General features: G+C 69.1%; 431 protein-coding genes, 3 tRNA genes, 3 pseudogenes and 6 riboswitches (2 of these 443 cut by a window edge). Of the genes and pseudogenes, 189 read left to right on the top strand and 248 right to left on the bottom strand.

The genetic code is table 11. The features are described 5' to 3' along the window. The 3 genes in view from ACIQCY_RS03010 to ACIQCY_RS03000 are tightly spaced (at most 48 nt apart) and all read left to right on the top strand, a layout consistent with a single transcriptional unit that may run on beyond the window. Positions 1-597 carry the 3' portion of a tartrate dehydrogenase gene (locus ACIQCY_RS03010; protein WP_400482397.1) on the top strand. The gene continues 504 nt to the left of window position 1, outside the view, so the window shows 597 of its 1,101 coding nt (coding positions 505-1,101); its start codon lies beyond the left edge, outside the window; the stop codon is at positions 595-597. A 12-nt stretch (positions 598-609) separates the two neighbouring features. Beyond that, positions 610-1,584 carry a DNA-3-methyladenine glycosylase family protein gene (locus ACIQCY_RS03005; RefSeq protein ID WP_400482396.1) on the top strand — a complete coding sequence of 325 codons (975 nt, stop codon included), beginning with the start codon at positions 610-612 and terminating at the stop codon, positions 1,582-1,584. A gap of 48 nt (positions 1,585-1,632) precedes the next feature. After that, positions 1,633-1,923 carry a putative quinol monooxygenase gene (locus ACIQCY_RS03000; protein WP_400482395.1) on the top strand — a complete coding sequence of 97 codons (291 nt, stop codon included), beginning with the start codon at positions 1,633-1,635 and terminating at the stop codon, positions 1,921-1,923. 57 nt (positions 1,924-1,980) lie between these two features. Here ACIQCY_RS03000 and trxA read toward each other — a convergent pair whose 3' ends face one another. Further along, on the bottom strand, positions 1,981-2,364 hold the full coding sequence (gene trxA / locus ACIQCY_RS02995) for a thioredoxin (protein WP_400482394.1): 384 nt from the start codon (positions 2,362-2,364) through the stop codon (positions 1,981-1,983). An 89-nt stretch (positions 2,365-2,453) separates the two neighbouring features. On the opposite strand from trxA, the gene ACIQCY_RS02990 reads away from it, so the two are divergent. After that, positions 2,454-2,885, top strand: a complete 432-nt coding sequence (locus ACIQCY_RS02990) for a DUF1810 domain-containing protein (protein WP_400482393.1) — start codon at positions 2,454-2,456, stop codon at positions 2,883-2,885. Between the two features lie 45 nt (positions 2,886-2,930). On the opposite strand, the gene ACIQCY_RS02985 is transcribed toward ACIQCY_RS02990, so the two are convergent. After that, a complete protein-coding gene (locus ACIQCY_RS02985; protein WP_400482392.1) occupies positions 2,931-3,368 on the bottom strand; it encodes a MarR family winged helix-turn-helix transcriptional regulator in 438 nt (145 codons plus the stop codon). A 94-nt stretch (positions 3,369-3,462) separates the two neighbouring features. On the opposite strand from ACIQCY_RS02985, the gene ACIQCY_RS02980 reads away from it, so the two are divergent. After that, positions 3,463-3,912 (top strand): DUF6314 family protein, encoded by a 450-nt coding sequence (locus ACIQCY_RS02980; RefSeq protein WP_400482391.1) that lies wholly within the window; start codon positions 3,463-3,465, stop codon positions 3,910-3,912. Positions 3,913-3,921: 9 nt separating this feature from the next. Here ACIQCY_RS02980 and ACIQCY_RS02975 read toward each other — a convergent pair whose 3' ends face one another. After that, on the bottom strand, positions 3,922-4,890 hold the full coding sequence (locus ACIQCY_RS02975; RefSeq protein ID WP_400482438.1) for an acyltransferase family protein: 969 nt from the start codon (positions 4,888-4,890) through the stop codon (positions 3,922-3,924). Positions 4,891-5,158: 268 nt separating this feature from the next. On the opposite strand from ACIQCY_RS02975, the gene ACIQCY_RS02970 reads away from it, so the two are divergent. Next, a complete protein-coding gene (locus tag ACIQCY_RS02970; RefSeq protein WP_400482390.1) occupies positions 5,159-7,264 on the top strand; it encodes an acyltransferase family protein in 2,106 nt (701 codons plus the stop codon). A 92-nt stretch (positions 7,265-7,356) separates the two neighbouring features. Here the strand turns inward: ACIQCY_RS02970 and ACIQCY_RS02965 are convergent, their stop codons facing one another. The 3 genes from ACIQCY_RS02965 to ACIQCY_RS02955 all read right to left on the bottom strand — a co-directional run bounded on the left by ACIQCY_RS02965 (position 7,357) and on the right by ACIQCY_RS02955 (position 9,854). Continuing rightward, positions 7,357-8,751: a glycoside hydrolase family 6 protein gene (locus tag ACIQCY_RS02965; RefSeq protein WP_400482389.1), complete on the bottom strand. Its 1,395-nt coding sequence runs from the start codon at positions 8,749-8,751 to the stop codon at positions 7,357-7,359. Between the two features lie 557 nt (positions 8,752-9,308). Beyond that, positions 9,309-9,390, bottom strand: a tRNA-Tyr gene (locus ACIQCY_RS02960). Positions 9,391-9,479: 89 nt separating this feature from the next. After that, positions 9,480-9,854, bottom strand: a complete 375-nt coding sequence (locus ACIQCY_RS02955; RefSeq protein WP_400482388.1) for a hypothetical protein — start codon at positions 9,852-9,854, stop codon at positions 9,480-9,482. A gap of 165 nt (positions 9,855-10,019) precedes the next feature. Here ACIQCY_RS02955 and ACIQCY_RS02950 point away from each other — a divergent pair, with 165 nt between their 5' ends. Beyond that, positions 10,020-10,508, top strand: a complete 489-nt coding sequence (locus ACIQCY_RS02950) for a YajQ family cyclic di-GMP-binding protein (RefSeq protein ID WP_104051037.1) — start codon at positions 10,020-10,022, stop codon at positions 10,506-10,508. Positions 10,509-10,580: 72 nt separating this feature from the next. Here ACIQCY_RS02950 and htpX read toward each other — a convergent pair whose 3' ends face one another. The 3 genes from htpX to ACIQCY_RS02935 all read right to left on the bottom strand — a co-directional run bounded on the left by htpX (position 10,581) and on the right by ACIQCY_RS02935 (position 13,608). Beyond that, entirely contained in the window at positions 10,581-11,459 is an 879-nt protein-coding gene (gene htpX, locus ACIQCY_RS02945) for a zinc metalloprotease HtpX (RefSeq protein ID WP_400482387.1), read from the bottom strand. Between the two features lie 116 nt (positions 11,460-11,575). Beyond that, positions 11,576-12,862, bottom strand: coding sequence for an MFS transporter (locus ACIQCY_RS02940; RefSeq protein ID WP_400482386.1), 1,287 nt, complete (start codon positions 12,860-12,862; stop codon positions 11,576-11,578). 41 nt (positions 12,863-12,903) lie between these two features. Further along, positions 12,904-13,608 (bottom strand): esterase/lipase family protein, encoded by a 705-nt coding sequence (locus tag ACIQCY_RS02935; protein WP_400482385.1) that lies wholly within the window; start codon positions 13,606-13,608, stop codon positions 12,904-12,906. 92 nt (positions 13,609-13,700) lie between these two features. Between ACIQCY_RS02935 and ACIQCY_RS02930 the strand changes: the two genes are divergently transcribed. The 8 genes from ACIQCY_RS02930 (at position 13,701) to ACIQCY_RS02895 (ending at position 19,697) form a co-directional block, all read left to right on the top strand. Next, complete coding sequence (locus tag ACIQCY_RS02930; protein WP_400482384.1) at positions 13,701-14,171, top strand: Fur family transcriptional regulator; 471 nt, start codon at positions 13,701-13,703, stop codon at positions 14,169-14,171. 27 nt (positions 14,172-14,198) lie between these two features. Beyond that, positions 14,199-15,686: a catalase gene (locus tag ACIQCY_RS02925; RefSeq protein WP_400482383.1), complete on the top strand. Its 1,488-nt coding sequence runs from the start codon at positions 14,199-14,201 to the stop codon at positions 15,684-15,686. A 113-nt stretch (positions 15,687-15,799) separates the two neighbouring features. Beyond that, positions 15,800-16,339 carry a GNAT family N-acetyltransferase gene (locus ACIQCY_RS02920; protein WP_400482382.1) on the top strand — a complete coding sequence of 180 codons (540 nt, stop codon included), beginning with the start codon at positions 15,800-15,802 and terminating at the stop codon, positions 16,337-16,339. Positions 16,340-16,401: 62 nt separating this feature from the next. Next, entirely contained in the window at positions 16,402-17,412 is a 1,011-nt protein-coding gene (locus ACIQCY_RS02915; protein ID WP_400482381.1) for an adenosine deaminase, read from the top strand. 81 nt (positions 17,413-17,493) lie between these two features. Then, a complete protein-coding gene (locus ACIQCY_RS02910) occupies positions 17,494-17,880 on the top strand; it encodes a hypothetical protein (RefSeq protein WP_400482380.1) in 387 nt (128 codons plus the stop codon). 98 nt (positions 17,881-17,978) lie between these two features. Next, positions 17,979-18,617 (top strand): YitT family protein, encoded by a 639-nt coding sequence (locus ACIQCY_RS02905; protein ID WP_400482379.1) that lies wholly within the window; start codon positions 17,979-17,981, stop codon positions 18,615-18,617. 131 nt (positions 18,618-18,748) lie between these two features. Continuing rightward, positions 18,749-19,141 carry a hypothetical protein gene (locus tag ACIQCY_RS02900; protein WP_400482378.1) on the top strand — a complete coding sequence of 131 codons (393 nt, stop codon included), beginning with the start codon at positions 18,749-18,751 and terminating at the stop codon, positions 19,139-19,141. 61 nt (positions 19,142-19,202) lie between these two features. After that, positions 19,203-19,697: an NUDIX domain-containing protein gene (locus tag ACIQCY_RS02895; RefSeq protein ID WP_400482377.1), complete on the top strand. Its 495-nt coding sequence runs from the start codon at positions 19,203-19,205 to the stop codon at positions 19,695-19,697. Between the two features lie 26 nt (positions 19,698-19,723). Here the strand turns inward: ACIQCY_RS02895 and ACIQCY_RS02890 are convergent, their stop codons facing one another. Together ACIQCY_RS02890 and ACIQCY_RS02885 are read right to left on the bottom strand one after the other, a co-directional pair. Continuing rightward, on the bottom strand, positions 19,724-22,273 hold the full coding sequence (locus ACIQCY_RS02890; RefSeq protein WP_400482376.1) for an MMPL family transporter: 2,550 nt from the start codon (positions 22,271-22,273) through the stop codon (positions 19,724-19,726). Between the two features lie 60 nt (positions 22,274-22,333). Next, positions 22,334-23,008: a TetR/AcrR family transcriptional regulator gene (locus ACIQCY_RS02885; RefSeq protein WP_400482375.1), complete on the bottom strand. Its 675-nt coding sequence runs from the start codon at positions 23,006-23,008 to the stop codon at positions 22,334-22,336. Positions 23,009-23,138: 130 nt separating this feature from the next. Between ACIQCY_RS02885 and ACIQCY_RS02880 the strand changes: the two genes are divergently transcribed. Both ACIQCY_RS02880 and ACIQCY_RS02875 read left to right on the top strand, forming a co-directional pair. After that, positions 23,139-24,113, top strand: coding sequence for an aldo/keto reductase (locus tag ACIQCY_RS02880; protein WP_400482374.1), 975 nt, complete (start codon positions 23,139-23,141; stop codon positions 24,111-24,113). Between the two features lie 242 nt (positions 24,114-24,355). Beyond that, on the top strand, positions 24,356-26,137 hold the full coding sequence (locus ACIQCY_RS02875; protein ID WP_400482373.1) for an N-acetylglutaminylglutamine amidotransferase: 1,782 nt from the start codon (positions 24,356-24,358) through the stop codon (positions 26,135-26,137). A gap of 13 nt (positions 26,138-26,150) precedes the next feature. Here the strand turns inward: ACIQCY_RS02875 and ACIQCY_RS02870 are convergent, their stop codons facing one another. Continuing rightward, entirely contained in the window at positions 26,151-26,894 is a 744-nt protein-coding gene (locus tag ACIQCY_RS02870) for a GAF and ANTAR domain-containing protein (RefSeq protein WP_400482372.1), read from the bottom strand. 133 nt (positions 26,895-27,027) lie between these two features. Between ACIQCY_RS02870 and ACIQCY_RS02865 the strand changes: the two genes are divergently transcribed. Then, positions 27,028-27,945, top strand: a complete 918-nt coding sequence (locus tag ACIQCY_RS02865; protein WP_400482371.1) for a cation diffusion facilitator family transporter — start codon at positions 27,028-27,030, stop codon at positions 27,943-27,945. A gap of 2 nt (positions 27,946-27,947) precedes the next feature. Continuing rightward, positions 27,948-28,268, top strand: a complete 321-nt coding sequence (locus ACIQCY_RS02860; protein WP_400482437.1) for an ArsR/SmtB family transcription factor — start codon at positions 27,948-27,950, stop codon at positions 28,266-28,268. Between the two features lie 49 nt (positions 28,269-28,317). On the opposite strand, the gene ACIQCY_RS02855 is transcribed toward ACIQCY_RS02860, so the two are convergent. The 5 genes from ACIQCY_RS02855 to ACIQCY_RS02835 all read right to left on the bottom strand — a co-directional run bounded on the left by ACIQCY_RS02855 (position 28,318) and on the right by ACIQCY_RS02835 (position 35,381). Next, the gene (locus tag ACIQCY_RS02855) at positions 28,318-28,734 is read right to left on the bottom strand and encodes a DUF779 domain-containing protein (protein WP_400482370.1); all 417 of its coding nucleotides are present in this window, start codon (positions 28,732-28,734) and stop codon (positions 28,318-28,320) included. A gap of 8 nt (positions 28,735-28,742) precedes the next feature. After that, entirely contained in the window at positions 28,743-30,266 is a 1,524-nt protein-coding gene (locus ACIQCY_RS02850; protein WP_400482369.1) for an aldehyde dehydrogenase family protein, read from the bottom strand. 136 nt (positions 30,267-30,402) lie between these two features. Further along, positions 30,403-32,418 (bottom strand): peptidoglycan DD-metalloendopeptidase family protein, encoded by a 2,016-nt coding sequence (locus ACIQCY_RS02845; protein WP_400482368.1) that lies wholly within the window; start codon positions 32,416-32,418, stop codon positions 30,403-30,405. A 133-nt stretch (positions 32,419-32,551) separates the two neighbouring features. After that, entirely contained in the window at positions 32,552-33,898 is a 1,347-nt protein-coding gene (locus ACIQCY_RS02840) for a GAF domain-containing protein (RefSeq protein WP_400482367.1), read from the bottom strand. A gap of 61 nt (positions 33,899-33,959) precedes the next feature. After that, the gene (locus ACIQCY_RS02835; protein WP_400482366.1) at positions 33,960-35,381 is read right to left on the bottom strand and encodes an FAD-dependent oxidoreductase; all 1,422 of its coding nucleotides are present in this window, start codon (positions 35,379-35,381) and stop codon (positions 33,960-33,962) included. 175 nt (positions 35,382-35,556) lie between these two features. Between ACIQCY_RS02835 and rarD the strand changes: the two genes are divergently transcribed. Next, on the top strand, positions 35,557-36,519 hold the full coding sequence (gene rarD, locus ACIQCY_RS02830; protein WP_400482365.1) for an EamA family transporter RarD: 963 nt from the start codon (positions 35,557-35,559) through the stop codon (positions 36,517-36,519). 37 nt (positions 36,520-36,556) lie between these two features. Here rarD and ACIQCY_RS02825 read toward each other — a convergent pair whose 3' ends face one another. The 5 genes from ACIQCY_RS02825 to ACIQCY_RS02805 form a co-directional block, all read right to left on the bottom strand. After that, the gene (locus ACIQCY_RS02825; RefSeq protein ID WP_400482364.1) at positions 36,557-37,078 is read right to left on the bottom strand and encodes a MarR family winged helix-turn-helix transcriptional regulator; all 522 of its coding nucleotides are present in this window, start codon (positions 37,076-37,078) and stop codon (positions 36,557-36,559) included. Positions 37,079-37,186: 108 nt separating this feature from the next. Then, positions 37,187-38,029, bottom strand: coding sequence for a universal stress protein (locus tag ACIQCY_RS02820; protein ID WP_400482363.1), 843 nt, complete (start codon positions 38,027-38,029; stop codon positions 37,187-37,189). Positions 38,030-38,123: 94 nt separating this feature from the next. Continuing rightward, entirely contained in the window at positions 38,124-39,644 is a 1,521-nt protein-coding gene (locus ACIQCY_RS02815; protein ID WP_400482362.1) for an APC family permease, read from the bottom strand. Further along, complete coding sequence (locus tag ACIQCY_RS02810; RefSeq protein WP_400482361.1) at positions 39,641-40,540, bottom strand: universal stress protein; 900 nt, start codon at positions 40,538-40,540, stop codon at positions 39,641-39,643. Before ACIQCY_RS02810 ends, ACIQCY_RS02815 begins: the two co-directional genes overlap by 4 nt. Further along, on the bottom strand, positions 40,537-41,970 hold the full coding sequence (locus tag ACIQCY_RS02805) for a flavin monoamine oxidase family protein (protein ID WP_400482360.1): 1,434 nt from the start codon (positions 41,968-41,970) through the stop codon (positions 40,537-40,539). The genes ACIQCY_RS02810 and ACIQCY_RS02805 overlap by 4 nt, the downstream gene beginning before the upstream one ends. A 116-nt stretch (positions 41,971-42,086) precedes the next feature. On the opposite strand from ACIQCY_RS02805, the gene ACIQCY_RS02800 reads away from it, so the two are divergent. Then, positions 42,087-42,758, top strand: a complete 672-nt coding sequence (locus tag ACIQCY_RS02800; RefSeq protein WP_400482359.1) for a TetR/AcrR family transcriptional regulator — start codon at positions 42,087-42,089, stop codon at positions 42,756-42,758. On the opposite strand, the gene ACIQCY_RS02795 is transcribed toward ACIQCY_RS02800, so the two are convergent. After that, positions 42,746-43,324: a helix-turn-helix domain-containing protein gene (locus tag ACIQCY_RS02795; RefSeq protein ID WP_400482358.1), complete on the bottom strand. Its 579-nt coding sequence runs from the start codon at positions 43,322-43,324 to the stop codon at positions 42,746-42,748. The genes ACIQCY_RS02800 and ACIQCY_RS02795 overlap by 13 nt on opposite strands. 220 nt (positions 43,325-43,544) lie before the next feature. Here ACIQCY_RS02795 and ACIQCY_RS02790 point away from each other — a divergent pair, with 220 nt between their 5' ends. Then, a complete protein-coding gene (locus ACIQCY_RS02790) occupies positions 43,545-44,147 on the top strand; it encodes a GNAT family N-acetyltransferase (RefSeq protein WP_400482357.1) in 603 nt (200 codons plus the stop codon). 63 nt (positions 44,148-44,210) lie between these two features. Here the strand turns inward: ACIQCY_RS02790 and gabT are convergent, their stop codons facing one another. Further along, positions 44,211-45,593 (bottom strand): 4-aminobutyrate--2-oxoglutarate transaminase, encoded by a 1,383-nt coding sequence (gene gabT / locus ACIQCY_RS02785; RefSeq protein WP_400482356.1) that lies wholly within the window; start codon positions 45,591-45,593, stop codon positions 44,211-44,213. 26 nt (positions 45,594-45,619) lie between these two features. Continuing rightward, positions 45,620-47,050: a gamma-aminobutyraldehyde dehydrogenase gene (locus ACIQCY_RS02780; protein ID WP_400482355.1), complete on the bottom strand. Its 1,431-nt coding sequence runs from the start codon at positions 47,048-47,050 to the stop codon at positions 45,620-45,622. Positions 47,051-47,216: 166 nt separating this feature from the next. Between ACIQCY_RS02780 and ACIQCY_RS02775 the strand changes: the two genes are divergently transcribed. Further along, positions 47,217-48,644 carry a PucR family transcriptional regulator gene (locus ACIQCY_RS02775; RefSeq protein WP_400482354.1) on the top strand — a complete coding sequence of 476 codons (1,428 nt, stop codon included), beginning with the start codon at positions 47,217-47,219 and terminating at the stop codon, positions 48,642-48,644. A 135-nt stretch (positions 48,645-48,779) separates the two neighbouring features. Continuing rightward, the gene (locus ACIQCY_RS02770) at positions 48,780-50,024 is read left to right on the top strand and encodes an ATP-binding protein (RefSeq protein WP_400482353.1); all 1,245 of its coding nucleotides are present in this window, start codon (positions 48,780-48,782) and stop codon (positions 50,022-50,024) included. A 23-nt stretch (positions 50,025-50,047) separates the two neighbouring features. Here the strand turns inward: ACIQCY_RS02770 and ACIQCY_RS02765 are convergent, their stop codons facing one another. Further along, positions 50,048-51,775 carry a sensor histidine kinase gene (locus ACIQCY_RS02765; RefSeq protein WP_400482352.1) on the bottom strand — a complete coding sequence of 576 codons (1,728 nt, stop codon included), beginning with the start codon at positions 51,773-51,775 and terminating at the stop codon, positions 50,048-50,050. Between the two features lie 190 nt (positions 51,776-51,965). Here ACIQCY_RS02765 and ACIQCY_RS02760 point away from each other — a divergent pair, with 190 nt between their 5' ends. The 3 genes from ACIQCY_RS02760 to ACIQCY_RS02750 all read left to right on the top strand — a co-directional run bounded on the left by ACIQCY_RS02760 (position 51,966) and on the right by ACIQCY_RS02750 (position 53,913). Continuing rightward, a complete protein-coding gene (locus ACIQCY_RS02760) occupies positions 51,966-53,066 on the top strand; it encodes a SpoIIE family protein phosphatase (RefSeq protein ID WP_400482351.1) in 1,101 nt (366 codons plus the stop codon). Positions 53,067-53,129: 63 nt separating this feature from the next. Then, the gene (locus ACIQCY_RS02755; RefSeq protein ID WP_400482350.1) at positions 53,130-53,462 is read left to right on the top strand and encodes an STAS domain-containing protein; all 333 of its coding nucleotides are present in this window, start codon (positions 53,130-53,132) and stop codon (positions 53,460-53,462) included. Beyond that, positions 53,455-53,913 (top strand): ATP-binding protein, encoded by a 459-nt coding sequence (locus ACIQCY_RS02750; RefSeq protein ID WP_400482349.1) that lies wholly within the window; start codon positions 53,455-53,457, stop codon positions 53,911-53,913. Before ACIQCY_RS02755 ends, ACIQCY_RS02750 begins: the two co-directional genes overlap by 8 nt. 13 nt (positions 53,914-53,926) lie before the next feature. On the opposite strand, the gene ACIQCY_RS02745 is transcribed toward ACIQCY_RS02750, so the two are convergent. Continuing rightward, positions 53,927-54,895: an alpha/beta hydrolase gene (locus tag ACIQCY_RS02745; protein ID WP_400482348.1), complete on the bottom strand. Its 969-nt coding sequence runs from the start codon at positions 54,893-54,895 to the stop codon at positions 53,927-53,929. Between the two features lie 125 nt (positions 54,896-55,020). On the opposite strand from ACIQCY_RS02745, the gene ACIQCY_RS02740 reads away from it, so the two are divergent. The 3 genes from ACIQCY_RS02740 (at position 55,021) to ACIQCY_RS02730 (ending at position 56,616) form a co-directional block, all read left to right on the top strand. Further along, positions 55,021-55,656, top strand: coding sequence for a trimeric intracellular cation channel family protein (locus ACIQCY_RS02740; protein ID WP_400482347.1), 636 nt, complete (start codon positions 55,021-55,023; stop codon positions 55,654-55,656). 61 nt (positions 55,657-55,717) lie between these two features. Beyond that, positions 55,718-56,143, top strand: a complete 426-nt coding sequence (locus ACIQCY_RS02735; RefSeq protein WP_400482346.1) for a hypothetical protein — start codon at positions 55,718-55,720, stop codon at positions 56,141-56,143. After that, positions 56,143-56,616, top strand: coding sequence for an HIT family protein (locus ACIQCY_RS02730; RefSeq protein WP_400482345.1), 474 nt, complete (start codon positions 56,143-56,145; stop codon positions 56,614-56,616). Before ACIQCY_RS02735 ends, ACIQCY_RS02730 begins: the two co-directional genes overlap by 1 nt. Positions 56,617-56,763: 147 nt before the next feature. Here ACIQCY_RS02730 and ACIQCY_RS02725 read toward each other — a convergent pair whose 3' ends face one another. The 4 genes from ACIQCY_RS02725 to ACIQCY_RS02710 form a co-directional block, all read right to left on the bottom strand. Next, entirely contained in the window at positions 56,764-57,588 is an 825-nt protein-coding gene (locus tag ACIQCY_RS02725; protein ID WP_400482344.1) for a DUF559 domain-containing protein, read from the bottom strand. A gap of 339 nt (positions 57,589-57,927) precedes the next feature. Then, a complete protein-coding gene (locus tag ACIQCY_RS02720) occupies positions 57,928-58,989 on the bottom strand; it encodes a polyprenyl synthetase family protein (RefSeq protein WP_400482436.1) in 1,062 nt (353 codons plus the stop codon). 42 nt (positions 58,990-59,031) lie between these two features. Continuing rightward, positions 59,032-60,348 (bottom strand): geranylgeranyl reductase family protein, encoded by a 1,317-nt coding sequence (locus ACIQCY_RS02715; RefSeq protein ID WP_400482343.1) that lies wholly within the window; start codon positions 60,346-60,348, stop codon positions 59,032-59,034. Then, a complete protein-coding gene (locus ACIQCY_RS02710; RefSeq protein WP_400482342.1) occupies positions 60,349-61,110 on the bottom strand; it encodes a demethylmenaquinone methyltransferase in 762 nt (253 codons plus the stop codon). It lies immediately after the preceding gene. A 156-nt stretch (positions 61,111-61,266) separates the two neighbouring features. Between ACIQCY_RS02710 and ACIQCY_RS02705 the strand changes: the two genes are divergently transcribed. From ACIQCY_RS02705 to ACIQCY_RS02690, 4 genes are all read left to right on the top strand, one after another. Beyond that, the gene (locus tag ACIQCY_RS02705; RefSeq protein WP_400482341.1) at positions 61,267-62,607 is read left to right on the top strand and encodes an isochorismate synthase MenF; all 1,341 of its coding nucleotides are present in this window, start codon (positions 61,267-61,269) and stop codon (positions 62,605-62,607) included. 119 nt (positions 62,608-62,726) lie between these two features. Then, positions 62,727-63,512: a transporter substrate-binding domain-containing protein gene (locus ACIQCY_RS02700; protein ID WP_400482340.1), complete on the top strand. Its 786-nt coding sequence runs from the start codon at positions 62,727-62,729 to the stop codon at positions 63,510-63,512. Positions 63,513-63,585: 73 nt separating this feature from the next. Further along, complete coding sequence (locus ACIQCY_RS02695) at positions 63,586-64,371, top strand: amino acid ABC transporter permease (RefSeq protein ID WP_400482339.1); 786 nt, start codon at positions 63,586-63,588, stop codon at positions 64,369-64,371. A 5-nt stretch (positions 64,372-64,376) separates the two neighbouring features. Continuing rightward, entirely contained in the window at positions 64,377-65,135 is a 759-nt protein-coding gene (locus ACIQCY_RS02690; RefSeq protein ID WP_400482338.1) for an amino acid ABC transporter ATP-binding protein, read from the top strand. Here ACIQCY_RS02690 and menD read toward each other — a convergent pair whose 3' ends face one another. From menD to ACIQCY_RS02670, 4 genes are all read right to left on the bottom strand, one after another. Further along, the gene (menD, locus tag ACIQCY_RS02685) at positions 65,136-66,992 is read right to left on the bottom strand and encodes a 2-succinyl-5-enolpyruvyl-6-hydroxy-3-cyclohexene-1-carboxylic-acid synthase (RefSeq protein WP_400482337.1); all 1,857 of its coding nucleotides are present in this window, start codon (positions 66,990-66,992) and stop codon (positions 65,136-65,138) included. Between the two features lie 110 nt (positions 66,993-67,102). Beyond that, on the bottom strand, positions 67,103-69,163 hold the full coding sequence (locus ACIQCY_RS02680) for a PhoX family protein (RefSeq protein ID WP_400482336.1): 2,061 nt from the start codon (positions 69,161-69,163) through the stop codon (positions 67,103-67,105). A 132-nt stretch (positions 69,164-69,295) separates the two neighbouring features. Then, a complete protein-coding gene (locus tag ACIQCY_RS02675; RefSeq protein ID WP_400482335.1) occupies positions 69,296-70,099 on the bottom strand; it encodes a gamma-glutamyl-gamma-aminobutyrate hydrolase family protein in 804 nt (267 codons plus the stop codon). A gap of 38 nt (positions 70,100-70,137) precedes the next feature. Continuing rightward, a complete protein-coding gene (locus tag ACIQCY_RS02670) occupies positions 70,138-71,265 on the bottom strand; it encodes an o-succinylbenzoate synthase (protein ID WP_400482334.1) in 1,128 nt (375 codons plus the stop codon). A gap of 84 nt (positions 71,266-71,349) precedes the next feature. On the opposite strand from ACIQCY_RS02670, the gene ACIQCY_RS02665 reads away from it, so the two are divergent. The 3 genes from ACIQCY_RS02665 (at position 71,350) to ACIQCY_RS02655 (ending at position 74,124) form a co-directional block, all read left to right on the top strand. Next, positions 71,350-72,267 carry a phosphatase PAP2 family protein gene (locus ACIQCY_RS02665; RefSeq protein WP_400482333.1) on the top strand — a complete coding sequence of 306 codons (918 nt, stop codon included), beginning with the start codon at positions 71,350-71,352 and terminating at the stop codon, positions 72,265-72,267. Between the two features lie 105 nt (positions 72,268-72,372). Beyond that, positions 72,373-73,521, top strand: coding sequence for a zinc-dependent alcohol dehydrogenase (locus ACIQCY_RS02660; protein ID WP_400482332.1), 1,149 nt, complete (start codon positions 72,373-72,375; stop codon positions 73,519-73,521). A 9-nt stretch (positions 73,522-73,530) separates the two neighbouring features. Then, complete coding sequence (locus ACIQCY_RS02655) at positions 73,531-74,124, top strand: hypothetical protein (RefSeq protein ID WP_400482331.1); 594 nt, start codon at positions 73,531-73,533, stop codon at positions 74,122-74,124. Positions 74,125-74,247: 123 nt separating this feature from the next. Here the strand turns inward: ACIQCY_RS02655 and ACIQCY_RS02650 are convergent, their stop codons facing one another. From ACIQCY_RS02650 to ACIQCY_RS02620, 7 genes are all read right to left on the bottom strand, one after another. Beyond that, on the bottom strand, positions 74,248-75,486 hold the full coding sequence (locus ACIQCY_RS02650) for an MFS transporter (RefSeq protein ID WP_400482330.1): 1,239 nt from the start codon (positions 75,484-75,486) through the stop codon (positions 74,248-74,250). A 63-nt stretch (positions 75,487-75,549) separates the two neighbouring features. Continuing rightward, a complete protein-coding gene (locus ACIQCY_RS02645) occupies positions 75,550-76,659 on the bottom strand; it encodes a spore photoproduct lyase family protein (protein ID WP_400482329.1) in 1,110 nt (369 codons plus the stop codon). A 112-nt stretch (positions 76,660-76,771) separates the two neighbouring features. Then, on the bottom strand, positions 76,772-77,068 hold the full coding sequence (locus ACIQCY_RS02640) for a hypothetical protein (protein WP_400482328.1): 297 nt from the start codon (positions 77,066-77,068) through the stop codon (positions 76,772-76,774). A 169-nt stretch (positions 77,069-77,237) separates the two neighbouring features. Further along, complete coding sequence (gene crcB, locus ACIQCY_RS02635; RefSeq protein WP_400482327.1) at positions 77,238-77,618, bottom strand: fluoride efflux transporter CrcB; 381 nt, start codon at positions 77,616-77,618, stop codon at positions 77,238-77,240. Then, positions 77,615-78,103, bottom strand: coding sequence for a fluoride efflux transporter FluC (locus tag ACIQCY_RS02630; RefSeq protein ID WP_400482326.1), 489 nt, complete (start codon positions 78,101-78,103; stop codon positions 77,615-77,617). The genes crcB and ACIQCY_RS02630 overlap by 4 nt, the downstream gene beginning before the upstream one ends. Further along, positions 78,096-78,842, bottom strand: coding sequence for a dienelactone hydrolase family protein (locus ACIQCY_RS02625; protein ID WP_400482325.1), 747 nt, complete (start codon positions 78,840-78,842; stop codon positions 78,096-78,098). The genes ACIQCY_RS02630 and ACIQCY_RS02625 overlap by 8 nt, the downstream gene beginning before the upstream one ends. Positions 78,843-78,887: 45 nt before the next feature. Beyond that, positions 78,888-79,052: a hypothetical protein gene (locus ACIQCY_RS02620; RefSeq protein WP_400482324.1), complete on the bottom strand. Its 165-nt coding sequence runs from the start codon at positions 79,050-79,052 to the stop codon at positions 78,888-78,890. 54 nt (positions 79,053-79,106) lie between these two features. Here ACIQCY_RS02620 and ACIQCY_RS02615 point away from each other — a divergent pair, with 54 nt between their 5' ends. The 3 genes from ACIQCY_RS02615 to ACIQCY_RS02605 all read left to right on the top strand — a co-directional run bounded on the left by ACIQCY_RS02615 (position 79,107) and on the right by ACIQCY_RS02605 (position 81,082). After that, a complete protein-coding gene (locus ACIQCY_RS02615; RefSeq protein WP_400482323.1) occupies positions 79,107-79,643 on the top strand; it encodes a GNAT family N-acetyltransferase in 537 nt (178 codons plus the stop codon). 89 nt (positions 79,644-79,732) lie between these two features. Beyond that, positions 79,733-80,005, top strand: a complete 273-nt coding sequence (locus ACIQCY_RS02610; RefSeq protein WP_400482322.1) for a hypothetical protein — start codon at positions 79,733-79,735, stop codon at positions 80,003-80,005. Positions 80,006-80,074: 69 nt separating this feature from the next. Next, positions 80,075-81,082 (top strand): NAD-dependent epimerase/dehydratase family protein, encoded by a 1,008-nt coding sequence (locus ACIQCY_RS02605; protein WP_400482321.1) that lies wholly within the window; start codon positions 80,075-80,077, stop codon positions 81,080-81,082. Positions 81,083-81,114: 32 nt separating this feature from the next. On the opposite strand, the gene ACIQCY_RS02600 is transcribed toward ACIQCY_RS02605, so the two are convergent. Beyond that, positions 81,115-81,561: an anthrone oxygenase family protein gene (locus tag ACIQCY_RS02600; protein WP_400482320.1), complete on the bottom strand. Its 447-nt coding sequence runs from the start codon at positions 81,559-81,561 to the stop codon at positions 81,115-81,117. 271 nt (positions 81,562-81,832) lie between these two features. Between ACIQCY_RS02600 and ACIQCY_RS02595 the strand changes: the two genes are divergently transcribed. Beyond that, the gene (locus ACIQCY_RS02595; protein ID WP_400482319.1) at positions 81,833-82,366 is read left to right on the top strand and encodes a thymidylate kinase; all 534 of its coding nucleotides are present in this window, start codon (positions 81,833-81,835) and stop codon (positions 82,364-82,366) included. Between the two features lie 83 nt (positions 82,367-82,449). Here the strand turns inward: ACIQCY_RS02595 and ACIQCY_RS02590 are convergent, their stop codons facing one another. The 6 genes from ACIQCY_RS02590 to ACIQCY_RS02565 all read right to left on the bottom strand — a co-directional run bounded on the left by ACIQCY_RS02590 (position 82,450) and on the right by ACIQCY_RS02565 (position 89,554). Continuing rightward, positions 82,450-83,358 (bottom strand): aldose 1-epimerase family protein, encoded by a 909-nt coding sequence (locus ACIQCY_RS02590; RefSeq protein WP_400482318.1) that lies wholly within the window; start codon positions 83,356-83,358, stop codon positions 82,450-82,452. Further along, positions 83,355-84,866: an alpha-N-arabinofuranosidase gene (locus ACIQCY_RS02585; protein ID WP_400482317.1), complete on the bottom strand. Its 1,512-nt coding sequence runs from the start codon at positions 84,864-84,866 to the stop codon at positions 83,355-83,357. Before ACIQCY_RS02585 ends, ACIQCY_RS02590 begins: the two co-directional genes overlap by 4 nt. Positions 84,867-84,914: 48 nt before the next feature. After that, a complete protein-coding gene (locus ACIQCY_RS02580; protein ID WP_400482316.1) occupies positions 84,915-85,841 on the bottom strand; it encodes a carbohydrate ABC transporter permease in 927 nt (308 codons plus the stop codon). 3 nt (positions 85,842-85,844) lie between these two features. Further along, positions 85,845-86,795 carry a carbohydrate ABC transporter permease gene (locus ACIQCY_RS02575; RefSeq protein WP_400482315.1) on the bottom strand — a complete coding sequence of 317 codons (951 nt, stop codon included), beginning with the start codon at positions 86,793-86,795 and terminating at the stop codon, positions 85,845-85,847. A 103-nt stretch (positions 86,796-86,898) separates the two neighbouring features. Beyond that, positions 86,899-88,251 (bottom strand): ABC transporter substrate-binding protein, encoded by a 1,353-nt coding sequence (locus ACIQCY_RS02570; RefSeq protein ID WP_400482314.1) that lies wholly within the window; start codon positions 88,249-88,251, stop codon positions 86,899-86,901. Between the two features lie 286 nt (positions 88,252-88,537). Continuing rightward, a complete protein-coding gene (locus tag ACIQCY_RS02565) occupies positions 88,538-89,554 on the bottom strand; it encodes a LacI family DNA-binding transcriptional regulator (RefSeq protein ID WP_400482313.1) in 1,017 nt (338 codons plus the stop codon). 144 nt (positions 89,555-89,698) lie between these two features. On the opposite strand from ACIQCY_RS02565, the gene ACIQCY_RS02560 reads away from it, so the two are divergent. Next, positions 89,699-90,973: an FAD-binding protein gene (locus ACIQCY_RS02560; RefSeq protein WP_400482312.1), complete on the top strand. Its 1,275-nt coding sequence runs from the start codon at positions 89,699-89,701 to the stop codon at positions 90,971-90,973. 36 nt (positions 90,974-91,009) lie between these two features. Here the strand turns inward: ACIQCY_RS02560 and ACIQCY_RS02555 are convergent, their stop codons facing one another. Both ACIQCY_RS02555 and ACIQCY_RS02550 read right to left on the bottom strand, forming a co-directional pair. After that, positions 91,010-91,873: an MBL fold metallo-hydrolase gene (locus tag ACIQCY_RS02555; RefSeq protein ID WP_400482311.1), complete on the bottom strand. Its 864-nt coding sequence runs from the start codon at positions 91,871-91,873 to the stop codon at positions 91,010-91,012. Positions 91,874-91,969: 96 nt separating this feature from the next. Beyond that, positions 91,970-92,596 carry a YitT family protein gene (locus tag ACIQCY_RS02550; RefSeq protein ID WP_400482310.1) on the bottom strand — a complete coding sequence of 209 codons (627 nt, stop codon included), beginning with the start codon at positions 92,594-92,596 and terminating at the stop codon, positions 91,970-91,972. 62 nt (positions 92,597-92,658) lie between these two features. Here ACIQCY_RS02550 and ACIQCY_RS02545 point away from each other — a divergent pair, with 62 nt between their 5' ends. Continuing rightward, on the top strand, positions 92,659-94,071 hold the full coding sequence (locus tag ACIQCY_RS02545) for a PLP-dependent aminotransferase family protein (RefSeq protein ID WP_400482309.1): 1,413 nt from the start codon (positions 92,659-92,661) through the stop codon (positions 94,069-94,071). Between the two features lie 12 nt (positions 94,072-94,083). Here the strand turns inward: ACIQCY_RS02545 and ACIQCY_RS02540 are convergent, their stop codons facing one another. Continuing rightward, a complete protein-coding gene (locus tag ACIQCY_RS02540; RefSeq protein WP_400482435.1) occupies positions 94,084-96,621 on the bottom strand; it encodes an ABC transporter in 2,538 nt (845 codons plus the stop codon). Between the two features lie 156 nt (positions 96,622-96,777). Here ACIQCY_RS02540 and ACIQCY_RS02535 point away from each other — a divergent pair, with 156 nt between their 5' ends. After that, a complete protein-coding gene (locus ACIQCY_RS02535; RefSeq protein ID WP_400482308.1) occupies positions 96,778-97,053 on the top strand; it encodes a hypothetical protein in 276 nt (91 codons plus the stop codon). A gap of 15 nt (positions 97,054-97,068) precedes the next feature. Here the strand turns inward: ACIQCY_RS02535 and ACIQCY_RS02530 are convergent, their stop codons facing one another. Genes ACIQCY_RS02530 through pdhA form a run of 3 tightly spaced genes read right to left on the bottom strand, consistent with a single transcriptional unit; the run spans position 97,069 to position 100,752 of the window. Then, positions 97,069-98,496, bottom strand: a complete 1,428-nt coding sequence (locus tag ACIQCY_RS02530; protein ID WP_400482307.1) for a dihydrolipoamide acetyltransferase family protein — start codon at positions 98,494-98,496, stop codon at positions 97,069-97,071. Between the two features lies 1 nt (position 98,497). Beyond that, entirely contained in the window at positions 98,498-99,574 is a 1,077-nt protein-coding gene (locus tag ACIQCY_RS02525; protein ID WP_400482306.1) for an alpha-ketoacid dehydrogenase subunit beta, read from the bottom strand. Next, positions 99,571-100,752: a pyruvate dehydrogenase (acetyl-transferring) E1 component subunit alpha gene (gene pdhA / locus ACIQCY_RS02520; RefSeq protein ID WP_400482434.1), complete on the bottom strand. Its 1,182-nt coding sequence runs from the start codon at positions 100,750-100,752 to the stop codon at positions 99,571-99,573. The genes ACIQCY_RS02525 and pdhA overlap by 4 nt, the downstream gene beginning before the upstream one ends. Before the next feature lie 240 nt (positions 100,753-100,992). On the opposite strand from pdhA, the gene ACIQCY_RS02515 reads away from it, so the two are divergent. The 4 genes from ACIQCY_RS02515 to ACIQCY_RS02500 all read left to right on the top strand — a co-directional run bounded on the left by ACIQCY_RS02515 (position 100,993) and on the right by ACIQCY_RS02500 (position 105,282). Continuing rightward, the gene (locus ACIQCY_RS02515; RefSeq protein ID WP_400482305.1) at positions 100,993-101,436 is read left to right on the top strand and encodes an Lrp/AsnC family transcriptional regulator; all 444 of its coding nucleotides are present in this window, start codon (positions 100,993-100,995) and stop codon (positions 101,434-101,436) included. Between the two features lie 102 nt (positions 101,437-101,538). Next, the gene (locus tag ACIQCY_RS02510; protein WP_400482304.1) at positions 101,539-103,707 is read left to right on the top strand and encodes a heavy metal translocating P-type ATPase; all 2,169 of its coding nucleotides are present in this window, start codon (positions 101,539-101,541) and stop codon (positions 103,705-103,707) included. A 122-nt stretch (positions 103,708-103,829) separates the two neighbouring features. Further along, positions 103,830-104,366: a hypothetical protein gene (locus ACIQCY_RS02505; RefSeq protein ID WP_400482303.1), complete on the top strand. Its 537-nt coding sequence runs from the start codon at positions 103,830-103,832 to the stop codon at positions 104,364-104,366. Positions 104,367-104,526: 160 nt separating this feature from the next. Then, complete coding sequence (locus ACIQCY_RS02500; RefSeq protein WP_400482302.1) at positions 104,527-105,282, top strand: DUF305 domain-containing protein; 756 nt, start codon at positions 104,527-104,529, stop codon at positions 105,280-105,282. Between the two features lie 244 nt (positions 105,283-105,526). Here the strand turns inward: ACIQCY_RS02500 and ACIQCY_RS02495 are convergent, their stop codons facing one another. After that, entirely contained in the window at positions 105,527-105,790 is a 264-nt protein-coding gene (locus tag ACIQCY_RS02495) for an HPr family phosphocarrier protein (RefSeq protein WP_400482301.1), read from the bottom strand. 309 nt (positions 105,791-106,099) lie between these two features. Here ACIQCY_RS02495 and ACIQCY_RS02490 point away from each other — a divergent pair, with 309 nt between their 5' ends. Further along, entirely contained in the window at positions 106,100-106,504 is a 405-nt protein-coding gene (locus ACIQCY_RS02490; protein ID WP_400482300.1) for a hypothetical protein, read from the top strand. A gap of 47 nt (positions 106,505-106,551) precedes the next feature. Here ACIQCY_RS02490 and ACIQCY_RS02485 read toward each other — a convergent pair whose 3' ends face one another. The 10 genes from ACIQCY_RS02485 to ACIQCY_RS02440 all read right to left on the bottom strand — a co-directional run bounded on the left by ACIQCY_RS02485 (position 106,552) and on the right by ACIQCY_RS02440 (position 114,133). Beyond that, positions 106,552-107,385 carry a GAF domain-containing protein gene (locus ACIQCY_RS02485; protein WP_400482299.1) on the bottom strand — a complete coding sequence of 278 codons (834 nt, stop codon included), beginning with the start codon at positions 107,383-107,385 and terminating at the stop codon, positions 106,552-106,554. A gap of 184 nt (positions 107,386-107,569) precedes the next feature. Beyond that, a complete protein-coding gene (locus ACIQCY_RS02480) occupies positions 107,570-108,190 on the bottom strand; it encodes a hypothetical protein (protein ID WP_400482298.1) in 621 nt (206 codons plus the stop codon). Between the two features lie 158 nt (positions 108,191-108,348). Next, entirely contained in the window at positions 108,349-109,128 is a 780-nt protein-coding gene (locus tag ACIQCY_RS02475; RefSeq protein ID WP_400482433.1) for an enoyl-CoA hydratase/isomerase family protein, read from the bottom strand. Between the two features lie 53 nt (positions 109,129-109,181). Then, positions 109,182-110,312: a 1,2-phenylacetyl-CoA epoxidase subunit PaaE gene (paaE, locus tag ACIQCY_RS02470; RefSeq protein ID WP_400482297.1), complete on the bottom strand. Its 1,131-nt coding sequence runs from the start codon at positions 110,310-110,312 to the stop codon at positions 109,182-109,184. Then, a complete protein-coding gene (paaD, locus tag ACIQCY_RS02465) occupies positions 110,312-110,824 on the bottom strand; it encodes a 1,2-phenylacetyl-CoA epoxidase subunit PaaD (RefSeq protein ID WP_400482296.1) in 513 nt (170 codons plus the stop codon). The genes paaE and paaD overlap by 1 nt, the downstream gene beginning before the upstream one ends. Next, the gene (paaC, locus tag ACIQCY_RS02460) at positions 110,818-111,642 is read right to left on the bottom strand and encodes a 1,2-phenylacetyl-CoA epoxidase subunit PaaC (protein WP_400482295.1); all 825 of its coding nucleotides are present in this window, start codon (positions 111,640-111,642) and stop codon (positions 110,818-110,820) included. The genes paaD and paaC overlap by 7 nt, the downstream gene beginning before the upstream one ends. After that, the gene (gene paaB / locus ACIQCY_RS02455; RefSeq protein WP_400482294.1) at positions 111,639-111,986 is read right to left on the bottom strand and encodes a 1,2-phenylacetyl-CoA epoxidase subunit PaaB; all 348 of its coding nucleotides are present in this window, start codon (positions 111,984-111,986) and stop codon (positions 111,639-111,641) included. The genes paaC and paaB overlap by 4 nt, the downstream gene beginning before the upstream one ends. After that, positions 111,987-112,967 carry a 1,2-phenylacetyl-CoA epoxidase subunit PaaA gene (gene paaA, locus ACIQCY_RS02450; protein WP_400482293.1) on the bottom strand — a complete coding sequence of 327 codons (981 nt, stop codon included), beginning with the start codon at positions 112,965-112,967 and terminating at the stop codon, positions 111,987-111,989. Positions 112,968-113,149: 182 nt separating this feature from the next. Continuing rightward, on the bottom strand, positions 113,150-113,599 hold the full coding sequence (locus ACIQCY_RS02445) for a hypothetical protein (protein WP_400482292.1): 450 nt from the start codon (positions 113,597-113,599) through the stop codon (positions 113,150-113,152). Positions 113,600-113,677: 78 nt separating this feature from the next. Further along, a complete protein-coding gene (locus ACIQCY_RS02440; RefSeq protein WP_400482291.1) occupies positions 113,678-114,133 on the bottom strand; it encodes a helicase associated domain-containing protein in 456 nt (151 codons plus the stop codon). Between the two features lie 139 nt (positions 114,134-114,272). On the opposite strand from ACIQCY_RS02440, the gene ACIQCY_RS02435 reads away from it, so the two are divergent. Together ACIQCY_RS02435 and ACIQCY_RS02430 are read left to right on the top strand one after the other, a co-directional pair. Further along, entirely contained in the window at positions 114,273-114,887 is a 615-nt protein-coding gene (locus ACIQCY_RS02435; protein WP_400482290.1) for a TetR/AcrR family transcriptional regulator, read from the top strand. Positions 114,888-115,217: 330 nt separating this feature from the next. After that, positions 115,218-116,030, top strand: a complete 813-nt coding sequence (locus tag ACIQCY_RS02430) for a type IV toxin-antitoxin system AbiEi family antitoxin domain-containing protein (RefSeq protein WP_400482289.1) — start codon at positions 115,218-115,220, stop codon at positions 116,028-116,030. Positions 116,031-116,258: 228 nt separating this feature from the next. Here the strand turns inward: ACIQCY_RS02430 and paaZ are convergent, their stop codons facing one another. Genes paaZ through ACIQCY_RS02410 form a run of 4 tightly spaced genes read right to left on the bottom strand, consistent with a single transcriptional unit; the run spans position 116,259 to position 121,253 of the window. Further along, positions 116,259-118,346 carry a phenylacetic acid degradation bifunctional protein PaaZ gene (paaZ, locus tag ACIQCY_RS02425; protein WP_400482288.1) on the bottom strand — a complete coding sequence of 696 codons (2,088 nt, stop codon included), beginning with the start codon at positions 118,344-118,346 and terminating at the stop codon, positions 116,259-116,261. A gap of 14 nt (positions 118,347-118,360) precedes the next feature. After that, complete coding sequence (locus ACIQCY_RS02420) at positions 118,361-119,308, bottom strand: 3-hydroxyacyl-CoA dehydrogenase family protein (protein WP_400482287.1); 948 nt, start codon at positions 119,306-119,308, stop codon at positions 118,361-118,363. Next, a complete protein-coding gene (locus ACIQCY_RS02415; protein ID WP_400482286.1) occupies positions 119,305-120,045 on the bottom strand; it encodes an enoyl-CoA hydratase/isomerase family protein in 741 nt (246 codons plus the stop codon). The genes ACIQCY_RS02420 and ACIQCY_RS02415 overlap by 4 nt, the downstream gene beginning before the upstream one ends. Beyond that, the gene (locus ACIQCY_RS02410) at positions 120,045-121,253 is read right to left on the bottom strand and encodes a thiolase family protein (protein WP_400482285.1); all 1,209 of its coding nucleotides are present in this window, start codon (positions 121,251-121,253) and stop codon (positions 120,045-120,047) included. The genes ACIQCY_RS02415 and ACIQCY_RS02410 overlap by 1 nt, the downstream gene beginning before the upstream one ends. A gap of 185 nt (positions 121,254-121,438) precedes the next feature. Between ACIQCY_RS02410 and ACIQCY_RS02405 the strand changes: the two genes are divergently transcribed. After that, positions 121,439-123,634, top strand: coding sequence for a S9 family peptidase (locus ACIQCY_RS02405; protein ID WP_400482284.1), 2,196 nt, complete (start codon positions 121,439-121,441; stop codon positions 123,632-123,634). Here the strand turns inward: ACIQCY_RS02405 and ACIQCY_RS02400 are convergent. The 5 genes from ACIQCY_RS02400 to ACIQCY_RS02380 are packed head-to-tail and all read right to left on the bottom strand — an operon-like array spanning position 123,565 to position 129,306. After that, positions 123,565-124,644, bottom strand: a complete 1,080-nt coding sequence (locus tag ACIQCY_RS02400; protein WP_400482283.1) for a LacI family DNA-binding transcriptional regulator — start codon at positions 124,642-124,644, stop codon at positions 123,565-123,567. The two genes, ACIQCY_RS02405 and ACIQCY_RS02400, sit on opposite strands and share 70 nt — an antisense overlap. Beyond that, positions 124,644-126,113, bottom strand: coding sequence for a GH1 family beta-glucosidase (locus ACIQCY_RS02395; protein ID WP_400482282.1), 1,470 nt, complete (start codon positions 126,111-126,113; stop codon positions 124,644-124,646). Before ACIQCY_RS02395 ends, ACIQCY_RS02400 begins: the two co-directional genes overlap by 1 nt. Beyond that, complete coding sequence (locus ACIQCY_RS02390; RefSeq protein ID WP_400482281.1) at positions 126,110-127,024, bottom strand: carbohydrate ABC transporter permease; 915 nt, start codon at positions 127,022-127,024, stop codon at positions 126,110-126,112. The genes ACIQCY_RS02395 and ACIQCY_RS02390 overlap by 4 nt, the downstream gene beginning before the upstream one ends. After that, a complete protein-coding gene (locus ACIQCY_RS02385; protein WP_400482280.1) occupies positions 127,021-128,010 on the bottom strand; it encodes a carbohydrate ABC transporter permease in 990 nt (329 codons plus the stop codon). The genes ACIQCY_RS02390 and ACIQCY_RS02385 overlap by 4 nt, the downstream gene beginning before the upstream one ends. A 3-nt stretch (positions 128,011-128,013) precedes the next feature. Then, positions 128,014-129,306 carry an extracellular solute-binding protein gene (locus ACIQCY_RS02380; RefSeq protein WP_400482279.1) on the bottom strand — a complete coding sequence of 431 codons (1,293 nt, stop codon included), beginning with the start codon at positions 129,304-129,306 and terminating at the stop codon, positions 128,014-128,016. A gap of 466 nt (positions 129,307-129,772) precedes the next feature. On the opposite strand from ACIQCY_RS02380, the gene ACIQCY_RS02375 reads away from it, so the two are divergent. Both ACIQCY_RS02375 and ACIQCY_RS02370 read left to right on the top strand, forming a co-directional pair. Next, positions 129,773-130,204, top strand: coding sequence for a hotdog fold thioesterase (locus tag ACIQCY_RS02375; RefSeq protein WP_400482278.1), 432 nt, complete (start codon positions 129,773-129,775; stop codon positions 130,202-130,204). Further along, positions 130,201-131,064 carry an SGNH/GDSL hydrolase family protein gene (locus tag ACIQCY_RS02370; protein WP_400482277.1) on the top strand — a complete coding sequence of 288 codons (864 nt, stop codon included), beginning with the start codon at positions 130,201-130,203 and terminating at the stop codon, positions 131,062-131,064. The genes ACIQCY_RS02375 and ACIQCY_RS02370 overlap by 4 nt, the downstream gene beginning before the upstream one ends. Here ACIQCY_RS02370 and ACIQCY_RS02365 read toward each other — a convergent pair. Further along, complete coding sequence (locus tag ACIQCY_RS02365) at positions 131,061-131,789, bottom strand: DUF4386 domain-containing protein (RefSeq protein ID WP_400482276.1); 729 nt, start codon at positions 131,787-131,789, stop codon at positions 131,061-131,063. The genes ACIQCY_RS02370 and ACIQCY_RS02365 overlap by 4 nt on opposite strands. Positions 131,790-131,895: 106 nt before the next feature. On the opposite strand from ACIQCY_RS02365, the gene ACIQCY_RS02360 reads away from it, so the two are divergent. From ACIQCY_RS02360 to ACIQCY_RS02345, 4 genes are all read left to right on the top strand, one after another. Continuing rightward, positions 131,896-132,582, top strand: a complete 687-nt coding sequence (locus ACIQCY_RS02360) for a TetR/AcrR family transcriptional regulator C-terminal domain-containing protein (RefSeq protein WP_400482275.1) — start codon at positions 131,896-131,898, stop codon at positions 132,580-132,582. Between the two features lie 173 nt (positions 132,583-132,755). Then, the gene (locus tag ACIQCY_RS02355; RefSeq protein WP_400482274.1) at positions 132,756-133,709 is read left to right on the top strand and encodes a 1,4-dihydroxy-2-naphthoyl-CoA synthase; all 954 of its coding nucleotides are present in this window, start codon (positions 132,756-132,758) and stop codon (positions 133,707-133,709) included. A gap of 7 nt (positions 133,710-133,716) precedes the next feature. Further along, positions 133,717-134,847 carry an AMP-binding protein gene (locus ACIQCY_RS02350; RefSeq protein WP_400482273.1) on the top strand — a complete coding sequence of 377 codons (1,131 nt, stop codon included), beginning with the start codon at positions 133,717-133,719 and terminating at the stop codon, positions 134,845-134,847. Between the two features lie 51 nt (positions 134,848-134,898). Beyond that, complete coding sequence (locus ACIQCY_RS02345) at positions 134,899-135,783, top strand: 1,4-dihydroxy-2-naphthoate polyprenyltransferase (protein ID WP_400482272.1); 885 nt, start codon at positions 134,899-134,901, stop codon at positions 135,781-135,783. A 29-nt stretch (positions 135,784-135,812) separates the two neighbouring features. Here the strand turns inward: ACIQCY_RS02345 and ACIQCY_RS02340 are convergent, their stop codons facing one another. Further along, the gene (locus ACIQCY_RS02340) at positions 135,813-136,118 is read right to left on the bottom strand and encodes a DUF4229 domain-containing protein (protein ID WP_400482271.1); all 306 of its coding nucleotides are present in this window, start codon (positions 136,116-136,118) and stop codon (positions 135,813-135,815) included. A 30-nt stretch (positions 136,119-136,148) separates the two neighbouring features. Between ACIQCY_RS02340 and ACIQCY_RS02335 the strand changes: the two genes are divergently transcribed. After that, positions 136,149-136,595 (top strand): PLD nuclease N-terminal domain-containing protein, encoded by a 447-nt coding sequence (locus tag ACIQCY_RS02335; RefSeq protein ID WP_400482270.1) that lies wholly within the window; start codon positions 136,149-136,151, stop codon positions 136,593-136,595. Between the two features lie 271 nt (positions 136,596-136,866). On the opposite strand, the gene ccsB is transcribed toward ACIQCY_RS02335, so the two are convergent. The 5 genes from ccsB to ACIQCY_RS02310 all read right to left on the bottom strand — a co-directional run bounded on the left by ccsB (position 136,867) and on the right by ACIQCY_RS02310 (position 141,837). Then, positions 136,867-137,901 (bottom strand): c-type cytochrome biogenesis protein CcsB, encoded by a 1,035-nt coding sequence (gene ccsB, locus ACIQCY_RS02330; protein ID WP_400482269.1) that lies wholly within the window; start codon positions 137,899-137,901, stop codon positions 136,867-136,869. Next, positions 137,898-139,625, bottom strand: coding sequence for a cytochrome c biogenesis protein ResB (locus tag ACIQCY_RS02325; protein WP_400482268.1), 1,728 nt, complete (start codon positions 139,623-139,625; stop codon positions 137,898-137,900). Before ACIQCY_RS02325 ends, ccsB begins: the two co-directional genes overlap by 4 nt. A 55-nt stretch (positions 139,626-139,680) precedes the next feature. Continuing rightward, positions 139,681-140,397, bottom strand: a complete 717-nt coding sequence (locus ACIQCY_RS02320; protein WP_400482432.1) for a cytochrome c biogenesis CcdA family protein — start codon at positions 140,395-140,397, stop codon at positions 139,681-139,683. 105 nt (positions 140,398-140,502) lie between these two features. Then, positions 140,503-141,072 carry a TlpA family protein disulfide reductase gene (locus tag ACIQCY_RS02315; protein WP_400482431.1) on the bottom strand — a complete coding sequence of 190 codons (570 nt, stop codon included), beginning with the start codon at positions 141,070-141,072 and terminating at the stop codon, positions 140,503-140,505. A gap of 90 nt (positions 141,073-141,162) precedes the next feature. Further along, positions 141,163-141,837 (bottom strand): histidine phosphatase family protein, encoded by a 675-nt coding sequence (locus ACIQCY_RS02310; protein WP_400482267.1) that lies wholly within the window; start codon positions 141,835-141,837, stop codon positions 141,163-141,165. Positions 141,838-142,006: 169 nt separating this feature from the next. Here ACIQCY_RS02310 and ACIQCY_RS02305 point away from each other — a divergent pair, with 169 nt between their 5' ends. Both ACIQCY_RS02305 and ACIQCY_RS02300 read left to right on the top strand, forming a co-directional pair. Next, a complete protein-coding gene (locus ACIQCY_RS02305) occupies positions 142,007-142,564 on the top strand; it encodes a YceI family protein (RefSeq protein ID WP_400482266.1) in 558 nt (185 codons plus the stop codon). Between the two features lie 197 nt (positions 142,565-142,761). Continuing rightward, positions 142,762-143,403 (top strand): hypothetical protein, encoded by a 642-nt coding sequence (locus tag ACIQCY_RS02300; protein ID WP_400482265.1) that lies wholly within the window; start codon positions 142,762-142,764, stop codon positions 143,401-143,403. 24 nt (positions 143,404-143,427) lie between these two features. On the opposite strand, the gene ACIQCY_RS02295 is transcribed toward ACIQCY_RS02300, so the two are convergent. Then, complete coding sequence (locus ACIQCY_RS02295) at positions 143,428-144,135, bottom strand: redox-sensing transcriptional repressor Rex (protein WP_400482264.1); 708 nt, start codon at positions 144,133-144,135, stop codon at positions 143,428-143,430. 128 nt (positions 144,136-144,263) lie between these two features. Beyond that, positions 144,264-144,536: a glutaredoxin family protein gene (locus ACIQCY_RS02290; protein ID WP_400482263.1), complete on the bottom strand. Its 273-nt coding sequence runs from the start codon at positions 144,534-144,536 to the stop codon at positions 144,264-144,266. Positions 144,537-144,596: 60 nt separating this feature from the next. Here ACIQCY_RS02290 and ACIQCY_RS02285 point away from each other — a divergent pair, with 60 nt between their 5' ends. Further along, the gene (locus tag ACIQCY_RS02285; RefSeq protein ID WP_400482262.1) at positions 144,597-145,403 is read left to right on the top strand and encodes an HAD family hydrolase; all 807 of its coding nucleotides are present in this window, start codon (positions 144,597-144,599) and stop codon (positions 145,401-145,403) included. 130 nt (positions 145,404-145,533) lie between these two features. Here ACIQCY_RS02285 and ACIQCY_RS02280 read toward each other — a convergent pair whose 3' ends face one another. The 4 genes from ACIQCY_RS02280 to ACIQCY_RS02265 all read right to left on the bottom strand — a co-directional run bounded on the left by ACIQCY_RS02280 (position 145,534) and on the right by ACIQCY_RS02265 (position 147,992). After that, entirely contained in the window at positions 145,534-145,632 is a 99-nt protein-coding gene (locus tag ACIQCY_RS02280; RefSeq protein WP_003792170.1) for a 30S ribosomal protein bS22, read from the bottom strand. A 192-nt stretch (positions 145,633-145,824) separates the two neighbouring features. Next, positions 145,825-146,037: a helix-turn-helix domain-containing protein gene (locus ACIQCY_RS02275; protein WP_400482261.1), complete on the bottom strand. Its 213-nt coding sequence runs from the start codon at positions 146,035-146,037 to the stop codon at positions 145,825-145,827. Between the two features lie 179 nt (positions 146,038-146,216). After that, positions 146,217-146,738 (bottom strand): ArsR/SmtB family transcription factor, encoded by a 522-nt coding sequence (locus tag ACIQCY_RS02270; RefSeq protein WP_400482260.1) that lies wholly within the window; start codon positions 146,736-146,738, stop codon positions 146,217-146,219. 51 nt (positions 146,739-146,789) lie between these two features. Further along, on the bottom strand, positions 146,790-147,992 hold the full coding sequence (locus ACIQCY_RS02265) for an acetoin utilization protein AcuC (RefSeq protein WP_400482259.1): 1,203 nt from the start codon (positions 147,990-147,992) through the stop codon (positions 146,790-146,792). Between the two features lie 135 nt (positions 147,993-148,127). Between ACIQCY_RS02265 and ACIQCY_RS02260 the strand changes: the two genes are divergently transcribed. From ACIQCY_RS02260 to ACIQCY_RS02250, 3 genes are read left to right on the top strand one after another with little or no spacing between them, the layout of a single operon-like run. Beyond that, positions 148,128-149,540, top strand: coding sequence for a TrkH family potassium uptake protein (locus ACIQCY_RS02260; protein WP_400482258.1), 1,413 nt, complete (start codon positions 148,128-148,130; stop codon positions 149,538-149,540). Then, positions 149,533-150,201, top strand: coding sequence for a TrkA family potassium uptake protein (locus tag ACIQCY_RS02255; RefSeq protein WP_199277098.1), 669 nt, complete (start codon positions 149,533-149,535; stop codon positions 150,199-150,201). The genes ACIQCY_RS02260 and ACIQCY_RS02255 overlap by 8 nt, the downstream gene beginning before the upstream one ends. A gap of 1 nt (position 150,202) precedes the next feature. Next, positions 150,203-151,462: a glycosyltransferase 87 family protein gene (locus tag ACIQCY_RS02250; RefSeq protein ID WP_400482257.1), complete on the top strand. Its 1,260-nt coding sequence runs from the start codon at positions 150,203-150,205 to the stop codon at positions 151,460-151,462. Here the strand turns inward: ACIQCY_RS02250 and proC are convergent. The 6 genes from proC to ACIQCY_RS02220 form a co-directional block, all read right to left on the bottom strand. Continuing rightward, positions 151,428-152,285: a pyrroline-5-carboxylate reductase gene (proC, locus tag ACIQCY_RS02245; RefSeq protein ID WP_400482256.1), complete on the bottom strand. Its 858-nt coding sequence runs from the start codon at positions 152,283-152,285 to the stop codon at positions 151,428-151,430. The genes ACIQCY_RS02250 and proC overlap by 35 nt on opposite strands. A 257-nt stretch (positions 152,286-152,542) precedes the next feature. Continuing rightward, positions 152,543-153,340: a sugar phosphate isomerase/epimerase family protein gene (locus tag ACIQCY_RS02240; RefSeq protein WP_400482255.1), complete on the bottom strand. Its 798-nt coding sequence runs from the start codon at positions 153,338-153,340 to the stop codon at positions 152,543-152,545. A 1-nt stretch (position 153,341) separates the two neighbouring features. Beyond that, positions 153,342-154,355 (bottom strand): Ppx/GppA phosphatase family protein, encoded by a 1,014-nt coding sequence (locus tag ACIQCY_RS02235; RefSeq protein ID WP_400482254.1) that lies wholly within the window; start codon positions 154,353-154,355, stop codon positions 153,342-153,344. Between the two features lie 60 nt (positions 154,356-154,415). Then, positions 154,416-157,163: a type I DNA topoisomerase gene (gene topA, locus ACIQCY_RS02230; RefSeq protein WP_400482253.1), complete on the bottom strand. Its 2,748-nt coding sequence runs from the start codon at positions 157,161-157,163 to the stop codon at positions 154,416-154,418. 123 nt (positions 157,164-157,286) lie between these two features. Beyond that, positions 157,287-159,011, bottom strand: coding sequence for a methyltransferase (locus ACIQCY_RS02225; RefSeq protein ID WP_400482252.1), 1,725 nt, complete (start codon positions 159,009-159,011; stop codon positions 157,287-157,289). Beyond that, the gene (locus ACIQCY_RS02220; protein ID WP_400482251.1) at positions 159,011-159,937 is read right to left on the bottom strand and encodes a rhodanese-related sulfurtransferase; all 927 of its coding nucleotides are present in this window, start codon (positions 159,935-159,937) and stop codon (positions 159,011-159,013) included. The genes ACIQCY_RS02225 and ACIQCY_RS02220 overlap by 1 nt, the downstream gene beginning before the upstream one ends. Positions 159,938-160,023: 86 nt before the next feature. Here ACIQCY_RS02220 and ACIQCY_RS02215 point away from each other — a divergent pair, with 86 nt between their 5' ends. Then, positions 160,024-160,674: a GNAT family N-acetyltransferase gene (locus ACIQCY_RS02215; protein ID WP_400482250.1), complete on the top strand. Its 651-nt coding sequence runs from the start codon at positions 160,024-160,026 to the stop codon at positions 160,672-160,674. Positions 160,675-160,721: 47 nt separating this feature from the next. After that, a complete protein-coding gene (locus ACIQCY_RS02210) occupies positions 160,722-163,193 on the top strand; it encodes a DEAD/DEAH box helicase (protein ID WP_400482249.1) in 2,472 nt (823 codons plus the stop codon). A gap of 183 nt (positions 163,194-163,376) precedes the next feature. On the opposite strand, the gene ACIQCY_RS02205 is transcribed toward ACIQCY_RS02210, so the two are convergent. From ACIQCY_RS02205 to ssd, 7 genes are all read right to left on the bottom strand, one after another. Continuing rightward, positions 163,377-163,763: an Rv3654c family TadE-like protein gene (locus ACIQCY_RS02205; RefSeq protein WP_400482248.1), complete on the bottom strand. Its 387-nt coding sequence runs from the start codon at positions 163,761-163,763 to the stop codon at positions 163,377-163,379. After that, positions 163,756-164,229 (bottom strand): TadE family type IV pilus minor pilin, encoded by a 474-nt coding sequence (locus ACIQCY_RS02200; protein ID WP_400482247.1) that lies wholly within the window; start codon positions 164,227-164,229, stop codon positions 163,756-163,758. Before ACIQCY_RS02200 ends, ACIQCY_RS02205 begins: the two co-directional genes overlap by 8 nt. Continuing rightward, positions 164,229-164,792, bottom strand: a complete 564-nt coding sequence (locus tag ACIQCY_RS02195; protein ID WP_400482246.1) for a DUF4244 domain-containing protein — start codon at positions 164,790-164,792, stop codon at positions 164,229-164,231. Before ACIQCY_RS02195 ends, ACIQCY_RS02200 begins: the two co-directional genes overlap by 1 nt. 228 nt (positions 164,793-165,020) lie before the next feature. Further along, positions 165,021-165,626 carry a type II secretion system F family protein gene (locus tag ACIQCY_RS02190; protein ID WP_400482245.1) on the bottom strand — a complete coding sequence of 202 codons (606 nt, stop codon included), beginning with the start codon at positions 165,624-165,626 and terminating at the stop codon, positions 165,021-165,023. Beyond that, the gene (locus tag ACIQCY_RS02185) at positions 165,626-166,441 is read right to left on the bottom strand and encodes a type II secretion system F family protein (protein WP_400482244.1); all 816 of its coding nucleotides are present in this window, start codon (positions 166,439-166,441) and stop codon (positions 165,626-165,628) included. The genes ACIQCY_RS02190 and ACIQCY_RS02185 overlap by 1 nt, the downstream gene beginning before the upstream one ends. Before the next feature lie 11 nt (positions 166,442-166,452). After that, positions 166,453-167,622 carry a TadA family conjugal transfer-associated ATPase gene (locus ACIQCY_RS02180; protein ID WP_400482243.1) on the bottom strand — a complete coding sequence of 390 codons (1,170 nt, stop codon included), beginning with the start codon at positions 167,620-167,622 and terminating at the stop codon, positions 166,453-166,455. Between the two features lie 134 nt (positions 167,623-167,756). Further along, a complete protein-coding gene (ssd, locus tag ACIQCY_RS02175; protein ID WP_400482242.1) occupies positions 167,757-168,827 on the bottom strand; it encodes a septum site-determining protein Ssd in 1,071 nt (356 codons plus the stop codon). Between the two features lie 105 nt (positions 168,828-168,932). Between ssd and ACIQCY_RS02170 the strand changes: the two genes are divergently transcribed. Further along, positions 168,933-170,627: a bifunctional 3'-5' exonuclease/DNA polymerase gene (locus ACIQCY_RS02170; protein ID WP_400482241.1), complete on the top strand. Its 1,695-nt coding sequence runs from the start codon at positions 168,933-168,935 to the stop codon at positions 170,625-170,627. Between the two features lie 104 nt (positions 170,628-170,731). Beyond that, positions 170,732-172,222 carry a hypothetical protein gene (locus tag ACIQCY_RS02165; RefSeq protein ID WP_400482240.1) on the top strand — a complete coding sequence of 497 codons (1,491 nt, stop codon included), beginning with the start codon at positions 170,732-170,734 and terminating at the stop codon, positions 172,220-172,222. Here ACIQCY_RS02165 and ACIQCY_RS02160 read toward each other — a convergent pair. The 3 genes from ACIQCY_RS02160 to ACIQCY_RS02150 form a co-directional block, all read right to left on the bottom strand. Continuing rightward, complete coding sequence (locus ACIQCY_RS02160) at positions 172,134-172,820, bottom strand: NUDIX hydrolase (protein ID WP_400482239.1); 687 nt, start codon at positions 172,818-172,820, stop codon at positions 172,134-172,136. The two genes, ACIQCY_RS02165 and ACIQCY_RS02160, sit on opposite strands and share 89 nt — an antisense overlap. Before the next feature lie 132 nt (positions 172,821-172,952). Then, on the bottom strand, positions 172,953-173,756 hold the full coding sequence (nth, locus tag ACIQCY_RS02155; RefSeq protein ID WP_400482238.1) for an endonuclease III: 804 nt from the start codon (positions 173,754-173,756) through the stop codon (positions 172,953-172,955). Positions 173,757-173,819: 63 nt separating this feature from the next. Beyond that, positions 173,820-175,130 carry a hypothetical protein gene (locus tag ACIQCY_RS02150; protein ID WP_400482237.1) on the bottom strand — a complete coding sequence of 437 codons (1,311 nt, stop codon included), beginning with the start codon at positions 175,128-175,130 and terminating at the stop codon, positions 173,820-173,822. A gap of 284 nt (positions 175,131-175,414) precedes the next feature. Here ACIQCY_RS02150 and acs point away from each other — a divergent pair, with 284 nt between their 5' ends. Then, positions 175,415-177,373: an acetate--CoA ligase gene (gene acs, locus ACIQCY_RS02145; protein ID WP_400482236.1), complete on the top strand. Its 1,959-nt coding sequence runs from the start codon at positions 175,415-175,417 to the stop codon at positions 177,371-177,373. 78 nt (positions 177,374-177,451) lie between these two features. Here acs and ACIQCY_RS02140 read toward each other — a convergent pair whose 3' ends face one another. Continuing rightward, the gene (locus ACIQCY_RS02140) at positions 177,452-177,874 is read right to left on the bottom strand and encodes an organic hydroperoxide resistance protein (protein WP_400482235.1); all 423 of its coding nucleotides are present in this window, start codon (positions 177,872-177,874) and stop codon (positions 177,452-177,454) included. Between the two features lie 104 nt (positions 177,875-177,978). On the opposite strand from ACIQCY_RS02140, the gene ACIQCY_RS02135 reads away from it, so the two are divergent. The 4 genes from ACIQCY_RS02135 (at position 177,979) to ACIQCY_RS02120 (ending at position 182,473) form a co-directional block, all read left to right on the top strand. Then, the gene (locus tag ACIQCY_RS02135; protein ID WP_400482234.1) at positions 177,979-178,563 is read left to right on the top strand and encodes a TetR/AcrR family transcriptional regulator; all 585 of its coding nucleotides are present in this window, start codon (positions 177,979-177,981) and stop codon (positions 178,561-178,563) included. Positions 178,564-178,715: 152 nt separating this feature from the next. After that, on the top strand, positions 178,716-180,041 hold the full coding sequence (locus tag ACIQCY_RS02130; RefSeq protein WP_400482233.1) for an MFS transporter: 1,326 nt from the start codon (positions 178,716-178,718) through the stop codon (positions 180,039-180,041). A gap of 7 nt (positions 180,042-180,048) precedes the next feature. Beyond that, on the top strand, positions 180,049-180,534 hold the full coding sequence (gene aroQ, locus ACIQCY_RS02125; RefSeq protein WP_400482232.1) for a type II 3-dehydroquinate dehydratase: 486 nt from the start codon (positions 180,049-180,051) through the stop codon (positions 180,532-180,534). A gap of 55 nt (positions 180,535-180,589) precedes the next feature. Continuing rightward, positions 180,590-182,473, top strand: a complete 1,884-nt coding sequence (locus tag ACIQCY_RS02120; protein WP_400482231.1) for a dipeptide ABC transporter ATP-binding protein — start codon at positions 180,590-180,592, stop codon at positions 182,471-182,473. A 3-nt stretch (positions 182,474-182,476) separates the two neighbouring features. Here the strand turns inward: ACIQCY_RS02120 and ACIQCY_RS02115 are convergent, their stop codons facing one another. The 4 genes from ACIQCY_RS02115 to ACIQCY_RS02100 form a co-directional block, all read right to left on the bottom strand. Next, the gene (locus tag ACIQCY_RS02115) at positions 182,477-183,949 is read right to left on the bottom strand and encodes a reverse transcriptase family protein (protein ID WP_400482230.1); all 1,473 of its coding nucleotides are present in this window, start codon (positions 183,947-183,949) and stop codon (positions 182,477-182,479) included. A 278-nt stretch (positions 183,950-184,227) separates the two neighbouring features. Next, positions 184,228-185,169, bottom strand: a complete 942-nt coding sequence (locus tag ACIQCY_RS02110; protein ID WP_400482229.1) for an ABC transporter permease — start codon at positions 185,167-185,169, stop codon at positions 184,228-184,230. After that, complete coding sequence (locus ACIQCY_RS02105) at positions 185,166-186,170, bottom strand: ABC transporter permease (RefSeq protein WP_400482228.1); 1,005 nt, start codon at positions 186,168-186,170, stop codon at positions 185,166-185,168. Before ACIQCY_RS02105 ends, ACIQCY_RS02110 begins: the two co-directional genes overlap by 4 nt. Positions 186,171-186,270: 100 nt before the next feature. Next, entirely contained in the window at positions 186,271-187,962 is a 1,692-nt protein-coding gene (locus ACIQCY_RS02100) for an ABC transporter substrate-binding protein (RefSeq protein ID WP_400482227.1), read from the bottom strand. A 213-nt stretch (positions 187,963-188,175) separates the two neighbouring features. Between ACIQCY_RS02100 and ACIQCY_RS02095 the strand changes: the two are divergent. Further along, positions 188,176-189,180 (top strand): annotated as a pseudogene (locus ACIQCY_RS02095) (DUF2332 domain-containing protein). Between the two features lie 22 nt (positions 189,181-189,202). Here ACIQCY_RS02095 and ACIQCY_RS02090 read toward each other — a convergent pair. Continuing rightward, positions 189,203-190,402 carry a MarP family serine protease gene (locus ACIQCY_RS02090; RefSeq protein ID WP_400482226.1) on the bottom strand — a complete coding sequence of 400 codons (1,200 nt, stop codon included), beginning with the start codon at positions 190,400-190,402 and terminating at the stop codon, positions 189,203-189,205. Between the two features lie 242 nt (positions 190,403-190,644). Here ACIQCY_RS02090 and ACIQCY_RS02085 point away from each other — a divergent pair, with 242 nt between their 5' ends. Then, entirely contained in the window at positions 190,645-191,322 is a 678-nt protein-coding gene (locus tag ACIQCY_RS02085) for a Crp/Fnr family transcriptional regulator (RefSeq protein ID WP_087028341.1), read from the top strand. Between the two features lie 72 nt (positions 191,323-191,394). On the opposite strand, the gene ACIQCY_RS02080 is transcribed toward ACIQCY_RS02085, so the two are convergent. Genes ACIQCY_RS02080 through ACIQCY_RS02070 form a run of 3 tightly spaced genes read right to left on the bottom strand, consistent with a single transcriptional unit; the run spans position 191,395 to position 192,962 of the window. Further along, positions 191,395-192,309 (bottom strand): NUDIX hydrolase, encoded by a 915-nt coding sequence (locus ACIQCY_RS02080; protein ID WP_400482225.1) that lies wholly within the window; start codon positions 192,307-192,309, stop codon positions 191,395-191,397. A 3-nt stretch (positions 192,310-192,312) separates the two neighbouring features. Continuing rightward, positions 192,313-192,804: a RidA family protein gene (locus tag ACIQCY_RS02075; protein WP_400482224.1), complete on the bottom strand. Its 492-nt coding sequence runs from the start codon at positions 192,802-192,804 to the stop codon at positions 192,313-192,315. A 2-nt stretch (positions 192,805-192,806) separates the two neighbouring features. Beyond that, positions 192,807-192,962 carry a DUF4177 domain-containing protein gene (locus tag ACIQCY_RS02070; RefSeq protein ID WP_146065669.1) on the bottom strand — a complete coding sequence of 52 codons (156 nt, stop codon included), beginning with the start codon at positions 192,960-192,962 and terminating at the stop codon, positions 192,807-192,809. Between the two features lie 35 nt (positions 192,963-192,997). Here ACIQCY_RS02070 and ACIQCY_RS02065 point away from each other — a divergent pair, with 35 nt between their 5' ends. The 5 genes from ACIQCY_RS02065 (at position 192,998) to ACIQCY_RS02045 (ending at position 200,236) form a co-directional block, all read left to right on the top strand. Continuing rightward, entirely contained in the window at positions 192,998-195,313 is a 2,316-nt protein-coding gene (locus ACIQCY_RS02065; protein ID WP_400482223.1) for a transglycosylase domain-containing protein, read from the top strand. A 1-nt stretch (position 195,314) separates the two neighbouring features. Continuing rightward, a complete protein-coding gene (locus tag ACIQCY_RS02060; RefSeq protein WP_400482222.1) occupies positions 195,315-196,262 on the top strand; it encodes a metallophosphoesterase in 948 nt (315 codons plus the stop codon). A gap of 111 nt (positions 196,263-196,373) precedes the next feature. After that, positions 196,374-198,197: an ABC transporter ATP-binding protein gene (locus ACIQCY_RS02055; RefSeq protein WP_400482221.1), complete on the top strand. Its 1,824-nt coding sequence runs from the start codon at positions 196,374-196,376 to the stop codon at positions 198,195-198,197. Continuing rightward, positions 198,194-200,062: an ABC transporter ATP-binding protein gene (locus ACIQCY_RS02050; protein WP_400482220.1), complete on the top strand. Its 1,869-nt coding sequence runs from the start codon at positions 198,194-198,196 to the stop codon at positions 200,060-200,062. Before ACIQCY_RS02055 ends, ACIQCY_RS02050 begins: the two co-directional genes overlap by 4 nt. Before the next feature lie 97 nt (positions 200,063-200,159). Continuing rightward, positions 200,160-200,236 (top strand) — tRNA-Pro (locus ACIQCY_RS02045). Positions 200,237-200,347: 111 nt separating this feature from the next. Here the strand turns inward: ACIQCY_RS02045 and ACIQCY_RS02040 are convergent. Both ACIQCY_RS02040 and purD read right to left on the bottom strand, forming a co-directional pair. After that, on the bottom strand, positions 200,348-201,247 hold the full coding sequence (locus ACIQCY_RS02040) for a phosphoribosylaminoimidazolesuccinocarboxamide synthase (RefSeq protein ID WP_400482219.1): 900 nt from the start codon (positions 201,245-201,247) through the stop codon (positions 200,348-200,350). Further along, positions 201,244-202,536 (bottom strand): phosphoribosylamine--glycine ligase, encoded by a 1,293-nt coding sequence (gene purD / locus ACIQCY_RS02035; RefSeq protein WP_400482218.1) that lies wholly within the window; start codon positions 202,534-202,536, stop codon positions 201,244-201,246. The genes ACIQCY_RS02040 and purD overlap by 4 nt, the downstream gene beginning before the upstream one ends. Before the next feature lie 111 nt (positions 202,537-202,647). Between purD and ACIQCY_RS02030 the strand changes: the two genes are divergently transcribed. Further along, positions 202,648-204,339: a molybdopterin-dependent oxidoreductase gene (locus tag ACIQCY_RS02030; protein WP_400482217.1), complete on the top strand. Its 1,692-nt coding sequence runs from the start codon at positions 202,648-202,650 to the stop codon at positions 204,337-204,339. Positions 204,340-204,551: 212 nt separating this feature from the next. Here the strand turns inward: ACIQCY_RS02030 and ACIQCY_RS02025 are convergent, their stop codons facing one another. Further along, positions 204,552-205,949 carry a helix-turn-helix domain-containing protein gene (locus ACIQCY_RS02025; protein WP_400482216.1) on the bottom strand — a complete coding sequence of 466 codons (1,398 nt, stop codon included), beginning with the start codon at positions 205,947-205,949 and terminating at the stop codon, positions 204,552-204,554. A gap of 282 nt (positions 205,950-206,231) precedes the next feature. Between ACIQCY_RS02025 and ACIQCY_RS02020 the strand changes: the two genes are divergently transcribed. Genes ACIQCY_RS02020 through ACIQCY_RS02005 form a run of 4 tightly spaced genes read left to right on the top strand, consistent with a single transcriptional unit; the run spans position 206,232 to position 209,950 of the window. Beyond that, positions 206,232-207,275: an amidohydrolase family protein gene (locus tag ACIQCY_RS02020; protein WP_400482215.1), complete on the top strand. Its 1,044-nt coding sequence runs from the start codon at positions 206,232-206,234 to the stop codon at positions 207,273-207,275. Further along, positions 207,275-208,090 (top strand): iron-sulfur cluster assembly protein, encoded by an 816-nt coding sequence (locus ACIQCY_RS02015; protein ID WP_400482214.1) that lies wholly within the window; start codon positions 207,275-207,277, stop codon positions 208,088-208,090. The genes ACIQCY_RS02020 and ACIQCY_RS02015 overlap by 1 nt, the downstream gene beginning before the upstream one ends. Further along, positions 208,087-209,121 carry an NAD(P)-dependent alcohol dehydrogenase gene (locus ACIQCY_RS02010; protein WP_400482213.1) on the top strand — a complete coding sequence of 345 codons (1,035 nt, stop codon included), beginning with the start codon at positions 208,087-208,089 and terminating at the stop codon, positions 209,119-209,121. Before ACIQCY_RS02015 ends, ACIQCY_RS02010 begins: the two co-directional genes overlap by 4 nt. A gap of 40 nt (positions 209,122-209,161) precedes the next feature. Then, entirely contained in the window at positions 209,162-209,950 is a 789-nt protein-coding gene (locus tag ACIQCY_RS02005) for an acetoin reductase (RefSeq protein ID WP_400482212.1), read from the top strand. Between the two features lie 111 nt (positions 209,951-210,061). On the opposite strand, the gene ACIQCY_RS02000 is transcribed toward ACIQCY_RS02005, so the two are convergent. Then, complete coding sequence (locus ACIQCY_RS02000) at positions 210,062-210,610, bottom strand: TetR/AcrR family transcriptional regulator (RefSeq protein ID WP_400482211.1); 549 nt, start codon at positions 210,608-210,610, stop codon at positions 210,062-210,064. A gap of 53 nt (positions 210,611-210,663) precedes the next feature. Between ACIQCY_RS02000 and ACIQCY_RS01995 the strand changes: the two genes are divergently transcribed. Together ACIQCY_RS01995 and ACIQCY_RS01990 are read left to right on the top strand one after the other, a co-directional pair. Next, positions 210,664-211,671, top strand: coding sequence for an FAD-dependent oxidoreductase (locus ACIQCY_RS01995; RefSeq protein WP_400482210.1), 1,008 nt, complete (start codon positions 210,664-210,666; stop codon positions 211,669-211,671). 94 nt (positions 211,672-211,765) lie between these two features. Then, on the top strand, positions 211,766-212,281 hold the full coding sequence (locus ACIQCY_RS01990; RefSeq protein WP_400482209.1) for a hypothetical protein: 516 nt from the start codon (positions 211,766-211,768) through the stop codon (positions 212,279-212,281). A gap of 223 nt (positions 212,282-212,504) precedes the next feature. On the opposite strand, the gene ACIQCY_RS01985 is transcribed toward ACIQCY_RS01990, so the two are convergent. Continuing rightward, positions 212,505-212,915: a RidA family protein gene (locus ACIQCY_RS01985; RefSeq protein WP_400482208.1), complete on the bottom strand. Its 411-nt coding sequence runs from the start codon at positions 212,913-212,915 to the stop codon at positions 212,505-212,507. Between the two features lie 59 nt (positions 212,916-212,974). Here ACIQCY_RS01985 and ACIQCY_RS01980 point away from each other — a divergent pair, with 59 nt between their 5' ends. The 4 genes from ACIQCY_RS01980 (at position 212,975) to ACIQCY_RS01965 (ending at position 216,482) form a co-directional block, all read left to right on the top strand. Beyond that, positions 212,975-213,400, top strand: a complete 426-nt coding sequence (locus tag ACIQCY_RS01980) for a winged helix-turn-helix transcriptional regulator (protein WP_400482207.1) — start codon at positions 212,975-212,977, stop codon at positions 213,398-213,400. A gap of 86 nt (positions 213,401-213,486) precedes the next feature. Next, positions 213,487-213,891 (top strand): ACT domain-containing protein, encoded by a 405-nt coding sequence (locus ACIQCY_RS01975; protein WP_400482206.1) that lies wholly within the window; start codon positions 213,487-213,489, stop codon positions 213,889-213,891. Between the two features lie 414 nt (positions 213,892-214,305). After that, positions 214,306-214,476 (top strand): hypothetical protein, encoded by a 171-nt coding sequence (locus ACIQCY_RS01970; RefSeq protein ID WP_400482205.1) that lies wholly within the window; start codon positions 214,306-214,308, stop codon positions 214,474-214,476. Between the two features lie 356 nt (positions 214,477-214,832). Continuing rightward, entirely contained in the window at positions 214,833-216,482 is a 1,650-nt protein-coding gene (locus ACIQCY_RS01965) for an APC family permease (RefSeq protein WP_400482204.1), read from the top strand. A 46-nt stretch (positions 216,483-216,528) separates the two neighbouring features. Here ACIQCY_RS01965 and ACIQCY_RS01960 read toward each other — a convergent pair. The 6 genes and pseudogenes from ACIQCY_RS01960 to ACIQCY_RS01935 form a co-directional block, all read right to left on the bottom strand. Next, a pseudogene (locus ACIQCY_RS01960) lies at positions 216,529-216,770 on the bottom strand (fructose-bisphosphatase class II); the annotation flags it as partial. Between the two features lie 97 nt (positions 216,771-216,867). Continuing rightward, positions 216,868-218,214 (bottom strand): NtaA/DmoA family FMN-dependent monooxygenase, encoded by a 1,347-nt coding sequence (locus ACIQCY_RS01955; protein WP_400482203.1) that lies wholly within the window; start codon positions 218,212-218,214, stop codon positions 216,868-216,870. A 62-nt stretch (positions 218,215-218,276) separates the two neighbouring features. Then, positions 218,277-219,017 carry an NADPH-dependent F420 reductase gene (locus ACIQCY_RS01950; RefSeq protein ID WP_400482202.1) on the bottom strand — a complete coding sequence of 247 codons (741 nt, stop codon included), beginning with the start codon at positions 219,015-219,017 and terminating at the stop codon, positions 218,277-218,279. Between the two features lie 85 nt (positions 219,018-219,102). Then, positions 219,103-219,846 (bottom strand): SDR family oxidoreductase, encoded by a 744-nt coding sequence (locus ACIQCY_RS01945; protein WP_400482201.1) that lies wholly within the window; start codon positions 219,844-219,846, stop codon positions 219,103-219,105. A 207-nt stretch (positions 219,847-220,053) separates the two neighbouring features. Further along, positions 220,054-221,388 carry an NtaA/DmoA family FMN-dependent monooxygenase gene (locus tag ACIQCY_RS01940; RefSeq protein ID WP_400482200.1) on the bottom strand — a complete coding sequence of 445 codons (1,335 nt, stop codon included), beginning with the start codon at positions 221,386-221,388 and terminating at the stop codon, positions 220,054-220,056. Then, positions 221,385-221,996: a flavin reductase family protein gene (locus ACIQCY_RS01935; protein WP_400482199.1), complete on the bottom strand. Its 612-nt coding sequence runs from the start codon at positions 221,994-221,996 to the stop codon at positions 221,385-221,387. Before ACIQCY_RS01935 ends, ACIQCY_RS01940 begins: the two co-directional genes overlap by 4 nt. Positions 221,997-222,090: 94 nt before the next feature. On the opposite strand from ACIQCY_RS01935, the gene ACIQCY_RS01930 reads away from it, so the two are divergent. Continuing rightward, a complete protein-coding gene (locus ACIQCY_RS01930) occupies positions 222,091-222,675 on the top strand; it encodes a TetR/AcrR family transcriptional regulator (RefSeq protein ID WP_400482198.1) in 585 nt (194 codons plus the stop codon). 146 nt (positions 222,676-222,821) lie between these two features. On the opposite strand, the gene ACIQCY_RS01925 is transcribed toward ACIQCY_RS01930, so the two are convergent. The 4 genes from ACIQCY_RS01925 to ACIQCY_RS01910 form a co-directional block, all read right to left on the bottom strand. Further along, positions 222,822-223,565 carry an NADPH-dependent F420 reductase gene (locus ACIQCY_RS01925; protein ID WP_400482197.1) on the bottom strand — a complete coding sequence of 248 codons (744 nt, stop codon included), beginning with the start codon at positions 223,563-223,565 and terminating at the stop codon, positions 222,822-222,824. Between the two features lie 59 nt (positions 223,566-223,624). Continuing rightward, positions 223,625-224,989: an NtaA/DmoA family FMN-dependent monooxygenase gene (locus ACIQCY_RS01920; protein WP_400482196.1), complete on the bottom strand. Its 1,365-nt coding sequence runs from the start codon at positions 224,987-224,989 to the stop codon at positions 223,625-223,627. A gap of 214 nt (positions 224,990-225,203) precedes the next feature. Then, positions 225,204-226,529, bottom strand: a complete 1,326-nt coding sequence (locus ACIQCY_RS01915; protein WP_400482195.1) for an NtaA/DmoA family FMN-dependent monooxygenase — start codon at positions 226,527-226,529, stop codon at positions 225,204-225,206. Between the two features lie 188 nt (positions 226,530-226,717). After that, a complete protein-coding gene (locus tag ACIQCY_RS01910; RefSeq protein WP_400482194.1) occupies positions 226,718-227,302 on the bottom strand; it encodes a flavin reductase family protein in 585 nt (194 codons plus the stop codon). 123 nt (positions 227,303-227,425) lie between these two features. On the opposite strand from ACIQCY_RS01910, the gene ACIQCY_RS01905 reads away from it, so the two are divergent. After that, complete coding sequence (locus ACIQCY_RS01905) at positions 227,426-228,046, top strand: TetR/AcrR family transcriptional regulator (RefSeq protein ID WP_400482193.1); 621 nt, start codon at positions 227,426-227,428, stop codon at positions 228,044-228,046. A 67-nt stretch (positions 228,047-228,113) separates the two neighbouring features. Here ACIQCY_RS01905 and glpX read toward each other — a convergent pair whose 3' ends face one another. The 6 genes from glpX to ACIQCY_RS01875 form a co-directional block, all read right to left on the bottom strand. After that, on the bottom strand, positions 228,114-229,148 hold the full coding sequence (glpX, locus tag ACIQCY_RS01900; RefSeq protein WP_400482192.1) for a class II fructose-bisphosphatase: 1,035 nt from the start codon (positions 229,146-229,148) through the stop codon (positions 228,114-228,116). 109 nt (positions 229,149-229,257) lie between these two features. Continuing rightward, entirely contained in the window at positions 229,258-230,754 is a 1,497-nt protein-coding gene (locus ACIQCY_RS01895; protein WP_400482191.1) for a glyceraldehyde-3-phosphate dehydrogenase, read from the bottom strand. Positions 230,755-230,880: 126 nt separating this feature from the next. Beyond that, on the bottom strand, positions 230,881-231,975 hold the full coding sequence (locus tag ACIQCY_RS01890; RefSeq protein ID WP_400482190.1) for a 2-keto-3-deoxygluconate permease: 1,095 nt from the start codon (positions 231,973-231,975) through the stop codon (positions 230,881-230,883). Between the two features lie 260 nt (positions 231,976-232,235). After that, positions 232,236-233,279 carry a zinc-binding dehydrogenase gene (locus ACIQCY_RS01885; protein WP_400482189.1) on the bottom strand — a complete coding sequence of 348 codons (1,044 nt, stop codon included), beginning with the start codon at positions 233,277-233,279 and terminating at the stop codon, positions 232,236-232,238. A gap of 31 nt (positions 233,280-233,310) precedes the next feature. Beyond that, complete coding sequence (locus ACIQCY_RS01880) at positions 233,311-234,687, bottom strand: four-carbon acid sugar kinase family protein (RefSeq protein ID WP_400482188.1); 1,377 nt, start codon at positions 234,685-234,687, stop codon at positions 233,311-233,313. A 1-nt stretch (position 234,688) separates the two neighbouring features. Beyond that, positions 234,689-235,954, bottom strand: a complete 1,266-nt coding sequence (locus tag ACIQCY_RS01875) for a RuBisCO large subunit C-terminal-like domain-containing protein (RefSeq protein WP_400482187.1) — start codon at positions 235,952-235,954, stop codon at positions 234,689-234,691. Between the two features lie 444 nt (positions 235,955-236,398). Between ACIQCY_RS01875 and ACIQCY_RS01870 the strand changes: the two genes are divergently transcribed. Further along, positions 236,399-237,217 (top strand): GntR family transcriptional regulator, encoded by an 819-nt coding sequence (locus tag ACIQCY_RS01870; protein WP_400482430.1) that lies wholly within the window; start codon positions 236,399-236,401, stop codon positions 237,215-237,217. 286 nt (positions 237,218-237,503) lie between these two features. Further along, on the top strand, positions 237,504-238,538 hold the full coding sequence (locus ACIQCY_RS01865; protein WP_400482186.1) for an NAD(P)-dependent alcohol dehydrogenase: 1,035 nt from the start codon (positions 237,504-237,506) through the stop codon (positions 238,536-238,538). 99 nt (positions 238,539-238,637) lie between these two features. On the opposite strand, the gene ACIQCY_RS01860 is transcribed toward ACIQCY_RS01865, so the two are convergent. Further along, positions 238,638-240,182, bottom strand: coding sequence for an MDR family MFS transporter (locus tag ACIQCY_RS01860; protein ID WP_400482185.1), 1,545 nt, complete (start codon positions 240,180-240,182; stop codon positions 238,638-238,640). A gap of 133 nt (positions 240,183-240,315) precedes the next feature. Between ACIQCY_RS01860 and ACIQCY_RS01855 the strand changes: the two genes are divergently transcribed. The 5 genes from ACIQCY_RS01855 (at position 240,316) to ACIQCY_RS01835 (ending at position 244,607) form a co-directional block, all read left to right on the top strand. Continuing rightward, positions 240,316-241,008 (top strand): TetR/AcrR family transcriptional regulator, encoded by a 693-nt coding sequence (locus ACIQCY_RS01855; RefSeq protein WP_400482184.1) that lies wholly within the window; start codon positions 240,316-240,318, stop codon positions 241,006-241,008. Between the two features lie 527 nt (positions 241,009-241,535). Beyond that, positions 241,536-242,477, top strand: coding sequence for an alpha/beta hydrolase (locus ACIQCY_RS01850; protein ID WP_400482183.1), 942 nt, complete (start codon positions 241,536-241,538; stop codon positions 242,475-242,477). A gap of 59 nt (positions 242,478-242,536) precedes the next feature. After that, entirely contained in the window at positions 242,537-243,217 is a 681-nt protein-coding gene (locus ACIQCY_RS01845) for a TetR/AcrR family transcriptional regulator (protein WP_400482182.1), read from the top strand. A gap of 573 nt (positions 243,218-243,790) precedes the next feature. Next, entirely contained in the window at positions 243,791-243,982 is a 192-nt protein-coding gene (locus tag ACIQCY_RS01840; protein WP_400482181.1) for a helix-turn-helix transcriptional regulator, read from the top strand. A gap of 22 nt (positions 243,983-244,004) precedes the next feature. After that, positions 244,005-244,607 (top strand): hypothetical protein, encoded by a 603-nt coding sequence (locus ACIQCY_RS01835; RefSeq protein WP_400482180.1) that lies wholly within the window; start codon positions 244,005-244,007, stop codon positions 244,605-244,607. Between the two features lie 35 nt (positions 244,608-244,642). Here the strand turns inward: ACIQCY_RS01835 and ACIQCY_RS01830 are convergent, their stop codons facing one another. Continuing rightward, on the bottom strand, positions 244,643-244,996 hold the full coding sequence (locus ACIQCY_RS01830; RefSeq protein WP_400482179.1) for a hypothetical protein: 354 nt from the start codon (positions 244,994-244,996) through the stop codon (positions 244,643-244,645). 219 nt (positions 244,997-245,215) lie between these two features. Then, positions 245,216-245,571, bottom strand: a pseudogene (locus ACIQCY_RS01825) (transposase); the annotation flags it as partial. 314 nt (positions 245,572-245,885) lie between these two features. Between ACIQCY_RS01825 and ACIQCY_RS01820 the strand changes: the two are divergent. From ACIQCY_RS01820 to purM, 8 genes are all read left to right on the top strand, one after another. Continuing rightward, entirely contained in the window at positions 245,886-246,890 is a 1,005-nt protein-coding gene (locus tag ACIQCY_RS01820) for an asparaginase (protein WP_400482178.1), read from the top strand. 13 nt (positions 246,891-246,903) lie between these two features. Next, positions 246,904-247,269: a sterol carrier family protein gene (locus tag ACIQCY_RS01815; RefSeq protein ID WP_400482177.1), complete on the top strand. Its 366-nt coding sequence runs from the start codon at positions 246,904-246,906 to the stop codon at positions 247,267-247,269. Then, on the top strand, positions 247,266-248,756 hold the full coding sequence (locus ACIQCY_RS01810) for a DUF2079 domain-containing protein (RefSeq protein ID WP_400482176.1): 1,491 nt from the start codon (positions 247,266-247,268) through the stop codon (positions 248,754-248,756). The genes ACIQCY_RS01815 and ACIQCY_RS01810 overlap by 4 nt, the downstream gene beginning before the upstream one ends. A gap of 19 nt (positions 248,757-248,775) precedes the next feature. Continuing rightward, positions 248,776-249,198: a hypothetical protein gene (locus ACIQCY_RS01805; protein ID WP_400482175.1), complete on the top strand. Its 423-nt coding sequence runs from the start codon at positions 248,776-248,778 to the stop codon at positions 249,196-249,198. Positions 249,199-249,330: 132 nt separating this feature from the next. Next, positions 249,331-249,504, top strand: coding sequence for a DUF1059 domain-containing protein (locus ACIQCY_RS01800; protein WP_400482174.1), 174 nt, complete (start codon positions 249,331-249,333; stop codon positions 249,502-249,504). A gap of 14 nt (positions 249,505-249,518) precedes the next feature. Further along, entirely contained in the window at positions 249,519-250,655 is a 1,137-nt protein-coding gene (locus tag ACIQCY_RS01795) for an EAL domain-containing protein (protein ID WP_400482173.1), read from the top strand. A 98-nt stretch (positions 250,656-250,753) separates the two neighbouring features. Continuing rightward, positions 250,754-252,313, top strand: a complete 1,560-nt coding sequence (purF, locus tag ACIQCY_RS01790; RefSeq protein ID WP_400482172.1) for an amidophosphoribosyltransferase — start codon at positions 250,754-250,756, stop codon at positions 252,311-252,313. Continuing rightward, on the top strand, positions 252,310-253,422 hold the full coding sequence (gene purM, locus ACIQCY_RS01785) for a phosphoribosylformylglycinamidine cyclo-ligase (protein ID WP_400482171.1): 1,113 nt from the start codon (positions 252,310-252,312) through the stop codon (positions 253,420-253,422). The genes purF and purM overlap by 4 nt, the downstream gene beginning before the upstream one ends. Positions 253,423-253,649: 227 nt before the next feature. Here the strand turns inward: purM and ACIQCY_RS01780 are convergent, their stop codons facing one another. Further along, positions 253,650-256,688: an endo-1,4-beta-xylanase gene (locus ACIQCY_RS01780; RefSeq protein ID WP_400482170.1), complete on the bottom strand. Its 3,039-nt coding sequence runs from the start codon at positions 256,686-256,688 to the stop codon at positions 253,650-253,652. 87 nt (positions 256,689-256,775) lie between these two features. After that, on the bottom strand, positions 256,776-257,915 hold the full coding sequence (locus tag ACIQCY_RS01775; RefSeq protein ID WP_400482169.1) for an endo-1,4-beta-xylanase: 1,140 nt from the start codon (positions 257,913-257,915) through the stop codon (positions 256,776-256,778). A gap of 177 nt (positions 257,916-258,092) precedes the next feature. Between ACIQCY_RS01775 and ACIQCY_RS01770 the strand changes: the two genes are divergently transcribed. From ACIQCY_RS01770 to ACIQCY_RS01760, 3 genes are all read left to right on the top strand, one after another. Further along, entirely contained in the window at positions 258,093-259,118 is a 1,026-nt protein-coding gene (locus tag ACIQCY_RS01770; RefSeq protein ID WP_400482168.1) for a LacI family DNA-binding transcriptional regulator, read from the top strand. A 91-nt stretch (positions 259,119-259,209) separates the two neighbouring features. Then, complete coding sequence (gene xylA / locus ACIQCY_RS01765) at positions 259,210-260,400, top strand: xylose isomerase (protein ID WP_400482167.1); 1,191 nt, start codon at positions 259,210-259,212, stop codon at positions 260,398-260,400. A 3-nt stretch (positions 260,401-260,403) separates the two neighbouring features. After that, positions 260,404-261,876 (top strand): xylulokinase, encoded by a 1,473-nt coding sequence (locus tag ACIQCY_RS01760; RefSeq protein WP_400482166.1) that lies wholly within the window; start codon positions 260,404-260,406, stop codon positions 261,874-261,876. A gap of 116 nt (positions 261,877-261,992) precedes the next feature. Here ACIQCY_RS01760 and ACIQCY_RS01755 read toward each other — a convergent pair whose 3' ends face one another. From ACIQCY_RS01755 to ACIQCY_RS01735, 5 genes are all read right to left on the bottom strand, one after another. Further along, the gene (locus ACIQCY_RS01755; RefSeq protein WP_400482165.1) at positions 261,993-262,610 is read right to left on the bottom strand and encodes a hypothetical protein; all 618 of its coding nucleotides are present in this window, start codon (positions 262,608-262,610) and stop codon (positions 261,993-261,995) included. Positions 262,611-262,985: 375 nt separating this feature from the next. Then, positions 262,986-265,328 (bottom strand): glycoside hydrolase family 3 N-terminal domain-containing protein, encoded by a 2,343-nt coding sequence (locus tag ACIQCY_RS01750; protein ID WP_400482164.1) that lies wholly within the window; start codon positions 265,326-265,328, stop codon positions 262,986-262,988. A gap of 2 nt (positions 265,329-265,330) precedes the next feature. Continuing rightward, on the bottom strand, positions 265,331-266,149 hold the full coding sequence (locus ACIQCY_RS01745; protein ID WP_133081221.1) for a carbohydrate ABC transporter permease: 819 nt from the start codon (positions 266,147-266,149) through the stop codon (positions 265,331-265,333). Next, positions 266,149-267,096 (bottom strand): carbohydrate ABC transporter permease, encoded by a 948-nt coding sequence (locus ACIQCY_RS01740; RefSeq protein ID WP_400482163.1) that lies wholly within the window; start codon positions 267,094-267,096, stop codon positions 266,149-266,151. The genes ACIQCY_RS01745 and ACIQCY_RS01740 overlap by 1 nt, the downstream gene beginning before the upstream one ends. A 9-nt stretch (positions 267,097-267,105) precedes the next feature. Then, entirely contained in the window at positions 267,106-268,407 is a 1,302-nt protein-coding gene (locus ACIQCY_RS01735) for an extracellular solute-binding protein (RefSeq protein ID WP_400482162.1), read from the bottom strand. Between the two features lie 163 nt (positions 268,408-268,570). Here ACIQCY_RS01735 and ACIQCY_RS01730 point away from each other — a divergent pair, with 163 nt between their 5' ends. Together ACIQCY_RS01730 and ACIQCY_RS01725 are read left to right on the top strand one after the other, a co-directional pair. After that, positions 268,571-269,644 carry a LacI family DNA-binding transcriptional regulator gene (locus ACIQCY_RS01730; RefSeq protein WP_400482161.1) on the top strand — a complete coding sequence of 358 codons (1,074 nt, stop codon included), beginning with the start codon at positions 268,571-268,573 and terminating at the stop codon, positions 269,642-269,644. Positions 269,645-269,727: 83 nt separating this feature from the next. Next, the gene (locus ACIQCY_RS01725) at positions 269,728-270,888 is read left to right on the top strand and encodes an ROK family protein (protein WP_400482160.1); all 1,161 of its coding nucleotides are present in this window, start codon (positions 269,728-269,730) and stop codon (positions 270,886-270,888) included. 111 nt (positions 270,889-270,999) lie between these two features. Here the strand turns inward: ACIQCY_RS01725 and ACIQCY_RS01720 are convergent, their stop codons facing one another. Then, the gene (locus ACIQCY_RS01720) at positions 271,000-271,239 is read right to left on the bottom strand and encodes a DUF3073 domain-containing protein (protein WP_400482159.1); all 240 of its coding nucleotides are present in this window, start codon (positions 271,237-271,239) and stop codon (positions 271,000-271,002) included. Positions 271,240-271,544: 305 nt separating this feature from the next. On the opposite strand from ACIQCY_RS01720, the gene ACIQCY_RS01715 reads away from it, so the two are divergent. Further along, entirely contained in the window at positions 271,545-272,729 is a 1,185-nt protein-coding gene (locus ACIQCY_RS01715; RefSeq protein WP_400482158.1) for a septum formation family protein, read from the top strand. Positions 272,730-272,802: 73 nt separating this feature from the next. On the opposite strand, the gene clpB is transcribed toward ACIQCY_RS01715, so the two are convergent. Then, on the bottom strand, positions 272,803-275,427 hold the full coding sequence (clpB, locus tag ACIQCY_RS01710) for an ATP-dependent chaperone ClpB (RefSeq protein ID WP_400482157.1): 2,625 nt from the start codon (positions 275,425-275,427) through the stop codon (positions 272,803-272,805). A 187-nt stretch (positions 275,428-275,614) separates the two neighbouring features. Here clpB and ACIQCY_RS01705 point away from each other — a divergent pair, with 187 nt between their 5' ends. Continuing rightward, positions 275,615-277,603: a penicillin-binding transpeptidase domain-containing protein gene (locus ACIQCY_RS01705; RefSeq protein WP_400482156.1), complete on the top strand. Its 1,989-nt coding sequence runs from the start codon at positions 275,615-275,617 to the stop codon at positions 277,601-277,603. Positions 277,604-277,753: 150 nt separating this feature from the next. Further along, positions 277,754-279,244 carry a flotillin family protein gene (locus ACIQCY_RS01700; RefSeq protein ID WP_400482155.1) on the top strand — a complete coding sequence of 497 codons (1,491 nt, stop codon included), beginning with the start codon at positions 277,754-277,756 and terminating at the stop codon, positions 279,242-279,244. Positions 279,245-279,323: 79 nt separating this feature from the next. On the opposite strand, the gene ACIQCY_RS01695 is transcribed toward ACIQCY_RS01700, so the two are convergent. After that, entirely contained in the window at positions 279,324-279,725 is a 402-nt protein-coding gene (locus tag ACIQCY_RS01695) for a YccF domain-containing protein (RefSeq protein ID WP_400482154.1), read from the bottom strand. Between the two features lie 105 nt (positions 279,726-279,830). Next, positions 279,831-281,507, bottom strand: a complete 1,677-nt coding sequence (locus ACIQCY_RS01690; protein ID WP_400482153.1) for a DEAD/DEAH box helicase — start codon at positions 281,505-281,507, stop codon at positions 279,831-279,833. Positions 281,508-281,835: 328 nt separating this feature from the next. Between ACIQCY_RS01690 and ACIQCY_RS01685 the strand changes: the two genes are divergently transcribed. The 3 genes from ACIQCY_RS01685 to trmB are packed head-to-tail and all read left to right on the top strand — an operon-like array spanning position 281,836 to position 284,992. After that, positions 281,836-283,095 (top strand): M20 family metallopeptidase, encoded by a 1,260-nt coding sequence (locus tag ACIQCY_RS01685; RefSeq protein ID WP_400482152.1) that lies wholly within the window; start codon positions 281,836-281,838, stop codon positions 283,093-283,095. A gap of 10 nt (positions 283,096-283,105) precedes the next feature. After that, positions 283,106-284,062 carry an alpha/beta hydrolase gene (locus ACIQCY_RS01680; RefSeq protein ID WP_400482151.1) on the top strand — a complete coding sequence of 319 codons (957 nt, stop codon included), beginning with the start codon at positions 283,106-283,108 and terminating at the stop codon, positions 284,060-284,062. 51 nt (positions 284,063-284,113) lie between these two features. Beyond that, a complete protein-coding gene (trmB, locus tag ACIQCY_RS01675) occupies positions 284,114-284,992 on the top strand; it encodes a tRNA (guanosine(46)-N7)-methyltransferase TrmB (protein WP_400482150.1) in 879 nt (292 codons plus the stop codon). Between the two features lie 77 nt (positions 284,993-285,069). On the opposite strand, the gene ACIQCY_RS01670 is transcribed toward trmB, so the two are convergent. Then, positions 285,070-285,798 (bottom strand): hypothetical protein, encoded by a 729-nt coding sequence (locus ACIQCY_RS01670; RefSeq protein WP_400482149.1) that lies wholly within the window; start codon positions 285,796-285,798, stop codon positions 285,070-285,072. Positions 285,799-285,941: 143 nt separating this feature from the next. Between ACIQCY_RS01670 and ACIQCY_RS01665 the strand changes: the two genes are divergently transcribed. Further along, positions 285,942-286,973 carry a DUF695 domain-containing protein gene (locus ACIQCY_RS01665; protein ID WP_400482148.1) on the top strand — a complete coding sequence of 344 codons (1,032 nt, stop codon included), beginning with the start codon at positions 285,942-285,944 and terminating at the stop codon, positions 286,971-286,973. Positions 286,974-287,047: 74 nt separating this feature from the next. Here the strand turns inward: ACIQCY_RS01665 and ACIQCY_RS01660 are convergent, their stop codons facing one another. After that, a complete protein-coding gene (locus ACIQCY_RS01660) occupies positions 287,048-287,635 on the bottom strand; it encodes a TetR/AcrR family transcriptional regulator (RefSeq protein ID WP_400482147.1) in 588 nt (195 codons plus the stop codon). Positions 287,636-287,661: 26 nt separating this feature from the next. Here ACIQCY_RS01660 and ACIQCY_RS01655 point away from each other — a divergent pair, with 26 nt between their 5' ends. Then, positions 287,662-288,846 carry an MFS transporter gene (locus ACIQCY_RS01655; protein WP_400482146.1) on the top strand — a complete coding sequence of 395 codons (1,185 nt, stop codon included), beginning with the start codon at positions 287,662-287,664 and terminating at the stop codon, positions 288,844-288,846. A 14-nt stretch (positions 288,847-288,860) separates the two neighbouring features. Here the strand turns inward: ACIQCY_RS01655 and ACIQCY_RS01650 are convergent, their stop codons facing one another. Continuing rightward, positions 288,861-289,544, bottom strand: a complete 684-nt coding sequence (locus ACIQCY_RS01650) for an SDR family NAD(P)-dependent oxidoreductase (RefSeq protein WP_400482145.1) — start codon at positions 289,542-289,544, stop codon at positions 288,861-288,863. A gap of 64 nt (positions 289,545-289,608) precedes the next feature. On the opposite strand from ACIQCY_RS01650, the gene ACIQCY_RS01645 reads away from it, so the two are divergent. Then, the gene (locus ACIQCY_RS01645) at positions 289,609-290,190 is read left to right on the top strand and encodes a hypothetical protein (protein WP_400482144.1); all 582 of its coding nucleotides are present in this window, start codon (positions 289,609-289,611) and stop codon (positions 290,188-290,190) included. On the opposite strand, the gene ACIQCY_RS01640 is transcribed toward ACIQCY_RS01645, so the two are convergent. The 6 genes from ACIQCY_RS01640 to ACIQCY_RS01615 form a co-directional block, all read right to left on the bottom strand. Beyond that, on the bottom strand, positions 290,147-290,848 hold the full coding sequence (locus tag ACIQCY_RS01640; protein ID WP_400482143.1) for a PspA/IM30 family protein: 702 nt from the start codon (positions 290,846-290,848) through the stop codon (positions 290,147-290,149). The genes ACIQCY_RS01645 and ACIQCY_RS01640 overlap by 44 nt on opposite strands. 46 nt (positions 290,849-290,894) lie before the next feature. Further along, positions 290,895-291,461 (bottom strand): hypothetical protein, encoded by a 567-nt coding sequence (locus ACIQCY_RS01635; RefSeq protein ID WP_400482142.1) that lies wholly within the window; start codon positions 291,459-291,461, stop codon positions 290,895-290,897. A 94-nt stretch (positions 291,462-291,555) separates the two neighbouring features. After that, the gene (locus ACIQCY_RS01630; RefSeq protein ID WP_400482141.1) at positions 291,556-293,457 is read right to left on the bottom strand and encodes an alpha-amylase family glycosyl hydrolase; all 1,902 of its coding nucleotides are present in this window, start codon (positions 293,455-293,457) and stop codon (positions 291,556-291,558) included. A 3-nt stretch (positions 293,458-293,460) separates the two neighbouring features. Then, the gene (locus ACIQCY_RS01625) at positions 293,461-294,402 is read right to left on the bottom strand and encodes a sugar ABC transporter permease (protein WP_400482140.1); all 942 of its coding nucleotides are present in this window, start codon (positions 294,400-294,402) and stop codon (positions 293,461-293,463) included. After that, entirely contained in the window at positions 294,402-295,997 is a 1,596-nt protein-coding gene (locus ACIQCY_RS01620; RefSeq protein WP_400482139.1) for an ABC transporter permease subunit, read from the bottom strand. Before ACIQCY_RS01620 ends, ACIQCY_RS01625 begins: the two co-directional genes overlap by 1 nt. Before the next feature lie 119 nt (positions 295,998-296,116). Then, on the bottom strand, positions 296,117-297,415 hold the full coding sequence (locus ACIQCY_RS01615; RefSeq protein WP_400482138.1) for an extracellular solute-binding protein: 1,299 nt from the start codon (positions 297,413-297,415) through the stop codon (positions 296,117-296,119). Positions 297,416-297,670: 255 nt separating this feature from the next. On the opposite strand from ACIQCY_RS01615, the gene ACIQCY_RS01610 reads away from it, so the two are divergent. Together ACIQCY_RS01610 and ACIQCY_RS01605 are read left to right on the top strand one after the other, a co-directional pair. Then, positions 297,671-299,413 carry a glycoside hydrolase family 13 protein gene (locus tag ACIQCY_RS01610; protein WP_400482137.1) on the top strand — a complete coding sequence of 581 codons (1,743 nt, stop codon included), beginning with the start codon at positions 297,671-297,673 and terminating at the stop codon, positions 299,411-299,413. An 86-nt stretch (positions 299,414-299,499) separates the two neighbouring features. Then, entirely contained in the window at positions 299,500-300,513 is a 1,014-nt protein-coding gene (locus tag ACIQCY_RS01605) for a LacI family DNA-binding transcriptional regulator (protein ID WP_400482136.1), read from the top strand. A 62-nt stretch (positions 300,514-300,575) separates the two neighbouring features. Here ACIQCY_RS01605 and pulA read toward each other — a convergent pair whose 3' ends face one another. Continuing rightward, on the bottom strand, positions 300,576-303,656 hold the full coding sequence (gene pulA, locus ACIQCY_RS01600; protein WP_400482135.1) for a pullulanase-type alpha-1,6-glucosidase: 3,081 nt from the start codon (positions 303,654-303,656) through the stop codon (positions 300,576-300,578). A 155-nt stretch (positions 303,657-303,811) separates the two neighbouring features. Between pulA and ACIQCY_RS01595 the strand changes: the two genes are divergently transcribed. Next, positions 303,812-304,855: a LacI family DNA-binding transcriptional regulator gene (locus ACIQCY_RS01595; RefSeq protein ID WP_400482134.1), complete on the top strand. Its 1,044-nt coding sequence runs from the start codon at positions 303,812-303,814 to the stop codon at positions 304,853-304,855. Here the strand turns inward: ACIQCY_RS01595 and ACIQCY_RS01590 are convergent. The 6 genes from ACIQCY_RS01590 to ACIQCY_RS01565 all read right to left on the bottom strand — a co-directional run bounded on the left by ACIQCY_RS01590 (position 304,852) and on the right by ACIQCY_RS01565 (position 311,301). Beyond that, on the bottom strand, positions 304,852-305,280 hold the full coding sequence (locus tag ACIQCY_RS01590; protein ID WP_400482133.1) for a heat shock protein transcriptional repressor HspR: 429 nt from the start codon (positions 305,278-305,280) through the stop codon (positions 304,852-304,854). The genes ACIQCY_RS01595 and ACIQCY_RS01590 overlap by 4 nt on opposite strands. Before the next feature lie 52 nt (positions 305,281-305,332). Continuing rightward, positions 305,333-306,334, bottom strand: coding sequence for a DnaJ C-terminal domain-containing protein (locus tag ACIQCY_RS01585; protein ID WP_400482132.1), 1,002 nt, complete (start codon positions 306,332-306,334; stop codon positions 305,333-305,335). A 207-nt stretch (positions 306,335-306,541) separates the two neighbouring features. Continuing rightward, the gene (locus tag ACIQCY_RS01580) at positions 306,542-307,204 is read right to left on the bottom strand and encodes a nucleotide exchange factor GrpE (protein WP_400482131.1); all 663 of its coding nucleotides are present in this window, start codon (positions 307,202-307,204) and stop codon (positions 306,542-306,544) included. Positions 307,205-307,206: 2 nt separating this feature from the next. After that, on the bottom strand, positions 307,207-309,078 hold the full coding sequence (gene dnaK, locus ACIQCY_RS01575) for a molecular chaperone DnaK (protein ID WP_400482130.1): 1,872 nt from the start codon (positions 309,076-309,078) through the stop codon (positions 307,207-307,209). 140 nt (positions 309,079-309,218) lie between these two features. Continuing rightward, on the bottom strand, positions 309,219-310,532 hold the full coding sequence (locus ACIQCY_RS01570; RefSeq protein ID WP_400482129.1) for a DUF2252 domain-containing protein: 1,314 nt from the start codon (positions 310,530-310,532) through the stop codon (positions 309,219-309,221). A gap of 52 nt (positions 310,533-310,584) precedes the next feature. Beyond that, complete coding sequence (locus tag ACIQCY_RS01565) at positions 310,585-311,301, bottom strand: EAL domain-containing protein (RefSeq protein ID WP_400482128.1); 717 nt, start codon at positions 311,299-311,301, stop codon at positions 310,585-310,587. Between the two features lie 187 nt (positions 311,302-311,488). Here ACIQCY_RS01565 and ACIQCY_RS01560 point away from each other — a divergent pair, with 187 nt between their 5' ends. Beyond that, on the top strand, positions 311,489-311,713 hold the full coding sequence (locus tag ACIQCY_RS01560) for a hypothetical protein (protein WP_400482127.1): 225 nt from the start codon (positions 311,489-311,491) through the stop codon (positions 311,711-311,713). Between the two features lie 85 nt (positions 311,714-311,798). Here the strand turns inward: ACIQCY_RS01560 and ACIQCY_RS01555 are convergent, their stop codons facing one another. Further along, entirely contained in the window at positions 311,799-312,401 is a 603-nt protein-coding gene (locus ACIQCY_RS01555) for a LysE/ArgO family amino acid transporter (RefSeq protein WP_400482126.1), read from the bottom strand. A 68-nt stretch (positions 312,402-312,469) separates the two neighbouring features. Between ACIQCY_RS01555 and ACIQCY_RS01550 the strand changes: the two genes are divergently transcribed. Both ACIQCY_RS01550 and ACIQCY_RS01545 read left to right on the top strand, forming a co-directional pair. Then, complete coding sequence (locus ACIQCY_RS01550) at positions 312,470-313,372, top strand: LysR family transcriptional regulator ArgP (RefSeq protein ID WP_400482125.1); 903 nt, start codon at positions 312,470-312,472, stop codon at positions 313,370-313,372. A 100-nt stretch (positions 313,373-313,472) separates the two neighbouring features. Next, positions 313,473-313,547, top strand: a riboswitch (cyclic di-GMP riboswitch). 134 nt (positions 313,548-313,681) lie between these two features. After that, positions 313,682-314,497 (top strand): response regulator transcription factor, encoded by an 816-nt coding sequence (locus tag ACIQCY_RS01545; RefSeq protein ID WP_400482124.1) that lies wholly within the window; start codon positions 313,682-313,684, stop codon positions 314,495-314,497. Positions 314,498-314,501: 4 nt separating this feature from the next. Here the strand turns inward: ACIQCY_RS01545 and ACIQCY_RS01540 are convergent, their stop codons facing one another. From ACIQCY_RS01540 to ACIQCY_RS01530, 3 genes are all read right to left on the bottom strand, one after another. Then, positions 314,502-314,963: a hypothetical protein gene (locus ACIQCY_RS01540; protein WP_400482123.1), complete on the bottom strand. Its 462-nt coding sequence runs from the start codon at positions 314,961-314,963 to the stop codon at positions 314,502-314,504. 110 nt (positions 314,964-315,073) lie between these two features. Continuing rightward, positions 315,074-315,334: a DUF6221 family protein gene (locus tag ACIQCY_RS01535; protein ID WP_400482122.1), complete on the bottom strand. Its 261-nt coding sequence runs from the start codon at positions 315,332-315,334 to the stop codon at positions 315,074-315,076. Positions 315,335-315,464: 130 nt separating this feature from the next. Next, entirely contained in the window at positions 315,465-317,615 is a 2,151-nt protein-coding gene (locus tag ACIQCY_RS01530; RefSeq protein ID WP_400482121.1) for an MMPL family transporter, read from the bottom strand. Positions 317,616-317,713: 98 nt separating this feature from the next. On the opposite strand from ACIQCY_RS01530, the gene ACIQCY_RS01525 reads away from it, so the two are divergent. From ACIQCY_RS01525 to ACIQCY_RS01475, 11 genes are all read left to right on the top strand, one after another. After that, positions 317,714-318,184 (top strand): MarR family winged helix-turn-helix transcriptional regulator, encoded by a 471-nt coding sequence (locus ACIQCY_RS01525; protein WP_400482120.1) that lies wholly within the window; start codon positions 317,714-317,716, stop codon positions 318,182-318,184. Positions 318,185-318,213: 29 nt separating this feature from the next. Beyond that, the gene (locus ACIQCY_RS01520) at positions 318,214-319,011 is read left to right on the top strand and encodes a methyltransferase domain-containing protein (RefSeq protein WP_400482119.1); all 798 of its coding nucleotides are present in this window, start codon (positions 318,214-318,216) and stop codon (positions 319,009-319,011) included. A gap of 117 nt (positions 319,012-319,128) precedes the next feature. Continuing rightward, complete coding sequence (locus ACIQCY_RS01515; RefSeq protein WP_400482118.1) at positions 319,129-320,145, top strand: hypothetical protein; 1,017 nt, start codon at positions 319,129-319,131, stop codon at positions 320,143-320,145. A 43-nt stretch (positions 320,146-320,188) separates the two neighbouring features. Next, positions 320,189-320,848 carry a hypothetical protein gene (locus ACIQCY_RS01510; RefSeq protein ID WP_400482117.1) on the top strand — a complete coding sequence of 220 codons (660 nt, stop codon included), beginning with the start codon at positions 320,189-320,191 and terminating at the stop codon, positions 320,846-320,848. Beyond that, a complete protein-coding gene (locus tag ACIQCY_RS01505; protein WP_400482116.1) occupies positions 320,845-321,237 on the top strand; it encodes a hypothetical protein in 393 nt (130 codons plus the stop codon). The genes ACIQCY_RS01510 and ACIQCY_RS01505 overlap by 4 nt, the downstream gene beginning before the upstream one ends. A gap of 9 nt (positions 321,238-321,246) precedes the next feature. Beyond that, positions 321,247-321,756, top strand: a complete 510-nt coding sequence (locus ACIQCY_RS01500; protein WP_400482115.1) for a low molecular weight protein-tyrosine-phosphatase — start codon at positions 321,247-321,249, stop codon at positions 321,754-321,756. 24 nt (positions 321,757-321,780) lie between these two features. Continuing rightward, positions 321,781-322,398 carry a LysE family transporter gene (locus ACIQCY_RS01495; protein ID WP_400482114.1) on the top strand — a complete coding sequence of 206 codons (618 nt, stop codon included), beginning with the start codon at positions 321,781-321,783 and terminating at the stop codon, positions 322,396-322,398. Between the two features lie 3 nt (positions 322,399-322,401). After that, on the top strand, positions 322,402-324,429 hold the full coding sequence (gene pabB / locus ACIQCY_RS01490; RefSeq protein ID WP_400482113.1) for an aminodeoxychorismate synthase component I: 2,028 nt from the start codon (positions 322,402-322,404) through the stop codon (positions 324,427-324,429). Between the two features lie 54 nt (positions 324,430-324,483). After that, positions 324,484-325,092, top strand: coding sequence for a GNAT family N-acetyltransferase (locus tag ACIQCY_RS01485; protein WP_400482112.1), 609 nt, complete (start codon positions 324,484-324,486; stop codon positions 325,090-325,092). Between the two features lie 198 nt (positions 325,093-325,290). Further along, entirely contained in the window at positions 325,291-325,470 is a 180-nt protein-coding gene (locus ACIQCY_RS01480) for a YegP family protein (RefSeq protein WP_400482111.1), read from the top strand. 67 nt (positions 325,471-325,537) lie between these two features. Beyond that, on the top strand, positions 325,538-326,224 hold the full coding sequence (locus tag ACIQCY_RS01475; RefSeq protein WP_400482110.1) for an LmeA family phospholipid-binding protein: 687 nt from the start codon (positions 325,538-325,540) through the stop codon (positions 326,222-326,224). A gap of 83 nt (positions 326,225-326,307) precedes the next feature. Here the strand turns inward: ACIQCY_RS01475 and ACIQCY_RS01470 are convergent, their stop codons facing one another. Further along, complete coding sequence (locus tag ACIQCY_RS01470) at positions 326,308-326,856, bottom strand: TetR/AcrR family transcriptional regulator (protein WP_400482109.1); 549 nt, start codon at positions 326,854-326,856, stop codon at positions 326,308-326,310. 160 nt (positions 326,857-327,016) lie between these two features. Here ACIQCY_RS01470 and ACIQCY_RS01465 point away from each other — a divergent pair, with 160 nt between their 5' ends. The 6 genes from ACIQCY_RS01465 to ACIQCY_RS01440 all read left to right on the top strand — a co-directional run bounded on the left by ACIQCY_RS01465 (position 327,017) and on the right by ACIQCY_RS01440 (position 332,086). Then, entirely contained in the window at positions 327,017-328,030 is a 1,014-nt protein-coding gene (locus ACIQCY_RS01465) for an SDR family NAD(P)-dependent oxidoreductase (protein WP_400482108.1), read from the top strand. Between the two features lie 66 nt (positions 328,031-328,096). Beyond that, positions 328,097-328,312, top strand: coding sequence for an AsnC family protein (locus ACIQCY_RS01460; RefSeq protein ID WP_400482107.1), 216 nt, complete (start codon positions 328,097-328,099; stop codon positions 328,310-328,312). Between the two features lie 79 nt (positions 328,313-328,391). After that, positions 328,392-329,270 (top strand): aminodeoxychorismate lyase, encoded by an 879-nt coding sequence (locus ACIQCY_RS01455; protein ID WP_400482106.1) that lies wholly within the window; start codon positions 328,392-328,394, stop codon positions 329,268-329,270. Between the two features lie 108 nt (positions 329,271-329,378). Next, a riboswitch (SAM riboswitch) is annotated at positions 329,379-329,496 on the top strand. A 166-nt stretch (positions 329,497-329,662) separates the two neighbouring features. Then, positions 329,663-330,577 carry an ABC transporter substrate-binding protein gene (locus ACIQCY_RS01450; RefSeq protein WP_400482105.1) on the top strand — a complete coding sequence of 305 codons (915 nt, stop codon included), beginning with the start codon at positions 329,663-329,665 and terminating at the stop codon, positions 330,575-330,577. Between the two features lie 10 nt (positions 330,578-330,587). After that, positions 330,588-331,352 carry an amino acid ABC transporter permease gene (locus ACIQCY_RS01445; RefSeq protein ID WP_400482104.1) on the top strand — a complete coding sequence of 255 codons (765 nt, stop codon included), beginning with the start codon at positions 330,588-330,590 and terminating at the stop codon, positions 331,350-331,352. Further along, positions 331,349-332,086, top strand: coding sequence for an amino acid ABC transporter ATP-binding protein (locus ACIQCY_RS01440; RefSeq protein WP_400482103.1), 738 nt, complete (start codon positions 331,349-331,351; stop codon positions 332,084-332,086). The genes ACIQCY_RS01445 and ACIQCY_RS01440 overlap by 4 nt, the downstream gene beginning before the upstream one ends. 39 nt (positions 332,087-332,125) lie before the next feature. Here the strand turns inward: ACIQCY_RS01440 and ACIQCY_RS01435 are convergent, their stop codons facing one another. From ACIQCY_RS01435 to ACIQCY_RS01425, 3 genes are read right to left on the bottom strand one after another with little or no spacing between them, the layout of a single operon-like run. Next, positions 332,126-332,923, bottom strand: a complete 798-nt coding sequence (locus ACIQCY_RS01435) for an energy-coupling factor transporter transmembrane component T family protein (protein ID WP_400482102.1) — start codon at positions 332,921-332,923, stop codon at positions 332,126-332,128. Then, the gene (locus ACIQCY_RS01430; protein WP_400482101.1) at positions 332,920-334,410 is read right to left on the bottom strand and encodes an ABC transporter ATP-binding protein; all 1,491 of its coding nucleotides are present in this window, start codon (positions 334,408-334,410) and stop codon (positions 332,920-332,922) included. Before ACIQCY_RS01430 ends, ACIQCY_RS01435 begins: the two co-directional genes overlap by 4 nt. Next, positions 334,407-335,015: an ECF transporter S component gene (locus tag ACIQCY_RS01425; protein WP_400482100.1), complete on the bottom strand. Its 609-nt coding sequence runs from the start codon at positions 335,013-335,015 to the stop codon at positions 334,407-334,409. Before ACIQCY_RS01425 ends, ACIQCY_RS01430 begins: the two co-directional genes overlap by 4 nt. Before the next feature lie 63 nt (positions 335,016-335,078). Continuing rightward, positions 335,079-335,202: riboswitch (TPP riboswitch) on the bottom strand. A gap of 87 nt (positions 335,203-335,289) precedes the next feature. Here ACIQCY_RS01425 and ACIQCY_RS01420 point away from each other — a divergent pair. Then, a complete protein-coding gene (locus ACIQCY_RS01420) occupies positions 335,290-335,550 on the top strand; it encodes a DUF4235 domain-containing protein (protein ID WP_400482099.1) in 261 nt (86 codons plus the stop codon). Between the two features lie 76 nt (positions 335,551-335,626). Here ACIQCY_RS01420 and ACIQCY_RS01415 read toward each other — a convergent pair whose 3' ends face one another. From ACIQCY_RS01415 to ACIQCY_RS01405, 3 genes are all read right to left on the bottom strand, one after another. Beyond that, the gene (locus ACIQCY_RS01415; RefSeq protein WP_400482098.1) at positions 335,627-337,156 is read right to left on the bottom strand and encodes an arsenic transporter; all 1,530 of its coding nucleotides are present in this window, start codon (positions 337,154-337,156) and stop codon (positions 335,627-335,629) included. A gap of 114 nt (positions 337,157-337,270) precedes the next feature. Continuing rightward, on the bottom strand, positions 337,271-337,696 hold the full coding sequence (locus ACIQCY_RS01410) for a low molecular weight phosphatase family protein (protein ID WP_400482097.1): 426 nt from the start codon (positions 337,694-337,696) through the stop codon (positions 337,271-337,273). Positions 337,697-337,745: 49 nt separating this feature from the next. After that, complete coding sequence (locus ACIQCY_RS01405; RefSeq protein ID WP_400482429.1) at positions 337,746-338,030, bottom strand: ArsR/SmtB family transcription factor; 285 nt, start codon at positions 338,028-338,030, stop codon at positions 337,746-337,748. Between the two features lie 217 nt (positions 338,031-338,247). On the opposite strand from ACIQCY_RS01405, the gene ACIQCY_RS01400 reads away from it, so the two are divergent. Next, positions 338,248-338,694, top strand: a complete 447-nt coding sequence (locus ACIQCY_RS01400; protein WP_400482096.1) for an arsenate reductase ArsC — start codon at positions 338,248-338,250, stop codon at positions 338,692-338,694. After that, positions 338,687-340,108 (top strand): NAD(P)-binding protein, encoded by a 1,422-nt coding sequence (locus ACIQCY_RS01395; protein WP_400482095.1) that lies wholly within the window; start codon positions 338,687-338,689, stop codon positions 340,106-340,108. The genes ACIQCY_RS01400 and ACIQCY_RS01395 overlap by 8 nt, the downstream gene beginning before the upstream one ends. A gap of 86 nt (positions 340,109-340,194) precedes the next feature. Here ACIQCY_RS01395 and ACIQCY_RS01390 read toward each other — a convergent pair whose 3' ends face one another. After that, positions 340,195-341,310 carry an aromatic acid exporter family protein gene (locus tag ACIQCY_RS01390; protein ID WP_400482094.1) on the bottom strand — a complete coding sequence of 372 codons (1,116 nt, stop codon included), beginning with the start codon at positions 341,308-341,310 and terminating at the stop codon, positions 340,195-340,197. 113 nt (positions 341,311-341,423) lie between these two features. Then, positions 341,424-342,488, bottom strand: a complete 1,065-nt coding sequence (locus ACIQCY_RS01385; protein WP_400482093.1) for a phosphatase PAP2 family protein — start codon at positions 342,486-342,488, stop codon at positions 341,424-341,426. A gap of 157 nt (positions 342,489-342,645) precedes the next feature. Between ACIQCY_RS01385 and ACIQCY_RS01380 the strand changes: the two genes are divergently transcribed. Together ACIQCY_RS01380 and ACIQCY_RS01375 are read left to right on the top strand one after the other, a co-directional pair. Next, the gene (locus tag ACIQCY_RS01380) at positions 342,646-343,293 is read left to right on the top strand and encodes a VOC family protein (protein ID WP_400482092.1); all 648 of its coding nucleotides are present in this window, start codon (positions 342,646-342,648) and stop codon (positions 343,291-343,293) included. Between the two features lie 24 nt (positions 343,294-343,317). Beyond that, entirely contained in the window at positions 343,318-344,871 is a 1,554-nt protein-coding gene (locus ACIQCY_RS01375) for an FAD-dependent monooxygenase (protein ID WP_400482091.1), read from the top strand. Positions 344,872-344,981: 110 nt separating this feature from the next. Here the strand turns inward: ACIQCY_RS01375 and ACIQCY_RS01370 are convergent, their stop codons facing one another. The 7 genes from ACIQCY_RS01370 to ACIQCY_RS01340 all read right to left on the bottom strand — a co-directional run bounded on the left by ACIQCY_RS01370 (position 344,982) and on the right by ACIQCY_RS01340 (position 351,899). After that, the gene (locus tag ACIQCY_RS01370) at positions 344,982-345,362 is read right to left on the bottom strand and encodes a response regulator transcription factor (RefSeq protein WP_400482090.1); all 381 of its coding nucleotides are present in this window, start codon (positions 345,360-345,362) and stop codon (positions 344,982-344,984) included. A gap of 129 nt (positions 345,363-345,491) precedes the next feature. Next, positions 345,492-345,947, bottom strand: a complete 456-nt coding sequence (mnhG, locus tag ACIQCY_RS01365; RefSeq protein ID WP_400482089.1) for a monovalent cation/H(+) antiporter subunit G — start codon at positions 345,945-345,947, stop codon at positions 345,492-345,494. Between the two features lie 4 nt (positions 345,948-345,951). Next, positions 345,952-346,209, bottom strand: a complete 258-nt coding sequence (locus tag ACIQCY_RS01360; RefSeq protein WP_400482088.1) for a monovalent cation/H+ antiporter complex subunit F — start codon at positions 346,207-346,209, stop codon at positions 345,952-345,954. Then, positions 346,206-346,754 carry a Na+/H+ antiporter subunit E gene (locus ACIQCY_RS01355; RefSeq protein ID WP_400482087.1) on the bottom strand — a complete coding sequence of 183 codons (549 nt, stop codon included), beginning with the start codon at positions 346,752-346,754 and terminating at the stop codon, positions 346,206-346,208. The genes ACIQCY_RS01360 and ACIQCY_RS01355 overlap by 4 nt, the downstream gene beginning before the upstream one ends. Beyond that, positions 346,751-348,361: a Na+/H+ antiporter subunit D gene (locus ACIQCY_RS01350; protein ID WP_400482086.1), complete on the bottom strand. Its 1,611-nt coding sequence runs from the start codon at positions 348,359-348,361 to the stop codon at positions 346,751-346,753. The genes ACIQCY_RS01355 and ACIQCY_RS01350 overlap by 4 nt, the downstream gene beginning before the upstream one ends. Next, a complete protein-coding gene (locus ACIQCY_RS01345; protein ID WP_400482085.1) occupies positions 348,358-348,906 on the bottom strand; it encodes a Na(+)/H(+) antiporter subunit C in 549 nt (182 codons plus the stop codon). The genes ACIQCY_RS01350 and ACIQCY_RS01345 overlap by 4 nt, the downstream gene beginning before the upstream one ends. Further along, positions 348,903-351,899 carry a Na+/H+ antiporter subunit A gene (locus ACIQCY_RS01340; RefSeq protein WP_400482084.1) on the bottom strand — a complete coding sequence of 999 codons (2,997 nt, stop codon included), beginning with the start codon at positions 351,897-351,899 and terminating at the stop codon, positions 348,903-348,905. The genes ACIQCY_RS01345 and ACIQCY_RS01340 overlap by 4 nt, the downstream gene beginning before the upstream one ends. Before the next feature lie 155 nt (positions 351,900-352,054). Between ACIQCY_RS01340 and ACIQCY_RS01335 the strand changes: the two genes are divergently transcribed. After that, positions 352,055-353,443: an MFS transporter gene (locus ACIQCY_RS01335; protein ID WP_400482083.1), complete on the top strand. Its 1,389-nt coding sequence runs from the start codon at positions 352,055-352,057 to the stop codon at positions 353,441-353,443. Between the two features lie 30 nt (positions 353,444-353,473). On the opposite strand, the gene dcd is transcribed toward ACIQCY_RS01335, so the two are convergent. Continuing rightward, positions 353,474-354,049, bottom strand: a complete 576-nt coding sequence (gene dcd / locus ACIQCY_RS01330) for a dCTP deaminase (RefSeq protein WP_400482082.1) — start codon at positions 354,047-354,049, stop codon at positions 353,474-353,476. Positions 354,050-354,081: 32 nt separating this feature from the next. Continuing rightward, positions 354,082-354,936, bottom strand: a complete 855-nt coding sequence (kynA, locus tag ACIQCY_RS01325) for a tryptophan 2,3-dioxygenase (protein ID WP_400482081.1) — start codon at positions 354,934-354,936, stop codon at positions 354,082-354,084. Between the two features lie 69 nt (positions 354,937-355,005). On the opposite strand from kynA, the gene ACIQCY_RS01320 reads away from it, so the two are divergent. The 10 genes from ACIQCY_RS01320 to ACIQCY_RS01275 all read left to right on the top strand — a co-directional run bounded on the left by ACIQCY_RS01320 (position 355,006) and on the right by ACIQCY_RS01275 (position 363,522). Continuing rightward, a complete protein-coding gene (locus ACIQCY_RS01320) occupies positions 355,006-356,055 on the top strand; it encodes a M4 family metallopeptidase (RefSeq protein ID WP_400482080.1) in 1,050 nt (349 codons plus the stop codon). Beyond that, positions 356,052-356,519 carry a hypothetical protein gene (locus ACIQCY_RS01315; RefSeq protein WP_400482079.1) on the top strand — a complete coding sequence of 156 codons (468 nt, stop codon included), beginning with the start codon at positions 356,052-356,054 and terminating at the stop codon, positions 356,517-356,519. Before ACIQCY_RS01320 ends, ACIQCY_RS01315 begins: the two co-directional genes overlap by 4 nt. 24 nt (positions 356,520-356,543) lie before the next feature. Continuing rightward, a tRNA-Gly gene (locus ACIQCY_RS01310) sits at positions 356,544-356,614 on the top strand. A gap of 100 nt (positions 356,615-356,714) precedes the next feature. Beyond that, complete coding sequence (gene panD, locus ACIQCY_RS01305; RefSeq protein WP_400482078.1) at positions 356,715-357,146, top strand: aspartate 1-decarboxylase; 432 nt, start codon at positions 356,715-356,717, stop codon at positions 357,144-357,146. Between the two features lie 261 nt (positions 357,147-357,407). Continuing rightward, a complete protein-coding gene (locus ACIQCY_RS01300) occupies positions 357,408-358,655 on the top strand; it encodes an extracellular solute-binding protein (protein ID WP_400482077.1) in 1,248 nt (415 codons plus the stop codon). Between the two features lie 122 nt (positions 358,656-358,777). After that, positions 358,778-359,665 carry a carbohydrate ABC transporter permease gene (locus ACIQCY_RS01295; RefSeq protein ID WP_400482428.1) on the top strand — a complete coding sequence of 296 codons (888 nt, stop codon included), beginning with the start codon at positions 358,778-358,780 and terminating at the stop codon, positions 359,663-359,665. Further along, positions 359,665-360,513 carry a carbohydrate ABC transporter permease gene (locus ACIQCY_RS01290; RefSeq protein ID WP_400482076.1) on the top strand — a complete coding sequence of 283 codons (849 nt, stop codon included), beginning with the start codon at positions 359,665-359,667 and terminating at the stop codon, positions 360,511-360,513. The genes ACIQCY_RS01295 and ACIQCY_RS01290 overlap by 1 nt, the downstream gene beginning before the upstream one ends. A gap of 30 nt (positions 360,514-360,543) precedes the next feature. After that, positions 360,544-361,908, top strand: coding sequence for an ABC transporter ATP-binding protein (locus ACIQCY_RS01285; protein ID WP_400482075.1), 1,365 nt, complete (start codon positions 360,544-360,546; stop codon positions 361,906-361,908). Between the two features lie 207 nt (positions 361,909-362,115). Next, the gene (locus ACIQCY_RS01280; RefSeq protein ID WP_400482074.1) at positions 362,116-362,496 is read left to right on the top strand and encodes a hypothetical protein; all 381 of its coding nucleotides are present in this window, start codon (positions 362,116-362,118) and stop codon (positions 362,494-362,496) included. A gap of 39 nt (positions 362,497-362,535) precedes the next feature. Beyond that, the gene (locus ACIQCY_RS01275) at positions 362,536-363,522 is read left to right on the top strand and encodes a hypothetical protein (RefSeq protein ID WP_400482073.1); all 987 of its coding nucleotides are present in this window, start codon (positions 362,536-362,538) and stop codon (positions 363,520-363,522) included. Here the strand turns inward: ACIQCY_RS01275 and ACIQCY_RS01270 are convergent. The 10 genes from ACIQCY_RS01270 to ACIQCY_RS01225 form a co-directional block, all read right to left on the bottom strand. Next, positions 363,519-364,610, bottom strand: coding sequence for an SDR family oxidoreductase (locus ACIQCY_RS01270; RefSeq protein WP_400482427.1), 1,092 nt, complete (start codon positions 364,608-364,610; stop codon positions 363,519-363,521). The two genes, ACIQCY_RS01275 and ACIQCY_RS01270, sit on opposite strands and share 4 nt — an antisense overlap. Before the next feature lie 118 nt (positions 364,611-364,728). Continuing rightward, complete coding sequence (locus ACIQCY_RS01265; RefSeq protein WP_400482072.1) at positions 364,729-366,711, bottom strand: NHL domain-containing thioredoxin family protein; 1,983 nt, start codon at positions 366,709-366,711, stop codon at positions 364,729-364,731. Continuing rightward, the gene (locus tag ACIQCY_RS01260; protein WP_400482071.1) at positions 366,708-368,843 is read right to left on the bottom strand and encodes a cytochrome c oxidase assembly protein; all 2,136 of its coding nucleotides are present in this window, start codon (positions 368,841-368,843) and stop codon (positions 366,708-366,710) included. The genes ACIQCY_RS01265 and ACIQCY_RS01260 overlap by 4 nt, the downstream gene beginning before the upstream one ends. Positions 368,844-368,981: 138 nt before the next feature. Then, complete coding sequence (locus ACIQCY_RS01255) at positions 368,982-369,260, bottom strand: HU family DNA-binding protein (RefSeq protein ID WP_400482070.1); 279 nt, start codon at positions 369,258-369,260, stop codon at positions 368,982-368,984. Between the two features lie 276 nt (positions 369,261-369,536). Continuing rightward, the gene (gene rpsN, locus ACIQCY_RS01250) at positions 369,537-369,842 is read right to left on the bottom strand and encodes a 30S ribosomal protein S14 (RefSeq protein ID WP_026545363.1); all 306 of its coding nucleotides are present in this window, start codon (positions 369,840-369,842) and stop codon (positions 369,537-369,539) included. A gap of 2 nt (positions 369,843-369,844) precedes the next feature. Next, a complete protein-coding gene (gene rpmG, locus ACIQCY_RS01245; protein WP_019481734.1) occupies positions 369,845-370,012 on the bottom strand; it encodes a 50S ribosomal protein L33 in 168 nt (55 codons plus the stop codon). Further along, complete coding sequence (gene rpmB / locus ACIQCY_RS01240; protein ID WP_136452626.1) at positions 370,012-370,248, bottom strand: 50S ribosomal protein L28; 237 nt, start codon at positions 370,246-370,248, stop codon at positions 370,012-370,014. The genes rpmG and rpmB overlap by 1 nt, the downstream gene beginning before the upstream one ends. A gap of 304 nt (positions 370,249-370,552) precedes the next feature. Then, positions 370,553-371,695 carry a glucose-1-phosphate adenylyltransferase family protein gene (locus ACIQCY_RS01235; RefSeq protein WP_400482069.1) on the bottom strand — a complete coding sequence of 381 codons (1,143 nt, stop codon included), beginning with the start codon at positions 371,693-371,695 and terminating at the stop codon, positions 370,553-370,555. A gap of 22 nt (positions 371,696-371,717) precedes the next feature. After that, the gene (locus ACIQCY_RS01230) at positions 371,718-372,293 is read right to left on the bottom strand and encodes a MarR family winged helix-turn-helix transcriptional regulator (RefSeq protein ID WP_400482068.1); all 576 of its coding nucleotides are present in this window, start codon (positions 372,291-372,293) and stop codon (positions 371,718-371,720) included. Between the two features lie 98 nt (positions 372,294-372,391). After that, positions 372,392-373,174 carry an SGNH/GDSL hydrolase family protein gene (locus ACIQCY_RS01225; protein WP_400482067.1) on the bottom strand — a complete coding sequence of 261 codons (783 nt, stop codon included), beginning with the start codon at positions 373,172-373,174 and terminating at the stop codon, positions 372,392-372,394. A 118-nt stretch (positions 373,175-373,292) separates the two neighbouring features. Between ACIQCY_RS01225 and ACIQCY_RS01220 the strand changes: the two genes are divergently transcribed. Beyond that, positions 373,293-374,261, top strand: a complete 969-nt coding sequence (locus tag ACIQCY_RS01220) for a diacylglycerol/lipid kinase family protein (protein ID WP_400482426.1) — start codon at positions 373,293-373,295, stop codon at positions 374,259-374,261. Between the two features lie 49 nt (positions 374,262-374,310). Here ACIQCY_RS01220 and ACIQCY_RS01215 read toward each other — a convergent pair whose 3' ends face one another. From ACIQCY_RS01215 to ACIQCY_RS01185, 7 genes are all read right to left on the bottom strand, one after another. Then, a complete protein-coding gene (locus tag ACIQCY_RS01215; RefSeq protein ID WP_400482066.1) occupies positions 374,311-375,558 on the bottom strand; it encodes a M23 family metallopeptidase in 1,248 nt (415 codons plus the stop codon). 3 nt (positions 375,559-375,561) lie between these two features. Then, a riboswitch (cyclic di-AMP (ydaO/yuaA leader) is annotated at positions 375,562-375,780 on the bottom strand. A 161-nt stretch (positions 375,781-375,941) separates the two neighbouring features. Continuing rightward, positions 375,942-376,994, bottom strand: a complete 1,053-nt coding sequence (locus ACIQCY_RS01210; protein WP_400482065.1) for a siderophore-interacting protein — start codon at positions 376,992-376,994, stop codon at positions 375,942-375,944. Next, a complete protein-coding gene (locus ACIQCY_RS01205; protein ID WP_400482064.1) occupies positions 376,991-377,914 on the bottom strand; it encodes an ABC transporter ATP-binding protein in 924 nt (307 codons plus the stop codon). The genes ACIQCY_RS01210 and ACIQCY_RS01205 overlap by 4 nt, the downstream gene beginning before the upstream one ends. A gap of 2 nt (positions 377,915-377,916) precedes the next feature. Continuing rightward, complete coding sequence (locus ACIQCY_RS01200; protein WP_400482425.1) at positions 377,917-378,963, bottom strand: FecCD family ABC transporter permease; 1,047 nt, start codon at positions 378,961-378,963, stop codon at positions 377,917-377,919. A 26-nt stretch (positions 378,964-378,989) separates the two neighbouring features. After that, a complete protein-coding gene (locus ACIQCY_RS01195; RefSeq protein ID WP_400482063.1) occupies positions 378,990-380,057 on the bottom strand; it encodes a FecCD family ABC transporter permease in 1,068 nt (355 codons plus the stop codon). Between the two features lie 132 nt (positions 380,058-380,189). Beyond that, positions 380,190-381,200: a glutathione S-transferase family protein gene (locus ACIQCY_RS01190; RefSeq protein WP_400482062.1), complete on the bottom strand. Its 1,011-nt coding sequence runs from the start codon at positions 381,198-381,200 to the stop codon at positions 380,190-380,192. A gap of 80 nt (positions 381,201-381,280) precedes the next feature. Next, the gene (locus ACIQCY_RS01185; protein WP_400482061.1) at positions 381,281-382,372 is read right to left on the bottom strand and encodes a YihY/virulence factor BrkB family protein; all 1,092 of its coding nucleotides are present in this window, start codon (positions 382,370-382,372) and stop codon (positions 381,281-381,283) included. 149 nt (positions 382,373-382,521) lie between these two features. Here ACIQCY_RS01185 and ACIQCY_RS01180 point away from each other — a divergent pair, with 149 nt between their 5' ends. Further along, positions 382,522-383,604, top strand: a complete 1,083-nt coding sequence (locus tag ACIQCY_RS01180) for an NAD-dependent epimerase/dehydratase family protein (protein WP_400482060.1) — start codon at positions 382,522-382,524, stop codon at positions 383,602-383,604. Positions 383,605-383,618: 14 nt separating this feature from the next. Here the strand turns inward: ACIQCY_RS01180 and ACIQCY_RS01175 are convergent, their stop codons facing one another. The 3 genes from ACIQCY_RS01175 to ACIQCY_RS01165 form a co-directional block, all read right to left on the bottom strand. Continuing rightward, on the bottom strand, positions 383,619-385,688 hold the full coding sequence (locus ACIQCY_RS01175; protein ID WP_400482059.1) for an ATP-binding protein: 2,070 nt from the start codon (positions 385,686-385,688) through the stop codon (positions 383,619-383,621). A 246-nt stretch (positions 385,689-385,934) separates the two neighbouring features. Beyond that, complete coding sequence (locus ACIQCY_RS01170) at positions 385,935-386,978, bottom strand: NAD(P)-dependent alcohol dehydrogenase (RefSeq protein WP_400482058.1); 1,044 nt, start codon at positions 386,976-386,978, stop codon at positions 385,935-385,937. Between the two features lie 94 nt (positions 386,979-387,072). Continuing rightward, positions 387,073-387,822, bottom strand: a complete 750-nt coding sequence (locus ACIQCY_RS01165; RefSeq protein ID WP_400482057.1) for a hypothetical protein — start codon at positions 387,820-387,822, stop codon at positions 387,073-387,075. Positions 387,823-387,985: 163 nt separating this feature from the next. Here ACIQCY_RS01165 and ACIQCY_RS01160 point away from each other — a divergent pair, with 163 nt between their 5' ends. Further along, the gene (locus ACIQCY_RS01160) at positions 387,986-389,356 is read left to right on the top strand and encodes a dihydrolipoyl dehydrogenase family protein (protein WP_400482056.1); all 1,371 of its coding nucleotides are present in this window, start codon (positions 387,986-387,988) and stop codon (positions 389,354-389,356) included. Positions 389,357-389,465: 109 nt separating this feature from the next. Here the strand turns inward: ACIQCY_RS01160 and ACIQCY_RS01155 are convergent, their stop codons facing one another. Both ACIQCY_RS01155 and ACIQCY_RS01150 read right to left on the bottom strand, forming a co-directional pair. Further along, positions 389,466-390,062, bottom strand: a complete 597-nt coding sequence (locus ACIQCY_RS01155; RefSeq protein WP_400482055.1) for a nitroreductase family protein — start codon at positions 390,060-390,062, stop codon at positions 389,466-389,468. A gap of 93 nt (positions 390,063-390,155) precedes the next feature. Next, the gene (locus ACIQCY_RS01150) at positions 390,156-390,830 is read right to left on the bottom strand and encodes a GNAT family N-acetyltransferase (protein ID WP_400482054.1); all 675 of its coding nucleotides are present in this window, start codon (positions 390,828-390,830) and stop codon (positions 390,156-390,158) included. A gap of 225 nt (positions 390,831-391,055) precedes the next feature. On the opposite strand from ACIQCY_RS01150, the gene ACIQCY_RS01145 reads away from it, so the two are divergent. Then, positions 391,056-391,382, top strand: a complete 327-nt coding sequence (locus tag ACIQCY_RS01145; protein WP_400482053.1) for a hypothetical protein — start codon at positions 391,056-391,058, stop codon at positions 391,380-391,382. Between the two features lie 29 nt (positions 391,383-391,411). Here ACIQCY_RS01145 and ACIQCY_RS01140 read toward each other — a convergent pair whose 3' ends face one another. Beyond that, positions 391,412-392,395 carry a bile acid:sodium symporter family protein gene (locus tag ACIQCY_RS01140; protein WP_400482052.1) on the bottom strand — a complete coding sequence of 328 codons (984 nt, stop codon included), beginning with the start codon at positions 392,393-392,395 and terminating at the stop codon, positions 391,412-391,414. 102 nt (positions 392,396-392,497) lie between these two features. On the opposite strand from ACIQCY_RS01140, the gene ACIQCY_RS01135 reads away from it, so the two are divergent. Both ACIQCY_RS01135 and ACIQCY_RS01130 read left to right on the top strand, forming a co-directional pair. Then, positions 392,498-392,857: a hypothetical protein gene (locus tag ACIQCY_RS01135; protein ID WP_400482051.1), complete on the top strand. Its 360-nt coding sequence runs from the start codon at positions 392,498-392,500 to the stop codon at positions 392,855-392,857. A gap of 103 nt (positions 392,858-392,960) precedes the next feature. Next, positions 392,961-393,227 carry a DUF6480 family protein gene (locus ACIQCY_RS01130; RefSeq protein WP_400482050.1) on the top strand — a complete coding sequence of 89 codons (267 nt, stop codon included), beginning with the start codon at positions 392,961-392,963 and terminating at the stop codon, positions 393,225-393,227. Between the two features lie 63 nt (positions 393,228-393,290). Here the strand turns inward: ACIQCY_RS01130 and ACIQCY_RS01125 are convergent, their stop codons facing one another. The 3 genes from ACIQCY_RS01125 to ACIQCY_RS01115 all read right to left on the bottom strand — a co-directional run bounded on the left by ACIQCY_RS01125 (position 393,291) and on the right by ACIQCY_RS01115 (position 395,276). Then, entirely contained in the window at positions 393,291-393,617 is a 327-nt protein-coding gene (locus ACIQCY_RS01125; RefSeq protein ID WP_400482049.1) for a PRC-barrel domain-containing protein, read from the bottom strand. Between the two features lie 79 nt (positions 393,618-393,696). Continuing rightward, entirely contained in the window at positions 393,697-394,749 is a 1,053-nt protein-coding gene (locus ACIQCY_RS01120; RefSeq protein ID WP_400482048.1) for an iron-siderophore ABC transporter substrate-binding protein, read from the bottom strand. Positions 394,750-394,853: 104 nt separating this feature from the next. Beyond that, complete coding sequence (locus ACIQCY_RS01115) at positions 394,854-395,276, bottom strand: ChaB family protein (RefSeq protein ID WP_400482047.1); 423 nt, start codon at positions 395,274-395,276, stop codon at positions 394,854-394,856. A gap of 224 nt (positions 395,277-395,500) precedes the next feature. On the opposite strand from ACIQCY_RS01115, the gene ACIQCY_RS01110 reads away from it, so the two are divergent. After that, positions 395,501-396,694: a M14 family zinc carboxypeptidase gene (locus tag ACIQCY_RS01110; protein ID WP_400482046.1), complete on the top strand. Its 1,194-nt coding sequence runs from the start codon at positions 395,501-395,503 to the stop codon at positions 396,692-396,694. Positions 396,695-396,759: 65 nt separating this feature from the next. On the opposite strand, the gene ACIQCY_RS01105 is transcribed toward ACIQCY_RS01110, so the two are convergent. Together ACIQCY_RS01105 and ACIQCY_RS01100 are read right to left on the bottom strand one after the other, a co-directional pair. Next, positions 396,760-397,605, bottom strand: coding sequence for a phosphatidylinositol-specific phospholipase C/glycerophosphodiester phosphodiesterase family protein (locus tag ACIQCY_RS01105; RefSeq protein WP_400482045.1), 846 nt, complete (start codon positions 397,603-397,605; stop codon positions 396,760-396,762). Between the two features lie 102 nt (positions 397,606-397,707). Beyond that, entirely contained in the window at positions 397,708-398,691 is a 984-nt protein-coding gene (locus tag ACIQCY_RS01100) for a RimK family alpha-L-glutamate ligase (RefSeq protein WP_400482044.1), read from the bottom strand. 127 nt (positions 398,692-398,818) lie between these two features. Between ACIQCY_RS01100 and ACIQCY_RS01095 the strand changes: the two genes are divergently transcribed. Beyond that, complete coding sequence (locus tag ACIQCY_RS01095; RefSeq protein ID WP_400482043.1) at positions 398,819-399,244, top strand: hypothetical protein; 426 nt, start codon at positions 398,819-398,821, stop codon at positions 399,242-399,244. A gap of 57 nt (positions 399,245-399,301) precedes the next feature. Here the strand turns inward: ACIQCY_RS01095 and ACIQCY_RS01090 are convergent, their stop codons facing one another. Both ACIQCY_RS01090 and ACIQCY_RS01085 read right to left on the bottom strand, forming a co-directional pair. Then, entirely contained in the window at positions 399,302-400,873 is a 1,572-nt protein-coding gene (locus ACIQCY_RS01090) for an AbgT family transporter (RefSeq protein WP_400482042.1), read from the bottom strand. Between the two features lie 75 nt (positions 400,874-400,948). Then, positions 400,949-402,268 carry a M20 family metallopeptidase gene (locus ACIQCY_RS01085; RefSeq protein WP_400482041.1) on the bottom strand — a complete coding sequence of 440 codons (1,320 nt, stop codon included), beginning with the start codon at positions 402,266-402,268 and terminating at the stop codon, positions 400,949-400,951. Between the two features lie 182 nt (positions 402,269-402,450). Between ACIQCY_RS01085 and ACIQCY_RS01080 the strand changes: the two genes are divergently transcribed. From ACIQCY_RS01080 to ACIQCY_RS01065, 4 genes are all read left to right on the top strand, one after another. Beyond that, positions 402,451-402,672 carry a hypothetical protein gene (locus tag ACIQCY_RS01080; protein ID WP_400482040.1) on the top strand — a complete coding sequence of 74 codons (222 nt, stop codon included), beginning with the start codon at positions 402,451-402,453 and terminating at the stop codon, positions 402,670-402,672. Between the two features lie 34 nt (positions 402,673-402,706). Further along, positions 402,707-404,344 (top strand): ABC-F family ATP-binding cassette domain-containing protein, encoded by a 1,638-nt coding sequence (locus ACIQCY_RS01075; protein ID WP_400482039.1) that lies wholly within the window; start codon positions 402,707-402,709, stop codon positions 404,342-404,344. 60 nt (positions 404,345-404,404) lie between these two features. Beyond that, positions 404,405-404,471, top strand: a riboswitch (guanidine-III (ykkC-III) riboswitch). A 9-nt stretch (positions 404,472-404,480) separates the two neighbouring features. Further along, complete coding sequence (locus ACIQCY_RS01070) at positions 404,481-404,795, top strand: DMT family transporter (protein WP_400482038.1); 315 nt, start codon at positions 404,481-404,483, stop codon at positions 404,793-404,795. Positions 404,796-404,985: 190 nt separating this feature from the next. After that, on the top strand, positions 404,986-405,498 hold the full coding sequence (locus ACIQCY_RS01065) for a hypothetical protein (protein WP_400482037.1): 513 nt from the start codon (positions 404,986-404,988) through the stop codon (positions 405,496-405,498). Positions 405,499-405,500: 2 nt separating this feature from the next. On the opposite strand, the gene ACIQCY_RS01060 is transcribed toward ACIQCY_RS01065, so the two are convergent. Then, complete coding sequence (locus ACIQCY_RS01060; RefSeq protein ID WP_400482036.1) at positions 405,501-406,697, bottom strand: TerC family protein; 1,197 nt, start codon at positions 406,695-406,697, stop codon at positions 405,501-405,503. Between the two features lie 316 nt (positions 406,698-407,013). Here ACIQCY_RS01060 and ACIQCY_RS01055 point away from each other — a divergent pair, with 316 nt between their 5' ends. Further along, positions 407,014-407,877, top strand: a complete 864-nt coding sequence (locus tag ACIQCY_RS01055) for an aldo/keto reductase (RefSeq protein WP_400482035.1) — start codon at positions 407,014-407,016, stop codon at positions 407,875-407,877. 56 nt (positions 407,878-407,933) lie between these two features. On the opposite strand, the gene ACIQCY_RS01050 is transcribed toward ACIQCY_RS01055, so the two are convergent. The 3 genes from ACIQCY_RS01050 to ACIQCY_RS01040 are packed head-to-tail and all read right to left on the bottom strand — an operon-like array spanning position 407,934 to position 410,417. Next, positions 407,934-408,587, bottom strand: a complete 654-nt coding sequence (locus tag ACIQCY_RS01050; protein WP_400482034.1) for a cyclase family protein — start codon at positions 408,585-408,587, stop codon at positions 407,934-407,936. Continuing rightward, positions 408,574-409,998: a purine-cytosine permease family protein gene (locus ACIQCY_RS01045; protein WP_400482033.1), complete on the bottom strand. Its 1,425-nt coding sequence runs from the start codon at positions 409,996-409,998 to the stop codon at positions 408,574-408,576. The genes ACIQCY_RS01050 and ACIQCY_RS01045 overlap by 14 nt, the downstream gene beginning before the upstream one ends. After that, positions 409,995-410,417 carry a YybH family protein gene (locus tag ACIQCY_RS01040; RefSeq protein ID WP_400482032.1) on the bottom strand — a complete coding sequence of 141 codons (423 nt, stop codon included), beginning with the start codon at positions 410,415-410,417 and terminating at the stop codon, positions 409,995-409,997. The genes ACIQCY_RS01045 and ACIQCY_RS01040 overlap by 4 nt, the downstream gene beginning before the upstream one ends. A 159-nt stretch (positions 410,418-410,576) precedes the next feature. On the opposite strand from ACIQCY_RS01040, the gene ACIQCY_RS01035 reads away from it, so the two are divergent. Next, positions 410,577-411,275, top strand: a complete 699-nt coding sequence (locus tag ACIQCY_RS01035) for an SDR family oxidoreductase (RefSeq protein WP_400482031.1) — start codon at positions 410,577-410,579, stop codon at positions 411,273-411,275. Positions 411,276-411,294: 19 nt separating this feature from the next. Here the strand turns inward: ACIQCY_RS01035 and ACIQCY_RS01030 are convergent, their stop codons facing one another. The 3 genes from ACIQCY_RS01030 to ACIQCY_RS01020 are packed head-to-tail and all read right to left on the bottom strand — an operon-like array spanning position 411,295 to position 414,314. Next, positions 411,295-412,038 carry a YqjF family protein gene (locus ACIQCY_RS01030; RefSeq protein ID WP_400482030.1) on the bottom strand — a complete coding sequence of 248 codons (744 nt, stop codon included), beginning with the start codon at positions 412,036-412,038 and terminating at the stop codon, positions 411,295-411,297. Beyond that, positions 412,038-413,201, bottom strand: a complete 1,164-nt coding sequence (locus ACIQCY_RS01025) for a glycoside hydrolase family 26 protein (RefSeq protein ID WP_400482029.1) — start codon at positions 413,199-413,201, stop codon at positions 412,038-412,040. The genes ACIQCY_RS01030 and ACIQCY_RS01025 overlap by 1 nt, the downstream gene beginning before the upstream one ends. Before the next feature lie 45 nt (positions 413,202-413,246). Beyond that, positions 413,247-414,314 (bottom strand): spore photoproduct lyase family protein, encoded by a 1,068-nt coding sequence (locus ACIQCY_RS01020; RefSeq protein ID WP_400482028.1) that lies wholly within the window; start codon positions 414,312-414,314, stop codon positions 413,247-413,249. A gap of 90 nt (positions 414,315-414,404) precedes the next feature. Here ACIQCY_RS01020 and ACIQCY_RS01015 point away from each other — a divergent pair, with 90 nt between their 5' ends. The 4 genes from ACIQCY_RS01015 to ACIQCY_RS01000 all read left to right on the top strand — a co-directional run bounded on the left by ACIQCY_RS01015 (position 414,405) and on the right by ACIQCY_RS01000 (position 416,391). Beyond that, on the top strand, positions 414,405-415,061 hold the full coding sequence (locus ACIQCY_RS01015; RefSeq protein ID WP_400482027.1) for a hypothetical protein: 657 nt from the start codon (positions 414,405-414,407) through the stop codon (positions 415,059-415,061). 44 nt (positions 415,062-415,105) lie between these two features. After that, complete coding sequence (locus ACIQCY_RS01010; protein ID WP_400482026.1) at positions 415,106-415,582, top strand: MarR family winged helix-turn-helix transcriptional regulator; 477 nt, start codon at positions 415,106-415,108, stop codon at positions 415,580-415,582. 41 nt (positions 415,583-415,623) lie between these two features. Further along, a complete protein-coding gene (locus ACIQCY_RS01005) occupies positions 415,624-415,848 on the top strand; it encodes a hypothetical protein (protein WP_400482025.1) in 225 nt (74 codons plus the stop codon). Between the two features lie 180 nt (positions 415,849-416,028). Next, positions 416,029-416,391: a hypothetical protein gene (locus ACIQCY_RS01000; RefSeq protein ID WP_400482024.1), complete on the top strand. Its 363-nt coding sequence runs from the start codon at positions 416,029-416,031 to the stop codon at positions 416,389-416,391. Positions 416,392-416,550: 159 nt separating this feature from the next. Here ACIQCY_RS01000 and ACIQCY_RS00995 read toward each other — a convergent pair whose 3' ends face one another. The 6 genes from ACIQCY_RS00995 to ACIQCY_RS00970 all read right to left on the bottom strand — a co-directional run bounded on the left by ACIQCY_RS00995 (position 416,551) and on the right by ACIQCY_RS00970 (position 422,579). Beyond that, positions 416,551-417,183 carry a uracil-DNA glycosylase gene (locus ACIQCY_RS00995; protein ID WP_400482023.1) on the bottom strand — a complete coding sequence of 211 codons (633 nt, stop codon included), beginning with the start codon at positions 417,181-417,183 and terminating at the stop codon, positions 416,551-416,553. A 109-nt stretch (positions 417,184-417,292) separates the two neighbouring features. After that, on the bottom strand, positions 417,293-418,522 hold the full coding sequence (gene manD / locus ACIQCY_RS00990; protein WP_400482022.1) for a D-mannonate dehydratase ManD: 1,230 nt from the start codon (positions 418,520-418,522) through the stop codon (positions 417,293-417,295). After that, positions 418,519-419,457: a biopolymer transporter Tol gene (locus ACIQCY_RS00985; RefSeq protein WP_400482021.1), complete on the bottom strand. Its 939-nt coding sequence runs from the start codon at positions 419,455-419,457 to the stop codon at positions 418,519-418,521. The genes manD and ACIQCY_RS00985 overlap by 4 nt, the downstream gene beginning before the upstream one ends. A gap of 89 nt (positions 419,458-419,546) precedes the next feature. After that, positions 419,547-420,593, bottom strand: coding sequence for an L-glyceraldehyde 3-phosphate reductase (gene mgrA / locus ACIQCY_RS00980; RefSeq protein ID WP_400482020.1), 1,047 nt, complete (start codon positions 420,591-420,593; stop codon positions 419,547-419,549). A gap of 133 nt (positions 420,594-420,726) precedes the next feature. Beyond that, positions 420,727-421,848 carry a Gfo/Idh/MocA family protein gene (locus ACIQCY_RS00975; RefSeq protein WP_400482019.1) on the bottom strand — a complete coding sequence of 374 codons (1,122 nt, stop codon included), beginning with the start codon at positions 421,846-421,848 and terminating at the stop codon, positions 420,727-420,729. Next, a complete protein-coding gene (locus ACIQCY_RS00970) occupies positions 421,845-422,579 on the bottom strand; it encodes a sugar phosphate isomerase/epimerase family protein (protein WP_400482018.1) in 735 nt (244 codons plus the stop codon). Before ACIQCY_RS00970 ends, ACIQCY_RS00975 begins: the two co-directional genes overlap by 4 nt. 114 nt (positions 422,580-422,693) lie before the next feature. Between ACIQCY_RS00970 and ACIQCY_RS00965 the strand changes: the two genes are divergently transcribed. Beyond that, on the top strand, positions 422,694-423,752 hold the full coding sequence (locus ACIQCY_RS00965; RefSeq protein ID WP_400482017.1) for a LacI family DNA-binding transcriptional regulator: 1,059 nt from the start codon (positions 422,694-422,696) through the stop codon (positions 423,750-423,752). Here the strand turns inward: ACIQCY_RS00965 and ACIQCY_RS00960 are convergent. From ACIQCY_RS00960 to ACIQCY_RS00930, 7 genes are all read right to left on the bottom strand, one after another. Continuing rightward, positions 423,749-424,666 carry an ROK family protein gene (locus ACIQCY_RS00960; RefSeq protein WP_400482016.1) on the bottom strand — a complete coding sequence of 306 codons (918 nt, stop codon included), beginning with the start codon at positions 424,664-424,666 and terminating at the stop codon, positions 423,749-423,751. The two genes, ACIQCY_RS00965 and ACIQCY_RS00960, sit on opposite strands and share 4 nt — an antisense overlap. Beyond that, complete coding sequence (locus ACIQCY_RS00955) at positions 424,663-427,251, bottom strand: glycoside hydrolase family 2 protein (RefSeq protein ID WP_400482015.1); 2,589 nt, start codon at positions 427,249-427,251, stop codon at positions 424,663-424,665. Before ACIQCY_RS00955 ends, ACIQCY_RS00960 begins: the two co-directional genes overlap by 4 nt. 55 nt (positions 427,252-427,306) lie before the next feature. Beyond that, entirely contained in the window at positions 427,307-428,098 is a 792-nt protein-coding gene (locus ACIQCY_RS00950) for an ABC transporter ATP-binding protein (protein ID WP_400482014.1), read from the bottom strand. Continuing rightward, positions 428,095-428,940 (bottom strand): ABC transporter ATP-binding protein, encoded by an 846-nt coding sequence (locus ACIQCY_RS00945; protein WP_400482424.1) that lies wholly within the window; start codon positions 428,938-428,940, stop codon positions 428,095-428,097. The genes ACIQCY_RS00950 and ACIQCY_RS00945 overlap by 4 nt, the downstream gene beginning before the upstream one ends. 125 nt (positions 428,941-429,065) lie before the next feature. Next, positions 429,066-430,025: an ABC transporter permease gene (locus ACIQCY_RS00940; protein WP_400482013.1), complete on the bottom strand. Its 960-nt coding sequence runs from the start codon at positions 430,023-430,025 to the stop codon at positions 429,066-429,068. 8 nt (positions 430,026-430,033) lie between these two features. Further along, a complete protein-coding gene (locus tag ACIQCY_RS00935; RefSeq protein WP_400482012.1) occupies positions 430,034-431,023 on the bottom strand; it encodes an ABC transporter permease in 990 nt (329 codons plus the stop codon). Positions 431,024-431,120: 97 nt separating this feature from the next. Then, positions 431,121-432,824: an ABC transporter substrate-binding protein gene (locus tag ACIQCY_RS00930; protein ID WP_400482011.1), complete on the bottom strand. Its 1,704-nt coding sequence runs from the start codon at positions 432,822-432,824 to the stop codon at positions 431,121-431,123. Positions 432,825-432,957: 133 nt separating this feature from the next. Between ACIQCY_RS00930 and ACIQCY_RS00925 the strand changes: the two genes are divergently transcribed. After that, the gene (locus ACIQCY_RS00925) at positions 432,958-433,431 is read left to right on the top strand and encodes an aminoacyl-tRNA deacylase (protein ID WP_400482010.1); all 474 of its coding nucleotides are present in this window, start codon (positions 432,958-432,960) and stop codon (positions 433,429-433,431) included. 18 nt (positions 433,432-433,449) lie between these two features. On the opposite strand, the gene ACIQCY_RS00920 is transcribed toward ACIQCY_RS00925, so the two are convergent. After that, a complete protein-coding gene (locus ACIQCY_RS00920; protein ID WP_400482009.1) occupies positions 433,450-433,908 on the bottom strand; it encodes a GNAT family N-acetyltransferase in 459 nt (152 codons plus the stop codon). Positions 433,909-434,072: 164 nt separating this feature from the next. Here ACIQCY_RS00920 and ACIQCY_RS00915 point away from each other — a divergent pair, with 164 nt between their 5' ends. After that, a complete protein-coding gene (locus tag ACIQCY_RS00915) occupies positions 434,073-434,429 on the top strand; it encodes a GDSL-type esterase/lipase family protein (RefSeq protein ID WP_400482008.1) in 357 nt (118 codons plus the stop codon). A 13-nt stretch (positions 434,430-434,442) separates the two neighbouring features. After that, positions 434,443-435,657 carry an ROK family protein gene (locus ACIQCY_RS00910; RefSeq protein WP_400482007.1) on the top strand — a complete coding sequence of 405 codons (1,215 nt, stop codon included), beginning with the start codon at positions 434,443-434,445 and terminating at the stop codon, positions 435,655-435,657. Positions 435,658-435,702: 45 nt separating this feature from the next. Here the strand turns inward: ACIQCY_RS00910 and ACIQCY_RS00905 are convergent, their stop codons facing one another. After that, complete coding sequence (locus ACIQCY_RS00905) at positions 435,703-436,374, bottom strand: peroxiredoxin-like family protein (protein WP_400482006.1); 672 nt, start codon at positions 436,372-436,374, stop codon at positions 435,703-435,705. A 276-nt stretch (positions 436,375-436,650) separates the two neighbouring features. Next, a riboswitch (cyclic di-GMP riboswitch) is annotated at positions 436,651-436,725 on the top strand. Between the two features lie 17 nt (positions 436,726-436,742). Here ACIQCY_RS00905 and ACIQCY_RS00900 point away from each other — a divergent pair. Further along, positions 436,743-437,978 (top strand): glycoside hydrolase family 26 protein, encoded by a 1,236-nt coding sequence (locus ACIQCY_RS00900; RefSeq protein ID WP_400482005.1) that lies wholly within the window; start codon positions 436,743-436,745, stop codon positions 437,976-437,978. 117 nt (positions 437,979-438,095) lie between these two features. On the opposite strand, the gene ACIQCY_RS00895 is transcribed toward ACIQCY_RS00900, so the two are convergent. Further along, on the bottom strand, positions 438,096-438,905 hold the full coding sequence (locus tag ACIQCY_RS00895; protein WP_400482004.1) for a DNA-formamidopyrimidine glycosylase family protein: 810 nt from the start codon (positions 438,903-438,905) through the stop codon (positions 438,096-438,098). A 37-nt stretch (positions 438,906-438,942) separates the two neighbouring features. Beyond that, positions 438,943-439,107 (bottom strand): hypothetical protein, encoded by a 165-nt coding sequence (locus ACIQCY_RS00890; protein ID WP_400482003.1) that lies wholly within the window; start codon positions 439,105-439,107, stop codon positions 438,943-438,945. Between the two features lie 100 nt (positions 439,108-439,207). Here ACIQCY_RS00890 and ACIQCY_RS00885 point away from each other — a divergent pair, with 100 nt between their 5' ends. After that, a complete protein-coding gene (locus tag ACIQCY_RS00885; RefSeq protein ID WP_400482002.1) occupies positions 439,208-439,459 on the top strand; it encodes a hypothetical protein in 252 nt (83 codons plus the stop codon). Here ACIQCY_RS00885 and ACIQCY_RS00880 read toward each other — a convergent pair. Beyond that, on the bottom strand, positions 439,409-440,686 hold the full coding sequence (locus tag ACIQCY_RS00880; protein WP_400482001.1) for a multidrug effflux MFS transporter: 1,278 nt from the start codon (positions 440,684-440,686) through the stop codon (positions 439,409-439,411). The genes ACIQCY_RS00885 and ACIQCY_RS00880 overlap by 51 nt on opposite strands. A gap of 195 nt (positions 440,687-440,881) precedes the next feature. On the opposite strand from ACIQCY_RS00880, the gene ACIQCY_RS00875 reads away from it, so the two are divergent. Next, positions 440,882-441,310, top strand: coding sequence for a hypothetical protein (locus ACIQCY_RS00875; protein WP_400482000.1), 429 nt, complete (start codon positions 440,882-440,884; stop codon positions 441,308-441,310). Positions 441,311-441,399: 89 nt separating this feature from the next. On the opposite strand, the gene ACIQCY_RS00870 is transcribed toward ACIQCY_RS00875, so the two are convergent. Together ACIQCY_RS00870 and malQ are read right to left on the bottom strand one after the other, a co-directional pair. Next, positions 441,400-442,365 carry an NAD(P)/FAD-dependent oxidoreductase gene (locus tag ACIQCY_RS00870; protein WP_400481999.1) on the bottom strand — a complete coding sequence of 322 codons (966 nt, stop codon included), beginning with the start codon at positions 442,363-442,365 and terminating at the stop codon, positions 441,400-441,402. A 55-nt stretch (positions 442,366-442,420) separates the two neighbouring features. Further along, positions 442,421-444,592, bottom strand: a complete 2,172-nt coding sequence (gene malQ, locus ACIQCY_RS00865) for a 4-alpha-glucanotransferase (RefSeq protein WP_400481998.1) — start codon at positions 444,590-444,592, stop codon at positions 442,421-442,423. 195 nt (positions 444,593-444,787) lie between these two features. Here malQ and ACIQCY_RS00860 point away from each other — a divergent pair, with 195 nt between their 5' ends. Beyond that, a complete protein-coding gene (locus ACIQCY_RS00860; protein WP_400481997.1) occupies positions 444,788-445,102 on the top strand; it encodes a hypothetical protein in 315 nt (104 codons plus the stop codon). Between the two features lie 5 nt (positions 445,103-445,107). Here ACIQCY_RS00860 and ACIQCY_RS00855 read toward each other — a convergent pair whose 3' ends face one another. From ACIQCY_RS00855 to ACIQCY_RS00840, 4 genes are all read right to left on the bottom strand, one after another. Continuing rightward, entirely contained in the window at positions 445,108-445,581 is a 474-nt protein-coding gene (locus ACIQCY_RS00855; protein WP_400481996.1) for a MarR family winged helix-turn-helix transcriptional regulator, read from the bottom strand. Between the two features lie 62 nt (positions 445,582-445,643). Next, entirely contained in the window at positions 445,644-446,663 is a 1,020-nt protein-coding gene (locus tag ACIQCY_RS00850; protein WP_400481995.1) for an MBL fold metallo-hydrolase, read from the bottom strand. A gap of 110 nt (positions 446,664-446,773) precedes the next feature. Then, entirely contained in the window at positions 446,774-447,328 is a 555-nt protein-coding gene (locus ACIQCY_RS00845) for an adenylyl-sulfate kinase (RefSeq protein ID WP_400481994.1), read from the bottom strand. A gap of 95 nt (positions 447,329-447,423) precedes the next feature. Beyond that, on the bottom strand, positions 447,424-448,812 hold the full coding sequence (locus tag ACIQCY_RS00840) for an OFA family MFS transporter (protein ID WP_400481993.1): 1,389 nt from the start codon (positions 448,810-448,812) through the stop codon (positions 447,424-447,426). Positions 448,813-448,991: 179 nt separating this feature from the next. Here ACIQCY_RS00840 and ACIQCY_RS00835 point away from each other — a divergent pair, with 179 nt between their 5' ends. Beyond that, positions 448,992-450,320, top strand: coding sequence for an APC family permease (locus ACIQCY_RS00835; RefSeq protein WP_400481992.1), 1,329 nt, complete (start codon positions 448,992-448,994; stop codon positions 450,318-450,320). A gap of 87 nt (positions 450,321-450,407) precedes the next feature. Here ACIQCY_RS00835 and ACIQCY_RS00830 read toward each other — a convergent pair whose 3' ends face one another. Then, on the bottom strand, positions 450,408-450,612 hold the 3' portion of the coding sequence (locus tag ACIQCY_RS00830) for an acyl-CoA thioesterase (RefSeq protein WP_400481991.1). The gene runs 338 nt beyond the window's last position; the window shows 205 of its 543 coding nt (coding positions 339-543); its start codon lies off the right edge, out of view — the gene reads right to left on this strand; its stop codon occupies positions 450,408-450,410.

Below are 450,612 nucleotides of genomic sequence, written 5' to 3'. Positions count from 1 at the left end.
CGCATCCTCCGCTACGCCTTCGAGCTCGCGCGGAAGCGGGGCGCGAAGCACCTCACCTCGGCGACGAAGAGCAACGGCATCTCGATCACCATGCCCTACTGGGACGAGCGCGTGGAGGCGATGGCCGCGCACTACGACGACGTCCGCGTGGACAAGTTCCACATCGACATCCTGTGCGCGAACTTCGTGCTCCACCCTGACTGGTTCGACGTCGTCGTGGCCAGCAACCTCTTCGGCGACATCCTCTCCGATCTCGGTCCGGCCTGCACCGGGACCATCGGCGTGGCGCCCAGCGGCAACATCAACCCGGACCGCACCTTCCCCAGCCTCTTCGAACCCGTCCACGGGTCCGCCCCCGACATCGCCGGCAAGGGGATCGCGAATCCGGTGGGCCAGATCTGGAGTGCCTCGATGATGCTCGAGCACCTCGGCGAACCGGAAGCCGCCGCCGGGATCCTGTCCGCCATCGAAGCGGTGCTCGCCTCCGGCGGCGATACCCTGACGCGGGACCTGGGCGGGACGGGGACGACGGCGTCGCTCGGCGGGACGATCGCGGCCGCCGTCGCGGGTCGAGCGGGCCCGGCAGGCCGGCCGTGACACCATGGATGCATGACCATCGTCCCCGCCGTCGTGCCTCCGGGTGCGGAGGCCACGGAGTGGATACCCGGCGGCCCGTACAACCTGGCCGGGACGGTCGGCACCCTCCAGTGCGGGGCGCACGATCCCGCCTTCATCGTCCAGGGACCGGACGCGTGGCTCGCCTTCCGGACCGTGGACGGACCGGCCACCCTGGCCCTGCGGCAGCGTGGCCCGCTGAATGACAGCCGCATCCAGGCGACCGCCTGGGGGCCCGGCGCGGCCCGGGCCCTCGAGTCCGTTCCCCGCCTCCTCGGCGCGGATGACGACTGGAGCGCCTTCGATCACGCGGAATTCCGCGCAACGCTCCCCGAACTCGCCCGCAAGGGCAGGTACCTCGATCCGGGGCTGCGCCTGCCCGCCTGCGGCCGCATGCTGGACACCGTGGCCCGGGCGATCCTCGAACAGAAGGTGACCGGCATCGAGGCCAAGCGCGCCTGGCGCTACCTGCTGACCCGCCACGGGGATCCCGCTCCCGGTGCCGGCGACGTCGCCCCCGCAGGGCTCCGCCTCCCCCCGACCGCCGAGCAGTGGCGCCGCATCCCCTCCTGGGAATGGCACAGGGCAGGCGTCGATTCGAAGCGCTCGGCGACCATCCTCAAGGCAGCACTCGTGGCAACCGGGCTGGAGCGCCTGGCCTCCCTCCCGGGCGGCGACGCCGTCCGTGCGGGCCTGCGGTCCGTGCCCGGCATCGGGGTCTGGACGGTGGCGGAGGTGGTGCAGCGGACACATGGCTGCCCCGACTCCATCTCCGTGGGCGACTACCACCTCGCGGCCTATGTCGGCGCGGCGCTGACGGGACGGCGCACGGACGACGCCGGGATGATCGAGCTCCTCGAACCGTGGAAGGGCCAGCGGCAGCGCGTGGTCCGGTCCCTCTACTCCAGCGGATTCCGCAAGCCGACCTTCGGGCCCCGGCTCTCCCCCGAGGACCACCGCCGACGCTAGGGCACGCAGGAATGCGGCGGACGGCCGGGCCGCCGCTAGGGTTGGAGGATGAGCCAAACCGTAGACGTCACTGCAGTATTCACCCCGCTCGACGGCGAGTTCTTCCGCGTGAAGCTCGCCCTGGACATCGCCATCGAACAGGTGGTGCAGGAGCCCGGGTGCATCCGGTACGAGATCACCGACGCCCAGGAGGACCGGATCGTCCTCACCGAGCAGTGGGAGTCCACGGAGTTGCTGGACACCCACCTGCGCGGGCCGGCCGTGCAGGACCTCGGCGAATCACTGAGCGCACTGCTCGCCAGGCCGGCGGAGGTCGTCCGCTCGGACCAGGCGGCCTAGCAGGACGCGAAGGAGCCCCGCACCCGGTGGGTGCGGGGCTCCTTCGTGTCTGCGGTCCTACTCGGCGTCGGGAGCGCCCTGGGCCTGCTGCTGCGCGATCTGCTCGTGCACGGCCTTCATGTCCAGGCCCTTGACGGCCTCGACCAGCTCGCCGAACTGCGTCGCGTTGAGCGCACCGGGCTGGGAGAAGACGAGGACCTTGTCCCGGAACGCCATGAGCGTGGGGATCGAGGTGATTCCTGCTGCAGCGGCGAGCGACTGCTCCGCCTCGGTGTCGACCTTCGCGAAGGTGACGTCCTCGTGCTGCTGCGAGACGGCGTCGTAGACCGGCGCGAACTGCTTGCACGGACCGCACCAGTCGGCCCAGAAGTCAACGAACACGATGTCGTTGCCCTCGATGGTTTCCGGGAAGCTTGCCTCAGTGATATTGATTGTCGACATCCCTTAACGCTAGCGACCACCCTCGGCCCTGTCAGGCCTGTTCGCTACCGATGAAGAATCCTCGAGCACGTCGACGCACGGAGGCACGCGTGAACGATCCCTATGACCTCACGAGGTTCGTCGAGGCCCAGGACGCCCATGGCACGTACACGCAGGCCCTCGACGAACTGCGGCGCGGGCACAAGACCGGGCACTGGATGTGGTTCGTCTTCCCGCAGGTCGCGGGACTCGGCAGCAGCCCCACCTCGGTGCGCTACGCCGTGACGTCCCTCGACGAGGCGCAGGCCTACCTCGCGCATCCGGTGCTGGGACCCCGCCTGCTGGAGAGTGTCCATGCCCTCCTCAACCTGCAGGGCGACGATCCGGTCGCGGTGCTCGGCGGGATCGACGCCCGCAAGCTGCAGTCCTCCATGACGCTCTTCAACCAGGCCGGCCCCCAGGAGCCGTGGTTCAAGGCCGTGCTGGATCGGTACTACGCGGGAGCGGAGGACGAGGCGACGACGTCCATCCTCGCGGGATGACGCCGTCGTTCCCTGGTTCCTCTGGTCGTGGTCGCTCGGGCACTCCTAGGCGGTGCGGTTCAGTTTTCCGATGATCGGCAGGGCGGCTGCGAGGGTGGCGCGGTCGTCCTCGTCGAGATGCTCGAGCAGTGCGGCCACGCGCTGGTTGCGGCGCCGGCCGGCGTCCTCCCAGGCCGTTCGCCCCTTGTCCGTCAGTTGGACGAGGACGGCGCGGGAGTCGGTCGGATCCGGCTGGCGGCTGACGAGGCCCGCCTGCTCCAGCTTGATGATCTGCTCGGTGGCGGAGGGTACCCGGACCCCGAGGTTCGCGGCCACCCTGCTCACGCGGAGCGGTTCCTCGGCGGCCATGCTCAGGGTGCTCATCTGCATGGTGGTGAGCTCGCCGTCGCCGTCCATGGACCGGCTCAGGTAGACGGCGTGGCGCAGGGTCGTGCGGAAGGACTGCGCGAGTTCCAGCAGGCGTGGATCCGAAGAAGGGCTCATAGTTAGGTAGCCTAACGTTTCTGGCCCTCCACGGCAAGATGCGCAGCCCTCCTCACGGCGCTAGCGTGATCCGGAGGACACGTCAGGGGGAAGAATGCAGGACGCCGCACCACCGGCCACCATCTCCGTCGAGGACCCGCTCTCCTTCCTCACCGGGAGGTGGTCCACGCAGCGAGGGTTGCTCGACCGCTCCACCGGCCTACGGGGAACCTTCTCCGGGACCACGGTCTTCACGCCCGACGACAACGGCCTCCGCTGGGACGAGGAGGGCACGGTGTCCTGGCCCACCTTCCAGGGACCGGCCTCCCGCTCCTACGGGGTCGTGGCCGAGGAGGCGGCCCTCGCGGTCCGCTTCCCCGACGGGCGGGTGCTCTGCCGCCTCGACCTCCGCTCCGGCGCCGCGCGGGATGAGCATGCGTGCATGCCGGACACCTACCTCGTGGACTTCCGGATCACGTCTCCCGGCACCGTCGAGTACTCCTGGGACGTCACGGGACCGGCGAAGGACCTCCTGCTCACCACGACGCTCACGCGCGAGGACTGAAGGGGCCGGTCAGGCTCCTGCCCGGCGGCCGGGCGATGTGCGCTCGCGCGGTCGCTGCTTCAGCGCCGGCAGCTCGAACAGCAGGTTGACCGAGAGATGCTCCCTCGTGGAGTACATCCAGGCGAGTCCGAGCGGGGCTCCGACGGCGACCACGAGCAGCAGCGGGAACATGAACCACTCCCCAGCGAGGCCCGCGGCATCGGCCAGGGCAAGGGTGATCATGATCGGCCCGAGGTGGGCCACATAGAAGACGATCGAGTAGCGCCCCACGAACTCCAGCGCAGCCGTCACGCGATTGCTGCGGAGCCTCGGGAACGCCCAGCAGACGACGCCGAGACCGCCGAGGACTCCCCAGGCATACTCCGCGCGGTACAGGACATCGTGGTTGAGGACGTTGAACACCCCCACTGCCACCGCCGACACCGCTCCCACGGCCGGCACCCACCGCCGTGCGAGAGTCTGCTCCACAAACCGGGGCTGCCGGGCACACCAGGCTCCGAGGAAGAAGAAGGCGGCGAGGAAGGCCATCATCCCGGGGCGGCTGCCGTCGCGCAGGACCAGTGACGCCGCGAACCCCGTGGCCGAGGCCATCAGCGGCGGGATGCGCCGCAGCGGGTAGGCGAGCGCGTAGAAGACGAGGATGAACCAGAGGTACCAGAGGTAGGTCGGGGCGAGGTAGAGGATCTGCAGGACACCGCCCGGACGGAGGTCGCCGCTCGCCGCCAGGATGATCAGCGACCACAGGACGTACGGCCACGCCACCATGGAGACCTTGCCGGCGAAATACTCCCTCCCGGTCTTGGCCACCGATCGCGGCAGGAGGATGCCTGAGAGGAACATCAGGACGGGCATCCGGAAGGGCTCGAGGAAGAGGTTGAACCCGTCGACACCGGCGATGGCCGCACCCGCGATCCGGAGGGACTCCCCTGCGTGCAGCACGACGACGAGGAGGATGGCGACGCCGCGCAGGCTGTCCAGCCAGCCGATGCGCGTACCCGTGGTCGTGCTGATCGTGGCCTCCCCCGTCGAACCCGGTAATCCTAGGCATGCGTACGGAAGGTTCGTTGGTGGACCGCAGGAGGATGGCTCGCCGCCGCAATCCGCACCTCACGTGGTAGAACCTGTCGGGACGCACCTGGTCGCCGCCTTTTGAATCAGATCAAGCAGCCAGATACAAGACCGGTGCGACCACGTCGCGGCATTTAGGCTGGGATGAAGGCTCGCACAGTCCCTTCGGGAGGTCCTCTTGGCAGGTGATCTGCTCAGCCCGGCCACGCGCACGGAGGACGTCGTCAGGACGTCGTCCTTCCGCCCGGACATCCAGGGCCTGCGGGCGGTGGCGGTGGTCGCGGTGCTGCTCTATCACCTCGAGGTGCCCTTCGTGCCGGGAGGATTCGTAGGCGTCGATGTCTTCTTCGTCATCTCCGGGTTCCTGATCACCGGGCTCCTGCTCAGGCAGCTCATCGATACCGGACGTTTCTCGCTGACCGGGTTCTATGCCCGCAGGGCCAGGCGGCTGCTGCCCGCCGCGACTCTCGTCCTCGTCGCCACAGCGGCGCTGACTGCCGCGCTCCTGCCCGTCACGCGCTGGGCCTCCATCGGTCGGGACACCGTCGCATCGGCCTTCTATGTGCAGAACTGGCGGCTGGCCGAGGACTCGGTGGACTACCTCACGAGCGATGCTGCTCCCAGCCCCCTCCAGCACTACTGGTCGCTCGGCGTGGAGGAGCAGTTCTATCTGGCGTGGCCCCTGGTGCTCGTTGCTGCCGGCTGGCTCCTGACGAGGAAGAAGCGCCACCCCGGACCCATCGCCGGCGCCGGACTGCGCCGACTGCTGATGCTCGCGCTCGCCCTGGTACTCCTGCCCTCGCTGGCATGGTCCATCCATTACACGGCAGCAGAACCCGGGCCCGCCTACTTCACCTCGACCACACGGTTCTGGCAGCTCGCGCTCGGCGCGCTTCTCGCCGTGACCGTCACGCAGCTCGAGAGAGTACCGGAGCGGGTCGCGACGATCGCGGGCTGGGCCGGAATGGCCGGCATCCTCGGCTCGTTGGTCTTCATCGACGGCTCGGTCCCCTACCCCGGAGCGGCTGCCCTGCTCCCCTCCGTCGCTTCCGCCCTCGTCATCGCCTCGGGCGTCCGACGGGCGGAGCGCGGACCCGGGCTCGTGCTCGGCACCCGGCCCATGACCTTTCTCGGAGACATCTCCTATTCCCTGTACCTCTGGCACTGGCCGCCCATCGCCCTCGCGACGGCGCGTTTCGGAGACCCGGGCCAGGAGGTGAGCATCGCCATCACCGGGCTGTCCATCGGGCTCGCGTACCTCACCCACCGGTTCGTCGAGAAGCCCTTCACCGGATGGCGGGCCCTCGGTGGCGCCGCGCGTCACGGCATCTGTGCCGGAGTGGTCCTCATGGTGGTCGGGGGCATCGCGGGCAGCCTGCTCGTCCACGCGGTCCGCGTGGAGGTCGAGGAAGCGGAGTCCGCCCGCCATCGGGCGGGGACGGTCCTCCATGGGGCGATGACGCTGCCGATGGCGCCAAGGACAGCCGGGCACGAACCGCAGGGAACAGCGGAAGAGGTGACCCCGATGCCCGTCGTCGCCGCGAAGGACTTCCCGACCTGCGACTCGGCCAAGATCAGCGAGACCCGGATCACGTCCTGCGAGTACGGAGACGCAGCATCGGACCGTCACGTGGCCCTGGTGGGCGACTCGCACGCGAAGCAGTGGATTCCGGCCCTCGACCGCATAGCCCGGGACCGAGGCTGGAGACTCACGGCGTACATCCATGACGCCTGCCCCTTCGCGACCGGCGAGCTGGAGCGGAAGGGCAGGCTGTATACGACCTGCATGGAATGGAACGCCCGGATGCAGGACCTGCTGGGAGACGACGGACAGCTCAGCATGGTCATCACCAGCAGCTACACGATGGCCGCCGGGATCTCCGGGGCGGATGGCGACGTCGTCGCCATGTCGGAAGCCTTCCGGCGATCATGGAGCACCTTCACGCAACGCGGGATTCCCGTCGTCGTCATCAGGGACACCCCGGCCCCGGGGATCAACATCCCGGAATGCGTCGCAGCGAATCCCAGCGCCCTGGCCGAATGCGCGGTGCCGCGCAGCGTGGCGTCCGACGACAAGGGCCTGGCCCAGCTGCTGGCGGCGGAGTCCCTGCCCGGGACCACTGCGATCGACCTCAACGACTTCATCTGCCCCGCCGAACGATGCCCTCCCGTCATTGGGGATGTCCTCGTGTACCGCGACAGCGACCACCTGACCGCGACGTACGTGACATCACTCGCGGGCCGTCTTGCCGAACCGCTCGAGGCCCTGGTCCCCGCGCGATGACCAGCCTGGCCGGCTCGAACACAAGAGGCCGGTACTCCCGCTGTTCCTAGCGGTAGTACCGGCCTCTGCCTGCCGAAGACGAGCCCGTGCGGTTAGAGCCGGGCGTTCTTGATGAGCTCCTGAGCGCGTTCCGGGAAGAACGCGCCAGCACCGGGGCCGCCGTTGCAGGTACCGTCCGACTCGCCGGGAGCCTTGAGCCAGAGGAAGGCATCGACGTTCGGGACTCCGGGGGTGAGGGTCGGCAGCTTCCCGAGCCCCTGCCCCGCGGGGTTGCACCACGTGCTCGCCGTGGCGACACCGTTTCGGCTCGTGTCCACGATCATCTTCCAGGGAAGCCCCGAAGCCGAGATGACTTTGTTTCCGTAGTCGATGATGGAGGCATTCGAGTTGTAGGCGGACACATTCACGCTGATGCCGTCGATGGCGACTCCTGCTGGGATGCTTCGCTTGATGCGGTCTGCCATCTCCGCCGCGTCGACCCAGTTGGAAGCGTCGACATAGACCTTCGCGTTCGGGTTCGCCTTGAGCTTCTGCACCGCGTACTTGATGGACTCGACGCGTTCCGCCTGCTGGGCGGCTGTCAGCTCATTGAGGTGGCCGAGCGCATCCGGCTCCACGGAGACGATGACGGGAGCGGTGCCGATCCCTGCGGCGACGCCGTCGATCCACGCTCGGTATGCGGCCAGGTTCGCAGCACCGCCTGCGGAATAACTGCCGACGTCCCGGATGGGTGCGTTGTAGACCAGGAGGCCGACAACCTTCCCATTCGCCGCAGTCACTCGCTGCCGGATATCGGCCTGAGCTTCCGCCGGCGTGCCGCCTGCATACCAGCGGGCCGTCGGGGTGGTCTTCAGGATGTCATACCCGGCGAACTGGTCGACCTGTCCGGGACCGTCGTACAGGACCCGCGTGGTCGTGAAGGCCGGGGCTGCCGACGCAGCAACAGTGAGGTTCTGTCCGACGGAATTGAAGCGCATGGTTCCCCACGTGTAGGAGCCCGCGGGAGGTCCGTCGAACACCATCAGCCGAAGTTCGTAGACCCCCGCTGGGAGAGCCGGGAGGCTGAGGTTCTGGGCTGTTGTCCCCGTGAGGTCCCGACCTTCCGCGAAGACATCCGCCTTCTTTGCATTGTTCTGCCACGCCTCCACGTAGACGACCTTGTTCGCGTGTGTCCCGGACGGGGAGGTGATAGCCACGGTGAGCGGGGTCGCCTTCCCATCGGCGGCAGACGTGTAGCGGATCGACCCGAGCCATGAAGCGGTCGCCGTCGTGGGTGATGGGCCGGGGCTAGCGCTGGGGCCGGGCGCGGAGGCGTCTGTGTCGTTCGCCTCGATCCATGCCTCGACGGCTGTGAGCCGCTGGGCGAGGCAGGCTGCGTCCGTCGTGGTACAGGGGGCAATGAAGTCAGTTGCCGCCGTAGCGCCTGAGGCACCGAGCACGACCCCGACTACTGCCAGAGCAACAATCTTCGTCAACCTGAGAGGCATGAGCTTCCTTACGTGAGCTGCGGTGGAATGGCCGGGCTCTTCCGGGAGGCCGGCAGAATCCGGGTGCAGCTAGGTGGGTAATCGCGAGAAGGCTACATACTTGTGTCTGGTGTTGCCGATGATTCGGGAGTGAAAGCGGAATCTTGGGTAGAACCTGCGGGTCTCTCGTTGGTTCAGTGGGCGAGTCGTTTGGGAATGGAGCCCCTGACGACACCTGGTCCTGCAGTTGGCGAGTAGGCCGTTCCTCTGTTCCTGGGCCACGCGATGTCGGTCTCGCTGATCGGGATCTCGGAGTCCTGGATCCCCTCGCCCCTGGCCGGTTCCGCTCGCTCGTCGGGGAGTGGTCCGATGGTGATAGCTCCGGACAAGGCGCGCCGAGAAGGGCCTGGAAGCAACCTTGAGCGCGCTGTCATCGGGGGCACTACGCTGCGCGATGCGGGTCAAGAATGCGTGGGTCGCGCTGTCCCACAAGCGAACAGGGCGTGAGACCGACGGCTTGAACACAAGAGGCCGGTACTTCCGCTGTTGCTAGCGGTAGTACCGGCCTCTTCTTGCTGTGGCAGATGAGGGATTCGAACCCCCGTAGGCGTTGCCAGCTGATTTACAGTCAGCCCCCTTTGGCCGCTCGGGTAATCTGCCGAACGTCTTCACAGGAAGACCGCCCGCAGCAAGCGCGGGCAAGACAACTTTACAGACAAACCGCCCCTGTGACGAATCGGGGCCGGGCCCTACAGTCCGGCGGCCACCCGACGCTCGATCTGCGCGTAGAAACCGTCCGCCTGCTCGGGCGTGACCAGATGCAGCAGCACCGCGCGGTCCAGGTCGGCGCGCACTCCCGCGAGGCGTTCCTCCGACGACTCCAGCCCGGTTGTGGCGGCGACGGGGGCAGCAGGGGTGACCGACGACGGGGAATCGAGCCCGAGCGTGAGGTCGCCGGCCTCATGGTCGGTGCTGTCCGGGCTCGCGCTGACCACCCGCAGCGGTACGGCCAGCGCCGGTGCCGCCGTGAATCCTGTCAGCGACGCCGCGGTGGCGGCGGCGAGGAAGGATCCCGCCACCGCCTTGCGGAGGCGTACCTGGTAGCGGCGTCGTGGGTCAGGCATGTCGGTTCTCTCTCCTCGGGGCTGTGCTGGTATCCCCACCGTTCCATCGAACCGTGAGTGCGCCCCCGGTGGTTCCTGACCGCCGGCTGGAAAGCGCTCCGCGCCGCCGCGCGGGGGTTGCGGATAGTCTTTAACGCAAGAACCCAACCACCCCTAGGAGGCATCGTGGCGAGCGAATCCACGTTCGACGTCGTAAGCAAAGTGGACAAGCAGGAGGTCGCCAACGCGCTGAACCAGGCGCAGAAGGAGATCGCCCAGCGCTACGACTTCAAGGGAGTCGGCGCCGAGGTGGACTTCAGCGGCGAGAAGATCCTCATGAAGGCCAATTCGGAGGAGCGCGTCCTGGCCGTGCTCGACGTCCTGCAGTCCAAGATGATCAAGCGCGGCATCTCCCTGAAGTCCCTCGACACCGGCGAGCCGTTCCCCTCCGGCAAGGAGTTCCGGCTGGAGACCTCCATCAAGGAGGGCATCGCCCAGGACATCGCGAAGAAGATCAACAAGCTGATCCGCGACGAGGGACCCAAGGGCGTCAAGTCGCAGATCCAGGGTGACGAGCTGCGTGTTAGCTCCAAGTCGCGCGACGACCTGCAGGCCACCATGGCCCTGCTCAAGAACTTCGACGAGGCAGACCTGCAGTTCGTGAACATGCGCTGACCCGAGCACCACATACGGACGACGGCGGCCCCACCTGCGGAAGGTGGGGCCGCCGTCGTCATGAGGCAGTGATCAGCTGAGCGGACGCCCCGCCATGCCCTCGAGGCGTGCGATGCGCTGGTCCATCGGCGGGTGGGTGGCGAAGAGTCGGCCCGCGCCACCGCCCTTGAACGGATTGGCGATCATGAGGTGCGAGGTGTTCACGAGCCGCTGGTCCTGGGGAAGCGGCGCCCGCTGCGTGCCCCGCTCGAGCTTGCGGAGGGCGGACGCGAGAGCCAGCGGATCGTCCGTCAGGACGGCGCCGTCCTCGTCGGCGTCGTACTCGCGGGTGCGGCCGATGGCCGTCTGGACGAGGCCCGCGGCCAGCGGGGCGAGGAGGGCGAGCAGCAGCGCGCCGATGGCGTTGCCGCCCTGGTTCCGGTTGCCGCCCATCATGCCGGTGAAGGCGAACATCTGTGCCACCGAGGTGATGACGCCTGCGACGGCGGCCGCGATCGAGCCGGTGAGGATGTCGCGGTTGTAGACGTGCATGAGCTCATGGCCGAGGACACCGCGCAGTTCGCGCTCGTCGAGCAGCTGCAGGATGCCCTGGGTGCAGCACACGGCGGAGTTCTCGGGGTTGCGGCCGGTCGCGAAGGCGTTCGGCGCCATGGTCGGCGAGACGTAGAGCCTCGGCATCGGCTTGTCGGCCCTCGAGCTGAGCTCCCGGACGATCCGGTACATGGCCGGCGCCTGCTGCTCCGTGACCTCGACCGCGCCCATGCTGCGGATCGCGATCTTGTCGCTGTTCCAGTAGCTGTAGGCGATGGACCCGACGCCGAGCAGGGCGAACAGCCAGATGAACATGGAACTGCCGGTCGCCGCGGCGATCACCGCGCCGAACACGAGGAAGATCCCCATGAGGGCGCCGAACAACAACGCCGTCTTGGCACCGTTGAAATGGTTGTGCACGTCTGACTCCCTTGCGATCCGGAGGCCTCGCGGCCCATCGATACAACGGAGGGTCGGAGCGGCCTGTTCCGATCATGGTACGGCGGGGCGCTGCGCGATTGCTGGGAGGAACCGGGTCAGGGCTCGGGACGGCGGGAGTCGTACCGGGCGAAGCGCGGCTGCCAGCGGGCGACGGCGAGGACCAGCACGATGCAGGCGATGCCTCCGACGACGGCGGTCCACCCCTCCCCCAGCCAGGCCGCCTGCCCACCGGCGACCATGTCCCCCAGACGCGGACCGCCGGCCACGACCACGATGAACACGCCCTGCAACCGCCCGCGCATGGCGTCCGGCGTGGCGGACTGGAGGATGGTGTTGCGGAACACGCTGCTGACGGAGTCCGCGATGCCCGCGAGGACGAGGCAGGCCGCGGCGGGCAGCACCCACACCGACAGTTCCCCCTCGCCGGGGGCCGGCAGGGACGACGAACTCGCCATGACGACCACGAGACCGAAGCCCGCCACGGATGCACCCCACCCGACGATCGACCAGATCACGGCCTGGCCGTGCTTGTGGACCCGGCCGAGGGGACCGGAGAACAGGCCCGCCAGCACCGAACCGAACGCGGCCGAGGCGAGCAGGAGGCCGACGGTCAGCTCGCCCCCACCGATGAGTACCGCGCCCACCGCGGGCAGCAGCGCCCGCGGCTGGGACGTGATCATGGCGATGAGGTCGAGGACGAAGGTCATGCGGATGTTCGGCCGTGTACCGAGGAACCGGAACCCCTCGAGCACCGTGGCCAGGCCCGCCCGCCGGGTAGGGCCCTCGGGAGGCAGGGACGGAAGCCGGAAGACAGCCCACAGCGCGAAGGTGAAGGTCACGACGTCGACGGTGTACGTCCAGGCGTAGCCGACCTGCGCCACCAGGAGCCCGGCCAGGAGGGGCCCGACGGTGAACGCGAGCCCGAAGGTGATCATGCTCAGCGCATTCGCGGCGGGCAGCAGTTCCGGACGGACGAGGCGCGGGATGATCGAGCTCCGCGTGGGCTGGTTGATGCCCGCGGCTCCGGACTGGACGGCGATCAGGATGTACAGCAGCCAGACGCTGTCGACGCCGATCCACGCCTGCGCGGCGATGGCCGTCGTGGTGCCCCAGAGCGCGAAGCCGGAGTAGAGGGCGACGGTGCGGCGGTCCTGGGCGTCGGCGATCGCCCCGCCGTAGAGGCCCGCGACCACCAGGGGCACGAGGGCGAACAGGCTGAGCAGGCCGACGCTGAACGTGGACTGTGTGAGGGAGTAGATCTGGAGGCTCACGGCCACGATGGTGAGCTGCGTGCCGATGGCCGAGAGCGCCGTGCCGATGTAGAGCCTGCGGAATGCCGGACTCTCCTTCAGCGGGGTGATGTCGGCGAGGAGTCTGGGCACGGGGAAAGTCTAGCCGCGGATTGATTCGCCCCAGCAACGAATCAGGCGGCGTCGCGCTCCCCCGCCCCGATGGCCCGGCCGATCTCCCGCAGGACGCGCGCGTCCGCGATGGGGCGGAAATGGCCCATCGTGTCCAGCTGGACGTTGCGCGCGCCCTCCACGAAGCTGCCGCCCGGGATATGCGGATCGAACCGGCCGTAGATGGACGTGATGCGGGCATTGAGTTCGAGGTTCGCGAGGAGGGTCTGCAGCGTCCTGTCATGGGGGGAGAAGGCGCGGATGCTCGGCAGGAGGAAGAAGTTGGCGTAGACGGATCCCGAGAACGGGGTGTTGATCGCCACCAGGCGGTTGATGCGTGGGGCAACGCTGGACATCGTCATGAGGAACTTGCCGATCAGGCCGCCCTTGCTGTGCGCGACGATGACGACGTCGGTGAGGTCGTGCTCTTCCAGGTACCCGGCGGCGAGCTGGGCCATGGCTTCCACCGTTCCCCGGTTGTAGCCGAGCTTCTGCACCACGTGGACCGGATGGCCCGCCCGGTGCAGGCTGTCGGCGATCGGCCTCATGAACTGCCACGTCTCGTAGATGCCGGGAATGAGCAGCACGGGCGCCTTGCCGTCGGGGGCTCCGGGCGCAGGCGCCAGGTACTGCCCCGGATCCGCTCTGAACAGAAAGCCCTGCACCTGCCAGAAGCCGACGTACGCATAGTCCAGCAGCCAGGCCCAGCCGCGCTCGAGAAGGTTCACCCTTTCCACGGTACCGACCGCGCGGACCACATGGGGCGCAAGTTAGCGCCGCCTTATTATGACTAATTCAGATTTACTGGTTGACTGAGGCCATGATGCAGACAGCCATGACGCCGGAGGCCCGCGAGGCCCAGTGGTCCGCTGCCCTGCACTCCCACCACCGCCGCGTGACGCGCCAGCGCCTCGCCGTCCTCGCCGCCGTCGAGCGGTTGCCGCACGCCACGGCCGACGACGCCGCGAGCGCGGTCCGCGCGGAACTGCCCCACATCACCGTGCAGTCCGTCTACGTGATCCTTGCCGACCTCACCGACATCGGCCTGCTGCGGCGCATCGAGACGCCGCACTCCCCCGCCCGCTACGAGACCCGCGTGGGCGACAACCACCACCACGCCGTCTGCACCGGGTGCGGCCGGATCGAGGACGTCGACTGCGCGGTGGGACACGCGCCCTGCCTGACCCCCGAGTGGTCCCCCGGCGCCTCACGCATGACCATCCAGATTGCCGAGGTCCTCTACCAGGGCCTCTGCGACGACTGCCGCCCGGCAGTCCCGAGCCACCCCTGATCCCCAACCCCTAGGAATAGGAGCACTATGTCCGCGAACTTCAGCACCACGCAGTCCGGCGCCCCCGTCATCGATGACAGCAACTCGTCCGTCCTCGGCCGCGACGGCGCCATCCCGCTGACCGACCACTACCTCGTCGAGAAGCTGGCCCAGTTCAACCGCGAGCGCGTCCCCGAGCGCGTGGTCCACGCCAAGGGCGGCGGAGCCTTCGGTGTCTTCGAGACCACCGAGGACGTCAGCATGTACACCCGGGCAGCGCTGTTCCAGAAGGGCGCGACGACGGAGACCCTCCTCCGCTTCTCCTCCGTGGCCGGCGAGCAGGGTTCGCCCGACACCTGGCGCGACCCCCGCGGCTTCGCCCTGAAGTTCTACACCTCCGAGGGCAACTACGACCTCGTGGGCAACAACACCCCCGTGTTCTTCATCCGCGACGGCATCAAGTTCCCCGACTTCATCCACTCGCAGAAGCGCCTTCCGGGCACCAACCTGCGCGACGCCGACATGCAGTGGGACTTCTGGACCCTCAGCCCCGAGTCCGCGCACCAGGTGACCTGGCTGATGGGTGACCGTGGCCTGCCGAACTCGTGGCGCACCATGAACGGCTACGGCTCGCACACCTACATGTGGATCAACGAGTCCAACGAGAAGTTCTGGGTCAAGTACCACTTCAAGTCCAACCAGGGCCACGAGGTACTCACGGTCGACGAGGCGGAGTCGCTGGCCGGCTCGGACGCCGACCACCACCTGCGCGACCTCTCGGAGAACATCGCCAAGGGCAACCACCCGAGCTGGGACCTCAAGGTCCAGATCATGCCCTACGACGACGCGAAGACGTACCGCTTCAACCCGTTCGACCTCACCAAGGTCTGGCCGCAGGGCGACTACCCCCTGATCCCGGTCGGCAAGCTCACGCTGAACCGCAACCCGGAGAACTACTTCGCGCAGATCGAGCAGGCCACGTTCGCGCCGTCGAACTTCGTGCCGGGGATCGCCGCCAGCCCGGACCGCATGCTCCAGGCCCGCATCTTCTCCTACGCGGACGCGCACCGCTACCGCGTGGGCACCAATCACGCCCAGCTGCCGGTGAACATGCCGAAGAACGAGGTGCGCAACTACTCGAAGGACGGCGCTGCGCGCTACTACTTCAACTCGGCCGCGACCCCGGTGTACGCACCGAACTCGGTGGGCGGACCGGCTGCCGATCCCGCGCAGTACGGTGCGCACGGCGGGTGGGAGAACGACGGCGACCTCGTCTACGCGGCGCACTCGCTGCACGCGGAGGACGACGATTTCGGGCAGGCCGGCACGCTCTACCGCGAAGTGTTCGACGACGCGCAGCGTGCGCGCTTCCTCGAGACGATCACCGGTGCTGTCGGTGGCGTGAGGAGCGACGAGATCCGCGCACGGGCGGTCCAGTACTGGGCCAACGTCGACGCCGAACTCGGCGCGAAGCTCGCCGCCAACCTCGGGCACGGCGTCACGCCGGCCACGGAGTCGGAGGCTGCGCTCTACTAGGGTGCACTCCGGCACCCGATGAGACGGCAGGGCGGACCCCGACGGGTCCGCCCTGCCGTTCCTCTGCCCACTGTGCCCTGCCGCCGACCCCGGGATGTTGGCACAATGCACTCATGCGCTCCCCTACCGTCCGCCAGGCGACCGTCCACGATGCCGCCGCCTGCGCTGCCATCTACGCGTACCACGTCCTGCACACCGTCGCGTCCTTCGAGACGAAGCCACCGGGGGCGGCCGAGATGGCGGACCGTATCTCGGACGCCCTGGCCACCCACGCCTGGCTCGTCCTCGTGGACGAGGGCGCCGTCGTCGGCTATGCGTATGCCGGCGACCACCGCGCCCGGGCGGGCTATCAGTGGACGTGTGAGGTGAGCGTCTACCTGCAGGAGGGCCGACGACGGTCCGGCGGCGGCAGGGCCCTCTACGACGTGCTGCTTCCCGCCCTGGCCGTGCGAGGGTTCCGCACGGCGCTCGCCGGGATGACCCTGCCGAACGAGGCGAGCGAAGGGCTGCACCGGGCCTTCGGCTTCGAGCCGGTCGGCGTGTACCGCAACGTCGGGTTCAAGGACGGCCGCTGGCACGACACCCAGTGGCTCCAGAAGGATCTCGCGTCCCTCGGCGGCATCGACGTGGCCCACCCCGCGGTGCCGGCCTGACGCCGGTCGCCCACCGGGCGCCGGTCTGGCAGGCATGGGCCGTTCTCTCCTAGGCTGGGGCGATGCTCCCACTGCCCTGCGCCGAACTGCACCTGCACATCGAAGGCACCCTCGAGCCGGACCTCATCTTCGCCCTCGCCGACCGGAACGGGATCGATCTGCCTCATCCGGATGCCGCCGCCCTCGCCGACCGCTACGCGTTCACGGACCTGCAGTCCTTCCTGGACCTGTACTACGCGAACATGGACGTGCTGCGCACCGCGGACGATTTCGCCGACATGACCCGGGCCTACCTGCGGCGCGCCGCCGCAGCGGGCGTGCGCCACGCGGAGATCATGATGGATCCGCAGGCGCACCTCGCCCGCGGCGTGGCACTGGAGACGTGTGTCGGCGGTGTGGCCGCAGCGCTCGCGACGAGTGAGGCCGATTTCGGCATCAGCACCGTCCTCATCGCCGCCTTCCTGCGCGACCGCCCCGCCTCGGAGGCACTCGGGGTCCTGCGGGACCTCCTCGCGATGAAGGCGCCGATCGTCGGCATCGGGCTGGACTCGGCGGAGGTGGGCTACCCGCCGTCGCTCTTCGCCGAGGTGTACGACGCCGCGCGGGCGGCCGGGCTGAAGTGCATCGCGCACGCGGGAGAGGAAGGTCCTCCCGCCTACGTCCGGGAGGCACTCGACATCCTGCGCGTGGACCGGCTGGACCACGGCATCCGGTGCCTCGAGGACGAGGCACTCGTCGAGCGCCTCGTCGCCGAGCGCGTCCCGCTGACCGTCTGCCCGCTCTCGAACGTCAGGCTCCGCGCCGTGGACACCATCGGGGACCACCCCCTGCCGGAGATGCTCGCCCGCGGGCTGAACGTCTCCGTCAACTCGGACGATCCCGCGTACTTCGGCGGCTATGTGGACGACAACGTGGCCGCTCTCCAGGAGGCGTTCGGGCTGGGGGCGGACGACCTCGCGACACTCGCCGCCAACTCCTTCCGCTCGGCATTCCTCGACGAGGGGCGCCGCGCCGTCCTGCTGGGCGAGGTGGAGGCGTGGCGGACCGCGCCGCACGCGCCCGGCACCACGTAGGGGCCCCGGCAGTGGCAGACTGCTGTCGGGACTCCTGAACGATCGGGTACGGGTGCGGGAACGGACGGGAGGGGCATCAGCGTGGATGACTTCACGATCGACCATGCCGCGGGCGTCCTCGAGGTGACCTGGCGCCCCGGCATCGTGATCGGCCCTGCCGAACTCGACGTCCTCGCGAACACGATCACCCACTTCCCCCACTGGCACCGAACGCCGATGCTCGTGCGCCTCGACCTCGTCCGGCACATCACCCCCTCCGCGCGCCAGCTGCTCGTCGCCTACCGGCACCTCGCTCCCATCGCCCTGACCGGCAACGACCCCGTGGATCGGGTCCTCGCCGCCTTCATCACCCAGTCCCGCAGCCGTACCCGGTACTTCCCGCGGACCGCCGAAGCCCGGACCTGGCTCTCCTCCGCCCGGCAGGAAGAGCCGGCTCCGGAACTCGTGGCGTCGTCGTCCTGGCTGTGACATCCCGTGCGGACCGCAGCGCTCTTCGATGTGTGCTTTCCTTCACAACCGGGCCTTTCCGTGGTGCCCGCGCAGCCGGCCGGTGATAGCTTGCCGCCATGGATACGACAACGGCGAGACCGGGCTCCGTCACAGCGGACTCCGTGGTCCGGCACTCGGCACTGGAGGACATTCTCGGAATCGTCACGGGTACGTTCACCGTGTCCCTCGGCCTGTTCCTGCTCAAGGCGAGCGGCGCTGTCACCGGCGGCACCGCCGGTCTCGCGCTGCTCCTGAGCTATGCGGGCGGGATACCGTTCAGCGTCCTGTTCTTCGCCGTGAACATCCCGTTCTTCGCGCTGGCGGTGTGGAAGAAGGGCTGGGACTTCACGCTGCGCACCATGCTCGCCGTCGCGCTGGTCTCGGGCCTGTCCTACCTCCACCCGCTGGCCCTCGGCGGGCTGACCCTGGACCCGCTCTATGCTGCCCTCGGTGGGAACCTGCTGGCAGGCGTCGGGCTGCTGATCCTCTTCCGGCACAAGGCGAGCCTCGGCGGCTTCAACATCCTCGCGCTCATCCTGCAGGAACGCCTCGGCTGGCGGGCGGGGTACGTGCAGATGGCACTCGACACGACCGTCGTGCTCGCTGCCTTCACCGTCGTCGACCCCGCGAGTGTGCTGCTGTCCGCCATCGGCGCCGTGCTGCTCAACCTGGTCCTGGCCCTCAACCACCGGCCCGGTCGCTACCTCGGCACGTGACGCACTGCCGAGGGGCAGTCTGCGCCGTCGATCACGTTCCTGCCGGCTTCCATGACCAAGGCCCGCTCAACTGGAACGGCTAGGGGCGGGACAGTGCGGTCAGTAGACTGCGGACAGGGATGGGGGCAGCCATGGGGGCACCACAGGACAGGTTTTCCGTGCAGCTGGAGGAGAACGGGCTGGTCTCCGTGCGCTGGGAGCCGCGGATCGTCCTCCGGAATTCCGACGGAGAGCAGCTGACCGCGCAACTCCGCAGCGCACTGCCAGGGCTCCGCGTTCATCTCCTCATGTTCCTCAACGGCATGGAGTCGCTCAGCCAGGATTCGCTCGCATACTTCGCCAGGCGCGCGCCGTTGTCCGCCGTCGCGCTCGTTGCACCGTCCGTCCTCGATCAGGCCCTGATCGAGCTGTATCTCGAGGTCTACCGGCCACCGTACCCCGTGGGCTACTTCCAGGACGGGGCCTCGGCGAGGGCCTGGCTCGGACTCCAGCCCATCCTCGGCCCGACCGCTCTGCGAAGCTGAGGTCCGACAGTCCCGCTCGAACGGCCGCATCCGGGCCGCAGGTCGGGCGTAGCGTGGGGAGATGGACGATGCACGGGTAACCTACGGCCGCAGTCCGGTCGACACCGCACCACCTCGGAGGGTCCGGTCTGCGACCTACGTGCTGCGGGGCCGGGGCGCCGACCGGGAGGTGCTGGTCTTCGACCACGTGCATTACCCCGACGCCGGCACGCAGGTGCCCGGCGGCGGCGTCGAACCCGGGGAAACTCTCGACGCTGCCGCCCGCCGCGAGGTGCTCGAGGAGACCGGGCTCACGCTCACCGGGCCCGTGACCGCGATAGGAGTCGCCGAATCGCCCTCGGGTACGGCAGGCCCGGGAGACCTCACGGTGTTCTTCTCGGCCGAGAGCGACGACCCGCGGGACTCCTGGGAGCACCGCGTCACGGGCGTCCCCGGCCTCCCGGAGGCGGGTTCGGACACCGGCCTCCTCTTCCGCTGCTACTTCTTGCCGCTGTCCCTGGCCCAGGGGGCCAGGGACAACTACCACTTCCGCTGCGCGGACCTGCTCCGGTCCTGACGCCGGACGCCGCGACGCGCCGGCGGCTACACCGGCACGGGCTCCTTCTCCTTCTCCTCGCGGAGGAGCTTGGCTCCCTCGACGTCGACGTCCGGCAGGATCCGCTCCAGCCAAGCCGGAATCCACCATGCGCGCCTGCCCAGCAGGTACATGGCCGCCGGGACCAGCGTCATGCGGACCACGAAGGCATCGAGCAGCACGCCGAAGGCGAGCCCGAACCCGATGGGCCGCACCATGGCCAGGTGCGAGAACACGAAGCCCGCGAACACGGAGACCATGATGATCGCGGCCGCCGTGACCACGCGTGCCCCATGGCTGAAGCCGATGCGGACGGCCGCCTTCGGATCGTCCCCGTGCACATAGGCTTCGCGCATGCCCGAGACGAGGAACATCTGGTAGTCCATCGCGAGGCCGAACAGCACGCCGATCAGGATGATCGGAAGGAAGCTCAGGATGGGTCCGGGATTCGTGACGCCGAAGAAGTCACCCAGCCAGCCCCACTGGTAGATCGCCACGGTCGCGCCGAAACTGGCCAGCAGCGAGAGCAGGAAGCCCGCCGTCGCGATGATGGGCACGAGGATCGAGCGGAAGACCAGCAGCAGCAGGATCAGCGACAGCCCCACCACGATCCCGAGGTACAGGGGCAGCGCCTCCATGAGCTTGGCGGACACGTCGATGTTCGCCGCGGTCTGGCCGGTCACCGCGATCGGGACGCCGGTCTGCTCCTCGAACTCGTCGGTCGCGCCGCGCAGGTCGCGGACGAGGTTCTCCGTGGTCTCGCTGGCGGGGCCCTCCTCGGGGATCACCTGGAAGATGGCCGTCCGGCCGTCCTCGCTCACCGCCGCGGGCACGGAGGCGGCGACGTCGGGAATCTCGCGCAGGAGGTCGTTCACGTCCAGCCGCAGGGCGGTGAGTTCCGCCTCGTCGGCCGTCTCGGGCATGGAACCGACCACGATCAGCGGACCGTTGGTGCCTGCACCGAACCTGTCCCCGATGGTCGTGTAGGCCTTGAAAGCCGTCGAATCGGCGGGCTCCGTACCGCCGTCGGGCAGCCCGACGCGCAGCTGCGCCGCGGGAATCGCGATCACCCCGAGCAGGACGACCCCCGCGAGGACCGTCAGGACGGGCTTGCGGGTGGCGAAGCCCCCCCAGCCCGCCCCCTTCGCGGCACGCTCGTCGGCACGCGACGCGCCGTCGCCGGTGTCGATGGATGCGGCGGCCGAGTGCTTGTGGCCGTGGGCCTTCGCCCAGCGCCGCCGGGAGACGAGGCGCCGCCCCATCAGGGCGAGCAGCGCCGGCGTGAGCGTGAGGGCCACCAGGACCGACACCGCGACCGTGCCGGCCGCGGAGAGGCCCATGACGGTGAGGAACGGCAGCCCCGGGACCGCCAGTGCGGCGAGGGCCACGACCACAGTGATGCCCGCGAAGAGGACGGCGTTGCCGGCGGTGCCCGTGGCGCGCGCGATGGACTCCTGCATCTCCATGCCGCGCAGCAACTGTGTCCGGTGCCGGTTGACGATGAACAGCGAGTAGTCGATGCCGACCGCGAGGCCCAGCATCAGCGCGAGGACCGGGGAGATGCTGTTCAGCTCGACGAGGCCGGAGAGCGCGAACGTGATGCCCACGCCCACCCCGACACCCACGATGGCCATGAGGAGCGGCAGCCCGGCGGCGATCAACGTGCCGAGCATGAGGACGAGCACGACGGCGGCGACGGCCAGGCCGAGGGCCTCGGTGGCGCCGACGATGCCGGAGACGTCCTCGACGATCTCCTTGCTGTATTCGACCGTCACTCCTGCCGATTCGGCCTCGGCGGCCTGCTCCTGCACGGCCTCGCGCAGCTCCGGCGAGACGCCGTTGATCTGCTGCTCGAACTGCACGCTGGCAACAGCGGTGGTGCCGTCCTCGGACAGGAGCCGGACGCCGGAACCGGCCTCGAGCTGCCGCTGCGCGAGGTCGAGCTCGGTCCTGCCGGATTCGAACTCCTCACGGCCCGACTCGAGCTGGGCCCGGCTGGCGTCGAGCTGGGCCTGGCCCTGGGCGAGCTGCTGGGCTGTCGCGGCAGCCTGCGCCGGTGGCAACTGTGCGCGGGCCTGGTCGAACTGGGCACGCTGCTGGTCGAGCTGGGCCTGCCCCTGCTCGAGTTGCTGCTCCCCGGCGGTCAGCTGCTGCTCGCTGGCCTCCAGCTGGGCGCGCCCGGACTCGATCTCCTGGGCTCCGGACGTCACCTGGTCCGTGACGTCGAAGGGGTCGACGACACCGCGCACGCCGTCGAGCCCTGCCACCGCGGCGAGGGCTTCCTGCACGTCCTCACGCTGTTCGGCGGAGAAGGCCGCGCCGTCGTCCGTGCTGAAGACCACGGTGCCGGTGCCGCCCACCGCCTCGGGCAGTTCCTCCCTCAAGCGGTCCGAGATGCGTTGCGACTCGGTGCCGGGGATGGTGAAGTTGTTCGTCAGCGTGCCGTGGAAGGCGACGGCAGCGCCACCGACCGCGAGCATGATCGCGAGCCAGGCCGAGATGACCCACCACCGCCTCCGGAACGCGAACGAGCCGAGACGGTAGAGCAGAAATGCCATGGAGTGGTCCTAGCGGAGAAGGAGCGGACAGCGGAACGGGAGGATCGGAGAAGGCAGGGGTCAGGAGCCGTGCAGCGGGACGGCTGCGACGGCAGTGGAAGGATCCACCGTGGGATCGGTGAAGCCGTCGCGCAGCATGGTCAGCGACGCGAGGATGCGTGCCTCGAGCTGTTCACCCGAGTCATGGGCGGTGTCGGGGGTGTGGGCCGCCCAGTCACGCATGGCCGCCTTGGTGCAGGAGAGCACCGATCCCACGAGCGAGGTGAGGTAGAGGTCCGACGCGGCGGATCCGAGGCGCCGCCGCATGCCCTCGACGATGCGGGCCTCGGCCCGCTCCCAGGAATGCAGCTGCGCGCGCAGGAGATCTGGGTTCCTGTCCGCCATGCGGAAGAGCTCGCCGTGCTGCGACAGCCCTTCCATCCGCGTGGTCTCGATGAAGGCACGGACGATGGAATCGAACAGTGGCTCGTCCTGCGGCAGCCGTCCGAAGACGTCCAGGGCCAGCTCGAGGAAGCCGTCCGTGCGGACGGTCAGGGCGTCGTCGGCGCTGTGGAAGTAGTTGAAGAAGGTGCGCCGGGACACACCTGCCCGCGCGGCGATCTGGTCCACGGTGAAGGAACCCGGCCCCACGGACAGGGCGAGCTCGAAAGCGGCGTCGGCGATCGCACGGCGGGTGTCGATCTTGTTCTGCTCTCGGCGGCCCAGGGGCTCCGCGCTGTCGGTTGTACTCGGCACGGTCCAAGCGTAGGCGAGAAATTGCACACTGTGCAATCAGGTGATTTCCGAAGAATCTTCCCGCGCCCTGCCACCCGCGCCCCGGCGTACTCTGGCCCCGGCACCATTCCCTCCCCCGAAGGCGGCCTCCATGAAGACCATCACCCTCGGCTCCGGCCTCGACGTCTCCCGGCTCGGCCTGGGCTGCATGGGCATGTCGGCGTTCTACACCGGCAGCGGAAAGGACGACACCGGTTCCGCGAAGACGCTCCACCGGGCCCTCGACCTCGGCGTCACCTTCTTCGACACCGCAGAGATGTACGGCCCCTACACCAACGAGGAACTCGTGGGCCGAGCACTCAGGGACAGGCGGGACGACGTCGTGCTCGCCACGAAGTTCGGCACCATCCGCCACACGGCAGGCGACGCGATGGGCCTGGACGGGAGCCCGGAGAACGTCCGCCTCTCGGTCGAGGGTTCGCTGAAGCGCCTCGGGACGGACTACATCGACCTCTACTACCAGCACCGCATGGATCCGTCCGTACCGGTCGAGGACACCATGGGGGCCTTGGCGGAACTGGTGCAGGAGGGCAAGGTCCGGCATATCGGCCTGTCGGAGGCCGCGCCCGAGACGATCCGCCGGGCACACGCCGTCCACCCGGTGACCGCCCTGCAGACGGAGTACTCACTGTGGAGCAGGGACCCTGAGCGCGAGATCCTCCCCCTCCTGAGGGAGCTCGGCATCGGCTTCGTCCCCTACTCGCCGCTCGGTCGCGGATTCCTGACGGGGACCATCCGCTCGGTCGACCAGCTCGACGAGTCCGACTTCCGCCGCAACAATCCCCGCTTCGCCGGGGAGAACCTGCAGGCCAACATCCGGATCGTGGAACAGGTCGACGCCGTCGCCCAGCAGCTCGACGCGACCCCCGGCCAGGTTGCCCTCGCCTGGCTCCTCGCGCAGGGCACGGACATCGCGCCCATCCCGGGCACCAAGCAGGTGCGCTACCTGGAGGAGAACGTCGCGGCGGATGACCTGACCCTCTCGGAGGACCATCTTGCGCAGCTCGATGCCGTCGCGGCCCCTGTAGGGGACCGCTACGGGGACATGTCCGGCGTGAACCGCTAGCAGCGGACCGAGCACCACCCGACGGTTCGCAAGCGCAAACTTCCTGCCCGGGCCCTGTTTGCCCCGTGATAGACCGTAAGCACGCTTGCTGATTCACCGGAGGTTCGCCACGATCCCCTCCGCAGTTCGGGCGGGCTCCACGAAGCCGACCGGTTCCAGCGCGCGAGTGTCCGGCTCGTTCGGAACCTCACGACAGGGGCCGCGTAGCGAGGCGGAGCCCGGAACCAGAAGGAGGAGACGAGATGTGTGGAATCGCCGGGGAGATCGCATTCCGGGGCGCCCGTGCCGAGCAGGAACCCGTGGCACGCATGAGCGCCGCCATGGAGGCACGGGGGCCCGACGGACACGGTAGCTGGACCAACGGGTGGGTTGCGCTCGGGCACCGGCGGCTCACCGTCATCGATCTCTCGGACGCGGGGGCCCAGCCGATGCACGACGCCGGGTCCGGCCTCTCCCTCGTGTTCAACGGGTGCATCTACAACTACCCGGAGCTCAGGGCCGAGCTCGGCGGCGACCGGGTCTTCGCCTCCACCAGCGACACGGAGGTCATCCTGCGCGCCTACGAGCGCTGGGGCGAGGACTTCGTCGACCATCTGGTGGGCATGTTCGCCGTCGCCATCGTGGACGAGTGCCGGCAGCGCGTCGTGATGGCTCGGGACCGGCTCGGCATCAAGCCCCTCTACATCGCCGACCTGCCCGGCCGCCTGCGGTTCGCCTCCACCCTTCCCGCCCTGGTGGCCGGCGGCGTCGACACGTCGATCGACGAGGTGGGCCTGCACCACTACCTCAGCTGGCACTCGATCATCCCCGCCCCCCGCACCATCCTGCGCGGGGTGCGCAAGCTCCCGCCGGCCACCGTGCGGGTGATCGACGCCGACGGCAGCCGGCGCGACCGCGTCTACTGGAGGCCCGACTACGTCCGCGACCCGGCCAAGGCCGACTGGACCGCGGGCGACTGGCAGGACGCACTGCGCGACTCCCTGACCACAGCCGTCCGCAGGCGCCTCGTCTCGGACGTGCCGGTCGGCGTACTGCTCTCGGGCGGCGTCGACTCGAGCCTGATCGTCGCCCTGCTCGCCGAACTGGGGCAGGAGGGACTCAACACCTTCAGCATCGGTTTCGACGGCGCGGGCGGCGAGGAGGGTGACGAGTTCCGTTACTCGGACCTCATCGCGCAGAAGTACGGGCCGACACACCACAGGATCCACATCGACAGCACCGAACTGGTGCCCGCCATCGAGGACACCATCGGAGCGATGACCGAGCCCATGGGCACCCAGGACGTGACGGGCTTCTATCTCCTGTCCAAGACCGTCTCCGAGCACATCAAGGTGGTGCAGTCCGGGCAGGGCGCCGACGAGGTCTTCGCCGGTTACGCCTACCATCAGCCCGCCGGCTCCGCCCCACGGGGTGCCGCCCTGGACGCGTTCAGGGGAGCGTTCCTGGACCGCACGCACGAGGAGATCTCCGACGTCGTGGAGCCGGAGTGGTTCGTGCCCACGGACGTGAGCCGCGAACTGCTGGCGGCCCACCTCGACGCGCGCGGCGCGGACACGGCGCTCGACGCCGTCCTGCGGCTGGACACGCACCTGCTGCTGGTGGACGATCCCGTGAAGCGCGTGGACAGCATGACCATGGCGTGGGGCCTGGAAGCGCGGGTGCCCTTCCTCGACCAGGACCTCGTGGGCCTGGCCGCGCAGTGCCCGCCGGAGCTGAAGGCGACGCAGGGCGGGAAGGGGATCCTGAAGGACGTGGCGCGGAAGATCATCCCCGCCGAGGTGATCGACCGGCCCAAGGGGTACTTCCCGGTGCCGCCGGTCAAGTACCTCGTGGAGCCGCTCCTCACGACGGTGCGGGAGGCCCTGAGGGCTCCCGAGGCGAAGGACCGCGGGCTCTTCCGCGCGGACTACGTGGACCGTCTGCTCGACGAACCGAACGGCCACTACAGCCCGGGCGGCAACAACATGCTGTGGCAGCTGGGCGTCCTCGAACTCTGGCTGCAGCGGCACGGCATCACCGGGTAACGGCGGCGGAGCATCAAGCCCGCCGCTTGGAACGCGCGGGAAGGCTCCCTGTTCTCGCCAGCTCGTCGGCGACGGCGAGGAGCTTGACGTTGGTCTGGGTGGATACCTGTACCAGCATGATGAATGCCTGGCCGGCCGTGATGCCGTACCTCTCCATCAGGATGCCCTTGGCCTGTCCGATCATGTCCCGCGTAGCGATGGCGTCCTTGAACTGGTGCAGCTTCTGGGCGTCCGCGAAGGCCACGGCGGCGTGTGACGCGACGAGCCGCCCCACGTAGTCGGACTCCTCCGTGAAGGCATGCGGGGCGCGCCCCACGAGATTCAGCGCGCCGAGGTTGTCACCCTGCACGAACAGCTGGAAGGAGAGCATGCTGCCGGCTCCGGCTCCTGCCGCTTTCGCCGAGAACTCGGGCCAGCGTTGCTCGGAGCGCAGATCGGGCACGCTGACCGTCTGCTCTTCGTAGGCGGCGCTCATGCACGGGCCTTCGCCGGTCCGCTCCTGCAACTGGTCGAGGGTCCGTGCGAGATCCCCCGACGGCGCGCGGGATTCGACCCGGCGACGCCCGAGCACCAGCGTGATGGATGCTTCATCCGCGCCGGGCACGAGGGTGACCGCAGCGCGTACAAGCTGCTCGAGCACCGCGTCCTCGGAGTTCTCCCGCTGGAGGGAACGCGCGAGGTCGCTCAGCTTCCCTGCGACGTCGTCCTGCGGCGCACTCCAGCCTCCGCCCATGTCCTGCATGTCATCCGTAGCCATCTGAGCCCTCCTGCCACGCTCGGCACCGTGCTCGGAGCGGGACGTGCCGCCCCGTCGGCGGCCGCGGACCACAACGGTACCAGCGACCCTTGTTCAGGCCGCCCCGGTTCACGGAGCGCTGTACTATCGGAGCATGGGTTCGCACCACCACCACGCGCCGACGACCGCAGCCGCTCGCGGGCCGCTCGCCGGTGCGCTCATGATCACGCTGGGCGTCTTCGCTCTCCAGATCGTGGGGGCGCTGTGGACCGGCAGCCTCGCGCTGCTCTTCGACTCGGTGCACGTGCTGACGGACGCAGCCGGGCTGGCGATGGCCCTCGGGGCCGCGACGCTCTCGGTCCGGCCGGCGACTCCGCGGCGATCGTGGGGGTTCCGACGGGCCGAGGTCATCGCCGCCCTGCTGCAGGCGGCATTCCTGCTCGCGGTCGGCGCCTACGTGCTGGTCGAGGGCGTCCGGCGCCTGATCACACCCCAGGACGTCGCCGCGCCGGAGATGATCGTGTTCGGTGCCGTGGGCCTCGCCGGCAACCTCGCCGCCCTGGCACTCCTCGCCCGGCACCGCACCGCCACCTTCAACCTGCGGGCCGCGTTCCTCGAAGTGCTCAACGACGCACTGGGCTCGGTGGCCGTCATCGCCGCCGCCGTCGTCATCACGCTCACCGGCTGGATGCGGGCGGACGCCATCGTGGCCCTCCTCATCGGCGCCCTGATCATCCCGCGGACCCTGAAGCTGTTGCGGGAGACCATCGACGTGCTGCTGGAATCCACGCCGGCCGGTATCGACCTCGAGGAGGTGCGTGCCCACATCGCCCGGCTGCCCCAGGTCCGGGACGTCCACGATCTCCACATCACCCAGATAGCCACCGGCCTGCCCGTCCTCACGGCGCACATCGTCGTCGACGATGCCTGCTACCGCGACGGATCCGCCCACGCGGTGCTCGACCAGCTCCAGGAATGCGTCGGCCAGCATTTCGACGTCAGTATCGACCACTGCACCTTCCAGATCGAGCCAGTGGGCCACGTACCGCACGAGACGGAGCTGACGCACTGATGCTGGAGACCCTGACCTCGACCTCGGTGCTGGAGCGCGTCGGCACCGCCCTGTCCGATCCTACGCGCGTGCGCATCCTGGTGGCGCTCCGCGACGAGCCGGCCTACCCCAGTGAACTGGCCGAGGCGCTCGGCGTCAGCCGCCAGAGCCTCTCCAACCACCTCTCGTGCCTTCGAGGGTGCGGCCTGGTGGTGTCCGTCCCGGAGGGCAGGCGCTCACGCTACGAGCTCGTGGACCCGAAACTGGGACACGCCCTCACCGATCTTCTCGGGATCGTCCTTGCCGTGGACCCGGAGCACCGGGACCACGGACCCACCTGCTGAGCGGCAAGGCAGGAGGGACCCGGTTCAGATCACCAGACCCCTCCTCCAGCTAGCCCATCAGCCTCGAGCGGATGAGGAACCTCTTGCCCTCGGGCGCCTCGACGGAGAAGCCGCTCCCCCGTCCCGGCACCACGTCGACCGTCAGGTGCGTATGGCGCCAGTACTCGAACTGCTCCCGCGACATCCAGAACTCGATGAGCCGCTCACCCGCGGGTGGATCCTCCCCAGCCCCGTGCGGGCGCACCGTGATGTCGAGGATCCCGAGCAGCACGTCCGCCTCCGCGGTGATGAACTCCCCCGCCGGATAGCACATAGGGGACGAGCCGTCGCAGCACCCGCCGGACTGGTGGAACATCAGCGGCCCGTGGATGAGCCACAGCTTCTCCAGCAGCTCGACTGCGCTGTCCGTCAGCGCCACCCGGGAGGAGGTCTCCCCCGGGATGGTCACCGAGGCTTCGACGGTCATGGCATCTCCTAGAAGAACCCGAGCTTGGATTCTGAGTAGCTCACCAGCAGGTTCTTGGTCTGCTGGTAGTGGTCGAGCATCATGGCATGGTTCTCGCGGCCGATCCCGGAGGACTTGTACCCGCCGAACGCGGCTCCCGCCGGGTAGGCGTGGTAGTTGTTCACCCAGACCCTGCCGGCCTGGATCTCGCGACCCGCGCGGTAGGCGACGTTCCCATTCCGCGACCACACACCGGCCCCGAGGCCGTACAGGGTGTCGTTGGCGATCTCCAGGGCCTCCGCGTAGTCGGTGAACCGGGTCACCGAGACCACCGGACCGAAGATCTCCTCCTGGAACACCCGCATGCTGTTGGTGCCCTCGAACACGGTGGGCTTCACGTAGTAGCCCTCGGCGAGATCGCCGCCGAGGATGTTCCGCTCGCCGCCGGTGAGGACCCTGGCGCCCTCCTGGCGGCCGATGTCCATGTAGGAGAGGATCTTCTCGAGCTGGTCGTTCGAGGCCTGGGCGCCGACCTGCGTGTCCGTGTCGAGCGGGTTGCCCTGCACCATCTTCTCCACCCGAGCGATGGCGTCGGCCATGAACGAGTCGTAGATGGAGTCCTGCACGAGCGCGCGGGAGGGACACGTGCAGACCTCGCCCTGGTTCAGCGCGAAGAGCGCGAAACCCTCGAGCGCCTTGTCGTAGAACGCGTCGTCATCGTCCGCGACGTCGGCGAAGAAGATGTTCGGGCTCTTGCCGCCGAGCTCCAGGGTGACGGGGATGAGATTCTGGCTCGCGTACTGGCTGATGAGGCGGCCGGTGGTCGTCTCGCCGGTGAACGCGATCTTGCGGATGCGCTTGCTCGACGCGAGCGGCTTGCCCGCCTCGACACCGAAACCGTTAACGACGTTCACCACACCCGCCGGAAGGATGTCGCTGATGAGCTCCATGAGCACGAGGATCGACGACGGCGTCTGCTCCGCCGGTTTGAGCACGACGGCGTTCCCGGCGGCGATCGCGGGGGCGAGCTTCCATGTCGCCATGAGGATCGGGAAGTTCCACGGGATGATCTGCCCGACGACGCCGAGCGGCTCACGGTAGTGGTAGGCCGTCATGTCCTCGTCCAGCTGGGTCAGCTGGCCCTCCTGGGCGCGGATGGCCGCGGCGAAGTACCGGAAGTGGTCGATGGCGAGGGGGATGTCCGCGGCGAGGGTCTCCCGGACGGGCTTCCCGTTGTCCCAGGTGTCCGCTACCGCGAGCAGCTCGAGGTTCTCCTCCATGCGGTCCGCGATCCGATTGAGGACCATGGCCCTCTCTGCGGCGGAGGTCCTGCCCCAGGAGGGTGCGGCCTTGTGCGCGGCGTCCAGGGCCAGTTCGATGTCCTCGGCGGTGCCGCGGGCCACCTCGCAGAAGGGCTTGCCTGTCACCGGGGAGATGTTCTCGAAGTACTGGCCCTTGATGGGTGGAGCCCACTCACCGCCGATCCAGTTCTCGTACCTCGGCTTGAAGCTGACCTTCGATCCATCCTGGCCAGGCTGGGCGTAAACAGTCATCGTCGAACTCCTTGAACTCCGTGGATGCGGGACGTCGTCGTCCCCGGTTCCCACACTAGGAGCCGAATGGTTGCATCGACGTTGCATGGGATTCAAGGCCCTGGCGGCCCCGTCCACCGCGGTGGCTGCAGCCGTCCTACCCCTGTTCGCGCGGGGGCGCTACTGCACCCTCCGTCGGCTGGGACGGTGCGGGCACCGCCGGTTCCTCACCGGTAGCCGGTGCAGGAGTCGCAGCGGGGTCGCTGCCCGGTGCAGGAGTTGCAGCGGGGTCGCTGCCCGGTGCCGGCTCGGACGGCACGCCGGAGTCGCTGCACGTCGGATCCGCGTCCTCGCCTACAGCCTGCTCGGTGCCCGGTGCAGGCTCGGTACCCGCCGCGGGCTCGGTACCCGATGCAGGCTCGGTGCCCGGTGCAGGCTCGGTGCCCGGTGCAGGCTCGGTGCCCGGCGCGGGAGTGTTCGGCGGCGGCACAAGTGCCGCTCCCGGGGTCGAGGATCCTGGCGAGGCGACTCCCGAGGAGGGCGTCGCTGGATCCGGCGTCGACGGGTCCGGCGTCGCTGAATCCGTGTCGCACGACGTATCAGGGTTCGGATCGGTGGGATCCGCAGGGGGATCCGCAGGGGGATCCGTCGGAGCCGGGTCAACCGTCACCGGAGGGGTTGCGCCCGGCGTTGTATCGGGAGGCGTTGCGCCCGGCGTCGCACCGGGAGGCGTTGCACCCGGCGTCGCACCGGGAGGCGTTGCGCCCGGCGTCGCACCGGGAGGCGTTGCACCCGGCGTCGCACCGGGAGGCGTTGCGCCCGGCGTCGCACCGGGAGGGGTTGCGCCCGGCGTCGCACCGGGAGGCGTTGCGCCCGGCGCTGTATCGGGAGGCATCGCTCCCTCGGTCCCACCGGGAGCCGTCTTATCCGGAGACGTCACATCCGGCGTCTTCCCCGGAGACGTCACATCCGGCGTCTTACCCGGAGACGTCACATCCGGCGTCTTACCCGGAGACGTCACATCCGGCGTCTTACCCGGAGACGTCACATCCGGCGTCTTCCCCGGAGACGTTCCACCCTCAGTCCCGCCCGAAGGCGTCTTCCCCGGAGACGTTCCACCCTCAGTCCCGCCCGAAGGCGTCTTCCCCGGTGACGTCACATCCGGAGGCGTCGGAGCAGTGAGCGCACCCGGGCCGGAGGACGGCCCTCGCGGAGGTGTCGAGGGCACCGGATCGGAAGGCCTTCCATGGTCCGAGCCGCCGTCCGAGCCACCGAAAGCTCCGGCGAACGGGTCGGTAACAGGAGCCGGGAGGTGCTGGTCGGAGCGTGTGGAGGACCGGGCCCAGGCCGGAAGGTCGGCGGCGCCACTGCCACCGGGCGTGTAATCCTTCAGCACGCCCTTGCGGACCCCGTGCTCCGTGGGGACGAGCTTCCAGCGCAGGGGGTCGACGTGCTCGCCGTGGAGGATGGTCTCGAAATGCAGGTGGCAGCCGGTGGAGGAGCCGCTCGTGCCGACTTCCGCGATCGGATCGCCGCCCTGGACGGTGTCTCCCGCGACGACCGAGATGCCCTGCAGGTGGTTGTAGCTCGTGATGAGGCCGTTGCCATGATCCACCTCGACGCGGTTGCCGCCGCCCCACTGGTGCCAGCCCACCGCCCGCACGGTGCCGGAGTCCGCGGCGTGGACGGGTGTGCCGCAGGGGGCGGCGTAGTCCTGGCCCGTGTGGAACTCCCCTGCTTCGCCCGTGATGGGGCTGGTCCGGGGACCGAAGGAGGAGGTCGCGGTGAGCCCGTCCAGCGGCGCGAGGAGATCGCCCTCCGCAGGCCGCTTGGGGGTCGCGTCGACCGGAGCTCCGGGGCCACCAGCAGTCGCGTCGGCCTTCGGAGCGGTACCGACCCGAGGCCTCGTGGCGTCGAGGCTGTCCGGCACTGCCAGGAGGGACGGACCGACGATCCCTGTAGGACGGGGGTCCTCTCCCTGCCGGAGAGCGCTCGACTCGCGCTGGCCCGAGGGTGACAGCGCGGACGCCGCCTCCCAGGACTGCGGGACGATTCCCTGGAACCCGACGAAACAGACGACCATCGCCAGGCTTGCATTCATCTTCGCGCGGGATGAACGGTTGATGCGCCCGTGCACCCGTGCGGTGCCCGGGTGCTGTCCAGCCTGCGTCACGAAGAAATCCCCTTGTAGATACGGTGCCCCTGATGCGCCGGACCAACGGCCATCACTGCCACGGAAGGTCTCCGGTCACCGGTCATAACGTTAGCCCGATCACAGCAGGGCCGCGAGGGATTATTGCGGTTCGCTAACAAAATTTCGGATTGCCTGAGCGAACAGCAGGTGAAGGGCCGAGTTCCGCCTCGAGCCACTCGCAGTGCGCGACGACGGCAGCGCGCCGGGGCGAGCGTTGGGGCAGGACCCGCAGCGCACACTGCCACGCCTCGATGTCGTACTCCGCCTCGGCGAGCGTGAGGTACTGCAGTACGGTGTCGGGCGCGCCGTCACTCAGGACCGCCTCCCGCAGGAGGGCCGACACGTCCCCGCGGAGTCGCAGGATGGCGGGAGCCTGCGACCGGGGAAGGACCGCACCGCGGTAGATGCCGAGCGCCATGCGATGGGCACCGCGGTGGAGGTAGTTCAGGACCTGCACCGCATCGACGACCAGCTCGGACGGCAGCCGGTACGGCCGCGACTGCGGCACGATCCCCTCCCCGTGACCCGCCAGCACCTTGCGCAACCGCAGCATCTCGGCCCGCACGGTGGTACCGGAGGCGTCCTCCGGGTAGGCCATCAGTGCCAGCTGGTCCGCCGTGAGCCCTTCGGGGTGCAGTGCCAGCAGGGTGAGCAGTTCGGCATGGCGGAGACTGAGCTCCACGGAGCTGCTCCCGGCATGGACGATCCCATGGTCCGTGCCCAGGATCTGCAGGCTGTTCCGGTAGAGGATGGCCGGCGTGCGCGCCGGGCGCTTCCTCCTCGGCAGGCGGCTCTGGAGGCGATGGATGCTGAGGTGGGCCTCCGCCGCTGCGACCGCAGCCTCCACGAGGGACAGCGTGTGGGTGGCGACGGCCTCCGACGACCCGGTGATGTCGATGACGCCGAGCACCGTACCGGAGTCCGGGTCGTGGAGCGGAACCGCGGTGCAGCTCCACGGATGGGCCTGCGGGCTGAAGTGCTCCGCACCTGCGATCTGGACGCTGCGCTGGAGCGCCAGCGCGGTACCCGGCGCACTCGTGCCGACCGTCGCCTCCGACCAGTCGGCTCCGGCCACGAACATCATGCCCTCGGCCCGGCGGCGCAGATCGCGGTCACCCTCCACCCACAGGAGCCGGCCGTTCTCGTCGCCGACCGCCACGAGCATCCCGGACTCGAGGCTGGGCTGCACCAGGAGGCGGTCGATCACGGGCATGATCGCGGCGAGCGGATGGCCCTGGCGGTAGGCCTCGAGCTCCTCTTCCGAGCAGAACAGCCTCGCACGCGCCGTCGAGGGATTCGGGAGCGAGGCCAGCGACCTGAGCCACGATTCGTGGACGATGCCTCGAAGGTTGCTGCCGACGCTCGCGCCCTGGCCCAGGGCTTCGTGCGCGGCGAAAGCCTTCCGCTGCAGCACCTCGGAGGAGAGCTCCGCTACAGGGTTCGAACGGGACGGCGACATCGGCACTCCGCTTCGTGACCTGTCCCGCGTGGGGCGTGGGACAGGTCACAGTGTAGCGGGACTATTCACCGCGAGAAATGGTCACCATCTCATCGCGGGGAACGAGCTTCACGCGCTCGCGGACGAGTTCGGCGTTGCCCGAGGTGTTGACGAAGTTGGCGCCGAGCTTCAGCTCGTGGGCGTCCAGCTTCAGCCAGCCGTCCCAGGTGGTGTAGCGCACGCCGCGCTCTTCGAGGAGGTTGATGATGGCGTCCTCGGACGGGTCCTCGGCGGGAGGGAGGTTCAGCCGGTCCTCGAGGAGGAAGCCGATGGTCTCGAGCGCGTCGCCCTTCGTGTGCCCGATAAGGCCGACGGGACCGCGCTTGATCCAGCCCGTGGCGTAGATGCCCGGTACCGGCTTCCCCTCCTCGTCGATCACACGGCCCCCTTCATTGGGGATCACGCCGCGCTTCTCGTCGAATCCCACCTCCGGGAGCTCGGACCCGAAGTAGCCGATGGCACGGTAGACGGCCTGCACCGGGTAGTCGATGGTCTCGCCGGTTCCGCGGACGTTCCCGTCTCCGGTCAGTTCGGTGCGCTCGAACTTCATGCCCGCGACCCTGCCCGGTGTCTCGGGCGAGTCGTAGATCTCGACGGGCGAGTGCAGGAAGTGGAGATGCAGCCGGCGCGATGCTCCACTCGGCTCATCCTCGACGAGCCAGTTGGTGAGCGTCTTGACCATCGTCTTGGTCTGGTTGTTCGTCGCGATCTGCTCCTCGGAGCCCGCGTCGAAGTCGAAGTCCTCGGGATAGAGCACGATATCGACGTCGCGCGAGTGCGAGAGCTCCCGCAGTTCCAGCGGCGTGAACTTCACCTGTGCCGGCCCACGGCGACCGAAGACGTGGACGTCCGTGACGGGAGAGGCCTTGAGTCCCTGGTAGACGTTGTCCGGGATCTCGGTGGACAGCAGGTCGTCGGCGTGCTTCGAGAGGATGCGCGCGACGTCGAGGGCCACGTTGCCGTTGCCGATCACGGCGATCTCCCTGGCCTCGAGCGGCCAGTCACGGCTGACGTCCGGGTGCCCGTCGTACCAGGAGACGAAGTCGGCGCCTCCGAAGGAGCCTTCCAGGCCGACGCCCGGGATGTTCAGGTCCACGTCCTTGATGGCGCCGGTCGCGAAGATCACGGCGTCGTAGAAGCGGCGGAAGTCGGACAGCGTGAGGTCCCGCCCGTAGTTCACGTTGCCGAGGAAACGGATGTCCCCGCGGTCCAGCACCTTGTGGAGAGCGTTGACGATCCCCTTGATGCGGGGGTGGTCAGGAGCAACCCCGTAGCGGATCAATCCGTACGGTGCCGGGTACTGGTCGAACAGGTCGATGCTGACGGCGAAATCGCCGCCCTGGACCTCATTGGACTTCGTCAGGATGTCGGCGGCGTAGACGCCTGCCGGACCGGCGCCGATGATCGCGACCCGCAGCGGTCGTGCCGCAGCTGAGGTAGACACTGATTAGCCTTCTTCCGGTGGAATGCTCCTGGTGGAAACAGCGGCGCAGATTAAGCGCACACTTCCCTATTCTAAATGGCGTCGGGCAGCACCGTCGAAAACAGTGGCAGGGATCTCCCCGTCCCACTCCGTGGAGGCGGGGAATAAAGGCCATACCCGGCCCGTTCCGGACCTCGTGAGCGGAACAGGTGGAAAAGGCAGTCGTCCGGCGCGGAGCGAGAACTCCGTCGGCATCCTCTTCGGGATCAGCGCCTACGGGCTGTGGGGCCTGCTGCCGCTCTACTTCCTGATCCTGGCGCCGGCCGGTCCCGTCGAGATCGTGGCGAACCGGGTGGTCTGGTCCCTCATCTTCTGCACGCTCCTGCTGACCACCATGCGCTCCTGGCGACCGGTGCTGACGGCCCTGCGCACCCCGCGGATCGTGGGGACCCTGACGGTCGCGGCGCTGCTGATCGCCGTCAACTGGCTGATCTACACCTACGGAGTGACCTCCGGACAGGCCATCGAGGCCTCCCTGGGCTACTTCATCAACCCGATCGTCTCCGTCCTGCTGGGCGTGATCGTGCTGCGTGAGAAACTGCGCCCGCTGCAGTGGACCGCGATCGGCATGGGGGTCCTCGCGGTGGTCGTCCTGGCCGTCGGATACGGGGCCGTGCCCTGGATCGCGCTGACGCTCGCCTTCTCCTTCGGGCTGTACGGGTTCGTGAAGAAGAAGGTGGGTTCGCGCGTGGACGCCGTCTCGAGCCTCAGCATCGAGACCGTGGTGCTGACGCCGATCGCCGTCGGAGTGATGCTCTGGCTCAGCTCGACCGGCCGCGCGACCCTGGTGACGGAGGGGCCGGGCCACTTCTGGATCATGGTCGCCTCCGGCGTCATCACCGCGGTGCCCCTGATCTTCTTCGGAGCTGCCGCGCGCAGGCTCCCGCTGACCACGATCGGGCTCCTTCAGTACCTCGCCCCCGTCCTGCAGTTCCTGCTGGCCCTGCTGGTCCTGAAGGAGGAGATGCCGTTCGAGCGGTGGATCGGATTCGGCCTCGTGTGGGTGGGCCTGATCCTGCTGACCATCGACATGCTGCGGACCGTGCGCCGCCAGCCCCGGCTCGCCCAGGCACCGGAGCCGGCCGTCTCGGCCGCGTGACGGGCACCGGCCCACGCCGCCCCGGACCCGCCGCGGATCATCTCCCCGCTGGGGGCGGCGCGACCGGCGGGGTGCCGGGGTTGTTCGGGACCTCGGCGCCCAGGTAGGCCGCGTTGAACCGCGAGAGGAGGCCTACGAGCTCGACGACGTCGGCCCGGTCCCAGCCCTCGAGCTGCGTGCGGAAGTGCGTGCGCCTGCGCTCGCGCGCGCGGTCCACGCGCCGGGTCCCCTCCTCCGTCAGTGCGACGGGGTGCGAACGCTCGTCGTCGCCCGTGTCCCCGCGCTCCACGAGGCCCAGACGCTGCAGCGCAGCGACATGCCCGCTGACGGCAGGCTTGCCCATGCCGAGCGTCGCCGCCAGGTCCGTCACCCTGGCGGAACCCAGCATGCGCACGGCGGAGAGCACGCTGTAGGCGCCGGGCTCCATCGCCGGATCGATCCCCCGGGCGAGCGTCCAGCAGACGAGCTGCTCGTTGCGGCACATCGCGGCGGCCTTCTCCTCGACGACGTCGAGCACGGCGCGCCGGGACGAGGTTCCGCTGCCTTCGTGTCCTCCCATGGCCGAATAGTAGGCACGAAGAAGGGCTTCCGGACCCGAAATCGCCCGCATTACCTACCGTGACGAAGGCCCGGCCCGAAGCCTCGCGGCCGCCCCGCGGTCCGGACCTCAGCCGGCGGCGCGCACCCAGTCGCGGGGCACCACGACCATGGGCACGGGCAGGGCCCGCAGCATCTTGTTCGCCGTCGCTCCCAGGAAGATCTGGCGGTGCTGGGCGAGGCGGCTCGATCCGACGATGACGAGCTCGCCCGCATCCCACTCGATGTCGTCGATGGCCTCTTCGATCGTGCGCCCGTGCGCCACGATGATGGAGGCCTCGTGCCCCTCGGGCAGCTGCTCCACGGCACGGGTGAGCACCGAATGTGCATGCTGGTGCGCCTTGTTGATCGCCTCGCCGGAATCCGCGGGCTCGTGGACGTCGAGTGCTACGAGCGAGATCAGCCGCAGGGGCAGTCCGCGGCGCGCGGCGGACTCGACGGCGACATCGAGCACGCCCTCCGCGCCGGCCCGCGCTCCGACGGCGCAGGTCATCCGGCTGAAGGTGGCGCGGTGGCGGTAGCCGCGCGGCGCGAGCGCCACGGGAACGCGGGAACTGTGCAGCACGGCATTGGCGACGCTACCCACGGTGAAGCGGCGGAGGAGGCCGTTGCTGGAGGCGCCGATCACGATCAGGCCGGCGTCGATGTCGTCCGCCACCTCGAGCAGTCCCTGGGCGAACGAATCGGCGAGGCGCACGTGCGTGGTGACCTCGACGCCGTCGGGCACGCCCTGCTTCGCCCGGTCGAGTGCTTCCTGCGCCCGGCGCCCGCCCGGCGCCATGCTGCCGTCCTGCGGCCAGTCGAGGACCGTGACGAGGTCGATCGCAGCGGACTGCGTGAGGGCCAGCGAGGTGGCCAGTTCCAGGGCGTCCTGCCCGCGGTCGTTCTCGGTGTAGCCGACGACGTAGCGCACGGGATCTCCTCTACCTCGGTCGGATGGGCAGCAGCCTGGCCGACAGGCGCCGCAGAGTCGGTCCACTCTAGCGCAGCGCCTGCCGGCCGGACCGCTACTCCTGCGGGGCGGATCCCTGCGTGAGCACTTCCTGCCGGAAGAACGCCGGGTTGATGCGCGACCACACCAGCATCAGCACGGCTCCCAGGAGGATCACGCCGATCCCGAGGATGAACACCATGCCGATCCCGAACAGTTCCGAACCGGAGCCGTATGCGGGGTCCATCGAATCCACGGCGGTCTTGAAGAACATGACCATCAGGATGACCCCGCCGAGCAGGGGCGCCAGGAAGCGGAAGAACATGTTCCGGACGGACGAGAAGGCTTGTGCGCGGAAGTACCAGACACAGGCCAGCGCGGTGATGCCGTAGTAGAAGCAGATCATCAGCCCGAGCGCCGTGATGGTGTCCCAGAGGGCGTTCTCGGACACCAGCCGCGTGAACACGTAGAACCCGGCGGCGGCCACTGCCGCCGCGACGGTGGCGTAGCTCGGCGACTTGTGCTGCGGACTGATGCGCCCGTAACCCTTGGGCAGGGCCTTGTAGTGGCCCATGGCGAGCAGCGTGCGGGCCGGGGACACGAACGTGGACTGCAGGGACGCGGCCGAGGAGCTCAGGACGGCCATGGACATCAGGATGGCGAACGGGCCCATCACCGGCCCGGCGAGCGTCGCGAAGATGCTCTCCTGGTTGTCCGGGTTCCCGGCGCCGAGTTCGCCGTCGCCCACGCCTGCGAAGGCGAGGGTCGCGAGCGCGACCGTGAGGTAGATGACCACGATGACGACGACGGTCAGCGCACCGGCGCGTCCCGGCGTCTTCTTCGGGTTGGTGGTCTCCTCGTTCATGGTGAGGGTCACGTCCCAGCCCCAGTAGATGAAGATCGACAGCGAGACGCCCGCGGCGAAGGCGGAGAAGGAGCCGACCGCGAACGGGTTGAACCAGTCGGCGCTGATGCTCGTCGCGTCGAAGGCGGTGCCGTTGGCCACATGGACGAACGCCGCGATCGCGAACCACGCGAGGACCACGAGCTGGAAGGAGACCAGCACGTACTGGACGGTCTTGGTGGCCTCCATGCCGCGGTAGGAGACGTAGCACGCGAGGGCGATGAACACGAGTGTGGTGGCGATGTTCAGCGGGAGGTTGAGCGTGAGGTCCGCGATCGCGGGGTCGTTCATCAGCTGCGAGAGCATCAGGTAGAAGAAGTCCACCGCCACGGCGGCGAGGTTGGACAGCACGATCACGGTGGCTGCGATGAGGCCCCACCCGCCCATCCAGCCCACCCACGGCCCGAAGGCGCGCGTCGCCCAGGTGAAGGACGTCCCGGAGTCCGGCATGGCGCTGTTCAGCTCGCGGTAGCCGAGGGCCACGAGCAGCATGGGGATGAATCCCACCAGGAAGATGGCCGGCAGGTTCACCCCGACCTCCGCGACCGTGGGCCCGAGGGCCGCGGTGAGGGTGTAGGCGGGTGCCACGCAGGACACCCCGATGACGACGGCGCCCAGCAGGCCCACCGTCCCTGAGTCCAGGCCCTTCCTGCTGAGCCCTGTTCCCCTTTGCGTTGTCTCGTCGATACTCATGCGTCCGCCTCTGTGGGTAAGGCGCCCGGGCCGGAACTGGTGCCGGGCGTTGCGTACGTACGCGGGACGACGACCATGGGGATGGTCAGCGTACGCAGGATCTTGTTGGCCGTGGAACCGAGGAAGATGCGCATGTGCTGCGCGAGGCGGCTGGAGCCGACCAGCAGCACCTCCCCCTCGTCCCAGGACAGGGCCTCGATGGCCTCCTCGACGGAACCGCCGCGCGCCGTCTCGACGCTCACGCGTCCGCCTGCGGCCAGCGACGACGCGGCCTCCGCCAGCCGACGGTTCGCCTCGTCCTCGGCTCCGTCCGGGTCGGGCTGACCGGCGTCGAGCGCGACGAGGGACACGAGCCGCAGGGGCAGTCCGCGGCGCCGCGCCGAGGACACCGCCACGGCGACGACGTCGTCGGCTCCTGCCCGGCGCCCGACCGCGCAGGTGAGGCGCGTGACGGGCTCCGTCCGCCGGTACGCCCTCGGTGCGAGGGCGACCGGAACGGGAGACGCGTGGAGCAGGCTGCGGGCGACGTTGCCGATGTTGAAGCGGTTGGCCAGGCCACGGGAACTGGCCCCGATCACGATGAGCGAGGCCTCCGTGTCCTCGGCCGCCCGGATGAGGCCCTCGGCATTCGATTCGGCGCGGACCACCACGCCGCGGGCCGTCACGTCCTCGGGTACGAGCGCGAGGCCCTGGTCCAGCCACTCCTGCATCTGGTCGGTCAGGAGGGTGTCGAAGCCCTTGTCCGGCGGATAGGTGCCCGCATAGAGCGAGTGCTCGGGGGTGACGAGGACGAGGTCCAGGGTGGCGTCCTGGCGCCGTGCGAGCGCGACGGCCAGGCAGACGGCGTCGTGCCCGCGCTCGTCCGCGGTGTAGCCGACGATGTAGCGCATGCTCATGCCTCCTTGGTGGTGCCGGCGGACTGCAGCCCCGGGGCCAGGACCTCGTGGATCGCGGCGGCGGTGCGCTGCCCCATGCGGATGGCGCCGTCGACGTGCTGGTAGCCCTCGGCGGCGATGTCGGAGCAGGACCAGTAGATGGGGCCGACCGGGGTGCGCTGGTCACGTCCGTACCGGTGCAGGCCGCCGAGGTCGTAGCTCGAGGCGTAGGCGCCGCGCGTCCATTCCTCCGACGCCCAGTCGGATTCGTAGTACACCTCGGGCTCGAGTGCCTGCGGGCCCAGGAAGCCTGCGATGGACGCGAGGATGCGTTCGCGACGCTCGTGCGGCGGGAGCTCGAACATCGCGTCCGCCTTCTCGTCGGAGACGAAGCCCACCAGGGTTCCGCGCGGATCCTCGTGGTTGCTGTTGTCGTAGACCTCCTGGACGACCGACCCGGCGCTGAAGCCTGTTCCCGAGAGCCCCTCCTCGCGCCAGAACGGCGTCGCGTAGACGGCGTGCACCTTGATCACCAGGCCCAGCGACTGGTGCTGGTGCATCTGGTGCTGTCGGCGCGGCAGCGGCGGCTCGTAGCTGATGCGCGAGTACAGGTTCGGCGGGACGGCGACGACGGCGTAGCGCGCGTGCACCGTCGTCGTGTCCGAGACCACCGTGACGCCCTCCGCGCTGCCGCGCCCGTCCATCCCGCTCCAGCGCAGGGTGCGCACCGGGCTGTTCAGGATCACCGAATCCCCGAGTTCGGCCGCCATCCGTTCCGACACCGACTGCATGCCACCGATCACGCGCTTGTCGAGGATGAAGTCCTCGTCCACGAGGTTCGAGAAGGAACCGGCGGTGGCGGCCATGAGGATCGCCTGGAGGGTCGAGAAGGAGTGCGCGGGCTTGGTCAGCATGCCGCCGGCGATGAAGAGGCCGATGTTGTCGCATGCCTCCTCGTCGTCCGACTGCTGCCTCAGCCAGTGGTGGAAGGAGATGGTGTCGAGGGCGCGGGCATCGGGGTGGTTCCAGGGGGCCTCCGGTCCCGCCTCGGCGACGAGGCGGTCGAGCAGGGCGATGAGCCGCTCCATCTCCTCCCGCGTGTAGTCGCCGACGGGGAACATCTCCCCCGAGTAGCGCACGGGCCTGCCGTCGGGGCCGATATAGACGGAGTCGCCCTCGCGGTAGCGGGAGAAGGTTCCGAGGCCCAGCTCGTCGAGGAGGCCGATGAGCGCGGTCTGGTCCGGGGAGACCCACTGGCCCCCGACCTCGAAGACGGCGCCGTCGATGATGTCCGTGTGCGTCCGCCCGCCCACACGGTCCCGCGCCTCCAGGACGGCCACGGTGTGCCCTGCCCTCACCAGTTCCCGTGCCGCGGTCAGGCCCGAGGGCCCTGCTCCGATGACGACGACGTCGCGCTGCAAGATGTCCACGTGATCCTCCCGAGTCCGCATGACGCGGACCACAAAATGAATGCCATTCATTATTTCGCCCTACTATAGCCATGGGCGCCCGGCGAGGGAAGGGAACGCCCGTAGAGTTAACGTCACGGCAACAGGGAGCAGGATCGATGACCGCAGCAACACCTGCACCCCGGCGAGCCGGGAGGCCTCCGCGCAGCGTCCTGTCGAAGGATCGGATCACCGGAGCAGCACTCGACCTCATCGCTGCGGAAGGGTACGAGGGACTGACGATGTCGGCCCTCGCACGGCGGCTCCGGGTAGCGCCATCCGCGCTGTACAACCACGCGGAGTCGAAGCAGGAGGTCCTCGGATGGGTCCAGGACCACGTCATGACCATGGTGGACTTCAGCGCCTTCGGTCGCGAACCGTGGGACGAGGCGGTCCGGCAGTGGGCCTGGTCCTACCGGGAGGTCTTCGCCCGGCACGCCCCCCTCGTGCCCGTCATCGCCGTCATGCCCGTGACGGACGCCGCGGAGACCCTGCGCATGTACGAGGAGGTGGCCCGGGGCTTCCTGGCGGCGGGGTGGCCCGAGGACCGGATCGTGCCGGCGATCGTCGCCCTGGAGTCCTTCATCTACGGGTCGGCACTCGACGTCGCCGCGCCGGGCGACATCTTCGACTCGGGCACGCTGGCGGACCAGTTCCCCCTCTTCACCTCCGCCGTGCGTAGCGCCACCGACTCCGCGGGCGCCGACCGCGCTGCGGACGCAGCCTTCCGCACCGGCCTGGACGGCATGATCACCGGGCTCCGGCAGCAGCTCGCGGCCTATTCGTCCTGACGCGGAGGGCGGACGAGCCGGCCCATCCGGTATGCGGTGGAGTGCAGCACATCGACGAGGGCGGCGCCGTCGGTGTCGAGCCAGTCCGTCAGTGCCAGCTCGAACACCATGACCGCATAGCGTGCCACCAGGCGAGCCTCACCCCGGTCCACGCCGTGCCGCAGAAGCGCCGCGGTGAGGACGTCCGCCAGGAGCACGTTCTTCAGCAGTTCGCGCTCGCGCAGGCCCGGGTCGGAGCCGACGACGGCGCGCCGGGCCTGCAGGTCCTCCCGCCAGCCCTCGAACGGCCCGGCCGCCATCGCCTCGAACCCGTGCATCACGAGCCCGAGCGGCGACAGGAATGCAGGAGCCCCGGCCACGAGGGCTGCGGCGACGGCAGGAAGTTCCCGCTCGCGGAGGAAGAGCACCTCGCGCTTGTCGGAGAAGTGACGGAAGAACGTCCGGGTGGTGAGGCCTGCGCGGGCAGCGATCTCCGGCACGGACGTCGCCGTGTAGCCCTGCTCGACGAAGAGTTCGAGCGCCGCACGTTCGAGGCGCAGCGCTGCATCGGGGGCCCATCGACTCATGGCTCAACCGTAGCTGATGACACTGCGTGTCATACCTTTCTGGGTGACGACACAATGTGACATCGACTGGTCCGCCCGATTCCCCGGCAGGCCCGGTTCCCTTCCCCTGATGAGCCCACTGATTGCTAGAGCGGCTAGCTTTACGGATCCTGAACTGACTGTTACGGTCTGAGGACGGTCAAGCAGCGGCCCACCATTCTCTGATTCCTCGAGGTTCGTCATGTCAGTTGCCCCTTCCTCCCTGGCCAGCGCTCCCCAGCAGGACGCTCGTGACTCGCTGAGCACGTGGCCGGATCTGGACGCCGTGAATTTCGCCGCCACACCGGACTCTCCCGGTGGGCTCGGCCCGGCGGCCCCTGATCTCCCCCATGACCTGTCCGCCGTCACGACCCGTGAACTGCGCATCCTGTGCAACGAGCTCTACCGCGCGCTGGATACCGACTATCCGCCGTTCGGCGTGCAGGAGGACTACGAGGCGGTCGTCGAGGTGCTCGCCGAGCGCGAGGCCCACGCGGCTGAGCGCATGGAGAGCGTGAAGCTTCGGGAGAAGTTCCGCGACAACCCGTTGAACTCGCGCTTCGAGCTGTTCCATGACGGCACCATGGTCGGTTACGTGAAGTACGACATGCGAGCGGGCCGCATCCGCCTGCTGGAGACCGTCGTGGGAAGCGACTACCGCCGGGCCGGCCTGGAACCCGTCCTCGTCCGCCACGCGCTGCTGAACGCCCACCGCCGCCGCCTGGCCCCCGTGCCCTACTGCAGGCACGCGCAGGCCTTCCTGGCCGAGAACCCCGAGTTCCGGGCGCTGATCCCGGTCGGCTGACACACCCGTCCCGAACAGCAGAAGGCCCGCAGCAGCGCTGCGGGCCTTCTGCGTACACGGTCGTCAGCCGGCGTTCACCGTGCGGATGGCGCGTGCCAGCACGTCGAGGCCGTCCGCCAGGAGCTCGTCGGTGATCACGAGCGGCGGCAGCAACCGGATCACGTTTCCGTAGGTGCCGCAGGTCAGGATGATGACGCCCTCGCGCAGGCACTGGGCGGCGATGGCCTTCGTGGCATCCGCGTTGGGCGCCTTGCCGCCGGGCTCCACGAATTCGATCGCCAGCATGGCGCCGCGGCCGCGCAGCTCACCGATGATGCTGTGCTCGCCCAGCTCCGACTGCAGGGCGTCGAAGCGCTCGATGACCTGGGCCTCGATGCTCCGGGCGCGGCCAGCCAGGTCCTGTTCCTTCATCGAGGAGATCGCCCCCAGCGCTCCCGCGCACGCCACCGGATTGCCGCCGTACGTGCCGCCGAGGCCACCGGGGTGCACGGCGTCGAGCAGGTCCGCCCGGCCCGTGATGGCCGAGAGCGGCAGGCCGCCCGCAATGCCCTTCGCCATCGTGATGATGTCCGGCACCACGCCCTCGTGGTTCACCGCGAACCACTCGCCCGTACGGCAGAAGCCGGACTGCACCTCGTCGGCGATGAAGACGACACCATTGGCCCTGGCCCACTCGGCCAGGGCCGGGAGGAAGCCCTCCGCCGGGACGATGAAGCCGCCCTCACCCTGCACGGGTTCGATGATGATCGCGGCGACCGACCCGGCGCCGATCTGCTTCTCGATCATCGTGATGGCCCGCTGCGCGGCCTCGGGACCCGTGATGGCGGGGTTTTCCTCCCGGAACGGGTAGCTCATCGGCACCCGGTAGATCTCGGGGGCGAACGGACCGAAGTTCGTCTTGTAGGGCATGGACTTGGCGGTGAGCGCCATCGTGAGGTTGGTGCGGCCGTGGTAGGCGTGGTCGAACGCGACGACGGCGTTCCGGCCGGTGGCCAGGCGTGCCACCTTGACCGCGTTCTCCACCGCTTCGGCGCCCGAGTTGAACAGGACGGTGCGCTTCTCGAAGTCCCCGGGGGTCAGCTCCGCGAGCTGCTCGGCGACGGCGATGTACCCCTCGTAGGGCGTGACCATGAAGCAGGTGTGGGTGAAGTGCTCCACCTGCTCCTTCACGGCCCCGACGACGGCGGGATCGGAGGCTCCGACGCTCGTCACGGCGATGCCCGAGCCGAAGTCGATGAACGAGTTGCCGTCGACGTCGTGGATCACGCCGCCGTCGGCATCCGCGACGTAGACGGGGACGGTCGAGGCGACGCCCTTCGCGACGACGGAGGCGCGCCGCGCGGCCAGCTCGGTGGACCTGGGGCCGGGGAAGTCCCCGATGATGCGGCGCTTCTGCTCGAGCCGGAAGCTCGGCGCGGCGGTACCGGGAGTTGCGTACGTTGTCATGGGAGTTCCTTTTCTGAACGGGACGGTCAGACGTCCAGCACGCTCATGACGTGCTTGATGCGGGTGTAGTCCTCCACGCCGTACATGGAGAGGTCCTTGCCGTAGCCGGAGTGCTTGAAACCGCCGTGCGGCATCTCGGCGGTGAGCATGATGTGGGTGTTGATCCAGACGGCGCCGAAATCGAGGTCGCGTGAGACGCGCATCGCTGTCCCGTGGTCCGAGGTCCAGACGCTGGAGGCCAGGGCGTAGTCCACCCCGTTGGCGAGCTCGACTGCCTCCTCCTCCGTGGTGAAGGTCTGCACCGTGAGGATCGGCCCGAACGTCTCCTGCTGCACCACCGGGTCGTCCTGGCGTGCTCCGGTGATGATGGTGGGCTCGAAGAAGTAGCCCTTGTCACCGGCACGCTTCCCGCCGGTCGCGATGCTGCAGTGGGCAGGGAGTGCATCCACGACGGCGTTCACGGCGTTGAAGTGGTTGATGTTGTTGAGCGGCCCGAAGTAGTTCTCCGAATCGTCCTCACTGCCGGTCTTGAGGGTGGCCGTGTGCTCCACCATGGCGGCGACGAGCTCGTCGTGCGCCTCCTCCTGCACGAGCACGCGCGTGATGGCGGTGCAGTCCTGGCCCGCGTTGAAGAAGGCGAACTCTGTGATCGCCTCGGCGGTCCTCCGCAGGTCCGCGTCGGCGAAGACGACGGCCGGCGCCTTCCCGCCGAGCTCGAGGTGTGCCCGCTTGAGGTCCCTGGCCGCGCTCGTGGCGACGGCGATGCCTGCACGCACGGAGCCGGTGATGGATACGAGCCCCGGGACGGGGTGCTCGATCATGGCGGCACCGGTCTCGCCCGTGCCGAGCACCACGTTGAGGACGCCGTCGGGCAGGATTCCCTGCGACAGGCGCGCCAGCACGAGGGTGGATTCCGGCGTGGTGTCGCTCGGCTTCAGGACGACGGTGTTGCCGGCGGCGAGCGCGGGGCCGATCTTCCAGATGGCCATCAGGAACGGGTAGTTCCAGGGGGCGACCTGGGCGACGACGCCGATGGGCTCGCGGCGGACGTAGGAGGTGTGGCCCTCGAGGTACTCGCCGGCGGACTTGCCTTCGATGATGCGGGCGGCACCGGCGAAGAACCGCAGCTGGTCGGCGCCCGCGGCTACTTCCTCGGCTGCGATCATCTCGCGCACCTGGCCCGTGTTGCGGTGCTGCGCCTCGACGAGTTCCTCGCTGGCACCCTCGATGGCATCGGCGAGCCGAAGCAGCAGGAGCTGGCGCTGGCTCGGCGTGGTCCGCTTCCAGGTCGCGAAGGCACGCACGGCGGCCTGCATCGCGTCGTCGACGTCGGCGGGCGACGAGACGGGCGACTGCGCCACCACCTCACCGTTGGTCGGGTTGACGATGTCCAGGAGCTCGGTCCCGGCGGGCGTCACGAACGCGCCGTCGATGTAGTTCTGAAGGGTCTCAGCCACGCTGCAGTGCCTTTCACGAGGTGGTGTCCGCAGGAAGCCCGGATGGATCCGGGCCGCGGGTATCGACAGAACGGTACCGGCCGACGATGACCCGTGCCACGTGTACGTGCACAGTAATGACCGAATATCGCAGTGCAGTGGCACAGCATCCGCTTAGGCTTGTCCCATGGCCATCTCGCTGACCGATCTCCTCGCCGACGCGGCCCTCGGACTCGTGATCGAGGGCCGCACGGAGGCTCCCCCGCACCCCATCCAGTGGGTCGCGGTCACGGAGCTGGAGGATCCACGGCCCTTCCTCGGCGGAGCGGAGGTGGTCCTGACCACCGGGCTCCGGCTGAAGACCGGCGCCGCGCAGCGCGCCTTCGTGCGGCGGGCACACGAGGCGGGGGCGCTGGCCCTTGGGTTCGGCGTCGGCCTCACGCACCGCCGGATTCCCGCGGCCCTGCTCGCGGAGGCGGACGAGGTCGGCCTGCCGGCCTTCCGCGTGCCGTACGAGGTCCCGTTCATCGCGATCGGCAAGAGGGTGGCCGACGCCCTGTCCGCCGACCACTATGCCGGGCTCGAGGAACTCCTCGAGGGCCACGCCGTCCTGGCCTCCGCGCTGCTCGGGGCGGGTGGCCTGGGAGCCCTCCTGGGCGAACTCGCCCGCATGCTCGGCACCGACGTCGCGCTGTTCCAGTACGGGGCACGCATCGCCGGCGCCACCGGCCCCGCCCGGCCGGTGGACGCCGCGGGTTCGACGGCGTGGCACCGGCTCCCGATCGCCACGGGCCTCAAGGATCGCTGCACCCTGGCCATCGCGGAACCCTATGGGCACACCGCCGTCGTCGACTACGCGCAGAGCCTGATCTCGGTCGAGCTGACCAACCAGGCCCGTAACCGGACGGGCGCCCGGACCGCGGTGGGCCAACTGCTCGAGGACGTGGTGCGGGGCACCCTCACGGGAGCGGAGGCCGCCGTGAGGCTGGCGGGCTCGGGTATGGACACTGCCCAGCGACACCGCGTGCTGATCGTCGACGTCGCCTCGGGTCAGCGCCGTTCCCTGCGGACCCTCCCGCTGCCCGACGGGTGGGAGGGCGCCTCGGCGGGGCTCGTCGACGAACGCCTGGTGCTCGTCCTTCCCGCGCCTGCCGCACCGGATCCCGCCGAGCTCAGCCGTTACCTGCACGGAGCCGGGTTGACGTCGCGGATCGGCGTCGGTGGTACCTACGCCCACCCCAACGGGCTGCGCTGGAGCTACTTCGAGGCCCGCGAGGCCCTGCAGCGCGGGCAGGCCCTCAACCTCGCCGACCGGCTGAGCCTGACGTCCCTGCTCATGTCCAGCACCGACGCCCCCCTCGCCGATCTCGCCGCCGAGACGCTCAAGCCGCTGGAGGCCTTCGACGAAGCGCACGGCTCCGGCCTCCTGTCCACGCTCCAGCGCTACCTGGACCTCGACGGTTCGGTGGCCGCGGTCGCCGCGGACCTCGACCTGCACCGCAACACGGTCCGGTACCGCCTGCAGCAGGTCGTCGCCCTGACCGGGTACGACCCCGCCGTCACCGCAGACCGCGTGCACCTGTACCTCGCCCTCCGGGTCCGTGCGCTCGGCTGACGCCGGCCACGGCTCCAGGTAGGGCATCCGGGCCCTCCCGCACCGGCGAACAGTGGCCGCCACCACACCACCGGCCGGTTCGCATGGAATAGTTGGAGCCACATCGACCGGTCTCACAGATCCATGGGGGTATGCATGTCACTGCTTCACGCCGATGAGTTGGAGGTGCAGGAGCTCGCCCGCCAGGCGGTCCTGCAGGACTACCGGCTGCCCTACGGCGAGACCGGCGGCAGGCCCGTGGAGAAGCTCGACTACGAGACTCCCCCCGAACTGCTCAACCTGGTGAAGCTCGCCGTACGCGTCAGCGGGATGGACGCCGGCGTCATCAACATCATCACCGCGGACCAGCAGCACCAGATCGCCGCCGTCGGCGTGGACGCCTCCGTCTGCTCACGGAACGACTCGATGTGCTCCAAGGTCTTCACCTCGGGCGCCATGACCGCCCTCACGGACGCATCGCTCGACCCACGCTTCGCTGACAACCCCTTCGTCAACGGCGGGATAGCCGACGTGCGCGCCTACGCTTCCGTCCCGCTCGTCACCGCAGACGGTTTCGCCCTCGGCACCCTGTGCGTCTTCTCCCTTCGGGCCCTCGGTTTCGGCGCCGACCAGAGGGAGGGACTCGAGATCCTCGCCCGCCAGGTGGTGGAGGTCCTCGAACTGCAGTTCAAGACCCGCCAGCTCGTCGAAGCCCTCGACGTGGTGCGCCGCAGCAACGAGGACCTGGCGGGTTTCGCCGCCCGCGTGAGCCACGACCTGAAGAATCCCCTGACGGCGATCCTCGGCTACACGGAGCTCAGCGAACAGGACACGGACGTCGCATCCTCCGGGCCCGCTGCACGCTATTTCAGCATCATCCGCGGCAGTGCGCGTCGCATGCTGTCCACGGTGGAGGAGGTCCTGGAGTTCTCGCGGATCGGCGGGGCCATCAGCCGCCGGAAGATCCGCCTCAGCACCATGATGAACGCCGTGCTGCAGGACGTGCTCCCGCTCAGCAACGCCTACGACGCCGTCGTCACGGTGCGGGACGCCCAGCTCACGGTGGACCAGGCGCAGGTCACCGCGCTCCTCCAGAATCTCGTGTCCAACGCCATCAAGTATTCGACGCCGGGCATCCCCCCTCGTGTCGAGGTGCTCGCGAGCATCGGCGACACCCAGGTACTGCGCGTCATCGACCACGGCAAGGGGATCGACCCCGCGGACCGGCTGCGGGTGCTGGAGCCGCTCGTCCGGCTGCACCGCGACGGCGACCCCGCGGGCAGCGGGATCGGCCTCGCCACATGCGCCCGGATCGCGGCCGCGCACGCGGGCTCCATCAGCCTTGCCCAGACCCCGGGCGGCGGGACCACGGTGACCGTGGACCTCGGGCCGGCTGCCTGAGAACCGGTTCCGGCTCGGTCTGCCTAGAGCTCCTGGGACTGCAGCTGCTGGTCCTGGCCGGCGTGCGCGAGCGGCAGGCGGAACGTGAACGTGGATCCTTCGCCCTCGGTGCTGCGGCAGCTGATCGTTCCGCCGTGGCGCTCCACGATGGCCTTGGAGATGGCGAGACCGAGGCCGACGCCGGGGATCGCCGCATTGCGTGCCGCCGACGTCCGGAAGAACTTCGAGAACACGCCCTTGAGTTCCTCGGGGGACATGCCGCTGCCCTGGTCCGCCACGCTGCATTCGACGGCGCCGTCGACCTCGGCGGCCCGGACCGTCACGCGCCCGCCACCGGGCGAGTACTTGATGGCATTCGAGAGCAGGTTGTCCAGCACCTGGCTGATCCGCGGAGCGTCGCACAGCGCGACGAGTCCCGGAGCGGTGTGGTCCTCGAAGAACACCAGCGGATTGGCATTGCGCTGTTCCGCCGTCGCGACCCGCTGACGCACGAGCCCGGAGAAGTCCGTGGGCCGGGGCGCGATCTCCGGTGATCCCTCCGCCGTCGAGAGCAGGTCCACCACGAGCTTGTGCAGGCGCTCGGAGTTGCGGGACACCACCTCGAGGCCGGAGGCGACCTCGGGCTCGAGATCGGGCATGCCGGTGAGCAGTTCGAGGTAGCCCCTGATCGCGGTGAGCGGCGTGCGGAGTTCGTGGGACACGGTGGCCACGAACTCGTCCTTCGCGTTGAGGGCCCTCACGAGCTCGGTGACGTCGTTGTATGTCACCACGGATCCCTCACGGTGGCCCGACTTGTCGGTCATCAGGCGGGACGACGTCGAGAGCACCCGCTGGTCGGGCCGCTCGCCCCACCACAGGAGGTAATCGGAGAACACCTGGCCCTCGGCCGCCCGCCGCGTGGGCCGCCGCGCCTCCGGCATGACCGTCTCGCCGTCCTGCTGGAAGATCCGCAGATCCGCCTCGGCGGTGTCGCTGCCTCCGCCGGCGAGGGCCTTGAACTGCTCGAGCTTGCGGTTCGCGAGGACCGGCCGCCCGGCCTCGTCGACGGCGATCAGCCCGATGTCCACGCTGTTGACGACGGTCCCCAGGAGCCGTTCACGGCGGGCACTCTCCTCGAGGAGCACCTGCAGGGCGCGGTCCTTCTCCTCGACGACCGCCTGCTGGGCCATCATGCTCGCCGTCATCACCCGGATGGTCACACCGATGGCCAGCATGATGAACGGCAGGAGGAAGGACTGCGTCAACGACTGCGAGGTGACCGCCACGTCGGTGACGAACACGGGCACCCAGACGATCGCGAGGGAGGCGAGGAAGCCCGCGGTGAGGGCAGCCCGCGGAAACAGCCCCGAGGCAGCCAGCCAGATGATGGGGAACACGGTGAGGAGACCGACACCGGTGATCACGGTGCCTGCCCCGTGGCGCATGAGCCCGATGGGGACGAAGTCGAGCAGCGGGATGACGAGGAAGCTCGGGTGTGGAAGCCGATCCCAGGGCACGAGCACGCACACCGCCAGCAGGACGGCCTGCAGCCCTGTGCCGACCACGAAGGCCTGGCTCGAGAAGAGGTCCCGGTGGAAGAAGAAGCCGCCCACGACGATCAGCACGACCGTCAGGGAGAGCGGGAGCTGGCTGAGGACGACGCGGGCCCGCAGGGTCAGTTCGTGGAACTGCCTCGTGTTGAGCGTCAGGTAGGAAAGCACCTTGTCCATCTGCCGGCCGTCCCCCTGTCCGTCGTCGAGCTCTTCCGCCACTTTCGTCGCGGAGCAGGCACGCAGCGGCGCGCCAGCCCCCAAAGAATAGCGTGGCAGCCCCTCGAATCCGGGCACCGGGGAGTGGTGCGGACCTCAAGATCCCATCAAGTTCAGCGCAACAAAGCCCTGAACACGGCGAAGCTACTGTGTGCGTGCAGAGGATCCTGCGCCGTAGCGTTTAATGAGGATCATGACTGCCTCCCCGGAGCTCCGCCGTGCACTGGTCGTCGAGGACGACGTCGACATCCGGGGTCTGCTCGTCCAGATCCTCAGACGCGAGGGCTTCGAGGTGACCGAGGCCGCCACCGCCCGCGAGGGACTCGAGAAGGCCCGCGCCGGCGCCGACCTCATCACGCTCGACCTCAACCTGCCCGACGGCGACGGCGTGGACGTCTGCCGCCAGATCCGCACCTTCTCCGACGCCTACATCCTAATGATCACGGCCCGTACCGATGAGATCGAACGCCTGACCGGCCTCGAGACCGGCGCCGACGACTACATCAGCAAGCCCTTCAGCCCCCGCGAGCTCGTGGCGCGCATCAACTCCCTCTTCCGCCGCCAGAGCCGCCAGGCCGCCGCCGACGTCGCCAACGCCGACGAGCGCCAGCGCGCAGCGGAGGTCCAGCAGAACCTCCTGCCCCGCGACCAGCTCCAGCTGCGGGACTACGAACTGGCGGGACGCTTCCGGCCCTCCCGCAGCGTGGGAGGCGACTTCTACGACTGGTACGGCACGCCGGACGGACTGCACCTGACCGTCGCCGACGCGATGGGCAAGGGCATGGGCGCGGCCCTGATCGCGGCGACCGTCCGGGCCATCATGCGATCGGTCGCGTCCCAGCCGAGCATCGAGACCGCGTTCGCGACGGCGGCGCGGGCCACCGAAGCCGACCTCGAACACACCAGCTCGTTCGTGACGCTCTTCCACGGCCGCCTCGACGCCGGTACCGGCGTCGTGGGCTATGTCGACGCCGGGCACGGGCTGGCACTGCACGTCGCGGCGGACGGCAGCGTCACGCGGCTGCCCTCCGCCGGCCCGCCCGTCGGCGCCTGGCCCGACCAGGTGTGGGCGGCGGGCACGGTGCAGCTCGGGCCGGGCGACTCCCTCGCGATCGTCAGCGACGGCCTGCTGGACATCTACGAGACGGTGGAGGAGTTCACGGAAGCCGTGGCCGGCGTCGTCACGGCCGCCGCCGGCGCCGAGGACGCCTGCGCGGTCCTGCTGGACATGGCGGACGTTCCCGAGGTGGCCGACGACGTCACCGTCGTCATCCTCCGCCGCCCGCAGGGCTGACGCAGGGAAACCCCTGGGGAAGACCCCCAAGACCACGGACACGGATCGGAAGAGGAAGCACACATGGAATTCACCACGCAGGACAAGGGACGCTACACCGAGGTACTGGCCAACGGCCGCCTGAACATGGTCGCCGCACCGAAGCTGCGCGAGGTCATCAACGACGTCGTCAGCGCGGGAGGAAGACGGATCGTCGTCAACCTCTCGGAAACCAGCTTCATGGATTCCTCGGGGCTCGGAGCGCTCATCGGTTGCCTCAAGCTCGCGCGCCAGTCCGGCGGGGACCTGCGGATCGCCGCCGTGCAGCCGCAGGTCAACATGGTCCTCGAGCTCACGAGCATGCACCGCGTCCTGACGCCCCACGCGACGCCCGAGGAAGCCTTCCTCAATGACTGACATCCTCGCCCGGCGCACCCTCGAGCGGCCTGCCGGGGAGCAGGCGATCGAGGATCTGCACGGTGTTCTCGACCAGCTGTGGATCGACGCCGCCTTCGTGCCGGCCATGGACCAGATGGCCTTCACCACGGCCGTGATCGAGGCTGCGAGCAACGTCGTCCAGCACGGTGTCCCCGCAGCGGGCGCGGATCTCCTCCTGGGCGTCGAGCTCACGGTCGCCGCCGGACGGCTGCGGGCCGTCATCAGCGAGATCGGGGCGGCGCCGCTGGATCCCGTACCGAACCTCGACGGGCCGGCCGACGCGCCCCTCGATGACGACGCCCTGCTGGAGGACTACGACGAGTCCGGCCGCGGGCTCTCGATGATCCGCGCACTGGTCACCACCGTCACCGTCGAGCGCCAGGGCGACACCAACGTGTGGGTGCTGTCCCGCGATTCCGCCGGGTCCTGACCGCGCCGGTCCCCTAGGGGAGTGACGGCCGGCCGAGGAACGCCGCGATGTCGGCGTAGACCGCCCGGGACTCCGGCAGGCGCGGGAACGCCGGGAACACGTGGAACCCGCCCGGATAGACCTTCAGGGTGACATCGGCGCCGGCCGCGACCGCCCGGTCCCGGAACACCGTGGCGTCCGCCATGCAGACATCGCGCGTGCCCTGGTAGATCCGCGTGACCGGCACCGTGGCCAGCATCTCGTCCGGCGCGCAGGCGGGGCTGACGAGCGGAGTCCGCGGATCGTCCCCACCGGCCCACCACAGCCCGGCCTGTACCCCGCCGGCCACGGAGAGCATGGGGTCCACGGCGTCGTACTTCGGGATCTCGGGATTGGTGGCGGTGACGTCGAGCCAGGGCGAGAAGGCGACGACACGGCCCGGGGCGGGCAGTCCGGCGTCGTGGAAGGCCCAGGGCTGGGCGACGGCGAGCCCGCCACCGGCAGAGTCACCCATGAGGGTGACGTCCGCCGGCTCGGCGGTCCGGAGGACCTCCCTGTAGACGGACACCAGATACGGGAAGGCCTCCCGGTAGGTGCTCTCCGGTGCCAGGCGGTAGAGCGGCACGGTGACGGCGGCACCCGTGCGCTTGGTCAGCTCGGCGATGATCCACCAGTGCGGGCGCCCCAGTTCATTGATGTAGATGCCACCGTGCGTGTAGATGATGTGGGAACGGGTGGCCCCGAGGATCGGACGGACGGTGATGGTGCGGACGCCGTCGATCCGCTTCTCCTGGATGGTGTGGGTCTGCTTGAACGTCCAGGGGATGGCGGCCATCGACGGGTACGTCCGCCCGGGGTACTTCGAGTTCACCCAGTCGGTTCCGGTCAGGTTCCGCTTGGTGGGCAGGAAGCCGATCAGCCGCGCGGCGATGCGCATGGCCCTCGAGCCGTCGGCGGTGCCCGGTCCGGCCGTCTCCGTGCCTCCTGGGCGTCCGCTCGTCATGGGGCCAGCCTAGCGCCGGGCGGATCGGGCGCGCGGGCTCTGTCATGCTGGTCAGGGCCCTGGCGTGCCGGTTGACGAACGGCTGCCGCCCTGCCCGCAGCCGTTCCGGTCCGCCGAAGGAAGAGATGGATACCGCTTCGCACATTGCCCTCGCCGCCGACCTCCTCGGTGTCTTCTTCTTCGCCGTCTCCGGTTCCCTCCTGGCGGCGCGCAAGGGATTCGACATCGTCGGGTCCCTCCTCCTCGCATCCCTCGCCTCACTGGGCGGCGGCGTGGCCCGCGACCTCATCATCGACGTCCCACCGGCCGCCTTCACCAATCCCGCCTACCTGCTGCCCCCGCTCCTCGCCACGGTGCTCGTCTACTTCGTCGTCTCCGGTGTGGAGCGGGTCAAGCGGGTCCTGGTGATCTTCGACGCCGCCGGCCTCGCCCTGTTCTGCATCACCGGCACCGTCAAGGCGCTCGACGTCGGCCTCAACCCCGTGTCCGCCGTCCTGCTGGGTGTCACGACCGCCGTGGGCGGCGGCCTGCTGCGCGACGTCGTCGCCAACGAGATCCCGCAGCTCTTCGACCCGCGGGACATCTATGCCCTTCCCGCGATGCTGGGCGCCGTCGTCGTCACCGCCCTGTACCTGACGGACACCTTCACCCTGGTCACCGGCACGCTGGCGGCGTCGCTCGTGTTCTCCCTGCGCGTCCTCGCCTGGCGCTACGGGTGGCACGCGCCGCTCGCGGCCCGGGCGGCCGGCGCACGACGGTGACCTGCGCGACGGGCGCGGCCGCTAGGATGGGACCACCCCCACCACCACTCCTGGAGTACTTGTGACTGAGCTGTTTTCCGACAAATTCCGCGCCCTGGTGCCCTCGTACTTCGAGGACGAGTGGGTCGAGGAGGACGGCCTGTCCGAGGACGAGCTCGCCGGGATGCTCGAGGGCAAGGACTTCGAGCTGCCCCTGGCCCTGCGCGAGTTCTACCGTGCCGTCGGCGCCACCGAGGACATCATGGAGGCGTTCCACTTCTTCTGGGACCCCGACGAACTCGAGATCGAGGACGGCTTCCTCCTGTTCCTCGAGGACGAGGACGAGCAGTACACGTGGGGCATGAAGGCGGACCAGCTGAACGTCCCGGACCCCATCGTCTGGCGCCGCAACAATGCCCGCGGCGAGTGGCAGAGCGAGGAGGGCACCTTCAGCGAGTACGTGCTCGACCTGTTCGAATGGGTCTTCGAGGAGGACGAGGAGGACTGATGGAGTTCACCCACCACGCGCCCGAGGGCTACCAGTGCCCCTTCTGCGACCTGGCGCGCGGGGATTTCAGCAACCCGAAGAACCTCTGCCGCCCGGGCGACGTCATCTACTCGGACGACCTGGTGCTCGCGTTCATCGCCTCCCACGGCTTCGAGCCGAACCCCGGCCACGTGCTGATCACGCCGCGGCAGCACGTCGAGCTGCTGTACGAACTGCCCGACGACGTCGCCGCTCGCATCATGACGCTGACCCGCGACATCGCGATCGCGATCAAGCGGGCCTGGACCCCGGACGGCGTCTCGACCCGGCAGCACAACGAGCCCGCCGGCAGCCAGCACGTGTGGCACTACCACCAGCACGTCCTGCCCCGCTGGCACGACGACGGCTTCTACTTCACGCCGAAGCGGCCCGTCGTGGATCCCGCCGTCAGGGCCCGCAAGGCCGACGAGTTGAGGGCGTTCCTCCCGTCGTAGCCCCGCCGCCGTCCGCCCTGCCATCCCCCGCCGCCGCCAACTGCGGCTTCGTGCGCGGGCTTTCTGGCCGGAAACGCGTGTCGCGCGGGGACACGCCGGTTATCAGGGACAGTCGGCTCCCAAGGGCGTGCACGACGCGGTGGCCCATCAGCGGACAGGACGGGGGCCGATCGCCTCGAGGACCAGAGCGAGGACATCGCCCGGCTGGAACATGACGTCCTCGTAGCAGAAGCGCAGCACGGTGTAACCGGCGATCACCGTCATGTTGTTCCTTCCGCGGTCGCGCCGGAGCGCCTTGCGGTCGGAGTGGAACGCTGCGCCGTCGATCTCGACGACGAGACAGTCCTCCACGAGGAAGTCGACCCGTCCCACGCCCTTGATCGGGACCTGCGAGCGAACCCGGAGTCCGGCCCCGCGCAGCAGGAGCCGCGCTGCAACCTCGATGGCTGACTCGCCGGTGAGGTCCACCGACGCCAGGGCAGCGCGAGCCGGGCCGTTGAACGGACCCGTCAGCCGGCATTCGAGGAATGCCGCCACCGTGTCCCCGCGGCGGAGCGCGCACTCCACCATGGGTGCCGACTCCTCGGCCGGCCGGCACTGCAGGACGTGCACGAGGACATCGGCAAGTCCGACGAGCGGCAGACGTGGGTGCGGAGGAACGGCCCTTCCCCGGTGATTGGTGCATCCCTCCGCCGATCGCCCAGGTCGGCTGACATGCAGCTCCGACGCGGGCCGGATGCACCAGAGCCCGTAGTGGGCGGCCGCGGAGAGGCAGGTAAGGCGCGCTCCGGCCGACAGCGCGCGAACGAAGTCGGACGGCGCATCAGGAAGGGCCAGGACTCCCCGTCGTACCCGCAGGACCGTGCCGTCGTCGACATGGCGCTCGATCACGCGCTCCCCCACCCCGCGCTTCAGCAGGGCGCCCGTGCGGGCCACTCCTCCACAGGACCTGAGAATCTGCTCGAGTGTCATGGAACAACCCAAGGTGCTGCAGCCCGCCGTCGTCACAGGCGCTGCGGCTATGTGGACAGGGTGCAGCTCGGGCGGGCGATCACCGAGCACGCCATGCCGTCGCGGCCAGTCGCCGATGCGGCACCGTGCACGCGTTTCAGGACGTGAAGCGCGTGTCGCTGCGTGACACGCCGGTTATCAAGGACATCCAGCGGGAAAGGGCGTGCACGAAGCCGCAGGGCGGGACGCTGCAGGGCGGGACGGCGGGACGCTGCAGGGCGGGACGGCGAGAGTGCGTGTCGCTGCAGGACACGCCGCTACCCGGGACGGCCGACCGAAGAAGCAGGAGCGACGGCGGGGCTAGACGTCCCTGCTGACGACGGCCTGCGCGAAGCTCGCCAGCGCCTGCTTCACGACGCTGTCCGGCAGCGGGTCGAGGGCGGCCACGGCGTCGTCCGCCCACTGCTGGGCCACGGCCCAGGCCTCCTGCGTCTGCGGGTGCGAGCGGACGGCGGCGACGGCCTCGGCCAGTGCCTCGTCCGAGGACAGGTCGCCGTCGACGAGTGCGACGACGTCGGCCGCGGAGGAGTCCCCCGCGGCGGCGGCGCGGCGCAGCAGGATGACCGGCAGGGTGGGCACGCCCTCGCGCAGGTCCGTGCCGGGCGCCTTGCCCGACTTCACCTTCAGGCCGGTGACGTCGATGACGTCGTCCGCGAGCTGGAACGCGACGCCGACCTTCTCGCCGTAGGAGACCATCACCTCGACGACCTCCGGCGAGGTATCCGCGAACAGCGCACCGAGCTGCCCGGAGGCCGCCACGAGGGAGCCGGTCTTGTCGGCGATGACGGAGAGGTAGTGCTCCAGGTCGTCCTGGCCGTCGCGCGGACCGACGGTCTCGTGCAGCTGGCCGAGGCACAGACGCTCGAAGGTCCGCGCCTGGATGCCGAGGGCCTCCCCGCCCAGTTCGGAGACGAGGATGGAGGCCCGGGCGAAGATGAGGTCGCCGGTGAGGATGGCGACGGAGTTGCCCCACACTTCGTGAGCGGTGGGTGCGCCCCGCCGGTAGGGGGCGGAGTCCATGACGTCGTCGTGGTAGAGCGTGGCGAGGTGCGTCAGCTCGACGACGACGGCCGCCTGGACCACCTTGGCGTGGGTCGGGTTGCCGAGGTGGGAGGCGAGGATCGTCAGGAGCGGACGAATGCGCTTTCCACCGGCCTCGACGAGGTGGCGGCTCGTGGCGTCGGCCAGGGGATCGGAGTTCGCGATGGCTCCGCGGAGCTGCTTCTCCACCTCGGCGAGGCAGGACGAGACGGACGGCCCCAGTTCCGGGTCCTCGGCGATGAGGGCGAAGCCGGGAGGCAGACGCAGCGCGTCGTCGTCGTCCGGGGTGTCCGCCGTGTCCAGCGCGCTGTTCAGACCCACGCTGGTCCACCCGGAGTTGAAGGATTGTGTCACTGTCTAAGACTAACGAAGTGGGGCGGCGCTTTGCGCACGCAGGTGATCCGTCAGGGACGGCTGGTTGGAGGTGGGCGGCACGAGCGACTCGAGCAGGTGGATCACGCGGTCCTCGAAGCCGCGGCCACCGGCGTCGGTGAGGTTGGCGAGCATCCGCACCACGAAGCGCATGAGCAGGGGCACGGGCATTCCGGTGCGCAGGGCCAGGGAGAGGATCGCGGGCTTGCCGATGAGCTGCGCGAAGATGCGGCCGAGCGTGAAGTGGCTGCCCCACTGCTCCCGCACGTAGGGTGCATACCCCGACATGACCTGGTCGCGCCCGAGCGGCGACGCCACACCCTGGGCCCGCTCGATGAACTCGGCGGCGTAGCGCGCCGACTCCATGGCGTAGGAGATCCCCTCGCCGTTGAACGGCGACACCATGCCGCCCGCGTCGCCGAGGAGCAGCAGCCCGGGGCTGTAGTGCGGCGTGCGGTTGAAGCCCATGGGCAGCGCGGCCCCGCGGATCTCCCCGACCTGGTTCTCGGGCGTGAACCCCCACTCGGACGGCATGCCGGCCGTCCAGTCGCGCAGGACCTGCTTGTAGTCCAGCTTGCCGAACTCCGCGGAGGAGTTGAGGATGCCGAGGCCCACGTTGGAGGTCCCGTCCCCCACGCCGAACACCCAGCCGTAGCCGGGCAGCGGCTTCCCGGTGGCGTCGGGCAGCTCGAGCCAGCCCTCCATCCAGTCGTCGTCGGTGCGGGGGCTCGTGAAGTAGGTGCGGACGGCGACGCCGAGGGGACGGTCGTCGCGCTTCTGCAGGCCGAGGCTCACGGCGGTGCGCGTCGAGTTGCCGTCCGCTGCGAGCACTACGTCGGCGGTGAAGGTGCGTGTCTCCCCCGTCTTGCGGCCGTTGGCGTCGAGCAGGTTGGCGGTCACGCCGGTGACGCGGCCGGCGTCGTCGCGCAGCGCGGAGGACGCCGAGTGGCCCTCGAGGATCGTGGCGCCGGCGGACCGGGCATGCTGTGCCAGGGCGTCGTCGAAGCCGAGGCGCGTGCGGACCAGGCCGTAGTCGGGGAAGTCGCTGAGTTCGGGCCAGGGCACCTCGACGGTCCGCTTGCCCGCGATGAGGCGGAGACCCTTGTTGCGGCGCCAGCCCTCGCTCTCGTCGTGCGGCAGGCCGAGGAGCTGCAGTTCCCGCGTGGCGCGGGGCGTCAGTCCGTCGCCGCACACCTTCTCGCGGGGGAAGAACGTCTTCTCGAGGACCGTGACCTCGATCCCGGCGCTCGCGAGGTAGTAGGCCGCGGTGGAACCGGCCGGGCCGGCACCGACGATGAGGACGGACACCTAGACGGCCGCCGACGTCCGGCGCAGGCGGACCTGACCGGGCAGGAGCGGTTCCTCGCCGGGCGCCGCGGGAGCCTTGGTGGCGCGGTGGACGGCGACGATCCCGCCGTTCAGGTTCCGGTACTCGACGTCCTTCCAGCCGCTGTCGCCGATCCAGGCCGCGAGCTCGTCCTGGTTCGGCCAGGCACGGATGGACTCCGCGAGGTAGACGTAGGCGTCGGGGTTCGAGCTCACCTTCCGCGCGATCGCCGGGAGTGCGCGCATCAGGTACTCGGTGTAGGTGGTCCGCCACAGCGCCACGGTGGGCGAGGAGAACTCGGCGATGACCAGCCGACCGCCCGGCTTCGTGACGCGCAGCATCTCCGCGAGCGCCTTCTTCGGCTCGTTCACGTTGCGGAGCCCGAAGGAGATGGTGGACGCGTCGAAGGAGTTGTCGGCGAACGGCAGGTCGGTGGCGTCACCCGCGACGAAGTCGATGTCCGGCCTCCTGCGCTTGCCGACCTTCAGCATGCCGAGCGAGAAATCGCAGGCGACGACGTCGATCCCGGCGTCCGCGTAGGGCTCGCTGGAGGTGCCGGTGCCCGCGGCGAGGTCCAGGACGCGCTGCCCCGGCTCCGCGCCAACGGCGTCGACGACGATCCGGCGCCAGCGGCGCGTCTGCCCCATCGACAGGACGTCGTTGACGACGTCGTACTTGGGCGCCACGTCGTCGAACATGGCTGCTACTTCGTCAGGGCGCTTCTCCAGCGATGCACGATTCACTCAGCCATTGTCTCAAACAAACGCAGCGCGCCGGACCGGCGGTCGCGCCGCGTGGTACCCGCTCCCCGTGATGCCACGCCCATCCCTTCGCGACGTGCCCAACCTCACGGCACAGCAGGGATGCGGCGTGGTGCCGCGGAGTAGGCTTGGAGCATCATGAGCACTCCGTCCCTCACCGCGCTGACGCCTGCGCCCGGACAGTCCCGCGGGCTCCGCAGCATCACGGTGGCACGCGGCGACATGGATCCCCGGACCGGCCTCCTCGAGTACGTGGTCCGCAACGACGCCCATACGTGGATCCGCCGTGGCGGCGGGCTGGTCGCCTACGGCGAGACCGCCCGTTTCACGGTCACCGGCCCCGACCGCTTCACGCAGGCACAGGAATGGTGGCGCCGCGAGCTCGCCGGCGCGGAGGTCCTGGACGACCTCGGCGTGCCAGGATCCGGGCTGCTCGCCTTCGGGTCCTTCGCCTTCTCCAAGACCTCGCCGCACGAATCCCGCCTGATCGTTCCCGAAGTGGTCATCGGCTGCAGCGAGGGCAGGTCCTGGCTCACCTACATCACGGACGACGCCGAGGCGGAGCTCAGTGCGGAGACGGCGGAAGCCGCCCTGGCGGCCTACCTCCTCGAGCCCGATGCCGGCCGCTCCCCCAGCCCCGGCGACCGCCTCGGCGCAGGGGTGCTGAGCGAGGAGCAGTACAAGCACGCCGTCGCCGAGGGTGTGAAGCATGTCCAGGCGGGTGAGCTGAGCAAGCTCGTGCTGGCGCGGGACGTCGTCGCGGAGCTGGAGACGCCCGTGGCCACCGCGCAGGTGCTGCGCGAACTCGCCGTCCGCTACGAGGACTGCTGGACGTACGCGGTCGACGGCCTCATCGGCTCGACGCCGGAGATGCTGATCAAGGTGGAGAACAACACCGCGCAGGCGCGCGTGCTCGCCGGGACCCTCGACCGGGCCAACGCCCCCGCGGGCGATCCGGACTATCCCACCCGCGTCCTCGCCGGGTCCGAGAAGCAGCTCCACGAGCACCAGATCGCCATCGACTCCCTCACCGAGACGCTCCAGCCCTTCACGAGTTCGATGACCTCGCACAGCGAACCCTTCGTCCTCCAGCTGCCGAACGTCTGGCACCTCGCCTCCGACGTCACCGCGCAACTGGCGGCCGACGGCGACGGCCACGTGCCGACGTCGTTGGCCCTGGTCCAGGCCCTGCATCCCACGGCCGCCGTCTGCGGAACGCCGACGACGGTCGCCGGGGCGCTCATCCGCCGCCTCGAGCATCTCCAGCGCGGCCCGTACGCGGGCCCGGTGGGCTGGATCGACGCTGGCGGCAACGGCGAGTGGGGCATAGCCCTGCGCGGCGCGGTCGTCGAGACTCCGACGCGGGTCCGGCTCTACGCGGGCTGCGGGATCGTGGAGGGCTCCCAGCCGGAGGCAGAGCTGGCCGAGACCTGGAGTAAGTTCCGCCCCATGATCGAGGCTCTCGGCCTGTCCTGCTGACCGAGGACCTTGGTTACCAATAGGCAATACCTGTAGCCTGTGACGCACATCTCTCTTTCCTAGCTAGAATCAGCAGGATCTTTTTTCCGATCCGACCCGTCCGCCCGAGTGAGGTACCCATGTTCTCCAAGAAATCCGCAATGCTGGCCGCGATGGCCGCCGGCGCCCTCGCGCTGAGCGCGTGCGGCGGCTCGTCCGAGGAAGGCACCGGCGAGGCCGGCGGCCTGGACCTCGTGTCCGAGGGCTCGCTGACCGTCTGCTCCGACATCCCCTACCCGCCCTTCGAGTTCGAGGAGAACGGCGAGTACACCGGCTTCGACATGGACCTCATGAAGGAGATCGCCTCGGGCATGGACCTCGAACTCGCGGTGCAGGACGTCGAGTTCAACGGCCTCCAGAGCGGTGCAGTCCTCGCGGCCCGCCAGTGCGACATCGGCGCCAGTGCGGTCACCATCACCGAGGAACGCCAGGCGAACCTCGCCTTCTCGGACCCGTACTACGACTCGCTCCAGTCCCTCCTGGTCCCCACGGGCTCGGACGTCGCCTCGATCGAGGACCTCGCGGGCAAGAAGGTCGGCGTCCAGCAGGGCACCACCGGCGAGACCTACGCCACGGAGAACGCACCCGAGGCCGAGCTGGTCCAGTTCCCGTCGGACGCCGAGATGTACGCCGCCATCCAGGCCGGCAACGTCGACGCCCTGCTGCAGGACCTGCCGGTGAACCTCGGACACACCGAGGACGGCGAGTTCACCATCGCCGAGGAGTTCAAGACCGACGAGCAGTACGGCTTCATCATGGCCAAGGAGGGCAGCGACGAACTGGTCGCCGCGGTGAACGAGCAGCTGACCGCCCTGCGCGACAACGGCAAGTACCAGGAAATCTACGACTCCTACTTCGCGGAGTAGCCCACCCGACCCACGCGGCCCTGACGTCCGGGCCGCGTGGGTGCCACTTCTGTGAAGGAAGGTAGTACCCCGCGTGAAACGCTCGACACGCAGACGCCTCATCCAGGGCGTCCTCTATGCGGTGTTCGCCGCCGTCGTCCTGTTCGTCATCCTCGCCGTCGACTGGGGCCGGATCCAGCCGTATTTCCTCAACCTCGACGTCGCCGCATCGACCTTCCCCGAGGTCGTCACGATCGCCGCGAAGAACACCGTCGTGTACACGGCGATCGCCTTCGTCGGCGGGATGCTGCTCGGACTCCTGCTCGCGCTCATGAAACTCTCCCCGGTGCTGCCGTACCGCTGGCTCGCCACCGTGTACATCGAACTGTTCCGCGGGCTTCCCGCCCTGCTCGTGATCTTCGGCTTCGCCTACGCACTGCCGATCGCCATCGGGTGGCGTCCGCCGGGCGGCAACGCGGGTGCCGGCCTGATCGGCCTGATCGTCGTCTCCGCCGCGTACATCGCCGAGACCATCCGCGCGGGCATCGAGGCCGTACCCAAGGGGCAGGTCGAGGCCGCGCGTTCCCTCGGCATGAACCCCGCCTGGACCATGGTGACCGTCGTCCTGCCGCAGGCGTTCCGGATCATCACGCCTCCCCTGACCAACGAACTCGTGATCCTCATCAAGGACACCTCCCTGCTCTTCATCGCGGGTATGGCCATCGCGGACCGGGAGCTCACCACGTTCGCCCGTGACGCGCTGACCAGCCAGGCGAACGCGACGCCCCTCGTGGTGGCTGCGCTGATGTACCTGGTGATCACGCTGCCGCTGACCCAGCTGGTCGCGAAGCTCGAACGACACAACAAGAGAGGCCGGTGATCCGGATGTCCCAGCCAGCATCGGGTACCGCGGCTGTGCCCGCCATCGAGGTCCGTGCACTGTGCAAGAACTTCGGCAGCAACGAGGTGCTCAAGGGCATCGACTTCCACGTGGACCAAGGCGAGGTGGTGTGCGTGATCGGGCCGTCGGGCTCCGGCAAGTCCACGCTGCTGCGCTGCGTGAACCGGCTCGAGGAACCGACCTCCGGCACCGTCATGGTGGAGGGCGTCGACATCACGGACAGCGAGACGGACCTCGATGACGTGCGCACGCGCATCGGCATGGTGTTCCAGCAGTTCAACCTGTTCCCGCACCTGACGGTCCTGAAGAACCTGACCCTCGCGCAGCAGCGGGCGAAGAAGCGCGGCAAGGCCGAGGCCACGGAGGTCGCACGCCGGAACCTCGCCAAGGTGGGCCTCGCCGAGAAGGCCGATGCCTTCCCCTCGCAGCTCTCGGGCGGCCAGCAGCAGCGCGTCGCGATCGCCCGTGCGCTCTCGATGGATCCGGACATGATGCTCTTCGACGAGCCCACCAGCGCGCTCGACCCCGAACTCGTCGGCGACGTGCTCGAGGTCATGAAGCAGCTGGCCAGGGAGGGCATGACCATGATGGTGGTCACGCACGAGATGGGCTTCGCGCGCGAGGTCGGCGACCGCGTGGTCTTCATGGACGGCGGCGTGGTGGTGGAGCAGGGCAAACCCGCGGACGTCCTCGGGAACCCCCAGCACGAGCGGACGAAGCTGTTCCTGTCGAAGGTGCTGTAGCTAGAGGACCGTTCCGTCCGCCACGGCGCGGCGGACGCGTGCGTGGAGGTCCCGGAGCGTACTGCGGTCGGCCCGGACCTCGAGGATGGAGCGGCCCGTGATGGGCCGCTCCATCGCCGTATCCAGCTCGTCCAGCGTCGTCGCCCGCTCGTACCGCAGCCCGTAGGCCGCGGCGAGGGCGGCCACGTCCACGGTGTGCGGCGTTCCGAAGAGACGCTCGACGGCGGCGCCGTAGCGCGCCGTCGTCGCCTCCGCGCCGTGCTCCAGCAGCCCGAAGATCCCCCCGCCGCCGTCGTTGAGGACCACGATGTGCAGGTCCGGCTGCGGTTCGCCGCTCCCGAGAAGCAGCCCGCCGACGTCGTGCAGGAACGTGAGGTCGCCGAGGAGGGCGCGCGTCGGGATGCCGGCCGCGAGGGCAACGCCCGTAGCCGTGGAGATGGTGCCGTCGATCCCGGCCAGGCCGCGGTTGGCGAAGACCTCCAGGGGATGCCAGTCGGTGGCCGCCACGAGGTCCACGTCGCGGATGGGATTGGAGGAACCCAGCACCAGGTTGCCGTCCGTGTGCTCCCAGACGGCATCGGCCAGGTGGAGTCCGGTGATGCGCTCCTCGTCGGCGAGGAGGGACTGGATCGCGGCGTCCGCCGCCGCTCCCGCCTCCCGCCAGGACCGGAGCCAGCCGTCCTCGCCGCGGCCCGCGAAGGCGAGCAGTTCCGGCAGGTTGTCGATGATGCGCTCCGTGCGCCGGCCCTCCTCGAACCAGGCCACGGGCCCCGGCAGGTACAGCGCGTGCTCGACGTCGGGACGCGCCAGCAGGGCGGTCACCGGACGGGAGAGCGTGGGCCGCCCGAAGGTCACCACGCGCGTGACGGCGGAGCCGATGTGCTCGAGCAGCAGCCGGTACGGGGCGATGGCGCTGCTGCCGAACCGCGCGTTCGACGACGGCTCGGCGAGCAGCGGGAGGTCCAGGTGGTCGGCGAAGACGGCTGCGAGCTCGCCGGCGCCATGGCCCGCGACGACGACGGTGGTACTGCCGGCGCCCGGGCGGGCTCCTGCCGCCCCCGGGTCCCCCGGGACGGCGTCGGGAGTCAGGGCCGGCGCGTCGTCCTCCGCACCGGAAGCGCCGTCGACCAGGGCCGCTCCGTCCTCGGCGGCACTGCCCGGGTCGCCGACGGTGGCGGTGTCGGTGTCGGTGTCGGTGTCGGTGTCGGTGTCGGTGTCGGTGTCGGCAGGCGACCCGTCGGGGCCATGCGCGGGCGCGCCGTCGGGCACCAGCGGGTCGCGGAAGGCGAGGTTGAGGTGCACGGGCCCGGGTGGCGCAGCCGCACCGACCGCAGCCGCACCCGCCGCCCCGCCCGCCGGACGGCCGAGGGCCGTGCGGAGGGCCTCCGCGACGGGAGCCGACGGATCCTCGCCGGCGCCGACGTCGAATGCCGCGCGGACGTGCACGCCGAACAGCCCCGGTTGCACGGTGGTCTGGTTGGCGCCGGTCCCCCGGAGCTCCCCGGGCCGGTCGGCAGAGAGGACCACCAGGGGCACGGCGGCATGGTTCGCCTCCATGACCGCGGGAAGGAGCTCGCCCACCGCCGTGCCGGACGTCGTCACCACGGCCGCCGGCCGCTGCCCTCCGAGCGCCAGCCCGAGGGCCGTGAAGGCGCCCGAGCGCTCGTCGATGCGCACGTGCAGCCGCACGCGGCCGGCCGCCTCGGCCTCCGAGAGGGCGTAGGCCAGGGGGGCGCTGCGCGATCCGGGAGCGACGACGACGTCGGTGACGCCGCCGGCGATGAGCGCGTGCACCACGCGTGCGGCTGACGCGGCGGAATCGAGGGGAGCTGGGCGGGGTGCGGCGGAATCGGTCACGGATCCATCCTCACATCCCGGACGCGAACGCACCCCCTCCCGCGGGAGGGGGTGCGTCGATCGACCCGGCCGGCGCCGTCGTCCTCGCCCCGAGTGGTCTTCCCCGGAACCTAGGCGCGGTAGACCTGGACCACCGATGGGCGCGGAAGGGCGGCTGCTCCGCTCGCGGGGACGGTGCCGGCCGGCACGTAGTCGGGGAAGTAGGAGGTCTGGGCCGCCCAGCTCCCGTCCTCGCCGGGGTGCTGCACGGCGACGAACACGCTGCCGTCCTGGTCGTGGATGACGGGGCCGCAGGTCTCGGCGTCCCGCGGAACCGCGAGGAACTGCTGCACGCGGCCGCGCTCGGTGCCCTCCAGGCCCACCTTGAACAGGCCGTCGTTGAAGCCCACCGTGCTGGGCTGGCCGTCGGTGGAGATCCACAAATTGCCCTGGGAGTCGAAGGCGACGTTGTCGGGGCAGGAGATCGGCGAGACCTTGTCCTTCGGGTAGCCGCCGAAGTAGGTGGCCTGGTTACGGGCCGGATCGCCGCAGACCAGGAGCAGGTTCCAGGTGAACCGGGTCCCGGACGCGTTGCCGCCCGCCTCGGTCAGCTCGACGATGTGGCCGTCGCGGTTCTGCGTCCGCGGGTTCGCCTCGTCCGCGGCGGCGTTCGAGCCGACGCCACGGTTCGTGTTGTTGGTGCAGGCCACATAGACCTTGCCCGTGGCCGGGTTGGGCTCCACGTCCTCGCAGCGGTCCATCTTCGTGGCGCCCATTCTGTCGGCGGCGAGGCGCGTGAAGACGGCGACCTCCGCGGCCGTCATGCCGGCCACCACGGACTGGTTGTCGATCAGCAGCGGAAGCCACTCGCCGACGCCGTCGAACGCGCCGTCGGAGGGCAGCGTGCCGGTGCCGTTGATCTCGGCCACGGAGTTGCCCTGGAAGCGCGCGACGTAGAGCGAACCCTCGCTGAGCAGCGTCATGTTGGCTTTGCGGGCAGCGGGGCCCGTCCCGGGCTGGACGGTGTTCTTCGAGACGAACTTGTACAGGTAGTCGAAGCGCTCGTCGTCGCCCATGTACGCCACCACGCGGCCGTCGGAGGCGACGGTGACGTTGGCACCCTCGTGCTTGAAGCGCCCGAGCGCGGAGTGCTTCTTCGGAGTGGAGGTCGGATCGAAGGGATCGACCTCCACGATGTAGCCGAAGCGGTGCTTCTCGTTCTCGTAGCCGGCGTTCCGCGTGTCGAAGCGCGGCTCGTCGATCTCCCAGCCACGCGCCGTCGGACGGTTCGTGATGCCGTAGCGGCGGTCGCCGTCGCTGGTGCCGGTGGCCACGAAGTAGCCGTTGAAGTTCTCCTCGCCGGAGAGGATGGTGCCCCAGGGCGTGGTGCCGCCGGCGCAGTTGCCGAGGGTGCCGAGGATGCTGCGGCCCGCGGGGTCGTCCTTGGTCCTGAGCAGCTCCGAGCCTGCGGCGGGGCCGGTCACCTCGTACGGGGTGGTGGTCAGGTAGCGGCGGTTCAGCGGGGCACCCTGGACGTAGGACCACGGCTTGTTCTTGTTCTTGCGCTCGAGCTCGACGACGGACAGTCCGTGGGCGGCCTTGCCGATGCCTCGGACCTCCGCTGCGGGCAGGGTCGGCGGGACCATGATGGTCTCGTTCGTGTACTCGTGGTTGGCGAAGAGCACTGCGCGGCGGCCCTTGCTGCCCTCGATCTCGAGGACGTCCGTGTAGTCGCAGTTGTACCCGAACTGCAGCGCCTGGGCGGCAGCGGTCTGGTTCCCGGCGTCGAACACGGGCGAAGTGCTGAAGAGCGGATCGCCCCAGCGGATGACCGGCTTCCAGCCGTAGCCCTGCGGCACCGTCATGTCGTCGACCAGGGCGTCGACGGGCGCGATGGCGTCGAACGGCAGGTTGCTCTTCAGGTACCCCTTGCCGGGCGGCGGTGCGGCCTGCGCGGAGCCCGTTCCGGCCTGCATGCCGACGAGGAGCGTCAGCGCACCCGCGGCACCGGCACCGAGAGCGCTGCGGCGCGAGAACTCGCTCGTGACGATGTCCCGGAAGTAGTTGTTCGCGGACGTGTTGCAGACGGCGTCGGAGCACGCATTGTCACACTTGAGGGCACAGGTGACGGCACTGCGCTTTCCCTTGGTGTGGCCGAGCATGGGCAGCAGGCGACGCGTGGTTTCAGTCATGGGGTGATACCTCTTCCGGGGATGAACGGTGTTCGCCCCCACCCTGCCGAGGGCACCTGAACAGCCATGGTGCGAGCCGGTGAACGCCGGGTGAACGGCGCCGGAACAGGCATTCCCCGCCCGGGCGGCTGCTCAGCCGGCCGGCAGGCCCATCTCCTGGAAGGCTCCGTCCAGGTGCAGCGGGAGTGTCCGGCCCAGCTGCCGTTCCCGGGCTGCCTGCACGAAGGCGTCGAACAGCGCGGTTTCGGTGGGGCTCTGTTCGGGGTGCCACTGGACGCCGATGCAGAAGCGGTTCTGCGGCAGTTCGATCGCCTCGACGATGCCGTCGTCGCTCCACGCCGAGGCCTGCAGCCCGAGCCCCAGCCTGTCCACGGCCTGATGGTGGGAGACGGGCACGGCGTCGAGGTGGGTCGCACCCATCAGCTGCGCCACCCGGGACCCGGGCCGGAGCTCCACCGGGATCGGGTTGAACCGGTGCTCGCCGAGCTGGTAGACCGTCGTGCCGCCGAGATCGGGCAGGTGCTGGTGCAACGATCCGCCGAGCGCCACGTTCAGCATCTGCTCACCGCGGCAGATGCCGAGCAGGGGCAGGTCCGTCCGGACTGCCTCGCGGACCACGGCGTGGTCCCACGCGTCCCTCAGCCGGTGCGGTTCGTCCGTCTCCCCGTGGGGCTCTGCGCCGTACCGCGCAGGGTCGACATCCCACCCGCCGACGACGATCACGCCGTCGAGCCGCGGCAGCAACTGCTCGACCACTCCACCGTCGGTCCCCTGCGGCGGGAGCAGCACCGGGATGGCACCGGCGGCGAGGACGGGCGCGAGGTAGTTCTGGGGCAGGAACGCCGCCTCGATGGTGCCGCATCCCTCCGTTCCGGCGGGATCGAGGTAGGACGTCAGCCCGACGACGGGGCGCGGCAGGGAATCCGAAGATGTCAAGGTTCTGTTCCTCTCACAAAGACCGTTGACAATTAAATCTAGCCCGCGAGCGTTGAGCCCGTATTTCCTTCATGTGATGTTTCCGTGTCGTTTTCCCGGGCCGGCCGCCCGAGCCTCCGGGGCTCCTGGCGGAGGGAGTCGCGCTGCGCTCCGGAGAGGACGCCGTAGGTCCGTGCCAGGCGTTGCAGCCACCACGCCCTCCGCTCGGGCGCGGCGGCGAAACGGTCCAGCTTGTCCTCGGAGACCTCCACGTCCCGCACCGCGATCGCGCCGGCACGCGGCACCAGCGAGGCATCGGTGACGTCACCGGCCATGAGGGAGACCGTCGCGAGCCCGCAGGCGTAGGGCAGGTCCGGCAGGGCCGCGGCGAGGGCCAGCCCGGCACGGATGCCGACGGAGGTGTCCAGGGCGGAGCTGACGACGGCGGGGAGGCCGGCGCTGCCGATGATGTCCAGCGCCCGCCGCACGCCCCCGAGCGGAGGAGCCTTGATGACGAGGACGTCCGCGGCATCCTCCCGGGCGACCCTCAACGGATCCTCCTGGCGCCGCACGCTCTCGTCCGCGGCTACGAGGACGTCCGACCCGCGACGGCGCAGTTCGAGCCGCACGGTGCGCAGCCCGGGGATGTCCGCCACCGGCTGCTCCACGTACTGCAGGCCGAAGCGCTCAAGAGCGTCGAGGGCGTCGAGGGCCTGGTCGATGCCCCATCCGCCGTTGGCGTCGACCTTGATCCCGGCGTCGGGCAGGAGGCGCCGCACCTCGGCGACCCGCGCGACGTCGTCGGCCAGTTCCTGCCCCTTCTCGGCGACCTTCACCTTGACCGCGCCCACGGCTCCGAAGCGCGCCAGCACGCCCTCCACCGCTCCGGGTCCGACGGCGGGGACCGTCGCGTTCACGGGGACGGACGCGCGGACCGGGGCGGGGAAGCCGTACCAGGCCGCCTCGACGGCGGATGCGAGCCATGGCGCCGACTCGGCGTCGTCGTACTCGAGGAACGGGCAGAACTCGCCCCAGCCGGCCGGGCCCCGGACCAGCAGGGCCTCCCGTTCGAGGACGCCGCGGAACTTCACGCGCATGGGCACCGAGACCACGCGTGCCGACGCGGCCAGCTCCCCGAGGGAGGGCAGTGGCAGCGGATCCGGCGGGGTCGGCGGTCGAGTGTGCACGACCTCAGGCTACGGGAGCAGGAGGGCCGGCCGGGTGCCGCGGCCGGCTACGGGACTCCGCGGATGGTGTGGAACGATGAGGGCGTGACGTCGCAGCGAACCTCCACCGGACCGGCGCGGGCAGCACGCTCGCCGCTGCTGTTCGTGCTGGCCGCCGTGGCCTGCGCGACGGCCCTCGGCTGGACCTACTGGGCGTTCGTGAGGACCACCACGGGCCAGTTCGCCGACGAATCGGCCTGGCGCGAGGCCGGCGTGGCAGCACCGGACACGCAAATGCCGTTCCTGCGCTTCCTCGACACGCTGCCCACCATCTCGGTGATCGTCGCGGCCGCGGCCATCCTCTTCGTCGCCGTCCGGCGCCGGAGGTACGCCGCGGCGGTGATCGCGGTCGCCGTGATCGCCGCGTCCAACCTCACCACGCAGCTCCTCAAGAATATCGTGTTCGACCGACCGGACCGCGGTGTCGCGACGCTCGACTTCAATTCATTACCGTCCGGGCATACGACGCTCGCGGCGTCCGCTGCTGCCGCCGTCTTCGTGATCGTGACGCCGCGATGGCGACCCTTCGCCGCCGCGGCGGGCGGTGCGTACTCCGTCCTCGCAGGAGCCGCGACGTTCATCAACCTGTGGCACCGACCGGCGGACGTCGTCGCGGCCCTCCTGGTCGTGGGGACGTGGACGCTGATCGGCGGGTTCATCATCATGCGGACCGGCGACCAGTGGAACAACTGGCGGGGCTTCGGGGCCCACTGGGCCTCCTCGCGCGGATGGCTGGTGCTGTGCTGGGTGCTGGGACTCGGCAGCCTGGCCCTGTCCGGCGTGCTCTACGCCTCCGTGCAGGCCCTCGGCCCGGCTCCGGAGCCGGGATCCGCGAACGTGCCGCTGTTCTTCTGGTGGGGCCTGGCGTGGGTCGTCGGAGTCGGATTCACCCTCGCGGCGGCCGCAGGCTGGCTCTTCGCGGCGCAGGCCCGCCGTACGGCGGACCACGCGCACCGGCCGTAACACCCCGTGCGCTCCTCTGCACGCCCTTTCCCCGCACCACCCGGCCGTTGATGTGCCGGTCCGACGGTGCGACGCTGGCCGGACCAGCGACGAAAGAGGCAGCCGATGAGAGCCATGGTGTACCGCGGGCCCTACAAGATCCGGGTCGAGGAAAAGCCGATGCCGAAGATCGAGCATCCGAACGACGCCATCATCCGGGTGACGACCGCCGCGATCTGTGGCTCCGACCTGCACCTGTACCACGGGATGATGCCGGACACCCGGGTGGGGCACACGTTCGGCCACGAGTTCATCGGCGTCGTCGAGGAGGTGGGATCCTCCGTCCGGAACCTCCAGCGGGGCGACCGCGTCATGGTGCCCTTCAACGTCTACTGCGGATCCTGCTACTACTGCGCCCGCGGACTGTACTCCAACTGCCACAACGTCAACCCGAACGCGACGGCGGTCGGCGGCATCTACGGCTACTCCCACACCACCGGCGGGTACGACGGCGGCCAGGCAGAGTTCGTGCGCGTGCCCTTCGCCGACGTCGGGCCCACGATCATCCCCGAGTGGATGGACAGCGAGGACGCCGTGCTGCTCACCGACGCCCTGGCCACGGGCTACTTCGGCGCGCAGCTCGGCGACATCGTCGAGGGCGACACCGTGGTGGTCTTCGGGGCGGGGCCGGTGGGCCTCTATGCGGCGAAGTCGGCCTGGCTGATGGGCGCCGGGAGGGTGATCGTCATCGACCACCTCGAGTACCGGCTCGAGAAGGCACGCGTGTTCGCCCACGCCGAGACCTTCAACTTCGCGGAGTACGACGACATCGTGGTCGAGATGAAGCGGACCACGGACTACCTCGGAGCCGACGTCGTGATCGACGCGGTCGGGGCGGAGGCGGACGGCAATTTCCTCCAGCACGTGACGGGAACGAAGTTGAAGCTGCAGGGGGGTTCTCCCATCGCCCTCAACTGGGCCATCGATTCCGCGCGCAAGGGCGGCACGGTATCCGTGGTCGGTGCCTACGGGCCCATTTTCAATGCCGTGAAGTTCGGGGATGCGCTCAACAAGGGACTGACGCTGCGGATGAACCAGACGCCGGTGAAGCGGCAGTGGCCCCGCCTGTTCGAACACATCCGCAACGGCTACCTCAAGCCCAATGACATCGTGACCCACCGGATACCCCTCGAGGACATCGCCGAGGGGTACCACCTGTTCTCGGCGAAGCTCGACAACTGCATCAAGCCGCTGATCATCGCGAACCCCAGCTAGGAGACCTCCATGTCGTCATCCATGCCGCCGACGCCATATGTCGCGAACAAGCCCAAGGACATCCCGACCGCCGAAGCCCTCCGCGCCCGGATCCCGGGGTGGGGCGTCGACCTCGACCCGAAGGACCGCCCCTCCTTCCCGCGGGAGGTCTTCGACCCGGGGAGTACGGGGGCGCACTGGGAGTACCCCGAGGAGCAGCAGGGCAGGGAGGGCCGAGAGCGGTCCATCGAGCACGGGCAGCTGACCCCGGTCTTCGGCACGAGCGCGCCGCTGCACGGCGTCTCCGGGAGCATCCGCCGGTATGCCTACCGCTACGGGGAGGGCCGCGCGGCGCACTGGCTCATCCTGATCTTCGCCGACCGCGTGGACGCCTGGGGTGGGCACCTGGGCTCGTTCGCGTCCCTCCGGCCGGACAATCCGATCACCGAGACGGGCGTGCTGTCCGAAGGGCGCAGGCACGGCATCGCGTCCCGGCTGGGCAGGAGGCGCGTCGACGTGAACCACCAGTGGCTGGACCCGATCATCGTCGGCGGACCGTGGGTGGCGGCGACCGCGGGGGCGGCGCTGGCGGCACGTGCCATCGCCCGCCGCGGACGGCGCTGAGGACCGGTCCGACGTCGTCCTGCCGCTGCGCCGGGCGGCGCTGAAGACCGGTCCGACGTCGTCCTGCCGCTGCGCCGGGCGGCGCTGAGGGGGCCGAAGCCGGCTCACGCGAGGTCCTACGCGTCAGCCGCGCGGCGCAGCCGGCTGCGCGGACCCCGGTGCGGCACGCGGAATCCAGTACCAGAGGACGGCTGCGCCGAGGAACCCGAGGACCGCCGTCGCCCAGATGCCGACGGACAGCGTGGCCAGGGCCGTCACGAGTGAGAGCAGCGCCGGCCCGCCCATGTTCCCGGCGTCGGTGAGCAGGCGCCAGATCCCGAGGAACTGGGGCCTGCCGGGCGACGGCGACAGGTCGGCCCCGAGCGTCATCACGATCCCCGACCCGATGCCGTTGCCGAAGCCGATGAGCAGGGCGACCAGGAGCAGGCCCGTCGCGTCCCCGGCGAGGGGCAGGAGGGCGAGGGCTGTGCCCATGATCAGCATGCACGGCACGGCGATCCAGCGCCGGCCCCTGGAGTCCATGACCTTCCCTGCCGGGTAGAAGATCAGCATGTCGATGGCCCCGGACAGGCCGTAGATCAGGGCGGTAGCGGAGGCGTCCAGCCCGATGCTCTCGGCCCACAGGGGCAGCACGGCCTGGCGCGTGGCGCGCACCGCGGCGATCAGCAGCACGCCGATGCCGACGGTGACGAAGACGCGGGTATGGCTGCGCAGGACCGAGCGCACCGTCGGCGCCGGTGGTGGGGCCAGTGCGGCCCCGAGGGGCGACGTCGCCCCGGGCCCGCCCCGGCCGGAGGCCTCGAGCTCAGGAACGCGCCAGCTGAGGGCCGCCGCGGCCAGGCTCGCGATGCCGCCGACCCAGTACGCGCCGTCGAGGCCCAGCCCGCTCATGGCGAGGGCAGCTGCGAAGGGGCCTGCGAAGACACCGATCCTCGTGACGCCGCCGAGCGTGGACAGCGCCCGGGCGCGGAAGTACGGCGGTACCGCCTCGGTGAGGTAGCTCTGCCGGGCCAGCCCGAACACGGCGCCCGCCATACCGACCATGAAGACGGCGGCGGCGAAGACCGGGAGGGTCGGGGCCGCCAGTGCCAGGAACATCGCCGCTGCACACCAGACCGCTGCCCCCACGAGGGCCTTCCGCTCGCCGAAGCGCGTGGCGATCAGGGTGGCCGGGACGTTGGTGACCAGCGATCCGATCCCGGACAGCGTGATCACCAGGGCCGCTGTCGCTACGTCAGCGCCGAGGTCCCTGGCGGTGAGGGCGATGACGGGCAGGATGGCGCCGGTGGCCACCCCGTACAGCAACGACGGGCCGTAGGCTCCGACGGCGATCGCACGGAGGTCGAAAGTTTCCCTGGGCACTCTTCCACCCTAGTCCGCGGCGGTGTGCCCCGGCGGAGTGCTGCGCTGGAGCGGGTGGGCGGATCAGGTCCAGTAGAGAAGCCGGGCGGCCGGCAGCCGCCGCTCGAGCTCCTCCATGAACCACTCGCGCATCTCCGTCATGGTCTGCTTCGGGTACACGTACTTGACGCCGCCGAACTTCGACCGCTTCTGGCTCCGCGAGTCCTCGTCCATCTCGAGCCTGGTCCTGGGATACCAGCCCAGCAGCACCTCCTTGCTCGCAGGGGTGAAGCGGTGCGTGATGATCTCGGCCGTGAGGTCGAGGTTCTCGATCCCGGCGACGGCCGCGGCGATGTCGTCCAGCAGCGCGCCGTACTGCTCCCGCCAGCCGGGTACGGGCATGATGGGGGCGATCGTCAGACCCACCCGGTAGCCGGCCGTCGCCGACGCGCGGAGAGCGGCGAGCCGTGCGGGCATCCGCGCCGTGCCGCCTTCGAAGCGGTTGGCCACCTCCGCCGCATTGACCGAGAACCGGATCCGCGTCCTGCCGCGGTGATCGAGGGTCACCAGCTCGCCGACGTCGTCGAACTTGGTGGTGAACCGTAACTGCACATCGCTGCCGAACTCGCCCGCCCCGACGCGGGAGATGGCGGCGGCGAGCGAACCGGTCACGCTCTCGATCCCGAGCGGGTCGGTGTAGCAGGACAACTCGAACGTCGTACCCTCGTTCCCGCGCTCGACGGTCCCGCGGGTGACCGAGCCTCGGCCGGCGTGCGTTCGTATGCCGTCGAGCACATCGTCGATATTGGCGTAGGCACGCGTCACGGGCGGTCCCTGGAGGGAGCCGGCGAGGTAGCAGTACTGGCAATGGGCGGGGCAGCCCTTGGCGAGGTCGATCCGCCAGTCGGCGCTCGGCGGGATCGGCTGCGGCGTGAGGGCGCTCGGAGGGGCGACGACCACCGCGAGCGTGTTCTTCGCGGACGCGTAGGTCTCGCGCTCGGTGGCCCCGCGGAGGCCCGTGAGTGCGTTGCCGGACAGGACGCGGATGTCGTCGACGCCGGCACGCTCGCAGCGCCTGATGATCTCTGCCGTGTGCGGCAGTTCGGCTGCGGCTCGCGTGATCATCACGTGTCGGGGGATCCACAGTCGCGTGGGAGTGGGGGTGGTCAGGTCCAGGTCCTGGAGGGTTGTCATCACTTGGGTACAACAACCCCGACGGCGGCTCTGTTCCGCCGGTTCCCGGTCCCAGCGGGCCTTCCGGCCGGTCGGTCATGCCGCCGCGTAGGGCGAGGACCGGCACGAAGAGCTACTCCCCGCCGCCGTCTCCTCCGCCGCTGCCGGAGTCGAAGTACCCCGACGGATCGGCCTGCTGCCCACCGTCCGCAACTCCCGCGAACGTCTGTCCTGAATCGCCCGCGCGCAGCGAGGCGATCGTCGTGTCGTCCGGTGCATCGCGGTCGTGCTCCCAGGCCGCAACGCGGGCCGGGTCCAGGGGCACTCCCGGAGACGACCCGCCGGGCACATGGGCCACCCGGTCCGTGCCCGCTGCATCGTCCGCCACGAACAGCCGCAGCGGCACCTCGACGTCGTCGTCCATCGCCATGGATTCCTCCTACACCACACGGTCCGCCTGTGCGCCGTCCCTGGACTGATCGTCCCCCTTCCCCGGCCACTGTCAAGGGGCGGGGTGCGCAGGGCCGGGGCCGCAGCCGGACGGGCTCGGGAACCGGCACCGCGCTGCGCCGTGGGGCAGGCTCCAGCACAGGGAGGGTCTAGGCCAGCAGCAGTCCGGCCGAGAGGCCGAGTCCCGCCGCGGCCAGCGACGCAACGGCTGTTCCCGCGCCGGACAGCAGCGCCGCCCGCACGCGGCCCGCCTGGAGCAGGCGTACGGTCTCGCTGCTCGCCGTGCTGAAGGTGGTGTAGCCACCGAGGAAACCCGTCCCGGCGAGCAGTGTCCACGTGGGTGGGAGGGCTGCGGCGAGGACGAACCCGGTCAGGAGCCCGAGCAGCAGGGATCCGCTGATGTTGATGGCCATCGTGCCCACCGGGACCTGCCCCGGGACGCGTGAGCGGATGACGCCGTCGAGCAGGAAGCGCACCACCGACCCGAGCCCTCCCGCGATCCCGAGCACCAGCACGGCGCCCACGCTCACGGCGCGGCTCCCGGCGCATCCGGCGGCGGGCGCCGGATGCGGCCTCCGACCATGATGCCCGCGGCTGTGGCGGCCAGCCCCGTCAGGACGGAGCCCGCGAGGTAGGCGACGCCTTCGGCCGCGCGTCCATCACCGAGGAGGAGCGCGGAGTCGACGGCGAGCGCGCTGTAGGTGGTGAAGCCGCCGAGGAACCCCGTGCCCAGGAAGAGGCGCAGGGCCCGACGTCGGCCCTCGTCCGGGCCCCGCCGCGCGAGCGCCTCGAGGAGCAGGCCGAGGGCGAAGGCGCCTGCGAGGTTGATTAGGAGGATTCCGAGCGGAAGGCCCGCGGGGGTCGGGAGCGCCTCCGCGAGGCCGAAGCGGGCCAGGGTCCCCGCCATGCCGCCCAGGAAGACGAGGCCGAGGTACGCGGGCCGGAGGTGCGGCGGCCGCCCATGGCGCGCAGCGGGCCCGTTCGGGGGACGCCGTGGGGTGCTCGGATCAGCCAACGTGCAGCGCGAGGAAGTCCAGGGTCAGCTTCCATGCGTCCTCGGCCGGGCCCGGCCGGTAGGCGAAGCGGTTCGAATCGTTGAAGAAGGCATGCCCTGCGTCCGGGTACACCGTGGCGGTGAAATCCGCGCCGGCAGCTGCCATCGCCGCTTCGAGTGCGGGAAGGCCCGTGATCAGGCCTTCGTCGTCCTGTCCGTAGAAGGCGAGGACGGGCGCGGTGATGCGGGCGAGTTCCTCGCGGCTGAAGTCGGCATGGCCGTAGAACGGGATGCAGGCCCGAAGGCGCGGCTCGTGCACGGCGAGGGAGAAGCTGTAGGACCCTCCGAAGCAGAACCCGGTGATGCCCACCCGTCCTGCGACCTCCGTGTCGTCGTGCAGGAACCTGAAGCAGGCCCGAACCCGCTCTGTGGTCAGGGCTGCGAACTCCGGGTCCTGCAGCGGCGCCAGGAGGGCCCGGAGCTTCGGCTGGGCCTCGTTGCGCGCTTCGGCATCCGGTCCCGCGAGGGCCTCCCCGATGCCGGCGGTGTTCTCCTCCGTGATGCCCTGGTCCGCGAGGAGGTCGGGCGCGACGACGACGTAGCCTTCGCGGGCGAAACGGTCTGCGACGTCACGGGTGTGGCCGACGAGCCCCCAGACCTCGTGGATGAGGACGAGCCCGCCCCTGACCGGCCCGGCGGGCCGCGCCACGTAGGCGGAGAGCGGGCCGACGTCGGTCGGGAGGTCCTGGAATGAGCTCATCCGCCTAGGCTTGCACGCTTGGTGACGCTGCGCCAACCGCCGGCCTCAGGCGAAGGCGGGACGCACGACCCGCAGCTCGTGCAGGGGCGGGGTGAAGCGGTCGTCCTCCTTCGTGGCACCGTACGCTGCTCGCCACGCACTGATCTGCGAACGGGCGAAGCCTGCGGCGTCGGTCGGAGTCGCCTCACGGATGGTGCACGTCCCGTCCACCGGTCCCCGTCCCTCCTCCGCCGCCGTCCCCGCCGCCTCGACTACAGTTGCCGGGTGTCCGCGCCCACCCTGCCATCCGGAGCCCGGCTGCGTCTGCTCGCAGCAGGGGATTCGGCCGCCCTCGCCCGGGCGTATCGGGACAATCGCGGGCACCTCGCGCCCTGGGAACCCCTGCGCGACGACGCGTTCTTCACTCCGGCGGGCCAGGCGGAGCAGGTGGCCCGCAGGCTGGAGGGCCTGGCATCGGGCACCGACGTGCCCTGGGTGCTGGAGCGTGAGGACGGGATCGTCGGCACGATCACGCTGACCGGGATCGTCCGCGGGCCCTTTCTCAGCGCGCATGTCGGGTACTGGGTGGACGGGCGCCTGCAGGGCCGGGGCGTCTGTTCGGCGGCACTCCATGCGGTGCTGGAGCACGCCCGGGACGAGCTCGGACTGCACCGCGTCCAGGCGTCCGTCCTGCCCGGCAACGCGGCTTCGAGGTCGGTCCTCCACCGCACAGGCTTCACCCTCATCGGCATGGCGCCGTCGTACCTGCGCATCGCCGGGGCCTGGCAGGACCACCTGCTCTACCAGCGCCTGCTGCACTGATCGCGGTACGGGGAGTACTATCGGTGCCACCACCCTCAGTCAACGACGACGGACGTGTGATGAACACCAGGCTCCTTGTTCCATTCGGCATGATCGGTATCTCCCTCGGGATCCTCGCGCTCTTCGCCGGGGCCCGCGATTACCCCCTCCTCCTGATAGCCGCCGGCGGCATCGTCCTCGCGCGGTCCTGCTTCCACACGGGCCGATACCCGCGGGCTTCGCATCCAGCCACCGACAGCGGACGGGCCGGTTTCTCGATGCCCCCGGTGGGCACCTGCCCTCCCGAGCGGTTGCGCGAGGCGCGCGACCTCGCTGCGCGCGTGGTCGAGTCGACGAACACGGCCCGGCGGGACCGGCCGTGACATGACCGCTGCCTGACGCGACGGGCTGCTCCCTTCCGCCATCCGCGCGCGTCCTGTTGAGTGGTCGGCATGAGACGAATCCTGGTCCTCGGCGGCACCGCGTGGCTCGGCCGTGAACTCGCCACCCAGCTCCTGGAGAGTGGCGACGACGTCACCTGCCTCGCGCGCGGCACCGCGGGCCCGCCTCCTCCCGGGGTCTCCTTCGTCACCGCGGACCGCGCCGAGCCGGGGGCCTATGACGCCGTCCGGGACACGGACTGGGACGAGGTCATCGAGGTCTCGTGGGATCTCGGGTACGTCACCGGGGCGCTCGATGCCCTCGGCGCACGGGCCGGGCACTGGACGTTTCTCTCCTGCTGCTCCGTGTACGCCTCGAACGCCGTACCAGGGGCGGACGAGTCGGCCGCGCTGGTAGAACCGGGCGACGACGCCGGTGAGGACTACGCAGCGGCCAAGGTGTCGTGTGAGCGGGCATCGACGGCGGTGCTCGGTGATCGCCTCCTCATCGTCCGGGCAGGCCTGATAGCCGGGCCGGGCGACGGCAGCGACCGCTTCGGCTACTGGGTGGCGCGCTGCGCGCTCGCCGGGGACGAGGACGTTCTCGCACCCACCCTCACGGACCGGTACGTGCAGGTGATCGACGTGCGCGACCTCGCGGCCTGGACCATCAGTGCCGGCCGGGCCGGCGTCACGGGGGCGATCGACGCCGTCGGGGACGTGCACACGTTCGAGGACGTGCTCGCCCAGGCGCGCTCGGTCGCCGGTCACACCGGAGCCGTCGTCGAGGCCGCACCGGGATGGCTGGTGGACCAGGGTGTCGCCTATTGGGCGGGCCCGCGCTCCCTGCCGCTCTGGCTTCCGGAGGACCTCGGCGGTTTCAGCCGGCGCAGCAACGCCGCGTTCCACGCTGCGGGTGGTGTGCTCCGGAGCATGCGTGACACCCTCGCCGACACGCTCGACGACGAACGCGCGCGCGGTCTCGAGCGCGGGCGCAGGTCCGGGTTGACCCGGGCGGAGGAACGCGAGCTCCTCACCATGCTCGACGACCGATCAGTGGATCACCAGCGCCGTCCCTGACGCGGGCGGGAGCGCGACCACCGGTTGGCACGTCAGACGAGCGAACCCGCCAGCAGCAGGGCGCCGCCCAGCAGGGAGAGGACGGCGCGCAGCCCGTTCAGCCGCGCCCACGGACGCGCGAACGCCGCCCACGCGCCGCCGTCGTCCGCAGCGGCCCGGGCCAGAGCGCTGTTGAGCCGTACGTTGCCCAGGACAGTGACCGCGACACCGGCGAGATAGGCCGCCGCGCCACCGCCGGCCGGGAGGCTCCCCGCGCGTGCGCCCATCACCAGCACGGCGCCACAGAGGACCGCAGTACCGAAGAAGAGGGTCATGAAGGGCGGGCGGACCGCCCAGCGGTTGACGGCGCGCATCACCGCCACCCCGGTCGGCGCATCATGTCCCAACGCCGGCATCACGGTGGCGGCGAAGGCGAAGTAGAAACCCGCGGTCAGGAAGCAGCCTGCAGCAGCGAGGGCACCGACGATCGTGTCTGCCATGCCTGTCCCCTCCTCATCGGTGGCCGGTCCGTCCCCTGCCGCCGACACTACAGTCCGGCGGCGATCGCCGGTGTTCGACGACTCCGGGCTCCGCGCGGACCAGCGGACACACCGGGAACGGCGCCCGCACGGCCCCCGTTGAACACCACGACCACGTTTTCGGAAGGAACACCCCCTGCGCATCCTGCTGACAGGCATCGACGGCTCCGGCAAGAGCACAGCCGCCCTCGGCCTCACCCGCGCCATCACCGAGCGGGGAGGACGTGCCGTCATGCTCAAGACCCCCGCCGGGCGCAGGACCATGGCCGGCTGGTGGGCGGCTCTCGGATGGGCGCCCGGCCCGAGGCTGCAGGACGCCCTGGAGACGGGCACGCGGGTGTTCAACGCGCTCCTGAACGAAGTGCGGCTGCGCCGGCTCGACGGCGTCGTCGTCCTGGATCGCGGACTCGCCTGCCAGCTCGCGCTGCGTGAGGCACGCGGCCTGCCGCGCGGGATCCTCCTGCCCTGGCTGCAGCGGGCCCTTCCCGCTCCCGACGTCGTCGCGCACTTCGAACTCCCCGTCGAGGTCGCCCTGCGGCGCGTCGCCGCACGCGGTACCGATGTGGAGACCCGGTCCGGACTCGCGGCACTGGAATCCGGCTACCGGAAGCTCCCGGACTACGCATCGTTCACGCCCATCGACGCCGACCGCCCCGCCGACGCGATCGTGGAGGACCTGCTCGCCCTCACGTGCGGTGAGACCCTCGCATCCTGCACCCGTCGACCGCCCGGGAGGACAGAAGAGACCGCCGACAGGGCGTTCTGACGGTCACTCCCGTCCGTTCGACGGCCGGAAACGCACAGCAGCCAGCAGCCGGCGTGACGCGCGGCGGATGCCACGCGGAGGAGCTACAGGGCCGAGATCGTCCAGCCGGTCCGGTGCGTCTCCCCCGGCTCGAGGACCACGAGGTCCTCACCGGTGTTGAAGGCATCGGGCGGGCAGGTCATGGGTTCGACGGCGAGGCCGAGCCGCGTGCTCTCGGGTTTCTTCGGCAGGTCGGCCGTGTGGATCTGCACCCAGGGGCAGGTCTCGTCCCACACCATCGCGGCACCCGTCCCGGAGGCCGGATCCGTGACCCGCACCGTCGCCCTGCCGGAATCGTCGCGGGCGAGGTCGGTGAAGGCATGGTCGATCTGGACGTCGCCGAGGGCGTGGGCCGCCCGGAAGTCGAAGGCCGTACCCTCCACGGGTTCCTTGGCGACCGGCAGCAGGCGGTCCGGGGTGACGGCCAGGACGGTCGAGGCGGGGAGCTCGAGCACCCACTCGTCGAGCGGCGACGGACCGGCGACGAGGTACGGATGGGGACAGACGCCGTAGGGCGCCCGCCGAGATCCCGTGTTCAGGGCGGTGACGTCCGTCCGGAAGCCCTCCGCGCCGACACTGAAGCGTGCATGCAGCGCCACCGTGAAGGGGTACGCCGCCGTCGGCTCGATGGTGCATCCCAGCACCACGGCGGACTGCGCGTGCTCCACCAGGGTCCAGGGGATGTCGAACACGAGCCCGTGGAGGGCCGTGCCGCGCTCGGGCTCGTTGATCGGCAGTTCATGGGAGGAGCCGTCGAACGAGTAGCGTCCGTCGGCGATGCGGTTGGGCCACGGAGCGACGAACGCGCCCCTGAAGTTGGGCATCTCCTCGTCGGCTCCGAAGCCGACCACGAGGGGCCGCCCGTCGTGGGTGAGTTCGCGGACGGCGGCTCCGAGACCGAGGACGACGGCCGTGTAGCCGCCGCCCTCGATCCTGTATTCGGGCTGGTTCATGCGAGGGATACGGCCGTCCAGGACACGGGAGGAAGCGTGATGGTGACGGCGCCGCCGTCGAGCTTCGCTGAGGTGTTGGTCTTCATGGTCACGCGCTCGGGCTCCTCGAGGGTGTTCTTGGCATACACGTCCGTATCGTACAGCGACTCGGCGGTCACGGTGCTGAAACCGTTGAGCGCGGCGATGTCGATGGTCACGGTCGTCTCCTCGGTCTGTGAGCGGTTGACGAGGAACACCGCGGTGGCGCCCGTCTCGTCGTCGTGCGTGGCCACGGCGTCCACGAGCGGCACGACGCCGTACTCGCCGGTCTCGTACGTCCCGGCGTCGAGCTTGAGCTCGAGCACCGACCCCTGTGCCAGCTTCGACGTGATGGAGAACGGGAAGAACGTGGTCTGGCGCCAGGCCGGTCCCCCCGGCTCCGTCATGATCGGGGCGATCACGTTGACGAGCTGCGCCAGTGACGCGGACGTGACGCGGTCGGCGTGCTTGAGCAGCGAGATCATCAGGTTGCCGAACACGACGGCGTCGGCCACCGAGTAGCAGTCCTCGAGCAGGCGCGGAGCCACGGGCCAGTTGTCGAGGCCCTCGATCTTGTCGACGTTCTCGAAGCGGCTGATGTACCAGACGTTCCACTCGTCGAAGGAGATGTTGATGGTCTTCGAGCTGCCGCGGACGGCCTTCACGTGGTCCGCGGTGGCGACGACGGATTCGATGAAGTGGTCCATGTCGACGGCGGACGCGAGGAAGGAGCCGAGGTCCCCGTTCTTCTCCTCGTAGTACGCGTGGCAGGAGATGTAGTCCACGACGTCGTACGTGTGCGAGAGCACCACGCGCTCCCACTCGCCGAAGGTCGGCATGTGCGCGCTGGACGAACCGCAGGCCACGAGTTCGATGGAGGGGTCCAGCTGGCGCATCGCCCGAGCCGTGATGGCCGCGAGCTTGCCGTAGTCCTCGGCGGACCGGTGGCCGAGCTGCCACGGGCCGTCCATCTCGTTGCCCAGGCACCAGATCTTGACGTCGAACGGATCGGGGCGGCCGTTGGCCATGCGCTGGTCGGCGAGGGCGGTGCCCTTGGGCAGGTTCGAGTATTCCAGGAGGTCGAGTGCCTCGGACGTCCCCCGCGTGCCGAGGTTCACGGCCAGCATGAGGTCGCTGTCGACCTTCCGCAGCCAGGAGGCGAACTCGTGCATGCCCACCTGGTTGGTCTCGGTGGAGTGCCAGGCGAGGTCGAGGCGCGTGGGGCGCTCCTCGCGCGGTCCCACGCTGTCCTCCCAGCGGAAGCCGGAGACGAAGTTGCCCCCGGGGTAGCGGATGGTCGAGACGCCCATCTCCTTCACGAGCTCGATGACGTCCTGGCGGAAGCCCTCGTCGTCCGCGGTCGCGTGGCTCGGCTCGTAGATGCCGTCGTAGACGTGGCGGCCGAGGTGTTCGACGAAACCGCCGAAGATGTTGCGGTTGATCCGCCCCACCGTGAAGGAGGGGTCGAGTGTGAGGCGTGCGTTCTGCATCGAGCTACTTTCTGTTCAGGGTGGCGTGGGGTCGGGACGGGGTGCGGGCTACTTGAGCGAACCCAGCGACAGCCCGCCCTGCCAGTACTTCTGGAGGGAGAGGAACGCGATGATCAGCGGGATGATCGAGATGAACGCGCCCGTGGTGATGAGGTTCCACAGCGCCTCACCGCCGCTGCCCGCGTTGGAGAGGGCCTGCCAGCCGTTGAGCCCCACCGTGACGGGGAGCAGCAGCGGGTCGCTGAGGACGGCGAGCGGGAGGAAGAAGTTGTTCCAGGTCCCGACGACGGACAGCAGGAGAACGGTCACGATGGCCGGGCGCAGGAGCGGCAGGGCGATCTGGAAGAACGTGCGGATCTCGCCGGCGCCGTCGATCCGTGCTGCGTCGAGGAGTTCGTCCGGGACGGCCTCCTGGGCGAAGACCCGCATGAGGTACACGCCGAACGGGCTCAGCAGCGAGGGCAGGATGACGGCCCAGATGGTGTTGACGAGCCCGACCGAGCTCAGGAGGACGAAGGTCGGGATGACGAGCGCCGTCAGGGGCACCATCACCGCCCCGAGCAGGATGCCGAAGAAGGCCCCCCGTCCGCGGAAGTTGTACTTGGCGAAGCCGTAGCCGGCGAGGACCGCCAGGATGGTGGCGCCGACGCCGCCGGAGATCGCATAGAGGAACGAGTTGCCGAGCCAGCGCCAGTAGATGCCGTCCTGGCGCTCGAACAGGCCCTGCAGGTTGCTGAAGAAGTGGAATTCGTTGTCGAACCAGAGCGGTCCGCCGGATCCGCCGAAGAGTCCCGCGGTGTCCTTGGTGCTCGCGACCGTCAGCCACCAGAGGGGGGTGATGAAGTAGATGACGAGGATCAGCAGGAAGATGTGCGAGCCGATGCGGGGGCCGCCGTTGCGGGCGCGGTTCCGTGCTGCGGAGCCGCGGGCCTTCCGGCCCTCCTGCCGCTGTGGGGTGTCTGTGACGAGTGCCATGGCTTATTTCAGTCCGCTCTGCTTGCGGGTCAGGAAGAGGAAGATGAAGGAGAAGACGAACACGACGATGCCGAGGGCGAAGGAGATGGCGGAGGCATAGTTGAACTGGCTGTAGGAGAAAGCCAGCGTGAACGCATACATGTTCGGTGTGTACGAGACCGGGATGGCTCCCTGCGCCACTCCCCTCAGGACCTGCGGTTCGGTGAAGAACTGGAGGGTGCCGATCAGGGCGAAGATCACCACCATGACCAGGGAGGAGGAGATCATCGGGACCTTGATGCGCAGGGCGATCTGCCGGTCGGAGGCGCCGTCGAGCACGGCCGCCTCGTAGATCCCGGGGTCGATGCCCCTCAGGGCGGCGTAGATGATGATCATGTAGTAGCCGGCCCACTGCCAGGTGACGATGTTCACGAGGCTGCCGAAGATGTTGTCCTGGGCCAGGAACTCGGGTGCAGCCAGTCCGAAGATGCTGAAGATGGAACTGGCCGGGCCGAACCGCGGGCTGTAGAGGAAGCCCCACATCAGGGCGCCGATGACGACGGGGATCGCGTACGGGATGAAGATCATGAGGCGCGAGAACTTCGAGGCCCAGGTGGCCAGGTTGTCGAGGACGAGGGCCGCGACGAGGGCCACGAGCATCTGGGCCGGGATCATGATCAGGGCGAACTTCGCCACCGTGCCGAGGCCCTGGAGGAAGATCGGGTCCGAGAACGCCTTGAGGTAGTTGTCCGCGCCGACGAACTTGTTGCCGGTCGCGAGGGTGCTGGTGAACAGGCTCATCCGGAAGGCGTAGACCAGCGGGAGGATGAGGAACGTCAGGAAGATGAGGGCGAAGGGCGCCACGAACAGCCATCCCCAGCGCTGCTTGCGCCGGTAGTTCCTGTCCGGGCGGTGCTTGACCTGGTGGGGTGCCTCGGCGGGGTGTGACGACGTCGGCGCGGTGGTCGTGGCCATGGTGGTCTTTCCTCGAGCTGTGGGACGGATGTGCGGTGGACGGACTCCACCGGGAGCGGAGGGAAGGTGCCCGCCACGCAGGCGGGCACCTTCCGACGGCGGTCTACTTCAGGGTGAAGCCCTGCTCGGTCGCGTACTTCTCGAGCGACGCCTGGAGGTCGTCGAGCGCCTGGCCGGCCTCCTTCTCGCCCTGGACCATCGCGTAGAGCTGCTCGGTGAGCTGGTCGTAGGCGTAGTTCTGGAACGGGCTGAAGGTCGCGCCCTCGTAGCCTGCGGCAGCGTCGAGGAACACGTCCTTGTTGATCTGCTGTCCGCCGAAGAACTCGTACTCCTTCTCGGCGAACTCCGGGGAGTCGAGGACCGGGGCGTAGGACGGGAAGAGTGCTCCCTTGTCCACGCCGAGGTTCATGCCCTCCTCGTTGCCGAAGATGCCCATGGCGACCTTCGCTGCAAGCTCCTTGTCCTTCGCCTGTTCCGTCACGGCGAAGGTGGAGCCGCCCCAGTTCACCTGGACGGGGTTGGCTGCGTCCCACTGCGGAAGCGGTGCCGCACGCCAGACGGCGGTCGGATCGGCGTCGGACAGTCCCTGCAGGTAGCCCGGGCCCCAGGCCGCGGCGAGGTAGACGGCGTAGGAGCCGTCGACGAGCTTGGTGTTGTAGTCGGCCGTGAAGGCGTCATCGGTGGCGACGAGGCCGTCCTTCACGAGGCCGTCCCAGTACTCGAGGACCTGCTTGGCGCCGTCGTCGTTCACCTTGATGCCGATCTCCTGCGGGTTCGCGGAGTCGTATTCGAACGGGACCGATCCGGCCTGGGCGAAGAGCGCCTGGTTGAAGGCGCGGCCGTTGGTCGGGAAGTCGCCGATGACCGCGCCGCTGCCGGACTCCTTCAGCTTCCGGGCCGCTGCCTCGAACTCCTCCCAGGTGGTCGGCACCTCGATGCCCGCCGCATCGAAGAGGTCCTGGCGGTAGAGCATGCCCATGGGGCCGCCGTCGACCGGGATGGCGTAGACGGCGTCGCCACTGCTCGCGTCCTCCCAGGCGCCCTCGGCGTAGTCCGCCTTGACGTCGTTGGCACCGAACTCGGTGAGGTCCACGAGCGAATCGCGGATCGTGAAGCTGGAGAGGACCTCCGATTCGAGCTGGATGACGTCGGGAGCGCCGGAGCCGGACTCGATCGACGTCGAGAACTTCGTGTACTCGTCGTTGCCCTGGCCCGCGTTGGTCCAGCAGATCTGGACGTCGTCGTTGGCGTTGTTGAACTGGTCGACGACCTCGTTGAACGCTGGGTACCAGGCCCAGACCGTGACCTGGGGTGCCTCCGCGTTGACGATGGTGTTGGTGCAGGACGCCTCTGCCGAGTCGCCTCCGCCGCCGCTTCCGTTTCCTCCGGAGCAGCCGGTCAGTGCTACAGCAGTGGCGGCGACGATGCCTGCCGATGCCAGAAACTTGGCTTTCATATCTCTTGCTTCCTCTCGCGGTGGTACTCCACCGTGGTCCGCCCCGGAGGGCGGCCGGTCCAGGTGCTGCAGGGAGGAGGATCACCGGGGCACAGGTGCTGCGCCCGCTCGAATCTTCCTTGATCCGGGTCCGCTCTCCTGCAGTCCGCCTCGCAATGAGAGGGGTTCCGCAAGTGCCGGTTCCGTCGTTTACATCGTTGTAGGTAAACGATGTAGAAAGAAGCATGCAGAGTGGAGCGGGTCACTGTCAAGCGGCTGGGCGAAAATTTCGGTCGCCGTCCGAGCACTAGCCCGGGAGGGCGGAGGATTCGCGTTCGATGACGCGGAAACGCGCCTCCAACTCGCGCGGTGGGACGTCGCCCTCCCGCGCCGAGATGCGCTCCTGCAGCACACGCACGGCGGTGTCGGCGATCTCGTCCCGGCCAGGATCGATGGTCGAGAGCGTGGGCAGGGAGTACCGGCCCTCGTCGAGATCGTCGAAGCCGATGACGGCGACGTCGTCGGGTATCCGGCGGCCGGCCTCCTGCAGCACGCGCATGGCACCGAGGGCCAGCGTGTCGTTCAGGCCGAACACCGCGTCGAAGTCGACGCCGGACTCGAGCAGTTCCCGCATGGACGTGGCCCCGTTCGAGCGATGCCACAGGGTCGTATAGCCCAGCAGCCTCGGGTCGAACGGCACGCCGGCCTCCTCGAGCGCCTGCCGGTACCCCCGCAGGCGGAGTCCGGCAGAGCCGATCACCTCGCCCTCGTGCGCACCGACGACGGCGATGCGTCGCCGTCCCTTCGACAGCAGGTGCGCCGTCGCGGCCTGCGCGGACTCGACATTGCTCATGGTCACGTGGTCGGTGGGGCCCCCGAAGATCCGCTCGCCGAGGAGCACGAGCGGGAAGTTCACGTTCAGGTGGTGGGCGTCCTCGTTCGACATGCCGAGGGGGCTGAACAACAGTCCGTCGGTCATCTGGAGCCGCGGGCTGGAGAGGATCTCGAGCTCGTGGGCGCGGTCCCCACCGGTCTGCTCGATGAGGACCTTGAGGCCGCGCCGCTCGGCGGCCTTGATGATCGAGTCCGCCAGCTCGGCGAAGTAACTGAGTGAGAGCTCGGGGACCGCGAGCCCGATCACGCCCGTCCTGCCCGAGCGCAGGCTCCGCGCCGAGAGGTTGGGGCTGTAGCCGAGTTCGGAGATGGCCTCCATGACGCGCTGCTTGGTGTCCGCGCGGATGTGCTGGTAGTCGTTGATGACATTCGAGACGGTCTTGATCGAGACGCCGGCCGCCAGCGCAACATCCTTCAGTGTCGCAGCCATTCCGCTCCCTCGATCCAGCCGTGATGCCCGATACCTCACGCGTGAGGCGAGTCTACAACGTTGTAGGATGGGCGGGCACCCTGTGCGGGCGTGGTACGGCAGCAACTATCCCATCGTCGCGATACCGGTTAGACAAGGACCACCATGATCGAGGAACAGGTACGGGACAGGCTCAACTGGGCGGGCAATTACGAGTACCGCGCCCGGACGATGGAGCACCCCACCTCTCTCGCGGACCTGCAGCGCGCCGTGGCCGGAGCCACGCGCGTCAGTCCGCTCGGCTCGCGCCACTCCTTCAACGACATCGCCGACACCCCGGGGACCCTGGTGTCCCTCGACGTGCTCGATCCCGGCGTCGAGATCGACGAGGCCGCGCTCACGGTGACGGTCGGCGCCGGTGTCCGATACGGCATCCTCGCCCAGCACCTCCAGCGCCGCGGCTTCGCCCTCCATAACCTGGCGTCCCTCCCCCACATCTCGATCGGCGGGGCCATCGCCACCGCCACCCACGGCTCGGGGAACGCGAACGGCAACCTCGCCACCGCCGTCGTCGGCTTGGAACTCGTCACGGCCTCCGGTGACGTCCTGACCGTGGCGAAGGGGGACGAGGACTTCGACGGCATGGTGGTGGGACTCGGCGCACTCGGCGTCGTACACCGCGTGACCCTGCGCATCGAGCCCTCCTTCGACGTGCGCCAGGACGTGTTCACCGATGTGCCGTGGGACGCGGTGCTCGCGGACTACGACGCCGCCACCTCCGCCGCCTACAGCGTCAGCCTCTTCACCGACTGGTCCGGCGACAGCATCGGACAGGCCTGGCTCAAGAGCCGCATCGACAGCCCCACCGCCGCACCGGGCGAGTTCTACGGCGGAACACCCGCCGACCGCGCCTACCACCCGGTGCCGGGCGTGGCCGCGGACCACTGCACGCAGCAGCTCGGCGTGCCGGGGCCGTGGTCGGACCGCCTCGCGCACTTCCGCCTCGCCTTCACCCCCAGCAATGGGGAGGAACTGCAGACCGAGTACCTCGTGGGCCGCGAGCACGCCGTCGAAGCCATCGAGGCGATGCGCGCCCTCGCGCCGCGGATCACCCCCCTGCTGCAGGTCTCCGAGGTGCGTTCCATGGCTGCCGACGAGCTCTGGCTCAGCAGCAACTACCAGCGCCCCGGCATCGGCCTGCACTTCACCTGGAAGCCGCTGCAGCAGGAGGTCGAGGCGCTCCTGCCCGAACTCGAAGCGGCCCTCCTGCCCCTGGGCGCACGGCCGCACTGGGGCAAGGTGTTCATGGCGGACGCCGCGCAGCTCGCGCCGCTCTACCCCCGCTTCGAGGACTTCCGGGCACTGGCCGGGCGCATGGATCCCGAGGGCAAGTTCCGCAACGCCTTCCTCGAGCGCACGGTCTTCGGCGCGTCGGCCTAGCCGAAAGAGGGCACACGCCGAGCGGGGCGAGCCGTGCTAGTGCTTGCGCGTGAGCCACTTCCAGTGCGCGAGGGTGCGCAGCCGGATCAGGAGGACCCTCGACTGCTCGGGACCGTACGGCAGGATGGGAATGGCCTTCGTCATGTCGAGCGACGCCTCGTCCATGGCGAGCCGCGTCACGCGGATGGCGCTGCGCATCTTGTTCATCTGCGTGATGACCTCGGCCACTGCCACGGGCTCCCCGTGACCCGGCACGAACACCTCGTAGAGGTCCTCGAGCGCCACCATCTTGCCGAGCGTCCGCACCCAGTCGGCGGGGAACGAATCCTCGAACGCGGGATCGGCCCCCTCTTCCACCACGTCGCCCGTGAACAGGACGTTGCCCACACCCACCAGGAGGTCGTGGTCGGTGTGGCCCTGGCCGAGGTGGAACAGCGTGACGGACTGCTCCCCGAGGTCGAGATCCACGGGCTTGCCCTCGACGAGCCGGGTGGCCGGGAAAATGTTCGTGGAACTGCCGTCGCCCGCGCCCATGGCCGGCTCCACGGCGGCGACCAGCGCACGCTGCGACTCGCCGGTCTCGGCCTGCACCTCCCTGCACCGCGACGTCGCCCAGAACTCCTCCACACCCTGCCCGGCGAAGTAGTCGTTACCGAAGAAGTGGTCTGCGTGGGCGTGCGTGTTCACGACGATCAGCGGAAGGGCGGTGACGTCCCGCACATGGGAGTACACCTCTGCGGCACCGAGGGGCCCGGGGCCGGTGTCGACGACGAGGGCGCGTTCGGTCCCGACGATCAGCCCGACGTTCATCCGGAAGCCGGCGGTGCGCAGCACGTAGATGCCCTGTCCGAGCTCACGCCACGGGCTGTGGGTCTCGGCACTGGGGACGTCGGTCGTCATGGGGTCCTCTCGATGGCGGGACTTCCAGTCTAGGTGCGCATCCGCAGGACGCCGCGGCGCCCGCTCCGGCGTGACCAGGAGCCCGCGATGGCGTGGTCAGGAGCCCGCCGCGACGGCGTCCGGCACCGCCCGGGGACGCTCGGGAACGAGGAACACGGGCAGCGAGAGGTTGATCATCGGCCCGATGAGGAGCGCGAACGCCACGGTCCCGAGGCCGACCGATCCCCCGAGCAGCCAGCCGAGCAGCAGTACTGTTCCCTCGATGGCCGTGCGCACGAGCCAGATCGGCAGCCCGAAGCGGCTGTGGAGGCCGGTCATCAGGCCGTCGCGGGGGCCCGGACCGAAGCGTGCGCCGATGTACAGTCCGCTCGCCACGGCCAGGAGGACGAGTCCCCCCGTGAACAGGAGCACTCGCGCCCAGAGCTGGGTCGGCTCGCCCAGGATGGCGAGCCCCACCTCGGCGCTCGGTCCCACGAACAGCACGTTGAGGACCGTACCGACGCCGGGGCGCTGGCGTAGCGGGATCCAGAGGAGCAGGACGATCCCGCCGATGATGTTGGTCATGAACCCGAACGGGATGCCCGTCTGCAGGGAGCCGCCCTGGCTGAGCACGTCCCACGGCGAGACCCCGAGGGTCGCCCTGATCATCATCGCGAGCGACAGTCCGTAGAGGAAGATGCCGATGATGAGCTGCAGGCCGCGGCGGGCACCAAGAAACGTCATGCTCCCAGTAGAGCCGCTGATTGGCCTTACATCAAGATGCCAATTGTGGCATCGTGGCCTCCATGATGATCCTCACCGCCCGCCGTCTCGCGACCGATCTCGGCGCCTGGCGCTCCGCGGGGCCCGCCTACGGTGCCCTCGCGGACCGCATCCGGCTGCTCGCCCTCGACGGACGGATTCCCCTGGGGGCCCGCCTGCCGGCCGAGCGGGAGCTCGCGGCACAGCTCGCCGTCAGCCGGACCACGGTGGCCGCGGCCTACACCCGCCTGCGGACGGCCGGCTATCTCGAGAGCACGCGGGGCTCGGGCAGCGTCGTCGCCATGCCCGGACGCGGTGCGCCGGGGCACGACGTCGGCGGCGACGGCGTCGTCCTGGATCTCAGCAAGGCCGCACTCCCCGCCGCCCCACAGGTGGGCGAGGCAGCGGCCCGGGCAGCGAGCGAACTCCCGGCCTACCTCAACGGCAACGGCTACGATCCGCTCGGCCTCCCGCGACTGCGGCAGGCCCTCGCGGACCGGTACTCGGCGCGCGGCGTGCCCACGGCTCCCGGGCAGATCATGGTCACGCTCGGCGCCCAGCACGCCATCTCGCTGCTCGCACGGACCCTCCTCGGCCGCCAGGACACCGCCCTCGTCGAGGCCCCCAGCTACCCGCACGCCTACGAGGCCCTCCGCTCGGCCGGGCGCCGCCTCGTCCCCGTCTCGGTGGATGCGCGCCGCGGCTGGGACGACGACGGCCTGGAGCAGGCGTTCCGCCGGGCGCGCCCGGCGTTGGCCTATGTCATGCCGGACTTCCACAACCCCACCGGCGCGGTGATGCCCGCCGGGCAGCGCGAACGCCTGATGGCCGCGGCCGGGCGCCAGGACACCCTGGTCATCGCCGACGAGACGATGGCGGAGCTGCGCATCGACGGCGTCGCCGAGCTCCCCCTGGCCGCGTACGGGCCGGCCGTGCTCATCGGCTCCATGGGCAAGACCGTCTGGGGCGGGCTGCGCATCGGCTGGATCCGTGCGGACGAGGCCCTGGTCCACCGCCTCGTCCAGTCGCGGTATGCGCAGGACCTGGGGACACCGATCCTCGAACAACTCATAGCGCTGGAGATGCTCGGGAACTACGACGAGCTCCTGCGGTTCCGGGCGAAGCAACTGGCCGAAGGCCGCCGCACCCTCGAAACCCTCCTCGGAGAGGCGCTGCCGGAGTGGGAGGTACCGCGCGTGTCCGGCGGGCTCTGCACCTGGGCGGACCTCGGTGCGCCGGTGAGCTCCCAACTGGCGCTCGCCGCCCGCGACCGCGGCCTGCTGCTCGGCGCCGGCCCCCGCTTCGGTATCGGCGGGGTGTTCGAGAGCTTCCTGCGGGTCCCCTTCAGCTACGCCCCCGAGGACACGCGGCGGGCCGTGGGCATCCTCGCCTCGGCCTGGCGGTCGCTGGACGCGGGGGCACCCCTGCGGGACGACTTCGCGCCGGCACTCGTGTAGGTGCGTTGCACCTCAACTGCTTCGGGCCGGATGCCGGCGATCGAGGTGCGCTGCGAGGTACGGGGCCGTGACGCTCACCTCCGGCGCGAGCGCGGCGACCTGGCGAGGAGTGCCTGCGGCCACGATCCGTCCGCCGTCGGAGCCACCCCCGGGCCCGAGGTCGATCACCCAGTCCGCCGCCGCCACCACGGCCATGGTGTGCTCGACGACGACCACCGTGTGGCCCGCGCCCACGAGCCTGCGCAGCTGCGCGAGGAGCAGGACGACGTCGGCCGGATGCAGCCCGGTGGTCGGCTCGTCCAGCAGGTAGAGGGTGTGTCCGCGCCGGGCACGCTGCAGTTCGGTGGCGAGCTTGATGCGCTGCGCCTCCCCGCCGGACAGCTCGGTGGCCGGCTGGCCCAGCCGCAGGTAGCCCAGCCCGACCTCCCGGAGCGTGGCGAGGGAGCGGGCCGCGGACGGGATGTCGGCGAGGAACACGGCGGCGTCGTCGACCGTCATCGCGAGGACGTCCGCGATGGTGCGCCCCCTGAGCGTCACCGAGAGGGTGTCCTCGTTGTAGCGCGCTCCGTGGCACACGGGGCAGGGTCCGTAGCTCCCGGGCAGGAACAGGAGTTCGACCGAGACGAATCCCTCGCCCTGGCAGGTCTCGCATCGGCCGCCCTGCACGTTGAAGGAGAACCGCCCGGCACCGAAGCCCTTCGATCGGGCGGCGCCGGTCGCGGCGAAGGCCTTCCGAACGGCGTCGAAGAGCCCGGTGTAGGTGGCGAGGTTGGAGCGCGGGGTGCGGCCGATGGGCTTCTGGTCGACCCGGACGAGGCGGTCGATGCATTCCAGGCCGGTGATTTCCGCGACGACGGTGTTGCCCGCCTCGGCGTCGTCCGCCCCCGGCTCCGCATCCACCGGGGTGTCGTTGCGCACGTGCTGCCCGACAGCCTCGGCGAGGACGGTGCTCACCAGGGTCGACTTGCCTGACCCCGACACCCCCGTCACCGCGGTGAGCACACCCACCGGGACGTCGGCGTCCAATCCGTCCAGGTTGTGCCGCCGGATGCCCCTGAGCCGCAGCCAGCCCGCCGGCTCGAGGACCGCCCCCTCCACCGGCGCGGGTGCGGCCTCCGGCGACAGGAACGGAGCCGTGACGGATCCACGGACCTGCGCGAGGCCGTCGACGGGGCCGCTGTAGACGATCGTGCCTCCGCCCTCCCCGGCGCGCGGCCCGACGTCGACGATCCAGTCCGACCGCCGGACGACGTCCATGTTGTGCTCGACGACGAAGACGCTGTTCCCGCCGTCCTTCAGTGCTTCCAGGACGGCCAGGAGCGGCTCGACGTCGGCGGGATGCAGCCCCGCGGACGGCTCGTCCAGGACGTAGACGACGCCGAACAGCCCCGACCGGAGTTGCGTGGCGATCCGCAGCCGCTGCATCTCGCCCGGCGAGAGCGTGGGCGTCCCGCGGTTCAGGCTCAGGTACCCCAGGCCGAGGTCCACGAGGGTCCGGACCCGCTGGATCAGGTCCCTGCTGATGGTCGCGGACACTTCCGTCCCCTCGCCCGAGGAGGCCGATCGGAGCGCCGCCGCGGGCCGCTCGAGGGCGGCCGCAGGCTCGAGGTGGGCCACGAGGCCGGCCAGGGGCAGGAGGTTGACCTCCGCGATGGAGAGTCCGCCGAACGTCACCGCGAGCGCCTCCGGCCGCAGTCCGCTGCCACCGCAGGCCCCGCACGGGCCGGACTCCAGAAAGGGCAGCACGCGATCGCGCATCTGCTGGCTCTTGGAATCATGCAGCGTGTGCAGCACATAGCTCTTGGCGCTCCAGAAACGCCCCTTGTACGGCTTGGCCACGCGATCGCGCTGCGGCACGACCTCGACGACGGGCTGTTCCTCGGTGAACAGGAGCCAGGTCCGTGCCTCCTCGGACAGCTCCCGCCAGGGGACGTCGATGTCGTAGCCGAGCTCGCCGACGACGTCCCGGAGGTTCTTGCCCTGCCAGGCGCCGGGCCAGGCTGCGATCGCACCCTCGCGGATGGTCAGGGACGGGTCCGGGACGAGCGTCTGCTCCGTGACGTCCCGTGCGATCCCGAGGCCGTGGCATCGGGGGCAGGCACCCGCGGCGGTATTGGGCGAGAAGGCATCCGATTCCAGCCTGCCCGCGGCACCCTCCGGATAGGTCCCGGCGCGGGAGTAGAGCATGCGGAGGGAATTGGAGAGCGTGGTGAGCGTTCCCACCGTGGAGCGCACGCTCGGCGTGCCTCGTCGCTGCTGCAGGGCGACTGCGGGAGGCAGCCCGGTGATCGACTGGACCTGCGGATTATGGCCCTGCTGGATGAGCCGGCGCGCATACGGTGCCACGGATTCGAGGTAACGGCGCTGGGCTTCCGCGTAGATGGTGCCGAAGGCGAGGGAGGACTTGCCGGACCCCGAGACGCCGGTGAAGGCGACGACCGCGTCCCGCGGGCAGTCGACGTCGACGCCGCGCAGGTTGTTCTCGCCGGCGCCCCGCACGCGGACGAATCCGTCCCGGGTACTCGTCGCATCGGCAGGGGCGTCGTTCATCAGCTCGGTCACCAACCCACCCTACGGTCGCCCGGGGCACTCCGAGGTACGGCCGCCGGCGTCGCTGATCATAGGCCGCAGGTCATGCGAGTGGAAGGCATGCACCGGAGCGATCGCGCGGTCGACCCGGGCAGTGCGCCTTCCTAGGGTGGAGTGATGGCTGACATCAATGAAGAGTTCCCCACACTGGACGACCTCAACCCCGACAACGACGCCCTGCCGCGGCCCTCACGCCAGACGCACGGCAAGGCCGACGACCACGTGGACGACGACGCCCTCGCCCTCGCCACCGAGCGCGAAGAGGTGGCGCTCGGGCTCAAGGACTACGTCCCGGAGGACGTTCCCCCTGCCACGGACCCGCTTCCCGAGGAGTCGTCCGCCGAAGCCGACCTGGCCCAGCGCGGACTGCTGCGGGACCCCGACGACAGCTGACGATTCCCGCTCGCGCTACAGGTCGGCGAGCATCCCGCCCGGGTTCTCCATCGCATCTGCGACGAACCGCAGGAACCCTCCGGCGGTACCGCCGTCGCAGACGCGGTGGTCGAACGCGAGTGTCAGCTCGGTCACCTTCCGGACCGCGAGCTGCCCGTCGAGGACCCACGGGCGGTCCATGAGGCGGCCCATCCCGAGGATGGCGGACTCCGGATGGTTGATGATCGCCGCGCTGCCGTCGATGCCGAAGACTCCGTAGTTGTTGAGGGTGAAAGTGCCGGAGGAGAGGTCCGACGGCGTGGCCTTCCCCTCCCGTGCCAGCGCTGCGAGGCGGCGGATCTCGGCGTCGAGCTCACGCGCCGACAGGATGTCCGCACGCCGCACGCTCGGCACCACGAGGCCCCTGTCGGTCTGCGCGGCGATGCCGAGGTTGACGCCCTCGACCCGCACGAGCTCCTGGGTGCCGTCGTCGCCCGTCACGATCCTGCTGTTCAGTTCCGGGTAGCGGGCGAGGCCGGCGACGACGAAGCGTGCCACGAACGCCAGGATCCCGGGCACGGCGTCGGGGGTGCGGCGCTTGATGCCGTCCCGCAGCTCGACGAGGGCCGTCACGTCGACGTCCACCCAGACCGTCGCCTCCGGGATCTCGCGCCGGCTGCGGGTCATGGCGTCCGCGATCGTCCGGCGGACCCCGCGCAGCGGCGTCCGCTCGAGCACCGTGAGTCCGGAGCGGGTGTCACGCGGTCCGGCGGCCGCCGGAGCCTCGGACGGCACCGCTGCCGGCGGCATGGCCTCCACCGGCGCCTGGAAACGGGCCGCGACGGCCTGCTCGACATCGCGGCGCAGGATGAGGCCCTTCTCCCCCGAGCCGCTGAGGGCGTCGAGGCGCAGGCCGTGCTCCCGCGCGAGCTTGCGGACCAGCGGGGAGACGCAGAGGGGCGCCATCCGGTCCGCCGCCGCGACGGAAGGCGGCCCTGGCTCCGCGGGAGCCGGCGTCACCGCGGGAACGGCCGCGGTGCTTCTCGGCGCTGTCCCCTTCCGCGGGCGCGTCCGCCCGCCGGTCAGGCCGCCGGGGGTGCCGTACCCGATCAGCACATTGCCCGAACCCTCGCCGGCCACGGGAGCACTGTCGTTCCCTCGTGGTGCCGACGTCGGCGCGGCGGTCGGCGGCGTCTCGAAGCCCTCCGGTCGGACCGACAGGAACGGCGCCCCGACGTCGAGCACCTCCCCCGGCCGGCCGTGCAGGACGGCGACGGTGCCGGCGAAGGGCGACGGCACCTCGACCACGGACTTGGCGGTCTCCACCTCGGCGACGGGCTGGTCGACGGTGACGGTGTCCCCCTCGGCCACGAGCCAGGACACCAGTTCGGCCTCGGTCAGGCCCTCCCCGAGATCGGGGAGGGCGAAGACCAGGAGCTTCGGCGTGACGGGCGGTGCGCTCATGTCAGTCCTCCCACTGCAGATTGTCCACCGCGTCGAGGATGCGGTCCACGCTCGGCAGGTAGAAGTGCTCCAGCTTGGGCGACGGATACGGGATGTCGAAGCCGGTGACGCGGAGCACCGGGGCGGCGAGGGAGTGGAAGCAGCGCTCCTGCACGCGTGCCACGATCTCGGAGGCCACCGAGGCGAAGCCCGGAGCCTCGGCCACGACGACGGCGCGGCCCGTCCGTCGGACGCTCTCGCACACGGTCTCGTCGTCGAACGGGACGATGGAGCGGAGGTCGATGACCTCGATCGATCGGCCCTCCTCGGCGGCCGCGGCGGCTGCGGCGAGCGCCGTGGGGACGGAGGGGCCGTAGCTGATGAGGGTCACATCGGCGCCCGGGCGGGCGACGACCGCGCGGCCGATCCGCCGCGGGGCCTGCCCCTCGTCGAAGGTCCTGCGGAGCTCTGCGAGATCGACCTCCTCCTTGGACCAGTACAGCTTCTTCGGCTCGAGGAACACCACCGGATCCGGCGACGCGATCGCCTCGCGGAGCATGAAGTAGGCGTCGCGGACGGTCGCGGGGGCCAGCACCGTGAGGCCCGGCGTATGGGCGTAGTAGGCCTCGGACGAGTCGCAGTGGTGCTCGACACCGCCGATACCGCCGGCGTACGGGATGCGGATGACGATCGGCAGGCGTACCTTTCCCCGCGTACGGTTCGGCATCTTCGCCACATGGCTGACCACCTGCTCGAAGGCGGGGTAGGCGAAGGCGTCGAACTGCATCTCGACCACCGGCTTCATGCCGTTCATCGCCATGCCCACCGCCATGCCCATGATGCCGGCCTCCGCGAGCGGTGTGTCGAAGCAGCGCTCCTCGCCGAAACGGGCTGTCAGGCCGTCGGTGATGCGGAAGACCCCACCGAGGACGCCGACGTCCTCGCCGAACATCAGGACGGCGGCATCGGCCTCCATCGCGTCCGCGAGCGCGGCATTGAGCGCCTTCGCGAAGGTCGACGTCGCCCCGGGCGCCGGTGGGCCGACGGCCTCGGGGCGGGGCGCGGCCTCCGGCGCTCGCGTCTCCGTGGTCTGCGTCATCGATTCTCCCCCTCCGGCCGGTCCTGGGCGCCGTCGTCCTCTGCGTCGACTCCGGGGTCCGCTTCCGCGTCCCGCGCCAGTTCCTCGCGCAGTTGCTCCGCCTGTTCGCGCAGCTGCGACGTCTTCTCCGTGTACACGTACTCGAAAAGCTCTGCCGGGTTCACCTCGACCTCCGTGTTCAGTCCCCTGCGGATGGTTGCGGCGATCGCGTCCGCCGCGCCGGCAAGCGCCCGCTCGCCCTCCTCGTCCAGCAGGTGCAGCGCCCGCAGGTACGTGCGCATCCGGACGATCGGGTCCCTCGGCACCCAGCGCTCCACGTCGTCGGCCGAGCGGTAGCGCGTGGCGTCGTCGGCGTTGGTGTGCGCCTGCATGCGGTAGGTGTGGGCCTCGATGAGCGAGGGTCCCCCGCCGTCACGGGCCCTGTCCACGGCTGCGCCGAGCACTGCGAGGAGGGCCGCGAGGTCGTTGCCGTCCACGCGCTCCCCGGGCATCCCGTAGCCGATCGCCTTGTGGGCGAGCGACGGAGCCACCGACTGGTTCTTGAGCGGCACGGAGATGGCGAAACCGTTGTTCTGGATGAAGAAGACCACGGGTACGTGGAAGACGGCGGCGAAGTTCAACGCTTCATGGAAGTCGCCCTCGCTGGTCGCCCCGTCACCGCACATGGCCAGGACCACGGTGGATTCCCCGCGAAGCTTCGCGGCGTGGGCGACACCGACGGCGTGGAGGAGTTGGGTGGCGAGCGGCGTTGCCTGGGTGGCCACGCGGTGCTGGTGCGGGTCGTAGCCGCCGTGCCAGTCGCCGCGCAGCAGGGTGAGGACCTCGAGCGGATCGACGCCGCGCGTGATGACCGCCACGGTGTCGCGGTAGGTGGGGAAGAGCCAGTCCTCGTCCCCGAGCACGACGGCGGCGGCCACCTGGCAGGCCTCCTGGCCGTGGGAGGAGGGGTAGACCGCCATGCGTCCCTGCCGGACGAGCGCGTTCGCCTGGTCGTTGATGCGCCGACCCGCCACGAGCTGCCCGTAGGCCCCCAGCAGTTGCGCGCCGTCGGGAAGGGGATACCGGTCGTCGTGGGTGTGCTGCCCGTCCGGGCCCACCAGTTGAACGGGCTCCGCCGAAGGAAGCAGGGCGCTGTCCGCCGTCGGTTGCGCACCGCCGTCGGGCGCTCCCCCCATCATGCTTCCGCGGCCGCCGTTGGTTGCCGTACTCATGTGCGCCTCCATCACCGGCCGCTCACGCGGCGTCCCCTCGAGGCGCCGGGCGGTAGCTCCGGCGCTGGATGCTGTGGAGTCCAGTATGGTCAGCAGGCTCTGTTTGTAACCACGGAGTAGGGAAAGTGTGGATCATCGCGATTTCCGAGGGGTATTCTGTGGACGAATCGGCAGTGTGAGCTGCATTACGCGAAGGAGCGTGGACACGTGGTGGATGGAGTTCTCGACGACGTCGATCGGAAGATCCTCGCCGAGCTGACACGGGATGGGCGGCAGTCCGTCACGTCCGTAGCGGAACGCGTCCATATCTCCCGCGCCCATGCCTACTCCCGGATCGCCAAGCTGACCGAGGACGGCGTCCTGACGCGGTTCACAGCGATCATCGACCCCACCAAGGCCGGGCTCCGATCCTCCGCCTACGTCACGCTCAAGGTGCGGCAGCATTCCTGGCGTGAGCTCCGGGACCGCCTCCGGCACGTCCCGGAGATCCACCACATCGCGCTCGTCGGCGGGGACTTCGACGTCATCCTCCTGGTGCGGGCCGAGGACAACGTGGGGCTGAGGCGCGTCATCTTCGATCAGCTGCAGTCGATGCCCGGAGTGCTGGATACGCAGACCTTCCTCGTCTTCGAGGACCTCGACACACGGTGAACCCCGGTGGACGGCATCGGTCGGTGAGGCGGGGTGCCGGCGGGCCGATCACGTCGGAGCAGAGCCCTACCGCTATACCCCCTAGGGGTATATGATGAAGCCATGGAACCGACACAGCAGCACTTCCACGGCCAGGGGCGTGCGCCCGGCATCGATGCCGGACACCACCGCATCGAGGATCACGGAGCCCTGAAGTCCCACGATCCGCCCGGACCCGATCGTGGCCACGGCGGTCACGGCGGCCATGATGGCCACGGCGATCATGTGGGCCAGTTCCGGCGCCTGTTCTGGATCATGCTCGTCCTGGCCATACCGGTGGTTCTCCTCAGCAGTATGTTCGCGATGATCCTGGGCTACAGCCTGCCGGAAATCCCCCTTGTCGCCTGGGCCTCCCCGGTGCTGGGAACGGTCATGTATGTCTGGGGCGGCAAACCGTTCCTCACGGGGGCCGTGAGCGAGCTCAGGAGCCGCAAGCCCGGCATGATGCTCCTGATCGCCCTGGCCATCACGGTCGCTTTCGTCGCCTCCTGGGGTGCGAACCTCGGGCTTCTGCACCACGCGCTGGACTTCTGGTGGGAACTGGCCCTGCTGATCGTCATCATGTTGCTCGGGCACTGGATCGAGATGCGGTCCCTCGCGCAGACGTCGTCGGCCCTCGAGTCGCTGGCTGCCCTGCTGCCCGATGAAGCCGAGAGGATCGACGGCGACCAGATCATCACGGTCACCCCGTCCGAGCTGACACTCGGGGACCTGGTCATGGTCCGGCCCGGCGGCAGGGTCCCGGCCGATGGGCGGGTCCTTGCGGGGACCGCCGACGTCGACGAGTCGATGATCACCGGCGAATCCCGGCCGGTACGCCGCGGGCCCGGCGATCCCGTCGTCGCAGGAACCGTCGCCACCGACACCGCTCTGCGGATCGAGATCACCGCGGTGGGAGAGGACACGGCGCTGGCCGGCATCCAGAGGCTGGTCGCCGAAGCACAAGGCTCCTCCTCGCGGGCCCAGCGGATAGCCGACACGGCAGCAGGCTGGCTCTTCTGGTTCGCCCTCATCGCTGCGGCCATCACCGGCGTGACGTGGACCCTGCTGGGGTTCCCGGATGACGCCGTGATCCGCACCGTCACCGTTCTGGTCATTGCCTGCCCTCATGCCCTGGGGCTGGCCATTCCACTGGTGGTCTCGATCGCCACGGAGCGGGCCGCGCGCGGCGGCGTCCTCGTCAAGGACCGGCTGGCACTGGAGAGCATGCGCACCGTCGATGCCGTGCTGTTCGACAAGACCGGCACCCTCACCAAGGGCCAGCCGGTCGTCAGCCACATCGCATCCGTGGCCGGGCACACCGAACACGCTGTCCTCGGCCTGGCCGCCGCAGCCGAGATGGACAGTGAGCACCCCCTCGCCAAGGCAATAGTCGCCGCAGCTCGGCAGCGCGACCTCCCCATCCCGCGCGCGACAGATTTCCGGTCATCGACCGCAGTGGGAGTCAGCGCAACCATCGACGGGCGCACCATCAGCGTGGGCGGTCCCGGGATGCTCCGTCAGCACGCACGGACACCACTGCCCGAAACCGAAGCATGGAAGCACCACGGGGCCATCATCCTGCATGTCATCAGCGACGGTGGAGTCATCGGCGCCGTGGGTCTGGCCGACGAGGTCCGGCCGGAATCACAGCAGGCCGTCGACGCGCTGCACGCCCTCGGCATCGAGGTGGTCATGATCACCGGTGACGCCGAAGCGGTAGCCTCCTCGGTGGGAGCCGAGCTGGGGATCGACCGGGTCTTCGCCGGCGTCCTTCCCGAGAACAAGGCGGAGAAGGTTGCCGCACTGCAGAAGGAAGGCCGGAAGGTCGCGATGGTCGGCGACGGCGTCAACGACGCCCCTGCCCTCGCACAGGCCGACGTCGGCATCGCCATCGGCGCCGGCACGGACGTCGCCATCGCCTCCGCCGGCGTCATCCTCGCCAGCGATGATCCGCGTTCGGTGCTGTCGGTCATCGAGTTGTCCCGGGCGAGTTACCGCAAGATGAAGCAGAACCTGTGGTGGGCGGCGGGCTACAACCTGATCTCCGTCCCGCTGGCGGCGGGGGTCCTCGCGCCCGTCGGATTCGTCCTGCCCATGGCTCTTGGCGCGGTCCTGATGTCCGTGTCCACGATCGTCGTCGCGCTCAACGCGCAACTACTGCGACGACTGGACCTCAGGCCTCACCACAGTGTCCACACGGGGCAGAAGGAATCCTCCGCCCGAGACCTTGATGCCGCCGTGCGGGCCTGAACTGCGTCGATACACCGAAGCAGCACGTCGCAGGTGACGCCACAGACAGGACCCGCCCAGGCCTCTGGCTACGCTGGAAGTAACGGTCGGCAGACACAACGGTGAGGAAAGGAGTGAGGACGATGACCAGGAACCCGGCTGTACGTGCGGTGATGTCCGCGCCGCGCTCCGTGCTCCCGTCCCTCCTGGCCCTGGCGGGCCTGACGGCCATCATGACCGGGATCCTTGCAATGCATGTCTGGCTGGGCGGCCACGGGTCCACCTCCCATCACCTCGCGGCCCCTACTACCACCAGCAACAGCGCCGCGGTCAGTGGCGCCGCCGAACCGCACGCATCGACCGGGCCCGGGCACGTCCACGAGGCCGGCAGGCACCGGGCGACAGCAGTAGCGCCGGTCACGGCCACGGCCAGTAGTGCTGCCGCCATGGACGCTTCGTCCGCCGCCCCGAGTACCCCCTGCGGAGGCGGCTGCGTGGACGAGATGATGCTGGGAATGTGCGTGCTGGCGATGGTCGTCGTCGGGATCGCCGGCCTGCCGGTTCCTGCCGGCCGCGCCCTCCTGTCCACTACGTGCCGGCGGGGTCCCCCTGCACTGTCCCGGACGACCCGACCAGCGCCTCCTCCTTCGCTGACCCGGCTCTGCATCAGCCGCACCTAGGATCCGCGGCCCGCACCCGCCCCTTCCCGGAGGCGGCAGGGCCTCTGCCCCGCCACAACCGCGCTCGTACGCGCGGCCCGGCCCTCGGCGTCCCCGCCGTCTTCCTGCGCGACACCACCAGCTGATATCCCACATCTGAGCATCGAAGGATCTGACCACCATGAAGCATTCCCTGTCTCTTGCGTCCCTGTCCGTGGCCGCCCTCATCACCCTGTCCGCCTGCAGCCCATCCTCCGGCGGAGACGCCGAGGGCGTGAGCGGCACGGGTGGGGAGAGCTCCGTAGCGACCGCCCCCAGCGCCACCGCCGACGCCGGCACCGGGTCCACCGCCGATGCGACATCCGGCGCATCCGAGGCCACGGCCGAGCACAACCGGGGGGACCTGATGTTCACCCGCATGATGATCCCCCACCACGAACAGGCCGTGGAGATGAGCGACCTGATGCTCTCCAAGGACGACATCAGCCCGGAGATCGAGGACCTCGCGACACGGATCAAGGACGCCCAGGGGCCCGAGATCGAGACCATGAAGAGCTGGCTGGAGGCCTGGGACGACGCCATGGGCCCGGACAGCATGGAAAGCGAGGATATGGGGGGCATGAACCATGGGGGCGGAGACACCGACGGGCACGACATGGGATCAGGGTCCGGACACATTGACGGCACGGACGGCATGGGCGGCATGGAGGGGATGATGAGCGAGGACCAGATGTCCGAGCTCGCGTCCGCCGAGGGAACCGAGGCGTCGCGCCTGTTCCTGGAATCCATGACAGCCCACCATGAGGGCGCGATCGAGATGGCGCAGGACGAGATCGACAACGGCCAGAACCCGGACGTGATCGAGCTGGCCAGGACCATCGTGACGGCACAGCAGTCCGAGATCGCCGAGATGAAAGAGCTTCTCGCAGGCCTGTGACCTGCGCGAGCAGCACTGCGCACTCCGTCCCGGCCCCGGACGCAGCGCGCCGTGATATGACGCGATCCCGGCCGGAGCGCCTGAGTGAGCGCGAGTCCCTCGTGGGTGAGTCCTTCGAGCCAGGTACTACCCGGTCGCCCTGAGGACGAGCCGGATCGAGCAGTCCCTCGGCACTAGGCGGGCGATCGACAAGAGCCGGATGGCTTCACGGAGTGCGCGGAGGTGGTTGCATGCAACGGGAAGCTCAGTCGTCGGACAGCACAGCGACGATGGCGTTCAACGTGCGATCCGCTCCCGCCCCGTCGCAGGTGACGGTCAATGATTCCCCCGCTGCGACCCCGAGACTCAGGACGGCCATCAGCTTGGAGGCGTCGACCTGGTACAGCGGATCACCGGTCAGGGCCAGGAGGACCTTCGCGCCGCAGTCTTCGGCGATGGCGGCGATGCGGGTGGCTACGATCGCATGGAGCCCGCCTTCGGTGCGGACGATGACATTCCGTTCGACCACAGGGCTCCCCTTCCGTCCGTTGAACCGACTCCGACGAGTCTTGCAGTTCCGACAGCAAATGAGAAAGACCGTCGGCACCCGGATCAGGCGGTTCCATGGAAACGTGGCTGGAGCCCTGGCCCTCGGCGCCGGGCCTGCGCGCCGTCCGCGAAGGAGACAGGTAGCGCCTACTCGTGTGCAGACCGCGAGGACCGGTCACTGTTATCGGAGGTGCCTTTGTGGCACGGGAAGCAGAAGGGATGCCATGGCGCAGAACAGTTCGATCCCGACAGATCTGCTCCACCTGCAGCCAGCACCGGGAGGCACCGCATGATTCCTGCCCTCGACACAGCCGCCTTCGAGCAACTCGCCGAAGACCTCGGCTCCTACACCGTCGCGTCCGACTTCCTGGCCACGTTCGCTTCACTGCTGACCGATCGTATCCAGCGGATAGAACGTTCCCTCATAGTGCAGGACGAAGCGGAACTCGTCACGGCGCTACTGAGCCTGCAGGCGAGTGCAGCGATGTCGGGCGCGGCTCAACTACAGGCATCAGCAACCCGCACACTGGCCCAGCAGCCGGTTGGATCGACACCCACCGGGCCGCTCGTGCGGAGACTCCAGGGACAGGCCGACGCCTTCAGGGATGCTCTTGCCGGCTTCCACCACGCCGGCTGCGCCCCTGACACACGAGCTCGCCACTCGGGAGGACGGAGTTCCGCGAAGGGGGACTGATGCGCCCGGTCCGCACGCACTGCCACGACTGATGCACGACCGCCCCGCTACTGCTCGGAGGTCGGCTCCGAGCTTGTGTCCTCTGGCTCGTCGGGCAGTATTCGTGGCCCATTGATCTCGTCCTCGACCTGTCGGGCGAGCGTGCGCAGCTTCTTCCCATCGCGCATGGAGTATTCCCGTGGTTCCTGGTCGATCACGCACAACGTGCCGATCGTCCAGCCTCCGGGACCCCGCAGCGGATAGCCGGCGTAGAACCTGATGTAGGGCTCACCCAGAACCAGCGGGTTGTGCTTGAAGCGATCATCCTTCCGGGCGTCCCGGACGATCAGCGGACCGGCATTGCGGATCGTGGCATTGCAGAAGGAGATCTCCCGCGGCATGTCCTGCCGGACCGGCCCGATCACGGACTTGAGGAACTGGCGGCGGTCATCGATGAGCGCGACGATGACGGAGCTGACCTGGAAGTAGTCCTTCGCTTCCCGGGTGATCCGGTCGAATCGCTCCTCCTGCGCGGTGTCCAGCAACCCGGTCCGGGTCACCGCGTGCAGGCGTTCCTGTTCCTGCTCCTCAGCGGTGAACAGGAAAGCTCCCGCCAGGCCCAGCGCCCGCCGGGAGTCCGCCGATGAACCCGACGGTGCATCATCGGAGCAACGGTTGATCCGGTTCTTGGCCCCCACTCCGGACAACAGCTCGTTGGTTGCATCGGCCAGGATGTCGCACTCCTGGTCCTGCAGCACCAGCAAGCCTCCCAGGTACGCCTCGAGCTCGAAGAGCGAGACCGCCCCGCCCAGGCCGTAGTAATTGACCCACACGTTGTCGAGGGTGAGTGCTGTCTCGGACAGGGCCTTTCTCAGCTGCTGGATCTGAAGCTGTGCGCTCATTACTCAAAACCTCCGCGTCGACAGCCCCGCCCAAGGCGTTGGACTGCCTTCGTATCACCTAGCCTGTGGTCCCCGCACCCATTCATCAGCAGGCTTATTGCCTCAGGTTAGCAGTCCGGGCCGCGGCGGTGGTCCTGTCCCGTGCCGGGCCGCGGGCAATGACCGCTCCGACTGCGGGATCCCGCTAGCTGCGGCGCCGTACGGCCTTGGCCTCGGGGCTGAAGGTGGCTGCCTGGAGACTGATGACGGGCGTGTACCACTGAGCCTCTGATGCCGGCAGTCCTGTCAGTCGTGTCCTGATCCAGGCGCTGAGATCGCCCGTCTGCCGCGTGTCGTCGATGACCTGTTGAAGCGTCCAGCCTCCGCTTCGCGGCAGCGGCACCTTGGTCCCGTTGAGGAAGGACAGGATGAACTTCACATGCGCCGGGGCCCTCTCCTGCGATGATGCGTGGTCTGCCTCGTGCCGCAGAGCGGTCAGGGCATAGTCGAAAAGGAGCTTCGAGCGATCGAAGGCGGGATGGGCGGGGCGGATCACGGTGTGGAACGAGACCCGGTGAAGGGGATGGACATCGGAGATGACGGTGAGGGCACCGGTCCGGGCCCGGATCTGCAGCCACACCAGATCATCCGGCACTCCGGACTGCTCGGCCAGGATAGGGCGCACGCTGCAGGCATCCCAGAGGGAATCGATGGTGTGGTGCAACACGGGGATATCCGGACAGGTCACGACGAACCCGTCTCCGACTTCCTCGACATCTACCTTGAAGACCAGCATCGCGTACCGCCTGCCGGGCGTGGACGACACCCGTGCTCTTAAGGTAGGAGCATGGTCACGCTACCGCCAGCAGCAGGGTGCCTCGAGGCTACTGCGGAAGATGTGTACAAAACAGCGTGGGAGGAGTACCGGTCCCGCTGCGTGCGTTGATCGCCCTCGGCCGGTCGGGTCCGAGGGCACGTCGGGTATCAGGGCCCGAAGCGCGGCGCCCGCTTCTCCCGGAACGCCTCGAGGCCCTCCCGGTAGTCGTCCGACGCACTGAGCGCGCCCTGCGCCTCGTTCTCCCCGCTGATCGCCTGCCACAGGCCGAGCCGCTGATCGCGGATCCTGCCGACGAGCTGCTTGGAGGCGACGAGGGCCGGCACCGGCCCGCCGGCGGCGTGCGCGGCCTTGGCCCGCGTGAACTCGAGCAGACCGTTCGCGGGCACAGCACGGCTGAAGAGTCCGCCGTCAACGGCCTCGGCCCCGCTCATGAGATCGCCCGTGTACATGAGGTCGAGGGCGCGGTGCGGCCCGAGCCGCTCCGTGAAGAGCCAGTGCCCACCCGAATCGAGCACCAGTCCGAGGCTCGCGAACGGCGAGCCGATCTTCGCGTCCTCCGCGACGTACACCACGTCGGTGGCGATCAGCAGGCCCAGTCCGACGCCGAGGCACGCACCCTGCGCCGCGGCGAACGTCGGTGCCGGGAAGTCCGCCATCGTCCGCAGGAGCGGGGTCAGGGTGGCATCGAGGAATCCGTACGCGTCGTCCTCCCCCGGTTCGATCGATGCGAGGTTCCGGCCCGCACAGAACGCGCGCCCCTCCCCCCGCAGCACGAGGGCCCGGACCGTGCCCTCGCGTACGCCCGCTGCGGCGTCCTCGTACGCCGCCGAGAGATCGGCGAGCGCCTGCTCGTCCACCGCGTTGAGCCGGTAGGGCGCGTCGAGAACCACCTCGGCGATACCGTTCGCGATCGTGAGGCGGATCATCCCGCTATCCGCATCCGGAGGCGACGGCGTTGTGGGGGCGGCCATGATTGCTCCTAGGCGTCGTAGTCGACGGACACGGCGTCGCTGGTCGGGTGGGCCTGGCAGGTGAGGACGAAGCCCTTGGCGAGCTCGTCGGGCTCGAGCGCATAGTTCTCCTCCATCTCCACCGTTCCCTCGACGACCCTCGCCCGGCACGTTCCGCAGACTCCGCCCGCGCAGGCGAAGGGTACGTCCGGCCGAACGCGCAGCGCGGCGTTGAGGATGGACTCGCGCGCGTGGGTGGGGCTCTGCACCGATCCGCGCAGTCCGTCGAGGTTGAAGGAGATGGTGTAGTTCTCGCCGTTCCCGGCAGGAGCTACCGGCCGGCCGATGCTGCCTTCCGGACGGGACGGCTCCCCGGTGGTGAAGAGCTCGAACCGCACCCTGTCGGCCGGTACGCCCCGCGCGGCCAGGGCGTCCCTGCACAGCTGCACGAGTTCGAAGGGGCCGCAGAGGAACCATTCGTCCACGTGCTCGGCGGCGATCACCGTGCCGAGCAGCTTCTCCAGCTTCCCGGCGTCGATCCTCCCTGACAGCAGGGGTGAGATCCGCTGCTCCCGGGACAACACGTGGTGCAGCGCGAAGCGGGCCGGGTAGCGATCCTTCAGGTCGGCGAGTTCCTCCAGGAACATGACATCCATTGCCGCACGGTTCGCGTAGATGAGGTCGAAGCGGACGTTCGGGCCGCTCGCGAGCATGGACCGGGCGATCGAGATCACCGGCGTGATGCCGGAGCCGGCCGCGACGGCGACGAGAGAGACCGCCTGCTGCCCCGGCGTCGTACGCGGGGTGAACTGCCCGAGCGGGCTCATGACGTCGAGGGCGTCCCCTGCCTTCAGGGACTCGTTCACCCACGTCGAGAAGATCCCGCCGAGGTCGCGCTTCACCGCGACGCGGAGTTCGCCGGGGCGCGGGTCGGCGCAGATCGAGTAGCTGCGCCGGACCTCCTTCGGCTCACCGTCGACGTCGAGCATGGTGCGCAGTGCGACGTACTGCCCCGGCAGGTAGTCGTACTTCTCCTGCAGGTCCGGGGGTACCTCGAGCGTGACCTCGACGGCGTCCTCCGTCAGCCGGCGCACGCTCCGCACGGTCAGTCTGGAAAAGGCGCTGCGCCGCCTGGTCGAGGGGGCGAGGACAACGGCCATCAGTGCACCTTGAAGTAGTCGAAGGGTTCCCTGCAGTCGTTGCAGACGTAGAGCGCCTTGCAGGACGTGGATCCGAAGCGGGTCAGCTCGCGCGTGTTCAGGGACGAGCACTGGGGGCACTTGACGCTCAGCCCGATCCGCACCGGACCGGCGGCCGCCGTCCCTGTGGGAGGCGCGATGCCGTACTCCGCGAGCTTGGCCTTGCCGCCGTCGCTGAGCCAGTCCGTGGTCCAGGCCGGCGCGAGCACCAGGCGGACGACGACGTCGTCGTAGCCGCCCCCGTGGAGCGCCGCCGTCACGTCGTCGCGGATGGCGTCCATGGCCGGGCAGCCCGAGTACGTCGGGGTGATCGTGACGAGCACCTGGCCCGACTCCGAGACGTGCGCGTCCCGCAGGACGCCGAGGTCCTCGATCGTGAGGACGGGGATCTCCGGGTCGCAGACGGTGGCGGCGATGCTCCAGACCTCGGCGTCGGGCGTGGCGGAGGGGCGCGGGCCCGTGACGGTCACCACGACGCCCCCGGGTGCTCCCGGGCGAGTACCTGGAGCTCGGCGAGGATGTACCCGAGGTGCTCGCTGTGGCGTCCGAGCCGCCCGCCGCCCACCGCACCGGGTACCGCCGGGAGCTCGAGTTCGGCCTCGTCGAGGACGCGCCGGACGGCGGCGTCGAAGGAGGCCCGGAGGGTGCTGGGACGGACCACGGCGTCGCCCACCGCGTCGACGAGCGGGTAGTCGGTGAACAGCTCGTCCACATAGGGCCACGTCAGCTTGAGTCCGGCGATCATGCGGCGGCGGGATTCGTCGGTACCGAGGGCGAGGCGGAGGATCCACTGGATGCTGTGGTCGCGGTGGTAGTCCACCTCCTTGACGGCCTTCGCGGCGATCGCGGCGAGGGTCGCGTCGCTCGAGTGGACGAGGCGGGAATACAGCTCCCACTGGTAGAGCGCGACGGCGAACTGCCGCGCCATGGTGCGGGCGAAGTCGCCGTTGGGCTGCTCGACGAGGTGTACCGACCGGAACTCGGGCTCGCGCCGGAAGTAGGCGAGATCGTCCTCGGTCCTGTCCCATGCACGGCCGGCGTAGGTCAGGAAGGACCGCGCATGGCCGATCTGGTCCAGCGCGATGTTCGCCAGCGCCACGTCCTCCTCGAGTTCGGGAGCGCGCGAGATCCACCAGCCGAGGCGCTGCGCCAGGATCAGGGCGTCGTCGCCGAGCCACAGCGCGTACTGCCCGACGGCGTCGCCGGGCAGTACCTCCAGCAGCGCGATGTCCTCCGGGCGCAGCGCGTTGCCCGGCGTGATGCGCGTGGCGCTCGCGTTGGCCTCGCTCACAGGTGCTTCACCCCCTCGCTCTTCGTGTAGTACGTGGCGTGGCGGTAGTCCTTGCCCTGCGGCGACTCGAAGAACTGGTCCTTCGCATCGGGATCGCTCGTGACGATCGCGGTTGCAGGGACCACCCACAGGCTCACGCCCTCGTTGCGCCGCGTGTACAGGTCGCGGGCGTTGCGCACCGCCATCTCGGCGTCCGGTGCGTGCAGCGACCCCGCATGGACGTGCGAGAGGCCGCGCGAAGACCGCACGAAGACCTCCCAGAGCGGCCAGGCGACGCGCGCCTGGTGCGGCCCCGGCGACGGCGCCGTCGCCCCGTCGTCGCCCGTCGTCGATCCCCCGGTCACCTAGGCCACCCGTCCGCGCTTGAGCGCCTGCTTCTCGGCGTAGGCGGCTGCCGCCTCGCGGACCCAGGCACCCTCCTCGTGCGCCTCCCGGCGTCGTTCCATGCGCTGCGCGTTGCAGGGACCGCGACCTGCGAGGACCTCCTTGAACTCGTTCCAGTCCAGTGGCCCGTGCTCCCAGCGCCCGGTCTCCCCGTTGTAGCGGACGTCCCCGTCCGGCAGGTCGAGGCCGAGGACCTTGATCTGCTCCACCACCATCCCCACGAAGCGTGAGCGCAGCTCGTCGTTGGAGAACCGCTTGATGTTCCACTCCATGGATTTCTGCGAGTTGGGCGAATCCTCGTCCGGCGGCCCGAACATCATGAGCGACGGGGCGTACCAGCGGTCGACGGCGTCCTGCGCCATCGAGCGCTGCTCGGGCGTCCCGTTCGCGAGTTCGAGGAGGATCTCGAAGCCCTGACGCTGGTGGAAGGACTCCTCCTTGCAGATGCGGACCATCGCGCGCCCATAGGGCCCGTAGGACGCGCGGCACAGGGGCACCTGGTTGCAGATGGCGGCGCCGTCGACGAGCCAGCCGATCGCACCGATGTCGGCCCACGTCAGGACGGGGTAGTTGAAGATGCTCGAGTAGCGCGCCTTGCCGGCGATGAGGTCCTCGGTCATCTGGTCGCGGGTGGTCCCGAGGGTCTCTGCCGCCGAGTAGAGGTAGAGCCCGTGCCCGGCCTCGTCCTGGACCTTGGCCATGAGGACGGCCTTGCGTTTGAGCGAGGGCGCCCGGGTGATCCAGTTCGCCTCCGGCTGCATGCCGATGATCTCGGAGTGCGCGTGCTGGGAGATCTGGCGGGTCAGGGATCTGCGGTAGTCCGCGGGCATCCAGTCACGGGGTTCCACGCGGGAGTCCCGGGCGATGAGCTCGTCGAAGAGCTGCTCGCCGGCGGCGTCATGGTCCGCGCGGTGTCCTGCGTCGATCGCCGTAGCCGTCATGGTGCCTGCCTCGCTCGTCGGGACGCCCGGACTAATTACCGACCGTTCGTTCAGTATAGGGAGGCGGTGGAGCGACGGTCAACGGAGTCCGACGCCGTCACGCGTGCCTGCGCGTGCCTGCGCGTGCCTAGGCGCTCTCGCACGCCGTACGCGTCGTGCGCGTCGCCCTTGCCTGCGCGTGCTTACGCGCTCTCCCGCGCCATACGCGCCGTCCGTGCCGCGAGGGACGCCTGCAGCCACTCCCGGGCGCTCGACTCCGAGGTGAAGAACCGGGTGGCGTGCACGGCCTTGCAGGCGCCGGCGGCCAGGACCTCGTCCATGGGCCCCTCTCCCACGAGTGCCGCCGCCACCACGAGCGCCTCGGCATTGAACACCGCCCGGGCACCTGGAGGAAGGTCGATGATGCTCGTCATGTCGACGAGGATCGCGTAGGGGGCCCCTGCGGACATCATCCTGCTCGCGGCGAGGACCGCACGGGCGTCGTCGGGCGTGATGCCGGCCCGCGCGCTCCACCGCAGCCGCTGGATCTCGGGGGCGACCAGCGTGAGGGTGGCCTTGCCGCCCGCCGCCACCAGGCTTCCCATGGCTTCCCTTCGGATGGGCAGCGCGGCATGGGGGCTCGTGCGCTGCATGTGCGGAGAAGCTATCACGGGTACGGGCGGTGCGACAGGGCCCGCCCGGACGGACCGGACACTTGAACGGTTCCGGGCTCAGACCATGTGTGCGAGCTCGCGCGCGTTCCGGTTCTCGGCCGCCTCGAGGATGCCGCGCAGAGCCTCGGCCGGCCCGGTCGCCGAGGTACGGCCCGCCAGCTGCGCATGCATCCAGGCCGCGAGCCGCTTCTCACCCGCGGACGCCGGAGAGGTCAGGGACGGGAGCCGTGACTCCTCCTCGAGGAACTCCGCGATACTGGCGACCTTCAGCCAGGCTGCACCCGTGCGCTGGTCGGCATTCCCCTCCTCGGCGGCGAGCAGGCCTGCGGAGCGGAGCTGGTCGACGCGGGCGCCGTCGAGCCGACCGGCGCGGGCGGCCTTGCGCTGTTCATCCAGCCACAGTGCCAACCGGTGCTCACCAGGGGTCGAGGCCCGGGGGGACGGCTCCCGGCCCTCTCCGGAGATGAAGATCGCGAGTGCCCGGAGTCGGAGCTCCCAGGATGTGGTCGGCACGTCAGCGCCCTCTCAGAGGTCAAGCAGGATGGTAGTAGTAAGGCTACTACCGACTAGACAGACTAACTATCCGTGACGCGCCGCGCCCGCCCTCCTTCTCACTGCCGGGCCGACCGAACGGTCATGCGAAAATGGCCGTATGACTGCCGCAGGGTCCACGCCGACTTCGACCGCCCGGCGGGGCCGGCCGGGCTACGACCAGCAGTCGGTCCTCGCCGTCGCCGTCGCCGCCTTCAACCGCCACGGATACGAGGCGACGTCGATGGGCATGCTGGCCGAGGACCTCGGCATCAGCAAGTCGGCCATCTACCACCACGTGCCGTCCAAGGGCGATCTGCTGCGGCTGGCGCTCGACCATGCGCTCGGGGGACTGGAGGCGGTGCTCGAGGATGGCCGGGCGAGCTCCGGTCCCGCCGATGCCCGTCTCGAGTTCGTGCTTCGCGGGACGATCGCCGTCCTGACCGAGCGGCTACCCTTCGTCACCCTCCTGCTGCGGCTGCGGGGCAACACGGAGGTGGAATGCGAGGCACTGGACAGGCGGCGGACCTTCGACCGCGAGGTGTCGGCGCTCGTCGACGCGGCACGGCACGAGGGCTCCATCCGCAAGGACATCGACCCCCGGACCACGACGCGCCTGATCTTCGGGACGATCAACTCCATCGTCGAGTGGTACAGGCCCGGCGGCCCCCTCACGGCGGAGAAACTGGCCGACGACGTCATCGGAATGGTGTTCGACGGGCTCCACCGCCGCTGACGGCGCCTCCCAGCCGGGCCCTTTCGTCCTAGCCCTTTGGTCCTGGCCCTTCCAGCCGGGCCCTTCCGTCCGAGCCCTTCGGTCCTGGCCCTCGGCCTGGCCCTTCCGTCCTGGCCCTCGGCCTCGTCCGCCCGGTGCCTGCAGGGACCTCCGTCCTCGACCGCCCGGGCCCCGACGCCGTCGTCCGCGTGCGCCGATCCCACGACTCGAGGCAGTCGAGTGGGAATGTTCGAACATTCCCACCGGAGCAGCACCTTCGGTGGGATCGAAGCCGTCCACATAGGCGCCCAGGGCACGCCGACCCCCTTCCCGACGCGTCAGGCTGCTGGCATGGACGTCGTCGAAGTGCTGCGGGACCTCGGCGGAGTTGCCCGCACGCGCGAGCTCGTCCGGGCAGGCAGCAGCAGCTCGGCGCTCACCAGGGCGCATGAGCAGGGCCGGGTGGTCCGGGTCGCTCGCGGGGTCTACGCGCTGAAGGGGTACGACGGCGACAGGCTTGCGGCGCTCCGGGCGGGCACGGAACTCGCCTGCATCAGCGCGGCTCGACAGCGCGGACTGTGGGTGCTGCGCCGACCGTCACTCCTCCACGTGGCCGTCGATCACGGACGGGCAGTGGAAGGCAGCGGGCTCCGGATCCACCGGGCAGCCCTGCCCATTCCGACCCTGACCGTGTGCCTGCAGTGTGCCCGATGCCTGCCCGAGCTCGATGCGCTCTGCATCATCGAGTCCGCCGTGGTGCTCGGCCTCGTCCACCTCGCGGACCTTCGTGCGCAGGCCGAGCGGACGAGGTCCGGCTCCCTCCGGAACATCCTGGGCCTGCTGGATCCCCACGCCGAGTCGATTCTCGAAACACTCGCGAGGTATCACCTGCTCAGGGCCGGCTTCCATGTCGCATCGCAGGTGCACGTTCCCGGTGTGGGCCGGATCGATCTCTTCGTCGACGGCGCCCTGGGGATCGAGGCCGACGGGCGGCAGTACCACAGTGGCCGCCGGGAGTTCGAGGAGGACCGCCGCCGCTGGAACCTGCTGACGACGCGAGGGGTGCCGGTCCTCCGCGTCACACGTCAGCTGCTGGTCGAGGATCCGGGGCAGTTCATCCTGCTCGTGCGGGCAGCACTCGCGGCGAAGGGACGCCGCCCCTGATGCGCCTCCGCGGGGGCGGGGGGGCGGCTGGGGCTGCCCTCGGTGGCCCGGAATCCCATCCAGGGGAAGCGTCCAGTGGGAATGTTCGAACATTCCCACTGGATGGGTCCCCTCGGTGGGAGCTACCACCCGAGCCGAACCGGGGCGAACCAGGGACGATGCCGGGCCGCGGGGTGGCCACCCGCCGCAGGGCCGGGGCAGGAGCGGCCGCCCTCCCTCGACCGCCGGCTACTTCCGCACGAGGGTCAGGACGTCGTAGGTCGCCACGATCTCGTCCTCCTGGTTCTGCAGCACGGCGTCCCAGGCGACCTCGCCGTACTCGTCCGTCTCGCGCGGCGTGATGCGCTTGGCCGTCAGGGTGACGCGGATCGAGTCCCCCGCGGCGACCGGCGTGAGGAAACGCAGGTTCTCGAGCCCGTAGTTGGCGAGGACGGGCCCGGGAGCAGGGTCCACGAAGAGGCCCGCGCCCCAGGAGAGCAGCAGGTAGCCGTGCGCCACGATGCCCGGGAAGAACGGATTGGCGGCAGCGGCCTCCTCGTCCGTGTGGGCATAGAACGTGTCGCCGGTGGTCTCGGCGAACGCGGTGATGTCCTCGAGCGTCACCTGGCGCAGCTCGGACCGGACGGCGTCGCCGATCCGCAGCGTCGAGAGGTCCTTCCGGAACGGATGCACGGCGTCGAACCGGCGGTCCGCACCGGTGTGCCATTCCCCCGTGACGGCGGTCAGCATGTTCGGCGACCCCTGCACTGCGGTGCGCTGCATGTGGTGGAGGACCGAGCGCATGCCGCCCAGCTCCTCGCCCCCGCCTGCGCGGCCCGGCCCGCCATGGACCAGGTGCGGGACGGGCGAGCCGTGTCCTGTGGAGGTGCGGGCGTCCTCGCGGTTGAGGATGAGCACCCGCCCGTGGTGTGCGGCGATGCCGAGGACCAGTTCCTGCGCCACGCGCGCGTCATCGGTGCAGACCGTCGCGACGAGGGACCCCGAGCCGAGGGCGGCGAGGTGGACGGCGTGGGCGAGATCGCTGTAGCCGATGACGGACGCGACCGGGCCGAAGGCCTCCACCGAGTGCAGGGCGCCCGCCTCCACGTCCTGCCAGGTGAGCAGCACCGGCTCCATGAACGCACCATCAGGGGCCTTGCCGGAGGTGTTGTCCGCGAGCACGACGTCGGGCGCATCGAGCGAACCGAACGCCACGGACGCGCCGCCGGCGATCAGCTCGCGGACGGCGTCCTGCACCCCTTCGAGCTGGGCGAGCGACGCGAGCGCACCCATGGTGACGCCCTCGGCGCGGGGATCACCGAGTGTCACCCGCGACCGGATGCGCTCGCCGGCAGCCCGCACGACGTCGTCGACCAGGGCCTCGGGCACGATGGACCGCCGGATGCTGGTGCACTTCTGGCCCGCCTTGACCGTCATCTCGGTGACGAGCGATTTCACGAAGGCGTCGAACTCCGGCGTGCCGGGGACGGCGTCGGGGCCGAGGATGGCCGCGTTGAGGGAGTCGGTCTCGCAGGTGAAGCGGACGCCGCCCTGGGCGATCGAGGAATGGGACTTGAGGTGGTTCGCGGTCGAGGCGGAGCCGGTGAAGGACACGAGGTCGCGGTAGTCGAGGTGGTCGAGGATGTCGCGGGCCGGGCCGGAGATGAGCTGCAGCGCGCCGTCGGGGAGGATCGCCGAGCCGATGATCAGCTTCACGACGGCGGCGGTGAGGAACCCGGTGGGTGTCGCGGGCTTGACGATGGTGGGCACGCCGGCGAGGAACGCGGGCGCGAGCTTCTCGAGCATCCCCCACACCGGGAAGTTGAAGGCGTTGATCTGGACCGCGACGCCGGGGATGCGCGTGTGGATGTGCGTCCCGAGGAAGGAGCCGTCCCTGGACAGCACCTCGGGAGGGCCGTCGACGATCACGTGCGAGTTCGGCAGCTCGCGGCGGCCCTTCGATCCGAAGGTGAAGAGCACGCCGATGCCGCCGTCGATGTCCACCATCGAGTCGATCCTCGTCGCGCCGGTCCGCGCCGACAGCTCGTACAGCGGCTCGCGGTGCGCGTTCAGGTACTGCGCCAGTTCCTTGAGCTTCAGGGCACGCTCGTGGAACGTGGACCGGCCGAGGGAGGCCTGGCCCGTGGTCCTCGCGTAGCGGACGGCGGCTGCCGTGTCGATGCCGGCGGTGCTGACGACGGCGAGCTCCTCGCCCGTGCTGGCGTCGCGGACCACCGTGCCGTCGCCGTCGGCCGCCGTGCGTTCCGGCGTCCACCAGGCGTCCTCGAGGAAGCTGGGGACGACGTCGATCTGTACTCGTTCCGGGGCGGTTGTCATGGTCCGCTCGCCTTTCACTGGTGCTGCCGGGATGGGTCCGGGTGCGTGCCGGACGGGAGGTGGTCGCCTGATGGAACAGCGGGCGACGGGGAAGCGGGCGAGGGCGGGGCGACGTCCCAGCTGAAGAAGCCGCGGCCGCTCTTGCGCCCGACCTCGCCCCGCGCCACCTTCTCGCGCAGGATCGCCGGTGGGGCGAAGCGCGGCCCGAGGGTGGATTCGAGGTACTCGGCGATGCCGAGGCGGACATCGAGCCCCACGATGTCGGTGGTGCGCAGCGGGCCGACCGGGTGCCTGTAGCCGAGGACCATGGCGGCATCGATGTCCTCGGCAGTCGCCACGCCCTCCTCGAGCATCCGCATGGCCTCGAGGGCGATGGCCACGCCGAGCCGCGAGCTCGCGAACCCGGGGGTGTTCCGCACGACGACGGGCGTCTTGCCGAGCATCGCCACCCAGGACCGCGCCTCCGCCTCGAGCTCGGCGGACGTGCGGGCCCCCAGGACCACCTCGATCAGGGCCGACGCGGGCACCGGGTTGAAGAAGTGGAGGCCGCAGAAGCGCTCCGGGCGGCGCAGCACATCAGCGAGCGCGTCGACCGAGAGGGACGACGTGTTCGTCGCGAGCCACGCGCCGTCGTCGAGCACATCCTCAACGGCGCGGAGCGCGGCGCGCTTCAGGGGAAGGTCCTCCGGGACCGCCTCGACGACGAGGGCGCAGGGCCTGAAGGCCGCGTAGTCCGTCGACACCGAGACGCGGGCCTCGAGATCCGCGAGCGTGGCCGTCGTCGTCCCGCGTTCCACGCTGCGCGCGAAGGCTTCCCTGACACGGTCGAGGCCGGCCGCCGCCGAGGCGTCGTCCCGTTCGACGACGACGACGTCGGACCCGGCGAGGCAGAAGGCGTGGGCGATGCCCGCTCCCATGCGTCCGCCTCCCAGCACGCCGACGCGGTCGGGGAAGCCGCTCATGAGTCCTTCTTCCGGTCGAGGAAGCGCTGCATGCGCTCGAACTTCGCGTCGGATTCGAAGAGCACCGCCTGCGCGAGCTGGTCGATCACGGGATGCGCGTCCCGTGGTGCGTGGAACACGCTCTTGGTGATCCTGACGGCGAGCGGATCCTGCCGCCCGATCCGGTCCGCGAGCTCGTGCGCGGCCTGGAGGAGGTCCTCCGGGGCGTGGATCGCGGTGACGAGCCGCGCGGCGAGGGCTTCCTCGGCGGAGAGGATCCGCCCGGCGAGGAGGATCTCCAGGGCCAGCGGCTCCCCCACGAGTTCCTTGAGCCGCCAGGTGGCGCCGGCGGCGGGCAGGATGCCGAGGCCGGTCTCCGGGTTGCCGATCTTCAGGCGGGGCGTCGCGAGGCGGAAGTCCGCGGCGAAGGCGAGTTCCGCCCCGCCGCCGAGGGCGTAGCCGTCGAGGGCCGCGATGACGGGCATGGGGAGCTTCGCGATCCGCGCGAAGAGCGTCGAGTTGATGCCCGCCAGGGCGTCGTCGCGCCTGCGTTCCCGCAGCTCCGCGATATCGGCGCCGGACGCGAAGACGCCCTCCGCCCCGGTGAGGATGAGCGTCCGTGGTGCGCGCTCGAGGCCGTCGCACACGGCGTGCAGGTCGTCCACCATCCGGCGGTCGATCGCGTTGCGCACCTCCGGCCGGTGCAGTTCGACGAGGAGTCGGTCCGGGCCGTCGGTCAGTCTCAGCGACGAGGGCATCACACGGCCTCGAGGAGCATGGCGGTGCCCTGGCCGACGCCCACGCACATGGTCGCGAGGCCGAGGCGCCGGGACGGTCCGGAGAGCTCGCGTTCCATCCTGCCGAGCAGGGTGACGGCGATGCGGGCGCCCGAGGAACCGAGGGGGTGGCCGAGGGCTATGGCACCGCCGTCGCGGTTCACGATCTCCTCGTCGAGTCCGAGGCGCCGGATGCACGCGAGCGACTGCGTGGCGAAGGCCTCGTTGAGTTCGACGGCACCGAGGTCCGTGACGGACAGGCCCGTGCGCTCGAGGACCCTGTGCGTCGCGGGCACGGGACCGATGCCCATGATCTCCGGCGGGACACCCGCTGACGCCCCGTCGAGGATGCGGGCGCGCGGGGTCAGCCCGTACCGCTCGAGGGCGGCCTCGGAGGCGACGACGACGGCCGAGGCGCCGTCGTTCAGGGAGCTCGAATTCCCGGCGGTGACGACGCCGTCGGGGCGGACCACGGGGCGGAGCCGGGCGAGGACCTCGAGGGTGGTGTCCGCCCGGGGCCCCTCGTCCGTGTCCACCGAGAAGGACGTCCTCCCGCGGTTGACCTGCACGGGCACGATCTCGTCGCCGAACCGCCCCGCCTCCATCGCCGCGAGCGCGCGCTGGTGGGACCGCAGCGCGAAGGCGTCGGCGTCGTCGCGCGTGATGCGGTCCAGCGCCGCGAGCTCCTCCGCCGTCTCCGGCATGGAATAGGTGGTCTTGTCCCGGGCGGCGAGCAACGGGTTCGTGAAGCGCCAGCCGATCGAGGTGTCGAACACGGCGCCCGGCTTCGCGAACGCCTTGTCGGGCTTCTCCATGACCCACGGAGCACGGCTCATGGACTCGACCCCGCCGGCGACGACGACGTCCGCGGCTCCCGCCTTGACCATGTGGGACGCCATGATGATGGCCGAGAGGCCGGAGGCGCAGAGCCGGTTGACGGTGATGCCGGGAACGCTGTCGGGGAAGCCCGCGAGCAGTGCCGCGAGCCGGGCCACGTTGCGGTTCTCCTCGCCCGCTCCGTTGGCGTTGCCGAGGATCACCTCGTCGACGGTGGCCGGATCGACGCCGGCGCGCTGGACCGCGGAGGACAGCACCAGCGCAGCGAGGTCGTCGGGGCGCACGCCGGAGAGCGCACCGCCGTAGCGGCCCACCGGCGTGCGGACGCCGCCCACCAGGAAAGCCTCGGCCATCTTCGTCTCCCTCGTCGTTCCCGGTCCGTCGGCGAATTACTGAACGTTCGTTCTGTAAAAGGCCTGCTCCAGAATTGCATGCCCGTCCGGCACGGTCAACCGGGCGCTCCTGCAAGGATCGGCAGGGATCGGCAGGGATCGGCAGGGGCATGGGCCGCCGGACCGGCAGTGGCAAGATGGGAACCATGACCGTTGATGCCACCGCACTCGTCGTCCCCGTCCCGCCCCCGGCCAGGAAGGTGCCGCACCTGCGCACGCACCATGGCGACACGTTCGTGGACTCCTACGAATGGATGCGCGAGAAGGAGAGCCCCGAGCTGATCGACTACCTCAAGCGCGAGAACGAGTACACGGACGCCGTCACGCGCGACCAGGAGCCGTTGCGCGAGGCGATCTTCAACGAGATCAAGGACCGCACGCAGGAGACCGATCTGTCCGTCCCCGCCCGCAAGAAGGGCTGGTGGTACTACTCCCGCACGGAGGAGGGGAAGCAGTACGGCATCCAGTGCCGCGTGGCCGCCGAGGACACGGGGGATCTCGGCCGTGACTGGACACCACCCGAGGTGGTCGCCGGCCGGCCCGTCCCCGGCGAGCAGGTGCTGCTCGACGGCAATGAACTCGCCGAGGGCAAGCCGTTTTTCTCCCTGGGAGGGATGTCCGTCACCGAGGACGGCACCCTGCTCGCCTACTGCGAGGACAACGCCGGCGACGAGCGCTTCACGCTGCGCATCAAGGACCTCGGAACCGGGGCGCTCCTTCCCGACGAGGTGCCGAACATCTTCTACGGGCTGTCCTTCTCGCCCGACGGCTCGCGCGTCTACTACACGGTCGTCGACGACTCCTGGCGCCCGTACCAGGTGCGGGCGCACACGCTGGGCACGCCCGTGGCGGACGACGTCGTCGTGTACCAGGAGGACGACGTCGCCATGTGGACGGGCTTCGAGGTGTCGGCGGACCGGACGCAGCTGCTCATCAGCATCGGCTGCTCCGAGTACAGCGAGTACCGCGTCCTCGATCTCTCCAGGCCGCAGGACGGGCTGACCACGCTCATCCCGCGCGACGAGCGCATCCTGTACGACGCCGAACCCCTCAGCATCGGCGGCGTTCCGCACTACCTGCTGACCCACGACCGCGGAGCGAAGAACTCCATGGTGAGCCTGGTCGCGGCCGCGGAGTTCTCCCGGCCGCTCGCCGAGCAGGCGTGGACGACGGTCGTCCCGCACGACGACGACGTGCGCGTCAACGGCGTGGCGGTCACCCGCACCCACCTGGTGCTGTCCGTCCGGAAGGACACCATCGAGCGTGTCCAGGTCCTCCCGCTCGCCGGCCTCGGGACGGCGGACCAGGGGCTGCCGACGGAACCGGACTTCGACGAGGAGCTCTTCACGAGCAACCTCGCCAATGCCGAGTTCGACTCCCCGATCATCCGGCTGTCCTACGCCTCCTACCTCACTCCCCCGCGCGTCTACGACTACGTCCTCGAGGGCGGCTCGCTGGAGCTGCGCAAGGAGACGGAGGTGCGCGGCGGCTACGACCCCGCCGACTACGTCGCCGAACGGCAGTGGGCACCCGCCGCCGACGGGACGCTGATACCGCTCTCCGTCGTCCGCCGTGCGGACCTCGCCCAGGACGGCACGAATCCCGCCGTGGTCTACGCCTACGGGAGCTACGAGGTCAGCATGGACCCGGCGTTCTCCATCGCCCGGCTGTCCCTGCTGGACCGGGGCATCATCTTCGTCACCGCGCACATCCGCGGAGGCGGCGAGATGGGCCGCAGCTGGTACGAGCAGGGCAAGAAGCTGAACAAGAAGAACACCTTCACGGACTTCGTCGACGCCACGACCCACCTGGTCACCTCGGGCTGGGTCGATGCCGGGCGGATCGCCGCGATGGGCGGGTCGGCGGGCGGCCTGCTCATGGGCGCGGTCGCCAACCTCGCGCCGGAGAAGTACCGGGCGATCGTGGCGCAGGTACCCTTCGTGGATGCCCTGACCACGATCCTCGACCCGGAACTGCCGCTCTCGGCCCTCGAGTGGGAGGAGTGGGGCAACCCCATCACGGACCCCGAGGTGTACCGCTACATGAAGGAGTACACCCCGTACGAGAACGTGCGGCCCGTGGCGTACCCGCGCATCGCCGCCGTGACGAGCTACAACGACACGCGCGTGCTGTACGTGGAACCCGCGAAGTGGGTGGCGCAGCTCCGCGAGACCACCACGGGCACCGAGCCGATCGTCCTGAAGACGGAGATGGACGGCGGGCACGGCGGGGCGAGCGGACGGTACTCGCGCTGGCGCGACGTCGCGTGGGACTACGCGTTCGCCGCGGACGCGGTGGGAGCCACCGAGGTGCTGGCGCGTTCCACGAGCTCCGTCGAGTAGACGACCGGCTCCGGGTGCGAGCCCGGAGCCTCGATCTCCTCGAGGAGCATCGACCCTGCCTTCACGGCCATCTCGACCATGGGCTGCGTGATGGTGGTGAGCGGCGTCGGCGCCGTCTCGGCGACCGCGTGGTTGTCGTAGCCCATCAGGGCGATGTCCCCCGGGACCGTCTTGCCCGCGGCGTGGATGACCTCCATGACGCCGAGCGCCATGAGATCCGACGCCGCGAAGATCCCGTCGATATCGGGATGCTCGGCCAGCAGCCTGCGTGCTGCCGCGGCCGCCCCGTCCGTGGTGAAGTCCGCATGGACCACGGGTCCCTCAGGCAGGCCCGCTTCGGCGAGGCCGGTCCGCCATCCGCGCAGGCGGTCGACGGCGGCGGTCATGTCCGCAGGACCGGCAACCGTCGCGAGGCGCCGTCGGCCGATGCTCGCCAGGTGCTGCGCGGCGAGGCGCCCGCCCCCGACGTTGTCGGTATCCACATACGTCACGTCGGAGGTCGTGTCCCACGGCCGGCCGATGAAGATGGTCGGGAGGCCCGTCTGCGCCAGCGACTTCGCCCAGGAGTCGGACTCGTGGTGCGAGACCACGATGGCGCCGTCGACGTGCCCGCCCCGCAGGTAGCGCAGGGTGCGGGACGAGTCGTCGTGGGTCCTCGACATCAGCAGCACCAGCTGCACGTCGGTCTCCCGGAGCGCCTCCGTGATGCCGGTGATGACGACGGCGAAGAAGGGATCCATCATGACGCGGACGTCCGGCTCCGGGATGACCAGGGCTATCGAGGACGTGCGGCGCGTGACCAGGCTCCGCGCCGCCCTGTTCGGGATGTACCCGAGGGCGACGACGGCGCGGTCCACGGCCGCCTGGGCTTCAGGACTGACGCGGTCCCCTCCGTTGATCGCTCGCGATGCGGTGGATCGCGAGACGCCGGCGGCCCGTGCGAGGTCCTCGAGCGTGGGGCTCGGGCGGGGGGCGGCCTGGCGCAGCGATCGGGGCGGGGAGGCGTTCATCACCTCGACAATACGACACCCTCCTTCTGGGAGCCCGCGGCTGCGTCCTTGTCGGGCAGCACGTTGGAGGCAGCGAGACGGGCGTACCAGAGGGCACTCGCCTTCGGGATGCGCTCCTGCGTCTCATAGTCAACGCGCACGAGGCCGAAGCGCTGGTGGTATCCCCAGGCCCACTCGAAGTTGTCCATGAGCGACCACGCGAGGTAGCCGCGGAGGTCCACCCCGTCGTCGATCGCGTCCTTCATGGCCCGCACGTGGACGTCGAAGAAGCCGAGGCGGTCCTGGTCGTCGACGAAGCCGTCCGCATCCGCGACGTCGTTGTAGGCGGCGCCGTTCTCCGTGACGTAGATGGGGATGCCGGCCGGCCCGGTGTACTCGTCCTGCAGCCGGTTCAGCAGGCGGCGGAGCCCGTCGGGCTGCACCTCCCAGTCCATCGCCGTCACGGGCAGTCCGCGCGGTACCGAACGCACGCCGTGGGCGGCGACGTAGGGCGAGGACACCGGGCGTTCGAGCGGCGCGTGGCCCTCCTGCGGTGCGGCCTCGCCGGACGGCGCCTTGGTCACGGCCTCGCCGTGGTAGTAGTTCACGCCCAGCACATCGATCGGGGTCGCGATGATCTCGAGGTCGCCCGCACGGATGTGATCGGTCAGCCCCAGGTGCTCGACGTCCTGGAGGACATCCTCGGGGTAGGCGCCCCGCAGCACGGGGTCGAGGAAGATGCGGTTGAACTGTCCGTCGATGCGGCGGGCGGCATCGCGATCCGCCTCGCTCGAGGGATCGAGGGGGTCCGGCACCGTCAGGTTCAGGGTGATGCCGAGCGTCGCGTCCGCGTCGCGGCGGCGCAGTTCCTGCGTCGCGAGCCCGTGCCCGAGCAGGAGGTGGTGCGCAGCGGCGAGGGCCGCCGTCGGCTCCTGCCGTCCGGGCGCGTGCACGCCGGCCGCATAGCCGAGGAAGGCCGCACACCAGGGCTCGTTGAGGGTGGTCCAGATGCGGACGCGGTCGCCGAGGGCCTCGTGCATCACCGCTGCGTACTCGGCGAAGCGGTAGGCGGTCTCGCGGTTGGTCCAGCCGCCCTTGTCCTCGAGGGCCTGCGGGAGGTCCCAGTGGTAGAGGGTGAGCCACGGCTTGATGCCGGCCTCGAGAAGCTGGTCCACGAGCGTGGAGTAGAAGCGGATGCCCTCGATATTGGGGGTGACGCCGTCGGCCATGCAGCGGGACCACGACGTCGAGAAACGGTACGCCTGCAGGTTGAGTCTCTTCATGAGCGCGACGTCGTCGGCCGAGCGGTGGTAGTGGTCGCACGCCACGTCGCCGTTGTGCGCATCCGCCACTGCCCCGGGGACCCTGGCGAACGTGTCCCAGATGGACGGCCCCCTGCCGCCCTCCTGGGCTCCGCCCTCGATCTGGTAGGCGGCGGTCGCCGCGCCCCAGAGGAAACCCTCGGGGAAGGTGATGTCGGTGCTGCTCATCCTTTGACTGCTCCTTGCATGATTCCTGAAACGAGTTGGCGTCCCGCTACGGCGAAGAGAAGCAGCAGGGGGATGGTGGACAGCACGGCTCCGGCGAGCACGATCGAATAGTCGACGAAGTGCGCGGCCTGAAGCAGCTGCAGTGCCACCGGGAGGGTGGGGTTGGACGGATCCAGCACGATGAACGGCCAGAAAAAGTTGGTCCACGTCGCGACGAACGTGAACAGTGCCAGCATCGCCGCTGCCGGCCGTGCGGCCGGGAGCCCAACGTACCAGAAGGCCTGGATCATGGAGGCGCCATCGATCCGGACGGCCTCGATGAGCTCGTCCGGCAGGGCGTCCCGCAGGTACTGCGTCATCCAGAAGACGCCGAAGGCCGTGACCACGCCGGGGATGATGACGGCCCAGAGCGAGCCGGTCCAGCCGAGCTTCGCCATGACGATGAACAGCGGCACCACGCCGAGCTGGGTGGGAACGGCCATCGTCGCGATCACGAAGACCAGCAGGCCCTTGCTGCCCCGGAAGCGGAGTTTCGCGAAGGCGAAGCCGGCGAGGGTGGAGAACAGCACCACGGACGCCGCCGTCACGGAGGAGACGATGATGCTGTTGCTGAGCGCCTTCCAGAACGGGATGCTGTCCAGCACGGTGGCCGCGTTGGCGAAGAAGTTGCCGCCCGGGAACAGGGGGACACCCTTGCTGATCACCGAGCTGTCGTGGCTTCCCACGAGGAAGGACCACCAGAGCGGGAACACCGAGCCGAGGATGACCGCCCCGAGGAATCCATAGGTCAGGAAGCCCGGGCGCCGCATGGTGCCGCCCGGAGCGCCGCGGCGCTTGGAGCCGAGCCCACGCTGGGCCGCGCGGGCAGCGCCCTTGCCCGCCGTCTGCTCGATCATGGGGATGGAACTCATCGTCGGCCTCCCTGGCTTGCGATGCGGCGGGTGATGAGGAAGTTGGCCATCGCGATGATGACGATGATCAGGAACAGGAGCCAGGCGACCGCCGAGGCCCTGCCGAAATTGCGCTGGCCCCAGCCGAGCTCCCAGATGTACATGGTGAGCGTCTGCCATTGCCGGTCCGCCCCGCCGAGGCCCGCCTGGTCGAAGACCCGGGCTTCGTCGAAGATCTGGAGCCCGCCGATGGTGGCGGTGATGACCACGAAGATGATGGTCGGGCGCAGCATGGGAACGGTGACGGAGAAGAATTGCCGGAGCCGCCCGGCGCCGTCGATGGTGGCCGCCTCGTAGACATCCCGGGGAATGGCCTGCATGGCGGCGAGGAAGATGAGGGCGTTGTAGCCCGTCCAGCGGAAGTTGACCATCGTCGCGATGGCCGCATGACTCGCGAGCGAGTCGGCGTGCCAGCGGACCGGGTCCAGCCCGATCCCCGTCAACAGCTCGTTGAACAGGCCTGCCTGGTCAGCGAAGAGGTTGTTGAAGATCAGCCCGACGGCCACGGGGGCCACCACGAAAGGGACGAGGACGCCCATCCGCCAGAACGTCTTGGCCCTCAGGTTGGCGTCGAGCACCGCCGCGATGGCGATGGCGAGGACTACCTGCGGGACGGACGAGAGGAGGAAGATGCTGAACGTATTGCCTACCGCATTCCAGAAGAACGGCTGCGAGAGCACGAACTGGAAATTCTCGAGCCCCGTGAACTCGCCCTGGCCACCGATGAGGTTCCAGTTGTGGAGCGAGACCCATGCCGTGTACAGCAGGGGGAACAGGCCCGTGATGGCGAAGAGCAGGAAGAACGGCGAGATGTAGATATACGGGGACAGTTTGACGTCCCACTTCGATACCTTCTGGGAGAAGGCCAGCCGCTTCACGCTCTTGTCGCGCGAAGCCTGCCGGTTCGTGTCGGGAGGTGGGGATTGAACCCGGTCCGTGACGGCCACGTGCTACAGAGCGCCTACAGCGGTGACGAACTTCTCCCAGGAGGAGGCGGGGTCGTCGGTCTTGTCGACGTCGACACGGGTCAGGGCCTGCTGCATCGCGTCATTGATCGCGAAGTACTTGGGACCCTTGAACGGCGTGACCTCGACGGCCGTGGCGCGATTGGCGAGGATCTCACCGGTCGGTGCGTCGTTGAAGAACGGATCGACCTGACCCTGCAGTTCCTCGCTCTCGAGCGCCTCGACCTGGCTCGGGAACGTGCCCTTGGACTCGAAGGCCTTGATCTGCTGCTCGGGCGCTGTGAGCCACTCGGCGAGCTTCTTGGCCTCGGCCTGGTTCTCACCCTGGGTGGGGACGGTCAGGTACGAGCCGCCCCAGTTGCCGCCGCCGCCGGGGAAGACATCGGCGATGTCCCAGCCGTCGATGCCTTCGGCGTTGCCCTCGATGATGCCGAGCATCCAGCCCGGGCAGAGCTTCGTGGCGAAGGCATCGGACTGGAAGCTCGCCGTCCAGTCGTCCTCCCACTGCGTCAGATGCGCCGAGAGGTCGTCCTCGACCGAGGCCTGCAGGACCTGCTCGTAGATGTCCTTGACCTCGGGGTTGTCCGTGGCCATGACGGTTCCGTCATCCTCCTCGTAGGCGTTCTGGACCTGGTTGATCATGCCCTGGTAGGTGGCTCCGGCCGAGTCGAACCAGGCCACGCCGCCGCTCGCGGCGACGAACTTCTTGCCGGCGTCGAAGTAGTTCTGCCAGTCACCCTCGAGCATCTCCGCGACGGATTCGCGGTCGCTGGGCAGTCCGGCCTTCTCGAACAGGTCTGCCCGGTAGCACACGGCCTGGGGGCCGACGTCGGTGCCGTAACCGATGAGCTGTCCGTCCTCGGTGGTGGCGGCTTCGGTCTTCCAGTCGAGCCAGCGGCCCTCCACGGCGGGGTCGCTGAGGTCGGCGAACTGGTCGGGGAACTCGAGCAGTTCGGGCAGCCAGTCGACCTCGATCCCTTCGATGTCGGAGAGGCCGGACCCGGCGGCGAGCCGGGTGGTGAGGTTGTCGCGGGCCTCGTTCGAGGTGGCGGCCTTCTTGTGCTCGATGGTGACGTTCGGGTTGAGCTCCTCGTATTCCTTGAAGAGTTCCTCGTAGCCGAACTCGTTGAACGTGCCCACGGAGAGGGTGACGTCCTCCGTGCCGGTCTCTCCTTCGACACCGGCGCTGTTAGCACCGCCGGATCCACAGGCGGTGAGGGCCAGGGCGAGGCATGCGGCGGCGGCGGACAGTGCGGTGATGCGTGCTCTGCTGTGCACGGGTGACTCCTTTGTCAGCTCTGATCCCGCTGCGGGGTGCAGCGGGCTCTGGGTAGGACTTTCCTGGTGGGCACTGTGTCCGGACGGGACGCGGCCGTCGGGCCGATCGGTGCGGATCGGATCCAGGACGATGGTGCGGCGGAGGGTTGCGGGAGCACCCGTGACCCGCCGCCGGCGCGAGTGGTGGCAACAGCGCGAGTTGCGATCCGGGCCGGGAGATCAACCCCGGTGGGAGCGCTCTCACGCTGTGCACCCATCCTGACTGTGACGTAGCGCACTGTCAAGTGGGAGCGCTTCCACCGGCCTTGCCTCGAGATAGAGCGCGGTATCTCCGCAGGTCAGAAGGGGGTCGGCGGGTAGCTCGTGATCCTATTGTTATAGCCCCCCTGCGTCCAGGCGCCGCGTTCCCGGGGGCTAGAGTGGCGGACGAACCCCGCCGGATCGCACCGCCAGGAGCAGCCACGCAATGACGCACGAGTTACCTACCCCATGGACCATCACGCTCGGTGAACTCGACGAGAAGATGGGTGTCGCCATCGTCGAGCAATCCGTCGATCGTGTCGTGGCGACCATGCCGGTCGAGGGCAACCGCCAGTCCTTCGGGCTCCTCCATGGCGGGGCCTCCCTCGCCGTCGGCGAGGCGGTCGGCTCGTGGGCTGCGGTGATCCATGCCTCGACCTTCGGGAAGACGGCGGTCGGGGTGGACGTCTCAGCCACGCACCACAGGGGCACGCGGGAGGGCACGGTCACCATCACCGCGACGCCGATCCACCTGGGCCGGACCCTGACCACCCACGAGGTACTGATCACCGATCAGGCAGGCCGGCGCCTGTGCACCCTCCGCATCACGAATCTCCTCCTCGACAAGCCCGCGTCCGCGGGTACGGTTAGGCCATGACTTCCCCCACGCACCCCCTCCGGAACCGCTTCCTCAGGACCGTCACCCTCGCGGCCGCCACCTGCGCCGTTCTTGCCGGCGGAGCAGGCCCGGTTGTCGCCGCGCCGAAGGCGCCCCTCGCCTACGTGGCCCTCGGGGACTCCTACGCGTCCGGCTTCGGCGCGGGCTCCTACGTCAACGCCTGCGGCCAGTCCCCGCTCGGCCTGCCCGGGATCCTGGACGGCAAGAAGCAGGTGGAGCTCGTGGCGGACGCGACCTGCGCCGGTGCGAAGGTCGCGACGGAACCCGGTGGCGCCCTCGACCTTCCGGAGCAAGTGACGCGAGCGAGGGCTGCCGGAGCACTGTCCCCCTCCACGGACCTGGTCACCATCTCCGCGGGCGGCAACGACGCGGGGTTCGGGGAGGCGGCCGGCGTGTGCGCGACCCAGCCGGCACCCGTGTGCGCACAGTTCGTCGCCGGCCAGAACGCGGCGTCACTGCCGGTCCTGGCCTTGAACCTCGACGCCCTGTACAAATCCATCAAGGCTGCCGCGCCGAATGCCACCGTGGTGGTCACCGGGTATCCGCATCTCTTCTCACCGGAGTTCGGGAATCCCATGATCCCCGTGGCGTCGCAGACGGCCTTCAACGCCGGCACGGACTCACTCAACACCGTGATCCGCCAGCAGGCCACGGCCAACGGGTTCACGTTCGTCGATCTGGTCCCGAAGTTCGAGGGCCACGGCCTCGGCTCGCCGTCGCCCTGGATCACCTTCCGCGCCGGTGCGGCTGACAACCTGCACCCCACGGCCGAAGGCTACAAGTCCGGCTACTTCCCCGCCGTGCGCAGTGCGGTGAACTTCGCCCAGCTCCAGCGCTAGGGACGCGGAACCCAGCCTGCCTCGCCCACGCCACCCGGCAGGGTTGCAGCGCGCGAGCCCGGCCGGCGGAACCCCCTGAACGTGAGGTAGATGCCGAGCGATGCCTCCCATGCGATCTCCGGGAGCGTGGCCAGCCCGGACCAGACCGACGTCTGCTCGTACGCCCCGAAGAGCACCGCGATTCCGGACGCCGACATGAGAGGCCCTCCAACGAGGCCCAGCAGCGCCATGCGGCGGGGCACGAGGCCCGCCCGGTACATGAGGAACCCGAGCAGCAGGCCGTTCCCGATCCCGACGACGAAGCCCGGGCCGAGCAGGAACGTCCAGTCATGGAGGGCCACGAGGGCGCGGGCCACGGGCACGGAGGACGCACTGTCCCCGCCGCCCTCCTGGGCCTGGCGAAGGGTCACGACGGTCAGCACACCGAGCATGCCGACGACGATGAGCACGCACTCGATGATCCGCGCAGCGACGTAGCCGAGTGCCGCGGCCTCGTGGTGGCGCCGGAGCACGGGGAAGAGGACGATCGCGGTGCCGATGTTCGTGATCACCAGCACGATCTCGCACAGGACGCCGAGGAGGATGCGGACGTCCGCTCCCGGGCCGGTGACGTAGTCCGGGTCGCTGAGTACCGGCGCGTAGAGCACGGCGCCCGTGATCGCCGAGACGAATGTGATGAGGAAGAAGATCCCGGCTACCCGGGCAGCCCTGTCGTCGGATGTCATGATGCTCCTGTCGGCCCGATGTGTACGACGTACACTTGTGCCTCGACGGTAGGTGTAGTGCGTACACTTTGTCAACGGACCAGTACGCACCCCGGAAGGAGCATCCGTGGCCCAGCAGGAGGAAGCCGGGCGTCGCCGCCTCAACAGGCAGGCGGTGCTGCATGCCGGCATACTGCTCGCCGATGACGTGGGGATCGACGGCTTCACGATGCGCACGCTCGCGCAGGGGCTCGGGGTGGTTCCGATGGCGCTGTACAAGCACGTCGCGAACAAGGAGGACCTGCTCGACGGGATGGTGGACATCGTCTGGGGCGAGGTGACCGAGCCGGACGCGGAGCGGGGATGGAAGCGTGCCATGCGCGAGCGCGCCGTCTCGCTCCGTGCCGCGCTCACCCGGCACCGGTGGGCGATCGGACTGATGGAGGCCCACGGCAGACCGGGACCGGAGAGCCTGCGGCAGCACAACGCCATGATGGGCTGCCTGCGCGAGAGCGGCTTCTCCTTCCGGACCACCGTCCACGTGACCTCCGCCCTGGACGCCTACGTCTACGGCTTCGCCCTGCAGCAGAAGACGCTCTCGTTCGAGACGCCGGAGGAGTCTGCCGAGGCCGCGGCTGCGACGCATGAGGGGCAGGCAGCCGAGGCCGCGGAGCTGTACCCCTACCTGATGGAGGTCGTCGTCGAACTGGCGCAGTCGGGCTACGACTACGACGAGGAGTTCGGCGTGGGACTGGACCTACTCCTCGACGGCATCGATGCACTGCGGGGGTCGTGGCGCGCGGCCACGGCCTGAGACCCCTTCATCACGCCGGCCCGCAGCCACACCTCACCTCCCGCCAGATCATCCCGGACCCCGCCAGCGCCCACGCCCGGCGGGTCGGCCGGACCCGGGGCACGGCCGGTCCTCTGTGCCCCGGGCGGACCGGCGGGAGTTCCCGCCCGCCGCCGCGCGGCTAGACTCGACGGGTGACTTCAGAGCTCCCCGCCAAGGTATCCGACATCTTCGACCCCACACGGTGGCGCGTCGTCACCGGGTTCGAGGACTTCACGGACATGACGTACCACCGCCAGGTGGAGCGCGACGCCGAGGGCGCCGTGGTGCGCGACCTCCCCACCGTCCGGATCGCCTTCGACCGCCCCGAGGTCCGCAACGCCTTCCGCCCCGGCACGGTCGACGAGCTGTACCGCGCCCTGGACCACGCCCGGATGACGCCCGACGTCGCCACCGTGCTGCTGACCGGCAATGGCCCGAGCCCCCGCGACGGCGGCCACTCCTTCTGCTCGGGCGGCGACCAGCGCATCCGTGGCCGCGACGGCTACCGGTACGCGGAGGGCGAGACGACCGAGACGATCGATCCCGCACGCGCCGGACGCCTCCACATCCTCGAGGTGCAGCGACTCATCCGCACCATGCCCAAGGTGGTCGTCGCCGTCGTCAACGGCTGGGCGGCAGGTGGCGGGCACAGCCTGCACGTCGTCGCCGACCTGACCATCGCCTCCGCGCAGCACGGCAGGTTCAAGCAGACCGACGCCACCGTGGGCAGCTTCGACGCCGGCTACGGCTCCGCGCTCCTGGCCCGGCAGATCGGCCAGAAGAAGGCGCGGGAGATCTTCTTCCTCGCGCGTACATATTCCGCACAGGACATGGTGGAGATGGGTGCGGTCAACGAGGCGGTGGACCACGAGGAACTGGAGGCGACGGCGCTCGCGTACGCCGCCGACATCGCCCGCCAGAGCCCGCAGGCCATCCGCATGCTCAAGTTCGCCTTCAACCTCGCCGACGACGGCCTCGCGGGCCAGCAGGTCTTCGCCGGCGAGGCGACCCGCCTGGCCTACATGACCGACGAGGCAGTGGAGGGCAAGGAAGCATTCCTCGAGAAGCGCACCCCGGACTGGTCCTCGTTCCCCTACTACTTCTAGGAGCGGCGTGGAACTCCTGCCCATCCACACACCCGAGGGATTCGATCCGCTCGGGCTGCTGAAGCCCCTCGCAGCGGCACTGGCCGGCGAAGGACCCGCCGTCGCGCCCCACGTGCTACCGGACCAGGCCTTCGACGGCCTCCTGCCGAACGACGAGATCGCTGCGGTCATCAGCACGTCGGGGTCGACCGGCACACCCAAGCAGACGATGCTCAGCGTCGACGCCCTCGCCGCCTCGGCCATGGGCACCGCCTTCGCGCTCAAGGCGGAGGGCCAGTGGCTGCTCACGCTGCCCGTGCACTACGTCGCCGGCTTCCAGGTCCTCGTGCGGTCCCTCTACGCCGGGACGCAGCCGTGGGTCATGGACACCGCCGCGGGCTTCACGCCGGAGTCCTTCACGGATGCCGCGGCGGAACTGACGGACCGCGTCCGCTTCACGTCACTGGTGCCCACCCAGCTGCACCGCCTGCTGGCCGACCCCTCCCCCGAGACACTCCGGCTGCTGCGCCGCTTCGATGCCATCCTCCTCGGTGGTGCGCCGGCGGGAGCGCCGCTGCGGGCCCTCGCCCGCAGCCACGACCTGAAGATCGTCGAGACCTACGGCATGAGTGAGACCTGCGGCGGATGCGTCTACGACGGAACCCCGCTCGACGGCGTCGAACTCCGTTCCGTCGACGGCCGCCTGCGCATCGGCGGCCCGGTCCTGGCGGACGGCTACCTGAACGCGCCGGAGCTCACCGAGGAGAGGTTCGTCTTCAACTCCGGTCAGCGCTGGTTCGTGACGGACGACGCCGGTGACGTGGCCCTCGACGGGTCCGTGACGGTGCACGGCCGGCTCGACGACGTCATCATCACGGGCGCCCTGAAGGTCTCCGCCGCCAGGGTCTCCGACGTCATCGAGGCGCTGCCCGGCGTCGAACAGGCCATGGTGCTCGGCATCAGCAGCACGGAGTGGGGTACTGCCGTGGCAGCGGCGATCGTGGGCGATGTCGAGGCCGACGTCATCCGGCAGGCCATCCACGTCGAGCTGGGGGCGCACGCCGTCCCCAAGGCCATCGTGACGCTCGACGCCTTCCCCCTGCTGCCGGGCGGAAAGCCCGACCGCCGGACCATCCGGACGCTCCTCGAACGCGCCTAGGCCGCTCCATGGACACCCGAACCACCACCGACCCACCAGAAGGAAGAACCTGTGGCGACTGCCGCTCAATGGCTTGAAGGAGCCCGTCCCCGCACCCTCCCCATGGCTTTCGCCCCGGTGATCATCGGAAGCGCCGCCGCGTACGGCCTCGGATCCTTCAAGCCCCTCAACGCGGTCCTCGCGGCGATCGTCTCCGTGCTGCTGCAGGTGGGCGTGAACTACGCCAACGACTATTCAGACGGCATCCGCGGAACGGACAACGAGCGCGTGGGCCCGCTCCGCCTGACCGGCTCGGGCGCCGCCCGTCCGCAGCAGGTGAAGCTCGCCGCCTTCGCGTGCTTCGGCCTCGCCGTCCTCGCGGGCCTGGCGCTGATCATCCTGTCGCAGGCCTGGGTGCTGCTGCTCGTCGGCGTGGGCTGCATCGCCGCGGCGTGGGGCTATACGGGCGGGAAGAACCCCTACGGCTACCTCGGTCTCGGCGACGTCTTCGTCTTCGTGTTCTTCGGGCTCGTCGCAACCCTGGGCACCACCTTCACCCAGGCGGACCGGCTGAGTGGTGCGGCCTGGATCGGCGCCGTGTGCACCGGCCTGATCGCCATGGCCCTCCTGATGGCCAACAATGTCCGTGACATCCCGACGGACAGCGTGGTGGGCAAGAAGACCCTGGCAGTCCGGCTCGGCGACACCGCCGCCCGGATCAGCTACGTCATGATGCTCGCCGCGGCCGTCCTGCTGCCGCTCTTCCTGAGCTACGAGTACCCGTGGGTGCTCCTGGTCCTGCTGCTCATCCCGGCGTGCCTGATGCCGAGCTGGCTGATGCTCACAGGCAAGAAGCGCAAGAGCCTGATCCCGGTACTGAAGCAGACCGGCCTGATCAACCTCGCCTTCAGCGTGCTGTTCGCTGCGGGGATCGCGATCACCACGGTGCTCGCCTAGGTAGGCTGCCCTGCCGCACAGCTCCTGGCTCAGGCGGCGTTGCGGCGCGGCTTACGGTCGGAGTTGACCGGGGTGTTGGGGTCCAGTGCATCCTCGGCAGCGGCGTCGTCGAGCTCCACGGCCGTGCGGATCGGTGGGGCTCCGGGCGTGCACCGGCGCTGCAGGGTCGCCGCGGCGGCATCGCGGAGTTCGCGGAAGAAGAGGTAGGTCACGCACCAGGCGAGGATGGCGGCCACCACCGCGGACAGGAAGAGTCCCAGGCCCAGCAGCACGCAGGCCACGTAGAACACGACGATCAGCAACAGGCGTAGGGCTGTGAATTTGAGGAAGGCCACGCTCCAAGTTTACTCGCCTACAATTGGCGCATGCCTCGCCTCCTGCTCTTCGCCGCGATCCTGGGGGTCGCCGTCGTGATCTACGCACTGATCGACTGCGTCATGAGCCGAAAACACGAAGTGCGGAGCATCTCCAAGACCGCCTGGTTCGTCACGATCCTGATCCTGCCGCTGATCGGTGCCGGCATGTGGTTCCTGTTCGGCCGCCCGCGCAGCGATGGGCCTTCCGGGCCGCGACGCCCGGCACCCCGCAACCCCACGGCTCCCGACGACGATCCCGCATTCCTGCAGAACCTCGAGGCGCAGCGCCGCCAGCGGGCCCGCGAGCAGGAGCGCCGCCGCCGCGAGCAGGAGCAGCGGGAGCGCGAGGCCAAGGCCGGCGAGGCCGGCAAGGACACTCCGCCGAAGGACGACAAGCACGACGGCGAGGGCAACGACGACGCCGGCTCAGGCTCCACGGGAGTGCATCGCCCCTGATCCGCGTTTCCCCCGCGGGATCTGCCCACTGACAGCGGCTACTCAGTGGGAATGTTCGAACATTCCCACTGAGCCGACCTCCTCGGTGGGCAGAGTGGAACAGCTCCCGGATACCGGGCCGTCCGCGGCCCCACCGGGAAGACTGCCGCGGGACCCCCGCCCGCAGCACGCCCTCCAAGGACCGGGCACACCGCGGAAACACGGGGAGCCCCGCAGCTGATGCCACGGGGCTCCCGATTACTGCCTGCGCCCTGCTGGGGACGCACTCTTCCTAGACTCCCGAGTAGCTGTGCAGCCCCGAGAAGTAGATGTTGACGATCGTGAAGTTGAAGACGATGCAGAGGTATCCGACGATCGACAGCCACGCGGCGCGCGTGCCCGTCCAGCCGCGCGTGGCGCGGGCGTGCAGGTAGCCGGCGTAGACGGTCCAGATCACGAACGTCCAGACCTCCTTGGTGTCCCAGCCCCAGTAGCGGCCCCACGCCTGCTCGGCCCAGATGGCGCCCGCCATGAGGGTGAAGGTCCAGCCCACGAACGCGACGGCGTTGAGCCGGTAGGAGAGGTTCTCGAGGCTCAGCGCGGAGGGCACGAGGCGGAGGAACTTCGCGGTGTCCGCCTTGCCCGCGAGGAGCTTTGCCTCGCGTGAGGTCTGCAGGAGCTGCAGCACGGACATGGCGAACGTGATGGTGAACAGCGCCGAGGAGGCGACGGCGATGGAGACGTGCACGATCAGCCAGTAGCTCTGGAGGGCCGGGATGAGGCGGGCGACGGGCGTGGGGAACCCGACGGTCGCAGCGCACAGCATGATGACCACGAGTCCCACCACGAAGGAACCGACGAAGCGCAGGTCCTTGCGGGTGAGCGTGATGAGGAAGATGGCCGCGACGAGGAAGGCACCGGTGGTGCAGAACTCGTACATGTTGCCCCACGGCACCCGGTGAGCGGCGACGCCTCGGGTGATGACCGCGGCGCCGTGGATGACGGCGGCCAGTACGGTCAGCGAGACGGCGATGCGGGCCGTTCCACGCCGCGGCCCGGCGCCGTAGTCCATCGAGTCGTCGGCCGTGGTGGGGTGCGCGGGCGCGGCTGCCGCCGTCGAACCGGTGCTGCCCGCCCCGACACCCGCGAGCGCACGGGCGGGCACGGCCTGCTCGCTCGCCAGCCGCGTCTCCAGGCTGCCGATGGTCGAGCTGGACTTCACGAGGTCGAGCACGAAGAAGACGAGGGCCACCACGTAGGCGATGGAGGCCAGCAGCATGAAGAGCTCACTGACCTGCCCGAGCTCAGCGTTGACTGGTGGTGTCATGAGTTGTCCTTTGTGTTGTGGTGCGGCTGCCTCGTGCCGGCTGCCGACGTCGCGGCCCCCGGCTCCCTATTTTCCCCCGCGGTGCCGGACGGCACCAACCAGCGATCCGCCAGCAGCTTCTCGACGGCTCTGCCCTCCGCCGGGAGCCGGTGGTCCTCACCGCGCGCCAGCAGCCCGTACTCGATCATGATGCGTCCGTCGGGGTGCTCGCCGGTCCGCACCCACAGCCTGCGCCGCCCGATGAACAGGGACGCGGACAGGCCGAGCAGCGCGAGGGTCGAGAACACGAGGGCTCCCACCTCACCCGGATCGTGGTGGATGTCGAGGGCCACGTAGCGCTTGAGCCCGTCGAACGTGACCGACCCCTTGCCTTCGGGGAGGTCGTAGGTGTCGCCGACGCCGAGGACGATCCCGCCGTCGTCGTTGTTGCGGCTGTTGAGTTCGGTGAGATTCTCGGTGTCCAGCACGTAGACGTTCTCGGGAGTGCCGTCGTCGAGCCCCAGGTCCCCGTAGTAGGAGTTGAGATTGAGCTGCGGGTTGAAGGGGTCCGGGTCCCTCGAGAAGGACACGCCCTCCTCGTCCACGAACGCGGTGGGGAGGAAGAATCCCACGAACCCGAGCTGGTCCGGCTTCGCATCGGGCGCCTTGAGGACGATCAGCGAGGTGTACAGGCCGTCGGACGGGACCGAGACGACCGGCCCCTGCGACGCGATGTTGCCCTCTCCGTCGCGCACGGTCACCACCGGCGCGTAGCCGTTGCCGACCAGGTACACGTTCGTCCCGCCGATCGTGATCGGCGCGTTGACCTTGAGGACCTGCTGCTCCTCGTCCTGGCCGGGGCCGTCCTGCGTGGTGACGTTGGCCGTGAAGTCGAGCGGTTGGCCGTAGTGGCTCTCCTGCTCCCGGTCGAAGCGGACGTCGAAGGAGTCCAGCCGGATGGAGTAGGGCTCGAGCTGGTCGTCCGAGAAGTTGGAGCCCGGGTTGAAACTGTCGTAGCCGATCAGGGTGTTGACGAAGCTGTCACCCTCGACGATCACCTTCTGGCCGTTGTAGCCGAAGAGACCGCCGACGGCGACCGACACCAGCACGCCGATGAGCGAGGTGTGGAAGACGAGGTTGCCGAACTCCTTGGCCAGGCCGCGCTCGGCGCCGACGGACGGGCGGTCCGTCCCGGCGTCGCGCACATCCACCCGATAGCCCCGCTTGCGGAGCACCGCGGCTGCCTGCTCGGCCGCGGACGACGGCGTGAGGCCCGCGTCGCGCGCCTGATCCGCCGGCACCTCGAGCGTCCCGTAGACGGGCAGGCGCGAGAGGCGCTTGGGCGTGCGCGGCGGCTTGGAGCGCACGGCCCTGAAGTGTGCGATCGCGCGGGGCACCACGCACCCGATCAGGGAGATGAAGAGCAGGAGGTAGATCGCGGAGAACCAGACCGACGAATAGACATCGAAGAGCTGGAACCAGTCGAGGACGGGCCCGGAGTCCGGGTTGTCCTGGATGTACTGCGTGACGACCGCGGGATTCGCGGGCCGTTGCGGGAACAGCGACCCGGGAACCGCGGCGACGGCGAGCAGGAGCAGGAGGAACAGCGCCGTGCGCATGCTCGTCAGCTGCGTCCAGGCCCACCGCAGGGTGCCGAGGAACCCGAGTGAGGGCAGGACGACGTCGGACCTGGCGTCCCGGACACCCTCCGTGTCCCTCGTGTCCTGCGTGACGTCCTGCTTCACTGTGCCCTTCCCATCAGAATCGGTTCGCGTGCGTGGCTTCCGTGCATCGCCGTGCTCAGATCGGCAGGACCACGGTGCCGATCAGGAGGTCCTGCAACCGCGTGATCCAGAAGTTCCAGACACCGGTCACCATGAGCACCCCGACGAGCACCAGGAGCCCCCCGCCGGCGCGCTGCAGCAGCAGCCGGTGCTTCCTGAAGAAGGCGAGGGCGCCCATCCCCCGCCGCACCCCGAGCGCGATCAGCAGGAACGGCAGGCCCAGGCCGAGGCAGTAGACGAACGTGAGGACGGCGCCCTTCAGCGCCGTCGCGTCATTGCCCGAGATGGCGAGGAGCTGCACCGCACCGAGGGTGGGGCCGATGCACGGCGCCCAGCCGAGGCCGAAGGTCAGCCCGAGCAACGGTGCTCCGAGGAGCCCCGCGGGAACGCGCGCATGCAGGCGGCTCTCGCGCTGGAACCAGGAGAAGCCGCCCATGAAGACGATGCCCAGGAGGATCACGACGACGCCGAACACCTGGATGAGCCAGCCCTGCGAGACGCGCAGGAAGGCCCCGAGCTGCCCGAACAGGGTGCCGTAGGCCATGAACACCACCGAGAAGCCGAGCACGAACAGCCCGATCCCCGCGACCATGCGGCCCCTCTTCTGCTTCTCGAGGTCCACCCCGGTCAGTCCCGTGACGTACCCGAGGTACCCGGGGACCAGCGGCAGCACGCACGGTGAGGCGAAGGAGACGAGACCCGCCAGCAGTGCGACCGGCAGGGCGAGGAGCATGGAGCCGTTGAGGACGGCGTCGGCGAAGGCGTTCCCCGCGACGAGGGGAAAGGCCGCGGCCGGCGGCGCCACGAGCCCGGTCACCGACAGAACCCGGCAGCCGCGCTACTCTGCGAGCGCATCGCTGATCAGGGCCTTGAGGGTGCTGCGGTCGGCCAGGCCGAGGATGCGCGCGGACACGCGCCCCTCCCGGTCGAGGACGATCGTGGTGGGGACGGCCTGCGGTGGCACGTACTGCGTCATGTCGAGCAGCACCCCGCCGTCCTTGTCGTTGAAGCTCTCGTAGGGGATGGCGAAGCTGCGCTCGAAGGCCTCCGCCGTGGCCTGCTCGTCGCGGATATTGACGCCGTAGAAGGCGGCGCCCTGCGGTCCGTACTCGTCATGGAGCGAGACGAGGTCCGGTGCCTCTTCGCGGCAGGGGGCGCAGGAGGCGTACCAGAAGTTGAGGACGGTGACCTGGCCGTTCCACTCCGCACTGGACACGGGGGTGCCGCCGAACAGGGTGCCGGACACCTCGACGGGCTCGCCCCGGTCCGCTTCCGCGTACTCCGTGACAGAGCCGTCGCCGGCGATGTAGTTCTTGCCGTCACCCGCAGCGGCCTGCTGCGCGAGGGGATCCTCGGCCGCGCAGGACGTGGCCACGAGCGAAACCGGCACGGTGAAGGCCAGGGCCATGCCCAGCTTCAGCAGGAGGCGGCGCTTCGTGGGACGGGCGGTTGTGGTCACGGCTACTTCCGTTGATTTCTACGACGTGTAGTAATTCTATTACGCCCCGGGGACATTCGCCGCACCGGGCAGCAGGTCGGCGCACGGCTCCGCGTAGCGCACGCGCCGGATGGTGTCGCCGTCGAAATCGAGCGACGTGATGGAGGTGAGGGTGCACTCGCGCTGGCGCGGATCGTGCCAGAGCCGGCGGTGCTCGGCGGCGAGCCTCGTGACCCAGATGGGGAGCTGGTGACTCACGAGGATGGCCTCGACGGGACGGTCGGTCGCATCGCCACCGAGTTCGAGGGCACGACGGCGCGCGTCCTGGACGGCCGCCAGAACACGTACGGCCTGCTGGGTGTAGGGCTCCCCCCAGGAGGGCCGGAACGGGTTGACGAGGAGTGGCCAGTACCGCGGCTGGCGGAGCCTGCTCTTGATCTTCGACATCCCCTCGAAGCGGTTCTCCGCCTCGATGATCCGCCCGTCGGTGGTGATCGTGAGGTCGAGCGCTTCGGCGACCGGCTGCGCCGTCTCCTGGGCCCGGGTCAGCGGGGACGCCACGAGGTGCACGATCCGGGCGCCCTCGTTCCGTCGCTGCGCGAAGTAGCCCGCCATCTGCTCGGCCATCTGCCGGCCCAGTTCGGAGAGATGGAACTCGGGGAGCCTTCCGTAGAGGACCCCCTCCGGGTTGTGGACCTCACCGTGGCGCACCAGGTGGACGGTTGCTCGCTGCATCCCTCCAGTTTCCCGCATGCCCCGCCCCACGGCCAATCGGACCCTGCGCCCCGACGGAACGCCCTGCAGGATTAGTTGAAGCTTTGAGTGTAGGGTGGAATAAAACATGCATACGCATGCTTCTACAGATCGTAAGCATCCACTGTTCACCACACTTCAGGAGTTCTCCATGACTGTCCCCTCAGGCCTCACCTCCGGCACCTGGTCCTTCGATCCCGCCCACAGCGAGGTCGGCTTCAGCGTCCGCCATGCCGGCATCAGCAAGGTTCGCGGCTCCTTCAAGGACGTCGATGCCTCGCTCACCGTCGGTTCCTCACTGGAGGACTCCAGCATCACGGCGACCATCAAGACCGCGTCCTTCACCTCCGGGGACGAGAACCGCGACGGCCACGTCAAGGGCGCCGACTTCTTCGACGTCGAGCAGTTCCCGGAGATGACCTTCGTCTCCACCTCACACACCGGCTCCGGTGAGACCTACGAGATCCACGGCGACCTGACCATCCGCGGCATCACCAAGGCAGTGGTCCTCGACGCCGAGTTCAACGGCGTGGCCGTGGATCCCTTCGGTGCCACCCGCGCCGGCGTCTCCGCCTCCACCAGCATCTCCCGCAAGGATTTCGGCCTCACCTGGAACGCAGCCCTCGAAGCCGGCGGCGTCCTGGTCGGCGACAAGGTGACCATCACCATCGAAGCCGCCTTCGTGGCTCCCGCCGTCGCGACGGTCTAGTCCTTCCGGCCTCCGGGCCACTCGCGTCCCGCCGCCCCGGCCGACGTCGTCCCTCCGACGACGTCGGCCGTCGGCGTCCAGGCCCTGTTCCCGCCGTGAACGGACGAACTAGGCTGGCAGGACCACATCCACGACGGGGACGTCCATGGGGGCACCGTCGGATGGATGACGCGACGATCACAACGGAGGACGCCGAGATGAGCACGCCACAGGACCCGCGGTACGGGCAGGGCAACGACCAGGGGAACGGCCAGTCCCCGTACGGCCAGCAGGGCCGGCCAGGACCTTACGGCGGGCAGGACGACGGCGGCCGGTACGGCTACCAGGCGGCCCAGCCCTCCGGCTACGCCTACCCGGGAGGCGGAACGCTGCCCCAGCAGGCGGAGAAGGGCCCCGCACCCCGGGAGGTCCAGCGGGCCTACGTCCTGATCCTCGCCGCGGGAGTGCTCTACCTCGCCTCCGCCATCATCTCGGCGCTCACCTCCGAGGTCCCGGATATGGCGGGCGCGTCATTGGGCGTGGGGATCGGCCTCGTCTTCTCGGTGGTGTTCGCCGCGGTCTACGTGGTCCTGGCGGTCTTCATCCGGAAGGGCCACAACTGGGCCCGCATCACGGCGACCGTGCTCGCGGCGCTCAATGTGCTGGGCCTCCTCGCCAGCTTCCTGCTCCTCCCCCTGGCCGGACAGGCGGCCGAGGCGAGCGGACAGTCCGTGGCCGCACCGTCGGGCCTGTCACTTGCGCTGAGCGTGATCGTCACACTCCTCGGCGTCGCCGGCGTCGTCCTGACGTACCTGGTGCCCGCGCGGCCGTACTTCGCGCCGCGCAGGCTCGGGTACTGAGCCGAGGAACCGCAGGCCGCCTGCCTACTGGGCGCGGGAGATCGGACCGAGGTCCGGCTCCTGCGCCCTTTGCGCGTGATAGGCCAGGATCTGCAGTTCCGTGGACATGTCGACCTTGCGCAGCTGCACGTGCGGTGGCACCTGGAGCACCACGGGAGCGAAGCTGAGGATGCTCGAGATGCCCGCCGCGACGAGCCGGTCGCACAGCTCCTGCGCCACGGACGCGGGTACGGAGAGGACCGCCATGTTGGTGCGGGTGCGCTCGAGCACCGCCTCGAGGTCGTCGACGGCGCTGACCCTCAGATAGCCGACCTCGGACCCGACCACGAGCTGGTCCGCGTCGAAGAGCGCCACGATCTCGAAGCCCCGCGATCCGAATCCGGAGTAGCCCGCGAGCGCACGGCCGAGGTTGCCCGCTCCGATGATGGCCACGCGCCAGTCGAGCGTGAGTCCCAGGGCGATCGAGATCTGCCGGTTGAGGTACTGGACCTCGTAGCCGACCCCCCGCGTGCCGTAGGACCCGAGGTAGGAGAGGTCCTTGCGCAGCATGGGGGAGTTCACGCCGGCGGCATCGGCGAGCTCCTCCGAGGACACGCGTTCGATCCCCTCGGCGAGCAACGAGTTGAGCGCTCGGAGGTAGATGGTGAGGCGGGCTACCGACGCAGGCGGGATGTGGCGCGCGGCATCACCCACGGGGTGGAGGCCTGGCATGTCCGGCGTTGTCACTGTCATCGGCTCCGTTGATCGCTCCGCCGCACCCGGTCGGTGCGTGCCCGATCCCGGGTCCCTCGACGTCGGGGGCGGAAGTATGACCACTTTATGCCGACGATGCGGGGCCACCAAGCCCGGGCCGGGTGGGACTAGGCCGTGCGGTTCCCGGTGAGCAGCCGGCGCAGCCTCGACTCGTCGATGGACCAGAAGTCCCGCTGCACGCCGTCGATGAACAGGACGGGCAGTTCCTCGGCGAAGCGGGCGCCGAGTGCGGGCGCGTCGGCCACGGACAGTTCCTGCCAGCCGACGCCGAGTTCGCCGGTCACGCGCCCCACCACGGTCCGCGCATCCTCGCACAGGTGGCACTCGGGACGGGTGAGGAGCACGACGCCGGCACCCGGCGACTCGACTGGCGTTTCCATGCTTCCACGGTACTGCCGCGCCGCGGCCAGGCCGCAGGGGCGAAGAACTAGACTCGGAGCATGCCGTACGTCGCCCGGGGCCTGCAGCCCCCACCAGAGCCACCGGCCACGGGTGAGGCGGCCTTCTTCGACGTCGACAACACGTTGATGCGCGGCGCGAGCCTGTTCCACGTGGCCAGGAAGATGTACCAGCGCAAGGCCTTCACCCTGAGGTTCGCCGCGGGGCTGGCCTGGAAGCAGCTGCGGTTCATCATGCGCGGCGAGACCATGACCGATGTGAACTCGGTGCGTGACGCGGCCCTCGCCTTCGCCATCGGCATCGCCCACGAGGACATCCTGGCCCTCGGCGAGGAGGTCTACGACGAGATGATCGCTTCCAAGATCTGGCCGGGCGCTCGGGCCCTGGCGGAGCAGCACCTGAGCTCGAACCGGCAGGTATGGCTCGTGACGGGGACGCCGGTGGAGGTTGCCGCGGTCATCTCCAGCAGGCTCGGGCTGACCGGCGCCCTCGGCACCGTGGGAGAAGTGGCCGATGGCCTCTACACCGGGAAGCTGGTCGGCGACTTCCTGCACGGCCCGGCCAAGGCCGCCGCCGTCCTCGAGCTCGCCGAGCGGGAGAACCTCGATCTCGCTCGCTGCTGGGGCTACAGCGATTCCTACAACGACATCCCCCTGCTGACCGTCGTCGGACATCCTGTCGCCATCAATCCGGACAGCAGGCTCCGCCGCCATGCCCGCGCGAACAACTGGCCGGTGTACGACTTCCGCAGTGGCAGGCGCGCCGCGACGTTCGGGCTGCGCGCGGCCACCCTGGTCGGGTCCGTCTACGGGCTGTGGCGCGGTTTCTCGCGCTTCAGGAGCCGCTGACGCCCGGCCCTGCCCCGAGGCCGCGAAGGTCCCGGACGCCGGAGCCGGGAACGACGACGGCCCGGCTTCCACGCCGCGAGGGCGGGAATCCGGGCCGTTCGGCACACTCCGGCTTCTGGCCGGGCGCCGGCTACTTCTTGTTGCGGCGCTGGTGACGGGTCTTGCGAAGCAGCTTGCGGTGCTTCTTCTTTGCCATACGCTTGCGGCGCTTCTTGATTACTGAACCCATAGAGTCCTCACAAACTGTTGTTCGGCAGCACGGACTCCGGGCAGAAGCCGGGAGGCCAGCGCTGGGGTGACGAAAGGCGCGTACCTGGTGGCAGTTGCCCGGATGATGCAAAAGGTGAGCGGGCCCAGACCCGCCCAAAACGCTCCTTAACAGGGTACATCCGTTTGGCGAACGGACTGGACGCGTGCCCGCTCAGGCGCTCTCGGACTGGCCGTCGACCTGCGCGTGGTGGAGGAACTCCTCGACCGCCGACTCCGGAACGCGGTAGGACCGACCGAACTGCACCGCCGGCAGGTCTCCTGCATGGACGAGCCTGTACACGGTCATCTTCGAGACACGCATGAGCTCGGCCACCTCGGCGACCGTCAAGAACTGCACATCCGAGAAGTTATTCCCGTCTGCCATCTCACCACTATTCCTTTGCATGGAGGCCTGAAATTTCACCCTGAGACCGGCATCGAGAAGGATACCCCGGAGCGACTGAACGGCGTGTCGCCTTGTGCCGAAGGATGATCCGCCCAAGGGACCACTCTAGTGGCTGGTGTGACCAAAGTGAAAGGCTGCCGCGGGGCTGTGGACTGCCCCTACGAGGACGGGTCGCGACGGCGCCGCAACTGCGACAGGAGGTCCGCGGCCCGCTCTGCGGCCCGGCCCATGGTCCTGCCGATCTGCTGGCGGGGAACATCCACGCCGACCGGGGATTCCGGACCCGCGAGGACGGCAGCAGCCAGTACCTCCGCCTCCGCGGTCTCCGGCGCCTCGGCGGGAACGATGTCCGGCGCCGCCTCGCTCCCGAGGCCACCGAGATCATCCCGCACCACGGTCACGGCGTCGTCCCCGGGCGCCTGCACCTCGAACTCCGCCAGCCACTCGCGAACGCGGGCCAGCGGTGCCGTGTCCAGGGAGTAGTAGCGCTTCTGGCCCTGGGCCCGCATGCTGACCAGGCCCGCTTCCCGCAGCACCTTCAGGTGCTTCGACACCGTCGGCTGACTCACCTGCAGCTCGACGACGAGCTCCCCCACCGCCTTGTCGCCGTCGCGCAGGTGCTTGAGGATCTGCCTGCGCGTTCCTTCGGCGATGACAGCGAATACATCATCGATTCCCATTCGACCACCCTAGCGATATATACGCCGAACGGCATCCTGCCGGTCCGCGCTTCAATCGAACCACGGGTCGAGGCCGTGCAGCGGGAACACGGCCTTCCGCGTCGCCATCACGGTGCGGTCGAGATCGTCATTGGGGTCGTACCCGACCTCCCAGGAGCGCCACCACGGATCAGCGCCGTCACCCATCAGGATCGGGGCGTCGAGGCCGTGCCGCTCGAGGACATAGTCCCGCCAGGCGGCAGGCACGGGCGTCTTCGGGCCGATGGCCGCTCCGGCCGCCACGGCGACGAGCAGCGTCCAGGACCGCGGCACCACGCTGGCGAGGGCGTATCCGCCCCCACCCGTGGCGATCCACCGCCCGCCGCACAGGCGGTCCGCGAGGTCGCGCACGCCGAGCATCATGGCGTGCTGGGCGTCGACGCTCACGCGCAGGTTCGTGAGGGGATCCTCGCGGTGCGAGTCGCAGCCGTGCTGACTGACGATGACATCGGGCGCGAAGGCCTCGGCCAGCTGCGGCACGACGGCGTGGAAGGCCCGCAGCACCGCGGCGTCACCGGCGATCGTGGGCAGTGCGACGTTCACCGCATAGCCCTCCGCTCCCGGCCCTCCCGTTTCGTTGGCGAATCCGGTGCCAGGGAACAGGCTCATACCCGTCTCGTGCAGGGAGATCGTCATGACGCGGCGGTCGTCCCAGAAGATGCTCTGCGTGCCGTCGCCGTGGTGCGCATCGACGTCGATATAGAGGACGCGCTCCGCGCCGCGGTCGAGCAGCCGCTGCACGGAGGCAGCGGCGTCGTTGTAGATGCAGAAGCCGCTCGCACGCGAGCGCGCGGCATGGTGCATGCCGCCGCCGAAATTCACCGCCCGCACGGCCGAGCCCTGCATGATCGCCTCCGCGGCGCCGAGGGAGCCACCTGCGAGCCGCGCGCTCGCCTCGTGCATGCCGGCGAACGCGGGGGTGTCCTCCGTGCCGAGGCCCATGCCCGCGTCCGACGCCGTCGGATCGGTGCTGACCCGGCGGACCGCCCGGATGTAGTCGGCACTGTGGACCGTGGCGAGCTCCTCGTCCGATGCGACGAACGGTGCGGTGACCGTCACGCCGTCGAGGTCGAGCAGCCCGCAGTTCCGCGTGAGCCGGGCGGTCAGGTGCAGCCGCTCCGGGTTCATGGGGTGCTGCCCGCCGAAATCGTAGGCCAGCATCGAGTCGTCCCAGACGACCTGGAGGGGCACCGCCGGCCTTGAGTGCGTAGACATCCCTGCAAGGCTACGCGATCCGTGATATTTCGACGACGCACCCCGGCAGGATGCTTTACTACTGCAGGGGACAATAAGGATGATCACGGTGCCGCTTCGGCGGAAGGACCAGCAAACGGGGCAGAGCGGGCGTCAATGGTAAGTCAACAGCCACGGTGGCTGACGGACGATCGACACGGATACGTCAGGCTGCTGGCCTCGGTCCGCGACTTCGTCGACTCCTTCGCGAACAGCTCCCCGGCGCGCCTCGCCCTCTTCATCTTCACCGGCGTCATCCTCGTCTTCACCGCCCTCCTGAGCCTGCCCGTCGCGACCAGCAGCGGCCGGGCCACCCCCCTGCACGACGCCTTCTTCACCGCGGTGTCCGCCGTCTGCGTCACCGGCCTCACCGTGGTGTCCACGGCCACGCACTGGTCCTTCTTCGGCCAGCTGGTGATCCTGCTCGGCATCTTCATCGGCGGGCTGGGGACCCTGACGCTCGCCTCCCTCCTCGCCCTGATCGTGAGCAAGCGGCTCGGGGTGCGTGGCAAGCTGCTGGCCCAGGAGGCCCTCAACAACGCGAGCCGCCTCGGTGAGATCGGTACGCTCCTGCGGATCGTCATCACCACGTCGGTGGTGATCGAGATCGTGCTCGCCGTCGTGCTGATCCCCCGGTTCATGATCCTCGGCGAACCCTGGTGGCAGGCGCTCTGGCACGGTGTCTTCTACTCCATCTCGGCCTTCAACAACGCCGGATTCACTCCGCACAGCGACGGCCTGGTGCCCTACGAGACGGATCTCTGGATCCTCACGCCGCTCATGGTCGGCGTCTTCCTCGGCAGCCTCGGCTTCCCGGTGATCATGGTGCTCGTCCAGGTACGGCACCGCTTCAGCAAGTGGACGCTGCACGCGAAGCTCACGGTGTACGTGTCCCTGATCCTCCTCGTGGCCGGGACCTTCGCCTGGGGCTTCCTCGAGTGGGAGAACGATCGGACCATCTCGAACCTCAGCGTGGCCGACAAGTCCATCCATGCCCTCTTCGCCTCGGTCATGATGCGCTCCGGCGGATTCAACCTGGTGGACCAGAACGACATGAACTCGACGACGATGCTCCTCACGGACGCGCTCATGTTCGCCGGCGGCGGCTCGGCGTCGACCGCGGGGGGCATCAAGGTCACCACGATAGCCGTGATGTTCCTCGCGATCGTCGCCGAGGCTCGTGGGGACGCCGACGTCCGGGCCTGGGGCCGCACCATCCCGCAGGGTGCGATGCGCGTCGCCATCTCGGTGATCTTCATGGGCGCCACGCTGGTGCTGGTCGGGAGTGGACTGATCCTCGCGCTCACCGACGAACCCCTGGACAAGGTGGTCTTCGAGGTCATCTCGGCCTTCGCGACCTGCGGCCTCAGCACCAACCTCAGCGCAGAACTGCCCCCTGCGGGCAAGTACATCCTGTCCGCCCTGATGTTCGCCGGGCGCATGGGCACCATCACCCTCGCCTCGGCCCTGGCGCTGAGGCAACGCAGCACGCTGTACCGCTACCCCGACGAGAGGCCGATCATTGGCTGAAAGACCCGCCCACAACGCACCCGTCCTCGTGATCGGCCTCGGCCGCTTCGGTGCCGCCACGGCCGAGCAGCTGGTCCGGCAGGGCCGCGAGGTCCTGGCCATCGAGCGGGACCCGCAACTGGTCCAGAAGTTCTCGGGCATCCTCACCCACGTGGTCGAGGCGGATGCGACGAACCTCGATGCCCTCCGGCAGCTCGGCGCCCAGGAGTTCTCGGCCGCCGTCGTCGGGGTGGGAACCTCGATCGAGTCCAGCGTGCTCATCACGGCCAACCTCGTGGACCTCGGCATCGACCACCTCTGGGTCAAGGCGATCACGCCCTCGCACGGGAAGATCCTCAAGCGCATCGGCGCCAACCACGTGATCTACCCCGAGGCCGATGCCGGCCAGCGGGCGGCGCACCTCGTCGGCGGCCGCATGCTCGACTTCATCGAGTTCGACGACGGCTTCGCGATCGTGAAGATGTACCCGCCGAAGGAGACGCAGGGGTTCACGCTCGCGGAGTCCTCGGTGCGCTCGAAGTACGGAGTCACCGTCGTCGGCGTGAAGTCCCCGGGGGAGGACTTCACCTATGCGCGGCCCGACACGAAGGTGTCCGGCCGGGACATGCTGATCGTCTCCGGGCACGTGGACCTGCTCGAGCGCTTTGCCGGCCGACCCTAGGGTGGGTCGCCGCTCCCCCACCCCGACGCGCCGCGCCGACCGCCCCGCCCGGCCGGCGGCGGCCACCGCGGTTGCCACCGCGGCTGCCGGCGCGGTCGTGCTCGCCGTCGTCGTCCTCGCCGCGCAGATCCACGGGCTCGACCTCTCCGTGTACCGCGAGGGTGCGCTGGCGCTGCTCGGGCGCGCCGGGGAGAAGGATCTGTACGACGACGCCCTCGTGCAGACCGATACGCGCGGGCTGCCGTTCACCTACCCGCCGTTCGCCGCCCTCCTCTTCGTGCCCCTCGCGCTGGTCCCGGCGGGCCTCGCCCTCGGGATCGTCACCGCCCTCTCCTGCGCCTGCCTCGTCGCGGTGTCCGTCGTCGTCGTGCGGTACCTGCGCCACGGCGGGACGCCGCACCGCCCTGCGGACTGGACGCCCGCCGCCGTCGTGGCCGCGATGCTGCTGATCGGCATCAGCGGGCCCTGGCGGGAAGGCCTGGGGTTCGGCCAGGTCAACGCCCTCCTGATGGTGCTGGTCCTCGCCGACCTGCTGCGGTCCACCCGGCTCCCCTCCGGCGTCCTGATCGGCCTCGCCGCGGGGATCAAGCTCACGCCGCTCGCCTTCGGGCTGGTCTTCCTCGCCCGGCGGGACTGGCGCTCGCTCGCCTGGATGGCGGCGTCCTTCGCGTCGACGGTCGCAATCGGCTGGAGCCTCGCGCCCCGGGAGTCGGCGGCCTTCTGGCGCGACGCCCTGTTCGACTCCTCCCGCGTGGGAGCCACCGCGGATCTCTACAACGTCTCACTCAACTCGATCGTCGCGCAGTCGGGACTGGTCGAGGGCCTGCAGCGACCCGCCTGGGTGCTGGCGTGCCTGGCCGTGATCGCCGTCGGCTATGTCGCGATCCGGCGGGCCGACGACGACGGCGACAACCTGAGGGCCATCGCCGCCAATGCCGTCGTCATGCTCGCGATCTCACCGATCTCGTGGTTCCACCACTGGGTGTGGATCGCCCTGGTCTTCCCGGTCGGCCATGTGTTCGCCCGCAGGCAGACAGGCGCACTCCGCACGGCGAGCCGGGTTCTGCTGGCCGCGCTGGTACCCGTCATGATGTTTTCCTCCATCACCGTGACCCTCACGCTCACCGGCACCGTCTCGGGCGAGGGGCCGCTACCGCTTCGGCTCTTCACCGGCCTGGGGGTGGTCCTCCCGGTCGCGCTGCTGGCCCTGTGGGCCCTCCGGCCCCTCAGGACGACGCCGGACCTGCCAGTTCGCGCGTGATCTCCGCCGCGCGGGCCGTCGCGGCCCGGGCTCCCTCGGCGATGGTGTGCGGCAGGCCCAGCTCCTCGAAGGTCTCGAGGGCGCTCTGCGTGGTCCCGTTGGGGCTCGTGACGGCACGGCGGAGGGCCGCCGCATCGGCGCCCTCCTCGGCGAGCATGAAGCCGGCTCCGGCGACCGTCTCCCGGGCGATCAGCTCGGACAGCCCGGCGTCGAGGCCGAGCCCGATGCCGGCCGCCGCCATGGCTTCGGCGAGGTAGAACGCGTAGGCGGGTCCGGAACCGCTCACGGCCGAGAGGGCATCCACCTGGTGCTCGGGGATCTCGACGACGGTGCCGGCCGGCCGCAGGAGGTCCCGGGCCCGCTCCATGAGCTCAGGGCCCGCCGTGGATCCGGCCGAGATGGACAGCACTCCCCTGCCGAGCCGCGACGGGGTGTTGGGCATCGAGCGGATGACCGCCTGGCCCTCCCGCAGGGCCCCCTCGATCATCGCGATGGACACCGCCGCGGCGACGCTGAGCACGACGGCGGACGGCTTGAGCGCCGAGGCGATCTCCCGTGCCAGCGGGACGATACCCACGGGCTTCACGCCCAGGATGACGACGTCGGCATCGAGTACCGCGGCGATGTTCGCGCCGTCGTCATCACCGGTGGCACGGGCGTGCACGCCGTACCGCTCCCGGAGTTCCCCGGCCCGCTCGGCCCTCCGCACCGTCGCCGTCACCAGGGCGGGGTCGAGGCCTGCGGCCAGCAGGCCCGCGAGGATGGACTCGTTCATCGATCCGCAGCCGAGGAAGGCGATGCGCTGCGAGGGTTGCGTCGTCATGGCCCCATCCTGCCACGAGGGGCTCCCAGCCTACTCCCAGCGGCCTTGGTGCTCCGGCACAAGGAGGAGCCCTAGTGTTGGGAACACCTCATAAGGGTGCGAGTGATGAGGACCGGAATTCCTGAGCCGGTCCGGCGTCGGTGGCAACAGATGATCCCCCAACATCTGGCAGTCCGCCGGCGCCATTCCCCGTTAAACGCCGGAGTCCCCGCGCCCCGTCGGCGCCCTCCCCTCCCCGGCTGCCGCTTGGCCTCCCGTCAGTGCCGCAGGTGCGCCCGCGCGAAGCTGAGGGTCTCCGCCAGCCACTCCTCGCGCTCCCCGGCTGCCCTCGCCCTGCGGGTGCTCACCTCGACGGCCACCACGCCGTCCCATGCCGACTCCGCGAGGTGGCCGAGGGCCTCGGCGCACCGCTGCTGGCCCTGGCCCGGGAGCAGGTGCTCGTCCTTGCCGTTGGGCGTGCCGTCGGTCAGGTGCACATGCGCCAGCCTGCTGCCGAGCGCACGGATCTCCTCGTACGAATCCATGCCGGCGATCGCCGCGTGGGAGAAGTCCCAGGTGATGCGCTCGTACGGTTCCGGCACCGGATTCCAGTGCGGCAAGTACGCTTTCGCCTCACGCCCCCGGACCTTCCAGGGGTACATGTTCTCGACGGCGATCTCGACGCCGTACTCCGCTGCGACGCGCGAGATCCCCTCGGGGAATTCTTCGGCGTAGCCGGTCTGCCAGCGGAACGGCGGGTGGGTCACCACGGTCCGGGCACCCACCTCGGCGGCCATCGCGGCGGACAGCTGGATCTTCGTCCAGGCCTTGCCCCAGACCTGCTGCGTCAGGAGCAGGGTCGGAGCGTGGATGGCCAGGATCGGCATCTCGTAGCGCTCGCTCAGCACGTTGAGCTGGTCGGGGTCCTGGCTCACCGAGTTGTTGGTGACCATCACCTCCACGCCGTCGTACCCGAGGTCCTGCGCCAGGGCGAAGGCGTCGTGGACGGCGAGCGGGTAGACCGAGGCGCTGGAGAGGGCAACCGGGATCGACGGCCCGCCGGTCGGCTGGACCATGTCAGGCTCCCCTCTTCAACGGGGTGCGCGGCGTGGAGTCGAGCTGGGCATGCCCCACCCCGGCTCCCGGCAGGGGCTCGTCCGCCTCGAACATCTTCGCGTCGAAGCGCCGCAGCAGCAGCCCCTCGCGCAGCGCCCAGGGGCAGATGTCCATGGAGGGCACGCCGAACAGCTCGAGGGCAGATTCCGCGACGAGTGCTCCCGCCAGGACCTGCGGTGCGCGCAGCTCCGAGACGCCGTCGAGGTTGGTGCGGTCCTCGATCGTCATCGCCGCAAGGCGCTTGGTCCACAGCTTGAGGTCCTCGAGGCGCAGCTCCCGGCGGACGAACGGGCCGGCGGCGGACGGCGCGGCGCCGGCGAGGCGGGCCAGCGAGCGGAAGGTCTTCGAGGTGCCGGCGACCAGGTGCGGTTGGCCGAGGTGGGCGAACTGCGGGACGGCGTCACGCAGGGTGGCCCTGATGTAGCGGCGCAGTTCCTTCACGCTCTTGGCCGAGGGAGGGTCCCCGCGCAGCCAGTCCCGCGTGAGCCGGCCCGCGCCGAGGGGAACGGAGAGCGCCACCTCGGGGAGCTCGTCGGTGCCCATCGCCATCTCGAAGGAGCCGCCGCCGATGTCCAGGTTCAGGATCGATTCCGCGCCCCAGCCGTACCAGCGGCGGACGGCCTGGAAGGTCACCGCCGCTTCCTGGTCGCCGGACAGTTCCTGGAGGTCGACGCCGGTCTCCTCCCGCACGCGCGCGAGGACCTCGCTCCCGTTGCCCGCCTCGCGGATGGCCGAGGTGCAGAACGCGAGGAAGTCCTCGGCGTCGTGACCCGTCGCGAACTTCCGCGCCTCCCGGACGAAGCCGACGAGTTCGTCCTGGCCCTTGCGGGAGATCCTGCCGCGCTCGTCGAGGTAGGCGACGAGCTGCAGGGGCTTCTTATGGGACGCGAAGGGCACCGGCCGGCCGCCGGGATGGGCATCCACGAGCAGCAGATGGACCGTGTTGGACCCTATGTCCAGTACTCCTAGCCGCATTTTCCCCGCGCTTCCAGCTCTCGACCCGTTGTTCCGTGTTTCCCCGTGCCGCGGTGCAGGCTACTTGCCCGCCGCGACCTTGCGCTTGGCCGGCGCCCTGCGTGTCGTCTTCTTCGGGGCCGGGCCCTTGGCGCGCTTCTCGGCGAGCATGTCGATCGCCTGTTCGCGCGTCAGCTCCTCGATGGCCATGGAGCCGGGCACCGTGATGTTCGTGACGCCGTCCGTGATGTAGGGGCCAAAACGGCCGTCCTTCACCACGATGGGCTTCTCGCTCACCGGATCGTCGCCGAACTCCGCCAGGGGAGGAGTCACCGTCCGGCCGCCGCGCTGCTTGGGCTGCTTGTAGATCTCCTGCGCCTGCTCGAGGGTGATCGAGAAGATCTCCTCCTCCGAGCCGAGCGACCGGGAATCGCTGCCCTTCTTCAGGTACGGGCCGAAACGCCCGTTCTGCACGGTGATCTCCTTGCCGTCCTCGTCCGTACCGAGGACGCGCGGCAGGTTCATCAGCTTGAGGGCATCCTCGAGCGTCACGGTGTCCACCGACATGGACTTGAAGAGCGACCCGGTGCGCGGCTTGACCTTCGCGGGCTTCTTCGGCGGTTTCGGCTTGCCGTTCTTGTAGTACTCGACCGGCTGGCTCGCCAGGTCCTCCGCGGTGACCTCGGGGATCAGCTCGATCACGTACGGTCCGTACCGGCCGTCACGGGCCACGATGGTGCGTCCCGTCTCCGGATCGGTGCCGAGCACACGCTCCTGGGACACCGGCGCTTCCATCAGCTCGAGGGCCTTCTCGGCCGTCAGTTCGTCCGGGGCCAGGTCCTCGGGGACGTTGGCGCGCTGCGGTTCGGTGCCTTCCGGGGCGTCCGCCGGCAGGGGCTTCTCCAGGTACGGCCCGAACTTGCCGACGCGCAGCGTAATGCCGTCCGCGATCTCCACCGAGTTGATGCGGCGCGCGTCGATCTCGCCGAGCTCCTCGACGATCGTGTGCAGGCCCGTGTTCTTGCGGTCGCCGTAGTAGAAATGGTTGAGCCACTCGACGCGGCCTGCTTCGCCGCGTGAGATCCGGTCGAGGTCCTCCTCGAGCTCCGCCGTGAAGTCGTAGTCCACGTAGTCGTTGAAGTGCTCCTCGAGCAGGCGCACCACGGAGAACGCGATCCAGCTCGGCACGAGGGCCTGCCCCCGGGAGGTCACATAGCCGCGGTCCATGATGGTGGACATCGTGGCGGCGTAGGTCGACGGACGGCCGATGCCGCGCTCGTCGAGCACCTTCACGAGGGACGCTTCGGTGTAGCGCGGGGGCGGCGACGTCTCGTGGCCGACGGCCTCGATCGCCGTCGCGCCCAGCGCATCGCCCTTGGTGACGTTCGGCAGGCGGGTACCCTGCGCGTCGCCGTCGGTCCCGTCCTCGGTGCGGTCGGCGTCGCGGCCTTCCTCATAGGCGGCCATGAAGCCGCGGAAGGTGATGACGGTGCCCGAGGCGGCGAACTCGGCGTCGCGTCCGTCCGCACTCTTCGCGCCCAGGCGCAGGGACGCCGTGGAGCCCTTGGCGTCCGCCATCTGCGAGGCGACGGTGCGCTTCCAGATCAGCTCGTACAGGCGGAACTCGTCGCCGCGCAGGGACTGCGCCACCTGGGCCGGCGTGCGGAAGGAGTCGCCGGCGGGCCGGATGGCCTCGTGCGCCTCCTGGGCGTTCTTCGCCTTGCCCTTGTACACGCGGCGGGACTCGGGGACGTACTCGGGGCCGTACAGCTCCGACGCCTGTCGGCGAGCGGCGTTGATGGCCTGGTCCGAGAGCGCCGACGAATCGGTACGCATGTAGGTGATGTACCCGTTCTCGTACAGCCGCTGGGCCACCTGCATGGTGACCTTCGAGCTGAAGCGCAGCTTGCGGGCCGCTTCCTGCTGCAGGGTGGACGTCGTGAACGGGGCGGCAGGACGGCGCGTGTAGGGCTTGGTCTCGACCGAGCGGACCGTGAACGCGGCACTCTCCAGGCCGGTGGCGAGCGAGCGGGCGGCGTCCTCGTCGAGCCGCACCGCGTTCGCGGCCTTCAGTTCCCCGCGGTCGGAGAAGTCCTTGCCGGAGGCGATACGGCTGCCGTCGACGGCGACCAGCTTCGCCGGGAACGCACTGCCCTTCGAGGAGTCCCCGGGGGTGAACGTGCCCGTGAGGTCCCAGTACGACGCCGCGCGGAACGCCATGCGCTCGCGTTCCCGCTCGACGACGAGGCGCGTCGCCACGGACTGCACGCGGCCGGCGGACAGCCCGCGCGCCACCTTGCGCCACAGCACGGGCGAGATCTCGTAGCCGTACAGGCGGTCGAGGATGCGCCGGGTCTCCTGGGCGTCGACCATGGGGATGTCGACGTCGCGCAGTTCACCGAGGGCACGCGTGACGGCTTCCTTGGTGATCTCGCCGAAGGTCAGGCGGTAGACGGGGACCTTCGGCTTCAGGACCTGCAGCAGGTGCCACGCGATGGCCTCGCCCTCGCGGTCGGCGTCGGTTGCGAGGTAGAGCTCGTCGGCGTCCTTCAGGGCGGCCTTGAGCTCTGCGACGGTCTTCCGCTTCTCGGGCGACACCACGTAGTAGGGCTCGAAGTCCTTGTCGAGATCCACCGCGAACTTGCCCACCGAGGACTTCTTCAGCTCCGCCGGCAGATCCGACGGCTGGGGGAGGTCACGGATGTGCCCCATGGACGCCGCGACCTGGAAACCCTCACCGAGGTACCCCGAGATGCTCTTGATCTTGCTCGGGGACTCGACGATGACGAGCTTCTTGCCGTGCTTCTTGTCCGTGGCCTTGGTCGGCACTTCTCTCCTATATATACGAGTGCGATGCCGCGGCAGCGACGTGGGCATCCGGTCCGGATCCCGCTGCTGGGCCTCACGTCACAGTATGCGTCATGAGTACCTGCACAAGGGTAACCGCTGGTTTCAGGGGGCTGGAATCAGGAAGCCCTCGCGGATGAGCTGCTCCACATCGACCAGCAGGCCCGCCGTGAACGCCGCATCGGGCCTCTCCAGCAGCATCGCGAGCGCACCCGCGATCTGCCCGGCCGTGAGGTCGCCGTCGCACGCGGAGACGAAGCCGGCCAGTTCCGTGCTGAGCAGGGTGGTGCGTCGGAGGCCCGCTCCCTGCCGCAGCAGGATGACTCCGGGGTGCTCCGCGCCGGGCCGCTGGTGCCGTTCCTCGGTGACGTCGTCGGCGACGAGCAGGTATTCGTCGGCGATGCCGATCCCCGAGGCGGACTGCTCGGTGTGGGCCGCCAGCCAGTCGTTGCGCCGCACCGCCGCGGCCAGGTGCGGGCCCACGGGTTGCTCGATCTCGTGCGTGATCTCCTCGAGCGTGACCCGGACGAGGTCGCTGGAGGTGGCCGGCCTGCGCAGCCACACCGACCCGAAGCCGATCCCCTCGACGTCGCGCGAGGCGAAGTCCGCGAGATAGTCGGCGAAGCTGTCCAGGTAGGCGTCGCGGTTCCGGTTCTCGGCCGCGTCCCGCAGCCACGTCTCGGCGTACTGCACCGGCGTCAGCTGCTCACGCTGGATGATCCAGGCGTCGACGCCCGGAGGCACGAAGCCGCGGACGCGCCGGTCCCACGCCGCACCCTCGGGGATCTCCCAGTTACCGAGCAGCTGCGCGGCCCCGCCCGGCGCGAGGACTCCGGGGAGGTCCCGGACCAGGGTCTCGACGAGGGTGTCACCCGCCAGGCCTCCGTCACGGTAGGTATAGGCCTCCTCCGGTGGGCCCGTGCGGGGCGTGATCACGAAGGGAGGGTTGGACACCACGAGATCGAACCGCTCGCCCTCCACGGGTTCGAGCAGGCTGCCCAGGCGCAGGCTGACCCGCTCGTCGGGTCGCTCCGGATCGATGCCGAAGGCGGCCGCGTTCAGCAGCAGGTTGAAGCGGGCGAACGCCAGCGCACGCGCCGAGATGTCCGTCGCCGTGACATGGCGGGCATGCGGGAGCAGGTGGAAGACCTGGATGCCGCAGCCCGTCCCGAGGTCCAGGGCACGGTCCACCGGCGTCCTCATGACGGTCTGCGCGAGCGTCAGGGAGGCGCCGCCGATACCCAGCACGTGGTCGTGGCGCAGGGGCCCCGGCCGCTGCTCCGACCCGAGGTCGCTCGCCACCCACAGGTTGCCGCCGACGTCGGAGCCGTAGGGGCGCAGTTCGACGGCGGCACGCCAGGAGCGTTCCGTGGCGGAGTCCTTCCCGCGGTGCTTCCGCGGGTCCGCCGCGGGGTCTTTTCGCGGGTCCTCCGCCGGGTCCGGTCCCGACAGGCCCCTGACGTCGGCGTCCCCGGTCCGCTCGATGAGCCTCAGCTGCTCGAGGCCGGTGACGCCGAGGCGGGGGAAGGCGGCCGCGAGCTGCTCCTCCGGCACGGTTCCACCGAGGAGCCACAGCAGCACGGGGACAGCCGGTGCATTCTCCTGAACGCGCAGGAGGCGTCGGCATTCCAGCAGCGCGGGAACCAGCTGCCCCCTGCCGAGGGCCGAGTACGCCGAGGTGCCGAGGAGGGCCTCGACGCCGTCCACCGTGTAGTCGAGGGCCGTCAGGTCCGCGGCCAGAGCCGCCAGTGCGGAAAGATCGCGGCTCGACGGCGCGGAGACGACGTCGTCGTCGAATTCCTGCCGGTCCACGGTGTCCACGGTCGGCATCAGGCAGCGCCCGCTGCCGTTGCTTCGGCCTCGTCCGACTCGCACCCCTGCGGGCATCGCAGCGTCGCCGGGTCCGCCGCGCAGCCGGAGCAGTACAGGGTGAGGTTGCGGCAGGACGGGTTGGAGCAGTTCTCGAACGTGTTCGTGGGAGCCTGGCAGCGCACGCACCTGCCGAGCGTGACGGCGGAGTCGCTGAACTCGAGGTGCATGCGCTTGTCGAAGACGTAGAGCGAGCCCTCCCACAACCCGCCGTCGCGGTACTTCTCGCCGTAGCGGACGATGCCGCCGTCGAGCTGGTAGACCTCCTGGAAACCGCGATTGACCATGAGGCTGGACAGCACCTCGCAGCGGATACCGCCCGTGCAGTACGTGACGACGGGCTTGTCCTTCAGGTCGTCGTACTTGCCGGAGTCCAGCTCCCGGACGAAGTCCTGGGTCGTCCGCACGTCGGGCACCACGGCTCCCTTGAAGCGGCCGATCTGAGCCTCGAGTGCGTTCCGTCCGTCGAAGAAGACGACCTCCTCCCCTGCGGCGCGCTTGGCATCGACCAGCTCGTGCAGCTCCTCGGGCGCGAGGTGCCTGCCGCCACCCACGACGCCGTTCCCGTCGACCTTCAGCTCACCGGGAGCCCCGAAGGAGACGATCTCGTCGCGCACCTTGACGCTCAGCCGGGGGAAGTCGTCGGCGCCGCCGTCGGACCATTTGATCTCCATGCCCCTGAACGCCGGGTACTCGCGCGTGGTCTTGACGTACTGCTTCACCGCGCCGATCTCGCCGCCGACCGTGCCGTTGATCCCGTCCTTGGAGATCAGGATCCTCCCGCGCAGCCCCCACTTCTCGCAGAGTGCGCGCTGCCAGAGCCTGATGGCTTCGGGATCGGGCAGTGGTGCAAAGGCGTAATAAAGGGCAATACGGTTCATCGACACGGCTTAAAGCCTACTTTGCGTCTCAAAACGGCAACCCTCACGGCCGTCTATGTTCTTGGCCCCCTTCGAGAACTATCGTTCAGCACATGGGCGCACATGCAGACAATGAACTCCTCCAGACCTGGATCACCGGATGGTCCGCCTGTCGCGGGTACGAGCCGCACGACGACGGCCGCAGCACCTCCGTCCGGCTGACGGACCAGCAGGACCAGACGGAGCACTTCCTCTTCGAACCCACCGAGGAGCAGTTCCTCGACCTGGCGACCGCCACCAAACAGGACCCGATGCGGATACTGACGGTCGTCACCAACCGGATGCAGGACCTGATCGACGCCGCCGTTCCCCTCGGCATGCGGGTGACGGACCGCCAGCAGTCCCTGATGAGCGTCGACATGGGCGGCCAGGACGTCGAGGACCCTCGACCGCCGGGCGACGATTTCACGCTCGAGCGCGAACAGAGCGGGGCCTGCCGGCATGTGACGGTGCGCTCCGACGGACACCTGGCAGCCCGTGGCTCGGTGTCGGTGGTCAACGAATACGCCGTCTACGATCGCATCGTCACCGAGGACGGCTTCCGCCGCCGCGGGCTGGGCAGCTATGTGATGCGCGCCCTCACCGCCGGGGTCCTCGAGGACGACGTGACGACCGGCCTGCTCATGGCCTCCGCCGATGGTCGCGCGCTCTACGAATTCCTCGGCTGGCAGCACCTCGCCGACGTGTTCGTCATCAGAGGATAAGGGCCCTTCCCGCAGCCCTCCCCGCCGCCCGATGGGACAATTACGGCGTGGCTGCGCAGAACTCCCTGATTCCCCTGCTCGGGGGTGGACCCGACCCCGAGCAGCTGCTGCATGTCCGCGAGATCCCCGCCCGTGAAGCGGAGTACGCGCCGTGGCCCGACTGGGCCCACCCCGACGTGGTCGGCGCCTTCGCCGCGCGTGGGGTGCGCGAGCCGTGGCGCCATCAGGTGGAGGGCGCCACCTCCGCCCACGACGGCGTGCACACCATCATCGCGACGGGCACCGCCTCCGGAAAATCCCTCTGCTATCAACTGCCCGTCCTCGACGAGATTCATCGCAGCGAGCTGGCGAACCGGGTCACGCTCGCACCGAACGGGTCGGTGGCCCTCTACCTGGCGCCCACGAAGGCGCTCGCCGCGGACCAGCTGTCGGCGATCAACGCGCTGAAGCTGCCGACCGTCCGGGCCGAGACGTACGACGGCGACACGGAGTCCGGCGCCCGCCGCTGGATCCGCGACCACGCCAACCTCGTCCTCGCGAATCCTGACATGCTCCACTACGGCATCCTGCCCAACCACACCTGGTGGGCGCGGTTCTTCCGGCGGCTCAAGTACGTCGTCATCGACGAGGCGCACAGCTACCGCGGAGTGTTCGGCTCCCACGTCGCGAACCTCCTGCGACGACTACGGCGGATCTGCGCGAGCTACGGCGCGGACCCCGTGTTCATCGGGGCATCGGCGACGTCGGCCGAGCCCTCCGCTTCCTTCGGCAGGCTGATCGGCGCTCCCGCGCACGCCGTCGACCGGGACAGCTCGCCGCACGGCTCCACCACGGTCGCCTTCTGGGAGCCGCAGCTCACGGGCATGAAGGGCGAGAACGGGGCCCCGAGCCGCCGGACCGTCATCGCCGAGACCTCCGACCTGCTCGCCAACCTCGTGTCCTCGCACGTGAGGACCATCGCGTTCATCAAGTCGAGGCGCGGCGCGGAGAGTATCGCCCAGACATCCAGGCGCATGCTCGAGGACGTGCACCCGAGCCTCCCGCACCGCATCGCGGCCTACCGCTCCGGCTACCTGCCCGAGGAACGGCGCGCCCTCGAGTCGTCGCTGCGCAGCGGTGAGCTGCTGGGTGTCGCCAGCACCTCTGCGCTGGAACTCGGGATCGACATTTCCGGCCTCGACGCCGTCCTGGTGGCCGGTTGGCCGGGCACCCGCGCGTCCCTCATGCAGCAGATCGGCCGGGCGGGGCGCTCGGGCCAGGACGCGCTGGCCGCGTTCGTCGCGAGCGACGACCCCCTCGACACCTATCTCGTGCACCATCCGGAGGCCGTCTTCGACCTCGCCGTCGAGGCCACCGTCTTCGACCCCTCCAATCCGTACGTCCTCGGTCCGCACCTGTGTGCTGCCGCTGCCGAGTTGCCCCTCGGCGACGACGACCTCGAGCTGTTCGGTGCCACGTCCCGGGATCTGCTCGGCACCCTGTGCGACCAGGGCTTCCTCCGGCGTCGGCCCGCAGGGTGGTTCTGGACCCACCCGCAGAGTGCTGCAGCGATGGTGAACCTGCGGGCCGACGGCGGCGGGCCGATCAACATCGTGGAGGCGGAGTCGGGCGCCCTGCTCGGCACGATGGACTCGCCGCAGAGCCACTACCAGGCCCATCCCGGCGCCGTGTACGTGCACCAGGGCCGGACCTACGTCGTCCAGGAACTCAATGAGCAGGATCACTGCGCCGTGGTGTCACGCGCACAGCCGGACTACTACACGCAGGCACGGGACGTCACGCAGATCGAGGTGATCGGCCGCGATGTGAGCCGGCTGTGGGGCGGCGTCCTCGCGAACTTCGGCGACGTGAAGGTCACCACCCAGGTGGTCTCCTTCCAGCGCAAGGCCTTCTCCTCGAACGAGATCCTCGGCGAGGAACCCCTGGAACTCGAAGCCCGGGACCTGTTCACGAAGAGCGTGTGGTTCGAGATCAGCCCGGAACTGCTCGAGGCCGAGGGGATTCTCGCGGAGGAGCTTCCCGGAGCCCTCCATGCCGCCGAACACGCGGCGATCGGCTTGCTGCCGCTCGTCGCCTCGAGCGACCGCTGGGATATCGGAGGGGTGTCCACTGCCCTGCACGCCGACACCGGGCTGCCGACCATCTTCGTGTACGACGGGCATCCCGGCGGCGCGGGCTTCGCCGAACGCGGGTTCGAGGCTGCCCGCACCTGGCTGTCCGCGACACGGGACGCCATCGAGGCCTGCGAGTGCGAGTCCGGTTGCCCCTCCTGCGTCCAGTCGCCCAAGTGCGGCAACCGGAACAACCCGCTGAGCAAGGGCGGGGCCGTCGCGGTGCTGTCCCTCATCCTCCAGCAGGCCGCGGGCGCTACCGCGGGTGCCCCGGCAACTGACGGGCCGCCCCGCCTGGCACCCGGGGACATACCCTCTTCCCAGACCGATGCATCCGCGGAGTCCGCGTCCGCACAGGTCGCCACGCCGGCCGATACCGGGGACGACCAGCAGGCGGCACTCCGGTAGGACCTCCCGCCTCGGACCCTCGACGGATCACCGGCTCTCCACTCGGCAGGCGGGCGGGCGCGTCCGGGTCCCGGCAGATCCCGCGCCGCAACAGCCCACCCGGCCGCCGCGTCGCCCATCGAGCACGCATCCGCTGCACCCGCTGCAACCGCCCTGACAGTGCGGCCATGCGCCCTCGCCCTGTCAGGGCGGCGGACCTGCTCGTGCCGTGCCGAGCGCGTCCGGCAGCAGGCCGGGGACGCCGACCGACACCGTCACGAGTGCCGTCCCCGGGCCGGTCTGCCCGATCCTGCACGCCTGCACCGCTGCACCGTGCCGCTCCGCGACCGTCCCCGCTGCCGAGCAGGGGTCCCCCGGTGAAAGCCCCCGGGCAGTATCTGCGGCGGCCAACGCCGCCAGATCAGCAGCGGTTGCTGCTTTCGATGCTGCGGCCGCTGCCTGCAGCAGGAGGGCCGCCGAAGCGACGAGCAGCAGCGCCAACAGTGCAAGACCGGCCATCAGCAGCGTCCCGGCGCCGCTCTCGGAGCCGAGGCGAACCGGTCCGCTCCCCCTCGACCTGCGGTCACCCATCGTGTTCCTCCCGCCCCGACGCCGTCGCGCTGAGCACGATACCCATCAGCTCGACCACGGGTCCGTGCACCCGCGCACGTACCTCGACCGTCGTCCACCCCTCACCGGAGGCCACATGCGCCGTGGCGGTGCTTCCCGCCAGCCGCTGTACCGTCTGCTCCACGGACGCCAGGGATTCGCCCCGCATCACCTCGCGGGCACCCGCCCGGGCAGCCTCCTCGAGCCGCAGCTGGACCGCGCCGACGTGCGCCGTCCCGAGCAGGAGGGCGAGCAGGACGACCAGGGTGGGAAGCACGACGGCGACTTCAGCGGTGACCGAACCCAGCTCCGCATGAGCGGTGTGCCGCATCACCGTCCGGCGCACCAGGGACAGGGCGTCCGCGCCCTCGGTGAGACGCCGGTATCCCGAGCTACACGACGAGGACCGCTCGGCTTCGTGCTTCGTTCCGCCCTGGCCGGCGCTCATCAGCCGAAGTTCAGCGCAGAGGTGATGAGGGACATCAGGAGACCCTTGATCTCGCCACTCGACAGTACGGCGACGAGCAGTGCGGCGAACCCGACCGCCGCCAGTGTGGCGATCGCGTATTCCGCGGTCGCCATGCCTGCTTCGCGGTCCGGGGTCGACTGCCGCCGATGGCGGATCGCCCGCTCATTGGATCGCTGACGGCGAGCTGCGGTACGACGCGCAGACCGGTTCCTGGCACGGCCCGAGCCGGCACTGTCGCTGTCACCTCCGGTGTCACGGTCGCCTCCGCTGTCACGGTCGCCTCCGCTGTCCCTCGGCCCCGTCACGCGCCCCTGTTCCGCTCGCAGTGCAGGAACGGCGGCGTCCCCCCGGAGCGGATGTCCCAGTGGTGCTGGGCCCGACCGGCCCGTTCCCGGCTGTCCTCCCTCGTCGCGGAGCCGGACCCGTTCCTGATCGAACTGTCCCAGGTACCCACCGCCGAGGCACCGCGCCTCGCCTGCGGGTGCTGCGGACGTCCGGAACGCCGACCCTTCGGCCTCCGCCAGGTGCAATCTCTCCGACATGACATCTCCTCCTATCGACGTGGGGCGTGGCCCCACGTGCTGTGAGCGGCGATCGCCGCAGTACCAACTCTGGCGATTCGCGGCGATGCGGCGGTCGAGGGATCGGGGTAAGTGGATAACCGCTCCACGGTCCGCGATCGTGCGATGCCTCCCCTCCTCCGACCACAGGACGGTTCGGAAGGGGGCACCCCACCTGCGGCGGTCGGCGGCCGACGGTCGCCCGTCGGGCTAGAAGGCCGGCAGGAGACCCAGGACCACGGGGACCACTCCTAGGCAGATGAACGCCGGCAGCGAGCACAGACCGAGCGGCAGGACGAGCCGCACGCCGAGCGCAGCGGCCTGCCGCTCGGCCTCGCGGTTGTGGCGTCGCCGCAGCTGGGCGGCGTGGGCATGCAGGAGGGACGCCGATGGCGCGCCGGTCGCGGTGGCGAACCGGAGCCCCTGCCGGATGTCGGCGAGAACCTGCCCGGTACGGCGTGCGGCCGGTGACGCACGGACAAGCCTCCCGCTCACCTCGACCGTACCGACGCCCACAGACCCCGCTTCCCACGCCGCAGTCCAGGAGGCCCCGAGAAGCCGGGCGGCGTGGACGCGGGTCAGGACGGTTCCGATCCGGGGTTCGCAGGATCGGGCAACGACGGACAGGGCGGTCTCGACCGGCGAACCGGCCGACAACATCGCCGCCATCAGGTCGAGGACGAGCGGCGCGTCCCGGATACCCGATCGCGGCACCTCATCCCCGGCCGCACCGGCTGTCCGGCGGATGCGCCCCGACCTCGCAGCAAGGACCACCGACCCTGTTGCCAGAAGAAGGGACACGAGCACGCCTGCCATCACGGCTCCCCGCCTTCGGCAACCCGCACCAGACGGCGGGACCATACGCGTGCCACCGTCATGAGGAGCGCTCCCGTACCGAGCGCTGCACGGCCCAGCGGCGACCCGAGCAGCACCTCCAACGGGTTGATGCCGAGGGCGAAGCCGAGGACAAGACCGACGGCCGGCAACCAGGCGAGGAGCACCACCGTGGCGCGCGGTCCGGCCAGGGCTGTCTCCCTGGCCGAGAGACCGTCGAGCTGGGCGTCGAGCTGGGCGGCGTAGTGCTCGAGGATCTCCGCCAAGGGGGCACCGCTGCGCTCCGCCACCATCAGGCATCCGGCGAGATCGATCCACAGCCGTTCGACGTGCGTACTGCCCGGTGCTTCGGCACGATCCCCGGAGTGGCCTCCCGGCGGGTGAAGAAGGGCATCGGGAACGCTCAGACCGAGTTCAGCAGCCCGCCGGGCAGTCGCGATGACAGGAGAAACAACGGCGGCGAATCCGCCCCGACCGTCGGCATACACGAGTTCCATGTCCGTCCAGAGCGTCTGCGGCGGCCGTCCCGCCCGGAGGAGCCCGGCCATCTGATGGACGAAGAGCGGCAGCTCGTGGAGATCGATTCGAGGGCGCCCACCGAGCCGGGTCCTCCGGGAGAGCCGGGCGAGTCCCGGCTGGCGGAAGCCTGTGCTGCCGGGGCGAGGTGGACCCCCCAAGGCAGCAGGGGCCGGAGCCGCGCCGGGCGAACCGGGGTGCTCCAGGGCTGACATGGCGCCTGCTCGTGCCGGCCTGGGCAGCGTGAGGATCGCGCAGGCGGTCGCCAGCAGAAGAGCCACGGCGATCCCGATCATGAGGAGGGCCCCGACGTGCGCTCCGGTTCCCACTCGGAGCCGGCAGTTCCCACCCGGCGTGCGAACTCGTTCCACCCGGCGGCACGGCGGCATCCTGTTCCGGAGTCGACGAGGACGGGACGGACGACAAGACCCCGAACCGGATCCAGTTCCAGAAGCCCGACACTCTCCACGCGCCGGCCCTTCGCATCCCGTACGACGTGCACCACGACGTCGAGGGCGCTCGCCGCCTGCAGGGCAAGCGCACCCGGTGTCAGGCCCGCGAGCGCCGCGAGCGCGGCCAGCCGCGCCGGTACCGCGTCTGCGGAGTTCGCGTGGATCGTCCCTCCGCCGCCGTCGTGCCCCGTATTCATCGCCGTCAGCAGTTCGCGCACCTCCGCGCCCCGGCATTCGCCCACGACGAGCCGGTCCGGCCTCATCCTCAGGGCCTGCCGCACCAGTTCGGTGAGGTCCAGCACCCCGGCACCTTCGAGGTTGCCGTGTCGCGACTGGAGGCCGACCGTGTGGGGGTGGGCGGGGTTCAGTTCCGCGGCGTCCTCGACCAGCACGACCCGCTCGTGCGGTCCGGCCAGCCCGAGCAGCGTGGAGAGCAGCGTGGTCTTGCCCGTGCCCGTGGCACCGCTGATGAGGAAGTTCAGGCGCTGCTGCATCATCAGCGTCAGGGCCTCGGCCATGAGTGGCGCGACTGTCCCGCTGACGACGAGTTCCGCGAGCGGGAAGACGCGCGTGCGCCTGACCCTGATGGAGAGGAGCGTTCCCGCCGTCGAGATGGGAGGAAGGACCGCGTGGACCCGGAGCCCTTCGAGGCGGACGTCGACGGCTGGGCACCCATCGTCGAGGCGTCGGCCCCCGGCGGCGACGAGGCGGACGGCGAGCGAACGCACCTCCTCATCACCGGGGAATACCCGACCGACGCGCTGGAGCCCGGCGGTCCCGTCGACCCAGACCTCGTCGGGTCCGTTGACGAGGATGTCCGTGATCGATTCATCCGCGAGGAGGTGCTCCAGGGGCCCCAGTCCCCTGAGCTCGGCACGCACGCGGTCGAGGGCTGACAGGGTGCCCTCGGACCCGAGCAGCCTGCCGCTCGATCCGACGGCATCCGCGAAGGCGGCACCGGTTGGCAGGACGCTGCCGGTGAGGACGGCCCTGCGCACGACATCGACCATGGATGAAGCGTCCGTGTCGCCGGGTGGTGCCGCACTGGCCGGCATCCAGTCGCCCTGCGCCGAGGGGTCAGGACCACGCCTCGCGGACGTGCGCAGCTGCCGCCGGGTCGGCGGGCCGGAGGTCTCCCGCTCGCTCATCGCGGTCGCACTGCATCCGCCACGAGGGATGCGACGACCTTGCGTACCCGCCTGGACAGGGAGAATCCCAGCATGCCGCCACCGGCTTCTGCGGTTGACGCTCCTCGGACGAAGGGAAGGTAGGGCAGGGGGCCCGCCCGACCCAGCAGGTCCGCGACGAACCAGGGGTCCAGTCCGTCGAGGACGGGACCACGCAGGACGACCGTCACGGGCAGGGGCCCGTACGCCGAGAGGACCGCTGGGACCGCTGCAGCACTACGCGGTCGCGACGGGACGAGGAGGACGAGGCGGTCGCATGCCGCCACAAGCGACGGAACGGCAGCACCGCTGCCGAGATCGACGAAGGTCGTGTCGAAGGCCCCTCGCGCGGCGTCCAGCACGACGTCGGCCGATGCCATGCCCTCACCGAGCACGGCACCGGCCCTGTCGGGTCGCGCGGTATGGGACAGGACCGCGAGCCGACCCTCGGCGGGCAGTGCGGACGCCAGCCGCTCGGCGCTCAGTGTCCCCCTGGTCTCCCGGAGGTCATGCCATCTCACCCCAGGACGTTCTTCGAGACCGAGGGCGAGATCGAGGCCACCCGCCGTCGGATGGCCGTCCACCAGGAGGGCAGGGCCCCCGTGCTGTGCCGCGTGCCGTGCGCACCAAAAGGCGAGTGTGCTGACGCCGCATCCCCCCGCCGCTCCGAGGAAGCCGACGACCGAGCCGGAGGAAGCCGGGTTGAGGCGCCGGCCGAGGTGTTCGGCAAGCCATCCTGCGCCCTGGGGCAGGATGACGACACGCGACGACGGGAGCCCGGCCGCGGCTCCCCAGGCCCTCGATTCGTCGTCGGCCGCTCCGACGACGATGACGTCCTTCCGGCCCGGCATTCCGCCCGCCACCTGTTCGTGGCCCACGATCAGGACCGCCGGGTCCAGGGACGGCGCTTCGGCGAAGCTCCGGGCGAACACCGGACTGATCCCGGCGGCCGCGCAGGACCTCGCCACCTGGTCCTTGACGAACTGCGAACCACCCACGACGACGACCGGCCGGCCTCGAGCGTTCGGGGTCCACGTCTGCTGCGTCATGGTCCGAGCATTGCGGGGCAGTACGCGGTCCGGCGTCTGCATCAGCGCTATGTGGATAATGCGACCGATTGAAGGAATGACACCGCCGCCGCGGACAATGTGACCATGTACATCGCCGTGGCGCCCCTGCCGTCGGGTCGCGGGAACCGTGGGGAGGTAGCGCTCCAGCACCTCGACGCCCATGGTGGCCGGATCGGTGGAGCGACGCGGGTCGACCGGGACGGGTTCGCGGCCGCTGTCGCCCGCGCGGAAGCCGGGCGCCCCCGCTGGGTGTGGAACAGCACCAGGCTCTGGTATCCCGACCTGCTGTCCGCGGGGGTCGACGTCGACCGCTGCTGGGACCTGACGCTGACCCGCAGCATCCTCGCCTATTCGAAGTCCTGCCGGCCTTCTACCTACATCGATTCCCTGAGGGCTGCAGCCCCGACCGACGACGGGACCGATCCGCCCCGGCTCCTGCTGCCACCCCCGCCGGCTCCGAACCAGCACTCGCTGTTCGACGAACCGCAGGACCCGACGGGACCCTTCCTGGACGAGGTCGTTGAACAGTTCGGGCACCAGGTGCACGCCATCGCGCACGCTGCGGAACCGGCACGGCTCAACCTCCTCGTCGCCGCCGAGTCCGCGGGCTCGCTCATCGCCTCCGAGATGGAGCACTGGGGGCTGCCTTGGCGCAGGGACATCCACGAGGAACTGCTCGAACGGAGCCTCGGACCACGACCGCCGGAGGGAGCCCGGCCGGCGGAGCTGGAGCGGCTCGCGGGCGAGCTGCGCGCCGCGCTGGCGAATCCCACCCTGAACCCCGACTCGCCGCAGGAGGTCCTGCGTGCACTCCACCGGGCCGGGGTCGAGGTCAGGACGACGCGCTCCTGGGAACTCGAACGGCAGCAGCACCCCGCGATCGGGCCTCTCCTCGACTACAAGAAACGCTCGCGCCTCCTGACGGCCAACGGGTGGAACTGGCTCGACGCATGGGTGCATGACGGCCGCTTCCGGCCCGAATACGTGGTGGGCGGTGTCGTCTCCGGCCGCTGGGCGTCCCGAGGCGGCGGCGCCCTGCAGATTCCACGGCAGGTGCGCGACGCCGTGAGGCCCGACGAGGGCCATGTGTTCATCGTCGCCGATGCCGCGCAGCTCGAACCCAGGGTCCTGGCGGCCCTCGGCCAGGATTCGGCGCTCGCGGCCGCCGCCCGGGGCAGGGACCTCTATCAGGGCATCGCCGACCAGGGCTTCGGTGGCGACCGGTCGAAGGCCAAGCTCGCGATGCTCGGTGCCATGTACGGAGCGACCAGCGGCGAGTCCGGCAGGCTGATGCCGCAACTGACGCGCGCCTATCCGCACGCGATCGGCGTCGTGGAGGCGGCGGCCCGGGCCGGGGAGTCGGGTGAGGGCGTCTCGAGCTACCTCGGCCGCGGGTGCCCGCCCGCTTCGGATGAGTGGCGTGCGCGGCAGCGGACGACGACGGCGGAGGAACAGCGCCGGGCCGATGGTGCCGCGAGGGCGCGAGGGCGCTTCACGCGGAATTTCGTGGTCCAGGCATCCGCGGCGGAGTGGGCGCTGTGCTGGCTCGCGGAAATCCGGCGGCGACTGTCCACGAGCACCATCCAGCAGCCGCGAAGCCGCATCACCTTCTTCCTGCACGACGAAGTGGTCCTGCATGTGCCGGAACGGCAGGCCGGCGAGGCCGCTGCCATCCTCGACGACGCGGCGAGAGCGGCGACACGCCTGATCTTCGGAGACATCCCCATCGAGTTCTCCATCACCACGGTCACGGTCTCGTCCTACGCGGACGCGAAATGATCCGGGCGGTGCTGCTGCCGTACTTGTCCACATACGCCTGGTCCACGATCCGCAGGAGGTGATGCCCCCGTACGGTTGCAGCACGGATGGGGAAGGCGGAATGCGTGGGCGTCCTGAGGATCGATACCGGCCGTTATGGGGAAGCAGCGGGGCTGGCTGCCGCTTCCGGGCGCATGATCGCCGATGCAGTCGCAGCGGCGGGCTCCGCACTCTCGCGCACGGCAGGGATGGCGGGGTGGGATGCACTGGGCGTCGAATGGGCGGCCGGCTACGACCCTGCGGCCCGCGAGGTACTCGCCGCGTGCCAGGACATCGCGCTGGCGTCCTCCGATACCTCGCGCGCCCTGATCGTGGCCGCCGGCAACTACATCACCGCCGAGCACGTCGCATCGATGGGCGCAACCGCACTGATGGCGCCTCTGATCCGGGCGGGTCTTCCCGAGGTCGCCCCTCCGTGTGTCCCCTGTGCAAGCGACGGGAATCCCGGCTGGCCCCCACCCTGCTGGGACATCGTCGCCGGCATCGCGGGAGTGGTCTGGCCCGCCGGCGACCCCGAGCTGCTCCGAGCGGCGGCCACCGCCTGGACCGCGCTCACGCATGACATCGAGGCGAGCGTCACCGGGCCTTCCAGCCAGGCGCGCGGCGCCCTCGACGGCCTGCTGGCCGAAGACCTCACCCTCTTCCGTGACCGGAGCGCCGCGATCGAGGATTCCGCCCGCCTGATCGCGCAGGCGTCGAGGGACATCGCCATGGGGTGCACGTCACTCGCCGACGCCGTCGAGTCGGCGCACCAGGAGCTGATCGACGAAACGCGGTCCTTCGCCCTCGAATGCGCTGCCCTGGCCGCCGCCGGAACCGCGCTGAGCTTCGTCACGCTCGGAGGGTCGGCAGCCATCACGGCGCTGATCGGTGCAGCACGCACGGCGCAGATGGTGGCGCGCGTCCACCAGGTACTCGCACGCCTCGGCCTGCTCGCACGGTCCGTCCCGGTCGTGTCCCTGAGGATGCCGGGGGCGGCACGGCTGAGGGCTGGGCTGCAGGCACTGGCAAGGACACCGACCGTCCTCCGATCGGCGGTACCCGGCGTCCGGCACGCCCTCGACGCGGCATCGGGGGCGATGATCTCCCCGGGCAGGCTGTGCAGCCTCGCGCCGGCGGTGCGCCTCATCCGGCCCGTCGGCGCGTCGGGCCTCCGCATCATCGATTCCAAGGCGGTCTCCGTCGCCCTGTCCAGCCCGGCTGCCCTGGCCCGAGAACACCTGGCGATCCAGGTACGCCGCGGCATGTTCCCGAAGGCGGTACCGGGCGGCGGGTCCGAGCAGGTTCTCGCCCTGCTGCGCCATACCCGCGCCTCGCCGATCATCCCGGCGGCGGAGTCCGTGCTCAGGAACAAGGATCGTGTCGAGACGGTCGCCGAACTCGTGGCCCTCCCTGCAGCGCTCAGGGACCGGTACGCTCCCGGCAGGATCGAGGGTCCGTCGCCGCGATCTGCAGGACCGGGTCGTCTCACAGCGGTGCAGGTATCTCCCGCGAGCGGTCCCACGGCTTCGTCCAGCCGAGCCCGTCGAACGCCGCATCCAGCAGCATCGCCGTGAAACCCCAGATCACGGCGTCGGGTGTCAGGAACGCGGGGGTGCGGCTGATGAACCCGTCGCGGCGCACGACGGCGGTCCGCCGGCGTGACGAGTCGAGCAGCGTACTGACCGGGCACCGGAAGACCAGTTCGGACTCCGCCGTGTCCACGGCGTGGACCGGGGACTGCTCGACCCACCATCCGACGACGGGCGTGACGATGAAGCTGCTCACCGGGAGCCCGACCTCCGGCAGTGTCCCCAGGATCCTGATCCCCTCGGGGTCCAGCCCGGTCTCCTCTCGGGCCTCGCGGAGGGCGGCCGCGGCTTCGTCCTCGTCTTCGTCGTCGATGGCACCGCCGGGGAAGGCCACTTGGCCGGGATGGTTGGAGAGGGTACTCGCCCGCATGACGAACAGGATGTCCAGGTCGTCCGGATCCGTGCTTCCCGGGGCAGGATCGGCGTGATGCACATCCCGGGCGCCGAAGAGGATGAGAACAGCTGCCCTGCGGCTCTTCTCGGGATCCAGCGTGGCGAACTGCCAGCCCTCGGGCCGGAGCAGCACCGCGTGCGGCGCCTGCATCTTCCGCACCCAGCCCGCCACTTCGTCGAGGGCCGTCATCCGAGTTCCTGCCGGACGCACCGAGCCGATGCACTCGGCTCCACGGGCGGCACGGGCGGCACGGGCGGCACGGGCGGCACGGGCGGCACGGGCGGCACGGGCGGCACCCAGACCCTACCCGGCCTCGCGCAGCTAGGCACCCAGACCGTACCCGGCCTCGCGGAGCTCTGCTCGGGTACGGCCCGCCCTCATCAGCTCGAGGAGTTCCTCCCGGCCGGGCGCGAGCTCATACTTGAGCAGCTTCGCAGCCTTCATCGGATCCGTCTCGCCCTCCCCGTAGGACGGACACAGGGCAGCAATCGGGCACACGCCGCACGCGGGCTTCTTGGCATGGCAGATGCGGCGGCCATGGAAGACGACGCGGTGCGAGAGCATCGTCCAGTCCTTGCGCTCGAAAAGGGCGGCGACATCGAGCTCGACCTTCACCGGGTCCTCCGAGGCTGTCCAGCGGAACCGGCGGGACAGCCGACCGAAATGGGTGTCCACGGTGATACCCGGGACACCGAAGGCGTTGCCCAGGACGACGTTGGCCGTCTTGCGCCCTACGCCCGGAAGCGTCACGAGGTCCTCGAGGCGGGCCGGCACCTCACCGTCGAACTCGTCGACCAGCCGCCGGGAGAGCGCGAGGATGCTGTTTGCCTTCGCACGGTAGAAGCCGGTAGGCCGGATCAGTTCCTGCACCTCGAGTTCCTCGGCTTCGGACAGCGCCCGGGCGTCGGGGTAGCGCTCGAACAGTGCCGGAGTGGTGAGGTTGACCCTCACGTCGGTGGTCTGCGCGGAGAGCACCGTCGCCACCAGGAGTTCGAACGCGTTCCGGAAGTCCAGTTCGGCCACCGCGTACGGGTAGGTGTCACCGAGGATCCTGTCGATCCTCCGTGCCCGTCGCTTCAGGGCGACCGGCGACTCCTCCTCGATCTTCGCTTTCCTGCCTGCCACTCGCGTCTCTCCTGTCGGACGGTACTTCGTGAACTCCTGGTCGGCGGTGGCAGGGGTCAGGAATCAGTCGCTGGGGGCGCGCTCGATGTTGCGCAGGTCCCGCAGGATGCCGACCGCACCTGTGCGCTTGTCCTGCACCAGGAACTCGTTGCCGCGGTCCTCGATGCCCACTTCCCAGTCACCAGGCTGCAGCGTGAAGACCTCCCGGCCGGTTTGCTCGTCGAAGACGCGCCGCGGCGATCCGACCGCGAACCAGAACGCCTCGAGGACAGGCTCCTCCTCCGCGGACCGCGTGGCGGTGATGGGTTCCTGGCGGCCACGCTCCTCCGGAGAGGTGTCCGCTGCAGCATGGGTCCGCGGGGAATCGTCCCGGACCACCTCGTTCACCCGCGTCTCGTCGACGGCATGGGCACCCGCCTCGGAGCCATGGGCCGCCGACGCCTCGTCGTTCGGCGCGGTCTCCTGGGACGCTCCGCGCTCCAGGCCGGACTGGCCGGACGCTGCGGCGCCTGCTCCCACCGCTCCCGCGCCGCCTGCACCGTACAGGCCTGCGCCGTTCTGGAGGACCGCCGCCGCGGCAGGGTTCACGCCGCCGGAGTCGGGCTGGCCTGCGTCGGAAGCGTCGACCGGGCCGCTCGTCACCGGCCTCGACGACCGGATCACCGGTGCCGCGGGCTTGGCTTCCTTGGCGGGCTTGGCCTCCTTGGCCTCCTTCGCGGGCTTCGCGGGCTTGGCAGGTCGCGGTCGCGCAGCAGTGATCGGCCGTGCGGCGACGCGCGCCGGCACCTCCGGCCGGTCCGAGAAATCGTTCTTGAGGACGGGGAGGAACGGCCCGGCAACGGTTGCCGCCACCATGCCCAGGGACCCGATCAATGCCAGCAGCGGACCGGCGTGGAACGCGGTGACGGTCTGCAGGAAGAAGAAGGTCGCAGCCAGGACCGCGGACACCGACGCGAACTGGTCCACGGACAGGGAACCCACGCGGAGGCCGGAGCTGCCGAGCCGGCGCCCCGCAAGGAGCGCCAGCGCGATCACGGGCAGCAGGATCCCGATCCCGATGAAGAAGAGGGGGGCCGTGTTCCAGAAGTTGGCATAGCGCACCACGCCATCGATGAAGGGAAGCAGCGTGCCGATGAACACGAGCGCGACACCCCCGCCGAAGACGAGCTCCCGCAGGGTGAATGGTCCCAGCACAGCCTCGCTCGGGCCCGAGGGCCCGGGCACCGAGGACTGCGTCGCAGGACCGGACGGCGTGGCCTTCCCCGGACGGTCCGGCGTGCCGACGGCTGATGCGCCGGCCTCCCCGGCTGACTCCGGCCGGGCCGTCCCCTGTTCGACGACGGTGCTGCGCTGCCCCTCGGATGCTTCGGTCATCTCTTACTCCCGTTCGTAGCGCTGATCGCCGGAGGATATCGATCACCGGCGTCGGTTACCTCCTTCCACCCTAGCCACCGGTCCGCCCCATCTCCACCGATGAGGTGCGGGGCGGGAGCCGCTCATCGCACAATCCCGGCATCTCGGCTAGGTCCTGTGACGCCGGGCACACACCGGCCGGGAGAACTCGATAGTGTTCCCCTAGAGCACGTGGTGGTGCGGCGAACCGTCGCACCACCCACAGCGTCCCGTCCGTCACCGAACACGTCACAAAGGGGTAGAACATGAGCGCCGAACGGCAAGGCGATGCTTTCGAGAACCTGCTGCACGAGGAACGCCGCTTCCCGCCCAGCGAGGACTTCGCCGCGAAGGCGGTTGCGCAGCCATCCCTCTACGACGAGGCACGCGAGCTGGGCACCGAGTTCTGGGCGAAGCAGGCCCGGGAACTCCTGACCTGGGACCAGGACTTCACCGAGACACTCGACTGGGGCGATGCACCCGTGGCGAAGTGGTTCGTCGGGGGGACCGTGAACGCCGCGTACAACGCACTGGACCGGCATGTCGAGGCCGGGCTCGGCGACCGCGTGGCCATCCACTTCGAGGGCGAGCCCGGAGACACCCGCACCATCACGTACGCGGAGCTGACCGAGGAGGTCAAGAAGGCGGCGAACGCGTTCGAGTCGCTCGGTGTACGGAAGGGCGATCGCGTGGCGGTCTACCTCCCGATGATCCCCGAGGCGGTCATCACCATGCTCGCCTGCGCCCGGATCGGCGCCGTGCACTCCGTGGTCTTCGGCGGTTTCTCGGCAGACGCCCTGCGCAGCCGCATCGATGACGCCGAGGCCAAGCTCGTGGTCACCTCCGACGGCACCTACCGCCGGGGCAAGCCGAGTCCCCTGAAGCCGGCCGTCGACGGCGCACTCCAGAGGGAAGGCCACACCGTCACGAACGTCGTCGTGGTCCGTCGCAACAACGAGCCGGTCGAATGGACCGAGGGACGCGACGTGTGGTGGCACGACGTCGTCGACGGAGCGCCGGCCGAGCACACGGCCGTGGCGCATGACTCCGAGCACCCGCTGTTCATCCTCTACACCTCCGGGACCACCGGGAAGCCCAAGGGCATCCTGCACACCACCGGCGGGTATCTCACGCAGACCGCGTTCACCCACAGGAACACCTTCGACCTGCGACCCGAGACCGACGTCTTCTGGTGCACGGCGGACATCGGGTGGGTCACCGGCCACAGTTACGTCACCTATGCGCCACTCGTGAACGGCGCCACCCAACTCATGTACGAGGGGACGCCGGACACCCCGCACCAGGGCCGGTGGTGGGAACTGATCGAGAAGTACAAGGTCTCCATCCTGTACACCGCCCCGACGGCCATCCGCACCTTCATGAAGTGGGGCCGGGACATCCCCAAGAAGTACGACCTCTCGTCCATCCGCGTGCTCGGCTCGGTCGGGGAACCCATCAACCCCGAGGCGTGGATGTGGTACCGGGAGGTCATCGGCGGCGGCAAGGCACCGATCGTGGACACCTGGTGGCAGACGGAGACGGGTGCGCACATGATCGCGCCGATGCCCGGCGTCACGGCGACCAAGCCCGGCTCGGCCCAGGTTGCGGTACCCGGGATCGCCGTCGACGTCGTCGACGAGATGGGCGAGTCCGTTCCGAACGGCTCGGGGGGCTACCTGGTCATCCGAGAGCCGTGGCCCGCGATGCTGCGTGGCATCTGGGGTGATGCCCAGCGGTTCAAGGACACCTACTGGTCCCGCTTCGACGCCATGTACTTCGCCGGGGACGGCGCCAAGAAGGACAGCGACGGCGACATCTGGCTCCTCGGGAGGGTCGACGACGTCATGAACATCTCCGGCCACCGCCTGTCGACCACCGAGATCGAGTCCGCCCTGGTGAGCCACCCCTCGGTGGCGGAGGCGGCCGTGGTCGGGGCGAGCGACGAGACGACGGGCGAGGCGGTGGTCGCGTTCGTCATCCTGCGCGGCTCGGCGAAGGACGACGACGACATCGTCACCACTCTGCGCAACCACGTGGGCAAGGAGATCGGCCCGATCGCCAAGCCGCGCAACATCCTGGTGGTGCCCGAGCTGCCGAAGACCCGCAGCGGGAAGATCATGCGCCGCCTGCTCAAGGACGTCGCGGAAGGCCGTGAGGTCGGAGACGCCACCACGCTGTCCGATCCGACGATCATGCAGCAGATCGCGGTCTCGCTGCGGAAGTAGCCCATACGGGGCGAGACAGGACAGAGACAGGACAGGCCCCTGCATCCGCGGGGGCCTGTCCTGTCAGGTCAGGGGTGATCAGCCGATGGTGGCGTCGACGGTGACCTCGATGTTGCCGCGTGTGGCGTTCGAGTAGGGGCACACCTGGTGCGCCTGCTCGACGAGCGCGTCGGCCGTCCCCTGGTCCACTCCGCCGATCTCGGCGTGCAGGGCGACGGCGAGCTGGAACGCTCCGCCGTCGGCGGGGTTGATGCTGACCTCCGCGGTGACGGCCGTGTCGCTGATCCGGGCCTTGCTGCGGCTCGCGACGAGCTTGAGCGCGCTGTGGAAGCAGGCCGCGTAGCCGAGGGCGAAGAGCTGCTCGGGGTTGGTCGCACCCCCGGCACCGCCCATCTCCTTGGGCACGGCGAGGTCGACGACGAGCTGTCCGTCATCGGTGTGGGCCTTGCCGTTGCGGCCGTCCCCGGTCGCAGTGGCCACTGCCGTGTAGAGAGCACTCATGTGTCGATCCTTCCGTCGTGGGAGCCCTGGTGACATCCGCTCCTCCGGTAGACTAACTAGTAACTCCACTCCGGCCCAAATCCCTTCCTCCCGCACAATGGAGCATGATGAACGCCCAGCCGCCCGTCCGCGACCGCATCCTCGCGTCCGCCACTCGGCTGTTCGACGCCGACAGCATCCGCTCCGTCAGTGCGGACAAGGTCATTTCCGACGCCGGGACCACCAAGGTCACGTTCTACCGCCACTTCCGGTCCAAGGACCATCTCGTGGTCGCCTACCTCGATGACCAGCTCGGGCAACTGCAGGCCGCCGTCGAGCGGGAGCGGGCCGCCGGCCGGGACGCCTGCGCCGTCCTGCGCCGGCTGGCCGCCGCCAACGGGAACGCGGCCTGCCGTCCGGGCTTCCGTGGGTGCACGTTCATCAATGCCGCCGCCGAGTACCCCGCGGACGGCAGCCTCGTCCGGGACGCCGTGGACCGTTACCGGGCGTGGTTGCACGCCGTCGTCGCGGATCTGCTGACGGATCTCGGTGCGGACCGGCCCCACGTCGTCGCGGACCAGCTGATCATGCTGCGGGACGGCGCCATGGTGCACGGCTTCATGGGCGATCCTGCCTCCGTGACGGATTCCCTCGTCACCGCGGGGCGCGCCATCATCTCCGCCCACGTCCGCGCTCCGCTTCCGGCCTGAGGGCACATCGGTTCGCCTCCTCCGGGGAGCCCGTCCGGCCCGCCGGCGGGTGAAGAGCGCCACCGGATCCGAGGCTCGCCCGCGCGCGCCGACCGGTGTGACGTTCGTCCTGAAAGATGGCCCGCACCCCTGGGGCGGAGGATGATTTCAGCGTGTCCTCAACCGTGCAGCAGCCCCCCGTATCGAATCCGCGCATGGCCCGTCGCGTCGCCGGAGCCTCCTTCGTCGGAACAGCCCTCGAATCCTATGACTTCTACGTGTTCGGCACTGCCGCCGCACTCGTCTTCAATACCGTGTTCTTCACCGAGCAGGATCCGCTCGCTGGGACGCTCTCGGCCTTCCTGGTCTTCGCGATGGGCTTCGTCGCCCGCCCCCTCGGCGCCATCCTGTTCGGGCACCTCGGCGACAGGATCGGCCGCAAGCGCACCCTGATCTGGACCATCACGCTCATGGGCCTCGCCACAGGCACGGTGGGCCTGCTGCCCGACTACAGCACCATCGGCGTCTGGGCCCCGATCATCCTGACCGTGCTGCGCCTGCTCCAGGGCCTCTCGCTGGGCGGCGAGTGGGGCGGGTCCATCCTCATCGCCACCGAGCACGCCGAACCGCGCAAGCGCGCGCTGTACGCCTCGATCCCGCAGCTCGGCTCGCCCGTGGGCACCATGCTGATCTCGGCCATCTTCCTGATCCTCGCGGTCGTCGCCCCCGACGTCATGACGACCTGGGGCTGGCGCATCCCGTTCCTCCTCGCCTTCCCGTTCCTCGCCGTCGCGATCTACCTGCGCCTCGCCATCGACGAGACGCCGGTCTTCAAGGAGACGAACCGGACGCACGCACTCCCCCGCGTCCCCTTCCTCGAGGTCCTGAAATCCCAGCCGGTCGCGATCGTGGTCGCGATCGCCTCGGCGGTGCTGGGCATCGGATCCTACTTCCTGATGGTCACCTACACGCAGGCCTACGGCACCGAGACCCTCGGGCTCTCCCAGGCGACCGTGCTGAACGCGGCCCTCGTGGGGTCCATCCTGCAACTCGGAACCATCCCCGCCTTCGGCTACCTCGCGATGCGCATCGGATCGGCGAAGGTGGTCGCCGGCGGCGCCCTCGGGACGGCACTCATCGCCTTCCCCCTGTACTGGGTCATCAGCATCGCCACCGAACCGATGTACATCGCGGCCATCCTCCTCGGCGGCATCCTCCCGACGGCCAGCTGGGCGGCCCTCGGCGGACTGATGGCGGACATCTTCAAGCCCGCGACGGCGTTCACCGCGCTGTCCTTCGCCTACAGCATCGCGGCGATCGTGGCAGGCTTCGCACCCTCGATCACCCAGCGGTTCGGCATCGCGACCGGCGGCGCGTGGTGGCACCCCGGCGTCGTGCTCGCCGTCATGAGCCTCGTGACGGTGGCGGGCGCGATCGGCGCCGTCCGGCTGCGCGCGCAGGCCGCACGTCCGGTCCCCGCGGGTACGCGTGCGGCATAGTTGGGGCATGGACCCCGCGCGCACCCCCAGCATCCTCGTGATCAACGGACCGAACCTGAACCTGCTCGGGAGCAGGGAACCGGACGTGTACGGCACGGCGACGCTCGACGACGCCGTGCGCCTCGCCGCGGACGCCGCGCAGGAACGGGGCTGCACCACGACGGCGATGCAGTCCAACCACGAGGGCGCGATCATCGATGCCATCCATGCGGCGCGGGGGACCTCGGACGGGATCGTCATCAACGCCGGAGCCTTCACCCACACCTCGATCGCCATCCGCGACGCCCTCGCCGGCGTCGGCCTGCCTGTCGTCGAGGTGCACATCAGCAATGTGCACCGGCGTGAGTCCTTCCGGCACCACTCCTACATCTCCGGGGTGGCCGACGCCGTGATCGTGGGCGCGGGCATCGACGGCTACCGGCTCGCCGTGGACCACCTCGCCGCCCGCCTGGCGGCAGCGGGAGCCGGCCCCGCATCGTTCCCGAAAAGTTAGGCCGACCGCCGCCGGTCAGGCGGTGAAGTCACTGCTGATAGGGCACGATGGTGCTATGACGGACATCACTCCCGCCGGAAGCGCGACCGACCAGCCAGAGAACCTCGACACACCCCTGCTCGAGGTGAGGAACCTCGCCGTGAGTTTCCGCACGACCCACGGGGACGTCCATGCGGTCGAGGACGCGAGCTTCACGCTCAAGCGCGGCAGTGCCCTTGCGATCGTGGGCGAATCGGGCTCCGGCAAATCGACGACGGCGATGGCCTGCATCGGGCTGCTGCCCGGCAACGGCCGCGTGACCTCCGGGAGCATCCTGTTCGAGGGCCAGGACCTCGTGAGCCTGCCGGAGTCGAAGATGCGCTCCATCCGCGGCAGGGCGATCGGCCTCGTCCCGCAGGACCCGATGTCCAACCTGAACCCGGTCACGAAGATCGGGACACAGGTCGCCGAGACCCTCCTCGTGCACGGCATGGCCACCAAGAAGAACGTCAAGCAGCGCGTCATCGAGGTGCTGACGGCGGCCGGCCTGCCCGACGCCGGCGAGCGCGCCAAGCAGTACCCGCACGAGTTCTCGGGCGGCATGCGCCAGCGAGCCCTGATCGCGATCGGCCTCGCCTGCCAGCCGCGGCTCCTCATCGCCGACGAGCCCACCTCGGCCCTCGACGTCACGGTGCAGCGCACCATCCTCGATCAGATCGAGACGATGACCGACCAGCTCGGCACGTCCGTGCTCCTCATCACGCACGACCTCGGACTCGCCGCCGAACGCGCCTCGCAGCTCGTCGTCATGCACCGCGGACGCGTCGTCGAGACCGGACCGGCCGAGCAGCTGCTCAACGATCCGCAGCACCCCTACACGCAGTCGCTCGTCCGTGCGGCTCCCAGCGTCGCCGCGGTGCGCCTGCGTCCCGGAGCCTTCACCGCGGACGCCGCGACGCGGCTGAAACTCGCCGAAGCGGTCTTCGCGGAGCACGAAGCCGGGCACGACGGCCCCGTACCGACCGACGCGCCCGCACCGACCGGCGACGGCGTATCGGCAGGCGCACCCCGCGGAACCGCGGGAGCCCACGCAGCGACGTCGTCGTCCGACCGCCCTGCGGCGCCCGCCGGCGCCGCGACTCCTGCGGCCCCTGCAGCTCCCCGGAACATCGTGGAGATCCGGGACCTCACGAAGATCTACAAGCGCCGCGGCAGCAAGGAGGACTTCTACGCCGCGAAGAACGTCACGCTCGACGTCCCCCGCGGGCAGACGGTGGCGATCGTCGGCGAATCGGGGTCCGGCAAGACCACCACGGCGCGGATGCTGCTGAAACTGATCGAACCGACGTCGGGCACCATGACGTTCGACGGCATGGACGTGGCCACGCTCGACAAGGCGCAGCTCAACGACTTCCGCCAGCGTGTGCAGCCGATCTTCCAGGACCCCTACTCCTCGCTGAACCCGATGTTCACGATCGAGCGCATCGTGGAGGAGCCCCTCAACGCCTACAAGCGCGGATCCAGGAAGGAACGCTCGGCGCGGGTCCGCGAACTGATGGACCAGGTCTCCCTCCCGCAGAACGCGCTCCGGCGGTACCCGGCGGAACTCTCCGGAGGCCAGCGGCAGCGCGTCGCGATCGCGCGGGCCCTCGCACTGCAGCCCGAACTGATCGTGTGCGACGAGCCGGTCTCCGCCCTCGACGTCCTCGTGCAGGCGCAGATCCTGAAACTCCTCGGCGACCTCCAGTCCGAACTCGGCCTGAGCTACCTGTTCATCTCGCACGACCTCGCGGTGGTGCGCCTCATCTCGGACTACGTGTGCGTGATGAAGGACGGCGAACTGGTCGAGGCCGCCAGCTCGGAGGAGGTCTTCCAGAACCCCCGCCACCCCTACACCCGGAAGCTGCTCGCCTCGATCCCCGGCAACGAGCTCAACATCGGCGAGGAACTGGCGTCCTGACCGTCACCAGACGATGCGGTCGAAGGCTTTCCGGAGCTTTCGGCCGCGCTCCGGGTTGAGCGCTGAGACCCATGCGATGCGTCCGGCGAGGTGCGTCCGGAGATCGCGCCGGCCGCGCCGCTGCGACTCGGGACCGTGCACCACGCAGTTGTGCAGCAGCGCCTTGAGGGCGTCGTACTCCGTCCGGGCCACGTTCGGATGCGCGTTCACGACGACGCCGGTGACGGACTGCCGCACCGACGCACCCCGCACGCGCGTCTTGCGCCGGTTCACGGCGTGCCCCTCCGCCTCGACGATGCGCTCCACCCCGCTGATGAACGCATCGGCCCGCCTCGCGAGCGTCGCCGGCCCGCTGAACGCGAGATCGTCGGCGTAGCGCGTGTAGGTCGCTCCCGCCGCCTGCGCCCAGCCCGCCAACCGCGAGTCGAGCCTGCGCACCGCGAGGTTGGCCAGCGCGGGCGACGACGGCGCACCCTGCGGCAGGTGCGCCGCCCTCAGTGCGTGGGCGAGGCCGAAGCGCTCCTCCTCGCCGCCGCCGCCGGGCATGGATCGCAGGACCGGTTCCGGCACGGCATGCGTGCAGAGACCGGTGAGGACGTGCGCGGTCCCCTCCGGGTAGCCTGCCTGCCGGAGGACGCCGAAGATCCGGCCCGGGGTGACGTGGGCGAAGAACGCGGTGAGGTCGAGCGAGATCACGACCTCGGAGCCGGTGTGGGTGGAGGCGCCGGTGACCGCGCTCCGCCCGGGCACGAAGCCGTGCGCCGCCGCGTGCAGGGGAATCGGCGCCAGGAGGCGATCGAGCGCCCGGCGCTGCACCGTGCGGAGACGGATCCCCGGCACCTCCAGCAGCCGCGGAACCCGCCCCTGGCGCGGCCGCCACTCGTAGCGGTAGTGCTGGAGGTCCGGGTTGTGCGCCCTCCCGTTCCAGTGCCGGGTGTCGGCGAACCAGTCGAGCTCGCCGGGCGTCAGCCTCAGCTCCCGCGCAAGCCAGCCGAGGTCCCGCGGAGGCGCAGGCCCGACGATCCCGGCCGGTCCCGCCGGGACGGCCGCCTCGATGGGCTCGTCGGACGTGATCTCCTCCCCGACCAGGTAGGCGGCCGGGACGATCGCGGTCCCCCTGGCCGCCGCCTTCGACACGGCTTCCGTGAAGACGGGTTGCGCCATGATCCAGCGGGCGAGTTCGCGCGGTGCACCACCGGGCCGCCTCGGATAGCCGGAGAGGACGGCACGGACGAGCGGACCCAGCCAGCGCCGTCGGGCACCGAGGACGAGCGCGCCGGCGTGCATCAGGTCCTCGCGCTGCCATGCGTGAGCATCGAGGAAGGCACCGGCGAGGAGGAGCGCGAGCCCCCGGCCGCCCGGCGCGGGCCTCCGGGCGAGCGTCCTGGCCCCCGCCGTCGGCGTATGGAGCTGCGTGCCACGGGCACGCGGTGGTCCGTCCGCGCGGCCGCCCGCTGTCCGTTCCGGATCGTCCATGGCTCCCCCTCGGCCCGGGCGTCGCCGCACTGTCGTGCGACGGTTCGACGGATCCCGGCCGACCTGTCCTTCTGTTCGGGCGCTTAGCTGCGCGAAGCGCAGTCAGGTGCCTGAGGCGCCATGTGCTGGTCGGTCTGCGTGCCCCGGGGTTGCCCCGGAGAGGAACGCGCACTGCGTACGTGTTCCGCCTCGGCCGGGATCCGTCGATGCCACCCTAGCCAAGGTCCACAGCGGCCACCGACGCGAGGTCGGTGGCCGCTTCCAGCTGTGCGGTAGGGCTATTTCCTGCGGGTCTTCGGGTCGAGGGCCTCGCGCAGGGACTCGCCCAGCAGGGTGAACCCGAGCGCGGTGATCGCGATGCAGGCACCCGGGAGGAAGGCGAGCTGCGGCGCGACCGAGAGCTCGGCCTGCGCGTAGGTCAGCATGCGCCCCCATTCGGCGGCCTGCGGCAGTCCGCCGCCGAGGCCGAGGAAGGACAGCGCGGCGGCGTCGATCACGGCGGTGGCCAGCGTCAGCGTCGCCTGCACGATCACGGGCCCCATGCTGTTCGGCAGCAGGTGGCTCATGGTGATGGTCCGGCGGCTGAGCCCGAGGGTCTGTGCCGCCAGGATGTAGTCCGCACCACGCTGCGAGAGCATCGACGAGCGCAGGAGCCGCGCGAAGATCGGGATCTGGGAGACACCGATGGCGATCATGATCGCGTAGGAGCTCTGGCCCAGCACCGCGGCGATGCTGACCGCGAGCAGCAGGTTCGGGACGGAGAGCAGGATGTCCACGAAGCGCATGATCACGTTGTCCACCCAGCCGCCGAGGCCGCCGGCGAGGACCCCGAGCAGCATGCCGCCCGCGAGCCCGAGCGCCGTCGAGACGACGCCGATCAGGAGTGACGCCTGGGCGCCCCAGACCAGCTTGCTCAGGACGTCGCCGCCGAAGCGGTCGAGACCCAGCGGGAAGCCCTCGATCTCGCCGGGTCCGGGAATGGTGGTGGGGGTGATGAAGGTCCTGCCGGGGAGGTCGTCACCTCCGTGCGGGGCGAGGATCGGGGCGAGGATCGCCACCAGCAGGAAGAGGCCGATGATGACGGCACCCACGATCGCCTGCGGGTTCTTCCGCAGGCGGAGGAAGGCGTCCTTCCAGAGGCCGGTGCCGCGCCCGGTGTCGATCGCGGGATCGGTGGGTGCCGCGGAGCCGTCGGCGGCGGGAGGCAGGATGGTACTCATTGCACACGCACCCTCGGGTCGATGACGGAGTAGGACAGGTCCACGATCAGGTTGATCAGGGCGTACAGGATCGCGATGAAGATGATGAAGCCCTGGAGCACGGGGTAGTCGAGCCCGAAGATCGCGTCGCGCAGGAACCGGCCGATGCCGTTGAAGGCGAACACCGTCTCGGTCAGCACCGCTCCCGAGATCAGCAGGCCCAGCTGCAGGCCGATCGTCGTGACGACGGGAAGCATGGCGTTCCGCAGGATGAAGCTGCCGCGGATGGTGCGCTCCATGAGGCCCTTCGCGCGGGCCGTGCGGACATAATCGGCGTTCTGCACCTCGAGGACCGAGGCGCGCGTGATGCGGACGATGATCGCGAGCGGGATGGTGCCGAGGGCCAGGCCCGGGAGGATGAGGTGCAGGAACGCGTCCCAGGCGGCGTCGTACTCGCCCGTCAGCAGCCCGTCGAGCACGTAGAACTGCGTGTAGTGGGTGGCATCCATGCGGGGGCTCTGCCGGCCGTCGGGCGGCAGGAGGGACCACTGGATGGCGAACAGGTACTTGAGGATGAAGGCCAGGAAGAAGACCGGCACGGTGATGCCGATGAGGCTCAGCACCACGGAACTGTGGTCGAGGAAACGCCCGTAGTGGCGCGCGGCGAGGTAGCCGAGCGGGACGCCGACGCCGATGGCGAAGATGAGGGCCACGACGGTGAGTTCGAGCGTCGCGGGGAAACGGGTGGCGAACTCCTCCAGCACGGGCCGGCCGGTGTTGATCGAGACGCCGAAATCGCCCTGCAGCAGCCTGCCCATGTAGGTCAGGTACTGGGTGATGAGGGGGCGGTCGAAGCCGTACAGCTCGTTGACCCGGGCGATCGCCTCGGGCGTGGCCTTCTCGCCCAGCAGGGCGGTGGCCGGGCCGCCGGGGAGGCTGCGCACCCAGAGGAACAGCAGGACGGACAGGCCGAACAGGGTGGGGATGAGCAGCGCTAGCCGCTTACCGATGACGCGTAACACTCGGGATCCTTCCGGGTTGACCGGCTTCAGCCGGACAGGGGTAGTACAGCAGGATGGAGCCGGTCCCGGGATCGGGACCGGCTCCACACGGGTACTGCTGCTACTCGCTCAGCTCGATGTCGGTGAAGACCTCGTCATTGACGGGGCTCGCCGGGTAGGAGGTGACGCGCGGGGCGAAGGCCAGCGACGGAGCAGGGTGGGCGAGCGGGATGGCCGGGTTGAACTCGGCGATCTGCTCGTTGATCTCCTTGTACATCTCCGTCTGCTTCTCGCGGTCGCTGAGGCCCCGGGCCTCGTCGAGGGCCGCGAACAGTTCGGGGTTGTCGAAGCCGAACTCGAGCTTCTCCTGGCCGAAGAAGACGCCGATGAAGTTGTCGGTGTCGTTGTAGTCGCCGGTCCAGCCCAAAAGGTGCAGACCGTGGTCGGGCGTGCCCTGGACCTGGTTCAGGTAATCGGGCGACCAGGCCGCGGGAGCCGGGTTGACCGTGATGCCGACCTCGCTCAGCTGTGCCTGCAGGTTCGTGAAGACCTGCTCGGGGGTGGGCATGTACGGGCGGGAGACGTTCGTCGGGTAGTTGAACGTGACGTCGAAGCCGTCCGGGTAGCCCGCCTCGGCCAGGAGTTCCTTGGCGCGCTCGGGATCGTAGTCGTACGTCGTGACGTCCTCGTTGTAGCCGTCGACGACCTCGGGGATGAACTGCGTGGCGACCTTCGTACCCTCGGGCAGGGTCTGTGCGACGAGCGCATCCTTGTCGATGGCGTGGGCGATGGCTTCGCGGACCTTCGGGTCCTTGAGCTCGGGGATGGCCTGGTTCATGCCCAGGTAGAGGATGGTGAACGGATCACGCGGGGTGATGTTGTAGCCGGCTTCCTTGAGCGACTCCGTGTCCGCGGGGGCCACGAGGTCGTAGCCGTCGATGTCCCCGGCCTCGAGTGCCTGGCGGCGTGCCTGGGGGTCGTCGATGATGCGGAAGATCGTGTTGGTGATCTGTCCCTTGTCGCCCCAGTAGTCGTCGTAGATCGAGATCTCGAGCTGCTGCCCGACATCCCAGGAATCGAACTTGAACGGCCCGGTGCCCACGGGGTGGCCCAGGGCGTACTCGCTCAGCGACGGGGCCTCCGCGGTGCCGCCGATCTCGTTGGCCGAGAACTCCTCGAGCGCCGTCGGGCTCTGCATGGCGAAGGCCGGCAGCGACAGGGCGGCGATGAACCCGGCGAACGGCTTGGCGAGGTTGACGGTGACTTCGTTGTCGCCATTGGCCTCGCAGGACTCGTAGACGGCGTTCTCGGGGCTGTCCGCGAAGCCGCGGAACAGCGAGCCGTAGTAGTACGACGTCGTCTCGGCCTGCTGGATGCCGGTCCAGTTGTACCAGCGGTCAAAGTTGAAGCAGACGGCTTCCGCGTTGAAGGGCGTGCCGTCGTGGAAGGTGACGCCTTCCTTGAGCTTGAAGACCGTGGACAGGCCGTCCTCGGCCGTCTCCCAGGACTCGGCGAGCAGCGGAGCCGGGTCCGCGGTGCCGGCTTCGACGCCCACGAGGCCTTCGAAGATCTGGCGGCTGACGCGGAAGGACTCACCATCGCTGGCGAAGGCGGGGTCGAGCGACTTCGGGTCCGAGGAGGCCGCGAAGACGAACGTGGAGTCGACGGCGGAGTCGCCCTCGGCGCCGGTGTTCTCCTCGCGCTGGCTCTGGACGCAGCCGGTGAGGAGGAGTGCGGCGATGGAGAGTCCTGCGGTCAGTGCAGCGCGTTTCCTTGCGACTGCCCCCCGCACGGATGTGCCTCGGTTAGACATGTGTTGCTCCCTGGTGAACGAGTGATTCGTACCGGATGGACCGGTATCCATGGGGACCACAGCGGCGATAGCGCGCTGATCCGTGTGACGAGCCTAACTTCCGGGACGGCCGCGAGCGGCATTTCCCGGGCATCAGTGGTTACGATTTGGCATCGCGGCCGGGACTCCCCACCGATGTCACCGGCCTGAAATCTCCCCGAAACCGGAGGATCGATGATGGAAACAGATGCAGCAACATCCGTGCGGTACAGGAGCTTCGCCGAGATCGAGGCCCGCGGCTACTCTCCCCTGTACGAGGAATGGTGCACGGGTATCAGCGGCGACCACGAGCTCCTCGCCCGGCTCGACACGCTCCCGGCCGTACGCCGCCAGCCCGTCCTGTTCCTCGGGGCGGCGCGCTTCCTCGGCGTTCCGCTCGGCGACTACGCTGCCTTCCGGTCCTTCGCCCTCGAGCACTGGGACGGCATCCGGCACGTCATGCTGACCCGCACCACCCAGACGAACGAGGCCGGACGGTGCGCCGTCCTCCTGCCGAGCCTCGCGGCCATCAGCGCCGAGGAGGGCAGGCCGCTGGCGCTGATCGAGGTCGGGGCGTCGGCCGGCGCCTGCCTCTATCCGGACCGGTACGCCTATGCCTACTCGCCCGGGCCGCTGCTGGAGCCGGCGGGCGGATCGTCCGTCCCTGCCCTGGAGTGCTCCGTCCAGGGCGAGGTCCCACTGCCGTCCGCGCTCCCGCACGTGAGCTGGCGTGCCGGGGTGGACCTCAATCCGCTGGACGCGGGGAACGACGACGACGCCCGCTGGCTCGAGGCGCTCGTATAGCCCGAGCACGCCTTCCGCGCGGAGCGCCTCCGCGCAGCCCTCGGGGTCGTCCGGGCGGACCCACCGCTGCTCGTGCGCGGCGACCTGAACGAGCAGATCCTCCCGCTGGTGGACCGCGCGCCGAAGGACGCCGTCGTCGTCGTGTTCCACAGCGCCGTGCTCGCCTACCTCGATCCGGAGGGGCGGCGCCGCTTCCGCGCCACGATGCTGCGGCTCGTCGCCGACAGGGACCGCCCGGTGCACTGGCTGTCGCACGAGGGCCACCGCACACTCGACGGTGTCGCCGGAACCCTGGAGAAGGCCGACGGCGAACAGGACGGACGGTTCGTCCTGCAGCACAACGGCCGGACGATCGCGCGCACCGGTCCGCACGGGCAATCCATCGAGTGGCTGTAGGCGGCCTGCTGCCCGGTGACGCCTAGCCGCGCGTGCACTGCCCGGCCGAGACGGCGTCGTCCAGTGCCGGGGCGCTCTCGGCGATGGGACGCAGTTCCTCGAGCGAGAGCGCATAGCCCACGGGTGCGTCGGCGGTCGACTTCGCGAACACCACGCCGGCCACGCGTCCCTGCAGGTCGAGCAGCGGACCGCCCGAGTTCCCCTGCTGCACGTTGGCCGCGAGGCTGTAGACCTGGAGCGGCTGGGGGTCGGCGCCGTAGATGTTGTTGACCAGCACGGGCGAGAGCCCCTGGACGCTCGCGGGCTGGATCCGGTACGGGCCGCCTGCCGGGTAGCCAGCGAAGGCCGCCGTGGCACCGTTGTCGAGCTCGTCGCCCAGGGGCAGTGGGGCGGCCCGGAGGTCCTCGACCGCGATCACGGCGATGTCGCGCGCGGTGTCGAGCTGGACGACCCGGCCGGGCAGGGCTCCCCCGCCGGGCACCTCGACGACGGGCTCGTCGACCCCGGCGACCACGTGCGCGTTGGTGATCACGCGGCCGGGTGCGACGACGAAACCCGAGCCGGTCTGGTTCTGGCCGCACTGGAAGGCGGTGCCGGTGATGCGGACCACCGAGGCGGCCGCAGCCGCCAGCTCCGGGGTGTCCACCGAGGCGTCCGGCACATCGGCCGCCGTCGCGGGCGCCACGCTCTCGAGGATGGTGGGGATGCCGTCGTCGACGGCGATGGTGCGGAGCTGCGCCAGCCAGGTCCGCACGGGCCCCGGCGTCGCCGTGTCGATGCCCCGGATGACCTGGGAGGACGCCAGTTGCTGCGACAGGAACGGGACGCCCAGGGTCCCGACGCTGAACGCGAGCATCGAGAGGACGAGCGCGGCGACGACCACATTCACCACGCCGCCGAGGAGCCGGTCCATGATGCGCAGGGGTGGGAAGTCCGACCACCGGCGGATGGACGCTCCGAGTGCTGAGCCGACCGCCTGGCCCACGATGACAAGGACGATCAGGGTGCCGATGACGGCGATCAGCCGCCAGGGGTTGTCCGGCACCCACCCGCTGACGAGGGGGATCGCGAAGAACGCCGCGACGGCACCCGCGACGAAGCCTGCGATCCCGCCGAGCGTCACGAGGAATCCGTTGCGGAGCCCGGTCACGAGATAGCCGAGGAGGACGACCACCAGGACGAGGTCGAGGAGGGTGAACTCCTCGAGGCTGAATTCCGGCACGTACATTCTCCCCTGGCTATGGACGGCGGGAGACGGCACACCTCCCGGCACTGCGAGCGATTCTAGCCGTGCAGCATGGGAGGAGGGTGGGAGAGACGGTTGCTGCGCGCGGAATGGACCGGGAATACGGGCCTGGCAGGTGGGTATCAGTCGTCACAGCCGCTCAGGTACGGCAAGATGGACAGGAGAAGACAGCGGGGACCGCCGCAGAACGACGCACTAGAGACGCATCAGGAGAATTCATGGACATCGAGGTACTGCGCCGGGCGCCCCTCTTCGCATCACTGGGAGACGATGTGTTCGCCGCCCTGACGGACGAGCTGATCGAGGTGGACCTCCCCCGCGGCTCCTCGGTCTTCCGCGAGGGCGACCAGGGCGACCAGCTGTACTTCATCGTCTCGGGCAAGATCAAGCTCGGCCGCACCGCCCAGGACGGCCGCGAGAACCTCCTCGCCATCCTCGGCCCGGGCGAGCTGTTCGGTGAGATGGCACTGTTCGATCCGAGCCCCCGGACCGCGACCGCCACAGCCGTCTCGGAGACACGCCTCGCCGGACTCAAGAACGAGAACCTCCGGACGCTCCTCGAGACCCGCCCCGAGGTCTCGGCGCAGCTGCTGCAGGCCCTCGCCCGCCGCCTCCGCCGCACCAACGAATCCCTCGCGGACCTCGTCTTCTCGGATGTGCCGGGACGCGTCGCGAAGGCCCTGCTCGACCTCGCGGACCGCTTCGGCCGCCCCGCGACGGACGGCATCCTCGTGGCGCACGAACTCACCCAGGAGGAACTGGCACAGCTCGTCGGAGCCTCCCGTGAGACCGTCAACAAGGCCCTCGCCGAGTTCGTCCAGCGCGGCTGGCTCCGCCTCGAGGCCCGCGCCGTCGTCATCCTCGACATCCAGCGGCTGCGCCAGCGCAGCCGCTGATCCACCCGGCACGGAAGAAGGCACCTGCCCGAGGGGAGGTGCCTTCTTAGGTTCCGCCCGAGGGAGCCGGCGCTATCGGCCCCGCTGGACCGACCCGCCCTCGCTGAGCTTCGGGCATTCGACCTGCAGCATGAGGTCGCCGTCCCGCTCGAAGAGCTGAGGGTGGTAGACCTTCACCGGGCGCTTGTGCGAGAGGTAGGCGATGCAGCCACGCGAGGAACCGATCTTCTCGAGGATGATCTCGACGGCCGGTACCGCGAGCTCGCTGAGGGTGCGGCCCACCGTGTTCGGCTGGCCCACCTCGTCCCCGAGCCTCGTGGTGTCGCGGTCCGCGATCTCCTGCGCGGCCCAGCGCCACTGGCCCCAGACGCCCTTGCTCCCGAGGATGCTCGGCTCCTGGTTCACGGGCTGCGCAGCCGCGAAATAGTGCGTGTCGAAGCGACGGTGCGCGAAGTCCGGCGTGAGCCAGTGCGAGAGCGGCTTGATGAGGTCGGTGCGGACGCCGAGGCCGCGGCGGCTCAGGATGTCCGCGAAGCGGCATTCACCTTCGTTGATGGCCTCGCGGGCCTTCATCCACTCCTTGGCCTGGGTGCCCTCCACCAGCGAGGACGCATCGGGGCCGGCGAGCAGCACGCCGGTCTCCTCAAACAGTTCTCGGATGGCGCACAGCACGTGCCGGCGGGCCATCCGGTGGTCGTCGACGCCGAGGGTCTTCGCCCACATCGACGGCGTGGGCCCGAACCACGGGAGTTCGTCGTCGTCGGACTCCTCGATGCTTCCGCCGGGGAATCCGATGACTCCCAGCGGCGACTGTCCGCGCCGGTAGGAGAGGTAGGTCTCGGTGCCGATCGCGCTGTCGCGCAGGAGGACCACCGATGACGCCGGCCGGGCTTTCAGGGGCGTGCGCTCTCCGTGTTCTATCCAGCTCCAGGCGGCGGTGCGCTGGTCCGGGGCCACGGGGAAGAGCCTGGTGCTGAGGCGGTCCACGATCTAGACGAACTCCGCGATGACCTCGACCTCGACGGGCGAGTCGAGGGGGAGCACTGCCACTCCGACGGCGGAGCGGGCGTGGACTCCGGCGTCGCCGAGGACGGCGCCGAGAAGCTCCGAGGCTCCGTTGATCACGCCGGGCTGGCCGGTGAAGGACGGATCCGAGGCCACGAAGCCCACGACCTTCACGATCCGCGTGATGCGGTCGAGGTCGCCGATCTGGCTCTTGATCGCAGCGAGGGCGTTCACCGCGCAGGTCGCCGCGAGGGACGTGGCCGTCTCGGCGTCGACTCCGCCCGCCGACGCGCCGACCTTGCCCGAAGCTGGGAGTTTGCCGTCAATAAACGGGAGCTGGCCGGAGGTGTACACGTGGCTGCCGCTGATCACCGCGGGGACGTAGGACGCCACCGGGGGAACCACGTCGGGGAGTGGGATGCCGAGGTCCGCGAGGCGCGCCTCGACGGCGGAAACCGCCGTGTTTCCAGCAGACACCGCTAGCTCTTCTCCCTCTTGAGGTACGCCACGAGGCCCTTCCCGTCCGGTCCGGGAACCACCTGCACGAGCTCCCATCCATCATCGCCCCACTGGTCCAGGATCTGCTTCGTGGCATGGATGATGAGCGGAATCGTAGAGTACTCCCATTTCGTCATGGGGAAAGCCTAGCGCGTGCTTGTAAACTGGAATAATGGCTGCGCGCAAATCACCCCTCTTCGACACGGCTACCACCCTCGGCAAGATCATCGCATTCCTCGGGATCAGTGGACTCGCCGGCGTGCTCGCCGCGGGCCTGCTCGTGCCCGTGGCTGCTGCCGCAGGGACGGGAGCCTCCGCTTCGATCCAGTTCTTCGAGGAACTGCCGGCGGAACTGGAGCGCGAGGCGCTGGCCCAGCCGACCAGCATCCTGGCGGCCGACGGTTCGCTGATCGCGACGCTGTACCAGGAGAACCGCCAGCCCGTGACCCTCGACCAGGTGTCGCCGACCATGCAGGACGCCCTGGTCGCCATCGAGGACTACCGCTACTACGAGCACGGTGGTGTGGACCTCGAGGGCATCCTGGGGGCGATCGCCAGCAACGTCACCAGCGACACCCAGCGCGGTGCCTCGACCATCACGCAGCAGTTCGTCAACAACGTCCTGATCGACGCCGCCCGCCAGAACGGCGGAAACCTCACGCTGAGCGGCGGCGGAAAGACCGTGGGCGACAAGCTCCGCGAGATGAAGCTCGCCATCGCCGTCGAGAAGGAGATGAGCAAGGACGAGATCCTCGAGGGCTACCTCAACATCGTCCCCTTCAGCGGCACCACCTACGGCGTGCAGGCGGCCTCGAAGTACTTCTTCAACGTGGACGCGAAGGACCTCAACATCCAGCAGAGCGCGCTGCTCGCCGGGCTCGTCAACGGTCCGAGCGCGTACAGCCCCGAGTCCAACCCCGAAGGAGCGCTGCAGCGCCGCAACCTGGTCATCGGTGCGATGCTGACCCGGGGGAAGATCACGCAGGAACAGCACGACGCCGCGATCGCCACGGACCTCGGCCTGAACGTCACTCCCACCCTCAGCGGATGCGTCGGCGCGGCCCAGGCCCCGTACTTCTGCGACTACGTCACCCACCTGATCCTCAATGACCCGGCCTACGGCGAGACGCCGGAGGACCGCGAGAAGGTGCTGTACCGTTCCGGCCTGACCATCAAGACCACCCTGGACTCGCGTGTCCAGGCCGCAGCACAGACCGCCGTCAACGAGACCGCGAACCCGGACACCACGGACGGCGCGGTGGGTCACTCCATGACGAGCCTCCAGCCCGGAACCGGCAACATCCTCTCCATGGCCCAGAACACCCGGTACAACCCGGGTGAGGCCTCGGGCGATTCGGTCCTGAACTTCAACGTGGACCAGTACCAGGACGGAGATGCCGCCAGGAGCCTCGGCGGCGTCGGCGGATTCCAGCCCGGCTCGACCTTCAAGCCCTTCACCGTCGCTGCCTGGGTGGACTCGGGCCGTTCCCTCAACACCGCCATCGACGGGCGCAAGCGCACCTATCCCGAGGGCGACAAGTGGCCGGCGAGCTGCCTCCCCGGCGGCTCCTACACCGTCCTCAGCGATGATGCGAAGGGTTACACGCCGCAGAACTACGGCGACACCAACTACGGCACGTTCACGGTCCTCCGTGGCCTCGCCCAGTCCTACAACACCATCACCATGGAGACTGCACGCCAGCTCGACATGTGCAAGATCTTCGACATCGCCTACGACATGGGCGTGCACAACGGCAAGAGCGCCAGCGGCCAGCCGGAGAAGCTCGACGTCCTCGCCCCCGGACTCATCGGCGGAGTCCAGGACGTCGCCCCCCTCTCCATGGCGACGGCCTTCGCCGGTTTCGCCGCCGAGGGCAACGTCTGCCAGCCCCGGGCCCTCACCGAGGTGACGGCCGCCGACGGGACCAGCTACCCGGTCCCGGCCGTGAGCTGCAAGCAGGCCGTCTCGAAGGAGACCGCCCAGGGCGTGAACTACGCCACGCAGGAGGTCATGAAGTCCGGCTCGGGCCAGCTGCTCCAGTACGGCGGCATTCCGATGGCCGGCAAGACGGGCACCAACGACCAGCGCTCCCAGACGTGGTTCATGGGCTACAACTCGGGCATGGCCACCGCGAGCTGGATCGGCAACTGGAAGGAGGGGAACACCTCCCTCAGTGGCCTCCAGATCGGCGGGCGGGTCTACCCCGAGATCGACGGCTCCCTGATCGCCGGCCCGTCCTGGGCGCGGTTCATGCAGCAGATCCCGGGCCAGTACGTCGGAACGCCCTTCGCCGACCCTCCCGCCCGGACGATCAACGGGACGCAGCGCGGCACGAGCAACAGCCCCACGCGCCCGACCACTCCGGCAGCCCCCGGTACAGGCACGAACACCGGAACCGGCGCAAGTGGCACGGGCGGCTCCACCGGTGGTACCACTGGAGGGGGAACCGCCGACAGCGGAACCAACGGCAACGGAGGAAACGGCTAGCGTGAAATCGACTTCCACATCCCGGAGCGGGTCGCCGCTCGGCTGGGCGGCAGGGCTCACCCTGACCACCGCGGCCGCAACCCTCGCCTACGCCTCGGCAGTCGAGCGCACGCTGTACCAGCTGCGCGAGGAGACGCTTCCCATCCTCCCGGAAGGCGCCGCTCCCCTGCGGGTCCTCCACCTCTCGGACATCCACATGGTTTCGGGGCAGAAATCGAAGGTCGACTGGCTGCACAGCCTGGCCAGCCTGAACCCCGACCTCGTGGTGAACACGGGCGACAACCTCAGCCACAAGAAGGCCGTCGGACCGCTGCTCGAGGCGCTCGAGCCCCTCCTGAGGTTCCCGGGCGTGTTCGTCCCGGGTTCCAACGACTACTACGCGCCCGTGTTCAAGAACCCCCTGCGGTACTTCGCGGGACCGTCGATCGCGCTGAAGGAGGCCCAGGCTCAGGACCTGCCGTGGGCGGACCTGTTCAGTGCGTTCGGTGCTGCCGGCTGGGTCGACCTGACCAACCGCTCGCAGTCCGTCGGCTTCAGGAACTTCCGCATCGACTTCACGGGAGTGGATGATCCGCACCTCGACCGGGACCGGTACGCGCCCTACCCTCCGGGCAGCAGCACCTCCGCGGAGGCACCCCACATCCGGGTCGCCGTCGCGCACGCTCCCTACCAGCGCGTGCTGGACTACTTCACCGAGGGCGGGGCGGACCTCATCCTCGCCGGTCACACGCATGGCGGGCAGGTCTGCATCCCGGGCTATGGAGCCCTCGTCAGCAACTGCGACCTCCCCACGTGGCGGGCTCGCGGCCTGACGCAATGGGACTTCAACGGTCGCAGCGTTCCGCTCAATGTGTCCGCCGGCATCGGGACATCACGCTTCGCGCCCATCCGCTTCGCCTGCCGGCCGGAAGCCGTGCTCCTGACGCTTACTCCCCGGAGCTCGCCCTAGCCAGCACTTCGTGTTTCTTCGGGCCTGGAGAAGGTGACGGTCGTTACAGCACCCCTGTCCTAGGATGGTTGCTGAGGGACACCAACAACCATCGTTCACCGAAGAGATGGCATGAAGAACCAGAACACACTGTGGGAATCGCTCGGTCGGCTCTACCCGCACGTCAGACCCATCATCCCCCGGCTGCTGCTCGGCCTGTTGTGCGCCCTGGGCGCGAGCGTCATGGCGCTCGCCATCCCCCAGGTCCTGCGCGTGCTCATCAATGACGCCCTGGCCGAGGGCGGGTCGGCCCGCACGGTGTGGATCGCCTCCGGCGTCGTCCTGTTGCTCGGGGTCCTCGAGGCCACCTTCGTGGCGCTGCGGCGCCAGTTCGTCATCGCGCCGGCGACGACGGTCGAGACGAACATGCGCACCTCGTTCTACCGCCATCTCCAGAACCTGACGGTCGAGTTCCACGACCGCTGGGGCAGCGGACAGCTGCTCTCCCGTGCCATGAGCGATCTCAACCTCATGCGCCGGTGGATGGCCTTCGGCCTCATCATGCTGGTGGTCACCTCGCTGACCGTGGTCATGGGCGTGATCGTCATGTTCCTCACGAGCTGGGTGCTGGCCCTGATCTTCATCGCGGCCGCCGTGCCCCTCATGGTCTACGGGTACCGCTTCCGCACGTCGTACAGCCGCGTCTCCCGCAAGAGCCAGGACCAGGCAGGCGATCTCGCCACGACCGTCGAGGAATCGGTGCACGGCATCCGCGTCCTCAAGGCCTTCGGGCGGAGCCGTGAGGCGCTCGAGGACTTCGAGGAGCAGGCGGAGGAACTCCGCCAGACCGAGATCTTCAAGGCGAAGTCCCTCGCGAACTTCTCCATGGTCGTCACCCTGCTGCCCGAGCTCGCGCTCGGCGCCTCCCTCGTGGTCGGCGTGACCCTGGCGGCCAACGGAGACGTCAGCATCGGCGCACTCGTGGCCTTCTTCGCGACGGCGGCCGCCGTCGCCGGTCCCGTCGAGTTCATCGGTCCGCTCCTCGCCATGACCTTCACGGCGAAGACGGCGATCGACCGGCACTACGAGGTCATGGAGTCGGAGAACACCATCACCGACGCCGCGGAGCCCGCCCACCTCGAGGCGCCCCGGGGCGACGTCGTGTTCGACGGCGTCCACTTCCGCTATCCCGATGCGCAGGAGGAGACCGGCGATGTCCTCGACGGGATCGACCTGCAGTTGCGGGCAGGCGAGACGATGGCGCTGGTCGGGGTCACCGGCTGCGGGAAGAGCACCCTCCTCCAGCTCGTACCCCGCCTGTACGACGTCACCGGTGGCAGCATCAGCATCGACGGCGTGGACCTGCGGGACTTCACCCTCGGTGAGTTGCGGACCCTCGCGTCCGTCGCCTTCGAGGACACCACGCTCTTCTCCAACTCGGTCCGGGACAACGTGCTGATGGGCTCCGACGCTACCGGTGACGACGCCGAGCGGATCCTCGCCGAATCCCTCGAGGTGGCGCAGGCGCAGTTCGCCTACTCGCTGCCCGAGGGGCTCGACACGCTCATCGGCGAGGAGGGCCTCAGCCTCTCCGGCGGCCAGCGGCAGCGCATCGCCCTCGCACGTGCGATCGCCGCCCGCCCCGCGGTGCTGGTGCTGGACGATCCGCTCTCGGCGCTCGACGTGGCCACCGAGGAACGCGTGGAGGAAGGCCTCCGTGCGGTGCTGAGCTCGACCACCACGCTCATCGTGGCGCACCGGCCCTCCACCGTGGCCCTCGCGGACCGCGTGGCGCTCATGCAGGACGGACGCATCGCCGACGTCGGCACCCACTCCGAGCTGCTGGCACGCAACGACCACTACCGCTACGTCATCGCCAGCCTCGATGACGAGGAGATCGCGCAGCTCGGCCGCGTGCCCCGACCCGTGCACGACGACGAGGAGGCGCTGGCATGAGCCGCACCACCACAGCGCCCGGAGGGTCGCCGAAGGACAGGGACGCACGGGACGACGGCGCCACCTCCTCGGGTGTCCTCAATGAGGACGACGTCCTCCTCGACCGCGCCCAGAGCAAGTCGGTGCGCTCCAGGTCCTTCCGGCTCCTGGGGTCGCTGATCCGGCCGAACCGCGGGCAGTTCGTCTGGACCGTCCTGCTGGTGGTCATCTCCCAGGCGGCACGCGTCGCAGGACCAGCCATCATCGCCTTCGGGATCGACCGCGCACTGCCCGCCCTCATCGCGGGCGATTCGCTCCAGCTGTGGGTCGCCGGCGGCACCTACCTGCTGGCCGCGGTGCTCGCCTCCGTGCTGACCGCGGGCTATGTCCGTGCCACGGCCCAGTTGAGCCAGGCCATGCTGCTGGACCTCCGCGTCCGGGTCTTCCGCCACACCCAGCGCCTGAGCCTCGAGTTCCACGAGAAGTACACCTCCGGCCGGATCATCTCCCGGCAGACCTCGGACCTGGAGGCGCTCCGTGAACTCCTGGACTCGGGCGTGAGCTCGCTCGCCTCGGGGGCGATCTTCATGCTCTTCACGGCGGCCACGATCTTCGCCCTCGACTGGCGCACGGGCCTGCTCATCCTGGCAGCCGCGGTCCCGATGTTCTTCCTGGCCCGCTGGTACCAGAAGCACTCCCAGATCGCGTACCGCGAGTCCCGGGTGGTGTCGGCGAGGCTGATCGTCCACTTCATCGAGACGATGACCGGCATCCGCGCAGTGAAGGCGTTCCGCCGGGAAGCGGTCAACGCCCGGCGCTACGACGAACTGGCGGAGGACTACCGCAAGGTCACCGTCCGATCGATCAACCTCAACGGCGTCTTCCAGCCCGGGCTCGTGCTGATCGGCAACGTGACCGTCGCCGTCGTGCTCGTGTTCGGCGGGTTCCGGGTGCTCGGCGGCAGCCTGGAGGTGGGCGCCCTCCTCGCCCTGATCCTCTACAGCAAGCGCTTCTTCCAGCCGGTGGACCAGATGGCCATGTTCTACAACTCCTTCCAGTCCGCCGCTGCCGCGCTCGAGAAGGTCTCCGGCCTGCTCGAGGAGGTGCCGACCGTCCGGCCGCCGAAGAATCCGGTGGCCCTGCCGAACCCGCGGGGTGCCATCGCCTTCCAGGGCGTGGAGTTCCGCTACGGGAACGGGCCGGTGGTGCTGCCCACCATGGACCTGTCCATCAGCGCAGGGCAGACCGTGGCCCTCGTGGGCCAGACCGGTGCCGGCAAGTCCACCCTGGCCAAGCTCATCGCGCGCTTCTACGACGTGTCGGAGGGAACGCTGACGCTCGACGGCGTGGACCTCAGGGACCTTGCGCCGAACGACCTGCGGCGCGCCGTCGTCATGGTCACCCAGGAGGCCTTCCTCTTCAGCGGGTCGGTGGCGGACAACATCGCCCTGGGCAAGCCCGAGGCCGGCCGGGAGGAGATCGTCGCGGCCGCGCGGGCCGTGGGCGCGGAGGAGTTCATCCTCGACCTGCCCGAGGGCTTCGACACGGACGTCAACAAGCGCGGCGGGCGCGTCTCCGCCGGACAACGCCAACTGATCAGTTTCGCGCGTGCGTTCCTCGCCGATCCGGCGGTCCTCATCCTCGATGAGGCGACATCGTCGCTCGACATCCCCAGCGAACGCCTCGTGCAGGAGGGCCTGCAGAAGCTGCTGGGCAACCGGACGGCTCTCATCATCGCGCACCGGCTCTCCACCGTGGCGATCGCCGACCGCGTGCTCGTGGTGCACGACGGCCGGGTGGTGGAGGACGGGACACCCGCGGAGCTGATCGGCGGCACCGGCCGGTTCGCCACGCTGCACGCGGCGTGGAAGGACTCGCTCGTCTGATCCACGCCGATCAGCGGCCCGGTTTTCCTCGCCGCTGATCCTCGGCTATTCTTGGACAGTTGCTGTTCGGCGGGTCAAGGCCTGCCGGGTGCGACATCGGGGTGTGGCGCAGCTTGGTAGCGCGCGTCGTTCGGGACGACGAGGTCGCAGGTTCAAATCCTGTCACCCCGACCAGTGAGGAGAGGCCCGCCGGCAGCAGCCGGCGGGCCTTTCTCTTTGCCCTGCAGCGCAAGGCGCTTCGGCACGCCGGAAAGCGGCACCGTACCACAAACGGCGTGCCGGGCTTCAGACGAAGGTGCGCCCCGTCAGCCGCTCGTACGCCTCGACGTAACGGGCGCGCGTGCGCTCGACGACGTCGTCGGGCAGTGCCGGCGGCGCGGACCGCCGGTCCCAGCCGGAGGCGTCGGAGGTGAGCCAGTCGCGCACGAACTGCTTGTCGAAGGAGGGCTGCGCCTGCCCGGGCGCGTAGAGGGCGGCATCCCAGAAGCGCGAGGAGTCGGGCGTCAGCACCTCGTCGCCGAGCGTGATGCGGCCCGTGACTGGGTCGAGGCCGAACTCCACCTTGGTGTCCGCGAGGATGATCCCGCGCTCCCGGGCTATCGCCTCGGCCCTCGTGTAGATGTCGAGGGTCAGCGAGCGCAGTTGCGCGGCGGCGTCGTCACCCACGGTCATGACGACGGCGTCGTACGTGATGTTCTCGTCGTGCTCACCCACCTCGGCCTTGGCCGACGGCGTGAAGAGCGCCGGTTCCAGGCGTGAGCCGTCCACCAGGCCCTCGGGCAGCGGCAGGGAGCACACCGTCCGCGACTCCCGGTACTCGAGCAGCCCGCTGCCTGTCAGGTAGCCTCGGGCGATGCACTCGATCGGGTACATGATGAGCCGGCGGCAGATCATGGCCCGGCCCTCGACGGCGGCGGGCACCCCGCCCGCCACATCGGAGCCGATCACATGGTTGGGGATGCCGGTCAGCCGTTCGAACCACCAGAGGCTCAGCTGCGTCAGCACACGGCCCTTGTCGGGGATCTCGGTGGCCAGGACGTGGTCGTACGCGCTGATGCGGTCGCTCGCGACCACGAGGACGACGTCCTCGCGCCCGTCCTCCGGCTCGTACAGGTCGCGGACCTTGCCCGAGTAGACGTGGCGCCAGCCCGGCAGGTCCAGGTGCGGAGGGGCGAAGGCGCTCATGCCGGAGCCGCCGCGGGTCCCGTGACCGTGACCTCGGCGCGCGAGGCCTTCAGCGCGATGTCCGTCCGGAACTGCCCGCCTTCGAGCTCGATCAGCGAGAGGCTCTCGTAGGCGGTGGTGCGGGCGTCCTCGAGGGAATCCCCGAGCCCGACGACGGCGAGCACGCGGCCGCCCGCGCTGACCACCTTGCCGTCGCGGAGCGCCGTGCCCGCGTGCAGGACCTGCGCGCCGTCGACCTTCGCGGCCTTCCTGAGGCCCCGGATACGGCGTCCCGTCGCGGGGGTATCGGGGTAGTTCTCGGAGGCGAGCACGACGGCGACGGCCGTCTTCGGCGACCAGTTGAGCTGGTCCACCTGGTCGAGGGCTCCCTTGGCCGCCGCGAGCAGCACGCCTCCCAGCGGCGTCGTCAGGCGGGCGAGCACGGCCTGGGTCTCCGGATCACCGAAGCGCGCGTTGAACTCGATGACCCGCACGCCGCGCGAGGTGAGGGCGAGCCCCACGTAGAGGACGCCGGCGAACGGCGTGCCGCGGAGGGCCATCTCGTCGATGACGGGCTGCGCCACGCGGGCGATGACCTCGTCCACGAGGCCCGCGGGAACCCACTCCAGCGGCGAGTAGGCGCCCATGCCGCCGGTGTTCGGACCCTGGTCGCCGTCGTGGATGCGCTTGAAGTCCTGGGCGGGCGCGAGCGGCACCACCGTGCGGCCGTCGGAGAGGACGAACAGCGACACCTCGGGTCCGTCGAGGTACTCCTCGATGACCACCGTGCCGCCGGCCCGGAAGCACGCGGAGGCGTGGGCGCGGGCCTCGTCGAGGTCTTCGGTGACCACGACTCCCTTGCCGGCAGCGAGCCCGTCGTCCTTCACCACATAGGGGGCGCCGAAGGTGCAGAGCGCCTCGGTCGCCTCCTCGTCCGTCGCGGCGACGCGCGCCATGGCGGTGGGGACGCCGGCTGCGGCCATGACCTGCTTGGCGAACGCCTTGGACGCCTCGAGCTGCGCCGCGGCCCGCGTGGGACCGAAGACGGGGACCCCCGCCTCCAGCAGGGCATCGGCGACGCCCGCGGCAAGGGGTGCCTCCGGACCGATGACCACGAGGTCCGCCCCGAGCTGGCGGGCGAGGTCCGTCACGACGGCGGGGTCGTTCGCGTCGACGTCATGGGTGGTCACGTCCTCGGCGATACCGGCGTTGCCGGGCGCGGCGTGTACCTCGCGGACGAACGGGTCGGCCAGCAAAGCCCGGACGATGGCGTGTTCGCGGCCTCCGGGGCCCAGCACAAGAACCTTCACAGTAGGACAGCGTACTGGAGGTGCGCGAGCCCACACAGCGTGCAGTCCCTGTTACGGCGCCTCGCCGCCCGCCCTACCCATACCTGCCGCGTCCTTCTCCGAATACTTCGCATGAGCAACTCCACCAAGCACCGCCGCGGCACGGTCCTCCTCGCCGCCCTTGCCGGGATCATCGCTGCCGGCGTGGTGCTCGGTGTCGCAGAACTCGTCGGCGCCTTCTTCCGCGCGAGTGCCACTCCCGTGATCGCCATGGGCTCCACCTTCATCGACTTCACCCCGCCGTGGATGAAGGACTTCGCGATCGACACCTTCGGCACCAATGACAAGCTCGCGCTCCTGATCGGCATGGGCATCACCATCGCGATCCTGGCGGCCGTCCTCGGCGTCGTGGCCTATCGCCGGTGGGCACTCGGCGTCGCCGGGGTGCTCTTCATGGGAGCGGTCATCCTGGCCTGCGTGCTGACCCGCGCGGGCGCCTCGCTGCCCGACGCAATCCCGACGGTCGTCGGCACGGCCGCGGGGCTGCTCGCCCTGCGCTGGCTCATCGCCCGCCTCCGCCACGCCGCCGTCGTCCCTGCCATCATCGCCGTCACCACCGGGGCTGCAGGCGCCGCCCGTTCCGCGACACCTGCTCCTGCCGGTGTCACCGTGATCGAACCCCGCACCGCATCGGACGACGTCGTCCCCCCCTCCGACCGGCGCTCGGCGGCCACGGCCGCGGGACCCGCCGGCACGACGTCCCGCCGCGGATTCTTCGCCGCCGCCGCGGTCACCGCCGTCGTCGCTGCAGCTGCCGCCGGCGGCGGGCGGCTGCTGGCCGGCGCACGCAACAACATCGCCGCGGTGCGTGACGGCCTCCGGTTCCCCGCTCCCGCCAGCCCTGCGCCGGCGCTCCCCGCGGGCGTGCAGTCCCCCGTTCCGGGCGTGACACCCTTCGTCACCCCGAACGCGGACTTCTACCGCATCGACACCGCGCTCAGCGTCCCCCAGCTGACCACCGACGACTGGGTGCTCCGCGTGCACGGCATGGTCGAGGAGGAGTTCGAGCTGTCCTTCCAGGACCTCCTCGACGCCGACCTGATCGAACGCCACATCACCCTGACCTGCGTGTCCAACCCGGTGGGCGGCTACCTGGCCGGCAACGCGAAGTGGCTCGGCTATCCGCTGCGCGACGTGCTGGCACGGGCCAAGCCCCTGGACGGCGCGGACATGGTCCTCTCCACGAGCTCGGACGGCTTCAGCGCGTCCACTCCCCTGCCGGTGCTGCAGGATGACCGCGACGCCATCCTCGCCGTCGCCATGAACGGCGAGCCGCTGCCGGTGGAGCACGGGTTCCCCGTCCGCATGGTTGTGCCGGGGCTGTACGGGTACGTCTCGGCGACGAAGTGGGTCGTGGACCTGGAGGTCACCCGCTTCGCGGACAGGACGGCGTACTGGACGGACCGCGGCTGGTCCGAGCAGGGCCCCATCAAGACGATGGCCCGCGTGGAAGTCCCGCAGTCCTTCGCGTCGGTCGACGCCGGCAAGGTCATGATCGGTGGCGTGGCGTGGTCGCAGCAGCGCGGCATCACGAAGGTCGAGGTGTCCGTGGACAGCGGCGACTGGGAGGCCGTGACCCTCGCGGCCGAGGCATCCGTGGACACCTGGCGGCAGTGGTCCCACGAACTGGACCTCGAGCCCGGCCTGCACACCGTCAGGGCGAGGGCGACGGACGCGGCCGACGGCGTGCAGACCGACCAGCGCGCGGATACCGTGCCGAACGGGGCCTCGGGCTGGCAGTCGGTGCAGTTCACGGTCAAGTAGCCGCCCGTGCATGGGAAGGCTGCAGAACCTGCGCCCACCGGATGACCGTCCTCTCCGGTGGGCGCAGCCGCAACGTGCAGGACTGTGGGCTCGCGGGAGCTCAGGGGGCCGGCTGGAGCACGCTCGACCACCCTCCCAGCCCGACACAGGATAGGTACCGGTGAAGCCGGCAGGCGGCGAGCGCGAGGCGATCGCGGCAGCAATGGCAGCACTCAAGAACGCGGATCGATTCCCAGTTTGGCGAGCCGTCGGTAGATGGTGGCGCGACTGATGCCCAGATCCGTTGCGGCTTGAGCGACGGAACTACCGGGACGTGAGAGGAGTCGTGCTATCTCGTCTCGTTCGAAGGTCTCTATCCGGGTCAATCTCCTCGCAGTGGGTCCGATCAACCCGGGAGGGAGGTGGCGCGTGTCGATGGTCTCCGTGATGAGTGCAGCCGCGTGGATCGCGTGGACGAGCTCATCGACGTTCCCCGGCCAGTCGTGGCTGGTGAGCGCGCGTTCGGCTGCCGGGGTGAAGTCGAGGTCGCGCAGCCTTGTCTGGCGGGCCGCGTACCTGGCCAGTGGCATGACGTCCGCGGGTCGTTCTCTCAGCGCCGGGACAGGGATGACGCGTGCGACCGCACGCGTCAGCTCCGGGGGGACATTGTCGAGGTTCTCCGCCGTGAAAGCCCAGCGAAGGACCGGGGCAGCTGGTGACGTGCCGATAGGCGCGAGGGTCGTGGCGCCGAGGAAGTTCCGTACCTGACCTGCAAAATCCTGTGCAGCCCATGCCGGAAGGAAGTCGGCATTCTCGATGATGATCGCGGTGTCCGGTTTGCAGAGTTCGGGAGTCCAGAGCGCCAACCATTCCTCGACCATGTCGGGCGCGGGAACGGACGCGCAGAGAATCCTGCTGGCGGGGTGTGCCTGGCGGAAGGCCTGACCCAGCAGGGTGGCCCGGCCGCTTCCGGGTTCTCCGATGGCGGCGACGACGTCTCCTCTGGCCAGCGCGTCGGTTGCTTCTTCCAGCGCGGAGGTCCACGGGGCGGACATGGCGCGCATGGTTCCCGCTGCCGGCTCGAGTCTCGGACGTTGGACCCGGAACACTCCTCCTTGCGGTTTGGCGGGTCGGACCCGACGGCTCGACCGACTGGACATGAGGGTGGACGTGTTGGTCGCTGCGGACTGGGCGAGGGCGAGCAGTAGCCCGGGTGAGGTCTTGGACCATGTGGTGATGTTGACGCTTCCCTCGATGCTCCCCGTGACCGGGTCCACCACGGGCACCGCTGCGCAGGTGTAGGTCCGCAGGCTCGCGCTGTAGTGCTCTTCGGCCCGCACAAGGGTGGGCACCTTGTCGGCCAGCGCAAGTCCGAGTCCGTTGGTTCCGGCCTGGCGCTCGGAGAACGCGAATCCCGGCGCCAGGTAGACGCGGTCCAATGCGCGCAGGAGGGACGGATCTCCGCTGAACCTGTTCAGCACAAGCCCGTCCGCGTCGGTGAGCATGAGACTGAGCGGCTCGTTGATCAACGACTCATGGAGGCCGGCGAGCACTTCCTGGCCGCACTGGTAGAACAACGAATCGTCCGGGATCTCACCAGCCCAGGCGGGATCAACGGATTCTGCGGACACGCCGTACTCCTGGCTTCTCTGCCATGACGCCAGGAGCCGCCGGGACCCGACGGAGACTTCGTCCTTGCCTGTTCTCTTTCGTGACGAAACGAGAGAGTCAGTGTGGTTCGGCTTCATCGCCGCCCTCCTTGAACTTCGTCCCCTGAGACTAACGCGACTGCCGTTCCTCCATCAGAGCTGCCCGTCTCAAATTGAGACGCCGGTCACACCTTTTCCGGTGAACAGGCTCGTAGCGTCTCCTCCATCGCAACTACGGCAGTTACGAGGAGATGGAGATATGGCATGTACACCAAAGACGGAGAGAACTACTTCATCGTCGACGCCCACATCGCCCTGTGGGACGCCCGCCCGGAAAACCAGCTCAATGTCCACGGCAAGCAGTTCATCGATTGCTTCTACGACTACCACCGCAACCTCTCGCCGGCCGATCAGCTGTGGACCTACGAGGAATACCTGTATCAGGGCGGCAAGCGACTGATGAAGGACCTCTTCGAGGACGGCTACGTCGATCACGCGATCTTCCAGCCCGCCCACCTCGGCGAGTTCTACAAGAACGGGTTCGGCCAGACCGAGGAGGCCTACGGCCTCGCCGCGGCCAACCCGACCCGGCTCACGTACAACCACTGCTTCGACCCACGCAATGGCGAGGCCGGCCTGGATCAGTTGCGAGCCGACCACGAGCGCATGGGCTTCAAGGGCGTGAAGCTCTACACCGCCGAATGGAACGGGGACTCACGCGGTTACAAGCTCTCCGATCCCTGGACATACCGCTACTTCGAGGAATGCCGCAAGCTCGGCGTGAAGAACATCCACGTCCACAAGGGCCCGACCATTCGTCCACTGGACCGGGATGCCTTCGACGTCTCCGATGTCGACCACGCCGCCACCGACTTCACTGATCTCAACTTCGTCGTCGAACACGTCGGGCTGCCCCGACTGGAGGATTTCTGCTGGATAGCCACCCAGGAGCCCAACGTGCACGGCGGACTCGCCGTGGCCATGCCGTTCATGCACTCCCGACCCCGCTACTTCGCCCAGATCATCGGCGAGCTCATCTACTGGATCGGCGAGGACCGCATCCAGTTCTCCAGCGACTACGCCCTGTGGACGCCCAGGTGGCTCATCGAAACCTTCGTCGACTTCCAGATCCCCGAAGACATGACCGAGTACGCCCCGCTGACCATCGACCAGAAGAAGAAGATCCTCGGCTTGAACGCAGCGAAGATGTACGACATCCCGGTGCCGCCTGCCCTGCAGTTGCCTGACGCAGCAGAAACCGCGACGGGTCCGCGCCAGCCGGAACGGGCAGATCTGGCAGGCGTGTGATGACAGACGTCCAGACCCGGCCGGCCCCACCCGCCACCCTGCTCGAGCCGGAGGATATCCGGCAGGCCCTGAGCGCCGTGCAGGATCCCGAACTCGACGAACCCATCACCGATCTGGGATTCGTGCGGTCCATCGACATCTCCCCCGGACTCGAGGGATCGGTCATCACCGTGCACCTACGTCTTCCGACGTCGTTCTGTTCGCCCAACTTCGCTTACCTGATGGCATCGGACAGCAAGGACGCCATCTCGGCACTGGAAGGGGTGGAGACGGTCATCGTCGCACTGGACGACCACCACGACTCCGACCTCATCAACGCTGGGCTCGCAGCCGACGCCGGATACCGGGGAACGTTCCGCCACGAGGCGGAGGAGAGCCTTGACGAGCTGCGCTGGACGTTCCGCAGGAAGGCGCATACTGCCGCCATGGAGCGCTGCCTGACGGAATTGATCCGCGCCGACCGGGACCTGCTCGAGACGGACGTCGGGGGTGTCCGTCTCGCGGACATTCCTCCCGGACGCACCAAGACAGCACTCCTACGCCGACGGGAGTCGCTCCGATTGCCGGTGCATCCGAACGCAGTCGTCCTGGTCGATCACGAAGGGAACACCTACCCCCCGGATGCAGTGCCCATGGCGCTGCGCCGGGCCAGGTCGACCCGTATCTCGATCGATGGGAACGCCCACTTCTGCCGCGGCCTGCTCCGGACCCGTTACGCAGGGTCAGAAGCTGACCAGAGCTCCCGCCCCGAAGGCGCGGAACCAACCAACCATCACACCCTGCTTCCAGTTACATCCAAGGAGATGCACAAGTGAGCACCATGCGAGCCGTACAAGTAATCGGCTATCACGAAGGCCTGAAGATGGCAGAGATACCCAGGCCGGAAGTCTCCGGACCATGGGATGTCGTCGTCCGGATCGGCGGAGCCGGTGTCTGCCGAACCGATCTGCACATCCTTGAAGGACAGTGGGCCGAGAAATCCCAGGTCCAGTTGCCCTACACCATCGGCCATGAGAACGCCGGCTGGGTTCATGCCATCGGGAGCGCGGTGACGAATGTCCAGGTGGATGACAAAGTGATCCTCCACCCGCTCGTCACCTGCGGGCTCTGCCGTGCCTGCCGCTCGGGCGATGATGTGCATTGCGAGACCAGCAGATTCCCCGGCATCGACACCCATGGCGGTTACGCGGAATACCTGCTGACATCAGCCCGCTCCGTGGTGAAGATCGACGACGGCCTCGAACCCGCCGACGTTGCAGCCCTGGCCGACGCGGGGCTCACCGCGTACCACGCAGCCGCGAAAGCAGCGAAGCGCCTCACCCCCAGGGACACCTGTGTCGTCATCGGGGCAGGCGGACTCGGCCACATCGGCATCCAGGTCCTCAAAGCACTCACTCCCAGCCGGGTGATCGTCGTCGACCGCAACCCGGCAGCACTGGAACTGGCGAAGAGCATCGGGGCCGATGAAGGGGTCCTGGCCGACGGGACACAGGTCCAGCAGGTCCTGGACTTGACCGGCGGGAACGGCGCCGAAGTACTCATCGACTTCGTCGGGGAAGGCGGCGCAACCACCGAGGGCATTGCCATGACGCGACAGGCAGGCGACTACTTCGTCGTCGGCTACGGCGAGAACATCAATGTGCCGACCATCGATCTGGTCTCCTCGGAGATCAACATCATCGGCAACCTCGTCGGCAGCTACAACGACCTCCAGGACCTCATGGCCCTCGCCGCCCGAGGAGCCGTCACCCTGCACACCCAGAAATACCTACTCGACGATTTTCAACAAGCCCTTGACGATCTCGACGCCGGCAGGGTCCGCGGCCGCGCGATCCTGGTCCCCTGAACCTGCTTCACACCAACCAGAAACTCAAAGAGGAGTCACCATGTCAGAGAATGAATCCCGTGTTGCACTGATCACCGGCGCAGGTCGAGGCATCGGCCGGGCGATAGCCGAAAGACTTGCCGAGGACGGCCTGGACATCATCGTGGCCGACGTACCGGACGCGCAGGCGAACATCGATGACGTGGTGAGGGCTGTCGAGGCACGAGGGCGCCGCGCCGTGGGTGTCACAGGCGATGTGGCGGACCCCGAAGACGTGGCCCGCATCATCACCGAGGGCACGGGGGCCCTCGGTGACCTGAACGTCTTCATCGCCAACGCAGGCATCGCCCAGGTCGACGAGATCCTCGACGTGAAACCGGATGACCTGGACCGGATCATCGACGTCAACATCAAGGGCGTCTACTACTGCTACCAGGCGGCGGCACGGCAGTTCATCGCCCAGGGTACGGGTGGGAAGATCATCGCGGCCGCCTCCATCGTGGCATTCCGCCCGTTCCCCGTCCTTGCCTCCTACTCGGCAACCAAGTGGGCAGTCCGAGGATTGACGCAGGCAGCCGCAATGGAGTTCGCCAAACACAAGATCACGGTGAACGCATACGCTCCCGGCGTCGTAGGCACGGCGATGTGGGATCTCATCGACGAGCGGCTCACCGAGCGGGACGGCAAGCCGAGGGGCAGCGCCCTGCAGGCACAGGTGGACAACATCCTTGCCGGCCGCGTGTCAGAGCCATCCGACGTCGCCAAGCTCGTGTCCTACCTCTCCGGGCCGGACTCCGACCACATGACAGGCCAGACCGTACTGATTGACGGCGGCATCAACTTCTCCTGAGCCCTTCCACTACTACCCTGCAGCAATGACAGCGGCACTCGGTCCCCTTCGAGTGCCGCTGTCATGTGCGCCAATCAATCCCGCTTCAGGCATCCTGGTGCGCCGGCGACCTCACGGATCGGCGATGATGGCGCTGATGGCGCTCCGCAACGCCGCTCCCTGGACCGGAATGCCCAGGAACACCGTGGCGCTGATGAGTCCGTCGACCAGGCCGACGATCAGCGCAGACTTCTCCTCCGGGCGGGTGGCACCGATGGACCGCAGAGCGTCCGTACCCCACGCGATGAGTCGTCGCCGTCCGTCCGCCAGCGCTGCTGCGGAGGAGGGGGCGTCCGAGGCGTGGACCAGCAGTGCCTGCCGGGCCCGCGCGTACTGCCGGCCGCTGGTTCCGGCCGCTGACACAAAGCCGGCCAGGGCACCGGCCAGGTCCTCCACGGTCTCAGGACTCTCGCTCCGGAGCCGCTCCAACCCCCGGTAGTCCGCCCGCACCAAAAAGTCGACGACGGCACTCACCAGGGCCTCCTGCGTTCGGAACAGATTCGACGTCGAACCGAGCGGCAGGCCTGCCGCGCGGTCCACCGCACGGTGGGTCAGCGCGCGCGGGCCGCCCGCGGCGAGCAGGGACACGGCAGCGGCACACAGCGATTCTCGACGTTCCACACGACAAAACTACACCTGTTGTGATTCGACTACAGGTGTAGTACGGTCGCGGCATGACGACAGCAGTGGTGGTGGGCGCCGGGATCGCAGGACTCGCCGCCGCGGTGGGTCTGCACCGTGCGGGGTGGTCCGTGCAGGTCCTGGAGCAGCGACCGGAACTGCCCACCGCCGGGACGGCGGTCGTCTTGCACCGGAGCGCTCTGGAGGGGCTCGCATCCCTCGGACTCGGAACCGGTCTCGCCACGCGGGCGATTCCACTGACCGAGCTTCAGCTACGCACGCGCACGGGTGTTCCGATCACACCCTCCCGACCCGGATCGGGTTCCGCACTGATCGACCGGTCGGCGCTCGTCGATCTTCTGCGGGCCTCACTGCCGGAACCGGTAGTCGCCCTGGGCCGATCCCTCGCGGTACGCGACCTGCCAGATCTGCGCGCGCAGGCCGATCTCGTCGTAGCAGCCGATGGGGTCCACAGCTCCCTGCGCCAGGAACTGTTCGGGTGTGCGTACCGCGCAACCGCCACCGGCACCACCGTCTGGCGGGGAACAGCGGACATGGTGACGACTGGCCTGACCGAATACTGGGGCCAGCGACGACGCTTCGGTATCAGTGGCCACCCGGGCGGGGGAACGAACTGGTACGCGACCGCACTACTGCCACCGACCCCTGCCGGATCGGCGCAACCGGGCCCTGACGAGCTTCGACGGCTGTTCGGGCACTGGAGCGCTCCGGTGGCAGCAACACTTGCGAAGATCGACGAAGGCACCGTCCTGCGGCACGGGATCTACCACCTGGCGCGACGGTTGCCGCTGTATCACCGCGGAAACGTAGCCCTCGTCGGTGATGCAGCCCATGCCATGACGCCGGACCTCGGACGCGGCGCCAATGAAGCGATCCTCGACGCACTGTCCTTGACGCGCAGCCTCGAGGCGGGCCACGGGGTGGACCTTGCGCTGGCCGCCTACGACAAGTCCCGTCGCCGGCCAACCCAAGTGGCGGCGACCGGATCCGCAGTCCTCGACACGCTCATCCACCGTGGGCTGTGGCGACCATCCGCGTAGACACCGAATGCTCGAATGCCACATCGTGCGGGTCGATCATCCGACAGACCGTGGGGCCATCCCCACGTCACGACCACAACCACCCGGAGGAACCATGCGCAATGTCCAGCAACGTGAGATCGGCGCGTCAGCAGCAGAAGTCGGCGTGGTGCTCGACAGCCTCGCGGATGCCGACGACCGGGTCTGGCCGACCGAGTGGCCACCCATCGAACTCGACGCCGGCCTCCGCGTCGGATCGAAGGGCGGGCATGGACCCATCAAATACAGCGTCGTCGAGTACGAGCCGGGCCGGCGCATCCGCCTGGAGTTCTCGCCCGGTCTGGGAATCCGCGGCTATCACGAGTTCCTTCTCGAACCGGTCGGCGACGTGAGGTGCTCCGTCACCCACACCCTCCAAGGGCCGCTGAGCGGGCGGATGCGACTGCTCTGGCCGCTGATGATCCGCTGGGTGCACAAGGCGCTCATCCAGGACCTGTTCGACAACCTCGAACGCGGATCCACCGGGCGGTTGCTCAACGGCCCGGCGCGCTGGTCCCCGTGGGTACGGTTCCTGCGCCGGATCAGCGGAGCCCCTCCGCGGTCCACCCTCAGGAGAACAGGGCAGGGCTGACGGGATACGGACCCGCCCATCTGGATCTCTCCGCAACATCGGCGAGGACGGGACGGTCAGCGCCCCAGTCGACGACCCGACCCCCATGTGCGTGGCCATGCCCTGCAGCCGGTCCCGTCATGAGCTCGATCCACCGGGGACCGGACAACGAGGCGCCGAGCGGAGCAGGTGCGCGTCGCTCGAAAGGCACACCAGCTACCGCAGGGTAGTCGCCCGGCAGGCGTCAGTCGAGAACGGCCGTCGCTTCGACCTCTACGAGTACGTCGCGTTCGAAAAGGTAGTCGACGCCGATAAGAGACGCCGGTGGCATGGGCAGAGGCAGGCCGATGTCCTCGGCTACCGCGTGGACACCCGCCATGAGTGCCTCGATCTTGTCGGGGCTCCAGCCGGTCACATAGAAGGTGAGGCGGACGACGTCGCCGAACCCGGCACCAGCGCTCGCAAGGCCGGCATGCGTGTTTCGCAACGCCTGGGCCACCTGGCCCGCCAGGTCACCCGGGGCTACGGAAGTGCCGTCGCCTGTTCGTGCGATCTGGCCGGACACATGCACGTGGCGGGTACCGGTACCGACGGCAACGTGGTGGTACGGGACGGGCTGCATCAGTGCCTCGGGAGAGGAAAAGTGAACGGTCATCGAATGCTCCTTGGTGTGGACTAGAGGATTGCTGGTATCTCATGGATACCTTGTGTGCGGTGGTCACTTCAACGAAACTGGGTGTCGTGAGAACTACCAGCAACCCACCAGCGGACCGCTTCGAGATCGATGCTCCCCATCGTGAGCTCCTTGACCAAGTGCTCGACAAGTGGTCCCTCCTCGTCCTCAACGAGCTGTGCCAACAGCCACTGCGTTTCAGCGAACTGAGGCGTGTCATCCCCGCGGTCACGCAAAAGTCGCTTACCGCAACGCTCAGGCGGCTCGAACGCAACGGCATCATCGACCGCAGTGTTCTCAGCACCCGTCCGGTGGCGGTGGAATACAGCATCACGGTGCTGGGAAAGACCCTCCGGCCGCCGATCGAGGTGATCCTCGAATGGGCCGCAGAGCAGATGCCACTGATCGAGCAGGCGCGCCGCCGCTTCGACGAGTTCGATGAACCCGACGAGTCACCGAACGAGTGAAGCGCGCGCGTGGCACTGTGGCATGCTGAGGACGCGATCAGCGTGACGCTCAGGCGCGTCTTCCGCGACACCGAAGCGGTGTACCCATGAATAACGACTCAGCCCCATCAGTAGCGCTCCGGTTGACTCTGCTGCCCGAAGATCTCAGCGTCTACCGGTATCCAGCGGAGGTCGATGTCCGAGAGTTGGATCTGAGCGGTCGCCTCTGGTCAGTCACCCGGACTCCTCGAGAATTGTCCGTCGTCGGCCTCACGGGCACTCACCCCGATGCAGAGGGCTCAGATCCAGGTTGGCGCTGCTTGTATGTCGGGGGCCCTATCCCCTTCGATTTGGCAGGTGTCGTTGCCGGTCTGACCGCGACCATCGCAGCCCTGGGGCTGCCCGTGTTCGTCCTCTCGACTTTCGACAGCGATCTGCTGCTCCTTCGAGCAGATTCCCTGCCGCAGTCGCTGAAAGCCCTACGGGCTGAAGGCTATGTCATCGATAGCTAACGCTGCAGCTCCAGGAGGCCGACTGACGCACGTCTGACCACGGCCTGACAAAAGGTGGGCTATCGCTCGTCAGCAGCCTTTCCTGACTGGGACGACGGGCAACTGACATCGACGGTCCTTCAGTTGGCTGGCGGTCAGCCTCCACATTCAGCGCAGTACTTGTCGCCGACTGCGTACCAGGGAAAAGCAGCTGTGCCTGACCGGCGAACTCAGCAACGACCGCGCGTTCTCCTCCTGCGACGCCGCTATCCAGCGATGACTCACCCCAGCAGCCATACGCGCACCGGGAGCCCGTCCCGTATGGCCCTGGTGAGTTGCGTGGTACTCGCCGTCATCGGCGTTCTGACGACACTCGGCTGCATGCTGGCCATCTACCTTGAATCAACGGGACTAGGTGTACTGAGAGACGGCGGAATGCGCACCGGTTACACGGCACCGCTCATCGCCGGCGCCAGCGCCGGCATCCTCCTGCCCACGGTGGTCTCCTTCGTCATCTTGCGCCCCTTGCAACGGCGCATCACCGCCGCAGCTGCGCTGACTGCGGTGGTCGTCGCAATAACGATCATGGGCATCCTGACCACCTAGATCGATCCCGTTCGAATTGCCCGCTCAAGGCCAGGGAGGGCGTGGAAGTCCCGTCGCAGCTGCTCAGCCTGCCTCGCGGTGAGGCGGACGAAAACACATCTGCGTGCTTCCTCCGTGCACCCCGGTTCGAGGCGATTCAGAAGCTACAAGGAGCATCGTCGGGCTCGTGCTGTGAATCCCTAAGGGCCAGGTCGCTGAGGGCCCTTCAAGTGACGTAACCTAAAATGGACGGTGCTTCCGTTTCAGTGCTAGACAGTATGAAGTCAGACTCCGGAGCGCAACCGGTGCCCTATAGCCTGCGGGCTCGGTACGGCGAGGCTCGAGATACTCGATCTAAGCAGCAAGGAAGAATAGGGATGGAAGTTTCCCCCGCCCAGCAGGAAAGTGTGTCTCTTCCTGACGCCCCAGGGATCGACGGCGTCGCCGACGAAGTACTGGGTCAGGAAGACAAGCACTTTAAGCGCCGCCTCGGCTGGATAAGCCTCGCGATGGCAACTTTCACCGCCATGATCGGCTCGGGCTGGTTGTTCGCGGCCTATTACGCAGCAGCTGCGGCCGGCCCCGTTGCCCTCGGATCCTGGGTCATCGCCGCCGTCTTCACCCTCATGGTCGGGATGATGGCGGTCGAGCTTGCTGTCACTCGACCCATCGCTGGCGGACAGACGCGGTGGCCCTCCATGATATCCGGTCCGTACATCGGAATAACGATGAGCTGCCTAGGCTTGTTGGGCATCGCCTTCAGTGTTCCCAGCGGAGCCGCCGGCCTCGTCCAATACGCAAGCAGCTGGTTCCCGCAGTTCATGAGCGATGGCAACCTGAGCGGAGTCGGACTTATGGCCGCCCTACTCCTTTTGGTCGTGTTCACGGCAGTGAACTGGTTCGGCGTCACGGTCATGAGCCGCATCACCAATGCCATAACCATCTTCAAGATTGCTGTCCCGGTCCTGACCATCGTGCTGCTCTTCGCCTCTGGCTTCACCCCCTCAAACACCCAAACGGGCGGAGGAATCACACCCTTCGGCACCGGCGCGATGCTCACCGCAGTCATCGGCGCAGGTCTTCTCTACTCGTTTGGTGGCGTAACATCTGCCACTCTTTTCGCGGCCGAGACGAAAAACCCGAGGCGCAACATTCCCCTTGGAACCTTCACGGGGTTCGGACTGGCAGTCATCGTGTATCTCGGGCTACAAAGCGCATTCCTTTGGACCGTTCCGCAGGACGCGCTGGCAAAGAGCGGCTGGCAGGGCCTCGACTTCGATTCGCCCTTTGCGCAGCTCGCCGTTTTGCTCAATCTTGGTTGGTTGGCCCAGTTGCTTCTGCTCGACGCGGTCGTCTCTCCAGGTGGAACCATGCTCTTCGGCGTTGGATCCTCAGCTCGCATAACCTTCGGAGCCGCCCAGTCCGGTCTTCTACCGAAGTGGGCAGGCAAGGTAAATGTACGCACAGGCATTCCTACCGCCGCGCTACTACTGAACCTCGTCATGGGGGGCGTTTTCCTGCTCATGTTCCAGTCCTGGCAGAGCCTGGTGGCAGCGTTGGGCTTTTTCTTCGCTCTCACGTACGCAATCACGGCCGTCGTGGCGGGGGCCAGTTCCAAAGACCCCCGGCTCAAGACGCGGCGCTGGTCACCCCTCACTCCGGTTGTGGCTCCCGTTGCCTTCGTTCTCTCATCGCAGGTCCTCTACTGGTCTTCTTGGTCACAAATCTGGCCCGCAGCAGTGTTGTTTGTCCTCACCGTGCCCGTCGCTGTCATGGTGATGCTCCGCGATCGAAAAATATTCACACCTATAGTCCTTCTGAACGGCCTGTGGATGCTGATCTTCGTCCTGTTCATCGTGGCAGTATCGGCAGTGGGGTCCTTCGGCGGTGCCGGAATTTTGCCGTCGCCACTGGACTCGATCATTGTGGCCGTTGGTTCGGTCGCCTTCTACGTGTGGGGACAGCGCAGCTCCATCGCCTGGATGAAATCTGATGCATCCGTGGCCGCCGCCGGCATCTACTACTGATCGACGTCTCCTCGCCGGGCTGAATCGACTCGTATCCCACTAACTTTTCGTGTCCGGCGATGATGGCCTTCTGCTTCTCGTCATCGCCCGTGGGCCACAACCGGCCCTGGATCACCCCGCGCAGGGATCTGAGGCGCAGGCCGCCACGATGCCGTCGGTGTTCCTCCGATCCCCATCAGCGCATTCACGTCGGTGCCCGCGCGGGCCGCGGCGATCACGCCGGCGACGTCGCCGCCCATGAGGAACTTCGTGCGTACACCGGCCGCCCCGGATCTCCTCCACGAGGGGAGGCAACACTCGAGGCGGAAGGCTCAGGCCAGCACTGGGCCTGAGGCTGGAGGCGGTGGAGCGGGCATCCACGTGGTCATGGAACCAATGGAAGTTTTCAGTCGTCGTTTGTGGCGCCGTTCGTGACGCGAGGGTCGATCCCGTACTGCGCAGGCACGCCGAGGTTCTCGCGCAGCGTTGCGCCGACGTAGTCCTCCGGGAAGATCCCGCGTCGGCGGAGTTCTGGAATTACCTCGTCCACGAAGGCATCGACGCCGTCCTCGTAGATATCGGGTGACATCCAGAACCCGTCGGCTGCGCCTGCTTCGAACCAGGCCTGGAGGTGATCGGCGTGCACCTCTGCCGGCCCGACTGTGGTCGGGTGGTAGTCGATGACGCCATGGGCGAGGACGTCCCGGGGGGACCAACCAGCACGGGCGACATCGAGGGCGATCTGGGATCGGGGGTCCATGGGGGACGCCTCCGCGACGGCGAGCTGCTCGGGTGTGAGGGGTTCGTCATAGCGGCTCGGGTCGATCCGGAGTCCCAAGAGGGCGCCGAGGTGGGGCAGCCGTGCCTCGATGACGTCTCCTGCCACCGCAAGGCGACGATCGAGGCCTTCCCGGACAGTCGGGGCAACGGTGGTCATGAGCCCGGCGAAGTACTTGATCTCGTCCGGGTGGCGGCCGGCACGTTCGGCGGCGTCTCGCACCATCTGTCGTTGCGCGCGGGCTTCTTCGATCGTCCAGACTTCGGCGATGAATCCGCTGGCATAGCGGCCGGCGAGCTCCAGGAGGTGGGGACTGGGCCCACCAGAGGTGAAGATGACCGGTTGGCCCTGTTCTGACGGGGGGATCGGCAGGGGGCCTCGGGAGGCGACGTACCGACCCTGCAGATTCACCGGGCGCAGCTTCGATGCGTCGAGGAACCGGCCCGACGTCTGGTCCTTGAGCCAGGCGTCCGGCTCCCAGCTGCCCCACAGCGCTTGCACGACCTGGATCGCCTCATGAGCACGCTGGTACCGCTCACCCCGGTCGGCGACGGGGCGGCCGTAGTTCGCCGAGACCATCTGGTCACTGGTCGTGACAGCGTTCCACCCGGCGCGGCCATGGCTCATCACGTCCAGGGCCTTGAACTGGCGGGCAGTGTTGAAGGGTTCCTGGAACGTGGTCGAACCGGTCGCGACGAATCCGATGCGGCTGGTGACCTGCGAAATCGCAGCAATCTCCATCATCGGCTCGATGATGCTCTGCATACCAGAGTGCTCGACGTCCCCCCGCGCGGCGGCGAAGTCAGGGACGAACAAGAACGCGAACCCACCACGTTCTGCCGCCTGCGCGTAGCGGATGTTCGCGCCCACGTTGGCGTAGTTGCCCGGGTCCACATGCGGTGCCCGCCACGCGCCGGAAAGGGTGCCGTACCCGGAGGTCAGGGCCATGCCGAGGATCATTTTCTTGTCTGTCATGGCGTTCCTGTCGGTGGTGCGGGTGCGTGGTGCGGGTGCGTTGCGCCGAGTGCTCGGCCGGTTCAGTAGATAGCGCGAGTGAGGTTCAGGAGGTACTCGGCACTGGGCGTGCCTTCCACTTCGGCGCGCTCGGTGAGGACGGCGATGGCGAGGTCTCGTCGTCGGGCGGAACGGGAGGCGTCGGCCCTGCCGAGTGCCGCTGGGAGTTCGGCAGCGGTGCGGTCTGTGCAGTACGCAGGAGTGCCGGGCTGCTGACGCCACGATTCCGACAGGGGCCCGGAATCGAAGGCATCGAACCCGGTTTCCTCAACCAGGGTCATCGCCAGACGCTTGCCGTCCTGGTCGTCTCCCGCGACGGGTATCGCGAGGCGATCCGGGGAGCCGGCGTCCGTCGCGTGGTGGTCGAACGACGTAGATGTGATGGCATTCCAGGCCTTGATCACGGGACGTCCGTATCGCTCGGACACCCAGAGGCTTTCGGCCTGGCCGGCGTCGACTGCCTCGATGTGACCATCGCGCACCGGCACGTAGTTGGAGGTGTCGATCACGACAGCCGTGTCAGGAGCGGCGCGTACCAGGGCGGCCACGTCGGGGACGCGGTTGAATGGCACGGAGACGATGACGACGTCGACGCCGTCGATGACGGCGTCCGCTTCGACGGCCCTCGCACCCGTGCCGAGAGCGGTGTCGTTGATGGTCTTAGGGCCCCGGGAGTTGGCGATGGTGACTTCGTGACCCGTCGCGGCCAGTCGCCGAGCCAGGGTGGTGCCGATCGGTCCGGCACCGATGATTCCGATCTTCATGAGTGGTCCTCGTCCATGGTGGGCAGACGGGGCAGGCGGGCGTGTGCCTGCCTGCCCCGGTGAAGGCTTGTGCTGGTGGTGTAGGTCAGTCGATGACGCTCTGGCTCTCGCCGGCGAGCTGGCCGCCGTCGACGACGAACTCCGCGCCGGTCTGGAAGCTCGATTCGTCGCTGGCGAGATAGACGACCAGTGATGCGACCTCCTCGGGCTCCCCGATGCGGCGGAGCGCGCCGATCTGCCCGCCGACGTCGAGTCCGTCAGTCATCGGGGTGCGGATGACTCCAGGGTGAACTGAGTTCGCCCGCACGTTGAGAGGGCCGAGCTCCAGGGCGACGGACTTGGTGAGGCCGCGGATCGCGAACTTCGAGGCGACGTAGCCGTGCACGGCGGGATTGCCCTGGATTCCGGCCGTCGAGGACGTGTTGATGATGGAGGAAGGCGCCGAGGCGACGAGAGCGTCCCGTGCTGCGGTGATGCCGAGGAACGAGCCGGTGACGTTGATGGACATGATCTTGTTCCACTGCTCGATCGTGTACTCGCCAATCGCACCGTGGTTCCAGATACCGGCGTTGTTCACCAACACGTTCAGCCGCCCGTACGTGTCGACGGCGGTAGAGACCGCCGCAGCCCATTCGTCCGCGGAGGTCACGTCGAGGTGCACATACGTCGCGGCGTCCCCGAGCTCTGCCGCGAGGGCGCGCCCGTCGTCGTCGAGGACGTCACCGAGGACGACCTTCCCGCCTTCTGCGACGATCGCGCGGGCGTGGGCGGCACCGAGCCCTCGAGCTGCTCCGGTGACGAGGGCGACCTTGCCTGTGAGACGTTCCATCAACTGACTCCTTTGTGAGTGGATCTGTAAGTGGATCGGTTTGATTCCTCCGACGCTGATCCGTGAGCGGCGGAGCTGTGGTGCGAAACACCGCAGAAAAGTGAGGATCCGCGCCTAAGCCCCGACGAACCAGCCGCGGTTTGGCACGATCTTCCGACCTCGGGGCAGGCTGCCATTGCAGCCTGCCGTACCCGAGTCGTTGACGGGTCAGTCCGTGTTCGTCGCCAGACGGGCGTCGAGTCCGTACTGCGCGGGCAGGCCGAGATGGTCCCGAAGGGTGGTGCCCTCGTAATCCTCGGGGAAGATCCCCCGTGCCCGCAGGACGGGGACGACCTGGTCGACGAAGTCGTCGATGCCGGTGCTGAAGTCATCGAAGTTGACCATGAAGCCGTCGGACACTCCGGCTTCGAACCACTCCTGAAGGTAGTCGGCAACCTGTTCCGGGGTGCCCACAACCGTGGGGTACGGGTCGAACACGCCGTGGGCGAGGATATCGCGGGGTGACCATCCTGCTCGGGCGAGCCCGACGGCCCGTACGGAGCGGCCGTCGTCATGGTGCGGCCGGAGCGCTGCGAGCTGGGCCGCGGTGAGAGGTTCGTCGGGGGTCGTCGATCCCGGGCGCAGGCCGAGGTAGGTGTCCAGGCGTGCGAGGTTCCTGCTCATGTCGATCCGATCGTCCAGGGCCCGCCGCTTGTCCAGTGCCTCCCGCTTGGTGGCAGCGACCGTGAAGCCGACGAAGGACATGAACTTGATGTCTGCGGGGTTTCGCCCGGCCAGTGCTACTGCCTGCCGTGCGGCGTCGATCTGCGCGCGGCTCTCTTCAACGGTGTAGGGCATGCCGATGATGACATTGGCATACACGCCCGCCGCCTGCAGGCCGAGACCACTGCTGAAGGGCATGATGACTACCGGCTGGCCCTGTTCGGAGGGCGGCACGGGCAAGGGCCCTCGTGCGCTGACGTGTGTGCCTTGGAGGTTCACGGGATTGATGTGGGCGGTGTCGGCGAACTTGCCGTCCTTGTCGGGCCGGCCTGCCTTGTATCCCCAACTGGCCCAGAGGGCATGAACAATCTGCATCACCTCGTGGAGGCGCTCGTACTTCTTTTCCCTGGGGGGCGGTGTCTGACCGAAGTTGGCAAAGGCGTCGGGTTCAAAACTCGGGACCGCATTCCATCCGGCCCGGCCGTGGCTGGTCACGTCGAGGGCCTTGAGCTGACGGGCCATCAGGTAAGGCTCCGTGAATGACGTGGACGCCGTCCCGACCAGACCGATCCGCTCAGTGGCCTGCGACAATGCGGACAAGGTGATGATGGGGTCGAGGCCGAACAGAGGTGGCCCCTCGCTCAGATCGCCGTACGCGAAGAGGCGGTCGGCGAGGAACGCGAACTGGAAGCCTCCCCGTTCACCAGCCCGTGTCTGCTCGACCACGGCCTCGATGCTCGTGTAGGCGTCGGCGTCGACGTGTGGCATCCGCCACGTCGCCGGGTGACCGCCGTAGTTGTTGGCCAGGGCGAGGCCCAGGATTAGGTGCTGGTTCTTCATGTGTGGTCTTCCGTCGTTGAATCGAGGTCGGGTGCGAGAAGGCGGTAGCGGCCCTTGAAGTAGAGAAGCGGATCGGCCGGTGCCGCCCGGACGGGGCTGAACTCTCGGACCCTGCCCAGAACGATGAGGTGGTCTCCCGCGTCGTGCTCGGCCCAGATCTCGCAGTCGAGCCATAGCACCGCCCCGTCGAGGACTGGATTGCCGGTTCGTGCCCGGTCCCAGCCGATACCCGCCCATTTGTCCGTTCCCGTCCGGGCGAACTGATCAGAGATGTGCCGCTGGTCGCTTGAGAGGACATTCACGGCGAATGACCCCGTCCGCCGGATGCGGGGGTATGTGGTCGACGTCTTCAGGACGCTGAATGAGACCAGCGGTGGATCGGTGGACACGCTGTAAAAGGACTGGCAGGTGAAACCGGCGGGGCCCTGCTCGTCGACGCCCGTGACCACGGTAATGCCGGAGGCATAGTGCCCCAGGGCGTCACGGAAGGCGCGAGCATCGATTGCAGGCGCTTCCGCCGTCGCACCGACCTGCGCAATGTCTTCACCCGATGCGGCTTCTGATGACCGCGCAGAGTCGACTTCTAGGTGTTCGATCACGCGCGTCATCCCTTTCGGCTATCCTGAAACGGACGTACCATCCGCATTAGTAACGATATGGATGCACCCTCCGTATTGTCAAGGTGGGGGCAAGGAGGAATACATGAGCGACGACGGAGCCGGTGGGCGGAAGCCCCGGGCAGACGTGGTGCGTAACCGCGCCATCATTCTTCAGACCGCCCAGCAGCACTTCCAGCTGCATGGCGTGGGTACGTCCCTGGAAGCTGTGGCCAAGGACGCAGGCGTCGGACCCGCGACCCTGTACCGTCACTTCCCGACCAGAGAGGCGCTGCTGGCCGGTGTGTTGCAGCTGAGATCGGAGGAGCTTCTGGTGCGTCAGTCGCAGATTGCAGCCGTTGCGGACGCCGATGAGGCGCTGAAGCAGTGGATGCGTGCTCTTGAGGACTACTTCAGCACCTACAGCGGACTCCCTGAGCCCCTGATGGTCGCTGCCCGGGAACGCGAACCAGGTAATCCATTGACCCTTCCGTGCGAGGAGCTCATCCGCACCACAGAGCACTACCTGACCGAGGCGCAACGCGCCGGCCAGGTGGAGGACTGGGTGAAGGGCTACGACCTGTTCCTGGCGGCGAACTCCATGGCGTGGATCAAGAGCACGGGGGCAGGAGACGAGACATCACTGCCGGGCCTGCGCAAGATGATTGAGAACGGCTACCGCCGCCCCTGACCGCGACCAACCAGAGACGCCGCATCGGACTATGTCGGAATGAAAGCGTCGGAATAGAAGGCTCGGGACGGGTCGGGAAGCAACCGGGCCGATTCGATGCTCGTCGGGCTGAGACTCGGGCAGACTGAGGCTCGGTAGACGGAGACTCAGAAAATCAGCCGGGCCAGAGCGACCATTGATGCCTGGTCGAGGTTGCCGTCCTCGTCGCCCGCACGCTCCTCGATGATGGAGATCAGAAGATCCCGGCGCCGGGCAGCACGCCTGGCATCGGCGCGCTCGAGAGCTGCGTCGAGCTGATCGCGATCGAGGTCGGTCGCGTACGCCGGTGTCCCCGGCTGCTGGCGCCACGAGTCGCGGAGAGGGCCGGCGTCGAAAGCGTCGAACCCTGTTTGCTCCACCAGCGACATGGCAGTCGCCCGGTGCTGTTCATCATCAGCTGATACCGGAAGCGCGACGCGTGCGGGGGAACCGGGTTCGGAGGCCTTATGAATGAAGGAATCCGTCGTGATCGTGTTCCACGCTTTCACAACCGGCCGGCCGTACACAGCTCGCACCCATTCGCTTTCGTTCTGGCCGCCACCAAGACCTTCGATCGGCCCGTCACGTCTTGGGTAGTAGTTCGACGCGTCGATCACCACCGCTCCGCCCGGAGCAGCACGGACGTGTTCGGCAACCGATGAGATCGCACTGTAGTTCACGGATACGATGACGACGTCAGCGTCATCAGTGACGTCCGCGGCCCACGTCGCTGTGGCCCCAGAGCGCAGAACATCCTCATTGACGGTCTCCGGGGCCCGAGAATTGGCGACCTTCACCTCGTGCCCTATATCGCTGAGGCGTTGAGCGAGGACGGTTCCGATCGACCCGGCTCCGAGTAGTGCGATGCGCATAAGTGGTCCTATCGTGGCGACGTTGAACGTCTTGTCACCGTGACTGCAACGCTCTCCCTTCACTGCTCAGTGTCCTTCGCCCTACCGTCTCCGTCGTCATCAGTGATGCGAGGGTCAGGTCCGAGCTGTTCGGGGAGCCCGAAGTGGTCGCGCAGGGTAGGTCCCTGGTAGTCGTCGGGTCGAAGGCCACGGCGGCGCAGGATCGGCACGACGTGGTCGACGAAGTCGTCGAACCCGTCGTGCAGGTCATCGACGAAAATTGAGAACCCGTCGGTAACTCCGGCGTCCATCCATTCCTGGAACATGTCCGCGACCTGCTCCGGGGTGCCGACGACGCTGGGACTCTGTTCGAGGACGCCGTAGCCGAGGATTTCCATCGGGGTCCGGCCTTCGCTGGCGAGCCTGTGGGCGAGGACTTCCTGACGCGATCCGGAGCGGGCCTGGAGTGCCTGAACCTGCACGACGCCGAGCGGCTTGTCGCGGTCCCGTGCGTCCAGGTGCACGCCGAGCATCATGGACAGGTGAGCCAGGCGCCCGTCGATGCCGGCGGCCTCTTCCAGTGCCATGCGTCGCTCGACGGCTTCCTGCTCGGTGGCCCCCAGACCGAAGGTGGCGAAGGAGAGGTACTTCACCTCGTCCGCGTGGCGTCCGGCGTTTTCGGCGACAGAGCGGATCATGTCGCGCTGGCGGCGGCTCTCATCGATGGAGGACGGCATACCGATGATGCCGTTGGCGTACATGCCCGCGGCCTGAATGCCGGCGCCGCTGGCGAAGGGCATGAAGACAACCGGCTGGCCCTGCTCCGACGGAGGGATCTGGAGGGGCCCGCGGGAGCCGACGTAGCGGCCCTGCAGGTTGATGGGCCGGATGTGCGAGGTGTCCGCGAACCGCCCGGTGACCTTGTCGGGGCTGCCGGCCTCACGTTCCCAGCTCGCCCAGAGCGCCTGGACGATCTGGATCACTTCATAGAGCCGGCCGTACTTGTTCTCGCGTGAGGGGACCGGCAACCCGTAGTTCGCGAAGGCTTCCGGTTCGTAGCTGGGGATGAGGTTCCATCCGGCGCGTCCGTGGCTCATCACATCGAGCGCCCGTAATTGGCGTGCGATGGAGTACGGCTCGTTGAAGGACGTGGACAGCGAGGGGACAAGCCCGATCCTCGTCGTCGAGTTGGCGATCGCTGCCAGCAGCATGACCGGGTCGATGGACACGATGGGCGGACCTGTCTCCAGGTCACCCCAGATGAAGACTCGGTCGGGGTAGAAGAGATAGTCCAGACCGCCGCGTTCTGCGATCTGGGCGGCGCGTACGTGGGACTTGACGTCGGTGTAGGCGTCGGGCTCGGCCCACGGCATTCGCCACGCCCCCGGATGGTGGCCGTTCGCTGGCCCCATCGCCACACCGAGCAGCATGCCGTTCTGGCTCATTGCTGACCTTTCTGTTGTCGTCGGACCTGCCCGGGCGGGCAGGAACACTTGCTGGGAGAAGGTGGGGGCCTACCTCATCCCTGAGGAGGGCCCCACCTGTGGTAGCGCCAGACCTGAACATCGTTCAGGCCGTTGTGTCTGTCAGGTCCTCGCTGCGGGCCTGTCCGATGCCGGCCTCTGGGGTGCCGGTGCCGGATCATGCGGACCGCCGAGACTAGTCCTGAGCACCGCCCGAAACTCGAGGATCCGGGCCGTACTGCTCGGGGACGCCGAGGTTCTCGCGCAGCGTTTTGCCCGCGTATTCGGGCGGGTAGATCCCCCGCTGTACCAGCAGTGGCACAACGTCGTCGACGAAGGCATCGACGCCGTCCTCATAGATATCCGGTAGCAGCCAGAAACCATCGACGGCACCCGCGTCGAACCACTCCTGCAGGTGATCAGCGTGTACGCTCGGCGGTCCTACCGTGACAGGGTGATAGTCGATGGCCCCGTGGGCGAGGACATCGCGGAGGGTCCATCCCTGCTGTGCGATGCTGAGGGCGAGTTCGGAGCGTGGATCCATCGGTGATGGGCGGGCGGCTGCGAGTTGTGCGGGGGTAAGAGGCCGGTCGAGTTGGGCCCGGTCCAAGGAGATCCCGAAAAGGCTCGCGAGGTGAGGCAGTTGCGCCTCGAGCGTGTCTCCCTGATGTTCGATGCGCCGGTCGAGGCCTTCGCGCACGCTCGGGGCAACTGTCGTGATCAGACCGGCGAAGTATTTGATGTCGTCCGGGTCGCGGCCTGCGTCCTGGGCGGCTCGGCGCACGAGCTCGCGCTGGGCACGGGCTTCCTCGATCGACCACACTTCGGCGATGAACCCGCTGGCATGGCGTCCGGCAAGCGAAAGCAGGTGCGGGCTCGGACCGCCGGAGGAGAAGATCACCGGCTGTCCCTGTTCCGAGGGCGGGATCGCCAGGGGTCCGCGGGATCCGACATGCTGACCGTGCAGGTTGATCGGCTGAAGCTTCGATGCATCGATGAAGCGGCCAGCCTGCCGGTCCTTGACCCACGCGTCTTTCTCCCAGCTTCCCCACAGCGCTTCCACGATCTGGATGGACTCGTGAGCGCGCTGGTAGCGTTCGGCGCGGCCGGCGACGGGTTTGCCGTAGTTCGCGGCGATCATCGGGTCACTCGTGGTGACAGCGTTCCAGCCCGCACGGCCGTGGCTGAGCACGTCCAGCGCCTTGAACTGGCGAGCCTGATTGAACGGCTCCTGGAACGTGGTGGAACCCGTCGCCACCAAGCCGATGTGGGAGGTCGCCTGCGAAATCGCCGCATACCCCATCATCGGCTCCATGATGTTACCGAAGTGCGTGTGGTCCACGTCCGCGCGTACTACCGGGAAATCGGGTGTGAAGAGAAAGGCAAACCTGCCGCGCTCGGCGGCCTGCGCGTAGCGGATGTTCGCCTCGATATTCGCGTAGTTCGCGGAATCGACCTGCGGGGCACGCCATGCGTTTTTCAGGATGCCATATCCCTCGGTCAGTGCCATGCCGAGGATCATGAGTTTACCTGTCAACGGATTCGCTCCTGCAGTTGTGTCTCAAAATGTGGATCCAGGCCGTACTGCGCTGGCAGTCCCAAGCGGTCGCGGAGGGTCATTCCCCCGTAGGCGTCGTGGAAGACGCCTACGGTCGCGTAGGACCGGCACACTGCCGGGTAATGCTGCCGGGTAATGCGGTCTGGGGTGGTTCAGGCAGCGTTGTTCGGGTTCAAGTGGCGGTACTGGCCCTTGTAATACAGAAGCGGATCATTCGGGCGCTGGTCGACAGGACTCATCTCGTTGACCTTGCCCAGAACGATGAGGTGGTCGCCGGCGTCGTGCTCAGCCCAGATCTCACAATCAAGCCACGTCACCGTGTTGTCCAGGACCGGGGTTCCCGCCTCTGTCCTGCTCCATCCGATGCCCGCCCATTTATCGGTGCCCGACTTCGCGAACTGGTTCGAGACGTTCTGCTGATCATGAGCAAGGACGTTGACCGCGAACACTCCTGCCCGCTGGATGCGCGGATAGGTGGTCGAGGTCTTCATGACACTGAAAGAGATCAGAGGAGGCGTGGTGGACACACTGTAGAAGGACTGGCAGGTGAAGCCGATCGGTCCCTGCCCGTCGATGCCAGTGATCACGGTGATGCCGGAGGCATAGTGGCCGAGGGTATCCCGGAAGGCTCGAGCATCGATCGCCCGCTCCTCCGCCCTCGCACCGAGAAGCAGGTCACCGGCTGGTTCGGGCTGTACATGGGCCGGGCTGTGTGGCCCAGGCTCGCGGTTCAGCATGCTGCATCACGCGTCCTTCAAATGACGTAGGGTGAAACGGAGGAAGCATCCGTCTTGTCATTCACAATATGGAGTTTGGCTCCGTATTGTCAAAGACGGGTATCCGAGGAGCAGGAGGACTACGTGAGTAGCATCGAAACCGTGGCGCGAAAGCCTCGGGCAGATGTGGTCCGGAACCGGGCCAGCATCCTCGATACAGCCCAGCGCCACTTCCTCGCGTTCGGAGTAGGCACGTCACTGAAGGCAGTAGCGAAAGAGGCAGGAGTGGGGCAGGCAACCCTGTACCGACACTTCCCTACCAGGGAGGCCCTGCTGGCCGGGGTGCTGCAATTACGGTCGAAAGAACTGATCACACGTCAGACACAGATTGCTCAGATGGCCGATCCTGACGAGGCGCTCCAGCAGTGGCTCAGGGCACTGGAGGACTACTTCGGCGCCTACAGCGGTCTACCCGAGCCACTTCTGCTGGCTGCTCGGGAACGCGAACCCGAGAACCCCCTGACCCTCCCCTGTGCGCAGCTGATCAGCACTACCGAGCAGTACCTCGACGCCGCGCAGCGCGATGGCAGTGTCGAATCGTGGGTCAAGGGATATGACCTGTTCCTGGCCGCGAACTCGGCGGCATGGATTAGGGGTATGGGAGCCGGCGATGAATCCTCACTTCCCGCCCTACGCCGGATCATGGAAAGTGGCTACCGCCGACCCGATCACACGGATCCGTCAGAGAAGCCCTTGGCGGAGTAGCGAACTTCGTCATTGATGACGAACACCGGCGTGAGCGATAAGCTCCCCACCGCACTTCTCGATGCGGTTATCTTACGCGGGCGTAGGTCTCCCACTTGTGGGCCTGGTGCTCGCCGTCGACGACCCGGATGGTGCCGGACTTGGAGCGCATGACGATCGACTGCGTGAGGACCTTGTCCTTGCTGTAGCGCACCCCGCGCAGCAGGTCGCCGTCGGTGATGCCGGTGGCCGCGAAGTAGCAGTTGTCGCTCGTGACGAGGTCGTTGGTGGAGAGCACACGGTCCAGGTCGTGGCCGGCGTCGAAGGCCTTCTGCTTCTCCTCGTCGCTCGTGGGCCAGAGCCTGCCCTGGATCACACCGCCCAGGGACTTGATGGCACACGCCGCCACGATGCCCTCCGGGGTGCCGCCGATCCCCATGAGCGCGTCGACGTCGGTGCCCTCGCGGGCCGCGGCGATGGCCCCGGCGACGTCGCCGTCCATCAGGAACTTCGTCCGGGCTCCGGCCGCCCGGATCTCCTCGACCAGGGGCTTGTGCCGGTCGCGGTCCAGGATCATGACGTTGAGCTGGCTGACCTTCTTGTTGTTCGCCTTCGCGATGAGGTGCAGGTTCTGCTTCACCGGCAGGCGCAGGTCCACCATGTCGGCGGCCTCGGGGCCGGTGACGAGCTTCTCCATGTAGAAGACGGCCGAGGGGTCGAACATGGAGCCGCGCTCGGCGACCGCGAGCACGGCCAGGGCGTTGTTGATGCCCAGGGCGGTCAGGCGTGTCCCGTCGATCGGGTCGACGGCGACGTCGCACTCGGGTCCGCTGCCATCGCCCACGCGTTCTCCGTTGAACAGCATGGGCGCCTCGTCCTTCTCGCCCTCGCCGATCACCACGATCCCGTTGAAATGCACGGTCTGCAGCAGCGAGCGCATGGCATCCACTGCGGCGCCGTCGGCCAGGTTCTTGTCGCCGAAGCCGACCCAGTGGCCGCCCGCGATGGCCGCGGCCTCCGTGACGCGGACGAGTTCCAGGGCGAGGTTCCGGTCCGGTTCGTCATCCCCGACGGCCAGGCTCCGGGAGAGGGTGGAGAATCTGGCCTTGGTGGAGTTCATCATTGGTGTCTCATTCTCGTGTGTCTTCGTCAGTGGCTGAGGATCCGACCCTGACGGAGTAGTGGGCGGGACGGGCGCGGCCGGAGGTTGCGCATTCCTCCTCGAGCCTTTCCTAACCGGCATGAACGCTACCTCCGGCGCTGGTATCCGCGTCTGCTGCGGGGTAGGTGGGTGGGTGGACGGCGGCCATTTCTTCCATGACGCGGACGACCTGGCAGCTGTAGCCGAATTCGTTGTCGTACCAGACGTAGAGGACGAGGTGGATGCCGTCGGCGATGGTGGCGAGGCCGTCGACGATGCCGGCGCGGCGTGAGCCGACGAAGTCGGTGGAGACGACTTCGGGGCTGTCGATGTAGTCGACCTGCTTGCGCATGCCCGAGTGCAGGGACATTCCCCGCAGGTAGGTGTTGACCTCCTCCTTGGTGGTCCCTGTCTCGAGGGTGAGGTTCAGGATCGCGATGGACACGTCCGGGGTGGGCACGCGGATGCTGCTGCCGGTGAGTTTCCCCGCGAGTTCAGGGAGGGCCTTGGCGACGGCGGTCGCGGCGCCGGTCTCGGTGAGGACCATGTTCAGTGCCGCGGAGCGGCCGCGGCGGTCGCCTTTGTGGAAGTTGTCGATGAGGTTCTGGTCGTTGGTGAAGGAGTGGACGGTCTCCACGTGCCCGTGGACCACGCCGAAGCGGTCGTGAATGGCTTTCAGGACCGGGGTGATGGCGTTGGTGGTGCAGGACGCGGCGGTGATAATCCGGTCGGAGTCCAGGATCGTTGCGTGGTTGATGCCGTGGACGATGTTCTTCAGGGCACCTTTCCCGGGTGCGGTGAGCAGGACCTTGGCGACGCCGGTGCTCGTGAGGTGCTGGGAGAGGCCTTCCTCGTCGCGCCAGCGGCCGGTGTTGTCGACCACGAGGGCGTCGGAGATGCCGTAGGCGGTGTAGTCGATGGTGGCGGGGTCGTCGGAGTAGATGACCTGGATGCGGGTGCCGTTGGCGGTGATGGTGTTCGTCGCTTCGTCGACCTGGATGGTGCCCTCGAAGGATCCGTGGACGGAGTCGCGGCGCAGGAGGCTGGCGCGTTTGGTGAGGTCGTTGGCGGAGCCGCGGCGCACCACGACGGCGCGCAGCCTGAGCCCGTGGCCGCCGCCGGCCTTCTCGATGAGCAGGCGGGCCACGAGGCGGCCGATCCGCCCGAAGCCGTAGAGGACGACGTCGGTGCTGGTGCGCTCGTCGCGCCCGCCCTGTCCCACGATGTCGGCCAGTTCCGCCCGGACGAACTCCTCAAGCGTCCGCCCATCCCCGGCGCCGTCGTAGGCGTTGCGCAGGCGGCCGATGTCGATCGCCGCGGCCCCGAGGTCGAGGTCCGCGAGGATCCGCAGGATGGGGGCGGTGTCCTCGAGCAGGAGCTCTTCGGTGGTGATGCGCCGGGCGAAGCGGTGGGCCTTGAGGATGCTCATGGTGGATTTGTTGATGAGGCTGCGCCCGTGGATGCTCGTCACCACATTGTTGGTCCGGTACAGGCGCCCGATCAGCGGGATCATGGCCTCCGCCAGCGCCTCGCGCTCAAGCCAGGTCTCGTGGGTGCCTGCGTTGTTCTCAGTGTGGTGGTGTTGCATAACGGCGTCCCTTCGGTTCCGGCGCAACCGGTGAGCATCCACTCAACGCAACGGTGTCGTGAATGTAACAGCAGGTGTCATCTGCTGATCTGTTGCGATGCAGGGCCACGCTGGATGGTGTTGTGCTCATGCTCGAGCGTTGTTCCGTGATTCGTAGAACTCCAGCTCCTTTTCCACCGAGATGCCCTTTCGCTTCTGCAGGTGAGCGACGAAGGCGACGGCGAAGGGAATCAGGAGGGATGTCGTTACTGTCGCCGCAGCGATCTGAGCGGTAGCGACCGCTTCGATGGCTTTATAGGCGGGATCCACCAGGGCGAGAGCGGCGGGGGTAGCGATAGCATTCCCGGCGGTCGTGCCTTCAGCCATCCCGGCGATGACATTGCGTACCTCACGGGGCCGACCATGTGCTGCGTGGAGGAACCACAGGATCGCCATGGCCACTGATCCCGTGAGGAAAACCGTCGCCAGACCGAGAATGATGCCCTGCAGGCCGCTTTCCACCAGGGTATTGAAGTCGATGCTCCGTCCGACGACGAATCCGAGGAAGGGGATGAGCAGGACTTCTCCGACGCTGAGGAACTTGCGTGCCGTCCTCGACAGGTTGCCGAGAATGAAGCCGAGCGCGAGGGGCAGGATGAGCCCGATGAGGTCTTGTAGCGGGAAGGACGCCAGACCTGCGGCTCCGAGAGCGATCATGGTGATGAAAGGGCCATCATTGAGGGCGAGTACTGCGACTGCGCCCCGGTCGGTCCGGTTTCCGTACTGGCCTGTCAACGCCGCGAAGAGGGCACCGTTGGAGTTCGTCATTGCGGCGATGATTGCCAGGGGCGTGAGACCCAGGAGCACTCCCCCGGGGACGAAGAAGGCCACTGCCAGTCCGATTGCGATGCCTACCCCGGCCTTGGCGAGGAGGATGGCAATACCCTTTTCGAGGGTGGGACCTGTGCTTCGCACGTTGAGCTGGGACCCGAGGCAGAAGAAGAAGAGCCCCAGTAGCGCAGCGGTTCCGTCTCTGAAGAGCGCTGTGGTGAAGCTTCCAATTTCCAGTATCTGCGGGAAGAAGGTGTTGATGATCGCACCGAGGAACAGCGGGATGAGCATGAGAGCACCGGGAATGATGCTCAGTCGTTGTATCCAGTCTTTTCTGTCACCGTCCTGTGCCGTCGGGCGGTCGGTCTCTTGTGCCGAGGTGGACCCTGATGTCTTGCTCGCATCTTCCATGATGCTTACCTTCCTGAACTGTGATGTCGTCCGCCGTGCGGCTTTGCACGGCGGTCGTAGGAATGCTCGGGTGAACGTGAAAGGAATCAGATGTGCACCACGGGTTGTGGGATGCACCTGATCGGCAGTGCCGGCCTAGGATGCCAGCGGCCCGGCAATTGTCGGGCATAGTGACGGGTGATGGATGACTGCTCGTTCAATGTCCGCTCGGAACGATGGGCTTCGAAACGATGGCGCTGTTTCAAGGCGCGGGATGAGTGCTAACCGAGGCTGGGGACGAGCAGGACCTTGCATGCCTCGCCGGTGAGCAATTCGACGGCTTCGTCGATCTGGTCCAGCCGCATACGGTGCGTGATGAGCCAGTCGAGTTCCAGCCGTCCTGAGTCGACGAGGAGCAGTGTCTGCTCCCAGGTGTCCCAGAGACGGCGTCCGAAGATCCCACGGAGGGTGATGCCCTTCTTGTTGATGTAGGCGGCGATGTTGATGTCGGCGGGCCGGCTGGGGTGCCCGACGGTGACGACGGTCGCTTCTCGCCGTACGGCTTCGAAGAGGGTGGTCAGGGTCCCGGGGGCACCGGAACATTCGAAGGCGACATCGAACCCTCCGCGGCGGTGTGTGAGTTCCCGGCACCGCTCGATGACGTTCTCCTCGGGGTGCAGGGCGATGACGCCGAGCTTCTCGGCCTGGGCGCGGCGGTAGGGGTTGGGTTCGATGACCACGACATAGGCGGCGCCCATCAGGTGGGCCAGGTGTGCCAGGGCGAGACCGACGGGGCCTGCGCCGCTGATGACGACGGCCCGTCCGGCGACCGCGTAGCCGGAGCGCTGGATGGCGTGGACGGCAACACCGGTCGCTTCCAGCAGCGCCCCGGTCTCGAGGTCCAACGAGGCTGGGAGTTTGACGCAGATGTCCTGTGGGGCGGCCATGTACTGGGCGAAGACACCGTCGATGTGCATGCCGATGATCCCGGTCCGTTCGCAGGTGTGGGCGTCCCCGGTACGGCACGGGAAACACTGGCCGCAGGTGAGGTGGCTTTCCAGGGCCACCCGGTCCCCGACCTTGAGGTCCTCCACGCCCGGTCCAACGTCGACGACGGTTCCGGCTGCCTCGTGACCGAGGACCACCGGCAGGTTCAGGTTGAAGGCCTGCGCCGAGGGCGTCCACTCGTACAGTTCCCGGTCGGTGCCGCAGAGCGATGCTGCGGCGATCTCCAGGACGACGGATCCTTCGGCCGGGGTGGGGTCGGGGTGGTTGGTCGTGTAGGTGACGCCCCGCTGGGCTTCGGTTTTCAGTACTGCACGCATGGGAAAGCCTTTCGGGTGGTTGCTTTGTCGATCAGGAAGTGGGTGAAGCGGTGGATGCCACGGAGGTGCCGGCGAAGCGGCGCAGCAGGTCGACGGGGCCGACTTGGCCGCCTTTGAGGACGAGCCGGCATCCGGCGACTGCTGCGTCGTCGTCGGAGCGGCAGATCGGTGCTGCGGTAACGAACTGCCCGGAGACGCGCAGTTGGCGGACCCCCATCGCGCTCAGGGCGTGGCTTGAGGTGTCCCCGCCGAGGACGGCGATGTCGGAGGTCAGTCCCCGCTGCGCCATCTGCGCGGCGAGGTCCCCGAGGAGCGTGCCGATGTACTTCGCATCGAGGGGTCCGGTGCTCGCGTAGCGGGGATCGGAGCCTCCGCGGGTGGTGTGGACCACGACGTGGTGGCCCGCACTCAGAGCCGAGGAGACCTGCTCCACGAGGTGTGCCCGTCCCGTCGGGTCGTTTCCGAGCAGCAGGCCGGACTCCACGGGTATGTCGATCCACCCGTGGTCGATGGCGTCCTGCAGCTGGGCGGAGGTGACACTCGAGGCAGACGCACTCACCGCCAGCACTGGGCCTGAGGCCGGAGGCGCCGGCGCGGGAAGCGTGTCGGTGCCGGTCGTGATGAGGGTGAGGGTCCGTGCCAGTGCAGCCATGATGCCACCCGAGCCGACAACGATCTCCGGCGACCCTGACCTGCCCTGTGATCCGGACCCGGCGTGCTCGTCGTAGTCGGGCCGTTGTGTGGCGTGACGGAGGGCTCCGGCGACGACGTCGAGGTGAGCGTCGCTGGCGGCGTCGACGACGAAGGCGGGCATTCCTGTCGCCTGGCGGTGTCGGCTCCAGGATTCAGAGAAGGCACCGCTGTCATAGGCGGGTAGATGCACCGCACCGATCGGGGCGCCCTCGTGCAGTTGGTCGGCCAGGACCTTCCGAAGGTCGGCTTCCTGCATAGGCGTGGAAGGGTGCTGCGACATCACGGGATGACGGTCCAGGCGATACACCTCCCCGGAGTACGCCGCGTAATGCTCGCTGAACGCGGTGTAGCGGCCGAAGGAGGGTTGGGCCGGCGCTACCGGGATCGGACCATGATCGGGGAACTGTTCGTGCAGCAGTTCAATACCCCGACCGATACTGCCCATAGTCGGGGAACTGTCGAAGGTCGAGCACACCTTGTAGAGAAGGACATCACTATCGACGGCCGCGATCCGGTGCAGGTCCGCGCGCACCAGATCATCGAAGGCTGGTCCACCCAGGGACCGTGCGGGGCCGGCGATCCCGACGACGTCGGCGTCCTCCGGGATGGGCGCGTCTCCCATTACGAGGACGGCGTCCAGGCCGTACCGGTGGGCCTGGGCGAGGACGTCACTGGCTCCGGTGAGGTCGTCGGCGACGAAGGTGAAGTGCGGCATCCTATTTGCTCCCGCTGAAAGAGTTCACCGCGTGCAGCAGCGCTTCGTCGCCGCGTCGGGCGTGGTCGCTGGCGGCCTCGTGCAGTGGCACGCCTTCCACGGCGGCGGTCCATGCGTCCCGCAGGCTCCGCACTCCGGCGCCGGGGCCGTCGGGGTGGGCGGCGATGCCTCCGCCGGCGAGCATCAGAAGATCCGTGGATCCGACGTGGTTGAACGTCGGCCCGGGGGTGGTGACGTTCTGACCCGAGGACAGGGTCGGCACGGGTGCCAGTGTCTTACCCAGGGGTGTGAGCAGGGCCTGGATGTTGATGCTGACCTGCTCGTCAAGCTCGTAGAACTTACTGCCCAACCCACTGACGTGCAGGTGGTCCGCACCGGCCAGTCGTGCCAGTTTCTGCCACACCCGGTAGTCCACCCCGAGGCCCGGAGCGCGCATGGACGCGGCGAGTCCCGCCCGGTGGCCGTGGATCGGGACTTCGGTGAAGCTGCGCAGCCAGGCAAGGGCGGGAAGCCCCATGATGGGCACGTTGAGCATGACGCACCGACCGCCGGCCTGCACGACGAGGTCGTGGCGGTGCCGGAGCCCGGCGAGATCACCGGTGATGTTGAAGGCATACATGCTCCGGTGCCCGGTGACCTGCTCGGCGTTGCGGATCTCTTCGGTCGCGACCGCTACCCGCCGTTCGAGCGGCAGGTATGCGGGGTCGGTCATCAGCTCGTCGTCCTTGATCAGGTCGATCGATGCCAGCGCCAGTTCGCGGACGACCAGACGGAACTCGTCCTCCGACAGGCCCACGTTGGGCTTGATGATCGTGCCGATCATGACCCCTTCCACCCCGCCCATCAGTTCGCGGGTGCCGGGGATGCCGAACGCGGGGCCCGGGTGGCCGGCGATGAAGTCCTCCGGCAGCTCGATGTCCTGGAGGCGGCACGCGTACAGCTCCCCCAGCTCGAACAGGTTGCCCGCGATGGCGGTCTGCAGCGTCGCCAGGTCAGTGCCGACGTTCTCCATGGGGAATTCCACGGTGACGAGGGCGGCATTGACCTGATCGGGGGTGGTCCGGGAGGGCAGCGAGGGCGTGCGCTTGCCCAGCGGCTGGACGTTCAGCACCCGGGCGGCGTGCCGTTCCCGGATCCGGGGGGATTCGCCGGGGACGGGGATGAAGGTGCCGCTGGATTGTTCACCGGCCATGATCATGGCGGCCTTCTCGGGATCGATCTCCGACTCGAGGTAGTAGGTGCACAGGATGGAGCGGTGGTCGCGCATTGGGTCCTCATCAATAGCTGGTCGAACAGGGGTGTCAGGAAGATATAGAGCTCGGGGGAGTTCAGATAGCTGGACTACCTACCTGCCGCCTAAGACGCGTCGACGCCCAGGCAGTCAGAAGTGGAGTCGGAAGAGCTGGGCTCGACCCGCGATAGCGGCTGGCGAGCAGAACAAGAATCAGAGCCGTACAAGGAGCCTTGTCCAAGTTGCGTCAGTGTCATCGTTGACCTCTCGGAATGCCCAGCACTCTTGCCGCTAGACTTTGTACGTACGATTAGTAATGACGATAGATGTGACGCGAAGCACTGTCAAGGGCACTTAGAGGGAGTGGATCGACCTAATCCCCCGGCGTTACTAGGTGTAAGGACTTGGGAGGGTTTTGTCCGTACAAACGTGGTGGAATGTATGGAAAGTCGCTCGTGAAGGAGATCTACTGTGTCTGTGATGGGTATCGACCGCGATGATGTCCGGCCCCTGCATCTGCAGATCCGGAGCATCCTGCAGGACCAGATCCTCGACCATTCCCTGGCGCCCGGGCAGCAGCTGCCGACCGAGGATGAGCTCCAGCAGCAGTTCGGCGTCTCGCGAAGCGTGATCCGCCAGGCCATGGGCGGCCTGGTCAGCAGCGGTCTGATCCACCGTCAGCGCGGACGAGGCACTGTCGTCGCAGCCAGCCCTGCCCTGCGCCGGCACCTGCAACGAGCCGGAGGACTGGGCGAGGAGATCGCGGCCCGCGGCCAGAACCTCCGCACCAAGGTCCTCGCCATGGAGCCGTCCCTGCCCCCCGAGCCTGCACGGCTGGCGCTGGGCACCTCCCGGACCTGGAAGATCGAACGGATCCGTTACCTGGACGACACCCCTGTCGTGTTCATGCGTACCTGGGTGTCGAGGGAACTGTTTCCGCACTTCACTGCCGACCTGCTCGAGAACGCGTCCCTTCTGGCCCTCATGCGAGAGCACGGCTACCCGCCAGTTGGAGGACCCCGCCAGGTGCAGGCCGTCGCCGCCGACAAGTCCCTCGCTGAAGCTCTCAACGTCGCGGTCGGCAATCCGCTCCTGTTACTGCAGGGCGTCACACAGGACGCCACAGGTCAGGGCCTGGAATGGTTTTGCGTCTGGCACCAGGCCAGCACCGTCTTCGATGTCGATGCTCAGGTCGCAACGAATACGGCGGCGCTTCCAACGGAGCAGGTACGACGAATGCGCGATTTGGTCCGCGAACTCGACTCGACCCTGGCCACCATCGATGCGCGTTCTAGCTGAGAACCATCGACGATGCGCACTCGACCCGTTCCTCGCGAGCCGCGGCAGCCACCCCTACCACCCAGAGCGACACGCACCCTTATAGCGCGATGTCGCCACCTTCGCCGACTTTTGGCAGGGGACGTACGAGCCCTCGAAGGCGCGGTATTGGACGGCGGAATCGAATAGGGGAATCGGTCCTTTCGGCACATTCACGCAGAACCAGTGCGGATCCGCGTGAGCCTTCATTGATGTCAATTGTTAGAACCAAGCCGCCCTCGTGGGCAGCAGAACGGGAGTACGCAACATGAAGGCTCTGCAGTACCGAACGATCGGTGCGCCCCCTGAAGTGGTGGAGATCGAGACCCCGGAGCCCGGCCCCGGCCAGGTCAGGCTGAAGGTCACCGCGGCCGGGGTGTGCCACTCGGACGAGTTCATCATGGGGCTGCCCGAGGACCAGTACGTGTACGGGCTTCCCTTGACGCTTGGGCATGAAGGCGCCGGCATCGTCGACAAACTCGGAGAGGGAGTCGTGGGAGTGCAGCTCGGTGATTCTGTCGTGGTGTACGGGCCGTGGGGGTGCGGCACCTGCTACGCGTGCTCACAGGGCAAAGAGAACTACTGCCCGCACGCCGCCGACCTCGGCATCGCCCCTCCCGGACTGGGCTCCCCGGGCGCCATGGCCGAGTACATGATCGTCGATAACCCCCGTCACCTCGTACCCCTCGGGGACCTTGACCCGGTGACGAATGTGTCCCTGACCGACGCCGGGCTGACTCCGTACCATGCGATCAAACACTCACTGCCCAAGCTCGTACCTGGCTCGGTGGCCGTGGTTATCGGTACAGGAGGACTCGGACACATCGGCATCCAGATCCTGCGGGCCATGACCAACGCCACCGTCGTGGCATTGGACGTGAACGAGGACAAACTGCAACTGGCCAAGGACGTCGGCGCCCACCACGTATTCCTGTCCAACAACGACGCCATCGGGGAAGTGAAGAACCTGACCCACGGCCTCGGCGCACAGGCAGTATTCGACTTCGTAGGGATCCAACCGACCATGACACTTGGTCAGGCAATGATCCGCACGGAGGGAGATCAGGTCCTGGTAGGAGTCGGATCAGGATCCCTACCGGTAGGAATGCTCGACAAACCCTACGAAGCCACCGTCCGCAGCCCCTACTGGGGCTTCAGATCCGAACTGTTCGAAGTCCTCGATCTCGCCCGCTCCGGCGCCGTCCACGTCGAAACCGAGGTCTTCACCCTCGACGACGCTCCCCGCGCCTACGAGAAGCTGCACGCCGGGAACCTGCGCGGGCGAGCTGTCATCGTCCCGTAAGACCTCCCCTTCCAAGGACCACAGGCAGGACCCAGCCACAATGACTCCGGTCCTGCCTCTGCCCTCGAAGGATTTATGCGGTAAGTCCCTGCTGTGAGGTCAGTGGGCGATGGCGCCTTCGGGGAGGGTGCTGGTGGGTCGTCGGACGAGGAATGAGGCGATGATGGCGGCTAGTGAGATGAATCCGCCGATCATGAAGGCGGTTTGCACGCCGTCCGCGGTCGCCGCTACTTCGGACAGTCCATTGGCGAGGCCGGTTGCGGTCGTCGTGGAGAGTGCGGTGACGAACAGTGCTGTGCCGGCTGCGCCGGCGAGCTGCTGGAGGGTGGAGACGGTGGCGCTGCCGTGTGAGTAGAGCGACCGGTCCAGTGAGCCGAGGCCCGATGTCATCAGGGGTGTGAACATGAGGGCCAGTCCGGCGTTCAGTGCCATGTGCACGGCGATGACCCACCCGACCGATGTTCCTTCATGGAGCATGGTCGTCATTCCCCACAGGGCGATGCTGACGATGAAGGCGCCGGGGATGACAAGGGGGCGAGGTCCCACCCGGTCGAAGAGGCGACCGACGATCGGTGACAGGATGCCCATCAGGACCCCTCCTGGAAGAAGGAGCAGCCCGGTCTGAAGGGTGCCGAGTTCCAGGACGTTCTGGAGGTAGAGCGGCAGGACGACGAGGCTGCCGAAAAGGGCCATCATGCTCACGGAGATCATGATCGCGGAGACGACGAAGCTGCGGCTCTTGAAGGTTCGCAGATCCATGAGGGCGCGGTCTTCGCGCTGCAGCACCAGCTGCCGACTGATGAACGCTGCCAGGGCCAGGACGCCGACGCCGACGGCAAGCCACGGCGGGACGGGGACGCTGCCCTCTGCTGCTTCCCCGAGGCTGCTGAGCCCGTAGATCAGGCCGCCGAAGGCGAGAGTGGACAGCACGATCGAGGCGACGTCGAACGGGGCCTTCCGGGGTGTGGTCACGTTGGTGATCTTCCACAGTCCAAGGGCCAGGGCGATGATCGCGATGGGCAGCACGATGATGAACATCCACCGCCAGGACAGCACGCTCAGGATGAGCCCGGACACGGTCGGTCCGATAGCGGGAGCGACAGCGATGACGATCGAGATGACACCCATGAGGCGCCCGCGCCTGACGGCCGGTACGAGGTTCAGCACGGTGGTCATCAGCAGGGGCATCATGATCGCCGTACCACTGGCCTGCACGACCCGGCCCAGGAGCAGCACACCGAAGCCGGGTGCGATAGCGGCAACAGCCGTTCCCGCCGAGAAAAGGATCATCGCAGCTGCGAACACCTGACGGGTGGTGAAGCGCTGCAGGATGAAACCTGTTGCCGGGATGACGACTGCCATGGTGAGCAGGAAGCCTGTGGTCAGCCACTGCGCGGTGGCCGTCGAGATGTTCAAGTCGACCATCAGGCTCGGCAGTGCCACGCTCATGATCGTCTCGTTCAGGATGACGACGAAGGCCGCGACGACCAGAAGCCCGATGACCAGTGGAGCGCCCTCCGGCAACCTCTCATCCTGCGGGTGCTGCCCGGTGCTGTGGTCGCGGTCAACACTAGAGGTGCCCGTGGGCGGCGTGTTCGAGCGCAGAGAGGTAATCCGCGCGGACTTTGTGGGTGATGTCGTCATGATGCTCCGAAGAAGGAAAGGGGAGGCAGCGGTCAGAACCGCCGGAGAGGAGGACTGCCGTAGGCCCTGTGTCAGACTATGCCACGATGACTGAGTCTGACTAATGAGATGATGGAGACATGGAGAAGATCACATGAACGACACCGTTGCGGAGGCGGAGCAGCGCAATGACCTGCCGTCTGATTCGCGGGGAGATCTGAGGGGTGATCTGCGGGAGCGGCGCCGGAGGGCGACGACGTCGGAGATCAGTGAAGCGGCGCTGACCCTGTTCGAGCAGAAAGGGGTGGCGGCCACGACGATCCATGACATCGCTGTCGCGGCAGGGGTGTCGGACCGAACATGCTTCCGGTACTTCCCCAGCAAGGAGGAGTCCGTCCTCACACTCCACCTCGAATTCGAGAGCCCGATCAATGCTTGGCTGGACCACGTCGATAGCACCAAGCCTCCCCTGCCCCAGCTCGAGGAGGTCTACGCCGAGGTACTGAGCAGTCTCGATGGGCCTTTGGCCGATCTCGCACAACACCAGCTGCGCGTACGCCGCCTGATGTTCCAGGAACCGCAACTGCGCGCCGCCGCGTTCTCACTCGATGCAGCAGCATGCTGGTCAGTCGCGCAACGCATTTCGACGGCTTTCGGGGGCGAGGTGAGCCCCGAGGAAGCACGCCTCGTCACCGAATTCGCCGGGATAGCAGTCCGCGCTGCCTTCGACGAATGGGCTGAACTCACTGACGCCGGCCACCAGGCGGTGCTCGGCGAGACTTACCAGCGGGTCCGCGAACAACTTCGCTCCACCGCTGCAACCAGCCAAGCGAGCAATCTGCGTTGACGCCGTTCTGCGCTGTGGCGTCGGGGCGTACTTGGCGAAATGGACGTCGGACGCACAACAAATGAGGAGTCCGCTTCGGCTGTCCTAAAAACTCAAGGCTTTCCAAGACAGCCGAAGCGGTCTCGTTTCGATCAACCTGTGAGCCGCAGCGCTAAGTGGCGTGTTTTTCGCAGCTTTCCATGACCTAGTCGCTCAATTTCTCCCCATGAATGACCTCCGGAGCGATACCCTCTTCGACCCAGGCCATGAGCGCTTTCATTCCGGCTGCCAGCGAGAGGCCCGGAACCCGGCACCACCGAGCACTGGCTTCCAAATCGGCGCCGTCCAAGCTCTCGTGCCGCGCCGACTTCCAGCGCGTCCAGAGGCCACCCGGAGAAGCAAAGGCAGGCCGCGGGCCGTGCTCAGTATCACCGCTGGCACTCAGCGTAACCGCCCCCACATCGCCTCTGCCCATAAGCGATTCTGTGTGCCACACTAATGGCACACAGAATCATTTCGCAGTGTTGCGAGATGGAAAGGATGCAACGATGCCCTTCACCCTGGACCCCGATATCGCGGCGATGCTCGCCGTGGGCGGAGGAACCGAAATTCCCGCGACGCCCCGAGGCGACGCGCTCACGTTACGCGAGGTCGCCAACACTTCGGTCGCCATGATGGCCTCTCTGGAACGGAAGACTCCGAGCGTCTCGAGCGAGGACTTCAACCTGACATTGCCGGACGGAGCTACGATTCTGCTCCGCTGGTACACGAAGGCCGGATCTGCGCCGGGATCTGCAGTCGTCTACGCTCACGGCGGCGGGATGATCTGCGCCTCCGTCGGTCTATACGACCGGTTCGTCGCCACCTACGTCGAGGACACTGGGGTGCCCTTCCTAGCGGTCGACTACAGGATGGCGCCCGAACATCCTGGCACGACTCTCGTGGATGACACTTTCGCAGGCGTGCAGTGGCTTATTGAGCACGCAGAGGAATTCGGAGTCAATCCCGAACGGATCGCCATCATGGGTGACAGCGCCGGCGGCGGTATCGCGGCTGGCGTCGCAATCGCCGCGCGGGACGCAGGCGTTCCTCTGGCGAAGCAGATCCTCATCTATCCGATGCTGGATGACCGCAACATGCAACCCGACCCGCACATCGCTCCGTTCGCGGCATGGACGTACGACAACAACTACACCGGCTGGCGCGCCCTCCTCGGAGATACCCTCGGCACCGAAAGCGTCTCTCCGCTCTCCGCACCGGCACGGTTGCAGAATTTCACAGGACTGGCGTCGGCGTTCATCGAAATCGGCGAACTCGACATCTTCCGTGATGAGAGCATTGCCTATGCGTCGCGCTTCTATGCCGCCGGCATCTCGTGTGAGCTGCACGTTCGACCCGGCGGCCCGCACGGGTACGACAGAATTTTGAGGGAAGCGCCGATCGGTGTCGGAGCTTGGACGGACCGATACAGGATCATCACTGGTCTATGAGTCGCGGTCGCCGTCATGTCACCCTGGATACTGCGGCGACCCACAACGAGGAGAGCACGATGGTACTGACCCTTCGTCCGGCTGGTTCCGGCAGCTGGAACGGTCCGAACGACAGCGGAAAGGCCGAACGGCTTGCAGTCCGACGTGCTGTCGTCCCGATGATCGTCGAACGCGGCCTTGATGATGTCACCGTCGACGACATCATTGCCGCCGCCGGAATCTCCCGTCGAAAGTTCTTCCGGCTCTTCACCGGCAAGAACCAGGTGTTCTCCTGCGACCACGAGGTCTACCACCTAGAAGTGCACACTTACCTCCTGCAGCACCAAGGGGAACGGACCCTCCACCGGGCCGCAAAGGGAGCCGCCCTGATCGTCGACGCGCTTACGGCGGTCCCGGACGACGCCAAAATGAGAGAACAGATCCTCCGCAGGAACCCAGCGCTACTCGCGGAAGAACTCCTCTGGTATGCGCGCTACGAGACGACAATCGCCGAGTTCCTCACGGGCGTGTCCGCCCCATCCCCACCGGTCCCATCAGTGATGACCGCAGCAGCCATCATCGCCGCGGTGCGCGCCTCCATCTCCAGCTATACGAGCGGCATAACTCCAACAGCAGCGCGCGCGTTCGCCGACGCGATCAACACATACACCAACCCGTCAAGTGCGAATTCTCAAAGGATCGCCCTCGTCCAGACCTCACTGACGATGGACGAGTTGCTTGAACGCATCCAGGGAGACTGAGCAGACGACGACAGCGCCTCCGACGGTGACAGGACCGCAACACAATACGGCTTGCCGTGGCGATAACGAGCGCGTACGCGATGTTCCCGTTTTGGCTGAACACCTCGGGTTATCCCCTAGCAGCAGGCTGGACTTCAAGGGCACACCACACACCCGTGATCGATGGCGTCCTGCCGCTGGGCAGAGGTCACACTCGAGGCGGAACGCTCACGCACTGCGCAGGGCCTGAGGCTGGAGGCGGTGGAGCGGGGCATCCACGTGATGGCCCCAAAGCCTATGGAAATTTTCGTCCTTCGTCTGCGGGCCTTTGGCCGATCTCGCACAGCACCAGCTGCGTGTACGCCGCCTGATGTTCCACGAACCGCAACTGCGCGCCGCCGCGTTCTCACGTGATGCAGCAGCATGCTGGTCAGTCGCGCAACGCATCTCGACGGCTTTCCAGGGCAAAGCGACGAGGAACAGCGGCACGCTGGAGACCTCGTTCATCGGTACCTCGAGCGTGCAAAGGATTGACAACCACCCACGCGTAAAGGACCCTTGTCAGGACAAGCGTGTTTTACATCAAGGGGTGGCGTGGAAAACAGGATCCGCGATCTTCGCGCCGAGACCGGCATGTCGCAGCGGGAGCTGGCCGAGACCCTCGGGGTCTCCAGGCAGACCGTGAACTCGATCGAAACGGGCCGGCACGATCCGTCCCTGCCCCTGGCTATCGCCATTGCCCGCTACTTCCACCGCCCAGTAGAGGAAATCTTCCATACAGACTGACAAGCGTCTTCACCGCAACGTAGTGGCCCTCGGGATCCTGGGAGTGATCCTCGGCCTGGTGGCCATCGCCCTGGTGCTGCTCCGCGAGCACGCCCCGGGCCACATGATCCCCGGGTTCCTCGTCGGACTCGGCATCGGTATCGCAGGAGCCCTCGTCATGGCATGGAGAGTACTTCGCCGGCCAGAACGTGCCACGACCTTCGAGCGTGCGTGGACCCAGACCGGGGATGAACGCGAGGACACACTCCTGACCCGAGCACTAGCCGTCGTCGGCCTGGCATCCCTCCCCCTGATCGGCATCGCCACCCTCGCCATCGGATTCGGCGCCGAACCACCCATGGTCATGACCCTGCTCATGGGGACCCTGTTCGTCACCGGCGCTGGCTCCTTCGCCATCATCAACCACCGAAGCTGGACCCCCCCAAACATCCACCTTGTGCGTCTCGAACTGCTGCAGAGTCGCAGGACACTAGCCGTCACAACGAGCCCGTCTCAACGAGCCCGTCTCAACGAGCCCGTCTCAACAAGCCCGTCTCAACAAGCCCGGCGAGTCACGCAGAGGGACCGGAAGTACCGCCCTGCGGGAGCCCTCACGGTTCACGCGGCCAAGAGACGTGCACGATAGCGATGGATCCTGTGCTGGATGGTGGACGGATTTGATTAGTGGGGACTGTCGTCCTCTGGTTCTTCCAGGTGGCCCGCGGATTTTTCCTGAAGGAACTGACACAGCGAGGCTGCAAGAAGGAGCTCCGCGGCAAGCCCATGCATTTGTGCTGCGCTCAAGGTCGTTTCAGCGTTCCGCATGCCGATGGTGATCGACCACGCCGGGTCGCCGACGGCGACGGGCTGCATGTAGATTTCCGTGCCGTCATCGCGCAAGGGCACTGTCACAAGACCGGTATCAGCACCATCGACGCCGTCCTGCACCAAGACGGTGATCAGCGCACCGCCTTCCCGAGTGGTGCGGAACTCTTCGACCCACGCTTCAAGGGTCTGCTTACTTCGAAAGGGCACCGACGCTTCCTGTCCTTACTGCGGAAGGCGCGCAGCAAGGGCACCGGCCGGAACGTACACATGAGATAGCCACTGGAATGGCTTGAAGATCCCCTTCGAGCGTAGTAATTCGCCAGGGGCCCGCCTGCCACCCCTCACTCCCCTACCCGGCCGACTCTGCGCTCTTGCTGTCCTTCAGGGACTGTCCGATAAACGGTGTGTGGGGTCCGGCGGTTTTCATCAGTAAGTGGTCTTCTCGAAGCGTCCTGCGAAGGTAATCGCGAACGCATTGAGCGCTGGCTTGCACCTGATCACCCAGCGTGCTCTACCACCGCCGGTCGGATCAAGAGACCGGGCCACGAGGTAGAGGCACTTCAGTGCTGCGGTCTCGTTGGGAAAGTGGCCGCGCCCTGACGGATTGCTGGATACCGCCCGCCCCACTCGGCGGTGAACTCGGCGAACCTGTCCTTCGCCGTTCCCTCATTCGGAGCTGTGTAGACGGGCTTGAGGGCCTTCAGGATCCCGTCGCGGTGTTGCCGGCCCGCGTAACGGAACGAGTCGCGGACCAGATGCACGACGCACTGCTGCACGACCGTCCGTTTCCGCGCACCTGCCCGTCGCGGACCTTCACGACGATCGCTGGGGGAACCTCCCACGCAGTGTGAAATAGCAGGACGCCGCCCGGGGGGGGGGGGGGGGGGCGCAGAAATGACGACGAACCCGTCGGCACCCGGGACATCGCGGCCCAGGCGCCCTTCACGCAGCTTCGGCCGTGCTCGAACACCTCACACCTTCGAACCTGACCGATGGCCGATCATCGGCCGCCGGCAGAACCTGGGTGAAGGCCGAGGAGTCGTGCACAGGACGAACAGACGGCAGGCGCGCCCAGCCGATGAGGAATACTGGACGCATGCCCTCCACCTTCACGACGGCTGACGCCGTCGACTTCGCCGTCCTCGAACGCAACGGCTTCATCGAGTCCCGCCACGTGGGTGCCGCCGTCGTCCTGGCAGCGGACGGCTCCGTGGTGACCGAACTCGGGGACATCACCAGCCCGATCTTCCCCCGCTCCACCCTCAAGCCGTTCCAGGCGCTCGCCAGCATGAAGGCGGGCGTGCCCCTGCGCGGACCGCAGGTGGCACTCGCGGCGGCGAGCCATGTCGCCAGCAACGAGCACATGGACGTGGTGCGCACCATGCTCGCGGCTGCCGGCGTCACGGAGGACGACCTCCAGTGCCCGGAGGACTGGCCGCAGGACGAGGAAGCCCGCAACGACCTCGTGCGCAGCGGCAAGGGCAAGCAGCGCATCGCGTTCAACTGCTCCGGCAAGCACGCGGCCTTCCTGTGGGCCTGCACCGAGAACGGCTGGGACACATCGACCTACCTCGAGCCCACGCACCCGCTCCAGCGCTCGGTGGCCTCGGTCATCGAGGAGTACACGGAGGAGTCCGTTGCGGCGTGGGGCGTGGACGGCTGCGGTGCCCCTGTCGCCGCGGTGTCGCTGACAGGCCTCGCCCGCGGTATCGGCAAGGTGTCCAGGGCCCCCTCGGACAAGCATGCCGATGCCCGTGCGGCGACGATCGCCACCGCGATGCTCGACTATCCCTGGGCGGTGCACGGCAACGGCCTGGAGAACTCCGTGGTCATGGACGATCTCGGGGTGGTCGCCAAGAGCGGCGCGGAGGGAGTGCTCGTCCTCGGCGCGCGGACCGGCGCCTCCCTCGCCCTCAAGGTCCTGGACGGCAACTCCCGTGCGGCGACCCTCGTCGGCCTGACCCTCTTCGCCGCGTCCGGCGCGATCGACGCCGAGAAGGTCGGCGCCGTCCTCGAGAAGGTCGTCCCCCCGGTCCTCGGCGGTGGTCGCCCGGTCGGCAGCCTGCGGCTCGCCGCTCCGGTCCTGGCCCTGCTCGACTGAGAGCGGCAGCACCATGGCACGACGACGCATCCCGGCCGAGGACGGCCACCGGGCACTGGCGCAGGTGGCCGACGGCTCGGCCGTCCGCGCGGATGTCGCGGCCGCCGTGCGCTTCACGCTCGAGGAGCTCGCAGAGCTGGCCCCCGGCAACAGCGTGGAGGTACGGGTGCCTCCCTTCGGCGTCACCCAGTGCGTCGAAGGACCGCGCCACACCCGCGGTACGCCGCCGAACGTCGTCGAGACGGACGCCGCCACGTGGCTCGCCCTCGTCACGGGCAGCATGACCTGGCCCGAAGCCGTCACCGCCGGCAGGGTCGCGGCCTCGGGGCAGCGCGCCGACCTCAGCGCCTGGCTCCCCCTGTTCGGGCGCCGCGCGTGAGCAGGAACGGTCGGTCGGGCGCGAACCCGACGGCGGCGACCGCCCGGCAGGAGGAGCCCGTAGCGCGCAGCGCCTCCGACCGCCTGGGCACCCTCCGGGCGCGGACCGTCGCGGCGGTGAGGAGGCAGCCCCTCGGAGCCTGGCTGACGGGCCTCGCGGCCACCCTCGTCTACACCCTCTTCTCCATCACACAGTGGTACCGGTTGAGCTCCCCGTCCTGGGACCTCGGAATCTTCACGCAGCTCGCGAAGGCCTACTCCGGTTTCGGCGCCCCGATCGTTCCGCTCAAGGGCGAGGGCTTCAACCTGCTGGGTGATCACTTCCACCCCCTGCTCGTGCTGCTGGGACCGGCGTACGCGATCGCGCCGTCGGGCCTCACCCTTCTGATCGTGCAGAACCTCCTCTTCGGCCTGTCGGTGGCGGTGGTGGCACGCGCGGGGATGCGGCTGGTCGGGCCACTCGCCGGGATCGCGGTCGGCATCGCGTACGCCCTGTCCTGGGGCCTGCAGTCGGCGGTCGCCGCGCAGTTCCACGAGATAGCGTTCGCCGTCCCGCTCCTGGCCCTGAGCCTCGAGGCCGTCCTGCGGCGGCGCGTCCTGCCCGCGGTGGTGTGGGGAGGGCTGCTCGTCTTCGTGAAGGAGGACCTGGGGCTCACCGTCATGGCACTCGGGCTGGTCATCGCCTGGCGGCTCCGGAACGCAGCGGGCCTGTGGCTGTCCGCGTGGGGGGCCCTGTGGCTGATCCTCTCGGTGCGGCTGATCCTGCCCGCGCTCAACTCCGGCGGCCAGTACGACTACTCCGACCGGATCGACGTCGGCGCCATGATCGCGGACCCCGCGGGTGCCGTCGTCGACCTGGTCTCCGGCACGGCCAAGCACGAGACGCTCCTGCTGCTCCTGCTCGCCGGGGGGATCCTCTTCCTCCGCTCCTCACTGAGCCTGGTCCTGCTGCCGACCCTCCTGTGGCGGTTCGCCTCCGGCCAGGGCGGGTACTGGGGGCCCGAGTGGCACTACAGCGCGGTCCTCATGCCGGTGCTGTTCCTGGCCCTCCTCGACGGCGTGACCACGCTGCGGAGGAGCCCGCGGGAGTGGGTCCGCCGGAGTGCGCTGGCCGGTGTCCCCGTGGCTGTCGTCGCCTGCCTGGCGCTGCTGCCCGCCCAGAAGTTCGCCGCCCTCGCCGAGCCGGAGACGTACCGGCAGTCGGAGCGCTGGGATGCCGCACACCGCATGATGGACCTCATTCCCGAGGACGCGACGGTGGAGAGCGGCGTGGTGCTCATGGCCTACCTCGTCCCCGAGTCCCGGGTGTACTGGCTCGGCAACGCGAACCCGGCACCGGAGTACCTCATCGTCGATGCGGACGACTGGAGCTGGGGTGCGGTGCACCCGAGCGACGCCGAGGCCCACGCCGAACAGCGCTACCCGGGCACCGACTACACCCTGGTGTTCAGCGAGGCGGGCTACCAGCTCGTCCGGCTCGAACCCTGAGTCCCGGTAGCCTTAAAGCATGACCTCCGAGCAGCCCCTCCCGAACAGCACGCCCGAGCAGCCTGACGCACGCGGCGCGGTGCCGGCGGACGGCCTGCCCGCTCCCACGGACCGGGATGCGACACCGGTCCGGGCTCCGGAGGGACCCGGTTCCACCGAAGCCCCTGGCCACCGCGAGGTGACCGTCCGGAGGGCTCCGAAGTTCATCCCCTTCATGGCCGTCGGCGCGATCCTCGGCTTCCTCGCGGCGCTCGTGGTCGCCTACACCGGGCCCGAGGATCCCACGCTCACGCGCGAGTCCATCCTCGGATTCTTCACCGTGGCGTTCGCCCTGCCCGGACTGCTCCTCGCAGCCCTGCTGGTGCTTCTCGTGGACCGGCGCAGCATCAGGCGGGCCGAGCGTGCCCGCGCCGAGCGCACGTACGACGACGACGCCGCGTAGGCCTCCGACGGCGTCACCACCGCTCCGGATCGGATGCGGGGGTTCGGCTAACGGTGCCTCCCGACCTGACGAAAGTAGGAGGAGGGGCAATCGATCAGGCCGGTCCGAGGGCCGCAGAAGAGGGAGTTTTCCATGAAGGCGTTCGCATGTGGAGATGTCGTACCGGGGTGTGAAGCCCGCTGGGTCTGCAGTTCGGAGGACGAGATCCTCGCCCGCGTCGGCGAGCATGCCGCGGCCGTCCACGGTCTGACGGACCTCGCACCCGAGCTCGTCGGGGCCGTGCGCACCCACATCGTCGCCGCCTGACCCCGCCGGCCCCGATGCACGCCCCCGGGCAGGACCAGGCTTTCCGCGAGGCCGCCGAACTGGACGGCGCATGCCGCGGCGAGGGCATCTCCTCGGCGTACCAGCCCATCATCGACACCGTCCGCGGCTCGGTGGTCGGCTACGAAGCCCTCGTGCGCTTCCCCGGGTACGAGGAGAAGAACCCCGAGGCATGGTTCGCCCGGGCGCGCCGGGAGGGCCGGGACGCCGAACTCGAGGCAGCAGCACTGCGCAGCGCGTTCGCGCACCGCGCCGGCCTGCCGGGCAACTGCTTCCTCACCGTCAACGTATCGCCGCACCTCCTGCCCTCCCCCGTGGTCCGGGACGTCTGGGTGGAGCAGGGGAACCTGGGCGGCGTGATCGTGGAGCTCACGGAGCAGACGCCCATCGACTCCTATCTGCAGCTGGAACCCCACCTGAACGCGTTGCGCTCCGCAGGCGCCCTGATCGCGGTCGACGACGCCGGGTCGGGGTATGCGGGCCTGCAGCACCTCCTCGCCCTCCGACCCGCCATGATCAAGGTGGACCGGGAACTGGTCCGGGGCATCGACACGGACGAGGCCAAGCGCGCCCTGATCGAGATGCTCGGGCTCTTCGCGGGAAGGGTCGATGCGTGGCTCCTCGCGGAGGGCATCGAAAGGGTCGAGGAACTCGACGCCCTGGCCGCCCTCGGGGTACCCCTCGTCCAGGGGTACCTGCTGGGCCGTCCGGCGCCCCCGTGGTCCACCCTCGACGTCGACCTGGCGCTGCGGCTGTCCGCCTCCCCGCGCTCGACGTCGTCGCAGACCGTGCGCGGCGTCGTCGAGCCCGCCGCCACGGCCCCGTCACCGGCGGGGGCCGCAGCACTGTTCGCAGCGAACCCGCTCCTCGCCGACGTCGTGCTCCTCGACGGCCGCCGGCCCGTCGCGGTCCTGCCCGAGGAAGCCGCCCGGCTCGGCGTCGTCACGCCCGGACTGGTCGTCAACGTGGACACCCCCATCGGCGAGGCACTGTCCCGCGCCATCACCCGGGACAGCAGTGCACGCTTCGCTCCCCTGCTCGTGACGGACAACGCGGGGCGCTTCGTGGGCCTCGCACGGATGGAGCGGCTGATCGGAAGGATCGCGGGTACGCCGCATGTCCCGGCCGCATGACGGGCCTCGTCGCGGCGGACGGCTGAGCTTCCGCGGGCCGCCCCTACGCCGCCTTCCCATCGCGCGGGCGGCATTGCCCGCCGTGAGAGAATGGGCGCATGGTGCGCGGCGACGGACAACTCTCCCATGATCTTCTTCCCGGCGAAAAAGGACCCCAGGATGCCTGCGGCGTCTTCGGCGTCTGGGCGCCCGGCGAGGAGGTTGCCAAGCTCACGTACTACGGCCTGTACGCGTTGCAGCACCGCGGCCAGGAATCCGCGGGTATCGCCACCAGCGACGGCCAGAGGATCAACGTGTACAAGGACATGGGCCTCGTGTCCCAGGTCTTCGACGAGGCCACGCTCAACACCCTGACCGGCCACATCGCCGTCGGGCACTGCCGCTACTCCACCACCGGGTCCTCGCACTGGGCCAACGCCCAGCCAACCCTCGGTGCCACCGCCGCCGGCACCGTGGCCCTCGCGCACAACGGCAACCTGACCAACTCCGCCGAGCTCTACGAGATGGTCCTCGCCCGCCACGGGAAGCCCCGCGCCGGCGAACTCGCGCAGGGCAACACCACCGACACCGCCCTCGTGACCGCGCTCCTCGCGGGCAACGACGGCCGCTCGCTCGAGCAGACCGCCATGGAACTGCTGCCGGGCATCCGCGGCGCCTTCTGCTTCGTCTTCATGGACGAGGGCACCCTCTACGCCGCACGCGACGCCTACGGCGTCCGCCCCCTCGTCCTCGGACGCCTCGAGCGGGGCTGGGTCGTCGCCTCCGAGCAGGCCGCGCTCGCCACCGTGGGCGCCAGCTACATCCGGGAGATCGAGCCCGGCGAGTTCATCGCGATCGACGAGGACGGCGTGCGCAGCAGCCGCTTCGCCTCCCCCACCGCCGCCGGCTGCGTCTTCGAGTACGTCTACCTGGCCCGGCCCGACGCCGCGATCGCCGGCCGCTCGGTCTACGAGTCCCGCGTGGAGATGGGCCGCCAGCTCGCCCGCGAGAATTCGGCGCAGGCGGACATCGTGATCCCGGTCCCGGAATCCGGCACGCCCGCCGCCGTCGGCTTCGCAGAGCAATCGGGCATCCCCTTCGCCCACGGTTTCGTGAAGAACGCCTACGTGGGCCGCACGTTCATCCAGCCCAGCCAGACCCTGCGCCAGCTCGGCATCCGGCTCAAGCTCAACGCCCTCGAATCGGTCATCCGCGGCAAGCGCATCATCGTCGTCGACGATTCGATCGTGCGCGGCAACACGCAGCGCGCCGTCGTCCGGATGCTGCGCGAGGCCGGCGCCGCCGAGGTCCATGTGAAGATCTCCTCCCCGCCCGTGCGCTGGCCCTGCTTCTACGGCATCGACTTCGCGTCACGGGCCGAGCTGATCGCCAACGGCGCGGCGATCGACGAGATCAGCAAGTCCATCGGCGCCGACAGCCTCGCGTACATCTCCGAGGACGGCATGATCGACGCGACGCAGCAGCCCCGCGAGCGCCTCTGCACCGCGTGCTTCACCGGGACCTACCCCATCGAACTGCCCGACGACGACCGCCTCGGCAAGAACCTGCTCGAACGCTCCAATCCCGCCGACAAGTCCGGCGCCACGGGATGCGATCCCGGACCGGATGCCGACCTCGAAGCCGTACTGACCGACGAAGACAGGAAAGAGCGGGTATGAGCGCGTCCAACCCCATCACGTATGCCAGCGCAGGAGTGGACGTCGAAGCGGGTGATCGCGCCGTCGAGCTCATGAAGGACGCCGTGCGGGCGACGCACGGCGAGCAGGTCCTCGGCGGGGTGGGCGGTTTCGCCGGGCTCTACGACGTGTCCCGCCTCCTCACCTACACGCGTCCCCTGCTCGCGACGTCGACCGACGGCGTGGGCACCAAGGTCGCCATCGCGCAGGCCATGGACATCCACGACACCATCGGGTTCGACCTGGTGGGCATGGTGGTCGACGACATCGTGGTGGTCGGCGCCGAGCCGCTCTTCATGACCGACTACATCGCGTGCGGCAAGGTGGTGCCCGAGCGCATCGCGGACATCGTCCGCGGCATCGCGGCGGCCTGCTCCGCCGCCGGCACCGCCCTGGTGGGCGGGGAGACCGCCGAGCACCCGGGCCTGCTCGGTGAGCACGAGTACGACGTCGCAGGCGCCGCGACCGGCGTCGTCGAGGCCGACCGCGTCCTCGGCCCGGAGCGAGTCCGCGCAGGTGACGTGGTCATCGGGATGGCGTCCTCGGGCCTCCACTCGAACGGCTACTCGCTCGTCCGCCGCGTGATCAACCAGGCCGGGTGGGCCCTCGACCGGCAGGTCTCCGAACTGGGGCGGACGCTCGGTGAGGAACTCCTCGAGCCGACGCGCGTCTACGCCTCCGACTGCCTCGCGCTGGCCCGCAACGACGCCGCGCAGGTGCACGGCTTCAGCCACGTCACGGGCGGCGGGCTCGCCGCGAACCTCGCGCGCGTGCTCCCCCGCGGCCTCGAGGCCACGGTGGAGCGCTCCACGTGGGAGCTCCCGCCGATCTTCACCCTCGTCTCGCAGCTCGGTTCCGTGCCGCTGCCGGACCTCGAGCGCACCCTCAACCTCGGCGTGGGTATGGTCGCCATCGTCGGTGCCCCGGGCGCCGACGCCGCCCTGGCACAGCTGAACGCGGCAGGTGTTCCCTCGTGGGTCATGGGCAGCGTGCAGGTGGCGGGCAACGGGAGCACCGACGGGCCCGACTACGTGCAGGGCGCCAAGGGCGTCGACGGCGGATCGGTCCGGCTCCTCGGCGCCTACGCCTGACCGGCTTCCCCGACCTCCCCGCAGTTCCGCGGCGCCGGCGTCGGGCCCGCTGCGGGCGGATCCTCCCACTGATCGAGCCCGGACAGTGGGCATGTTCGAACATTCCCACCGAACGACGGCGAACAGTCGCGAGCCCGTCCCACCGAGCACGACCGGCGTCGGACTGCACGACGAAGCCCCTGCCCTCCGGAGAGGACAGGGGCTTCGTCATGGTCGGTGCAAGCCAGTCAGGGCCTGCCTGCCTGCTTGCGGGTCACGACGACGTCGAACGAGCTGGTCCGGGTGTTCCCGGCCTCATCCGTCGCCGTGCACGTGACCGTCGTGGTGCCGACGGGGAACCGACCGCCTGGTGCGGGGAGGCACGTGATCGGCACGACGCCGTCGAGCGTGTCGATGGCCGACGGCGACACATAGCTGACCTTGGCCCCGCTGGCCCCGTTGGAGACGACGGCGATGTCCGACTGGTCGGCGATCCGCGGCGGCAGCACATCGGCGGGCCTGGCGGGCAGCCGGGACGGGTCGACGATACCCCAGTAGGCCGGGGTCACCTGCAACTCGTCGTCGAACGGCAGGGGCTGCTCCCACGGCCGGGCCATGGGCCAGGTCCGCAGCCAGGTGCGGGCGTTGCTGATACCCCAGAACGTCACCGAGTCCACGGACGCGTTGTGCTCGCGCAGCATGGCGAAGAGGTCGCGGTAGTAGTAGCCGACCTCCGCCGCGGCGTCCGCATCGTCCTCGAACGCGGGGCTGTACGGGTCCACCGGTCCGCCGCTGACGTCGGCGCCCTGGTTCTCGGTGGACGCGTTGACGTCGAGCTCCGTGATGGCCTGCAGGAGCTTCGGATCCAGCGCCTCGACGGCCTTGATCGAGTCCTCGAGCCACTGCACGGGCCGGGCGACGTCCACGTGGGCCTGGTGGCCCACGCCGTCGATCGGCACGCCCCGCGCCTTGAGCGAACTGATCAGGTCGAGATAGTCCGCACGCTTCTCGGGCATCTCGGTGTTGTAGTCGTTGATGAAGAGCGCCGCCTCGGGGAAGTAGCGGTCGGCCAGGCGGAACGCCTCGTCCACGAAACCCTCGCCCAGGACCTGGAACCAGCGGCTGTCGCGCATGTCGTGCGGGTTCGCCGTGTCGCCGTCCGCGATGACCTCGTTCACCACGTCCCAGGCCCAGATGGGGCTGTTGCCGTCCGGGTACCGGGCGTCGATGTGATCGGCGATGCCCTTGATGTGCGCTTCCATGCGTGCCTTGAGGAGTGCCTGGTCGGCGGGGCTGTCGGTGAGGTCCCGGGCTCCGTCCTTGAAGAACCACGCCGGGGTCTGCGAGTGCCACGCGAGCACGTGCCCGTAGACCTGCACGTCGTTGGCATCCGCGAAGTCCAGGAGCTGGTCCAGCTGGGTGAAGGCGAACTGCCCCTCGACCGGCTGTACGCTCTCGGGCTTGCCTGCGTTCTCCGGGGTGAAGGCGTTGAAGTGCTTGCGCACGAGGTCGGCAGCCGTGCCCACGGTCTCCCGCGCATCGATGGCCACGCCGACGTGCTCGATCCCGTCGGCGCCGAGGACGTCCTTCAGCCCCGGCACGTCCGTCTGGATCGGCTTCTCCGCGAACGGAGCGAGGCTGAAGTCGTCCAGCAGGAAGTCCACGCCCACCGGGCCCTCGACGTACACCTGTGCCTTGTCGGCAGCGGCACCGAGGGTGTAGGTGCCCTTGAGCTGGGTCCAGCCATCGGCGGTGACCGAAGCACCGGCACCGGCCACGCCGTCGTAGGCGCTTCCGCCGCCGTTGTCCCGCTGGACGGATATCTTGAGCGACGCCGGTGCCTGTCCCGGTGCCAGGCGCGCCCAGACGGAGACCTCCACGGCGACTCCCACCGGGAGTCCCGCCGTGACGTCGAGGGCGGCGCCGTGCCACGGCTGCGTGCGGTTGGTGACGAGCAGGCTGCCGCTACCGGTGCGGGCGGTGCCGCTGGTCGCGACCTGGACGCCGTCGCCGCGCGCCGTCCAGCCGTCGGTGCCGGTCTCGAAGCCGGAGGTCACAGCGACCGGAGCGGCTGCTGCACCACCGCTCGGAAGGGTGAACGTCCAGCCCTCGGCGAGCTTCTCGTTCACGACCGTCGCGACGGCCCGGACGGTGTTCGAGCGGTCGCCGCCGCCGTCGTGGGCGAGGACCACCGCGCCGGGGGTGAAGGCCCTGCGGAGGTTTGCGGTCAGCGTCGCCTCGCTGAGGTCGTTCCCGTCCCAGTCGAAGATGACGTTGCCGAGGCCGAGGGGCTGCATGCCGAGCGCCGCGGCGACCTCGCCGGTGGCGCCCCAGTTGCCGTTCGGCGCCCGGAAGTAGGGCACCTCGAGCGTCGGATCGCCGGCGGCGGCCCGGATGATGCGCAGGTTCTCCTTGAGGTCCGTTTCGACCTGCGACCGGGTCCACGAGCCCATGTCCGCGAAGGACGTGCCGTGGTTGCAGAGCGTGTGCCCTTCGGCGACGATCCGCCGCAGCAGGTCGGCACCGCCCGCTGCCTGCACATTCTGGCCGATGATGCAGAAGGTGGCGGTGATGCCCTTGTCGCGCAGGAGATCGAGCACGGCTGCGGTCTCGCCGGGGTTCGGGCCGTCGTCGAACGTCAGCGCGACGGCGTTGCCGGTGCCGCGGGCGGCGGCCAGGGGTGTGGCCGTCGGGTTGGCGGCTCCTCCCGGCACGAACGCGGGATCCGGGGTCGGCTGCCAGGCGCCGCCGTCGCCGGGCACCGCGGTGCCGGTGATCACGACGTCGTCGATGAGGTAGTCGTACGGTGCACCGAGGTCTCCTGTTCCGAGGTAGGCCCGGAGGGTAGCCGGGTTCGCACCGGCGGGAGCGTTGAAGGTTCCCCTGACCGTGGTCCAGGCGTCCGCCGAGACCGTGGTGTTGCCCACCCAGCTGTAGGCGGGCTCGACGACGAAGCGGGCCGACGTCGTCGTGCCTGCTGCCGCCGAGAGCTTGACCTGCGCCGAGAAGGTGTAGGTGCCTCCCGCCTGCAGGAGGTTCGCCGGTGTCTTGATGCCGTCGTAGTCGTTGGTCCTGCCCTGCACCAGCAGGGCCTTGTCGCCGTCGGCGTCGACCACCGACAGCGCCGATCCGCCGTTCTGCGTCAGCGGGCTGAAGCTGCCGTCCTCGAAATCCTCGTTCAGCAGGACGGACGGTTCGTCCGCCTGGGCGGCCGGCAGCGTCAGCACGCCGGCCCCCGTGATCAGGCCGAACGCCGTGGCGCCCGCGATCAGACGTCGTTGTCTCATGGTTCTCCTTGATGGTGTGGCCCGCCCCGCTTCGGGGCGGGCCACGGCCTGCTCTGGGTGTCGTGCCGGGTGTCGTGCTGGGTGTGCCTAGCGGTTGCCGCGTCCGGGGGACGCCTGCTCGAGGCTGTCCTGGAGCGCGTAGTAGGCGGGCTTGCGGGTGAAGTCGTTCCACATGACGGTCGCTTCGCCCTCACCGGAGAAGAACACCGGGACCCACGAGTACTTGTCGGTGAAGCCCCAGATGGTGAAGGAGTTGCACTCGTCCACCGAGATGCACGCGTCGAGGGCCCGCTGGTAGTAGCTCGCCTGCTTCGCCAGCTGCGCGTCCGTAGGCTTGGTTCCCGCTGCCACGTCCATCCGCACGTCGATCTCGGTGATCGCCGTCTCCAGCCCGAGGTCGTCGAAGCGCTGGAGGTTGGCCTGGAGGTCGCCCGGGAAGCCGTAGCGGGTGCTCAGGTGCCCCTGGATGGCGAAGCCATCGACCGGGACACCCTGGGCCTGCAGCCGTGGGATGAGTTCGAGGTAGGCGTTGCTCTTCGCGTTGATGCCCTCCACGCCGTAGTCGTTGAAGAAGAGCTTGGCCTTGGGATCCGCCTCGTGGGCCCAGCGGAACGCGTCGGCGATGATCTCCGGGCCGAGTTCGCGGATCCAGATGTTGTCCGTGGTGCGCAGCGTGCCGTCGCCGTTGAAGATCTCGTTGGGCACGTCCCACTGCTGGATCTGGCCTGCGTAGCGGCCCACGACGGTCTGGATGTGCTCCTTGAGGATGGCCCGCAGTTCGTCCTTCGAGAAGTCGCCCTCCTCCAGCCACGCCGGGTTCTGGCTGTGCCAGAACAGGGTGTGTCCGCGGACCACCTGCTTGTTCTCCTGCGCGAAGCGGACGATGGCGTCCATCTCGGCGAAGCGGTAGGTGTTGCGTTCCGGGTGCACGAACTCCCACTTGAGCTGGTTCTCGGGTGAGACGGAGCTGAACTCCGCGGCGAGGTGCTGCAGGTATTCCTTGTCGTTGGGGAACGGGGCCGGATAGGGCTGGGTCTCGTGGTGGCCGCCGCCCGCGACGGCCGTGCCGATCTTGAGATCCTGCGGCGCGACCCAGCGGAGGGTGTCCTGCTTCTGGATGCCGGGGGCCTGGGACGTGTGGTCCGGTGCCGCGAAGGCGGGGGCTGCGGTGGGAAGGATCAGTGCCGAGGCGAGGACCGCGGCAGCGAGTGAGTGATGGACCTTCATGAGCTCTCCTTTGAGGTACCTGAGGTGCGGCCGTCCGATCGTCTGATCGGAACTTTTCCGGAACTTTCCGGAAATACCGTTGCTGTAGGTTAGGAACATCCCGCCCGGGAGGTCAAGGGCGGGTTTCAAAATGGTTCGGGGGTGCCGTCGCGGTCCCGGGCGCCCGGAGGAGGATTCGTGCAGGACAACGCCCAGCCCGCGGTGACCATCTCCGCGATCGCCTCCGCCGCGGGCGTCTCCGTCCCCACGGTCTCGCGCGTGCTCAACGGTCGGTCCGACGTCGCCCCGGCCACGCGCGAACGCGTGGAACTCCTGCTCCGCGAGTACGGCTACCGCAGGCGGGGAGCAGTGCAGGCCGCCCCGTCGGGTCTCGTGGACCTCGTCTTCAACGACCTGGACAGCCCGTGGGCCGTCGAGATCATCCGCGGCGTCGAGGAGTCACTCAACGCCGAGGGGATGTCCGTGGTGGTCTCCGCGATCCACCGCAGGGGAGGTGCCGACTCCACCCGCAAGTGGCTCGACACCCTCGGCGCCAGGACGAGCGACGGCGCCATCCTCGTGACCACCGACCTCGACTCGTTCCTCCACGCGGAACTGCAGCGCCTCAACCTGCCCGTGGTGGTCGTCGACCCCGCCGGCGTCCCCGACCTCGAGGTGCCGACCATCGGTGCGACCAACTGGACGGGCGCCGTCACCGCGACGGAGCACCTGACCCAGCAGAACCACCGCCGCATAGCGTTCGTCGCGGGCCGGCCCGGGCTCTGGTGCAGCCGGGCGCGCCTCGACGGATACCGGGCAGGGCTCGACGCCGCGGGCATCGCCTTCGACCCGGCACTCGTCATCAGCGGTGACTTCGACTACGCGTCCGGCTTCGCCGCAGGAGCCGAACTCCTCGCGCTGCCCGACCGGCCGACCGCGATCTTCGCGGCCAGCGACCAGATGGCGCTCGGGGTGTACGAGGCGGCGCGGCAGCAGGGCCTGCGCATCCCGGACGATCTCAGCGTGGTCGGGTTCGACGACCTGCCCGAGGCCGGCTGGGCATCGCCGCCGCTCACGACCGTCCGCCAGCCCCTCTCCGAGATGGGGAGCCTCGCCGCGCGCACCCTCGTGCGGCTCATCCGGGGTGAGACGGTCGAGAGTCCGCGCATCGAGCTCTCCACCCGACTGGTGCAGCGGGCGAGCGTCCACGCGCTGGGCAGCTGAAGGACTGCGGACTTCCCGCTTGACTCTGGGCGTAAACCTAATATGTTTGTAACGGCAACATATTGGTCACACACACTTCCTGGAGCACTCAATGGCGATCGAGCCCACCCGCGATGACAAATTCTCCTTCGGACTCTGGACGGTGGGCTGGGAAGCCCAGGATCAGTTCGGTTCGGCGACCCGGGCACCGCTCGACGTCGTCGAGGCCGTCAACCGCCTGAGCGACCTCGGTGCCTACGGCATCACCTTCCACGACAACGACCTCTTCCCCTTCGGCTGCTCCCCGGCCGACCGCCAGCGCGAGATCGACCGCCTGACCGGCGTGCTGAAGTCCACCGGCCTGATCGTGCCGATGGTCACCACGAACCTCTTCAGCCACCCGGTCTTCAAGGACGGCGGCTTCACGAGCAACGACCGCGGCGTGCGGCGCTTCGCCCTCCGCAAGGTCCTCGACAACATCGACCTCGCCGCCGAACTCGGCGCCAAGACGTTCGTCATGTGGGGCGGCCGTGAAGGCAGCGAGTACGACTCGGCCAAGGACATCCGCGGCGCCCTGGAACGTTACCGCGAAGCGGTCAACCTGCTCGGCGACTACGTGACGGACAAGGGCTACGACATCCGCTTCGCCATCGAGCCGAAGCCGAACGAACCCCGCGGCGACATCCTCCTGCCCACCCTCGGCCACGCGATGGCGTTCATCGAGACCCTCGAGCGCCCCGAGCTGGTCGGCATCAACCCGGAGACCGGCCACGAGCAGATGGCGGGACTGAACTTCACGCACGGCATCGCCCAGGCCCTCTACCAGGGCAAGCTGTTCCACATCGACCTCAACGGCCAGCGGAGCATAAAGTTCGACCAGGACCTCGTCTTCGGCCACGGCGACCTCCAGAACGCCTTCTCGCTGGTGGACCTCCTCGAATTCGGCGGACCTGCCGGCGGACCCTCGTACGACGGCCCCCGGCACTTCGACTACAAGCCGAGCCGCACCGAGGACATGGACGGCGTCTGGGACTCCGCTGCGGCGAACATGCAGACCTACCTGCTGCTCAAGGAGCGCGCCGCAGCGTTCCGTGCCGACCCCGAGGTCCAGGCTGCCCTGGCCGCCTCGCGCGTCTCGGAGATCAACGAGCCCACCCTCAACGCCGGCGAGAGCTACGACGCACTGCGTGCCGACCGCGCCTCCTACGAGGACTTCGACACCGATGCCTACTTCAACGGCAAGGGCTTCGGCTTCGTGAAGCTCCAGCAGCTCTTCATCGAGCACCTGCTCGGAGCCCGCTGACCCATGGCCCTCGTTGCCGGAGTCGACTCGTCGACGCAGAGCTGCAAGGTCGTCGTCGTCGACACCCTCACCGGTGCCGAGATGCGCAGCGGCCGTGCCCTCCACCCGGAGGGCACGGAGGTGGACCCGGACGCGTGGTGGCAGGCGCTGCTCTCCGCGCTGTCCGATGCCGACGGACTCGGGGACGACGTCGACGCCCTGTCGATCGCGGGACAGCAGCACGGCATGGTGCTGCTGGGCCGGGACGGACGCGTCCTGCGCGATGCGCTCCTGTGGAACGACACGCGATCCGCGGGCGCGGCCAGGGACCTGATCGCCGAGCTGGGCCTCGACGAGCTCGTGGCCCGCACCGGATCCGCACCCGTCGCGTCCTTCACGGGCACCAAGGTGCGCTGGGTGCGGGACGCCGAGCCCGACGTCGTACCGGCCATCGCGGCCGTGGCGCTGCCGCACGACTGGCTGACGTGGCGACTGCGCGGTTTCGGGCCCGAGGGCGAATCACCCCTGGGCCCGGTGCTCGAGGAACTGGTGACCGACCGCTCCGATGCGAGCGGCACCGCCTACTGGAACCCGGCGACCAACGCCTACGACCTCGCGCTCTTCGAGCAGATGCTCGGCCGTCCTGCCCGTGAGGCGCACGGTGAGGGCGATCAGGCTGCAGTGGTGCTCCCCCGCGTCCTGCAGGCGGACGCGGAGGCCGGCACCGTGGATTCCTCGTTCCTCGCGTCCGCCGACCGCCGCATCGTGCTGGGACCGGGTGCCGGCGACAACGCCGGAGCCGCCCTGGGGCTGGGTGCGGAGGAGGGCGACGTCGTCGTGTCCCTGGGCACCAGTGGGACAGTCTTCGCCGTCGCCGCCGAGGCGGTTGCGGACAGGTCGGGGACGGTGGCCGGCTTCGCCGATGCCAGTGGCCTCTTCCTTCCGCTCGTGGCGACCCTGAACGCCGCGCGTGTGCTGTCCTCGGTCGCGGGGATCCTCGGGGTGGACCACGACGGCTTCGCCGAGCTGGCCCTCGAAGCCGCGCCGGGTTCTGCCGGGGTCGTCCTCGTCCCGTACTTCGAGGGCGAGCGCACACCCAACCTCCCGACGGCGAAGGCAAGTTTCCACAACCTGAGCATCGCCTCTGCCACGCGGGCCAACATGGCCCGTGCGGCCATCGAGGGGATGCTGTGCGGACTGGCGGACGCCCTGGACGCCGTGCGCGCGGCCGGCGTGGAGCCGCGGCACCTGCTGCTCATCGGCGGCGCAGCACAGAACACTGCCGTGCAGGAGGTCGCTGCACAGGTGTTCGACCTGCCCGTCCGGATCCCCGCGCCGGGCGAGTACGTGGCCCAGGGTGCTGCCGTGCAGGCGGCCTGGACCCTGACGGGATCGCGTCCGCAGTGGACGGTCGAGACCGTCGAGGACCGCGCTGCCGATCATCAGCCGGTCATCCGCCGGCAGTACGGCGCTGCGGTGGGTTCCCTGACGTTCTAGGCCCCTGTCCCCCGGACGACCGAAGAGGCACCATCCCGTTCGGGATGGTGCCTCTTTCGTCGTGCTCGTGCCGGCGGTCTCGGGCGAGGGACCGGCAGTCCCGGCCGAGGGACCGGCTACAGCCCGGCCTGGTGGTTGATGCCCACCTGGTCGACCTTGCGGTGGAAGCGCATCCCGGCCTTGCCGCCGAGGATCGCACCGATGAGGGGGACGAGGATCGCGATGGCGAGCCCGATCAGCCCGCTGGCTGTCAGCGCGCTGCCGTCGACGGGGATGCTCGGGGCGCCGTTGAGGTTGGACAGCACGTTGAACTGGTCGCCGGCCACGGCGGCGAGGATCGCCAGGACGATCGCGATGATGACGCCCCAGAGCCACACGGCGACGCCCTGCTTGACGCCGTCGAAGCGTGCCATGCGGCCCGCGACGTACCCGCCGCAGTAGTAGGCGACGAAGAGGATGATCGCCAGCACGATCCCGCTGACGATGCCGATGGTCTGGGCGTTCTCGGTCGCCTGGTTGGCCGCATCGTTCGCGCTGCTCGTGTTCGCGGCGCCGATGCCGACGCCGATCGCCGTGGCGAGGGCGCTGAGGATCACGGTGAGGCCGATCGCCGTCAGCCAGCCGAAGAACGCCGACCCGAACTTGATGCCGCCGAACTGCTCCTTCTCCGCGGCGACGACGTCGTTGCGCCGGCTCCTCGGGGTGCTCGCGCCCGATGTGTTCTCTGTTGCCATGGTGTTGATACTCCTCGGTAGGTGGAAGTGACCCTCCGGGTCGCGGCACCGCAGTGCCGCCACCAGAAAGATCAGCCTACTTACTACCGTGAAGGAATCCGGCGGCTGGCGCAAGCACCTTATGTTGCCCTCCGTGCAGGAATGTAGGCAGCCGGTAGCCGGGCGGGCACCGGCCCCCTGTCATGCCGCGGAACTCCGCCACGCATCCACGCTGGCGGATCGGGTTGATCCCGGCAGAAGGAACGCTCCACCTGCCCGTGATCGATTCGCCGCTTGCGGGACCGCCCTGTCCGGGTGTGGGCACCTGGTCCGGTTAACGCAGCAACCCGCCCCCGGTGGACGGGAGCGGGTTGCCGGTGATGCTGCGGACAGGACTCAGACGGAGTCCACCCGCACGTCGCAGTGCAGCCGGCGCGTGTGGTCCACGGGCCGCACGCCGCCGGTCAGCGTGAGGGGCAGGGCAGCGCGGATATCGCTGCTCGAGGCCCCCAGCCGCAGCTCGAGCGCGCCGGGCTCGACGATCCGCAGTCCGTCCCGTCCTGTGAAGGACGTGACGTCCGCCGGGACGGTGAACGCGACGCGCGCCGAGGCTCCTGCCGCCAGCGGCACGCGCGCATAGGCGACGAGGCGCTGCACGGGCCGCACCACGGACGCCACGGGATCGTGCAGGTAGAGCTGCACCACCTCGACGCCGTCGCGCTCCCCCGCATTGGTCACCGTCACGTGGACGGTGGCCTCGCCGTCGGTGGGCGTCGAGTCGGCCGTCGATCCCGCATCCGCCCAGGTGAATTCCGTGTACCCCAGGCCGTGGCCGAAGGCGAACGCCGCGGTCGGGTCGATGTTGGACACTCCGCTCGCCTGCGCCAGGGGCGCCGCGAGGTAGGTGGAGGGCTGGGCGCCGGACGAACCGGGGATGCTGACCGGAAGCCGGCCGCTGGGGTTGATCCGCCCGCTCAGCACGCCCGCGACGGCCGCTGCACCCTCCTCGCCCGGGAAGAATCCCTGGACGACGGCGGCGGCCTTCGTCGCGGCGGCCCCGAGGGCGTAGGGGCGCCCGGTCAGCAGGACGACGACGACTGGCTTGCCGGTCGCGAGCAGCTCGTCGAGGAGCTGCTGCTGCACCCCGGGAAGCGCGAGGGACTCGGCGTCGCACCCTTCACCGCTGGTGCCGCGGCCGAAGAGGCCCGCACGGTCACCGAGGACGGCGACGACGACGTCGGACGCGCCGGCGACGGCCACGGCCTCGTCGAAGCCGGTGGTCGCGGTGCCGTCGATGGTGCAGCCTGCGGCGATGGTGATGTCGCTGTCGCCGAATTCCTGCTGGAGCGCGTCGGCGACCGTCGGGATGGACAGGCCCATCTCGATCTCAGGGTGCTGCTCCCCCACGTGTGCGGGGAAGGAGTAGCACCCCAGGAAGGCGCGGTGGGTATCGGCGTTGGGGCCGATCAGGGCGATGCGCGGGGTGCCGGCGAGGGGCAGGATGCCGCTGTTGCCCACGAGGACGATCGACTGCTCCGCGAGCTCCGTGGCGATGGCACGGTTGCCGGGAGAATCGAGGTCGACGACGGGCATGCCCGTCTCGGCCGTCTCGAGGGCCGGCGGGACGGGCGACCAGTCCGGATCGAGCAGGCCGAGGTCCAGCTTCTGCCGCAGGACCCGGCGGAGCGCGCGGTCCACGAGCCCCTCGTCCACCCGGCCGCCGTCGATCTCGGCGAGAAGGTGCTCACCGAACGTGTGCACCGTGGGCAGTTCGACGTCGACCCCTGCCGTCAGCGCCGCCCCGGCCGCTTCGCCGAGCGTCGCGGCCACGCGGTGCAGTTCCTTCAGGAAGGCGATGCCGAAGTAGTCGGCGACCACCGTGCCGTCGAAGCCCCAGGTGTCGCGGAGCAGCCCGGTCAGGAGCGAGGCATCCGCCGCCGTGGGCACGCCGTCGATGTCCGTGTAGGCGTGCATGACCGAGCGCACACCGGACTCACGGATGGCCATCTCGAACGGAGGGAGCAGCACGTCGGCCCGCTCCCGTTCCCCGATCGAGACGGGCGCGAGGTTGCGGCCGGCCTTCGACGCCGAGTAGCCCACGAAGTGCTTGAGCGTCGCGACGATCCCCGCGCGTTCGAGCCCCTGGACATAGGCCGTCGCGATGGTCCCGATGAGGTAGGGATCCTCCCCGATGGTCTCCTCGACCCGGCCCCAGCGGGCGTCACGGACGACGTCGAGCACCGGGGCGAGCCCCTGGTGCACGCCCACCGAGCGGAGGTCCGCCCCGATGGCCGAGGACATGGTCCGTACGAGGTCGGGGTTGAACGTGGCGCCCCAGGCGAGGGGCACGGGGTACGCCGTCGCCTTCCAGGCGGCGAAGCCGGCGAGGCATTCCTCGTGCACGAGCGCGGGGATCCCGAAGCGGTTGGCGGCGGCGACCCGCTCCTGCGTGCGCTGCAGCGACAGGGCGCCCAGCGCCGGCTCCACGGGAGCGGTGCCGAAGGGGCGGGTCAGCTGCCCGAGTCCGTTCGGCAGGAGCTCGTCGAGGTCCGGGGCGTCGTTCATCTCGTGCTGGTGCGGAGCGACCTCGCCGCCCTCGGTGTTGGCGCCGACCCAGACGCCGACGAGCTGGGCGACCTTCTCGCGGAGGGTCATCGCCCGGATCAGGGTCTCGACGCGGTCCTCGGGCGTGGCGGAGGTGTCCCGCCACGGGGCGTCGTTGAGTGTTGTTTCTGTCATGATCACTTTCCGCCAGCGCCCATGAGGCCCTGGACAAGCGCACGGCGCGCAAACAGGTAGACGAGCAGCACGGGCACCATCGAGAGCGTGACCGCGGCGAGCAGCCCCGGGATGTTGATGCCGTACTGGGTCTGGAAGTTGAAGAGGCCGAGGGTCACCACGCGGGTGCTCTCGGACTGGGTCAGGATCAGGGGGAACAGGAAGCCGTTCCACGCCTGCAGCGCGGAGAAGACCGCGATCGTGGAGATCCCACCCTTGGACAGCGGGAGGACCAGGCGGAAGAAGGCCCGGGCCGGGCTCGCGCCGTCCATGGCCATCGCCTCGTACAGCTCGCCCGTGATGTCGCGCATGGTGCCGCTGAGGATCAGCGTGCAGATGGGCAGGGCGAACGCCGCCGTCGGGAGGATGACGCCGATCAGGTTGTCGTAGAGCCCCACCGTGTTGATCAGGTAGAACACCGGGACGATCACGGCCTGCGCGGGGATCGCGAGCCCCAGCAGGAAGAAGCGGAACACGAACGACGCCGCGCGGCTCTGGCTGCGCACGATCGCGTAGCTGAGCGGCGGGACGAGCAGGAGGACGATCGCGACGACGCCGACCGTCACCACGACGGTGTTGAGGAAGTACCGGCCGAAACCGCTCGTGATCGCATCCACGTAGTTCTGGAGCGTGAAGCTCGTGGGGAAGGACAGCGGGCCGTTGTCCCCGAACTCCTCACGCGTCTGGAAGGTGCCCGAGAGCATCACGTACAGGGGGATCGCGACGATCAGCAGCCAGACGAAGGAGCCGATGCCGGCGAAGTAGTTGGGGCGGGTCTTCATCAGAGTCCTTCCAGCGAGCTGTTCATCTTGTCGTAGCCGGACACCTTGACCACCACGAGGGAGATCAGGGTGGCGACGACGACGAGCACCAGGGCGATGGCGCTGCCGACGCCGAAGTCGAAGCTCTGGAACGCCTCCTGGTACATGTAGAAGGCGGTGATGGTGGTGTCGGTGCCGGGCCCGCCGTTGGTCAGGATGAGCACCGTCTCGAAGGTCGTCAGGCCGCCGACCACCATCAGGATGATCGAGGTGATGGCCGTGTTCCGCAGCTGGGGCAGCGTGATGGAGAAGAACTGCCGCATCATGCCCGCGCCGTCGATCGACGCGGCCTGGTACAGCACGGTCGGGATGCCCTTGGCCGCACCCTGGTAGATCAGGGTGTGGAAGGGAGTGAACTGCCACATGCCGACGAAGATCAGGACGCCGATCGCGCCGGACTGGGTGCCGAGCAGGTTGCCGTCCCCGAAGAGCCAGGGCAGCTGCCCCGGAATGCCGAAGTTCGGATCCAGCAGCGCACGCCACAGCACGGAGATGGCGGCCGAGGACAGCAGGAGCGGGATGAAGTAGATGGCGCTGAGGACAGCACGGTTGCGCTGGTTGCCCGCGGCCCACACCCCCAGCAGGATGCTCAGGGGTGTCTGCGTGACCACGCCCAGGACGATGAAGAGCAGGCTGAGCCAGAGGCTCTTCAGCATCACCGGATCGGCGATCAGCGTCTCCCAGTTCTCGAGCCCCACGAACTCCGGATCGCCGAGGCCGCTCCACGAGGTGAAGGACAGCACGGCGACCGCGGCCAGCGGCACGAGGGCGAAGAGCGCAAAGAAGATGGTGGCGGGCAGGGCCCAGGCGAAGCCGGGGCGCCCCACGGATGAGGCGCCCGAGCGGGCCGGGCGGCTCGGAGTGGAGCCGCCCGGCGATGCCTGCCTGCGTGTTGCAAGCGTTGTCATGGGAATGTCCTAGAGACTCTGCATGGCCTTGATGAAGCCGTCTTCATCGATCTGGCCGCTGAAGAACTGGGCCACGGCGGTGTGGATGGTCACCGTCGCCTCGGGCGGGTACGCCTGGTCCCAGGAGAGCTGGAAGTGCGGCGCTTCCTTCACGAGGTCGAACTGGTACTTCGCGTACTCCGGGTTGGAGGCCTCGTCGAGGAACTCCTCCGTGTTGGTGGTGGTGGGCAGGTTGCCGATGGCGATCTGCTCCTGCACGAACTCGTCCGAGTACATGAGCTTCAGGAACTCGCCGGCCTCTTCGGGGTAGCGGGTGTCCTTGTGGACGGAGTAGAAGTTGTTCGTGTTGCCGGCGAGGTTGTCGGGATCGCCCTCGCCGCCCTCGATCGCGGGAAACTCGCTGTAGCCGAGCACGTTCTCGGCGAACTCGGGGTTGGCGTCCAGGTGCGTCGCGTAGGCCCACGAACCCATGAGCTCGAAACCGGCCCGGCCGCTCGAGAGCAGGGTGGGCGATCCGCCGTCGGTGAACTTCACGGAGTCGAAGTTGGTGCCGAAGGCACCTGCGTCGATCAGTTCGCGCAGCTTGCCGAGCGCCTCACGGCTCTCCTCGGAGTCCCACACGTCCGTGTCGCCGTCGAGCGCCGACTGGAACAGGTCCTCACCGGCGACGCGGTCGAAGACGTACTGGAACCACATCTGGGTGGGCCACTGGTCGGCGCCGCCGAGCGCGATCGGCGTCACGCCGGCCGCCTTCAGCTTCTCGACGTCGTCCAGCAGTTCGTCCCAGGTGGCGGGGGGCGCGTCGATGCCGGCCTGCTTGAGCACCTCGGAGTTGTTGAAGAGCATGACGGGCTGGGTACCGCGCATCGGGATGCCGTAGCTCTTGTCGTCGATGACGGCCGTCTCGAAGACCGACGGCAGGAAGGCATCCTTGAGCTGCGGGTCCTCCTCGATGAAGTCGTCGAGGGGCATCAGCAGATCCGCCTTCACGAAGTTCGCGATGCTGCCACCACCCCAGTTGAAGAAGATGTCCGGAGCGGAATCGGTATCGATGATGGTCTGCAGCTTGGTCTGGTAGTCCGCGCCGGGGATCGTGTCGAGCACGACCTTGACGTCGGAGGTCTCGTTGAACTTGTCCACCATGGCCTGCTCGACCTTGTTGCTGGCATCGCCGTAGACAGCGAGGTGCAGCTCGTTCTCGGGCCGGCTCGACGCGTCGCCGCCTCCGCCGCCGCACCCTGCAAGGGTGAAGCCCAGCATCATGACCGCGGTGCCCGCAAGGCTGCGGGACATCCAGGTTCGGTTGTTCATCGTTGAACGCCTCTCGAAAGTTTCGATAATAATATCGAAAGTTATGTGATGGCACGAGTGTATGTAGAGCTCGTCCGGAAGCGCAACACGAGATGTGCCAGCCGTCACAAAACGCGGCGAACGGCAGGGATACCGCGCCGAACCGCCCATGTAAGCTGTCCGCATGTCGATTCCGGCGGAAGAACCGCGCGTCACCCTCGCTCAGCTCGCGACGGTGGCAGGCGTTTCGCTGTCCACGATCTCCAAGGTGCTCAACGGGCGAGCCGACGTGTCGCCGAAAACGCGAGCGAAAGTTGAGGAGCTCCTCGAGGAGCACGGCTACCGGCGCCGCAAGGTGTCGGCGGCCAGGGCGGCGCTCGTCGAGCTGGTCTTCCACGAGCTGGAGAGTGCCTGGGCGCTCGAACTGATCCGCGGTGTCGAGAACGTCGCGCGCGAGCACGGCATGAGCGTGGTCCTGACCGAGACGGGGACGCGGCACGCTCCCGGCAATGAATGGATCGAGGGCGTGATGGCGAGGCGCCCGGCCGGCGTCGTCCTCGTGTTCTCCGACCTTCCGCAGGACTTCCGCAGCAAGCTGGATGCCCGCTCCATCCCCTTCGTCATCATCGATCCGGCAGGGGACCCCTCCCCCGACGTCCCGTCCGTCGGCTCGGCCAACTGGTCGGGCGGCATGATGGCCACGCGCCACCTGATCGACCTCGGCCACACGAGGATCGCCGCGATCAGCGGGCCCGAGGACATGATGTGCTCCCTCGCCCGCATCGACGGCTACCGGTCCGCCATGGGCATGGCCTCCCTTCCGATCGATCCGGAATTCATCCGCTACGGGAACTTCCATGTGGACGGCGGACGGGACCACGCCTTCTCGCTGCTGCGCAGCCCCCACCCCCCGACGGCGATCTTCGCGGGCAGCGACCTGCAGGCGCTGGGCGTGCTCGACGCCGCCCGCCAGATCGGACTCCGGGTCCCGGACGAGCTGTCGATCGTCGGCTACGACGACCTGCAGCTGGCGCAGTGGTCCAGCCCCGCACTGACCACGGTGCACCAGCCGCTGATCCAGATGGCGGAGGAAGCGACGCGCATGGTGCTGCGCCTGCGGGACGGCGAGCGCCCGAACAACCTCCGGCTGGACCTCGCAACCAGCCTCGTGGTCCGCCAGAGCACCGCAGCGCCGTCCGCACCCGCCTCGATGCCGGCGAAAGCACGGGCAGCGGGCACCGCCCAGCAGCGGGCCTGACCGAGCGGCCCCGCGGGCTGGATACGATAGGGGCCATGCCAGGTGCGCGGAAGGCTCCTGCAGGACGAAGGAGAACCAGGGCTGTGCGGTCATTACCCGGCGCGGCGAACGGCACGGAAGGCCTTCGCGCACAGAACCTGTCGCAGATCCTCACGACGGTCCACCGGCACGGACCGCTGTCGCGATCGGAACTGACGCGTCGCAGCGGTTTCAACCGCTCGACCGTCGGTGCACTCGTGTCCGCGTTGACGGAGAAACAACTGGTCCGTGAGACGGACCCCCCCGGCGGCGGCCGCGTGGGCCGCCCGAGTCGCATCGTGCAGGCCAACCCGGGGGTCGCCGTCCTCGCCGTGAACCCGGACATCGACGCCCTGACCGTCGGTGTCATCGGCCTCGGCGGCCACGTCCACCGACGCGTGCGCCGGGAGACCCCCGGCGTCCCGTCCCTCGAGGACGCCGTCCGGCTCACCCTCGACATCGTGTCCGACCTCCAGCCCGTCCTCGCAGGCCTCGACCGCGTGCTCGGCGTCGGTATCGCACTCCCCGGACTCGTCAACGCCGGCACGGGCCGCGTGCTCGTCGCACCGCACCTCGGTTGGCGGGACGCCGACCTCACGGGCCCCTTCGGCGGCGCGCTCGGGCTCCCGGCCGTCGCCGCGAACGACGCCTCCCTCGGATCCCTCGCCGAGAGCATCTTCGGTGCGGCCTTCGGGGTGGATGACGCCGTCTACCTCAACGGCAGCGCGAGCGGCATCGGCGGCGGGATCGTGACCGGAGGAGCGCAGCTCGTCGGCAGCCGTGGCTACGGCGGCGAACTGGGGCATACGCTCGTGAGTTCGGGCGGCTTCCCGTGCCACTGCGGCCGGTCGGGCTGCCTCGACGCCGAAGTCCGGCTCGAGCGGCTCCTCGAGGCCGCAGGCCTGGACGGGGGTGGCATCGAGGCACTCGAGCAGGTGCTCTCGGACGACCCGGCTCCGGCCGTGCGGACGGAGGCGGAACGGCAGCTGGAGCTGCTCGCCGTGGCCCTCGTGGACTTCGTGAACATCTTCGATCCGGAGCTGATCGTGCTCGGCGGCTTCCTCGGTTCCCTCGTCGCCTTCCACGGCGATCGGCTCGCCGACGCCGTGAACGCCGGATCGCTCGCCGGTCGCGTGCAGGTCCGCCGCGCAGCACTGGGCCCCGAACTCCTGCTGGTCGGAGCCGCGGAACTGGCCTTCCAGCCCCTCCTCGCCTCCCCGTCCTGAACTGCGCGGGCCCGTGGCGCGGTGTCCGGTGCGAGGGCACACAAAACGGCGCATCCGCCCCGCGGGGTTGATGCGCCGTGTGTGGTTCACAGAAGGACGGCTGACCGGAAGTCAGCCGGTGCGGCGTGAGCCGCTCTCCTCGCCGTCGTCGTCGAGCCCGTCGGCGTACTTGTCCGCATACTCCGAATAGTCCGGTTCAACCGGCTCGATCGGTTCGGTACGCCGATTTGATGCACGACTACCCGGGCCTGTGAGCTCTCGCTGCAGTGCCGAATAATCTGTGGCCGGGCTGAAGTACTTCATATCCCGGGCCTGCTTGGTAGCTTTTGCCTTTTGACGGCCGCGCCCCATGGCGTGACCCCCTTTGTGCGTCGATCCGGAGGTGGTCACTGGGGCACGAGGCCCAAGGCTGCAGCGAGGCCCCGGAGTATTTGGTCAAATTGTCGTAAGTATAGGTTACATGCTTTCCAGGGCAGCCGACCGCCGGTTGGGATGGTCGACGCGGCGTGCCCGGGGGCCAAAGCCGGAGGTCGCAGCCATGACGTGCCGCCGCAGCGGAGAAACCCGCCACCGGGGCGATCTTGGATAGAGTCGGAGCCACGTCGGAGCGCGCCGGCCACGAGCCACCCAGGAATGCAAGGAGACAGCGGCCCACCATGAGCAACGAGGAGCAGGTACCGAAGGATTCGGGGCACGATCCCGAGACGGACGCCCGGCAGGAACCGGACGTGGTGGATCCCGACGACGTCGTACTCGACGACGGCGACATCCGCACCGGGGCCCTGGAGCCGGAGCTGTCGGTATCGCCCGACTCACTCGACCTGGCAGAGCCCTCCCTCGAACCCGCCCGGATCAGCAGGGAGACGGCCGACGCCGCGTCCCTCGAGGAGGCGGCGGCCGAGGCCCGCGCCGTGGCAGCCGAAGCGGAGGAGACCGGGACGCTCGTGGGTGGGCCGATGCCCGCCGATGCGCCGATGGCCAGGGCGACGCCGGAGGGTACCGCGCCGGCCGGCGGGGTTGCGGGCGACACGGAGCCGACGACGACCGCGGGCGGTGGACCGGCGGCGGACGGGCGCACCGGTGCAGAGGCCCCCGGAAGCAGCGACGGTCCCGCGGACGACGGCGGGCCGGTGGGCGGCCCCTATGCCTTTCCCCCCGCGGGTGGGGAGGCCGGTGCCGGAGACCCCGGCCTCTACCCCGGCACCGATCCCGCATCGATCGGTCCGGCAGGGGCCGGCCCCTCGACGGAGCCGGCGCCGGCCTCGGGCCACGGCGCACCAGCAGCCCGGCCCGCCTGGGTCCCCTCGGCACCGGGAGCCCTCCCCGGCACCGGCACGGGCGCCGGCTCCCATCCCACACGGGACCGGACCCGGGCCAGGAGCAGCAGCCTTCCGCTGCTCCTGATCATCGGCGGCGCCGTCGTGCTCCTCGGACTCCTCGTCTGGCTGCTCGTCTCCCTCTTCGGCGGCTCGGACGACGAGGCGCGCGTGGACCCGTCGTCGCTGGCCTCGGGCGAATGCCTCGCCGATTTCACGGACATCACCGAGGACGCCGTGCTGGTGGACTGCGCCGAACCCCACAACGCCCAGCTCGTGGCCAGCGAGGACTACCCCGAGGACGCGGAGTTCCCCGGCCGTGACCAGCTCGGCCTCCGCGCCGAGGCGGCCTGCGCCACGGCCTCGGCGGACATCGACCCCGACGTGGTCACCGCGGACCTGGAGGTCACCCTCCTCCGGGCGACGCCGACGGCGGAGACCTGGGCGGACGGTGACCGCCGCGTGGACTGCTTCGCCGTCGTCGGGAACGGCGGCACCGTGAGCCAGAGCCTCCTCAACCCCTGACGGCGACGGTCAGGACGGACGGACAGGAAAGGGAGGAACCGCGAGGTTCCTCCCTTTCCTGCATGCGCTGCCGCTACCGGGCGGCGTGCACCAGCAGGCCACCCGAGTCCAGGCCCGCCTCCCCGAGAGCCTCCGCATCCGGCTCCTGCCGGTCGACGACGACGGTGTCGCCGTCGACGATCTCGCCCGCGAGGATGCCCCTCGCCAGGCGGTCGCCGATCTCACGCTGGACGAGCCTGCGCAGCGGCCGCGCGCCGTATGCCGGGTCGAAGCCGGTGAGCGCGAGCCACTCGCTCGCGGCGGCGCTCACCTTGAGCTCCAGGCGACGGTCATGCAGCCGGTCGCCGAGCGACCTGACCTGCAGGTCGACGATCCGCGAGAGCTCGTCGAGGCCGAGCGGATCGAAGATCACGACGTCGTCGAGCCGGTTCAGGAACTCCGGCCGGAAGTTCGCGTTGACGGCGGCCATCACGGCGGAGCGCTTGGCGGCGTCGTCGAGCGCGGGGTCCACGAGGAACTGCGAGCCGAGGTTCGAGGTCAGCACGAGGATCACGTTGCGGAAGTCCACCGTGCGGCCCTGGCCGTCCGTGAGGCGCCCGTCGTCGAGTACCTGCAGGAGCAGGTCGAAGACCTCCGGGTGCGCCTTCTCCACCTCGTCGAGCAGCACCACGCTGTAGGGGCGGCGCCGCACGGCCTCGGTGAGCTGGCCGCCTTCCTCGTAGCCCACGTATCCCGGCGGAGCACCGACGAGGCGCGCCACCGAGTGCTTCTCCGAGTACTCGGACATGTCGATCCGGATCATGGCGCGCTCGTCGTCGAACAGGAAGTCCGCGAGAGCCTTGGCGAGCTCCGTCTTGCCCACGCCGGTGGGGCCGAGGAACAGGAAGGAACCCGTGGGGCGGTTCGGATCGGACACGCCGGCCCGGGCTCGCCGGACGGCGTCGGACACGGCGGACACCGCGCGCTTCTGCCCGATCAGGCGCGCGCCGATGACCTCCTCCATATGGAGGAGCTTCTCGCTCTCGCCCTGGAGCATGCGCCCGGCCGGGATGCCTGTCCAGGCGGAGATGACCTCCGCGATGTCGTTCGCGCTGACCTCCTCGGCGACCATCAGCTCGGGGGCGTTGGCACTCTGCTCCTCGGCGGCCTGCGCCGCCCGGAGCTCGCGCTCCACCTGCGGGATCTCCCCGTACAGGATGCGCGACGCCGTCTCGAGGTCTCCCTCGCGCTGCGCGCGGTCGGCCTGCGAGCGCAGGTCGTCCAGGGACGCCTTCAGGTCACCCACGCGGTTCAGGCCCGCCTTCTCGGCCTCCCACCGCGCGTTCAGCCCGTCGAGTTCCTCCTGGCGGTCCGCCATCTCGGCGCGCAGGGTGTCCAGCCGCTCGAGGGAGGCCTCGTCCTTCTCGCGGGCGAGCGCCATCTCCTCCATGCGCATGCGCTCGAGGGACCGGCGCAGCTCGTCGATCTCCACCGGCGCGGAATCGATCTCCATGCGCAGGCGTGAGGCGGCCTCGTCCACGAGGTCGATCGCCTTGTCGGGAAGCTGGCGGCCCGGGATGTACCGGTGGGACAGCGTGGCCGCGGCGACGAGCGCGGAGTCGGCGATCGAGACCTTGTGGTGCGCCTCGTAGCGCTGCTTCAGTCCGCGCAGGATGCCGATCGTGTCCGGCACGGACGGTTCGCCGACATAGACCTGCTGGAACCTGCGCTCCAGGGCCGGGTCCTTCTCCACGTTCTCGCGGTACTCGTCCAGCGTCGTCGCGCCGATGAGGCGGAGCTCGCCGCGTGCCAGCATGGGCTTGAGCATGTTGCCCGCGTCCATGGAGCCCTCGGAAGCGCCCGCCCCGACCACGGTGTGGAGCTCGTCGATGAAGGTGACCACCTGGCCGTTGGACGAGCGGATCTCGTCGAGCACGGCCTTCAGCCGCTCCTCGAACTCGCCGCGGTACTTGGCTCCCGCGATCATCGAGCCGAGGTCGAGGCTGATGAGGGTCTTCCCCCGGAGTGATTCGGGCACGTCGCCCGCGACCATGCGCTGGGCGAGCCCCTCGACGACGGCGGTCTTGCCGACGCCGGGCTCGCCGATCAGCACAGGGTTGTTCTTGGTGCGGCGGCTCAGCACCTGCACCACGCGCCGGATCTCGGCGTCGCGTCCGATCACGGGATCGAGCTTCCCGCTGCGGGCCACCTCGGTGAGGTCCACCCCGAACTTCTCGAGCGCCTGGAAGGTGTTCTCCGGATCGGGCGTGGTCACGCGCCGGTCGCCCCGGACCCCCGGCAGCGCGGAGGCGAGGGCCTCCCGCGTGAGGCCGAGCGAACGCAGGATGGTGCCGGCCGCCCCGGTGTCGGCGGCGAGCGCCAGCAGGAGGTGCTCGGTGGATACGAACTGGTCGCCCAGCGTCTCCGCCTCCTGCTTCGCGGAATTGATGACCTGGAGTGCCCCGCGCGAGAACTGCGGCTGCGCCACGGAGGACCCCGACGACGACGGCAGGGCCTTGATCGCGGCACTCGCCTGCACGCTCACGCTGTCGGGGTCGGCGCCCGCCGCCTTCAGGAGCGCGACGGCGATACCGTCACGCTGGTCCAGGAGCGCCTTGAGGAAGTGCGGCGCCTCGATCTGGGCGTTACCCGCCGTGGAGGCATTCATGGCAGCGGCTGAAAGCACCTCACGGCTCTTGGTGGTGAAGTTGGTGTCCACGCGAGGATCCTTCCTGTTCTGACGTAGGGGTCCGGTACCCGGCCCCCACATTGAGTGTACTCGACTCAACTTTGGTTCGGGCAGATAAATTCCACCTGCTCGGCGCGGGGCGAGCAGCAGGAAGACCGCGACCGACCCGCACGCCGCGACGGCGGCGCGCCAGGGGTTCTCGGACATAATGAGCCGTATGGGGAAACTTCATCGCGCCACATCCGTCCTGACCACCGCCGTCCTCGCACTCACGCTCGCGGCCTGCACGGACGACCGCCCCACCGCCGAGGACGCGGCGCGCACCCTGGCCGAGGGGCTGGCCCGGCTCGACGTCGGGCAGTCCGCGTTCACGTCCCTGGAGTCCACCGAGGTGACGGACCAGCTCGCCGCGATCACCGAGGGCTTTGCACCGGAAGCGCCTGCGGTGACCGTCGCCGGCGTCGAGGAGACCGGCGAGGACAGCGCGACGGCCACCCTCGACTACGTCTGGGACCTCGACGACACCGACCAGGACTGGACCTACAGCACGACGGCGGACCTCACGCGCGTCGAGGACGCCTGGCAGACCGCCTGGGAACCGGATGTGTTCGTCCCGAACCTCCTGCCCGACGAGAAGCTGACCCTGACGAGCGTCCCCGGTGATCGCGGCGACATCACCGGAGCCGGCGGCGAGGTGATCGTCACGCAGCGGCCCGTGATCCGGGTGGGCATCGACAAGACCCGCGTACCCGAGGAGCAGCACGCAGCCTCCGCGCGTGCTCTCGCGACGCTGCTCGAGCTCGATCCGGCCGCCTACGAGCAGCAGGTCGCGGGCGCCGGCGCGGACGCCTTCGTGGTGGCCGTCGTGCTCCGCGACGACGCCACGCGGACCGTCACCGATGCGCAGATCGATGCCGTCCCGGGTGCCCTGCGGCAGGCGGACACACTCGAGCTCGCCCCGACACGGACCTTCGCCCGGGAGCTGCTCGGCGGTGTCGGCGAGGCGACCGAGGAACTCGTGGAGCAGTCGGACGGTGCCGTGCGGGCCGGTGACATCACCGGGCTCGGTGGCCTGCAGCTGCAGCACAACGCCCAGCTGGCCGGTACCCCGGGCCTCGAGGTCAACGCCGCTCCGGTGGACGCTCCGCAGACCCCCACCCAGCGGCTGTTCGCGAAACCCGCCGTCGACGGCGAGGACCTCGCCACCACGCTCGATCCCCGCCTGCAGAGCCTCGGCGAGCAGGTGCTCGCGGAGGAGCCCTCGGCGTCGTCCATCGTGGCCCTCCGCCCCAGCACGGGCGAGATCCTCGCCGCAGCGAACGGCCCGGGCAGCGAAGGGCTGCAGACGGCCCTCCTCGGCCAGTACCCGCCCGGCTCCACGTTCAAGATCGCCACGAGCCTCGCGCTCCTGCGGAAGGGCTTCACGCCCGAGTCGCCGACCGAGTGCACCGAGGAGGTCACCGTGGACGGGCGGACCTTCAACAACGCCAGCACGTACCCGGCCCAGTTCCTCGGGACCATTCCCCTCCTCGAGACCTTCGCGCAGTCCTGCAACACCGGGTTCATCTCCGCCCGGGACCGGATCAGCCAGTCCGACCTCGAGAAGGCCGCCACCGACCTCGGGATCGGCGTCGAGGCGAGCATCGGGACGCCCGCGTTCTTCGGAGCCGTGCCGACCGAGGCGGAGGGCACGGCCCATGCCGCCGCGATGATCGGCCAGGGCGAGGTCCTGGTCTCCCCGCTGTCGCTCGCCACCATGGCCGCGTCCGTCGGCAACGGCGCGCGGGTCACGCCGACGCTCCTCGCGCCGGGTGAGCCGACGGAACTCGACACCGGGTCGGAGAGTGCCGCGGCATCCCAGGCGCCCACCGATGACGCATCGGCGCCGGCTCCCACCGATCCCGCAGCACCGGAAGCGGCGGAGCCGAGTGCCTTCACCGCGGCGGAGTCGGCGACCCTGAAGACCCTCATGGCCGCCGTCGTCGCCCAGGGCGGCGCCCAGCTCCTGCGGGATGTCCCGGGCGGGCCCGTCCTGGCCAAGACCGGCACCGCCGAGTTCGGCAGCGAGACCCCTCCGCGGACGCACGCGTGGGTCGTCGCCCTGCAGGGAGACCTCGCCGTCGCCGTCTTCGTCGAGGAGGGCGAGCTCGGCTCCACCTCCGGGGGTCCCCTGATGCAGGCGTTCCTGACGGGAGCCGCCTCGTAGCAGCCAGCGACTCGCGACCGACGAGGGTGCGGGTTGTCCACTTCGATGACTTGGGGGGTCAGATCAGTACCGTGCACGCAGTAGCTTGATCATCCTCCGGCGCGCGCCTGCTGCGCCGGAGGCAATTCGAAGACCGTTGAAAGGGTCGCAGTGGATCTCACGTTCATCCCGCTCATCATCGGCGCGGTGGTATTGCTCGTCGCCATCGTCGTCGCCATCGTGCTCGCCCGTATGGCTCTGCACATCGCCAGCCCGGACCAGGCGCTCATCATCTCCTCGAAGGACAGCAAGGGGCAGCCGGATCCGGACAGCCAGCGCGTCGTCTTCGGCCGCATCTTCATCAACCCGTTCTCGCAGCGGGCCTACCCGCTGTCCCTCGCGTCCCGCCAGGTGTCCCTGCGCATCGAGGGCATCTCCAAGAACGGCATCAAGCTCCATCTGACGGGCGTCGCCCAGGTCAAGGTGGGCGGCGACGCCGACGCCGTCCGGAAGGCCGCCCAGCGCTTCCTGAACCAACAGGATGCCATCGACCACTACACGCAGGAGACGCTCTCGGGCTCGCTGCGCTCCATCGTGGGAACCCTCACGGTCGAGTCGATCATCCGGGATCGCGCCACCTTCGCGAAGAGCGTGAAGGAGGAGGCCGAACACTCGATGCACAACCAGGGCCTGGAGATCGACACCTTCCAGATCCAGTCCGTGGACGACGACTCCGGCTACCTGAAGAACCTGGGCCGACCCGAGGCCGCCCTCGCCGAGCGCAACGCCAAGATCGCCGAGGCCCGGTCCATGCAGGAATCCGAGCAGGCACGCGCCCTCTCCGACGAGCAGGTCGCCCTCGCCCAGCAGCAGCTGATCATCCGCCGTGCCGAGCTGAAGGAGGAGGCCGACGCCCGTCAGGCGCGTGCCGACGCCTCGGGCCCCCTGGCCCAGGCCGAGCAGCAGGAACAGGTCATCATGCGCGAGCAGCAGGTCGCGCAGCGGCGCGCCGAGCTCCGCGAACGCGAGCTCGACACCGAGGTGCGCAAGCCCGCGGACGCCGAGAAGTACCGCCTCATCCAGCAGGCCGACGCGAAGCTCGAGGAGCGCCGTCGTGCCTCCGAGGCCACGGAGATCGAGGCCCGCGTCGATCTCGCACGCCGCAAGCTCGTCGCCGAGGGTGACCGCGTGGCGGCCGAGGCGGATGCCGCCGCGAACACCGCACGCGGTACCGCCGAGGCGACCATCGACGAGGCGAAGGGCCGCGCCGACGCTGCGGTCATCGCCTCCCGCGGTGACGCCGAGGCCGGGTCGACGGAAGCGCGCGGAAAGGCGGAGGCGGCAGGTATCGCCGCGCAGGCCGAGGCGTACGAGAAATTCAACCAGGCAGCCATCCTGTCGAAGGTCCTCGAGGTGCTCCCTGCCATGGCACGCGAGATCGCCGCACCGATGTCGGCGATCGACACCATGACGGTCGTCTCGAACGACGGCGCCAGCCAGCTCAGCAAGAACGTCTCCAGCGGGGTCCACCAGACCACGCAGCTGGTGAAGGACACCACGGGGCTGGACATCATCGCGCTGCTGGGCGATCTCCTGAAGAACGCGGACAGGCCGAGCATGAACGGGTCCGGCGGTCCGGTCACCGTCAGCGGATCCGACTAGCGCACTACCAGGGCGCTATCACGGGGCCGCTGCCGAGGGTCCCGAGCTGAGGGGTTGCTGCCGAACCGGCCGCGGCCCCTCAGCGGTAGGTCTGCAGGGACGCCCCCGACGACGGGACGATCACCTTGCCCAGCGGTGCCAGCGACACCGGGATGAGCTTGAGGTTCGCGATACCCAGCGGGATCCCGATGATGCTGATGAACATCGGGATGGCCGTCAGCACGTGGCCGATGGCGATCCAGATGCCCGCGACGAGCAGCCAGATCACATTGCCGACCGCCGCGAAGGCATACGTGCCTCCGCCCCGGCTGACCACCGTCTGCCCGAACGGCCACAGTGCGTAGACGCCGATCCTGAACGAGGCGATCCCGAACGGGATGGTCACGATCAGCAGGCAGCAGATGATGCCGGCCGCGAAGTAGCCGAGGGCGAGCCAGATGCCGCCGAACAGGAGCCAGATGACGTTCAGGAGTGCGTTCATGCGCCCATTGTTCCGCACCCGGCCGGGCACCGCACCACCTGGAACACACGAAGGGCTCCCTACCCGGGCGGGTAGGGAGCCCTTTCGTTGTTCCGGCGTACCGCTCTAGCGGGGACGGCGGTCGTTCGACGCCGGAGCGCTCGCCCTGCGGGAACCAGCGGCGCGGCGTGCACCCTCGGTCCGCGGGGCCGACGACGGCGCGTGGCTGCGCTGGCCGCCGGCGGCAGGAGCAGCAGCGGCGGGACGACGCACGGCGTCGCCCACGCGCTGGCCCGAGGCCGGGCGACGGCTGCGCGTCGTCGTCTCCGAGGCGGTGCGTGGCTCATCCGTCCGGCGGCGTGATCCACCGGTCTTGGCGGCAGCGCCCGAGTCCGAGCCGAAGCGAGGCGCCTGCGGCTGGTCCTTGCGGCGATCGGCGCGGTTGCCCTGGGCGGCCTGCGGGTCGGCGGAGACGCGTCCACGCCCGCCCCGGCCGCCACGGCCACCTGCAGCCGGAGCTGCGGCACCACGGCGGGCGCGCTTGCGCTCGGCGTTGGCGCCCGTGGAGGTACCCTCGCCCCGCGTGGCCTCGCGGGAGGCGAGCAGGGCCGCACGGGTGCGGGGATCGATCTTGTCGGCGAGCTCGCCCGTCAGGGACAGGACGAGAGGGGACGTCGCCTTGACGTTCTCGAACGCGACGTCGACCCCGGCGGCCTTCATCAGCTTCTGCACCTCTGACTTCTGCTCGGGCAGCGTGATCGTGACCACGGTTCCCGAGGAGCCTGCGCGGGCCGTGCGGCCCGAGCGGTGCAGGTACGCCTTGTGCTCCGTGGGCGGATCCACGTGGACCACGAGTTCGACGTCGTCCACGTGCACGCCGCGGGCGGCGACGTCGGTGGCCACCAGGACGCGGACGTCACCGGTGGAGAACTCCGCGAGGTTCCGGTCGCGGGCGTTCTGCGACAGGTTGCCGTGGAGGTCGACGGCGGGGATCCCGGCGTCGGTCAGGGTCTTGGCGAGCTTCCGCGCGTGGTGCTTGGTGCGCATGAAGAGCAGGCGGCGTCCGGTACCGGAAGCCAGCTGGACGATCAGCTGCTTCTTCTGCGTCTGGTCGCCGATCATCAGCACGTGGTGCTCCATGGTGGTGACCGCGGCCTGCGGGTCGTCCACGGAGTGGGTGACGGGGTTGGTCATGTAGCGGTTGACCACCTTGTCCACGCCGTTGTCGAGCGTCGCCGAGAACAGCAGGCGCTGGCCGTCGGCGGGCGTGGTGTCGAGGAGCTTCTTCACGACCGGCAGGAAGCCGAGGTCCGCCATGTGGTCGGCCTCGTCGAGGATGGTGATCTCCACCGACTCGAGGGTGATGAGCTTCTGGCGCATCAGGTCCTCGAGGCGTCCGGGGCACGCGATGACGATGTCCACGCCGGCACGCAGGGCCTTCTCCTGGCGCTGCTGGGACACGCCGCCGTAGATCACGGTGGTGTTGAGTCCGAGCTGCTGCGCGAGCGGCTCCACGGTGGCGTTGATCTGGGTGGCGAGCTCGCGGGTCGGGGCGAGCACGAGGGCCAGGGGGCGCCCCGGCTTGCGCCGGTAGGCGGCTTCCTGCTCAGCGAGGCGGGAGACCATGGGCAGCGCGAAGGCGAGGGTCTTGCCCGAGCCCGTCCGGCCGCGGCCGAGGACGTCGCGTCCGGCGAGGGAGTCCGGGAGGGACTTCACCTGGATGGGGAATGGTTCGGTGATCCCCTGCGCGGCGAGGTTCTCGACCAGCGCTTTGGGCACACCGAGGGCGGCAAAAGTAGTCATGTAAAGTACACGAACTTTCTTCTCATCTTCCCCGGCACCGGTTGGCGCAGGGGTTCGCCGAAGAAAAGTCAGACAGTGTCCACCGCGCTCACGATCCTGGGAGCTCAATGCGGGACAAAAGAATGCGTTCTATCGACGCAGGCTGCGCGTTCAACTGGCGGAAGTGATCTGCCGTGCGCAGGCAAGTGGTTCGAGTTTACCAGCAGGATCGCCATAAGCCCGCATCCGCGTGTGTATCCAGCTGCCGGTGACCGGACCCGCCCGCCCTCGCATCAGCGGGATCGATCTGCGAGGGTGGACGGACCAGCACCCCTGCCAGGAGGAACCCATGACCCTGTCCCCCGCCGAACTGCTCGAGGACGCCCGGTCCCTGGCGGGTGACATCGCCGACCTGCGGCACCGCCTCCACCGTGAACCCGAGCTCGGCCTGCAGCTGCCGCGTACCCAGGAGAAGGTGCTGGCCGCCCTCGACGGGCTCCCCTACGAGATCACCCTCGGCAGGGACACGACCTCCGTCACCGCCGTCCTGCGCGGCGGGGCAGCGCAGGACGGCGACGCTCCCGTGGTGCTCCTGCGGGGAGACATGGATGCCCTGCCGGTGCGGGAGGCCACGGGCGTCCCGTACAGCTCCGAGATCGGCGGCGTGATGCATGCCTGCGGCCACGACCTGCACACCGCGATGCTCACGGGAGCCGCCACGCTGCTCGCCGAGCGCCGTGCGGAACTCGCCGGGGACGTCGTCCTCATGTTCCAGCCCGGCGAGGAGGGCCACGACGGCGCCGGCGTCATGATCCGGGAGGGCATCCTGGAGGCGGCCGGCAGGACGCCGGATGCGGCGTACGGGCTGCACGTGACGTCCTCCCTCATGCCTACCGGAATGTTCACCAGCCGTGGCGGGGCCCTGATGTCGGCGTCGGACGCCCTGCTGGTGACGGTGCGCGGTGCGGGCGGGCACGGGTCCTCGCCCCACTCGGCCAAGGACCCGGTGACGGTGGCCGCGGAGATCGTCACCCAACTGCAGGTCATGATCACGCGGCAGTTCGACATGTTCGATCCCGTGGTGCTGTCCGTCGGTGTGCTGAACGCGGGAACGCAGCGCAACATCATCCCGGAGACGGCGAGGATCGAGGCGACCGTCCGGACCTTCTCGCGGGCGAACCGGGAGAGGATGGCGGAGGCCGCACCGCGACTCGTGCGCCATATCGCCGCGGCGCACGGGCTGGAGGCCGAGATCGAGTACCTCCACGAATATCCCGTCACCATCACCGATCCCGACGAGACGGCCCATGCCGAGGCACAGGTCGCGGAGCTCCTCGGGGCGGACCGGTACGTGACCATGCCCCAGCCCATGAGCGGTTCGGAGGACTTCTCCCGCATCCTCGAAGCCGTCCCGGGAAGCTTCGTGTTCCTCTCCGCTGTGGCTCCCGGGATCGAACCGGCGACGGCGCCCTTCAACCACTCCCCCTACGCCGTGTTCGATGACAGCGTGCTCGCCGACGGGGCGGCCCTCTACGCGCAGCTCGCCATCTCCCGACTGGCTTCGGGTGCCTCCCGGTCCTCCCTGCCCTCCCTGCCCTCCGTCGGGTGAGCCGGCGCACATGGCGAAGCTGGACCTACGGACGAGGCTCATGGGGAGGGTTCTCGCGAGGGTGTCCCCTGCGGGCAGGAGCGAAGAGCAGATCGTGGCGGGCCAGCAGCGGTCCATCGGCCACAACCCGGTACTCGATCTGCTGCTCGGCGGCCTCTCGCCGAACGTCACCGCCAGCGAGGACACCGCTGCCGGGGCCACGGACCGGATCCCGATCCGCGTGTATCGTCCCGCGGACCTCTCCGGGCCCCTGCCGCTGATCGTCCTCATGCACGGTGGCGGCTGGGCGACCGGCACGCTCGACACCTACGATTGGCTGGCGAGTTCGATGTCGGCGCAGGCAGGGGCCGTCGTCGTCTCCCTCGCCTATCGCCTCGCGCCCACGCACCGCTGGCCGGCCGCCGCGGAGGACTGCTACGCCGCGTTCCTCGAGGTCGTCGGCCGCGCGGCGGACTGGGAGGCGGATGCGGCTCGAGTGGCCGTCGTGGGAGACAGCGCGGGCGGGAACCTGGCGGCGGTGGTCACGCTCATGGCACGGGACCGCTCCGGCCCGGTGATCTCGTTCCAGGGACTCATCTACCCCGCGACCGACCTGACGCTGGGCAGTCCGTCCATCGAGGAGAACGCGGCCGCGCCGATCCTGACGAAACGGGACATCGTCGCCTTCCGGGACCTCTATGCACCCGACCCGAAGGACCACCTCGACCCCTATGCCTCGCCCCTGTTCGCCGATGACCTCAGTGGGCTCCCGGCGGCGCTCGTCCAGGTCGCCGAGCACGACCCCATCCGGGACGACGGCCTGCGCTACGCCGCTGCCCTGAAGGCGGCCGGTGTCCAGGTGCGCGTCACCACCTATGTCGGGATGCCGCACGGCTTCCTGGCGTTCCCGCGGATCTCCCGCAGCGCGCCCCAGGCACTCGAGGAGTTGTGCGCGGAACTCCGGACGCACCTCGCGCCCACGGGCTGAGGCCATCAACGCCAGGGGAACCACCCGCGGGCTGCCGGTAGCCTTGGAGGAATGGATCCGCACGCACAGACCCCCGACCAGCCGCACCGCACCCAGCCCGTCTCGTTCGTCCGGCGGGGCTCGCGCCTGCAGGGCCGGCGTCGCGAGGCCTGGGACGAGCTCGCGGAGGCCTTCCTGATCGACGTCCCGCGCGTCGAGAACGCCGACACCTCGGTGGCCCCGGGTTTCGTGCTCGACGTCGAGGGCACCTTCGGGCGGTCGGCGCCGCTGGTCGTCGAGGTGGGGTCGGGGCTCGGCGAAGCCATCACGCACGCCGCCGAACTCGATCCGGACCGCGACTACCTGGCCCTCGAGGTCTACCGCCCTGGGCTCGCCCAGACCATGCTGCGCATCAGCCAGAAGGACCTGGCCAACGTGCGGACCGCGCAGGTGAATGCCGCGGAGGCCTTCGCCGGCATGATCCCGGCGTCGTCCGTCGCCGAGCTGTGGACGTTCTTCCCCGACCCCTGGCACAAGGCACGCCACCACAAGCGCAGGCTCGTCAAGGAGGGCTACGTGGACCTCGCCGCCCGGGTCCTCCAGCCCGGGGGGATCTTCCGCCTCGCCACGGACTGGTCCAGCTACGCCGTGCAGATGCGCGCCGTGCTGGACGCGAGCGACCATTTCGAGAACCTGCACGACGGCGAGCGCTCCGGCGCCGAGAGCCCCCTCACGCAGGTGTGGGAGAGCGGCGTGGAGTCCGTGGTGGGCGGTGCGCCGATGCGTGAGGGGCGGGATCCGGTGAGCACGGGCAACACGGGTGTCAACGAGGGCACCGACGAGCTCGGCGGGTGGGCGCCCCGCTTCGACGGCCGGACCCTCACGAGTTTCGAGAACAAGGCGATCAAGGCCGGGCGGATGGTCTTCGACCTCACCTATCGCCGCCGCTGAACGGGCGGCACGGCGAGCGGCGCGCGGCTCCGCGGCTCCCTCGCCGTGGCCGCCCTCCGCGGCGCAGGCACCTCCGGCTAGGTGTGCTGCTGGAAGCCCATCCCCAGCCCGCGGGAGATGGCCCGGAAAGCCTCGGGATCCGGGTGGCCGGCGCCCTGCTGACTGTGGACGAACGCCTTCGTCACCCACTCGTCGGGCAGCCAGGTGCGGCCCTGAAGCTGTTCATGGCCCGGGCAGCGCACCGTCGCCCAGAACAGGAAAACCAGCTCGGCCCAGTCGGATTCGAGGATCCAGTTGACTGAACCGCTGGTGGATCGGCCCATCACCTGCAGGGCGCCCGGACCGATCAGCGTCGCCATCTGGATGCTGTTCCACCTCCGCGGCAGCACGGAGGTCTGCGTGTGGAGGTAGAACCCGTAGTCCGAGACGGTGACCGTCCCGCTGTCGATCGGCGTCCATCGCGGCTGGGCCAGCGCGGCCGCCCGGCGTCGTCGGCCCGCATTCCCCAGGGCTGCCGCAGCACCGAGCCCGAGCATCAGGGGCACCGCTCCCCGCCCCCGCGCCACGACGAAGGAGCTGTCGTGCACGTACGATCCGTCGCCCCACGCTTCGTAGGACGACAGCCGGAACGGTCCGAAGGCCAGGGGTGCTTCGTCCTGGGAGTGCTGCATCGCGAAGGGCACCGGGACGGCCTGCCGTTGCTTCAACCGCCCCTGGTGCATCAGCAGGGCGAGCTCGGCGGTCATCCACAGGGCATCGTCCCGCGCGGACCAGTCGGAGTCATCGACGTCGGTCCTCTTCCCCATCCTCCCAGCCTATGCAGATCCCGGCCCGCGCGCGACGGCGGTGAAGACGACGCCGTCTGCCCAGGACCGCCCCTGGCCGGGTAGATTCGCTGGAGTCGGGGCGGCCGGAGGATCCCGGACGCCAGCACCAGGGAGATGCGGGGATGATGGGTATTTTCAGGCGTCGGACCTCCGGCCGGGGCACGGGCAAGGATCCCATCGAGGCCTTCTGGCGCTGGTGGGCCGAGGACGGCGAGGACCTGCTGACCACCGCCACGCGGGCCGGTGACTTCGAGGCGTACGTCGACGTGCTGACCCGGCGCGTGAAGGCGATCGCCCGGGGGCTCGAATGGGAGACGCGCACGGGCACCGACGCCGAGCACACGCTCTGCGTCTCGAGCGGCGGTGACGCTGCGCTGCGTCCCGTGGCCGAACGCTGGTACCGCGCATCGCCGCCGGCCAGCCGGCGCTGGGAGTTCGTCCCCGCCCGCAACGCCAAACCGGACATGCTGGACTCGAGCATCACCTACCGTGGCAGGACCTTCGACCTGCGGCGCACCAGGGTCCATGCGGCGGTGACCAGGGCAGGCGACGGCCTCATCGTGTCGGTGCACAACCCCGGCTTCACCGGGCAGTGGGACGACGAGTACGGGCTGTGCGTCCTCCTGCTCGAATGGCTGCTCGGCGAGGACGACGTCGAACGCTGGGTCCGCCGCGTGGACTGCATCGCGTACGACGTCGTCGACAGCATCCCGGCGGCCGACCTGCCCGCGAGGGTCGCCGAACTCGCCCGCACACTCCCCGCGCCGGGCTGGCTGCTCATGCGGGGGACCCTCGGGTCCGGTGAGCCGATCCTGGTCCGGGTCCTGCGCCCGCTGCGCTGGATAGACCACCCGCGCTTCGACCTCCACACGGCACTGCGGGTCCCCTTCGATGCCGACGGGCAGGGCCTTCCGACCCCCGAGGCCTCCGATGCCCTCTCGGACCTCGAGGACTCGCTCGTGGGCGCGCTCGGCATCCGCGGGATGCTCGTCGCGGCCGAGACCTCGAAGGGGGTGCGGACGTTCCACTTCTACTCGGACTCCGAGGACCAGAACGGCCGGGACGTCCTCGACGCCGCGGCTCGCGGACGCCGGCCGGTCTCGGTCAGGCACACCCCTGATCCCGGCTGGAAGAAAGTGCAGGACTTCGCCTGACCTTCGGCGGTCCCCTCGTGGAGGCGTGACGACGAGCTGCGGCGCGTAGGGGGATCGAGCCGCGGGCGGTTGCGCTAGGAGACGTCCTGCGTGCCGACAGCAGCCAGCAGCATGGCGGCGATGCGGCGCCCGTCGGCGATGGCGGTGTCAGCGTCCGTGCCGCGCAGGATCATTCCGAGCACGCCGGTGTAGATCAGGACGAGCTGCTGGGCCACAGCGTCCGCCCTGCCGGGATCCGGCAGGGCGGCGGCCAGTTCACCGAGCCGACGGGTCAGCAGCCGGGTGTCGGCCAGCAGTGTCTCCTCGAGGTCGGGCCCCGGACGGGCGGTCTCGGCAGCGATGCCCAGGAACACGCACCAGCGGGACGGGCTGAGGTTCCGCCGGTGCCGGGTCAGCGCGGTGAAGATCGCGAGCACCTTCTCCTCCGGGCCCTCCGCCTCGTCCACACACTCCTGCCACGTGGTGTCCCACCGCGAGAGCCTGCGCCGGAGGGCCTGCGTGATCAGCCCTTCCTTGTTGCCGAAGTGCGCATAGAGCGTTGCCGGAGACACCTGGGCGCGCTCGAGGATCACGTCGACGGGCGTCGCCGTGACGCCCTGCGTCGCGGCGAGGTCCTCCGCCGCATCGAGAAGCCGGTCCCGCACCGTTGCTTGTGGTTCCACCCCAGAAGGATATAACGTTCGTTTCAATGAAACGCCCGTTACAGTCCTCGTCCAGCGCCCAAGAGCCTCTCTTCGCCGTGTCGGCGGTAGCGCTCATCGCTGCCACCTACGGCCTGGCACGACTGGGGTACGGACTGTTCCTACCGGCCTTCGCGGCGTCGTTCTCCCTGTCGTCCACGATGAGCGGGATCCTGTCCTCCGGCGCCTCCCTCCTGTACTGCGTCTCCGCGGTCATCGGCTTCCGCTTCGCAGGCGGCCATCCCCGCGCCGTGACGCTCCTCGCCGGGTCGACAGCCGCGCTGGGCAGCGTCGGGATCGCCGGCGCACAACACACGATGGTCTTCGCCGCCGCGGTACTCCTTGCCGGCATGGGGGCGGGTTTCGCCTCCCCCGCCCTGGTGGAGCTCGTGCAGCGCAACGCCGAACCGGCCCGGCAGGGGCGGCTCCAGTCCATCGTCAATTCGGGCACGGGCTTCGGGGTGGTCGCTGCGGGCCTCCTGTCCCTGTCGCTGGGGGAAGCCTGGCGGATCGCCTGGGTGCTGGTGGCGGCGATCGCCGCGGTGTCGATGCTCGCCGTCCTGCGCCTGGACGGCAGTGCGGGGACCATCCCGGCATTGGACCGCCCTGCCCCCTCGCTCCTCACCCGATCGAGCTTCCGCGGGCTCGCCAGGCCACTCTCAGGCGCCTTCGTCTTCGGCTGCGGATGCGCCGCTGTGTGGGTCTACGGCAGGGCCACGCTCGAACAGGCCGGCGGCATGAGTGCCGGGATGTCCGCCGTCGTGTGGATCGCGCTCGGGGTGGGAGGCGCTGCCGCCACGCTGGGCGCGCGCCGGCTCGCGGATCATGCCATCGCGCTGACCTGGTCCGTGACGACCCTCGGCACCGCCGGAGCGACTGCGTGGATCGGATCCAGCCAGGGCAGCCTCGTCCCGGCATACGCCGCGGCGGCCCTCTTCGGCCTTGCCTACACTGCGGCGACATCGGTGCTCATCCTCTGGGCGTCCGAGGCCACGGCGGACAGTGCTGCCGCCACCTCGCTCCTGTTCACCGCCCTGGTCCTCGGACAGGCGGCCGGGGCCCCGCTCACGGGGGCGATGATCGAAGCGTACGGTCCCGCGGCGGCGTTCTCCGCGGCGGCTCTCACCTGCGCAGCCGGTGCCCTCGCCGTCACCGGGTCACGCCGGCGGGTGCACCCACCGGCCCGCCGCTGAGGAAGAGCGGTCCGTCAGAACGACGACGACGGCAGATCCCGCTCGCCGTCCCGGATGGCCGTGACGATGCGTCCGGCGACAGCCACCGGATCCTTGCCCTGGGGCAGCTTCGGAGCCTCGCCGGCGATGGGCCTCGAGGCGAGTCCGGTCTCCGTGTGCGGCGGGCGGGCATCCAGCACGCGGACTCCCTGCCTGCGCAGCTCCAGTGTCAGGGCCTTGCCGTAGGCACTGAGGCCGGCCTTCGTGGCCGAGTACGCGGCCATGCCCGCCGTCGGGCTCTCGGCGACGACGGCACTGATCTGCGCGATGAACGAACCCTTCGTGAGCCTGGGCGCGACATCGCGCATGAGGCGCATGTATCCGAGGAGGTTCACGAGGACGAGTTCGTCGAGGGTGTCGTCATCGACCTCGACCGCAGGTCCGAAGGCGACGACGCCCGAGGCGAACACGACGCCGTCGAGTTCGCGCCCGTAGATCGCCGCAGCGATCTCGGCAGGGCCGGCGGCCCTGCCGAGGTCCGCCGCCACGCGTCCGACGACGGCCTCGCCGAGCTCGTCGGCCAGCTTCGACAGCTTCTCCTCGGACCGCCCGGACACCGTGAGTTGGGCTCCCTGCGCGGCGAGCTGACGCGAGAGCTCCGCCCCGAGGACCCCGGTGGCGCCGACGACGAGGACGTGGGAACCGCTCAGCTCAGTCATGGCCCGAGTGTAGCTTCCGGCGGTGTCCGACGGGCGGTCCCTGCAGCGCCGCTACAGTGTGGGCATGAACGAGATGCGGAGCTGGCAGCCGATGGTCGAGACGAACGCGGCCCGGCTCCTGCGGACCACCGGCCGGACACCGGCGGAGTGGGCGGGCGAAGCCCTCAGCGCGGGAATCACCGGCCGCGAGGACCTGTCGCGCTGGCTGAAGGACCGGGGAGTCACCGGGTACAACCTGATGAGCGTCGACTGGGAGATGTTCGGGCTGCCGGAGTTCTTCCTGCGCTCTGCCGATGAGCTCTACGACGCCCAGTATGCGGACCGGCCGGCCCTCCGAGCCGTTGCGGATCGCATTCTCCTGTGGGCCGCGGAGGCCCCCGAGGCGGTCATCCAGATGCGCAAGACCTACGTATCGCTCCAGACCTCCCGGCGGAAGTTCGCGCAGCTCACGCCGACCACCAGGACCGCGGTTGACCTGTTCTTCCGGATGGCGGTGCCGGAACTGCCCGGGCTCGAGCCGGTCAGGGCCACCAACGACGCGTTCGCGTGGCGCCTCCGGCTCCGCCGGGAGGAGGACGTGGACGACGCCGTGCTCCGCGCCCTCAGGACTGCGCTGGAGGATAGCCTCGGGAGCCCCTCCGCTTGAGCTCCTCGAGCTCCTGCTGCGCGGCCGCCTCCGCTTCGAGCTCCTCGAAGGCCTGCTGCAGGCGGGGCGATGACGGGTCGGTCCACGACAGCTCCTCGCGTGCCTGGGCCTGGGCTTCGAAGCGCCGCACCTCGAGTTCGGTGTTGCGACGCGCAGCGTCGATCGCCGCGGCCTCCCGCGAGGACGAAGCCAGGGCGTCATGGACGCCGATGGCGGCCTGCGCTGCGGCACGGCGCGCGAGCATGGCGTCGTACTCCATGGCATTCTGCCGCACACGGTGTTCGAGCCGCTGGACGTCCTCGTGGAGCCTGCGCGCCTGCTGCTCCGCTTCCTGCAACTGCCGGGTCAGCGTCTCGAGTCGTCGCCGCGCCGTCATCGACTCGCGGATGGCTGCACGGGCGGCGTCGTCGTCCCCCCGCTGGACGGCGGCCGCCGCGGCCGCCTCGACCCGGTTGAGGTAGGCGGCGGCGTCGTTCGCGGCCAGACCCACGCGGTGGTGGTGGGCGGCGACGTCGGCCGCCCCGCGACGCGCCTGGTCCAGGAGCGAGTGCTGCGCCAGCTGTGCGTTCTGCGCCTGGACCCGCGGATCCTGCTTCCCTTCGGCCGCCGCATTCCGATTGGCCTGCACGATGCGCGTGATGCGTCGTCTGATCGACATTGCTCGGACCCCCGGCTGGTTGTGGTGTGGCTACCTGATCAACCTCTCACCACGTCTGCCGGTTCCCGTAGGTGTCCCGCCAGGTGCCCATGGCCGAGATCTCGGTGCGCAGGCGAGTGGTGGCGCGCTCGAGCTGGAGCGTGTCGATGGACCGCGAGGTCTGCAGGAGGCATCGGCGCAGATCGGCGGAGAGTTCGTCGAGGGCGCGTGCCTGGGCGGCGAGGTCCCTCGTCCATTCCTGCTTGAGCGCGCGGTTGGGCTCCCGGTCCGCCGCCCTCAGCAGGTTCTCGAGGGAAGCGGCCGCCTGGTCGATCTCGGCTGCGGCACGCGGCAGGTCGCCGACGGGTCGGTTCTGCGCGGTCGCCTCCGCCAGGGCGAGGTGCGTGGCGCGCGAGGACCGGGACAGATTGCCGATGAGCCGCGCGGGTTCCCGCGTCAGCGCGTCCGGGGAGTAGGCGCGGGCGGCCAGCATGCCGCGGTCCTTCGTGCGCTCGATGATCCGCGAACTCCTGACCTTCCGCACCACGACCCAGCCGGCGACCCCGGTGCCGGCACCGAGCGCCAACAGGACCCCTACACCGATGGCGAAGGCTTCGACGAGCTCCTCAAGCATGGCGATCTTCCAGGATGTGTTCCATCCATCCAGTCTGACCGCCTCCCCTGACAAATGCCACCCGCCGGGTGCCACCCGCGGGGCGGACGCGCGGCTACGTCCTGTCGCTGGTCCGGACCCCGGGAAGGCGCCACACCTGGACGCCGGGGCCGCGCCCCGAGATCACGAGGGCGCCGGCCGTCTCCTCCGCCGTTGCCCCGGCCGGGCCCAGGTCGACCGGCCGGGCTGCGTTCCACGGGCCGGGCAGCAGGTCCGACGCCACCCGGACGCCGCCGAAGTCCGCCCGCGCCGCCGCGACCACGAAGCACTCCTCCTCGTGCTCACGCACGAACACGACGACGTCGGGTGCGGCGGCCAGCCAGCGCACCGCTCCGTCCCGCAACGCGGGCGAGGCCCGCCGGAGCTCTGCCAGGTCCGCGAGGAACTCCCGCCTGTCCGCCGGCCGGGCACCCGCGCCGTCCCACGGCATGGGCGTGCGGGCGTCCTCGCCGTTGACGCCCCCGAGCCCGAACTCGTCGACGGCGAACACGGTGGGCAGGCCCGGCAGCAGGAAGGTGAGGGCGAGCCCGACGGCGGCACCGCCCTCGACCATCACCGTGGCGGCGCGCGCGGTGTCGTGGGTGTTCAGCGCCGTCATGTTCTGTGAGCGGACCCGCCAGGAGAAGCCCGACGCGAGCGCCGTGTGGGTGGCGACGAGGTCGTCGCCGTCGATCCGGGGTACGCCCGCCGACGGCGTGCCGAAGAAGTTGATACCCGCGGTCTCCCGGTATCCGCGGGTCAGCCACTGCCAGAGCGGGCGCGTGAGGTTCGAGTAGGTCATGCCGCCGTCCCAGGTCCGCCCGGACAGGTCATCGGTGGCGTCGCCCGTGGATTCGGCGAGCAGCATCAGCCCGGGCCTGACGGCGTCCATGGTGCCGCGGATGAGCGCGGCGACCTCCCGGTTGAGGTCCACGGATCCGTGCCGTCCGGTCATGTTGGCGACGTCGATCCGCCAGCCGTCGAGGTTGAAGGGGGGAAGCAGCCACCGGGCGACCACCGACTCCGGTCCGTCGACGAGGCGCCGCCGCAGTTCCGGTGAGGACCAGTCGAGTTTCGGCAGGCTGGGGACACCGAACCAGCTCGCGTACTCCGTGCCGTCCTCGCTGAAGTAGTAGAAGCCGGCCTCCTCGCAGGTCGGATCGGCGGAGGCCTTCCGGAACCAGTCGTGCGCGTCGCCGGTGTGGTTGACGGTGAGGTCCCCGAGGACGGCGATGCCGCGCGCGTGGGCGGCGTCGACGAGCCGGACGAGGGCTGCGTCGCCGCCGAGGAGCGGGTCGACCTCGTCGAACGTCGAGGCGTCGTACCGGTGGTTGGACCGTGCCGGGAAGAAGGGCGTGAGGTACAGCACCGTCGCGCCGAGGTCCCGGATGTGGTCGAGGCGCTCGGTGATGCCGTCGAGGTCTCCCCCGTACACCTGCCGGGGCGTGAGCTCGCCGTGCGGCTCCACCGGTTCGTCCCACGAGCAGCCCACGGCCCAGTCCGGGAGGGCGTCGAGGGGCACCGCGGCGGAGGACCTGGCGTACCGGTCGGGGAACACCTGGTAGATCACGGCGTCGCGCGCCCAGGGCGCCGGGGCGGGGCGGCAGTCGATCCGGAAGTCGTCCCGGTCGGGGGTGTCCCGCCGGGCCGTGCCCGTGGCGTTGAGCCAGCGCAGCACCGGCCCGTCGGCGCCCGGCACCTCGAACAGGAACCGGTAGCGCAGCGTGGGGTTGACCGCCGTGACCTGCGCCTCCCAGCAGGACCACGCGCCGTCGTCCCCGGACTCTCCGGGGAGCAACCGCGCCTCGTCGTAGTGCCCCTCCCCGTCGCGGGTCGAGCGGACGAACACCCGCCCCGGTGCCCCCCAGCGGGCGGGGACCCGCACGCGCACGGCGAGCGTGTCCCCCACGCGCGGCGACTGGTCGGGCACGTACAGCGGGGAGCCGTCGTGGTGCGGTGCGAGGAACGGATCCTGCACGGGTCAGCCCTTGACGGAGCCGGAGACGAGCCCGGTGGTGATGTACTTCTGCAGGAAGAGGAACAGGGCCATGACCGGCACGGCCGCGAGCACCGCTCCCGCCGCGAAGACGCCCCAGTTCTCGGACCGCTGCTGCGCCACGTAGGAGTACAGGCCGACGGCGAGGGTCTGCGAGTCGGGATCCGTCAGTACCACGCTGGCGATCACGAACTCGCTGCTCAGGCCGATGAACGCGAGGAGCCCGACGACGGCGAGGATGGGCGTGACGAGCGGCAGGATAATCGTGAAGAACACCTGCACGTGGCTTGCGCCGTCGATCCTGGCGGCCTCGTCGAGGGACTTCGGGACGGTGTTGAAGAAGCCGTACATGAGGTACGTGTTCACGCCGAGCGCGCCGCCGAGGTAGACCATGATCAGGCCGAGCTGGCTGCCGAGGCCGAGCCACGGGACGACGTCGGTGATGGCGTTCAGGAGCAGGAAGATCGCCACGACGGCGAGCAGCTGCGGGAACATCTGCAGGATCAGCAGCGAGAGCAGGCTCACGCGGCGGCCCTTGAAGCGCATGCGGCTGAACGCGTAGGCGGCGAGGGCCCCGAGGAAGACGGTGGCCGCGGACGTCACGACGCCGATGATCATCGTGTTCATGAACCACCGGCCGAAGGGCCTGCTCGGGTTGCTGAAGAGGGCCTCGAAGTTGCCGGTGTCGATCCTGCTGAACAGGACGTTCGAGCCCGCCATCGTGCCGTTGGAGTTCAGGGCGGCGGAGAGCACGTAGAGCAGCGGGAACACGGCGAAGACCGTGGTCACGACGCCGACGGCGTGGCGCCAGCCCTTGTGCCTGAACCACTGCCCGAACGTGCGCCTGCGCTGCTCCGGGATGCGCCCGGACCTGCCCGTGGTCGACTCGGCGGGGGCGACCGCCTGGGGATCGGTGAACGTGGTCATCAGTTGATGTCCTCCAGAGCCTTGGTCTGCCGGAAGCTGATGGCGGAGATCGCGGCGACGATTAGAAAGATGATGATGGACAGGGCGCTGGCCAGGCCGTAGTCGCGGCCCACACCGGTGCCGAACGCGATCTCGTAGACCATCGTGATCAGGATGTCGGTGTGACCGATGTTCGCGGTCGTGTCGGAGAAGCGGGGGCCGCCGTCGGTCAGCATGTAGATGACGTTGAAGTTGTTGAAGTTGAACGCGAAGCTCGCGATCAGCAGGGGCGCCACCGAGACCAGCAGCAGGGGCAGCTTGATGGCCGCGAAGATGCGCCACGCGGACGCGCCGTCCATGCGGGCGGCCTCGTCGACCTCCTCGGGCAGCGACTGCAGGGCCCCCGTGCACACCAGGAACATGTACGGGAAGCCGAGCCAGAGGTTCACGATGAGCACGCTGACCTTCGCGAGCAGCGGGTCCGTCAGCCACGGGATGTCCGCGCCGCCGAAGAAGGTGTTGTTGATGAAGCCGAATTCCGGGTTGAGCAGGCCGGACCAGACCAGGCCGGCGAGGAAGGCCGGGAAGGCGTAGGGCAGGATCATCAGGATGCGGTAGATCCGCTTGCCGCGGAGGTCCGGCAGGTTGAAGGCGTTCGCGAGGAAGAGCCCGAGAGCGAACGTGGACAGCACTGAGATGATCGCGAAGGTGAAGGTCCACAGGACCACCTGCAGCAGCGGGCCGCGGATGTTCGGATCGGTGAACGCCTTGACGAAGTTGTCGAAGCCGACGTTGATCTTCCAGCCGGTGCTCAGCTGCTCGCCGTCCGCGGACCGGAAGGAGCCCTCGCCGGTGTCGGAGTAGGTGGTCCCGGTCTCGAGGTCGGTGAAGGTGCTCGTGGCCTCGTCGTAGCTCAGCGCCGGGCGGTAGACATAGGCGTTCGAGCCGTCGCTGGTCTTGAGGCTGCCGTCCTCAGGATCGTCGGAGAACGGGACGGTGATGGCGAGGATGTCCGCCTGGTTGGCGAGGACCTCCCCGAACTGCAGCGTGCGGTAGCCCTCGAGCTCCACGCCTTTTCCGGTGCCGTCGGTGACGGCGCCGTCGGCCTCCGCGAGCGGCACGCCGGTGGTCCCCACGGACACGCCGCCGTCGGGATCGGTGGCGAGGAGGTGGTACCCGCCGTCGGCCTCGAGGACCGAGATCCGGTAGGCGGGGGAATCCGGGACCCGCTGCTGGGCCGAGAGCTGGATGGCGCTCACGGCGTCGGCCTTGGTGCTGTTGTGGCCGTCGCCGTAGTTGGTGAAGGCGACGTAGCCGCTGTAGATCATGACGAACACCTGGAAGATCACCAGGAAGAAGATGCCCGGGGCCAGGTACTTCGCGGGCAGACCGCCCCTGCGCAGGTAGATCCAGTTGATGAGGATCGTCATGGCCGCGCCGACGAGGAGGATCACCCACTTCTCCTGCAGGAAGAGCGTGATGAGGACGTAGACCGCGAAGGCGTCCACGAGGCCGAGCAGCACGATCTTCGCGAGCAGGCCGAGGGTCGAATCGGAGCGGGCGGCTGTCTTGGGGGGACGCGTTGCGGCCGGGCCGGGAGGGGCCGATGTGAGCATGGCGGAGGCTTTCGGTGATCGGCGCGGAAGGCCGCTGCTGTGGTGCCGCCACCTCGAAGGTGGCGAAGAGAAGGGTGGCGCCCGTCGCCGGGGCGACGGGCGCCAGGGTACTGCGGGTACTACTGTGCGGCGATCTTCGCCTCGATGTTGCTCACCATGGTGGTCCAGGCCGCGGCGGGGTCGCCCTCGCCCTTGATCAGCGCCAGTTCGGTGCCTCCCCAGTCGGCCCAGACGGCCTGCATCTCGGGCAGCGCGGGCATCGGGACGCCGTTGGCGCCGATCTCGCCGAACGCGGCGACGATGGGATCGGACGCGGCCTTGTCGAAGCTGGCCTTGAGGGCGGGCGGGCGGCCTCCGACGTCGTACATGGCATCCTGGGCGGTTTCGGTGCTCAGGTAGTTGACGGCGAACTCGTTCGCGGCGAGCGCGTTGGCGCTCTTCGACGAGATGAAGAAGCCGTTGACGCCGATGAAGGGCTGGGCGTCCTGGTCGCCGACCGTGGGGAGCTTGTCGACCGCGATGTTCAGGCCTGCGGCCTGTGCGTCGGGGACGTTCCACGGGCCGGTGAGGAAGTAGGGCGACTCGCCGGCGTAGAACTTCTCCTTGGCGATGTCACCGGTGATGTTCGAGTTGAAGATCTTGGACCCGGTGTCGCCCCACTCCACGAGCTTCTTGGCGAATTCGACGCCGTTCGGCTCGCCGAGGAGCAGTTCGTCGGCGTTGTAGCTGCCGTCCTCGTTCTGCCCGAAGACCGGGACGCCCATCGAGGTCTGCAGCGGGTACAGGTGGTAGGGGTCGCCCTGCTTGGGATCCAGGCCCACCAGGAAGGGGTACGTCGCGTCGCCTGCGGCAACGGCGGCCTCGCCGTTGGCGATGACCTCGTCGAAGGTGCCCGCGGCCTCGGGGACGAGATCCGTGTTGCGCAGCAGGCCGATGTTCTCGAGCGCGTAGGGCACACCGTAGACGTTGCCGTCATAGGTCATGGCCTGGACGGCGGACTCCTGGAACTCCGTCGCCTTGTCGCCGAGCTCCACGGGGGCGACGACGCCGTTCTGCACGAAGGTACCCAACCAGTCGTGGGGGCCCACGATCAGGTCCGGGCCCTTGCCGGTGGGCACCTGGGTGATGAAGTCGTCGCGGACGGCTGCGAAGTCCTTGACCGCGAGCTTGACCTCGATGCCCGTGTCCTCCTTGAAGGACTTGGTGATCTCCTCGAGGGCGGGTGCGCGCTCGGCGTCGACCCACATGGTGAGCGTGGTGGCACCTCCCGCGGCGAGGTCCGGGGCGGCGGAGCTGGAGCTGGGCGAGGAGGAATCGGCTGCCCCTCCGCCGCAGGCCGTGAGGGCCAGGACGGCGACCGACATGACGCCGGTGATCAGAGCGTGCCGACGCGTCGGCTGGATGGATCGCACCTTCATTGGTGAACCTTTAATGAGCGGCTTCTGTCGACCTCCCGGACGAAGCGCGGTGCTTCGCGAGCCGGGAGACGCGGGTGTTCCAGCCGCTCCCTACCGGAGGCGACGGTGACCCGAGTCACACTGTAAACGCTTGCATCCGCTTTGAGCAAAAGAGCGTGTGCGCCGCGCCGGAACCTCAGGAAAGACGCAAGGACAGGAAGCTGATCAATGAAAACGCTTCCATAATTCGGTCGGATGGGGTCTAGGATGATCGGCATGTCTGAGATCGCCCCCCTCCTGCACGGCGACGCCCTGTCCTCGCCCGATGCCTTCCATGCACCACTCCACGCTCCGTCCGAGGGCGACCAGTGGTGGCGCTCGTCCGTCATCTACCAGGTGTACCCGCGCTCGTTCCGGGATTCGAACGGGGACGGGATGGGCGACCTCCCGGGCATCACCGCGGAGCTCGGACACCTCGCCGAGCTCAGTATCGATGCGGTCTGGCTCTCGCCGTTCTTCACCTCGCCCCAGCGCGACGGCGGGTACGACGTCGCCGACTACTGCGACGTGGACCCGCTGTTCGGCACGCTGGCCGACTTCGACGCGCTCGTCGCCCGCGCGGACGGCCTCGGCATCCGCGTCATCGTCGACCTCGTGCCCAACCACTGCTCCGACGAGCACGCCCTCTTCCAGGCCGCCCTCGCGGCTCCCGCGGGCTCCGCGGAACGCGCGATGTTCATCTTCCGGGACGGCCGCGGCGCCGACGGCAGCGAACCGCCCAACAACTGGCAGTCGCACTTCGGCGGGCCGGCCTGGACGCGCGTCATCGACCCCGACGGCACACCCGGGCAGTGGTACCTGCACCTGTTCGACTCCTCGCAGCCCGACTTCAACTGGGACAACCCCGCGGTGCGGGCCGAGTTCGAGCGGGTCCTGCGCTTCTGGCTCGATCGCGGCGTCGGCGGCTTCCGCGTCGACGTGGCGCACGCCCTCATCAAGGCGGAGGGGCTGCCGGACTGGGGCGGGCGCGCCGACGGCGGTTCCTCCGAGGGCTTCCCGGGGTGGGAAGCACCCATGTTCGGCCAGGACGAGGTCCACGCCATCTACCGGCAGTGGCGAGCCATCCTCGCCGAGTACGACGGCGAGCGCATCCTGTGCGCCGAGGCCTCGATCGATCCCCTGCCGCGGCTCACGAACTGGGTCCGCCCGGACGAGATGCACCAGGCGTTCAACTTCGCCTACCTGCACCACCCGTGGAACGCCCACGGCCTCCGGCACGTCATCTCCTCCTCGCTGACCGCGTTCGACGCCGTCGACGCCCCCACCACATGGGTCCTCAGCAACCACGACGTCGTCCGGCATGCCAGCCGGTTCGGGCTGACCGACGGCCCGCCGCGCGGAGGCGACGGCATCGGCCGCGCCGACGCCCAGCCCGACACCGTGACCGGCCTCGCCCGGGCCCGCGCCGCGTCGCTCGCGATGTTCGCGCTGCCCGGCGGGATCTACCTGTACCAGGGCGAGGAGCTCGGCCTGCCCGACCACACGGCGATGCCCGACGACGCCCGGCAGGACCCGACGTTCGTCCGCACGGCCGGTGAACGGATCGGCCGCGACGGATGCCGCGTGCCCCTTCCCTGGCAGGCCGAGGCGCCGTCGTTCGGGTTCGGCGACGCCGAGGCGACCGCCGCGCCGTGGCTGCCCCAGCCCGAGGGCTGGGCCGAGTACGCCCGCGATGTGCAGTCGGCGGATTCCGAGTCCACCCTGTCGCTCTACCGCACCGCCCTGCAGCTCCGCCGCGACCTGCGCCTCGGAGCCGGTTCCCTCAGCTGGTCCCGCGACTTCGAGGCGTCCGACGTCGTCGCCTTCCGCAACGGGGAGGTGCTCGTGGTCCTGAACATGGGCGAGTTCGCCGCTCCGCTGCCGGACGGCAGGGTCATCGCCGCCAGCTCGCCGGGCTCGGTGACGGACGGCCTGCTCGCCCCGGATGCGTGCGTCTGGCTCATGGCCGCCGCCGGGTAGGAGATCCGCCACGGATCCGGAATGATCGGATGGGGACACCCCGGCCGGGGTGTCCCCATCACTGCTGCGAGCGCGGAAGGGGGCCCATGGCGGGCATCAAGGACGTCGCCGAGCTGGCCGGCGTCTCCACCGCCACCGTCTCCCGAGCCCTCAGCGGAAACGGGCGCGTCTCGGAGCGGGCGCGCGCACGCGTTCTGCAGGCCGCGCGGGAGCTCGGGTTCGTCGTCAGCTCGACGGCCTCCTCCCTGGCGTCCGGGCGGCACCGCAACATCGGCGTCGTCGTGCCGTCGGTGGCCCGCTGGTACTACTCGCAGATCGTGGACAGCCTCGCGGCGTCGCTCCTCACCGCCGGCTACGACCTCACGCTCTACAACCTGAACGAGGACGCCGGCATCCGCGACCGCGTCCTGTCGGAATTCCTGCTGCGCCAGCGGTGCGACGGCGTCATCCCTGTGTCGCTCGAGCTGAGCCGGGAGGAACTCGGCCAGCTCCTGGCGGTCGGCAAGCCCGTCGTCGGGATCGGCGGGCCGCTCCCGGGGGCCGAGACCTACAGCGTCAACGACCACGAGATCGCCGAACTCGCCACCGAGCACCTCATCAACCTCGGCCACCGGCGCATCGCCCACATCGGCGGGTCCGACGCCTTCGAGAACGACTTCCGGATCGCAGGGACCCGGCGCCACGGCTACGAATCGGCGATGGCCGCGGCCGGCCTGGAGATCCTCCCCTCGTGGCGCGTGGGCGCCGACTTCACCATCCAGGGCGGCTACGGCGAGGCGAAGCAGCTCCTCGGCTACCCGCGCGACACCCCGACCGCGGTCTTCTGCGCCTCGGACGAGATGGCCATCGGCGCGATCCTCGCCGCCCGCGAGCTGGGGCTGCGGGTCCCCGAGGACGTCTCCGTGATCGGCATCGACGGGCACGAGCTCGGCGAGGCGCTCGGCCTGACCACCGTGGCCCAGTTCCCGCAGCAGCAGGGGAAGCGGGCCGTCGAGCGCCTGCTGCAGATCCTGCAGGACCCCGATGCCTACCGTCCGATGAACCATTCGGCCCGGACGGCGCTGATCATCAGGTCGAGCACCGCCGCGCCGGCGCCCTGAGGCCCCTGCAACGCGCAGGGCCCGGCACCCCGTCGGGGATACCGGGCCCTGCGGAGGCCTGATCACCGCGCTTCGAACACCGCCACCGTGCGCGCCGGGACCGTGAACGTCCCGTCCGTGGTGGCTGCCGCCCGACGCACGACGTCGTCGCTCCCGCCCGCCTGGACGGCGTGCAGCGCGAAGCCCTGGCCGGCAGCGGCCGGGACCTGCTGCGTCGTGGCCTCGTCGGAGGCGTTGAAGACCACGACGATGCCCTTCCGCTCCGGATCGGCGTCCGGGCCGACGGTGTCGTCCAGGTGCATCACGATCACGCCGGGCGACTGGTCGGGGCCGCTGCCCGGGAAGGACAGCTTCTGCTGGACGAGTTCGGCGGTGCCGAGGCTGAACAGGGGGCTGCCCTGCCGGATCTCCAGCAGGTCCTGCGCCTGGGCACTCGCCGCCCCGATCTCCGCCGGTGACGGCTTGAGGGCCGGGTCCGCCAGCAGCGGCTGCATGAACGCGTACTTGCCCTCGTTGTCCGCCCGCGGTGGCAGTCCCCGGCCGAAGCCGTTGTCCGTGCCCGTGTGGTCGAGGAGGTTGAACCAGTCGCCGGAGTCGTAGCTGTTGCGGTCCAGCGACTTGCTGCGCAGCGCCTCACCGCCCGCATGCCAGAAGGAGATGCCCTGGCCGAGCGCCGTGGTGGAGAGGGCCAGCGTCTGCATCCTGACGCGGTCGGCCATCGGGGTGCCGGCCGGCAGCTTGAAGGCGAGAGCGTCGAAGAGCGTCTCGTTGTCGTGTGCCTCGACGTAGGTGATGGTCTCCTGCGGGTCCGCGGCGTACCCGGCGGGGGCGCCGTTGTAGTCGACGTCGGCGCCGGTCACTCGGTTCCCGGAGCGGTCGGTGAACGCGTAGTCCTTCAGGTTGCCGGTGAGCCCCACCCGGATCTGGTCCTGGGACAGCAGCAGCCGGGCGCGCTGTTCGGCCTCGGTCCCGTTGCCCGCGACGCCGTTCGGGTCCGTCAGGAGTCCCGAGGCGAAGCCCTGGATCCTCGGGTCGTCGTCGAAGGGTCCGCCGCCGCGCACGGCGTCCCGGAGCCGGTCGTTGAACGTGCCGATACCGGTGCCGGCCATGTTCACCTGGGTGGCCTGCACGAAGCGGGCGTCGTCCGCCACCTCGCCGAAGTTCCAGCCCTCGCCGTAGAGGTAGATGGACCTGCCGTCCACGCCGTCGCGCTTGAGCGTCAGCTGGTCGAGGGCCGCACGGACGTCGAGGATGTTCTGCTTCGAGTGGTGCCCCATGAGGTCGAACCGGAAGCCGTCGAGCTTGTAGGTCCGCGCGAGCGTGACCATCGAGTCGACCATCAGCTTGCCCATCATGGTGTGCTCCGTCGCCGTGTTCGGGCAGCAGGTCGAGGTCTCGACGGCGCCCGACCCGGGGTCGAGGCGGTGGTAGTAGCCGGGCACGATCCGGTCGAGGTTGTTCGTCGAGGACTGGCCGGCGCCCGCGGTGTGGTTGTACACGACGTCCTGGATGACGCGCAGACCCGCCTCGTTGAGCGACGCGACCATGCCCCGGAACTCGCGGATGCGGGTGGCGTCCGCGGGGTTCGTCGAGTAGGAGCCCTCCGGCGTCGTGTAGTGCAGCGGGTCGTAGCCCCAGTTGAAGCCGTCACGGGCGGCGACGTCGGCGACGCATTCCTGCTGCTCCGTGCTGTCGGGGGCGAAGGAGGCGAGGTCGCAGGCGGGTTCGGCCTGCCGGGCCCTGTCCTCCTCGATGGTGCCGATGTCGTTCACGGGCAGGAGGTGGACGGCGTTCAGTCCGCGGTCGGCGAGTCCCGAGAGCCGCTTCATCCCGTCGCTCGCCGGGTGGCTGAAGGCCGCATAGGTTCCGCGTGCGGCCGCGGGCACCGTGCTGTCGGTGATCGAGAAGTCGCGCACGTGGAGTTCGTAGACGGACAGCTCCTCGGGGCGCTGCAGGGCCGGCTTGGCCAGGCGGGACCACGACGGCGGCAGCAGGGCCGGGTCCGAGAGATCCACGAACAGGGACCGTTCCGAGTTCGTGGACAGGCCGACGCTGTAGGGGTCGGTCACGAGGTTGTGTTCCACGGCGCCGGTCTCGGGAACGAAGACCTCGACGTCGTACAGGTAGTACGCGCCGTTCCAGTCCTTCTCGCCGTCGACGCTCCACACGCCGTCCTTGCCCGCGCGCAGGGGGCGCGTGGCGATCGGGTCTCCCCCGGAGCCGTCGCGGAAGACGTGCACGGAGACGCTGCGGGCGGTCGGCGCCCAGAGGTCGAGGTGCGGCTTCCCGCCCTTCCAGCTGAGGCCGAGCTGCTGGCGGGCGGCCCCGGCGTAGAGGTCGTCGAGGACGCCGGGCACCTGGACGCCGGTGGTCGCCAGGAGTTCTCCCTCCGGCGAGACGGCGGCGAGGAGCAGTTGTCCCTCGAGCAGCTCCCCCGCCTTCCGGGCGTCCTTCTTCCCGAGCGTCAGCGTCGCGAGGTCAGCGAGGTGCGGGTACCGGGCCGCGAGGTCGGCGGGCAGTGCGTCGCCCTGCCGTGAGAGGTCGAGGTAGGTGCCGCCCGTGACGGCATCGTCCCCGGCGACCAGTCCGCCCTCGGGGGCGGAGTACAGCCGGAAGCGCGCATCCTCGGGGACGTCCGCTCCCCAGGCGAGGGTGTCGGCGGTCAGCCAGTGCGCCGCCACCGATCCCGTGGGCGCCTGCGGCACGTCCGTCGAGACGGCATGCGTGCGGTGGTTGTAGGTGAAGGTCACCGGGCCTCCCGGAGCCTGCAGTGCCAGGTTCACGCCACCGGCAGCACCCCCGGCGCCGTAGTTCTCACCCCATGACCCATTCAGCGCCACCTTGTACTCGTAGGATCCGGCGGGGACGTCGAAGGTCGCCGACCAGGTGTCCGGCGAACCGTCCACGGGTACGAGTCTCGTGGCCGCACACTCCGGCTGCCAGTCGTCGGGGCAACCGAGTTCTGCTTGCAGGGAGCCGACGAGCGCCACCGTGCCGGGCGCACCCGTGTGGTCGGCCAGCGCGGGCGCGGGCATCAGGGCCGCGAGGAGCGGCGCGGTCAGGACGACGGCGGCCAGCCGGGACCTGCGCCGACGGGCGGGCCTCCCGGCGGTCCGGGCCGCGTCCGTGGTGTTCAGGGTCATGGTGGTCCTTCCCGGGCCGTGCGTCGCTGCAGGCCGGACTGAGGAGGGGTGGTCATCCCGACCCTAGGGAGGCGGTAAGCCGAGCGTCAAGGAATTTGCAAAACTTTCGCGCAATCTTTCTCGAAGCGTTGCGCTGCTGCGCTAGATTGGGGGTCATGACTCCCGGCATCCGTAGCGAGCGGCCTCGCCTGGACGACGTCGCGCGCACCGCCGGCGTCAGCGTGCCCACCGTGTCGCGCGTCCTGAACGGCAAGGGCGGTGCCTCCCAGGAGACGCGGCAGGCCGTCCTCGCGGCAATGGACAACCTGGGCTACGAGCGGCCCGCACGCACGGCGGGGCGATCGAAGGGGCAGATCGGCGTCGTCGTCCCCGACCTCGTCAACCCCATCTTCCCGGCCTTCGCCGGCGCCATCGCGGCCCTGCTGGCGCCCAACGACTACATCCCGGCCCTGTGCACCCTGCCCGGCGGGGGCATCACCGAGGACGAGTACGTCGCCCTTCTGCTGGACCAGGGCGTCAGCGGGATCATCTTCGTCTGCGCCGCGCACTCCGACGGCCGGGCGAGCATGGAGCGCTACCGGCGCCTGCGCGGCCGCGTGCCGTTCGTCCTGGTCAACGGGGCCAGGCCGGAGATCGACGCCCCGTCCGTCTCGAACGACGACGCGACCGCCATCCGCACGGCCGTGCGGCACCTCGTGGCGCAGGGCCACCAGCGGGTCGGCTTCGCGACCGGCTCCGACCGCTTCATCCCGAGCCGCCGGAAGCTGGAGGGTTTCCGGTCCGGGCTCGTCCAGTTCCTCGGCGACGACGACGCCGACCCGCACATCGCGACGAGCATGTTCACCATCGAGGGCGGGCAGAGCGCCGCGAACGAACTCATCGACAGCGGGCATACCGGGATCGTCTGTGCCTCGGACATCATGGCCCTCGGCGCCGTCCGCGCCGCGCACACGCGTGGCCTGCGCGTCCCGGAGGACATCTCGGTGATCGGATTCGACGACTCCCCGCTCATGGCCTTCACCGATCCGCCGCTGACGACCCTGCGGCAGAACGTGGCGGCGATGGCGGAAGCGGCGGTGCACGCCCTGGTCACCGAACTGGACGGGGACCGGACCACACGGGCGGACATCCTGTTCCAGGCGGACCTGGTGGTCCGCGGTTCCACCGGCGCGGGGCCGGCGGTGCGCAGCGGCGGCTAGTTCGCGGTCCTGGACGTGTCCGGCCGCCACACCACGAGTGCCTGGCTGCGCGGGCGCGGTCGCTGGCCGCGGGCGAGCGTGACGACGTCGCCGGCAAGCCCCGCGGCGAAGATGCGGCTGGTCTCCGACTGGATGCGGCGGGATGCCAGTTCGGAGGACAGCTCGGTGATGCGCGACTGCAGTGCCGAGACCTGGTTCTCGAGTTCGAGGATCCGCCGGATGCCCTCGAGGGACACCCCTTCCTGCGACAGCTTCTGGATCTCGCGCAGGGTGCCCACGTCCTTCTGCGAGTACCGCCGTGCCCGCCCCGGCGCCCGGCTGGGCGTCACGAGGCCCAGCCGGTCGTACTGCCTGAGCGTCTGCGGGTGCATGTCGGCGAGTTCGGCGGCGACGGAGATGACGTAGATGGGCATTGTGTAGTCCATTGCATTGCCTCCTTCCGTTGCCGGTGCTCCCGGCGGTTGCTCGAACGTACTGTTACAGGCGCGCCTTCGCGGCGAGCCCCGCGCGGGGATCGGCGTCCTTCGTCGCGGCACGGAACGCCTCCACGGCGGCCTCCGCCTCCTTGGACAGATTCTGCGGAACGACGACGTCGACGGACACCAGGAGATCGCCGGTGGCCTTGGAGGTCTTCACTCCCCTGCCCTTGAGCCGCAGTGTCCTGCCCGACGGCGTCCCGGCAGGGACCCTCATCTTCACGAGCTCGCCGGTGATGGTCGGCACCTCGATCTGGGCGCCGAGCGCGGCCTCCGGGAAGCTGACGGGAACCTGCACGCGGATGTTGTCGCCGTCGCGCTTGAAGAACGGGTGCTCCTTGACGTTGACGGTGACCATGAGGTCGCCGGGGCCGGCCTGGCCGGGCTGTCCCTTGCCCTTGACCCGGACTTTCTGTCCGTCGCGGATGCCTGCCGGGATGCGCACGTCGATCTGCTCACCGGAGGGCTCGCGCAGGCCGATCGTGGTTCCGTTGATGGATCCCGCGAAGGAGATGGACGTGCTGGCCGTGCGGTCCGCACCCTTCTGCGGGCGCGTGGACTGGAAGCCGCCGGGGAATCCGTTGCCGCCCACTCCACCGCCGCCGAACAGGTCCGCGAATTCCGGCGGCAGGTTGCTGTTCGAGAAGCCGGTGCGCTGCCGCGTCCCGGTTGCCGCGCCCTGGCCGAACAGGTTCCCGAAGATGTCCTCGAATCCGGCGCTGCCGCCGGCTCCGCCACCAGCGCCGCCGGCGGAGAACCGCGCTCCGCCGCCCATGGCGCGGATGGCGTCGTACTGCTGGCGCTGCTCGGCGTCGGACAGCACGGAATAGGCCTCCGATACGTCCTTGAACGTCCGCTCGGACGCCGCGTCACCCTGGTTCTGGTCCGGGTGGTGCTTGCGAGCGAGTTTCCGGTACGCCTTCTTGATGTCGTCACCGGACGCATCTTTGGAGACACCGAGGATCTTGTAGAAATCCTTGTCGACCCAATCCTGACTAGCCAACTGGCGTCTCCTTTCGTAGGTACTGCTGAAGATGTAGGGGCCGGACGGGTCCGGCCGTACCCCGAGTTCCCGGCCTTTCCTCTCAACCGGTCAGTTCGGGGAAGACGGGTGGGGCCGTCTTCTGTAGGGCCTTCAATATTCCCGAGCGAGCTCTGCGAGCTCAGGAATTTCGTTGGCCCGGGAAGACTGCCCCACCCGGCGTTCCAGTTACTCCGGAACCGCCACGATGACCTGCGCGGCCCGGAGGACGCGCTCACCCTTGCGGTACCCGGCGCGGAGGATCTGGCTGACGCTGTCAGCCTCGACGTCCGCACTCGGCTGCTGCATGAGCGCTTCGTGGATGTTCGGGTCGAACGCCACGCCGACCTCGTCGATGCGGGTGAGCTCGTACGTCCTGAGGACGTTCTCGAGCTTGCCGGCGATCGCCGCGAACGGGCCCTCGGCCAGGTCGCCGTGCTGGCGTGCGGCGTCGATGTCGTCGAGGACGGGCATCAGCGAGTTGATGACGCCGATGATCGCCTGGTCCCGTGCGACGTCGCGGTCACGCTCGACGCGCCGCCGGTAGTTGACGTACTCGGCCTGCAGGCGGAGCAGGTCGTTGCGGAGCTCCGCGACGACGTCGACCGCAGGGTTGCTCTCGCCTTCGGCGCCGGCCTCGTTGAGGATGGCCTCGGCCTGTGCCAGGGCATCCCCCTCGGAGGCATCGCCAGCGGGTACGGCCTGCCCTCCGGCCGCGGATTCCTCCGCGGCCGGAGTGCCGGCGTCGTCCTGCTGCCCACGGACTTCGCCCGTCTCGGGGTCGATCTTCCGGTTGTCGCGAAAACTCACCGGCTCTGACTGGTGCTCTTCTTCATTTCCGTGGTGCGGCATGGCTACTTCTTCTCGCTGGTGTCTTCGTCGACGACCTCGGCGTCGACGATGTCCTCGTCGCTGCCTGCGGAGGCTGACTGGTCATCGGCCGGGGCCCCGGCGGCGGAGCCTGCGTCCTGCTGGGCCGACGCGTAGATCGCTTCACCGAGCTTCGACTGCGAAGCCTGCAGCTTCTCGAAGGCCGACTTCACCTCGTCGTCGTTGTCCTGCGACTCGAGCGCCTTCTTGAGGGCGTCGACGTCGGCCTGGACGTCGGTCCGGACGTCCTCGGGCAGCTTGTCCGAGTTGTCGGCGATGAGCTTGTCCACCGAGTAGGCGAGCTGCTCGGCGCCGTTGCGGGTGTCAGCGGCCTCGCGGCGCTTCTTGTCCTCGGCTGCGTGCTCCTCGGCCTCGCGCACCATGCGGTCGATGTCCTCCTTGGAGAGGGAGGAGCCACCGGTGATGGTCATCGACTGCTCGGTACCCGTGCCCTTGTCCTTGGCGGACACGTGCACGATGCCGTTGGCGTCGATGTCGAAGGTGACCTCGACCTGCGGGACGCCGCGCGGAGCCGGGGCGATACCGGTCAGCTCGAACGTGCCCAGCGGCTTGTTGTCCCGGGTGAACTCGCGCTCGCCCTGAAACACCTGGATGGCGACGGACGGCTGGTTGTCGTCCGCCGTGGTGAAGGTCTCGCTGCGCTTGGTGGGGATGGCCGTGTTGCGCTCGATGAGCTTGGTCATCATGCCACCCTTGGTCTCGATGCCGAGGGACAGCGGGGTGACGTCGATCAGGAGGACGTCCTTGCGCTCGCCCTTCAGGACACCGGCCTGCAGTGCGGCGCCGACGGCGACGACCTCATCGGGGTTGACGCCCTTGTTGGGCTCCTTGCCGCCTGCGAGCTCCCTCACGAGTTCGACGACGGCGGGCATGCGGGTCGAGCCGCCGACCAGGACGATGTGGTCGATGTCGGCCACCTTGATGCCTGCCTCGGAGATGACGTCGTGGAACGGCTTCTTGGTGCGGTCCAGCAGGTCCTTGGTGAGGTCCTGGAACTTGGCGCGCGACAGGTGCTCGTCGAGGTGGACGGGTCCGTCCGCCGTGACGGAGAGGTACTGCAGCGAGATGTTGGTGGACGTCGCCGAGGACAGTTCCTTCTTGGCCTGCTCCGCAGCCTCCTTCAGGCGCTGCAGGGCGATCTTGTCCTTCGACAGATCGGCGCCCTTCGCCTTGGCCTGCGAGAGCAGGTAGTCGACGACGCGCTGGTCCCAGTCGTCGCCACCGAGGCGGTTGTCACCGGCGGTGGAGCGGACCTGGATGGTGGAGAAGGCGTCCTCGTCCTTGCCGACTTCGAGGAGGGAGACGTCGAACGTTCCGCCGCCGAGGTCGAACACGAGGATCAGCTCGTCTTCCTTGCCCTTGTCGAGGCCGTAGGCCAGGGCTGCCGCGGTGGGCTCGTTGACGATGCGCAGGACCTTCAGGCCGGCGACCTCACCGGCCTCCTTGGTGGCCTGGCGCTCGGCGTCGTTGAAGTACGCGGGGACGGTGATGACCGCGTCGGTGACCTTCTCGCCGAGGTAGCTCTCGGCGTCCGTCTTGAGCTTCTGGAGGATGCGCGCGGAGATCTCCTGCGGCGTGTACTTCTTGTCGTCGATGGCGACGGTCCAGTCGGTGCCCATGTGGCGCTTGACCGAGGAGATGGTGCGGTCGATGTTGTTGACGGCCTGGCGCTTGGCGATCTCGCCGACCAGGACCTCGCCGGACTTGGAGAAAGCGACGATCGACGGCGTGGTGCGCGCGCCCTCGGCGTTCGCGATGACGGTGGGCTCGCCACCCTCGAGAACCGAGACGACCGAGTTGGTGGTTCCGAGGTCAATACCTACTGCACGTGACATGCAATTTCCTTTCGACTGCCCGGGATTTGCGAGGCGCTCATCCGCCGGGCGCGTAGATTGAGCGTTCTGCACTCAAGTATAGGCGGGGAGGCGCCGAGGATCAAAACGAAGTTGAGTCCTCTTGACTCAACTCCTTTTCCTCAGGTAGCGGGAACGGCGGTGATGAGGCCCTCCCGGAAGGCGTCGACGAAGAGCGCGTGATCCTTCCGGACCGTGTCCGCGTAGGCTTCACCGAACTCGACGATGTCCTCGATGAAGTCGGAACGCGAGCGCTCGACGGCGTCGAGGATGGCGGTCTCGGTGCGGAACGGCACCAGGTCGTGGTCGCTGTCCTCGTCCGTGGAGCAGTGGATCTTCGCGGTGGCCTGGCCCAGTGCCTCGAGGACGGGTTGCATCTGCTCCGGCTCCGTGAGGTCGTCCCAGGAGAGGTCCCGCTTGTAGGGGGAGAGTTCGGACACCACGAACGAGACGCCGCGGATGGTGGTGTAGCCCAGGAAGGGATCGGTGTGGGACTGCAGCGAGCGCTGGCTGATCACGGCCCGGTGCCCGTCGTCCGCGAAGTAGCCGCGGACGCGCTCGTCGTCCACGATCCGGCTCGGAGCGGCGATGTTCGACTGCTTCATCGTCAGGATGATGTCGTTCTCCTGCGCTTCGTCGAATCCTTCGATCAGCACGTTGTAGGTCGGCAGGCCGGCGCTGCCGATCCCGAAGCCCTTCTTGCCCACGATGCCCTTCACCCGGTAGAAGACGCGGCGGCGCGAGCGCTCGCTGTCGGGGATGGTCCCGAGATAGCGTTCGAAGGCCGCCGCCACCTCGGCATGCTCATCCTCGTCGAGCGTCCTGATCGAGCCGTCGTCGCGGAACTGGCGCTCGTAGTCCTCGATGAGCGTGAGCGAGTCGAGCAGCCGCGTGCGCCGCGCGGCGCGGGCCTGCTGCAGGACGTCGTGGATAGGGCCCTCCGTATTCTCGAGCCCGAAGGCGAAAGCGGACTGTTCGTCCTCCACGTAGTCGGCGACCCGGCCGAGGTACGCCTCGAGGTAGGTGCGGGCGAGGTTCCGTACGGCCTCGGACGGCAGGGCCTTCTGCCAGCACAGCAGCGTCAGCGACGCGACGAAGCGGCGCAGGTCCCAGGAGAAGTGACCGACATACGCCTCGTCGAAATCGTTGACGTCGAAGGTCAGCCGGCCCTCGTTGCTCATGTAGGTGCCGAAGTTCTCGGCATGCAGGTCCCCGTGGATCCAGACCCGGCCGGTGCGCTCGTCCGCCCAGCTGTCCTCGAGGTCCGCCATGTCGGTGTAGAACAGGGACGCACTCCCGCGGTAGAAAGCGTAGGGATCCGCAGCCATCTTCCGGAACCGCGCGCGGAAGGCGAGGGGGTCGACACCCATGAGGTCCTGATGGGCCTCGACGAGGGTGCTCACGATGTGCTGCTGACGGGATTCGGTGGCTGCCATCCGCCCACGGTACGCCTGCGCCTCCGCGATCAGGTCCGCGCCGTCCCGAACGCTAGGCGACAGCGGTGACGTCAGGGGCAGACCAGCGATGCACGTCCGGAAGTGCCTCGAAGGCCGGCTTCGCGAACCAGTATCCCTGGAACAGGCGGACGCCGGCCGCCGTGAGGAACAGGAACTCCGACTCCGTCTCGACGCCTTCGGCGAGCACCGTGATGCCCAGCTCGTCGGCGATGCCCACGACGCCGGTGACGACGGCCTGGCGGGCTGCACTGCTGTCGACACCGCGGATGAGCTTCATGTCGATCTTGAGCAGGTCCGGCTGGAACTCGACCAGGAGCCCCAGCCCTGCATGGCCGGCGCCGAAGTCGTCGATGGCGGTGGTGAAACCATGCTTGCGATACTCGGCGATGATATTCGTGAGGTGGGCGGTGTCCGTCACCTCCTCATCCTCCGTGAACTCGAACATGATGGACGTCGTCGGAAAGCTGTACCGCTCGGCTGCACCCAGCGTCGCCCGAAGGCACGCAGCCGGTTCGTAGACTGCGTTCGGCATGAAGTTGATGGACAGCTTCAAATCCTCACCTGCAGGAAACAGGCGCGACGCCAGTTCGATCGCCTTGACCCGACAGTCCTGGTCGAAGCGGTACTTCTGCTCCGGCCCGACCTTCGACAGCACCTCGAGAGCACCCTCGCCCGATAGGCCGCGGACCAACGCCTCATAGCCCCACACGCGACCGGCAACCGCATCATAGATGGGCTGGAAAGCCATGCTGAACTCGAAGTCGAGTCTCGAAGATGTCGCGCAGCCACTGCATGCCATGCGGAGTGCCCCCTCACTGGTTCCGTCCACGCCCAACGATATCCGGTGGGTCTGCGCCAGGGGTGTCGGACAAGCCCGGGCAGAGGCGCGTCGACACCGACAGCATGTCGCCACCGCTGGCTGCCATACTTCGGGCATGGATCTTGAACAGTGGTGGAACGACGTGATGCCGGAGACGCGGGACTGGCTCGTCGCCAACAACGGGGATGCACTGACGCCGGAAGTCGTCGCCGATATCAGCCGCGCGGGTGGCCTCATCGCCGCGGATTCCTGGTGGATGGGCGAGCGCGGGCCCGACGGCGTCTTCTTGTCCGACGCGGCGACGGACTGGATCGAGGAACGCGCCAACGGCGAGCAGTAGCAGCCGCTGCGGGGAGCACGCCGACGCGCCGGGCAGGAACGATTCCCTGCCCTGCCGATGCCGGGGCTGTGAGGCCGGCCTCCGGCTACCGGGCGACGAGCATCACCGCGAGGAGGAGCATGACGACGGCGATCAGCGCGTCCAGGACCCGCCAGGCCCAGGGCCGCGTGAAGAGGGGGGCCAGGAAACGGGCCCCGGCACCGAGAGCCGTGAACCAGACGATACTGCCGAGGCCCGCCCCGGCAGCGAACCACCACTTCCCCTCCGACCCGTGCGTACTCGCGAGGGACCCCAGCAGCAGCACCGTGTCGAGGTACACGTGGGGATTGAGCCACGTCAGGGCCAGGCATGTCCCGAGGGCCGTCTTCCACGACGTGGCGCGACCGCCGGCGGTCTCGAGGTGCTCGCCCCGAAGCGCCCGCCGCGCCGCGAGAACGGCGTATCCGCCGAGGAACGCCGCACCCGCCCACCGGACCACCTCGAGGAGCACGGGTGCCTGCTCGATGGCCACGCCCAGTCCGCCGACGCCGAGCGCGATCAGCACGAGGTCGGAGACGGCGCACACCACCACGACCAGGAGGACATGGGACCGGAGAAGCCCCTGCCGCAGGACGAAGGCGTTCTGCGAACCGATGGCGACGATGAGGGTCAGGCCTGCAGCGAGGCCGGTGGCAGCGGTGGTGATCACCCCACCAACCTAGGATCCGGCGGCGGTTCAGGCCAGCTAAAGGTTCTTCAGCATGGTAAGACGTACTTATGAAGCACGTCGAGCCCGCCCAGGCAAAGGCGCTCGCCGCCATTGTGGGCGAGGGCAGCTTCGAGGCTGCGGCGGCCGCGCTCTCGGTCACCCCGTCGGCTGTCAGCCAGCGCATCCGATCGCTCGAGATCGCCGTCGGCCGCCCTGTCATCACCAGGACCCGCCCGCTGCGCCCCACGGAGACCGGTGAGGCGATCGTCCGCTTCGCGAGACAGCTCGAGCTGCTCTCGGCGGAGCTCGCGGCGGAGCTCGACGCGAGCGGCGAGGGGCAGCGCCCACGCATCACCATCGTGGTCAACGGGGACTCGTTGCACACCTGGGTGCTGCCCGCGCTGGCCCCGGTCGCCGCGACCCTGCAGGTCGAGGTGCTGCGGGAGGACCAGGAGTACTCCCTCGAACTGCTCCGCAGCGGGGCCGCTGCCGCCGCGATCACCTCCGTGGCCGAGCCCGTGCAGGGGTGTTCCTCCCATTCCCTCGGCATCATGCGCTACGTCCCGGTCTGCACCCGCGAGTTCCACCAGGCGTGGTTCCGTGGAGGCGCGACACCGGAGCAGCTCGGTGAGGCCCCGGTGATCGTCTTCGACCGCAGGGACGACCTCCAGGACCAGTACCTCCGTTCACGGACGCGCCGCGCCCTCGACCCGCCCCGCCACTACGTCCCGGCGGCGCAGGAGTTCGCCGAAGCGATCCGCCTCGGCATGGGATGGGGGCTCGTGTCCGAGCTGGAGCTCGGGCATGAACCCGCTGGACGGGGCTTCACCGCGCTGGACCCGGACGGCTACGTCGATGTGCCGTTGTACTGGCAGCAATGGCGCCACGGTTCGGCGGCGCTCGCGGCCGTCGACGACGCGGTGCGCCGCGCATCGGCCCTCCTGCGACAGCCCGCCTCGGGGACGAGGTGACGGTGTGGACAGGGCCGCAGCAGAGTCCCCCGCCGCCGCGACACGTCCTGTCCTTGAAGTGTCAGGCAAGATTGCTAGTATCGTCGGGCGAGCAGCCGCTCGCCGACAATGGCAAACCCGGTGCAAGCCGGGGACGCAAAGCCACGGGACCCACGCGGTCAGCCGGGCCGCCGAAGGGAACAGGTCCACGGAGTATGCCCAGGACAGGTCAATTCCATACAGTCTCCGCCCCGGGCGTTCCGCCAGTACGGGGGCACTCGTCACCAGTCGCCTGGAGCGCGCTGCGGCGCCACTACGGGACGTCAGGCCATGAGTAGCCTTCCTGCCGGTGAGCGCCGGGCCGCCGTCGTCATCGAGGACGATCTCGACATCCGCAACCTCGTCTGCGCCGTCCTCGAGCAGGGGGGCTTCCAGGTGAGCGTCGCTGCCACGGGCCGGGAGGGCGTCGATGTCGTCCGGCAGCAGCACCCGGTGGTGGTCACCCTGGACATCGGGCTGCCTGATATCGACGGCTACGAGGTGCTGAGGCGGCTTCGCTCCACCACCGACTGCTACGTGATCGTCCTGAGCGGTCGCGCCGACGAGACGGACATCCTCACCGCCCTGCAGGCCGGGGCGGACGACTACGTGGTGAAGCCGTTCCGCCCGCGCGAGTTGAGGGCCCGCATCGATGCGATGCTCCGCCGCCCCCGCCTTCTCCCCGCCCATCCGCAAGCCCAGCCCGCCCCGCCCGCCGTGGCCGCACAGGGCCCCAGCGCCGGCAGCGGCCCCCGGGAAGGCTCCGACACCCTCCTGCGCAACGGAAACCTCGTGGTGGACAGCGAGGCCCGCACGGCGACCTGTTCCGGCGCGGAACTGCCGCTCACGAAGACGGAGTTCAACCTGCTGCACGAGCTGATGAGGAGCAACGGCGCCGTACGGACCAAGGAGGAACTGGTGCGCGTCTCGCGCGGCGGCGACTACCGCGGGTACAACTTCGTCAGCCGCACGGACGAACGCGCCATCGAGGTGCATATCGCCAACCTCCGCCAGAAACTCGCCCGCAGCGAGGGAGACCCCGACCTGATCACCACGGTGCGCGGGGTCGGCTTCCGCATCATGCCCCGACGCTCCGCCCCACGCTAGCGGCCTACTCCGAGGGCCGTTCCGGATACAGGTCCTGCAGCGCATGGATGGTATCGGCAGCGCACGCGCGGAGCAGGGGCATCGAACGCCGGGCGCCGTCCAGGCCATCGGTGGCGATGAGCCGCTGCGTCGCGAGCGCTGCGTGGCCCAGGCGGACTGCACCCGCCATGGCCGCCGACGTCGTCACGCTGAGGACGGCGTCCTCCGTCCCGCTCGCATCTCCCGCTCGCATCCGCTGGTCGAGCCGGTCGATCTTCTGCTCGAGCGTCGAGGAGAAGTCGCGGGCGAACCTCCCGACCACCGACGGGTCCGCGAAGTCACCCTCCATGTCCCTGAGCACCCCCGGATCGAGGAGCGGCGCCGCCGTCCCGGACGCGCCCGCACCCGGCAGGGCCTCGCTCTCAGGGTGTGCCGCCCCGCCGCCCTGGTGCTGGGCAGGATCTACCGGAGTCGAATGGATGGGCACATCCCAAGGGTAACGACGGCGGAAGATCGCGGGACAGTATCGACCGCTTCTTGCGCAAAGCTTGTGGAAGGACGGCGGGAGGGCTTACACGGAACCGGCGTCCGGTGGCCCTAGGCCTTCCACGCGGCCCTGAAATCGCTGTGACCCGACCACGGCAGCGCTACCAGCCGCAGGACGGCCAGCCCCTCGGCCTCATCGAGTCCGGCACTCGCGTAGTCCATGATCCGCCGCTTGGACCGGCACTCCGCGAGGACACGCTCCGGGTCGTACCAGCCGCGGGCTCCCCACACTTCCTCGGGGAGATTACCGACGCGGGCGGCTTTCTCGTCCTCCGAGATTCGGGCGTCCAGAAAAGCGGCGAGTTCATTCATACCCTCGAGCGTAGCGACAGTCTGCTCCACCCCGTGCCCGCGCCGCTCGAGCCCGCGGCTCCGGCGAGCGGGGGCGCCCCGCCGTACGAGCGGGCAGCCGATGCCGGCTCGAGGCCCCGCCCTCGGCGAGTCACCGTGGCGAGGGCACCCTGCCGAGCTTCGAGGGCCACCAGATCTTCGGCCCGATGTCGTACGCGAGGGCCGGGATCAGCAGCGAGCGGACCAGCACGGTATCCAGCAGGACACCGAACGCGACGATGAACGCGATCTGCGCGAGGAACAGGATGGGGATGACTCCCAGTGCCGCGAAGGTCGCCGCCAGCACGACGCCGGCCGAGGTGATGACCCCACCGGTGACGCCGAGCCCGCGGAGGATGCCGGGCCTCGTGCCGATCCGCAGCGATTCCTCACGCACGCGGGTCATGAGGAAGATGTTGTAGTCCACGCCGAGCGCCACGAGGAACACGAAGGCGAACAGCGGCACCGAGGCGTCCGCGCCCTCGAACCCGAAGATCCCGTTGAACACCAGTGCGGAGACGCCCAGCGCCGTCGCATTCGAGAGCGCCACACTGGCCACGAGGAGCAACGGCGCGAGCACCGAGCGCAGCAGGATGATCAGCACCACGAGGATGACGAGCAGCACGATCGGGATGATCCTGACGAGGTCGGCGAGCGCCGTGTCGTTCGTGTCGATCGCCACCGCCGTGACGCCGCCCACCAGCGCGTCGGGGCCGGCGTCGTCGAGTGCGGCGCGCAGGTCCCGCACCACGTCCTCAGCCTGCTCGGAGTCCGCCTGGTACTCGAGCGTCCCGCTGATCAGCACCCGGCCGTCCTCGACGACGGCCGCGCCGCTCGAATCGGTGGTCACGGTCGCATCGGAGATGCCCTCCTGGGCCGTGACGACGCCCAGGGCGGCCTCCTGCTCGGCCTCGGGTGCGACGACGTAGACCGGGCTGCCCGATCCGGCGTCGAAGTGACGACCGAGCGCCTCCTGGCCGTCGACGGCGTTCGACGGCGCCAGGATCAGGGCGGACTGCGGCACGCCGCTGGCCTGCAGCTGGGTGAGGCCGAGCGCACCGGCGACGAGGAGGAGGAGCGATGCGATCCATACCGCTCGAGGACGCAGGGCCACCAGAAGGGCGACTCGCTTCCAGATCCCCCTGAGCCTCTCCAGCCCCGTCTCGGCTCCGGCTCCGGTGTGTGCCGCGTGCCTTCCGTGGTGCGGCGTGATGCCGGCCGCGGCCTCCGGGCTGAAGCGCGGACGCAGCGGCCAGAAGGCTGCGCGGCCGAAGAGCAGCAGGAGCGCCGGGAGGAGGGTCAGCGCTGCTGCGAGTGAGAACACGATGCCGATCGCGGCGATCGGCCCGAGGCTCTTGTTCGAGTTGAGGTCCGAGAACAGCAGGCAGAGCAGGCCGAGGATCACTGTCGCCCCGGAGGCCAGGATCGGCTCCACCGACCCGCGGAACGCCACGCGCATGGCCTCCCACCTCGTCTCGTTCTCCCCCAGCGCTTCGCGGAACCGGGCGACGAGCAGCAGCGCGTAGTCCGTTGCCGCCCCGATCACGAGGATGGACAGGATGCCCTGGCTCTGGCCGCTGAGCTGGATCCAGTCCAGCTTCGCGAAGCCGAAGACCAGCAGGATCGACGTGGCGAGCGCGAACACCGAGGTCAGGAGCACGAGGAACGGCAGCACGATGGAGCGGTAGACGGCGAGGAGGATGACGAACACCGCGCCGAGCGCCACACCGAGCAAGATGCCGTCGATCCCGCCGAAGGCCTCCACCAGGTCGTTCGTGAAGCCCGCCGGACCGGTGACGTAGCCGGTCACGCCGTCGGGCAGTTCGTCCGCCAGGACCGCGCGCAGCTCCGTGACGACCTCGGCGAGCTCGGCGTCCGAGGAGACGAACGCGATGTACTGGACCGCGAAGCCGTCCTCGGACGGGATGGGCCCTGCGACGGCGGGGGCTCCCTCGGCGGGGGGCTCGAGGCCCTCGACCCCGCCGAGTGTGGCGCCGAGGTCCTCGTACGCACCGAGGTCGCGCGGATCGATCGGAGACCCGGACTCGGCCACGATGACCGCGGGAATCGCATCGGAATCGCTGAACTGCTGCTGGAGTTCGCCCGCCTCCGTCGATTCCGCGCTCGCGGGGAGGAACGATGCCTGGTCATTGCTCGAGACCTCCTCGAGCCTGCCGAACGTGGGGCCACCCACCGCTGCGCCGACCAGCCAGATCAGCACGACGACGACGGGCAGCAGGACCCTCAACCAGGTGTTCTTCATGTCCTCCGTGCCTTTCCTCAATATCTCTACCGAAAAGTATATCTATCATGGAGATAATGGGAACAGACCTAAACTGAAGGCGAAGAAGGTGAGGGATCATGGCCGCGAGGGACGAGCTCATGGCGCTCATGCAGCAGTTCACGGTCGAGACGGACCGCTATGTCGACGTCGCCAGCGAGCGCGACAGCCTCCACCGGACGGACCTCCACGCGCTGAGCATCATGATCGGTGCCGCACGCGCCGGCCTCACAGTGACCCCCGGGCTCCTTCGCGAGGAGTTGAACCTGAGCTCGCCCGCGACGACCGCGCTCGTCGACCGCCTCGATTCCGCAGGTCATGTCACCCGACGGCGCAGCGAGGTGGACCGTCGGCAGGTCCACCTCGAGATGACGGAGAAGGCACGCACCACGGGGGCCATGCTGTTCGCACCGCTCGCGCGCCACATCAGCGCCGTCCTGGACGAGTACCCGGAGGAACAGCTGGCACTCCTGCGGGACATGCTGCGGAAGGTAACGGACGCCACGATCGCCGCCAAGAATGAGGCGCGGGACGACGCCGCCGCTGACTGACGGGCCTGCAACAGGCTAGCCTTCGAGACATGAACGACGAGGTCTACTCCCACGGACACCACCCGAGCGTGACGGCGGCGCATGCGTCGCGCACCGTCGCGTCCTCGGCCGCCTATCTCGAACCGCTCCTCGAGGCCGGCCTGGACCTGCTGGACCTCGGCTGCGGCCCGGGCAGCATCACGGCCGGATTCGCCGACATCGTCACACCCGGATCGGTCCTCGGCATCGACAGCTCGGCGGACGTCGTGGCGCAGGCCTCCGAAGCCCACGCCGACGTGGCGAACGTCGAGTTCCGCGAGGGCAACGTGTATGACCTCGACGCGGCCGACGAGTCCTTCGACGTCGTCCACGCCCACCAGCTCCTGCAGCACCTCGCCGATCCCGTGGCCGCGCTTCGCGAGATGCGCCGGGTGGTACGGCCCGGCGGTATCGTGGCCGTCCGCGAAGCGGACTTCGGCGCGATGACCTGGTATCCCGCCGTCGGTGAGCTCGATGAGTGGCGGGAACTCTACGGCACGCTGGCGCGCGGCAATCGCGGGGAGCCCGACGCCGGCCGGAGGCTTCCCGGCTGGGCTGCGGAGGCCGGGTTCGCCGATGTCGAGGTCTCGTCGTCGAACTGGATCTACGCGACCGCCGAGGACCGGCGTTCCCATGCCGGATCCTGGGCGGAGCGCGTGCTGCACTCGGCCTTCGCCGAGCAGACGCTCGAGCGCGGCCTCGCCGATCAGCAGACCCTCGACCGCCTGGCCGAGGGGTGGCGCCGATGGGCGCGCGCGGACGGCGGCGTGTTCCTGATGCCGAGTGTGGAGATCCTGGCCCGGGGCTAGCCGGGACGGGCGGGCAGCGCGGCCCGGGCAGGGCATGGGGAGCCCTCCCCATCGCGGCGACGACCACGGCACCGATAGGGTGGCCGTACAGGTCTCGACCGCACGGGGGAACACGCGATGGCGAACGGCACGATCGGCGCGAATATCGACGCGCTCAGGGATCTCTCGTCGAGTTTCGGCCAGGCGCAGCAGCAGCTCTCCGGCATCGCGCTCCTGATCACATCGCGGGTCAACGCGCCCGGCTACTGGAACGGTGCCGACGCGGACCGCTTCCGGGCCACCTGGAACTCGGACCACCGCCCCCGGATCCTCGCTGCGGAATCCCTCCTCACCACAGGGGCCACCAGCCTGCGCGCCGACGCGGACGAGCAGGAGGCCGCGAGCGAGCAGGGGTCCGGTGCCATACCGGGGGGAGTGCCTGGCGCGGGTCCATCCGGCCCGCCCCGGGGCGAGGGAGGATCCGCGGGCCGGCCCGCAGGATTACTCGACGAGCTGTTCGGTGGCCTCCTCGGCGGAGCCGCAGGGATCTTTGCCGGCTACTCGGCGGCGGACTCGTGGCTCAGCAGGGCCAGCCTGCCGGTGACGGCGCTCCGCCTGTTCAACCACCTCGAACTCGCCGGCAGCTTCTCGGGCCTCGACGACGCCCTCCGTGCGAGCTCCCAGGGCGCGCAGCTGCAGAGGATCGCGGGGATCTTCGGCGGCGAGGGCTGGGGCGCCGAGCTGCAACGCCTCGGTGGAGTGCTCCCGGAGGGCTTCTCCGGACGCGTGGGCTCGCTGGCGGAGCCACTCGGAGCGTTCGGGAAGGCGGTGGGCCCCATCGGTGTCGGGCTCGGCCTCGTGACCGTGGGACAGGATGTCGCAGAGGGCAACTACGACCGTGCTGCCTACCACTTCGCGACGACGGCGCTCGGCGGGGCAGCGCTCATCACGCCGCCGCCGGTGAATCTGGCGCTCGGCCTTGCCTCCGGAGGTCTTGCCCTGGGGGAACTGGCGTACGACAACATCCCCGTCTTCCACGACGCGGTGGACTGGAGCGTCGGCGCAGTGGGCGATGGAATCGGCGCGGTGACCGAGGGCGTGAAAGACCTGGGTGCGGGCATTGCCGAGAAGGCGGAGGACCTGTGGCCCTTCTGATGCATGACCACCACGACCTGCTCGCAGACCGAAGGACATTCCCGTGACAGAGACGACACCGGCGACGACGAGCGCCCCGGCCCCCGCCGAACCCACCGTGCTCGGCTTCGGCATCGCCGAGATCGCATACCTGCTCTCGCTCGGCACCGGGCCGCAGGCGGACAAGTCGCGACGCTTGCTCACGGTCGGCCCGGACATGACGGCGCCCGTGATGCTGGCAGCGGGAGCGTCATCCCTGCTCGCGCGTGGACTGGTCCGGGTCGACGGAGACGCCGTCATCCCCAACGCCGGTGCGGAATACGTCGCCTTCGCCTTCGCCGCGTCCTACCGCTGGACCGAGGTCGGCCTGCAGAACGAGCGGAAACCGGAATTCGCGCTCTACTTCCAGGCGCCCGAGGTCTCACTGCTGCTGCAGCCCGCTGCCCTCGGCAGCTGGTTCGCCGTCATCAAGGACCCGGCCGCGACCGACGCCGAGATGCTCCGGCAGGTCATCGAGCAGGGCACGAGCGCGCTCGAGCCGGCGGCCGTCCTCTTCGGCTCCTCGACCCTCTCGGACGAGACGAACTACTTCGTCCGCAGGAACGGCGGCGGCGGCTGGGACGTCGCGCACGTCACCCCTGCCGGCGAGCAGCAGCGCAGGCCGGCCGTCAGCGAATCGGCCCTCCTCGCCGACCTCCAGGCCCTGACGCAGGCTCCCGCATGAGCGCTCCGCTCTGGCGCCCGCAGCAGTGGGATGCCCACGTGCCTCCGCACCTCAAGGAACCCTACCCATGGGCGCACCCGAACTTCCGGGGAAGCTTCCATCCTTTCGGGAACCCACGGGACACCGTGGTGTTCGGTGCCGCGCTCGTGCTTGCCGGCGTCGTCCTGACCGGGATGGCGATCGGCGGCTACGGCCGCGACGGCGACCCGGCCGCGCTCTGGGTGGGCGCCCTGATCCTGGTGGTGCTGGGCGTTCTGGGCGGGTGGGCGATGCACCTCGGCCTCACCCGCCTCCGCTGGATCCGGCGTTTCACCGCGGAGTACGGCTTCTCGCCCTTCGACCGGCGGCCCGGCGACGTCCCGCGGCCCGGGGTGCCGGGCCACAGCTAGGCTGGCGGGATGTACCGCATCGTCACCGTCTGTACCGGGAACATCTGCCGCTCCCCCATGGCCGAGCTCATGCTGGCCCACGCCTTCGCGCAGGCCGGGATGGCGGAGGACGTCGCCGTCGATTCCGCGGGCACCACCGACTGGGAGTCCGGCCGGCCCATCGACGAGCGGGCAGCGGCGAAGCTGACCGAGCTGGGCATCGAGAGCCACCTGCACCGCGCGCGCCGCTTCGAGCCGGGCTGGTACCGGGAGCGGGACCTCATCCTCGCCCTCGACCTGGACCACTACCGGGAGCTGCGTGGGGATGCCCCGGACGACGACGCGCGCGACCGCATCCACCTCCTGCGCGAATTCGACCCTTCGACCACGGATACGGACCTCGACGACCTGGGCATCTACGACCCCTGGTACGGCGATGCGAGCGATTTCGAGGCCACCTGGAGGATGGTCGACGGCGCGGTGGACGGCGTCGTCCGCTACGTGCGCCACGAGCTCGACGCCGGCGGTTCGGACGCCTGACCCGCCGGCGCATACCATGAACGGGTGAATCCCTCCCTCTGGCTGGCGCTGCTCGGCGCCCAGACGCTCATCAGCTTCATGCCCGGCGCGGGAGCGGTGAACACGATGAGCAACGCCCTGGCTGTCGGGTTCCGTCGCTCCATCTGGGGCATCCTCGGGCAGCAGGCGGCCCTGCTGGTGCACATCGGCATCGCCGGTGCGGGGGTCGGACTCCTCGTCGCCAACTCCCCCCTCGCCTTCGACCTGATCCGCTACACCGGCGCCGCCTACCTGGTGTACCTCGGGGTGCGGAAGTTCCTCGCGAAGCCGGAACACAGCGACGTCCGCGCCCTGCAGGGCAGCGAGGGGCCTCTCCCGATGTTCCGCCGCGGCGTGTGGGTGAACCTGCTCAATCCCAAGGCCATCGTGTTCTTCCTCGCCCTGATCCCCCAGTTCATCCGCCCGGACCAGCCGCTGCTCGGCCAGTACGGCGTCCTGGCGGCGACCGTCGTCGTCATCGACGTCCTCGTGATGTGGTTCTTCTACGCCGGCACGGCGCGCTCGTTCCGGCGTTTCACCCGGCACGACCGCGGCCAGGTGGTCCTCAACCGCACCTTCGGTTCGCTCTTCGTGGGTGTCGGCGCCCTGCTCGCCCTGGCCTGATCCATGCCTCCCGGGACACCCCTGCTCATCGCGATCGACGGCCGGTCCGGCGCCGGCAAGACCACCCTCGCCGTGGAACTCGCAGCCCTCCTGCGCGAGCACCACAGCGTGAGTCTCTTCCACCTCGAGGACATCTATCCGGGGTGGGACGGGCTCGACGACGGCATAGCCCGCTATGTGGAGCGTGTCCTCCGGCCGCTCCGGGCCGGACGGGAGGCGCGCTGGAACGCCTGGGACTGGGGCCGCGGACAGGACGGCGCGGAGCGCACGACGACGGCAGCGGAGATCGTCCTCCTGGAAGGGGTGGGCGCGGCGGCCGCGGCGGCGCGGTCCTTCCTCGACGCCGTCATCTGGATCGAGGCGGACCCGGAAGTCAGGCACCGTACGGCGATCGAGCGCGACGGCGACACCTATGCCCCGTTCTGGCACCGGTGGGCGGACCAGGAGTCGCGCTGGCTGGCCGATGACGATCCGGGCGCGGTGGCCGACGTCGTCGTGCAGGGCCATCAGGGACCACCCCCACCCGAGGCGGTCCGCCTCGCCCTCACCGGGCTGCCCTCGTGTGCCGTGCTGCTCGCTCCCGAACGCGCCGGGCGGCGCGGGCTCACGGTGGACTGCGAACGCATCGACGCGGCCCCTGACCCCGCTGCGCTCTTCTCCATGCTGTACGGAGCGGCACCCGCAGCGGTGTGGCTCGACAGCTCCGACGCCGGGGCCTCGGCCGGCCCGCGCAGCCGCTTCAGCATCATGGCCGACGCCGGCGGCGCTTTCGGGCAGCAGGCGCTGCACCGGAACGGCGTCACGGAGATCGCGGCCGGCGCCGTCACGGCACGCATCCGTGAGCCCTTCTTCCGCTGGCTCGACGACGTTTGGGGCCGCCGGGCCGTGCGCAGGCCCGACGCCCTCGGATGCGGGTTCGGGCTGGGCTGGCTGGGCTACCTCGGGTACGAACTCAAGCGGGAGACCGGCGGCGCGGACGGCCCGGCTGCCGCAGGCCTTCCCGATGCCGCCCTTCTCTTCGCCGGCCGTGCCGTCGTCATCGACCACGCCGAGGGAGCGGTCTTCCTGCTGGCCCTGACCGACGGGCGGGCCGATCCGGACCGCGACGCCTGGCTGGACCGGGCACGGAGTGCCGTCGCCGCGCCCGCCCCCGTGCCGCCGTCGCCCCGACTGCCCGTCCCGCACTTCCGCGCGCGTGATGCGCGGGAGGACTACGTCGCGAAGATCCGGCGCGCCCAGGCCGAGATCGCCGACGGGAACACCTACGAGGTGTGCCTGACGACATCGCTCTCGGCCCACACCGAGCGCCTCGAACCGCTCGCCGCGTACCTGCGCCTGCGAGCCGCGAGCCCCGCGCCGTTCGCACACTTCCTGCGCTTCCCGGGCTTCGCCGTCGCGAGCACATCGCCCGAGCGCTTCCTGAAGATCGGCGCCGACGGGCTCATGCGGGCGGAGCCCATCAAGGGAACACGTGGCCGCTCGGCGGATCCCGCGACGGACGCCTCACTCCGGGAGGAGCTGAGGACCTCCGGAAAGGACCGCGCGGAGAACATCATGATCGTGGACCTCCTCCGCAACGACCTCTCCCACCATGCGGTGCCCGGTTCGGTGACCGTCAGCAGGCTGTGCGACATCGAGACCTACGCCACGGTGCACCAGATGGTGAGCACCATCGACGCCCGACTGCGGCCGGGCAGTGCGCGGGCCGGCGTCGTCGCTTCGGCGTTTCCCGCCGGCTCGATGACGGGCGCGCCGAAGATCAGCACCATGGCCCTCCTCGACCGCCTGGAGCAGGCCCCGCGCGGGCCGTACTCGGGCGCAGCGGGGTACTTCAGCCTGACCGGGGCCACGGATCTCGCCGTCGTCATCCGCACCCTCGTGCTCGAGGAGGAGGACGGCGGCACCCGCCTCACGCTGGGCCTGGGTGGGGCGATCACCGCCGATTCCGATCCTGCGGAGGAGTGGGACGAAGTGCGCACGAAGGCGCGCGGCGTCCTGTCGGCACTCGGGGCCACGTTCCCCGCATCCTGACGGCGGGCGGCGGTGCCGCCGTCGTCCCGCACGGACCAGAACTACTCTCGGTGCATGACCGCTTTCCAGCCGACCACCCTGCGTGGCACCCGGACCGTCCTCGAACCCCTGTCGCCGGACCACCACGACGGCCTCGTGGCGGCCGCCCGGGACGGTGAGCTGTGGAAGCTCTGGTACACCTCCGTACCGCACCCGGATGGCATGCGGCAGGAGATCACGAGGCGCCTCGCACTGCAGGACGGCGGCTCGATGCTGCCCTTCACCACGCGCCTCGTGGACCCGGGCACGGGAGGCGCCGCGAGGATCATCGGGATGACCACCTACATGAACATCGACCACGACACTCCGCGCGTGGAGATCGGCTCGACCTGGAACGCGGCATCGGCACAGCGGACCGGCACCAATACGGAGTCCAAGTACCTCCTGCTGCGTCACGCCTTCGAGGTGTTCGGGTGCCCCGCCGTCGAGTTCCGCACGCACTGGCTCAACCACCAGTCCCGCGAGGCGATCACCCGGCTCGGCGCGAAGCAGGACGGCGTGCTTCGGAGCCATACCCGCGCCCGGAACGGCGAACTGCGCGACACCGTGGTGTACTCGATCCTCGCCCACGAGTGGCCGATGGTGCGTGACAACCTCCTGTACCGGATGTCACGACACGGCTGAGGCGCCAGGATCCCGGCGCTCACCGGCCGGCTGCGCTCCTCGAGGTATCAGTTCCCACCACAAGCACGGACATCCGGTGTATTCGTTGTTGCTTCAGGGCACGACAGCGGATTTCATGGGTGGAGCGCTGCCGTTCGGCAGTCCTGCTCCGGCGATCGGCCCGGCAGGCAGGCAGCGTCCGATGACGAGGGGGCGGACATGGCAGGACGATTCGAGATCTATCGCGATGACAAGGAAGAGTTGCGGTTCCGGCTCACGGGGGACGACGGCGCCACCCTGGTGACGAGTGAACCCTACGAGGACAAGGGCACCGCGGTGGCAGGGATCAACGGGATCCGCGACTGCGCGGCGTCGGCGCTCATCGCAGACCTCACCTGAGCTTCGGCCACGCCCGCCGGAAGCAGGCGGCGCATCGACGGGGAACCGAATACCTCAGACTGTCCTCATGGTGTTGAAGCGCGCGAAGGACTGGCTGATCGGTGCTGCCGGGATGATGCTGATCCTGGTCATCGCGATAGCGATGCTGTGGTGGGCGGTGAGTGATCCGGCCGGTCGGGAGCCTGAATCGCTGCCGTCGTCGGGATCGGGTCCCGACCTGTCACCGGATGCGCAGGCTCCCCCGGACCTGCGCGAGGACGAGGTGTGGCTGGCCGACGTCGTGCTGGACGCCGGGACGGTCGTGACCCGCGGCTCGGTGCTCCGCGACGTCCGGGCCGTCGGACGCGGCGTGACCACCGGCCCCGACGGATCGGTCGCGGCTCGGCTCACCGTGGACGCGACCGTGCCGTTCGAGGCCGTCGCCGACGAGCTCGGCGAGGGGACGGACGTCCGAGCCGACGGCGGTCGGGCCGTGGTGGTCCGCACCGTGGAGGTCCTGGGCCGCGAGCTGCGCGTCACCGCCACCGGCACGGTCGAGGTCGAGGCCGGCAGACTGGTCGTCGAACCGCGCTCGATCGACATCGGCGGACCGGATCTCCTCTCGGAGGCCACCGCGGCCGTGGTGCGCCGGCTCGTCACCATCGAGCATGACATCGAGGGCCTGCCCGAGGGCCTCGTGCTGCAGGACGTCGCCGTCCAGGACGACGGCTTCCGCGCCACCCTGCGTGGCGAGGACGTCGCGCTCGTCCCCTGACCTCTCCCACCCATCCTCCCGGCGCGGATCATCCCGCTCCTGGTCGCCGGCAGGGCACATCGGCGGCGAGGAGCACCCGGAACCTAGAGCGCCGGATCCACGAGCTGCTGCAGGAGGGCGCCGTAGCGACCGATGATCGCCTCGTGGTCCTCGGCGAGGAGCCGCTCGTCCTGGACGACCCACAGGGCGTACATGAGCCCGCCCACCAGCGCCGCCGCGAGGCGTGCACGCAAGTCAGCACCGGGCCCGGTGAGCCGTGTCTCGAGGGGCGCGACGAAGGTCGTCTCATGGAGGTGCCGCAACTGCGCGCTCACGGCCCCGGCGTCACTGGCCCGCAGGAGCGTGAGGTAGAGGGGCCGCAGGTGGTCCTCCGCATCGAGGACGAACCGGACGAACCGTTCCCCCAGCGTTGCGGGGTCGCCGCCGAGGAGCGGCTGGTAGTCCGGCATTTGGGGGAGCGCCTCGAGGAAGAGGGCTTCCTTGGATCCGAAATAGTGGATGGGCAGCGCCGCATCCACTCCTGCCGCGGATGCTACGGAGCGGACCGAGGCGCCGGCATATCCGCGCTCGAGGAACAGGGTGCGGGCGGCGGCCAGGATGGCGCTGCGCGTCTCCGTCCGGCCTTCGATCATCCTCCAACCCTAGACGGCCGGGTTCCTCCTGCGAGTCCGTCCGGGACAATGCCCGTCGAAAAAGGAGGATCGCGCGCGACACTGGCCATTCAACGGCGTTGAATGTAGCCTGCAGGGACAGCAGCACTTCCCCCGATCCTCCGAACCGGAAGGACCTCCCATGTCCCGGACTCCTGCCACCCTGACCGCCTCCAGCACCATCGACCAGTGGCTCGGCCACCCCGAGGGAGGGCCTGTCCTGAGGGGGTTCCTCGCGCAGGCCGGCACCGACGAGGCAGCACTCGGCCCCGCCCGGTCCATGCCGCTGCAGCAACTGGTCGCCCTGAGCCAGGGCGCACTGCCGCAGGCGGCGGTCGACGATCTCGTCAGGCGGGTCAACGGAGGCATCATCCCGGAGGCGGACGGCTCCGCCTGGCAGGAGCGCCCGGTCGCGGGCCGGTTCGAGGGACGCACCGTCATCGTCACGGGGGCAGGATCGGGCATCGGCCGCGCCACGGCCTCACGCGTGGCCCGTGAGGGCGGCCGGGTGATCGCCGTCGACATCGCCGCGGATCGCATCGAGGACCTCACCGCGTCCCTGGACGACTACCAGGTGGTGCCGATCGCGGCCGACCTCACCGACGCCGAGGCCGTGGCGCGCATCATCGCCGGCACCGAGGGACGCATCGACGCACTGGCCAACGTGGCCGGCATCAACGACGACTTCAGCCCGCTCCACGAGGTCTCGGACGCCATGTGGTCGCGCGTCTTCGCCGTCAACGTCGAAGGACTCATGCGGCTCACCCGGGCCGTGCTGCCCGTCATGCTCGACGCCGGTCGCGGGTCGATCGTCAACGTGGCGTCCGAAGCAGGGCTTCGAGGATCGGCATCCGGCGTCGCTTACACGGCGTCCAAGCACGCGGTGGTGGGCATCACCCGCAGCGCAGCGTTCATGTACGCGAAGGATGGCGTGCGCATCAACGCGGTCGCGCCGGGCGGAGTCGCCACCGGCATCCCGATGCCGGGCACGCCGTCGGCCTTCGGGTCGGCGCGGCTCGAGGCGGCCCGGGTCAACATCCCGAGCATCGCCGATCCCGCCCACCTCGCGGCAACCATCACCTTCCTGCTGAGCGACGACGGCGTGAACATCAACGGCGCCATCCTGCCCTCCGACGGCGGCTGGTCGGCCGTCTAGGACAGGCCGCCGCGGCGGGGCAGCACGGCCCTTGTCCACCGCCGCGTTGTCAACTAATGTTGACGCATGGAGGTGGAGAGGATGAGAACACTCGTCGGATCGATGGACGGCAGAGGGCCCAGCGAAGCACTGCAGGCAGTCGCCGAACTCCAGCGGGAGGTAGGGCGTGCAGAAGCGGGCCTCGTCCGCAATGCCCGCCAGGCAGGACTGTCATGGGAGGCCATCGCCCAGAGCCTCGGGGTGAGCAAGCAGGCGGTGCACCGGAAGTACGGCAAACGGTAGCTCGACGTTTGCGCCTGACCGTGGGCGTACCGTCGTCGCCCGGCCCGGCCCGAGGAATGGCAGCGGATACGCTGGTGCCATGACTGTTCTCGTGTTCCTCGACCCGGCCCACGACGACGGCAAGGTCGTCGACGCCTCGCAGCCGCAACTGATGGCCACCGACCTCGGCGCCACGCGCGGGGACGGCATCTTCGAATCGCTGCTGGCCGTCGGCGGAACTCCCCGGAAGGAGCAGGCGCACCTCGCGCGGCTCGCGTCGTCGGCCGCCGCCCTCGACCTGGTGGTGCCCGGGGCGGAGGCCTGGAGCCGCGCCATCCGCACCGGCCTGCGGGAGTTCGCGGCGGCCGAGCCGGACCACGGCCACGCCGTCGTGAAGCTGATCGCCACGCGTGGGGTGGAGGACGCGGGCCGCGCCACGGCCTGGGTGCAGGTGGCGCCCGTTCCGGCGTCGACCCTGGCACAGCGCGACGCCGGCCTGAAGGTCCTGTTCCTCGAGCGCGGGTACGACAGCACCGTGGCACAACGTGCGCCGTGGCTGCTCATGGGTGCCAAGACCCTCTCCTACGCGGTGAACATGGCGGCCATCCGCCATGCGAAGGCGCACGGCGCGGACGACGTCATCTTCACGTCCTCCGACGGCAAGGTCCTGGAAGGACCGACGTCCACCGTGCTCCTCGCCTACGACCGTGACGGGCAGAAGACGCTCCTCACACCGCAGTTGGAGAGCGGCATCCTGGCGGGCACGTCCCAGAGCGCTCTCTTCGCAGCGGCGAAGGAGCAGGGGTGGGAGCTCGGCTACGGTCCGCTCGAACCGCACCACCTGCTCGACGCCGACGCCGTCTGGCTGATCTCGAGCATCCGGCTCCTCGCGCCCGTCCTCTCGCTCGACGGCCAGGACCTGCGTACGTCGGCCGCGCTCACCGCCGAACTCACCGAGCTCGTGGACCGATTCGTGTAATCTCCACCACAAACGGCCGTGTAGAGGCCCGTTTACCGCGTCAAACGCCGATTTCCGCCCGCTGTCGTTTTGACCGGGCCCTTCACCCTGCCCTAGCGTTTTTCTTGAAATCAAGAGTTCCAGCCCTCGGCCCTGGCCGGCTGGACAGCAACCCTCTCCCGTAGTGGGGTGCTCCAGGTGAAGATTCGGCCGCCGGGACCAGTCCCCCGGTTGGCAAGTACGGCGTCGTGCGGCGTCCCGGGATCGCCGGGTAGCCACATCACAACGCGCACAGCCCAGAACAGCGAGCGTGTCACCCAGCAGCAAGCAGCCTCCTTCCGTGCCGTCGACCGGCACCTCCGAAAACCCCTCACCCTGTGCGCCCGGAACCCGGGCCGGCATCGAAGGAAACCATGAACATCTCCCGTAAGGTCCTCACGGCACTCGCCGTACCCCTCCTCGCCCTGACCGTCTCCTGCGGCAGCTCCAGCAGCGAGCCCACCGAGACCACCGACGCCCTGGCCGGCAGCGACCAGCAGACGCTGGACAAGTACACCACCGAGGACACCACGCCGATCGACGGGATCGACACCTCGAAGCTCGGACTCATCACCGAGGGCACGCTGCGCGTCGGCACCCTCTCGGATGCGCCTCCGAACATCTTCATCGAGAACGGCGTCTTCACGGGCTACGACAACGAGTTGCTGCGCGCCATCGGCGACAAGCTCGGCCTCGAGGTCGAGTTCGCCTCCACCGACTTCTCGGCGCTGCTGGCGCAGGTGCAGAACAAGCAGTTCGACGTCGGATCCTCCTCGATCTCCACCACCGAGGCCCGCCGCGAGAACGTCGGCTTCACCAACGGCTACGACTTCGGCTACATGGCCGTCGTCGCCAAGAACGGCTCTCCGGTCACGGGCTTCGACTCGCTGTCCGAGAGCACCCGGATCGGCGTGGTGCAGGGCACCGTGCAGGACGACTACGTCACCAACACCCTGGGCCTCGAGCCCGTGCGCTTCGCCGACTACAACACCGTGTACGCCAACGTGAAGAACGGCCAGGTGGACGCGTGGGTCGCGCCGTCCCAGCAGGCCACCGGCCAGGTGAAGGAGGGCGACGACACCACGATCGCCGAGACCATCATCAACACGGAGAACTTCACCGCCTATGCCGTGAACAGCGAGAACCAGCCCCTGATCGACGCCCTGAACGCGGGCCTCGACGCCGTGGTCGAGGACGGCACGTGGTCCGAGCTCACCAAGGAGTGGTACCCGGACCGCGAGATGCCGACCGACTGGAAGCCCGGCAGCAAAGCCGTGGAAGTAAAGTAGCCGACCCTCCATGAATGCCCTTGAACAGCTCGCGCAGACCTTCTTCGACTGGGAGGCGATGGCCGCCGTCCTGCCGGAGCTCCTCGCGGTCGGCCTGCGGAACACCCTGATCCTCGCGATCGCGTCCGGCGTCATCGGGACGGTCCTCGGCATGGTCCTCGCGATCATGGGGATCTCCCGCAACCGGCTGCTCCGCTGGGCGGCGCGCATCTACACGGACATCTTCCGTGGGGTGCCCGCCGTCGTGATCATCCTGCTCATCGGCATCGGACTCAGCCCGATCTACCGCGAGGCCACCGGCAGCACGAGCCCGTTCCCCATGGGGATCCTCGCGCTGTCGCTCATGGCGGCGGCCTACATCGGCGAGATCTTCCGCTCCGGTATCCAGAGCGTGGAGAAGGGACAGCTGGAGGCCTCGCGCGCCCTGGGCTTCAGCTACCGCTCGTCGATGCAGCTCGTGGTGGTTCCCCAGGGCGTGCGGCGCGTGCTGCCCGCCCTGGTGAACCAGTTCATCGCGCTGATCAAGGAATCCTCGCTCATCTACTTCCTCGGGCTGCTGACCAGCGAGCGTGAACTGTTCCGGATCGGCAACGATGCGGCCAGCAACACGGGCAACCTCTCGCCGCTCATCGCCTCCGCCGTCCTGTACCTGTGCCTCACGATCCCGCTGACCCACCTGGTCAACTACATCGACAACAAGTTGCGGACGGGCAAGAGGGAGAAGCCGGAACCGGACGAACTGGCCGCGAAGATCGGCGAAGGAGCCAAGGCGTGAAGACCATCGAATCGGGAACCCTGACCGGCAGGGACCTCCACCTGTCCTTCGGGACCAACCACGTGCTCCGCGGCATCGACCTGCACGTGGAGCAGGGCACGACGGCGTCGGTCATCGGCCCGTCCGGATCCGGCAAGTCCACGCTCCTGCGTGTCCTCAACCGGCTGATCGAACCGGACAGGGGAGACATCCTGCTCGACGGCCGGTCCGTGCTGAAGGACAACCCGGACGAGCTGCGCCGCCGCATCGGCATGGTGTTCCAGCAGTTCAACCTCTTCCCCCACAAGACCGTGGTGGACAACGTGTCCCTGGCGCTGCGCAAGCTCCGGAAGATGTCCGCGGACGAGGCCCGGGAGAAGGCGCTGGCGCAGCTGGACCTGGTGGGACTGAAGCACAAGGCCGATGTGCGGCCCGGCAACCTCTCGGGCGGCCAGCAGCAGCGCGTCGCGATCGCCCGGGCGCTGGCGATGGACCCCGAGGTCATGTTCTTCGACGAGGCGACGTCCGCCCTGGACCCCGAGCTCGTCAAGGGCGTCCTCGCCCTCATGGCGGATCTGGCCTCGGCGGGCATGACCATGGTCGTCGTGACCCACGAGATGGGTTTCTCTCGCAACGTCTCCGACACCGTGACGTTCATGGACGGCGGCGTGGTCGTGGAATCCGGTCCGCCGGCCGCGATCTTCGACGACGCGCAGACCCCGCGCCTGCGGTCCTTCCTCGCGGACGTGCTGTAGGAGCCCGCTGCACCAGCGCCGACACGGCGGCCGCCCCGGTCAGGACAGGATGAAATTCCAGGTCCCGGCCAGGACGGCCGCCGTTACTGCGCCCGCGGCGATCAGGAGCCCGACGACGGCGACACCGGCGTCGAGCGGGGAGAAGGTGCTCGTCCGCGCCCACGTGCGCGTCCCGCCGCCGAATCCGCGCGCCTCCATCGCGGTCGCGAGCCGCGTGGCGCGCCGGATGGCCTGCACGATGAGCCCGAAGGACTGCCCCAGCAGGTTCCGGGTGCGGGCGACGACGGACCCGTCCGAGCCGATGCCCCGGGCGTGGCGCGCGAGCCCGAGTGTCTCCCACTGCTCCACCAGCAGGCCGACGAGCCTCAGCGATGCCAGGCCGCCGAGCACGAAGCGGTGCGGCAGGTGCAGTTTCTGCGCGAGGGCATCGGCCAGGTCGGTGGGGTCGGTGGTGAGGAGGATGAAGATGCCCGGCAGCGCGAGCGCCAGGCCCCTCAGCCCCACGGCGGTGCCCGCGGCCACCGATCCCTCGGTGAAGAGGAGGGGCCCGACGTCGAGCAGGACCGCGCCGCTCTTCTCCGCCAGCAGGGCGGTCCCGTAGGCGCCGACCACGGCCGCGACCAGCAGGGGCCAGATACGCCGCGCCAGGCCCACCACACTGATGCCCAGCAGCGGCATGAGGGCGAGCTCCGAGGCGAGCACCACCGCGGCACTGACCCAGTCGATGCTCGCCATCAGGGCGAACGTGATGACCGTGGCGGCGAACAGCTTGGACACCGGATTGGCCCGCACGAGGGTCTTCCCGGTCAGGACCGGCGTCAGGTAGTCGCTGCTCATCGGGACACCAGCCGTCCCGCTCCACCGATGATGTGCAGCGATGCTCCGCCGAGCGCGCCGATGAAGTCGGCGTCGTGCGTCACGGAGAGGACGGCCACGCCGTCGTCGATCAGTTCGCGCAGCAGGGTGACGAGTTCGGCCCAGGTCCCGGCGTCCTGGCCGAAGGTGGGCTCGTCCAGGATGAGGATGCGCGGGGCTGTGGCGAGCATCGTCGCGACCGACAGGCGGCGCTTCTCCCCGCCGGACAGTGTGAACGGATTGGCCTTCAGCAGATGGGTGAGCCGGAGCCGCTCGGCCAGCTCGGCGATGCGCCGGGGGTCCGCGCTCCCGCTGACCCTCCTCGGCCCGAACTCGAGTTCCTCCGCGACGCTCGCCGTGAGGAACTGGTGCTCGGGCTCCTGGAAGACCGTGCCGATGCGCTGCACGAGCTGGGAGGAGCGCCAGCGGAACGGGTTCCTCCCGGCCTCGCCGGCGAGCCGGGCGGACGCCTCGAGCGTCCCGGCCCGCGGACGGAGGAGGCCGCCGAGCGTGAGCGCCGCCGTCGACTTCCCCGCACCGTTCGGCCCGGTGATGCTCAGGGCCTCCGCAGCGCGCACCTCGAGCCCGAGGTCCTCCACGGCGGCCGGCCCGCGCTTCGTCCTGGCCACGGCCAGGCCGTGCGCCGAGAGGAGCACCTCCCCGCCGCCGCCGGGCACCCGCCCGCCCACGGGAGGCCGGAGGCCCGGGACCCATACGCCTGCCGCCGCGAGCCGGCTTCGCGTCTCCTCCCGGCTGAGCACGGTTGCCGGGGCACCGTCCGCGAGGACACCGCCCTCGGCATCGAGCACGATCACGCGATCGACGACGTCGGCCCACACCGCCACACGGTGCTCCACGACCACGAGCGTCGCCCCGGTCCGCTCGAGGACCCGGACGACGGCGTCGCGTACCTCCAGCACGCCGTCGGGGTCGAGGTTCGCGGTGGGTTCGTCGAGCAGGAGCAGGCCGGGTTCCATCGCGAGCACGGACGCGAGCGCGAGGCGCTGTTTCTGCCCGCCGGACAGCGCGGTGGTGGGGTGGTCGAGCGGGAGGTCCAGGCCGACGTCGTCGAGCGCCCGTCCCACGCGCTGCCAGATCTCCTCCCGCGGCACGGCGAGGTTCTCGGCAGCGAAGGCCACCTCGTCGCCCACGCGCGCCAGCACGACCTGCGTCTCCGGATCCTGCAGGACGAGCCCTGCGCGTCCCCGCGCCGTAGCGGGCGGGGCGCCGTCAAGCAGGAGCTCACCCTCCTGCTCGCCCTCGTCGTTGGTGCCGAGCACCCCGGCCAGGCCGTGCAGCACGGTGGATTTTCCCGCGCCGGACGCCCCGAGGAGCAGGACCCGCTCCCCCGGCTGGATGTCGAGGTCCAGCCGGCGCGCAGCGAACGCCTTCCTGCCGGCATGGCGCCAGCCCCATCCCCGGGCGCGGACGTGCACCGCTCCCGGGGATAGCGCGTCGACTGGTGTCACACGTCCGCCGTGCGGCCCGCGGCGAAGGAGGACAGCACGCCCGTCTTCGCGAGGCCGCGCATGGCGAGCCAGGACAGCAGGCCGGCGATGACGACGCCGGAGATGGCGGCGAACACGGTGTAGAGGACCTTGAACTCGATGGTCCACAGCGCGTTGTACATGATGTTCTCGCTGATCGCGAGGGCGAGCCCCGCTGCGAGGCCCGCCAGCAGTGCCACGGGCAGGTTCCACTTCCGGTACAGGAACAGCAGGAAGACCAGCTCGGCCCCGAGTCCCTGGATGAGCCCGGAGACGAGGACGAGGATGCCGAACTGGGTGCCGATGAGCGCCGAGACCGCGGCCGCGAGCACCTCGCAGTAGAGGGCGGCGCCGGGCTTCCGGATGATCAGCCCGCCGAGCACTCCCGCGATCAGCCAGCCGCCCGAGTAGAGGCCCGCCAGGGGCGGGAAGCCGGCGGTGAGCACGCTGATGCCCGAGTAGCCGGCCGACCAGGCGAAGAACAGGACGCCGACGGCGACCGCGATGACCGAGGCCACCACGATGTCGACGACGCGCCACTGGTTGGTGCGCGGAGAGGTGCCCTTGAGGGCCGTTGGTGATGCCATGGTGATGTCCTCCTGAGGTACAGGAGGGGAGAGTGCCGGACTGCCGTTGAAGCAGCATCCGTGCACTCTGAGAACTCGACTCCCTTCGCCGGTACTAGCCGGATCAGGTTCGAGGGTCTGCGGCGGTCCGCACTCTCAGCGCCCGTTCCGCAGCCTGCTGCGAATCGGCGCTCCCCTGTCGTTTGTTGGTTGAGCGCTACCGATCCTACACCTGCGGAGGGGCGTGGGCCGCGGCTAGGCTAGGCCCAGGACTATCGGACTAGAAGGAGAAACCATGAACGTGGTGTTCAAATTGCTCGGCGCCGGCATGAGCGTGGGTGCGGGCTTCGTCGGGACCAAGCTCGTCGACTTCCTGTGGGAGAAGATCACCGGTGAGGCCCCGCCCAAGAGCAAGGACGGGCTGGAGAACACCCTGCGCTCGGCCCTCGTGTTCGCCGTGATCTCGGGTGCGGTCAGCACGACCATCCAGGTGCTCACCAACCGCTCGACGCAGAAGGCGATCGACCGCTTCTCGAAGACACGCGACCTGACCTGAGCCCTTCCCGGCAGGGGTGCAGGAGGGGCGCCCGCCGTTTCGCGTACGGGGTACGCGGCGGGCCCCCTCCTGGCGCTCAGGTGCCGATGATGGTGAGCCATCCGGCGAGGGCGAGGAGGGTGATGACGAGCACGGGGATGGTCAGCACGATGCCGATCCGGAAGTACTGGCCCCAGCCGATGTGGATGCCCTTGCGGTCCAGGACGTGCAGCCAGAGCAGGGTCGCGAGGCTGCCGATAGGGGTGATCTTCGGCCCGAGGTCGGAGCCGATGACGTTGGCGTAGATCATGGCTTCCTGAGTCAGCCCGGCAGCTCCTGCGGAGCCGATGGCCAACGATGCGATGAGGACGGTGGGCAGGTTGTTCATCAGGGACGCGAGGACGGCGACGATGACGCCGACGCCGAGTGCGGTGATGAGTACCCCGCCGGTGCCGATGGTGGAGAAGACGCTGGCGAGCTCGTCGGTCAGGCCCTGGTTCCGCAGCCCGTAGACGACCAGGTACATGCCGATGGAGAACAGGACGATCTGCCAGGGCGCTTCCTTCAGGATCCGTGGAACGGAGATCCTCCCGTGCGGGAGGGCGGCCGCGCCACCCTGTGCAGATCCTTCATCACCCCGGTCCGAATCGGCGGGGGCGCGGGTGACCGGCATACCGTGAGGACGTGCCGTCGACCGGTGGGACGCACCGACCGTCTCGTAGTCGGGGTCCGCTGCCCGTTCGGCGCCTTCAGGTGATCCTGGCGTCGATCCCGGCACTGCGGACGCGCCGGTGAGGGTGCTGGTCCGGGGGAAGAGGAAGGCCGGCCGGCGGGAGGCGACGATCATCAGGACGACGGCTCCGGCTCCCGCGACGGCGGAGAGTGGGATGTGCAGTGGTTCGGCGGCGAAGTAGCCCACGAGCAGGACCCCGAGGATCACCCAGCCGGCCCTGAACGTCAGCGGGTCCGCGATGGCGGACTTCGGACTGGCGAGGACGGCGACGTCGTAGCGGCGTGGGATCGCTGTGCGGAAGAACAGGAGCAGGACGCCGAGGCTGGCCGCGACGGACACGATGCCGACCGGGACCATCACGGCCGCGTAGCGGGCGAAGCCGATGTCGAAGAAGTCCGCGGTGACGATGTTGACCAGGTTCGATACGACCAGGGGCAGGCTGCCGGCGTCGGAGATGAACCCGCACGCGATGATGAACCCGAGGGACGCCCTGGCAGGGAATTTCAGGGCCAGGAGCATCTGGATGACGATCGGCGTGAGGATCAGCGCCGCCCCGTCATTCGCGAACACCGCCGCGATCGCTGCCCCGAGCAGGACGATGAGCGTGAACAGCAGTCGCCCGTCACCCCTGCCCCACCGTGCGACGTGCAGCGCTGCCCAGGTGAAGAACCCGGACTCGTCGAGGATCAGGGAGATGATGACGATCGCCACGAACGCGAACGTCGCATTCCACACGATGTCCCAGACGACGGGGATGTCGGACAGGCTCACCACCGTGGTGATGAGGGCCACCGCCGCACCACCGAGGGCGGACCAGCCGATGCCGAGGCCTCGGGGCTGCCAGATGACCAGGGTCAGGGTGGCGAGGAAGATCAGGATGGCGACCACAGTCATGGCAGCAGGACTCCTTATGGGAGGAACACGCGGGAGGAACTCACGGAAGAGGGCAGGGAAGGGCCTGGAGACGAAGCAGATGGGACCGGCTGCCGACGACCGCGTCGGCACTGGTCAGCTACGGGCCATCAGGGTGGCGTGCAGGGCTGTGACGCGTTCGAGGATGTCGTCGCGGACCAGGCGCATGCGTTCGATGCCGTCGATACCGCGGTCGCCGGGCTCGTCGGTCTCCCAGCGCTCGTACAGAGTGCCCTCGACCTCGTCGACCTGCGCTTCAGCACCGAGGATGACCACGAGGTCCGCTTGGCTCTGGTCCGCGACGGTGGTCGGACGAGGCACGTTCTGGCTGATGTCCACCCCCACCTCCGCCAGGACCTCGGCCGAGAGGCCGTTGACCGCGGAGCCCGGCTTCGACCCGGCCGACGCCGTCGCCACGGAGTCCCCGGCGACCTTGTCCATGAGCCCGGCGGCCATCTGGGACTTGCCGCCGTTCTTCACGCACACGAACAGGACGGAGGGCTTGTCGGCCTTGGAACTCACAGGGATTCTCGATTCTTCTGGGCGGGCAGGGGCCCGGAGAGGTCAGGGGTCACCGGGGTTCGGTGAGGATGCCGGCGAGGGAGTCCAGGGCGCCGGGCACGATCGAGAAATACGCCCACACACCGCGCTTCTCACGATGCAGGATGCCTGCGTCGACAAGGATCTTCAGGTGATGCGACACGGTCGGTTGCCCGAGATCCAGCGGCTCGGTGAGGTCACAGACGCATGCCTCGTTCCCGACGCTCGAGGAGATCAGCGAGATCAGGCGCAGACGGTTCGGATCGGCGATCGCCTTGAACTGCCTCGCCAGTTCCTCGGCCCGGTCCGCGCTCATCGCAGGAGCCCCCGACGGCACGCAGCAGGGGACCTCTTCACCCGCAGCATCAGGGGCCGCTTCGGCGGCTCCGGTCGCTGCGAGGTCCGCTGTCCTGGGCTCGGAGATCGTCGTCATACACCCACCGTACCTCGACATTGACAATCATCGATATATCTCCCCATACTCGACATCGAAACCTGTCGATCTCCGCACAGGCGCTGAACAAAGGATCACCATGAGCATCGAGACGACCACCGAGGGCAGGAAGCCGTCGGTTTTGTTCGTCTGCGTCCACAACGCAGGACGTTCGCAGATGGCCGCCGCATACCTGGACCACCTCTCCGAGGGGCGCATCGAGGTTCTGTCCGCCGGGTCCCAGCCCGCCGATCAGGTCAACCCGGCGGCGGTCGAGGCCATGCAGGAAGAGGGCATCGACATCACCGCCGAGACCCCGAAGGTCCTCACCGCCGAGGCCGTGAAGGCTTCCGACGTCGTCGTCACGATGGGCTGCGGGGATGAGTGCCCGTACTTCCCGGGCAAGCGGTACGAGGACTGGGTGCTCGAGGATCCCGCCGGGAAGGGTGTCGAGTCCGTCCGCCCGATCCGCGACGAGATCAAGGGCCGCATCCAGCAGCTCATCAGCGAACTCCTGCCCACCGACGGGACCACCGCTCATGCCTGAGGCCACCCCCGGAACACGCTCCGCCACCGGCTGTGGTGCGACCGGCCTTCCGGTCGCCGTCATCGGCGCTGGACCCATCGGCCTCTCGGCGGCCGCCAACCTGCTCGAGCAGGGCCTGACTCCGATCGTGTTCGAGCAGGGGCCCGGCGTCGGTGCGGCGATCCGGCAGTGGGGGCACATCCGCCTGTTCTCGCCCTGGGAGTACGACATCGACCCCGCAGCCCGCCGGCTGCTTGAACCCACCGGTTGGACCGAACCGCGCCGTACCGCACTGCCGTACGGCCGGGAACTGGTGGAGTCCTACCTCGAACCCCTCGCCGCCATCCCAGCCATCACCGATGCCCTCCACTTCGACAGCCGGGTCATCGCAGTCACCCGCCTCGGCATGGACAAGACCCGCAGCAAGGACCGCGACACCACACCGTTCCTCGTCCGGGTCACAGCACCCGGGGGCACCACGGACCACCTCGTGCGAGCCGTCATCGACGCCTCCGGCACCTGGAGCCGACCCAACCCGCTCGGACAGGCCGGACTGACGGCACCCGGGGAAGGCGCGGCATCCCGATTCATCACCGGTCCGTTGCCTGACGTCGTCGGCGCTGAACGGGGACGGTTCGCAGGCAGGACGGTCATGGTCGTCGGCGCCGGCCACTCCGCTGCGAACACCCTGATCAACCTCGGTCAGGTCGCCCGGAACGAGCCCGGCACCCGCATCCTCTGGGCCGTCCGCGGCAGTGCGTCGGCCCAACGCCTCTACGGCGGCGAGGACCTCGACGGCCTGCCCGCCCGCGGCGCACTCGGCAGCCGCCTGAGGACCCTCGTCAGGGACGGCGTCGTCGAACTCATCGCCGGCTTCGCCATCACCTCGCTCACCGGGACCGGATCGGCCCTCGCCGTCACGGCGTCGACGCCGGACGGTCCCCGCACCGTCGACGTCGACGTCCTCGTGCCCGCCACCGGGTTCCGCCCCGATCTCGACATGCTGCGCGAGCTCCGCCTCGAACTGGATCCGGCTGTCGAAGCACCCCGTGCCCTCGGGCCCCTGATCGACCCGGAATTCCATTCCTGCGGAACAGTCCCAGCCCACGGCGCCGACGTCCTGGCGCATCCCGAGAAGGACTTCTATCTCGTCGGGATGAAGTCCTACGGGCGAGCCCCCACATTCCTGCTGGCCACCGGGTATGAGCAGGTCCGTTCCGTCACCGCCGCGATCGCGGGTGACCTCGAGGCTGCCTCCCGCCTGCAACTCGAGCTGCCCGGGACGGGTGTCTGCAGCACGGACCTGGACTCCGCAGCCGGCGCAGCTCCGGCAGATGTCCCGGATGCCGGCGGATGCTGCTCGGCGCCGCAGCTCCTCAGCATCGGATTCCCCACCGGCGCGGCACACGGACGGTCCGGCGACCCCGACCGCTGATCGGACCGGGGCCGGAACGGCCGGGGGACGGACCAGCGCCAGGCGTGCGCACCGTCCGTGAAGCGCATCGCGGACCGGCCCTCACCCTAGATGTGACGGTCGGGCGTCACCGCCTGCAGGATACGGTGCAGGCTCATCGCGATCGCGGCTGCTGCCCCGAAGGGGATATCGCGGGACGAGGCCTCGTACGCTGCGGCTTCGAGCGCTGCGAGGCTGCTCTCGGCTGCCTGGAACGTCTCGGCGTCGTTCTCCTCCACCGTCCACAGATCGAGCACATCCCCGACAGCGGTGAAGGCCTCCCGCAGGGGCGGGCGGACCGCGTTCGGCAGGGGGTGCTCACGGGACGTCCCATGGAGCGCATCCTGCAGCATGTTCGTGATGTTGAGGGTATGGAATGCGACGACCTCCAGGACTTCGACATGGCGGTAGTCGCGGCGCACGTCCCGCGGGTGGAAGCGCCGTCGGACGTTTCCCTTCCGGCTCTCGTCCGCGTACTGCAGGGCCTCCCGCGCGTTGCGGGCCGACTCCGTGAGCTCGTCCCGCCGCTGCGCCCAGCGCGGGTCATCCGCAGCCCAGTCCTCGTCCAGCGCCTCGCCCATCTCCTGGAGCTGCCGCGCGGCCGCCCTGCGGAGCCGGCTCATCTGTCCCACCGCGTCGTCGAGATTGAGTGGTGGCAGGATGAGCGCGCTGACGGCCAGCCCGACGCCGACCCCGACAACCGTCTGGACGAAGTACCCCAGCGAGTACCCGAGGTTGTCGTTGCCCAGGATCAGGACGAACAGTCCGGCGGAGGCGATACCGGATCCGCCGCCCGCCGTCCTCTTCAGGGCACCTGCCAGAAGCACACCCATCCCGACGACGAAGGCGATCGTCAGCCCATCGGGCTCCCCCGCCCACATCGCGATGTGGGCCAGTACGATCCCGATGGTGAGGCCGATGACGGTCTGCAGCCCGGACCTGAGCGTGCCGGCGACGGTCGGGTACATCGCGAGCAGCGCACCCAGGGGCGCGTAGTACGGGTAGCGGGAAGCCTCACCGGGAATGGCCAGAGCGATGATCCAGGCGAGCGCGGCGGCGAGCGCTGCCTTGCCCGCGAGGAGGAGCTGGGGATTGACCACGGCTGCGCGGAGGCGATCGTCCAGATGGCTGTTCAGGCGGGCCGCGAGAACGCCACGGCCGGGAAGGATTCTGTTCTTGGCCATCTCCGCAGTATGGCATCTGCCCCTGAGCGGGCCCTGCATGCCCGCGGCGGTCAGGGCGCGGCCCGCGGCCGGACGCCACGCACGGAGCCCGGGACGGAGCTCCGGGCCGGCAGCTAGAGGGTGCTTCCCGCCGGGACCTTCATCTCCTGCGGGGAGGAGATACCGCTCGTCAGTCCCGGTCTGGTCGCCCTCAGTGCCAGCCAGGTGGCCAGCGCGCCCAGCGCCGCACCGGCCATGACGTCGACCAGGTAGTGCCACCCGAAGTAGATGGTGGCGAGGGCGGTGAGCAGCACGTAGGCCCAGAGGAGCACCCGGAGGACGAGCGGCACTCGGATCAGGTGCGCGACGAGGGCGGCGGTCACGACCACGGAGACGTGGAGGGAGGCGAAGGCGGCGATGCCGTGCACGGACTCCGTGGCGTGCGGATCGTCGAGGACGCGCACCCGGTTCCGGTACAGGGAGTCCGCGAGTTCGGTCACGGCGGTGTCGGGAAGGTCGGTGAAGTGCTTCCGCTCGACGAAGACCGGGCCCAGGGAGGGCAGCACGTAGTAGCTCGCCGCACCGAGGATCCAGTTGAAGGACAACGCGCTCACGTACCAGGCACCGTGGGAGACCTGCCGGGACCAGACGAGGGCCGCGGCAACCGATGCGGGGACGAACATGAGGTAGGACACGTACACGGCGGACAGGACGTGCGCACTGATGCCCGTACCGAGCAGTTGCTGCAGCGCATCCCCGGGATGGTGTCCGCCGGTCAGCCAGCGATCACTCGCCTGCAGGAGCGGATCGGTGACCCGTTCGCGGACGAACGGCAGGAAGCTCTTCATGTTGCGGTACGAGACGTATGCGAGATAGAAGGTGACCAGCCCCAGGAAGGTGGCCAGGATTCGTGGCACGGGCCAGCTGCTGCGGAATTCGGCCAGTGCGACGCGGGGGACGTTCCGCAGGCCGGGCCGCCCGAGCAGGGTGCGCGGAGCGATGTCCGCCAGGATCATCGCGACGAGGAGCGCGGGCAGCCGCACGTAGCTGGGACCGAGGAAACCATCCGGGTCACGCAGGGGCAATCCGAAAGCCACGGCCGTCAGTACGGTGAGGGCGGTGAAGGATGCCGCCACCGTGAGGGGCACGCGGAACAGTCCTGGTGGAAACCGCGCCGACGCCGTGGTATTTAACTCCATCAGATACTTCTAGCACCTCCTGGCGCCTTTGGGTGCAATTGCCGGCGGTTGCGTGGCCTGTTTGCCGGGTCCTCCGCCGATTCCGCCGGTGGCCGGCACCAGCCGCACGAGGCTGTGGCACCTTCTCCAACCCTCGCGGACGGGCCATACTGGCGGCATGAGCATCCTCAGCACGCAGCAGATCCTCGACGCCGGCCTCGGTGACTGGCGGAAGCTGGCGCGGGCCCTCCACGCCCGCTTCCTGACACGGGACTTCGCCACGGGCCTGGCCCTCGTGACCGCCATCGGCGATCTGGCGGAGGAGGCCGGCCACCATCCGGACATCACACTGACCTACCCGCATGTCGACGTGAAGCTCATGAGCCATGATGCAGCTGGCGTGACCGCGCGGGACCTGGACCTCGCACGCCACATCACCGACCTGGCAGGAGAACGCGGCATCATCGCCGATCCCGCGGCACCCGCCGTCGTCGAACTCGCGCTCGACACGGCGGACGTGGCCGCCATCGGCCCGTTCTGGGCGGCGCTGCTCACCGGCGATGCGGGTGCCGTGGACGGCGACGACGTCGCGGACCCGGGCGGGCGGGTGCCGCTCCTCTGGTTCCAGCACACCGACGCGCACGAGACACCACGGCAGCGCTTCCACATCGATCTCTGGGTGCCGCACGATGCGGTGGAGGCACGTATCGCCGCCGCCGTCGCTGCCGGGGGCACCGTGGTGGACGAGGCCCAGGCGCCCTCCTTCACGGTCCTGGCCGATCCTGAGGGCAACCGCGCCTGCGTCTGCACGGTCCTCGAGCGCTGACGACTCCTGCGGGGCGATCCGACGATGCAGCAGGCAGAACCGCACGACGGCGACCGCGTGGACGTCCTCGTGGTGGGCGCGGGCCCCACCGGCCTCATGCTCGCCAACTGGCTGGTGAAGCTCGGCACGAGCGTCACCCTGATCGATGGGAAGGCGGGCCCCACCCGCGAGTCCCGCGCCCTGGGCGTGCACTCGCGATCCATGGAGATCTACGACCAGCTCGGCGTCGTCGACCGGGTGCTCGCCCAGGTTGTCCATGCGGAATCGATGCGGCAGGGCTTCGGGCGCACCGCCTTCGCGCCCATCCCCCTGACCGGCCTGGGCCGGGGCCTCACCCCGTACCCGGGGATCTACATGCTCGAGCAGAGCGCGAATGAGCGGATCCTCGCCGACAACCTGCAGGAGGTCGGCCTGCCCGTCCGGTGGCGGCAGCGGCTGTCATCCCTCACCGAGGAGGCCGGCGGTGTCGTCGCCGCCATCGACGGCCCAACCGGGTCCTCCACGGTGCGCGCCCGCTTCGCCGTGGGCTGCGATGGTGCATCCTCCACCGTCCGTTCCCTGTGCGGCACGGCGTTCGAGGGCACCACCAGCAGGCAGACCTTCTACCTGGTCGATGCGGTGGGCGTCCGCGGACTCGCTCCGGCCTCGGTCAACATCCGCCAGGGAGCCACCGGGTTCCTGCTCGCCTTTCCCATGCGGCCCGATGCCTCCGGCAGGAACGGACAGCGGCTGATCGGGATAGCCGGTGACGACGACGCCGCTGCGGTCACGGAGGATTACGCCCGGCACCGCTTCGCCGAATCCTTCGGCGTCACGTACGAGGACTCCCGCTGGTTCTCCACGTACCGCGTCCACCACCGCATCGCCGCGCACTTCCGCACCGGGCCGGTGTTCCTCGCGGGGGACGCCGCCCATGTGCACTCCCCCGTGGGTGCTCAGGGCATGAACACCGGGCTGCAGGACGCCCACAACCTCGCCTTCAAGCTCGCGGACGTGGCCGCAGGGCGTGTCCCGGAGGCGGTCCTGGACCGCTACGAGTCGGAGCGGCGGCCCGTCGCGCTGCGGCTCCTGAAGACCACGGACGCCCTGTTCCGCGGCATCACGTCGCGTTCGGCGGCAGCGATGCTGGTGCGCAGGTACGTGCCGAGGGTGGTGCTGCCCGTCGGCGTCGCGGTGCTCCCCCACCTGCCCATCGGCCGCCGCCTCGCCGGCTACCTCGGCCAGCTCCGCATCCACTACCGGATGGAGGGCGCTTCCTCGGGGCGCCACCGTGACGCCGTCGTCGGCCGCCGGCTGCCGTGGACCGGGGAGAACTTCGACGTACTCCGGGCTGCGACGTGGCAGGTTCACCTCTACGCGGCCGAGCGGGAGGCAGCACTCCAGGCGGAAGCCGCCGCACTCGACCTCGGACTTCCCCTCCACACCTTCGCCACCACAGGCTCCAGCCCGCTGCGCCCCGGCATCCTGTACCTCGTGCGGCCCGACGGCTTCGTGGCGGCCGCCTCGCCTCCAGCACGTGCCGCCGGCAGTTTCCGCTCGACCTGCGGGGACCAGATACCCCGTCCACAGGAGGGCTGACGCCGCTGGCGGACGCGTTCCACACCAGCGCGCTTCCCGCCGGCGCCGGATGCAGGGTGCGAGGACACGGGCGGCCAGGTCGCGGTTGCACGGACGCGCGCACCGGCGGGCTAGGCCACTCCCATGCGCGGGAAGACGTCGTCGAGGTAGGAACCCAGCATCCGCGGGCTGAAGGGCTTGGGGATGAAGTGGTCGGACCCGGCGACCAGGCACTGCTCCGCGGTGAGCTGTGGAGGCCGGGCCGAGACGGTGAGGATGTGCGCGTCGGAGCCCGCCCTGAGCCGTGCACAGAGGTCGATGCCGTCCATGTCCGGGAGGTTGAGGTCCAACGTGACGAGTTGGGGGTCCACTGTGCCCACGAGCCGCCGTCCCTCGCTGCCCGTAATGGCCTCGTGCACGGTGAAGCCGCGCGAGGACAGGACGATGGCGAGCAACTGGCGGATGTCGGCGTCGTCCTCGATCACCACCGCGTCGCGCCGCAGCCCGTCCATGTGTGCCTTCAGTCCCAAAGTGTCCGCCCCCTGATCAGCAGTAACCTTACCGTTCGCTGCCGGCGCCGACCACCGCGGTGCTTTCGGTTCCGGGGCGCAGCGCCGTCGAGGGTGTGGGATGCAGCGGCCTCAGCGACCGGGAGCGGAGGTCCCCGAGCCGGTGATACCGGTACTGCCGGCCCCGCCCGTGCCTCCGGTGGCCGCGCGGGACGCCGGCGACTCCCGGGGCCCCGCCGCCCCGCCGCCGTCCGCTGCCCGCTCCACGACGTCATCCAGTTCGTCGAGCGTGAGCAGGTCGCGCCGCAGATGGCGCGTCCGGTAGCCCGCACGGCCCACCATGTGCGCGGATACGGGGCTCGTGAGCAGCTGGAAGACCCAGCACAGGACCAGCAGGGGCACGAGCGGCCAGCTCCCGGTCTCCACCGCGAGCGCCAGGAGGAAGAGCAGGAGCCCGAGGACCTGCGGTTTCGTTGCCGCGTGCATGCGCGAGAGCAGGTCGGGGAACCTCGCGAGGCCGATCCCGGCGGCGAGTGACATGAGCGCCCCGCCGACCAGGAGGACCGACACGACGGCGTCGTTGATCATGGCGTTACTTCCTGTCCGTGACGAAGCGGGCAACGGTGACCGAGCCGATGAAGCCGATGAGCGATACCGCGACGAGGAGGATCAGGTTGTCGAGGTGCCGGTTGACGATCATGTCCAGCACGAGCGCGGCGCCGATGATGGCGAGGACGACGTCGAGGGCCAGGACGCGGTCGAGGATGGACGGTCCGCGTACCGCGCGGTACAGCGCCAGGAGGACTGCGACGGAGAGTATTCCGCCGACCACATGTGTCACGATCGTCATGTCGCCGCCTCCCCGGCCCGGAGGGCCGCGAGGTCGGCCCTGCTCCCCATCACCCGGATCAGCCAGGCCTCCGTGGCGCGGACGTCACGGCGGACGGCGTCGGCATCCGCCGCGGACGCCACGTTGAGGCAGTGGAGGTAGAGCGTCGACGTGGAGCGGTCCACCTCGAGGACGAGCGACCCGGGGATGAGGGAGATCGCGTGGCCCGTCGCCGTGACGAGGAAGTCCGAGGAGCTGCGCAGCTCCACCGCGACGACGGCGTTCCGGAGGGCGGGACCCTTGCTCACGGCGAGCCAGAACACCTGCAGGCTGGCCGTCACCAGCTGGAGGAGGAACCGGCCGATGAACGGGACGAGCCAGAGCACGTTGAAGCGGCCCGTCAGTTCGACGGGAGGCAGGTAGAAGAAGTTCACGACGGCGTACGAGATGATCGCTCCGAACACGAGGTTGCCCAGGCCGAAGTCCTGCCACAGGGCGCCCCACACGAGGACGAGCCAGATGACGAGCGGGAGTTCGGTGATGAGGGGGATGCGCTGCCGGCTCATCCGTTCGCCCCCGCTCCGAGGACGGCCTCGATGTACGGAGTGCGGTCCAGCATCTCCTGCGCCGCACCGTCGCTGAGTGCGAAGAGCGGCCCGGCGAGGACCGTGAGGGCGAGTCCGAGCGCCACGAGGCCGATGGTCGGCCCCGTCATGGTGCCGGGCATCAGCGTCACCGGGTCCTTGCCGGCGAACCGCCCCGTGTCCTCGCCGGTCACGTGGCGGGACGTCCCCACGCTGGAGCCGTCGGCCTTGCTGGCGAGCAGGATGGGATCGGGGTTCTCGGCGTCGGCGGGGCTGCGCCAGAAGGCGCGGTTCCAGACGCGCGCCATCACCAGGAGTGTCAACAGGCTGGTGAGGACTCCCCCGGCCACCAGGACGTACGCGAGCGGGGTCCCGAGCTCGACACCCGCCTGGATGAGCCCGAGCTTCCCGAGGAATCCCGAGAACGGCGGGATGCCGGCGAGGTTCATGGCCGGGAGGAAGAAGAGGATGCCGAGGAGCGGGGACAGTTTCGCCAGCCCCCCGAGGCGGTCCACGTTCGCCGTCCCGCCGCGGCGCTCGATCAGTCCGGTGACGAGGAAGAGGCTGGTCTGCACGGTGATGTGGTGGGCCACGTAGTAGACCGCGGCGCCGAGGCCGAGGCGCGTGGAGACGGCCAGCCCGAAGACCATGTAGCCGATATGGCTCACCAGCGTGAAGGACAGGAGCCTCTTGATGTCCGCCTGCGCCAGGGCGCCGAGGATCCCGACGACCATCGTGAGCAGCGCGACCACCATGAGGAGGGAGTTGATCCGGTCGCCCGGGAAGAGCAGCGTCTCGACGCGCACCATGGCGTAGACGCCCACCTTGGTCAGCAGGCCCGCGAACACCGCGGTGACCGGCGCGGGCGCCGTCGGATAGGAGTCGGGGAGCCAGAAGGACAGCGGGAAGACGGCGGCCTTGATGCCGAACGCCACGAGCAGCATCAGGTGCAGCACCATCTGCGTGGCCGGGTCCACGGTCTCGAGCTTCACCGCGAGGTCCGCCATGGTGATGGTGCCGGTGGCCCCGTAGATCATCGCGATGGCGATGAGGAACAGCATCGAGGAGACCACGCTGACGACGACGTACGTCACGCCCGCCCGGATGCGCGGCGCCGTGCCGCCGAGGGTCATGAGGACGTAGCTCGCGGTCAGGAGGATCTCGAAGCCCACGTACAGGTTGAAGAGGTCCCCCGTGAGGAACGCGTTGGACACCCCGGCCACCAGGATCAGGTAGGTGGGGTGGAAGATCGACACGGGGCCGTCCTCGTCGCCGTCGGCCATGCCCTGGCCCGCGGCGTAGATCAGCACCGCGAGGCTGACGGCGGAGGAGACCACGAGCATGAGCGCCGAGAACTGGTCCACCACGAGCACGATGCCGAACGGCGGCTCCCAGCCGCCGAGCCGCACGGCGTGCGTTCCGGCGGACGGTGCGGCGAGGAGCATCACCACTTCGATGAGCAGGGTCACGCTGAGCGTCGTGATGCTCACCGCGCGCTGCGCCCGCGCGTGCCGGATCAGGATGAAGGTGGCGGCAGCACCCAGGAACGGCAGGACGACGGCGAGCGGCGCGAGGTCGGCGGCGATCATCGTGCCTCCCCCACCCTGCCGGCGCCGGCGCGGCGGCCGTCGTCGTCGTCGCTGTCGCTGTCGCTGTCGTCGTCGTTGTCGTCGTCGTTGTCGTCGTCGTTGTGCCGGCCTACGCGGCCTTCCGTGTCGGCATCGGAGAACTCGGTGGTGTCCGCGGCGATATCGGCGTCGTCCTCGTAGTCGTAGCTGTCCTGGTCCGCCACGCGCCGGTCCTCGGGATCGTCCTGGACGTCGTCCTCCCGGCCCAGCACCCAGGACCTGTAGATGATGCCGAGCATGAACGCGGTGACGGCGAACGTGATGACGATCGCCGTCAGGATCAGGGCCTGCGGGAGGCTGTCGGTGTAGTCCTCCGGCGGCGTCCCCGAGACGTAGAGGGGAGATTTCCCGCCGCCCCCGCTCATGGCGAGCATCAGGATGTTCGCCCCGTTGCCCATGAGGATCAGTCCGAGGAGCACGCGCGTCAGGCTGCGTTCGAGCAGCAGGTAGATCCCTGCGGCGAACAGTGCCGCCATGAGCACGATGAGCGTGATGTTGACCGTCACGGCCGGACTCCTTCGGTGGCGGGCGGGACGAGCGCGTCGTGTCCGGCGTCCTCGACGACCGGCCCGTCCGCCTCGCTGCGCTCGTCGATCTCCGAGCCGAGGCTCCGGAGCACGTCGAGGACGAGACCGACGACGATGATGTACACACCGATGTCGAAGATGGTGGACGTCACGAACTTCACGTCGCCGAAGACCGGCAGCCAGAACTCGAGGACGTAGCTCTCGAGGACGGCCCCGCCGACGAGGAGTGGGGCCGCGGCGGTCAGGGAGACGATCGCGAGGCCGATCCCCAGGAGCGTTCCGGCACTGACCGGACTGGCCTCGGCGAGTTCGAACCGTCCGCCCGCGAGGTAGCGGACGGCGAGCGCGAGGCCCGCCATCAGGCCTCCCGCGAAACCGCCGCCGGGGAGGTTGTGGCCGGCGACCAGCAGGTAGATCGAGAGCACGATGATGGTGTGGAAGAGCAGGCGGGTGATCACCTCGAAGATGATCGAACGACGCTCGGGCGCAAGCGTCCGCCCGGCCACGAGCCAGGGATCCCGCGCGACGTCCGCGAAGCGTGCGGCGAGGAGCCGCGCGGCACCTGCCCTGCCGCCGGCGTCCAGGGGCTCCTGCCCGCGGTCCACGGACCCGTCCGCGACGCCGTCGGCCCGGTGCCGCTTGTCGCCACGCCCGCGGATGAAGATGAGGCTGGCGATGCCCGTGGCCGCGATCGCGAGCACGGTGATCTCACCGAAGGTATCCCAGGCGCGGATGTCCACGAGCAGGACGTTGACGGTGTTGGCGCCGCCGCCGTCCTCGTACGCCAGCTTCGGATACGCCAGGGAGATGGGTGCGGAGGTCCTCGACGCCATGGCCGACATCGCGATGACGGCCATGATGCCGCCGAACGCCACACCGAGGACGGCACGCAGCAGCCGGTGCCGGCTCTCGGCGCGGTTCCACAGCCGCGCGGGCAGGGAGCGCAGCGCGAGGACGAAGGCCACGAGCACGATCGTCTCGACGAGCATCTGCGTCAGCGCGAGGTCCGGCGCTCCGTGCAGTGCGTAGACGACCGCCATGCCGTAGCCGGTGATGCCCACCATGAGGACGGCCATGAACCGCTTGTTGGAGCGCAGTGCGGCGAGGATACCCACCAGGATGACGATCGCCGCCATGACCTGCGCCGGCGATTCCGCGATCATGAACCGGGAGGGAAGCGGCGCATCGAAGATGACGAGCGCCATCAGGGGCGTGATGATCGCGGTGGACAGGATGACGAACAGGTAGAAGGCCAGCGAACCGCGCTGGGTGCGGCCCGTGACCCACACCGCGACGTCGTCGAGCACGCCGATGGTGGAGCGGTACACCACCTCCGCTTCCCTGACGGAGGGAAGGCGCCCCTGCAGCCGTTCGATGGGCGCGCGCAGCAGGTACAGGGCGACGCCCGCCGCGATGGTGAGTGCCGACAGCAGGAGCGGGAGGCCGAAGCCGTGCCACAGGGCGAGGTGCGGGGCGGGGCCCCCGGACGGGAAGAGTGCCGCGTAGGGCGCGACGGCGGCGTCGAGCGGCGGGGGCCAGACGCCGAAGGCCAGGGATGCGACGGCGAGCAGCGCGGGTGCGAGCAGGAAGGATGTCCGGACGCGCTTGAACGGCGTCTGCGGCCTGCCGTGCTTCAGCGCGAAGGCGCCCCAGACGAATCGGGCACTGTAGGCGAAGGTGAGGATGGAGCCGATCACGATCCCGCCGAGGAGGAGGGTTCCGGCGAGGCCGTCCTCGGCGCGGTGCACGAAGGCCTCGAAGACCGATTCCTTGGCGACGAACCCGAGCAGGGGCGGAACCCCTGCCATGGATCCGGCCGCCACGAGGGCGACGGCGAACAGGGCGGGAGAGGTGGCGCCGACCCCGGACAGGACCCGCAGGTCGCGGGTGCCCGACTGGTGGTCGATGATGCCGACCACCAGGAAGAGCGTCGCCTTGAAGAAGCCGTGGGCGAGCAGCAGGCCCAGGCCTGCCACCGCGCCGTCACGCCCGCCGAGTCCCACCACCATGGTCAGGAAACCGAGCTGGCTCACCGTCCCGTAGGCCAGGACGAGCTTCAGGTCGAACTGCCGCAGGGCGCGCCACCCGCCGAGCAGCATGGTCGCCATGCCGAGGACGAGGATCACCGGGTGCCAGAACGCCGTCTCGCCGAAGCCGGGGGCGAAGCGTGCCACGAGGAACACCCCGGCCTTCACCATGGCCGCGGCGTGCAGGTAGGCGCTGACGGGGGTGGGCGCCGCCATGGCGCCGGGCAGCCAGAAATGGAAGGGGACGAGCGCCGATTTGGTGATGGCGCCGACCAGCACCAGCCCGATCGCGACGTCGACCAGCGTGCCGCGTGCCGCAAGCGCCTCCGCTCCGGCGAGGATCTCGGAGATGCGGTACGTCCCCGCTTCCTGTCCGAGCATCACCAGGCCCACGAGCATGGCCAGCCCGCCGAAGGTCGTGATGATGAGCGCCTGGAGGGCGGAGCGTCGCGCCGAGAGCCGGTGGCGCGAGTAGCCGATGAGCAGGTAGGACAGGATCGTGGTCAGTTCCCAGAAGATGAACATGAGGATCAGGTCATCGGCCGTCACCAGCCCGAACATCGCCGCGGCGAAGGCGAGCAGCTGCGCCCCGAAGGCGCCGACGTCGGGATCGTCGTTCTTGAAGTAGCGCGCGCAGTAGAACAGCACCAGGGCGCCGACGCCGAGGATCAGGATGCACAGGACGGCGGCGAGGGCGTCGAGCCGGAAGGCGAACTCGAGCTGAAGGCTGGGGATCCACGGGACGGTGACCGACGGCGGGGCGTCGGCCCGGCCGTTCGGAGCTCCCTGCTCGGCGGCGAGGACCTGCGGCAGCCGGACCATGAGCCAGACGAAGCCGGCGGCGGGCGCCGCCGCGAGGACGAAGAACGCCGATCTGCCGAGCCGGGAAAAGAGAACGGGCGCTCCGAGTGCGAGCGCGAACATCGCGGTCAGCACGGTGAGCATGGGAGTCTCGATCTTCCGCTGGGGGTCGGTCGGGCTGCTTTCAGTCTACCGAAGGAAAGACGGCAGGCCCTCGCCCGGAGCGGACCGCTCACCTGCACAGCGCGCCGCGAGCTGTCGCGGCGTGACGGGGATCATACGGAGCTAGCATTCACCCTATGAGTACGCACCAGCAGCTTCCGCAGCCGGCGGAGGCCCCTGCACCCCTTCCCGCCGCGGGTTCGGGCCGCATCTTCAGCAGGCCCGTCCTGGCCTGGGCCTCGTGGGACTGGGGCTCGGCCGCCTTCAACGCGGTCATGACCACGTTCGTGTTCACGGTGTACCTCACGTCGGAGTCCTTCGGCGGTGAGGAACGGGCCTCGCAGGTGCTCGGCTGGGGCCTCGCCGTCGCCGGCCTGCTGATCGCCCTCCTCGCTCCCGTCACGGGCCAGCGCTCCGACCGCGGCGGACGCCGCAAGCTCTGGCTCGGCGTCAACACCCTGATCGTCACCGTGCTGACGGCCCTGTGCTTCTTCGTCCTCCCCAGCCCGGAGATGCTGATCCTCGGTGTCGCGCTGATCGCGGCCGCCAACATCTTCTTCGAGTTCGCCGGCGTGAACTACAATGCGATGCTGACCCAGATCTCGACGCCGTCGACCATCGGCCGCGTCAGCGGCTTCGGCTGGGCGATGGGATACGTGGGCGGCATCGTCGCACTCGTGGTGGTGCTGGTGGTGTTCATCCAGCCGGTCGTCGACTGGGCGGGCGCCTCGAGTGCCGACGGACTGAACATCCGCCTCGTGGCCGTCTTCTCCGCACTGTGGTTCGCGGCGTTCGCGCTGCCCGTGATGTTCACGGTGCCCGAGGTCCCGCGCAGGGCCGCGGCCGCGCACCTGGGATTCCTGGCCTCCTACGGCCTGCTGGTGCGCCGGGTGAAGGCCATCTACCGCGCGAGCCCGCACACGATCTACTTCCTGCTGGCGAGCGCCATCTTCCGGGACGGCCTCGCCGCCGTGTTCACCTTCGGCGGCATCCTCGCCGCCGGCGCCTTCGGCTTCTCCGCGAGCATGGTGATCGTCTTCGCGATCGCCGCCAATGTGATCGCCGCGCTCGGCGCCGTCATCGGCGGGTTCCTCGACGACCGCATCGGCCCGAAGCGCGTGATCATCGGCGCCCTGGTGGGATTGCTGGTGGCCGGGACCGCGATCCTCCTGCTCGGTACGGAGACGCATTCCTTCTTCGGCATGCACTGGACGTCGGACACCACGTTCTGGGTCTTCGGCCTGCTGCTGACACTGTTCGTCGGGCCGGCCCAGGCGTCGTCGCGGGCCTACCTCGCGCGCATCGCGCCGGTGGGCGACGAGGCCGAACTGTTCGGGCTGTACGCGACCACGGGCCGCGCGGTGAGCTTCCTCGCTCCCACCCTCTTCGCCCTGTGCATCGGGATCTTCGGCTCCCAGCTCTACGGCGTCATCGGGATCCTCGTCGTCCTGCTCGCAGGACTCCTCGTGCTGCTGCCGGTCAGGTCACCCGCACGGGTCAGGCGCGCCGTCGTGCCCGAGGCCTGACGGCCGTTCCCGGCCGAGGCCGGGGGGAGGTCAGATGTCCGTGCGGTGGAAGTTCAGGTGGCTGCGCGACGCCGTCGGGCCCCGCTGTCCCTGGTAACGGTTGCCGTACTCACCCGAGCCGTAGGGGTGTTCGGCAGGGGACGTCAGCTTGAAGAAGCACAGCTGCCCGATCTTCGAGCCGGGCCACAGCTTGATCGGCAGCGTCGCCATGTTGGACAGCTCGAGGGTCACGTGGCCGGAGAACCCGGGGTCGATGAAACCGGCGGTGGAGTGGGTCAGCAGTCCGAGGCGGCCCAGCGAGGACTTGCCCTCGAGGCGCGCGGCGATGTCGTCGGGCAGCGTCACCGTCTCGTAGGTCGACCCGAGGACGAACTCGCCGGGGTGCAGGATGAACGGCTCATCCGGCGCCACCTCGACGAGGCGCGTGAGGTCCGGCTGGTCCTCCGCGGGGTCGATGTGCGCGTACTTGTGGTTGTCGAAGAGCCGGAAGTAGCGGTCGATGCGGACGTCGACGCTGGAGGGCTGCACCATGGCGGGATCGTGCGGTTCGAGGACGATCCGCTGGGCGGCGAGTTCTGCTCGGATATCGCGGTCTGAGATCAGCACCGTCCAAAACTACCAGCCCGGGAGAAGCCTCCTCAGCGTCCGATCTCGGTACGCACCGCGAACAGTTCGGGGAAGAACGTGAGCTCCAGCGCCCGCTGGAGGAAGCCGACGCCGGACGAGCCGCCCGTGCCCGCCTTGAACCCGATGGTCCGCGCCACGGTCTTCAGGTGCCGGAACCGCCAGAGCTGGAAGTTGTCCTCGAGGTCCACGAGCTCCTCGCACGCCTCGTAGATGTCCCAGTGGCCCGCCGCGTCCTCGTACACCTGCTTGTAGACGGCGACCAGCGCGGGGTGGAACTCGTGGGCGACGCTCACATCGCGGTGGAGCAGGTCCTCGGGGATCGCGTAGCCGCGCCGCGCGAGCAGGGCGATGAACTCGTCGTACACGCTGCTCTGCGCCAGGAGTTCCGAGAGCAGGGCGCGGGCTGCCGGGTCGGACTCGAAGACCTGGATCATGGCGGCGTTCTTGTTGCCCAGCAGGAACTCGACGGCGCGGTACTGGTAGGACTGGAACCCGCTGGCGGACCCGAGGTCGCCCCGGAACTCCGCGTACTCGGACGGCGTGAGCGTCGCCAGCACCGACCACTGCTCGGTCAGCGAGCGCTGGATGTGCTTGATCCGGGCGACACCCTTCATGGCGGCCCGCAGGTCGTCGGCCCGCAGGTGCACCCGCACGGCGCGCAACTCGTGCAGCACGAGCTTGAGCCACAGCTCGGAGGTCTGGTGCTGGATGATGAACAGCATCTCGTCGTGGTGCGCCGGTGAGCTGGCGGGGTGCTGGGCGTCGAGGAGCCTGTCCAGCTCGAGGTACGAGCCGTAACTCATCTTGTCCGAGAAGTCCCGCTCGATCCCCTGCTCCAGCTTGCGGGTGTTCCGCTCTCCACTCATGCGGCAAGCCTACGTGCACCGGAATGTCGGGCCCCGGGACTAGGTTGGGACCAATCCAAGGAGGCCCCCATGCAGCGAATCCACTGCGGCATCGTCCCACCGCACCTTCTCACCCGCCTGGCCGCCCTTCGCGATCCGCGGCTCTCCGTCGCGGCCGAAGCCGCTCGCCACGCACTGCTGGAACTCGACCCGGTCCACGAGGTCCGCTCCCGAGCACTGAGGGCGCCCGTCCAGCGGGGTTCGGCCGTCGCCGGGACGCTGACACGGCGCATCCACGACGCCGGCAGCCGGGAGGAGCTCCCCGGGGACCTGGTGCGGGCAGAGGGCGCCCCCGCCACCGGGGACACCGCGGCGGACGAGGCCTACGACGGACTCGGCTCCACCTACCGGCTGTTCAGCGAGGAATACGGCCGCTCGTCGATCGACGGCGCCGGCAAGCCCCTCGAGGCCACGGTCCACTACGGCGCCAACTACGACAACGCCTTCTGGGACGGCACCCGCATGGTCTTCGGGGACGGCGACGGCGAGATCTTCGGGCGCTTCACGGCATCCCTCACGGTGATCAGCCATGAGCTCACGCACGGCTTCACGCAGTACTCCACCAACCTGGAGTACCAGGGACAGTCGGGCGCGCTCAACGAATCACTCTCGGACGTATTCGGCGTGCTCGTGGAGCAGCGGGAACTCGGCCAGGACGCGGGTTCGGCGTCCTGGCTCGTGGGGGCCGGCATCTTCACCGACCAGGTGGAGGGAGCGGCGCTTCGCTCGCTCAGGGCGCCGGGCACGGCCTACGACGACGACGTCCTCGGCAAGGATCCACAGCCCGCCACCATGGCGGACTACGTCGAGACGACGTCGGACAACGGCGGCGTCCATATCAACTCCGGCATCCCGAACCATGCGTTCTACCGTGCGGCCACCGCACTCGGCAGCCCCGCCTGGGAGGGCGTGGGACGCATCTGGTACGACGCCGTCCTCAGCGGCAGCATCCCGCCCGACTGCGATTTCCCGACCTTCGCGGGCGCCACGATCAGCGCAGCGCAAAAGCGGTTCGGCGACGGCAGCCGGGAGGCGGGCGCCGTCGCGGACGCGTGGGCGCAGGTCGGCGTGCTGCCGTGAAGATCGAGATCACCCGCTCCGGCGGCTTCGCCGGGCTCACCCGGACCTGGACCCTCGAGGTCAGCCGGACGGAAGCCGAGCAGCGGTGGCTTCCCCTCGCGGAAGCCGAAGCGGGGAGCACCGGGTCCGGGGCGCCCCCTGGCGTCGCATCCCCGGGCGGGGTTTCTTCGGGCGGGGTTTCTTCGGGCGGGGGTTCTTCGGAGGCACCGGCCCCTGGGGCGCAGCGCGATCGCTTCACCTACCGGATCGCCATCGGCTACACGGAGGTGCACGTCCCCGAGAGCCGGCTCGAGGACCCGTGGCGGGAACTGATCGAGCGGGCGCGCGCAGCGCCTCCGATGCCCGGGGCTCCCCCGGCTCCCGGCTCCCGGGAGGGTCGGGGGGCGCCCGCCCCGGACGGACCCGGAGGCACGGACGCCGGGCACACCGACACCGATCCGGGGAAGCCGCAAGAACTGTTGTAAGGTGATGGAGCGGTTCACCACCGTGCGGGCGTAGCTCAATGGTAGAGCGCTAGCTTCCCAAGCTCGATACGCGGGTTCGATTCCCGTCGCCCGCTCTTCTCGTCCTCCCGCGGAGGCCCTCGGCGCCCCTGGGTGTGCCGAAGGACACCTCTCCCGTCCGCCTCCCGGTGCGCCTTCGGCAGTATCCTTGAGGCGATGAATCGAACAATGTTCAAGTCGAAGATCCACCGTGTCACGGTCACCCACGCCAACCTGCACTACGTGGGTTCCGTGACCGTCGACCTCGACCTGCTCGACGCCGCGGACATCCTCCCCGGAGAGCTGGTCTCGATCGTCGACATCACCAACGGCGCTCGGCTCGAGACCTATACCATCGCCGGCGAGCGCGGCTCGGGCGTGATCGGCATCAATGGTGCCGCGGCCCATCTCGTCCAGCGTGGCGATCTCGTCATCCTGATCACCTACGCGCAGATGACCACGGAGGAGGCACGGGCCTTCGTCCCCACCGTGGTCCACGTGGACGCCGCCAATCGGATCGTCGAACTCGGTTCCGACCCGGCCGAAGCGGTGACCGGCGACGTCGAGCGTCCTCCCTTCGCCCTGGACAGCTCCGCCGTCCCGGCCTGAGCCCTTCCCGGTCCACGGGCACCTCCCTGCACTTCCTCCGCACATCCTGCACGCGCTGCCGAATAGCAAGCACCCTGTCTAGCGATTTGGGCCCCCAAGGCATAGGGTCGAAAAGCAAGCTTGCTTAGGCTGTCGATTCCAGCGAACCGTCAGCCGGGTTGTCTACAAGGATGTGGAGGCTCGGTACGAATGCCGACTAGTCGAAGAACACGCAGTGCAGGAAAGAGCCGCCCGAAGGCCACCGTCCTGGCCGGCCTCGTAATGGGCACGCTGGTCATGAGCGGGTGCGGTCCCGCGCAGGCGGACAATTCCCTGACCTGGTACATCAACCCCGACAACGGGGGCCAGGCCGACATAGCGCAGAAGTGCACTGACGAATCGGGCGGCCGCTACCGCATCGAGACCTCGCTCCTGCCGAGTGACGCCGCCTCCCAGCGGGAACAACTGGCACGGCGCCTGGCCGCGGGTGATTCGTCGCTCGACATCATGAGCCTCGATCCGCCCTTCATCCCCGAACTCGCGGAGCCCGGGTTCCTCGCCCCGGTGCCCGACGACGTCGCCGATAGCACCACGGAGAACGTCGTGGAGGGCGCCCTCGCGGGAGCGACCTGGAAGGACGAACTCGTCACGGTCCCGTTCTGGGCCAACACGCAGATCCTTTGGTACCGCAAATCGGTTGCGGAGGCCGCCGGCCTCGACATGAGCAAGCCCGTCACCTGGGACCAGATCATGGAAGCCGCGAAGAGCCAGGAGAAGTCACTGGGCGTCCAGGGCGCGCAGGCGGAATCGATGACGGTGTGGGTGAATGCCCTGATCGAGTCGGCGGGGGGCTCCATCATCGTCGACCCCGAGGCGACGGCGGACACCATCGAGCTCGGCCTCGATTCCGACGCCGGTGTCGCCGCAGCGGAGGTGATCTCCACGATCGGCAAGGACGGACTGGGCGGTCCGGGGCTCCCCACCCAGGACGAGAACGCCTCGCTCATCGCCTTCCAGGGCGATTCCGGCTCCTTCATGGTCAACTACCCGTTCGTCTGGCCTGCGACCACGGCCGCCGTCGAAGAGGGCACGCTGGACCAGGCGGTCGTCGACGACCTCGGCTGGGGCATTTTTCCACGCATGACGGCGGACCAGGAGTCGGCGCCGCCGCTGGGTGGCATCAATCTCGGCGTCGGAGCCGAGAGCGACAACCCCGAACTAGCGTACGAGGCGATCCAGTGCATCGTCTCGGTCGAGAACCAGTCGGAGTACTTCGTGACCAACGGCAATCCGCCGTCGAACACGGAAGCCTACGAGGACCCCCGGATCGAGGAGACCTTCCCGATGGCCGAGACCATCAGGGACTCCCTCCAGGTCGCAGCACCCCGCCCGCAGACCCCGTTCTACAACGAGGTCTCCACCGGCATCCAGCAGCGCTGGGCGCCACCCGCCGACGTCGATCCCGAGAGCACTCCGGAGACGTCGAGCAACTTCATCACTTCGGTCCTTCGAGGGGAGCAACTCCTGTGACCTCCGCCATCCCGGCGAAGACGACGACGGCGTCGTCCACCGAGCCCGGTCCGCGCCTCGAGCGCGACACCGCCAAGAGCAACGGCAAGAACAGAAGACCGCAGGCGCAGTACAGCGACCGCGTGCGAGCGGAGCGGCGGCTCGGCTGGATCCTTGCGGGGCCGGCGTTCGTCATCATGCTGCTCGTCACGCTGTATCCGATCCTGCAGGCCATCTTCGAATCGCTGTTCCGCTTCCGCCTCACGGCGCCCGGCGAGCGCGAATTCATCGGCCTCGGCAACTACGCCGTGATCCTCTCGGACCCGGTCTGGTGGTCGGGCCTGTGGACCACCGTGTTGATCACCGTCATCACCGTCGTCGTGGAACTCGTGCTCGGCTTCGCGCTCGCCCTGGTGATGCACAAGGCCCTGAAATCCGTGCGAGGGCTGCTGCGCACGGCGATCCTCGTGCCGTACGGCATCATCACGGTGGTGTCGGCCTTCGCCTGGTTCTACGCGTTCGACATCAATTCCGGCTACATCAACAACTGGTTCGGCTGGCTCCCCGGCATCGACGAGAACCTGAACTGGTTCGCGCAGGGTCCCACGGCCCTCTTCGTCATCATGGCCTCGGAGATCTGGAAGACCACCCCGTTCATCTCGCTGCTCCTCCTCGCCGGGCTCGCGCAGGTCCCCGACGAACTCAGCGAAGCGGCGAAGGTCGACGGCGCCACCTGGTGGGAGCAGATGCGCAAGGTCATCATCCCGAACATGAAGGCCGCGATCATGGTCGCGGTCCTCTTCCGGGCGCTGGACGCGTTCCGCATCTTCGACAACGTGTTCATCATGACCAACGGGGCCTACGGCACGGAAGTGCTGTCGCTGCTCGCCTACCGACAATCGATCAGCCGCCTCGAGATCGGACTCGGCTCCGCCGTCTCCGTGCTCCTGTTCCTGTGCGTCCTGCTGATCTGCTTTATCGCGATCAAGCTGTTCAAGGTCGATCTCGCCGGATCGCAGGGAGGAAAGTAATGACGAACACCAGTACCCGGGGCAAGGTCCTGTGGGCCATCGTCACCGTCCTCGTCCTGATCTACGCACTGTTTCCCGTGGTCTCGATCCTGGCGACGTCGTTCAAGGCGCCGAGCGACCTGACGAGCGGCAAGTTCCTTCCGACATCGGGTAGGGCTACGACATCCAACTACGAGCAGATCCTGGTGGGGGACGCCCAGGGGCTCTTCCTCTCGGCGCTGCGCAACTCGATCGGCATTACGCTGATCGCGACGTTCATCGCCGTCGTCCTGGCGACGCTGTGCGCCTACGCGATCGCGCGGCTGGACTTCCCGGGCAAGAAGCTGGTGCTCACCACGGCCCTGGCGGTCTCGATCTTCCCGGTCATCTCGATCGTGACCCCCCTGTTCAACCTGTGGCGCACCATCGGCCTGTACGACACGTGGCTCGGCCTGATCATCCCGTACCTGTCCCTCACCCTCCCCATCTCCATCTGGACCCTCGCCGCGTTCTTCCGGCAGATCCCGTGGGAACTGGAGCAGGCGGCGCAGGTCGACGGCGCCACGACGTGGCAGGCCTTCCGCAAGGCGATCGTGCCCCTGGCTGCACCCGGCGTCTTCACGACGGCGATCATCGCGTTCTTCATCGCGTGGAACGACTTCGTGTACGGCATCTCCCTGACCTCGACGGAAGCGGCGCGGCCCGTGCCCGCCGCTCTCGCGTTCTTCACGGGCGCCTCACAGTTCGAGGCACCGACAGGAGCCATCTCGGCGGCGGCGATCATCGTCACCATCCCGATCGTCCTCCTCGTCCTGCTCTTCCAACGCCAGATCGTCTCGGGCCTGACCTCGGGCGCCGTCAAGGGCTAACGCCCCCGGTTCAAGTAAAGGATTCGCACCATGGCTTCAATCACCCTCAACCACCTCGTCAAGAAGTACGGTGACGGTTTCCCCGCCGTCAACGACGTCAGCATCGACATCGCCGACGGGGAGTTCATCATCCTCGTGGGCCCCTCGGGCTGCGGGAAGTCCACGCTGCTGCGCATGATCGTGGGCCTGGAGGACATCACGGACGGCGACCTCCTCATCAACGGCCAGCGCGTGAACGACAAGGCGCCCCGCGACCGCAACCTGGCGATGGTGTTCCAGAACTACGCGCTGTACCCGCACCTCACGGTGTACGAGAACATCGCCTTCCCCCTGCGCCTGGCCAAGGGCAAGCACTCTGAGGAGCAGGTGGACAAGCTCGTCACCGAGGCCGCCGCCACCCTGGAGCTCACCGACCACCTGCAGCGCAAGCCTGCGAACCTCTCGGGTGGCCAGCGGCAGCGAGTCGCGATGGGCCGCGCGATCGTGCGCCAGGCCGACGCGTTCCTCTTCGACGAGCCACTCTCCAACCTCGACGCCAAGCTGCGGGGGCAGATGCGCTCCGAGATCTCCCAGATGCAGCGCCGCCTCGGCGTCACCTCGGTCTACGTGACCCACGACCAGACCGAAGCCATGACCCTCGGTGACCGGGTGGCGGTGCTGAAGAAGGGCGAACTCCAGCAGATCGCCTCACCGCGCGAGTTGTACGAGCAGCCCGTCAACCTCTTCGTCGCGGGCTTCATCGGTTCGCCGTCGATGAACTTCCTGCCGGCCACCCTCGAGGGCACGACCCTGAAGACCGCGATCGGGGACCTCGAGATCCCGCAGGACAAGGCGCAGAAGGCTGCGGGCAAGAAGGTCGTCCTCGTGGGTGTGCGCCCCGAGTTCTTCGAGGACGCCAAGCTCGTGGAGGACCACAAGAAGGCCAACGGGTCCACCTTCACCGCCACGCTGACCCATACCGAATGGCTGGGCAACGAGCAGTACGGGTACATCAACTTCGATCCCGCTCCCGAGATGCGGGAACTGCTCAACAGCCTCGCGCGCGACATGGACGCCGACGAACTTCGCCCGCAGGTGGTCGTCACCCTGGACGCCGCGAGCCGCATCCGCGGCGGTCGCGAGGCGGAGATCTGGCTCGACACCCGCAAGCTCCACCTGTTCGACGCCGAGAGCGGCGAGAACCTGACGCGGGACGCCGAGGCGGGCGCCGAACTGACGCGCGAGGCCGCGGAGGAGCGTGCCGAGGAGATCGCCACCGCCCAGCAGGCGGACGGCAACGGCAACGGTTTCGGCAACGGCAACGGCGCGTCCGGGCATGCTTCCGCTGCCACGGTCGATGCCGGGGCCGGCCGTTCGGGCGGCGCGACGGCGGCGGGCGGGAAGCACGCCGGCTGATCCACCGCAGCGCGCGGCCGTACGCCCGGCCGCGCCGGCAGGATTCGACCAGCAGGACCGGCACCCCGGAGGGGGCACCGGTCCTGCTGTGTAGTCTGGCCCTATGGTCGAACACGACGGCGCTATCCGGGCTGCCGGCATTCCTGCCGGACACGTCCCCGAGGGGCCCACCGTCCGGCGTGGAGTTGCCCTCGTGGACGCCCGCCCATGGTCGTGATCGAGATCGTCAGTTCCACCCTCATGGCGTTGGGCGTGGGGCTGCTCCTTGCTGCGCTGCTCATCCGGTTGGTGTACGGCTCCTGGACCGGGACCCAGGCCATCGCGTTCGAGCACGAGGGCCACCCGTACCTCCGCTGGCACGATCACCGGTACCGCATCATCGAGGCGCTGTGGTCCAGCGGCATCCGACGGCGGCAGCGCGGCTCCGTGGTTCCGCCGCCGCCGGGCACGGACGTCCCGATCTTCTTCCACGCCCGCAACCCCACCCACTGGTCCCTCGAGGAACCGTATCGGGGCACCCGGATCGTCGCCCTCGTCGGGCTCGCGTGCGCCGTCGCCGGGGCCCTGCTGGGCTTCCTTCCCGGCTGACTTCCCGGCTGAAGGGGCACACCCGGTACCGTTGATGGGGTGCACACCACCCCGGTAGTGAAGGTTCTGGCGGCCTGGCTGCTCGGCCTCATGCTGGTCGGCGCGGCCTTCATCGCGACCGTGTCCGTCCTGAACGCGCGGCTCTACAGCCCCGAGCACCAAGTGGGCCTGTACCTCGACGCCCTGCACGACGGCGACGGCGGCAAGGCCCTCGGCCTCCTCAACGCGTCCGTGCCGGAGGGCGCGAATCCCACCCTGCTGGATGGCGACGCCCTACGCCGGGCGAGCGCGTCCCTCGAGGACGTCGACGTCGGGGATGCCCGGGAGGCAGGAGCGGACCGCGTCGAGGTGCCGGTGACCTACACCCTCGACGGGGTTGGGACGACGACGGTCTTCCCCCTCCAGCGCACGGGTACGGAGTGGGGCTTCTTCAATGTCTGGCGGTTCGAGCAGACCGTCCTGCCGCTCGTCGAGGTATCGGCGCTCAACAGCCTCGAGGCCACGGTGAACGGCGTCCCGGTGGGGCTGCCCGGCGGCTCGGCGGCCCTGGCCACCTTCTATCCGGCCGTGATCACCGCGCAGTACGAGGGCACGTACTTCTCCGCTCCCGAACGGCGTGCGGCGGTCACGAACCGCGAGGCTCCCCCGCCTCCGCTGGCCCTCGCCACGGAGGCGACGCCGGAACTCACGCAGGCGGTGGCCGACCAGCTGCATGCCTTCCTGGATGCCTGTGCGGAGCAGACCGTCTTCCAGCCCGCCGACTGCCCGTTCGCCTACCCGACGAACGAGCGGCTCGCCGGCGACATCGCCTGGTCCATCGAGGAATACCCGGCGGTGTCCATCACCCCGAGCGACGGCGAGTGGCTGCTGGCACCGCTCCGGGGATCCGCCCGCATCGAGACCCGGTTGCGGGACCTGTTCTCCGGTGCGGTCCGGGAGGTCTCGGAGACCGTACCGTTCGAGTTCGGCGCCGAGCTGCAGGTGGGCGAGGACGCCGTCACGGTCACGCCCGTGGTGCGCTACTAGGGGATCAGGTTGTCGGCTCGGTACCGCTCGAAGAGCGAGATGAACGCGTCGACGGTCCGCCGGTATCCGGTGAAGCCCGCCACCCGGCTCTTGCCCATGTCGGTCACCACCTCGATCCCGCGTCCCAGATCACCGTCCGTGTGCCACCAGGACGCCATCCGGTCCAGGTCCGGTTCCGCGAGCCCGTGGCGCCGGGCGAGCTCCCGCCACTGTTCCTGCCGTCCGGCCATGGCCTGCTCGAGCGGACGGGGGGCCTCGCCGTAGCCTTCCCACTCGACGCCGAAGTACGCGGCGAGCTGAGGCCACATCCAGCGCCACCTGAAGACGTCCCCGTTGACGATGTTGAAGGCTTCGTTCGCGGCAGCGGGGGTCGTGGCGGCCCACAGCATGTGCTGGGCGAGGAGCCCGGCATCGGTCATGTCGGTCAGCCCGTTCCACTGCGTCTCGGAGCCGGGGAAGACGAAGGGCTCGCCCGCGTCCCTGCACAGTGCCGCCTGGGTGGCGAGCGTGAGGCCCATGTTCATGGCGTTGCCCACGGCGTGGCCGATCACCGTGTGCGCGCGGTGCACCGACCAGCTGAAGCCCTGCTCCGCCGCCGCGGCGAACAGTTCGTCCTCCTGCGCGTAGTAGAAGTTGCGCACCGGCAGGCGCGGCTCCTCCTCGTGGAAGGGGGTGTCGGGCATCTCGCCGGCAGCATAGGCCTCGAACGGGCCGAGGTAGTGCTTGAGCCCCGTCATGAGGGCCGCATGGGCCACCGGCTTCCCGCGGAGGGCGGCCAGGAGGTCACGGAGCATCCCCGCGTTGACCTCGATGTTCTCCTCCTCCGTGTCGCGCCGGGACCAGGCGGTGAAGAAGACGTGCGTCGGTTGTTCCGGTGCGAGAACCGCTGCCAGCGACTCGGCGGAGGTCAGGTCCGCCGACAGCCAGCGCACGCCGTCGCGCTCTGCGCCGGCCCGGCGGGACAGGGCCAGCACCGGCCATCCCCCGGCGGTGAGTTCGTCGACGAGTGCTGATCCCGCGATGCCCGTGGCTCCCACCACGAGTGCGGTGCGCGTGCCGTTGCCTGATGTCCGCTGATCGATCGTCATACCGGCGACAAGCCAGCTCACCCGGCGGATATTCCTGCGGGTGCCGCGAAAGACGGCCCCCGGACGCACGAAGGGCACCGGCCGGGAAGCCGATGCCCTTCGTGCTGTCAGGACGACGTCAGTCGAGGCCGCGCAGATCCAGGCTCAGGGCGGTGTCCCCGTCGGCCGAGATCGAGACCGGGATGCCCCAGTCCTGCTGGTACATGTGGCATGCCGCGTGGTCGGGGATCTCCCCGCCCGGCTCGCCGTCGCAGGACGCCGCGCGCGCGGTGATGTGCAGCACCCCGTCGCCCGCATCGGGCGAGAGGACGAGCTCACGCGTCAGCCCCGTGGACGTGCCGCCGCCCGAGACGAGGAGGGACTCCGGCGAGGCACTGATCTTGAGTTGCGTGGGATCACCCCAGCGGTCGTCGAGCTTCTGGCCCTTCGGCGCGGCGAAGCGCACGGTGAGGGCCACGGGTCCTGCCGACATCGGCGTCTTCGGGCGCTGGGTCTGTGATGCTCCCTCGTCCACGGCGAGCGCTTCCTTGGGCAGCGGCACACGGACCAGCTGGTGCCGGTTCGTCTCGACCACGATGAGCAGAGGATCACCGCCGTCGGCCACCGGCGTCATGTCCACGAGGACGTCCGACGGCTCGGAGAGACCGCGGAGCAGGGTCGACACCTGGCGGGTCGCGGGATCATACCGGCGGACGGCGCCGTTGTAGGTGTCCGCGATGGCGATCGAACCGTCCGGCAGTGCCGTGACGCCCAGCGGATGCTGCAGGCGTGCCTGCTCGGCATCGCCGTCGCGGAAGCCGAAGTCGAACAGTCCGGTTCCCACCGCCGTCTGGACCTGGACCCTGCTGCGTCCGTTCACCTCGACGAAGGACAGCAGGCGCACCGAGGACGTCTCGGAGTCGGCGATCCAGATGGTGCCGTTGGCGTCCTCGGCGAGGCCGGAGGACTGGGCGAACCAGGCCGCCGAGGCGTCGCCGTCGAGCAGTCCCTCGAGCCCCGTCCCGGCGAGGACCTCGACGGCGTGCGTGCGGGGATCGTAGCTGAAGATCTGGTGCGTGCCGGCCATGGCGATGACCACACGCTCCAGCACCGACGAGTACAGCACGTCCCACGGCGAGGACAGCGAGATGTCCAGGGCATCGGTGCCGAGCTGTGTCTCGGTGAGCCGTGGCGTCTCGCTGGGTGCCCCGATCTCCTGGGAGTTCTCCTGCCGCCCGGTCTTGGTGTGGTTGCCGGCGTCGAGCAGTCGCTGGGTGCCGTTGCCCGCGAGGGTGCGCACCTCCCCCGTGGCGAGGTCCACACCGCGCAGGCGGTGGTTCACGGAGTCGGCGACGACGACGTCGTACCCGACCTCCGCGGCCAGCTCGGCCGGCAGCAGCGCGACGCCCTGGGGTTCGTTGAACTCGGCCTCGCCGGCGCCTCCGTCACGGAAGCTCTTCCGGCCGGAGCCGATGGTGCGCCGCACGGTGACGAGGTCCGCTTCGAGTTCCACGAGCCTGTGGTGCCCGGTGTCACCGGCGAGGAAGGTGCCGGTGGCGGGCAGTGCGAGGAGCTTCCCGGGGAACTTCAGGTCCCCTGCGGTGCTTTCGGCGGGGACGTACGGGCCGTCCCCGCGGTGCAGCGTCCCCTTGGCCTCGTGCTCGGCCACGAGCTCCTCGACGAGCGAGGTGAGACCGGCGGCGTGACCCTCACCGGAGAGGTGCGCCACGATGTACCCCTCGGGGTCGATCACCACGAGCGTGGGCCACGCACGGGCCGTGTAGGCCTGCCAGGTAGTCAGCTCGGGGTCGTCGAGGACGGGGTGGTGGATGTCGTACCGCTCGACGGCGGCGGCGAGGGCCACCGGGTCGGCCTCGTGCTCGAACTTCGGCGAGTGCACGCCGACGGTGACGAGGACGTCCGAGTACTGCTCCTCGAGGGGCCGGAGCTCATCGAGGACATGCAGGCAGTTGATGCAGCAGAACGTCCAGAAGTCGAGGATCACGATCTTCCCGCGGAGGTCCTCGAGCTGCAGCTGCCTGCCGCCGGTGTTGAGCCAGTTACGGCCGGTCAGGGCTGAGCCGCGCACGCGGTAGCCGGTGCGCACGGTGGTCTCGGTCATTCATCGTCTCCTGCAGTGGTGGTCACCCGCGCGGTGCCCTGCTGACCGGGACGGCGGGGGCCGGCATCGCGCGCGGCGAGGTCGGCGAACATGTTGTTGTAAGCGGCGAGGTCGGCGTCGTTATTCCTGTCCGCCGCGCGGTCCTTGCGCTTCGTCTCGCGCGCATCAGAACGGGACCACATGACGGCCACGCCGATCGCGAGCAGGAGCGTCGGCAGTTCGCCGACACCCCACGTGACCGCACCGCCCACCTGCTGGTCGGCCAGGGCGGAGGCACCCCAGTTCCGGCCCATGTTGCCGAACCAGGAGGCCTCGAGCAGGGACGTCGAGCCCATGAGCGTGACGCCGAAGAAGGCGTGGAAGGCCATGGTCGCGAAGAGGAGCAGGATCCGCATCGGGTACGGGGCGCGCAGCGGAACCGGATCGGACCCGATCATCGAGAGCACGAAGATGTAGCCGGTGATGAGAAAGTGGGTGATCATCAGCTCGTGGCCCACGTGCTCGCGGAGGGCGAAGCCGAAGAGCGGCGAGTAGTAGAAGACGATGATCGACGCCACGAAGTTGCCCGCTGCGAACAGCGGATGGGTGATGATCCGCGACGGCCACGAGTGCACGATCACGAGGATCCACTCCCGCAGGCCGCGGGTACCGTCGCGCCGCGCGCCGAGCGCCTTCAGCGCCAGGGTGACGGGCGCGCCGAGGACGAGGAAGAGCGGTACCACCATGGTCAGCGCCATGTGGTCCACCATGTGGGCGCTGAAGAGGACCATGCCGTAGATGGCCGGTGCGCCGGAGGTGAAGTAGGTCAGCAGTGCCAGGCCCACGAGCCAGCTGATGAGCCTCACCGGAGACCACGAATCGCCGCGGCGGTGCAGCTTGGCCATGCCGAGGATGTAGGCGACGCCGAAGGTCAGGGCGACGGTGATCCACAGCCAGTCCGGCCGCCACTCGGTGAGCCAGCGGGCCGCGGTGGGCTCGGGCGGGAGATCGTACCCCGTGAGGATCCGCGCCGGGCCGGCCTCCGTGGGCAGCTCCTCGGCGCGTGGCGGCGCGGTCCGGCCGAGGGCTCCGGCCACCCCGGACACGGCGCCCATGATGACGAGCTCGACGGTGATGAGCTGCCACAGCACCCGGCGTGCGGACAGCTTGGAGGCCACGGTTCCGGTGGACGCCTCGAGCTGCGGGATGATCCACTGCCGGTGCATCCACCCGATGCCGCCCAGCAGGAGCGTGGCGATGGTCTTGAAGGTGACGAGGAGCCCCCACTGGGAGCTCAGCTGCGCGAGATCGGTGATCCGGAGGCTGGCGTTCACGACACCTGAGCCCACTACGAGGAGGAAGGCGAAACCCGCCAGCGCGGAGAAGCGCTTGAGGACCGGCAGGGCGTCCCGGCCCAGGGTGCCGCTGACCACGGCGAGGGAGATGATGCCGCCCACCCAGAGGCAGACGCCGACGAGGTGCAGCGCGATGGAGTTGACCGCGGCGTTGTGGTCGTCCCCACTGGCCGAGTGGCCGATCAGCGCCATGGGCAGCAGGTTCAGGAGAGCGAGCACCATGGACAGCGCCAGGCCGTTCTGGGACCGGACGCCGAAGAGGATCGTGGCCAGCACTGCGGAGACGATCGAGGTCACCAGCCAGGCGCGCCCCGTGGAGAAGTCCGTCAAGAAGGCGGCGAGCCCCTGCGTGTAGGTGGGATCGGTGCTCAGTGGCAGTCCCGCAGCATCCGAATACGTGAACACCAGGACGCCCAGTGCTCCGAGCGTCCACGCGACGGCCGAGACCGAGGCGAGGAGGAGCACACGCGTGAAGGCCGGGTGCTCCGCGGCCGACTCCTTCGGCTTCCTGCCGTTGCCGCCGACCTTCCGGGGCAGCATGACGACGGCGAAGACGAGGGCTCCGATGGTCGCGGCGGCTGCCGTGTTGTTGAGCACCTTCGCGACGGGCAGGCCCCACCGGGTCAGGGCGCCCGGATCGCCGAGCTGCCTCGCTGCTGCGGCACCCGAGTAGAACAGGGCGACGACGAGGGCGGCGAAGACGACGACACCGGCGGCGATCAGCCAGCCGACCCCGATGGCACGCTCCGGCGCAGCACTGGTGAGCGCCTCGCGCGGTTGCTTTGCTGTAGTCGACACATACACCATTCTCTACCCGCAGTAGAAATAGGGCCAATTCCCCGGGCCGCTCCCGCCGGCGCCCCGGCTCGGGCCGTGAAGGCTTAAACGACGGAGGACCGCTGCCCTGAAGGCAGCGGTCCTCCAGCGATCCGCGAACTACTTGGCGGAAGCCTTCAGCTTCGAGCCGGCGGTCAGCTTGACGCTGTGGCCGGCGGCGATCTGGATGGTCTCACCGGTCTGGGGGTTGCGACCGGTGCGCGCTGCGCGGCTGGTGCGCTCGACGGCAAGCCATCCGGGGATGGTGATCTTCTCGTCCTGTGCGATGGACTCGGCGAAGACGTCGAACAGAGCGTCAAGGACGCTGTTGACTGCAGCCTGGCTGGTGTCAGCCTTCGCTGCTACCTCGGCAACAAGATCACTACGGTTTTTAGCCACTTTTGGTCCTCCTGGACGTCACTCTTCTGAACGAGCTTTTCACGGTAGTCGAAAAGCCTCTGTTCGAAAACCTATCAGTTCGGCTGCCCTCTTCCGCGTGTTCACGCGGCTTTTCGGCATTTGGTCGCGCGTTTTCGGGCTGTTGGGCGCCGGTGGCGGCCATACGAGCAGCCGCACCGGGAAACGGAGAAGCCGACAACCCGAGGGCTGCCGGCTTCTTCGTTCACCGCGCGAAGCGGCAGGTGGTACTGGTGGGACACGGGGTCCCGGAGGCTGCTACCAGCTCGACTTGGTCACGCCGGGCAGTTCGCCCCTGTGAGCCATGTCGCGGAAGCGGACACGCGAGATGCCGAACTTCTGGAGCGTGCCACGGGGGCGCCCGTCGATCTGGTCGCGGTTACGCAGGCGCACCGGCGAGGCGTTGCGGGGAAGCTTCTGCAGGCCGAGGCGAGCGGCTTCGCGTGCTTCGTCGGTGGCGTTCTCGTCGACGAGGGTCTTCTTCAGCTCGAGGCGCTTGGCCGCGTAGCGCTCGACGATGACCTTGCGCTGCTCGTTGCGAGCAATCTTTGACTTCTTGGCCATGGTTAGCGCTCCTCTCGGAATTCGACGTGCTTGCGGATCTTGGGGTCGTACTTCATCAGGACCATGCGGTCCGGATCGTTACGACGGTTCTTGCGCGTCACGTAGGTGTAGCCCGTCCCTGCGGTGGACTTCAGCTTGATGATCGGACGTACGTCCTTGTCCTTTGCCATTAGAGCTTCACTCCCCTCGCGAGGATCGACGCGACGACAGCCTCGATGCCGCGGACGTCGATCGTCTTGATGCCGCGGGCGGAGACCTGCAGCGTCACGTTGCGGCGCAGGGAAGGCACGTAGTAGCGCTTCTTCTGAATGTTGGGGTCGAACCGGCGCTTGTTGCGGCGGTGCGAGTGCGAAATGCTGTGTCCAAAGCCGGGCTCGGCTCCGGTCACTTGGCAGTGGGCTGCCATAACTCTCCTCCAGATTAGATGAACGTGACGGAATCACTTGTTGGGCGTCCCGCCACCAGTAATGACACCGTTATTACTGCAGCTTTCCGGAGGTTGGCCTGGCAGGGTGAGAACCTGCCGAAGCGCCTCGCCGCGGGGAAGACGGTGAAGATCGGGCCGCGCGGCCTTTTGGCCGGCGCAGCCCTACATTCCAGGTAGTCGCGGGTAGTTGCGCGGACTCCGCTCCGTCCGCAGACGGGTCGGCGTCAGCCACAGCCAAACGCCCTACCATACTACCGGCAGGATCTGGCCTGACCAAAACGGGTCAGTCGTCCATCCGCCCGTGCCGGTCCACGACCGCCGGGGCGTCCGGGCCCGCGCCTATGCGCTCGCCGGAGACGACAGCGCCGGAATCGACGATCGCGTGCCGCACCGTGGCACCGTCGGTCAGCCGGACGCGGTTCAGCAGGACGGAATCCTCGACGACCGCTCCGGCCTCCACCGTGGCCCCCGACCCGACGACGCTCCTGCGGACCGTCCCGTGCACCACCGCGCCCGGTGCGATCATCGAGTTCGCGATCACGGCGCCCTCCCCGATGAAGGCCGGGACCAGCTGCGGGGGTTCGGTGAGGACGGGCCACTGCGGATCCGCGAGATCCAGTCCCTTGCCGTCCACGAGGTCGAGGTGTGCCCGGAGGTAGTTGGCCGGTGTCCCGAGGTCGCGCCAGTATCCCTCGAGCCGGTGTTCGACGACGGATCCCTGCTCCACGAGGTGCGGCACGAGGTGGTGGCCGTAGTCACCCAGTCCCTCACGGCCGTCCTGCAGGTGCTCGAGCGCATCGAGGAGAGCCGGCGCGGAATACAGGAAGACCTCCGCCGCGACGACGCTCGTCCGCGGCTCCTCCGGTTTGTAGGCGAAGCCGGTGACCCTGCCGGCGTCGTCCACGTCGACCACGCCGTGGTTGGAGGCGTCGCCGTCGAAGTCGACCGTGACCATCGTCAGGGCGGCGCCGGCGGCGCGGTGCGTGTCGACGACGTCGCGGTAGTCGAGGCGGTACAGGTGGTCCGAGCTGAGGACGAGGACGAGGTCCGGCGCGAAGTCCCGGATGAAGGAGGCCTGCCGGAGAAGGCCGTCCGCATTGCCCTCGGCGAACCCCTCGCCCTCGTGTCCGCTGAAGGGAGGCAGCACCAGCAGTCCCCCGCGCGTGCGGTCGAGGTCCCAGGGCCGTCCGTTGCGGAGGTGGTCGTTGATGGTCTTCGGCTGGTACTGCTCCATGATCCAGACGTCGGAGATGCCGCTGTGGTGCAGGTTCGACAGCGCGACGTCGATGAGCCGGAAGCTGCCGGCGAGGGGCATGGCGGGCTTCGCACGGTGGTCGGTGAGGGCTCCGAGGCGGCCTCCCGCACCGCCCGCCAGGACGATCGCCAGGATCCGTGGCTGGTGCCGGAACTGCGCGTGTTGGTTCATCTGCCGTCCTGTCCTGCCAGGATCACTGCCCGGCGTCGTGTGCCTGGTGGAGTGCGGGCAGCGGCTCCCGGCTACCCGCAGAGGGAGCGACCCCGCCTGCCACGGCGCCCTCGGCCGCCGCCTCGCCGTCGGACAGGATCCAGTGGGCGCTGTCCATGCCGCGCAGGATCTTGCGACCCACCCGTTCGAGGTCCGCGACGTCCCGTCCGTCGAGGGAGTCGAAGACCAGGGAGCGCACCTGGGAGACGTGGGACACCGCGAGTTCCGCCAGCATCCCGAGGCCGGCGGGGGTGAGGGACGCGGTGGTCACGCGGCCGTCGGAATCGGAGGGCAGCCGGGTGACCCAGCCTCGCCCCTCGAGCTTCTTCACCACGTGGCTGAGACGCGAGAGCGAGGCCGTCGAACGGGCCGCGAGCTCGCTCATCGGCAGGCGCGTGCCCTCCGACTCCGACAGCATCGCCAGCACGTGGTAGTCGAACAGGGTGATGCGGGCCTCGCGGAACAGGTGGGCATCGAGTGACGCGGGGAGCAGGGACGTGAGTGCGTAGAGTGCCAGCCATGCCCGCCGCTCGTCGGGTGTGAGCCATTGCGCCGCCATTGCCTCATTCTGGCATACCGCCCCACAGGCGCCGTAGGGCTCCGCCCCTGCCCGTGCACGGTTGCGGGCGGCGCCGGCACCGTGTTCCTTCGAGGGCCTCAGGCGTGAACGGACGCCCAGTGCGGGTGGCCCAGGGCCGGGTACTTCGGCACCAGTTCGTCACCCGAGGAGACACCGCGCAGGCGCCTGCCCACCCACGGCGTGAGGTACTCCCGCGCCCACTGAGCGTCGGCCCGCAGCTGCTCGATCCGCTTCAGGGCCGGGCGCGCCTCGAGTTCCGGCACGTCCACCTGGTGCGAGGCCTTCATGGCCTCGAGGACCCGTGCGGCCATGAGCGTGTGGCCCGCCGTGGACATGTGCATGCGGTCCACATCCCAGTAGCTCCAGTCCTGGAACTCGCGGAGGCGCCAGTAGTCCACCACCGTGGCAGCACGCTCGTCGGCGATCTCGCGCACCCACTCGTTGTAGACGGCGGTGCGGCCGCGGGTCTTCCCGAAGACCGCGGAGCCCGAGGCGTCGAATCCGGTGAAGAGCACGACGTCGGCGCCTGCCTCGCGGAGCCGGGCTATGCCGGCGTCGTAGTGGGACATGAGGAGGTCGATGTCGATCCGCGGGCGCAGGATGTCGTTCGCGCCGGCGTAGATCGTGACGAGCGTCGGCTCCAGGGCGAGGGCGGCGTCGATCTGCTCGTCGAGGATCTGGCGCATCTTCTTGCCGCGGATCGCGAGGTTGGCGTAGCCCCAGGACGGGTCGGCGAGGATGAGCTGCTCGGCGACGCGGTCGGCCCAGCCGCGGACGCCGTTGGGGGACGCCGGGTCCCAGTCGCCCACCCCTTCCGTGAAGGAATCGCCGAGGGCCACGTATCGCGAAGTGTAAGTCACGTCCAAAAGATTACCCTCGGCACCGGAGGGCACCGGGATAAGCTCGACGCACCCACCCGTTGACACCCGCACGAAGGACACCATGCCCACCGACGCTACATCCGAGGCGACTGCCGGCGTGGTCGCGGACGCCGGATCGGGCGGCCGTCGCGCCGCGCTCATCATCAACCCCATCAAGGCCACCACCTCCGATGTGGCGGGCGCCGTCCGCCGCATCTCCGCCGAGGACGGCTGGGAGGATCCCCTCGTCATCGAGACCACGGCGGACGATCCCGGTCACGGCCAGGCGCGCCAGGCTCTCGACGCCGGGGTAGACCTCGTCATCGCGGCCGGCGGCGACGGCACGGTCCGCTGCGTCGCCGAGGAACTGGCCGGGACCGGCACCATGATGGCGCTCGTGCCGCTCGGCACGGGGAACCTCCTGGCCCGCAACCTCGACATCGCCGTCGACGACCCGGACGCCGCCGTCGAAGCCGCCTTCCGCGGGACCGAACGCACCATCGACGTCGTGCACGTGACGGTGGACCGGGCGCAGGACGCCCACGTCTTCCTCGTCATGGCCGGTATCGGCTACGACGCCGCCATCATGTCCGACACGCGTGACGAGCTGAAGGACAAGGTGGGCTGGCTCGCCTATGTCGACGCCGGGATCAGGAACCTCCCGGGCAGGCCGGCCCGGACCACCATCTCCGTGGACGGCGGCAGGCCCTTCGAGCGCCGTCTCCGCAGCGTGATGGGCGGGAACTGCGGGAAGATCATGGGCGGCCTCGAGATCTTTCCCGGCGCGAAGATCGACGACGGCCTGATGGACCTCATGACCGTCGCCCCCAAGGGCAGGCTCGGCTGGCTCGCCGTTGCGGGCAAGCTGTTCACACGCGGCAAGGGCAAGGGCAAGGACCCCTCCCTCGAGTACTTCCAGTGCCGCACGGCGGAGGTCACCCTGCGCGAGCCGCTCGAGGTGCAGCTCGACGGCGACCCGCTGGGCAAGGCGACGCACATGGCCTTCGAGATGAAGCCCGACTCGCTCCGGCTCCGGATGCCGCTGGGCTACAAGGACCCCGCCGTCGTCAGCGAGCCCCTGCCGTAGCGGAAGGAGGCGGCACCTCCCGAACCGGGACATGCTCACCGCCGGGTAGTCACAGCCAGGGCTGCGGGTCCACCTTCTCGTCATCGACCAGGACCTCGAAGTGCAGGTGGCAGCCGGTGGAGTTGCCCGTGCTGCCAACCGCGCCGATGACGTCGCCACGGTTCACCGTGGCCCCGACCACGACCCCGAGAGCGCTCATGTGGTTGTAGGTGGTCTTCAAGCCGTCACCGTGGTCGATCACGATGCGCTGGCCTCCGCCGTACGCGTGCCAGCCGGAGTCGACGACGGTTCCCGCGTCGGCCGCCCTGATTGGGGTGCCGCACGCGCTGGCGTAGTCCTGGCCGGTGTGGAGTTCGGACCCGTAGCCGCCCAGGGGGTTCACGCGGTACCCGAAGGTCGAGGCGACCACCGGGTTGTCCACAGGAGCACCGAAGGCCTTGCGCTCCTTCGCGGCGGGTGTCAGCGAGGCCGAGAGCGCCCGCGCGTCGGCGATGCTCGGCGCGATCCCCTCGGCGGCCGGACCTGCGCTCTCGAGGGCGAAGATGACCGTGGCCTCCGCCGGCGCGGTGACGGCCGGCGCGATCCCGGAGGCGAGGGCGACACCGTCGGCGCCGGCGGGCGTGGTGGCGGCCGATGGCGCGACGGCCCCCATGAGGAGGCCCGCCGAGGCGAGCACGATACCCGCGGTGGCCGCGTTGTCACGCAACCGTGCCAGCGGCGTCGGCCCTGCGGCTGCGCGGAGGAGCGTCGAGGAGTGGCGGGCTGCGCGCCGTGCGGACCGGGTCTGCGGCCGCGTGTCCAGGTCCGACGCGCGGGCGCTCCGCCGGGTGGGGAGGTCGGGTACGGGGGCTGCCGGCGTGGGCGCGGTGGCCTCGGGCGTCAGCGCAGCGGTGGCCGCCGCGTCGCGCCCGGCCCTCTCCCGCTCGCGAAGTTCACGGCGGGTCCGGTCCGGCGCGGCGTCGAGCCCGTGTGCTGCAGGAGCAGGCACGCCGGGAGCAGGAACCACGAAGGGCGAGGCGGGCAGGACGGGCGCCGTCAGGACGGCCACCGGCAGGGCGGCTACCGGCGCAGGGAGCCGGACGGCGGAGCCGTGCACCGCGGGTGCACCGGGAGCGGCCGGGGATGCCGTGGCGGCAGTCGCAGGAACGGCCGGAGCCGCCGGGTCGGCGGGATGCGACTGGACGCGGAGCGAGCGACGGCTCGGAAGCGGGGCGTGGGCGGAGCGGCGGAGGGCCGACTGGTGGTGCGCGCGCTCGTCGGACGCGCGACGGCGCCCGGACAGGACCGTCTGGGTCAACTGCATACCTCTCTCAGGACGCCCACGAAGTCAGCTGTCGGATTCGAGCAAGAGTGAACTCGGCCCCCTCGGCGCGGGCTCGGACGGCGGCAGGACCGCATCCGAGGCGCGCCGTGCTGAGGGCTTCACCCCGAGGCGGCACGAGCCGCCGGAATGTGGATCCTCCACCCCTGCCACAGGTTGTTCAGGCGGTCCGCTGGCAGGGTTAGGCGTGCGGACCTGGATCACATGGACCAGCTTTGACTGGTCAAACAGTAGGCGAGGACACGCGTAGTTACAATTCCGTTATCCAGCCTGTGGATGATTCGTGCGACACTGCGGTCCGGCATCGGAATCCTGCGGAAAGACGCGGGAAAACCTGAGTTTCGGCCGCCGCCGGTGCTTCAGGAGAGCTCTGCGCGCCCCTTGCGCCAATAGCCCATGAACGCAACCTGCTTCCTGTCCACCCCGACGTCCCGTACGAGGTAGCGACGCAGTCCACGCACCACGGCTGCCTCGCCCGCGATCCACGCGTAGAAGGGCTGGCTGCCCGGGAGGCGCCCGGGATTGACCGTCGATCTCACGATCGCCGCCTCGAGGCGCTGCGGTGTCTCCCAGAGGATGGATCCGTCGATGTCCACGTCCTCGGGCTCGCGTCCCCCCGCAACCGGCTCCGGGCCCGAGAGCGACACCCAGCCCGGAACCCGGACGGCGTCGCGGACGGCCGACTCGAGGAGCTCGCCGTGGCCCCGCCGCCCGCGCACCAGCCAGGTGACGGCGACGGACGACCGCGTCCGGATGTCCTGGATGTCCTGCTCGCCCGGCACCTCGAGGAAGGCATGGCCGCCGATGTCCGCGGGCAGGGCCTCGAGGATCGCGCTGATGGCCGGCACGGCCGTCTCGTCGCCGGCCAGCAGCACGTGCTGCGCGAGTCCCGGGCTCCATTCGATCCCGCCGTAGGCACCCGCCGTCGCGCACTGGGCCGCGGCGGAGTTGGGGCCGATCACGCAGACACGGTCGCCGGGCCGGGCCGCTGCCGCCCACTCCGACGCGGGCCCTCCGCGCCCGTCGGCGTCGAGGTGCATGACGAAGTCGACGTCGATCTCCGGCTGCGGCCCGCCGCAGCGGGACTCACGCACGGTGTAGGTGCGCATGGAGCCGCGCTCCTCCGCCTCCATGCCGAGCCACAGCTGGTACCAGTTCGCCGAGTCGCCGCGCCTCATCATCCCTGCGATGTCGGGGCACTCGCGCCCCGCCGCGGGGATGACGATCTTGATCCGGAGATCGAGGGTGTCCCCCGCCACGCCGAACGCCGCCAGGCAGGTGCCGCCGAAAGTGATGCGGCGGAACGTGGAGCTGAGGTCCTGGACCGCCGTGACGACGACGTCGAATGCCAGCACCATGGGCTCGGTGTCCGCCGTGGTGCGCCGCGCGCTTCGCTGGGTGACTTCGGTCATGATGCTGCCTCCACGTGGGCGGGAACGATGTCCTGCGGGTTGGGTCGGTAGCCCCGGAGCGGCTCGCGGCCGGCCGGGGATGTCGGGGGACGGACGGGCGCGGCGGCACCGTGGTGCCTGCCGATGGGAACCACCATGGGCGTGCCGGACACCGGGTCCTCGATCACGCGGCATGCCAGGTCGAACACGCCCGAGACCGTGTCCTCGGTGACGACGGCGGACGGCGCCCCCTCGGCGACGATCCGGCCGTCCCGCATCGCGATCAGGTGGTCCGCGTAGCGTGCCGCGAGGTTCAGGTCGTGCAGCACCATGACGACGGTCGTCCCGGAGCGCCTGTTGAGGTCGGTGATGAGATCGAGCACCTCGATCTGGTGGGTGACGTCGAGGAACGTGGTCGGCTCGTCGAGCAGCAGGATCCCCGTCTGCTGCGCGAGGGCCATCGCGATCCACACGCGCTGGCGCTGGCCGCCACTCAGCTCGTCGACGCTGCGGTCGGCCAGGGCCAGCGTGTCCGTCGCTTCGAGCGCGTCCGCGACGGCGGCGTCGTCCTCCGGTGTCCACTGCCGGAACCACCCCTGGTGGGGGTACCGCCCGCGCCCTACGAGATCGGCGACGCTGATGCCGTCCGGGGCGAGCGGAGTCTGCGGCAGGAGCCCGAGCACGCGGGCCACGGCCTTCGTGGACTGCGAATGGATGTCCGATCCGTTGAGGACCACCGTGCCGGCGACCGGCTTGAGGAGCCGGGCGAGACCCCGCAGCAGGGTCGACTTGCCGCACGCGTTGGCGCCGACGATCACCGTGACCTTGCCCGCCGGAAGGTCGACGGTGAGGCCGTCGACCACGGTGCGCTCGTCATATGCGAGTGTGAGCCCCGCAGCGGACAGGGTGTCCGGCGCCGTGGGGTCCTGGCGTTCAGCCATGCTCAGCCTCCCTGGCCTGATCGGTTCGCCGTGGCGAGCAGCCACAGCAGGAACGGCGCACCGAGCGCGCCGGTCACCACTCCGACGGGCAGCGACGTCCCGGGAATGAGGTTCGCGGCGACGAAATCCGCCCCGAGGACGATTCCGGCACCCACGAGGGCTGCCATCACGAGCGATGGGCGGTTGCCGAGCAGGCGCCGGGCTATCGGCCCGGACAGGAAGGCGATCGATGCGATGGGCCCGGCCGCAGCGGTGGCGACGGCGGCGAGGGCGACGGCGCTGGACATGAGGCCCAGCCGCGCCGCCTCGACGCGGATGCCGAGGCCGGCGGCGGCGTCGTCGCCGAGTTCGAGTCCCTGCAGGCTGCGGGAGAGGATCGCGGCGGCGGGCAGCAGGACGACGAGGGAGGCGACCAGCACCGTGGCGCGATCCCAGGTGCTCGAGTTCAGCGACCCGTTGAGCCACAGCAGCGCGTCGCTCGCCGTGCGGAGGTCCGCGCGGGTGATGAGGAAGCTCACGAGTGCGTGCATCACCGCCGCGAAGCCGATGCCGACGAGGATCAGCCGGTAACCCGCGACTCCCCCGCGGCGCGAGATGAGGTAGATCGCCGCGGCGACCACCATGGCCCCGATCAGCGCGGAGAAGGACACGGCGGCGCCGGCGGCGCCGAAGAGGACGATCGCCGTCACCGCCGAGGCGCTCGCCCCGTAGCTGATGCCGATGATGTCGGGGCTCGCGAGCGGGTTCCGCAGCATGGTCTGGAAGACGGCTCCCGCGATGCCGAAGGCCATGCCGACCAGGAGCCCGATCATGGCCCGCGGCAGCTTGTTCTCCATCACGATGAAGCTGGCACCCGAGATGTCGGCGCCGCCGAGGATGCGGAAGAAGTCCGGGATGGTCACGGTGTAGGTGCCGAGCAGGATGTTCACGGCGAACAGCACGACGACGACGCCGGCTGCCGCCGCTACGCGTGCGCCGGTGCTCCGGTGGCGCCGGACGCGTGCGGCGGCGAGGCCTGCTGCGGGGCGTGCCGCAGCGCGCGCAGGCATGACGGGGGTGGGATCGACCGACGTGCTCACAGGTGCGCCATCCTGCGCCGCCGGACGAGCCAGACGAAGAAGGGAGCGCCCACGACCGCCGTCATGATGCCGACCTGCACCTCGCCCGGCGGCAGGACCACCCGGCCGATGATGTCCGCTCCGAGCAGCAGAACCGGCCCGAGGAGGGCCGAGAACGGCAGGATCCAGCGGTAGTCGGCACCGACGACGAGGCGCACCATGTGCGGGATGACGAGTCCCACGAAGGCGATCGGCCCGGCTGCGGCGACGGCTGCGCCGCAGAGGACGACCACGCCCAGGGCGGTGATGCCCCGGGCCAGGTTCACGTTCTGGCCGAGGCCGCGGGCGACGTCGTCGCCCAGGGCGAGGCTGTTGAGGACCTTGCCGGTGGAGAGGGTGAGTAGGAGGCCTGCCAGCAGGAAGGGGGCTACGGTGCCGATGACGTCCCAGCCCCGGCCGGAGAGCGTTCCGACCTGCCAGAAACGGAAGGCGTCGAGGGTTTCCTGGCTGGACACGAGGACGGCGTTGGTGAGGCTCCCGAGGCCCGCGGCAAGGGCCGCACCGGCCAGTGCGAGCTTGACCGGCGTCGCGCCTTCCCGTCCGAGGCTCGCGACGGCGTAGACCGCGAGCGCTGCCGCACCCGCACCCGCGAAGGCGAACCAGATGTAGCCGGCGGCGGTGGAGAGTCCGAAGACGTAGATGCCGAGGACCACGGCGAGGGAGGCTCCGGCGTTGATGCCCAGGATCCCCGGATCTGCCAGCGGATTCCGCGCGATCCCCTGCAGGGCGGCCCCTGCCGTTGCCAGCGCCGCCCCGACGAGCAGCCCGATCACGGTCCGCGGTAGGCGTGAGAGGACGACGGCGTGGTCGCCGTTCGAGGGGTCGAAGGCCGTCACGGCGTCGATCACGGTGGCGGGGCCGACCGAGCGGGCACCGATGGTGAGCGACGCGAAGCAGAACACCAGGAGGACGAGGGCGGCCAGGACGAGCTCGGCGAGGGTGCGGGATGCCGGGACCCGGCGGCGTGTGACCGGGCTCGGCACCCCGCCCGGAGCAGGTCGCACCGCGGAGGCCTGGACTGCCATGGTGCCTCCCTCGGACGGTCGATCGGTCTGAGGTAAGGGTAGCCTGCGCTGCTCGCAATTAAGAAACGTCTTTGTTCCCTAATGCCGGTGCGGGAATGGCCGGGCGCAGGCCGGCCGGTACCGCCCTGCCGGCTACTCCGCGGCCGGCGGCGTCCCGTTCCCGAAGGGCCGTCCGCCGAGCGATTCCCGCCCGTGCGGGGTCGTCCAGCCCGCGAGGTCCGGCCCCTTGGGGACGATCTTGGTGGGATTGATGTCCTCGTGCACGATGTAGTAGTGCTGCTTGATCTGCTCGAAGTCGATCGTGTCGCCGAAGCCCGGCGTCTGGAACAGATCGCGCGCATAGCCCCACAGGGCGGGCATCTCCGTCAGTTTGTTCCGGTTGCACTTGAAGTGGCCGTGGTAGACGGGGTCGAACCGGACGAGCGTGGTGAACAGCCGGACATCCGCCTCGGTGATGGCGTCCCCGACGAGGAACCGCTGTGAGGTCAGGCGCTCCTCGAGCCAGTCCAACGCCGCGAAGAGGCGGTCGTAGGCGGCCTCGTACGCTTCCTGCGAGCCTGCGAAGCCGCACCGGTACACGCCGTTGTTCACCTCGGTGAAGACGCGCTTGTTCACGGTGTCGATCTCCTCGCGGAGCGCCTCGGGGTACAGGTCGGGGGCGCCCTCGCGATGGAAGTCCTTCCACTCGCTGGAGAAATCGAGCGTGATCTGGGGGAAGTTGTTCGTCACGACGGCCCCGGTGGTGGTGTCCACGATCGCCGGCACGGTGATGCCCCGGGAATAGTGGGGGTCCCGCTTGAAGAAGGCCTCCTGGAGCCGCTCGATGCCGAGCACAGGGTCCCTGCCGTCCGGATCGAGGTCGAAGGTCCAGGATCGGCTGTCGTGCGTGGGCCCCGGGGTGCCGAGCGAGATCGCGTCCTCCAGCCCGAGGAGGCGCCGCACGATGATGGTGCGGTTGGCCCAGGGACAGGCCCGGGCGGCGATCAGGCGGTAGCGCCCCGCCTCGACCGGGTAGCCGTCGGCGCCGTCGCGCGTGATCCTCGTCTCGATGTACTGCGAGTCCCGCGTGAATTCCTCACCGGAGGTCACGTAGGCCCCCTTGGTGCTGTGCACGGACGAGTCGGGCTGCTGTGGATCGGTCATGCTGCCAGTCTAGGACGGCGGACATGCAGGAGGCCCGGGCGTTGACACGCCCGGGCCTCCTGGTGCAGGGTTCGTGCGGCTCAGCGCCGGGTGGCTTCCCGCCCGTACTTCTCGCGGAGTTCGCGCCCCTCGTTGACGAGCTTGCGGTGCTTCTCGTTCTTCTTGTCCGCGGCCTTGGTGTCGCGGGGCGGAAGCTGGATGCCGTCCTCCGCCTCGATGCCACCCTGGAGTTCACGTCCGCGCTCCATCTCGGCGTCGAACTCCACGCCGAACAGGAGGGAGAGGTTCGCGAGCCAGATCCACAGGAGCAGGACGATCACGCCGGCGATGGCGCCGTAGGTCTTGTCGTAGCTGCCGAAGTTGGCGACGTAGACGGAGAACGCCGCAGTGGTGATCGCAAGGACGATCAGGGCGATGAGGCCGCCCAGGCTCATCCAGCGGAACTTGGGCTGCTTGACGTTCGGTGAGCCGTAGTACAGCACGGCGATCATGAGCACCGCGAAGAACACGATGACGGGCCACTTGGCGATGTTCCAGATGGTGAGGGCCGTACCGCCCAGTCCGATCGTGTTACCGACCGCCTCTGCCACGGGCCCGGAGAGGACGAGCATGAGGCCCATGATGACGATCAGCACGAGGACGACGACGGTGATGAGGAGCATCTGCGGACGGAGCTTGAAGAACCCGCGGCCCTCCTCGACCTCGTAGACCCGGTTCATGGCCCGCGAGAAGGCGTTGACATAGCCCGACGCCGACCAGATGGCGCCGAGGAGGCCGATGACGAACGTGAGTCCGGCCGCCTGGTTGGAGGCGAGGTTCTCGATGGTCGGCTTGATCGTCTCGACCGCATCCGCGGGGGCGAACTGGCCGATGATCTCCAGGACCTGGTCGGTGGTGGCCTGGGCCTGCCCGAACAGTCCCAGGAGGGACAGCAGGGCCAGGATGCCGGGGAAGATCGCGAGGACCGCGTAGTACGTCAGCGCGGCCGCCAGGTCGGTGCACTGGTCCTTGCCGAACTCGTTGAGCGATCGCTTGAACACGTACTTCCAGGCCGGCTTCTTGACGTCCTTCGGATCATCCGGCTTCCGCGGATCGTTCGGATCGGGCGCGGTCTGCGCCTTCTTGGCCGTGTCACTGCGCGGCTCGCTGCTTACCCTGCTGTTATTGCTCACGGATACCTCCCGCTCTTGCCTGTGAATCGGCGGCGCGTGCCCTTGCGGCTGTACGTCTCCTTCAACTGCACCATAAGCTTGCTTAGTAGTCCAGTCTCGATCGGGACGCGCCCGTGTCCGGCACGACCAGCAGGCCTAGGAGTAGAACCATGCGCATAGCAGTCATCGGTGCCACAGGAAATGTCGGCACGGCGGTCCTCTCCCGGCTGCAGCGGGCCGCCCGCGACCGCGAGGCGATACAGCACTCGGGCTACGACACCTCCGGCGGCATGGAGGGCATCTCCATCACCGCGGTCGCCCGCACGGTGCCGGACACGTCGCGCACCCCGTACGACGGCGTCGACTGGCACGCCATCGACATCGGCACCGACGAGGGCAAGGACGCCCTCACGCTCGCCCTGGCCGGGGCCGACGCCGTCGTGCACCTCGCGTGGGCCATCCAGCCGAACCGCGACGAGGCGGCCATGCACAGGACCAACGTGACCGGCACGGCCAACGCGTTGGCGGCGGCGGGGGCAGCCGGAGTCCGCCAGTTCGTCTGCGCATCCTCCGTCGGTGCCTATTCGCCGTCGGGCAAGGACACCCGCAGGGACGAGTCCTGGCCCACGGGTGGCATCCAGTCCTCCCACTACAGCCGGCACAAGGCCGAGCAGGAGCGGCTGCTGGACGCCTTCGAGCAGGACCACCCCGAGATCCCCGTAGCGCGGCTTCGGCCCGGGCTGATCTTCCAGGAGCGGGCCGGCAGCGAAGTGGGCCGCTATTTCCTGGGCCCCCTCGTGCCGAAGATCCTGTTGGGCGGGCTGCCGCTGCCACTGATTCCGATCCCAAAGTCCTTCATCTTCCAGGCCGTGCACGCGGAGGATGTCGCCGACGCCTACTGGCGCGTCGTGGCCCGCCGCGCCTCCGGCGCCTTCAACATCGCCGCCGAGCCGGAACTCACGCCGGAGCGCGTCGCCGACCTGCTGGGCGCCCGCCGCGTACTGGGGTTCCCCGTGCGCCTGCTGCGGTGGCTCGTCGGTGCGAGCTGGGGGCTGGGCCTCCAGCGGACCGACCCGGGCTGGATCGACATGGCCGCGCAGAGCCCCGTCATGGACACCTCGAGGGCCCGGACCGAACTGGGGTGGGAAGCGAAGCACTCGTCGCGTGACGCGATGGCCGAGGTGCTGGCCGGCCTGCGCGAGGGCAAGGGCCACCGAGGCTCACCCAAGCTGTTCCCGCGCTCGGAAGGGTAGAACCGCGCGTCGGGTCAGGGAGCCGGGACCCGGGGGAATTCCTCCGCATCGACCAGCGCAACGCCCTCCGGCAGCTGGTTCGGCGCTCCCGGCAGGCTGACGGTGAACTCCGCCCCGCCCTCCGCCACGTTCCGCACGGTGATGGACCCGCCGTGGCTCTCGACGATACGGCGGCAGATGGCGAGCCCCAGCCCGGTTCCCGTGGCCTGGCCCAGACCGTTCTCGGAGCGGTGGAACTCCTCGAAGACACGCTCGAGGTCCTTCGCCGGGATGCCGATGCCGTTGTCCCGCACGCGCACCAGGGTCCTGCCCGTGGACTCCTCCACGGAAGTGGTGACGGCCACCTCCCCCGTGCCGTCGGTCTTTCCGTACTTCATGGCGTTGCCCACGAGGTTCTCCATGAGCTGCAGGAACAGGCGTTCGTCGGCGTAGACCGGATGGGGCGCACAGACCTCGAAGCGGACTGCGGGAAGCTGCGTCCCGGGCAGTGCCGTCCGCAGGTCGATGATGCCCTCCACGATCCGGGCGACGTCGATCCTCGAGGCCGTCAGCCGCTCCTCCTTGGCCAGGCTGTAGGCCAGGAGGTTGCGGATGAGGGTCCGCATGCGCAGGCTCGCCTGCTGGAGCCGCTCGATGCTCGCCTGCCGCTCGGCGACCGGCAGGTCCGGGTCCTCGAGGAGCTCGAGCCACCCGTCGAACACCGTGAGCGGCGTCAGGAGGTCGTGCGCGACGACGGATGCGAAGCGGCCGAGGTCGCGCTGGTACAGGCGCTCGCCGGTCACGTTGTGCATGACCACGACCGCGCCGCGCTCACCGGGCAGGGGGATGGCGTCGACGGACAGATGGATGACCTCGCCCGACAGGTGCCTGAGGTCGACGTCCATCCGCTCGGTGACCTCCCCCTGCAGGGCGAGCGTCAGCGGGTTGTCTGCCTCCGCCAGGGGTTCGCCGCCGGGCGTGACCACTTCGTAGTCGCGCCGCCACACCTCGCCGGGACGGGCTGTTCCCTCGCCCAGCCATCGCTCGCTCGTCTCGTTCTGGAAGATCAGGCGCCGGTCCGGACCGGCGACCAGGACGCCGTCGTTCATCTTGCCGATCACGAGGTCCCGGAGGTCCGCTGCGGCCTTCGCCTCCTCGTTGGCGCGGTAGAGGCTGTCGATCAGGCGGCGTCGCTCGTCCATGCTGAGGGCGAGGACCGCCGAGAGTGAGAACGCGATGAACATGAAGGACTGCGCTACGTACGCGGCGACATTCGCGCCGAGTTCCTGGAACGGCCCCAGGCCGGCGAGGGTGAAGAAGAGGAGGAAGGCGCCGCTCACCAGCCCGTGCAGCATGGCCCACCCCGCCCGGAGCCGGAGTCCGGCCCACATGTGGGCGGGAATCGTGGTGTAGGCGATCGGCAGGGCCGCGACGGCACCGAACGTGGCGACGTAGAGGATGACGGAGACCAGGGCCAGGAGCGCGTACTCGGCCCGGCGTGCCACGGTCAGGGGCGGTCGGTGCTCGCCGTTCGCGCGGGCCACGATGCCCGAAGCGATCACGATGCCGAGCGAGCCGAGCGCCGCCAGGGACACCGCGTGGCGGACCAGCCAGGGGATGAAGGCCGAGAACGGCTCGGCGGAGCCGTTGATGGCGCTGCCCGTGACGATGAACAGCGCCCCCACCGAACACGCTCCGAGGGCCACCACACCGAGCAGGAGGTAGTCCCCCACGGTCTGCACGCGCAGGGCCGGGACGAGCCGCCGGAAGAAGTACACGGCGACGGACGTCTGGACGACGCTGCCCACGGCCACCGCCAGGCCGAGCGTCGGGCTGAGGCCGGTGACGATGTTGACCACGGCCAGGATGGGCAGCGCGGCGGCGAGTGCGACGACGAAGTCCCGCCTCGCCCGCGAGGCCCAGAGCCCCCACAGGAAATGGATGCCGGCAGCGGGCCAGACCAGGGCGAGCCCTGATGCCTCGAGGTTGGTGTTGCGTCCGAAAATGGCGGCCAGGGCCAGCAGCACGGCGAACACCACGTGCATCGACGCAGGAGACAGCGCTGCCAGCCTCCCCATGACCGCCTGCATCCGCCCCTCGCCCATGCCACTACCTGTTCAGAGAATTCATGTCCTACCGCGGCCGGACCAGGACCGGCGAGCGTAGCCGGAAAAGGCCACCGTGGCACACAGCTTACTTGCTGCCGCACCTTCCCGTGTTCCACCGGCGGGAGCCTCCCTGCCGAGTGGTCCGTGCCGTGCGCCGGACGGCGCGGCAGGCCCCGGTCCTGCACCGGGGACTGCACGGGCGGGGCCTCCGGCGTGGGCGCCCGCCCGCGTCCGGTCCCGGTCCTAGCCGAGGGTGGCCGTGTCGATCACGAAGCGGTAGCGCACGTCGGAGGACAGCACGCGCTCATAGGCCTCGTTGATGGCATCGGCGGAGATGACTTCGATCTCGGGTGCGATCCCGTGCTCGGCGCAGAAGTCCAGCATCTCCTGCGTCTCGCGGATGCTGCCGATACCGGATCCCGCGAAGGAACGCCGCTGGTTGAACAGCGTGAACACGTGCAGCGGCAGGGGATCCGCAGGAGCGCCCACGTTGACCATGGTCCCGTTGAGCCCGAGGAGGGAGAGGTACGCGTCCAGGTCGATCTTCGCACTCACCGTGTTGATGATGAGGTCGAAGGTGTTGGCGAGCTGCTTGAACGTGTCGGGGTCGCTCGTGGCGTAGTAGTGCTCGGCCCCGAAGCGCGTGCCGTCGTCCTGCTTGCTCAGCGTCTGGGACAGCACGGTGACCTCGGCGCCCATGGCGTGGGCGATCTTCACCGCCATGTGACCGAGGCCGCCGAGTCCGACGACCGCGACCTTCTTCCCCGGTCCCGCGTTCCAGTGCGCGAGGGGCGAGTAGGTGGTGATGCCCGCGCAGAGCAGTGGGGCCGCAGCCTCGTAGGGGATGCTCTCCGGGACGGACAGCACGAAGTCCTCGACGACCACGATGTGGGTCGAGTATCCACCCTGGGTGATCGATCCGTCGCGGTCCACACCGGCGTAGGTACCGGTGTTGCCGTTCAGGCAGTACTGCTCCTCGCCCTGCTTGCAGTTGGCGCATTCGCGGCAGGAGTCGACCATGCAGCCGACCCCGACGCGGTCGCCGACCCTGTGGAGCGTGACCTCGTGCCCGGTCTCCTCGACGACGCCGACGATCTCGTGGCCGACCGTCAGCGGGTATTGCTGCGGTCCCCACTCGCCGCGGACGGTGTGGATGTCGGAGTGGCAGACGCCGGCGTACGCGATCTTGATCAGCACGTCCTTCGGTCCGACGTCGCGCCGCTCGATGGTCGTGGGGACCAGCGGGTCCGTGGCGGACGGCGCTGCATAGGCCTTGACGGTCTTCATGGGGTTTCTCCTGGAGGATCGTGGGGGTCGGCGGGCGGGATCGCCCGCCGTGGTCTCGGTGTGGGTCAGTGCTTCTCTGCGGGATGCGCAGGGCTCAGCGCTTCCGCCCCAGCGACAGCCAGGTCCGGGCCTCGGACGCCGATCCGAAGAACCTCGTGGGGTAGGGCGGGTTGTGGAGCTGCTTGTAGTAGGTAGCGACCAGGCGGTCCCCCTCGGCCCCGACGATCGCGAGCGCCGCCACGTCCAACTGCCACGCGAAGACCTCCAGTGCTTCGGACGCCAGCGAGACCATGTTGTTGTTGAGCGCGAGCATGGGCGGACACGTCGAGGGGTTCTGGACGGCGGCGGCCGCGACGAGCGCCTCGGCCACCGCGGTGGTCACGCTGGCACCGGGATCCCACTCCACCGTGAAGATGCCGTCCTCCATCCAGGCCCGGAAGGGCAGCGGTTCCTCGGGCTCCCTGCTGGTGGTCTCGCCCGCATCGGACCGGCCCGTCAGCCACGCGATCGCATCGGCCTCGTCGGTGAAGTAGCGGCTCGGCGTCGCGGAGCGGTAGTTGAACGCCGTGAGCACCTTGCCGACCTCGTCGACTCCCACCACTCCGGTCCGCAGTGAGCACGTGTCCTCGATGAGCAACTGCCGGGCGTCCAGGGTGATGGCGTCGACCAGGCCGATGTTCACCAGCAGCGGCCGCCTGCCCGCCGTCGACGCGGCCGTCACCGCCGCCGTCGTCGAGCGCACGTCGGCCCCACCTATCGTGACCCCCGCTGCCCATCGCAGGCGCAGGAACGCGCCGTCGTCGGTCAGTGTGTAGCGAGGCTGCTCCCCGACGTCCCCAGCCATCTGCATCCATTCGTGTCGACCCTGAAGTCCGATCCTAGGCGCAGGACCGTCCCGGCGATAGCTCCGATAGGTCCGGCAGCTCCGGTGGGCCGCCTCGTTGTGGCTCCGGCGGCATCCGGTGGAGGATGGGACCGACCACCCCTGACGACCCAAGGAGCTATGCATGGACTACACGTTCGATGTCCTCGTCATCGGAGGTGGGCCCGCCGGCATGGCGGCCGCCACGCGCGCCGCCGAACTCGGGGCGCGCACCGCCGTCGTGGAGCGCTCGGCACTCGGTGGCACCTGCGTGAACTCGGGCTGCGTTCCCACCCGCGTCCTCGCGAAGACCGCCCGCCTGTTCCGGGAGGTTCGCACCGCGTACGACTACGGGATCGTCGTGGACGAGCCGTCCGTCGACTGGGACAAGACCGTGCAGAGGGTGCACGCCACCGTCGCGCGGGTCCTCGATGCCAAGGGCTACGGCCCCACGATGGAGCGGCTGGGCATCGAACTGATCGAGGGCGACGCCGAGCTCACGGGCGAGCACGGCGTCCTGGTCGACGGTCGCGAGGTCACCGCAGCCTCGATCATCCTGTGCATCGGGGGAAGCGGCCGGCGCCTGCCGATCGAGGGCGCCGAGCACGCCGTGCTGCCCCATGAAGTGCTGAGCCTCGCGAGCCTGCCGGGCACCGTGGCGATCATCGGCGGCGGACACACGGGTGCCCAGATGACCACCATCTTCGACGCGCTGGGGTCGGAGGTCCTGCTGCTCGACGTCGCTCCGCGCATCCTGATGACCGAGGACGAGGACGTCGCCGCGGCAGTCACCGCGAGTTTCACCGGCAAGGGCATCCAGGTGGAGACCGGTATCGGCGGTATCGACGGGATCCGGGCGGAGGGCGAAGGCCTCATCCTCACCTGGCAGCGGGACGGCGAGCCGGCGTCCAGGTCCGTCGACGCCGTCGTCATGGCCGCGGGCTGGCCGGCGAACCTCGCCGGCCTGGGCCTCGAGGCGGCCGGCATCCGGACCGCCCGCTCCTTCATCCCCGTGGACGAGTACCTGCGCTCCAACGTCCCGCACGTCTACGTGGCGGGCGACGCCAACGGCAGCAGCATGCTGGTCCAGGCGGCAGTCTTCGAGGGCGAGACCGCGGCCGAGAACGCCGTGCTCGGTGCCACGCGCACCACTCCGCACCACCTGCTGCCCGAAGGCGGCTTCACCGACCCGGACTACGCGGGCGTCGGGCTCACCGAGGCCAAGGCGCGGGAGCGTGACGCCGAGTGCCACGCGGTGACGGTGCCCTACGCCGTCGTCGAGCGGCCGATCATCGACGACCGCGAACAGGGCTTCCTCAAACTCGTGGTCGACCGGCGGCGCGAACTGATCCTCGGCGCGCACGCGGTCGGCGAGAATGCGGTCGAGGTCATCACCGCCGTGGCGTCGGCCATGGCAGCGGGCACGGACCTCGCGACCCTCGCCCGCGTCAAGTTCGCCTATCCCACCTACAGTGCGGTCATCGGGCACGCGGCACGGGCCGCCCTGCGCGCCTAGGCGGCAACGCGACGGCCCGGGCCCCCGGCAGCACGCCCGAGGGAGCTGCCGGGACAGCGGGGTGCCGCCCGCCGGGACGGCTCGACCGTCCCGGTGGCAGCGCCGGCGCCTAGCTGCGCAGCAGCACCAGTTCCGCCAGGGGAAGGCGTGTGCGCGGCGCGGTCTCCCGCTCCGCCAGGGCCTCCGGGAGCCTGTCCGCCTCGGCAACGGTGCCCACAGCCGTGACGGTCATGGGCACCATGTTCTCCGGGAGGTCGAACGCCGCGACGAGCTTCTCCCACTCGACGCCCGCCATCTGGTGGGTGGCGAGGCCTTCTGCTTCCGCCTGGATGGTCAGGTGTGCCACGGCCTGCCCGAGGTCGTACTGCGCGTAGGGGCGCACGTCCCCCTCGACGCTGGAGGTCTCGGCGATCCCGATGATCAGGGCCGAGGCCGTGTGGGCCCAGGCGGCGTTGAATCCCACGAGGGCCGAGACGATCGTGTCGAACGCATGCGTTCCCCGCCGGGCGACGATGAACCGGCGGGGCTGGTTGTTGCTCGCCGACGGCGCCCAGCGTGCTGCCTCGAGCAGCGCATCGAGCTGGGCATCCGCGATGGTCGCCTCGGGATCGAAGGACCGCGGGCTCCAGCGCCTGGCCAGTTCACTGATGATGGGGACGCTGGTCTCGGCGGTGCGGAGGGTTGTCGTGGCAGGGCTGAGCGGCATGGAGTGCTCCTGTGCTTGATCCGTCTGTCGGCGCATCGTCGAGCCTCGTGATGCGACAACAACGAACCCTCCGTCGGCATTCCGGCTGCCGGACTAGCCGCGGGGTACCGATGCCGCAGCGGGAGGAAGCCGGCCCGGCATGCGCGCCAGAGTGCGGTACTGCGGATTCCGGTCCAGGAACGTGTCGGCCACCGGACATGCCGGCACCACGGTGAGGCGACGCTTGTGGGCGTTCAGCACGGCCCTGCGCATCAGTACCCGCTCGAGGCCACGCCCCTCGAACCCGGGCAGCTCGACCAGCGCTCTCAGGGTGAGGTGACCGCCCAGCAGGGAGTACTTGATGTACGCCGCCAGGGAACCGTCGAGGTACAGCTCGAAGCGCGAGTTGTAGGGCGAGTCCTTGAAGACGTCCCGGACGCCCGCACCCCCACGAGCGGCTGACCGGCGTGCACGGAGTTCGATCTCGGTGACGGCTGCGCTGTAGCGATCGGAGGCGTGCACCGGTGGGTGGTCGGAGTCCAGGAGGCGGAACGTCCTGTTCGCCATGACGCGGAGATCGGCCAGCGAGAGGGAGGCCATGTCCGGGGTGTCGGCGGCGGAAGCCATCCACTGCGCGTCGCGCTCCCGCTGGGTGGGAGGCACGTCGGTGGGAGGCACGTCGGCGGATGGTTCGTGTTCCGTGTCGAAGCCGGCGAGGAGCCGGTCCGCGGGAACCGATGCGGGAAGGCCGCCGATCGGGCGGGCGGGATCGGTCAGGAGTTCTGTCATGGGGAGTCCGATGATGGTCAGGAACCGAAGCCTGCTACTAGACCGTGGTTCGAGGAACACTAGCCGGTGCCACCCCCAGAAGATCCGAGCGACGATGCAGTCCACCCGCCGGGGCCCCGAGGCACGTCGCGGCCCTGCGGCACCCGATGGACCCTTCCCGAAAATAGAACATGTGTTCTATCCTCGAAGAAGGTGATCAGCAGGCAGACCGAAGGACGAGCGGGCATGACAGCACAGGCCATCCACGCAGGCAACGGAGAAGAGCGGGCCCTTGATGAGCCCGCCGCGGTCCGCTTCACACCGACCGGCGCGCCACTCGCCCTCCGGTGGCGTGGCACCATCTGGCAGGCCGTCGGGGATCCCCACCGGTGGTCCGCGGCGACAGGCCGGCTCCCGGATGCGGGCGGAGCGCAGGCCCGGGGTACGACGTCGTGCGCCTGGCGTTTCGCGGCACAGACCGGGCCCGCTTCCCCCGTCCTGGAGTTCGGGATCGCCTTCGACGCGCGGCGCGACGAATGGCGGCTGCTCAGCGTGGGCGGCGCACCTGCCTGAGGCGGCTCGTGGCAGCCGGCGGATCCGCGTCAGCGGCCGGCAACGCCCGCAGGAGTACCTGTGCGTGCGTCGCGACGGCGCCAGTACGCGGCCAGCGCCGCCCCGGACACGTTGTGCCACACCGAGAAGATCGCCCCCGGCAGCGCGGCCTCCGGCGTCAGGTAGGTCCGTGCGAGGCCGGCAGCGAGGCCGGAGTTCTGCATGCCCACCTCGATCGCCGTCGTCCTCCTCGCCGCGGTGGGCAGGCCGAACAGGCGTGCAGCGCCATAGCCCAGTGCATAGCCTAGGCCGTTGTGCAGGATCACCGCGGCGAAGACCAGCAGCCCGGCGGAGAAGATGATGCCGGCGCTGCCCGAGACCACTGCGATCACGACGACGGTGATGGCCGCGACCGAGATCCACGGCAGTGCCGGGAGGATCCGCTCGACCACACGGGGAAGGAAGTACCGGACGGCCAGTCCGATGATGACCGGGATCAGCACGATCTGGAGTATCGACAGGCCGATGGCGGTCGCGTCGACGGGCATGTACTGCCCGGCGAGCCACAGGGTGAGCACAGGCGTCAGGATCGGGGCCAGGATCGTGGATACCGAGGTCATCGCCACGGACAGTGCGACGTCTCCCCGGGCGAGGTAGGACACGACGTTCGAGGCGGTCCCTCCGGGGCAGCACCCGACCAGGATGACCCCGGCCGCGAGCGCCGGGGGAAGCCCGAGGGCCATCGAGACGCCCCAGCCCAGCAGCGGCATGACGGCGAACTGCGCCACCACTCCGATCACCACGGGAATGGGCCTCTTCCCGATGAGGGCGAAATCCGCCGGCCTGAGCGTCAGACCCATCCCGAACATGATGACCCCGAGCAACGGATTGATCAGTGGAGCCAGCCCGGCGAAGGTGCCCGGCGTGAGGACCGCGACCAGTCCGCCGGCCAGGATCAGGAGCGGGAACAGGGTCACCGCGACCCTCGCACTGCGTTCTTCCGCGGCCCGGGGTTCGGACGTCTCTTTGCGCATTGTTAACCGAATATCACGTATCACCCCATGTGGCCCACTGCTAAAGTTGCTCTCACCCGAAAGCAAGGGTACTGATTTCCTCACTGACGGCAAGGGAAGACGATGGCGACCACCGACAGGAAATTCACCGCTACCGAGGAGTCCACCAGCAAGCATCCCCATGACTGGGGGCGCGCCATGGCGGTGACCATCTGCCGCCTCACGGACATGGCGAGGCAGGCGGGCGACCCGGTGCACCACGAGGCGCTGATCGGCGAGGACCTCCACCTCTTCGTCGAGGAGACCGAGGAGGGCGTCGCCATCACGATGTCCTGGACTCCCCGCGAACAGGGCGCACTGCCACCGGCGGGTACCACCGGGGCGGCTGAGCCAGGCGCAGCCGACGACGCCGGAGCCGGGCACAGCGCGGCCGGCCAGGGATTCGACCCGACCGGCGGGAGCACGGCCGGCCTCGGTCAGTAACCCCGAGGCACCGCCCCTGTACAGCTCAACCGTAGGTAAGCATGCTTAGTGTTCGCGGAGTAGGGTGGATCAGGATCGCCCGACCAACGACGCGGAGGACAGCATGAGTGAACGCCCGGACCCCTCGAATGCAGGGAATCCCGACCCGGTGGAGAACCACATCACCGGCCTGGAGCCCGGCGGCGGCGTGCCCCCCGGGGAGACACCGCCTGCGGAATCGAGCACAGCCTGGCAGCAGCAGGGCCACGCGGACGAGGAAAAGCCGTCCAAAGGACGGCAGGCGCTCTGGATCACCGTGATCGGCATCGTGGTCCTCCTGGCGCTGCTCTACTTCGTCGGCTACATCGTCGGAATCATCGACCTGTTCTGAGCATCCCACCGATGGCAGGAGCCCCGTCCGCATCAGCGGGCGGGGCTCCTGTCATGACGCGCCCTAGGAGGACACGGCCTCGTCGCGCAACCGGTAGTAGTCGATGAGCGCCGACTCCTCCTGCGCGGAGAGCTCCAGGCCGCTGGCCGCATGCGGCGCGTCGGCGATCTCGTCCTTCGACCATGCCAGGTGGAGCGCGTCACCCTCGAAGCGCGAGTTGGCGAGGGGGACGTAGTGCTTGCGCGAGTTCAGCAGTCCGAGCGACACCGTGACCCACGCGGGAATACCGGATTCCTTCTCGAGGTGGACGTCGTTCACGTCTCCGAGCTTCTTGCCCTTGCTGTCCCAGGCCGTTGCCGCCTGGAGCTTGTTGATTTCCGCCTGGGCCATCGGGGTTCCTTTCGTCGGACGAGTCGGTTCGCCTCCCATTCCAGCCGAGATACGGCCGAAGGGCAATCGGCGGTCCTCGTCAGGCCTTGTCCGCGGCCTCGCCGAGCATCGGCAGGAACCGGTCGAGCGCCCAGACCAGGCTCAGGGGGTTCGCTGCGGACACGGACAGGGTCAGTGTGTTGTCGCTGTCGGCGACGAGCGCCCCGCTCTTCACGGCCGGGATCTGGCCGAGCAGCGGATCACCGGCGATGGCCTCCTTGGTGCCCTCGTCCGGCACCCAGGTGACGAAGATGTCCGAGTCGAGCTCGTTGGCTCGCTCCGCGGACCAGGGGATGAAGAATTCCTCGGAGCCCTTCGTGTTCTCGGTGACGACGTCGGCCTGGACCATGCCGAGCTCGGTCAGGAACCGAGGACGGTTGTCGTTGGCGGTGTAGATGCTGACACCCTCCGCGCTGGCCGGTTCGAGGTTGCCGTAGATGAAGGTCTTGCCCTCGATCTGCGGATACTCGGCCGCGGCGTCGGCGATGGCCTGCTCCGTCTCCGACACCAGCTCCTCGGCGTCGTCGGACAGGCCCAGGGCCTCGCCGATGATGCGCGTCGAGTCCTGCCAGGCAGTGCCGTAGGCGATCTCGGGGTACGCGACGACCGGGGCGATCTTGCTGAGGGTGTCGTAGTCCTCCTGCGACAGCCCGGAGTACGCCGCGAGGATGACGTCGGGATTCGTGGCAGCGATGTCGTCGAACGCGATCCCGTCGGTCTCGGAGTACTGCGCAGGGGCCTTGTCCGTCCCGATGGCGGCGCCGAGTTCCTCGAGCTTCGCGTCCTTCCACGGCGTGGACTGGTTCTCGTTGCCGCCGTAGGTGTCGGCGGGCATGCCGACCGGCACGACGCCGAGGGCGAGGGAAACATCGGCGTTGACCCAGGACACCGTCGCGACGCGCTCTGGCTTCTCGGTCAGGGTCGTCTCGCCGAAGGCGTGCTCGATCGTGACCGGGAACGCCTCGGCATCGGCCGAGGCGCTGCTGGTGCCGGTGGTCGTGCCGCTCTCGGCCGGACCGGTGGAGCAGGCGGACAGGGAGAGGACGGTGACGGCGGCGACAGCAACCAGGCGGCGCAGGCGGGAGGGGGCCATGAGGCTCCTTGGCTTCTATGGCCTCGCAGAGGCCGTGGGACGGGGGTAGAAGTAAGGCTAGCCTAAGAAGATACCCATTAGGAAATGCTTTCGTTGCGTAATAGCTACTGTTCGCGCGCCCTCCGCGTCTCCCGGGCGTTCGCCCTCTGCAGCGCCTCGACGAGTTGGTCCTTGGACATGCCGGAACGGCCCGGCACGTCGAGTTTCCTCGCGAGGTCGTAGAGGTGCTTCTTCGAGGCGTTGGCATCGACGCCGCCCGACGTCGGCCGCGCCTGCGCACCGCCGGCGGCCGCCTGCTCGTCGGACGGCCCCTTCTTCTCCTTGGGCTCCCAGTGGTCCCCCACCTTCTCGAAGCCGTGCTTGAGCGAGGCGAAGGCTGTCCGGCGCGCCCGCTCCCCGTCGCCGTACTGCTCCTCGGCGGCATCCAGCGTGGCGGCGAAGGTGTCCTGCGCCTTCTCGTCGGATCGCTGCAGCGTGCTCGGGAGCGTCTCGGACCTGACCTTGCCGTCTTTCGTGAAGCGGGACATCAGTGCATCCTTCCGGGTCGACGCCACCCCCGGCGGGCGACCGGGAGCATACGAGCACGCTACCCCAGCGCTCCCGCAGTCCCGAGGTGTTCAGGACCCTGTGCATCGGGCCTGCTGGGCGGTACCGTGAACGGCACCACCCATTGGGTACTGCCAACCGCAGCGGGGACGCGGGAGGTGGCGCCCGGGTTGGACCATCACCCACGCGCCCATGGAGGACATTCGTGATCTCGAGCAACACCACCGCGTCCGGAACGCCCAGGACGGCACGCAACCGGACCCTCGCACTCGGCATGGCGGCACTCATCGCCCTGCCGTTGCTCACGTCGGGACCAGCACGGGCGGAGGGGAATTTCCCCTCGCCCGAAGGCACCACTAACACCGCCAGCATCCTGACCTATGCAGACACCGTCAAGGAACTGGAGAAGATCGAGAAGACCTCGCGCTACGGCGTCGCCGTGTTCACGCTGGCCGAGGCCGGCACCGCGGTCAACACCAGTGAGCAGGGCCGGGACCTGTACGTCGCGACCGTCGGGACAGGGCCGCAGGACGTGTGGGTGCAGGGCCGCATCCACGGCAACGAGCCCTATGGGGCTGAAGCGATCCTGAGCCTCCTCAAGGATCTCGGGACCAATGGCTCTCCCGAGTACAAGGAGATCCGTGAAGCCTTCACCATCCACTTCATCCCCATGTACAACCCGGACGGCAGCGAACTGAACATCCGGCAGACGGTTCTCTGGGACACCGCAGCGAACGCTCCCCGTACGGATGGGAACGGACGGAACCTCACCGTCGACCTCAACCGAGACTGGGTGGCAGACAAATTCCAGGCCCGAGAGTCGCTGGCGTTCTACGAGTACTGGACGATGGTGGACCCGGACTACGGTATCGACATCCACCACCAGGGGCTGAAGCAGCAGTACGGCACGAGCGACGACGTCACCCTGTCCCTCGGCATCTCGCTGGCACCGGGGGGTCCCACCCTGCCGACCCTCCAGGGTGGCGACTACGACATCCTGACCCGGCAGATGCACGGCTACGTGTACGAGGAGCTGAAGGGCACGGGCTTCATCACGATGGACCGCTACCAGGTGGGCGGCAGCCTCGAGATCGACATCAAGGGCGGTGTGGTCTCCGCCATGATGCTGGGTCTCGACTACCAGGGGCTCAACCCGGAAGGCCACTCGAACCCCGTGGTGTTCTTCGAGACCTCGGGCAACACGAGCGACGGCTCCCTGGGCCAGAAGGCACGCGGCAAGAGCATCCAGCAGAACATCCTGGCCATGCGCATGCTCCTCACCGGTCTCGCCAATGGTGAGGTGCAGGAGACCGATCCGGAGGTGTGGGAGGAGATTCCGCACGCACCGGTCACCGGCTACAGCACGGATTACGCGGGCACCATCCCCGTCACCCCGTAGCCCGGGTACGAGGAACACCACCTGCACGACGGCGCCTCCGCATCGGGCGGGGCGCCGTCGTCGCGTCAGCTGCGTGCTGCCAGGAACGCCTCGAGTGCGGGCAGGTCATCGGTGTTGATGTGGTCCACACCGGCGTTCGCCAACTCGGTCCAGACTGCTTCACGGGCGGCGCCGGGCACGTCCGGTGTCGCCCAGAAACGGACGCGGGCGCCCTGCTGGTGAGCAGTGGCGACGTACACCTGGAGCCTGGTCCGCTCGGCAGGCGGCATCTCGCCCACGCCCTGCCACGTGAACAGCTGGTTCCAGTTGTTGCTGATCAACGGCATCAGGCTCGACGGGAGGGCCGAGCCGAGGTCGGACGCACGCCCGTCGTAGAAGCTGAGGCGCTGCCGGTCGGCGGCCATGGTCCCGAGCGGCCGATTCCCGCTGATGACCACACTCACCGCGCCCTGCTTGACCTTGCCGTTGCTGACGCGGCTGAGCATGGTCCGGTGCTCGTCGAGTTCAGCCTCGATGGCGGCCCAGGTCTGCTCGGCGTCACCCTTGATATCCACGAGGAGCTGGAACTCCCCGCCCCAGCCGGGGTACACGCTTCCCGCCCTGCCCCGGACGATGGCGTCGAGCGGATCGAGGTAGAGGCTCTCGAGGGTCAGCTCGGGTGAGACGTCCTCGAGGTCGTGTGCCACCAGGAGCTCACCATCGACGAGCCAGACGTCCGCCTCCACGCTCGTGAAGCCGTGCTCGAGCGCGTCGTGGAGCGGGCGGTCGTGCTCGTAGTCGTTGTGCGCGTGGGCCGCGGCGTGCGGCGTACCGAGCACGACGTCGGCGGACGCCGGGGCGGCCGTTGCCGGCAGGGCGACGGAGAGGGTCGCAGTGGAGACGAGCAGGACGGCGAGCGGACGGAGCTTCATGGCCTTGGCTTTCCTTCGGGTGCAGGGGCCCCACCAACCTAGGAAGCCGAGGTGATCGGCAGACCGATGGAGCTCGACGCCGCGGTGAACAGCAGGCACCGGTCACTCCAGCGTGGCGAGGTACCTGACCAGCTCCCGGGGTGCGGACTTCGGCGCCTCCGCCTCGACGGCGGCGTTGTAGTTCGTATTGGTGTTGACGTCGTACGTCAGGACCCGACCGTCCGCCGCCTCGATGAACTCGATACCGCAGACCTCCAGCTTGTTGCGTCGCGCGAAATCCTCGTACCGGGCGATGATGGGGTGGTCGAAGCCCTCGCGGAGACTGAACAGCTGCTGGTCCGGCTCGGGCGCGATGGTGGCACCCGGCGGCATGATGGGCTTTCCTGTCTCCGGGTCGATGGCGCAGGCGTCAGCGGGGCACAGCTGGAAGCCACCGCGCGCGGTATCGGCCTTGATCGCGTAGACGAACGTCCCGCCGACGATCTCCGCTCGCGTGATGAACGGCTCGGCGGCCTGGATGAATTCCTGCACGAGGGTGATGCCGTCCTGCGGCTCCTCGAACCCGCTCGACGCCACGTATTCGGCGAGCTCCTCGTGCGAGTCGAACTTCCGCACACCGAGGCCCTTGCCGCCCTGGTTGTGCTTGACGATGAAGGGCGCCTCGAAGCCCGTGGCGGCTTCGAGGATCCGCTCACGCCCGACGGCGGCGACGGTGCGGGGAGTGTCGATGCCTGCCGCCCTCAACGCCGTCAGCTGGTCGACCTTGCTCATCTCGAGCTCGAGGACACGGCGTCCGTTGACCGTGCGGCGGCCGTGGGCCTCGAGCCAGGACAGCACCGACCGCGCGTAGTCCTTGGAGAGACCGTGATCGCGGGTATGGGCCGAGGCGCTGATGCGCGACCAGAAGATACCCTCCGGCGGAGCGGCGTCGAGGTCGAGCACCCCGTCCGTCAGCAGCCATTCGACCACCTCCACGCCTTCCGCCTCGAAGGCGCGGGCGAAGGGCGGGAACCAGTCCGGGTTCTCGTGCAGGGCGTAGACCGTGGTCACGGTGGTCCTTCCGATCGGGAATGCGTTCGTCCGCATAACCGGTATTCCAAGGCACCTATTCCTTTGGGTAGCGCCAATACCGCGTCAGGGGGAGTTCCGACCACCGGTTATTGACCCGAAATTCCGGTTGACAATGCAGCCTATGCGGGAATTGACTCGCATAATGATGGATACCGGCTCCTTATCGGCCGCCAGCCGTGCAGGAGTTGGGGGGTTGCACCGGCAGACGCCCTTTTGCGCACCGCGTTGCGTGAACCCATCAGATGGAAAGCGACAAATGAATAAACAGTCGAGAATTCCGGCTGCTGATCTTTTGGACGACGGTCTCGAACTGATCCAGAAGCTCGAGGCGACGCTTCATCAATGGGGCCTCCTGCACCGGGCAGGACGCGGGGCCGCGCCCGTATCCCGCGCCGATGTCGAAGCAGTCGAATGGATGCACCAGTGTCTCAGCGACCTGTCGGCGACCATTGACGGCATGCAGCACCAGGCTTCCCGCACCGACGGCTACAGGAAAGCCGTGCACGGCTCCGTGTCCGAGCTCGCGGTCGCATCGCAGCGACCGCGCGAGCTGCAGCATCGGGCGTGACGCCGCACCGGGAGTACGCTGCTGCCCTGCCCTGACACGGCTCCCGCCGGCGCCCTCCTACGGCTGGATGAAGATGTCGTTGCCCGGCCCCAGTGGCAGGTCGAGGTAGAAGAACACCGTCAGGATGGCCACCCAGGCGAGCCAGAACGGAACCACGAACGGAAGCATCCGTGCCATCAGTGTTCCCAGGCCCGCTTCCGGCTCGTACTTGCGCAGCATGGTCAGCAGCACGATCATGTACGGGTTCAGCGGCGTGATGACCTGCGTGGCCGAATCGCCCACGCGGAACGCGCCCTGGATGAAGGCCGGCTCGTAGCCGAGCAGTGCGAACAACGGCACGAAGACCGACGCCATCAGGGTCCACATCGACGAGCCCGAGACGATGAACAGGTTGAGCACGGACGCCAGCAGGATGAACGCGATCACCGCCGGGTAGCCCGTCAGCCCGATGCCCTCGAGGGCCCCGGCGCCCGCGACGGCGATCCAGGAGCCGATTCCGGACCAGTTGAACAGCGCGATGAACTGGCCCAGGATGAACGCGAGGACCAGGAAGCCTGCCATGTCCTTGATGGCCTCGCCCATGACACGGGGCACGTCGCGCCCCGTGGTGATGGTGCCGACGATCCGCCCGTAGACGAGCCCGGGAACCGTGAAGAGCAGGAACACGATGAAGACGATCGAGCTCAGGAGCGGCGAGCGCGGCAGGAATCCGCCCGCCTCGTTGCGCCACGGCGATCCGGGCACGATCACGGAGGCCAGGATCACCAGCGCGACGACGAGGCCCACGATCAGCGACCACTTCAGTCCGCGGGCTTCCTGCGGCTCCAGCTCCGCCTTGAGGGCCACGGGCGCCGATGCGTGCTCGCCGTCCTCCACGAGTTCGTCGACGGGCACGTTCTGCCGCGCGAGCCGGGGCTCGAGCACCCTGTCGATGATGAACCCGGCGAGAAGGATCAGCACCAGCGAGGACGCGATGTTGAAGTAGTAGTTCGACAGCGGCGTGACGGGGGCGCCCGCGTTGGGCAGGTTCTCCGTGACCGCCGTCGTGATACCGGCGAACAGGGCGTCGAGGCTCGTGACGAGCAGGTTGGTCGAGTAGCCCGCGCCGGCGGCCGCGAAGCCGCCGAGCAGGCCTGCCACGGGATGCCGGCCGGCAGCCTTGAAGACGAGCGCCGCCAGTGGCGGGATGATGACGAAGGCGGAGTCGGACATGACGGACCCGACGACGCCGACGAAGCCGACGGCGTACGGCAGGGCCCATCGGGGAGCCGAACCGAAGACCTTCCGGATCAGGGCTCCGAGCAGGCCGGACTTCTCGGCCACGCCGACCGCGAGCAGGATCGGGAGCACCGTGGCCAGTGGCGGGAAGCCGAGGTAGTTGGCTCCCAGGTTCTGCGTCAGCCACGTCATGCCCTCGCCCGTGAACAGGCCCTTGATGACCGTCGCCTCGTCCGCACCGGGCACCTGCACGGTCACGTTCGCGAGCGCCATCCCGGTGGTGACCACGGCCGTGATGCCGAAGAGGATCAGGAAGAGCATGAACGGATCAGGGAGCTTGTTGCCCACCCTCTCCACGCCCGTGAGGAACCGGTCCGTCAGTCCCGGTCGGGGTGCTGCAGTGGTTGACATGCGTTCTCCTTGGCGGTCGATGCTATGGATGCTGCGTGGTGTGGCGGGTCGTCGCGATGCGCCGCGACGGCAGGCTCAGTCGAAGTAGGACGGGACGTCGACGATGCCTCCCTGCTCCTCGAACTCCTCGTGCACGGCTGTACGCAGGGAGCCGTCCACGAGGTAGTCGAGCGCCGTGAGGGCCAGCCCGACGGCGCCGTCGAGAGCCGCCAGCTCGGCCGCCGCGCTCCGGGCGGCCTCCGCGAACCCGCGGGTGTGCAGGGCCGTGGCGGGCTCCGCGATGCGGATCAGGGGGTGGATCCCCGGGACGCGGTAGCTCACGTTTCCGAAGTCGGTGGAGGCGGCGAGGGTCTCCGAGACGACACCCAGCGGAAGCGGGGAACGCCCGCGCCGCTGCTGTGCCGCGACCCAGCGGCCCGTGAGCGCGCCGTTGGTGCGGATGGGCAGGGACGGCGGGTGCTCGTCCCAGCGCAGTTCCACGCCCGTCCCCGTCATCAGGGCGGCCCCGCGGGCGACGTCCTCGAGGCGCCTGCTCAGGTCCTTCAGGGTCGCGGGCTGCTGCGAGCGCGCGTACAGCTTCAGCACGGCGCGGCCCGGGATGATGTTGGGGCTCTCCCCGCCCTCCGTCATGTTCGCGTGGACACGGTCCGACGGCGGCAGCTGCTGCCGCAGCAGGCCGATGCCCTGGTAGGCGAGGTTCGCGGCGTCGAGGGCGTTCCTGCCCATGAAGGGCTGCGCGGAGGCATGGGCCTCGACGCCGGTGAAAATGATCGTCAGCAGCCGCCGGCCGAGCCAAACCTGGTCGGCGAGGTCGTAGCCGTAGGGGTGCACCATGATCGCCGCGTCGACGCCGTCGAAGGCGCCGTTGCGCGCCATGACCTCCTTGCCGGAGTGTCCCTCCTCGGCGGGCGTCCCGAGGAACAGGACGCGGCCCGGCAGCCGGTCCGCCACGGAGGCCAGTGACAGGAAGGCACCGAGGGCCGCCGCGGCGATCACGTTGTGCCCGCACGCATGCCCGATCCCGGGCAGGGCGTCGTACTCGGCGAGGATCGCGATGGTGGGGCCGTGGCCGGGGCTGCCCGCCTCCGCCCGCACGGACGTCTCGACCCCGTGCACGCCGATGCGTGCCTCGATGCCGTGGCGGGTGATCTCCTGCTGCAGGAGCATCGCGCTGTGGTGCTCCTGGAACGCCGTCTCCGGGTGGGCGTGCAGGTGCTGGACCACGTGCCGCAGCCTGTCCGCGACGCCGTCCACCCCCTGCTCGACGGCGTCGGCGAGCCCGCCGGGCGCACCCTCGAACGGTGACTGGTCCGGCAGGGCCTCGGCCAGCAGCCTTCGCGTCCGCTCGTCGATCGACGCCAGGTAGGCCGTGTCCGGTGGGGTGGGTTCACTCATTCGAGTAGCTTAGGCAACGATCAGCACGCTGGGCAGTCCCCCCGGTAAACCCTGTGTAACGCTGCGACGGAACCTCGGAAACATAACCTTCCGGAAATATCCCGGCAACACCGCTCCCGAATCATGGAGGAAGCGGCCCGCCAGTCTCAACGGGCCGCACCCTGAGCCATCAAGGAGCACCCATGACTGCCATCGCCACTCCCAGCACCGCCCGCATCCTCGACCTCGGCTCGCTCGCCGCCGGAACGGTCGTCGAGGCCCGCCGCAAGAACGAGGTGCACTACCGCGGGTGCGTCGAGGACACCGCGCCCGGCCTCGGAGTGGTCTGGATCCGTGATGACCTGGCCGGCCACCGCGCCATTCTCAGCCTCGACGAATACAGCATCTGGCACGTAGCCGCCTGACCCGCAGGGCTTCCTCCCCTCCTAGACTGGAGGAATGACTGCAACCCTCGTGGCGAAGGACCTGTCCGGGGGCCACGCCCACCGCACCCTCTTCTCGAAGCTCGACCTCACCGTCGCGCCCGGGGACGTCGTGGGGGTGGTGGGTGCGAACGGCGCGGGCAAGACCACGCTCCTGCGCCTGCTCGCCGGAGCCGACACGCCGATTGCCGGCACCGTCCGGACCACACCGCCCGACGCGTTCGTGGGATGGCTGCCGCAGGAGCACGAGCGGCTCGAGGGCGAGACGGTCGCCGGGTACATCGGCCGTCGCACCGGGACGACGGCCGCGACGGTGGCCATGGAGGACGCGGCCGCGGCCCTGGGGAGCGGCGCGAAGGGTGCCGACGACGCCTATGCCGTGGCACTCGACCACTGGATGTCCTCCGGCGCCGTGGACCTCGAGGACCGCATGCCGGCTGTCCTGGCCGACGTAGCCGGCAGCATCGACCCGACCACCCCCACCACGGCACTCTCCGGAGGCCAGCTCGCCCGGGTGGCCCTGGCGGCCCTGCTGCTGAGCCGCTTCGACATCGTGCTCCTCGACGAACCGACCAACGACCTCGACCTCGCCGGCCTCGAGCGCCTCGAATCCTTCATCCAGAACCTGCGCGGCGGTGTCGTCCTCGTCTCCCACGACCGCGAGTTCCTCGCGCGCTGCGTGACCACCGTCGTCGAACTGGACCTCGCGCAGAACAGGGTGGCCGTGTACGACGGCGGCTACGACGCCTTCCTCGAGGAACGGGCCGTGGCCCGCAGGCACGCCCGCGAGGCCTACGAGGAGTTCGCGGAGAAGAAGCAGGACCTCGTGGGACGCGCCCGCACCCAGCGCGAGTGGAGTTCGCAGGGCGTGCGCAACGCGATGAAGAAGAGTCCGGACAACGACAAGATCCGCCGCAGGGCCAGCATGGAGTCCTCCGAGAAGCAGGCGCAGAAGGTCCGGCAGATGGAATCGCGCATCGCGAGGCTGGACGAGGTCGAGGAGCCCCGCAAGGAATGGCAGCTTCAGTTCACCATCGGCTCCGCGCCGCGGTCGAGCGCCGTCGTCGCGACCCTGAACAACGCCTCCGCCACGCAGGGAGGCTTCACCCTCGGCCCTGTCTCGCTCCAGGTGAACGCGGGCGAGCGCATCGGGATCACCGGCCCGAACGGTGCCGGGAAGTCCACCCTCCTGCGCCTGCTCCTGGGCCACCAGCAACCCGACGGCGGCGCAGCCACGCTCGGCTCCAGTGTCGCGGTCGGCGAGATCGACCAGGCCCGCGGACAGCTCGACGAAGCCCTCCCCCTCGGCGCGGCGTTCGAGGCCCTCGTCCCGGAGATGTCGCAGGCCGAGGTACGGACCCTCCTCGCCAAGTTCGGGCTCAGGGCCGACCAGGTGCGCGCCGACGTCGGCTCCCTCTCCCCCGGGGAGCGGACCCGGGCCGGCCTGGCGCTGCTCCAGGCCCGGGGCGTGAACCTGCTGGTCCTGGACGAGCCCACCAACCATCTCGACCTCCCCGCGATCGAACAGCTCGAGGACGCCCTCGAGTCCTACACGGGAGCCCTGCTGCTCGTCACGCATGACCGCAGGCTGCTGGAGAACGTCCGCCTCGACGAGCGCTGGCAGGTGGAGGACGGCAGCGTCACCATCGGCTAGGAAGGCCGCCCGGGAGCCGACGGGACGGCGGGCCCGCACCCGTTCCGTGACACCATGGAAGCGAGGCGGTCACCATCGCCTCCCGGACGAGGGGTGCCGTACCCGGTGTGCGACAAGACGGCCCAGGGAGAGAATCATGGCCTGGCTCGTCCTCGTGGTGTCCGGAGTCCTCGAAGCCGTCTGGGCCACCGCCCTCGGCAGGTCCGACGGCTTCAGCAGGCCGGCGCCCACCGTGGTGTTCGGGGTCGCCATCATCGCGAGCATGGCCGGGCTGGCCTATGCGATGCGGACGCTGCCCGTCGGAACGGCCTATGCCGTCTGGGTGGGCATCGGCGCCGCCCTGACCGTCATCTACGCGATGGCCACCGGCACGGAACCGGCGTCTCTCCTCAAGATCGTCTTCCTCGCCATGATCGTCGGCGGCGTCGTCGGCCTCAAGATCGTCCACTGACCCGCCCCGCCGAGCGGCTGGGCGGCGGAAGGGCCGAGGTGAGCCCATTCCTCTGCTTTTGCTCATCCTGGCTTGAGGTGCGCCGTCCTACCTTGCGTCAAAACTGAGCCCGGACACCCGGTTTCCTTGAAACGCGTCCGAGAAGATCGAGGGAGGCTCAGCTGGGGGCCGCGACGAGGAGCTGGACGCGATGCAGAACGAGGACACCCTGACGGCGATGGAATTCGCCGGGCTCTCCGCCTATGAGACATGGATGCACTACTGCAACATGGGCGGCTCCACCGACTACTTCGAGTTCGACGCCTACCTCCACGGCCTGTACGCGTTCGACTCCGAGGACGCCGACCTCGTCTCGCAGGCCGTCAACGAACTCATCGACGACGTCTGCCCCGTCGAGGAGGCCGGGCTCTGCCGCGCTCCCTACTCGTGGACGGTCGCCTCGAGCCCAGGCTTCGTGGACGCCATGGATGAGGAGGACGACGTCGACGGGTTTTACGACGCTCCGGTCCGCGTGCCGGTGGACGACCTCGTGGCCCCCCACTCCGTGGAGACCTTCGGTTCACGCTTCCTGGCCGGCCTGGATCTCGGCACCCTGACCGGCCGTCCGGGCATCCCCCTTCCGCCCGGCGCGACCGTCGAACTGCTCGGTGAGGTCCTCGACAGCGGCGTCATCGGCCGGATCGTGTCCGGCGAGCGGAAGTAGCCCTACCCGCCCGGTTGGCGCTCGAGTGCCTCGTCGTGCTCGGCGTGGGCCTTCCGGATCATCGCCATGAACTCGGTCTCGTTGCGGATCAGGCGCTTGTACTTCTCCGGGAGTTTCCTGAGGTCGTCCTCCTCGGCGCACAGCCTGGCGAAGATCTTCTCGCGCTCGGCGATGTCCGTCTCGTAGTTGAGGTCCAGGTACTCGGCGGCGTGCCGCTTCGCGCCGGAGATGGCGTTCTTGGCCTTGCCCTTGGGGCTCAGGACGGAGGCCAGGACGGTCACCACCAGGACGCCGAGGATCACGCTCAGCGAGAGGCCGGTGCTGATCTCGACGACGTTCACGTGCTCGCCCTCGTTGATGAACGGCAGGTTGTTCTCGTGCAGCGCGTGGAGGATGAGCTTCACGCCGATGAAGCCGAGGATCACCGCGAGGCCGTAGGAGAGGTAGATCAGGCGGTCCAGCAGCCCGTCGATGAGGAAGAACAGCTGACGCAGGCCCATGAGCGAGAAGGCCGTGGCGGTGAACACGATGAACGTGTTCTGGGTCAGGCCGAAGATCGCGGGGATGGAATCGAGGGCGAACAGGATGTCGGTGGCCCCGATGGCCACCATGACGAGCAGCATCGGCGTCAGGACACGCTTGCCGTCCTCGACGGTGAACAGCTTGTCGCCGTCGTAGTGCTCCGATGCCGGGAGGACGCGCTTGGCGAGCCGGATGATCACGCTCTCGCTGTCGTCGTCGTGCCCGCTGGGCTTGAGCAGGTTGCCGGCCGTCATGAGGAGGATCAGGCCGAAGATGTAGAACACCCAGGCGAAGCTGTTGATCAGGGCTGCACCGAGGAAGATGAAGCCGGTGCGGGCGATCAGCGAGAAGACGATGCCGAAGAGGAGGACCTTCTGCTGGTCGGCCCGCGGCACCCTGAAGCTCGACATGATGATGAGGAACACGAAGAGGTTGTCGACGGAGAGGGCCTTCTCCGTGACATAGCCCGCGAAGTACTCGGTGCCCATGGTGGGCCCGCCGAAGACCAGCACACCGACGCCGAACAGCAGCGCGATGCCCACGTAGATCGAGGACCAGATCGCGGATTCGCGGAGGCTCGGAGTGTGTGCCTTCCGGACGTGGAAGAAGAAGTCGAACGCGAGCAGGCCTGCGATGCCGATCACGGTCGCGGTCCAGACGTAAAGCGGTACTTCCATGCTGCAGCTCTCCTCCGGGATTCGTGCCGGCGTCGTGGCGTTCTGCTCCGGTCTTCGCTTGTGCCCGTAACGGTACCGGCCCCACCCGGACTTGGGCAGTCCGTACTTCTGCCATGAGGGGATGCCATGAGCCCGATGATGCGCGCCGCGGTGCTTCGCGCCGCCGGACTGCCCGCCCCCTATAGGGAGGGCAATCCCCGAGGGCAGGATGGTGCGCAGGATCTCCACAAGGGGCCAGAGGTTTTGTTGTCGTTGGCGACAAACTGCGAAGCATGCTTACGATGAGGCCTGCACGTCTATCCGAAGGAGAACGACCATGCAGCAACGCTCAATCGGCGGAACCCCGATCAGCGCCCTCGGCCTGGGCGGAATGCCCATGTCCATCGAGGGCCGCCCCGACGAGGACCGCTCCATCCGCACCATCCACGCCGCGCTCGACGCCGGCGTCACCCTGATCGACACCGCGGACGCCTACCACCGCGACGCCGACGAGGTGGGCCACAACGAGTCGCTCATTGCGAAGGCCCTCTCGAGCTACGGCTCGGACACCGCGGGCATCCTCGTTGCGACCAAGGGCGGGCACCTGCGCCCCGGCGACGGCTCCTGGACCCTCAATGGCCGCCCGGACTACCTCAAGGAGGCTGCGAAGGCATCGCTCAAGCGGCTCGGCGGCGAAGCGATCGACCTCTACCAGTTCCACCGCCCGGACCCCGAGGTCCCCTACGAGGAGTCGGTCGGAGCCCTCAAGGACCTGCTCGACGAGGGCGTGATCCGCATGGCGGGCATCTCGAACGCCACCGTGCACCAGATCAGGAAGGCGAACGAGATCCTCGGCGGCAGGCTGGTGTCCGTGCAGAACCAGTTCTCCCCCGCCTTCAGGTCCAGCGAGGACGAGCTGAAGTACTGCGGCGAGAACGGCATTGCCTTCCTGCCGTGGAGCCCGCTCGGCGGCATCAAGAAGGCCGGCGGGCTCGGCGAGCAGTTCACGCCCTTCCAGGAACTCGCGGACAAGCACGGGGTCAGCCCCCAGCAGATGTGCCTGGCCTGGGAACTGGCACTCGCGCCCACCGTCATCCCGATCCCGGGCGCTTCGCGTCCGGAGAGCATCCAGGACTCGGCGCAGGCTTCGGAGCTCGAACTCACCGCTGATGAGATCGAGACCCTCTCCTCGACGAGCTGAGCCCTCCGCACGTCCGGCGCCCGCACTCCGGCCAGGAGTGCGGGCGCCCGGCGGGCCTAGCGCTCGGGCAGCTGCATCGCGACGGCGCGGACGGGAGCGCCGTCCGCGCCGGAGAGTGCGAGTGGGAGCGCCGAGATGACGGGCCGATCCCAGGTCACGGCAGAGAGATTGGCCAGATTCTCGATGATGACCCCGCCGGCCCCGAGCAGTGCCGTATGGAACGGCAGCAGTCCGTCGTTGCGCAGGGTCGAATCGGGATTGAGGGTGTCGACGCCGACCATGGTGATGCCCGCTGCCAGGATCCGCTCGGCCAGCTCCGGCGCCAGCACCGGGTGCTCGAGGTAGCGCGGTCCGCCGAACCAGGCCGACCATCCTGTCTCGAACAGCACCATCGCGTGGCCCTCCAGGTCCTGCAGCTGGGGCGCCACGGACGCCCAGGTGATGACGTCGTGCGGAGCCAGTCCGGTGCACCGCACGATCCGCGCCGGACCGACGAGACGGGCGAGGTCGATGCCGTCGACGGCCTGCCCCCCGGCGATCGAGTGGAGCGGTGCATCGATGTGCGTCCCGGTGTGGGACCCCGCGTGGAGCGAGGCCACCTGGTAGCCGTCCTCCGCGATCGTCGCCACGGTCGTCAGGACGACCTCCGGGTCACCCGGGTAGACCTGCATCCCCGTCAGGATGGGCTGGGACAGATCAACGATCCGCATGGTTCCCGTGCTCCTCCGGAAGATCCAGGAGGTGGACATGCGGGCGCTTCTTCCGGTCGATGCGTCGTGTCGCCCCCGCCCACGCGAAGTACAACGCGGCAGAGAGCACGAAGGTCGGGATGGTCGCGCCGACCGGACTGGGGAGGACGTAGGTCAGAAGGAGTGACGCGCCGGCTCCGATGAGCCAGACCAGGACCGCGGCCACGTTCACTCCGCCGCGGTACCAGTACTCGCCGCCCCTACCCAGCAGGATGTCCCGGCCGTAGTGACGTGAGCGCACGAGGTAGTAGTCCACGATCATGATGGCGAAGACGGGGATGAAGAGCGCGCCGATCACGGTCAGGAAGGCCGTGAACTGGTTCAGGAGCGCAAGCCACGTCGAGCCGAGGATCGAGATGGCACCGAGGACGATCGCGGTCGGCAGGAACGTGACTCGCCGGGAGGGCACCATGTTGACGACGGACGCGACCATTCCGTACACCACCATGGTGTTGGTGGCCATGACGGACAGGAAGATCACGACGGCGAGCGGGGCGCCGAAGGAGGCGACGATCACGGTGGGATCGAACGCCACGGCCTCGCCGCCGTCGAGCACCACGTAGCCGATGGCCGTGGCGCCGAGCGTCATGGCGAGCACGGTGGAGAGCATGTACCCGATCCCCGAGCCGATCATCCCCGCGGACTGCGTCCGGGCGAGGCGGTTGAATTCCGCGGAGAGCACGGTCCAGGAGATCGCCGTCGCGATCACGACGTCGAGCGCCGTGACGGCCGTCCAGCCCGATGCCGTGTCCTGCGGGATGGACGCGATGTCCGCCGGGCTGTAGGCGAGGAACGCGGTGACGAAGATGTAGGCCATGAAGGCGAGGATCACGAGGGCGAGCCAGGGCTCCACGCGGGCGATCCCCGTATGGCCGAAGATCGCCAGGCACACCACCAGCAGCTGGCACAGCACCGAGAACAGGACCGGACTCGAGAATCCGGTGGCCTGCTCGACGAGGAAGTTCACCGTCACGCCGGCGAGCATCGCCTGGACCCAGCTCCATCCCATCAGCGTGATGACGTTCGCGGCGACGGGCAGGAAGGAACCCCTCAGCCCGAAGGACCCTTTCGTCAGGGACATGGTCGCGAGTCCCGTGCGGGTGCCCATGTTGCCCACGAGCACCAGCACCGACCCTCCGATGAGGGTTCCCAGCACGATCATGCCGACGGCGAGCGGCCAGCTGATGCCCGGGACGAACAGCGTCCCCGTGAGGAGCGTGGTCACCACCAGGTTCGCTGCCAGCCAGATCATGCCCATGCGCGCAGTGCCGAGCGAGCCCCGCAGGGGACCATAACCGTCGGAATTGCTGTCGAGGTGGTCGGACAGGCGCCGGTAGGCGGAGCTGGAGGTGGGAGGCTTCACTGTCGTCATGGTGCACTTGCTTCCGGTAGGTCGTCGGGCGCAGGGCTGAGGTGTTCGTGGACCGCGAGGAGGGTACTGCCGGAGCGGCGGAAGACGATCGTCTCGCGCTCCTGCGTCGTCTCCCGCACCCCGGCGACCGAGGTGGTCGTGCTGACGGAGTGGGTGAAGACCGCCACGTCCCCGAGCAGCTGCACCCGGGGATCGCTGCTGGAGCAATCGGCCACCCGCCAGCCCTCCTCGCGCCAGGTCGCCCACAGCCGCTCGTAGGCGCCCCTGGACTCGAGCCTGCGGCCTTCTGTGTGGAAGACGAAGGTCGCCTCCTCGGCGAAACAGGCGAAGTACGCCTCGGTGTCCGTGGCGCGGAAGGCATCGACGAGGGCGGCTGCTGCACGCACCACGTCCTCCTCCGTCAGGTGAACGTCCGTCATCAAGGGCCTTTCGTGCCGTTGCGCCCACGAAAGTTGCCCTTAGGTGAACATTTGTTGTTCAGCGAGTGTGTGTGACGCGGACGACATTGTCAACGGGAAGCACTCCTCCCGGCTCTTCGTGACGCTCGCCGACGAGCGGCGCATTGCTAGGGTGAGGACATGTCCTCCACCCCCGTTGCCCTGATCACCGGCGCCTCCCGCGGGATCGGCCGCGCCATCGCCGACGAGCTCGGCTCCACGCATCACCTGCTGCTCGGCGGCCGCGACCTCACCGCGCTGGCGGAACTGTCGTCGTCGTTCCCGTCCGCGGAGCCCTTCGCGGCTGAGCTGCGCGATGCCGGCCAGGTGGCCGCCGCCGTCGCCGGGATCCCCCGCCTCGACGTCCTGATCCACTCGGCAGGCGTGCTCCGGATGGGGCCGATCGCCGACCTGTCCGACGACGCGTGGCGTGAGAGCTTCGAGGTCAACGTCTTCGCCGTCGCGTCCCTGACACGGGCCCTGCTGCCGGCGCTCCGTGCCGCCCACGGCCAGGTCATCGCGATCAACAGCGGTTCGGGCTACACCTCGGGTGCCGGCTCGGCGGTCTACAGTGGCACGAAGTTCGCGCTGCGGGCCCTCACGGATGCGCTGCGGGAGGAGGAGCGGCAGCACGGCGTGCGCGTCAGCTCCATCCACCCCGGCAGGGTCGCCACCGACATGCAGGAGGAACTGCACGCGTGGGAGGGCAGGGACTACCGGCCCGAGGCATGGATCCAGCCGGACCAGGTCGCCAAGGCCGTCCGGCTCGCCGTGGACGCGACGCGGGAGTCGGCGATCGAGACGCTGAGCATCCGCCCCTCGGGCATCGCGCTCGGGTAGCCCCCTCCACGGGCGGCCACTAGCAGGACACGACGCGCGGCTTCCCGAACTGCGTCTGCACCCCCGGGGAGTAGAGCACCGACTCCGGAGGCCCCTCGACCCGCAACCCTGCCGCCCCCAGCAGTCCGTCGTCGAACTCCGTGAGCGTGGCCGGGTGGAGCGGCCACGGGGCGTGCGTGTTCGGGATGTAGAGCGTGCGGCCGGCCAGTGTGCTGTGCAGCCCGAAGCGCGCGGTGAGCTCGAGCGACAGCGTGTCCTCCGCCGTCCTGTCCCCCTGCGGCCGGACAGCGAAACGGGAGGTGGCCTGCCTGCGGTACCGGACGACGTCGTACCCGTACTCGCGCTGCGCGCCCTCGCCCCGGCGGATCGGCGAGCACTTCGACCACACGTACGGAATGCCGCCGGCGCGCGCGGCGAGCACGACAGCGAGGCGCGAGGCGTCGAGGGTCACGAAGACGACCCCCCGGGTGCCATCAGGACCCCGCGAGTAGAGCCGGACGTTGATCTCGGCGAACGAACCGAAGTACGGCAGGGGCAGTCCCCTGCCCAGCCCTGCCCCCACCATGCGGAAACCGATCAGCCCGACCCAGGACGAACCATCCACCTCGTCCGGTACGACGCCGGGTGGCATGAAGCCGGCCACCGCTGCCGGGTCGATCCTCCAGTGCAGGAACACCGCGTCCAGCCAGGACTGGTCCATGATGACGGGGCGCGGCAGGTCCGGCGCGAGGTACAACTCCTGGCCCTGCTGGTGGTCCGTCATCAGAAGATCTGCTCCCCGCACTCGTCCGGTTCCTCGGCGAAGCGGTACCACTCGGGCAGCGCGGCCGAGAACTCGGCGCGGACCGCCGGGTCCTCCATGACGGTCCAGTCGACGGCGGCGCCCACTTCCGGTTCCGCCTTGTTCCACTCGAACCAGTTGACCATCCGCAGCTGGGGGAACTTCTCGTGCACGGCCGGGTCGAAGACCTGCTCCCACCAGGCGCGCTTGATGTTGAGGCTCCGCAGGTCACCGACACCATCGACCACCAGGGATGCCGTTTCCGGGATGGCCACGGGCTTTCCGTGACGTGCGGCGTACTCGGCGTAGAAGTCAGGCAGCATGGAGTCGTCCCCGTTCGTGCCGTCGTAGTTCCCTGTCAGCTGGTCGATGAACTTGCCGTCCTCCGGCATCTCGCTCTCGCCCCACGGGTAGGTGCCACCCCAGTGGTAGAGCGACATGCCCACCCAGTCGACAGCGTCGTCGCCCGGGTAGTACGGCGCATAAGGATCATCGAACGATGTCAGCACGCCGTCACCGTTCGTGTCCAGGGGCACGAAACCGGACGCGCCGGGCAGGGTCTCGAAGGCACCGCCGGCGAAAGGATAGCCGCCCCCGTAGTTCGGGGCCCACATCATCGCCGACCCCGGCGCATCCCGGTGCACGGCGTCGGCCACCCGACGGAAGGCGGCGATGTACTCGTCGGGCTGCTGGCCCCAGCGGTACCACGAGCCGTTCATCTCGTGGGCGAACCGCACGATGACCGGCACCCCGCCGGCGTTGAAGCCTGCAAGCATCCCGGCCAGCTCGGCCGCATGGTCCTCGGTGACCGCAGCCAGCCCTTCCTCCGGTTCGAGCGTCAGCAGGAGCATTCCACCTTCCTGCCGCAGCTGATCCACGGCCGACTCGATCAGGCCAGGATCATCCTCATCGAACGGGAAGTCCGCGAAGGACACCGCGACGGCAGGACGCTCCCCGAGCTTGTCCGAGTACTCGGCGAGGGTCTCCCTCCCCCACTCGAGGTTCACCCCCATCAGGGTGCCGTCGGCGGGAGCGAGGTTCCGGCCGTCGATCTCCTCGCACGCCACCGCGCGGGGATTGATGGTGCAGGCACAGAGGGACAGGAGCAAAAACGCCATGACAAGGCGCGCAGGGGTTGAGACCACGTCATCAATGTACCGTCGCTCCGGCGCCGCCCGAACGCGGACGGGCTAGAAGGCGTAGCGGATCCGGCAGTAGGGCATTCCGCTTGCGGCGAGGCGAAGGAACTCATCGAGGTACCCCCGTTTCTCGTAGGCGATGTAGCGCACGTTCGCGAAACCGTTCTGGGACTGCTTGCTCTCCTGGAGGTCCGGCCGCCAGAGGATCTCCTCTGCCTGCGGATGCCATCCGAGGTTGACCTCGTGCAGCTGCTGGTTGTGCGTCAGGAAGATGACCTCCGCGGCGAGCTGCTGCTTGGCTGCGGGCGACAGCGCGGCGTCGAGCCGGCCGAACAGCTCGCGCCAGTCGTCCTGCCAGCCGGGGGTGACGATCACCGGGGAGAAGTTCACGTGCACCTCGTAGCCCGCCTCCACGAAGTCGTTGATGGCAGCGATGCGCTCGGCGACCGGAGTGGTGCGCACGTCCACGGTGCGGGCGAGCTTCTCGGGCATCAGGGAGAAGCGGATACGGGTGCGCTCCTGCGGGTCCCACGACAGCATGTCCCGGTTCACGTACTTCGTGGCGAAGGAGAGCTTCGCCGTGGGGAGCTCCCGGTAGAGGTCCACGAGGTCGCGCACGTTGTCGCTGACGAGCGCGTCCACCGAACAGTCGCTGTTCTCCCCGATGTCGTACACCCACGCGTGGTCGTCACACTGGTTGGGCTCCAGCTTGATGCCCTGGCGGGCTACGTGCCGCTCGAGGTAGCCGCTGATCTGGTCGATGTTGGCGAACACCGTGATGGGATTGCTGTATCCCTTGTGGCGGGGGACGTAGCAGTACGCGCACGCCATGGCGCAGCCGTTCGCCGTGGACGGTGCGATGAAGTCCGCGGACCTGCCGTTGGGCTTCGCGGTGAGGGACTTCTTGACGCCGACGACGAGGGCCTCGGTCTTGATCCGGACCCAGCGGCGCACGTTCGCCTCGTCTCCGCTGAGCTCCGGGATACGCCAGTGGCTTGCCACTTCGACGACGTCGGCGTCCGGCCACCGCGCGAGGATCTCCTTGCCCCGCGGGAGCTCGGCTGCGGCCGGTTCGACGTAGATGCGACTGATTTGGAGCAGGGAACTGGCCTGGAGCATGCGACCCTTCGTGGTAGCGGCTTTCCGTCAACGGTACCGGCCGCCACCGACACTTCCCGGGCCCCTCCGCGAGGGCCTTACGCTGGTCGCATGGCTCATCGGGACGGCGCTGACGACACCCGCCGGCAGGTCGAGATCGTCGACCTCGGGGTTCGCGACGCGCCCCCGCGCACCTCGCACGGTGCAGCATCGGGCTCGGCTTCCGATGCTGCTTCCGGGGCGTTCCCCGGCGCGTCCTCGGGGGCCTCTGCCGTCGCCGGTACCGATACCGCTCCCCCGGCGTCGGCCACGCCGCGTCGCCGTCGGATCTACGTCGCCACCGGGGTCACCGCGCTGCTCATCCTCGCAGCGAACCTGATGCCCCGCGGGGACGCGGCACCACCGCCGGCGAAAGCCGCCCGGGGACAGGACCGCGCACTCAGCGTGTGCGAAGCCGTCGCCTTCGCCAATACGACGGGCGGGCTGCCGTCCGAGCCGACAGTCCTGCCGAGGCGCGCCATCGGCTACTTCGCCTTTGTCGAGCCTGCCAGTCGCTCCGCCGTGGTCTCGGGGCTGTCCTACGAGGACGGCACCATCTCGCTCTGCCGTCCTGTCGGGGAACCGGGCTCCGGCAGTCCCCAGCCCGGGCAGCGCGAGCTCCCCGTGCTCGGCAGGGGCGAGAGCTATGCGTACGAGATGCGGGCGTCGGGCTTGGTGCTGATCGGTGAACGCGCTACGGACGGGATGGTCACCCGGTACGCCGATTGAGTACACTAATAGTTGCTGGGCTAACATTTCGGCACGAAGGAATCATGGACACCTCGCACGACAACGACCTCCTGCTCGAGAGGCAGCTCTGCTTCGCCCTGTCGGTCGCCTCGAGAAGCGTGGTGGGCGCATACCGGCCCGTCCTCGAGAAGCTGAACCTGACCCATCCGCAGTATCTGGTGATGCTCGCACTCTGGGAGGAGAGCCCGCGCACGGTCCGCAGCCTCGGCCAGGCCCTTGCGATGGAGTCGGCGACCCTCTCGCCGATGCTCAAGCGCCTCGAGGCCCTGGGCCTGCTCACGCGCACCCGTGTCCCCGGCAATGAGAGGGCGCTCGCCGTGACGCTCACGGCAGCCGGTCGCGACCTTCGCTCGAAGGCGCGCGAGGTACCGGTGACCATGATGGAGCGGCTCGGGCTCACACGCGAGCAGGTGGAAGCCCTGAATGAGGCCATGCACGGGATCATTCGTGCGACGGGAACCTCGTTGCTGCCCTCCAACAACAGCAGGGACGTGGGATGACCCCCGAAGGACAGATGGACCAGCCCAGGAAGAGAGCAGCTGTGAGCAAGAAGGAACCGTTGTCGGCGCGCTTCATGACCGCCACCGGAAGGTTGCGCATGTTCTTCGGGCCGGCTCAGCGTGGCAGCACCTCCGGCCCGATCGTCTACCGCGACGACGAGGCGCAGCGGCTGCGCCAGGAGGAACTGCAGCAGTGGACGGTGGTGCGCAACCCGGACGGGTCGACGTACCTCACCAGCAAGCGGGAGCAGGAGCGGAACGCTTGATGCTTCGGGGTGACCGGGCCGGGACGCGCCGAGGTCGACGTACCGGGCAGTAACTTTCGGAATTCTTGCGTCAGGATCGGCGGGGAAGACCGCCGGCTGGTGGCAGACTGTGGTTGTCAATGCTTCTTGCCCGCGGGGACTTTCAGGGCGCCATCTTGACTCAGAAGAGGTCTCGGATCAATGAGTACACCGCGCCCGTCTACGACGACGCCCAGCGAAACGTCCGTGCTGCCGCGGACCACGCTCCTCGTGATGCCCGGCGGCCGTGACGCGCAGGGCGCCGGCGCCGTAGCCGACCGGCTCGCCGCCGAAACGGACGAGCTGCTCGACACCCTCGAGGGGACCGTCGCGCGCCTGGCCCTGGCCCACCGCTCGTGCACCCCGGCCCCGGAGGCCCAGGGGATGGACCAGGAGGCCTTCGTGTGGGTCCAGCAGTCCCTCGAGGACATCTCTGCAACCCTTCGCGGCCTGGCGCTCGGGCGTGCATCGGACGGTCCGGTACCGGGCGAAGAACCGCTCCGTGCAGCGACCGGACGGGCCTGACCGACCCCCGAGCGTCCGGGACGTCCAACCCGCTCCTCGAGCGTCCGGACGGGGTCGATTCCTCCGCCGTCGTCAGCCCGACGCACCCTCGGCCGTCGTTCCGGCACCCGGGGGCGGATCAGCAGGCCCGGGCGGGCACACTGATCCTTCGCACTCCGGCTAGATGGACTGGCGGGCGCGGATACCCGCCCTGCCCATCGCATCCGTATAGGCGGACTGGATGTCCTTCAGCCACAGCTCCTGGTTGGCGGGCGTGCCCTTGAAGGCCCGCTCCCCGGGGGATCGGACTTCGTAGATCTTGAATCCGCGCTTGGCGATGGCGCGGTTCTCGAGCTTCATGAGCCGACGAGCAGCCTTGTGGGCGTCAGCACCGTGTGCCACGAGCGCCGAGGCCCTCGGGACCTGCTGCAGGAACGTGAGCAGCGGCTTGACGCCGTCGGCGATCTGGTCCATGGTCAGGGCCCGCTCCTTGCCTTCCGGCAGGTACCACGGGTAGGCGTTCCACGGCATGAACGCATCGGGACGCAGCCCCACTGCCTCATAGATGCCCGCCATCCGGATCGAGCTCACGTCGTCGTTCTCGAACGAGACGAATCCGGAGGGCAGCGATGCTCCCGGGTTCGAGAAGAGGCTCACGATCTTGCAGCCGTCGACGTCATGGATCGGATCGATGTACGGCACCGCCGATCCTGGCTTGGACTCGGCCAGCGTGTCGCACAGCCGGTTCACGTCCTCGATCTGGGGGTCGTAACGCTGTTCCCACTGCTGGGCCCTGTACGTGGGGTCTGCCATGCGCTGTACCAATTCCGCCTCCTCGCGAACGGCGCCTGAAGTGGCGCGAAACGTGTCCGCAGGCTTCCAGCCTACGCCAGTGCTCTGTCGGCATCCCTGCCACACGCCATCACCAGTCGTGGACGGTGCCGTCGGAGAGGCGATTGTAGGGCAGGTAGGCCTGCTGGTAGGGGAAGGACGCCGCCGCTTCCTCGTTCAGTTCGACGCCGAGGCCAGGAGCATCGCCGGGGTGCAGGTAGCCGTCGGCGAAGGTCATGGACTGCTCGAAGACGGTGTTGGTCCTGGCGCTGTGCTCCATGTACTCCTGGATGCCGAAGTTGTGGATCGCCAAGCCCACGTGGGCCTGGGCTGCGAGGCCGACCGGGGAGACGTCGGTGGGACCGTGGAAGCCGGACTTGATCTGGTACTGGGCGGCGTAGTCCATGACCTTCTTCAGCGGTGAGATCCCGCCGAAGTGCGTCGAGGCGGCCCGCACGTAGTCGATGAGCTGGTCGCGGATCAGGGCCTGGAAGTCGAAGACGGTGTTGAAGATCTCCCCGACGGCCAGCGGGGTGGTGGTGTGCTGCCGGATCAGCCGGAACGCATCCTGGTTCTCCGCCGGCGTCACGTCCTCGAGCCAGAACAGGTCATACGGTTCCAGGGACTTGCCGAGCTTCGCGGCCTGGATCGGCGTCATGCGGTGGTGGCCGTCGTGCAACAGCGGCAGTTCGGGGCCGAACTCGTTGCGGACCGCTTCGAAGACCGTGGGAATGTGCCGCAGGTAGGCGCGGCTGTCCCAGTCCTCCTCGGTCGGCTGCGCGCCGCGCCCGGCGGGCTCGAAGTCGTACCGCTCCCCCGTGGCCTGCGCCTGCGCTGCGACGCCGTAGAGGGACGTGATGCCCGGCACCGAGGTCTGCACGCGGATGGACTTGTAGCCCTCCTCCAGGTGCTGCCGGATCGAGTCGAACAGCTCCGGCAGATCCCGGCCCGACGCGTGTCCGTAGGTCCGCAGGGCCGTTCTGGAGGCTCCGCCGAGCAGCTGGTAGACGGGCATGCCGGCAGCCTTGCCCTTGATATCCCACAGCGCCATGTCGACGGCGGCGATCGCCGCCATCGTGACAGGCCCCCTGCGCCAGTAGGCGCTGCGATAGAGGAACTGCCAGGTGTCCTCGATGCGGTGCGGGTCCCGGCCGATCAGCAGCTGCGTCACGTGTTCCGTCAGGTAGGACGCGACAGCCAGCTCGCGGCCGTTCAGGGTGGCATCACCCAGCCCGGTGAGCCCCTCGTCGGTGGTGATCTTCAGGGTGACGAAGTTCCGGCTCGGACTGGTGACGATGACATCCGCCGCGAGGATCCTCACGTCCCCTCCCTCGGGTAGTCCACGTAGGCGAAGCGCCGGCTGTCGGGCGCCCAGCTGTTCACGTTCAGCGTGCCCTGGCCGCCGAGGAGCTCGACCGCGTCCCTGGCATTCTGCCCGTCCGCATCGGCGACACGCAGTAGCACCCTTTCGTTGGCGGGGTGGCCCTGCACGCCCGGTGGATAGCTGAGGTACACCAGGGCGGAGCCGTCAGGCGCTGGATGCGGGAACCAGTTCACGCGTTCATCGGACGTCAGCTGCTCCACGCCCGTGCCATCGGTCCGCATACGGAACAGCTGCGAGTGCCTGGGACGCTCTGCGCCGCGTTCCGAGTTGAAGTAGAGCCAGCGGCCGTCCGGGCTGTACTCGACGCCGTCATGAGGTCGGTCCGAGTCCGTGAGTTGGCGTGTTGCGCCGTCATCGACGCGGACGGCGTAGATGTTGAAGGCCGCCGTCCCATTCTTCTGGCGGCGGCCGATGTGGACGAGGGTGCCGCCGTCGGGCGAGATGCCGTGCAGGTACCGCGCCTCGAGTCCGTCGTCGGGCCCTGTGACGCGCCGGGCCTCGCCACCCTCCAGTGGCACCTCGTAGAGGTGGCCGTCCTGCGAGGAGAGGTAGAGGAAACGGCCGTCGGCGGAGATGACGTGATCGTTGTTCGAGTCCGTCACGGCTCCCGTGAACACGACGCGCGGCTGGCTGTCCTCCTCCGGAGCTGTGCGATACAGCAGCCCGTCGCAGTTGAAGACCAGCCACTGGCCGTCAGGTGTCCAGTTCGGCGCCTCGATGACGAAGTCCTCGGTCTCGAAGATGCACGTGGAGGAGCGGGCGACGACGTCGAACACCATGAGCCGGGAGCGCTGGCCGGGCAGGAGCCGGCGCCACTGCCGGTCCTCGGTGCTGAGCCGATCGTCCCCGCTTGTGCTGGTCTGCCGGTCCACGGTCTTCCTTCCGCGCGTCGCCCTGGTCTGTACCGCACGTGTCCGCACTGCGGGTGGCACGTTCTTCAGCGGGCTCATGATCTCTGCCGCTAGGCCTCGAGGGCTGCGGCCCAGAGGTTGATGTCGGATTCGACGGCGAACTCGTCGATGGCGTGCAGCTCCCCGGACGTGAAGGACAGGTTCCGCACGGCCGCCACGCTGTCCTCGAGCTGACCCACACTCGAGGCACCGATCAGCGCCGACGTCACCGGCGTCCCCTTCACCTGGTCCCGCAACACCCACGCGATCGCCAGCTGCGCCAGGCTCTGCCCCCGGCCCTCCGCGATCGCGTGCAGGCCCCGGATCCGCCGCAGGTTCTCCTCGTTCAGCTGACCCGCATCAAGGGACTTGTCCGCCGCCGCGCGTGAATCCTCCGGGATGCCGTGGAGGTACTTGCGGGTCAGCAGCCCCTGCGCGAGCGGCGAGAACGCGATCGAGCCCGCACCCACCGACTCCAGAGCCTGGTACAGGTTCGGCTCCCCGTTCTCCGTCCACCGGTTCAGCATTGAATACGACGGCTGGTGGATCAGCAGCGGAGTGCCCAGGTCCGCCAGGATCGCCGCGGCTTCGAGGGTCCGCTCCGGCGAGTAGGACGAGATCCCGGCGTAGAGCGCCCGCCCCGACCGGACGGCCGTATCCAGGGCCCCCATGGTCTCCTCGAGCGGGGTATCCGGGTCCGGGCGGTGGCTGTAGAAGATGTCCACATAGTCCAGGCCCATCCGCTCCAGCGACTGGTCAAGGCTCGCCAGCAGGTACTTCCGCGACCCCCACTCCCCGTACGGGCCCGGCCACATGCCGTACCCGGCCTTCGTGGAGATCACCAGTTCGTCCCGGAACGGCCGGAAATCGTCCTTCAGGTGCCGCCCGAAGTTCGTCTCGGCACTGCCCGCGGGCGGACCGTAGTTGTTCGCGAGATCGAAGTGGGTGACCCCGAGGTCGAAGGCCCGGCGGAGGATGTCCCGCTGCACATCGAAGGACTTGTCGTCCCCGAAGTTGTGCCACAGGCCGAGGGAGACGGCGGGCAGCTGCAACCCGCTCCTGCCCACGCGGCGGTACGGCATCGAGTCGTAGCGGTCATCAGCAGGGTGAAAGGTCATCGGGGCTTCCGTTCGTGGTGTGGCGGGTGCCGGGCTCGCCCGAGGGTTCGGACGACGGCCGAGGCGGGCGTCGTCGGATCAGGAGGAACCGGACGGTGGGCGCCGCGAACCGTACCCGCGGCGCCCGTCGGGGTCAGGCGAGGGTCGAGGCGTGCGGGTCCCAGTCCTCGGGCAGTGGCTCGGCAGCGGTCGCCGTGCTGGAGAGCGAGACGAATTCTCCCGTCTCGATGCTTTCCGAGATCGAGACCATGGCGTCGAGCACGTGGTACGCCATCTCGCCCTGGGCTCGGTGCGGACGGCCCTCGCGCAGGGCCCGTGCCATCTCGAGCACCCCACTGCCGCGCGTCGACGTGGCGCCGACGGCCGGAATCACCTCGGCCTCGTCGGAGCCGCGCCGCGTGAGCATCAGGTCGCCGGTGAAGTTGTTCGGATCGGGGAAGGCAAGCGTTCCCTCGGTCCCCGTCACCTCGACGAACCCGGCACGCTTGAGCGGTGAGTCGAAGCTGAAGATGCTCTGCGAGGACTCGCCGTTCGCGAACTGGGCGATCGCGCTGACATGCGACGGGACGGTGACGTCGAAGACCTCCCCTGCCTTCGGACCCGATCCGATGGTCCGGGTCTCGCGGGACTTCGAGCCGAAGCCCGCGACCTTCGTGATGGCGCCGAACGTCTGGACGAGCGTCGTCAGGTAGTACGGGCCGATGTCGAACAGCGGGCCGGCGCCCTCCTGGAACAGGAACGCGGGATTCGGGTGCCAGGACTCCGGGCCCGGTGACTGCATGAGGGTCAGGGCCGTCAGGGGCACCCCGATGTCGCCGCGTGCCACGAGGCGCAGTGCAGTCTGCAGGCCCGCACCGAGGAACGTGTCCGGCGCGCAGCCGAGGCGGAGACCGGCGGCATCGGCAGTCTTCAGGAGACCGATGCCGCTCTCACGGTCCAGGGAGAAGGGCTTCTCGCTCCAGACATGCTTGCCTGCGCCGACCGCAGCGGTGGCCACCTCCACGTGGGCGGCGGGGATCGTCAGGTTCACCACGATCTCGACGTCGGGATGATCCAGGGCGTCCTGGACGCCACCCGAAGCCGGGATGCCGAACTCGGCGGCCCGGGCTGCTGCGACCTCCTCGAACATGTCGGCGACGATGTGCACCTTCACGTCGGGGAAGCTGGTGAGGTTCGTCAGGTATTCCTTGCTGATGACTCCCGCGCCGATGACGGCGATTCCGACGGGACCGCTGCGCAGTTCGTCCGTGCTCATTTCTTTCCCTCGTTCAGGTAGGCCAGGCTGTCGGCGACGGCGGTGAAGATATCGCCGTCGAAATCGTCGAGTTCCACGACGGCGGCTTCGAGACCGGGAACGGCGTCGAGCACGTCCCAGACGCGCATCCGGCCCGATCCGACCGCCACCTGCTCCTTGTCGTCCTTGGTGAGCGGGCCGTCCTTGATGTGGACGAAGCGAACCCGGCTGCCGAGGCGCCGGAGCAGTTCCGCGGGGTCCTCGCCACCCACGGCCGCCCAGTACGTGTCCACCTCGAGGACCACCTCGGGATCGAGGTAGCCGGCGAGGACCTCGAGCCCGGAGACTCCGTCGATGCGCTCCTCCAACTCGAATTCGTGGTTGTGGTAACCGACCGTGATGCCGTACTCGGCGCCCTTCTTCGCTGCCGCGTTGAGCGCTTCCGCGGTCGCCTTGATGTCCTCCTCCGAGGTCCAGTGGGAGCGCTCGACGTGGGGGTCGATCACCGTGCCGATGCCGAGCTTGCGCGCGGCCTCGAAGATCTCGTCCTGGTCGGCACGGAGGAGGGGCGCGTGGCCGGAGGGGGCGGTGAGGTCGTTGGCCTCCAGCGCCTCGGCCAACTCGTCCGCGGTGGCGACGAAGTTGTACGGCTCGACCGCGGTGTAGCCCAGCCCCGCAACACGCTTGATGGTGCCCGGGAGATCCTCCCCTATCGCTGTCCGCAGTGTGTAGAGCTGGAGTGAATACGTCACGGAAATTCTCCTCGCTGAGAAAGTGGGGGTCTACTGAACCGGTTCAGGTACTACGTCGAACGTAGGGGATAGGCGGAGGTCGGTCAAGCAATTCCTGGGGCTATTCTGTAGACCATGGCCAAGGAAACCATTGCGGGTCTGGCGAAGAGGCTGGGCATTTCGAAGGCATCCGTCTCCTATGCCCTCAACGGCCAGCCGGGTGTCAGCGAGCTGACCCGTCGTCGTGTCCTGGATCTCGCCGAGGAACTCGAGTGGTACCCGAGCTCCTCCGCCAGGGCCCTCTCGCGGGCACGGGCAGGGGTCGTCGGCATGGTCGTCTCCGCGGACCCGGTCCTGATCGGCACCGAACCGTACTACATGGGTCTGCTCACCGGCATCGAGACCGCCCTCGCCGAACGCGACATGGCCCTGATGCTGCGGATGGTGGGCAAGGATCCGGCGCAGGAGCGGAGGACCTACGAGCGCTGGGCCGGGGAGCGGAAGGTGGACGGCGTCCTGGTCTTCGATCACCTGCACGACGACCCCCGCCCCGCGCTGCTGGACCGGCTGGGCCTGCCGTTCGTGTTGCACGGCGCTCCGGCATCGGACCTGCCCGCCACCTTCTCCGGCACGACGACGGACCACGCGGTGGACGCCGCCACCATCGTCGACCACCTCCACGCAGGCGGGCACCGTCGCATCGCGCACGTCTCGGGACCCCGGACGTTCCTGCACGAGGAGGAGCGCGTCAGGGGCGTCCGGGAGCGCGGCGCCGGGTATGGGATGCATGTGACGCAGTACGAGGCGAACTACGCCCTCGAGGCCGGTCACCGCGCCGTCCTGTCCCTCCTTCGAGCTCCCGCCGACCACCCCATCACCGCCGTGGTCTTCGGCAACGACCTCATGTCCATGGGCGGCCTGCTCGCACTCCGCGAGGTCGGATTGCGCTGCCCGGAGGACGTCGCGATCGTGAGCTGGGACGACTCCCTGCACTGCCAGCTCGCCTCGCCGACGGTCACCGCCCTGTCGCGGAACCCCGGCATGCAGGGGCGGGTCGCGGCCGAGCTACTGCTCGCCGTGCTCGATTCCGGGACCATCCACACTCGCTCGATGCCCGCGAGCGAACTCGTGGCGAGGGCCAGCACCGCGTTGGGCCGAGCGCATCACGCCACCGATGGCCGGCGCGCGGACTAGCCCGCCGTCGCCACCACCACGCCCAGCGGCGACGCATCACGAGCCAGGGACAGTGCCCCTCGCACCCCCGACTCATCGCCCAGCTCGGGCCGCACCACGTAGCCGCTGCCCGTGTCCATGAGGGGGTGGCCGGCGAGCGCTCCGCCCACCAGCAGCGCGAGCTGCTGACGGACGGCATCGAGCAGTCCCGGTGTCTTCAGCACTCCCCCGCCGACGACGATCCGCTGGGGTGCGGCCGCATACGTGACCGTGGCGAGCAACTGCGCGATGTAGTAGGCGGACAGCTCGACGGCGCCCCCGCGCAGGGGGCCGAGGTCGGTGCCCGGCCTGCCCCACCGGGCCTCGACCGAGGGCCCGGACGCGAGGCCTTCGAGGCAGTCCCCGTGGAAGGGACACACTCCCGCGAAGGAGTCGTCCGGATGCCGGCGGATCACGAGGTGGCCCAGTTCGGGGTGGCTCCGGAGGGTGAAGGGAGCTCCGTTCACCACGATGCCGGCGCCGATCCCCGTGCCGACCGTGACGTAGGCGAGGTCGTCGACGCCGCGACCGGCACCGAACCGGTGCTCACCGAGGGCAGCACCCGTCACATCGGTCACGAGGCGGACCGGCGTCCCCTCCGCCAGGCCGAGGCCGGAGACCAGATCCGTGTTGCGCCAGCCGGGCTTCGGCGTGGAGGTGATCCAGCCGTACCGGGGCGACGCGGAATCGACCTCCACGGGGCCGAAGGATGCGATACCGACCGCATCGAACCCGCCGGTGGCCGCGTATGGCGCCAGGAAGTTCCGGATGTCGCCGAGGGTCCGCTCCGGTGTCGTGGTGTCGATCCGCACCCGGTCCACGAGCGTCCCGGGATCACGGGGGTCGGCGACGGCACAGATGACCTTCGTTCCACCGGTTTCGATGCCGGCGATCATGCCGACCGGTTCCCTGCAGCCCCGGTCGATCCCACCGGGACCTGCACGGCACTGTCACCGATGCACCGCACCACGGGGAACAGCTCGGCCTGCGAGAGGTCTGCGGGAGCGGAGAGCGGAGAGCCGTCGCGCCTGCCGATGGTGAAGACGGCGGTTTCCCCCGGCAGGATGGTGAGCATCATGTCGTCGACGGCCAGCTCCGGTGCGGCGACGCCGAGCAGGTCCGCCAGGCGGTCCGCGAAGACGCAGAGGTCGCGGAGCAGGGCGTGGGCCTCGACGGTGACGCGGAGCACGCCGTCCTCGGTGGCGGCACGAGCGGAGAAGCGCGGTTCGGTCGGGGCGAGAGCCGTGTCCGGCACGAAGAACCAGGTGGAGCGGAGCCCGTCGGCGTCGGCCACGAGGAACTCCCGGTCGCTGACGGCGGTGAGTCCGGCGGGAAGCACGGCACGCGCGGTGCCGTCCGGCTCCACGGCCAGATGGACGGTCTCACGGGCGACTTCCGTCCCGTCCAGCGCAAGCCGGCGGACGACGACGTCGGCCGCCCACGGGAACAGGCCGTCATTCACGAGGACCACTTCGAGCCCGTCCGGCCCGGTGGGATCCGCGGTTCCACCGGCTGTCACGGGGACGACCGCCAGCAGACGGTCGGCGAAGGATCGCCGGAGCGCGTACCAGACGGGCTTCTCGATGCCGTCGCCGTCCACGGCGGACCAGCTGAGCACGGGCCAGCAGTCGTTCAGCTGCCAGATGACCACGCCGGCGCACCGCTCCCTCGTCCGCAGCCATTCTGCTCCGGCGGCCTGCGACCGCGCCTGCACCATCTGGGTGAGGTAATGCCAGTCCTCCGCGGCCTGCGGCTCGCCGAAGTAGGGCGCCAGGCCCCTCGCGAGCTTCTCCATGCCGTCCGCTGCCCGCATGTGGTGGGCCACCTGGGGATTGTCCGGGACCAGCTCACCCTCCGTGACGACTCGGCGCAGCGTGGACCATGCGGGCGGCGCGCACCAGCCCATCTCGGAGACGAAGGGCGGATCGACGTCGCGGTAGTGGACGAAGTCCACGTTGTTCCAGACCTCCCAGATGTGCACGGGTCCGGAGTCGCGGCTGTTCGGGTGCTTGTCGAGGGACCCGGACCATGGGCTGTTGGGTACGTAGGGGCGCGAGGGGTCGAGGCGGTTGATGACGCCCGGGAGCACCTCGGTGTAGAAGGCGGCACCGTACGTGCGCCCCTCGAGGATCTCGGGCCAGCCCCAGTCGTACATGCCCCAGACGCATTCGTTGCCACCGCACCAGATCACGAGGCTCGGGTGCGAGGCCAGGCGCGCCACGGCCTGCTCGGCCTCCGTGGTCACTGCCTCGATCATCGCGTCCGACTCGTCGTACGCCGCACACGCGAACAGGAAGTCATGCCACACCATGAGGCCGCGCTCGTCACACCCGGCCATGAACTCCTCCGTGGAGAAGTACCCCCCACCCCACACCCGCAGCAGGTTGGCCCCGCCACCGACGGCCTGGTCGAGGCGCTGTCCGAGCCGTTCCTCGGTGACCTCCGCGATGAAGGGATCGTCCGGGATCCAGTTGTAACCACGCACGCGGACCCTGCGGCCGTTGACCACCAGGGCCCAGGTGGTGCCGATCGTGTCGGGCTCCTCCTCGACCAGCACGGTGCGCAGGCCGATGCGCCGCTCGCCCGAGGACAGCGTCCCGCCGTCGTCCCGGATCTCGACGGACAGTCCGTACAGCGGCTGGGCCCCGAGACCCACGGGCCACCACAGGTCCGCATCCGCGACCTCCAGGGCGAGGACGGCGTCGTCGGAACCGACCGGGACCTCCGATCGGGCAGCTTCGCTGCCGTCGGGTGCGGTGAGGACCGCGCTGATGGACAGATCCCTGGCCGGCCCGGAGCGGTCGATCCCGACGGACACGCTGATGCGCGCGGTGGCACCATCGAGCACGACGTCGGGACGGATCGAATCGATGCGGGCGCCGGACCAGGCCTCGAGGCGGATGGGCTGCCAGATGCCGGCGGTGACATAGTGCGGCCCCCAGTCCCAACCGAAGTTGCAGGCGCTCTTGCGCACGAAGGGGTACGGCTCGTCATAGGGGCGGGGCAGCTCGCCGACCTGCGCCTCGCACTCGTGGGCAGCGTCCCAGGCGGAGCCGAACGTGATCTCCAGGCTGTTCTCGCCGTCGACCAGCAGGTTCGCCACGTTCCAGCGGTATCCGATGTGCTGGTCCGAGGTGACGGCCACCTCATGTCCGTTCAGGCGAACGGTGGCGAAGGTATCGAGCCCGTCCGCCACGAGTTCGATGCGGTCGCCCGGGAGGAGCGCGTTCCACTCGAAGCGCCGCGAGTAGGTCCACTGCGAGTGGCCGATCCACATCTGCTCCGACTCCCGCAGCCCCACATCCGGGTCCTCCAGCAGTCCGGCGGCCAGCAGGTCGGTATGGACCTGACCGGGAACGGTGGCCGGGATGGACCCACCGGACGTCGCGTACGACGGCGAAGAGTCCGGCCCCGCCGTCCAGGCGAGGTTCCAGGCGCCGCCCAGGTCCAGGGTCTGCGGGGCGGTGGTCGTGGTGTTCATGCACATACTCCAGGGGTCTGCGGCGGCACGGGGGCTACCGGTGGTTCGGGGGCGGTCAGGCGCTGATGCGCTTCTCCGGGTTGGGCGCGGCGTCCGCGAGGAGCCGCGTGTACTCGTGCTGCGGGTTGAGGATGACGTCGTCCGCGGGGCCGCGCTCCACGATCTCGCCCTTGAACATCACGAGGATGTCGTCCGAGAAGTGGCGGGCGGTCGCGAGGTCATGGGTGATGTAGAAGACGCCGAGGTTCTCCTCGCGCTGCAGGTCGGCCAGCAGGTTCAGGACGCCGAGGCGGATCGAGACGTCGAGCATCGAGACCGGCTCGTCCGCCACGAGGATCTTCGGCTCGGGCGCGAGCGCGCGGGCGATCGCGATGCGCTGTCGCTGGCCGCCGGAGAGTTCGTGGGGCTTCCGCTGGGCCATGTCGGGGTCCAGCCGTACCCGCTCGAGCAACGAGTGGACGCCTGCCATCACCTCGTCGCGGCCCTTCGCCTTGCCGTGGAGGATGAGCGGACGCCCGATGTGATGGGCGATCGTGTGGTAGGGATTCAATGACGCGAACGGGTCCTGGAACACCATCTGCACATCACTGCGGTACTGCCGGAGTCCGGCACCGCGCCTGCTCACGGGTTCGCCGTCGAGCGTGATGCTGCCCGACGTCGGCCTCTCGAGCTGCATGAGCAGCTTGGCGAGGGTGGACTTGCCGCTGCCGCTCTGTCCCACCAGGGCCACCGTGCGCCCGCTCTCGATGGAGAAGCTGACGTCGTTGACCGCTTTCAGGACGCTCGAGTGCCGCCCGTTGCGCAGCCTGTACTCCTTGACGAGGTCCTTGACGACCAGTGCGCTCATGCGTGGTCTCCGTTCTTGCTCCGCGATCCGCCGCGGATGAAGTCGCCGCGTTCGCCGGTGAGGCTCGGGAAGGAGGCGAGCAGTTTCTTGGTGTAGTCGTGCTGCGGGTTCGTGTACAGCTCGACGGCGTCGCCGAGCTCGACGATCTCCCCCTCGCGCATCACGGCGATGCGGTCGCTGATCTCCAGCAGGAGCGGGAGGTCGTGCGTGATGAAGATGACTGCGAAGCCCAGGTCCGCCCGCAGCCGGGTGATCTCGCGCAGGATGTCCCGCTGCACCACGACGTCGAGGGCCGTGGTGGGTTCGTCCATGATCATGACCTGCGGATCGAGCGCCATGGCCATGGCGATCATGACGCGCTGGCGCATGCCGCCCGAGAGTTCGTGGGGGTAGGAGCGGAGCCGGCTCCGATCCACGCCTACGCGTTCGAGGAGGTCCCCGCATTTCGTGCGGCGCTCCTTCTTCGACATGTCGGGCCGGTGGGTGGAGAAGATGTCCTCGATCTGGCTCTGGATGGTGATGACCGGGTTCAGTGAATTCATGGCGCCCTGGAAGACCATCGCGATCTTGTCCCAGCGGAACGCGCGGAGCTCCTCGCCGCTGAGCTCGTTGAGGTCGATCACGTAGCCTTCGCGCGAGTGGAAATGGGCGCTGCCGCCGGTGATGACGGCCGGCGGCTTCAGGAGCCGGTTGATGCCGTAGGCGAGGGTGGACTTGCCGCACCCGCTCTCGCCCGCGAGGCCGAGAATCTCTCCGCGGCCCAGGGTGAGGCTGACGTTCTTCACGGCCTTGACCACGCGGTCGCCCTTGTACTCGACGCTGAAGTCGTCGATGGTCAGCACGGGATGCTCACGCGCCTCGGTGGCACGTTCGCTGCGGTACTCGCGTCCCGGCCGGACCTCGTCTGCGGCGCCGCGTGCACCGAGGTCTGTGATGCCGACGGCGTGGGATCCCTGATCGGTGCTGCTCACAGGACGTCCTCCTTCGTGGCGGCGCGCAGTTCGGACCTGGAGAGCTTCCAGGAGCGCCGGGTGGCCCGGGTCTGGGAGCGCAGCTTGGGGTTGATGATCTCGTCGATGGAGAAGTTGATGAGGGCAAGGGCCGCGCCGAACAGGGCGATCAGCAGTCCCGGCGGTACGAACCACCACCAGGCTCCGAGGCGCAGGGCGAGCCCGTTCTGGGCGAAGTAGAGCATGGTGCCCCAGGTGAAGGAGTCGGACGCCCCGAGCCCGAGGAAGGAGAGCCCTGCTTCACCGAGGATCGCGAAGATGATGGCGAACACCATCTGCGAGGCGAGCAGGGGGATGAGGTTCGGGAGGATCTCGACGCCCAGGATGCGCCAGGACCTCTCGCCGGACACCCGGGCTGCGGCCACGTAGTCGCGGTTGCGCACGCTGAGGGTGAATCCGCGCAGCACGCGGGCGGAGCCTGCCCAGCCGGTGATCGCGAGAACCACGGCGACGAGCAGGATGCTCTTGTCGGGGACGTAGCTGGAGATGATGATGACCAGCGGCAGCCCGGGGATGACCAGCATGACGTTGCTGAAGAGCGAGAAGGACTCGTCGAGCCACCCTCCGAAGTACGCTCCGATGATGCCGAAGAAGGCGGACAGGAAGAGGGTCAGGACGCCGACGATCAGGCCGACGGTGAGGGATCCCCGGGTGGCATGGGCGAGCTGCGCGAAGACGTCCTGGCCGGTCTGCGTGGTGCCGAGGATGAATCCGTCGGCGGGACCGGCGAGGCCTACGTTGTTCACTGTCGACGGATCACCCACGAAGAACGGACCGAGGATCCCGAAGAGGGTGATGCTGCCGGCGATGCCGAGTCCGAAGGCGAGCTTCGGTGTCAGGGGCGGGAACGTGCGTTTGGGCCGCGTGGAGCGGGCACTGGTCGCGGCGATCCCCGGGTCCTGGGTGGTGGTGGTCATGGCGAGTCCTAGCTTCGGGCCCGGGTGCGGGGATCGATGAACGAGTAGAGGAGGTCGACGATGAGGTTCGCGCCAAGGACGGACAACGTGATCACGAGGAAGAGGCCCTGCATGAGGGAGTAGTCGTTGCTGCCCACCGCGTTGAGGAGCGCTGAGCCGATACCGGGGTAGGAGAAGACCGCCTCCGTGACGATCGAACCGGCCACCACGAACCCGAGCGAGATGGCGAAGCCCGCGACCGACGGCAGGACGGCGTTGCGCGCGGCGTAGGTGGTCATGATCCGGCTGGGTCGGAGTCCCTTGGCCTCCGCCGTCAGGATGTAATCATCGGAAAGGGTGGACACCATCATGTTGCGCATCCCGAGCATCCAGCCGCCCACCGAGGAGATGACGATCGTCAGGGCAGGCAGAGTGCCGTAGTAGATGACGCTGCTGATGAAGGCCCAGTTCCAGCCCGGGCTCACCTCGTAGACGTTGTAGCCGCCGTTCAGCGGGAAGAGGTCCCACATCCCGCCCAGGACGAAGAGGAGGATCAACGCGAGCCAGAAGTAGGGCACCGACTGCAGCATGGTGGTGACCGGGATGAGGTTGTCCAGCCAGGACCCCCGCTTCCAGCCGGCGAGCATTCCGAGCACCACACCGAGGACGAAGGAGATGATCGTCGCGATGCCGATCAGGCCGATGGTCCATGGCAGGGTCTGCCCGATGATGTCGGTCACGGATGCGGGGAAGAAGGCGACGGAGGTCCCGAGGTCGAGGGTGAAGAGCTTCCCGAGGTACTGCCAGTACTGCACGATCAGCGGTGCGTCCGTATTGGTACCGAGGAGCAGTTCCACCGCCTCCCGTGCTTCCGGTGTCACCGGCCCGCGCTGGGCGAGCTTCGCCAGCATGATGTCCACGGGGTTTCCCGGAAGAAGCCGGGGCAGGAAGAAGTTGACCGTCAGTGCGGCCCAGAACGCAATCAGGTAGAACCCGAGCTTCTGAAGGATGTATTTCATGGGGATCGACTTTCCACGGCTGGTCGAGGTCCGGTAGCGGATGGGACGGATGCCCTTTCGGGCACCCGTCCCATCCGCTGATCCGGAACGGGGGCTGCTACTCGGCAGGCGTGATGTTCTTCAGCACGATCCCGTTGTCCCAGGCCTTCCACGTCGCGGCGAGGGCGTACGGGTCCTCGTTGGTGGGCCAGCCGGTGGCACGCTCCGTGTTGAACTCGGTCAGGAGCGAGTTCACGTAGATCGGGATGTAGGGCATGTCCTTGACGATCTCGTCCTGGATGATGCCGTACTGCTCCTTCTGCACCGCCTCGTCATTGGTGGACCGCGCCGTGGCGAGGGCCTCGTCCACCGTGGGGTTGCTGTAGCGCGCGGTGTTGTTGTTCAGCGCGGACTCGCCGACCGGCGTCGTGTTCGCGGAGTTGTACCACTTCTCGTAGGAGTAGTACGGGTTGTTCGACGGCTGCAGCCCGATGGACTCGAGCGTCAGCTGGTACTTGCCGATGTTGAGGTTGTTGATCCACTCGTTGTAGGTGATCGACGTGGGGTTGAGCTCGATGCCGACCTCGCGGAGCTGCTGGGACATGGCGTCGTTCAGCGAGATGAAGTCGCTGTAGCCCGTCACCGTCTGGATGCCGAGTGAGAGCCGTTCGCCGTCCTTCTCCCGGATGCCGTCGCTACCCTCGACCCAGCCGGCGTCCTCGAGGATCTTCTTGGCCTCCTCGACATTGGCGTTGGCGGGTGTCTCGGTGTTCTCGGGGTCGGCTATCCAGTCCGCGTCGCGCTCCGGCAACACCAGGGTGGGCGACGCCGTTCCGGCGAATCCGCCGCCTGCGAGGGCATTCAGCTGCTCACGGTCGATGCCCTGGTAGATGGCCTGGCGCACGGCGGGGTCCGTCTGGGGGCCCTCACAGCCCAGTTCCTCGTTGGAGCAGGTGAAGATCGAGGCCGTCAGAGCGGGTGTGTTGACGTAGGAGAGGTTTTCGTTGTCGGAGAGGATCTGCTCGAGACCGGGCAGGAAGGAGCTCATCCAGTCGACCTCGCCGGCCAGGAGCGCGCCGGTGGCGGCATCGGCGCTTTCGAGGGAGATGTAGCGGACCTCGTTGATCGCCGGCTTGCCCTCCTCCCAGTAGAGGTCGTTCTTCTCGAGCAGGTAGCTCTGCGCAGTGAAGTCCTTGACCTTGAAGGGGCCGGTTCCTACGGGGTTCGAGTTGGTCTCGGTGATCGGGTCCGCGACGTCCTTCCAGATGTGCTCGGGGACGATGCCACGGTTGCCGAGCACGCTCGGCTCCTGCATGAAGGAGTTCTCCTGGAAGGTCAGCACCGCGGTCGTGTCGTCCGTGGCCTCGGCGGTTGCCGAGAGTCCCGTGGTGTTCAGTTCCGGGGTCTCGTTGACGAGGTTGAAGGTGAAGGCGACATCCTTTGCGGTGAACGGCTCGCCGTCGGACCATTTGACGCCCTCTCGGGTCTTGATGGTCAGCTGGGTGCCGTCCTCGTTCCATTCGAAGGACTCGGCGAGCAGCGGCGTGGGCGGCTCGTCCGAGGCTGCGTTGTACCAGAAGAGCGGCTCGAAGATGACGCCGAGGGTGGGCTGGAGTGCGGTCGAGGAGAACGGGTTGAAGTTCTCGGAGATGGTTCCGGTGGCTCCGTTGAAGACGGTGACGGAGCTGTTCTCCGACCCGCCGCCTCCATTCGATGCGCCCCCGCTGCCGCCGGCGCAGCCGCTGAGGGCGAGGGTTGCGACGCTGAGCATCGTGGCAGCGGCCAGGCCCAGTCGCCTGGAGCCCGAGAGTGTTGAGGACATCTTTGTACCTTTCATCGGTGGGCGGCCACGGTGCCGCCAGCTGGTTCGACCACCCGTGGAAGAACTGCTGGTTACTTTCTTAGGGCACTTTATTAGGCAAGTCAAGTAAGTACCGGACATTAGGATGGCAAGGATGGACACCACCGGGACCCGCCCTCTTCCTGCCGAACGCGACGCCCGGAGCCGCGGACTCGACATCCACCTGGTCCGGAGGAACGACGACGGCACCTTCGCCGAAGCTGCAGCGGCACAGGGTCTCACGGGTGCGGACGGGGTCAAGACGATGGTGGCGAAAGTCAGCCGCGGCACCACGGTCTTCATCCTCATCCCGGGAACCCGGCGTCTCGACTGGTCCAAGCTCCGTGCGCTGCTCGGGGTGAACAAGGCGTCCCTCGTGGAGCCGGACGCGGCCCTCGAGATCACGGGGTACGAGCCCGGAACCATCACGCCGCTCGGCAGCAGCAAGGTCCTTCCGGTCTACGCCGACGCGCGCATCCCGGGGCGCCGGATCGGCATGGGCTCGGGATCGCAGGAGTTCCTGCTGTTCACCGACGCCGACCCGCTGCTGGCGTCCCTCGGAGCCGTCGTCGGGGACATCACCTCGTAGGCAGTCCGGCCACCTCGCTCACCCCAGGGTGCGGGCGTAGCAGACGGACCGGGTCTCGCCGGCGTACGCCCCGAAACCGGGAATGCGGCGATAGCCCTCCCGTTCGTAGAACCTCATCGCATCGGGTTGCTCCGTGCCCGTCTCGAGCAGGAGCTCGTCGCATCCCACAACCCGGGCCTCCTCCTCGATCCGCCTGAGGACCGCCGTGGCAACGCCCTTTCCTCGGTACGCGGGGCGCACGTACATGCGCTTGACCTCCCATCCGCCGTCGCCGAGCGGCCGCAGGCCACCGCAGCCGACCGCAGCACCGTCGGAGGTCCGAGCCACCACGAAGAACGGCACGTCGTCCACGGTGGGCGGCCGTCCCGGCTCGTGGTCCTCGCTGCCGTAGCGCACGTGCAGTTCCGCCTGCTGCGCGTTGCGCAGCGCCTCGGCCTCGGGCGCGTCGAAGGACACCTGTTCAAGAGTGAGCTGCATAAGGGCGTACATCCTCGCAGGATCGGCGATTGGTCTCCTTTTATCCTCGCACCGGGAGGGGCCTGGAGGACGGGCGCGGCCGCCCCTGCTCTATCGCCCGGACGGTAACCGTACTGACTTAGGCTACTGAACAGAGTGCATCGAACGCAGGAGGCCTCGTACACATGGAGGGACGGGTGGTCTTCGCTGGAGACAGCGTCACCGATTGCGGGTGGCGTGGGGATTCCGACGGTCTCGGCCATGGCTGCGTACGCCTCCTGGCAATCGCGCACGAACTGGCAGGGTGCAGTGTGCGGAATGTCGGGAAGGGCGGGGACCGGCTGCAGGACCTGGAGCGGCGATGGCGGAGGGATATGCTCGGCGCGAGACCCGACGTGGTCTCCGTGATGATCGGCATCAACGGCACCTGGCGGTGTTTCGACAGCGGAGAGGAGTCCGGGATCGAGGAGTTCCTCGGTCGGTATCGTGCCCTCCTCTCCGGGAGGCCGCGAGGCCGATCCTCCACCCGCATCCAGTGCTGAGCTACCATTGACCGTGATTGAAAAGACCCGCCGCCGCGAGTCTTCCCGGGGCAGAATCATGGACCTGATCCGCTCCAGCGGACCCATCAGTCGCGTGGAACTTGCCGAGAAGACCGGGCTGACCCAGGCCACCATCTCGACCCTCGTGCGCACGCTCCTCACCGAGGACATCATCGTCGAGTCCGGCCGCGGCGAATCGACGGGCGGGAAACCCCGCATGTTCCTCGAGCTCAATCCGGCCTCCCGACTCGGCATCGGAGTGCACATCGGGCAGGACTACATCACGTACATCATCGCCGACCTCCGCGGACATGTAGTCGGCAGGCGCCGCGTCGAGGGTCCGGGCGATACGTCTCCCCTGACGGTGGTCAGCCGGATGACCAGGGATATCGAGGCCCTGATCGCCGACTCGGGCGCGGACCGCAGCAGCATCGTCGGAATGGGAATCGCTACACCCGGTCCTCTCGATCGCACCGCGGGCACCCTGCGCAACGCCCCCTCTCTGGAGACGTGGAGCGATTTCCCGATCCGCCGGGCGTTGGCCTCGACCACCGGGTTCCACTGCGAGTTCGACAACGATGCCACCGCGGCCGCGATCGGGGAGTACTGGCTCGGCGCCACCGAGGGCTACGCGAACTACGCCTCGGTCTACATGGGCTCGGGTATCGGCTCGGGCATCGTCATGGACGGCACCATCTATCAGGGCGTGAGCTCGAACGTCGGCGAGATCGGCCACGTGACGGTCGATGCCAAGGGCCTGCAGTGTCCGTGCGGCAACATCGGATGCCTGGAACTCTATGCGAGCCCGAGGATCGTCGTCGCCCAGGCCGCGGACGCCGCCGCACGGGGTGACCTCGACATCCCTTTGACGGGCGTGATCTCGGAGGACTTCGCCGCCTTGGGCACCGCAGCGATGAAGGGGGATCCGACGGCGCTGCGACTGATACAGGACTCGGCCCACTACGTAGCGAGCGCGGTGATCTCAATGGTGAACCTCCTCGACCTCCAGCTCATCGTCCTCGCCGGGAGCGCCTTCTCGAGTGCCGGCGGCTTCTATGTGGACATCATCAGGGAAGCCCTCTCCCGACGTGCGATGGCGCGGGCGATCCACCCCGTGGAAGTCCGCCTGTCCGTCAACGGCAACGATGCCGCAGCACTCGGTGCGGCAACGCTCGTCCTCCAGGATCGGCTGTCGCCACGAACCCTGCGCTCGGTGTCCTTCGCCTGAGCAGACTCGGCGCCTGCGACGGCACGCCGGATGCTGAGGGCGGCCCTACAGCGTGATCAGGGCGTCGATGATCTCCCAGGTCTCCGTCCGCGTCGTGTAGTCCACCCGCACATCGATCATGCGGATGGTGCCGGTGGCGTCGACCACGACCACCGTGGGGAACGGGATCGCCGCAGTCCGGTCCATGTTGGACCCGGCGACGTCGATTCCGAGCGCGGCCCGGGCGCGCATCGATTCCGCGCTGGGCACGGTCACGATCCCGAGGTGTCCGGCGAGCGCATTTCCCTCGTCCGAGTACAGCGCGAAGTTCAGGCCGGCGTCGCTCGCTGTCCGCAGGGAGATCTCGGGCGCCTGCGGACTGATCGCGATGAGCCGGGTCCCGAAGGCCTCGACGACCGGACGCAGCTCGCGCTGGTAGGTCTGCAGGGCGATGCTGCAGTACGGGCACCACGAGCCGCGATAGAACACGATGATGGCGGCTGCAGCTCCGAGCACGTCACCCAGCCGGGTCCGATGCCCCGTGGTGTCGAACAGGACCGCATCGGGAAGCCTGTCGCCGACGCCTGCGATCCCGCTCGGGAGCCCGGCCCGGCGGAGGTCCTCCTGCTCGCGCGCGAAGACCGCGGCGAGCACCGGACCGACCTGCGCCGCGAAAGTGGAACTGTATTCGTCCACCTGCGCTGCGATGGTATTCGTGAATGCCGGTCTCTGCTTCATTCGTTCCCCTCAAAACCCCCCGGCCACAGGAGCCGTGAACCCGCAGCAGAACCCATTGTGGTCCAGGCCACGGCAGATTCCCAGCACTACGCCCGAGATCGGCGAAACCGATGGCGTGCGGCCGCTCCTACGCCCTGGGTACTCCGTACCTGCGCAAGACCTGCATCAATCCTTCGTCATCCTTCGGCTCGTCCCGAGCTCATGGCGGTAGGCCGCGCCGCACAATGGAAGAGGCCCCGCGATCCGGCGGGGACCAGGACGCCCGGGCAACCGCCCGGCGGACAAGGGCAAACCCGGTGCGAGCCGGAGACGCAAAGCCACGGGACCCCTGCGGTCAGCCGGGCTACCGAACCAGCGAGGCGCCGATCATGCTTCTACTTCCAGGGAAGTCCGCATCCTTTCGCGATGTACGCGGAACCACAGCGCGCCTGCTCCTCCTCGTCACGGCGATGGTCGTCCTGATGGTCGGCCTGGCTCCGCCGCCCGCCCAGGCAGCAGCCACCATCGCACTCAGCAGCACGTCAGGAGCAGCCGGCACCACGGTCACGGTGACGGGCTCCGGCTTCCCCAAGCGGACCAAGGGAACGGTCGTCGCGGGGACCACCCGGGTGGCCATGACCACGACGGCGTCGGGTACGTTCCAGGCCTCGATCGTGGTTGCGGGGTCCGTGACCATCACGGCAACGGCCGGAAGCGCCACTGCGAGCGCGTCCTTCGCCGTCGTCGAACCCGCTCCTGTCTCCACGGAACCCAGGAGCATCCGGTTCGGCGTGGGGACCAACGGCGGCCCGGCGGCCGGCGGAGAGCTCGACGAGGTGGCAGGCATCGCCGGCGAGGCCCCCTCGATCGTGCTCTCCTACAAGGACTTCAACCAGCCCGCACCCATCGCCGAGCTCGATGCCGTCCGCGCCCGTGGCGCGGAGACGCTCCTGACCTGGGAGCCGTGGACGTGGGGAGGCGGCGTCTCGCAGCCCGCCTACTCCCTCGACCGCATCGCGGCGGGCGACTTCGACGCCTATCTGCGCGAATGGGGTATGGCGCTCGGACAATGGGGCCAGCCCGTGTACCTCCGCTTCGCCCACGAGATGAACGGGGACTGGTACCCGTGGGCGGAGGGTGTCAACGGCAACGGTGCGGGCGACTACGTCGCGGCGTACCAGCACGTGCACGATGTCGTGGCATCGACGGGCGCGACGAACATCAGCTGGGTCTGGAACCCGAACGTGCCCTACTGGGGCTCGACGCCCCTGGACCAGCTGTTCCCCGGCGCCGGCTACGTCGATCTCGTGGCCCTCGACGGCTACAACTGGGGTACCTCGCAGTCCTGGAGCACCTGGCAGGAACCCCAGGCGCTGTTCGGGGAGGGCATCGCGCAGCTCCGCCGGCTCGCACCCGGCAAGCCCATCATGATCGCCGAGACGGCTTCCTCGGAACTGGGCGGATCGAAGCCCCAGTGGATCAGCAGCCTCTTCAGCTACGTCTCCGCGCAGCAGGACGTGGTGGCCCTGGTCTGGTTCCACATCAACAAGGAAGCCGACTGGCGCATCAACAGCACCACCGCGTCCGCGGATGCCTTCGCGGCAGGTCTCGCCGCCCGTCGCTGACGTCCGCACGCGCCGGGCACGCACGGACACGCCGGGCACGCACGGGAGGGGCCGGGCACGCCGGGCACGCACGGACACGCCGGGCACGCACAGCACGCACGGGAGGGGCCGGCGGCGTCACCCGGAGGAGGCCCTCAACGGCTGGCAGCGTGGACACCACCAGGTGCGACGGCGGCCGGGGTCGCCGGGTACCTCGCCCCTGACGAGCACCGTGGTCCCGCACCTCAGGCACGGCTTCCCGGCCCGGCCTGCCACCCAGTGCTGCTGGCCCCTGCGCGTGTTCCCCGTGGTGACCTGGTGGGCGTTCGGCTGCAAGGCGGAGAAACGGAGGCATCGGGCCCCGAGAGCCACCAGCGCGGGGACGTCGACGTCCGCCAACGCGGTGTCCGGATGGACGCCGCGGAGGAAGCAGAGCTCGTTGGCCCAGAGGTTCCCGAAACCCGCGATGTTGCGCTGGTCGAGCAGGGCAGCAGCGACGCGCTCCCCCGGGTCCCGGCGGAGCCTGCGGATCGCCTCGTCGGCGGACCAGTCCTCCCGCAGCGGGTCCGGCCCGAGGTGCCCGACGACGTCGGTCTCGCTCCGGGTCGGCAGCAGGTCGACGACGGGGAGGTCGAGTCCGTACGCCGTCGGCCCGTCCTGCACCTCGAGGATCACGCGTGCATCCGGCAGCAGTCTGTGCGGCAGCTTCCTTCCCGCGGCCGTGACGGTCCAGGACCCCTGCATCAACAGGTGCGTGTGGAGTGTCAGTCCGCCGTGGAAACGGGTCAGCAGGTGCTTGCCGTGGGTCGCGTGGTCCGCCACCCGCATACCGTCCAGGACGTCGGTGGCATGGGCCGGAACACGGAGGTCCCCCCGCCTGAGCGTACGGCCGTCGAGTGATCTCCTGAGCCGCGCGGCCAACCGGAAGACGCTGTCGCCCTCGGGCATGCTGCCTCCCCTGTCTGGTCCTCGATCCAGGAGAAGGCTAGCTCCCACCACCGACGCTGGGCCCGCCCGGGGCGGCCCGCGAGGGCAGGGCCCGCGCGATCCGGCTTCCCATGGGCGGTGTCCCCGTCGCGCTGTACAACCACACGGAGCGGGAGGCGAAGAACACCTCGGGGTAGGGCACGGCGGCTTCCGTTATCCACATGCGGTCGATACTATTTCCCTTTGCCGGGTACCGCCCGGCATGCGTGGTCTAGAAGCGGGCCCGGCACCAGTGTCCACGTCGTATCACCGAACAGGCCCCCATGAATACCAGACTGTCGCCGTCCGAGGACTTCCCGGAAGACCTCACCACCCTCGACCTGCCCGAGGTCGAGGTACTGAACAGCAAGCTCCACCGCGAGCTCGACTACGAGTACGCCCGTGATGGCGAGCCGTCCCTGGAGACCGAGATCCGGCACGAGGAAGTAACCGAGGAACTGGACCGCCGCGACCAGCAGCCGGAGTCATCCCCGGTGAGTCCCGACGTCGTCGAATCCGCCCGCCGCTCCTCCTGAGGAACGCACCCCGGCCACCAGGAACAGGCCTGCCACGACCGCGCACGCCAGCATGACGACGGCGGTGGGCACGGGCGAGGACAACCCGAACGCGCCGGTGGCCGGGGCCAGTACTGCCGCGGCGACCATGTTGGACGCACCCAGCACGGAGGCGGCCGTACCCGCACGGAGCCCGTGATGCTCGAGCGCGGTGGCCTGCAGTGCCGGGTTCACCAGGCCGAACGACGTCGTGAACCCCATCACCGGAGCCATGAGCCCCCAGACGCCCAGCTGCGGGGCGAGCCCGACGCTCAGCAGCAGGACGACCGCGCTGATGACCAGGGCCACGGCGCCGATGCGGACCGCGAGGACGGGTGACGTGCGCCGGGCCACGAGCCCGCCGACCTGCGCGCCGACCACCATGAGGGCGCCCTGCGCGCCGAACAGCAGGGCATACCCGGTGGGAGTGAGCCCGAAGACTTCCTGGAGCAGGAAGGCGCTGCCCGCCATGAAGGACATCATCGCGGCGAAGAGGAGCCCGCCCGCCACGGCGACCGAGCGGAACCGGGCGTCCCCCCACAGGTTCCCGTAGTCATTCCGCAGGCGCACGCCCTGCCGCAGCAGGCGGCGGTCCGGCGTGTTGGTCTCGTTCCGCAGCAGGATCACGCCGGCAACGCAGAGCAACACGATGCCGTAGCCGAGGAGCACCCAGAACAGACCCCTCCACCCCACCACCTGCAGGAGCTGGGCGCCGAGTGCGGGCGAGGCGACCACGAAGACGCCCGAGGCGATGGACAGGCGTGCGAGGAATACGAGCAGTTCCTTGCCGCTGTAGAGATCACGGACGATCGCGAGCGCGATCACCGCACACGCCGCCGAGCCCATGCCCTGGAAGGCCCTGCTCGCGATGAGCCATTCCAGGGACGGCGCGAGGGCACAGGAGGCGGTCGCGACGCAGTACACGAGGATCATCACCGCGAGCGGACGGGCCCGTCCGATGGCGTCGGAGAGCGGACCGGAGGTGAGCTGGCCGAGTCCCATCCCGATGAAGGCCCCGGTCAGGGTGAGCTGGACAGCGGATTCATCCGCACCGAACTCCCGTCGGATCGCGGGGAAGGACGGCAGGTACAGGTCCATGGTGAGTGGCCAGATCACCTGCAGCATCGCCAGGGCGGTCACGAGGAGCAGGACGCGCGGGCGGCGTCGCGAGCCGCCGTCGCTCCCTTCGCGGACCGGAACTTCTCGCACCCTCTGTTCCACTGACACCCCTCTGACTTGGATAACGCTTTCCCGTCCCATCATCCTGCACGCTCCGGACGAACGGTAGGGCTGATCGGACGCGCATCCCCTCTACAGCAGGCCCGGCTCGGAAAACTTCCCTCGCCGCTCCCGGCTGCGTGGTCTAGATTCGAATGCATCGCAGTCCACCGAAGGGAGAACGGCATGAAGAACAAACTTGTCTTCACGGCAGGTATGGCCGCTGGCTACGTCCTCGGCACGCGGGCGGGCCGGGAGAGCTATGAGCAGATCAAGACCAGGGCCCAGCAATTCTGGAACAGCCCGAAGGTGCAGGACCGTGTGTCCTCCACCACCGGCACCATCAAGAGCAAGGCCCCCGAGCTTCAGGACTCCCTGAAGGGCGTGCTGAAGAAGCGCGGATCGGGGAGCGACGACGGCGCGAAGGCCCCCCAGGACCCCGGCCTGGACATCGGCGCCAGCGGTGACCTCCCACTGGATGTCCCGCCGGTCGTCACCGCGATGGACACGGGAAGCACCGGGCCCACCGGCCCGAGTGGCGGCGACCCGCGCCACGTCGAGGAGACACCCTTCCAGGCGCAGGATGAGGCAACCCGTCCCGACGTCGGCAGGTAGCGGCACGTAGGGCGGACCGCCAGGCGGAGGAGGGCCCCGGCCGAGCCGGGGCCCTCCTGCGTCCGGCGCAGATCGCGGATCGGCGGCAGTCACACGCCTTCGCTGACCGCCTCCTCCGCCTCCAGGCACACCTCGCAGTCCTCCTCGACGAGCAGGGCGTTGACGGCGACCGCGACCCGGTAGGCATCCCCTGCCGCGGGCACGAGCTGGGCAGCAGGATCCGCGGCGTTGCCGACGGCCCACACCCGCTCCACGGAGGTTCGCCCGATCTCGTCGGTGGACACGCAGCCGTCGTCGCGCATGTCGCACCCGAGGGCGTCGATCAACGGAAGGCCGGCGTCCGCCCCCGGCTCGCAGAACACTGCCGAGCACGGGACCACGGAACCGTCATCGAGGCGGAGCCCCCTGACGGGCCGTGGCGCATCGTCGTCCGCCGGCCCGAACGCGAAACCCTGCACGCGTCCCTCGGCGATGCTGACGCCCCGGTTGCGCAGGCGGCGCTCGTCGTCCTCGGACAGCGACCCGAGCGTGTGCGGGAAGAAGGTGACGTCGTCGGACCACTGGCGGACCAGGAGTGCCTGGTGGATCGAGGTGGGAGAGGACCCCAGCACGCCGAGGGCCTGGTCCCGGACCTCCCAGCCATGGCAGTACGGACACTGCAGCAGGCCGTGCCCCCACGCCTCCCTCGCCCCCGGGACGTCGGGGAGGACATCGCGAAGGCCCGTGGCCAGGACGACGTGCCGCCCCTGGACCGACCCGCCGTCAGCAGTGCCGACCGACCACCCCTCCGGTATCCGCCGCGCCCCCTCGGCACTGGCGTCGACGAATTGGACCCCGTACGGCCCGAGGTCCTGCCGGGCCAGCGCGACGAGCTGCTCCGGAGCGGTTCCGTCCCTCGTGATGAACCCGTAGGCGGCATCGGCCGGAGCGTTCCGCGGCGTGCCCTGATCGATGACAACCACGTTCCGCCGTGCCCGTCCGAGGACGAGCGCCGCGCTCAGGCCCGACACTCCCCCACCCACGATCACGACGTCGTACATTTCCTGCCTGTCCATTCCTCCATCGGACCATGTGGCGCGCTCCCCCGCCGCCCCGAATTGGTGCTTGCGGTCAGGCGACCGGTCCTGTGGGGTCCCGGTCGTCCGCGGGCAGGCCCAACGCGGCGACGAGCGAGGCGAAGCGAGCGTTCCCGGCGAGGTCCTCGACGAGGACGGCCCTGCCGTCGGCGTCGGCCAGGGGAATCCGCCAGTTCGGGTACTCGTCGTTGGTGCCGGGCTGGTTCTGGGTCCGGCGTTCCCCGACGGCGTCGGCGAGGGCTACTCCCAGCAGCACCGACGGGGTCTGGGCGATGAAGGCGTGCAGCGCCTCGACGGTCTGCTGGACACCGGCCGGTTCGTCCGTCAGCAGGTTCCGCTCCCGCAGGAGCGAGAGGAACTTGTCCTGCACGGCGCGGTCCTCGGCCTGTTCCTCCTCCACCGGGCGGCTGAGCAGCCCGAGCTTCTCCCGCAGCACGACATGCTCCCCTGCCAGGTAACCCGCGCTCGGCGGGAGGTCGTGCACGGTCACCGTCGTCAGGCAGCCCGCGCGGTAGGCCTCCGGGAGCAGGGGCCCGTCCTCGTCCTGCTCGAACCAGAGGATCGAGGTGCCGAGGATCCCGCGCTCGGCCAGGTACTCTTGGACGCCCGGCTCGAACACGCCGAGGTCCTCGCCGACCACGATCGCCCCGGCCCGCTCGGCCTCCAGCGCCAGGATGCCGATCAGCGCCCTGTGGTCGTAGTAGACATAGGCGCCCGCCCCCGGCTCCGCTCCCTGCGGGATCCACCACAGCCGGAACAGCCCGAGGATGTGGTCGACCCGGATGCCACCGGCGTGGCGCAGGATGTTGCGGAGCATGTCGCGGAAGGCCGCATACCCTGATGCGGCGAGGCGCTCCGGGTGCCATGGCGGCTGGCTCCAGTCCTGGCCGTGCTGGTTGAACATGTCCGGCGGGGCACCCACGCTGATCCCCGACGCGAGCACGTCCTGCAGCGCCCACGCATCCGCCCCGCTCGGATGGACCCCTACCGCGAGGTCGTGCACCACGCCGATGGACATCCCGGAGCCGGTGGCTTCGAGTTGGGCCTCCTGCAACTGCTCGTCCACGAGCCACTGCAGCCACTCGTGGAACTGCATCCGGGCAGCGTGGCGTTCGGCGAAGGCACGGGCCCCCTCCGAGCCGGGGCGCCCGACGTCCTCCCATTCCGGTGCGCCCGGTGCGAGCGTCTCGGCGAGCGCCGACCACAGCGCGAAGTCGGCCAGGCCCTGGCCCTGGTGGGCACGGTAGGCATCGAAGTCGTGCTGGCGCTGTTCGGGGCGCTCGACGGCGAAGACGAGCTCGAGTGCCTCGAGTTTGGCGGCGTAGGACGCGTCCCGGTCCAGCAGGGTGGTGGCGGTGTTCGCCTCTGCGAAACCTGCGGCGAGCTCAGCGATCCTCGCCCGCGCTGCGGCATCGAGCCGGGCGTACTCCGGGATGTCCTCGATGCGCAGGTAGAGGGGGTGGAAGTAGCGCCGGGTCGTCGGCAGGTAGGGCGACGGTTCCACCGGCGGCACGGGCTCCGCGGCGTGCAGGGGGTTCACCAGCACGAAATCGCCGCCATGGGCCGCGGCGGCCTGCGCGATCGAACCGAGATCGGCGAGGTCGCCGATGCCCCACGAGGCAGAGGAGCGGACGGAGTAGAGCTGGGCCATGAGCCCCCAGGTCCGGTGATCCATGAGCGCCGCCGTCGTGCTCAGCCGATCAGGGGTGACCACCAGGGTCCGGGAGGTCTCCTGCCCGTCCACGCTCGCATGCAGCGTGTGCCAGCCCAGCGGCATGGCGTGCGGCAGGGTGCCTTCGCGCCGCTCCACAGCCTTGCCGTCGACGGTCCGGGTCGCCACCGCCCCGGCCACCGCTCCGGTGTAGCGGACGCCGTCCTCGTCGACGGCCCAGAACTCCACCTCCGCCCCGGCGGGCACGTGGAGCATCACCGGGTCCACGTCGCTCTGGCGCACCACGACGACGGTGGGCAGCACGGAGCGCCAGGGTCCGGTTCCGACCTCCTCCAGCGCCCGCTCGATCGCGGCGTCGGACGAGGCATCGACACCGAGCGCCGCGAGAACCGTGACGAGGGTCTCCGGGGTGACGCGGGCGGGCTCGCCGTCCCATCCCTTGAAGGTGGTCCCCACCCGGTGCGCCTCGGCGAGTTGCTCGAGGCGTGACGGAGCCTTCGGGGCTGCTTCTTCGTGCTGCGTTGTGTCGGCCATGGCTCCAATCTAGGCGTGCATCAGGAGCCTGTGCATCCGCAGCGGCACCCCATGACCGATTTGACGAGGACCGTTCCGCGCCCGGACCGGCGCCTCGAGGGCCGCATCCCTACCAGTGAGTCGACGGCCGGACAACCCGCGGGGCAACGCCCGTGCTCCTGGCGGCGGCGCCGGCGGCAGTGGCACTGTGGAGCAATGGCCTACTTCCTCGAATACCTCATCCCTGCGGAGAACGGCGGGGCGGAGGTGCCCCTGGACGACGCCAACGACGGCTTCACGATCCCCGTCAGCGAGACCGCCGAACGGGTGGTCCACCTGGACACCCTGCCCGCCCGCAGCCGCATCGCCGCCGGGACGCTCGAGGATGCCCGCACGGAGGCGGAGCAGCTCCTCCTGCACAGCAAGGCCGACGCCGGGGAGCTCTTCGAGGATCCGAGCGATTCCCTCGATGCCGGAGCCGGCCGGCGGGTGGGGAGTTTCCGTGAGGGCGACGGCTGGAGCGAGGACTGATCCCGCTACCAGGTGTCCTTCGTGTAGGTGCTGTTGAGCCGGGCGATCAGGAAGCCGAGCGTCTCGACGTCGTCCGGGTTCCAGCTGCGCATGAGCGTGGTGAACGCCGTACGACGGCCTGCCTGGGCGGCGGCCAGTTGCTGCTCGCCGAGCGCCGTCAGCAGCACGCGCTGCGAGCGGGCGTCGTTCGGATCTAGTTGGCGGCTGACGAGTCCCAGCCGTTCGAGGCCGGCGAGCTGCCGGCTCACGGACGGCTTCCCCACTCCGATGCTCAGGGCGATGTCCGTTGCGCGCAGGGACCCCTCGCGCTGCAGGAGCGTCAGGATCCCGTAGGCTGCAGGCTCCATCTCGGGGTGCACGTTCTTGGCGAGCGCATGGGACGTCGTCCGTTCCCTGCGCCACAGCACGCTCGTCTCCTCCTCGAGCACCTCGATGGCGCGCTCGAACTCGACGCCGTCGCGTCCTTCGGGTGTCTTCATGGGAGAAGCGTATAGATGCGTGGAACGATCGGGACCGTATTCACGGGAGAAGTCCGAAGATGTCAGCGGGCCGGCAACCCGTGCGTCCGGACGAAATCCTGGTGCATCCGGGTCTGCGACAGCGCGGAGAGCAACTGGAATCCGTGCAGCCCGTCCCATCCCGCGGTCCAGGTGAGGCGCGAGGCGATCTCCCAGATGCTCGGCCCGCCGGCACGGGAGCTGTCCTCCGCCAGCACCTTCGCCACTTCCCGCGCACGCTTCAGCTGGTGTTCCGCGCTCTCACCCGCGCGCTCGGACAGCCCTCTGAACCGGTGCCCGTGGCCTGGCAGCGCCTCGTGGAGGCCGTAGCCGCGGACGCGCTCGATCGACGCCAGGTACTCGGCCAGCGGATTCGCTTCCGTCGCACCGCCGAGTCCGAGACCGGCGAACACGGTCGGCAGCACGTGGTCCCCGGTGAAGAGGAGCGCGCGGTCGTCGTCGCGCAGGCAGATGTGCCCGGCCGTATGTCCTGGCGTCGCCATCACCTCGATACGGAATCCCGGGATGCGGAGGACGTCGCCGTCGGACAGCACGCGGTCAACGGCCACCACGAGCCCTGCGGGCGACCGGTCGACGTACTGGGCGAGTTCGCTCCGCCGCCCCTCCGGGACGCCCCACTCCTCCAGGCGCCCGATCGCCTCGTCGAGGTCGAGCAACCGCGTGCTGTGGCGCTCGAGCGCCTGGCGCTCCGCCGCATGCATCGCGAGTTCGGCCCCCGAGGCCTCGCGCAACCGGGCCGCCATCCCCACATGATCGGGGTGCAGGTGGGTCCCGGTGATGCCCGTGACCACGCCGGCCCCCGTGCCCCCGGGAACGACGACGGCGAGCGCCGCCATCAGCCGGTCCCAGTTGGCGTCCGAGTCCCAGCCGGGATCGACCACGTGGACGCCGCCGTCGGCGTCGAGCAGGAGATAGGTGAACGAATAGGCGAGGTGGCCGCCCGGCATGGGCTGGGCGAGGGCCCAGACGTCCTCGCGCACCCGGTCCAGCGGCGGCAGTCCATGATCGAGCGTTTCCATCTGCTGCGTACCGGTGCTGTCCATGCATCCTTCCGGGTGGCTTGTTCCCATCAAAGCAGAACCGCTGTGCACCCGCGACGCCGTGTCCGCCGGCTCGGACGGGTGCCCAGGGCCCGGGACTGCCGTCCGAGGACCTACTCCCAGCCCAGCAGGGCGAGGATCTGCCCGGCGATGTCCTCCGGCAGGCGGGCCGAGGTCTGGACGCGGTGCACATCCGGGGGCGCGAGTTCCGCGAGGCGCCGGGCGGCGTCGGCGCTGCTGTCACGGTGCTCCTCGAGCCGGCGGCCGCTCTCCCGCTGCGCGAGCCTGGCGTCCGCCGTCGCCGTGTCCGCCTCGAGCAGTACGCCGACGACGGCGGGAGCGTCACCCATCGCCCCGGCCAGGGAGGCGGATTCGAGGACGGACACGGTATTGGTGTAGATCAGGCGGCGGTAGCCCAGCTCCCGGTAGTTGGACCACATGCCGGCGAGGTTCCGCTCGGCCAGTCCGTGCTCCCAGGGTGCCGGATAGGCGAGGTCCAGGGCATCACCTTCGATCAGGGCGTGCCGGACACCCCCTTCGGCGAGGAGGTGGTGCAGGGCCAGCGCCACGGTGGTCTTGCCCACGCCGGAGCGCCCGCCGATGAACAGGACCGAACTGCCGGTGCTGTCCGAGGGCGGGCGCCCGGAGGGCTCGCTGTCAGCCCCCAAACAGGGCCGCGACGCGGGTCAGGGTCTGGAAGATGCCGTAGCCGAGGGGCACTGCCACGAGCGCCCAGACGGCGGCGATGCGTGCTCCGGTCATGTCAGGCCTCCTTCGCGAATTCTCGGGACGAGCCCGGAACGGGTTCGTGGAAGCGGGAATCGACGGGCTTGACGAGCAGGTTCGCGATGAAACCCACGATCAGCAGTCCCACCATGGTGAGCAGTGCGGGCTGGTAGGCGCCGGCGTCCAGCTCCCCGGGCGTGCCCTGCGAGTCGAGGAAGGCGTTCACGATCAGCGGCCCGGCGATGCCCGCGGCGGACCACGCGGTGAGCAGGCGGCCGTGGATCGCGCCGACCTGGTACGTGCCGAAGAGGTCCCGGAGGTAGGCCGGGACGGTGGCGAAGCCGCCGCCGTAGAAGGAGATGATCACGAAGGCCAGCACCACGAACAGCAGGGTGGTGGACGAGCCGGCCAGGGCCAGCACCAGGTAGAGGACGGCTCCGACGCCGAGGTAGATCATGTAGATCCTCTTGCGCCCGATGATGTCCGACGTCGTCGACCACGCGAACCGCCCGCCCATGTTGCCGATCGAGAGCAGGCCCACGAAGCCGCCGGCGACGGCGACCGAGACCGCCGTCGTGCCGTCCGCGCCGCGGAAGAAGTCCTGGATCATCGGCGAGGCCTGCTCGAGGATGCCGATACCGGCAGTCACGTTGCAGAACAGGACGATCCAGACGAGCCAGAACTGCCGGGTCTTGATCGCGTTGGCCGCGGACACGTTGTCGGTGGTGACGAGCGGCTTGGACTTCAGCTGCGACGGGTCGAAGCCGTCGGGCTTCCAGCCGTCGGCCGGCACCTTGATGGTGAAGGCGCCGAACATCATGTAGATGAAGTACACGACGGCGAGCGTGAGGAACAGCTTCCCGACGGCGTCACCGCTTGCCACCCAGCCCTCGGCGCCGGAGTCCGGGTCGTACATACGCAGCAGCTGCGTGGAGAGCGGGCTCGCGATGAGCGCGCCGCCGCCGAAGCCCATGATGGCCATGCCCGTGGCGAGGCCGGGACGGTCGGGGAACCACTTGATCAGGGTGGACACGGGCGAGATATAGCCGATGCCGAGGCCGATGCCGCCGATGAATCCGTAGCCCAGGTAGACGAGCCACAACTGGTTGGTGAAGATCCCGAGCGCACCGACCAGGAATCCCGAGGTCCAGAACAGCGCCGAGGTGAACATGGCCTTGCGGGGCCCGTTGCGGTCCACCCAGGTGCCGAGGACGGCGGCGGACAGGCCGAGCATCACGATCGCGATCGAGAAGATGATGCCGATCTGCGTGAGGGTGGCATCGAAGTGGGCGGTCAGCGCCGTCTTGTAGACGCTCGTCGCGTAGGCCTGCCCGATGCACAGGTGGACGGCCAGCGCAGCCGGTGGAATGAGCCAGCGGTTGAATCCCGGTGGCGCGATGGTGTGGTCACGGTCGAGCCAACTCATCGGTACCCTCTCTGTCGGAATGAGTGGCCGCCCCCCGGCCATCGTTGGTGAAGGCAATTATGCTGTGCGTCACACAAGATGGGGGGAAATGCACGCCCGGCGGTACTCGTGGCGCGATGAACGGCATGCGTGTACCGCGGTAGCCAGCAGGCTTAGCATCCTCGCCTAAACTGTCGCTCATGGCCACTACAGAACAGGTTACGGACACCAGACTCAGGCGCGGCATCTCCGGACCGCTGCTGTACCTCTTCATCCTCGGGGACGTCCTCGGTGCCGGAGTCTACGCCCTGGTCGGCGTGATCTCGGCAGAGGTGGGCGGCGCGATCTGGATGCCCCTCATGGTGGCCCTGGCGCTGGCTCTCCTGACAGCGGGCTCGTACGCCGAACTCGTCACCAAGTACCCGAAGGCCGGCGGTGCCGCCGTCTTCGCCGAGCGTGCCTTCAGGAAGCCGTTCATCTCGTTCCTCGTCGGCTTCTGCATGCTCGCGGCCGGTGTGACCAGCGCGGCAGGCCTCGCCCAGGCTTTCGCGGGTGGCTATCTCACCACCTTCGTCGACGTGCCGGCCGTGCCCGCAGCCCTGGTGTTCCTCGTCCTGCTGGCGCTGCTGAACATGCGCGGCATCAAGGAGTCGGTCCGCAGCAACGTGGTCATGACCGTCATCGAGGTCTCCGGACTCGTCCTCGTCATCGTCGTGGTCGGGATCTTCGTGGCGGGCGGGAACGGTGACATCTCACGGGTCAACGAGTTCCCTCCCGGCGTGGGCGCGGCCTCCGCCGTCCTGGCCGCGTCGCTGATCGCGTACTACTCCTTCGTGGGGTTCGAGGTGTCGGCGAATGTCGCCGAGGAAGTCCAGGACGTCAGCCGCGTGTACCCGAAGGCCATCTTCGGGGCCCTGCTGACCGCCGGCGTCGTCTACCTCCTGATCGGGCTCGCCGCCTCTGCCGCGCTCGCCCCCGACCAGCTCGCCGGCTCGAGCTCGCCCCTGCTCGACGTCGTCGCCGCCACCGGCTCGGGGATCCCGGACTGGCTCTTCAGCCTGGTGGCCCTGATCGCCGTCGCCAACGGCGCCCTGCTCACCATGATCATGTCCAGCCGCCTGACGTACGGGATGGCGGAACAGGGGCTCTTCCCCTCGATCTTCGACCGGGTGCTCCCCAATCGCCGCACACCTTGGGTCGCCATCGTCGCCACGACGCTCGTGGCCATGGTGCTGACACTGACCGGAGGGCTCGAATCCCTCTCGCAGACCGTGGTACTCCTGCTCCTGTTCGTGTTCCTGAGCACCAACATCGCGGTCCTCGTCCTGCGGAAGGACGAGGTGGGCCACAGGCACTTCCGCATCCCGGTGGTCTTCCCCTACCTCGCCATCGCATCCTGCATCCTGCTCCTCACGCAGCAGACGGGCGAGATCTGGCTGCGGGCAGCCGTCCTGCTGGCCCTGGGGCTCGCCCTGTACGGCGTGCAGCGCCTCGTGCGGGGCCGGGCGACGGAAGCATCCGGCAGGTGACGCCCACACAACGCCCCACGGCGGCACGCCTGCCGGCGGCAGGGACTCGCGGGCGCACCGGACGCAGCCGGGCGGCGTCGCCTGCTCTCACCAGGAATGCGGGGCAGGCTTCCGCGTACTGGGGAGCGCGTTGTTGAGGCGCCACTCGTGGATCCACTCGGGCAGGACGGTGGTCTCCGGTGGTGCACCGAAGGCGGAGATGATGTCCTCGTTGCTGACGGGACCGGTGGTGGAGACGAGGCGCGTGGCGATGAAGGCCCTGGCGTAGATCTCGCCGCCGGCCACCGCCCTC

The sequence above is a fragment of the Arthrobacter sp. NPDC092385 genome, from assembly GCF_044755105.1.
In the GTDB taxonomy this organism is placed as follows: domain Bacteria; phylum Actinomycetota; class Actinomycetes; order Actinomycetales; family Micrococcaceae; genus Arthrobacter_D.
Note: the sequence above shows the minus strand (reverse complement) of the source record. Positions and strands in the feature narration are given on the sequence as shown.

Coding starts and splice junctions, on each gene's coding strand:
- ACIQCY_RS03005 (WP_400482396.1), top strand. CDS start 610: ATGACCATCGTCCCCGCCGTCGTGCCTCCGGGTGCGGAGGCCACGGAG.
- ACIQCY_RS03000 (WP_400482395.1), top strand. CDS start 1,633: ATGAGCCAAACCGTAGACGTCACTGCAGTATTCACCCCGCTCGACGGC.
- trxA (WP_400482394.1), bottom strand. CDS start 2,364: ATGTCGACAATCAATATCACTGAGGCAAGCTTCCCGGAAACCATCGAG.
- ACIQCY_RS02985 (WP_400482392.1), bottom strand. CDS start 3,368: ATGAGCCCTTCTTCGGATCCACGCCTGCTGGAACTCGCGCAGTCCTTC.
- ACIQCY_RS02980 (WP_400482391.1), top strand. CDS start 3,463: ATGCAGGACGCCGCACCACCGGCCACCATCTCCGTCGAGGACCCGCTC.
- ACIQCY_RS02965 (WP_400482389.1), bottom strand. CDS start 8,751: ATGCCTCTCAGGTTGACGAAGATTGTTGCTCTGGCAGTAGTCGGGGTC.
- ACIQCY_RS02955 (WP_400482388.1), bottom strand. CDS start 9,854: ATGCCTGACCCACGACGCCGCTACCAGGTACGCCTCCGCAAGGCGGTG.
- ACIQCY_RS02930 (WP_400482384.1), top strand. CDS start 13,701: ATGATGCAGACAGCCATGACGCCGGAGGCCCGCGAGGCCCAGTGGTCC.
- ACIQCY_RS02925 (WP_400482383.1), top strand. CDS start 14,199: ATGTCCGCGAACTTCAGCACCACGCAGTCCGGCGCCCCCGTCATCGAT.
- ACIQCY_RS02920 (WP_400482382.1), top strand. CDS start 15,800: ATGCGCTCCCCTACCGTCCGCCAGGCGACCGTCCACGATGCCGCCGCC.
- ACIQCY_RS02915 (WP_400482381.1), top strand. CDS start 16,402: ATGCTCCCACTGCCCTGCGCCGAACTGCACCTGCACATCGAAGGCACC.
- ACIQCY_RS02905 (WP_400482379.1), top strand. CDS start 17,979: ATGGATACGACAACGGCGAGACCGGGCTCCGTCACAGCGGACTCCGTG.
- ACIQCY_RS02900 (WP_400482378.1), top strand. CDS start 18,749: ATGGGGGCACCACAGGACAGGTTTTCCGTGCAGCTGGAGGAGAACGGG.
- ACIQCY_RS02895 (WP_400482377.1), top strand. CDS start 19,203: ATGGACGATGCACGGGTAACCTACGGCCGCAGTCCGGTCGACACCGCA.
- ACIQCY_RS02890 (WP_400482376.1), bottom strand. CDS start 22,273: ATGGCATTTCTGCTCTACCGTCTCGGCTCGTTCGCGTTCCGGAGGCGG.
- ACIQCY_RS02880 (WP_400482374.1), top strand. CDS start 23,139: ATGAAGACCATCACCCTCGGCTCCGGCCTCGACGTCTCCCGGCTCGGC.
- ACIQCY_RS02875 (WP_400482373.1), top strand. CDS start 24,356: ATGTGTGGAATCGCCGGGGAGATCGCATTCCGGGGCGCCCGTGCCGAG.
- ACIQCY_RS02870 (WP_400482372.1), bottom strand. CDS start 26,894: ATGGCTACGGATGACATGCAGGACATGGGCGGAGGCTGGAGTGCGCCG.
- ACIQCY_RS02865 (WP_400482371.1), top strand. CDS start 27,028: ATGGGTTCGCACCACCACCACGCGCCGACGACCGCAGCCGCTCGCGGG.
- ACIQCY_RS02855 (WP_400482370.1), bottom strand. CDS start 28,734: ATGACCGTCGAAGCCTCGGTGACCATCCCGGGGGAGACCTCCTCCCGG.
- ACIQCY_RS02850 (WP_400482369.1), bottom strand. CDS start 30,266: ATGACTGTTTACGCCCAGCCTGGCCAGGATGGATCGAAGGTCAGCTTC.
- ACIQCY_RS02840 (WP_400482367.1), bottom strand. CDS start 33,898: ATGTCGCCGTCCCGTTCGAACCCTGTAGCGGAGCTCTCCTCCGAGGTG.
- ACIQCY_RS02825 (WP_400482364.1), bottom strand. CDS start 37,078: ATGGGAGGACACGAAGGCAGCGGAACCTCGTCCCGGCGCGCCGTGCTC.
- ACIQCY_RS02815 (WP_400482362.1), bottom strand. CDS start 39,644: ATGAGTATCGACGAGACAACGCAAAGGGGAACAGGGCTCAGCAGGAAG.
- ACIQCY_RS02810 (WP_400482361.1), bottom strand. CDS start 40,540: ATGAGCATGCGCTACATCGTCGGCTACACCGCGGACGAGCGCGGGCAC.
- ACIQCY_RS02805 (WP_400482360.1), bottom strand. CDS start 41,970: ATGCGGACTCGGGAGGATCACGTGGACATCTTGCAGCGCGACGTCGTC.
- ACIQCY_RS02800 (WP_400482359.1), top strand. CDS start 42,087: ATGACCGCAGCAACACCTGCACCCCGGCGAGCCGGGAGGCCTCCGCGC.
- ACIQCY_RS02795 (WP_400482358.1), bottom strand. CDS start 43,324: ATGAGTCGATGGGCCCCCGATGCAGCGCTGCGCCTCGAACGTGCGGCG.
- ACIQCY_RS02790 (WP_400482357.1), top strand. CDS start 43,545: ATGTCAGTTGCCCCTTCCTCCCTGGCCAGCGCTCCCCAGCAGGACGCT.
- gabT (WP_400482356.1), bottom strand. CDS start 45,593: ATGACAACGTACGCAACTCCCGGTACCGCCGCGCCGAGCTTCCGGCTC.
- ACIQCY_RS02775 (WP_400482354.1), top strand. CDS start 47,217: ATGGCCATCTCGCTGACCGATCTCCTCGCCGACGCGGCCCTCGGACTC.
- ACIQCY_RS02770 (WP_400482353.1), top strand. CDS start 48,780: ATGTCACTGCTTCACGCCGATGAGTTGGAGGTGCAGGAGCTCGCCCGC.
- ACIQCY_RS02760 (WP_400482351.1), top strand. CDS start 51,966: ATGACTGCCTCCCCGGAGCTCCGCCGTGCACTGGTCGTCGAGGACGAC.
- ACIQCY_RS02755 (WP_400482350.1), top strand. CDS start 53,130: ATGGAATTCACCACGCAGGACAAGGGACGCTACACCGAGGTACTGGCC.
- ACIQCY_RS02750 (WP_400482349.1), top strand. CDS start 53,455: ATGACTGACATCCTCGCCCGGCGCACCCTCGAGCGGCCTGCCGGGGAG.
- ACIQCY_RS02745 (WP_400482348.1), bottom strand. CDS start 54,895: ATGACGAGCGGACGCCCAGGAGGCACGGAGACGGCCGGACCGGGCACC.
- ACIQCY_RS02740 (WP_400482347.1), top strand. CDS start 55,021: ATGGATACCGCTTCGCACATTGCCCTCGCCGCCGACCTCCTCGGTGTC.
- ACIQCY_RS02730 (WP_400482345.1), top strand. CDS start 56,143: ATGGAGTTCACCCACCACGCGCCCGAGGGCTACCAGTGCCCCTTCTGC.
- ACIQCY_RS02725 (WP_400482344.1), bottom strand. CDS start 57,588: ATGACACTCGAGCAGATTCTCAGGTCCTGTGGAGGAGTGGCCCGCACG.
- ACIQCY_RS02705 (WP_400482341.1), top strand. CDS start 61,267: ATGAGCACTCCGTCCCTCACCGCGCTGACGCCTGCGCCCGGACAGTCC.
- ACIQCY_RS02700 (WP_400482340.1), top strand. CDS start 62,727: ATGTTCTCCAAGAAATCCGCAATGCTGGCCGCGATGGCCGCCGGCGCC.
- ACIQCY_RS02690 (WP_400482338.1), top strand. CDS start 64,377: ATGTCCCAGCCAGCATCGGGTACCGCGGCTGTGCCCGCCATCGAGGTC.
- ACIQCY_RS02680 (WP_400482336.1), bottom strand. CDS start 69,163: ATGACTGAAACCACGCGTCGCCTGCTGCCCATGCTCGGCCACACCAAG.
- ACIQCY_RS02660 (WP_400482332.1), top strand. CDS start 72,373: ATGAGAGCCATGGTGTACCGCGGGCCCTACAAGATCCGGGTCGAGGAA.
- ACIQCY_RS02655 (WP_400482331.1), top strand. CDS start 73,531: ATGTCGTCATCCATGCCGCCGACGCCATATGTCGCGAACAAGCCCAAG.
- ACIQCY_RS02645 (WP_400482329.1), bottom strand. CDS start 76,659: ATGACAACCCTCCAGGACCTGGACCTGACCACCCCCACTCCCACGCGA.
- ACIQCY_RS02640 (WP_400482328.1), bottom strand. CDS start 77,068: ATGGCGATGGACGACGACGTCGAGGTGCCGCTGCGGCTGTTCGTGGCG.
- ACIQCY_RS02625 (WP_400482325.1), bottom strand. CDS start 78,842: ATGAGCTCATTCCAGGACCTCCCGACCGACGTCGGCCCGCTCTCCGCC.
- ACIQCY_RS02610 (WP_400482322.1), top strand. CDS start 79,733: ATGATCGGTATCTCCCTCGGGATCCTCGCGCTCTTCGCCGGGGCCCGC.
- ACIQCY_RS02605 (WP_400482321.1), top strand. CDS start 80,075: ATGAGACGAATCCTGGTCCTCGGCGGCACCGCGTGGCTCGGCCGTGAA.
- ACIQCY_RS02600 (WP_400482320.1), bottom strand. CDS start 81,561: ATGGCAGACACGATCGTCGGTGCCCTCGCTGCTGCAGGCTGCTTCCTG.
- ACIQCY_RS02595 (WP_400482319.1), top strand. CDS start 81,833: ATGCTCAAGACCCCCGCCGGGCGCAGGACCATGGCCGGCTGGTGGGCG.
- ACIQCY_RS02590 (WP_400482318.1), bottom strand. CDS start 83,358: ATGAACCAGCCCGAATACAGGATCGAGGGCGGCGGCTACACGGCCGTC.
- ACIQCY_RS02585 (WP_400482317.1), bottom strand. CDS start 84,866: ATGCAGAACGCACGCCTCACACTCGACCCCTCCTTCACGGTGGGGCGG.
- ACIQCY_RS02580 (WP_400482316.1), bottom strand. CDS start 85,841: ATGGCACTCGTCACAGACACCCCACAGCGGCAGGAGGGCCGGAAGGCC.
- ACIQCY_RS02575 (WP_400482315.1), bottom strand. CDS start 86,795: ATGGCCACGACCACCGCGCCGACGTCGTCACACCCCGCCGAGGCACCC.
- ACIQCY_RS02570 (WP_400482314.1), bottom strand. CDS start 88,251: ATGAAAGCCAAGTTTCTGGCATCGGCAGGCATCGTCGCCGCCACTGCT.
- ACIQCY_RS02565 (WP_400482313.1), bottom strand. CDS start 89,554: ATGGCTGCGACACTGAAGGATGTTGCGCTGGCGGCCGGCGTCTCGATC.
- ACIQCY_RS02560 (WP_400482312.1), top strand. CDS start 89,699: ATGATCGAGGAACAGGTACGGGACAGGCTCAACTGGGCGGGCAATTAC.
- ACIQCY_RS02555 (WP_400482311.1), bottom strand. CDS start 91,873: ATGACGACCGACGTCCCCAGTGCCGAGACCCACAGCCCGTGGCGTGAG.
- ACIQCY_RS02550 (WP_400482310.1), bottom strand. CDS start 92,596: ATGACGTTTCTTGGTGCCCGCCGCGGCCTGCAGCTCATCATCGGCATC.
- ACIQCY_RS02545 (WP_400482309.1), top strand. CDS start 92,659: ATGATGATCCTCACCGCCCGCCGTCTCGCGACCGATCTCGGCGCCTGG.
- ACIQCY_RS02540 (WP_400482435.1), bottom strand. CDS start 96,621: ATGAACGACGCCCCTGCCGATGCGACGAGTACCCGGGACGGATTCGTC.
- ACIQCY_RS02535 (WP_400482308.1), top strand. CDS start 96,778: ATGGCTGACATCAATGAAGAGTTCCCCACACTGGACGACCTCAACCCC.
- ACIQCY_RS02530 (WP_400482307.1), bottom strand. CDS start 98,496: ATGAGCGCACCGCCCGTCACGCCGAAGCTCCTGGTCTTCGCCCTCCCC.
- ACIQCY_RS02525 (WP_400482306.1), bottom strand. CDS start 99,574: ATGACGCAGACCACGGAGACGCGAGCGCCGGAGGCCGCGCCCCGCCCC.
- pdhA (WP_400482434.1), bottom strand. CDS start 100,752: ATGATGGGGGGAGCGCCCGACGGCGGTGCGCAACCGACGGCGGACAGC.
- ACIQCY_RS02510 (WP_400482304.1), top strand. CDS start 101,539: ATGGAACCGACACAGCAGCACTTCCACGGCCAGGGGCGTGCGCCCGGC.
- ACIQCY_RS02505 (WP_400482303.1), top strand. CDS start 103,830: ATGACCAGGAACCCGGCTGTACGTGCGGTGATGTCCGCGCCGCGCTCC.
- ACIQCY_RS02500 (WP_400482302.1), top strand. CDS start 104,527: ATGAAGCATTCCCTGTCTCTTGCGTCCCTGTCCGTGGCCGCCCTCATC.
- ACIQCY_RS02490 (WP_400482300.1), top strand. CDS start 106,100: ATGATTCCTGCCCTCGACACAGCCGCCTTCGAGCAACTCGCCGAAGAC.
- ACIQCY_RS02485 (WP_400482299.1), bottom strand. CDS start 107,385: ATGAGCGCACAGCTTCAGATCCAGCAGCTGAGAAAGGCCCTGTCCGAG.
- ACIQCY_RS02475 (WP_400482433.1), bottom strand. CDS start 109,128: ATGATCCGCCTCACGATCGCGAACGGTATCGCCGAGGTGGTTCTCGAC.
- paaE (WP_400482297.1), bottom strand. CDS start 110,312: ATGGCCGTTGTCCTCGCCCCCTCGACCAGGCGGCGCAGCGCCTTTTCC.
- paaA (WP_400482293.1), bottom strand. CDS start 112,967: ATGACGGCTACGGCGATCGACGCAGGACACCGCGCGGACCATGACGCC.
- ACIQCY_RS02445 (WP_400482292.1), bottom strand. CDS start 113,599: ATGCAGCGCACGAGCCCCCATGCCGCGCTGCCCATCCGAAGGGAAGCC.
- ACIQCY_RS02435 (WP_400482290.1), top strand. CDS start 114,273: ATGACTGCCGCAGGGTCCACGCCGACTTCGACCGCCCGGCGGGGCCGG.
- ACIQCY_RS02430 (WP_400482289.1), top strand. CDS start 115,218: ATGGACGTCGTCGAAGTGCTGCGGGACCTCGGCGGAGTTGCCCGCACG.
- paaZ (WP_400482288.1), bottom strand. CDS start 118,346: ATGACAACCGCCCCGGAACGAGTACAGATCGACGTCGTCCCCAGCTTC.
- ACIQCY_RS02420 (WP_400482287.1), bottom strand. CDS start 119,308: ATGAGCGGCTTCCCCGACCGCGTCGGCGTGCTGGGAGGCGGACGCATG.
- ACIQCY_RS02415 (WP_400482286.1), bottom strand. CDS start 120,045: ATGCCCTCGTCGCTGAGACTGACCGACGGCCCGGACCGACTCCTCGTC.
- ACIQCY_RS02410 (WP_400482285.1), bottom strand. CDS start 121,253: ATGGCCGAGGCTTTCCTGGTGGGCGGCGTCCGCACGCCGGTGGGCCGC.
- ACIQCY_RS02405 (WP_400482284.1), top strand. CDS start 121,439: ATGACCGTTGATGCCACCGCACTCGTCGTCCCCGTCCCGCCCCCGGCC.
- ACIQCY_RS02400 (WP_400482283.1), bottom strand. CDS start 124,644: ATGAACGCCTCCCCGCCCCGATCGCTGCGCCAGGCCGCCCCCCGCCCG.
- ACIQCY_RS02395 (WP_400482282.1), bottom strand. CDS start 126,113: ATGAGCAGCACCGACATCACCTTCCCCGAGGGTTTCCTCTGGGGCGCG.
- ACIQCY_RS02390 (WP_400482281.1), bottom strand. CDS start 127,024: ATGAGTTCCATCCCCATGATCGAGCAGACGGCGGGCAAGGGCGCTGCC.
- ACIQCY_RS02375 (WP_400482278.1), top strand. CDS start 129,773: ATGACGCACGAGTTACCTACCCCATGGACCATCACGCTCGGTGAACTC.
- ACIQCY_RS02370 (WP_400482277.1), top strand. CDS start 130,201: ATGACTTCCCCCACGCACCCCCTCCGGAACCGCTTCCTCAGGACCGTC.
- ACIQCY_RS02365 (WP_400482276.1), bottom strand. CDS start 131,789: ATGACATCCGACGACAGGGCTGCCCGGGTAGCCGGGATCTTCTTCCTC.
- ACIQCY_RS02335 (WP_400482270.1), top strand. CDS start 136,149: ATGCCTCGCCTCCTGCTCTTCGCCGCGATCCTGGGGGTCGCCGTCGTG.
- ccsB (WP_400482269.1), bottom strand. CDS start 137,901: ATGACACCACCAGTCAACGCTGAGCTCGGGCAGGTCAGTGAGCTCTTC.
- ACIQCY_RS02320 (WP_400482432.1), bottom strand. CDS start 140,397: ATGCTCCTCGCCCTGCCGGTCGCACTGCTGGCGGGTCTCGTCTCCTTC.
- ACIQCY_RS02315 (WP_400482431.1), bottom strand. CDS start 141,072: ATGGCCCTGGCCTTCACCGTGCCGGTTTCGCTCGTGGCCACGTCCTGC.
- ACIQCY_RS02310 (WP_400482267.1), bottom strand. CDS start 141,837: ATGCAGCGAGCAACCGTCCACCTGGTGCGCCACGGTGAGGTCCACAAC.
- ACIQCY_RS02305 (WP_400482266.1), top strand. CDS start 142,007: ATGACTGTCCCCTCAGGCCTCACCTCCGGCACCTGGTCCTTCGATCCC.
- ACIQCY_RS02300 (WP_400482265.1), top strand. CDS start 142,762: ATGAGCACGCCACAGGACCCGCGGTACGGGCAGGGCAACGACCAGGGG.
- ACIQCY_RS02295 (WP_400482264.1), bottom strand. CDS start 144,135: ATGACAGTGACAACGCCGGACATGCCAGGCCTCCACCCCGTGGGTGAT.
- ACIQCY_RS02290 (WP_400482263.1), bottom strand. CDS start 144,536: ATGGAAACGCCAGTCGAGTCGCCGGGTGCCGGCGTCGTGCTCCTCACC.
- ACIQCY_RS02285 (WP_400482262.1), top strand. CDS start 144,597: ATGCCGTACGTCGCCCGGGGCCTGCAGCCCCCACCAGAGCCACCGGCC.
- ACIQCY_RS02280 (WP_003792170.1), bottom strand. CDS start 145,632: ATGGGTTCAGTAATCAAGAAGCGCCGCAAGCGTATGGCAAAGAAGAAG.
- ACIQCY_RS02275 (WP_400482261.1), bottom strand. CDS start 146,037: ATGGCAGACGGGAATAACTTCTCGGATGTGCAGTTCTTGACGGTCGCC.
- ACIQCY_RS02270 (WP_400482260.1), bottom strand. CDS start 146,738: ATGGGAATCGATGATGTATTCGCTGTCATCGCCGAAGGAACGCGCAGG.
- ACIQCY_RS02265 (WP_400482259.1), bottom strand. CDS start 147,992: ATGTCTACGCACTCAAGGCCGGCGGTGCCCCTCCAGGTCGTCTGGGAC.
- ACIQCY_RS02260 (WP_400482258.1), top strand. CDS start 148,128: ATGGTAAGTCAACAGCCACGGTGGCTGACGGACGATCGACACGGATAC.
- proC (WP_400482256.1), bottom strand. CDS start 152,285: ATGACGACGCAACCCTCGCAGCGCATCGCCTTCCTCGGCTGCGGATCG.
- ACIQCY_RS02240 (WP_400482255.1), bottom strand. CDS start 153,340: ATGGTCCAGCCGACCGGCGGGCCGTCGATCCCGGTTGCCCTCTCCAGC.
- ACIQCY_RS02235 (WP_400482254.1), bottom strand. CDS start 154,355: ATGCGGCTAGGAGTACTGGACATAGGGTCCAACACGGTCCATCTGCTG.
- ACIQCY_RS02225 (WP_400482252.1), bottom strand. CDS start 159,011: ATGCCGACCGTGGACACCGTGGACCGGCAGGAATTCGACGACGACGTC.
- ACIQCY_RS02215 (WP_400482250.1), top strand. CDS start 160,024: ATGGGCGCACATGCAGACAATGAACTCCTCCAGACCTGGATCACCGGA.
- ACIQCY_RS02205 (WP_400482248.1), bottom strand. CDS start 163,763: ATGGGTGACCGCAGGTCGAGGGGGAGCGGACCGGTTCGCCTCGGCTCC.
- ACIQCY_RS02200 (WP_400482247.1), bottom strand. CDS start 164,229: ATGAGCGCCGGCCAGGGCGGAACGAAGCACGAAGCCGAGCGGTCCTCG.
- ACIQCY_RS02195 (WP_400482246.1), bottom strand. CDS start 164,792: ATGTCGGAGAGATTGCACCTGGCGGAGGCCGAAGGGTCGGCGTTCCGG.
- ACIQCY_RS02190 (WP_400482245.1), bottom strand. CDS start 165,626: ATGGCAGGCGTGCTCGTGTCCCTTCTTCTGGCAACAGGGTCGGTGGTC.
- ACIQCY_RS02180 (WP_400482243.1), bottom strand. CDS start 167,622: ATGGTCGATGTCGTGCGCAGGGCCGTCCTCACCGGCAGCGTCCTGCCA.
- ssd (WP_400482242.1), bottom strand. CDS start 168,827: ATGACGCAGCAGACGTGGACCCCGAACGCTCGAGGCCGGCCGGTCGTC.
- ACIQCY_RS02170 (WP_400482241.1), top strand. CDS start 168,933: ATGTACATCGCCGTGGCGCCCCTGCCGTCGGGTCGCGGGAACCGTGGG.
- ACIQCY_RS02160 (WP_400482239.1), bottom strand. CDS start 172,820: ATGACGGCCCTCGACGAAGTGGCGGGCTGGGTGCGGAAGATGCAGGCG.
- ACIQCY_RS02150 (WP_400482237.1), bottom strand. CDS start 175,130: ATGACCGAAGCATCCGAGGGGCAGCGCAGCACCGTCGTCGAACAGGGG.
- acs (WP_400482236.1), top strand. CDS start 175,415: ATGAGCGCCGAACGGCAAGGCGATGCTTTCGAGAACCTGCTGCACGAG.
- ACIQCY_RS02140 (WP_400482235.1), bottom strand. CDS start 177,874: ATGAGTGCTCTCTACACGGCAGTGGCCACTGCGACCGGGGACGGCCGC.
- ACIQCY_RS02135 (WP_400482234.1), top strand. CDS start 177,979: ATGATGAACGCCCAGCCGCCCGTCCGCGACCGCATCCTCGCGTCCGCC.
- aroQ (WP_400482232.1), top strand. CDS start 180,049: ATGGACCCCGCGCGCACCCCCAGCATCCTCGTGATCAACGGACCGAAC.
- ACIQCY_RS02120 (WP_400482231.1), top strand. CDS start 180,590: ATGACGGACATCACTCCCGCCGGAAGCGCGACCGACCAGCCAGAGAAC.
- ACIQCY_RS02115 (WP_400482230.1), bottom strand. CDS start 183,949: ATGGACGATCCGGAACGGACAGCGGGCGGCCGCGCGGACGGACCACCG.
- ACIQCY_RS02110 (WP_400482229.1), bottom strand. CDS start 185,169: ATGAGTACCATCCTGCCTCCCGCCGCCGACGGCTCCGCGGCACCCACC.
- ACIQCY_RS02100 (WP_400482227.1), bottom strand. CDS start 187,962: ATGTCTAACCGAGGCACATCCGTGCGGGGGGCAGTCGCAAGGAAACGC.
- ACIQCY_RS02085 (WP_087028341.1), top strand. CDS start 190,645: ATGGACATCGAGGTACTGCGCCGGGCGCCCCTCTTCGCATCACTGGGA.
- ACIQCY_RS02070 (WP_146065669.1), bottom strand. CDS start 192,962: ATGACGAAATGGGAGTACTCTACGATTCCGCTCATCATCCATGCCACG.
- ACIQCY_RS02065 (WP_400482223.1), top strand. CDS start 192,998: ATGGCTGCGCGCAAATCACCCCTCTTCGACACGGCTACCACCCTCGGC.
- ACIQCY_RS02055 (WP_400482221.1), top strand. CDS start 196,374: ATGAAGAACCAGAACACACTGTGGGAATCGCTCGGTCGGCTCTACCCG.
- ACIQCY_RS02050 (WP_400482220.1), top strand. CDS start 198,194: ATGAGCCGCACCACCACAGCGCCCGGAGGGTCGCCGAAGGACAGGGAC.
- ACIQCY_RS02040 (WP_400482219.1), bottom strand. CDS start 201,247: ATGAGCGCCTTCGCCCCTCCGCACCTGGACCTGCCGGGCTGGCGCCAC.
- ACIQCY_RS02030 (WP_400482217.1), top strand. CDS start 202,648: ATGAGCAACTCCACCAAGCACCGCCGCGGCACGGTCCTCCTCGCCGCC.
- ACIQCY_RS02020 (WP_400482215.1), top strand. CDS start 206,232: ATGTACACCAAAGACGGAGAGAACTACTTCATCGTCGACGCCCACATC.
- ACIQCY_RS02015 (WP_400482214.1), top strand. CDS start 207,275: ATGACAGACGTCCAGACCCGGCCGGCCCCACCCGCCACCCTGCTCGAG.
- ACIQCY_RS02005 (WP_400482212.1), top strand. CDS start 209,162: ATGTCAGAGAATGAATCCCGTGTTGCACTGATCACCGGCGCAGGTCGA.
- ACIQCY_RS01995 (WP_400482210.1), top strand. CDS start 210,664: ATGACGACAGCAGTGGTGGTGGGCGCCGGGATCGCAGGACTCGCCGCC.
- ACIQCY_RS01990 (WP_400482209.1), top strand. CDS start 211,766: ATGCGCAATGTCCAGCAACGTGAGATCGGCGCGTCAGCAGCAGAAGTC.
- ACIQCY_RS01985 (WP_400482208.1), bottom strand. CDS start 212,915: ATGACCGTTCACTTTTCCTCTCCCGAGGCACTGATGCAGCCCGTCCCG.
- ACIQCY_RS01975 (WP_400482206.1), top strand. CDS start 213,487: ATGAATAACGACTCAGCCCCATCAGTAGCGCTCCGGTTGACTCTGCTG.
- ACIQCY_RS01970 (WP_400482205.1), top strand. CDS start 214,306: ATGCGCACCGGTTACACGGCACCGCTCATCGCCGGCGCCAGCGCCGGC.
- ACIQCY_RS01965 (WP_400482204.1), top strand. CDS start 214,833: ATGGAAGTTTCCCCCGCCCAGCAGGAAAGTGTGTCTCTTCCTGACGCC.
- ACIQCY_RS01955 (WP_400482203.1), bottom strand. CDS start 218,214: ATGACAGACAAGAAAATGATCCTCGGCATGGCCCTGACCTCCGGGTAC.
- ACIQCY_RS01950 (WP_400482202.1), bottom strand. CDS start 219,017: ATGAAGATCGGAATCATCGGTGCCGGACCGATCGGCACCACCCTGGCT.
- ACIQCY_RS01945 (WP_400482201.1), bottom strand. CDS start 219,846: ATGGAACGTCTCACAGGCAAGGTCGCCCTCGTCACCGGAGCAGCTCGA.
- ACIQCY_RS01940 (WP_400482200.1), bottom strand. CDS start 221,388: ATGAAGAACCAGCACCTAATCCTGGGCCTCGCCCTGGCCAACAACTAC.
- ACIQCY_RS01935 (WP_400482199.1), bottom strand. CDS start 221,996: ATGACGCGCGTGATCGAACACCTAGAAGTCGACTCTGCGCGGTCATCA.
- ACIQCY_RS01930 (WP_400482198.1), top strand. CDS start 222,091: ATGAGCGACGACGGAGCCGGTGGGCGGAAGCCCCGGGCAGACGTGGTG.
- ACIQCY_RS01925 (WP_400482197.1), bottom strand. CDS start 223,565: ATGCGCATCGCACTACTCGGAGCCGGGTCGATCGGAACCGTCCTCGCT.
- ACIQCY_RS01920 (WP_400482196.1), bottom strand. CDS start 224,989: ATGAGCCAGAACGGCATGCTGCTCGGTGTGGCGATGGGGCCAGCGAAC.
- ACIQCY_RS01915 (WP_400482195.1), bottom strand. CDS start 226,529: ATGATCCTCGGCATGGCACTGACCGAGGGATATGGCATCCTGAAAAAC.
- ACIQCY_RS01910 (WP_400482194.1), bottom strand. CDS start 227,302: ATGCTGAACCGCGAGCCTGGGCCACACAGCCCGGCCCATGTACAGCCC.
- glpX (WP_400482192.1), bottom strand. CDS start 229,148: ATGATGAACTCCACCAAGGCCAGATTCTCCACCCTCTCCCGGAGCCTG.
- ACIQCY_RS01895 (WP_400482191.1), bottom strand. CDS start 230,754: ATGCAACACCACCACACTGAGAACAACGCAGGCACCCACGAGACCTGG.
- ACIQCY_RS01890 (WP_400482190.1), bottom strand. CDS start 231,975: ATGGAAGATGCGAGCAAGACATCAGGGTCCACCTCGGCACAAGAGACC.
- ACIQCY_RS01885 (WP_400482189.1), bottom strand. CDS start 233,279: ATGCGTGCAGTACTGAAAACCGAAGCCCAGCGGGGCGTCACCTACACG.
- ACIQCY_RS01880 (WP_400482188.1), bottom strand. CDS start 234,687: ATGCCGCACTTCACCTTCGTCGCCGACGACCTCACCGGAGCCAGTGAC.
- ACIQCY_RS01875 (WP_400482187.1), bottom strand. CDS start 235,954: ATGCGCGACCACCGCTCCATCCTGTGCACCTACTACCTCGAGTCGGAG.
- ACIQCY_RS01870 (WP_400482430.1), top strand. CDS start 236,399: ATGGGTATCGACCGCGATGATGTCCGGCCCCTGCATCTGCAGATCCGG.
- ACIQCY_RS01865 (WP_400482186.1), top strand. CDS start 237,504: ATGAAGGCTCTGCAGTACCGAACGATCGGTGCGCCCCCTGAAGTGGTG.
- ACIQCY_RS01860 (WP_400482185.1), bottom strand. CDS start 240,182: ATGACGACATCACCCACAAAGTCCGCGCGGATTACCTCTCTGCGCTCG.
- ACIQCY_RS01855 (WP_400482184.1), top strand. CDS start 240,316: ATGAACGACACCGTTGCGGAGGCGGAGCAGCGCAATGACCTGCCGTCT.
- ACIQCY_RS01850 (WP_400482183.1), top strand. CDS start 241,536: ATGCCCTTCACCCTGGACCCCGATATCGCGGCGATGCTCGCCGTGGGC.
- ACIQCY_RS01845 (WP_400482182.1), top strand. CDS start 242,537: ATGGTACTGACCCTTCGTCCGGCTGGTTCCGGCAGCTGGAACGGTCCG.
- ACIQCY_RS01820 (WP_400482178.1), top strand. CDS start 245,886: ATGCCCTCCACCTTCACGACGGCTGACGCCGTCGACTTCGCCGTCCTC.
- ACIQCY_RS01815 (WP_400482177.1), top strand. CDS start 246,904: ATGGCACGACGACGCATCCCGGCCGAGGACGGCCACCGGGCACTGGCG.
- ACIQCY_RS01805 (WP_400482175.1), top strand. CDS start 248,776: ATGACCTCCGAGCAGCCCCTCCCGAACAGCACGCCCGAGCAGCCTGAC.
- ACIQCY_RS01800 (WP_400482174.1), top strand. CDS start 249,331: ATGAAGGCGTTCGCATGTGGAGATGTCGTACCGGGGTGTGAAGCCCGC.
- ACIQCY_RS01795 (WP_400482173.1), top strand. CDS start 249,519: ATGCACGCCCCCGGGCAGGACCAGGCTTTCCGCGAGGCCGCCGAACTG.
- purF (WP_400482172.1), top strand. CDS start 250,754: ATGGTGCGCGGCGACGGACAACTCTCCCATGATCTTCTTCCCGGCGAA.
- purM (WP_400482171.1), top strand. CDS start 252,310: ATGAGCGCGTCCAACCCCATCACGTATGCCAGCGCAGGAGTGGACGTC.
- ACIQCY_RS01780 (WP_400482170.1), bottom strand. CDS start 256,688: ATGAGACAACGACGTCTGATCGCGGGCGCCACGGCGTTCGGCCTGATC.
- ACIQCY_RS01775 (WP_400482169.1), bottom strand. CDS start 257,915: ATGAAGGTCCATCACTCACTCGCTGCCGCGGTCCTCGCCTCGGCACTG.
- xylA (WP_400482167.1), top strand. CDS start 259,210: ATGGCGATCGAGCCCACCCGCGATGACAAATTCTCCTTCGGACTCTGG.
- ACIQCY_RS01760 (WP_400482166.1), top strand. CDS start 260,404: ATGGCCCTCGTTGCCGGAGTCGACTCGTCGACGCAGAGCTGCAAGGTC.
- ACIQCY_RS01755 (WP_400482165.1), bottom strand. CDS start 262,610: ATGGCAACAGAGAACACATCGGGCGCGAGCACCCCGAGGAGCCGGCGC.
- ACIQCY_RS01750 (WP_400482164.1), bottom strand. CDS start 265,328: ATGACAGAAACAACACTCAACGACGCCCCGTGGCGGGACACCTCCGCC.
- ACIQCY_RS01745 (WP_133081221.1), bottom strand. CDS start 266,149: ATGAAGACCCGCCCCAACTACTTCGCCGGCATCGGCTCCTTCGTCTGG.
- ACIQCY_RS01740 (WP_400482163.1), bottom strand. CDS start 267,096: ATGACAACGCTTGCAACACGCAGGCAGGCATCGCCGGGCGGCTCCACT.
- ACIQCY_RS01735 (WP_400482162.1), bottom strand. CDS start 268,407: ATGAACAACCGAACCTGGATGTCCCGCAGCCTTGCGGGCACCGCGGTC.
- ACIQCY_RS01730 (WP_400482161.1), top strand. CDS start 268,571: ATGTCGATTCCGGCGGAAGAACCGCGCGTCACCCTCGCTCAGCTCGCG.
- ACIQCY_RS01720 (WP_400482159.1), bottom strand. CDS start 271,239: ATGGGGCGCGGCCGTCAAAAGGCAAAAGCTACCAAGCAGGCCCGGGAT.
- ACIQCY_RS01715 (WP_400482158.1), top strand. CDS start 271,545: ATGAGCAACGAGGAGCAGGTACCGAAGGATTCGGGGCACGATCCCGAG.
- ACIQCY_RS01705 (WP_400482156.1), top strand. CDS start 275,615: ATGGGGAAACTTCATCGCGCCACATCCGTCCTGACCACCGCCGTCCTC.
- ACIQCY_RS01695 (WP_400482154.1), bottom strand. CDS start 279,725: ATGAACGCACTCCTGAACGTCATCTGGCTCCTGTTCGGCGGCATCTGG.
- ACIQCY_RS01690 (WP_400482153.1), bottom strand. CDS start 281,507: ATGACTACTTTTGCCGCCCTCGGTGTGCCCAAAGCGCTGGTCGAGAAC.
- ACIQCY_RS01685 (WP_400482152.1), top strand. CDS start 281,836: ATGACCCTGTCCCCCGCCGAACTGCTCGAGGACGCCCGGTCCCTGGCG.
- ACIQCY_RS01680 (WP_400482151.1), top strand. CDS start 283,106: ATGGCGAAGCTGGACCTACGGACGAGGCTCATGGGGAGGGTTCTCGCG.
- trmB (WP_400482150.1), top strand. CDS start 284,114: ATGGATCCGCACGCACAGACCCCCGACCAGCCGCACCGCACCCAGCCC.
- ACIQCY_RS01670 (WP_400482149.1), bottom strand. CDS start 285,798: ATGGGGAAGAGGACCGACGTCGATGACTCCGACTGGTCCGCGCGGGAC.
- ACIQCY_RS01665 (WP_400482148.1), top strand. CDS start 285,942: ATGATGGGTATTTTCAGGCGTCGGACCTCCGGCCGGGGCACGGGCAAG.
- ACIQCY_RS01655 (WP_400482146.1), top strand. CDS start 287,662: ATGAAACGCCCGTTACAGTCCTCGTCCAGCGCCCAAGAGCCTCTCTTC.
- ACIQCY_RS01650 (WP_400482145.1), bottom strand. CDS start 289,544: ATGACTGAGCTGAGCGGTTCCCACGTCCTCGTCGTCGGCGCCACCGGG.
- ACIQCY_RS01645 (WP_400482144.1), top strand. CDS start 289,609: ATGAACGAGATGCGGAGCTGGCAGCCGATGGTCGAGACGAACGCGGCC.
- ACIQCY_RS01640 (WP_400482143.1), bottom strand. CDS start 290,848: ATGTCGATCAGACGACGCATCACGCGCATCGTGCAGGCCAATCGGAAT.
- ACIQCY_RS01635 (WP_400482142.1), bottom strand. CDS start 291,461: ATGCTTGAGGAGCTCGTCGAAGCCTTCGCCATCGGTGTAGGGGTCCTG.
- ACIQCY_RS01625 (WP_400482140.1), bottom strand. CDS start 294,402: ATGACCACGTTCACCGATCCCCAGGCGGTCGCCCCCGCCGAGTCGACC.
- ACIQCY_RS01620 (WP_400482139.1), bottom strand. CDS start 295,997: ATGCTCACATCGGCCCCTCCCGGCCCGGCCGCAACGCGTCCCCCCAAG.
- ACIQCY_RS01615 (WP_400482138.1), bottom strand. CDS start 297,415: ATGAAGGTGCGATCCATCCAGCCGACGCGTCGGCACGCTCTGATCACC.
- ACIQCY_RS01610 (WP_400482137.1), top strand. CDS start 297,671: ATGTCTGAGATCGCCCCCCTCCTGCACGGCGACGCCCTGTCCTCGCCC.
- ACIQCY_RS01605 (WP_400482136.1), top strand. CDS start 299,500: ATGGCGGGCATCAAGGACGTCGCCGAGCTGGCCGGCGTCTCCACCGCC.
- pulA (WP_400482135.1), bottom strand. CDS start 303,656: ATGACCCTGAACACCACGGACGCGGCCCGGACCGCCGGGAGGCCCGCC.
- ACIQCY_RS01595 (WP_400482134.1), top strand. CDS start 303,812: ATGACTCCCGGCATCCGTAGCGAGCGGCCTCGCCTGGACGACGTCGCG.
- ACIQCY_RS01590 (WP_400482133.1), bottom strand. CDS start 305,280: ATGGACTACACAATGCCCATCTACGTCATCTCCGTCGCCGCCGAACTC.
- ACIQCY_RS01580 (WP_400482131.1), bottom strand. CDS start 307,204: ATGCCGCACCACGGAAATGAAGAAGAGCACCAGTCAGAGCCGGTGAGT.
- dnaK (WP_400482130.1), bottom strand. CDS start 309,078: ATGTCACGTGCAGTAGGTATTGACCTCGGAACCACCAACTCGGTCGTC.
- ACIQCY_RS01570 (WP_400482129.1), bottom strand. CDS start 310,532: ATGGCAGCCACCGAATCCCGTCAGCAGCACATCGTGAGCACCCTCGTC.
- ACIQCY_RS01565 (WP_400482128.1), bottom strand. CDS start 311,301: ATGGCTTTCCAGCCCATCTATGATGCGGTTGCCGGTCGCGTGTGGGGC.
- ACIQCY_RS01560 (WP_400482127.1), top strand. CDS start 311,489: ATGGATCTTGAACAGTGGTGGAACGACGTGATGCCGGAGACGCGGGAC.
- ACIQCY_RS01550 (WP_400482125.1), top strand. CDS start 312,470: ATGAAGCACGTCGAGCCCGCCCAGGCAAAGGCGCTCGCCGCCATTGTG.
- ACIQCY_RS01545 (WP_400482124.1), top strand. CDS start 313,682: ATGAGTAGCCTTCCTGCCGGTGAGCGCCGGGCCGCCGTCGTCATCGAG.
- ACIQCY_RS01535 (WP_400482122.1), bottom strand. CDS start 315,334: ATGAATGAACTCGCCGCTTTTCTGGACGCCCGAATCTCGGAGGACGAG.
- ACIQCY_RS01530 (WP_400482121.1), bottom strand. CDS start 317,615: ATGAAGAACACCTGGTTGAGGGTCCTGCTGCCCGTCGTCGTCGTGCTG.
- ACIQCY_RS01525 (WP_400482120.1), top strand. CDS start 317,714: ATGGCCGCGAGGGACGAGCTCATGGCGCTCATGCAGCAGTTCACGGTC.
- ACIQCY_RS01520 (WP_400482119.1), top strand. CDS start 318,214: ATGAACGACGAGGTCTACTCCCACGGACACCACCCGAGCGTGACGGCG.
- ACIQCY_RS01515 (WP_400482118.1), top strand. CDS start 319,129: ATGGCGAACGGCACGATCGGCGCGAATATCGACGCGCTCAGGGATCTC.
- ACIQCY_RS01505 (WP_400482116.1), top strand. CDS start 320,845: ATGAGCGCTCCGCTCTGGCGCCCGCAGCAGTGGGATGCCCACGTGCCT.
- ACIQCY_RS01500 (WP_400482115.1), top strand. CDS start 321,247: ATGTACCGCATCGTCACCGTCTGTACCGGGAACATCTGCCGCTCCCCC.
- pabB (WP_400482113.1), top strand. CDS start 322,402: ATGCCTCCCGGGACACCCCTGCTCATCGCGATCGACGGCCGGTCCGGC.
- ACIQCY_RS01485 (WP_400482112.1), top strand. CDS start 324,484: ATGACCGCTTTCCAGCCGACCACCCTGCGTGGCACCCGGACCGTCCTC.
- ACIQCY_RS01480 (WP_400482111.1), top strand. CDS start 325,291: ATGGCAGGACGATTCGAGATCTATCGCGATGACAAGGAAGAGTTGCGG.
- ACIQCY_RS01475 (WP_400482110.1), top strand. CDS start 325,538: ATGGTGTTGAAGCGCGCGAAGGACTGGCTGATCGGTGCTGCCGGGATG.
- ACIQCY_RS01470 (WP_400482109.1), bottom strand. CDS start 326,856: ATGATCGAAGGCCGGACGGAGACGCGCAGCGCCATCCTGGCCGCCGCC.
- ACIQCY_RS01465 (WP_400482108.1), top strand. CDS start 327,017: ATGTCCCGGACTCCTGCCACCCTGACCGCCTCCAGCACCATCGACCAG.
- ACIQCY_RS01460 (WP_400482107.1), top strand. CDS start 328,097: ATGGAGGTGGAGAGGATGAGAACACTCGTCGGATCGATGGACGGCAGA.
- ACIQCY_RS01455 (WP_400482106.1), top strand. CDS start 328,392: ATGACTGTTCTCGTGTTCCTCGACCCGGCCCACGACGACGGCAAGGTC.
- ACIQCY_RS01450 (WP_400482105.1), top strand. CDS start 329,663: ATGAACATCTCCCGTAAGGTCCTCACGGCACTCGCCGTACCCCTCCTC.
- ACIQCY_RS01445 (WP_400482104.1), top strand. CDS start 330,588: ATGAATGCCCTTGAACAGCTCGCGCAGACCTTCTTCGACTGGGAGGCG.
- ACIQCY_RS01435 (WP_400482102.1), bottom strand. CDS start 332,923: ATGAGCAGCGACTACCTGACGCCGGTCCTGACCGGGAAGACCCTCGTG.
- ACIQCY_RS01425 (WP_400482100.1), bottom strand. CDS start 335,015: ATGGCATCACCAACGGCCCTCAAGGGCACCTCTCCGCGCACCAACCAG.
- ACIQCY_RS01420 (WP_400482099.1), top strand. CDS start 335,290: ATGAACGTGGTGTTCAAATTGCTCGGCGCCGGCATGAGCGTGGGTGCG.
- ACIQCY_RS01415 (WP_400482098.1), bottom strand. CDS start 337,156: ATGACTGTGGTCGCCATCCTGATCTTCCTCGCCACCCTGACCCTGGTC.
- ACIQCY_RS01405 (WP_400482429.1), bottom strand. CDS start 338,030: ATGAGCGCGGACCGGGCCGAGGAACTGGCGAGGCAGTTCAAGGCGATC.
- ACIQCY_RS01400 (WP_400482096.1), top strand. CDS start 338,248: ATGAGCATCGAGACGACCACCGAGGGCAGGAAGCCGTCGGTTTTGTTC.
- ACIQCY_RS01395 (WP_400482095.1), top strand. CDS start 338,687: ATGCCTGAGGCCACCCCCGGAACACGCTCCGCCACCGGCTGTGGTGCG.
- ACIQCY_RS01390 (WP_400482094.1), bottom strand. CDS start 341,310: ATGGCCAAGAACAGAATCCTTCCCGGCCGTGGCGTTCTCGCGGCCCGC.
- ACIQCY_RS01385 (WP_400482093.1), bottom strand. CDS start 342,488: ATGGAGTTAAATACCACGGCGTCGGCGCGGTTTCCACCAGGACTGTTC.
- ACIQCY_RS01380 (WP_400482092.1), top strand. CDS start 342,646: ATGAGCATCCTCAGCACGCAGCAGATCCTCGACGCCGGCCTCGGTGAC.
- ACIQCY_RS01375 (WP_400482091.1), top strand. CDS start 343,318: ATGCAGCAGGCAGAACCGCACGACGGCGACCGCGTGGACGTCCTCGTG.
- ACIQCY_RS01370 (WP_400482090.1), bottom strand. CDS start 345,362: ATGGACGGGCTGCGGCGCGACGCGGTGGTGATCGAGGACGACGCCGAC.
- mnhG (WP_400482089.1), bottom strand. CDS start 345,947: ATGATCAACGACGCCGTCGTGTCGGTCCTCCTGGTCGGCGGGGCGCTC.
- ACIQCY_RS01360 (WP_400482088.1), bottom strand. CDS start 346,209: ATGACGATCGTGACACATGTGGTCGGCGGAATACTCTCCGTCGCAGTC.
- ACIQCY_RS01355 (WP_400482087.1), bottom strand. CDS start 346,754: ATGAGCCGGCAGCGCATCCCCCTCATCACCGAACTCCCGCTCGTCATC.
- ACIQCY_RS01350 (WP_400482086.1), bottom strand. CDS start 348,361: ATGATCGCCGCCGACCTCGCGCCGCTCGCCGTCGTCCTGCCGTTCCTG.
- ACIQCY_RS01340 (WP_400482084.1), bottom strand. CDS start 351,899: ATGCTCACCGTGCTGACCGCGATGTTCGCGCTCGCACTCGGAGCGCCC.
- ACIQCY_RS01335 (WP_400482083.1), top strand. CDS start 352,055: ATGAGTACGCACCAGCAGCTTCCGCAGCCGGCGGAGGCCCCTGCACCC.
- kynA (WP_400482081.1), bottom strand. CDS start 354,936: ATGAGTGGAGAGCGGAACACCCGCAAGCTGGAGCAGGGGATCGAGCGG.
- ACIQCY_RS01320 (WP_400482080.1), top strand. CDS start 355,006: ATGCAGCGAATCCACTGCGGCATCGTCCCACCGCACCTTCTCACCCGC.
- panD (WP_400482078.1), top strand. CDS start 356,715: ATGAATCGAACAATGTTCAAGTCGAAGATCCACCGTGTCACGGTCACC.
- ACIQCY_RS01300 (WP_400482077.1), top strand. CDS start 357,408: ATGGGCACGCTGGTCATGAGCGGGTGCGGTCCCGCGCAGGCGGACAAT.
- ACIQCY_RS01290 (WP_400482076.1), top strand. CDS start 359,665: ATGACGAACACCAGTACCCGGGGCAAGGTCCTGTGGGCCATCGTCACC.
- ACIQCY_RS01285 (WP_400482075.1), top strand. CDS start 360,544: ATGGCTTCAATCACCCTCAACCACCTCGTCAAGAAGTACGGTGACGGT.
- ACIQCY_RS01280 (WP_400482074.1), top strand. CDS start 362,116: ATGGTCGTGATCGAGATCGTCAGTTCCACCCTCATGGCGTTGGGCGTG.
- ACIQCY_RS01270 (WP_400482427.1), bottom strand. CDS start 364,610: ATGACGATCGATCAGCGGACATCAGGCAACGGCACGCGCACCGCACTC.
- ACIQCY_RS01265 (WP_400482072.1), bottom strand. CDS start 366,711: ATGACCGAGACCACCGTGCGCACCGGCTACCGCGTGCGCGGCTCAGCC.
- rpsN (WP_026545363.1), bottom strand. CDS start 369,842: ATGGCCAAGAAGTCAAAGATTGCTCGCAACGAGCAGCGCAAGGTCATC.
- rpmG (WP_019481734.1), bottom strand. CDS start 370,012: ATGGCAAAGGACAAGGACGTACGTCCGATCATCAAGCTGAAGTCCACC.
- rpmB (WP_136452626.1), bottom strand. CDS start 370,248: ATGGCAGCCCACTGCCAAGTGACCGGAGCCGAGCCCGGCTTTGGACAC.
- ACIQCY_RS01235 (WP_400482069.1), bottom strand. CDS start 371,695: ATGAACCAACACGCGCAGTTCCGGCACCAGCCACGGATCCTGGCGATC.
- ACIQCY_RS01230 (WP_400482068.1), bottom strand. CDS start 372,293: ATGGCGGCGCAATGGCTCACACCCGACGAGCGGCGGGCATGGCTGGCA.
- ACIQCY_RS01210 (WP_400482065.1), bottom strand. CDS start 376,994: ATGACCGAAGTCACCCAGCGAAGCGCGCGGCGCACCACGGCGGACACC.
- ACIQCY_RS01205 (WP_400482064.1), bottom strand. CDS start 377,914: ATGGCTGAACGCCAGGACCCCACGGCGCCGGACACCCTGTCCGCTGCG.
- ACIQCY_RS01200 (WP_400482425.1), bottom strand. CDS start 378,963: ATGCCTGCGCGCGCTGCGGCACGCCCCGCAGCAGGCCTCGCCGCCGCA.
- ACIQCY_RS01195 (WP_400482063.1), bottom strand. CDS start 380,057: ATGGCAGTCCAGGCCTCCGCGGTGCGACCTGCTCCGGGCGGGGTGCCG.
- ACIQCY_RS01190 (WP_400482062.1), bottom strand. CDS start 381,200: ATGACCGATCCACAGCAGCCCGACTCGTCCGTGCACAGCACCAAGGGG.
- ACIQCY_RS01180 (WP_400482060.1), top strand. CDS start 382,522: ATGCGCATAGCAGTCATCGGTGCCACAGGAAATGTCGGCACGGCGGTC.
- ACIQCY_RS01175 (WP_400482059.1), bottom strand. CDS start 385,688: ATGGGCGAGGGGCGGATGCAGGCGGTCATGGGGAGGCTGGCAGCGCTG.
- ACIQCY_RS01170 (WP_400482058.1), bottom strand. CDS start 386,978: ATGAAGACCGTCAAGGCCTATGCAGCGCCGTCCGCCACGGACCCGCTG.
- ACIQCY_RS01165 (WP_400482057.1), bottom strand. CDS start 387,822: ATGGCTGGGGACGTCGGGGAGCAGCCTCGCTACACACTGACCGACGAC.
- ACIQCY_RS01160 (WP_400482056.1), top strand. CDS start 387,986: ATGGACTACACGTTCGATGTCCTCGTCATCGGAGGTGGGCCCGCCGGC.
- ACIQCY_RS01155 (WP_400482055.1), bottom strand. CDS start 390,062: ATGCCGCTCAGCCCTGCCACGACAACCCTCCGCACCGCCGAGACCAGC.
- ACIQCY_RS01150 (WP_400482054.1), bottom strand. CDS start 390,830: ATGACAGAACTCCTGACCGATCCCGCCCGCCCGATCGGCGGCCTTCCC.
- ACIQCY_RS01145 (WP_400482053.1), top strand. CDS start 391,056: ATGACAGCACAGGCCATCCACGCAGGCAACGGAGAAGAGCGGGCCCTT.
- ACIQCY_RS01140 (WP_400482052.1), bottom strand. CDS start 392,395: ATGCGCAAAGAGACGTCCGAACCCCGGGCCGCGGAAGAACGCAGTGCG.
- ACIQCY_RS01135 (WP_400482051.1), top strand. CDS start 392,498: ATGGCGACCACCGACAGGAAATTCACCGCTACCGAGGAGTCCACCAGC.
- ACIQCY_RS01130 (WP_400482050.1), top strand. CDS start 392,961: ATGAGTGAACGCCCGGACCCCTCGAATGCAGGGAATCCCGACCCGGTG.
- ACIQCY_RS01125 (WP_400482049.1), bottom strand. CDS start 393,617: ATGGCCCAGGCGGAAATCAACAAGCTCCAGGCGGCAACGGCCTGGGAC.
- ACIQCY_RS01120 (WP_400482048.1), bottom strand. CDS start 394,749: ATGGCCCCCTCCCGCCTGCGCCGCCTGGTTGCTGTCGCCGCCGTCACC.
- ACIQCY_RS01115 (WP_400482047.1), bottom strand. CDS start 395,276: ATGTCCCGCTTCACGAAAGACGGCAAGGTCAGGTCCGAGACGCTCCCG.
- ACIQCY_RS01105 (WP_400482045.1), bottom strand. CDS start 397,605: ATGAAGCTCCGTCCGCTCGCCGTCCTGCTCGTCTCCACTGCGACCCTC.
- ACIQCY_RS01100 (WP_400482044.1), bottom strand. CDS start 398,691: ATGCGGACGAACGCATTCCCGATCGGAAGGACCACCGTGACCACGGTC.
- ACIQCY_RS01095 (WP_400482043.1), top strand. CDS start 398,819: ATGATGGATACCGGCTCCTTATCGGCCGCCAGCCGTGCAGGAGTTGGG.
- ACIQCY_RS01090 (WP_400482042.1), bottom strand. CDS start 400,873: ATGTCAACCACTGCAGCACCCCGACCGGGACTGACGGACCGGTTCCTC.
- ACIQCY_RS01085 (WP_400482041.1), bottom strand. CDS start 402,268: ATGAGTGAACCCACCCCACCGGACACGGCCTACCTGGCGTCGATCGAC.
- ACIQCY_RS01080 (WP_400482040.1), top strand. CDS start 402,451: ATGACTGCCATCGCCACTCCCAGCACCGCCCGCATCCTCGACCTCGGC.
- ACIQCY_RS01075 (WP_400482039.1), top strand. CDS start 402,707: ATGACTGCAACCCTCGTGGCGAAGGACCTGTCCGGGGGCCACGCCCAC.
- ACIQCY_RS01070 (WP_400482038.1), top strand. CDS start 404,481: ATGGCCTGGCTCGTCCTCGTGGTGTCCGGAGTCCTCGAAGCCGTCTGG.
- ACIQCY_RS01065 (WP_400482037.1), top strand. CDS start 404,986: ATGCAGAACGAGGACACCCTGACGGCGATGGAATTCGCCGGGCTCTCC.
- ACIQCY_RS01060 (WP_400482036.1), bottom strand. CDS start 406,697: ATGGAAGTACCGCTTTACGTCTGGACCGCGACCGTGATCGGCATCGCA.
- ACIQCY_RS01055 (WP_400482035.1), top strand. CDS start 407,014: ATGCAGCAACGCTCAATCGGCGGAACCCCGATCAGCGCCCTCGGCCTG.
- ACIQCY_RS01050 (WP_400482034.1), bottom strand. CDS start 408,587: ATGCGGATCGTTGATCTGTCCCAGCCCATCCTGACGGGGATGCAGGTC.
- ACIQCY_RS01045 (WP_400482033.1), bottom strand. CDS start 409,998: ATGACGACAGTGAAGCCTCCCACCTCCAGCTCCGCCTACCGGCGCCTG.
- ACIQCY_RS01040 (WP_400482032.1), bottom strand. CDS start 410,417: ATGACGGACGTTCACCTGACGGAGGAGGACGTGGTGCGTGCAGCAGCC.
- ACIQCY_RS01035 (WP_400482031.1), top strand. CDS start 410,577: ATGTCCTCCACCCCCGTTGCCCTGATCACCGGCGCCTCCCGCGGGATC.
- ACIQCY_RS01030 (WP_400482030.1), bottom strand. CDS start 412,038: ATGACGGACCACCAGCAGGGCCAGGAGTTGTACCTCGCGCCGGACCTG.
- ACIQCY_RS01020 (WP_400482028.1), bottom strand. CDS start 414,314: ATGCTCCAGGCCAGTTCCCTGCTCCAAATCAGTCGCATCTACGTCGAA.
- ACIQCY_RS01015 (WP_400482027.1), top strand. CDS start 414,405: ATGGCTCATCGGGACGGCGCTGACGACACCCGCCGGCAGGTCGAGATC.
- ACIQCY_RS01010 (WP_400482026.1), top strand. CDS start 415,106: ATGGACACCTCGCACGACAACGACCTCCTGCTCGAGAGGCAGCTCTGC.
- ACIQCY_RS01000 (WP_400482024.1), top strand. CDS start 416,029: ATGAGTACACCGCGCCCGTCTACGACGACGCCCAGCGAAACGTCCGTG.
- ACIQCY_RS00995 (WP_400482023.1), bottom strand. CDS start 417,183: ATGGCAGACCCCACGTACAGGGCCCAGCAGTGGGAACAGCGTTACGAC.
- mgrA (WP_400482020.1), bottom strand. CDS start 420,593: ATGACCTTTCACCCTGCTGATGACCGCTACGACTCGATGCCGTACCGC.
- ACIQCY_RS00975 (WP_400482019.1), bottom strand. CDS start 421,848: ATGAGCACGGACGAACTGCGCAGCGGTCCCGTCGGAATCGCCGTCATC.
- ACIQCY_RS00965 (WP_400482017.1), top strand. CDS start 422,694: ATGGCCAAGGAAACCATTGCGGGTCTGGCGAAGAGGCTGGGCATTTCG.
- ACIQCY_RS00960 (WP_400482016.1), bottom strand. CDS start 424,666: ATGATCGCCGGCATCGAAACCGGTGGAACGAAGGTCATCTGTGCCGTC.
- ACIQCY_RS00955 (WP_400482015.1), bottom strand. CDS start 427,251: ATGAACACCACGACCACCGCCCCGCAGACCCTGGACCTGGGCGGCGCC.
- ACIQCY_RS00950 (WP_400482014.1), bottom strand. CDS start 428,098: ATGAGCGCACTGGTCGTCAAGGACCTCGTCAAGGAGTACAGGCTGCGC.
- ACIQCY_RS00940 (WP_400482013.1), bottom strand. CDS start 430,025: ATGACCACCACCACCCAGGACCCGGGGATCGCCGCGACCAGTGCCCGC.
- ACIQCY_RS00935 (WP_400482012.1), bottom strand. CDS start 431,023: ATGAAATACATCCTTCAGAAGCTCGGGTTCTACCTGATTGCGTTCTGG.
- ACIQCY_RS00930 (WP_400482011.1), bottom strand. CDS start 432,824: ATGTCCTCAACACTCTCGGGCTCCAGGCGACTGGGCCTGGCCGCTGCC.
- ACIQCY_RS00925 (WP_400482010.1), top strand. CDS start 432,958: ATGGACACCACCGGGACCCGCCCTCTTCCTGCCGAACGCGACGCCCGG.
- ACIQCY_RS00920 (WP_400482009.1), bottom strand. CDS start 433,908: ATGCAGCTCACTCTTGAACAGGTGTCCTTCGACGCGCCCGAGGCCGAG.
- ACIQCY_RS00915 (WP_400482008.1), top strand. CDS start 434,073: ATGGAGGGACGGGTGGTCTTCGCTGGAGACAGCGTCACCGATTGCGGG.
- ACIQCY_RS00905 (WP_400482006.1), bottom strand. CDS start 436,374: ATGAAGCAGAGACCGGCATTCACGAATACCATCGCAGCGCAGGTGGAC.
- ACIQCY_RS00900 (WP_400482005.1), top strand. CDS start 436,743: ATGCTTCTACTTCCAGGGAAGTCCGCATCCTTTCGCGATGTACGCGGA.
- ACIQCY_RS00895 (WP_400482004.1), bottom strand. CDS start 438,905: ATGCCCGAGGGCGACAGCGTCTTCCGGTTGGCCGCGCGGCTCAGGAGA.
- ACIQCY_RS00890 (WP_400482003.1), bottom strand. CDS start 439,107: ATGTGGATAACGGAAGCCGCCGTGCCCTACCCCGAGGTGTTCTTCGCC.
- ACIQCY_RS00885 (WP_400482002.1), top strand. CDS start 439,208: ATGAATACCAGACTGTCGCCGTCCGAGGACTTCCCGGAAGACCTCACC.
- ACIQCY_RS00875 (WP_400482000.1), top strand. CDS start 440,882: ATGAAGAACAAACTTGTCTTCACGGCAGGTATGGCCGCTGGCTACGTC.
- ACIQCY_RS00870 (WP_400481999.1), bottom strand. CDS start 442,365: ATGGACAGGCAGGAAATGTACGACGTCGTGATCGTGGGTGGGGGAGTG.
- malQ (WP_400481998.1), bottom strand. CDS start 444,592: ATGGCCGACACAACGCAGCACGAAGAAGCAGCCCCGAAGGCTCCGTCA.
- ACIQCY_RS00860 (WP_400481997.1), top strand. CDS start 444,788: ATGGCCTACTTCCTCGAATACCTCATCCCTGCGGAGAACGGCGGGGCG.
- ACIQCY_RS00855 (WP_400481996.1), bottom strand. CDS start 445,581: ATGAAGACACCCGAAGGACGCGACGGCGTCGAGTTCGAGCGCGCCATC.
- ACIQCY_RS00850 (WP_400481995.1), bottom strand. CDS start 446,663: ATGGACAGCACCGGTACGCAGCAGATGGAAACGCTCGATCATGGACTG.
- ACIQCY_RS00840 (WP_400481993.1), bottom strand. CDS start 448,812: ATGAGTTGGCTCGACCGTGACCACACCATCGCGCCACCGGGATTCAAC.
- ACIQCY_RS00835 (WP_400481992.1), top strand. CDS start 448,992: ATGGCCACTACAGAACAGGTTACGGACACCAGACTCAGGCGCGGCATC.